At 47.1% G+C, this 461,373-nt stretch carries 402 protein-coding genes, 12 tRNA genes, 3 rRNA genes, 3 pseudogenes, 2 CRISPR repeat arrays, 2 riboswitches and 1 other annotated feature (2 of these 425 cut by a window edge); of the genes and pseudogenes, 99 read left to right on the top strand and 321 right to left on the bottom strand.

Annotated features, from left to right (window positions below; genetic code table 11):
* On the top strand, nucleotides 1–948 hold the final stretch of the coding sequence (locus ABC765_RS05755; RefSeq protein WP_347979895.1) for a sodium:proton antiporter. 1,062 nt of this gene lie to the left of the window's left edge; 948 of the gene's 2,010 nt are visible here — the last part of the coding sequence; its start codon lies off the left edge, out of view; its stop codon occupies nucleotides 946–948.
* Between the two features lie 328 nt (nucleotides 949–1,276).
* Here the strand turns inward: ABC765_RS05755 and ABC765_RS05750 are convergent, their stop codons facing one another.
* From ABC765_RS05750 to ABC765_RS05725, 6 genes are all read right to left on the bottom strand, one after another.
* Nucleotides 1,277–3,208 (bottom strand): hypothetical protein, encoded by a 1,932-nt coding sequence (locus tag ABC765_RS05750; protein ID WP_347979894.1) that lies wholly within the window; start codon nucleotides 3,206–3,208, stop codon nucleotides 1,277–1,279.
* A gap of 16 nt (nucleotides 3,209–3,224) precedes the next feature.
* Nucleotides 3,225–4,166, bottom strand: a complete 942-nt coding sequence (locus ABC765_RS05745; RefSeq protein WP_347979893.1) for a glycosyltransferase family 2 protein — start codon at nucleotides 4,164–4,166, stop codon at nucleotides 3,225–3,227.
* Nucleotides 4,163–4,801, bottom strand: a complete 639-nt coding sequence (locus tag ABC765_RS05740) for a phosphatase PAP2 family protein (RefSeq protein WP_347979892.1) — start codon at nucleotides 4,799–4,801, stop codon at nucleotides 4,163–4,165. Before ABC765_RS05740 ends, ABC765_RS05745 begins: the two co-directional genes overlap by 4 nt.
* Nucleotides 4,794–5,426: a VTT domain-containing protein gene (locus ABC765_RS05735; RefSeq protein WP_347979891.1), complete on the bottom strand. Its 633-nt coding sequence runs from the start codon at nucleotides 5,424–5,426 to the stop codon at nucleotides 4,794–4,796. Before ABC765_RS05735 ends, ABC765_RS05740 begins: the two co-directional genes overlap by 8 nt.
* A 237-nt stretch (nucleotides 5,427–5,663) precedes the next feature.
* Nucleotides 5,664–7,031, bottom strand: coding sequence for a HAMP domain-containing sensor histidine kinase (locus ABC765_RS05730; RefSeq protein ID WP_347979890.1), 1,368 nt, complete (start codon nucleotides 7,029–7,031; stop codon nucleotides 5,664–5,666).
* A gap of 11 nt (nucleotides 7,032–7,042) precedes the next feature.
* On the bottom strand, nucleotides 7,043–7,747 hold the full coding sequence (locus tag ABC765_RS05725) for a response regulator transcription factor (protein ID WP_347979889.1): 705 nt from the start codon (nucleotides 7,745–7,747) through the stop codon (nucleotides 7,043–7,045).
* A 339-nt stretch (nucleotides 7,748–8,086) separates the two neighbouring features.
* On the opposite strand from ABC765_RS05725, the gene ABC765_RS05720 reads away from it, so the two are divergent.
* From ABC765_RS05720 to ABC765_RS05695, 6 genes are all read left to right on the top strand, one after another.
* The gene (locus ABC765_RS05720; RefSeq protein WP_347979888.1) at nucleotides 8,087–9,484 is read left to right on the top strand and encodes an amino acid permease; all 1,398 of its coding nucleotides are present in this window, start codon (nucleotides 8,087–8,089) and stop codon (nucleotides 9,482–9,484) included.
* Between the two features lie 348 nt (nucleotides 9,485–9,832).
* Nucleotides 9,833–10,372, top strand: a complete 540-nt coding sequence (locus ABC765_RS05715) for a hypothetical protein (RefSeq protein WP_347979887.1) — start codon at nucleotides 9,833–9,835, stop codon at nucleotides 10,370–10,372.
* A gap of 17 nt (nucleotides 10,373–10,389) precedes the next feature.
* Nucleotides 10,390–10,593 carry a hypothetical protein gene (locus ABC765_RS05710; RefSeq protein WP_033935496.1) on the top strand — a complete coding sequence of 68 codons (204 nt, stop codon included), beginning with the start codon at nucleotides 10,390–10,392 and terminating at the stop codon, nucleotides 10,591–10,593.
* Between the two features lie 213 nt (nucleotides 10,594–10,806).
* A complete protein-coding gene (locus ABC765_RS05705) occupies nucleotides 10,807–11,271 on the top strand; it encodes a MerR family transcriptional regulator (RefSeq protein ID WP_347979886.1) in 465 nt (154 codons plus the stop codon).
* The gene (locus tag ABC765_RS05700; RefSeq protein WP_179944434.1) at nucleotides 11,268–12,137 is read left to right on the top strand and encodes an aldo/keto reductase; all 870 of its coding nucleotides are present in this window, start codon (nucleotides 11,268–11,270) and stop codon (nucleotides 12,135–12,137) included. Before ABC765_RS05705 ends, ABC765_RS05700 begins: the two co-directional genes overlap by 4 nt.
* A complete protein-coding gene (locus ABC765_RS05695; protein WP_347979885.1) occupies nucleotides 12,137–12,880 on the top strand; it encodes a carboxymuconolactone decarboxylase family protein in 744 nt (247 codons plus the stop codon). The genes ABC765_RS05700 and ABC765_RS05695 overlap by 1 nt, the downstream gene beginning before the upstream one ends.
* 874 nt (nucleotides 12,881–13,754) lie before the next feature.
* Here the strand turns inward: ABC765_RS05695 and ABC765_RS05690 are convergent.
* The 3 genes from ABC765_RS05690 to ABC765_RS05680 form a co-directional block, all read right to left on the bottom strand.
* Complete coding sequence (locus tag ABC765_RS05690) at nucleotides 13,755–14,102, bottom strand: carboxymuconolactone decarboxylase family protein (protein WP_033935493.1); 348 nt, start codon at nucleotides 14,100–14,102, stop codon at nucleotides 13,755–13,757.
* A 147-nt stretch (nucleotides 14,103–14,249) separates the two neighbouring features.
* Entirely contained in the window at nucleotides 14,250–14,828 is a 579-nt protein-coding gene (locus ABC765_RS05685) for a DNA-3-methyladenine glycosylase I (protein WP_347979884.1), read from the bottom strand.
* On the bottom strand, nucleotides 14,815–15,231 hold the full coding sequence (locus ABC765_RS05680) for a helix-turn-helix domain-containing protein (protein ID WP_347979883.1): 417 nt from the start codon (nucleotides 15,229–15,231) through the stop codon (nucleotides 14,815–14,817). The genes ABC765_RS05685 and ABC765_RS05680 overlap by 14 nt, the downstream gene beginning before the upstream one ends.
* Before the next feature lie 459 nt (nucleotides 15,232–15,690).
* Here ABC765_RS05680 and ABC765_RS05675 point away from each other — a divergent pair, with 459 nt between their 5' ends.
* Both ABC765_RS05675 and nadC read left to right on the top strand, forming a co-directional pair.
* Nucleotides 15,691–16,884 carry an MFS transporter gene (locus ABC765_RS05675; protein WP_347979882.1) on the top strand — a complete coding sequence of 398 codons (1,194 nt, stop codon included), beginning with the start codon at nucleotides 15,691–15,693 and terminating at the stop codon, nucleotides 16,882–16,884.
* Nucleotides 16,874–17,713, top strand: coding sequence for a carboxylating nicotinate-nucleotide diphosphorylase (nadC, locus tag ABC765_RS05670; protein WP_347979881.1), 840 nt, complete (start codon nucleotides 16,874–16,876; stop codon nucleotides 17,711–17,713). Before ABC765_RS05675 ends, nadC begins: the two co-directional genes overlap by 11 nt.
* Before the next feature lie 76 nt (nucleotides 17,714–17,789).
* On the opposite strand, the gene ABC765_RS05665 is transcribed toward nadC, so the two are convergent.
* Nucleotides 17,790–18,887 carry an NAD(P)-dependent alcohol dehydrogenase gene (locus tag ABC765_RS05665; RefSeq protein WP_272208066.1) on the bottom strand — a complete coding sequence of 366 codons (1,098 nt, stop codon included), beginning with the start codon at nucleotides 18,885–18,887 and terminating at the stop codon, nucleotides 17,790–17,792.
* Nucleotides 18,888–18,917: 30 nt separating this feature from the next.
* Nucleotides 18,918–19,673 (bottom strand): hypothetical protein, encoded by a 756-nt coding sequence (locus ABC765_RS05660; RefSeq protein WP_347979880.1) that lies wholly within the window; start codon nucleotides 19,671–19,673, stop codon nucleotides 18,918–18,920.
* A 133-nt stretch (nucleotides 19,674–19,806) separates the two neighbouring features.
* Between ABC765_RS05660 and ABC765_RS05655 the strand changes: the two genes are divergently transcribed.
* A complete protein-coding gene (locus ABC765_RS05655) occupies nucleotides 19,807–20,715 on the top strand; it encodes a LysR family transcriptional regulator (RefSeq protein WP_347979879.1) in 909 nt (302 codons plus the stop codon).
* A gap of 20 nt (nucleotides 20,716–20,735) precedes the next feature.
* Here ABC765_RS05655 and ABC765_RS05650 read toward each other — a convergent pair whose 3' ends face one another.
* Nucleotides 20,736–21,449: a DUF554 domain-containing protein gene (locus tag ABC765_RS05650; protein WP_347979878.1), complete on the bottom strand. Its 714-nt coding sequence runs from the start codon at nucleotides 21,447–21,449 to the stop codon at nucleotides 20,736–20,738.
* A 234-nt stretch (nucleotides 21,450–21,683) separates the two neighbouring features.
* Between ABC765_RS05650 and ABC765_RS05645 the strand changes: the two genes are divergently transcribed.
* On the top strand, nucleotides 21,684–22,730 hold the full coding sequence (locus ABC765_RS05645; protein ID WP_347979877.1) for a beta-eliminating lyase-related protein: 1,047 nt from the start codon (nucleotides 21,684–21,686) through the stop codon (nucleotides 22,728–22,730).
* Between the two features lie 106 nt (nucleotides 22,731–22,836).
* On the top strand, nucleotides 22,837–23,310 hold the full coding sequence (locus ABC765_RS05640; protein WP_034539978.1) for a nucleoside 2-deoxyribosyltransferase: 474 nt from the start codon (nucleotides 22,837–22,839) through the stop codon (nucleotides 23,308–23,310).
* An 85-nt stretch (nucleotides 23,311–23,395) separates the two neighbouring features.
* Here the strand turns inward: ABC765_RS05640 and ABC765_RS05635 are convergent, their stop codons facing one another.
* Entirely contained in the window at nucleotides 23,396–25,051 is a 1,656-nt protein-coding gene (locus tag ABC765_RS05635; protein ID WP_347979876.1) for a malolactic enzyme, read from the bottom strand.
* A 150-nt stretch (nucleotides 25,052–25,201) separates the two neighbouring features.
* Between ABC765_RS05635 and ABC765_RS05630 the strand changes: the two genes are divergently transcribed.
* The 6 genes from ABC765_RS05630 to ABC765_RS05605 all read left to right on the top strand — a co-directional run bounded on the left by ABC765_RS05630 (nucleotide 25,202) and on the right by ABC765_RS05605 (nucleotide 30,646).
* A complete protein-coding gene (locus ABC765_RS05630) occupies nucleotides 25,202–26,092 on the top strand; it encodes a LysR family transcriptional regulator (protein WP_347979875.1) in 891 nt (296 codons plus the stop codon).
* A 481-nt stretch (nucleotides 26,093–26,573) separates the two neighbouring features.
* Complete coding sequence (locus ABC765_RS05625; RefSeq protein ID WP_347979874.1) at nucleotides 26,574–27,086, top strand: SRPBCC domain-containing protein; 513 nt, start codon at nucleotides 26,574–26,576, stop codon at nucleotides 27,084–27,086.
* 53 nt (nucleotides 27,087–27,139) lie between these two features.
* A complete protein-coding gene (locus ABC765_RS05620) occupies nucleotides 27,140–27,970 on the top strand; it encodes an SDR family NAD(P)-dependent oxidoreductase (RefSeq protein ID WP_347979873.1) in 831 nt (276 codons plus the stop codon).
* Nucleotides 27,971–28,005: 35 nt separating this feature from the next.
* Nucleotides 28,006–28,518, top strand: coding sequence for a MerR family transcriptional regulator (locus ABC765_RS05615; protein WP_347979872.1), 513 nt, complete (start codon nucleotides 28,006–28,008; stop codon nucleotides 28,516–28,518).
* Between the two features lie 26 nt (nucleotides 28,519–28,544).
* Nucleotides 28,545–29,111: an NAD(P)H-dependent oxidoreductase gene (locus ABC765_RS05610; protein WP_347979871.1), complete on the top strand. Its 567-nt coding sequence runs from the start codon at nucleotides 28,545–28,547 to the stop codon at nucleotides 29,109–29,111.
* A gap of 77 nt (nucleotides 29,112–29,188) precedes the next feature.
* Nucleotides 29,189–30,646: an amidase gene (locus tag ABC765_RS05605; RefSeq protein ID WP_347980906.1), complete on the top strand. Its 1,458-nt coding sequence runs from the start codon at nucleotides 29,189–29,191 to the stop codon at nucleotides 30,644–30,646.
* Nucleotides 30,647–31,413: 767 nt separating this feature from the next.
* Here ABC765_RS05605 and ABC765_RS05600 read toward each other — a convergent pair.
* Nucleotides 31,414–31,632 carry a hypothetical protein gene (locus ABC765_RS05600; RefSeq protein ID WP_048344983.1) on the bottom strand — a complete coding sequence of 73 codons (219 nt, stop codon included), beginning with the start codon at nucleotides 31,630–31,632 and terminating at the stop codon, nucleotides 31,414–31,416.
* Between the two features lie 338 nt (nucleotides 31,633–31,970).
* Between ABC765_RS05600 and ABC765_RS05595 the strand changes: the two genes are divergently transcribed.
* Nucleotides 31,971–32,726, top strand: a complete 756-nt coding sequence (locus tag ABC765_RS05595; protein WP_347980905.1) for an SDR family NAD(P)-dependent oxidoreductase — start codon at nucleotides 31,971–31,973, stop codon at nucleotides 32,724–32,726.
* 134 nt (nucleotides 32,727–32,860) lie between these two features.
* Here ABC765_RS05595 and ABC765_RS05590 read toward each other — a convergent pair whose 3' ends face one another.
* The 3 genes from ABC765_RS05590 to ABC765_RS05580 all read right to left on the bottom strand — a co-directional run bounded on the left by ABC765_RS05590 (nucleotide 32,861) and on the right by ABC765_RS05580 (nucleotide 35,843).
* A complete protein-coding gene (locus ABC765_RS05590; RefSeq protein WP_347980904.1) occupies nucleotides 32,861–34,189 on the bottom strand; it encodes a replication-associated recombination protein A in 1,329 nt (442 codons plus the stop codon).
* 64 nt (nucleotides 34,190–34,253) lie between these two features.
* A complete protein-coding gene (locus tag ABC765_RS05585; protein WP_347980903.1) occupies nucleotides 34,254–35,057 on the bottom strand; it encodes a Cof-type HAD-IIB family hydrolase in 804 nt (267 codons plus the stop codon).
* A 48-nt stretch (nucleotides 35,058–35,105) separates the two neighbouring features.
* Nucleotides 35,106–35,843, bottom strand: a complete 738-nt coding sequence (locus ABC765_RS05580; RefSeq protein WP_347980902.1) for a response regulator transcription factor — start codon at nucleotides 35,841–35,843, stop codon at nucleotides 35,106–35,108.
* A 155-nt stretch (nucleotides 35,844–35,998) separates the two neighbouring features.
* Between ABC765_RS05580 and phoU (ABC765_RS05575) the strand changes: the two genes are divergently transcribed.
* Together phoU (ABC765_RS05575) and ABC765_RS05570 are read left to right on the top strand one after the other, a co-directional pair.
* On the top strand, nucleotides 35,999–36,745 hold the full coding sequence (gene phoU, locus ABC765_RS05575; protein WP_347980901.1) for a phosphate signaling complex protein PhoU: 747 nt from the start codon (nucleotides 35,999–36,001) through the stop codon (nucleotides 36,743–36,745).
* Nucleotides 36,746–36,879: 134 nt separating this feature from the next.
* Complete coding sequence (locus tag ABC765_RS05570) at nucleotides 36,880–37,737, top strand: patatin family protein (protein ID WP_347980900.1); 858 nt, start codon at nucleotides 36,880–36,882, stop codon at nucleotides 37,735–37,737.
* 110 nt (nucleotides 37,738–37,847) lie between these two features.
* Here the strand turns inward: ABC765_RS05570 and ABC765_RS05565 are convergent, their stop codons facing one another.
* Nucleotides 37,848–38,987 (bottom strand): hypothetical protein, encoded by a 1,140-nt coding sequence (locus ABC765_RS05565; RefSeq protein WP_347980899.1) that lies wholly within the window; start codon nucleotides 38,985–38,987, stop codon nucleotides 37,848–37,850.
* A gap of 240 nt (nucleotides 38,988–39,227) precedes the next feature.
* Between ABC765_RS05565 and ABC765_RS05560 the strand changes: the two genes are divergently transcribed.
* Nucleotides 39,228–42,143 carry a YfhO family protein gene (locus ABC765_RS05560; protein WP_347980898.1) on the top strand — a complete coding sequence of 972 codons (2,916 nt, stop codon included), beginning with the start codon at nucleotides 39,228–39,230 and terminating at the stop codon, nucleotides 42,141–42,143.
* A 146-nt stretch (nucleotides 42,144–42,289) separates the two neighbouring features.
* On the opposite strand, the gene ABC765_RS05555 is transcribed toward ABC765_RS05560, so the two are convergent.
* The 5 genes from ABC765_RS05555 to ABC765_RS05535 form a co-directional block, all read right to left on the bottom strand.
* Nucleotides 42,290–42,895: a hypothetical protein gene (locus ABC765_RS05555; RefSeq protein WP_347980897.1), complete on the bottom strand. Its 606-nt coding sequence runs from the start codon at nucleotides 42,893–42,895 to the stop codon at nucleotides 42,290–42,292.
* 65 nt (nucleotides 42,896–42,960) lie between these two features.
* A complete protein-coding gene (locus ABC765_RS05550) occupies nucleotides 42,961–44,220 on the bottom strand; it encodes an exonuclease domain-containing protein (RefSeq protein ID WP_347980896.1) in 1,260 nt (419 codons plus the stop codon).
* 398 nt (nucleotides 44,221–44,618) lie between these two features.
* Nucleotides 44,619–44,870: a hypothetical protein gene (locus ABC765_RS05545; protein ID WP_270642173.1), complete on the bottom strand. Its 252-nt coding sequence runs from the start codon at nucleotides 44,868–44,870 to the stop codon at nucleotides 44,619–44,621.
* A gap of 52 nt (nucleotides 44,871–44,922) precedes the next feature.
* Entirely contained in the window at nucleotides 44,923–45,162 is a 240-nt protein-coding gene (locus ABC765_RS05540) for a hypothetical protein (RefSeq protein ID WP_347980895.1), read from the bottom strand.
* On the bottom strand, nucleotides 45,162–45,494 hold the full coding sequence (locus ABC765_RS05535; RefSeq protein ID WP_347980894.1) for a hypothetical protein: 333 nt from the start codon (nucleotides 45,492–45,494) through the stop codon (nucleotides 45,162–45,164). The genes ABC765_RS05540 and ABC765_RS05535 overlap by 1 nt, the downstream gene beginning before the upstream one ends.
* A 491-nt stretch (nucleotides 45,495–45,985) precedes the next feature.
* On the opposite strand from ABC765_RS05535, the gene ABC765_RS05530 reads away from it, so the two are divergent.
* On the top strand, nucleotides 45,986–46,732 hold the full coding sequence (locus tag ABC765_RS05530; protein ID WP_347980893.1) for an ion channel: 747 nt from the start codon (nucleotides 45,986–45,988) through the stop codon (nucleotides 46,730–46,732).
* A 1,250-nt stretch (nucleotides 46,733–47,982) separates the two neighbouring features.
* Here the strand turns inward: ABC765_RS05530 and ABC765_RS05525 are convergent.
* Nucleotides 47,983–48,831 carry a hypothetical protein gene (locus ABC765_RS05525; RefSeq protein WP_270359853.1) on the bottom strand — a complete coding sequence of 283 codons (849 nt, stop codon included), beginning with the start codon at nucleotides 48,829–48,831 and terminating at the stop codon, nucleotides 47,983–47,985.
* A gap of 698 nt (nucleotides 48,832–49,529) precedes the next feature.
* Between ABC765_RS05525 and ndk the strand changes: the two genes are divergently transcribed.
* Nucleotides 49,530–49,961 (top strand): nucleoside-diphosphate kinase, encoded by a 432-nt coding sequence (gene ndk, locus ABC765_RS05520; protein WP_347953194.1) that lies wholly within the window; start codon nucleotides 49,530–49,532, stop codon nucleotides 49,959–49,961.
* A gap of 113 nt (nucleotides 49,962–50,074) precedes the next feature.
* Here ndk and ABC765_RS05515 read toward each other — a convergent pair whose 3' ends face one another.
* The 27 genes from ABC765_RS05515 to ABC765_RS05385 form a co-directional block, all read right to left on the bottom strand.
* On the bottom strand, nucleotides 50,075–50,464 hold the full coding sequence (locus ABC765_RS05515) for a DUF956 family protein (RefSeq protein ID WP_056968389.1): 390 nt from the start codon (nucleotides 50,462–50,464) through the stop codon (nucleotides 50,075–50,077).
* Between the two features lie 10 nt (nucleotides 50,465–50,474).
* On the bottom strand, nucleotides 50,475–51,404 hold the full coding sequence (locus ABC765_RS05510; protein WP_056968390.1) for a PTS system mannose/fructose/sorbose family transporter subunit IID: 930 nt from the start codon (nucleotides 51,402–51,404) through the stop codon (nucleotides 50,475–50,477).
* Nucleotides 51,405–51,424: 20 nt separating this feature from the next.
* A complete protein-coding gene (locus tag ABC765_RS05505) occupies nucleotides 51,425–52,231 on the bottom strand; it encodes a PTS mannose/fructose/sorbose transporter subunit IIC (RefSeq protein WP_006499664.1) in 807 nt (268 codons plus the stop codon).
* Between the two features lie 12 nt (nucleotides 52,232–52,243).
* Nucleotides 52,244–53,245 (bottom strand): PTS sugar transporter subunit IIB, encoded by a 1,002-nt coding sequence (locus ABC765_RS05500; RefSeq protein ID WP_347953193.1) that lies wholly within the window; start codon nucleotides 53,243–53,245, stop codon nucleotides 52,244–52,246.
* 399 nt (nucleotides 53,246–53,644) lie between these two features.
* A tRNA-His gene (locus tag ABC765_RS05495) sits at nucleotides 53,645–53,719 on the bottom strand.
* 6 nt (nucleotides 53,720–53,725) lie between these two features.
* Nucleotides 53,726–53,806 (bottom strand) — tRNA-Tyr (locus tag ABC765_RS05490).
* An 8-nt stretch (nucleotides 53,807–53,814) separates the two neighbouring features.
* Nucleotides 53,815–53,887: transfer RNA gene (locus tag ABC765_RS05485), tRNA-Phe, on the bottom strand.
* A gap of 5 nt (nucleotides 53,888–53,892) precedes the next feature.
* A tRNA-Asp gene (locus tag ABC765_RS05480) sits at nucleotides 53,893–53,968 on the bottom strand.
* An 8-nt stretch (nucleotides 53,969–53,976) separates the two neighbouring features.
* Nucleotides 53,977–54,050, bottom strand: a tRNA-Met gene (locus ABC765_RS05475).
* A gap of 11 nt (nucleotides 54,051–54,061) precedes the next feature.
* Nucleotides 54,062–54,135, bottom strand: a tRNA-Pro gene (locus ABC765_RS05470).
* 5 nt (nucleotides 54,136–54,140) lie between these two features.
* Nucleotides 54,141–54,214: transfer RNA gene (locus tag ABC765_RS05465), tRNA-Arg, on the bottom strand.
* Nucleotides 54,215–54,224: 10 nt separating this feature from the next.
* Nucleotides 54,225–54,296, bottom strand: a tRNA-Gln gene (locus tag ABC765_RS05460).
* 12 nt (nucleotides 54,297–54,308) lie between these two features.
* A tRNA-Val gene (locus ABC765_RS05455) sits at nucleotides 54,309–54,381 on the bottom strand.
* A gap of 5 nt (nucleotides 54,382–54,386) precedes the next feature.
* Nucleotides 54,387–54,458, bottom strand: a tRNA-Glu gene (locus tag ABC765_RS05450).
* 6 nt (nucleotides 54,459–54,464) lie between these two features.
* Nucleotides 54,465–54,581, bottom strand: a 5S ribosomal RNA gene (gene rrf / locus ABC765_RS05445).
* A gap of 84 nt (nucleotides 54,582–54,665) precedes the next feature.
* Nucleotides 54,666–57,587: ribosomal RNA gene (locus tag ABC765_RS05440) — 23S ribosomal RNA — on the bottom strand.
* Between the two features lie 197 nt (nucleotides 57,588–57,784).
* Nucleotides 57,785–59,361: ribosomal RNA gene (locus ABC765_RS05435) — 16S ribosomal RNA — on the bottom strand.
* The 16S, 23S and 5S rRNA genes sit together here with 10 tRNA genes alongside, the layout of an rRNA operon.
* Before the next feature lie 687 nt (nucleotides 59,362–60,048).
* Nucleotides 60,049–61,494: a 6-phospho-beta-glucosidase gene (locus ABC765_RS05430; protein WP_347980892.1), complete on the bottom strand. Its 1,446-nt coding sequence runs from the start codon at nucleotides 61,492–61,494 to the stop codon at nucleotides 60,049–60,051.
* A 41-nt stretch (nucleotides 61,495–61,535) separates the two neighbouring features.
* Nucleotides 61,536–62,519 (bottom strand): mannose-6-phosphate isomerase, class I, encoded by a 984-nt coding sequence (gene manA / locus ABC765_RS05425; RefSeq protein ID WP_347980891.1) that lies wholly within the window; start codon nucleotides 62,517–62,519, stop codon nucleotides 61,536–61,538.
* Between the two features lie 27 nt (nucleotides 62,520–62,546).
* Nucleotides 62,547–63,260, bottom strand: a complete 714-nt coding sequence (locus tag ABC765_RS05420; protein ID WP_347980890.1) for a GntR family transcriptional regulator — start codon at nucleotides 63,258–63,260, stop codon at nucleotides 62,547–62,549.
* 20 nt (nucleotides 63,261–63,280) lie between these two features.
* Nucleotides 63,281–64,180, bottom strand: coding sequence for an ROK family protein (locus tag ABC765_RS05415; protein ID WP_347980889.1), 900 nt, complete (start codon nucleotides 64,178–64,180; stop codon nucleotides 63,281–63,283).
* A gap of 36 nt (nucleotides 64,181–64,216) precedes the next feature.
* Complete coding sequence (locus ABC765_RS05410; protein ID WP_347980888.1) at nucleotides 64,217–65,671, bottom strand: PTS sugar transporter subunit IIC; 1,455 nt, start codon at nucleotides 65,669–65,671, stop codon at nucleotides 64,217–64,219.
* Nucleotides 65,671–67,035, bottom strand: a complete 1,365-nt coding sequence (locus tag ABC765_RS05405; protein ID WP_347953993.1) for a glycoside hydrolase family 1 protein — start codon at nucleotides 67,033–67,035, stop codon at nucleotides 65,671–65,673. Before ABC765_RS05405 ends, ABC765_RS05410 begins: the two co-directional genes overlap by 1 nt.
* 179 nt (nucleotides 67,036–67,214) lie before the next feature.
* Complete coding sequence (locus tag ABC765_RS05400; RefSeq protein WP_347953187.1) at nucleotides 67,215–67,550, bottom strand: PTS lactose/cellobiose transporter subunit IIA; 336 nt, start codon at nucleotides 67,548–67,550, stop codon at nucleotides 67,215–67,217.
* 2 nt (nucleotides 67,551–67,552) lie between these two features.
* Nucleotides 67,553–67,873 (bottom strand): PTS sugar transporter subunit IIB, encoded by a 321-nt coding sequence (locus ABC765_RS05395; protein WP_347963611.1) that lies wholly within the window; start codon nucleotides 67,871–67,873, stop codon nucleotides 67,553–67,555.
* 103 nt (nucleotides 67,874–67,976) lie between these two features.
* The gene (locus ABC765_RS05390) at nucleotides 67,977–68,855 is read right to left on the bottom strand and encodes an ROK family protein (protein WP_347980887.1); all 879 of its coding nucleotides are present in this window, start codon (nucleotides 68,853–68,855) and stop codon (nucleotides 67,977–67,979) included.
* Between the two features lie 13 nt (nucleotides 68,856–68,868).
* A complete protein-coding gene (locus ABC765_RS05385) occupies nucleotides 68,869–70,227 on the bottom strand; it encodes a glucose-6-phosphate isomerase (protein WP_347980886.1) in 1,359 nt (452 codons plus the stop codon).
* Nucleotides 70,228–70,499: 272 nt separating this feature from the next.
* On the opposite strand from ABC765_RS05385, the gene ABC765_RS05380 reads away from it, so the two are divergent.
* A complete protein-coding gene (locus tag ABC765_RS05380) occupies nucleotides 70,500–71,612 on the top strand; it encodes a glycerol dehydrogenase (protein ID WP_347980885.1) in 1,113 nt (370 codons plus the stop codon).
* Nucleotides 71,613–71,784: 172 nt separating this feature from the next.
* Here the strand turns inward: ABC765_RS05380 and ABC765_RS05375 are convergent, their stop codons facing one another.
* Both ABC765_RS05375 and ABC765_RS05370 read right to left on the bottom strand, forming a co-directional pair.
* Complete coding sequence (locus tag ABC765_RS05375) at nucleotides 71,785–72,648, bottom strand: YitT family protein (RefSeq protein ID WP_347953182.1); 864 nt, start codon at nucleotides 72,646–72,648, stop codon at nucleotides 71,785–71,787.
* A 128-nt stretch (nucleotides 72,649–72,776) separates the two neighbouring features.
* Nucleotides 72,777–74,324: a YfcC family protein gene (locus ABC765_RS05370; RefSeq protein ID WP_347980884.1), complete on the bottom strand. Its 1,548-nt coding sequence runs from the start codon at nucleotides 74,322–74,324 to the stop codon at nucleotides 72,777–72,779.
* A 586-nt stretch (nucleotides 74,325–74,910) separates the two neighbouring features.
* Here ABC765_RS05370 and ABC765_RS05365 point away from each other — a divergent pair.
* Complete coding sequence (locus ABC765_RS05365) at nucleotides 74,911–75,954, top strand: AAA family ATPase (protein WP_347980883.1); 1,044 nt, start codon at nucleotides 74,911–74,913, stop codon at nucleotides 75,952–75,954.
* A 121-nt stretch (nucleotides 75,955–76,075) separates the two neighbouring features.
* Entirely contained in the window at nucleotides 76,076–77,500 is a 1,425-nt protein-coding gene (locus ABC765_RS05360) for a PLP-dependent aminotransferase family protein (protein ID WP_347980882.1), read from the top strand.
* Between the two features lie 108 nt (nucleotides 77,501–77,608).
* On the opposite strand, the gene ABC765_RS05355 is transcribed toward ABC765_RS05360, so the two are convergent.
* Nucleotides 77,609–78,388: an arginine deiminase family protein gene (locus ABC765_RS05355; protein ID WP_347980881.1), complete on the bottom strand. Its 780-nt coding sequence runs from the start codon at nucleotides 78,386–78,388 to the stop codon at nucleotides 77,609–77,611.
* An 82-nt stretch (nucleotides 78,389–78,470) separates the two neighbouring features.
* Entirely contained in the window at nucleotides 78,471–78,860 is a 390-nt protein-coding gene (locus ABC765_RS05350) for a hypothetical protein (protein ID WP_347980880.1), read from the bottom strand.
* A 528-nt stretch (nucleotides 78,861–79,388) separates the two neighbouring features.
* Here ABC765_RS05350 and ABC765_RS05345 point away from each other — a divergent pair.
* Both ABC765_RS05345 and ABC765_RS05340 read left to right on the top strand, forming a co-directional pair.
* Nucleotides 79,389–79,688, top strand: coding sequence for a hypothetical protein (locus ABC765_RS05345; protein ID WP_347980879.1), 300 nt, complete (start codon nucleotides 79,389–79,391; stop codon nucleotides 79,686–79,688).
* Between the two features lie 118 nt (nucleotides 79,689–79,806).
* Nucleotides 79,807–80,199: an iron-sulfur cluster biosynthesis family protein gene (locus tag ABC765_RS05340; protein ID WP_347980878.1), complete on the top strand. Its 393-nt coding sequence runs from the start codon at nucleotides 79,807–79,809 to the stop codon at nucleotides 80,197–80,199.
* Here the strand turns inward: ABC765_RS05340 and ABC765_RS05335 are convergent.
* Nucleotides 80,196–81,203, bottom strand: coding sequence for an AraC family transcriptional regulator ligand-binding domain-containing protein (locus tag ABC765_RS05335; protein ID WP_347980877.1), 1,008 nt, complete (start codon nucleotides 81,201–81,203; stop codon nucleotides 80,196–80,198). The genes ABC765_RS05340 and ABC765_RS05335 overlap by 4 nt on opposite strands.
* 262 nt (nucleotides 81,204–81,465) lie before the next feature.
* Nucleotides 81,466–82,347: a 3-hydroxyacyl-CoA dehydrogenase gene (locus tag ABC765_RS05330; RefSeq protein ID WP_045025363.1), complete on the bottom strand. Its 882-nt coding sequence runs from the start codon at nucleotides 82,345–82,347 to the stop codon at nucleotides 81,466–81,468.
* A gap of 448 nt (nucleotides 82,348–82,795) precedes the next feature.
* Here ABC765_RS05330 and ABC765_RS05325 point away from each other — a divergent pair.
* Both ABC765_RS05325 and ABC765_RS05320 read left to right on the top strand, forming a co-directional pair.
* A tRNA-Asn gene (locus ABC765_RS05325) sits at nucleotides 82,796–82,868 on the top strand.
* Between the two features lie 250 nt (nucleotides 82,869–83,118).
* On the top strand, nucleotides 83,119–87,351 hold the full coding sequence (locus ABC765_RS05320; RefSeq protein ID WP_347980876.1) for a putative mucin/carbohydrate-binding domain-containing protein: 4,233 nt from the start codon (nucleotides 83,119–83,121) through the stop codon (nucleotides 87,349–87,351).
* A 259-nt stretch (nucleotides 87,352–87,610) separates the two neighbouring features.
* On the opposite strand, the gene ABC765_RS05315 is transcribed toward ABC765_RS05320, so the two are convergent.
* The 5 genes from ABC765_RS05315 to ABC765_RS05295 form a co-directional block, all read right to left on the bottom strand.
* A complete protein-coding gene (locus ABC765_RS05315) occupies nucleotides 87,611–89,443 on the bottom strand; it encodes a toprim domain-containing protein (RefSeq protein WP_347963605.1) in 1,833 nt (610 codons plus the stop codon).
* Between the two features lie 5 nt (nucleotides 89,444–89,448).
* Nucleotides 89,449–89,691: a glutaredoxin-like protein NrdH gene (nrdH, locus tag ABC765_RS05310; protein WP_347963604.1), complete on the bottom strand. Its 243-nt coding sequence runs from the start codon at nucleotides 89,689–89,691 to the stop codon at nucleotides 89,449–89,451.
* Between the two features lie 184 nt (nucleotides 89,692–89,875).
* Nucleotides 89,876–90,670 carry a Fic family protein gene (locus ABC765_RS05305; protein WP_347963603.1) on the bottom strand — a complete coding sequence of 265 codons (795 nt, stop codon included), beginning with the start codon at nucleotides 90,668–90,670 and terminating at the stop codon, nucleotides 89,876–89,878.
* A gap of 150 nt (nucleotides 90,671–90,820) precedes the next feature.
* Nucleotides 90,821–91,039, bottom strand: a complete 219-nt coding sequence (locus ABC765_RS05300) for a hypothetical protein (RefSeq protein ID WP_347963602.1) — start codon at nucleotides 91,037–91,039, stop codon at nucleotides 90,821–90,823.
* Nucleotides 91,040–91,126: 87 nt separating this feature from the next.
* Nucleotides 91,127–98,821, bottom strand: coding sequence for an LPXTG cell wall anchor domain-containing protein (locus ABC765_RS05295; protein WP_347980875.1), 7,695 nt, complete (start codon nucleotides 98,819–98,821; stop codon nucleotides 91,127–91,129).
* 134 nt (nucleotides 98,822–98,955) lie between these two features.
* Here ABC765_RS05295 and ABC765_RS05290 point away from each other — a divergent pair, with 134 nt between their 5' ends.
* On the top strand, nucleotides 98,956–99,888 hold the full coding sequence (locus ABC765_RS05290; protein ID WP_347963600.1) for a site-specific integrase: 933 nt from the start codon (nucleotides 98,956–98,958) through the stop codon (nucleotides 99,886–99,888).
* Between the two features lie 472 nt (nucleotides 99,889–100,360).
* Here ABC765_RS05290 and ABC765_RS05285 read toward each other — a convergent pair whose 3' ends face one another.
* The gene (locus tag ABC765_RS05285; RefSeq protein WP_347963599.1) at nucleotides 100,361–100,564 is read right to left on the bottom strand and encodes a hypothetical protein; all 204 of its coding nucleotides are present in this window, start codon (nucleotides 100,562–100,564) and stop codon (nucleotides 100,361–100,363) included.
* A 34-nt stretch (nucleotides 100,565–100,598) separates the two neighbouring features.
* Here ABC765_RS05285 and ABC765_RS05280 point away from each other — a divergent pair, with 34 nt between their 5' ends.
* Both ABC765_RS05280 and ABC765_RS05275 read left to right on the top strand, forming a co-directional pair.
* Nucleotides 100,599–100,838: a helix-turn-helix domain-containing protein gene (locus tag ABC765_RS05280; RefSeq protein ID WP_347963598.1), complete on the top strand. Its 240-nt coding sequence runs from the start codon at nucleotides 100,599–100,601 to the stop codon at nucleotides 100,836–100,838.
* A gap of 498 nt (nucleotides 100,839–101,336) precedes the next feature.
* Nucleotides 101,337–101,477 (top strand): hypothetical protein, encoded by a 141-nt coding sequence (locus ABC765_RS05275; protein WP_347963597.1) that lies wholly within the window; start codon nucleotides 101,337–101,339, stop codon nucleotides 101,475–101,477.
* A 73-nt stretch (nucleotides 101,478–101,550) separates the two neighbouring features.
* Here the strand turns inward: ABC765_RS05275 and ABC765_RS05270 are convergent, their stop codons facing one another.
* Nucleotides 101,551–102,492, bottom strand: a complete 942-nt coding sequence (locus ABC765_RS05270; protein ID WP_347964173.1) for a GbpC/Spa domain-containing protein — start codon at nucleotides 102,490–102,492, stop codon at nucleotides 101,551–101,553.
* 194 nt (nucleotides 102,493–102,686) lie between these two features.
* On the opposite strand from ABC765_RS05270, the gene ABC765_RS05265 reads away from it, so the two are divergent.
* A complete protein-coding gene (locus ABC765_RS05265) occupies nucleotides 102,687–103,640 on the top strand; it encodes a GbpC/Spa domain-containing protein (protein ID WP_347980874.1) in 954 nt (317 codons plus the stop codon).
* A 112-nt stretch (nucleotides 103,641–103,752) separates the two neighbouring features.
* Here the strand turns inward: ABC765_RS05265 and ABC765_RS05260 are convergent, their stop codons facing one another.
* From ABC765_RS05260 to ABC765_RS05175, 18 genes are all read right to left on the bottom strand, one after another.
* Nucleotides 103,753–107,271: an SEC10/PgrA surface exclusion domain-containing protein gene (locus ABC765_RS05260; RefSeq protein WP_347963595.1), complete on the bottom strand. Its 3,519-nt coding sequence runs from the start codon at nucleotides 107,269–107,271 to the stop codon at nucleotides 103,753–103,755.
* 120 nt (nucleotides 107,272–107,391) lie between these two features.
* Entirely contained in the window at nucleotides 107,392–107,808 is a 417-nt protein-coding gene (locus ABC765_RS05255; RefSeq protein ID WP_347963594.1) for a hypothetical protein, read from the bottom strand.
* Nucleotides 107,809–107,923: 115 nt separating this feature from the next.
* Complete coding sequence (locus ABC765_RS05250) at nucleotides 107,924–108,847, bottom strand: type II toxin-antitoxin system antitoxin SocA domain-containing protein (RefSeq protein ID WP_347963593.1); 924 nt, start codon at nucleotides 108,845–108,847, stop codon at nucleotides 107,924–107,926.
* Nucleotides 108,848–108,861: 14 nt separating this feature from the next.
* The gene (locus tag ABC765_RS05245) at nucleotides 108,862–109,152 is read right to left on the bottom strand and encodes a type II toxin-antitoxin system MqsR family toxin (protein ID WP_347963592.1); all 291 of its coding nucleotides are present in this window, start codon (nucleotides 109,150–109,152) and stop codon (nucleotides 108,862–108,864) included.
* Nucleotides 109,153–109,287: 135 nt separating this feature from the next.
* Nucleotides 109,288–110,043 (bottom strand): Fic family protein, encoded by a 756-nt coding sequence (locus ABC765_RS05240; protein WP_347963591.1) that lies wholly within the window; start codon nucleotides 110,041–110,043, stop codon nucleotides 109,288–109,290.
* Nucleotides 110,044–110,070: 27 nt separating this feature from the next.
* On the bottom strand, nucleotides 110,071–110,337 hold the full coding sequence (locus ABC765_RS05235) for a hypothetical protein (RefSeq protein ID WP_347963590.1): 267 nt from the start codon (nucleotides 110,335–110,337) through the stop codon (nucleotides 110,071–110,073).
* Between the two features lie 5 nt (nucleotides 110,338–110,342).
* A complete protein-coding gene (locus ABC765_RS05230) occupies nucleotides 110,343–112,871 on the bottom strand; it encodes a hypothetical protein (RefSeq protein WP_347963589.1) in 2,529 nt (842 codons plus the stop codon).
* Nucleotides 112,872–112,945: 74 nt separating this feature from the next.
* Nucleotides 112,946–113,626: a hypothetical protein gene (locus tag ABC765_RS05225; RefSeq protein WP_347980873.1), complete on the bottom strand. Its 681-nt coding sequence runs from the start codon at nucleotides 113,624–113,626 to the stop codon at nucleotides 112,946–112,948.
* Nucleotides 113,604–114,272, bottom strand: coding sequence for a hypothetical protein (locus ABC765_RS05220; RefSeq protein ID WP_347963587.1), 669 nt, complete (start codon nucleotides 114,270–114,272; stop codon nucleotides 113,604–113,606). The genes ABC765_RS05225 and ABC765_RS05220 overlap by 23 nt, the downstream gene beginning before the upstream one ends.
* Before the next feature lie 218 nt (nucleotides 114,273–114,490).
* Complete coding sequence (locus ABC765_RS05215; RefSeq protein ID WP_347963586.1) at nucleotides 114,491–116,287, bottom strand: hypothetical protein; 1,797 nt, start codon at nucleotides 116,285–116,287, stop codon at nucleotides 114,491–114,493.
* Nucleotides 116,288–116,858: 571 nt separating this feature from the next.
* Nucleotides 116,859–117,632, bottom strand: coding sequence for a hypothetical protein (locus ABC765_RS05210; protein WP_347963585.1), 774 nt, complete (start codon nucleotides 117,630–117,632; stop codon nucleotides 116,859–116,861).
* Between the two features lie 135 nt (nucleotides 117,633–117,767).
* Entirely contained in the window at nucleotides 117,768–118,508 is a 741-nt protein-coding gene (locus ABC765_RS05205; RefSeq protein ID WP_347963584.1) for a hypothetical protein, read from the bottom strand.
* A gap of 27 nt (nucleotides 118,509–118,535) precedes the next feature.
* Nucleotides 118,536–119,537 (bottom strand): hypothetical protein, encoded by a 1,002-nt coding sequence (locus ABC765_RS05200; protein ID WP_347980872.1) that lies wholly within the window; start codon nucleotides 119,535–119,537, stop codon nucleotides 118,536–118,538.
* Between the two features lie 139 nt (nucleotides 119,538–119,676).
* The gene (locus tag ABC765_RS05195) at nucleotides 119,677–122,022 is read right to left on the bottom strand and encodes an exonuclease domain-containing protein (RefSeq protein WP_347963582.1); all 2,346 of its coding nucleotides are present in this window, start codon (nucleotides 122,020–122,022) and stop codon (nucleotides 119,677–119,679) included.
* Nucleotides 122,023–122,024: 2 nt separating this feature from the next.
* Nucleotides 122,025–123,023 (bottom strand): hypothetical protein, encoded by a 999-nt coding sequence (locus ABC765_RS05190; protein ID WP_347963581.1) that lies wholly within the window; start codon nucleotides 123,021–123,023, stop codon nucleotides 122,025–122,027.
* Nucleotides 123,024–123,141: 118 nt separating this feature from the next.
* Complete coding sequence (locus ABC765_RS05185; RefSeq protein WP_347963580.1) at nucleotides 123,142–125,346, bottom strand: phospholipase D family protein; 2,205 nt, start codon at nucleotides 125,344–125,346, stop codon at nucleotides 123,142–123,144.
* A gap of 53 nt (nucleotides 125,347–125,399) precedes the next feature.
* Entirely contained in the window at nucleotides 125,400–125,747 is a 348-nt protein-coding gene (locus tag ABC765_RS05180) for a hypothetical protein (protein ID WP_270359954.1), read from the bottom strand.
* A gap of 4 nt (nucleotides 125,748–125,751) precedes the next feature.
* A complete protein-coding gene (locus tag ABC765_RS05175) occupies nucleotides 125,752–126,210 on the bottom strand; it encodes a helix-turn-helix transcriptional regulator (protein ID WP_270359955.1) in 459 nt (152 codons plus the stop codon).
* A gap of 172 nt (nucleotides 126,211–126,382) precedes the next feature.
* On the opposite strand from ABC765_RS05175, the gene ABC765_RS05170 reads away from it, so the two are divergent.
* Both ABC765_RS05170 and ABC765_RS05165 read left to right on the top strand, forming a co-directional pair.
* Nucleotides 126,383–126,553, top strand: a complete 171-nt coding sequence (locus ABC765_RS05170; RefSeq protein ID WP_270359956.1) for a hypothetical protein — start codon at nucleotides 126,383–126,385, stop codon at nucleotides 126,551–126,553.
* A gap of 113 nt (nucleotides 126,554–126,666) precedes the next feature.
* A pseudogene (locus ABC765_RS05165) lies at nucleotides 126,667–126,936 on the top strand (type II toxin-antitoxin system HicB family antitoxin); the annotation flags it as partial.
* Between the two features lie 69 nt (nucleotides 126,937–127,005).
* On the opposite strand, the gene ABC765_RS05160 reads toward ABC765_RS05165, so the two are convergent.
* The 11 genes from ABC765_RS05160 to ABC765_RS05110 all read right to left on the bottom strand — a co-directional run bounded on the left by ABC765_RS05160 (nucleotide 127,006) and on the right by ABC765_RS05110 (nucleotide 134,299).
* Entirely contained in the window at nucleotides 127,006–127,464 is a 459-nt protein-coding gene (locus tag ABC765_RS05160) for a hypothetical protein (RefSeq protein ID WP_347963578.1), read from the bottom strand.
* Nucleotides 127,465–127,584: 120 nt separating this feature from the next.
* Complete coding sequence (locus ABC765_RS05155) at nucleotides 127,585–128,586, bottom strand: hypothetical protein (protein ID WP_347963577.1); 1,002 nt, start codon at nucleotides 128,584–128,586, stop codon at nucleotides 127,585–127,587.
* Nucleotides 128,587–128,598: 12 nt separating this feature from the next.
* Complete coding sequence (locus ABC765_RS05150; protein ID WP_347963576.1) at nucleotides 128,599–128,805, bottom strand: hypothetical protein; 207 nt, start codon at nucleotides 128,803–128,805, stop codon at nucleotides 128,599–128,601.
* Nucleotides 128,806–128,823: 18 nt separating this feature from the next.
* A complete protein-coding gene (locus ABC765_RS05145; protein ID WP_347963575.1) occupies nucleotides 128,824–129,003 on the bottom strand; it encodes a hypothetical protein in 180 nt (59 codons plus the stop codon).
* A 338-nt stretch (nucleotides 129,004–129,341) separates the two neighbouring features.
* Nucleotides 129,342–129,518: a hypothetical protein gene (locus ABC765_RS05140; protein ID WP_270359960.1), complete on the bottom strand. Its 177-nt coding sequence runs from the start codon at nucleotides 129,516–129,518 to the stop codon at nucleotides 129,342–129,344.
* Between the two features lie 156 nt (nucleotides 129,519–129,674).
* Nucleotides 129,675–130,013, bottom strand: a complete 339-nt coding sequence (locus tag ABC765_RS05135; RefSeq protein ID WP_347963574.1) for a hypothetical protein — start codon at nucleotides 130,011–130,013, stop codon at nucleotides 129,675–129,677.
* A 15-nt stretch (nucleotides 130,014–130,028) separates the two neighbouring features.
* Nucleotides 130,029–132,038 carry a relaxase MobL gene (gene mobL / locus ABC765_RS05130; protein WP_347980931.1) on the bottom strand — a complete coding sequence of 670 codons (2,010 nt, stop codon included), beginning with the start codon at nucleotides 132,036–132,038 and terminating at the stop codon, nucleotides 130,029–130,031.
* Between the two features lie 23 nt (nucleotides 132,039–132,061).
* Entirely contained in the window at nucleotides 132,062–132,475 is a 414-nt protein-coding gene (locus tag ABC765_RS05125; RefSeq protein WP_034540266.1) for a hypothetical protein, read from the bottom strand.
* A gap of 5 nt (nucleotides 132,476–132,480) precedes the next feature.
* Complete coding sequence (locus tag ABC765_RS05120; RefSeq protein ID WP_347963573.1) at nucleotides 132,481–132,978, bottom strand: hypothetical protein; 498 nt, start codon at nucleotides 132,976–132,978, stop codon at nucleotides 132,481–132,483.
* Between the two features lie 13 nt (nucleotides 132,979–132,991).
* Complete coding sequence (locus ABC765_RS05115) at nucleotides 132,992–133,318, bottom strand: hypothetical protein (RefSeq protein WP_347963572.1); 327 nt, start codon at nucleotides 133,316–133,318, stop codon at nucleotides 132,992–132,994.
* A gap of 600 nt (nucleotides 133,319–133,918) precedes the next feature.
* On the bottom strand, nucleotides 133,919–134,299 hold the full coding sequence (locus ABC765_RS05110; RefSeq protein ID WP_347963571.1) for a helix-turn-helix transcriptional regulator: 381 nt from the start codon (nucleotides 134,297–134,299) through the stop codon (nucleotides 133,919–133,921).
* Nucleotides 134,300–134,314: 15 nt separating this feature from the next.
* On the opposite strand from ABC765_RS05110, the gene ABC765_RS05105 reads away from it, so the two are divergent.
* Nucleotides 134,315–134,758, top strand: a complete 444-nt coding sequence (locus ABC765_RS05105; RefSeq protein ID WP_347963570.1) for a hypothetical protein — start codon at nucleotides 134,315–134,317, stop codon at nucleotides 134,756–134,758.
* On the opposite strand, the gene ABC765_RS05100 is transcribed toward ABC765_RS05105, so the two are convergent.
* The 22 genes from ABC765_RS05100 to ABC765_RS04995 all read right to left on the bottom strand — a co-directional run bounded on the left by ABC765_RS05100 (nucleotide 134,733) and on the right by ABC765_RS04995 (nucleotide 145,013).
* Nucleotides 134,733–134,933, bottom strand: a complete 201-nt coding sequence (locus tag ABC765_RS05100; RefSeq protein ID WP_347963569.1) for a hypothetical protein — start codon at nucleotides 134,931–134,933, stop codon at nucleotides 134,733–134,735. The genes ABC765_RS05105 and ABC765_RS05100 overlap by 26 nt on opposite strands.
* Nucleotides 134,934–134,989: 56 nt before the next feature.
* The gene (locus ABC765_RS05095) at nucleotides 134,990–135,385 is read right to left on the bottom strand and encodes a helix-turn-helix transcriptional regulator (RefSeq protein ID WP_347963568.1); all 396 of its coding nucleotides are present in this window, start codon (nucleotides 135,383–135,385) and stop codon (nucleotides 134,990–134,992) included.
* A 41-nt stretch (nucleotides 135,386–135,426) separates the two neighbouring features.
* Complete coding sequence (locus ABC765_RS05090) at nucleotides 135,427–135,702, bottom strand: hypothetical protein (protein WP_347963567.1); 276 nt, start codon at nucleotides 135,700–135,702, stop codon at nucleotides 135,427–135,429.
* 1 nt (nucleotide 135,703) lies between these two features.
* Complete coding sequence (locus ABC765_RS05085) at nucleotides 135,704–136,294, bottom strand: hypothetical protein (protein ID WP_347963566.1); 591 nt, start codon at nucleotides 136,292–136,294, stop codon at nucleotides 135,704–135,706.
* 1 nt (nucleotide 136,295) lies between these two features.
* Nucleotides 136,296–136,829, bottom strand: a complete 534-nt coding sequence (locus ABC765_RS05080) for a hypothetical protein (protein WP_270638075.1) — start codon at nucleotides 136,827–136,829, stop codon at nucleotides 136,296–136,298.
* Complete coding sequence (locus tag ABC765_RS05075; protein ID WP_347963565.1) at nucleotides 136,792–137,211, bottom strand: hypothetical protein; 420 nt, start codon at nucleotides 137,209–137,211, stop codon at nucleotides 136,792–136,794. Before ABC765_RS05075 ends, ABC765_RS05080 begins: the two co-directional genes overlap by 38 nt.
* 61 nt (nucleotides 137,212–137,272) lie before the next feature.
* Nucleotides 137,273–138,256 carry a hypothetical protein gene (locus ABC765_RS05070; RefSeq protein ID WP_347963564.1) on the bottom strand — a complete coding sequence of 328 codons (984 nt, stop codon included), beginning with the start codon at nucleotides 138,254–138,256 and terminating at the stop codon, nucleotides 137,273–137,275.
* Nucleotides 138,257–138,273: 17 nt separating this feature from the next.
* On the bottom strand, nucleotides 138,274–138,561 hold the full coding sequence (locus ABC765_RS05065) for a hypothetical protein (protein WP_347963563.1): 288 nt from the start codon (nucleotides 138,559–138,561) through the stop codon (nucleotides 138,274–138,276).
* Nucleotides 138,551–139,015 carry a hypothetical protein gene (locus ABC765_RS05060; RefSeq protein WP_347963562.1) on the bottom strand — a complete coding sequence of 155 codons (465 nt, stop codon included), beginning with the start codon at nucleotides 139,013–139,015 and terminating at the stop codon, nucleotides 138,551–138,553. The genes ABC765_RS05065 and ABC765_RS05060 overlap by 11 nt, the downstream gene beginning before the upstream one ends.
* 17 nt (nucleotides 139,016–139,032) lie before the next feature.
* Nucleotides 139,033–139,365, bottom strand: coding sequence for a hypothetical protein (locus ABC765_RS05055; RefSeq protein WP_347963561.1), 333 nt, complete (start codon nucleotides 139,363–139,365; stop codon nucleotides 139,033–139,035).
* A 16-nt stretch (nucleotides 139,366–139,381) separates the two neighbouring features.
* A complete protein-coding gene (locus ABC765_RS05050) occupies nucleotides 139,382–139,570 on the bottom strand; it encodes a hypothetical protein (protein WP_347963560.1) in 189 nt (62 codons plus the stop codon).
* 61 nt (nucleotides 139,571–139,631) lie between these two features.
* The gene (locus tag ABC765_RS05045) at nucleotides 139,632–139,895 is read right to left on the bottom strand and encodes a hypothetical protein (RefSeq protein ID WP_347963559.1); all 264 of its coding nucleotides are present in this window, start codon (nucleotides 139,893–139,895) and stop codon (nucleotides 139,632–139,634) included.
* Nucleotides 139,896–139,965: 70 nt separating this feature from the next.
* Entirely contained in the window at nucleotides 139,966–140,493 is a 528-nt protein-coding gene (locus ABC765_RS05040) for a thioredoxin family protein (RefSeq protein WP_347963558.1), read from the bottom strand.
* Nucleotides 140,486–140,716, bottom strand: a complete 231-nt coding sequence (locus ABC765_RS05035) for a hypothetical protein (protein ID WP_347963557.1) — start codon at nucleotides 140,714–140,716, stop codon at nucleotides 140,486–140,488. Before ABC765_RS05035 ends, ABC765_RS05040 begins: the two co-directional genes overlap by 8 nt.
* Complete coding sequence (locus ABC765_RS05030; RefSeq protein ID WP_347963556.1) at nucleotides 140,713–140,922, bottom strand: hypothetical protein; 210 nt, start codon at nucleotides 140,920–140,922, stop codon at nucleotides 140,713–140,715. Before ABC765_RS05030 ends, ABC765_RS05035 begins: the two co-directional genes overlap by 4 nt.
* Nucleotides 140,923–140,927: 5 nt before the next feature.
* The gene (locus ABC765_RS05025) at nucleotides 140,928–141,191 is read right to left on the bottom strand and encodes a hypothetical protein (protein WP_347963555.1); all 264 of its coding nucleotides are present in this window, start codon (nucleotides 141,189–141,191) and stop codon (nucleotides 140,928–140,930) included.
* Nucleotides 141,188–141,409, bottom strand: a complete 222-nt coding sequence (locus tag ABC765_RS05020; RefSeq protein ID WP_347963554.1) for a hypothetical protein — start codon at nucleotides 141,407–141,409, stop codon at nucleotides 141,188–141,190. The genes ABC765_RS05025 and ABC765_RS05020 overlap by 4 nt, the downstream gene beginning before the upstream one ends.
* 7 nt (nucleotides 141,410–141,416) lie before the next feature.
* Nucleotides 141,417–141,794 (bottom strand): hypothetical protein, encoded by a 378-nt coding sequence (locus tag ABC765_RS05015; protein ID WP_347963553.1) that lies wholly within the window; start codon nucleotides 141,792–141,794, stop codon nucleotides 141,417–141,419.
* Nucleotides 141,791–143,020, bottom strand: coding sequence for a hypothetical protein (locus ABC765_RS05010; protein WP_347980871.1), 1,230 nt, complete (start codon nucleotides 143,018–143,020; stop codon nucleotides 141,791–141,793). Before ABC765_RS05010 ends, ABC765_RS05015 begins: the two co-directional genes overlap by 4 nt.
* Before the next feature lie 15 nt (nucleotides 143,021–143,035).
* Nucleotides 143,036–143,293, bottom strand: a complete 258-nt coding sequence (locus ABC765_RS05005) for a hypothetical protein (protein ID WP_347980870.1) — start codon at nucleotides 143,291–143,293, stop codon at nucleotides 143,036–143,038.
* Nucleotides 143,294–143,395: 102 nt separating this feature from the next.
* Entirely contained in the window at nucleotides 143,396–144,838 is a 1,443-nt protein-coding gene (locus tag ABC765_RS05000) for a DnaD domain protein (RefSeq protein ID WP_347980869.1), read from the bottom strand.
* Nucleotides 144,831–145,013, bottom strand: a complete 183-nt coding sequence (locus ABC765_RS04995; protein WP_347980868.1) for a hypothetical protein — start codon at nucleotides 145,011–145,013, stop codon at nucleotides 144,831–144,833. The genes ABC765_RS05000 and ABC765_RS04995 overlap by 8 nt, the downstream gene beginning before the upstream one ends.
* Before the next feature lie 121 nt (nucleotides 145,014–145,134).
* On the opposite strand from ABC765_RS04995, the gene ABC765_RS04990 reads away from it, so the two are divergent.
* Nucleotides 145,135–145,323 carry an Arc family DNA-binding protein gene (locus tag ABC765_RS04990; protein ID WP_278769242.1) on the top strand — a complete coding sequence of 63 codons (189 nt, stop codon included), beginning with the start codon at nucleotides 145,135–145,137 and terminating at the stop codon, nucleotides 145,321–145,323.
* On the opposite strand, the gene ABC765_RS11010 is transcribed toward ABC765_RS04990, so the two are convergent.
* Genes ABC765_RS11010 through ABC765_RS04980 form a run of 3 tightly spaced genes read right to left on the bottom strand, consistent with a single transcriptional unit; the run spans nucleotide 145,292 to nucleotide 146,042 of the window.
* Nucleotides 145,292–145,426 (bottom strand): toxin-antitoxin system HicB family antitoxin, encoded by a 135-nt coding sequence (locus ABC765_RS11010; RefSeq protein WP_376752321.1) that lies wholly within the window; start codon nucleotides 145,424–145,426, stop codon nucleotides 145,292–145,294. The genes ABC765_RS04990 and ABC765_RS11010 overlap by 32 nt on opposite strands.
* A complete protein-coding gene (locus tag ABC765_RS04985; RefSeq protein WP_347980867.1) occupies nucleotides 145,426–145,713 on the bottom strand; it encodes a helix-turn-helix domain-containing protein in 288 nt (95 codons plus the stop codon). The genes ABC765_RS11010 and ABC765_RS04985 overlap by 1 nt, the downstream gene beginning before the upstream one ends.
* A 59-nt stretch (nucleotides 145,714–145,772) precedes the next feature.
* Complete coding sequence (locus ABC765_RS04980; RefSeq protein WP_347980866.1) at nucleotides 145,773–146,042, bottom strand: DUF739 family protein; 270 nt, start codon at nucleotides 146,040–146,042, stop codon at nucleotides 145,773–145,775.
* Nucleotides 146,043–146,243: 201 nt separating this feature from the next.
* Here ABC765_RS04980 and ABC765_RS04975 point away from each other — a divergent pair, with 201 nt between their 5' ends.
* Entirely contained in the window at nucleotides 146,244–146,645 is a 402-nt protein-coding gene (locus ABC765_RS04975) for a helix-turn-helix transcriptional regulator (RefSeq protein ID WP_347980865.1), read from the top strand.
* A gap of 18 nt (nucleotides 146,646–146,663) precedes the next feature.
* Complete coding sequence (locus tag ABC765_RS04970) at nucleotides 146,664–147,083, top strand: ImmA/IrrE family metallo-endopeptidase (RefSeq protein ID WP_347980864.1); 420 nt, start codon at nucleotides 146,664–146,666, stop codon at nucleotides 147,081–147,083.
* Nucleotides 147,084–147,831: 748 nt separating this feature from the next.
* On the opposite strand, the gene ABC765_RS04965 is transcribed toward ABC765_RS04970, so the two are convergent.
* The 3 genes from ABC765_RS04965 to ABC765_RS04955 form a co-directional block, all read right to left on the bottom strand.
* Complete coding sequence (locus ABC765_RS04965; protein ID WP_347980863.1) at nucleotides 147,832–148,890, bottom strand: restriction endonuclease subunit S; 1,059 nt, start codon at nucleotides 148,888–148,890, stop codon at nucleotides 147,832–147,834.
* Nucleotides 148,874–150,811 carry an N-6 DNA methylase gene (locus tag ABC765_RS04960; protein ID WP_347980862.1) on the bottom strand — a complete coding sequence of 646 codons (1,938 nt, stop codon included), beginning with the start codon at nucleotides 150,809–150,811 and terminating at the stop codon, nucleotides 148,874–148,876. The genes ABC765_RS04965 and ABC765_RS04960 overlap by 17 nt, the downstream gene beginning before the upstream one ends.
* A 540-nt stretch (nucleotides 150,812–151,351) precedes the next feature.
* Complete coding sequence (locus ABC765_RS04955) at nucleotides 151,352–151,573, bottom strand: hypothetical protein (RefSeq protein WP_270638049.1); 222 nt, start codon at nucleotides 151,571–151,573, stop codon at nucleotides 151,352–151,354.
* A 1,050-nt stretch (nucleotides 151,574–152,623) separates the two neighbouring features.
* Here ABC765_RS04955 and ABC765_RS04950 point away from each other — a divergent pair.
* Nucleotides 152,624–152,914, top strand: coding sequence for a hypothetical protein (locus ABC765_RS04950; protein WP_347963540.1), 291 nt, complete (start codon nucleotides 152,624–152,626; stop codon nucleotides 152,912–152,914).
* Between the two features lie 88 nt (nucleotides 152,915–153,002).
* On the opposite strand, the gene ABC765_RS04945 is transcribed toward ABC765_RS04950, so the two are convergent.
* The 5 genes from ABC765_RS04945 to ABC765_RS04925 form a co-directional block, all read right to left on the bottom strand.
* A complete protein-coding gene (locus ABC765_RS04945) occupies nucleotides 153,003–156,737 on the bottom strand; it encodes a restriction endonuclease subunit S (RefSeq protein WP_347963539.1) in 3,735 nt (1,244 codons plus the stop codon).
* Nucleotides 156,738–156,997: 260 nt separating this feature from the next.
* Entirely contained in the window at nucleotides 156,998–157,660 is a 663-nt protein-coding gene (locus ABC765_RS04940) for a Fic family protein (protein ID WP_347963537.1), read from the bottom strand.
* Between the two features lie 597 nt (nucleotides 157,661–158,257).
* Nucleotides 158,258–162,370, bottom strand: a complete 4,113-nt coding sequence (cas9, locus tag ABC765_RS04935; RefSeq protein WP_347963536.1) for a type II CRISPR RNA-guided endonuclease Cas9 — start codon at nucleotides 162,368–162,370, stop codon at nucleotides 158,258–158,260.
* 55 nt (nucleotides 162,371–162,425) lie between these two features.
* On the bottom strand, nucleotides 162,426–162,797 hold the full coding sequence (locus ABC765_RS04930; protein WP_347963535.1) for a hypothetical protein: 372 nt from the start codon (nucleotides 162,795–162,797) through the stop codon (nucleotides 162,426–162,428).
* An 11-nt stretch (nucleotides 162,798–162,808) separates the two neighbouring features.
* Entirely contained in the window at nucleotides 162,809–164,026 is a 1,218-nt protein-coding gene (locus ABC765_RS04925) for a ParM/StbA family protein (RefSeq protein ID WP_347963534.1), read from the bottom strand.
* Nucleotides 164,027–165,570: 1,544 nt separating this feature from the next.
* Here ABC765_RS04925 and ABC765_RS04920 point away from each other — a divergent pair.
* Both ABC765_RS04920 and ABC765_RS04915 read left to right on the top strand, forming a co-directional pair.
* On the top strand, nucleotides 165,571–165,987 hold the full coding sequence (locus ABC765_RS04920) for a helix-turn-helix domain-containing protein (RefSeq protein ID WP_347963533.1): 417 nt from the start codon (nucleotides 165,571–165,573) through the stop codon (nucleotides 165,985–165,987).
* Nucleotides 165,984–166,607, top strand: coding sequence for a Fic family protein (locus tag ABC765_RS04915; protein ID WP_347963532.1), 624 nt, complete (start codon nucleotides 165,984–165,986; stop codon nucleotides 166,605–166,607). The genes ABC765_RS04920 and ABC765_RS04915 overlap by 4 nt, the downstream gene beginning before the upstream one ends.
* A 43-nt stretch (nucleotides 166,608–166,650) precedes the next feature.
* On the opposite strand, the gene ABC765_RS04910 is transcribed toward ABC765_RS04915, so the two are convergent.
* The 19 genes from ABC765_RS04910 to ABC765_RS04820 all read right to left on the bottom strand — a co-directional run bounded on the left by ABC765_RS04910 (nucleotide 166,651) and on the right by ABC765_RS04820 (nucleotide 188,309).
* Nucleotides 166,651–167,295 carry a type II CAAX endopeptidase family protein gene (locus ABC765_RS04910; protein ID WP_347963531.1) on the bottom strand — a complete coding sequence of 215 codons (645 nt, stop codon included), beginning with the start codon at nucleotides 167,293–167,295 and terminating at the stop codon, nucleotides 166,651–166,653.
* Nucleotides 167,295–167,453, bottom strand: coding sequence for a hypothetical protein (locus ABC765_RS04905; RefSeq protein ID WP_347963530.1), 159 nt, complete (start codon nucleotides 167,451–167,453; stop codon nucleotides 167,295–167,297). The genes ABC765_RS04910 and ABC765_RS04905 overlap by 1 nt, the downstream gene beginning before the upstream one ends.
* A 17-nt stretch (nucleotides 167,454–167,470) precedes the next feature.
* Entirely contained in the window at nucleotides 167,471–168,124 is a 654-nt protein-coding gene (locus tag ABC765_RS04900; protein WP_347963529.1) for a hypothetical protein, read from the bottom strand.
* Nucleotide 168,125: 1 nt separating this feature from the next.
* The gene (locus tag ABC765_RS04895) at nucleotides 168,126–168,698 is read right to left on the bottom strand and encodes a hypothetical protein (RefSeq protein WP_347963528.1); all 573 of its coding nucleotides are present in this window, start codon (nucleotides 168,696–168,698) and stop codon (nucleotides 168,126–168,128) included.
* Between the two features lie 11 nt (nucleotides 168,699–168,709).
* Nucleotides 168,710–169,924, bottom strand: coding sequence for a phage tail tip lysozyme (locus ABC765_RS04890; RefSeq protein ID WP_347963527.1), 1,215 nt, complete (start codon nucleotides 169,922–169,924; stop codon nucleotides 168,710–168,712).
* Nucleotides 169,925–169,938: 14 nt separating this feature from the next.
* On the bottom strand, nucleotides 169,939–170,220 hold the full coding sequence (locus ABC765_RS04885) for a hypothetical protein (protein WP_347963526.1): 282 nt from the start codon (nucleotides 170,218–170,220) through the stop codon (nucleotides 169,939–169,941).
* Entirely contained in the window at nucleotides 170,220–172,148 is a 1,929-nt protein-coding gene (locus ABC765_RS04880) for a conjugal transfer protein (protein ID WP_347963525.1), read from the bottom strand. Before ABC765_RS04880 ends, ABC765_RS04885 begins: the two co-directional genes overlap by 1 nt.
* A 12-nt stretch (nucleotides 172,149–172,160) precedes the next feature.
* Nucleotides 172,161–172,856, bottom strand: a complete 696-nt coding sequence (locus ABC765_RS04875; RefSeq protein ID WP_347963524.1) for a hypothetical protein — start codon at nucleotides 172,854–172,856, stop codon at nucleotides 172,161–172,163.
* A complete protein-coding gene (locus tag ABC765_RS04870) occupies nucleotides 172,846–173,190 on the bottom strand; it encodes a DUF5592 family protein (protein WP_034540337.1) in 345 nt (114 codons plus the stop codon). Before ABC765_RS04870 ends, ABC765_RS04875 begins: the two co-directional genes overlap by 11 nt.
* Before the next feature lie 139 nt (nucleotides 173,191–173,329).
* Nucleotides 173,330–176,038 (bottom strand): pLS20_p028 family conjugation system transmembrane protein, encoded by a 2,709-nt coding sequence (locus ABC765_RS04865; protein ID WP_347963523.1) that lies wholly within the window; start codon nucleotides 176,036–176,038, stop codon nucleotides 173,330–173,332.
* Entirely contained in the window at nucleotides 176,038–179,040 is a 3,003-nt protein-coding gene (locus tag ABC765_RS04860) for a VirD4-like conjugal transfer protein, CD1115 family (protein ID WP_347963522.1), read from the bottom strand. Before ABC765_RS04860 ends, ABC765_RS04865 begins: the two co-directional genes overlap by 1 nt.
* A gap of 121 nt (nucleotides 179,041–179,161) precedes the next feature.
* Complete coding sequence (locus ABC765_RS04855; protein ID WP_347963521.1) at nucleotides 179,162–181,603, bottom strand: hypothetical protein; 2,442 nt, start codon at nucleotides 181,601–181,603, stop codon at nucleotides 179,162–179,164.
* Between the two features lie 139 nt (nucleotides 181,604–181,742).
* Nucleotides 181,743–182,048 carry a hypothetical protein gene (locus tag ABC765_RS04850; protein ID WP_052088811.1) on the bottom strand — a complete coding sequence of 102 codons (306 nt, stop codon included), beginning with the start codon at nucleotides 182,046–182,048 and terminating at the stop codon, nucleotides 181,743–181,745.
* Nucleotides 182,049–182,149: 101 nt separating this feature from the next.
* On the bottom strand, nucleotides 182,150–182,473 hold the full coding sequence (locus ABC765_RS04845) for a hypothetical protein (RefSeq protein ID WP_270360009.1): 324 nt from the start codon (nucleotides 182,471–182,473) through the stop codon (nucleotides 182,150–182,152).
* Complete coding sequence (locus ABC765_RS04840) at nucleotides 182,466–184,298, bottom strand: AAA family ATPase (protein ID WP_376752222.1); 1,833 nt, start codon at nucleotides 184,296–184,298, stop codon at nucleotides 182,466–182,468. Before ABC765_RS04840 ends, ABC765_RS04845 begins: the two co-directional genes overlap by 8 nt.
* Nucleotides 184,299–184,331: 33 nt before the next feature.
* Complete coding sequence (locus ABC765_RS04835) at nucleotides 184,332–184,766, bottom strand: hypothetical protein (protein WP_347963519.1); 435 nt, start codon at nucleotides 184,764–184,766, stop codon at nucleotides 184,332–184,334.
* 32 nt (nucleotides 184,767–184,798) lie between these two features.
* Nucleotides 184,799–185,725 (bottom strand): hypothetical protein, encoded by a 927-nt coding sequence (locus ABC765_RS04830; protein ID WP_347963518.1) that lies wholly within the window; start codon nucleotides 185,723–185,725, stop codon nucleotides 184,799–184,801.
* Nucleotides 185,726–185,748: 23 nt separating this feature from the next.
* Nucleotides 185,749–187,803, bottom strand: coding sequence for a DNA topoisomerase (locus tag ABC765_RS04825; RefSeq protein WP_347963517.1), 2,055 nt, complete (start codon nucleotides 187,801–187,803; stop codon nucleotides 185,749–185,751).
* 200 nt (nucleotides 187,804–188,003) lie between these two features.
* The gene (locus ABC765_RS04820; protein ID WP_270360016.1) at nucleotides 188,004–188,309 is read right to left on the bottom strand and encodes a helix-turn-helix domain-containing protein; all 306 of its coding nucleotides are present in this window, start codon (nucleotides 188,307–188,309) and stop codon (nucleotides 188,004–188,006) included.
* A 239-nt stretch (nucleotides 188,310–188,548) separates the two neighbouring features.
* Here ABC765_RS04820 and ABC765_RS04815 point away from each other — a divergent pair, with 239 nt between their 5' ends.
* Nucleotides 188,549–189,688 carry a tyrosine-type recombinase/integrase gene (locus ABC765_RS04815; protein WP_347980861.1) on the top strand — a complete coding sequence of 380 codons (1,140 nt, stop codon included), beginning with the start codon at nucleotides 188,549–188,551 and terminating at the stop codon, nucleotides 189,686–189,688.
* Between the two features lie 1,307 nt (nucleotides 189,689–190,995).
* Here ABC765_RS04815 and ABC765_RS04810 read toward each other — a convergent pair.
* The 12 genes from ABC765_RS04810 to ABC765_RS04755 all read right to left on the bottom strand — a co-directional run bounded on the left by ABC765_RS04810 (nucleotide 190,996) and on the right by ABC765_RS04755 (nucleotide 205,027).
* Nucleotides 190,996–192,285 carry a hypothetical protein gene (locus ABC765_RS04810; RefSeq protein ID WP_347980860.1) on the bottom strand — a complete coding sequence of 430 codons (1,290 nt, stop codon included), beginning with the start codon at nucleotides 192,283–192,285 and terminating at the stop codon, nucleotides 190,996–190,998.
* Between the two features lie 203 nt (nucleotides 192,286–192,488).
* Nucleotides 192,489–193,667: a pyridoxal phosphate-dependent aminotransferase gene (locus tag ABC765_RS04805; RefSeq protein WP_347980859.1), complete on the bottom strand. Its 1,179-nt coding sequence runs from the start codon at nucleotides 193,665–193,667 to the stop codon at nucleotides 192,489–192,491.
* 44 nt (nucleotides 193,668–193,711) lie between these two features.
* Complete coding sequence (locus ABC765_RS04800; RefSeq protein WP_347980858.1) at nucleotides 193,712–194,500, bottom strand: carbon-nitrogen family hydrolase; 789 nt, start codon at nucleotides 194,498–194,500, stop codon at nucleotides 193,712–193,714.
* 35 nt (nucleotides 194,501–194,535) lie between these two features.
* Nucleotides 194,536–194,772: a binding site (T-box leader), on the bottom strand.
* Between the two features lie 68 nt (nucleotides 194,773–194,840).
* Nucleotides 194,841–196,034 (bottom strand): MFS transporter, encoded by a 1,194-nt coding sequence (locus tag ABC765_RS04795; RefSeq protein WP_347980857.1) that lies wholly within the window; start codon nucleotides 196,032–196,034, stop codon nucleotides 194,841–194,843.
* Nucleotides 196,035–196,164: 130 nt separating this feature from the next.
* Entirely contained in the window at nucleotides 196,165–197,274 is a 1,110-nt protein-coding gene (wecB, locus tag ABC765_RS04790; RefSeq protein ID WP_347980856.1) for a non-hydrolyzing UDP-N-acetylglucosamine 2-epimerase, read from the bottom strand.
* A gap of 1 nt (nucleotide 197,275) precedes the next feature.
* On the bottom strand, nucleotides 197,276–198,421 hold the full coding sequence (locus ABC765_RS04785) for a glycosyl hydrolase family 8 (RefSeq protein ID WP_347953167.1): 1,146 nt from the start codon (nucleotides 198,419–198,421) through the stop codon (nucleotides 197,276–197,278).
* A gap of 15 nt (nucleotides 198,422–198,436) precedes the next feature.
* Nucleotides 198,437–199,747, bottom strand: coding sequence for a glycosyltransferase family 2 protein (locus ABC765_RS04780; RefSeq protein WP_347963513.1), 1,311 nt, complete (start codon nucleotides 199,745–199,747; stop codon nucleotides 198,437–198,439).
* Complete coding sequence (locus tag ABC765_RS04775; protein ID WP_347953166.1) at nucleotides 199,737–199,973, bottom strand: hypothetical protein; 237 nt, start codon at nucleotides 199,971–199,973, stop codon at nucleotides 199,737–199,739. The genes ABC765_RS04780 and ABC765_RS04775 overlap by 11 nt, the downstream gene beginning before the upstream one ends.
* Nucleotides 199,966–200,835: a hypothetical protein gene (locus ABC765_RS04770; RefSeq protein ID WP_347953165.1), complete on the bottom strand. Its 870-nt coding sequence runs from the start codon at nucleotides 200,833–200,835 to the stop codon at nucleotides 199,966–199,968. Before ABC765_RS04770 ends, ABC765_RS04775 begins: the two co-directional genes overlap by 8 nt.
* A gap of 1,183 nt (nucleotides 200,836–202,018) precedes the next feature.
* Entirely contained in the window at nucleotides 202,019–203,212 is a 1,194-nt protein-coding gene (locus ABC765_RS04765) for a PLP-dependent aminotransferase family protein (protein ID WP_033935374.1), read from the bottom strand.
* 135 nt (nucleotides 203,213–203,347) lie between these two features.
* Entirely contained in the window at nucleotides 203,348–203,509 is a 162-nt protein-coding gene (locus tag ABC765_RS04760) for a hypothetical protein (protein ID WP_347963512.1), read from the bottom strand.
* Nucleotides 203,510–203,659: 150 nt separating this feature from the next.
* Nucleotides 203,660–205,027: an IS3 family transposase gene (locus ABC765_RS04755; RefSeq protein ID WP_347964342.1), complete on the bottom strand. Its 1,368-nt coding sequence runs from the start codon at nucleotides 205,025–205,027 to the stop codon at nucleotides 203,660–203,662.
* A 111-nt stretch (nucleotides 205,028–205,138) separates the two neighbouring features.
* Between ABC765_RS04755 and ABC765_RS04750 the strand changes: the two genes are divergently transcribed.
* Nucleotides 205,139–206,683 (top strand): FGGY family carbohydrate kinase, encoded by a 1,545-nt coding sequence (locus ABC765_RS04750; protein WP_347963511.1) that lies wholly within the window; start codon nucleotides 205,139–205,141, stop codon nucleotides 206,681–206,683.
* 43 nt (nucleotides 206,684–206,726) lie between these two features.
* Here ABC765_RS04750 and ABC765_RS04745 read toward each other — a convergent pair whose 3' ends face one another.
* Nucleotides 206,727–207,605 (bottom strand): alpha/beta hydrolase, encoded by an 879-nt coding sequence (locus tag ABC765_RS04745; RefSeq protein ID WP_347953162.1) that lies wholly within the window; start codon nucleotides 207,603–207,605, stop codon nucleotides 206,727–206,729.
* A 163-nt stretch (nucleotides 207,606–207,768) separates the two neighbouring features.
* Here ABC765_RS04745 and ABC765_RS04740 point away from each other — a divergent pair, with 163 nt between their 5' ends.
* On the top strand, nucleotides 207,769–208,035 hold the full coding sequence (locus ABC765_RS04740; protein ID WP_045025535.1) for a DUF454 family protein: 267 nt from the start codon (nucleotides 207,769–207,771) through the stop codon (nucleotides 208,033–208,035).
* Nucleotides 208,036–208,083: 48 nt separating this feature from the next.
* On the opposite strand, the gene ABC765_RS04735 is transcribed toward ABC765_RS04740, so the two are convergent.
* Together ABC765_RS04735 and ABC765_RS04730 are read right to left on the bottom strand one after the other, a co-directional pair.
* A complete protein-coding gene (locus ABC765_RS04735) occupies nucleotides 208,084–208,281 on the bottom strand; it encodes a hypothetical protein (RefSeq protein WP_347953160.1) in 198 nt (65 codons plus the stop codon).
* 116 nt (nucleotides 208,282–208,397) lie between these two features.
* The gene (locus ABC765_RS04730; RefSeq protein ID WP_347953159.1) at nucleotides 208,398–210,725 is read right to left on the bottom strand and encodes an ATP-binding protein; all 2,328 of its coding nucleotides are present in this window, start codon (nucleotides 210,723–210,725) and stop codon (nucleotides 208,398–208,400) included.
* A 259-nt stretch (nucleotides 210,726–210,984) separates the two neighbouring features.
* On the opposite strand from ABC765_RS04730, the gene ABC765_RS04725 reads away from it, so the two are divergent.
* A complete protein-coding gene (locus tag ABC765_RS04725) occupies nucleotides 210,985–211,326 on the top strand; it encodes a helix-turn-helix domain-containing protein (protein WP_045025376.1) in 342 nt (113 codons plus the stop codon).
* A gap of 39 nt (nucleotides 211,327–211,365) precedes the next feature.
* Here the strand turns inward: ABC765_RS04725 and ABC765_RS04720 are convergent, their stop codons facing one another.
* From ABC765_RS04720 to ABC765_RS04685, 8 genes are all read right to left on the bottom strand, one after another.
* The gene (locus ABC765_RS04720; RefSeq protein WP_347980855.1) at nucleotides 211,366–212,265 is read right to left on the bottom strand and encodes a DNA/RNA non-specific endonuclease; all 900 of its coding nucleotides are present in this window, start codon (nucleotides 212,263–212,265) and stop codon (nucleotides 211,366–211,368) included.
* A gap of 28 nt (nucleotides 212,266–212,293) precedes the next feature.
* On the bottom strand, nucleotides 212,294–213,676 hold the full coding sequence (locus ABC765_RS04715; protein ID WP_376752316.1) for a C69 family dipeptidase: 1,383 nt from the start codon (nucleotides 213,674–213,676) through the stop codon (nucleotides 212,294–212,296).
* A 98-nt stretch (nucleotides 213,677–213,774) separates the two neighbouring features.
* A complete protein-coding gene (locus tag ABC765_RS04710; RefSeq protein ID WP_347980854.1) occupies nucleotides 213,775–215,208 on the bottom strand; it encodes an amino acid permease in 1,434 nt (477 codons plus the stop codon).
* A gap of 294 nt (nucleotides 215,209–215,502) precedes the next feature.
* Entirely contained in the window at nucleotides 215,503–216,744 is a 1,242-nt protein-coding gene (locus ABC765_RS04705; RefSeq protein ID WP_347980853.1) for a glutamate-5-semialdehyde dehydrogenase, read from the bottom strand.
* The gene (gene proB / locus ABC765_RS04700) at nucleotides 216,745–217,575 is read right to left on the bottom strand and encodes a glutamate 5-kinase (RefSeq protein WP_347980852.1); all 831 of its coding nucleotides are present in this window, start codon (nucleotides 217,573–217,575) and stop codon (nucleotides 216,745–216,747) included.
* 245 nt (nucleotides 217,576–217,820) lie between these two features.
* Nucleotides 217,821–219,602, bottom strand: coding sequence for a 1-deoxy-D-xylulose-5-phosphate synthase (locus tag ABC765_RS04695; RefSeq protein WP_347980851.1), 1,782 nt, complete (start codon nucleotides 219,600–219,602; stop codon nucleotides 217,821–217,823).
* 161 nt (nucleotides 219,603–219,763) lie between these two features.
* The gene (locus ABC765_RS04690) at nucleotides 219,764–221,362 is read right to left on the bottom strand and encodes a polysaccharide biosynthesis protein (RefSeq protein ID WP_347980850.1); all 1,599 of its coding nucleotides are present in this window, start codon (nucleotides 221,360–221,362) and stop codon (nucleotides 219,764–219,766) included.
* A gap of 268 nt (nucleotides 221,363–221,630) precedes the next feature.
* Entirely contained in the window at nucleotides 221,631–222,503 is an 873-nt protein-coding gene (locus ABC765_RS04685; protein ID WP_347980849.1) for a hypothetical protein, read from the bottom strand.
* A gap of 567 nt (nucleotides 222,504–223,070) precedes the next feature.
* On the opposite strand from ABC765_RS04685, the gene ABC765_RS04680 reads away from it, so the two are divergent.
* The 3 genes from ABC765_RS04680 (at nucleotide 223,071) to ABC765_RS04670 (ending at nucleotide 226,286) form a co-directional block, all read left to right on the top strand.
* A complete protein-coding gene (locus tag ABC765_RS04680; protein ID WP_347980848.1) occupies nucleotides 223,071–224,291 on the top strand; it encodes a DUF2075 domain-containing protein in 1,221 nt (406 codons plus the stop codon).
* 22 nt (nucleotides 224,292–224,313) lie between these two features.
* A complete protein-coding gene (locus ABC765_RS04675) occupies nucleotides 224,314–225,021 on the top strand; it encodes a VTT domain-containing protein (protein ID WP_347980847.1) in 708 nt (235 codons plus the stop codon).
* 68 nt (nucleotides 225,022–225,089) lie between these two features.
* The gene (locus ABC765_RS04670) at nucleotides 225,090–226,286 is read left to right on the top strand and encodes an MFS transporter (protein WP_347980846.1); all 1,197 of its coding nucleotides are present in this window, start codon (nucleotides 225,090–225,092) and stop codon (nucleotides 226,284–226,286) included.
* A 64-nt stretch (nucleotides 226,287–226,350) separates the two neighbouring features.
* On the opposite strand, the gene ABC765_RS04665 is transcribed toward ABC765_RS04670, so the two are convergent.
* The 4 genes from ABC765_RS04665 to ABC765_RS04650 form a co-directional block, all read right to left on the bottom strand.
* On the bottom strand, nucleotides 226,351–228,096 hold the full coding sequence (locus ABC765_RS04665; RefSeq protein WP_347980845.1) for a glycerophosphodiester phosphodiesterase: 1,746 nt from the start codon (nucleotides 228,094–228,096) through the stop codon (nucleotides 226,351–226,353).
* 104 nt (nucleotides 228,097–228,200) lie between these two features.
* On the bottom strand, nucleotides 228,201–229,709 hold the full coding sequence (yjeM, locus tag ABC765_RS04660) for a glutamate/gamma-aminobutyrate family transporter YjeM (RefSeq protein WP_347980844.1): 1,509 nt from the start codon (nucleotides 229,707–229,709) through the stop codon (nucleotides 228,201–228,203).
* A 167-nt stretch (nucleotides 229,710–229,876) separates the two neighbouring features.
* Nucleotides 229,877–230,224: a CrcB family protein gene (locus tag ABC765_RS04655; protein WP_347953146.1), complete on the bottom strand. Its 348-nt coding sequence runs from the start codon at nucleotides 230,222–230,224 to the stop codon at nucleotides 229,877–229,879.
* On the bottom strand, nucleotides 230,217–230,594 hold the full coding sequence (locus ABC765_RS04650) for a CrcB family protein (protein ID WP_347980843.1): 378 nt from the start codon (nucleotides 230,592–230,594) through the stop codon (nucleotides 230,217–230,219). The genes ABC765_RS04655 and ABC765_RS04650 overlap by 8 nt, the downstream gene beginning before the upstream one ends.
* A gap of 117 nt (nucleotides 230,595–230,711) precedes the next feature.
* On the opposite strand from ABC765_RS04650, the gene ABC765_RS04645 reads away from it, so the two are divergent.
* The 3 genes from ABC765_RS04645 (at nucleotide 230,712) to ABC765_RS04635 (ending at nucleotide 233,545) form a co-directional block, all read left to right on the top strand.
* Nucleotides 230,712–231,101, top strand: a complete 390-nt coding sequence (locus ABC765_RS04645) for a VOC family protein (protein ID WP_347980842.1) — start codon at nucleotides 230,712–230,714, stop codon at nucleotides 231,099–231,101.
* 72 nt (nucleotides 231,102–231,173) lie between these two features.
* The gene (locus tag ABC765_RS04640; protein WP_225431116.1) at nucleotides 231,174–231,707 is read left to right on the top strand and encodes a GNAT family N-acetyltransferase; all 534 of its coding nucleotides are present in this window, start codon (nucleotides 231,174–231,176) and stop codon (nucleotides 231,705–231,707) included.
* Nucleotides 231,708–231,784: 77 nt separating this feature from the next.
* Nucleotides 231,785–233,545 (top strand): ABC1 kinase family protein, encoded by a 1,761-nt coding sequence (locus ABC765_RS04635; protein ID WP_376752320.1) that lies wholly within the window; start codon nucleotides 231,785–231,787, stop codon nucleotides 233,543–233,545.
* 34 nt (nucleotides 233,546–233,579) lie between these two features.
* Here ABC765_RS04635 and ABC765_RS04630 read toward each other — a convergent pair whose 3' ends face one another.
* The 5 genes from ABC765_RS04630 to ABC765_RS04610 form a co-directional block, all read right to left on the bottom strand.
* Complete coding sequence (locus tag ABC765_RS04630) at nucleotides 233,580–234,269, bottom strand: hypothetical protein (RefSeq protein WP_347980840.1); 690 nt, start codon at nucleotides 234,267–234,269, stop codon at nucleotides 233,580–233,582.
* Nucleotides 234,270–234,288: 19 nt separating this feature from the next.
* Nucleotides 234,289–234,711, bottom strand: a complete 423-nt coding sequence (locus ABC765_RS04625) for a Rib/alpha-like domain-containing protein (RefSeq protein WP_347980839.1) — start codon at nucleotides 234,709–234,711, stop codon at nucleotides 234,289–234,291.
* Nucleotides 234,712–234,724: 13 nt separating this feature from the next.
* Nucleotides 234,725–235,909 (bottom strand): AbiH family protein, encoded by a 1,185-nt coding sequence (locus ABC765_RS04620; protein ID WP_347980838.1) that lies wholly within the window; start codon nucleotides 235,907–235,909, stop codon nucleotides 234,725–234,727.
* A gap of 64 nt (nucleotides 235,910–235,973) precedes the next feature.
* A complete protein-coding gene (locus tag ABC765_RS04615) occupies nucleotides 235,974–236,402 on the bottom strand; it encodes a CopY/TcrY family copper transport repressor (RefSeq protein ID WP_347980837.1) in 429 nt (142 codons plus the stop codon).
* Nucleotides 236,403–236,418: 16 nt separating this feature from the next.
* Nucleotides 236,419–237,639 (bottom strand): hypothetical protein, encoded by a 1,221-nt coding sequence (locus tag ABC765_RS04610; protein ID WP_347980836.1) that lies wholly within the window; start codon nucleotides 237,637–237,639, stop codon nucleotides 236,419–236,421.
* Nucleotides 237,640–237,783: 144 nt separating this feature from the next.
* On the opposite strand from ABC765_RS04610, the gene ABC765_RS04605 reads away from it, so the two are divergent.
* The 8 genes from ABC765_RS04605 to phoU (ABC765_RS04570) all read left to right on the top strand — a co-directional run bounded on the left by ABC765_RS04605 (nucleotide 237,784) and on the right by phoU (ABC765_RS04570) (nucleotide 245,240).
* Entirely contained in the window at nucleotides 237,784–239,196 is a 1,413-nt protein-coding gene (locus ABC765_RS04605) for a hemolysin family protein (RefSeq protein ID WP_347980835.1), read from the top strand.
* A gap of 133 nt (nucleotides 239,197–239,329) precedes the next feature.
* The gene (locus tag ABC765_RS04600; RefSeq protein ID WP_347980834.1) at nucleotides 239,330–239,767 is read left to right on the top strand and encodes a hypothetical protein; all 438 of its coding nucleotides are present in this window, start codon (nucleotides 239,330–239,332) and stop codon (nucleotides 239,765–239,767) included.
* 465 nt (nucleotides 239,768–240,232) lie between these two features.
* Entirely contained in the window at nucleotides 240,233–241,111 is an 879-nt protein-coding gene (locus tag ABC765_RS04595) for a phosphate ABC transporter substrate-binding protein (RefSeq protein ID WP_347953134.1), read from the top strand.
* A 43-nt stretch (nucleotides 241,112–241,154) separates the two neighbouring features.
* Entirely contained in the window at nucleotides 241,155–242,078 is a 924-nt protein-coding gene (gene pstC / locus ABC765_RS04590) for a phosphate ABC transporter permease subunit PstC (protein ID WP_034540867.1), read from the top strand.
* Nucleotides 242,071–242,961, top strand: coding sequence for a phosphate ABC transporter permease PstA (gene pstA / locus ABC765_RS04585; protein ID WP_347980833.1), 891 nt, complete (start codon nucleotides 242,071–242,073; stop codon nucleotides 242,959–242,961). The genes pstC and pstA overlap by 8 nt, the downstream gene beginning before the upstream one ends.
* A 17-nt stretch (nucleotides 242,962–242,978) precedes the next feature.
* On the top strand, nucleotides 242,979–243,779 hold the full coding sequence (gene pstB, locus ABC765_RS04580) for a phosphate ABC transporter ATP-binding protein PstB (protein WP_033935348.1): 801 nt from the start codon (nucleotides 242,979–242,981) through the stop codon (nucleotides 243,777–243,779).
* Between the two features lie 9 nt (nucleotides 243,780–243,788).
* Nucleotides 243,789–244,541 (top strand): phosphate ABC transporter ATP-binding protein PstB, encoded by a 753-nt coding sequence (pstB, locus tag ABC765_RS04575; RefSeq protein ID WP_347980832.1) that lies wholly within the window; start codon nucleotides 243,789–243,791, stop codon nucleotides 244,539–244,541.
* A gap of 12 nt (nucleotides 244,542–244,553) precedes the next feature.
* Nucleotides 244,554–245,240, top strand: a complete 687-nt coding sequence (gene phoU / locus ABC765_RS04570) for a phosphate signaling complex protein PhoU (protein WP_347953130.1) — start codon at nucleotides 244,554–244,556, stop codon at nucleotides 245,238–245,240.
* A gap of 1,024 nt (nucleotides 245,241–246,264) precedes the next feature.
* Here the strand turns inward: phoU (ABC765_RS04570) and ABC765_RS04565 are convergent.
* The 5 genes from ABC765_RS04565 to ABC765_RS04545 form a co-directional block, all read right to left on the bottom strand.
* Entirely contained in the window at nucleotides 246,265–255,162 is an 8,898-nt protein-coding gene (locus ABC765_RS04565; protein WP_347980831.1) for a KxYKxGKxW signal peptide domain-containing protein, read from the bottom strand.
* A gap of 657 nt (nucleotides 255,163–255,819) precedes the next feature.
* The gene (locus ABC765_RS04560) at nucleotides 255,820–257,202 is read right to left on the bottom strand and encodes an APC family permease (protein WP_376752315.1); all 1,383 of its coding nucleotides are present in this window, start codon (nucleotides 257,200–257,202) and stop codon (nucleotides 255,820–255,822) included.
* Complete coding sequence (locus tag ABC765_RS04555) at nucleotides 257,192–257,947, bottom strand: gamma-glutamyl-gamma-aminobutyrate hydrolase family protein (RefSeq protein WP_347980829.1); 756 nt, start codon at nucleotides 257,945–257,947, stop codon at nucleotides 257,192–257,194. The genes ABC765_RS04560 and ABC765_RS04555 overlap by 11 nt, the downstream gene beginning before the upstream one ends.
* Nucleotides 257,948–258,199: 252 nt before the next feature.
* Nucleotides 258,200–258,829: a hypothetical protein gene (locus ABC765_RS04550; protein WP_347980828.1), complete on the bottom strand. Its 630-nt coding sequence runs from the start codon at nucleotides 258,827–258,829 to the stop codon at nucleotides 258,200–258,202.
* 4 nt (nucleotides 258,830–258,833) lie between these two features.
* Nucleotides 258,834–259,712 (bottom strand): DegV family protein, encoded by an 879-nt coding sequence (locus ABC765_RS04545; protein WP_347953125.1) that lies wholly within the window; start codon nucleotides 259,710–259,712, stop codon nucleotides 258,834–258,836.
* Between the two features lie 242 nt (nucleotides 259,713–259,954).
* On the opposite strand from ABC765_RS04545, the gene ABC765_RS04540 reads away from it, so the two are divergent.
* Nucleotides 259,955–261,646, top strand: coding sequence for an NFACT RNA binding domain-containing protein (locus ABC765_RS04540; protein ID WP_347980827.1), 1,692 nt, complete (start codon nucleotides 259,955–259,957; stop codon nucleotides 261,644–261,646).
* Nucleotides 261,647–261,741: 95 nt separating this feature from the next.
* Here ABC765_RS04540 and ABC765_RS04535 read toward each other — a convergent pair whose 3' ends face one another.
* From ABC765_RS04535 to ABC765_RS04510, 6 genes are all read right to left on the bottom strand, one after another.
* Entirely contained in the window at nucleotides 261,742–262,878 is a 1,137-nt protein-coding gene (locus ABC765_RS04535; RefSeq protein ID WP_347980826.1) for an Ldh family oxidoreductase, read from the bottom strand.
* A gap of 187 nt (nucleotides 262,879–263,065) precedes the next feature.
* Nucleotides 263,066–265,570 carry a carbamoyl phosphate synthase large subunit gene (locus ABC765_RS04530; RefSeq protein ID WP_347980825.1) on the bottom strand — a complete coding sequence of 835 codons (2,505 nt, stop codon included), beginning with the start codon at nucleotides 265,568–265,570 and terminating at the stop codon, nucleotides 263,066–263,068.
* Nucleotides 265,567–266,649 carry a carbamoyl phosphate synthase small subunit gene (locus ABC765_RS04525; RefSeq protein WP_045025404.1) on the bottom strand — a complete coding sequence of 361 codons (1,083 nt, stop codon included), beginning with the start codon at nucleotides 266,647–266,649 and terminating at the stop codon, nucleotides 265,567–265,569. Before ABC765_RS04525 ends, ABC765_RS04530 begins: the two co-directional genes overlap by 4 nt.
* Nucleotides 266,650–266,683: 34 nt before the next feature.
* Complete coding sequence (locus tag ABC765_RS04520) at nucleotides 266,684–267,604, bottom strand: RluA family pseudouridine synthase (protein WP_347980824.1); 921 nt, start codon at nucleotides 267,602–267,604, stop codon at nucleotides 266,684–266,686.
* Nucleotides 267,601–268,089, bottom strand: coding sequence for a signal peptidase II (gene lspA / locus ABC765_RS04515; RefSeq protein ID WP_347980823.1), 489 nt, complete (start codon nucleotides 268,087–268,089; stop codon nucleotides 267,601–267,603). The genes ABC765_RS04520 and lspA overlap by 4 nt, the downstream gene beginning before the upstream one ends.
* Entirely contained in the window at nucleotides 268,082–268,483 is a 402-nt protein-coding gene (locus ABC765_RS04510) for an EbsA family protein (protein ID WP_045025405.1), read from the bottom strand. Before ABC765_RS04510 ends, lspA begins: the two co-directional genes overlap by 8 nt.
* A gap of 33 nt (nucleotides 268,484–268,516) precedes the next feature.
* On the opposite strand from ABC765_RS04510, the gene ABC765_RS04505 reads away from it, so the two are divergent.
* A complete protein-coding gene (locus ABC765_RS04505; protein WP_347980822.1) occupies nucleotides 268,517–268,924 on the top strand; it encodes a ribonuclease HI family protein in 408 nt (135 codons plus the stop codon).
* A gap of 170 nt (nucleotides 268,925–269,094) precedes the next feature.
* Here ABC765_RS04505 and ABC765_RS04500 read toward each other — a convergent pair whose 3' ends face one another.
* From ABC765_RS04500 to ABC765_RS04480, 5 genes are all read right to left on the bottom strand, one after another.
* Nucleotides 269,095–270,135 carry a zinc-binding dehydrogenase gene (locus ABC765_RS04500; RefSeq protein WP_347980821.1) on the bottom strand — a complete coding sequence of 347 codons (1,041 nt, stop codon included), beginning with the start codon at nucleotides 270,133–270,135 and terminating at the stop codon, nucleotides 269,095–269,097.
* Nucleotides 270,136–270,385: 250 nt separating this feature from the next.
* Nucleotides 270,386–273,571 (bottom strand): carbamoyl-phosphate synthase large subunit, encoded by a 3,186-nt coding sequence (gene carB, locus ABC765_RS04495; RefSeq protein ID WP_347980820.1) that lies wholly within the window; start codon nucleotides 273,569–273,571, stop codon nucleotides 270,386–270,388.
* On the bottom strand, nucleotides 273,564–274,652 hold the full coding sequence (locus ABC765_RS04490; protein ID WP_347980819.1) for a carbamoyl phosphate synthase small subunit: 1,089 nt from the start codon (nucleotides 274,650–274,652) through the stop codon (nucleotides 273,564–273,566). Before ABC765_RS04490 ends, carB begins: the two co-directional genes overlap by 8 nt.
* Before the next feature lie 33 nt (nucleotides 274,653–274,685).
* Complete coding sequence (pyrR, locus tag ABC765_RS04485; protein ID WP_347953114.1) at nucleotides 274,686–275,222, bottom strand: bifunctional pyr operon transcriptional regulator/uracil phosphoribosyltransferase PyrR; 537 nt, start codon at nucleotides 275,220–275,222, stop codon at nucleotides 274,686–274,688.
* A gap of 444 nt (nucleotides 275,223–275,666) precedes the next feature.
* Nucleotides 275,667–276,509 carry a DegV family protein gene (locus ABC765_RS04480; protein WP_270359321.1) on the bottom strand — a complete coding sequence of 281 codons (843 nt, stop codon included), beginning with the start codon at nucleotides 276,507–276,509 and terminating at the stop codon, nucleotides 275,667–275,669.
* 199 nt (nucleotides 276,510–276,708) lie between these two features.
* Between ABC765_RS04480 and ABC765_RS04475 the strand changes: the two genes are divergently transcribed.
* The gene (locus ABC765_RS04475) at nucleotides 276,709–277,347 is read left to right on the top strand and encodes a hemolysin III family protein (protein ID WP_347980929.1); all 639 of its coding nucleotides are present in this window, start codon (nucleotides 276,709–276,711) and stop codon (nucleotides 277,345–277,347) included.
* Here ABC765_RS04475 and ABC765_RS04470 read toward each other — a convergent pair.
* The 4 genes from ABC765_RS04470 to ABC765_RS04455 all read right to left on the bottom strand — a co-directional run bounded on the left by ABC765_RS04470 (nucleotide 277,344) and on the right by ABC765_RS04455 (nucleotide 282,016).
* Entirely contained in the window at nucleotides 277,344–277,838 is a 495-nt protein-coding gene (locus tag ABC765_RS04470) for a dihydrofolate reductase (RefSeq protein WP_347980818.1), read from the bottom strand. The genes ABC765_RS04475 and ABC765_RS04470 overlap by 4 nt on opposite strands.
* A gap of 11 nt (nucleotides 277,839–277,849) precedes the next feature.
* Nucleotides 277,850–278,812 (bottom strand): thymidylate synthase, encoded by a 963-nt coding sequence (locus ABC765_RS04465; protein ID WP_347980817.1) that lies wholly within the window; start codon nucleotides 278,810–278,812, stop codon nucleotides 277,850–277,852.
* A 77-nt stretch (nucleotides 278,813–278,889) separates the two neighbouring features.
* The gene (locus ABC765_RS04460; RefSeq protein WP_347980816.1) at nucleotides 278,890–280,803 is read right to left on the bottom strand and encodes an ABC-F family ATP-binding cassette domain-containing protein; all 1,914 of its coding nucleotides are present in this window, start codon (nucleotides 280,801–280,803) and stop codon (nucleotides 278,890–278,892) included.
* On the bottom strand, nucleotides 280,784–282,016 hold the full coding sequence (locus tag ABC765_RS04455) for a CCA tRNA nucleotidyltransferase (RefSeq protein WP_347980815.1): 1,233 nt from the start codon (nucleotides 282,014–282,016) through the stop codon (nucleotides 280,784–280,786). Before ABC765_RS04455 ends, ABC765_RS04460 begins: the two co-directional genes overlap by 20 nt.
* A 288-nt stretch (nucleotides 282,017–282,304) precedes the next feature.
* Between ABC765_RS04455 and ABC765_RS04450 the strand changes: the two genes are divergently transcribed.
* Nucleotides 282,305–283,132, top strand: coding sequence for a site-specific integrase (locus ABC765_RS04450; protein WP_347980814.1), 828 nt, complete (start codon nucleotides 282,305–282,307; stop codon nucleotides 283,130–283,132).
* A 31-nt stretch (nucleotides 283,133–283,163) separates the two neighbouring features.
* Here ABC765_RS04450 and ABC765_RS04445 read toward each other — a convergent pair whose 3' ends face one another.
* The 18 genes from ABC765_RS04445 to ABC765_RS04360 all read right to left on the bottom strand — a co-directional run bounded on the left by ABC765_RS04445 (nucleotide 283,164) and on the right by ABC765_RS04360 (nucleotide 303,061).
* Nucleotides 283,164–284,423: a tetratricopeptide repeat protein gene (locus tag ABC765_RS04445; RefSeq protein WP_347980813.1), complete on the bottom strand. Its 1,260-nt coding sequence runs from the start codon at nucleotides 284,421–284,423 to the stop codon at nucleotides 283,164–283,166.
* A gap of 198 nt (nucleotides 284,424–284,621) precedes the next feature.
* On the bottom strand, nucleotides 284,622–284,897 hold the full coding sequence (locus ABC765_RS04440; RefSeq protein ID WP_033934753.1) for an HU family DNA-binding protein: 276 nt from the start codon (nucleotides 284,895–284,897) through the stop codon (nucleotides 284,622–284,624).
* A 321-nt stretch (nucleotides 284,898–285,218) separates the two neighbouring features.
* Nucleotides 285,219–286,529: a ribosome biogenesis GTPase Der gene (gene der / locus ABC765_RS04435; RefSeq protein ID WP_033934754.1), complete on the bottom strand. Its 1,311-nt coding sequence runs from the start codon at nucleotides 286,527–286,529 to the stop codon at nucleotides 285,219–285,221.
* A 130-nt stretch (nucleotides 286,530–286,659) separates the two neighbouring features.
* On the bottom strand, nucleotides 286,660–287,889 hold the full coding sequence (rpsA, locus tag ABC765_RS04430; protein ID WP_033934755.1) for a 30S ribosomal protein S1: 1,230 nt from the start codon (nucleotides 287,887–287,889) through the stop codon (nucleotides 286,660–286,662).
* 78 nt (nucleotides 287,890–287,967) lie between these two features.
* The gene (cmk, locus tag ABC765_RS04425) at nucleotides 287,968–288,648 is read right to left on the bottom strand and encodes a (d)CMP kinase (protein WP_347980812.1); all 681 of its coding nucleotides are present in this window, start codon (nucleotides 288,646–288,648) and stop codon (nucleotides 287,968–287,970) included.
* A gap of 19 nt (nucleotides 288,649–288,667) precedes the next feature.
* A complete protein-coding gene (locus ABC765_RS04420) occupies nucleotides 288,668–289,264 on the bottom strand; it encodes an SAG1386/EF1546 family surface-associated protein (protein WP_347980811.1) in 597 nt (198 codons plus the stop codon).
* A gap of 63 nt (nucleotides 289,265–289,327) precedes the next feature.
* Nucleotides 289,328–290,776, bottom strand: a complete 1,449-nt coding sequence (locus ABC765_RS04415; protein ID WP_347980810.1) for an ATP-dependent DNA helicase RecQ — start codon at nucleotides 290,774–290,776, stop codon at nucleotides 289,328–289,330.
* Nucleotides 290,769–291,830, bottom strand: a complete 1,062-nt coding sequence (locus tag ABC765_RS04410; protein WP_347980809.1) for a helix-turn-helix domain-containing protein — start codon at nucleotides 291,828–291,830, stop codon at nucleotides 290,769–290,771. The genes ABC765_RS04415 and ABC765_RS04410 overlap by 8 nt, the downstream gene beginning before the upstream one ends.
* Nucleotides 291,831–291,970: 140 nt before the next feature.
* Nucleotides 291,971–292,546: an ECF transporter S component gene (locus ABC765_RS04405; protein ID WP_302518520.1), complete on the bottom strand. Its 576-nt coding sequence runs from the start codon at nucleotides 292,544–292,546 to the stop codon at nucleotides 291,971–291,973.
* A gap of 106 nt (nucleotides 292,547–292,652) precedes the next feature.
* A riboswitch (FMN riboswitch) is annotated at nucleotides 292,653–292,784 on the bottom strand.
* A gap of 68 nt (nucleotides 292,785–292,852) precedes the next feature.
* Nucleotides 292,853–293,569 carry a pseudouridine synthase gene (locus ABC765_RS04400; protein ID WP_347980928.1) on the bottom strand — a complete coding sequence of 239 codons (717 nt, stop codon included), beginning with the start codon at nucleotides 293,567–293,569 and terminating at the stop codon, nucleotides 292,853–292,855.
* On the bottom strand, nucleotides 293,541–294,161 hold the full coding sequence (gene scpB / locus ABC765_RS04395) for an SMC-Scp complex subunit ScpB (protein ID WP_179944444.1): 621 nt from the start codon (nucleotides 294,159–294,161) through the stop codon (nucleotides 293,541–293,543). Before scpB ends, ABC765_RS04400 begins: the two co-directional genes overlap by 29 nt.
* A gap of 2 nt (nucleotides 294,162–294,163) precedes the next feature.
* A complete protein-coding gene (locus ABC765_RS04390) occupies nucleotides 294,164–294,934 on the bottom strand; it encodes a segregation/condensation protein A (protein WP_347980808.1) in 771 nt (256 codons plus the stop codon).
* A complete protein-coding gene (locus ABC765_RS04385; protein ID WP_347953100.1) occupies nucleotides 294,921–295,286 on the bottom strand; it encodes a reductase in 366 nt (121 codons plus the stop codon). The genes ABC765_RS04390 and ABC765_RS04385 overlap by 14 nt, the downstream gene beginning before the upstream one ends.
* Complete coding sequence (locus ABC765_RS04380) at nucleotides 295,287–296,198, bottom strand: tyrosine-type recombinase/integrase (protein ID WP_347980807.1); 912 nt, start codon at nucleotides 296,196–296,198, stop codon at nucleotides 295,287–295,289.
* Complete coding sequence (locus tag ABC765_RS04375; RefSeq protein WP_347953989.1) at nucleotides 296,198–297,082, bottom strand: S1-like domain-containing RNA-binding protein; 885 nt, start codon at nucleotides 297,080–297,082, stop codon at nucleotides 296,198–296,200. Before ABC765_RS04375 ends, ABC765_RS04380 begins: the two co-directional genes overlap by 1 nt.
* Nucleotides 297,083–297,215: 133 nt before the next feature.
* Nucleotides 297,216–298,637, bottom strand: a complete 1,422-nt coding sequence (gene pyk, locus ABC765_RS04370) for a pyruvate kinase (RefSeq protein WP_347953098.1) — start codon at nucleotides 298,635–298,637, stop codon at nucleotides 297,216–297,218.
* A gap of 158 nt (nucleotides 298,638–298,795) precedes the next feature.
* Nucleotides 298,796–302,122: a DNA polymerase III subunit alpha gene (locus ABC765_RS04365; protein ID WP_347980806.1), complete on the bottom strand. Its 3,327-nt coding sequence runs from the start codon at nucleotides 302,120–302,122 to the stop codon at nucleotides 298,796–298,798.
* A 117-nt stretch (nucleotides 302,123–302,239) separates the two neighbouring features.
* Nucleotides 302,240–303,061, bottom strand: a complete 822-nt coding sequence (locus ABC765_RS04360; protein ID WP_347980805.1) for a lysophospholipase — start codon at nucleotides 303,059–303,061, stop codon at nucleotides 302,240–302,242.
* A 297-nt stretch (nucleotides 303,062–303,358) separates the two neighbouring features.
* On the opposite strand from ABC765_RS04360, the gene ABC765_RS04355 reads away from it, so the two are divergent.
* The gene (locus ABC765_RS04355; RefSeq protein WP_033934762.1) at nucleotides 303,359–303,562 is read left to right on the top strand and encodes a YjzD family protein; all 204 of its coding nucleotides are present in this window, start codon (nucleotides 303,359–303,361) and stop codon (nucleotides 303,560–303,562) included.
* Between the two features lie 287 nt (nucleotides 303,563–303,849).
* Here the strand turns inward: ABC765_RS04355 and ABC765_RS04350 are convergent.
* Nucleotides 303,850–304,605: pseudogene (locus ABC765_RS04350) on the bottom strand (DNA/RNA non-specific endonuclease); the annotation flags it as partial.
* 167 nt (nucleotides 304,606–304,772) lie between these two features.
* On the opposite strand from ABC765_RS04350, the gene ABC765_RS04345 reads away from it, so the two are divergent.
* On the top strand, nucleotides 304,773–305,243 hold the full coding sequence (locus tag ABC765_RS04345) for a low molecular weight protein-tyrosine-phosphatase (RefSeq protein WP_347953095.1): 471 nt from the start codon (nucleotides 304,773–304,775) through the stop codon (nucleotides 305,241–305,243).
* A 34-nt stretch (nucleotides 305,244–305,277) separates the two neighbouring features.
* On the opposite strand, the gene ABC765_RS04340 is transcribed toward ABC765_RS04345, so the two are convergent.
* The 11 genes from ABC765_RS04340 to lysA form a co-directional block, all read right to left on the bottom strand.
* Complete coding sequence (locus tag ABC765_RS04340; protein ID WP_347980803.1) at nucleotides 305,278–306,126, bottom strand: aldo/keto reductase; 849 nt, start codon at nucleotides 306,124–306,126, stop codon at nucleotides 305,278–305,280.
* A gap of 141 nt (nucleotides 306,127–306,267) precedes the next feature.
* Nucleotides 306,268–307,518: a peptidase T gene (pepT, locus tag ABC765_RS04335; RefSeq protein WP_347980802.1), complete on the bottom strand. Its 1,251-nt coding sequence runs from the start codon at nucleotides 307,516–307,518 to the stop codon at nucleotides 306,268–306,270.
* A gap of 88 nt (nucleotides 307,519–307,606) precedes the next feature.
* The gene (locus ABC765_RS04330) at nucleotides 307,607–308,431 is read right to left on the bottom strand and encodes a Nif3-like dinuclear metal center hexameric protein (RefSeq protein ID WP_347980801.1); all 825 of its coding nucleotides are present in this window, start codon (nucleotides 308,429–308,431) and stop codon (nucleotides 307,607–307,609) included.
* Nucleotides 308,428–309,123 carry a tRNA (adenine(22)-N(1))-methyltransferase TrmK gene (locus ABC765_RS04325; RefSeq protein ID WP_347980800.1) on the bottom strand — a complete coding sequence of 232 codons (696 nt, stop codon included), beginning with the start codon at nucleotides 309,121–309,123 and terminating at the stop codon, nucleotides 308,428–308,430. The genes ABC765_RS04330 and ABC765_RS04325 overlap by 4 nt, the downstream gene beginning before the upstream one ends.
* Nucleotides 309,124–309,237: 114 nt before the next feature.
* Nucleotides 309,238–310,296 carry an aspartate-semialdehyde dehydrogenase gene (locus ABC765_RS04320; protein ID WP_288718368.1) on the bottom strand — a complete coding sequence of 353 codons (1,059 nt, stop codon included), beginning with the start codon at nucleotides 310,294–310,296 and terminating at the stop codon, nucleotides 309,238–309,240.
* Nucleotides 310,297–310,311: 15 nt separating this feature from the next.
* A complete protein-coding gene (locus ABC765_RS04315; protein WP_347980799.1) occupies nucleotides 310,312–311,505 on the bottom strand; it encodes an aminotransferase class I/II-fold pyridoxal phosphate-dependent enzyme in 1,194 nt (397 codons plus the stop codon).
* A 20-nt stretch (nucleotides 311,506–311,525) separates the two neighbouring features.
* Entirely contained in the window at nucleotides 311,526–312,308 is a 783-nt protein-coding gene (gene dapB, locus ABC765_RS04310; RefSeq protein ID WP_347980927.1) for a 4-hydroxy-tetrahydrodipicolinate reductase, read from the bottom strand.
* Entirely contained in the window at nucleotides 312,298–313,233 is a 936-nt protein-coding gene (gene dapA / locus ABC765_RS04305) for a 4-hydroxy-tetrahydrodipicolinate synthase (RefSeq protein ID WP_347980926.1), read from the bottom strand. Before dapA ends, dapB begins: the two co-directional genes overlap by 11 nt.
* An 8-nt stretch (nucleotides 313,234–313,241) precedes the next feature.
* Nucleotides 313,242–314,393: an N-acetyldiaminopimelate deacetylase gene (locus ABC765_RS04300; RefSeq protein ID WP_347980798.1), complete on the bottom strand. Its 1,152-nt coding sequence runs from the start codon at nucleotides 314,391–314,393 to the stop codon at nucleotides 313,242–313,244.
* A 6-nt stretch (nucleotides 314,394–314,399) separates the two neighbouring features.
* The gene (gene dapD, locus ABC765_RS04295; protein WP_045025433.1) at nucleotides 314,400–315,110 is read right to left on the bottom strand and encodes a 2,3,4,5-tetrahydropyridine-2,6-dicarboxylate N-acetyltransferase; all 711 of its coding nucleotides are present in this window, start codon (nucleotides 315,108–315,110) and stop codon (nucleotides 314,400–314,402) included.
* A gap of 55 nt (nucleotides 315,111–315,165) precedes the next feature.
* A complete protein-coding gene (gene lysA, locus ABC765_RS04290) occupies nucleotides 315,166–316,479 on the bottom strand; it encodes a diaminopimelate decarboxylase (protein ID WP_347980797.1) in 1,314 nt (437 codons plus the stop codon).
* A 125-nt stretch (nucleotides 316,480–316,604) separates the two neighbouring features.
* Nucleotides 316,605–316,786, bottom strand: a riboswitch (Lysine riboswitch).
* A 202-nt stretch (nucleotides 316,787–316,988) separates the two neighbouring features.
* Between lysA and ABC765_RS04285 the strand changes: the two genes are divergently transcribed.
* From ABC765_RS04285 to codA, 4 genes are all read left to right on the top strand, one after another.
* On the top strand, nucleotides 316,989–318,347 hold the full coding sequence (locus ABC765_RS04285) for an aspartate kinase (RefSeq protein ID WP_128512873.1): 1,359 nt from the start codon (nucleotides 316,989–316,991) through the stop codon (nucleotides 318,345–318,347).
* Nucleotides 318,348–318,367: 20 nt separating this feature from the next.
* A complete protein-coding gene (gene dapF / locus ABC765_RS04280; protein ID WP_347980796.1) occupies nucleotides 318,368–319,372 on the top strand; it encodes a diaminopimelate epimerase in 1,005 nt (334 codons plus the stop codon).
* A 189-nt stretch (nucleotides 319,373–319,561) separates the two neighbouring features.
* Nucleotides 319,562–320,923, top strand: coding sequence for a cytosine permease (locus ABC765_RS04275; RefSeq protein ID WP_347980925.1), 1,362 nt, complete (start codon nucleotides 319,562–319,564; stop codon nucleotides 320,921–320,923).
* Nucleotides 320,924–320,926: 3 nt separating this feature from the next.
* Complete coding sequence (codA, locus tag ABC765_RS04270) at nucleotides 320,927–322,177, top strand: cytosine deaminase (RefSeq protein WP_347953086.1); 1,251 nt, start codon at nucleotides 320,927–320,929, stop codon at nucleotides 322,175–322,177.
* Nucleotides 322,178–322,248: 71 nt separating this feature from the next.
* Here the strand turns inward: codA and rpoD are convergent, their stop codons facing one another.
* The 17 genes and pseudogenes from rpoD to ABC765_RS04185 all read right to left on the bottom strand — a co-directional run bounded on the left by rpoD (nucleotide 322,249) and on the right by ABC765_RS04185 (nucleotide 338,515).
* Nucleotides 322,249–323,391 carry an RNA polymerase sigma factor RpoD gene (gene rpoD, locus ABC765_RS04265; protein ID WP_033935602.1) on the bottom strand — a complete coding sequence of 381 codons (1,143 nt, stop codon included), beginning with the start codon at nucleotides 323,389–323,391 and terminating at the stop codon, nucleotides 322,249–322,251.
* Nucleotides 323,392–323,393: 2 nt separating this feature from the next.
* On the bottom strand, nucleotides 323,394–325,352 hold the full coding sequence (dnaG, locus tag ABC765_RS04260) for a DNA primase (protein ID WP_347980795.1): 1,959 nt from the start codon (nucleotides 325,350–325,352) through the stop codon (nucleotides 323,394–323,396).
* Nucleotides 325,353–325,518: 166 nt separating this feature from the next.
* On the bottom strand, nucleotides 325,519–327,597 hold the full coding sequence (glyS, locus tag ABC765_RS04255) for a glycine--tRNA ligase subunit beta (protein ID WP_347980794.1): 2,079 nt from the start codon (nucleotides 327,595–327,597) through the stop codon (nucleotides 325,519–325,521).
* Nucleotides 327,598–328,581 carry a glycine--tRNA ligase subunit alpha gene (gene glyQ / locus ABC765_RS04250; RefSeq protein ID WP_347953083.1) on the bottom strand — a complete coding sequence of 328 codons (984 nt, stop codon included), beginning with the start codon at nucleotides 328,579–328,581 and terminating at the stop codon, nucleotides 327,598–327,600. It abuts the gene before it with no gap.
* A gap of 280 nt (nucleotides 328,582–328,861) precedes the next feature.
* Nucleotides 328,862–329,650: a DNA repair protein RecO gene (recO, locus tag ABC765_RS04245; protein ID WP_034540910.1), complete on the bottom strand. Its 789-nt coding sequence runs from the start codon at nucleotides 329,648–329,650 to the stop codon at nucleotides 328,862–328,864.
* Nucleotides 329,651–329,664: 14 nt separating this feature from the next.
* Nucleotides 329,665–330,573 carry a GTPase Era gene (gene era, locus ABC765_RS04240; RefSeq protein ID WP_347980793.1) on the bottom strand — a complete coding sequence of 303 codons (909 nt, stop codon included), beginning with the start codon at nucleotides 330,571–330,573 and terminating at the stop codon, nucleotides 329,665–329,667.
* A 12-nt stretch (nucleotides 330,574–330,585) separates the two neighbouring features.
* Nucleotides 330,586–330,990 carry a diacylglycerol kinase family protein gene (locus ABC765_RS04235; RefSeq protein WP_376752313.1) on the bottom strand — a complete coding sequence of 135 codons (405 nt, stop codon included), beginning with the start codon at nucleotides 330,988–330,990 and terminating at the stop codon, nucleotides 330,586–330,588.
* Complete coding sequence (gene ybeY, locus ABC765_RS04230) at nucleotides 330,968–331,450, bottom strand: rRNA maturation RNase YbeY (protein WP_347963469.1); 483 nt, start codon at nucleotides 331,448–331,450, stop codon at nucleotides 330,968–330,970. The genes ABC765_RS04235 and ybeY overlap by 23 nt, the downstream gene beginning before the upstream one ends.
* Entirely contained in the window at nucleotides 331,450–332,409 is a 960-nt protein-coding gene (locus ABC765_RS04225; protein ID WP_270630965.1) for a PhoH family protein, read from the bottom strand. The genes ybeY and ABC765_RS04225 overlap by 1 nt, the downstream gene beginning before the upstream one ends.
* A gap of 275 nt (nucleotides 332,410–332,684) precedes the next feature.
* Nucleotides 332,685–333,968, bottom strand: a complete 1,284-nt coding sequence (locus tag ABC765_RS04220) for a transposase (protein ID WP_347980792.1) — start codon at nucleotides 333,966–333,968, stop codon at nucleotides 332,685–332,687.
* A pseudogene (locus ABC765_RS04215) lies at nucleotides 333,961–334,086 on the bottom strand (IS607 family transposase); the annotation flags it as partial. The gene ABC765_RS04220 and the pseudogene ABC765_RS04215, both read right to left, overlap by 8 nt.
* Before the next feature lie 346 nt (nucleotides 334,087–334,432).
* On the bottom strand, nucleotides 334,433–335,968 hold the full coding sequence (locus ABC765_RS04210) for an IS66 family transposase (RefSeq protein ID WP_347952914.1): 1,536 nt from the start codon (nucleotides 335,966–335,968) through the stop codon (nucleotides 334,433–334,435).
* Between the two features lie 73 nt (nucleotides 335,969–336,041).
* Nucleotides 336,042–336,398, bottom strand: a complete 357-nt coding sequence (gene tnpB, locus ABC765_RS04205; protein WP_013437559.1) for an IS66 family insertion sequence element accessory protein TnpB — start codon at nucleotides 336,396–336,398, stop codon at nucleotides 336,042–336,044.
* Complete coding sequence (locus tag ABC765_RS04200) at nucleotides 336,388–336,561, bottom strand: hypothetical protein (protein ID WP_303094221.1); 174 nt, start codon at nucleotides 336,559–336,561, stop codon at nucleotides 336,388–336,390. The genes tnpB (ABC765_RS04205) and ABC765_RS04200 overlap by 11 nt, the downstream gene beginning before the upstream one ends.
* A gap of 198 nt (nucleotides 336,562–336,759) precedes the next feature.
* A complete protein-coding gene (locus ABC765_RS04195; RefSeq protein ID WP_347953078.1) occupies nucleotides 336,760–337,206 on the bottom strand; it encodes a GatB/YqeY domain-containing protein in 447 nt (148 codons plus the stop codon).
* Nucleotides 337,207–337,284: 78 nt separating this feature from the next.
* Nucleotides 337,285–337,470, bottom strand: coding sequence for a 30S ribosomal protein S21 (gene rpsU / locus ABC765_RS04190; protein WP_033935611.1), 186 nt, complete (start codon nucleotides 337,468–337,470; stop codon nucleotides 337,285–337,287).
* A gap of 142 nt (nucleotides 337,471–337,612) precedes the next feature.
* Nucleotides 337,613–338,515 carry a deoxyribonuclease IV gene (locus tag ABC765_RS04185; protein WP_347980791.1) on the bottom strand — a complete coding sequence of 301 codons (903 nt, stop codon included), beginning with the start codon at nucleotides 338,513–338,515 and terminating at the stop codon, nucleotides 337,613–337,615.
* 100 nt (nucleotides 338,516–338,615) lie between these two features.
* Between ABC765_RS04185 and ABC765_RS04180 the strand changes: the two genes are divergently transcribed.
* Nucleotides 338,616–339,260: a site-specific integrase gene (locus ABC765_RS04180; RefSeq protein ID WP_033935613.1), complete on the top strand. Its 645-nt coding sequence runs from the start codon at nucleotides 338,616–338,618 to the stop codon at nucleotides 339,258–339,260.
* A 352-nt stretch (nucleotides 339,261–339,612) separates the two neighbouring features.
* On the opposite strand, the gene ABC765_RS04175 is transcribed toward ABC765_RS04180, so the two are convergent.
* The 4 genes from ABC765_RS04175 to hisS form a co-directional block, all read right to left on the bottom strand.
* The gene (locus ABC765_RS04175; protein WP_347953351.1) at nucleotides 339,613–340,509 is read right to left on the bottom strand and encodes an IS3 family transposase; all 897 of its coding nucleotides are present in this window, start codon (nucleotides 340,507–340,509) and stop codon (nucleotides 339,613–339,615) included.
* Nucleotides 340,509–341,066, bottom strand: a complete 558-nt coding sequence (locus tag ABC765_RS04170; protein WP_347980000.1) for a transposase — start codon at nucleotides 341,064–341,066, stop codon at nucleotides 340,509–340,511. The genes ABC765_RS04175 and ABC765_RS04170 overlap by 1 nt, the downstream gene beginning before the upstream one ends.
* A gap of 594 nt (nucleotides 341,067–341,660) precedes the next feature.
* Nucleotides 341,661–343,439 carry an aspartate--tRNA ligase gene (aspS, locus tag ABC765_RS04165; protein ID WP_270630875.1) on the bottom strand — a complete coding sequence of 593 codons (1,779 nt, stop codon included), beginning with the start codon at nucleotides 343,437–343,439 and terminating at the stop codon, nucleotides 341,661–341,663.
* A 6-nt stretch (nucleotides 343,440–343,445) separates the two neighbouring features.
* On the bottom strand, nucleotides 343,446–344,738 hold the full coding sequence (gene hisS / locus ABC765_RS04160; RefSeq protein WP_347980790.1) for a histidine--tRNA ligase: 1,293 nt from the start codon (nucleotides 344,736–344,738) through the stop codon (nucleotides 343,446–343,448).
* Nucleotides 344,739–345,146: 408 nt separating this feature from the next.
* On the opposite strand from hisS, the gene ABC765_RS04155 reads away from it, so the two are divergent.
* Nucleotides 345,147–345,953 carry an N-acetylmuramoyl-L-alanine amidase gene (locus ABC765_RS04155; RefSeq protein WP_376751410.1) on the top strand — a complete coding sequence of 269 codons (807 nt, stop codon included), beginning with the start codon at nucleotides 345,147–345,149 and terminating at the stop codon, nucleotides 345,951–345,953.
* Nucleotides 345,954–345,973: 20 nt separating this feature from the next.
* On the top strand, nucleotides 345,974–346,825 hold the full coding sequence (locus ABC765_RS04150; protein WP_347980789.1) for a fructosamine kinase family protein: 852 nt from the start codon (nucleotides 345,974–345,976) through the stop codon (nucleotides 346,823–346,825).
* Between the two features lie 213 nt (nucleotides 346,826–347,038).
* On the opposite strand, the gene dtd is transcribed toward ABC765_RS04150, so the two are convergent.
* The 6 genes from dtd to ABC765_RS04120 all read right to left on the bottom strand — a co-directional run bounded on the left by dtd (nucleotide 347,039) and on the right by ABC765_RS04120 (nucleotide 352,243).
* Nucleotides 347,039–347,476 carry a D-aminoacyl-tRNA deacylase gene (dtd, locus tag ABC765_RS04145; protein WP_347980788.1) on the bottom strand — a complete coding sequence of 146 codons (438 nt, stop codon included), beginning with the start codon at nucleotides 347,474–347,476 and terminating at the stop codon, nucleotides 347,039–347,041.
* Nucleotides 347,477–347,487: 11 nt separating this feature from the next.
* Complete coding sequence (locus tag ABC765_RS04140) at nucleotides 347,488–349,722, bottom strand: bifunctional (p)ppGpp synthetase/guanosine-3',5'-bis(diphosphate) 3'-pyrophosphohydrolase (protein WP_347953072.1); 2,235 nt, start codon at nucleotides 349,720–349,722, stop codon at nucleotides 347,488–347,490.
* Nucleotides 349,706–350,095 carry a hypothetical protein gene (locus ABC765_RS04135; RefSeq protein WP_347980787.1) on the bottom strand — a complete coding sequence of 130 codons (390 nt, stop codon included), beginning with the start codon at nucleotides 350,093–350,095 and terminating at the stop codon, nucleotides 349,706–349,708. The genes ABC765_RS04140 and ABC765_RS04135 overlap by 17 nt, the downstream gene beginning before the upstream one ends.
* Nucleotides 350,096–350,159: 64 nt before the next feature.
* Nucleotides 350,160–350,906 carry a 16S rRNA (uracil(1498)-N(3))-methyltransferase gene (locus ABC765_RS04130; RefSeq protein ID WP_347963462.1) on the bottom strand — a complete coding sequence of 249 codons (747 nt, stop codon included), beginning with the start codon at nucleotides 350,904–350,906 and terminating at the stop codon, nucleotides 350,160–350,162.
* Nucleotides 350,907–350,915: 9 nt separating this feature from the next.
* Nucleotides 350,916–351,875, bottom strand: a complete 960-nt coding sequence (gene prmA / locus ABC765_RS04125) for a 50S ribosomal protein L11 methyltransferase (protein WP_347953069.1) — start codon at nucleotides 351,873–351,875, stop codon at nucleotides 350,916–350,918.
* 62 nt (nucleotides 351,876–351,937) lie between these two features.
* Complete coding sequence (locus ABC765_RS04120; RefSeq protein ID WP_006499807.1) at nucleotides 351,938–352,243, bottom strand: hypothetical protein; 306 nt, start codon at nucleotides 352,241–352,243, stop codon at nucleotides 351,938–351,940.
* A 446-nt stretch (nucleotides 352,244–352,689) separates the two neighbouring features.
* On the opposite strand from ABC765_RS04120, the gene ABC765_RS04115 reads away from it, so the two are divergent.
* Entirely contained in the window at nucleotides 352,690–352,869 is a 180-nt protein-coding gene (locus ABC765_RS04115; RefSeq protein ID WP_034540933.1) for a hypothetical protein, read from the top strand.
* 153 nt (nucleotides 352,870–353,022) lie between these two features.
* Nucleotides 353,023–353,982: an L-lactate dehydrogenase gene (locus ABC765_RS04110; RefSeq protein ID WP_033935623.1), complete on the top strand. Its 960-nt coding sequence runs from the start codon at nucleotides 353,023–353,025 to the stop codon at nucleotides 353,980–353,982.
* Between the two features lie 118 nt (nucleotides 353,983–354,100).
* On the opposite strand, the gene spxB is transcribed toward ABC765_RS04110, so the two are convergent.
* The 5 genes from spxB to cas9 (ABC765_RS04085) all read right to left on the bottom strand — a co-directional run bounded on the left by spxB (nucleotide 354,101) and on the right by cas9 (ABC765_RS04085) (nucleotide 365,759).
* Nucleotides 354,101–355,996, bottom strand: coding sequence for a pyruvate oxidase (gene spxB / locus ABC765_RS04105; RefSeq protein ID WP_006499803.1), 1,896 nt, complete (start codon nucleotides 355,994–355,996; stop codon nucleotides 354,101–354,103).
* Nucleotides 355,997–356,467: 471 nt separating this feature from the next.
* Nucleotides 356,468–359,475: a CRISPR direct-repeat array (repeat unit 36 nt; unit sequence GCGAATTACATCATTGATCTAACATCCATCTAAAGC).
* A gap of 28 nt (nucleotides 359,476–359,503) precedes the next feature.
* On the bottom strand, nucleotides 359,504–360,175 hold the full coding sequence (gene csn2, locus ABC765_RS04100; RefSeq protein ID WP_347980786.1) for a type II-A CRISPR-associated protein Csn2: 672 nt from the start codon (nucleotides 360,173–360,175) through the stop codon (nucleotides 359,504–359,506).
* Complete coding sequence (gene cas2 / locus ABC765_RS04095) at nucleotides 360,172–360,477, bottom strand: CRISPR-associated endonuclease Cas2 (RefSeq protein ID WP_128512894.1); 306 nt, start codon at nucleotides 360,475–360,477, stop codon at nucleotides 360,172–360,174. Before cas2 (ABC765_RS04095) ends, csn2 begins: the two co-directional genes overlap by 4 nt.
* The gene (gene cas1, locus ABC765_RS04090; protein WP_347980785.1) at nucleotides 360,455–361,360 is read right to left on the bottom strand and encodes a type II CRISPR-associated endonuclease Cas1; all 906 of its coding nucleotides are present in this window, start codon (nucleotides 361,358–361,360) and stop codon (nucleotides 360,455–360,457) included. The genes cas2 (ABC765_RS04095) and cas1 (ABC765_RS04090) overlap by 23 nt, the downstream gene beginning before the upstream one ends.
* Nucleotides 361,361–361,568: 208 nt before the next feature.
* A complete protein-coding gene (gene cas9 / locus ABC765_RS04085) occupies nucleotides 361,569–365,759 on the bottom strand; it encodes a type II CRISPR RNA-guided endonuclease Cas9 (protein WP_347980784.1) in 4,191 nt (1,396 codons plus the stop codon).
* Between the two features lie 466 nt (nucleotides 365,760–366,225).
* Between cas9 (ABC765_RS04085) and ABC765_RS04080 the strand changes: the two genes are divergently transcribed.
* Together ABC765_RS04080 and ABC765_RS04075 are read left to right on the top strand one after the other, a co-directional pair.
* Nucleotides 366,226–366,654, top strand: a complete 429-nt coding sequence (locus ABC765_RS04080) for a DUF6978 family protein (protein ID WP_347980783.1) — start codon at nucleotides 366,226–366,228, stop codon at nucleotides 366,652–366,654.
* Between the two features lie 17 nt (nucleotides 366,655–366,671).
* Nucleotides 366,672–367,442 carry a DUF1828 domain-containing protein gene (locus ABC765_RS04075; protein WP_347963456.1) on the top strand — a complete coding sequence of 257 codons (771 nt, stop codon included), beginning with the start codon at nucleotides 366,672–366,674 and terminating at the stop codon, nucleotides 367,440–367,442.
* A gap of 256 nt (nucleotides 367,443–367,698) precedes the next feature.
* Here the strand turns inward: ABC765_RS04075 and lepA are convergent, their stop codons facing one another.
* The 5 genes from lepA to hrcA form a co-directional block, all read right to left on the bottom strand.
* Nucleotides 367,699–369,540 (bottom strand): translation elongation factor 4, encoded by a 1,842-nt coding sequence (gene lepA, locus ABC765_RS04070; RefSeq protein WP_006499796.1) that lies wholly within the window; start codon nucleotides 369,538–369,540, stop codon nucleotides 367,699–367,701.
* Nucleotides 369,541–369,685: 145 nt separating this feature from the next.
* Nucleotides 369,686–370,840 carry a molecular chaperone DnaJ gene (gene dnaJ / locus ABC765_RS04065; RefSeq protein ID WP_347980782.1) on the bottom strand — a complete coding sequence of 385 codons (1,155 nt, stop codon included), beginning with the start codon at nucleotides 370,838–370,840 and terminating at the stop codon, nucleotides 369,686–369,688.
* Nucleotides 370,841–370,967: 127 nt separating this feature from the next.
* On the bottom strand, nucleotides 370,968–372,830 hold the full coding sequence (gene dnaK, locus ABC765_RS04060; protein WP_180305206.1) for a molecular chaperone DnaK: 1,863 nt from the start codon (nucleotides 372,828–372,830) through the stop codon (nucleotides 370,968–370,970).
* 36 nt (nucleotides 372,831–372,866) lie between these two features.
* Nucleotides 372,867–373,466, bottom strand: a complete 600-nt coding sequence (gene grpE / locus ABC765_RS04055) for a nucleotide exchange factor GrpE (RefSeq protein ID WP_347963452.1) — start codon at nucleotides 373,464–373,466, stop codon at nucleotides 372,867–372,869.
* A 10-nt stretch (nucleotides 373,467–373,476) separates the two neighbouring features.
* Entirely contained in the window at nucleotides 373,477–374,526 is a 1,050-nt protein-coding gene (gene hrcA, locus ABC765_RS04050; protein ID WP_180305204.1) for a heat-inducible transcriptional repressor HrcA, read from the bottom strand.
* A gap of 179 nt (nucleotides 374,527–374,705) precedes the next feature.
* Here hrcA and ABC765_RS04045 point away from each other — a divergent pair, with 179 nt between their 5' ends.
* A complete protein-coding gene (locus ABC765_RS04045; RefSeq protein WP_347980781.1) occupies nucleotides 374,706–375,074 on the top strand; it encodes a hypothetical protein in 369 nt (122 codons plus the stop codon).
* 780 nt (nucleotides 375,075–375,854) lie between these two features.
* Here ABC765_RS04045 and ABC765_RS04040 read toward each other — a convergent pair.
* The gene (locus ABC765_RS04040) at nucleotides 375,855–376,514 is read right to left on the bottom strand and encodes a sugar O-acetyltransferase (protein ID WP_347980780.1); all 660 of its coding nucleotides are present in this window, start codon (nucleotides 376,512–376,514) and stop codon (nucleotides 375,855–375,857) included.
* Between the two features lie 81 nt (nucleotides 376,515–376,595).
* Nucleotides 376,596–378,371, bottom strand: coding sequence for a DUF2075 domain-containing protein (locus tag ABC765_RS04035; protein ID WP_376752312.1), 1,776 nt, complete (start codon nucleotides 378,369–378,371; stop codon nucleotides 376,596–376,598).
* A 331-nt stretch (nucleotides 378,372–378,702) separates the two neighbouring features.
* Between ABC765_RS04035 and ABC765_RS04030 the strand changes: the two genes are divergently transcribed.
* Nucleotides 378,703–379,260: a phosphoribosyltransferase family protein gene (locus ABC765_RS04030; protein ID WP_270648625.1), complete on the top strand. Its 558-nt coding sequence runs from the start codon at nucleotides 378,703–378,705 to the stop codon at nucleotides 379,258–379,260.
* A 950-nt stretch (nucleotides 379,261–380,210) separates the two neighbouring features.
* Here ABC765_RS04030 and ABC765_RS04025 read toward each other — a convergent pair.
* Nucleotides 380,211–380,639: a MerR family transcriptional regulator gene (locus tag ABC765_RS04025; protein ID WP_347980778.1), complete on the bottom strand. Its 429-nt coding sequence runs from the start codon at nucleotides 380,637–380,639 to the stop codon at nucleotides 380,211–380,213.
* 112 nt (nucleotides 380,640–380,751) lie between these two features.
* On the opposite strand from ABC765_RS04025, the gene ABC765_RS04020 reads away from it, so the two are divergent.
* A complete protein-coding gene (locus ABC765_RS04020; protein ID WP_347980777.1) occupies nucleotides 380,752–381,759 on the top strand; it encodes an alpha/beta hydrolase in 1,008 nt (335 codons plus the stop codon).
* A gap of 41 nt (nucleotides 381,760–381,800) precedes the next feature.
* The gene (locus ABC765_RS04015) at nucleotides 381,801–382,529 is read left to right on the top strand and encodes an SDR family oxidoreductase (RefSeq protein ID WP_347980776.1); all 729 of its coding nucleotides are present in this window, start codon (nucleotides 381,801–381,803) and stop codon (nucleotides 382,527–382,529) included.
* A 167-nt stretch (nucleotides 382,530–382,696) separates the two neighbouring features.
* A CRISPR array of direct repeats spans nucleotides 382,697–383,828; the repeat unit is 36 nt; unit sequence GTTTCCGTCCCCTTTTAACGAGGATCATTTCATATC.
* 415 nt (nucleotides 383,829–384,243) lie between these two features.
* Here the strand turns inward: ABC765_RS04015 and ABC765_RS04010 are convergent.
* Nucleotides 384,244–385,467 carry an IS110 family transposase gene (locus ABC765_RS04010; RefSeq protein ID WP_347979951.1) on the bottom strand — a complete coding sequence of 408 codons (1,224 nt, stop codon included), beginning with the start codon at nucleotides 385,465–385,467 and terminating at the stop codon, nucleotides 384,244–384,246.
* A 260-nt stretch (nucleotides 385,468–385,727) separates the two neighbouring features.
* Here ABC765_RS04010 and ABC765_RS04005 point away from each other — a divergent pair, with 260 nt between their 5' ends.
* From ABC765_RS04005 to ABC765_RS03995, 3 genes are all read left to right on the top strand, one after another.
* Nucleotides 385,728–385,901, top strand: coding sequence for a hypothetical protein (locus tag ABC765_RS04005; RefSeq protein ID WP_347963296.1), 174 nt, complete (start codon nucleotides 385,728–385,730; stop codon nucleotides 385,899–385,901).
* Nucleotides 385,891–386,247, top strand: coding sequence for an IS66 family insertion sequence element accessory protein TnpB (gene tnpB / locus ABC765_RS04000; RefSeq protein WP_347963209.1), 357 nt, complete (start codon nucleotides 385,891–385,893; stop codon nucleotides 386,245–386,247). The genes ABC765_RS04005 and tnpB (ABC765_RS04000) overlap by 11 nt, the downstream gene beginning before the upstream one ends.
* A gap of 72 nt (nucleotides 386,248–386,319) precedes the next feature.
* Entirely contained in the window at nucleotides 386,320–387,861 is a 1,542-nt protein-coding gene (locus ABC765_RS03995) for an IS66 family transposase (RefSeq protein ID WP_347963294.1), read from the top strand.
* 159 nt (nucleotides 387,862–388,020) lie between these two features.
* Here the strand turns inward: ABC765_RS03995 and csm5 are convergent, their stop codons facing one another.
* The 8 genes from csm5 to cas1 (ABC765_RS03955) form a co-directional block, all read right to left on the bottom strand.
* Nucleotides 388,021–389,025 (bottom strand): type III-A CRISPR-associated RAMP protein Csm5, encoded by a 1,005-nt coding sequence (gene csm5 / locus ABC765_RS03990; protein ID WP_347980775.1) that lies wholly within the window; start codon nucleotides 389,023–389,025, stop codon nucleotides 388,021–388,023.
* A complete protein-coding gene (csm4, locus tag ABC765_RS03985) occupies nucleotides 389,022–389,921 on the bottom strand; it encodes a type III-A CRISPR-associated RAMP protein Csm4 (RefSeq protein WP_347980774.1) in 900 nt (299 codons plus the stop codon). Before csm4 ends, csm5 begins: the two co-directional genes overlap by 4 nt.
* Nucleotides 389,922–389,927: 6 nt before the next feature.
* Nucleotides 389,928–390,593: a type III-A CRISPR-associated RAMP protein Csm3 gene (gene csm3 / locus ABC765_RS03980; RefSeq protein ID WP_347980923.1), complete on the bottom strand. Its 666-nt coding sequence runs from the start codon at nucleotides 390,591–390,593 to the stop codon at nucleotides 389,928–389,930.
* An 8-nt stretch (nucleotides 390,594–390,601) separates the two neighbouring features.
* Complete coding sequence (gene csm2 / locus ABC765_RS03975) at nucleotides 390,602–391,000, bottom strand: type III-A CRISPR-associated protein Csm2 (protein WP_347980773.1); 399 nt, start codon at nucleotides 390,998–391,000, stop codon at nucleotides 390,602–390,604.
* Between the two features lie 6 nt (nucleotides 391,001–391,006).
* Nucleotides 391,007–393,364 (bottom strand): type III-A CRISPR-associated protein Cas10/Csm1, encoded by a 2,358-nt coding sequence (cas10, locus tag ABC765_RS03970; RefSeq protein WP_347980772.1) that lies wholly within the window; start codon nucleotides 393,362–393,364, stop codon nucleotides 391,007–391,009.
* A complete protein-coding gene (cas6, locus tag ABC765_RS03965) occupies nucleotides 393,270–394,034 on the bottom strand; it encodes a CRISPR-associated endoribonuclease Cas6 (protein ID WP_347980771.1) in 765 nt (254 codons plus the stop codon). The genes cas10 and cas6 overlap by 95 nt, the downstream gene beginning before the upstream one ends.
* Before the next feature lie 108 nt (nucleotides 394,035–394,142).
* Nucleotides 394,143–394,448: a CRISPR-associated endonuclease Cas2 gene (gene cas2 / locus ABC765_RS03960; protein ID WP_270648630.1), complete on the bottom strand. Its 306-nt coding sequence runs from the start codon at nucleotides 394,446–394,448 to the stop codon at nucleotides 394,143–394,145.
* Nucleotide 394,449: 1 nt separating this feature from the next.
* Nucleotides 394,450–395,358, bottom strand: a complete 909-nt coding sequence (gene cas1 / locus ABC765_RS03955) for a type II CRISPR-associated endonuclease Cas1 (protein WP_347980770.1) — start codon at nucleotides 395,356–395,358, stop codon at nucleotides 394,450–394,452.
* 324 nt (nucleotides 395,359–395,682) lie between these two features.
* Between cas1 (ABC765_RS03955) and ABC765_RS03950 the strand changes: the two genes are divergently transcribed.
* From ABC765_RS03950 to ABC765_RS03925, 6 genes are all read left to right on the top strand, one after another.
* Nucleotides 395,683–395,856, top strand: coding sequence for a hypothetical protein (locus tag ABC765_RS03950; protein ID WP_347980769.1), 174 nt, complete (start codon nucleotides 395,683–395,685; stop codon nucleotides 395,854–395,856).
* Nucleotides 395,856–397,760, top strand: coding sequence for a site-specific DNA-methyltransferase (locus tag ABC765_RS03945; RefSeq protein WP_347980768.1), 1,905 nt, complete (start codon nucleotides 395,856–395,858; stop codon nucleotides 397,758–397,760). The genes ABC765_RS03950 and ABC765_RS03945 overlap by 1 nt, the downstream gene beginning before the upstream one ends.
* Nucleotide 397,761: 1 nt before the next feature.
* Nucleotides 397,762–400,776, top strand: a complete 3,015-nt coding sequence (locus ABC765_RS03940) for a type III restriction-modification system endonuclease (RefSeq protein ID WP_347980767.1) — start codon at nucleotides 397,762–397,764, stop codon at nucleotides 400,774–400,776.
* A complete protein-coding gene (locus ABC765_RS03935; RefSeq protein WP_347980766.1) occupies nucleotides 400,760–402,049 on the top strand; it encodes a hypothetical protein in 1,290 nt (429 codons plus the stop codon). Before ABC765_RS03940 ends, ABC765_RS03935 begins: the two co-directional genes overlap by 17 nt.
* Nucleotides 402,033–403,928: a DEAD/DEAH box helicase gene (locus ABC765_RS03930; protein ID WP_347980765.1), complete on the top strand. Its 1,896-nt coding sequence runs from the start codon at nucleotides 402,033–402,035 to the stop codon at nucleotides 403,926–403,928. Before ABC765_RS03935 ends, ABC765_RS03930 begins: the two co-directional genes overlap by 17 nt.
* A 134-nt stretch (nucleotides 403,929–404,062) precedes the next feature.
* A complete protein-coding gene (locus ABC765_RS03925; RefSeq protein ID WP_347980764.1) occupies nucleotides 404,063–404,671 on the top strand; it encodes a CPBP family intramembrane glutamic endopeptidase in 609 nt (202 codons plus the stop codon).
* Nucleotides 404,672–404,908: 237 nt separating this feature from the next.
* Here ABC765_RS03925 and ABC765_RS03920 read toward each other — a convergent pair whose 3' ends face one another.
* The 27 genes from ABC765_RS03920 to ABC765_RS03790 form a co-directional block, all read right to left on the bottom strand.
* Nucleotides 404,909–406,084 (bottom strand): AEC family transporter, encoded by a 1,176-nt coding sequence (locus tag ABC765_RS03920; protein ID WP_347980763.1) that lies wholly within the window; start codon nucleotides 406,082–406,084, stop codon nucleotides 404,909–404,911.
* A gap of 106 nt (nucleotides 406,085–406,190) precedes the next feature.
* Nucleotides 406,191–407,531 carry a formyl-CoA transferase gene (gene frc, locus ABC765_RS03915; protein ID WP_347980762.1) on the bottom strand — a complete coding sequence of 447 codons (1,341 nt, stop codon included), beginning with the start codon at nucleotides 407,529–407,531 and terminating at the stop codon, nucleotides 406,191–406,193.
* A gap of 18 nt (nucleotides 407,532–407,549) precedes the next feature.
* Complete coding sequence (gene oxc / locus ABC765_RS03910) at nucleotides 407,550–409,247, bottom strand: oxalyl-CoA decarboxylase (protein ID WP_347980761.1); 1,698 nt, start codon at nucleotides 409,245–409,247, stop codon at nucleotides 407,550–407,552.
* Between the two features lie 115 nt (nucleotides 409,248–409,362).
* Nucleotides 409,363–412,215, bottom strand: a complete 2,853-nt coding sequence (locus ABC765_RS03905; protein WP_347980760.1) for a MucBP domain-containing protein — start codon at nucleotides 412,213–412,215, stop codon at nucleotides 409,363–409,365.
* Nucleotides 412,216–413,107: 892 nt separating this feature from the next.
* Nucleotides 413,108–414,262: a 5-methyltetrahydropteroyltriglutamate--homocysteine S-methyltransferase gene (locus tag ABC765_RS03900; RefSeq protein ID WP_347980759.1), complete on the bottom strand. Its 1,155-nt coding sequence runs from the start codon at nucleotides 414,260–414,262 to the stop codon at nucleotides 413,108–413,110.
* Nucleotides 414,263–414,741: 479 nt separating this feature from the next.
* Nucleotides 414,742–415,602, bottom strand: a complete 861-nt coding sequence (locus ABC765_RS03895) for an NAD(P)-dependent oxidoreductase (protein ID WP_347980758.1) — start codon at nucleotides 415,600–415,602, stop codon at nucleotides 414,742–414,744.
* A 147-nt stretch (nucleotides 415,603–415,749) separates the two neighbouring features.
* Complete coding sequence (gene ribF / locus ABC765_RS03890) at nucleotides 415,750–416,724, bottom strand: riboflavin biosynthesis protein RibF (RefSeq protein ID WP_347980757.1); 975 nt, start codon at nucleotides 416,722–416,724, stop codon at nucleotides 415,750–415,752.
* 9 nt (nucleotides 416,725–416,733) lie between these two features.
* On the bottom strand, nucleotides 416,734–417,627 hold the full coding sequence (gene truB, locus ABC765_RS03885) for a tRNA pseudouridine(55) synthase TruB (RefSeq protein WP_347980922.1): 894 nt from the start codon (nucleotides 417,625–417,627) through the stop codon (nucleotides 416,734–416,736).
* Between the two features lie 66 nt (nucleotides 417,628–417,693).
* Nucleotides 417,694–418,053, bottom strand: coding sequence for a 30S ribosome-binding factor RbfA (gene rbfA / locus ABC765_RS03880; RefSeq protein WP_006499123.1), 360 nt, complete (start codon nucleotides 418,051–418,053; stop codon nucleotides 417,694–417,696).
* 25 nt (nucleotides 418,054–418,078) lie between these two features.
* The gene (infB, locus tag ABC765_RS03875) at nucleotides 418,079–420,277 is read right to left on the bottom strand and encodes a translation initiation factor IF-2 (protein ID WP_347953049.1); all 2,199 of its coding nucleotides are present in this window, start codon (nucleotides 420,275–420,277) and stop codon (nucleotides 418,079–418,081) included.
* Nucleotides 420,278–420,295: 18 nt separating this feature from the next.
* A complete protein-coding gene (locus ABC765_RS03870; protein ID WP_347963432.1) occupies nucleotides 420,296–420,622 on the bottom strand; it encodes a ribosomal L7Ae/L30e/S12e/Gadd45 family protein in 327 nt (108 codons plus the stop codon).
* A complete protein-coding gene (gene rnpM, locus ABC765_RS03865) occupies nucleotides 420,622–420,918 on the bottom strand; it encodes an RNase P modulator RnpM (RefSeq protein WP_033935056.1) in 297 nt (98 codons plus the stop codon). The genes ABC765_RS03870 and rnpM overlap by 1 nt, the downstream gene beginning before the upstream one ends.
* Nucleotides 420,919–420,983: 65 nt before the next feature.
* A complete protein-coding gene (gene nusA, locus ABC765_RS03860) occupies nucleotides 420,984–422,207 on the bottom strand; it encodes a transcription termination factor NusA (RefSeq protein ID WP_347963431.1) in 1,224 nt (407 codons plus the stop codon).
* Between the two features lie 15 nt (nucleotides 422,208–422,222).
* Nucleotides 422,223–422,720, bottom strand: a complete 498-nt coding sequence (rimP, locus tag ABC765_RS03855) for a ribosome maturation factor RimP (RefSeq protein WP_006499128.1) — start codon at nucleotides 422,718–422,720, stop codon at nucleotides 422,223–422,225.
* A gap of 196 nt (nucleotides 422,721–422,916) precedes the next feature.
* Complete coding sequence (locus ABC765_RS03850; protein ID WP_347953046.1) at nucleotides 422,917–427,254, bottom strand: PolC-type DNA polymerase III; 4,338 nt, start codon at nucleotides 427,252–427,254, stop codon at nucleotides 422,917–422,919.
* Nucleotides 427,255–427,349: 95 nt separating this feature from the next.
* Nucleotides 427,350–429,092 carry a proline--tRNA ligase gene (locus tag ABC765_RS03845; RefSeq protein ID WP_347953045.1) on the bottom strand — a complete coding sequence of 581 codons (1,743 nt, stop codon included), beginning with the start codon at nucleotides 429,090–429,092 and terminating at the stop codon, nucleotides 427,350–427,352.
* Between the two features lie 51 nt (nucleotides 429,093–429,143).
* A complete protein-coding gene (gene rseP, locus ABC765_RS03840) occupies nucleotides 429,144–430,418 on the bottom strand; it encodes an RIP metalloprotease RseP (RefSeq protein WP_347963429.1) in 1,275 nt (424 codons plus the stop codon).
* Between the two features lie 25 nt (nucleotides 430,419–430,443).
* Nucleotides 430,444–431,232: a phosphatidate cytidylyltransferase gene (locus ABC765_RS03835; RefSeq protein WP_347953043.1), complete on the bottom strand. Its 789-nt coding sequence runs from the start codon at nucleotides 431,230–431,232 to the stop codon at nucleotides 430,444–430,446.
* Between the two features lie 16 nt (nucleotides 431,233–431,248).
* Nucleotides 431,249–432,019 (bottom strand): isoprenyl transferase, encoded by a 771-nt coding sequence (locus tag ABC765_RS03830; RefSeq protein ID WP_376752110.1) that lies wholly within the window; start codon nucleotides 432,017–432,019, stop codon nucleotides 431,249–431,251.
* Nucleotides 432,020–432,215: 196 nt separating this feature from the next.
* The gene (gene frr / locus ABC765_RS03825) at nucleotides 432,216–432,779 is read right to left on the bottom strand and encodes a ribosome recycling factor (RefSeq protein ID WP_347953041.1); all 564 of its coding nucleotides are present in this window, start codon (nucleotides 432,777–432,779) and stop codon (nucleotides 432,216–432,218) included.
* A 3-nt stretch (nucleotides 432,780–432,782) separates the two neighbouring features.
* The gene (gene pyrH, locus ABC765_RS03820) at nucleotides 432,783–433,505 is read right to left on the bottom strand and encodes a UMP kinase (protein WP_006499135.1); all 723 of its coding nucleotides are present in this window, start codon (nucleotides 433,503–433,505) and stop codon (nucleotides 432,783–432,785) included.
* 85 nt (nucleotides 433,506–433,590) lie between these two features.
* Complete coding sequence (gene tsf / locus ABC765_RS03815) at nucleotides 433,591–434,466, bottom strand: translation elongation factor Ts (RefSeq protein ID WP_347980755.1); 876 nt, start codon at nucleotides 434,464–434,466, stop codon at nucleotides 433,591–433,593.
* Between the two features lie 106 nt (nucleotides 434,467–434,572).
* Nucleotides 434,573–435,364, bottom strand: a complete 792-nt coding sequence (gene rpsB / locus ABC765_RS03810; RefSeq protein ID WP_033935051.1) for a 30S ribosomal protein S2 — start codon at nucleotides 435,362–435,364, stop codon at nucleotides 434,573–434,575.
* Between the two features lie 168 nt (nucleotides 435,365–435,532).
* On the bottom strand, nucleotides 435,533–436,531 hold the full coding sequence (locus tag ABC765_RS03805; protein ID WP_347953040.1) for a D-2-hydroxyacid dehydrogenase: 999 nt from the start codon (nucleotides 436,529–436,531) through the stop codon (nucleotides 435,533–435,535).
* Nucleotides 436,532–436,740: 209 nt separating this feature from the next.
* A complete protein-coding gene (locus ABC765_RS03800; protein WP_347980754.1) occupies nucleotides 436,741–437,739 on the bottom strand; it encodes a D-2-hydroxyacid dehydrogenase in 999 nt (332 codons plus the stop codon).
* A gap of 87 nt (nucleotides 437,740–437,826) precedes the next feature.
* Nucleotides 437,827–438,108, bottom strand: a complete 282-nt coding sequence (locus ABC765_RS03795) for a GIY-YIG nuclease family protein (RefSeq protein WP_347953038.1) — start codon at nucleotides 438,106–438,108, stop codon at nucleotides 437,827–437,829.
* The gene (locus ABC765_RS03790) at nucleotides 438,092–438,850 is read right to left on the bottom strand and encodes a tRNA1(Val) (adenine(37)-N6)-methyltransferase (protein WP_347980753.1); all 759 of its coding nucleotides are present in this window, start codon (nucleotides 438,848–438,850) and stop codon (nucleotides 438,092–438,094) included. Before ABC765_RS03790 ends, ABC765_RS03795 begins: the two co-directional genes overlap by 17 nt.
* A 133-nt stretch (nucleotides 438,851–438,983) precedes the next feature.
* On the opposite strand from ABC765_RS03790, the gene ABC765_RS03785 reads away from it, so the two are divergent.
* Complete coding sequence (locus tag ABC765_RS03785; protein WP_347980752.1) at nucleotides 438,984–439,622, top strand: 1-acyl-sn-glycerol-3-phosphate acyltransferase; 639 nt, start codon at nucleotides 438,984–438,986, stop codon at nucleotides 439,620–439,622.
* A gap of 135 nt (nucleotides 439,623–439,757) precedes the next feature.
* On the opposite strand, the gene ABC765_RS03780 is transcribed toward ABC765_RS03785, so the two are convergent.
* Nucleotides 439,758–439,988 carry a YneF family protein gene (locus ABC765_RS03780; protein WP_034540131.1) on the bottom strand — a complete coding sequence of 77 codons (231 nt, stop codon included), beginning with the start codon at nucleotides 439,986–439,988 and terminating at the stop codon, nucleotides 439,758–439,760.
* A 90-nt stretch (nucleotides 439,989–440,078) separates the two neighbouring features.
* Complete coding sequence (locus ABC765_RS03775) at nucleotides 440,079–440,330, bottom strand: DUF896 domain-containing protein (RefSeq protein WP_033935047.1); 252 nt, start codon at nucleotides 440,328–440,330, stop codon at nucleotides 440,079–440,081.
* Nucleotides 440,331–440,496: 166 nt separating this feature from the next.
* Between ABC765_RS03775 and lexA the strand changes: the two genes are divergently transcribed.
* A complete protein-coding gene (gene lexA / locus ABC765_RS03770; RefSeq protein ID WP_033935046.1) occupies nucleotides 440,497–441,123 on the top strand; it encodes a transcriptional repressor LexA in 627 nt (208 codons plus the stop codon).
* A gap of 29 nt (nucleotides 441,124–441,152) precedes the next feature.
* Here lexA and ABC765_RS03765 read toward each other — a convergent pair whose 3' ends face one another.
* The 9 genes from ABC765_RS03765 to ABC765_RS03725 all read right to left on the bottom strand — a co-directional run bounded on the left by ABC765_RS03765 (nucleotide 441,153) and on the right by ABC765_RS03725 (nucleotide 449,154).
* Nucleotides 441,153–441,728, bottom strand: a complete 576-nt coding sequence (locus tag ABC765_RS03765; RefSeq protein WP_347980751.1) for a pyridoxamine 5'-phosphate oxidase family protein — start codon at nucleotides 441,726–441,728, stop codon at nucleotides 441,153–441,155.
* Between the two features lie 84 nt (nucleotides 441,729–441,812).
* On the bottom strand, nucleotides 441,813–442,982 hold the full coding sequence (locus ABC765_RS03760; RefSeq protein ID WP_347980750.1) for a hydroxymethylglutaryl-CoA synthase: 1,170 nt from the start codon (nucleotides 442,980–442,982) through the stop codon (nucleotides 441,813–441,815).
* Nucleotides 442,983–442,992: 10 nt separating this feature from the next.
* Nucleotides 442,993–443,709 carry a phenylalanine--tRNA ligase beta subunit-related protein gene (locus ABC765_RS03755; protein ID WP_347980749.1) on the bottom strand — a complete coding sequence of 239 codons (717 nt, stop codon included), beginning with the start codon at nucleotides 443,707–443,709 and terminating at the stop codon, nucleotides 442,993–442,995.
* Nucleotides 443,710–443,760: 51 nt separating this feature from the next.
* A complete protein-coding gene (locus tag ABC765_RS03750; RefSeq protein ID WP_347980748.1) occupies nucleotides 443,761–444,213 on the bottom strand; it encodes a MarR family transcriptional regulator in 453 nt (150 codons plus the stop codon).
* Nucleotides 444,214–444,687: 474 nt separating this feature from the next.
* Nucleotides 444,688–445,584, bottom strand: coding sequence for an IS3 family transposase (locus tag ABC765_RS03745; RefSeq protein ID WP_347953351.1), 897 nt, complete (start codon nucleotides 445,582–445,584; stop codon nucleotides 444,688–444,690).
* Complete coding sequence (locus tag ABC765_RS03740) at nucleotides 445,584–446,141, bottom strand: transposase (protein WP_347980000.1); 558 nt, start codon at nucleotides 446,139–446,141, stop codon at nucleotides 445,584–445,586. Before ABC765_RS03740 ends, ABC765_RS03745 begins: the two co-directional genes overlap by 1 nt.
* Nucleotides 446,142–446,649: 508 nt before the next feature.
* The gene (locus ABC765_RS03735) at nucleotides 446,650–447,375 is read right to left on the bottom strand and encodes a ribonuclease H family protein (RefSeq protein ID WP_347980747.1); all 726 of its coding nucleotides are present in this window, start codon (nucleotides 447,373–447,375) and stop codon (nucleotides 446,650–446,652) included.
* Nucleotides 447,376–447,389: 14 nt separating this feature from the next.
* Entirely contained in the window at nucleotides 447,390–447,707 is a 318-nt protein-coding gene (locus ABC765_RS03730; RefSeq protein ID WP_347980746.1) for a hypothetical protein, read from the bottom strand.
* 190 nt (nucleotides 447,708–447,897) lie between these two features.
* Nucleotides 447,898–449,154 (bottom strand): transposase, encoded by a 1,257-nt coding sequence (locus ABC765_RS03725; RefSeq protein WP_347980745.1) that lies wholly within the window; start codon nucleotides 449,152–449,154, stop codon nucleotides 447,898–447,900.
* Nucleotides 449,155–449,218: 64 nt separating this feature from the next.
* Between ABC765_RS03725 and tnpA the strand changes: the two genes are divergently transcribed.
* Entirely contained in the window at nucleotides 449,219–449,653 is a 435-nt protein-coding gene (tnpA, locus tag ABC765_RS03720) for an IS200/IS605 family transposase (RefSeq protein ID WP_347980744.1), read from the top strand.
* On the opposite strand, the gene ABC765_RS03715 is transcribed toward tnpA, so the two are convergent.
* The gene (locus ABC765_RS03715; protein ID WP_347980743.1) at nucleotides 449,625–449,927 is read right to left on the bottom strand and encodes a hypothetical protein; all 303 of its coding nucleotides are present in this window, start codon (nucleotides 449,925–449,927) and stop codon (nucleotides 449,625–449,627) included. The two genes, tnpA and ABC765_RS03715, sit on opposite strands and share 29 nt — an antisense overlap.
* A 107-nt stretch (nucleotides 449,928–450,034) precedes the next feature.
* Here ABC765_RS03715 and ABC765_RS03710 point away from each other — a divergent pair, with 107 nt between their 5' ends.
* Nucleotides 450,035–452,458: a cation-translocating P-type ATPase gene (locus tag ABC765_RS03710; protein WP_347980742.1), complete on the top strand. Its 2,424-nt coding sequence runs from the start codon at nucleotides 450,035–450,037 to the stop codon at nucleotides 452,456–452,458.
* Between the two features lie 101 nt (nucleotides 452,459–452,559).
* Here ABC765_RS03710 and ABC765_RS03705 read toward each other — a convergent pair whose 3' ends face one another.
* Entirely contained in the window at nucleotides 452,560–453,180 is a 621-nt protein-coding gene (locus tag ABC765_RS03705; protein WP_347980741.1) for a histidine phosphatase family protein, read from the bottom strand.
* Between the two features lie 312 nt (nucleotides 453,181–453,492).
* On the opposite strand from ABC765_RS03705, the gene serC reads away from it, so the two are divergent.
* A complete protein-coding gene (serC, locus tag ABC765_RS03700) occupies nucleotides 453,493–454,575 on the top strand; it encodes a 3-phosphoserine/phosphohydroxythreonine transaminase (protein WP_347980740.1) in 1,083 nt (360 codons plus the stop codon).
* A gap of 12 nt (nucleotides 454,576–454,587) precedes the next feature.
* Entirely contained in the window at nucleotides 454,588–455,763 is a 1,176-nt protein-coding gene (locus ABC765_RS03695) for a phosphoglycerate dehydrogenase (RefSeq protein WP_347980739.1), read from the top strand.
* Between the two features lie 122 nt (nucleotides 455,764–455,885).
* Here ABC765_RS03695 and ABC765_RS03690 read toward each other — a convergent pair whose 3' ends face one another.
* The 4 genes from ABC765_RS03690 to ABC765_RS03675 all read right to left on the bottom strand — a co-directional run bounded on the left by ABC765_RS03690 (nucleotide 455,886) and on the right by ABC765_RS03675 (nucleotide 460,266).
* Nucleotides 455,886–457,658 carry an oleate hydratase gene (locus ABC765_RS03690; RefSeq protein ID WP_347980738.1) on the bottom strand — a complete coding sequence of 591 codons (1,773 nt, stop codon included), beginning with the start codon at nucleotides 457,656–457,658 and terminating at the stop codon, nucleotides 455,886–455,888.
* Nucleotides 457,659–458,102: 444 nt separating this feature from the next.
* Nucleotides 458,103–458,191: transfer RNA gene (locus ABC765_RS03685), tRNA-Ser, on the bottom strand.
* A gap of 59 nt (nucleotides 458,192–458,250) precedes the next feature.
* Nucleotides 458,251–458,886: a phosphatase PAP2 family protein gene (locus ABC765_RS03680; RefSeq protein WP_347980737.1), complete on the bottom strand. Its 636-nt coding sequence runs from the start codon at nucleotides 458,884–458,886 to the stop codon at nucleotides 458,251–458,253.
* A 201-nt stretch (nucleotides 458,887–459,087) separates the two neighbouring features.
* Nucleotides 459,088–460,266 (bottom strand): acetyl-CoA C-acetyltransferase, encoded by a 1,179-nt coding sequence (locus ABC765_RS03675; RefSeq protein WP_347980736.1) that lies wholly within the window; start codon nucleotides 460,264–460,266, stop codon nucleotides 459,088–459,090.
* A 205-nt stretch (nucleotides 460,267–460,471) separates the two neighbouring features.
* Here ABC765_RS03675 and ABC765_RS03670 point away from each other — a divergent pair, with 205 nt between their 5' ends.
* The gene (locus ABC765_RS03670; RefSeq protein WP_347952976.1) at nucleotides 460,472–460,645 is read left to right on the top strand and encodes a hypothetical protein; all 174 of its coding nucleotides are present in this window, start codon (nucleotides 460,472–460,474) and stop codon (nucleotides 460,643–460,645) included.
* 99 nt (nucleotides 460,646–460,744) lie between these two features.
* Here the strand turns inward: ABC765_RS03670 and ABC765_RS03665 are convergent, their stop codons facing one another.
* On the bottom strand, nucleotides 460,745–461,373 hold the 3' end of the coding sequence (locus ABC765_RS03665) for a cation:proton antiporter (RefSeq protein WP_347980735.1). 1,201 nt of this gene lie beyond the right edge of the window; the window shows 629 of its 1,830 coding nt (coding positions 1,202–1,830); the start codon falls outside the window, past its right edge; the stop codon is at nucleotides 460,745–460,747.

Raw genomic sequence — 461,373 nt, 5'->3', positions numbered from 1 at the left:
GGTACGATTACGCTGGCAATGGCCTTTTCCATCCCCGTGCTAACCGAAAGCGCGCAGCTGGCAACCCGTAATCAGCTGATTCTTTTAGCCGCCATCGTCATTTTGATCAGTCTGACGGTCGGCACACTGGCCTTTCCGCGTCTGCTGCCAGCCAAGACTAAGAACTATACCAACGATGAGTTCCAAGATCAGCTGATTCACACCGTGCAATATGCCATCGATGAACTGAGCCAATCGCCAGAACACAAAAAAGAACAGGCGCTTTTGATTGACCAGCTGAGCAGTCAGATGACGCTGACCTTTAAGATCAATCGCAACGTCTATGATCGGCTTGCCAGTCAGGCGCGCGGCGTTGAAATGCAGACCTTGGCTGAGCTGCGCGAAAATGGCGTCGTCACTGCCAAAGAAGAGCAGGTCTATAACCGCATGATTGGCCGCGATGCCTTAATGCACAGTCAGCATGGCCTGTTTGCCTTTTTAAGAATCTGGCATTACCGGTTTAAGTGGAAACGTTTGAGTCATAAGCTGCATAAGCATCATCCCCAGACATTTGCACAACTCCAGAAAATCCACGACGATAAAACCTTACAGGACAAATCCAAGGCCGTTCGTCAGCAGTACTTTGATCGGTTAGAGTCAATCTTTAACATGACCATGACCGATGTCAACGAGTTTCTCGACGAGGTGCAGACGCCCGACAACGTCCATGAAGTCGCGATGGTTCGCCGCATGTATCTGAATCGGCAGCAGACTTTGGATCGTTTCCATTCACGGGGCGAAATGGACATCAACGTTTTGCGGACATTAGCTATTAAGGCGTTTCAAGATGAGCACAGCTATGTTCAGCAACAGGCTGCCGCTGGGGTAATCTCTAGTGATCTGGCCAATGCATTGAATGAGCACATCTCAAACGATCAATTGGTCTGCATCCAATCGTTTGAAGACTAGTTATCCGTGCGACGTCTCAAATCCTTGTCACATCAGAGTTTTATTAGTTGTACAATAACTAAGATAATGATTAGGTCGTGTGCAGTTGGTGCCTGCTAGCCAACGAGCCGGCCGAGCACTCCTTATCATCGGGGCGCTCTTTTTATTAGCTCACAGTATCATACTGTGGGCTTTTTGTTTGCTTTGGCGTGGGACTGACTTTTGGCCATTCAAAAAACCTCCTATAGATGAGTTTTCTCAAGTATAGAAGGTCCATAACTGTTGAATGAATGATGGTAGATCTGCATTGACTGTAACTGTCGGCGGTCAAAACCAGTCTTTAAGACAGCTAGTCGCATTGATTGCTGACCAGATAAATCAAAGAAGCATCTCTTTGTGCATGACCATTAAAAATCAGCGGCCGGTCTGCCATTTGATAGCGATTCGTTTTTAAGATTGCAATTGGCTGCGGCTTAGGGGTTGGATTGGTAACGGTAACTTGATAAGTACCGACACCTAAGTCTTGGCACAGATGATGCGAATCGCCATGACGCGTTAATTGCCATTTCTGTCTGGTCTGCAGGTTTTGCAGTTCGACATTGAGATCGGTATTGGCATAGGTTTGAACAGAGATCCGGCTGCCGGCTACCAAGAGTCTGATCTGCTGCGAAACGGTCTGGTGTGGTGCCAAAAACGTTGGGCGCGCGTGATACTGCGTGGAAAGCTGTGAGCGCTGGGCAGCTACGATACTGGTATTGCTGCCAGGCAGGCCTTGATTCCATGCCAATAACAGCACCCCGAACAAGACAATCACCGATGCAGCTGGCCGCGGTCGTTTTAGCCATTTCAATTGTACTACGGGAACCGAAGCAGGCTTGGTCAGCATCAGAATCATAAACAGCAGCGGAAAAACCGCCTGTCCATAACGCGGCTCAGCTTCCCAAAGCAAGGCATGAAAGCCAAGATACCCCAGTGCCGTCATTACCAAAAGCATTAAGACGGTCTGCCGATCATCATACCGCTGGGGCCGCCATTTCCATAAGCGCATAATAGTCAGCAGATACAGACAGATTGCTGCCGAACTCATCATCAACACCGCCAGCTCATGCCAATGATCGGCAAATTTTAGATACCAGGCAGGAGCATTTTTGAAGCCGCCATTATACCATTCCGTCATCTGACTGACATCCAGCAAAATGCCATCTTTAATGATGACCTGTCTGCCGATACCAGCTGCCCCCATGTCGGCAAGACGTTTTTTCAGCACTTTTTGATCGACTTTTTGCCGCGCTGTAAGATCTTTTTGCTTGATATTGCGGATAACGTCAGCTGAGCTGTAGGTTCCCTGCGTCCGTTCATTCATCCCCATCGTTACCCAGGCAATCGTTGGGAATTTATAAGCATCGTTTTGCTGAAAATGCGCGGCCCGGTCAATCCCAGCATGAGCAGGTACGCTTAAGACAACGCCCAGAATAATCGCGCCCAGGGCCAGTTTCATCGAGCGCTTTGGCCGCATGAGCAGTACCGTCAGCAAAATCGCTGGCACCAGTACGATCAGATTGGCTTTGATCAGCATCCCCAATCCAGTCAGTCCGCTCAGTAGCAGACCACGGATCCATTTTTGCCGATGACTGAAATTTGACCAAAAGATCAGCTGCCGAAAAATAATCAGTAAAATCAACATATTTGGCAGATCAGTATAGAAAACCTGCAGATAATACGTGTAGGCAAACGGGGTCAGCACAAAGAAAGCTGCCAGACCCAGCACGACTTTTTTACGATGCGTCAATTGCCAAGCCGTCAAAAGCGTTAAATAAATAAAGCCGTCAAGCAGTATCAGCTCTAAAAGATTGACGCCCCAGTTCACTGAAAGACCCAGCCAGTTGGTAATCATCAGCCAGCGTGACAGCAGCCAGGCAATTGGCACGTTTTGCGAATAGCGCCAAAAATAGGTGATGTTCCAGTCATAGTTGCCGCCAGCCATTTGAGCAGCCTGCGCCAGCACCCGAAACGGATCGTGATAAACCGTCACAGGCAAAAAGATTAAAATCAGCAGCTGGGTCAAGACTAAAGCACTCCCCAAAAGGCCAAGCAGGATCTTAAAACGGCGTGCCGAAAGTCTTTCTAAACGCGCCGTCGGTTGGACCAGGATCCCCAATAGTGCCAAAACGGCTGCCACCAATAAGCTCTGGTATTGCCAGTTGGTCGGATTCGGCATTAAGACACAGGCTGCAATGCCAATCATCAGCGCCAGGCATAAGATTCGCTGCCAAACGCGCATTTTTACCCCTCCTACTCTACTTTAAATGCTGATCAACGATGAAGCGTGGTCGATGCTTGACTTCAACCAGCACCTTGCTCAGATACTCGCCAATTACGCCAATGCTCATCAGCTGAACGCCGCCGATAAACCATAGTGACAGCATCAGCGAAGACCATCCCTGCATCGTCTTGCCCAGCAGATGCACGGTCAGCGTAAAGATCCCCATTCCGATTGCCAGCATGCAGGCCAGCATTCCCAGCCAAAAAATCAGCCGCAGCGGAATACTGGTTAAGGACGTGATCCCGTTAAGTGCCAGGCCGACCATCTTTTTAAGCGAATACTTGGTTTTTCCAGCCAGCCGCGGCGTTCGTCGATATTCCACGCGGCCCGTTTGAAAACCCAGCTGCGGTACCAAGCCACGCAAGAACAAACCGCGTTCCGAGTACTTCAGCAGGGCATGCACGGCTCGATTGCTCAAAAGTCTAAAATCAGCACTGTCAGGAATCATAGTGACCCCCATTTTATGCATCAGGCCATAAAAAAGCTCCGCGGTATTGCGCTTAAACCATGAATCCGTCTGCCGGTCTCTGCGAACGCCATAGACGATCTCACAGCCGGCTTGATACTGCTCGATCATTGCCGGAATTTTTTCTGGATCATCCTGCAGATCAGCATCAATCGTAATCATAACGTCCGCATCCCAGACCGCCGTCGTCAGTCCTGCCAAGAGCGCTGCCTGATGACCAAAGTTGCGCGAAAAACGCAAACCGCTGATCGCAGGCTGTTTTTGGTGCAGCTGCTCGATAATTGGCCACGTCTGATCAACGGAGCCGTCATCAACGATCAGAATACCCGAATCCATCGTTATCTGCTGAGATTGCTTAAGCTTATTTTCAATCTGCCATAATCGTTCAATACTGCTTTTCAATACCTCCTGCTCATTATAGGCCGGCACGATAATCATTAGTTTGGTCATGCTTCATTCGCCTCTTTTTGTCGTTTTAATGCCCACTTATTGATCAAAAACTGTCCCGTTGGCCACCAAAATCCAGCCAGCAGCAGACTGCCCAAGATGTCGCTTGGATAGTGCGCACGCAGGTAGACTCGCGATGCCGCTACCAGGCCAATCCAGATGATGCCCAGCAGCCGGATGGTCAGCTTTTGTTCCGCGTCTTTAACGTAGCAGTCGCTCCAACGCCAGATGATCAAAACCGCGATTACTGCCATAAAAACATGACCACTGGGAAAACTGAAGCCATGTTCCGGCAGCAGCGGTTGCGTTGGCCGAGCTCGTTGAAAAAGCATTTTAAAGCCCAACAGCAGACCAGCGCCGCCAAATTGAGCCAGACCAAACAAAATGGCCTGCGTTCTAAACTCCCGCCAGGTCAAGGCAGCAGCCAGGACCGCTACCAATAGGCTGACTGCCGGGCTGCCAAGATTAGCAATGGCTTCAAAGATCGTAGTATTGGCCCAGGTTACTCTTGGCATCACGTTTGCGCCAGTAGTATCAAACCAGCTGATCCACGCAGCCTGCAGCTTAATACAGATGCCCAGAAAGCCGAACAGTGCTAGACTGAGCCAGGCCCACCCCATATTCTGCTTTTTAATCATTGTTGGCTGCCTCCCGTCGATCCTTGATGAGCGTAAAGACAATCGGCAATAGCGAAATCAAGATAATCGCCACGATAATCAGATCAAAGTGGCTTCTGACAATGGCCAGGCCGCCGAAGAACCAGCCAGCGCCAAGGGCAATCGTCGTCCAGGCAAGTCCGCCCAGCACGTTATAAAAGATGAACATACGATATGGCATTGAGCCCATCCCCGCCGTAAACGGAATAATCGTCCGAATAATTGGGATGAACCGTCCCCAAAAGATTGCCAGGTTACCATGCCGAGCAAAGAATTCCTCGGTTTTTTCACGATGTTTCGGCTTGATGAGTCCTGGATGCCGCCGCGTTAAATACTCGCCAAATCGCGTCCCAATCGAGAAATTAATCGTATCGCCCAAGATTGCGGCAATTACGACCAGGATCAGCAGGTACCAGATGTTTAGTGGATGCGAACTCATCGCGGCGATCGATCCGCATAAAAACAGCAGCGAGTCGCCGGGCAGAAATGGCGTCACCACCAAACCGGTTTCCGCTAAGATAATTAAAAACAGACCACCATATACCATCCAGCCGTTATTAGCCAACAGCTGCGTAATAATCTGACTTAAGTGATCAAGACTAAGCATTAGATCAACTTCCTCTCGTTTTTTTATTATCATACGAGAAGCTGGCTGGGCTTGATACAGAGTTAAAATGAGGCTTTTCTGAAGAATCTTCAGAATTGCATCCAATAAAAAAGATCGCAGCTGGGTTTGTCCTCGAAGCTTACGATCCATTAGGCTGGTCTAATAGGCTGGTCTAATAGGCTGGTCTAAGTTTAATTGTTTTGATGAACTGCCGCGTTTTCAACAGTCGCTTAACATCTAGTCTGCTGAAGCTTTTTTTGGCGTCTGCAAAAGCCGCAGCTCAAAGACGGCGCCATGGGGCTGATGATTGTGTACCGTGAGTTTTCCTTGAATCAATTGCGAAAGCTGAGCTGCAATTGCCAGCCCCAAACCAGTCCCGGGAATCTGGCTGCGCACCTCGGCACTGCGATAGAATCGCTCAAAAACATGCGGCAAGTCCTGAGGCAAAATCCCGGGTCCTTCATCAATGACGCGACAGACGATCTGATTTGACTGCTGTTCAACCGTAACCTGAATCGGCTGGTCAGCTGGTGAGTATTTAGCGGCATTGGCAATCAGATTATGGATGATCTGGGCAACGGCATCCTGATTGGCAATTGCCCAGCAGTCTGGCTCTATCCGCGATTTTAGCGGCTGTGCGATTTTAGGCTGCATCTGTTCAACCAGTTTGGCAACGGTCTGGCTGACGCTGATTTTTGACAGTGTCAAACTGGAAACGTCCGCCCGGGTCAGTTTCAACAACGAATCCACCAAATCCTGCATCTGACGCGATTCACTGTCGATATAGCGAATCGATTTGGGGATGATCTCGGGGTGTTCTTGACCATGCCGCTCCAACAGCTGCACGTGGCTGCGAATGGCCGCGATTGGCGTTCTTAGTTCATGTGCTGCATTCATAATAAACAGCTGCTGCTCGGCTTGATGATTATAAAGCTTTTTAAGCAGCTGGTTGAAGTTTTGTGTCAAGCTCACGATCTCAGCCGGCTGCTTAGGAACCGCCAGCTGCCAGCCATCATCATCCCCACGCTCTCTGGCGGCCTGAACGCCTTGCGTAAGCTCGGTCAAGGGATGCGTCAGTCGTTTTGCCAGGCGCTTGACGTACAGCGGACTCAACGCCATGATTAGAATCATTGCAGCCAGCGTTACCCAGATGATGCGGATAAGAATCGTGGTCTGCTCGTACATGCGGTGCCATAAAACGTAGCGAATGCCATTTTTGGTCGTGACGGTTCGGTATAAAATTCCAAACCGCTCACTATACCAAAATGATTTAAAAAGGTGACGTGGCGGCTTGTTTGCCAGCTTTTTGGCATTTTCGGTATAAAAACGCTGCGGCTTGGCATGACGAAGATTATCAACCTCTAAGAAATAGACATTTTCAGTATCCAGATTGCTGTTCATTCGCCAATGCTGCCAGTCAAACTCGGAATCAATCTCGGTCTTGACCAGTTTTCTGGCAATTCGCTGACTGTTGATCACCACGCGCTCATAAAGCTGATGACCGCTTGCGCCGATAATCACGATTTCAAAGCCCAGCGTAATAAAAACGATCAATTTCCAGACGGCACGCTGCAAAATATCGGCACTGGTCGGAATCTTTTTCATCCTTTATCCCCCTATCCTGCATCCAGGCTGGCCGAAAGCATATAGCCGGTTCCGCGAATGGTATGAATGAGCCGGGGCAGTTTGGGATTGCCATCAATCTTATGTCGCAGCTGGCGAATGTAGACGTCGACGATATTGGGCTGGCCGATAAAATCAACGCCCCAGACCTGATTCAACAAATCATCTCTTGAACAGGCCTGATCGCGATTCTTGGCCAATGCCAGCAGCAGTGCGTACTCACGCGGCGTCAATGACAATAGGCGCGTTCCTCGCTGCACCCGTTTTGTATCGTCATCAATCATCAGGTCGCCAATCTGATAGGTCGAGCTGGCCGCGCTTGGCTTGGCGGACTGGCCGTGTCTTAAGGCAACCTCAATTCGTGCCAGCAGTTCTTCGATTTCAAATGGCTTGGTAATATAGTCATCGGCCCCGCCAGTCAGCCCTGCTACCTTATCGCCAATGTAAGACCGCGCCGTCAGCATGATGATCGGTACTTGGCTTTCGCGGCGAATGTGACGCAGTACTGAAAAGCCATCGATTTTAGGCAGCATCCAGTCCAAAATGATCAGGTCGATCTGCGTTTGATACTGAGCAAAACAATCCAGCGCCTGTTTGCCATCGCGGGCTAAAATTACCTGCATTCCGGAGAATTCCAATTCGGTTTTTAATGAATCGGCCAAGCCGGGTTCATCTTCAACCAGTAAGACGGTTGTCATGTTTCATTACCTCATTTAACAAAAATAATCCATCTTAATTTTATCCTTAATAACTGGTTTTCAACAACTAATCTTTCAAGCCGCGAAATCACGTGAAGTTTTTACTCATCCTTGATTCAGCATCCCTAAGCTTAATTTCCTATTTCTTTAAAAAATTTAGTTGCAAACGATGCCAAGTTCATTTTGTTTAATTATTGACATTAAATTTTATGAACATTTTCTAATTGATTTTTAATTTAACGGGCACTAGTATTGATAGCAAGATTATTAATGAATTTGAAAAAGAGATCGAATAATAATCGGCTTTTATCGTTTACCAAACTAAAGGTGGTTGATAATATGGATCTGTTTCGTAAAGAAAGCCTAGCCAGCTACATGAAGACTGACGGCCAAATGCCCAAGACCATGAATGCCAGAGATTTAATGGCAATGGGCATCGGCGCTGTCATCGGCAGTGGGATCTTCATCCTGCCGGGGACGGTTGCGGCCAATGATGCCGGTCCGGGCGTGACGCTTTCCTTTTTGGCCGCCGCGGTAGTATGCGGCTTGGCCGGGATGTGTTATGCCGAGTTCTCATCAGCCATTCCGGTAGCCGGCAGCGCCTATTCATACGGCAACATCATCTATGGCGAGTTCATCGGCTGGATCATGGGCTGGGCACTGGTTTTGGAATACCTGTTGGCGGTTGCCTGCGTCTCGACTGGCTGGGCGGCCTACTTCAACTCGCTGCTGGCCAGCTGCGGCGTCAACATTCCCAAGGTGCTGTCTGGTCCGTTTAATCCCGCTGGCGGCACCTATATTAACCTGACGGCGATTCTAAGCGTGCTTTTGATCACTTGGCTGCTTTCATACGGGATGCATGAATCGGTTCGCGTCAACAACATCGCCATTGCGGTTAAGCTTTTAATTATCGTTGCGTTTATTGCGATTGGCATCTTCTTTGTCAAAAAGGCCAACTACCATCCCTTCCTGCCGTATGGGGCGCACGGTGCGTTTGAGGGCGCAACGACCGTCTTCTTCGCCTTCTTAGGGTTTGACTGTATCTCGAGTTCCGCGGCTGAAGTCAAGCATCCCCAAAAGAACATGCCGATCGGAATCATTGGTACGCTGCTGATCGCTACGGTGCTGTACATGGGGGTATCGTTGGTCTTGACTGGTATGGTCAACTACAAGCATTTGGACGTTGCCAACCCAGTTGCGTTTGCTCTGCAGTCCGTCCACCAAGGCTGGCTGGCATCCCTGCTTTCAATCGGAGCGCTGATCGGCATGGCTACCTGCATGTTTACCGCGATCTACGCCTCATCTCGGCTGATCTACTCGCTTAGTCGCGACGGCCTTTTGCCAACCTCGCTGCACCAGCTGGACAAAAAGTCGCACACGCCAAAAGTTGCTTTATGGGCCGTTGCCATTGTAATTGCCATTATGGGTGGCTTTGTATCTTTAGACAGTCTTACCAGCCTGGTTAACATCGGCACGCTGCTGGCCTTTACGATGGTTTCGTTTGGGATCATCCCATTGCGCAAGCGTGATGACATTCTTAACGAAGGCGGCTTCAAGGTTCCTCTGTATCCGGTTCTGCCATTGCTGTCCGGGTTTGCCTGCCTGTTTATGATGTCATTTCTGTCAAAAGAGACCTGGATTGGAGCCGGCATCTGGTTTGCAATCGGCATGGTGCTCTACTTTGGCTACGGCTATCGTCACAGCAACATCAACGATTCAGTTATCCCTCAATCCTGATCCTTGCGGCGCCGAAAAGCCGGCAGAATTTAAAATACTGCCAATCATATTTAGCTTAAAAACGAACAATGCTAAAAATACAGGATGCGACCAGATTGGCCAGCATCCCTTTTTTATAATTTTTATTATTAAAATCAAATGAAGAATATACGATTTAAGTTAGAATTCGTGAGGCTGGGTTGACATCGCAAACAATCCGACTAATATGGCATATATTAAAGATTTTATAAAACTTATATGGAACAAATACATTGGATGATTTGGAGACTTAAACTATCCAATGGCTGCTGGTTAAATAATCTTTAATCTTTGCGGTTATTTTGGGGAATTGAGAGGCGTATTTTAAAAATGAATCGTGAAATCAAGCAGATGCTAAAATTCAGCATCAGCATTGTTTTGATTGAACTAGTCTTCGTTAATCTAGGAGGGATCGTTAATCAACCGCCTGCTGAACTGAAAACCAGTTATGCCAGCTGGCGCGTCCATACCAATCGATTGCGGGCCATCCAAATTGACCAATCCTCAGAAAAAGGTGCCTATCCCAAACTTAGCGGTCAGCATCTTACTATGGCCGCCTTTCCTAAACAAAACAAAATTTACATTCTAAGCAGCAAAAAGGTTGTTTATATTCTCAACGCCAGAATCAACCTTGCTGCTGGACAGCATCAGCTTTTGGTTGGCGATCTTAGAGGTCCATCGATCTTTCATTACGATACTGATGGCAATGACATTAAATCCATCAATTGGCTAAGCGTTGGCCAGAATGCCGACATTGAGGCGGAACCCAAGCTGGGCAATCATGTTGACGATACGATTCAAGTCTCCAAAAAAGACGCGACCTGGCTCTACAATAATCTGCCCAAAGACGTCCAGCTGACAATTTATTGATTGAGGGAGTGATTGATTTGAAAGAACTGAAACAACTGGTTAAGCGGCATAACTGGCTCAAGCATTTCGGTGTCTGCAACCTTCTAATGTTTTTATTTTTGGTACTTTATAATTTCACGACTTATTTGGTTCCTTTGATTCACTTAAGTTTGCCAGCAATTTTAGTTACGATGATTCTGGCTGACGTTTTGTGTATTACTGGCCAAGTTATCGCTGAATAGCTGCAATACTCCCACTTTTTACAATCAGCAAGCAACACCAAACATCAATTCAACAGTCTCAGCCTGGTAATTTCCAGCTGGGGCTTTTATTTTGTCGTCTGCCTGCCACGCTTAAAAAAAACTGCAGAAAATATTATTATAACCATTGACTTAAAGTTAACTTTAAGGTTTAGCATAAAGACATCAGCTGATGAAATGAAAGGAGAATGGAAAATGTCATACACCATCTCTCAGGTTGCTCAGATGATGGGCGTTACCCCTTCCACGCTTCGCTACTACGATAAGGAAGGGTTGCTGCCCAATGTTAAGCGCGTCAATGGCATCCGTGTTTTTGAAGATACCGATTTCCCCTGGCTGCGCATTCTAAACTGCCTAAAGGGTACCGGAATGCCGCTTCGCCAGATCAAAAAATATGTTGACCTGTGCGCGGACGGCGATGCAACGCTGGAACAACGCTATGCCATTATTAAAGAGCAGCGTCAGCACGTCCTTGATCAGATTGAGCAGCTCAACTTCTATCTCAAGGAACTCGACTATAAAGACTGGTACTACCAAGAAGCAATCAAGGCCGGTACCGAAAAAGCCGTCTATCATCCCGACAGCATCTCTAATTTAACTCTGGACCAGATTCCAGGAATGAACTATCAAACAAAAACACCAAGGAGTGATCTTAAATGACGATTCTTAATGAAGACTACCAGCTAAACAATGGCGTCAAGATTCCCAAACTTGCTTTAGGCACCTGGCTTTTAGATGACGATGCGGCTGAAAAAGCAGTGACCGCGGCTCTGCAGCTGGGCTATCGCCATATTGACACTGCTGAAGCCTACGAAAACGAAAAAGGCGTTGGCCGCGGCATTCAGCAGTCTGGCAAGGCTCGCGATGAGATCTTTGTAACTACTAAGCTGGCCGCCGAGCTCAAAGACTACGAGTCAGCTGCTCAGGCAATTGATGAGTCGCTGCAGAAACTGGGACTGGATTACATTGACCTGATGATCATTCACAGCCCGCAGCCTTGGAAAGAAGTCAATCAATCCACTGACCGTCATGAAGCCGGCAACCTGGCCGCTTACCAGGCATTAGAGGACGCTTACCATGCCGGCAAGCTGCGCGCGATTGGCGTTTCCAACTTCAACCAGCACGATCTGCAGAACATTCTGGATCACGCAACGGTTCGCCCAGCCGTCAATCAGGTTCTGGCCCACGTCACGAACACGCCATTTGAACTGATCGACTTTTGTCAGCAGAACGATATTTTGGTCGAGGCCTACTCACCAGTTGCGCACGGCGCCGTTTTAGCAAATCCGGTCTTAAATGAGCTGGCTGACAAATATGGCGTTTCAGTAGCTCAGCTGTGCATCCGCTATGATCTGCAGCTTGGTCTTCTGCCGCTGCCTAAGACGGCCAACCCCGACCATATGAAGCAGAATGCTGATGTTGACTTTGTTATTGGGGCTGATGATCTGGAAACGATGAAGCATCTGGAACACATCAAAGATTATGGGAAAGATGGCTTTTTCCCGGTTTATGGAGGTAAAATCTAATGAAACAAACTGCAGGACACGATGCACTGGGCGAGTTTGCCCCAGAATTTGCTCATTTAAACGATGATGTGCTGTTTGGCGAGGTCTGGTCACGTGAAGACAAACTGTCGCTAAAGCTGCGCAGTATTGCCACGATCAGCGCACTGATTGGTAAAGGCATTACTGACAATTCGCTGCATTATCATCTGGCGACGGCTCGTAAAAATGGCGTCACCAAACAAGAAATGGCCGAACTGCTGACTCACCTGGCCTTCTATGCTGGCTGGCCAAATGCCTGGGCCGCCTTCAATCAAGCCAAAGAAGTCTATGCCGAGGACTTAAAGGATCCTGCCAATGCTCACGGCGGGATGTTCGGGCTTGGTCAGCCAAATGACGCCTACGCTCAATACTTTGTCGGCCAGTCATATCTTAACGTCTTGTCAAAGCCAGGCGATCCATTGGCAATCAGCAACGTTACTTTTGAACCAGGCTGCCGCAACAACTGGCACATTCATCGCGCAGCCAGTGGCGGTGGTCAGGTCCTGATCTGCGTTGATGGCGAAGGCTGGTATCAAGAAGAGGGCAAACCGGCGCAAAGTCTGAAGCCTGGCGATGTCGTTGAGATTCCCGCCAACGTCAAGCACTGGCACGGCGCCAAGCAAAACAGCTGGTTCAGTCATCTGGCATTTGGCATTCCAGGTACGGAAACATCCAATGAATGGCTGGAACCAGTTGATGACGAAGTTTACGGAAAACTTGACTGATGATTGGCAAGGCATCTACGCTTAGCCTTAATTATGTTTAGCCGACCCAACTCGTGACCTTACTCATGGGATGGATCGGCTTTATTCGTCTCTGCAAAGCATTATCAAGGGCCGCAGCGTGATTCTTTGCATTCCCGCAACTATGCAAATCAAGGTAATCTGTTTTAGGCTGGTCGTTTGATAATCGCAAAAAGGCGTCATCAGCGTTGATTATGCAAAAAATTCTGTATAATAGCATGTGACGAAAATGCATTACCTACTTTTCGAAAAAAAGCGATGCATAGTAGGTAAAAATCAATGTATATCAAGTTAGGTGGCCCTAACATTACCTACTATTTGATAAAAATCACTCAGTAGTAGGTAATTCACAAAGTTGGTCCAACCCAATCAGTCTCAAAATATGCAATTTTACCTACGATTCGGCAAAAAGCTTCCCAAAGTAGGTAAATCTCGGAAAATCGAATATGCAGCTACCTACTATTGGCCAAAAAGCAAGCAATAGTAGGTAATCGCTTGGCCAATTGCCGTTCAGAACCAGCTTTCCTTCACAAAGTCGGTTAAATGTGATTAAGTTAACGCCTTAACCCCATGGCAAACGATGGTCAGATTCGACTCAGCCAGCGATCCCATCGTCATCATTGCGAACGTGCTAATATGATGATTGAAATGTCCACTGTGGCACCAAAGTCATGTTTTGGAATATAGCTAAAAGCCGAATCTGCGCGGCTTGATCGAGCTGATTTCTGTCATACAAAGCAAGGCCAAAGTTCAAACAGGCTTCGGCAGATAATACAGAGCAAGTTAAAAAATGGCCCGGATTGCTCCGCGCCATTTTTATTTATCTAATTATCAATTATGTCTTTTTGACGACAGCTTATTTTGAGGCCTGGACAAACTGATCATAGCAGTCCAGTGCCTTGCCACCATAAACCGTGGCTGGACCGCCACCCATCATGACGGCAATGCCAATCGTTTCAACCAGTTCATCTCTGGTAACGCCAGCTTTTAGGCACGCCTTGGCATGTTGAACGATACATCCCTCGCAGCGCATGGCAATCGCGATCGCAATCGCCTCTAGCTCCTTCGTCTTTAAATCTAGCGCGCCATCCTTGACGGCAGCATCATGCATAGCGTTAAAGCCCTTGCCTGTCTCGCCCAATGCACCAAACAGATTGCGATTGTTGGCCCGTGCTTCGTTCAGCTTTTCTTGATAATCCGTCATTAAAATCACCTCATTACAGTTCGTTGTCTTCAGCATAGCACGCTGAGGCAGGGATGCAAATAAACTGCCCACTAAATTGCAAGCGTTATCAGAAACATCAACTAACTTAGCTGATGTAAATTTATGCCGTCATGTCAGTCATCCAGTTTAAGCATGATCAGCGTGATTTCCCAGCCAGCAGGAATTCTCATGACCGTTGACTACGCCGACTGCCTGTAGATAGGCATAAATCGTAGTCGTGCCCACAAACTTCATCCCCCGTTTTTTAAGATCTTTGGCAATGTCATCGGACAGCCGTGAGCTGGTTTGACCGATTTCGCGAACCGTCTTCTCTTGCGTCCAATGCCACAGATAATTTGAAAAAGTACCCCATTCCTGCTGGATAGCCATAAAGACCTGGGCATTGCCAACCGCCGCGCGAATCTTTAAACGATGCCGGATGATACCTGGATTTTGCAATAGCCGCTGACAGTCCTCATCATTAAATTTAGCGACCCTGCCAACATCAAATCCCGCAAATGCCTGTTTGAAAGCAGCTCGTTTATTTAGCACCGTTTCCCATGACAAGCCGGCTTGAAACGACTCAAGAAGCAGCATTTCAAACAGCTGGTGATCGTCATGAACCGGTTTGCCCCACTCACAGTCATGATATTTCACGTAAAGCGGGTTTTCCAGGTTGACCCATGAACAGCGCGGACGATCGGTTTTTAAATCATGATTTGGCATGCAGTTCTCCTTTTTGGTGATGAATCATCTGTTGGTAAGAATAATCAAAAGCAATTGGCTGATCAGCTGAAGCAAGATGTCGGGCCAGATTCTCGCCAACACGGCTCATCTCGATTAAGAAGTCGTGGATTCGCTGGCCATCCTCGGTAAGCGAATAGACTACTTTAAACGGCACGGTATGATAATCAGTCCGTTTAACGATCAGATCGTTTTCTAATTGACGAAGCTGCTCAGTTAACACTTTTTGAGCGATCGGCTGGCCGTTTACTCTTTGAAGATAGGCCTTCAGCTCATTGAAGCGCTTAGGTCTGGCATCCAGTGAACAGATGATTGATGGTTTCCATTTGCCGCTGATGATTTCCAGCACCAGATTGGCCCCAAAATGATAGCGTTCGTACTTCAACGTTCCAGCTTCCTTTCCTAACTTAATCTAAAACAGCGTATCAAAATCCAACAGTCAGGTCAAAGCGGATGTCTTGCTCAACTGACAGCTGCTATTTATTTATGCTGATTAAAAGGCGTGGCTGTGGATCTGCAGTTCGTTCAAGCAGCAGCCATATTGATAATGCCCGGGCAAAACAGTCAGTTGCCTTTGCTGAGCAGCGGTTTTTCAATCTTTTTTAGCCATTGCCGCAATCAAGCCCTTCAGCTAAGCGCTTTCAAAAATCCCCCACCTCAGATTATTTTAGGTATATTTTACTTTTACAAAACGCGATCAATCCAATAATGGCAGCGATCACATAATTATTAACTGATTTGGTAAAGCACCAAATAAAACTTGCATTCGGCCGCCAAAGGACTACACTTGATCACAATAAAAGTAACTAATACTTTTTTAATAACTGGTTAAGGGAGAAGCAAAATGGATCAAGGTATTAACGTTAAAAAGACTGCATTTGCCACGTTTTTAATTATTGGTACGGCATGGATGTTTGATGCGCTGGACGTGGGACTACTGTCATTTATCATGCCGATCGTTCGCAAGGCTTGGGGGCTGGCTAATTCACAGACCGGCTTGATCAGTTCGGTCAGCACGATTGGCATGATCTGCGGCGGCTTTTATTTTGGACACCTGGCTGATCGAATCGGCCGCAAGAACACGCTGATCATTACCCTGCTCATGTTTTCGTTAGGGAACGTCGTCTTGGCGGCCACGGTTGGCTTTAAGAGCTTTTTAGTGATTCGCTTTTTTGTTGGCATGGGGCTTGGCGGTGAGCTGCCGGTAGCTGCTACTTACATTGCCGACCTGTATCAAGGCAGTCAGCGCTCACAGATGCTGATTTTAGCCGATAGTTTCTGGGCGATTGGCTGGCTGATTGCCTCATTCCTGTCGTTTTTGCTCAGCACCACGATTGGCTGGCGGGGTCTTTTGCTGGTTACTGCACTGACTGGCTTTTTTGCCATCATGATGCGCCGCAACATTCAAGAAATCAGTCACGTCCAAACGCAGCATGTTGCTTTGGGCCAGGCTTTAAAAAAGTCATTTCACGGGAAGACTATTCTGCTCTGGATTGCTTGGCTGATGGTAATGTTCAGCTACTACGGGATGTTTATGTGGCTGCCAAGCATTATGCTGGCACGGGGCAACAGCGTCATCGAAAGTTTCGGCTATACGACGATCATTGTAGTGGCCCAATTGCCTGGTTATTATCTGGCGGCTTGGCTTGCCGGCAAAATCAAGACCAAGTACGTTTTTGCCATCTACATGCTGGGGACGGCGCTGGGAGCAATCATGTTCGGTAATGTTTCCAGCAACATGATGACGGTGCTTGCCGGCTGCATCTTATCGTTCTTCAACCTGGGAGCTTATGGTGCTATCATCGCTTTGACGCCAACTCTGTATGAGACTGATGTTCGCGGTACGATGACCGGGATGGCACAAGGAATGGGGCGAATCGGCGCCGTTGTTGGACCGCTGTTGGTAGGTGTTTGGATCGATCAGCACGTCAGCATCAATATGATCTTCTTGATTTTCATGGTTTCTTTGATCATCGGTTCAGTTGCTGTCTTGGCATTGCCGGAGCCAGGAAAGAAAGAGGTCGCTCATGCTGAATGATTTTCTTCTCAAACAAAAACTGACGACCTTTTTAAAAGAAGATCTGGAGTTTGGGGATGCCAGCCTTGCTCCCCTGCCCGATCACGTCATTGAAGGAACGTTTATTGCCAAGGCTGATGGTACCGTCTGCGGCTTACAGGTTATCAATGCCGTCTATGACCTTTTAGGCGGTGCCGAAGTTGAGCTGTTGGTCAGTGATGGTGAAAAAGTCGCCAAAAAGACCAGGCTGGCACGTGTCAAAGGATCAGCAGCCGTTTTACTGAGCGGTGAGCGTGTCATTTTGAATCTGCTGCAGCACATGAGCGGGATTGCTACTAAAACTGCTCAGGCCGTCCAGCTGCTGGCTGATCCAACCATCAAGATCGTGGATACGCGCAAGACGACGCCTGGACTAAGGATGTTTGAAAAAGCGGCCGTGCGCGCAGGCGGTGGTTTTAATCATCGGATGGGACTGACGCACGGGATTATGTTAAAAGACAATCACCTGGCATTGGCGGGCAGCGTTGGCAAGGCAATCGATCTGGCCAAGCAAAGCGTAGGACCAATGACCCGCGTTGAAGTGGAGGTTGAAACTAAAAGTCAGCTCCAGGCTGCGATTGCTCATCATGCCGACGTGATCATGTTTGATAACCAGGTCCCAGCTACGATCAAAAAATGGCAAAAACTGGTGCCTAACGGAATTCTTACCGAGGCATCCGGCGGCATTGATCTGACTACAGTTGCCTCCTATCGCGGCTGCGGCGTTGACTTTTTGTCCATCGGTGAACTGACCAACCGTGTCGTTCCACTGGATATCAGTTTTTTGGTCAATGGCGCGGTTAAAAGCTGAAAAATAAATTAAAAACAGCATTGTAAGCTTTACAATGCTGTTTTTTCATTTTATGAGGATTTAAATGGCTAAATGCCTACTCCATCGTTACGACGGCCTTGATAACCTTACCCGCGTTGGAGTCTTCGCGGGCCTGTTCCAACTGTTCAAACGGATACTTGGTAATGATCTTGTCAATTGGGAACCGGCCTTCTTTGTAGAGTTGAACCAGCCGTGGAATAAAGATCTTTGGATTGGAGTCGCCTTCACAACAGCCAATTACAGTCCGATATGCCATCAAGACGTCCTTGCCAAAGTCAAAGTTCTCAACTTCACCAGATGGCGCCAGCAAAACGATCTTACCATTCAGACAGGTACTTTGAATGGCGTTTTGGATCATGTTGCCATTGCCAGAGGTATCAATAGCATAGTTGACGCCGCCATTTGAGATTGCCTGGACTGCCTGGGCCATCGTTTGACCAGCCGGCAGCTGCTTGCGGTTGATTACGTCGGTTGCGCCCAGTTCCTTGGCCAGTGCCAGACTGTGCTCATTGCCGCCGACTGCGATAATCTGACGACAGCCGGCCACCTTGGCAGCCATGATCGCGCTAAAGCCAACCGCACCACAGCCAAAGACAGCCAGCGTTTCGTCAACGTGGGGACGCAGCGTGTTTAAGACGGCCCCGGCACCAGTCTGAACGCCACAGCCAAATGGTGCAATCATGGCCAGATCAACGTCTTCATCGATTTTTACGATGCTTTCTTCGCTGATCGTAGCATATTGAGCAAATGATGATTGGCCAAAAAACATTGCTACCGGCTGACCGTTTTGCGACAGCTTGCTCTGACCATCAGCACCCACGCCGCCAAAATTAATTTCGTTAAATTTTTCACAGTATTGAGGACGGCCTTGAACGCAGCTCTTGCAGTGACCGCAAAAGGCGTATGAAAAGGCTACATGATCGCCAACCGCAAAGTCTTTGACGTTTTCACCCAGTTTTTCAATGATGCCGGCCCCTTCATGTCCCAAAACAATCGGCGACATGCCAAGCGTGCGGCCAAATTCATCAGTGTGGCACAGACCGCTGGCAGTGATGCGTACCAGGACCTCGTCATTCTTTGGCTCAGCAAGTTCGACTTCTTCAAATTTGTATGGATCCGTAGCTTGACGAACAACGGCAGCTTTCATTTTCATAATCGATTCTCCTTATCTTTACCATGCTCACTAATCTGCTTTGATATGACTAACTGCTTTTGCATCCAGATAATGAAGGCCAAAGCGCTGATCGGTGAAAAACCAGCAATGACAGTTTTGTTCCGGCGTGGCGCCATGACGCATTATCTGAGCTTTAGGACCACAGATAAAGGATCCAGGGCCATAATAGCATGCCTGCTTATCAAATTGCGTCTCATTTAGAAAAACGCCATCGACAATGTATGCAGCATGCGTGAAGTCATGATCATGCCATTCCGTAACGTGACCAGCCGGATAGTCCAGGCACATCAAGCAGCCGCCAATCTCTTCCGGTGTCAAGACGTTCTTTAAATAGAGGTGCACGTGACCATCTTCAACATCCGGAATCCAGGGACATTGATTCTGATTGCGAATCAGAACCTCTTTTAGCCGACCCGCAGCTCGCCGAATCATGAGCAGGGCATGAACCGACTGCTCGCCATCAATTCGCAGACTGGTATTCTGACCAGCTGGAGCAACGATGACGTCATTGACTCCCGCGGCCTGCTGCTCATTGACCCACAGCTGTCCAGCTAAGACCACGATTATCAGGTTGTGAAGCTCATCATCCCATTTCAGTAATGCCGATGCTGGCAAAACTGCTTCATAAATCGACATATCAATGTTCGCCTGCTTGACATACTCAGCCGCATAGATCTCACTGTTAAATAGATCACGATTTCGCTTCAATTCCTTTTTCCCTGAAGTGATTGTTTGCAGCATCGCTTGTCTAGACTCTGCCTTCATTGCTAGTTTCCCTCCACTCGCATTTATTGTTAATCATTTAACAAAATAAGTTTAGCATTGAACTTGCGGCCTAAGTAGTGCTAAAATATGCCGACACCCGAACTATTTCATTCGGCAGGCAGGAGGGAAAAACTTGAATCTCGATCAACTAAGAATCTTTATGGAAGTCAGTGAGCTGGGCAGCTTTCAAAAAGTCGCGCAGTCACATTACGTTTCACAACGGGCAGTTTCAAGACAGATGAAGCGTTTAGAAGATGAACTCAACGTCAAATTGTTTACGCGTGGTAAGAATCAAGTCACACTGACGACAGCTGGCGGTTTCTTTAAGGAGCGCTGTCAGGTTATCTTGAGAATGATCAACGATACCAATCAGGCTGTTCAGCATTTTGACGAACGATCGCGGCATCGTTTAACGATTGGGTACTTCTCGCCTTTTGATACTTTGCTGCTGCGCGACTTGATCTTTGAATTGGATGCCAACATTGACGTTTTTATTGCCGAAGCTGGTCCCGAACACGTCATTACCGATGTCTTGATGAATGATCTGGATTGCGCTGTGGTGATGGATCACTACGGCTTTGACCAGGAATTTTCCAAGATGGGCCTAAAAACCGCGTTGCTGCACACGGATCAGATGGTGATCGGCGCCAGTGAAAGACTGCCGATCAAAGATGCCGTTTCCATTGAACAGCTGCGGCGCTACCCGATCATCTATTACAGCAATGAAGAATCATCCTATCTCAAGCGGGCCTTTCTCGAGAGTCTAGGATTAAATGGTCAGGCTTTAAACGTCGAGCGCGTCTTTTCGTTTGAACACATGCAGATGCTGGTCAGTCTGGGCAAGGCACTGGCATTTTACCCCTGCGAGCTGATCAAGGCTTACGATAAGACCAGCCGCCACATCCGCTATTGGCCGATCAAGGATGCCTCTGACCAGCGCTTTACCTTCAACCTCGTCTACCGCAGCGATAATCATAATCCAGCCCTGCGTCAGCTGCTCGATCAGATCAAAATTACTGATGGGATGCCTAAGCACGCGTAAGCCCACCGTCATTTGACCGATTAAAAGACAACCCAGACCGCGCCAATCAATAGTGCTGGCAAGAGATTGGCCACGCGAATCTTGTTGCCCCATAAAAGATTGATGCCAACACAAAAGATCAATACGGAGCCGATATAAGAGATGTTGTTCATCACAGCCGTTGTCATCAGTGGCTTAAGCAGCTCGCTGAACAGAGTCACCGTTCCCTGCAGAATCCCGACTGGCACCGCCGCGAATCCGCAGCCGCGTCCCATAGAAGCCGCCATTACCAAGACGATGACAAAATCAAGGATCGCCTTGGCAAATAAAATCGAATGGTCGCCCAAGATTCCGTCCTCAATTGAGCCAACGATTGCCATTGCCCCAATGCAAACGGTCAGCGACGCGGTTACGAATGCTTCGATAAATTCTTGATCATTGGCATTGCCGGTCTTTTTCTTGAGCCATTCGCCAAAATCAGCAAAGCGATCCTCAATCCTTAGCCACTCGCCTAACAGACCGCCAATTGCGAGGCTGCCAATCAGCATCATGGTTCCATGCGTTGAAAAGCTGCCATGCTTAAACGTGAGCATCTGCGCCATGGTTCCGCCCAGTCCTAAAAACAAAACGGCAATCGCGGTCGCTTTCATTAGGGTGTCTTGAAAACGGGGCGCGATTTTTTCACCAGCCAGACAGCCGATTATTCCAGCGGCAGCAATTGCGATTACGTTCACGATGGTTCCTAATCCCGGCATTTTTCATTCCTCCATTTAAAACCGCCATCCCAGTTTGGAAATGGCGGTTTTTAATCCATATTTAATAATCTTTTTGTATTTTAACAAATCATTCGACTGCTGACCAGGCCGGATTAGATTCAACCAACTAATCAAATTCCAGAATCGCTGTCCATAATTGTCACAAGCATATCTTTAGCGTATGATCGACATTAAGCAAACGCTTTTTATTGACATTGATTGCGAGGTAATTATATGAACGATCGACTTTCTTTTGCTTCTGATTATTTGGAAGGCGCCCATCCCAGCATTTTGAAGCGGCTGGCAGATACCAATTGGCAAAAGCTGCCGGGCTATGGTTTTGATGCGATCTCACTGGCGGCTAAGGATAAGATTCGCCAAGCCTGCCACGCTCCCAACGCTGAGGTCGAGTTTTTGGTTGGCGGCACGCAGGCCAATGCCGTGATGATTGATGCCCTGCTGCAGCCATATCAAGGAGTAGCAGCCGCAGATACTGGCCATATCATCGTTCATGAAGCCGGTGCGATTGAAGCAGGCGGTCACAAGGTTTTAATTATGCCAGGTCATGAAGGCAAGATTACTGCTGCTCAGATTGCTGAACTGGCTGGTGATTATGTCGCGGATGCAAACCACGATCACATGGTCATGCCTGGAATGGTCTATCTGTCACAGCCGACTGAATTTGGAACGCTGTATACCAAATCGGAATTACAAGCCATTCACGACGTCTGTCAACAATATGATATGAAGCTTTATATTGACGGTGCGCGCTTATCATATGCGCTGGCCTGCACGGCAAATGACGTTACCATGGCAGATCTGGCAACGTTATGCGATGCGTTTTACATTGGCGGAACCAAATGCGGCGCCTTGATTGGTGAGGCCGTCGTTATTCCAGACCCTAAACTATTGCCGCATCTGTTTACGATGATCAAGCAGCATGGCGCGCTCTTAGCCAAGGGCCGTCTTTTAGGGATTCAGTTTGATGAGCTTTTTAAGGATAACCGCTACGTCGACATTGCTCGGCCCGCGATCTTATATGCTGATCAGATTCGCGATTGTCTCAAGCAAAACGGCTACCAGCTCTATGGGTCATCACCAACCAATCAGACTTTCTTTATTATTGAAAATCAGCAGCTGGCTCGTCTTGAACAGCAGGTTGCGTTCAGCTTTTGGGAAAAATACGATGAAAAGCATACGGTTATTCGATTTGCCACCAGCTGGGCCACACGAAAGCAAGACGTTGATCAGCTCTGCCAACTTATGCGTGAGCTTGCTTAATTGCTGTTTGGGTTTTGAGATGCGACTATTACTTTTCAAGGCGGCCAATGTTATAATTAATATCCTGTCTTAGTTATTGTTATTTTAATCAAGGGGAGATTTTAAGATGACTAGCAAAACCATTTATTTTTGTGCTGGCTGGTTTACTGATAAGCAAAACCAAGCCTATCAAGCAGCCATGACGGCAATCAAGCAGAATCCAACGATTGACGTTGAAAACAGCTATGTTCCTCTGCAGCATCAATACAAGAACATTCGCGTCGACGAGCATCCAGAATACCTGCATGACAAGGAATGGGCCACGGCTACCTTTAAGGGCGACTGCCTGGGCGTTACCACGACTGACGTTACGCTGGCCGTCTACATTCCGGATGAAGAAGACGTCGGCATGGGAACTGAGATTGCCTGGGCTAAGGCGCATGGCAAGTACGTGCTGCTGGTAATTCCTGATGAAGAATGGGGCAAGCCAATCAACCTGATGTCATGGGGCTTTGCGGACAACGCCATCAAGATGAGTGAACTGGCCAGCTTTAATTTTAACCAGCCTTCGTTCAACTTTTATGAAGGAGCCGTCTACTAAAATAATTCATAATAAACGGCAACAGCGCCAAATTCGGCTTACAAAGCACGAATCTGACGCTGTTTTTTTACTCTAAGTCAATGTTTTATTTGCGGTAGTTTGCCAGCAGCTGATCAAACGGCTGATACTCTGGCTGCCAGTGCATTGCCAAAACGGCCTGTTCCGCACTGAGATCAGTCTGTGCCAGGCCTTGATCAATCGCTGACTGGGCCACGGCGATCGCGACTTGCTTGGAAAAAGCAGTTAATTGGCTGACCGGCGGCAGAACTGGTGCCCCAGGAACCTTGACGTCAATCAAGCCGCCAAGTGCATGCGCGGCAGCAGCCAGCATCTCATCATTGATAATCCGCGCGTTAACGGCCAATGCACCAAACCCGACTCCTGGATAGATCAAAGCATTGTTAGCCTGGCCAATCTGGTAGTCAATGCCTTGGTAAGCGACTGTCGCACTCGGAATTCCCGTTGCCACCAACGCCTTGCCATTGGTCCATTTAATCAGATCAGCTGGCATGGCTTCGATCTTTTCGGTTGGGTTGGAGATTGGGAAAATAATTGGGCGGTCAGCATGCTTGGTCATCTCTTTAACGGCAGCTTCGGTAAAGGCATTGTGAACCGTTGACGTACCAATCATTACCGTTGGCTGAACGGCTTTGATGATTGCTGGCAGCTCCGTAAGCTCGCCCGCATCAGCAAATTCATCTCGCGAACGGACAAATGCCTGCTGCTTAGGCGTCAGTCCCGGCGTATCTTCAAAGAGCAGTCCTTGACGATCCACCAGATAAAAATGCTGCTTGGCTTCTTTGGGACTCATTCCCTGCTTGATGAGCTCGTTGTACAGCATCTTGACGATTCCCATCCCGGCAGTACCGGCACCAAATGTCAAGAAACGCTGCTCAGCAATCGACTGTCCAGAAATGTTAAGTGCCCCTAAAACGCCAGCCAGCGCGATGACACCAGTTCCTTGAATGTCATCGTTAAACGTCAGAATCTGATCCTGGTACTTGTCCAGAATGCGGGCAGCCGTACCGCGACCAAAGTCCTCAAAATGCAGCAGGCTCTTAGGAAACAGCTTTTCAACCGCCGCTACGAAACGATCGATGTATGCAAAGTAGGCCGCGCCAGACAACCGCTCATGACGCGTTCCCAGGTACTCATCATCGGCCAATAGCTGCTGATTGTCTGTCCCCGCGTCAATTACGACCGGCAGTACCTGCTGCGGATCAATGCCGGCAGCTGCCGTATAGACCATCAGCTTGCCAACCGCGATGTCCACGCCGTTAACGCCCCAGTCGCCGATGCCCAAAATACCTTCTGCGTCGGTAACCACGATCAGGCGAACATCCCGCTGATCGGCCGCATTCTGCAGCCGCTGTTCAATCGTATCTGGATCATCCACCGTCAGATAAGCGGCATCTTGCGGCTGCATGAACCGTTCATTATAGCGTTCGATAGCTTCGGCAATTACTGGATCATAGACGATTGGCATAAATTCATCAATATGCCGAACCATCAAATTGAAAAACAGCGTCCGATTATGGTTGAAGATCTCCATTAAAAAATGACGCTTTTCAATCAGTGATCCCTTGCTTTGGTACAGTGCATACATTTCGGCAGCCTGCTCATCAATCGTTTTGACTCGGGGCGGCAAAAGACCAATCAAGCCATATTGTCGCCGCTCCGTCTCAGTAAAAGCCGTACCGCGATTTAAAAACGGATCATTAAGTATTTGAAATCCACGCATTAGACTCCATCTTCTTTCAACAAAATTCATCTTTTATCTCTTATCTCGCAATTGATTATAAAAACTGGCCAACTACATAGTCAAATATACCCAAATCCATAAATTTTTTTGATATGATAAATTTAAATCCTATCAAGGCGGTATTTATCGATGAATATTAAAGAATTATATTATTATCATGATTTGGTTAGGACCAAAAATTTTTCCCAGGTCGCATCAGATTTCAACATCAGTCAGCCAACCGTCACCATGGCCATCAAACGACTTGAAGAAAGCTTTGGAACGACTTTTTTCATGCGTGATCGCTCGCATCATCAATTGACGGTTACCAGTACCGGCCTTCAGTTTGACCAGCACGTTCAGCGCGTGATTGAAGAACTTGAGATTGCCCAAAAGGAACTGGCCCGTGCCAAGCAGGAACGCATCAGCTTTGGTTTGCCGCCAATCATCGGCAGCTGGTACTTTCCCCGCTTCACCCCGGCGCTGCTGCAGGCAGGACTGCTCAATCAGCTGGAAGTCGTTGATCATGGTTCGGCCTCACTGCTGCAGCTGCTGGCAAAAGGCGAGCTTGATCTGGCGCTGTTAGGATCACTGCAGCCATTTCAACAGCCAAGTCTGCGAGCCCGTGTGATTGATAAGGCACCGATTAAAATTATCGTGGCTAAGGATCATCCTTTGACAGCTTTTAAAAATGGCATATCATTTGCTCAAGCCGCTCAGTATCCATTTATCACGCTTGATGACGAATACGTTCATGCCCAGGCTTTCCGCCAGGCTGCACATTTGGCTCGTGTACGTCCCAAAATTATTTTTAAAACCAGCGACGTGCAGATTTTAAAAGCGCTGGTCGCCAATAATTCCGGAATCTCTTTTTTGACGGATCTGGCGCTGGATGCCAATGATGGCCTAATAGCCTTACCATTGACGGATGGCAGTCAGCCCGAGTTTATCATCTCGCTGGCGGCCCGTGCCAATCGCCTGCTGACGCCAAACGCCCAAAGACTATGGTCGATTCTGGAAACGCCGCTTAAAAGATCATAAAAACTGAGACAGCTGAATGAAAGCCGTCCCAGTTTTTGTGTAATACGATTATTTTTTAGACTGGCAAAGTGCCATTAACTTGCACTCCTATACGTTTTTCATAAAGCGATCCGATTTTGCAACTTCTTCAGAGGTGAAGCTATATTGCTTTAACGAGCCAAAATGACGATATACCGACGATCTGAACCCAAACCAATAGTTAAGGACAATCCAGCTTAATCCTAAAGCCAAATCCAGCCAATTCATTTCAGCAAAGCATTTCATGATAATCCAAATCGAAAGCGGCACTAATCCACAGATAGTACTGAACAAACCAGGATTATATAATCGTTTGATCTTAATCGGAAAGAAGAACCCGCACAGATGGTTTGTGTAGCACAAGGCATTATCAATCATCTAGGTTAATTAAAAAAAGGGTTGCCCTAGAGTCAGCTCCAGCATTTATAGTGATCTCACCAACAAATGAAAGAAGGAATCATAAATGCATTCAATTAGTTTTCCAACCCGCTTTTTACCAGGGACAACCGATAATTTTGTTTCCAATGAGGTTATTGCTAAGGATCTAACGGTTTTTGATATTTGGCATTACCTAGTCGATACTGCCAAATGGGAACTATACTATGATAATGCAGCTAATATTAAGCTTACTAATGGCAAAAACAGCGAACTGCATTATGGTGAGCATTTTCATTTTGATACTTTTGGCTTTCCAATTGATGCACAGGTTATGGAGCTAATCAGTCCGACAAAAGATGCGCCAATTGCTAAAATTGCATGGCACGGGTGGAACAATGACAGTGCTGAATCGGCAATTGATGTATATCACGCTTTCTTAATCGAACAGCTGCCCGCCAATCGCGTACGACTGCTTACTCAAGAATCACAGATTGGCAATTCAGCCGCTAAGCTTGCTATAACTAAGCCCAACCCCATGCTTAATGGTCATCAGGCTTGGCTGGATGGACTGGTTAGCGCGGCTCGCAAACAGCTATAATCAAAAATAGTGAAATAACCAACTGCATTAAATATAAAAAGGAGTCTTCTCAAATGAAAACGTGGATGATAACAGGAACGTCAAGCGGATTCGGGAAAGCCTTAGCCACTAGATTAGCTCTGCAAAATGATGTCAAAGTAATTGCAACAGCACGCAAAGAAAAAGATTTGGCGTATCTTGATGAATATGACCATGGACAGATCAAAAAAATAATCGTTGATATTGCCGATCCAAAGGCTATTAGGGAAGCTGCTAAGCAAGCACTAAGTTTTTCTGAAAAGATTGATGTCTTAGTCAATAATGCTGGCTTAGGATACTTTTCAACGATTGAGGAAAGTGATATGCAAGCAGTACGCTACATGTTTGAGGTTGATTTTTTTGGGTTGGCTGAAATGACGAATGCCCTATTGCCACAGTTTCGTGCCAACCAAGATGGCGTGATCGTTAATATTTCATCAGCTCTTGGATTAACTACTTTACCAACCATGGGCTTTTACAGTGCTGCAAAATTTGCTGTTGAAGGCTATTCGGATGCTTTGCGTCAAGAAATTTCATCAATGGGTATCAAGGTATTGACCGTTGAACCAAGTGGAGCACGCACTAACTGGGCAGGCTCCTCTTCAGAAAAAAAGATTCCAACGATTGCTGCATATGAACGGTTCAAGGACATGATTGCAACTACCGATCAAGCTGTTGACAATGCGCCTGGCGATCCAATGCTGATAGCTCAAGCAATTATTGATGCTGTCAATAGTGGTGACGAAATGCCTAAACATTTGCCTCTAGGAGAATTCGCCTATCAAGCCAGTCTGGATAAGCTGCGTAGTTTAATGAGTGAAATTGAAAGTCATCGCGAGTTATCGTTGTCAACTGACGATAATTAAGCCCGAATACTAGAAAAATTAATGGAGGGTAAAACATGAGCTATAGTATTGGTCAAGTTGCTGCTCAACTAGGAATTTCCATTGATACGATTCGCTACTATGATAAAGAAGGCCTGCTCCCTTTCATTAAACGCGACAGTAACGGACGACGCATCTTTTCAGATAATGATGTCCATCTAATGCGTACGATTATTTGTCTTAAAAATGCCGGCGTACCAGTAACAGAAATTGCTGATTTTATCCAAATGCGGTTGCAGGGTGACTCAACGCTTAAAAAACGCTATCAACTTTTAAAGCTGCATGAGACCAATCTGCGTGCTCAGATTAATGATCTGCAAGATACCCTTTGTTATTTAAAATTTAAGGAATGGTATTTCACAACTGCCATTGACGCTGGAACGGAGAAGATTCATTTTACTCCTCATACTAATGAAGTAGTTCCTAATCTAGCAGAACAATACTCAAAATATCTTAATGACACCGGACAATTTGAAGAACTAACGCGTTTTAAAACCATTAAAGACTACCGTAATCGAGGTGGCCATTAATCAAGTTGTCTGTAAGGAGACACTTTATGAAAACATTAATTATCTTGGCGCATCCCTATTTGAATGCCTCGCGAGTCAACCAAAAATTAGCCAATGCGGCTGCAGAAATCGATAATATTGAAATTCGCGATCTGTATAAACTATATCCAGATTTTAGGATTAACGTTGCTGCTGAGCAAGCGGCACTTAAAAAAGCAGATCGAATTGTTTTTCAGTTCCCTATTTATTGGTACAGCAGCCCCGCCCTACTGAAACAATGGGAAGATGCTGTTTTGACTCATGGATGGGCACATGGCCGTACTGGTAACCAGCTTCAAAACAAAGAATTTTTACTGAGCGTTTCCGTTGGTGGTGATCAAGGCCATTATACCCGCGTTGGCTTGCATGGTTATCGTTTAGCCGAGCTGTTGCGTCCATTCCAATCGATGGCAGGAATGGTAGGGATGAAATACTCACGGCCTTTTATAACTTTTGGTGCCCGCACGATTACTGACGATGCACTTCAAGATCAAGCCAGTCATTATGTAAGATTGCTCAAAAAAGCTACCCCATTGCCTAAATTCGGTCTGCTTGAAACAGAAAGCGATAGTTGATTCAGACAAATGCATATCGGAAAATAGGATTAGGCACGCACGCTTAATCCTATTTTTAGTAATCAAAGGAGCTTAAAATGAATCTACTGACGTTACCGGCCTATCGCTTGGCAGAAATGATCCGCCAGCACCAGCTTACCAGTCGTGACCTGGTTGAAATGGCATTAAGTAAGATTCAAGCAGAAAATCCTACCCTCAATGCCGTTGTTCATTTAAGAACAGAAGCAGCCTTAAAAGAAGCCGACCAGCTAAAAGATCACGGGCAGCCGTTTTTAGGCGTTCCCCTGCTGTTAAAGGGACTCGGTCAGCGAATGAAAGGCGAGCCTGATACTAACGGCAGCCAGCTGTTTGGCAATCAACTGGCTGCTGAAACCGATAATTTTGTCAAAGCACTTCAAAATGCCGGCTTCATCATTATTGGTCAGACAAATTTTCCCGAATTTGGCTATAAAAACATTACCGATGCCAAACTTTTTGGTCCAGCCCGCAATCCCTGGAATCCGCAGTTCACGCCCGGCGGCTCTTCAGGTGGTGCCGGCGCGGCCGTGGCAGCTGGCTGGGTGCCAATCGCTGCGGGCAATGATGGCGGCGGCTCGATCAGAATTCCGGCCAGCTGGTGTGGCGTCATTGGCTTGAAACCAACTCGTGGCCGCATGCCGGTTGGTCCAGGCAATTGGCGGTCATGGCAAGGCGCGTCGATTAATTTTGCGTTGACGCGATCGGTTAAAGATACCGCGCTTTTGCTGGAGACCCTTCAAACCGTTCAGTCCCCTGCCGTCTTCCAAACCCCGCTGCTCAATCCGGATGCCTTTAAAACAAACGATCAATCACGTCTAAGGATCGGCTGGACCACTACCTCGCCAGTAAAAACCCCGGTTACAGAAGATGCCGTGCAAGCCGTCAAAAACGCGGTCGCCTTTCTTCAAGACCTAGGCTATGACTGTCAGCCCTACGAAGATCCGATTGACGGACGGCAGCTGATTGATAGTTATTATTTGATGAATGAAGGTGAAACCGCAGCCATGTTTGCCAGCATTGAACAAGCAATCAAACGTCCCGTCAAACAAAATGAGATTGAGCTGGTCACTTGGGCACTTTGGCAAGCTGGTAAAAACGTTACTGCCGCCGAATACATCAATGCATTGAACGTTTGGGATCAGGCCAGTGTTCTCCACGCTAAGCTGCACGAACAATTTGACGTGCTCTTGACCCCGACAACGGCTGGCCACCCCTATCGCATTGATGAGCCGCAGCATGCCACTGTCTTCGATGAGCGTCTGCAAAGAATCAATCAGCTGACAGCACAAGAACAACGCCAGCTGATATATGACCAATGGCTTGACTCACTAAGCCGCACGCCATTTACGCAAGCTGCCAACCTAACAGGCGAGCCTGCAATCTCGTTGCCTGCTTACATTGCTAAGGACGGCCTGCCGCAGGGAATTCAATTAACCGCCAATAAAGGACGCGAAGATATTCTGCTGCAGCTGGCTGAATTATTTGAGGACCACGGGATGCTTAAAATGCTCAGCTGATTCATCGATATAAAAAAACCGCCCTCAAAACACCTTAAACATCAGGTGCCTTGGGGGCGGTTTGATTATCTAACCCAGTCGCAAGAATCGAACTTGCATCGTTTAGCAACTGCTCTTCCTTTGAGCTAGACTGGTATGCAGACTTGCGCATTGGTTTGCGTGGCGCAAGGTTAATAGTTGATTAGGCAACGTGCTCGACAAGGCTTAGCCAAGACCCGTCGATCATGACCTCTTGTCGCTTTAATCAAGGCACGGGCTGGGATCGGTACCCACCAGCTTTTGGTCAGCATAAGCATTCATCAAGTATTGAAAAGATGCCGCCGTTTGACCGACTCGGACCGACCTCGATGCTTATAGCTGCATCACTGCAGTATCACGGCGAACGTTTTTAGTGACGTTCCACTTTGGGTCTTAGGTTGTCAAGCCTAATTGACTGTGGATGGGATATTGCAAACGCGCATCGGGTCGTGCCTTAACTTATTAGCCTCTTACCTGACTGACTGGGAACACGGCTTTCTTTCACCGCGATCAAGACTCACTGCAAGCCTTGACGCTAGGAATCAAACAGCTATCGTTGCCTGACGCCATGGTTCATTGATAAGCCAGCCAGCTGGGCGACTCTGCCAAAGCCTTATGCACCAGCTTCAAGTCAATCCCCAAAATAAATTGAGGAATTAGTATAGAATACATCTGACAATTCATTATGTCAATAAAAAAGATCATCTATCGAAAGCAGATGACCTTCCATAAATATTTTGATTTGAGAACTAAAAGTCTAGCTGCAGCTTTTCCAGTTCGCTCCAGGCAGCGTTCTTGGTTTCGTCAGTCGGGACGGCCTTGCCATCAACTGAGATGTCAGCCCGCCGCAACAAGACCTTACCATCATTCAAGACTTTTTGAATCAGGTAGGCTTGAGCACAGCGCCAGTCGTTGATGCGAACCAATACCGCATCATTCATGGCTTTTACGACTTCTTTCTTTGTCATGATATCAATTCCTCTCTCTCTGATGATCAACGATATCCCGATGACGATCATCAAATCATTGCCTCAACACCAGTTTTTCAGTTGTCAAGACATTTTGAGATATCGGAATCAAATTATTCCATCTTTGCTGCTGAAAGTCAAATTAAAGTTGTAAACGTAGCCGATTCTTAAGTTAGGTTATGAATAGCTAAAGTCAGTGGTGTCTTATTTTGTTTTTGAAGTTTAGTTAAGGTAAATTACTACTGGTTTATCAAATAGAGATTGATTTAATTTCTCACTCCCCTGCTCACAATTGAGACTATAATAAAAACAAGTATTTGATTAAAGGGGGATCCATTATGCGCTATGACTATGATGGTAAAAACGTTATCGTAACCGGTGCGACTGGCGGAATCGGTAAGGAAGTCGCTAAAGGCATCATCGCTGGCGGCGGCTCGGTTGCCCTGATTGGCCTGACGCTTGATGAAGCAAATCAAGTCGCCGCTGAGCTTGGGGAGCACGCCCACCCTTATGCCATGGATCAAAGCAATCGCGCTGCCGTTGATGCAGTCTTTCAGCAGATCTTAAATGACTTTGGCCGCATCGATGTCTTGATCAATGTAGCGGGCATCATCAGCGCCAAGTCGTTTGATGAATTATCGCCAGCCGAATGGGATCGGACGCTGGCCGTTAACCTAACCGGACCTTTCAATACCGTTCATGCTATCTGGGAACACTTCAAGAGTAATGGCGGCGGCCGAATCGTCAACGTTTCTTCCGTAGCCGGTAAAATCGGAGGCGGCTTGCTGGGAACGACGGCCTATGCATCGTCCAAGGCTGGCTTAAATGGCTTTACCAAGGCAATTGCTAAAGAAGGCGCTAAGTATGGCATCTACGCCAACGCGGTCTGTCCTTCCTTTACCCACACTGGCATGACGGCCGCATTGGAAGCTGATCTTGAAAAACGGCAGCGCGTCTTAAGTATGATTCCACTTGGCCGTGGCGCGGCACCAGCAGAAATTGCCCAAATGATCCTGTTCTTTGGCTGTGACGCGGCCAGCTTTATTACCGGCGAGATCGGTGACTGTGATGGCGGGATCGTGATGGACGGCTAGTCTTGACCAACTTAAAGGCATTAAAAAAGAGGCACTCGGCTGCTTTGAGCAGAATGCCTCTTTTATTTATCTGATGCGCCATTTAAAATCCCGTTCTTTGGCTGCGCCATCTTAAAGTCCTGCAACTATTGAGTTTAAGCGCGCCCATCATCATTACGGTGCTGCCGTTTCCAGTTCTTAATCTGGGCCAAGCGCCGTTTAAAACGAATCTCATTGCCCTGCTCGGTTGGATAATAATACTGATGTTCCACGAGATTAGCCGGCATCGTTTCCATTGTGGTCATTTTAGCCGCCGTATCATGCGCATACTGATAATCTTTGCCATAACCCAGTTCCTTCATGAGTTTGGTAGTACCGTTGCGGATCTGCAGCGGTACTGGCTCGTTGGCCGTTTTTTCAACATCTTCTTGGACTTTTTGCGTGGCAGCATAGACCGCGTTGGATTTAGGCGTAGTCGCCAGATAGATTACGCATTCCGTCAAGTGAACGTTGCATTCCGGCATCCCCAGGAACTGACAGGCCTGGTAGACATTGACCGCAACGTTTAACGCATTGGTATCGGCCAGGCCAATGTCTTCACTGGCGAAGCGTACCAAACGCCGCGCAATGTATAATGGGTCCTCGCCGCCATCCAGCATGCGCGTCAGCCAGTAGATGGCCGCGTCGACATCAGAGTTGCGCATGGATTTATGCAGTGCTGAGATAAGATTATAGTGCTGCTCGCCTTTTTTATCATATTTAAGTGTTTTATGACCAAGCAGCTGCTCCAACAGATTGTCCGCTGCCGTAAGCCGACCGTTTTCATCAATCGTGCCATTATCAACCAGCATTTCCAGCGTGTTGAGAGCCGTACGGGCATCGCCATCCGCAAAAATCGCCACTTGTCTCAATAAGCGATCATCAATCTGAATCGGGCGCGAAAAGCCGGTCTGAGCCGCGCGCTGCAGCATCTTTTGCAGATCGTCAGTTGACAGTGGCTGCAATACAAAGACACGGCAGCGCGAAAGCAGAGCTGAATTGATTTCAAACGATGGATTCTCAGTCGTCGCGCCAATCAATACGATGCTGCCATTCTCAACGTAAGGCAAAAACGCATCCTGCTGTGCTTTGTTGAAACGGTGAATCTCATCGACAAATACGATCGTTCGCTGGCCATAAGCCGCGTTTTGCTGTGCTTGGGCCATAAGCTCTTTGATTTCTTTAATGCCGCTGGTAACGGCACTAAACGAGATGAATTCCGACTTGGTATGCCGTGCGATTACCCGTGCCAAAGTCGTCTTGCCCACGCCAGGCGGCCCCCAAAGAATCATGGAGGGCACGCGATCAGCATCAATCAAACGACGCAGCATCTGGTTAGGTGCCAAAAGATGCTGCTGGCCAACGATCTGATCCAAGGTCTGGGGACGCATGCGACTGGCTAGTGGTTCGTGCGTCGCCTGTTCAAAAAGCGATTCTTGATGCATTCGATCACCTCTAAAAAAGCCTTCCGCATGACGATGATGCAAAAGGCCATTCATATTTGATTAATTATAGATAAGACTGCAGAACATGCAAAACGGCATCATGATTGTTGTCTTCATCAGCCGTAAAATCAGCTGCCCGTTTGACCGTTGCACTGGCATTCTGCATTGCCCAGCCAACTCTGGCCATTTTAAGCATAGTCACGTCATTGCCACCATCGCCAAACGCCACTAAATCATCAGTCGTCAGGTGCCATTTGGCAAGCATCGTTTGCAGCGCCTGGGCCTTATCAACGCCCGGAATCGTTAAATCGACCGAACCATTGCCGCTTGGCGTGATCTTCAACCGCTCGCCAAACCGACTGCGCAAAGTCTGCAGCTGCATCTTCAGCTTGGCTGGCTCAACGACAAACGAGATCTGATAGAAGCGATCGGCTGGCAGCTGCTTGAAATCTTCAATGAAAACATGATTTGGAAAATAGAACTGCAGCCGCTTGAGCCGTGATGCTGAAACGTTTGGCGAGATGTAGCCGTGCTCATGGCCAGAAAGCGACGGTACCAGATCCATTTTGTCGACCATAAATGGAATCAGTTCGTCAACTACCGCAGGATCCATGGTCTGCACCACCAGCTCCGTGTCGTGATCAATAATATGCGCGCCGTTCTCGCTAATAAAGGTCAGCTGCTCATGACAAGCTGGAAAGTACTTTAGCAGACATTCATACTGATCACCGCTGGCCACGACAACATGCACGCCTTGGGCCAACATTTGATCCAACAGCCGGCTGAACAGGTCGCGATCAAAAGTCTTGTCATCGCGCAGAAACGTACCATCCATGTCAAAGGCAGCCACTTTAAAAGGAAATGCCATTTTCTTCTCCTTCAAATTATCGTTTACGCCAATTATGACACAGAAAGGCTACTTATCCAAATGAGCCGTATCAAAAAGATAGCCAAAACCACGTGCCGTCTTGATCCATTCCGGATGGTGCGGGTCTTTTTCAATCTTATCGCGCAGATGGCTAATGTGAATGTCAACCATTCGGGAAGTCCCTAAAATATCATAGTTCCAGACGCCATTTAACAGTTGTTCGCGGCTGATAACCTGATTGCGATTATCATATAGATATTTTAACAGTTTGAACTCTTTTGGCGTTAAAATCACCTTTTGATCATTGACATATACGCAACGATGATTAAAATCAAGTCTTAAATTGCCAATCGTTACGTCATCTCGCCGTGGCCGCCGCGGCTTATCGGTTGTTGCCTGTTCCGTATTCAGCTGATCATAGACCCACAAGCGCTGTCTGATCAGCGGCACCAGCATTTCAGCATCGTTAAGCGATCTTGGCAGACAGTCATCGGCATGAAAGCGAAACAGCTTGCGTCGCACCTTAGGCTTAAACGCCTCGCCCATGACGATGATCGGGCCATTCATCATCTGACGCATGACGTCCAGCGTTGCTAAAATCGTGTCCAGCGGCGTAGCGTCAAAATCCCATAGAATCCCACTGTATGGGTGCTTTTTGATTTTGGCTACCCCTTCTACCGCGGTGGTCGTCTGGTGCAGCAGCCATCCCTCATCCGCAAACGCGGCGGCAATTGCTCCATATAAAGCCATGTCCTTGCTAATGAGCAGAAAGTGTCGCTGCTCCATGATTCTCCATCCCCTTTTCTCTTCCAAGTCTAATTAAAACGCAATATTTACAAAATTTCGATAAAATCCGATAATTTTACCTCGAATTTACACATTTTTTACATTAGACAAGTATAGTAATCAAAGAAAAATGCCCCATAAAGGAGAGAGATCATATGAACGAGATTTTTAACGACGAGCTAAAAAAACTGCGTGGCCGTTTTATGGAAATGGGGATCAACACCTCCGAACAAATTTATAAGGCAACCAAGGCGTTCATTGATCGCGATGTGGCGCTAGCCAAGGAAGTCGGCGAAAACGACCGATTGATCAATGATGGCGAAACCTACCTGGAAAAGCACGCCTTTAAGCTGATGAATATTCAAAAGCCAAAAGAAAACGAGTTCCGTTCAATTATGAGCATCCTTAAGGCCAGCTCGGATTTGGAACGAATGGCTGATCATGCCTCTCACATTGCCAGAGACGCCATCCGCATCAAAGATATGGACCAGCACTGGCCAGATATTGAAAACGACATCGCCCAAATGGCTGAAACCGTGCGTCACATGCTGGAAAAAGCCCTTGATGCCTATGTCTACACTGATGAACAGACGGCTTACTCTGTTGCCAACATGGATCTGGAAGTTGATAAACAATACGTGCAGGTTCATGAAAAAATCATCAACCGCATGCACGCCCATCCAGAACTGATTAAGGATGGCAGTCACTACATTACCGTGATTCATCTGCTGGAACGGATTGGCGATCACATCGTCAACCTGGTCGAATGGGTGATCTACGCGGCAACTGGTAAAATTACGGAGCTTAACCCCGGCAAGGCTGATCCCGAACTGGTCAATCGTGAACTCCAAAAACAGGCTGAAGAACAAGAAAAGCGCGCCAACCAAAATAAGAAATCCTAACTCTGCGACCGTAAAGCTGTTTACAACGATGGCTTTGCGGTCGTTTTGCGGCTTAATGATCCTTGATTGATTTGATGATGTGTTATTATAATCATATTCAATACGATTAAATGCATGAAGAGAGAGGGATTGCAATGCTTTACAACGCGGCATTAGTTTTGGAGGGTGGAGCTTTTCGCGGCCAGTACACGGCTGGCGTCTTGGATTGCCTGCTCAAGCATCACATCGAGTTCAAAAGCGTGATTGGCGTTTCTGCCGGGGCCTTATGCGGTGCCTGTTACGTAGCCAAGCAGTATGGATATGTAAATCACGTCAACACCAGCTACCGTCATGATTCTGACTATGTTTCGCTCAAACGCGGCCTGCGTCATGAAGACATTCTCAATCTGGACTTTTTGTTTGATGATCATGGCTGGGACTGGCATCAATTTGACCATCATGCCTATGAGCGCTCCGCATCGAACTTTACAGCGGTGGCAACTTCAATTGAAACTGGCAAGCGAATTGACTTTGTAAACTACCGACGGGAAGGTTTGGTAACTGCTTTGAAAGCTTCCTGCTCAATGCCGTTTTTGGTTGAGCCGCAGCTGACTGATCAAGGACCTTGTCTGGATGGCGGAATTGCTGATTCGATTCCGACCGACCTGGCTAAGGAACAAGGATTCGACAAGATCGTCGTCGTCAGAACACGTGAGGCAGCCTATCGCAAAAAGCCTTCCAGTCCCCTGGTCAAGGCGCTTTATCGTCGCCAGTACAAAGACTATCCGGTTTTTGCCGAAGAAGGCATCAACCGGCCGGAAGTATATAATCAACGGTGCAATGAGATTGACGCTGCTTTTGCCAATCATGAGCTTTACTGCATTACGCCACAAAAACCAGTCAAGATCAGCCGTTTTGAAAACAATGTCAAAAAACTGGCTGGCTTTCATGATGAGGGACTGGCTGAAATGGAACAGCAGCTGCCTCAATTGATTGCCTACCTTGAACGCTAAACTAAAGAACGCTAAACTAAACGTCGTCTTTTTTTAAAGGCGGCTTTTTTTGTTGGCAGAGCCGTTTTATCGTGACTGATTCTCTGTATTAACGCCGCGGTCATCAGCTTTTAATCAATCATTTCTTTTATCTTTGCGGCCGTTGCCTGATCACGAAAATAGTATTGACTGCCTAGTGACGGCTCTGACAGCAGAATATTCAAAAACTGCTGAACATCAAACGACTTAGCCAGCGCCGATAAGATGATCTTAAGGTCTTTAATCTGACGACGCGCCCGCCGATTTGACTGCAGACTGGCAACCAGCTGCTGCGTATCGATCTGGTCAAGCTCAGTCAGTTCAATTACGTGCAGATAGTCCTGCAGAATCGACTGGTCAAAAACTTTCAGCTGGCGTTCAGCAGTTGCTTTAAGCCGTAATGCATCGATCAAATAGTCAACGGCCTCAAGAATCTTCTTTAAATTGAATCTTTCAAAATCGATCGTTTCAACCTCATGCTGTGCTGCCTTGGCCAGACTCATCGTTGACGCTGCCGGACCATCATCATCTACATGGGCACTGATTTTTTCGCGGAATTGATCAATAAGCTCGGGATCTGGCATCGGTAAGCCATCCCCAGCCAATTGCGGCCAGATTCGTTCGCCATCCTCGACTCTGACCAACCGCAATGTTGCACGATCATATTCAGCATGACCAAGCCAAAATGAATCATTGATTGCCAATTCTTTACCCACATCGATAGCAGAGTCGCGCCGGTCCCAGACCGAGGCGTGCTCATTGACCTTGACCACGAATTTTTTAAGCGTCCGACTGTAGTAGCAAGACGCATTGTTTTTGTCATCTACCATCAATGCAAAATGCTCTGCGGTTTTGGGATCACTTTCCTGCTGTTTGGGCGTACTTGTTTGCAAGGCCATTGGATCAGCAGCTGTCGGTGAAGCAACAGCGATTGTTTTATCAGCATTGGCTTCTGCTTGAGGTGCATCATCAGCTGGTACATCAGCACTGTCAGCTGCAGCAAGCGACAGTCGCGTTGCATCATCATGCGCGAGGTCATAAATCCAAAAGGCCTCGGCACGTTTCTTGGCAAACAGCGTAGGATAGCGTGACCTCAGTTTAGGATAATCCGCAGCCAGATCCGCAGCCGACTCCCAGGTAAACTGCCGCTCGCTTTTTTGGGTAAAATTTTGGCTGACTGACCAATACCAGCGAGTACGGCTAAGCGATCGATACAGCAACGCAAATGACATCTCAGTTCCCTCCTTAAGCTCTATTAAAACATATGTTCGCTATTTACATTTTAACAGGCGAACATACTTTTGGCAAACTTATTTTTGAACAGCCAATCAGCTTGATTTGAGAGCGCTGCGGACCAACCTGATTTAAAAACCAGTAATTCGTTAAAATACCTTAACATTTTCATTGGCAAGGTTTACAAAAATCTATAGTAGAATAGAAGGGTGTACTTTTTATTTTAAGGAGCAATTTCAATGAACTTCTCATTCGAAAAGCGTGATCATCGCATGCTGTATCTAAAATATACGGTAATGTTTGCCTTGATTGCGCTGTGCATGTTCGGCAGCTATGCTATCACCGGACATACGTTGATCTGGAATAAGGATGCCTTAAATCAGCACGTACCGCTGCTCGGCGAATATCGTAAAATCGTCCTGGGCTGGCTCCATCATCCAACACGGCCATTAAACTGGTGGTCTTGGAACATGGGGCTGGGCACCGATACTTTCCAGGTCTTTTCCTACTATACGATTGGTGATGTTTTCGCCTATCTGGCATTATTATTCCCAGCAGCTAAACTAACGCTGGCCTATCAAGTCATTACCGTTTTGCGGACGTATTTTGTCGGTTTGACGTTCTGCTGGTTTGCTGGCCATTTTTCTTTTCGCGACCACGTTATTCTAGGTGGTGCCGTAGTCTATATGGTGAACTCATACCTGTTGTATGCCAGCATCGCCCAGCCGTTTTTCATGACGACGTTTATTCTGTTTCCGATTCTAGTCGTCCAGCTTGAGCGAGTCTTGCAAAACGGCTCAGCCTGGCCGCTTACCTTGGCTTTTTTGTGGATGCTGATCAACAACTACTATCTAGCGTATGTTTTAGGAATTGGCACTTTTATCTATCTGGTACTCCGCGTGGCAACTCATTATCGAACCACGCTTAGCTACGGCAAAACCCTGGCTAAGCTGGCCTTTGCCGCAATCACCAGTATTCTAGTCGCGGCCTGCCTTTTGGTTCCAGAAATCATGGCCGTTATGAATTCCACTCGCGCCGGTTCTGAATTTGCCAATGGTCTTAAACACTATCCGCTCTACTACTACCTGTTTCTGCCCAAACAGCTGATCAATGGTGACCAGTGGACGTTTATGTTCTGGTCGGCATTAGGCTTGGTCAGCATTGCTTTTATCGCGATCGTTTATCTTTATACGCGAACCCGCGAATTTCCGCTTTTATCAATCAGTCTGGCACTGGCATTGGTTATGCTGCTGATTCCGGCAGTGGGGGCATTTTTCAATGGCATGATGGCGGCCTCCAATCGCTGGACGCTGCTGATCTATCTGCCGATTGCCATGACGGTCTGCCTGCTTTTGCAGAATGCGACCCGTCTTGACCGGCATACGCTTTGGATCTTAACCAGCGCAACCGGCATCTATCTGGTCGTCTTGGTGGCAACCTATATTTTCCAAAACGATACGACCATGTTTATGCCGATCATCTTTTTGATCATGTCGCTGTTAATGCTTTGGATCATTAACCTGCATGGCACGCCGCATCCTGATCGCTGGCTGGTTACGATTATTTTGGCCAACGCTGCCTGCAACGCGCTGTATGTCGGTACGCCTTATAACGGTAATTTTGCCAACAGTACATTGGTGCGCGGCCAGTATCAGTCGATTGCTCAAAATCGCTATGGCGGCTTGGAAAAAGGCTTAAACGACGGCTCGTTTTTCCGGGTCTCCACGATCTCCAACAATCAGATTACTTCCGGTGGGCTTTTGGATAATGATCTGACCTCAGGGATGCACAATATCGATTCATACTACTCTCTGCAAAACAAGTACCTGGGGCAGTTCAGCACCTCACTGCAAAACACTCAGTATCAAGCCAACGTCCCTTTGCGTCAGGTTGATGACCGAACCGTTTTGAATAATTTCTTTGGCGTCAAGTATCTGTTCGTGCAAAGCAACAGCGAGAACGCTAATAAGATTCCAGGCGGCTATTTCCTTGATGCCACTACGGAACCCAAAATCAACTATGACGTCGGGCAGCCTACTAACCCGACCGATCAGACGCAGCTGGTTCCAACCACGACTAATCGCTATCAGACGAATAATGCCTTTCCGCTGCTTTATTGGCAGGATTCATACATCAGTCAAAAGACCTACCAGAAGCTGTCGCCTACAGCCAAAGAACGTTCCCTGGCCAGTGGGGTTACGGTCAGCTCTAAAAACAACGGCGCCACTAACGGAATGAAGACTGCCAATTTGAAGGGCAACGTTATCAAACTTAAGTCGCAGCTGGTTTCAAATCGTTTGAACAAGATCAAGTCAACCGGTCTTAAATATACTGACAGTCTGGAAACCTATCAGCTGCAGCTGCCGCAGTTGACCAGCAAGGCATTCAAAAAACAGCTCAAAGACAGCGAACTGCACGTTGAGTTTGCCTCGATCAAGTATCAGCCGTTTTCAATGAAACAGCAGATTGCCTATGAGCAAAAGCATGAAGAGCAGCAGTCCACCAATCCAGGCGATATCGTCAATCATCGTTTTAACCAGTATAAATTCTGGCGCTACCATATTCTGAACGGTTCACCTGATATGAGTTTTGCCGTCAAGATTTCCAGTCGTTTAGGTTCCGAAACTATAGAACAGCCTAAGCAAAGCAAGCTTTCATTTTTCAAGCTGGTTAAAAACGGTACGATGAATATTGGCTACTTTGCTAAAGGAATGCCGACTTCTTTGACTCTCAAGCCTTCTAAGCTGGGGACCTATCAATGGCAGTATCAAGTAGTTGCCGAAAAACTGGGGACCAAATACAATCAAGAAGTTCGCCAGATTCAAAAACATGCGCTTAAAAACGTTAAATTCAAGCGCAATCAGCTTTCGGGAACGATTACGACTTCGCGGGTCGGTATTCTGACTTCTTCGATTCCTTATTCAACGGGCTGGACGGCAACCGTTGATGGCAAAAAAACCACTCTGTTGCGGACTAATCAGGCTTTTGTCGGTCTGCGCCTGCCTGCGGGAACTCATCGCGTTGTCCTGCACTACCACGTACCAGGTTTGGCTCTTGGCTGCAAAATCAGTCTGTTTGGTTTGATCTGGATGCTTTTGGCTGCAGTTGCCAGTTGGCTGATCAAACGTCACGGTGCCAACAAAGCTTCAGCATAACGGTAACAGTTCGATCAACAGGTCTAAAACTGCCAATAGCGCTATACCAGGCTTCAAAGCTTGATATAGCGCTATTTTGGTTATCAATTGGTTTCTGTTAAGCAGACTGTCTCTATATACTTGGGGAATACACCGGACCTTTTTATTTACTCCGCGTCATCGGATTTACCTTCCCAAACGCTGAATTGCGATACCTTGTCCTTGCCGTCAAATTGCAGGGTTGCGTGATACCACTTTTTGTACTTAGGCGAGTAGACATTAAACGTCTTATCGCTTGACGATGGATAAAAATCATCGTCTGACTGCTTGTCATTAGTAAACTTAAGATGTTTGTCGTTTAAGAGAGCCGAGAGCTCAATAACTGCTGAATGACCCGGCTTGTGGTTTGGCTCATACATATATTTGATTGCCGTTACTTTATGGCTGTCATCAATAAAATAGTGAATGTTAGGATCAACCTTATCGATGTAGTACAATCCGCCATTTTGCGACTTGACCTGTGATTTAACGATTTTGTGACCAATCAGGCAATAGTGATCGCTAGAATTTTGTTCCGTTTTAGCACTTGCTGATGTGTCGGCAAGATGTACGTCCAACTTATAGGCCCCAAAACAGACTAGTGCTGAAATGATAGTAAAAATAAGCACGTATCCACCGGTGCCATCTTCATACTGATGCTTATAAAGCGAACGTACTCCACCAAGTGCTAAGAAAAAGCTAATAACTACAATAACCAGCAAAAACAATTTCATTTTTTACACTCCCAATAGCAGCTTTTAACGTCAATCACGTTTTCCCAATAATTAAGCAACAACTATCAACCATTAGCCATTTCTTTTAGCTCGGTGATGCCAATCATTTTAGTCCCATATTTTTGGGCTTTTAGTTCTTTTCCACTATGAACGCCGTCAGTCAGTTTGTCACTAGTCTGCGTTCCATCAACAAGATAATTTGTATCCTTGGTCACTGTTGATTTAACTTTCCCGCCATGTGACATTATTATTTCTTTAACATCAGCACGACTGTAGCCAGAAAAATAACCGGATATAGCAAAATTCAGCCCAGCTAATGTTTGAACAATATCAGAATAGTCAGCTTCAACTTGTTCCAAAATATCATCACGTAAACGCTGATAGACAATTGCATTTGTTTTGCAGTCCTCTAAGGCATTGTGTGATTTGTTCTTAATTCCGTAGTAATGTTTTAGAATTTCCAAGCTATGATGAGATAGATTAGTTAGTTTCTTTCTGGCAAGCCTTAGAGTATCAATAGTACTTACTTCAGTTAAAGGCAACCCGTTGTTGATTAATTTTGGAATATCAAAGCCATTGATATTATGACCAATCCAAGGCAAATCACCAACAAAATCCACAAAATCACTGACAACTTCATCAAAGGTAGGCGCGTCTTGCAATAGCTGATCGGTTATTCCGGTAATTGCCGATACATCAGCAGGTACTGGTATACCAGGGTTTATGTACCTGTTGAACGTATCAACCAATTCGTCTTTCTTGTATTTGACAGAAGAAAGCTGAATTATTTTAGCGTCTCTTTGAAGGCCGGTTGTTTCAATATCGATAACGACGAAATCCTTAAGCTTTCTTCGGAGATGGTGTACCGTTGGCTTATCAGTTCGCCGTGCCATCTTAATAGGGTGCACATTGGTTTCAACGATTGCTTGCTTTGGTGTTTCCTTAGGTAATGTCGTTTCATCATTTACTGGTTTTACTGAGTTTTTGCCAATTGGTGTAGTTGCTTGACGGCTTTCATGTGCCTGAACCTTTTGGCTTACATGATTAGTTTGAACACTACTATCAGAGTTACGTTTAGGCACTTGCTTGTCTCTATTCCGTCTACGTGTCTGCAGTGGCGCTTGTTGTGACGATATAACATTCGTGTTTTTTTTATTCATGAAATACTTAACGGTTTCCAACAGCAAGTAACCTAGATATATTGGAACACCAATTACTATTCCTGCCAACATTACAGCTGCTAGGTTCTCGTTGATAAACATTGTTATGAAAAATATGACAATATATACAGCGAGAAATAAAATAGCATTTTTAAGCTTGTACAATATCCTATTCAATTTTCCTCACCAACAATTCCTATCAATACTCAGCTATGACTTTCTTAACAAGCTCCACATTCCATTTTAAGCCCTATTGTCATGATTGCGTTATACAAATCCATGTCGTTCATACACACCACCTATTCTTTAATGGCTAAATATGCTTTCCAAAGCTGTTTCGTCACTTACCATCGTGCTCCTGCCGTCAAAACTCATTGCGTTATTGATAGCCTCGTCTAAATCTACGTTGTCTGCGTTTTTCTACTAAGCAAATAGTCCGTTGAGATATGAAAATAATTTGCCATTTTATCAATGTTTTGTTGTTTTGATCGCTTCGATTAATTTCGAAATGAGAATATGCCGCAAAAGCCATAATAAAAGCGCCTATCCTATTCGACAGACGCTCAACATTTAACTTTTGACCATTGATCGATCAATGGTTTCCCATCAATTTTTACCCTCAAAATTTCATTAGGATCTATTGTATTAATCGTTTGGTCATATTTTGGATCGCGTTGATACAGTTCCCAAGCAACCTGATCATCGCCTTTATATACTGGTTCAAGGTTCCACGATTGGCCATTCAAATCAAACTCAATTTCATCGCATATTTCTAAACGCTCCTTGAATTTGTCTAAGTCCTTAGCATCAGCCATCATCAACCCTTCCTTCTATTTCGCCTTTATATACTGGCTCAACACCCCAATATTATCCTAAACCACTGACTACTCCTTGGGGAAGTGTGGAATGACGTTTGATGGCCTGGGTAATCGGTTTAACAATTGATATTTCATCTGTAGCAGAGTAAGGACGGTCACCAGTAACAGTATACTCATGCTTAGTTTTATCAAAACAAACATACATAGTACCTAAATCATAATCAATTTTATACAGCGACTCGTTATTATTCTCAACTAAATTGAAGTATTTCATTACCATCTTGCTCATTATAAATATACATCCTCATATGGGTTATCTGCTTTTTGGAAATAGTCAAGCGCTTCTCTTACCAATTGCTTCACATTATACCCATTAACCTCGATGTTATCGGTGCACTTTGCAGCCAAAAAATTTTCTGGGTCTACAACTTGGATTTTACCAATCTCATCGTTACTATTTCGCTCAAGCATAATTGTTGACTTCGTTTCTTTAGGCAATTCAATTTCATCTACATACATGGCATTGTGAATCCACTTAAAGCCGATATCAATTGCCGGTACATCATCATCTAAGTCATAAGTTGCTGGCCAAAAAACGATTTCCTTATCTCTCTCGTTCATAAAGCTTTTCCTCCAATCGCTTTTTCCTACCAACATATCTCATTACTGGTTTATACGCCGTAATTATCTCATCTCTAGTTATGACAATCAAGCTATCATTGTCATTCCCTTTCTCAATATACATTTTTGCAACGTTGCCACGCGCATCCGCTCCTTTATAAATGTAAGCTGGGTTCTTCAATGCGGAAACAAGCTTCGTAATGCCACGTTTATTGAATAAGGCATTACATATCCAGCAATTAAATAATAATAGCGATCACTTTTAATGTGCACAGTTTTGTCTATCTTGCCAGCTTTAATCAAATTCTTATCGTTTTTTCTGTTAAAAAGTTACAAATTCATAGGAAAGTCTAAGACCACCCCACATACATAGGGAATACAACCTATAAAATTCAATGCAAAATTGAAGCGTTGATCACGCCAAACTATTGTCACCTGGCCACAAACGAATTATTATTTAATTAATTACTATACTATTGGGAAAATTAACTATGAATCCTCGCAAACACAAAATTCTGTTACTCTATCAGCTATTTATCGCGCTGATCGCCTTAGTTTCAATTCTGCTGCTGTTGTTTGACTGCGCTCATGCCATTAATCTCAGCCAGTCGCCTTACGTTTGGATCGATCGCGGTATCTGGGCGATTCTGGTGGTTGACTACTTTGCACGTCTGGCAATTGCAAAAGACAAAATTCAATTTTTCAAGGAAAACATCTGGGATCTGCTCTCAATCATCCCGACCAACTCAATCTTCACGCTGTTCCGTTTTGCCCGTGTCGCCCGCGTCTTTCACATGCTGCGCGTCTTGCGGCTTTTGCGCTTGGTTGGTCTGACGGTCCGCTTAAAACGATTCTTTCACACGGATGGTCTGATCTACTACCTTTACCTCAGCTGTGGAATTCTCTTTATCGCGGCCGGCATGTACAGCATCTCAGAGGGCGTTTCGTTTTCAACGGCCTTTTGGTGGGCTTTGACGACTGTTTCAACCGTGGGCTATGGTGATGTCTCGCCGACTACGCTCTGGGGACGAATTGCCGCAGTTTTGCTGATGGTCGTTGGCGTCAGCATCATTGGACTTTTGACCAGCACGATCACCACTTATTTTGAACCAACCAATCCGCATGAGGTCACTAAAAAAGAAATCGCCAAGCTGCACGCTGAAAATAAGCAGCTGCATCAGGAACTGTTGGAAATCAAACAGATGCTAAAAGAACAACAGCACCATGACGCTAAATAAAAAAGTACCGTATCGAACATTTTATAGGCACTGTTTCCTTCCAAAAATATATGATAAATAAAATTCAGTAATAGGCTTGGCTGCAGAATTTTCCTGCAGTCAAGCCTTTTTATATGAGTCCATTTGATATATAACTGCTGCCTAACGTTGTTTTATCAAGCTTCTAAGACAAGTTTCCCTGGGCAGGCCTTGCTGTTATAAATCATTTCACTTCTTATGCCATCGTAAATATTTGACAGCTCGTTAAATCTATTCACTCTCCTGTTATAATCAGCATCGTTTCTTTAGTCGTGCCATTATACAGAATATCATGCATAAAACATATGACAAAAATCTCATTACCTACTTTTTTCAAAAATCCGATGCATAGTAGGTAAAAATTAGTGTATATCAAGTTAGGGATCCCTAACATTACCTATTATTTGATAAAAAGCGCGTAATAGTAGGTAATTCACTAAGTCGGTCTGATCCAATCAACTTGAAAATATGCATTTTTACCTACGATTTGGAAAAAAATCGCCCATAGTAGGTAAAGTTAAGCTGGTTGAATATTCATTTACCTACTTCCGGCCCGAAATCCGCGTCAAGTAGGTAATTTCTCTCCCCGAAGCTGGCCATGACTCAATTTCCTTCACAAAGCAGCGCTCGACACACCAGCATGATTTGGAACGAACCAATCAATCATGACAAGGCAGTATTGCACCGCACCACTAATGGCAAACGCGGGCCTTACAAATTCCAGCTGATGATAAGAACCTCACCGCCTTGATAAATTCGATCGTTTCGCTGCTGCCAATGATAATCAGTATTTTATCGACGTTAACCTCGCTGGATTATTGGTCTGCATTGGTTTTGCTGCTTTTAGTTAACGTAAATTAATGCTGTTGATATTGAGTGAAGCATTACCAAAATTATCGGGTGTAGAAATCCCGCAGCAACGGGTGAATCCTGCGCGAACGCTATAGGTAGCTGCACCCATTTCCTGCTTCACGAAAACTAGAAAACAGTTACTGTCGATGCTGTTTGGCCAAAACAAAAAGGCCGTCCATAAGTGAATGACTCACTAATCAGATGACCTTAAATAGTTAATGATTTTGTCAAGCTCGCAGCTTAATGACATTGCATTGATCGAGCAGGACATTTTTGACATTATTAACTGACTACCAGTTAAGTTAATTATACGACATATTACGTTGATTAAAAACCCATCATAAATTTATTAAACATAATTTAATAAAGCGTGTATTAAATTATCGTTTCAAATAACGGACATATTCTTCAGCCGCTGCATCCCGATCTGAATTGATCAAAGGCGAAAACAGCAGACCAAGTCCAACGTAAAGCATGATGCAGGCCCAGACGATTGGCTCCCAACTCTTGATCGGCCAGCTGCCAAAACAAATGCCGACTACAAAAGCAGCCACGATCAGCAGTACGGCAACAGCCAAAGCAGCATTACGCATCCGTTGCCAGTATTTGCCGTAAGGGTAGACAAACTGCGAGATCCAGATTTCAAGTTCCTGACCAGTGGCCCCGCCTCGCCAGATTCGCAGCATTTTTTCATGAGTCTCATCCCAGATAAACGTATCAACCCGTTCATAGCTAACAGCAGCCGGTTTGCCGTCAGGACGCTGCTCGTGACCATTTTGACGCGTCGTCAGCTCAAAAATCGTTCGCTGGCCTTCCAGCTTGACTTCACGACAGCGCACCAGATCCAATTGCATATCTAATTCGCGCCGACTTTCATACACACGCTGCTCGCATTCCCGCAAAAAGGCTTTGGATTCCAATGGCGTCATGTACTGATCCATGATTCCCTTAGCTGCATCGCGGTTATTATTGGCCAGATGCTCGCTGGCAGCTTCAAGCGTTTTGTGAAATCCGTTAAAGATACGCAAGCCGCGCAGTGCCTCAGGCGAATCCAGCGGGAGAATCTGCCAAGAGATCGGATGCCGCTGCGACAGCACGTCTAGTCGGTGACGCCGCATCCGTCGACAAAAATCACCCCATAAAAAGCCGACCGCCAGCATTAAAAACAATCCCAATACCAAAAGGCAAAAAAGCCCCCAGCCGTCAGACATCATTAATAAACTTGTCATAGTCTCACCTTCCGCATGGTTTGATTTAATTATAGTTGATTATTAGATTTGCTGGCTAGAGAAATTAGGCAAAACATTCAAGATCTAAGTCATCAGTGCGCAACCGTTAAAATCATTAAACTTAACAAACGTCTTTTTATCAATCAACAATTCACTATTCATAATTCACTGTTCACAATTCATTATTTATAATTCACTATTTACATTGCTAAAGGTTGCTGAGGAATAGATGAAATGTCTTAATATCAATGTTTTCCACTATTATTATGCCTATTGTTAACTATTTATTTTTTACAATTCACTATTCACAATTCATCATTTACGTTGTATTGGTTTATTTCAAAAGAAAACAGCGCATCCGAGTTCAAAACTGAACATCGGATGCGCCGTTATTGATTCAACAGTATCAGGCAGCTGCTGATTCTCTCTTTACCAATCATCTAATCACGATTTTAGCCAATTCGTCCTAAAACCGGCTATCATTCTCTGACTAACTATGCTGGTTTAATTCTACTGATTCTCGCCTTATTTTCAAGTATTTAGCCTTGGCATAAAAATAAGTTCCTCATTTTGAAAATTCGAAAGCCTGTCGTTTAACCACACGAAAGGAAAAATCATTTAATTTGAAAGCGATTTCTTGACAAAAGTAAGCGATATGATATGCTAATAACATAGTTTGTTAAAGGGAGGCCGCTAATATGGTCGAAGATGAATACACTTTGGTTTTAGTAAAACCGGATGGCGTAAAGACGCGTCACATCGGCGATATTATTACTCGCATCGAACGCAAGGGATATCGGATTGAAGCGCTGAAGATGATCAACGCTACTGAAGATGAACTTGAGCGCCACTATTACGATAAGACTGACAAACCGTTCTGGCCGGAAATTCTTACTTACATGATGGAAGGGCCAATCGTCGGCATGGTCGTTTCTGGAACCAATGTCGTTGAAGCCATTCACAACATGGCCGGGGCTACCAATCCTGGTCAAGCTGAATGGGGGACGATTCGTGGTGACTTTGGTCGTGAATGGCCAGATGGCGTTTTGCGAAACGTTATTCACACTTCTGACACCGTTGATGGCGCAGCGCGTGAGATTAAGATCTGGTTTCCCGAATTTAAATTCTAATTGATTTCAATCCCGACTTGATACTTAGAGTCGGGATTTTTGATTGCAATAAAGGCGCCTCAAGACCCTTGAATCAGTCTTAAGACGCCTTTTCTCTTGTGCCAATCAATCGTTTATTTTGTTGAATGCTTGCGGCTGTTGCGCATCCCCTGCCAGCCACGCTTTAGTTTCTGCGTAAACGTCAACGCTCTGACCATATGCTGAGGATCAACGTGTTTGCGGACAGCGCGCAAAGTTGCCTTGGTATTCTTGGCAGCAAAGATGAACTCACCGTTATGCCGGGTTCGAATCTTAAAGCGAGGAATCCAATGCCCGCCAAATACCAATGAGGCAATTACCAGGTCAATCTCATCCCAGGGAATCTGGATAAAATTGCGGACGTCACGGTCATCATAAAATTCAAAGCCGCGATCGCCAATCATAATCTTGCCATATGATACGGGCCCCATAAAAGATGTGCCGTCCGTTACGTATTCGACTTTGGCATTGATTGATTCAACCATTTCACTCACCTTACAGCAGGCCGCAGACGTGACCCAAGATCCCTAAGACAAACAAGCCAATGATAATAACGATTGGCGAGACCCGCTTTTTAAGCAGCCACATGCAAAGGAACGTCAGCAGCAGTCCAGCCAGCCCAGGAATCAGCTGGTCCAGATTATCCTGCAGCGTCGTAACCTTGTAGCTGGTCAATGACAGGCCCTTGCCCATGTTCCATTCAGTCAATACTTTTTGTACCGAATGAATATTGTTTGGCAGCTTGCTCCAGTCAATGTAGGCGCCTTTTTGCAGCGGCGTCTTGGAAACGACTGGCGTAAACTTGATCGTAACCCAGCGCTCAATCAAGGTCCCTAAGATAAACATCCCCATCATGGCCGCGCCACGCGTTACCTTTTGCAAAAGACCGCCAGAAACGTCATCCGTGATCTTAGAGCCGGCATGGTAGCCAAATTCCTGCGTGTACCACATAAAGGCAATCCGCATTGCGTTCCAAATCAAGAAGAACAGGATTGGTCCAACGATATTGCCAGAAATTGCCATTGAGGCCCCCAGACCAGCAATAATTGGCCGTGCCGTGTACCAAAAGACTGGGTCCCCGACACCTGCCAATGGTCCCATCATGCCGACCTTGACCCCTGAAATAGCAACGTCATCAACAGCAGCCCCGTTAGCCTTGTCTTCTTCCAACGCCAGGGTAACCCCAATGATTGGCGAGGCCAGATAAGGGTGCGTGTTGAAGAATTCCAGATGGCGCTTCAAAGCTGCTGCCTGATCGTCCTTGTTCTTGTAAAGCTTTTTAATGGCGGGAATCATTGCGTAGGCATAACCGCCATTTTGCATTCGTTCATAGTTCCATGATCCCTGGATGAACGTTGAGCGCCAGCAGACGTCCCAGCGATCACGCTTGGATAGTTTAATTTTGTTTTCCGTCTTATCTGCCATAATCAGTCGCTCCCTTGATTTTAATAGTCATCTAAAATGTCGCCCAATGGATCGCCGGTATCGCTGCCCGAGCCGCCATTGCTGCCAGAACCGCCCTTGGATTCCAAAGACAGGTACATCAGCGTTAATGCCAGACCAATCGCCCCAATTGCGATCAAGGTAAGTTCTGAAACGGCAGCCAAGGCAAAACCAATCATAAAGAACGGCCATACTTCTCGACTGGCAATCATGTTGATAACCATTGCATAACCAACGGCAACCACCATTCCACCACCAATCGTCATCCCATCAGTCAGCCAGGCCGGCATGGATCCCAGAAAGGCGCGGACGGCACTGGCAGGAACGAACAGCATGGCTGCTGCTGGAATCGCAATCCGCAGCCCTTGGAGACTGACGGCCAGCATCTGCCACAGATCAACACCGCGGAAGTTTGCTTTAGCGGCTTCTTTGTCCATGATATGAATAATTGCAACGGAAATCGTCCGAACGATCATCGTTAAGAATAAGCCAGCTACCGCCAAAGGAATGGCAACTGCAATCGCCGTTCCGATCTGTTTGATCTCACCGCCACTTTGAATAAAAATAATCGTTGAGGCCACGGCTGCCAAGGCTGCATCCGGTGCCACCGCAGCGCCGATGTTGGCCCAGCCCAGGGCAATCATCTGCAAAGAGCCGCCCAGCATGACGCAGGGAACCAAATGGCCAGTTACTAAACCAATTAATGTGCAGGCAATCAGTGGCTGATGGAATTGAAATTCATCCAAAACACCTTCCATACCAGCCAAAAATGCCACAATCACAACTAAAATCATTGAAATCGCAGACATAATCAAAACCCCTTATTTCTTTTGTTCATCGATCAGCTTTTGAGCCTTGTCCAGCAAAGCATCCATGTCTTCTGCATTGCTGGAGGGAACCTTTTTGACAATGAACTTAATTCCCAGCTGTTTGAGCTTTCTGAAGGTATCAACGTCTTCTTGGTTCATGGCCAAGACCTGGTTCACGTTGACCTTCCCTTCTGAATAGGCCATTGAGCCGATATTAAGCTCTTTGATGCCGACTCCGCCTTCAATAGCACGCAAGGCATCCTCTGGCGTTTCAAACAGCAGCATGGCCCGCGTATCGCCAAACCGCGGATCCTTATCAACCTTGATCATTTTGGCAATGGGCACCGTATTGGCATGAACGCCGGTTGGAGCTGCCTGTTTGATCATATTCTTGCGCAGCTTGTCTTTGGCGACATTGTCAGAAACGACGATAATACGATTTGGATTGGTTGCCTTGGTCCAGCCGGTTGCCACCTGACCATGCAAAAGTCGCGAATCAACCCGTGCCAGAACGTATTTGATCTTACCATCGCCGATAACGGTGCCTTCTGGAATAGCTCCCTTGACGGCTGGCTTGGCACTGGCTGGTGCAGCTGGTGCCTTAGCCTTTGGCATCAGTTCTTCTGGCAAGGTCTTGATGCCATCCTTCGCCGTTTCAACGATATGTGTAGCAATTTCTCGGGCTGAGTTCATGGTCATTCGCGAGGCCAATGCTTCAATCACCATCGGCAGGTTCATTCCCGTTACGATTGCCCAGGTATCCTGATGCTTTTCAAACAGACTCGAGGCTTGATTAAATGGCGTGCCACCCCACAAGTCAACTAAAAATAAAACCTGCTCTTGATCTGAAAAGTCCTTAATGGCATTTTCAAGCTTGGCATGAATATCATCCGGTCCCTCATCCGGCTTCAAAATTACATGCGCCACATCCTGCTGCTGACCAAAGATCATTTCCGCCGATTGATTGATCCCGTCAGCAAAGCCACCATGACTTGTTAATACAATTCCTACCATATGAATCCCTCTATCACTATCAAATTATTCCAAATTGATCTACAGCTTTGACCACAGTTTATAAAAACATCTGGTCATGAAGTAAATATTCATCACTTCCCTTTTAAAAATCCCACTTACCAATATTATGTAAGCGCGTTCTTATATAAATTACCACCTCTTATTCAATTTGACAATGTACCATTAAACGTTCAATTGTATTTAAGATTCTCTAAAGCCATGCAAAATAAGCGCTGATGAGCCCTATCATGTCGATCAAAAAAATTTTTTCTGCAAGCGCTTGTCATGAATTGAAGCAACCGCTTGCAACTAATCCAGAACCAGATTTGAAATTTTTATTCACAAAATTATGCAAAAAAAGACCATGTCCAATTTACTTGAACATGGTCTTTTTACAGAGGCGGTATGTGGGATTCGAACCCACGCATGTCGGACCCACAAACCGATGTGTTAACCAAACTTCACCAATACCGCCATAAGTGGAGGAGGGTGGATTCGAACCGCCGAACCCGAAGGAACGGTTTTACAGACCGTCGCGTTTAACCACTTCGCTACTCCTCCATAATAAATGGCGCGGGACGGAATCGAACCGCCGACACACGGAGCTTCAATCCGTTGCTCTACCAACTGAGCTACCGAGCCATTTACGGTCCGTACGAGACTCGAACTCGTGATCTCATCCGTGACAGGGATGCGTCCTAACCAAAACTAGACCAACGGACCAAGAATAATCGCGGCAGGGGGGATCGAACCCTCGACCTCCCGGGTATGAACCGGACGCTCTAGCCAGCTGAGCTACACCGCGATAATTCTAAATCGGGAAAACAGGATTCGAACCTGCGACCCCCTGGTCCCAAACCAGGTGCTCTACCAAGCTGAGCTATTTCCCGAAAAATGCACCCAGAAGGAGTCGAACCTTCAACCTTCTGATTCGTAGTCAGACACTCTATCCAATTGCGCTATGGGTGCAGAATCATTATTGGGCTAGCTGGGTTCGAACCAGCGCATGACGGTACCAAAAACCGTTGCCTTACCACTTGGCTATAGCCCAATATTTATCAAATGGAGGATACAGGGCTCGAACCTGTGACCCTCTGCTTGTAAGGCAGATGCTCTCCCAACTGAGCTAATCCTCCAATAATGACCCATGCGGGATTCGAACCCACGATACCAGCGTGAAAGGCTGGTGTCTTAACCGCTTGACTAATGGGTCATATCAGCATGGCAATGCCCTATCCTCGCAGGGAGCGATCCCCCAACTACTTTCGGCGCGTTGAAGCTTAACTTCTGTGTTCGGCATGGGAACAGGTGTATCCTTCAAGCCATCATCACCACACTAATCCTTTTCAGGATTGAGAGCTTGCACTCTCAAAACTAAACAATATCTATTCTTCTCACGTTCAATCGAAACACCCTAAACTTGGTTAAGTCCTCGACCGATTAGTAATGGTCCGCTCCATGCCTCGCGGCACTTCCACTTCCATCCTATCTACCTCATCATCTCTGAGGGGTCTTACTTCCATAAGGAATGGGAAATCTCATCTTGAGGCGAGTTTCACGCTTAGATGCTTTCAGCGTTTATCTCATCCATACATAGCTACCCAGCGATGCTCCTGGCGGAACAACTGGTACACCAGCGGTATGTCCATCCCGGTCCTCTCGTACTAAGGACAGGTCCTCTCAAATTTCCTACGCCCGCGACGGATAGGGACCGAACTGTCTCACGACGTTCTGAACCCAGCTCGCGTACCGCTTTAATGGGCGAACAGCCCAACCCTTGGGACCGACTACAGCCCCAGGATGCGATGAGCCGACATCGAGGTGCCAAACCTCCCCGTCGATGTGGACTCTTGGGGGAGATAAGCCTGTTATCCCCAGGGTAGCTTTTATCCGTTGAGCGATGGCCCTTCCATGCGGAACCACCGGATCACTAAGCCCGACTTTCGTCCCTGCTCGACCTGTCTGTCTCGCAGTCAAGCTCGCTTGTGCCTTTACACTCTGCGAATGATTTCCAACCATTCTGAGCGAACCTTTGGGCGCCTCCGTTATCTTTTGGGAGGCGACCGCCCCAGTCAAACTGCCCACCTGACACTGTCTCCCACCACGATCAGTGGTGCGGGTTAGAGTGATCATAATGCAAGGGTAGTATCCCACCAGCGCCTCTGCCAAAACTAGCGTCCTGGCTTCTATGGCTCCTACCTATCCTGTACAAGCAGTACAAGCACTCAATATCAAGCTACAGTAAAGCTCCATGGGGTCTTTCCGTCCTGTCGCGGGTAGCCTGCATCTTCACAGGCAATTCAATTTCACCGAGTCTCTCGTTGAGACAGTGCCCAGATCGTTACGCCTTTCGTGCGGGTCGGAACTTACCCGACAAGGAATTTCGCTACCTTAGGACCGTTATAGTTACGGCCGCCGTTTACTGGGGCTTCAATTCAGGGCTTCGCCGAAGCTAACTCTTCCTTTTAACCTTCCAGCACCGGGCAGGCGTCAGCCCCTATACTTCATCTTACGATTTTGCAGAAACCTGTGTTTTTGATAAACAGTCGCCTGGGCCTTTTCACTGCGGCTGATCTTGCGATCAGCACCCCTTCTCCCGAAGTTACGGGGTCATTTTGCCGAGTTCCTTAACGAGAGTTCGCTCGCTCACCTTAGGATACTCTCCTCGACTACCTGTGTCGGTTTGCGGTACGGGCAGTTGATTATTCGCTAGAAGCTTTTCTCGGCAGCGTGACATCAACGACTTCGCTACTATAATTTCGCTCCCCGTCACAGCTTGTCAACCTGCTGATAAGCATTTGACTCATCAACTGACTTGCTGCTTGGCCGGACACTTCCAATCGTCCGGATCGCTTAGCCTTCTGCGTCACTCCATCACTCAAGCACAATCAACTGGTACAGGAATATCAACCTGTTGTCCATCGTCTACGCCTCTCGGCCTCGACTTAGGTCCCGACTAACCCTGGGAGGACGAGCCTTCCCCAGGAAACCTTAGTCATTCGGTGGACAGGATTCTCACCTGTCTTTCGCTACTCATACCGGCATTCTCACTTCCAAGCGCTCCACCAGTCCTTACGGTCTGACTTCATCGCCCTTGGAACGCTCTCCTACCACGCATCCTGATGGATGCATCCATAGCTTCGGTAATATGCTTAGCCCCGGTACATTTTCGGCGCAGAGTCACTCGACTAGTGAGCTATTACGCACTCTTTAAATGATGGCTGCTTCTGAGCCAACATCCTAGTTGTCTGTGCAATTCCACATCCTTTTCCACTTAGCATATATTTAGGGACCTTAGCTGATGATCTGGGCTGTTCCCCTTTCCACGATGGATCTTATCACTCACCGTGTGACTCCCGAGTAAAAATCAATGGCATTCGGAGTTTATCTGAAGTCAGTAACCCATGACGGGCCCCTAGTCCAAACAGTGCTCTACCTCCATGATTCTAAACCTCGAGGCTCCCCCTAAAGAGATTTCGGAGAGAACCAGCTATCTCCAAGTTCGTTTGGAATTTCACCGCTACCCACACCTCATCCCAACCATTTTCAACTGATACGGGTTCGGTCCTCCAGTGCGTTTTACCGCACCTTCAACCTGGACATGGGTAGGTCACCTGGTTTCGGGTACATAACTGCGTACTTCGTACGCCCATTTCAGACTCGCTTTCGCTGCGGCTCCGGTTTTTCCACCTTAACCTTGCACGCAATCATGACTCGCCGGTTCATTCTGCAAGAGGCACGCCGTCACACGTAAATGTGCTCCGACAGCTTGTAGGCACATGGTTTCAGGAACTGTTTCACTCCCCTCCCGGGGTGCTTTTCACCTTTCCCTCACGGTACTGGTTCACTATCGGTCACTAGGGAGTATTTAGCCTTGCGAGATGGTCCTCGCGGATTCCGACGGGGTTTCACGTGTCCCGCCGTACTCAGGATCCTGAACTGAGAGTGTGACGTTTCGTTTACTGGGCTATCACCATCTTTGGCGTCGCTTCCCAACGACTTCAACTACGTCGCACTTTGGTAACTCAAATGTTCAGTCCTACAACCCCAACAAGCAAGCTCGTTGGTTTGGGCTCTTCCCGTTTCGCTCGCCGCTACTCAGGGAATCGAATTTTCTTTCTCTTCCTGCAGCTACTTAGATGTTTCAGTTCACTGCGTCTACCGCCTGACAGCTATGTATTCACTGCTCAGGCAATCATCGACTAAGATGATTGGGTTTCCCCATTCGGAAATCTCCGGATCAAAGCGTACTTACCGCTCCCCGAAGCATATCGGTGTTAGTCCCGTCCTTCATCGGCTCCTAGTACCAAGGCATTCACCATGCGCCCTTCATAACTTAACCTTGATGATCTTACGATCACCTCAGTTATTGAGTATGCGATTAATTTCGTTAATAAAACTCAAATAACGCGGTGTTCTCGGTTTAATTGTGAATAAAGAAATAAATATTATTTAGTTTTCAAAGTACAAGCTGAGGGTAGACCCCTCAAAACTGAACGCAGTTTCAACGAATGTGCAGGTTTCCGATTAATTCCTTAGAAAGGAGGTGATCCAGCCGCAGGTTCTCCTACGGCTACCTTGTTACGACTTCACCCTAATCATCTGCCCCACCTTAGGCGGCTAGCTCCCCGAAGGGTTACCCCACCGACTTTGGGTGTTGCAAACTCTCATGGTGTGACGGGCGGTGTGTACAAGGCCCGGGAACGTATTCACCGCGGCATGCTGATCCGCGATTACTAGCGATTCCGACTTCGTGCAGGCGAGTTGCAGCCTGCAGTCCGAACTGAGAACGGTTTTAAGAGATTAGCTTGCCCTCGCGAGTTCGCGACTCGTTGTACCGTCCATTGTAGCACGTGTGTAGCCCAGGTCATAAGGGGCATGATGATCTGACGTCGTCCCCACCTTCCTCCGGTTTGTCACCGGCAGTCTCACTAGAGTGCCCAACTGAATGCTGGCAACTAGTAACAAGGGTTGCGCTCGTTGCGGGACTTAACCCAACATCTCACGACACGAGCTGACGACGACCATGCACCACCTGTCATTGCGTTCCCGAAGGAAACGCCCTATCTCTAGGGTTGGCGCAAGATGTCAAGACCTGGTAAGGTTCTTCGCGTAGCTTCGAATTAAACCACATGCTCCACCGCTTGTGCGGGCCCCCGTCAATTCCTTTGAGTTTCAACCTTGCGGTCGTACTCCCCAGGCGGAGTGCTTAATGCGTTAGCTGCGGCACTGAAGGGCGGAAACCCTCCAACACCTAGCACTCATCGTTTACGGCATGGACTACCAGGGTATCTAATCCTGTTCGCTACCCATGCTTTCGAGCCTCAGCGTCAGTTGCAGACCAGACAGCCGCCTTCGCCACTGGTGTTCTTCCATATATCTACGCATTCCACCGCTACACATGGAGTTCCACTGTCCTCTTCTGCACTCAAGTCTGACAGTTTCCGATGCACTTCTTTGGTTAAGCCAAAGGCTTTCACATCAGACTTATCAAACCGCCTGCGCTCGCTTTACGCCCAATAAATCCGGATAACGCTTGCCACCTACGTATTACCGCGGCTGCTGGCACGTAGTTAGCCGTGACTTTCTGGTTAGATACCGTCACTGCGTGAACAGTTGCTCTCACGCACGTTCTTCTCTAACAACAGAGCTTTACGAGCCGAAACCCTTCTTCACTCACGCGGTGTTGCTCCATCAGGCTTGCGCCCATTGTGGAAGATTCCCTACTGCTGCCTCCCGTAGGAGTATGGACCGTGTCTCAGTTCCATTGTGGCCGATCAGTCTCTCAACTCGGCTACGCATCACAGCCTTGGTAGGCCGTTACCCTACCAACAAGCTAATGCGCCGCAGGTCCATCCCAAAGTGATAGCCGAAGCCATCTTTTAAATTTGAATCATGCGATTCAAATTGTTATGCGGTATTAGCATCTGTTTCCAAATGTTATCCCCCGCTTTGGGGCAGGTTACCTACGTGTTACTCACCCGTCCGCCACTCGCTGGTAAACCAACGTCAAGTCCGTGCAAGCACGTTCAATCAGTTGGGCCAACGCGTTCGACTTGCATGTATTAGGCACACCGCCGGCGTTCATCCTGAGCCAGGATCAAACTCTCATATAAAATATAAGAACTTGAAAAGCTCAAATTTAAATTAAGCGAATTGACTTCGCAAATGTTTTTGCATCAATTGTAATGATTGATGACCCTGCACATTTGTGTTCGTCGAAACTGTATTCAGTTTTCAAAGGTCTACCGTTGCTCACTCATTTCAAGCAAGCAACTTTATTAGTTTAACAAGTTGTCGTTTCAAAGTCAAGAACTTTTTTAATCGAAAACATTGAAGACAATTCAAACAAATTCAAGCAACATGGCTTTGAATTTTTAAGTGTTCATCAACGCGACAACGATATATAACTATACAGACTAAACTTGCTTAAGTCAATAGCTTTTTTACATTAATTTTAGCTAAGCCGGATTTTTATCAACAGTTCGTCTTGAAACACAAGAAAACTATAGATACCGCAGCCGAATTCAGTCAATCAACAATTACTGCAATCTTGATTACCATTTCAAGATGCCGACAGACTTTTAACGACATATCCAGTTGATTTTTTATATCGGTATTCCAGCTGCATATCAAATTCCTATCAGCAGATAGTTTGCCAAGCTGAAATGCAACTGACTGACAAAAATTAAAAATGATGCAGCATTCAGCCTAGCGAAAGCTTAAATACTGCATCATTTTTATCAAGTCGTTGATTGGTCTTATAAATTTTGATTACTGCTTAAAATCAGGTTCCAATGATTTTAGTCAGCCTGTAAAACGGCACCGTTGGATTCAATTACTTTTTGATACCAGAAGAATGAATCCTTGCGCGAGCGTTTCATCGTTCCGTTGCCATCGTCATCCTTATCAACATAAATAAAGCCATAGCGTTTTGACATCTGACCGGTACCGGCTGATACGATGTCAATGCATCCCCAAGGCGTGTAGCCCATCAAATCGACGCCATCAAGCACTACCGCCTTCTCCATTTCAGAAATATGCTTCTTCAGATAGTCGATCCGGTAGTCATCATGAATGCTGCCATCAGCTTCAACCTTATCGTAAGCACCCATCCCATTTTCAACGATGAACAATGGCAGATGATAGCGATCAGTCAGCCAGTTCAAACCATAGCGCAGGCCTTCAGGGTCGATTTCCCAGCCCCAGGCGGTCCTTGGCAGATACTTGTTTGGTGCATGGACTGCTTCTAAATCGGTCAAATGATCGGCATCAATCTTTGCTGCCGAAACGGTCATTGAATTGTAGTAGCTAAAACCAAGGTAGTCAACCGTGCCCTCCTTTAAGACGACGCGATCCTCAGCCGTAATGTCTGGACGATAGCCTTTTTGTTCCAGATAGGTCTCAACCTCTTTAGGATACTCGCCAAAAACATGTACGTCGCTGAACCAGTAGCGGCGCTGGGCAGCTCTTTGGGCCAAGAGAACGTCATGCGGATTGCAGGTCAACGGATAGATCGAAGCAAAGTTGATCATGCAGCCAATCTTAAAATCAGGATTGATCCGGTGTCCCAGCTTAACCGCCAACGCACTGGCAACCAATTCATAGTGAGCGGCCTGATACATCGTTGCCTCACGATTCTGGCCTTCCTTAAACAGAATACCAGAATTGGTAGCCATCAAAAAGGCGTTGTTAAAGGCGCTTTGATTATCGATCTCATTAAATGTCATCCAATACTTAACCTTGTGCTGATAGCGCTTAAAGCAGACCTCAGCAAAACGGGTAAAGAAGTCAATAACCTTGCGCGACTGCCAGCCGCCGTACTTTTCAACCAAATGCCATGGCATCTCAAAGTGGTGCAGCGTTACAACAGGTTCGATGCCGTATTTATGACATTCATCAAACAGATCATCATAAAACTGCAGGCCGGCTTCATTAGGCTGTTCTTCGTCACCATTTGGGAAGATACGCGTCCACGCAATTGAGGTTCGAAAACACTTAAAGCCCATTTCAGCCATCAGCTTAATATCTTCTGGATAATGATGATAAAAATCAATGGCTTCGTGCGTTGGATAGTTTTTGCCAGGCTGAATGCCATCCGTTATTTCACGTGGCGTTTCGGCATCCCCAGCCGTCATCATGTCAATTACGGAAGGGCCCTTGCCATCCGCATTCCAAGCGCCTTCCAGCTGATTGGCAGCCACGGCCCCGCCCCAAAGAAATCCTTTGGGCATCTGATGTTCAAACATATAAACGCATCCTTTCATCATAATACTTGTTTTTTTGTAATCTATGCCTTTAGCGAATCTGGTCCCGGTTCAGAAGCAATAATCATCATATCGCCTTTGATCGTCCATTGGTCTGCCAGGGTAGTGATAATGAAGTGCTGCCCCTTCTTTAATGGATATTCCTTACCATCAACCTTAATTGATCCCTGACCGTCCAGAACCGAGACCAGCGTGTAGGGACTCTGACCGCGTTTGAATTCGGCCGTGCCGTTCTTAAGCAGCCAACGATAGACGGCAAAGTAGTTGGTTGATACAAAACGCGTTACTTTAGCATCGCCAACCTCGTATTCTTCTGTGTTCAGCACTGGATCGTGGAAAGGCACCGTCGTACAGTCCATCGATTCCTTAATCTGCAGCGGCCGCTTTTTGCCAGTCGTTTGGTCAACACGATCCCAGTCATAGAAGCGATAGGTCGTATCACTGCTCTGCTGCGTCTCTAAAACCATGATGCCCTTGCCGATCGCATGAACGGTTCCACTTGGTACGTATAAGAAGTCGCCCGGCTTTACCGGAACAAAACGCAGCAGCTTGTCCCATTCGCCCTTGTCAACCATCTCGGCCAGCTCAGCCTTGGTTTGGGCGTGGTGACCATAGATCATCTGCGCGCCAGGCTCAGCTGCCAATACGTACCAACATTCCGTCTTGCCCAGCTCATGTTCATGAACTGCAGCATACTCATCATCCGGGTGAACCTGAACTGAAAGATTAGTCTTAGCATCCAGGATCTTGGTCAACATTGGAAACCGATCACCAGTCTGATTGCCAAACAATTCACGATGCGCGGCAAACACATCGGTCAGCGTCTGCCCTTTATATGAACCGTTCATTACCACTGCCGGTCCATTTTGGTGTGCCGAGATTGCCCAGCACTCGCCGGTATGATCGCTTGGAATATCATAGCCATACTCGGTCTTCAAACGGGTGCCACCCCAGATTTTATTTTGAAAATAAGGCTGCAGAAAAAGCAGCTTGTCGTCTGCTGTCATGTTTGTTTCCCCCAAGCAAAAGTTTTATTAATCACTGATTTCGACTACGGTATAAGAACGTGCATCATAAAGATTGCGGGCCCTTGAATATTCAATGTTGCCGCCATTGACCGTCCAAAGAATCTGCTCAACCTCTAGAATTGGCGTATCCTGAGCAGCTCCCAGATATTTCAGATCGTACTCATCAGGCTTGGCAGCGTGAATCTTACGGTAGGCGCCGCCAAATCGAATCCCCAATTCATGATGAATGTAGGAGTAGACAGAATGCTCCAAGACATCTTTGGACAAGTTGGGTACCAGTCCGACCGGCATATAGGTATGCTCTAAAATGAACGGCTCGTTATCAAGCAGCCGCAGTCTGATGATCTTATAAACCGGGTCATTGGATTTTAGGTTTAGTTTTTGGCAGATGTCTTCAGATGGAAAAGCAACGTCAAACTTGATCACCTTGCTGGAAACATGCTCACTGCCCTGCTGTGCGGTCAGCCCACTGATCGAGTCAACCGATGAATCATGCCGACCGAGCATTGGCGCAATCCCTAAAACACAGGTGCCCATCCCTGACTTTTTATAGACCAGTCCTTCATGAGCCAAGCGATCAAGAGCATTTTTAATCGTGATCTTGCTGACGCCAAACTCCTTGGCCAGCTCGCTTTGATTGGGGAGCAGCGATTGGGGCTTGTATTGACCAGCAATAATGCGTTCTTTAATTTTTTCAGCTACTGTTTGATACTTTTTCATCTTCATCATGCCACCTAATATCATTTAATTTCGTTGATTGCGAGACTTCGCGATTGGCAAAAGTCCAGCACCGCACCCATTTGGTTGGCTTGGTTGCGGTATTTGCCAACTACGATGCTCGGATGCAGTCCGGGCGCATCTACCTTTTGCTGCATCATGTCAATCTTGGCATCAATCAGCGGCAATAGATGTGGATTTGCCGAAACGGCTCCACCCAACACAATTTTATCAACATCCAAACTGTTTTGTAAATTGTAGGCAGCCTGAGCCAGAGCGGTTACGATTCGATCAACGTATTTTTGCGCCAATGAATCGCCTTTTTCCGCCAATTCAAACATCTCCTTGCCACTGACGTCACGCCCGATTTTTTGGCTGAACAGCCGGGCCTGGTTGACGGGTGAGGCCAGATTGCTCAACGTGGCACCAGCTTCTGGATTCATGACCATATAGCCGAACTCGCCGCCAAAAAGATGCGCACCATGCCAGATATGGTGATCAATTATAACGGCGCCACCGACACCACTGCCGATTACCAGCGAGATCATCGTATCAGCATCACGTCCTGCTCCCATCAGGCTTTCAGCAAGACCGGCACAGTTAGCATCGTTTTCAATTGATACCGGCAGTGCCAGACGCTTCTTCAGCTCAGGTTCAATCGGAAAGCCGTGCAGATAAGGAACCGCGCTCATACCTTCGATCACGCCGCTTTTCTTATTGACAGCACCAGGCGACGAGATTGCCACGCCGACTACCTGCATCTGAGCTGCCAGCTGGTCCTTTTTCTGAACCAGCAGCTGATAGAAGGCCGCCAGATTATCAGGGGTTCTCTCACTGCCTAATTGGGTCAATTGGTTGTCAGTCCACTTGGCAAACTTGATGCTGGTACCGCCAATATCAACTGCCAAAATTGCTTTTGCCATCTCAATTCAATCCTCTCTTTGCCATCAAATCCAGATCTATTTATCAGTCTTTGCCTCAGCGGCAGCATTCTTTTGTTCCCGTTCCAGCAAAATCTTGTCGTAGCGCTTGGCAAATGGGAAGTAGAGCAGAGTCGAGATTACCAGGACCAGGAACTGCCAGATCGCCATCTTCCAGCCGCCAATCAAGAAACCGGACAAGACAGCCGGTGTCGTCCATGGAGCAGCAACCCCGTTTAAAGGCGGCAGGATGTGGAAAGCAATCAGCGCATACGTTGAAAGACTTACAATCAGCGGCGTCAAGAAGAAAGGAATTGCCAAAAATGGATTCATGACCAATGGCAGCCCAAACAGGAACGGTTCGTTGATGTTGAAGATGGCTGGTATCAGTTCAATCTTCCCTATAGCCTTCATCTGCTGCGACTTAGCGGCAAAAACCGTAAAGATGACCAGACCGATCGTAATCCCAGATCCAGTAAGATTGATGAAGTTGTTGTAGAACTCATTCGTAATAATGTGCGCGCCATTTGCCAGCGTCAGCTTTCCCGCATGGTACAAAGCAGCATTGGCGGCCGTGTTCGGCAGCAGAAAGGCACTGGCAATCGAACCAACGATCAGACCACCGTGCACGCCGAAGAACCAGAAGAATGGTACGGCCAGGCCGATTACGATTGCCCCGGCCCATGAATCGGAAACGCCTTGCATTGGCAGTTCCAAAACCTTGTAGATCCACTGCAGCAGATCCGTATTGCCAAATGCCTTAAAACCGGCAAAGATCAGCATGCAGGCCGTCAGATCAACCCCGGCTGGAATCATAGCTGAGAACTGCTTGGAAACGCTTGATGGCACCTGTTCAGGCAGCTTGATCTCCCAGCCGCGCCGCATCATTGCTGAATAGCTCCAGCCAATCAAAAGACCAATGATAATGGCGGCAACCATCCCTTGGCCGCCCAGCCACGTAATGTTAAAGACGTTCGTAACCGGCGACATAATGAAGCTCTGCATTGCATGCGGCAGCTTATCGAGGTTTTGGGCAACAGCATGACCCGAAACGACTACCTTGCCGGCTGCGTTGGTGATTCCACTGGCTTTGGCAGCCTTAAGCGGACTGTCGACCTGCATGAACTGCAGCAAAAAGAATGCCGACAGAGCCGTCAGTGCGGCCGGCAATGGTTCAAAGCCCTCGTTTTTAACGTAGACATAGGCAATCCCGACCACGGCCCAGACTGAAATGATGCCAAACGTTGCTGTGTAGGCCTGCGTAAAGAATGCTGCCCAGCCGCTGTTTTGCAGTGCCGTTGAAACGACTTTCAGCGGGAAGTTGGACATGATCAGAAAAATCGAGCCAATGATGATAAACGGCAGAGCATAGACCATCCCATCCTGGACTGCCTTAACGCCTTTGGTATTGACGAACTTCATTACCGGCGGCAGAATCTTTTCATTGACAAACTTATTGATACGACTGGATTTGCTTGCTTGTTCTTCTCCCATCACAATTCATCTCCATTATTCTTAAACACCTTTTGGAACCAGTAGAATGATTTCTTTGGTACCCGGCGCAGGTCCTTGAGATCATGATTGGTCCGGTTGACGTATACTGCCCCGTAGCGCTTGTTCATGTCGGCATGCGAGCTTGGAATATCGATCAAGCCCCAGCCCAGATAGCCTAAGACCTCAGCGCCATCTTCAAACATCGCGTCTTTCATTGCCTGAATGTGCTGACGATGATAGCTGATCCGCACGTCATCTTGAATCTCGTGAACGCCATCCCAGCTTTCGCGACAGCCAATCCCATTTTCAATTGGAAAGACAGGTAAATGATAGCAGTTATAGGTATGCGTAATAATATTGCGAAAGCCCAGTGGATCGATATCCCAGTCAAAATCAGACTTGGCCAAGAAGCGATTGTTCTCAAAGCCATAGTTAAGATAGCGATTGGGCGCCTCATCGGCCGGTACCTTGTCAGCATTCAGCGTCGTTGAACGATAGTAGCTGAATGCAAGGTAGTCAGTGTGCACGCTGGCCAGTGTTTCTTCATCGCCAGGCTGCCAGTCATAGTCAATTTCATGATTTTTGATCCAGCTCATGACTTCATTTGAATATTGACCAGTCGTGTAGAGCTTGTTCAGATTCTCATTTAAAAACTCATTGGACTTGCGCGCCTCATAGACGTCAATTGGCTTTGAAGTGGCTGGATAAGCTGGCGTATAAGCAATCATGCCGCCCATTTTCAGATCAGGATGTTTTTCATGCAGATAATGGCTCAAGCGTGCATAGGCCAGCATCGTGTGGTGAAAAATCCGATACATGTCATTGATTGAACGGTCGCCTTTGGTATAGCCCGAAATGTTGAAGACTTCATCGGTAAAGTAGAGATTATGCTCATTAAAGACGATCCAGTATTTTACCCGATCAGCAAAATGATCAATCATCTGCTTGCCATATTCAACGAACGCCTCAACGACTCTGCGCGACATAAAGCCGTTCTCCTGTTCAGCAAGCTTGAGCGGCATGTCAAAATGATACAGACAGATCATTGGTTCGATATTGCGTTTAAGCATTGCATCAACTAAACGATCATAGTACGCCAGACCTTTTTCATTCAGCTGACCATCGCCATCTTTGATAACCCGTGACCATGAGATCTGAATCCGATACATGTTCATGTTCATCGCCTTCATTAGATCCAGATCTTCTTCATAGCGATGATACTCATCAATCGCGTCATGCCAGTCAGTCGTAGTTGCCGTGGCCGGACGAACGTCATAAACCGAGCGACTCTTGCCGTCCAGATTCCATGCCCCTTCCGTCTGCATGCTGGAAACTGAATTGCCCCAGAAAAAATCTTTCGGCATCTGGTGTAGTTGCAAAACCACCGCCTCCTTTAAATATCGATTATTAATGCAAAGAATATATTTTTTAAAAAAGAAAACTAATTTTAAAAGGCGAAGCTAATCTACCAATCATATCAGCAGCGCCTTTAGTTGATATTTGTAAGTTGATATTTGTCAAACGGTTCAGTAGTTAAAACTTGTTATTCAGCCATCTTTTCATAAACGGCAACCAGCTCCTTGGCCAGGTCAATAAAAGTAATTGCCGTCATCAAATGATCCTGGGCATGTACGACCAATAACGTCAGCTTAACGTGATCGCCATTGGCTTCTTTGGTCAGCATGCTGGTCTGCGAGTTGTGCGCAACCACGATGGCTTTGTCAGCGGCTGCGAGCTTTTCGTGGGCCAGCTTCAAGTCGCCGTTATGTGCCGCATCAACCGCTTCCTTGGCAAATGCCCGCGCGTTGCCGGCATTGACGATCAAGCCCATCGTCTGTTCAAGATCCATTTCGTTTGCTGATTTTGCTTCTTCTGTCATTTTTAACCCTCGATAACCTTTTTTGCCTGCTGCAGTACTTTTTCGCCATCCATCATGCCATAGGCGGCCATGTCGATCACATCAACCGGAACGTTCTTTTCAGCCGTCATCTTTTGGAAATCAGCCAGCATGTAGCGAACCTGGGGCCCAAGCAGTACGCAGTCAATCTGCTTTTGTTCCAGATTGTCGCGGGCCTCAGCTGCTGGGCAGGCAAAGATCTCCACGTCAATTCCATCCTTTTGAGCTGCTTCCTGCATCTTCTTGACCAGGATGCTGGTACTCATTCCAGCAGAGCAGCAAAGCATAATCGTTTTTTCAGCCATCTCAATATCCTCCTCTAAGATAATCCATCCTTATAAAACGCTTACATAAATAATATACACCTTTTATCTAAAATGTATACCCTTTTTCTAAAAAATATGTTTTTTATTTTGAAAGCATTTGCTGGGCCAGCGCAAAATTGCCAATCGTCGCTGAACCGTTGTGCGCAGCCAGCGGCATTACCAAATAGCGTTCTGGTGATGCCGGCAGCTCAACGTAGCCATTGATCAGGTCGACAAATTCATGCCGAACCTTCTTTAAAAACGGCTCACTGATAACGCCGCCGCCAAAGACCACCTTATCCGGCCGCTGAGTCAGCGTGGCATTTACGGCTGCCTGGGCCACATAGTAAGCCATAACGTCCCAGACCGGATCCGTCAATGGAATGTCGGGACCTTTTTTGCCGGTGCGGGCCTCAAAAGTCGGGCCGCTGGCAAGGCCTTCCAAACAGTCGCCATGAAAAGGACAGATGCCTGCAAATTCAGCATCGGCAGGGTGTTTTTTTACATATACGTGCCCCATTTCCGGGTTGCCGTTATCGCCCTGCAGCTGGCCATTAACAACAACGCCGGCACCAATCCCCGTTCCAACCGTGTAGTAGACCAGTGAGTCGACTGCCTCATGCTGCTTTTGGGCCAAAACGTACTCACCATATGCGGAACCATTGACGTCCGTGGTCCAATAGATCGGCAGCTTAAAGTGTTTTTTCATGATGCCTAAAAAATCGGTATTCTGCCACCCTGGCTTGCCGGTTGTCGTGATCCAGCCATAATGAGGCGAATCCTGACGCAGCTCAATTGGTCCAAATGATGACAGCGAAATAGCAGCCAGATCGGGAAAGCTTTTAAAATAATCGACCACCCTGCTCAATGTTTCCTCTGGCGTCGTCGTGGGAAAATGAATGACGTCTTTGATTGTCCAATGCTCATCGCCAACGGCACAGACGAATTTGGTTCCGCCCGCCTCAACGCTTCCTAACAGCATAGATTTTGTCCTCCTAATCGTTTTCCTTCATTTGCGCCCGCAATTGATCGCCAACTGCCTCAAAGCCTGGCTTGCCCAACAGACCAAACATGTTCGTCTTGTAGGCCTCAACGCCTGGCTGGTTGAATGGGTTGATCCCGTTTAAGTAGCCGGAAATGCCCATGGCAACCTCAAAGAAGTAGATCAAACTGCCCAGCGTGTATTCATCCTCGCGAGGAATGTGCACCGTCATGACTGGTACGCCACCGGCATTGTGCGCTGCCACGACGGCTTGGTAGGCCTTGGTGTTGACCCAGTCCATGTTCTTGCCCTGCAGGTAGGCCAAGCCATCCAGATCGTTTTCAGCTGCCGGAATCGTGACGTCATGGTTTGGCGTATCCAATTTAACGACCGTTTCCATCAGATTGCGCATGCCTTCTTGGATGTATTGGCCAAGCGAGTGCAGGTCGGTCGTAAAGTTGGCGCTGGATGGGTAGATGCCCTTTTGATCCTTGCCTTCAGATTCACCGGCCAGCTGCTTCCACCATTCGGCAAACATCGTCATGTTCGGCTCATAGTTTTCCAGCAGCTCCGTCGTAAAGCCCTTGCGGTACAAAATGTTGCGGTAGGCCGCGTACTGGTAGGCCTCGTTTTGCGTCAGATCTGGGTTGGCGTACGACTTTTCAGCGTCAGCAGCCCCTGCCATCAATTGGTCGATGTCAGCTCCAGAAACGGCGATTGGCAGCAGACCAACGGCACTCAGGACTGAGTAGCGGCCGCCCACGCCATCAGGAATTACAAACGTTTCCCAGCCGGCATCGTCAGCTTCAGTCTTTAAAGCGCCGCGCTTGGCATCAGTCGTAGCGTAGATCCGCTGGTTGGCTCCTTCTTCGCCATACTTTTTGACCAGCAGCTCCCGGAAGATCCGGAAGGCAATGGCTGGTTCCGTGGTCGTACCAGACTTGGAAACCACGTTGACGGAGAAGTCGCGGTCGCCGATCAGCTGAACCAGATCATGCAGGTATGATGAGCTCAGTGAGTTGCCGGCAAACAGAACCAGTGGGAACTTGCGGTCGGCTGGCTTTTGCGAGTAGTAGAACGAGTCGTGCAGAAAGTCAATGGCCATCCGCGTACCCAGGTATGAGCCGCCGATCCCGATTACGACCAGGACTTCTGAATCTGATTGAATCTTTTGCGCCGCCTTTTTGATGCGGTCAAATTCCTCATGATCATATTCCGTTGGCAGATGCAGCCAGTCGCGGAAGTCGGCACCGGCCCCCGTTCCGTTGCGCAGCTCGCTGTCGGCCGCGTTGACCATCGCCTGCATTTCGCCCAGTTCGTTTGCGTGCACGAACTTCTTCAGTGCACTGGCGTCAAACTTAATATCACTCATATTAAAAACCTCTCTTTTAAAAATAAAAAATATGTTTTTACAAAAGAAATATTATAACTTTTTGAATGCGGTTTCAACCCCTGCAGTAATTTTTATGCATAATTTGAGCAAATCAAAACAATGCAAATCGTATGCAAAGCTTATCAGACAACTGAAGCCGAGATTGTCATATTTTTTGACTAAATTGTTAAAATCTGCCTGCCGAGGTATCGCTTTCATGGTATATTTAACTTAGCTAAGCAAGCTTTTGCATCTGAAGGGAGCTGATGAAAATGAGTCTCAACATGTTTGGCAGTCCTGCTTCCTATATTCAGGGAAGCGATGTTTTGTTTAAGAGTGCTGAATATCTGGCACGACTTGGCAATCGGGTCCTGCTGCTGGCTGGACCTACCTCACTGCGCATCGTTGGCAATGAGTTTGGCGATTATTTGATCAACAACGACTTTACCGTTACCAAGGTTCAGTTCAATGGCGAATCATCCGAAAATGAGATCAAGCGCGTCTCTAAAATCGGCCATGATAACCACGTCGAAATGGTGATCGGTCTGGGGGGCGGTAAGACGATTGACGCTGCCAAGGCCATCGCCGACAATCTGAGTGCCAAAACCGTTATTTTGCCGACCGTGGCCTCAACTGATGCGCCTTGTTCGCGGCTGTCAGTTATCTATCAAGACAATGGCGAGTTTGACCATTATCGTTTCTATAATCAGAACCCCGACCTGGTCATGGTTGATACCAAAGTCATCGCCACGGCACCAGCCAAGCTTTTGGCATGCGGCATGGCTGACGCTTTGGCAACCAACATTGAAGCCCAGGCCGTCAAAAAATCGCATGGACTCAACATGCTAGGCGAGCACCAGACGCTGGTTGGCCTGGCAGTTGCCCAGGAATGTGAGAACACGCTGTTTGCATATGGCGACGAGGCTTATGCCGCTGCCATTGCCCATACCGACACCAAAGCATTTGACCGGATCGTTGAAGCCAATACGCTGATGAGCGGTGTTGGCTTCGAATCTGGGGGCCTGGCTGCGGCTCATGCCATTAATGATGCTCTTAGCGTTTTGAATGGTCCGGTTCATGAGCGGCTGCATGGCGAAAAAGTTGCATTCGGTCTGCTGACGCAATTGATGCTGGAGAGCGCGGCAACCGAACGTTTCGAAAAATACTTCCATTTCTTAAAGAAGCTGCATCTGCCAACCAACTTTGTCGAGCTGGGAATCGAGGATCCAAGCGAAGCAAACCTGCTGAAAGTCGGCAAGGCAGCCTGCGCCCCAAACGACACCATGAATCGCATGCCGTTTGAGGTTACGCCGCGAGACGTCGTTAATGCCATGCGCGGCGTTGACGCCTACAGCATTGCCAAATACAGTGCCACTCACCATTAAGTCTTTTGATATGCAAAAAGCACCGTGCCGACATCAGTCAAAGCACGGTGCTTTTAGTTATGCTGAGTCCTTATCCCATGACTTCAACAATGGGATAAGGACTTTTAATATTCAGTCAGCACGCTGCAGTTATCGCGTCATGCTGACTTTTGGACGGCTATTCAAGCAGCCGCTAAAACGAATAATGCTGATAGTTGCCAAATTCGACATCAGCTCGTGAAATACTGATAAAACTGTCCGGATCAACGTTATGAACCATCTTGCGCAGCTCGTTTAACTGAGCCTTGGGCGTACATACCAGAATAATATCAGTGGGTTCATTGGTATAGACGCCAGTTCCATGCAAAAGCGTTGCCCCGTGCACGAAATTGCGCAGCTGTTCCGAGACGGCAGCTGATTTCTTGGTATAGATCGTAACCGAGACGTCTTCTTGCAGGACGAAGGTATGATCCATCATCAGACTGGTCACCAGCATCCCGATCAGACTGTAGACGATCCGGCTGGGCCCAAAGCACAGGACGGTTACCACCAGGATCGCGCCATTGATCAGGTTGTTAAGCATCCCGACTTTTTTGTGCAGCTTTTTTTGACAATAAGTTACAACGATATCGGAACCACCAGTCGTAAAGCCCTGGTTAAAACACAGCCCAATCCCGATCCCCAAGATTGCCGCACCGATAATCGTATTGGTCAATGGATCGTTTACCAAGGTGACCGTTGGAATAAACTTCAAAAAGACAACGTTAAAGCCAACCGCCAGCATTGAAAATAAGATATAGCTAAAACCAAACTCATACCAGGCAAACAAAAACAGCGGCACATTCAAAACCGCGACCAACAGACTCATGCTGACATGCACGCCGCCTTGCAGAAACAACGCCTGCAGCAGTTGCGAAACCCCCAGCAGACCTGATGAATAAGAATTGGCATGCGACAAGAACATGTTGATGGCCATTGCCGAAAGCACCCCATAGCAAAGAGCCACGCCAATCTTAATCAGGATTTTTTGATCGCGTTTTTTTGCGTTACTGCTCATAACATCCTCCCCTATTTCGTTAATATATCGACAATGCTATTTTAACTTTTTTTAGACCGTTTTAATACCTGCGCACCAAAAAAGCCTGACGAAATCGCCAGACTCTTTCAAGCAGATTCTTATATCAATCAGCCGGCAATCAAAACCTCAGCAACCAGCAGCGCACCACCAAAGACCAGCACGAAGACAACGACTGGCCAGACAAACCGCAGCCAGTGCGAGTACTTCATGTCCAGCATCTGCAGGGTTGCCATTACCAGACCGGTTGGCGCCAAGAAAAGCATTGCGTACTGACCGAATTGGTAGGCAGTTACGACAATGTAGCGCGGAATGTGCACCGTGTCGGCCAATGGAGCCATGATCGGCATTGCCAATACGGCCAGACCAGATGATGAAGGCACGATAAAGCCAAGCACAAAGAAGATCAGCATCATCATTAAAATGAAGAAGACCCCGTTCATGTGCGAGACCAGTTCTGAAGAAACATAGAGAATCGTATCGGAAATGTAGCCATTGTTCAAAACCAGATTGATTCCCCGTGCCAGACCAATGATCAGTGAAACGCCGACCAAGCCAGAAGAACCTTTAACAAAGGCATCAACGACCCCTGTCTCGCCAAGGCCATCCTTGCCAAAGCAGTTGATAAACATCAAAGTAATGGCAATTGCCAAGAATGATGACGCCATCTGTGGGAAGCCCCATCCCTTGGCCATTACGCCCCAGATCATAATTGGAAAGGCGCAGGCAAACATCGTCAGCGTAATCTTTTTCTTGAAGGTAAAGGTCAGGTCCTTTTCTTCATCAGAAACCACTGACCACATGTTGTCAAACTTCTGCTTGTCTTCATATGAGTAAGAGAATGCCGGGTCAGCCTTAACCTTGCTTGAGTACCAGTAGAGATAGCCAACCAGACAAACGGTGGCTACAACCAGTCCGATCACCCGTCCGGCCAGGCCCTGCGTAAACGTGGTTCCGGCGGCATTCGAAGCAATCACGACCGAGAATGGATTGATCGTCGAGAAAGTCGTACCTACCGAGCTGGCAAGGAAGATGGCGCCGACACAGACGATCGAGTCATATCCCATGGCAATAAAGATCGGTACCAAAATCGGGTAAAATGCCACGGCCTCTTCTTCAATCCCACACAGCGTACCACCAAGCACCAACAGAACTGAAACCAAGAAGACCAGAATAAATTCATGTCCCTTGGTTTTCTTGGTCAAGGACATCAGCCCCGATTCAAAGGCCCCGCTCTCCTTAACGACGCCAATCAAGCCACCCAGAACAAAAATAAAAATCATAATATCAGTTGCCTGCATCGTTCCTTCAACCATACTGGTGAAGATCGTGTAAAGCTTGGCTGGGTGCTGCTTAAGGCGCTTATAGGTATTGGGAATTGAAACCGGCTTGCTGATGGCGCCCGACGTAAACTGCTTAATGTCGATCTTGACGTGCAGCTTATCCAGCGTTTTCTGCGTAGCCGGCAGTGTCTTTTTCTGGCCTAGTGAAGTCGTTTCTTGAAGATGTCCGCCAGTATATTGCAGTTTGGAATAGCTGCCAGCTGGTACGCACCAGGTGAGCATTACGGAAATGACAGTCAGGAAAAACAGGATCGTAAATGCTCCCGGCATCTTCAATTTGAATTTTTTCTTTTTTGGCGTTGCTGCTGTGTCCATTTTTATCCCCCCGAATACATAAATTTTATCAAGCAGCTCGATTTGACAGTTTTTGAGATAAATTTTCCACTGTCGCGTCGATATTATCTCATCACGCTCCTTTGTAAACGATTTCAATAAACATCTAGAGCATACCAAGCTGTTTCAACAATCTTCAAGCTTAATCAAAAATCTTCAGCAAAGAAATTATTTCGCATTTTAAAACACCTTAAAGCCAATCGCTCCGTTGTCCCATTCTCGATATTGATTCGCTCAACTTCAAAAAAACTCAAAGAATTGATCAAAAACGGCTGCTGTTTTAACTGCTGCTTACTTCACTGAGCTAAAGATCCATGCTGCCCGATCAAACAGCTAAAAAAGCATCAGCCAAGAAATCATCCTGCTGATGCATGGAGGTTATCAAGTTAGTCAGCAGGCATCATTGAGCGAGCATATCAAAAGTCGGTCTGTTGATCCGAACCGATCGTAAACAGATGCGCTCTTCTAGACTTTGACAATCTGCAGCTGATTAACCCAGCCATACCTTGTCTTGACCTGGCCGGCACGCTAAAATAAAGGCAAACTTCAGTTGAAATGAGGGATAAGCATGATCAATCCATTTAACCCCGGCTTTGGCAATATCTCGCCCAGCTGTATCAAACGGCCAGCCATGCAGCAAAAACTGCTTGATCAAGCCGATCAGCTGCAGCGAGGATTTCGCTCGATCTTTATCGATGGTCCGCGTGGCTGCGGTAAAACCGTTTTTTTAAACGATCTTGGCGATGCAATGCTGGATCGTGATGGCTGGATCACGGTTGATCTGGAACTGGATGACGATTTTTTAAGCACGCTGGCCGGGGCAATCTATTATCAAGCCAGCGCCGCCATTACCAAGGAGCTGGACGTGCTGGACTACGATACTCCCAGTGAGATGTTCGTTCAATACGTTGAAACGCTTACTAAGTATCAGCAGCGTCTTTTTATCACCGTTGATGAGGCTAATCAGCCAACCGAATCACTGCTCACTCTGCTTCAGCTATGCCAGCAGCTGGGCAATCGTGGCAATTCGATCATGGTCGTGCTGGCCGGAATCACCAGCCGGATGCCGCAGTTTTTAGGCGATGACAACTTTGCCATGCTGGTTCAAAAAAGCAGGCGGCTGACCTTGCCCATGCTTGATCTGGATACGGTGGCCAATCAATATCAGCAGATTTTTACCAAGGCCCATCGCGTCATTGAACCCGAAATCCTGCCAAACATAGCGGCTGCAACTGGCGGCTATGCCTATGCGTTCCAGATTCTTGGCTCGCTGCTGTGGGAATCTGGCGCTAAAAAAATCAATCCGGCTGCATTTGAAAAAATCATGCCCGACTATCAACAACAGCTATTCAGCAATGCCTACCTGCCAATCATTGATGAACTGACAACCGGTGATCGTGAGGTAATCGAGATTCTGGCTCATGAGATCAACAGCGTCGTTGACGAAGGCTTTTTAAAAGAACAGATTGACGATACCAGCACAGCCGCCCCAGTCTGCCTGCAGCATCTGATTGAAAACCAGATCGTCAGTCATCCCCAGCCAGGCCAGGTCGCATTTGCGCTGCCATACTTTCGGGAATTTGCCATTAAAAACGAGGCCCGCATTGCTTGACCGGCGTTTAATGTCAAATTCCGCTATCCAGCCCGGCCAGGCAGCAGGCAGGCCCTGAACACTTTTGACGGGGCTGAAGCAATCATTATATTTAGCATTGACACGGAAAAGAGGATTCTTATTGAATACAGATCAATTAAGCGCGGCTAACGACATCAGACTGAATCGTCAGGCCAAAGAACCGCTCTATGCTCAGCTTTATGATGCGCTGCGCAGCCGGATTGTCAATGGTCAGCTGGCTCCCGATCGGCGTCTTCCGGCGGTTCGGGTTTTGGCTAAGGCACTGGGAATCAACCCTGGGACAGTCGTCAGTGCCTATCGCGAGCTGGAAAAAAACGGCTATATCATCAGCCGGCGCGGTTCTGGCAGCTTTGTTCAGGAAGGCATGGCGGATTCACTACCCGGCCAAGCTCAGATTCCATATCTGTCGCATTTTCCTGCTGACCGTTCTGATCAGCCGCTGATCGACTTTGCCAGCTACTCGCTCAACCCCGACCGTTTCTCAACGACGGCCTTTAAGCAGGCGGTTAACCACATCCTGGATCGTGATGGCGGACATGCTTTTGTAATTGAAGACGAGATGGGCTATTATCCTCTGCGCGAATCGCTGGCTGTCGAACTGGCCCAACGCTGGATTAAAACGACGCCCCAAAATATTCAGATTACCTCAGGATCACAGCAGGCAATTGATATCTGTGCGCGGGCGCTGATCCAACAAGGCGACTGCGTGATGGTTCAAAATCCCACCTATCCAGGAGCCGTGGATGCTTTTAAGGCTTGCGGCGCCAAAGTAATCGGTCTGAATTTTGATCATGGCACGCTGATTGACGAACTGGAAAAAATGCTTAAAATTATCCAGCCCAAGATTCTCTATCTCATGCCCAACCTGCAAAACCCCACTACAAACTCACTGAGCCGTTTGGAAAAAGCCCGCGTCATTGGACTGGCTCATCGTTATGATTTTTGGATTATTGAAGATGATTATGGCTCTGGCTTAGCTTATGACAGCAATACGCTTCACACCATGAAAGAAAACGATCCCGACGACCGCATCATCTATGTCCGCAGTCTTTCACAGATTTTTGCCTCGGGGATGCGGCTGGGCTATCTGGTATCGCCGACTCGGCTGATCGAAAGTTTTGCCGGCGTTAAGCGGATTGCCGACATCTCAACTTCGGGACTGTCCCAGCGCATCTTTGACTATTACCTGCGAAACCGACTCTGGCGCAAGCACCTTGCCAGCCTAAAACTGGCCTATCATCAACAGTATCAGGCAGCCGGCAAACTCTTGACTGAATCATTTGGTGATCGTTTAAGCTGGCAGCCGGCTGATGGTGCCGTGTGGTTCTGGCTGCAGCTCAATCTGCCCATGACGGCAGCTGAATTCTGCACGGCCGCGCAAAACGCAGGCGTCCTGGTAGAAAACGGCGACCGCTACTATATTCATGCCGCCCCGCATAACCGGATTCGCCTGTCCTTGGCTCCAGTTAAAGAAGCCGATATTGCCGTGGGGATCAAGCGGCTGGCTGAACTTGTATCCCAATAAATCACTTCAAAAATAAAACAGCGCCGAATCTGTGATCCCGCGCTGTTTTTGTTTTTAGGTCAATAAATTCTCGGGCGTCGTGGTGAGAACCGCGGCTGTCTTTAACTGTTAGCGAAACCGCAGTGATAGGCAGGTCAGGCCCCCATCGATCTTGGCAAATTCCGACATGTCAGTTTCGTAAACCTTAAAGCCGTTCTCAGCCAACAGCTGGTGGACGCCAGAAAAACCGGCCGGCATCATCACGCCATTGCCAGTATTGATACAGTTGACCGCGTAGTCCTCGCCGGCAGGAACCTTAAGCTGATCAAAATCCTTAAAGTAGGGACTGTCGATATATTCGCCGGCCACCAGCAGCTTGTTGTCTCCCAGATAGGTCGTCCCAGTCTTTAGGTGCAGAACCTGTTCAACTGGCACCGCCTTGACCGTCTTGCCAAAGCGAGCCGCAATCTTGGCAAACTGATCAATACCGGCTTGATTGGTCCGTGCCGAAAGCCCCACGTAGATCAGATCATCATCAACTGGCATGACATCCCCGCCTTCCAGAGTTCCTGGAGCGGTAATCTCAAAAATCCGGTCATGCTCAAAGAACTGATCAAGGACTGGGCGGATGAATTCACGTTCTTTTTGTCGCGTACTGCGGGCTGGATTGGTAACGACCGCAAAATCATCAAAGACAACGGCCGGATCCTCAACGAAACATGAGTCTGGAAACTGCTCTAAAGGCTCGAGAACCGTGACCGCGATCCCCAGCTTTTTGAGCAGCTCAACATAGGCATGGTGTTCAGCCACTGCTTTTTCATAGCTTGGCTTGCCAGCATCAGCATAGTCGTCAATTCCATCCACGACTGACTTGCCTGGCGTTCTGACAATTGCCTTATCAAATAGCATGATCATTCCTTCTTTCCAAATAATGCAATGCGTTCGGTAAGCCAAGTATATCTTCTCAAAGAAACGCTTTCAAGTCTATTTGCTACCGAATCTTATGCGGAATTGACAGGCCATAATACTGATGCATCGCCATTTGATCAGCCTGCTTGATTTTTTGATGCTTGATTCGAGTCGCCGCTTTTTCATAAGAGCAGCCCAGCAGCTGAGCCGTTTCGATCAAGGCATCCAGATCCTCGCTGCTCAGTCTGATCGTGGCCAGCGGTGCTTCTTCCAGCCGATATTCGTTAAAAGTCGTCCCATTGGCCTGTGCCAAAGCCTCAGCAATCCGATTGATCTTTTTTAACAGCTGCCGCCCAACTGCCTCGCTGACGATCAGGGCCTGTTCTTGATCAACTGTTCTTAAGATATGGTCATCAATAGTCAAATAACGATGACTGATTGAATTAATCAGCCTAAATTGACGCTTACTCACGATATCCCTCTTTTACTGCCACCTGCTGAACAAACGTCGCTGTCAGATCAATTGCAGCCAGTTGGCGAGTTTTCACGAAAATATCATAAGCAAACGCGTTGTGCAAATTCAATTTTGATTTCTTTAGTCAAGCCAGCTGCGGCTGATATTTTTGGATCCGCATCCAAGTTTTAGATAATGAGCGTTTCTGGCTAAGTCATTTAAAAATGGACTATTTTATTATCAACTGCCCCAGCCGCTTTTCGTTTCAGCAATCAATTTACTTATGAAGTTTTTTTCAGATATCATTGTTTTTTCAGCTCGGTACTGTCTATTTATTCCCGTCAACAACCCTTGCCAACCGTCATTTTGCCCTAGTTGACCATTATTTTTTTGTCAATTCCGCTAATTATCGGTCAGTTGTCTTTACCAGATCCGAACTTCATGATTTCTTCAAATTTGTGGTTTAAGGCATTTTCTGCTAAGATAGCGGCAAATCTTTCAAGGAAAGGACCACCATGCTCAGGCGTGGCGCAGACCTATTTTTAAATGAAGTCGCCATCTACTATTCTTTTGTCTTACGTCCTTTGCATCGCGACACTTGTCTTAGCCAGTACCATTATCTTTTTTGTCCGGCGCCAGCTGCCTGCCCGCAGTCTAAAACACTGTCAAAAACTGGTCAATCATGAGCGGGCACTGCTCACGATGGGATTCGTGGCCTTCGCTGCCAGCTTGGGACTGTTTTTTATCAATTGTACCTGCGCGCTGTTGGCCAACGTTTTTTCAGAAGGCTTTATGATTCTGGCATTAATGACCACGATCTTGATTACGATTCGCAGCTCGTTTTAAAAAAGTCCTCGTTCCATTATTTTGGGACGGGGACTTTTTAACTGCCGCTGAGCATTAGAATTTACACTTACTAAAAATAAGTATAAACTGATAAAAAATCAAAAGCGAGGTTCTAATCATGAAACTTACCTTTACCCCTCAAGCTCAGCAGCGACTGCAAAAATACCTGCAGCCTGATTCCAAACTGATTCTGGATTTTGACGATGGCGTCGGACCGTTTTCAAAACTGGGCAACTGCTCTTTGGATGCCAATTTCAAGCTGATCATTGTAAGAAAAGACGCCAAGCTGCCTGATTTTAACGCCCAGCTTTCCTCAAATCTGGGACCAGTCTGGTATAAGGACTACACGGCGCCGCAGCTGGATGAGAAAATGGAGGTCCGCTTCAATCAAACTTATTTCACGATGCCTTTGGTCAGTGAGCAGCGCACGATGACGGACAACCTGGAGTTTTTGGATCTGCAGGAAGGCTTTCGTACTGAATCAGCATTTAATGGTGCCCACGACTGCTAGCCGCGATTTGCTTTCGGCTGATCCTGGTGCTGACGGCGATACTCTGAGACGGTTTTGCCGGTCCACAGCGAAAAGGCTCTTAAAAATGAGTTCAGTTCCTGATAGCCAAGCAGAAACGCGATCTCGTTCGTGGTAATGTCGGTGTTGCTTAAATAATGCACGGCTAAGTTTTCTCGCGTACTGTTAAGCTGTTTTTGAAAAGTCGTCTTTTCTTCTTTGAGCTTGCGCTGCAGAGTTCGCTTGGAGATTCCCAGCTCACGGGCAACGTCATCAATCGTCGTTTCACCGCTCGGCAGCAGTTCAGCTAAAGCACTGCGCACCCGGGCCGAGGCGGAGTCATCAATTTCAAGGTCGGCCAGGCGTTTGGTCAGCTCTGGCTCAAAATAGTTCCACATCGCCGCATTGTAGCTGATAAACGGCCGCTGCAGGTCTGCTTTGGAAAAACTGATCTGATTGGTGCTGCCTGATTCAAGCTTGATTCCTGCCAACGCAGCTAAGGCAGGATCAGCTTTAGCGGAGTTTAAGACCACTTTGACCGGCGTTACTTCCTGCTTTGTCGCACGCCTTAAAAGACCGATTAAAAAGGCCCATTCCGCGACCGCCAAAAACGCGGGAATCTTTAAGCTGGCATCCCCAGGCAGCAGCTCAACCGTAACTTGATCGGCTGATGACGTGATCTGATAAGTCATCGGACCGATCAATTTTTTATATTCAGCCAGCCTTTTAATGCACTGTTCGCCATTATGACTGCAGTAGGCGGCAAAAATCGGCGGTGAAAAAGTCTCAATCTGGTCTGCCGTCGCCATCTTTACTGCCAGATCATCCGTTGTCTTTAATTCATCAATCGCCTGCATAAAGCGATAGTACTGTTCCTCTTTCATGCTGATCGGGTCATGATTCAAAGTGTCTGCCGGCAGCTCTGCCTGGCGCAAAACAGCCTGAGGATCCAAGCCATAGTGCCGCAAGAGATCGTCATAGCGGCCGTCAATCAAAAAATAGTTCATTTAAATCTCCGCCTTTGCTTAACGTTTAGTGAATGACTATATGATACACGCCTATCCTGCCATAATAAACATCGAAACACGTCATCTATTTATCAATTCATGCCACTTTTGATAAAATCTCCTGACAGCTGCCACCCACTTGCCAATCAGAGCCCCGCGTCAGCCGCCATCGACTAAAGTCACGGGATTTCCGGCTAGAATTAATTAAAACAGCGCGGCATCAAGCTTTAAAAGGCCTGGTATCGCGCTGTTTTTTACAGATTTATTCTTTTAAGAAGTTGGGATCCTCATAAGCCGGGTGCGGGTAGGTATAAAATCCTTCACCGGCCTCGACGCCATAGTGACCGGCATCGATCATGGCCTTCAGCTTGTCGGCGATTGCTTTTTGCTCTGGCGTATCAGCATGAGAACTGAAAATTGCCCAAACCGTCCGCAGCCCAATCACGTCCATTGACATAAATGGTCCCATTGGCGAACCGGTTGAATTCATCCAGTCCTTGTCAATCGTGATCGGGTCAGCCACGCCCTTTCCCCAAAGGCCCAGCGCTGCGTTTAAGAATGGTACGGACAGCGCGTTCATGATGTAGCCGTGCTGTTCTTTTTTCAAAACGATCGGCAGCATCTTGATTCCCTTGGCAAAAGCCACGACTTCTTGAATTACTGCGGGATCGGTCTTGGCATTGCCAACGATCTCAGCCGTATTGAAGACCCAGATATGGTTGGCAAAGTGCAGATGCAGGAACTTTTCCGGCCGATCGACCAGTTGGACCAGCTGACTTGGCACGTAGGTCGATGAATTGCTGGCAATGATTGCTTCTTTTGGCAGGACCGAGCAGAGCTGTGCGTAGAAATCCTTTTTCATGTCCAGATTTTCTGGTACGGCTTCAATTACCAGATCGGCATCCTTAAATGACGTTTCCCAATCATTGGTAATCGAAACGATATTTTTCAAACCGGCATCAAACTGTTCATCGGTCAGCTTTAGGTCATGCTTATAAAATGGCCGCAGCGCCGCAATTCGTTTTTCGGCCCGTTCTGGATGCGGATTCCAGATGCGAACCTGATAGCCGCACAGCGCACTTTGATAGGCAATCTGACTGCCCAGCGTTCCGGCACCGGCAATCGTTACGTTTTTAATTGACATAATTAACAACCTCGCCTTCTTTTGATAGTTCAAAATGTATTTTTATTATAAACCCACTTGTGAATTTTTGAAAGCGTTTCAAACGATACTGGATGTTGATTATCGATTGACATTGTTGACTTTTTACTAACAATTCAAGTTTAACAAAGTTTGTGAAGAATAATTGTTTTTGATGCTGATACCGACCTGCAGTTCTATGATCCGGTTTTTATCCTAGGTACCTAGTATGATAGCGCCTGCTTTAGTCATGCGATGTGTTTAGCATCCTTGATATTGGTGGTGCCTGTCAGCAGAAATGCTTGCTGTTGCTGCACTGCCAAACAATGCTAACAGTGCTGGTTAGTCGGATTTAATTAGCCTTTTAAAAAAATTTTGACTTTTTTCTGATTTTTACTGGCATTTTCTAAATTATGTGTTAATATAATTAAGTACTTATTTGTTAAGTCATTCCGGCATAGCTCAGTTGGTAGAGCACCTGACTGTTAATCAGGTTGTCGTCAGTTCGAGTCTGACTGCCGGAGTAATCAAAACAGCAGCGTCTGAAGCGACGTTGCTGTTTTTTTGTATTAACCATCAGCAGCGGGCGGTAAATAATTATTAGCCAACTAAGTGTTCTTTTAGTATTCTTCTGATGCAACTTCTTGGTTTCAGCCATTTCGTTGGGAATCGGCCCCTTTTGTAATGTATAATCAATGCGGGATTCATTAGGCTTTTCTTAATGATCAGTGCCGCATTCAAAATTCAGTATTTTAATATAAGGGGAAAACTTCAATGCAGACACCAAGATTGCCAAAATACATAATGCTGTCCAGTTTTGCGCTTCTAACGGCAACCACCAGCCTGATTTTCAACGATCATGAAATCAAGGCTGACACTGCTGAAAATACGGCAGCTGCCGCCGTGAGCACAACCGTCAGCAATACCGTTGTCTTAAACAGCACCGCACAAACGAACGCCGCAAGCAGCGCGGTCGCCGATGATGCCGCTAGCCTCAGCGACTCTACCTCGTCAGCCGCCAGCGAGCAGAGCACCAGTTCCTCAGCCGACGTCTTGACTGAGGTCACGACACCGGATACCGGCAACGTAACCCAGTCCGATGCCAGCTGGACGTTAAAGGGACTTGGAAACTACACTTTTGCTCAAGTCGATTACTACAATGCTGATCAGACTGCCCAGCCAGCCGGTGAATTATCGATCAATGCCAGCGGTCAGCCGCACAGCTACTTTCCAAATGCTCAATATGCTCGCATTACGGTCAGCCGCGGCTCAGAAACGCTTTTTGATCAAACCTTTATCGGCGATCAGAGCTATCGATTCAAGCAAACGCTGCAGCTTCAGGCCGGCGATATCTTAAGCATTGAGCATGCAGAAGCCAAGACGCGCTACACCACCAATGACGACGCCACGATGAAGACCTCGGCTTTGGGTGATTTGAGCCGCTTCGTTTTTGTCGTGGCCAATAATCTTTCGTTAAAAAACATCAGCGACTATGCCTATCTGGATGCCAAGACCAAACAGCTGATTGATAATGGCGCGCTGGCTTTTGGCGCATCAGCCAGCGACGTTGCGACCCTGCAGAATCAGCTTGATAACCAGCAGGCTGATTTAACGACCGAACAAAGGGCACTGCTGCAGGCACGCCTGGATCAAGCTAAAGCACTGCTTGCCAATACCACCAACAGCATTAACGTTGGCCAGACCATGACCTACCAAGGCTTCGTACTGTCGCCTGATGCCAGCATTACGCAGACCAACAAGGAAGGCCGCTATATGGGAACCTACCATGATCGGCAGTCACTAGGCATGGTACTGTCGGATGGCGCTACGATCAAGATTCGGCGCATTGACAACGGCTACTCAGGCAGCGTTTCAATTCAGCTGATTGGCAATTCTTCTAAAAAGATCGTGACTCAATCAGTAGGTACCGACTGGGTCGAGATTACGGCCAATGGCGATGCCGCAGTTTTCCTGCGTACGCCTGAAAATGCGCAGACGACCGGACCGCTGCTGGAATACGAGCTAGTTTCCGGAACAGCCAAGGAACTGCCCGTCTTTACCGCTGACAGTGACCAGGCTGCCGTCTTAAAGCAATGGGACCAGAGCAAAGCCGCTTTTGCCTTGATGGATGCCAACAACATTGAGATTCTGATTCCTTATCAAGATATCAAAACGGTTAAAAATACCGATATGAACAGTCTGATTGATCAGTACGACAATCAGGTCTTCAAGCTTTATGATGAACTGACCGGCATCCCAACCAATACCGTTCGTGATCAGCCGGTCAAGGGACGCTATTTTGCCTTTGCCGATCAAGATGGAATCGGTGCTGCCTACTGGTCGGTCAACTACACGGCCGCCAACAGCAGCTCGATTGCTTCTTATCTGACGATCAACTGGCTGCCGCTGCATGAAATCGGTCACGGCTATGAAGTCCCAGCCAGTGATATGTACATCATCGACTCATTCAACAATATTTACGGTACGCTTTATCAAAGTCAATTCAACAGCAACTTCACTACTGGCAGCTGGATCTTCGGGACTTCCAAAGACAGCATCGTGCAAAGCGTGGTGGATTCAGTCCTGACCAAAAAACAGAGCTGGGCGGATCTTGGCTATCGAGAACGTCTCGTACTGTGGATGAATCTAGCCTACAACCTAAAAGGCACGGACGCGTTCGAGTACTTTAACATTGACCATCGCACCAATGCCGTTGCCGGAAAGACGGTCAACCAGATTGGCAAGGACTGGATCAGCGTCTATGCTCAGCACTATCAGCTTAACGTGACGCCTTTCTTTGAGACGATGGGCGTAAGCGTTGATGACGTAACGGCGCTCAATTCATTGAACTACCCCGCCGTAGCCATGCTTACTCAAGTCGTGCCGGACGATCAATTGACGGCGGTCATGCAAAAGCTGGGCTGGGATCAGGATTTTCTAAAGTCTAAAGTCGCGCTGATTACCAATGAGCAGCTCGCACAAACCGGCCTGACCAGCCACATTGTCTTAAATCTGACCAATGCCGACAAGCTGATTGGCTCTTCCATCAAGCTGATGAACGGTACGCAGACGATCGCGACGATTCCAGTCACCTCAAGTACGGTTGATCTGGGAACGCTGGCCAATGGAATCTATACACTGACTACTGACAATCCAAACGTCAAGCTGACTGATCAGTACCTCTACGTTAAAGAAGATGCGACGGTCAATGAAGCCGTTGCATCATCCAGCCAGATTCTGCCAAGCATTGCCAGTCTGTTTACCGATGATACCTATCAAAAGCTGGCCGATACTGCCACGGTTGAGCTGATCAACAATGCACGCAGCATGCTTGACGACCTGCAAAACGAGACGATCAAAAACGCCAACGAGCAGCTTTTGGAGCGCGCGGCCAGCCAGATCGATCAATGGGAGTTTAATGGCTACGGCGGCTCATTTGCCTCCTACCGCTATTTGAATAACGACGGCACGCTTTTGGCAACCTTTACCAATCGCCAGCCGAATACCAACTATGGCGCCAATACCTACGTTACGGTGACGGTGACTGACGCCAATGGCAATCAAACCTACCAAAAGATCTTCTATGGCAACGTTGCTGAAACTGCCGGTACGACCGAAATCAAGCTTAATGCTGGCGATATCTTGACGTTTGACACTCATGACGGCATGCAGCTGGTCGCGCCGGAAAGTCTTAAGGGCAGCAATTCGCGCAAGTTCGTCTATGAGGTTACCAAGAATCTGCATCTGCGGCTGGCTGGCACCAATTCCCAACCAATCATCACCGCTCCAGCTAAGGTCACGATCAAGCAGGGGAGCACGTTTGACCCGTTGGCAGACGTTACGGCAACCGATGCTGATGATGGTACGATTACGCTGACTGCTGCCAACGTAGCCGGCACGGTGGACGTCAATACGCCTGGTACCTACTCCATTACCTATACCGTTACCGACAGCGATGGTGCACTCAGTGAACCGGTCACGACAATCGTCACGGTTGAAGCAGTTAAGACTCAAATTACAATCAATTATGTTGCTGACGATCAAAACGAGACTCTAGTTGCCAGCCAAACCTTAACTGGTGATATCGGTACTACGCAGTCCTACACGATCAGCATTCCAGAAAACTATGAACTGGTCGGAAGCAATCTGCCGGCGGACGGCTTACTGATCTTTAATAAGCTGCCGATTACCTACACTATACATTTAAAGACCGCGGTGAAGGCATCTGATACGCCTGCTGATCCTGGGTCCAATACACCGAGCGATTCCGGTTCGCAAAGTGCTGCTCTCCCTGGCGATACCCCGGCTGATTCAAACAATTCGACCGCTGATACGCCAAGTGTGCCTGATTCCAGCAGTTCAGCCGATACGCCTGCTGATCCTGGGTCCAATACACCGAGCGATTCTGGTTCGCAAAGTGCCGCTCTCCCTGGCGATACCCCGGCTGATTCAAACGGTTCGACCGCTGACAAGCCAAGCGTGCCTGATTCCAGCAGTTCAGCCGCTGATACGCCTGCTGATCCTGGGTCTAATACACCGAGCGATTCCGGTTCGCAAAGTGCCGCTCTCCCTGGCGATACCCCGGCTGATTCAAACGGTTCGACCGCTGATAAGCCAAGCGTGCCTGATTCCAACAGTTCAGCCAATACACCTGCTGATCCTGGGTCCAATACATCGAGCGATTCCGGTTCGCAAAGTGCTGCTCTCCCTGGCGATACCCCGGCTGATTCAAACGGTTCGACCGCTGACAAGCCAAGTGTGCCTAATTCCAGCAGTTCAGCCGCTGATACGCCATCCCCATTGGTCATTACCGACAATTCAACTAACCCGATCGTTGCTATTGATCAAATATCTGCCGCCAGCACCTCAAACCAGCCAGCTAACCAAGCCACCGCTAATCAGCAGCTGCCACAAACTGGCAATAAAAATTCGGCTTTGCTTGGTTTAGGGCTTTCTGCTTTAGCCGCCATGCTGGGAATTGGTGGCAAACGATTGAAACGGGATTAAAAACATTAATAATTCAACCCGATATGAGTATTTATTGATATTTTTAAAGCTTTGTATAGTCTTTCTTTAAATTATACTCATTTACCTTATTCTATAGGCTTTTCATTCTGCTAGAATCTTCAAATAGCGTCATACAGTATCAAATATTTTCCCATTTTGTCCCTTTTTTGTCCCTTGGGAAACAACCGAATTTGGCATCAAAACTAACAATGAATCAATCTGTCGGGCACGGCCGTTACCTCTTAGGTAACGGTTTTTATTATTTTTCGCGAGCTTTAACGTTTCTGTTCAGTGGAACAGTTGTCCGCGGATCCGGATTGACTCGTGCCCACCGTGACTGGTTGATCACGCTCATGGCCATACTCAACCGCTGCTTCGTTGTCATTGGCTGCTTCATCAGCAGCTGCTTTTGCCGAGCGGCTGGCGCGTTGTGCTGATTATCCAGGACCGTCACCGCCATGTGCATGACATCAGATGCCGATGCGGGGCGCAGCTCATTAGTCTTGTCGCGCAGATAACGGACTTGGAAATCTGGAATCAAATGCTGATCCAACGCTTGCCGATTAAACTTTTGAAACTGGTTGTCGTCAAACTTAACCAAGCTTTCCGTCCCAGTCTTAACGATTGTACCACCGCGACCATTCGGCATCTGTACTCGGCGGCCAAGCAGCGGATCGCGCGCATGATCATATGCAGAGGCAATCTCTTTTAAGACGCCTGCGCGGTCCTTATTATCAAAGACCCATAGGGAGCAGCCCTTTTCATCACTGGTAATGCTGGCTAATGATCCTACCTGATTATCCAACCACTGCAGCATCTCATGATAGTCAGGCGATCCATTGGCATCAATATCAAGCCGATACTGAAAATCGTCCGCATAATCTGAATCCTTGGTCAGATCCACGCCTTTTAGTTTCATACGGCTGGTCTGCAGCTTCTTAGCGACTTCATTAAATTCTGGTTCCATTTTAATTACTCCCTTACGCGGTTTCTGCAACCGCCGACTTGCTTTTGGGGCTGATACGTTGCCATACTGCCCATTGACAAATTCGTGCACGAGCTGCTTATAGGCGTCCTGGCCCAATGACTGCTGCCGGTGCTTGATAAAATCACCAACGTTTTCGCTGGTCATTTCAAACGATCGTGCTTTCAAAGCATCGTTCCAATCCTTAAACTGATCAGCCGGCTGGTCAAACAAAATCTTCATCTTGCGCAGTTCCGGATGCGGATCGGCATTGGCCGGCTGCAGAACGGTCTTGGCTCTAATCATACCCTTAAAGCCGGCGCCGTCATTATCCATGGCTAAATGCAGCTCATCAGGTATGCCATACTGCTTGATGAACGACTCGATCGTTTTGATCTTGGTTCCTGCGCCATTCAGACTGATAAAGGTTTTCTCGCCTTTTATCTGCGGGTGCAGATTGTAGAAGGACAAGGCGTCAATCGGACTTTCAAAAACATACAGCTTTTTAGTCCCGCTGCCATCATTGGCACTAAAATGAAACCCAAAATTTTTGACAGATCCCTTGGCAATCATTTTGCGTGTACCCCGCTTGCCAAATTTCTCATGATCAATCGTCGTTCCCTGGACGTCGCCGCCGACTTCTTGATGCTTTGGGTTCTTCCAGGAGAAAAACAGATCGCCATTGTTAAGTTCGCGGACTAGCCCTTGTTTAAACAGTGCCTCAACCAGCTGCGGATTCAATCGCCGTTTGCCAACCAGATAGTTTTTAGCCTGATCATGCCGAGCATGGCCACGCCATTTTTCTGGCTCATAGGGTTCGGCCTTAACCTCATGGACCTCTGCCTTAGCCAGCTCTGGCGCCATTTTTTTCAGCTCATCAAAAGCTTCCTTGGCTTCCATGTTTTCGTAGCTGCGCAAAAAGTTGTAAAGGTTGCCGCCGACTGCCTGGCTGTTCCAGTAGAAGGTCTCATAGGGCTTTTCTTTGGTTACGCGCGTATCCACGACCAGAGAGTCATGATCGCGCAGCCGCAGGTAGTATCCTTGCCGTTCATAGGGAATGCCCTTGACGTCCAGATATTTTTGGATTGATTGCCGACACAGGCGATCCGTTTCCGTTAATTCTGCCATACTGATCACCTCAAGACTTCACGCTGCCGGCTGACGACTGCTTTTAGACGTTCCGGCCGAAAACCGGACCACTCTTCGCATTCCGTTACCACAATCGGTACCGAACGATAGCCCTTGTCGTGCAAGCTTTGCGCATACTGCGGGTTTTCGCTGACGTTGATATTCAGGAACTTGACATGATGACGAATCAGAAACATCGTTGTCATCTTGCACTGCGGACAATCTGGCTTGGTATAGACTTTAATCATAGAAACTTCCTCCTCTTCTTTTCTTGCTTTTATAGCAATCTTAGAAGAGGACGGCTGAATTCGTATCTTTGGCCATAGTAAGCAACCTCGTTCCAAGGTTGAAACGAGGTTACATTAGATTCGTTAAAAATAGAAGCTAACAGAAAAAGGCCAGCCATCTTTGACTGACCTTTTTTATCGATTTTTAATGTCTTGGCGACTTTTGGGGTTTGGGAGGAATCTTGGGCTGGTCTTTCTGATGAACCTGCCGGCCATATACCTGTTCAAAGGCCATCGTATATTCATCCATAGCATTGCCAAACGTATCAACCAGATAGCCTGGCGTACGTTTGAATTCTCTCAGACCTTGAATATAGAATGGACGATCTTCATCGGCGATGATAAATGGCATGGTTTTGTTTCGGCATCGTTCCTTGAAAAGAAGAATGCGACCAACACGGCCGTTGCCATCGCTAAATGGATGAATTCGCTCAAATTCATAATGAAACGCGGCATAGCTGTTCAAATCCGTTTGCGGCGCTTGGCTCCAAAGCTCCAACAAATGTTCAAGCCGTTGTGGTACTTGATCAGCCGGTACGGTATTCACCGTCTGCAGCTGACCGATTATATTATTGCGACTCTTGAACTCACCAATTGGTTCTTGAAGTCCTTTTCGACTGATGGTTCCTTGTTTTAGAATACCTTGCAGTTCTTTTATATAGTCCAAAGTCAACGGCTGGTCAATCGTATCCAACATAAAATCGAACAAGCGAAAATGGTTCTGCGTTTCAATGATATCGTTGGCTTTGATTGGATCCCCACTTTCAGCAAAAACCGTCCCAGTGTCATACAGTTGCCGAACTTGGGCCTCGCTTAACGCTGACCCTTCCATATGATTGTTGTTGTAAGCAAAAGCAACCTGCGACCATTCATACAGTCCTTGCGAAAAATGCTGACTTCTTTCTTGCTTTAGTATTTTGACGGTATCGACTTTGGCCATAAATTTCGATCACCTTCCTGATATTTTTAGCTTAACAGTTTCTGAGTTTGCTGCAACCTCGTTCCAAGGTTGGAACGAGGTTAACTCATAATGATTCTAAATAACATGGAAAGAAAAAGGCCAGCCATCTTTGACTGACCTTTTTTGATCTTATTGACGTGCCAGTTTATGCCGATTCGACAGCCGTTTAGCTACAATCAGCCGCTGAATTACCGGCTTCGGCTCCGGTTCGTGAGCCAGAACCAGTACGCAGTTAATCTGATCCTGCAATGACAATTGCTGCTCTGCTTGTCGCCAGGCGTTAGCGTCGGCATTCATGCCCGCCTGAGCAAACTCAAGCTGCAAAAGGCTTAGATTCCGCAAGTGCAAATGATCGCCACCCTTTCTATAAAAAAGGCAGGCCGCAGCCTGCCTTCTTGCTAAAGGACAAAGAATTAGGAGAAATATCAGCAGTGATTAAGCATGACGACGACGCTTCTTCATGCCCAACGTACCCAGACCAAACAACAGGCTGGCCAGGCCAGTTAAGGCAAGCGCTTCGTCTCTATCGTTGCCTGTCTGAGGCAGCTGTTGCTGACCTTGAGATGGTGTCTGCGATTGACTAGCCGTTTGCAAGGCTGCTGGCTGTACGGCCGCAAATACTGGTTGTTGACTGGTCTTTGGCGATAGCGGCGTTTCTGGCGTCGTAGCTTGAGGCGTAACTGGCGTCTCATTCTTAGGCGTTGCCGGCTTTGGTTCGTCGGTATGCGTCTTGACCGTGTTTGAGTTAAAGGCTTGGTTGTTGATGCTGTTGACGTACTTGTTTTCAACATCGCCAGCCTTGACCCGCTTCATCTTGAGGTAGGCCGTAGCCCCAAACTCAGACTTGGCGTAGTCAACCTTGGTCAGGAAGTCTTGATCGAACTCGATATCGACAATACCGTTGTCTTGATCAATCGTCTGCGTCGTGTACTTGGTAACGTCAGTACCCTTCTTAAGCACCGTACCATCAGTCAACGTCACATCGCTGTTCAACAATACCGTGTAGCCGCCGTTGTACTGATCATGTTCTTGATCGTAGTCGTCGTGGAAGCCGTATTCAGTGATGCCAGTACTGTTCTTTGGCACCGTTGAACCTTCCAGCTTGTAGTCAAACGAACTGTTCAGGTCAATGTTGGCACCATTGAGGCTCTTGTTGTCGTCAACGGAGACCACGACGTCCTTCTTTGGATCCGGCTTAAACGTCGTGATCGTAGCCTTGTTGGTGGATACCGTGTGGTTGTTGATCGTTGACGAGCCGACGTTTTCCAGCTGCGTGCCTGACGGAACATCAGAATGAATCTTAAACGTCAGCAGCAACTGAGCATTCCCAGCTGGCGCCGAACCAGGATCCTTACGGGTAGCCGTGATCTTGTCGCCCTGCTTGGTGATCGTGTACTCACTGGTTACGTCTTTGCCGTTCTCCAGTACTTGAGCAGACTGGAAGTCAACCTTGTCAGCGAATGCTGAGTAGTCGTCCGTGATTGAGACATCAGTCAGCTTATCGGTCAAAGTGGCCGGATCCGGCAGGCTGGTTGTTACCTGCGCATGAGCCAGCGTACCGTCAATGTAGACCTTGCCGTCAACCGTCTGCGTTCCTTCGACCCAGTGCTTGTCAGCCGTCTGGGTGTACGTGGTAATGCTTGGCGTGTTGGTTGGCACCGTCTCATCATTCAGCGTACCGGAACCGTGGTTTTCCAGGACCGTACCGTTAGGAATATCATGGTTGAGCTTGTAGTCAACCGTCATCGTAACGTTGCCGCCCTCGGCATCAGACATATCCTTCCGCGTTGCCGTAACCTTACCGTCATTGTCGGTAACAGCGTACTTGCTGGTTGCGTCCGTCCCGTTTTCGTAGACGTGTACTTCACTGGCATCAGCGTACTTGGAGAAGTCGGAGTAGTCATCGGTGATAGCAAAGTTCTTAACCTCGCTGGTGTCGCTTGGCAGAGACATGTTGACCTGCGACTTAACCTGACCGTTTTCAACGGCAATATCCGTTGTTGGTGCGAGCAGCAGCATGCTGGTCTTCGTTGTTGACGTCTGGCCGTTGACGTTGCCTGAGGCCTTAGCAACCAGCGAGGAAGCATCAAGCGAGTCGGCAGCCTTCATGTTGGCCTTCATCGTAACCGTTGTGCTGGAGCCATTGCCGGCCGTGTTGACCTTGGATGGATCCTTACGCGTGGCCACGACCTTCCCGTTTGGATCAATAGAAATGTCGTACTCGCTGGTAACGTCAATTCCGTTTTCGTAGACGTGCACGGCTTGAACCGTAACGTCCTTGGCAAACTTGGAGAAGTCATCAGTCAGCTGCACCTTGTTGATGGACCCGCCCAGCTTGGACTTGTCTGGCAGCGTCATGTTGACCTGCGCGGTTACGTTATCGTCATTGATAGCGACCTTGCCGTCAACGTTCTGACCGCCGCTGACCCAGTGCTTGTCCGTGTCCTGCTTGTACGTAACGATCGTGCGCTTTGGGGTTGGTACCGTGTCGTTGTCGATCGTTCCCGAACCAGTGTTGACCAATTCGGTATTGCTTGGCACATCAGTATGAACCGTCCAATCAACGTCCAATTCCAGCGTACCCTTAGGAGCAGCAGCCGCATTCTTGCGCGTGGCCACAACCTTGCCATTGGCAACCGAGATCGTGTACTCGCTAGTTACGTCTTTGCCGTTCTCCAGTACCTTGGCGCTCTTGTAGTCAACCTTGTCGGCAAAGTTGGAGAAGTCGTCCGTGATGGCCACCTTGCTCAATGGCTGAGCCAGCTGAGCTGGATCTGGCAGACTCATCGTTACCTTACCAGATACCTGATCGCCGTCAATGAACGTCTTGCCGTCAACGACTTGACTGCCGTTGACCCAATGCTTGTCGGTCTCTGGCGTGTAAGTAACCACCTTAGGCGATGGCGTTGGTACAGATTCGTCATCCAAGGTACCAGTACCCTTGTTCTCCAGCTGCGTCCCTGATGGAACATCAGCGCGTACCTGCCAGGTAACAAGCATCTGAACGTTGCCGGCTGGCGCGCCAGCGGCATTCTTACGGGTAGCAGTGATATGACTGCCATCGTTTTGCACATCGTACTCGCTGGAAACGTCCTTGCCGTTTTCACGAATCTCAACCGTCTTGACGTCAGCGTACTTGCTCAAGCCTGAGTAGTCATCAACCAGCTGTACCTTGGTCAGCTTCTTGGCCAGCGTGTTCTGGTCTGGCAGTGTCATTGAGATCGTGGACTGAACCTGATCGTTGTTGATGACCAGCTTGTCGTTGACCGTTTGATCACCGACGTTCCAAGTCTTATTGGTGTCCTGCTTGTACGTCTTAACCGTCCGGTCTGGCGTGGCGATTGTCTCGTCGTTGATCGTTCCGGAACCGCTGTTGACCAGGCTGGTACCAGAAGCAACGTCAGAGTGGAGCTTGAAGTTGACATGCAGGTCAACCGTGCCGGCTGGCGTCGTGGAAGCGTCCTTCCGCGTTGCCGTAACCTTGCCATCGGCAACCGAGATCGTGTACTCGCTGGAAACGTCCTTGCCGTTTTCCAGCACTTGAGCACTTTCGTAGTCAACGTATTGGGCAAACTTGGAGTAGTCGTCCGTAATTGCTACCTTGGTCAGCTTCTTAGCCAGCGTAGCCGGATCCGGCAAACTCATCGTAACGTCAGTGTGCGTTTCTGATGCGTCAATGTAGACCTTGCCATCAACAACTTGACTTCCTTCAGTCCAATGCTTGTCCGTCGTTTGCGTATACGTCTTGACGGTTGGATTATTGGTTGGGACCGTCTCGTTGTTCAGCGTCCCAGAACCAGCGTTAACCAGCTTGGTACCGCTTGGTGTGTCGGCATTGACCTTAAAGTGGGCAATCAGAGCTACCGTGCCGGCTGGCGTGGTGCTTGGATCCTTACGCGTGGCCGTGATATGGCCATTAGCCGTAGCAATCGAGTACTCGCTGGTTACGTCCTTGCCGTTTTCCTCAACGCGGATATCACTTGGAGCCGAAACATACTTAGCCAGCTGCGTGTAGTCATCGACCAGCTGTACCTTGGTCAGCTTCTTAGTCAACGTTGAAGGATCCGGCAGACTCATTTCGATGCGGGCATTAATGGTGTCACTGGCAATATACGTCTTGTCGTCAACGACTTGGCTGCCTTCGGTCCAGTGCTTGTCCGTCGTTTGTTTGTACGTGGTCAGCGTTACTTCCTGACCGGTTACGCGGCTCTTGTTGATGACGCTGACCGGCGTGTTCTTGAACGTCGTACCGCTTGGCGTATCGGCATTGATCTGGAATGATACGTTCATCTGGACCTTGCCGGCTGGCGTGGTGCTTGGATCCTTGCGCGAGGCCGTGATAATCCCAGTCCCGGCGTTGTCTTCGATCGTGTATTGACTGGTTACGTCAACCCCGTTTTCCAAGACGCGGATCGAGCTGGTCTTAACGTGATCCTTGAACTGGCTGTAGTCATCGATGACTTGAACGTTTGACAGCTTGTGGGCCAGATCAGAAGGATTTGGCAAGTCAGAAGTTACCTGAGCAGAAATGACGTCGTTATCCAGTGCCACCTTGCCGTCAACTTCTTGACTTCCTTCAACCCAGTGCTTGACTGGCTTATTCTGCTTCCAGGTCTCAATCGTCCGATCCGGCGTCTTGACAGTGGATTCGTTGATCGTCCCAGAACCGCCGTTGATCAGCTTAGTACCGGAAGCAACGTCGTCATGAACCTTCCAGGTAGCCGTCAGTACAACCGTGCCTTTAGGAGCTGAAGCAGCGTCCTTGCGCGTGGCCGTAACGGTGCCAGTACCGGCGTTGTTAACGATGTTGTATTGGCTGGTGACGTCAACCCCGTTTTCATATACGTGGGCTTCTTGATAGTCAACCTTGTCCTTAAAGTTGGAGTAGTCGTCCGTAACTGCTACTTTAGTCAGCTTCTTGGCTAGCGTAGCGGGATCTGGCAGACTCATTGATACCTGACCATTGATCGTATCACCGTCAACGTAAGTCTTACCATCAACAATCTGCGTCCCATCGACCCAATGCTTGTCAGTCGTCTGCTGGTAGGTAACGACCTTAGCATTGTTGGTAGCAACCGTATTGTTGTTGATTCGGCCAGAGCCGTAGTTGTTCAGCTCCGTGCCAGAAGCAACGCCCGTCTTAACCTTAAAGTTGACCAGCAGCTGGACCGTGCCGGCTGGCGCCGTGCCTGGCGCCTTCCGCATGGCCGTGATCTTGCCGCCCACGTTGGTGATCGTGTACTGGCTGGTTACGTCTTTGCCGTTCTCCAGCACTTGGGCGCTCTTGTAGTCAACCTTGTCGGCATAGTCGCTGTAGTTGTCAACCAGCGTAACGTCAGTCAATGGCTTAGCAAGCGTGGCCGGATCTGGCAAGCTCATTTCAACACGAGCATGCACCTCATCGCCATCAACATAGGTCTTGTCGTCAACCGTTTGGCTGCCTTCGACCCAGTGCTTGTCAGCCGTCTGGGTGTAGGTCTTGATATCAGGCGTATTGGTTGGCACAGTATGGTTGTTGATTCGACCGGAACCGCGGTTGGTAAGCTTGGTACCCGAGGCCACGTTGGCATTGATCAGCCAGGTAGCAATCAAAGAAACCTTGCCGGCCGGTGCCGTGCTTGGCGTCTTGCGAACGGCCGTCAGGTGGCCATTGCTGTAGGTAACGTTGTACTCGCTGGTTACGTCCTTACCGTTTTCTTCAACACGGTAGGATTGCGGCGTTACCTTGTCTTGGAAGTCGGAGTAGTCATCATCAACCGTTACGTTGGTCAATGAGTGAGCCAAAGTCGATGGATCCGGCAGACTCATATCAACCTTGGTGGTTACGACGTCATCATTGATATACGTCTTGCCATCAACCGTCTGCGTTCCTTCGATCCAGTGCTTTTCGGCCGACTGTTCGTATGTGACGATTTCAGCATCGTTAGTTGGCACGGTACTGTTGTTGATTGTTCCAGAACCGGAGTTTTCAAATTTCGTGCCGCTTGGAACGTCGCTGTTGATCTTAAAGTCAACGACCAGCGAAACCGTCCCGGCCGGCGTCGTGGAAGCGTCCTTGCGCGTCGCCGTAACGGTAGCGTCAGCTGCGTTGTTGGTAACGTTGTACAGCGAGGTGGCCAGCTGATCATTTTCATAGACCTGCGCTCCCTGGTAGGTTACGTTGTTCGCAAACTTGGAGTAGTTGTCCGTAACTGCCAGCGTCTTCATGCCGCCCTCAACCTGCGAGGCTGCCGGCGTAGTCATCTTGACCGTGGCAGAAACCACGTCATCGTTGATCTCAGTCTTGCCGTTGACAACCTGACTGCCTTGCGTCCAGTTCTTCTCTGGCGTCGTGGCCACGTTCAGATCGTGGTATTGGTATGAAACGTTATCTTTATCTGGCACACCTGGAGTAATATTTACTACGTTGTAGTGATAGTCAACTGAAGTAGTTTTACGAGTGGGTGTTGGTGTTTGTGGAATGATGGTATCTAATGTATACCAAATCCCGGAATTATAGTTCACATCATTATCACCAAAGTTGGTTTCAAATCGAATACTGAAACTATCACCATGAACTGCAATGATTCCAGAACCAAAGTATTGAGCAGAACTTTCCCAATCTTCTGTACTAGATTTCCACGTCGTTTGGTCTGTATTTGGACCACCCTGATAGGTTACATTATTGGTTTTGTCCGCATATAAGGCACCATTAGAATGCACGGTTACACTAGAGCCTGCCAGTGTATAAGCTTTACCATTAGATACAGGCGTTGCACTTTCAATGTGCAGCGGCAGTCCAGAAATGGCAAATTGGCCGTTGGTATACCCATTCTTAGCGCTCTCATAGATTGAATTCAACGATGTTACTGCAATATAGGCGGTATTATCACTTAGGTTAATAATATTACCGTTCGCATCGTAGAAGGTATCGGTTTCAGTGACTCCCGAAGTACCGTCATACCAGACGCCCATGCTGGGATTAGTAGCAATATCTAATAATGGGATATTGACATCGCTTTTACTTGCTACATAGTCGGTATTGCTAAATGTTTTAACGATTTTAGCGATTAAATGCTTTTGACCATTCTTGTCAACATAGTAAGAATTCTTCAGATTAGTATAGGTTGCTTGAGCGATATTACCTGGGATAGAGGTACTTAGATTAACCCGAGTCCAAGTGGTGCCTCCAAATACTCGATCTGAGGTTGTCAACGAAGCCCGGCTATCCAGGATTTTAATATCTACTTTTGCATCGGGTTCTGCTGCTAGGGTAAGTTGCTGTTGAACATCAGCAGTAGTTAGACCATTCGGATTGTTATTTAAGTTAGCCTCTTTCCACTTTGCCATTGCTTGATCATACTCAGTATTGTTTTGTTTCTGAGCATCGATAGCTTTATTGATCGCATCGACTTGAGATGAGTAGTCAGCAGCCGTATTGGATTCCCAATTAGCAATGCCTGACTTATCGTTTGCTTTAAGCGAAGTTGTCTTAGTTTGATCCTGCTTGACAGTCAGTCCAGGCGTATTCTGCGCTTCTTTAACGGCAGCATCCAGGGCGGAAGAGTCCCCCTTTGAACCGTTGTACTTATTAATCGTTTGCTGCTGATCCGTAGCTTCTTGCAGCTTAGCTGCTTGACTGGCATAGTCGCTCTCGATATTAGCCTTAGCAGAATCGACTTCGCTTGGTGCCACGGTTGATGACGTTGTTGGCTGCTGTTGTGGGTTTAAGCCAGCCTGCTTAGCAGCCGCAACGGCTTGATCCAATTGTGAATGATTAACCGCTACTGGTTGCGTAATCGTACCAGCACTTTGGCTTTGCGTAGCAGTTGAAGCTGCAGCAGCCGTTGCGGAAACCGTATTGGCTGCCGGCTGACTAGCTACATCAGTATTTGTACTTGAAGCAGATGCAGTTGATGCAGTTGTCTGCGTTACCGCATTGCCTCCCGTAGTTGCTTGTGCCTGACCATCACCAGAGGTTGAAGCAGCAGCGGTATCCGCATGAGCGGTTGTCTGCGTCCCCAAAATCAACCCACTGAACATCAGCGTCGTGATCCCGGCCGTCACCCAATGCTTGCCATCCTTGTACATCTTGTAGTGTAAGGACGTGTCGATTGGCTGCGACGTTTTTTCTTTGTCTTTAACAATCATATGTTTATTCTCCTTTTTATTGAATTACAAAGAGAAGTATGATCATCAAAGCGATCTATGCAAGTTTCGCCACCTAGAAAAAATCTAACCTCGTTCCAACCTTGGAACGAGGTTAAAAAGGAAAGGAAAATACTATGCCACGTTACAGCACAAAATTATTTTATAAGTACTATAAGCAATGGATTGCCTTGTACAAAGAAAATGCAATTCGGCCGGTCACGCTTCAGAAGTACTACTTAGCCCAGCGCAAGCTTAAAGAGCTGGCCCCTACTCTGCATCTAAACGAGTTGAACCGGCGTACTTATCAGAACCTGATCAATCGCTACGCTGAGACTCATGAGCGCAAGACGGTCCTGGACTTTCATCACCATCTGCGGGCCAGTCTGGTTGACGCGGTTGATGATGGTCTGTTGGAAAAAGATCCGACTCGCCGAATCATTATCAAAGGTTCGGCCAAAAAGCAGCACAAGAAAACCAAATATTTGAGCATGTATGAGCTGCAGACACTATTAAAGCACCTAAATTTAGGACCCGAGCTAAACTGGGACTGGTTTATTCTCTTGGTGGCCAAGACTGGTCTGCGCTATGCTGAAGCTCTTGGCTTGACTCCAGCAGATTTTAATTTTGAGACGCAGGAGCTAATCATCAATAAATCCTGGGACTACAAAAGTAAAAAAGGCAAATTTCAACCGACCAAAAACAAATCCTCCAACCGCACCGTTATGCTGGACTGGAAAACCATGAATCAGTTTAAGATGCTAATTGACGGTCTGCCGGATGATCAACCAATTTTTGTACCCAAAGGCAGGCGCGTCTACAATTCGACAATCAACAATATCCTGACGCGCTACTGCCATGCTTGTCAGATTCCAGTTATCTCGATTCACGGCTTGCGGCATACGCATGCTTCGCTGTTACTTTATGAAGGCGTGTCGATCGCCAGCGTTGCTAAATGGCTGGGCCACGCCAACACAACGACAACGCAGCAGACCTACATTCATATTATTCAGGAGCTGGAGAATAAAGACACTGACAAGGTGCTCCAGCACCTCTCAAAACTGATCTGAATTAGTTAACTAGTCAACCACCATCGGCTGAAGTCGATGGCTTGTGGGCAAACACCCCAGTATTGAGTGTCTGAACCACAATTTGCATAGATACGGACGATTTACTCAAACAGCCGTAGTTGCTTGAGCAGTGATCATCTAATTATCAATGCCTTTTACGTCCCCAGGTTGCCATAGGGACAATATATCTCAATAGTTGTTAGATAGTTAGCCTTATAATACTGCAATCGCTCACTTTGGTTCTTAGTGATACAGTTACTAATTAAAATTTAAAATCGGAAACCAAATTATTTTGGAATCCGACTTTTTCTTTTTCTTAATTGAAATATTTTCTTTATAAACTCAATGATATCAGGCACTCTGTTTTTTCTCAATTAAATATTTTTGTTGGTCTGAAATTATTAGACTCGACAGTCTCTGTAATATCAATTTAAAGACAATAAAAAGTACCATACAAGACTGCATACAATATCTATCTTAATCCAATTGCCTTCTCTAACTCCGTCTTAGTCATTGGTACAGCGGTTTGCTCTGCGTCTTTAATCAGCTGATCCATCGCTTTATTTAAGTGATCTTGTCGGTGTTTGACTTCTTGAAGCTTGTCGCCGGAATAGTTTTCCTTGGCTAGATCACTTAAAATATCTTTAGAAAAATCGAAAAAATTATCGTTTACCATTTTGAATCACCTCACTAGAAAGGACTGAACAATTATGACCACTTGGCAGGATATTAAGCCAACGCTTAAGCTTGACCCAGCAGAACAAGCCAACATTGAAAAGCTGGCTGAACTATCTGCACTTAGAATCAGCAACAACATTTCGCAAACGGTATTAGCAAGACAAATCGGTGTTAGCCAAGCCGTTTTGAACAGCTGGGAAAACCTCGATGAGACTCCTATACCAGAATCGTTAGCCTGGTACGAACAAGGTCTGAGACTGCTGCTCAATTGAAAATAGAAAAAGCCGGACACCATTTGGAACCCGACTTTTCTATGATATAATATCAATCGTGTATTGCTGCAACAATACACCACTCTAACCATGAAGGAAGTGATTTATTTTGCAAACCTTTTTGGTTGCCGCTTGGCTGGTGGTGTAGCTGCAACTACACCAGGATAGCAAGCGTTTTATCAATCTTCCAGCCTCAGCTATCAATAATATAACTTTGATACAAGGTTATTATAACATGGATTGATGCTTGTGATAAGCCGTTCGGTTTTTACCGGCGGCTTTTTCTGTTGCTTATAGATTCTTTATCCATTCGTCTAAATCGTTAACCGTGCCAATTACTCCTACTTCGCCATTTTCAACTTCAGCTTTGGCCTGCAATGCTTCTGGCGAATCCAAAAAATCCATTGTTGTTTCTCCTTTCTCAATTGTTTCAAGCTTTTGATTGTATTAGATTATATGTACAACGTAATTATAATACGAATTCAAGAGGTGATAGTCATGAGAAATGCTAAATCGACAAAATCAAAAGACAATCCTTTTTATAACAACGCTAATATAAAAGAACTTGAAAAACGATATACTGAATACAAGCAACACAAAGGCATTGAACAACACGATCTTTTGAAAGAACGAAAGTAAGGAAGACTTAGTACAGTAATGTATTAGGTCTTTTTTTGTGGTTGGCAATCGTCCATTATCCCTTGAGAGACAACTAATTTAAGGCAATCAAGAAAGCTACGTTGTAGTGATAGTTAATTTGCGTCGTCGGCGTAACTGGAATGATGGTTGAGGTGTTATACCATAGGCCATTTCGCCAAGCAGTTCCTGCTGGAATGCCGGTATTGGCAGCATAAATATCAATATCTAATACTGAACCGGTCAACTTAACCAAACCCGCACCATAGTAGCGATATGGGCTATTTGTCGTATCCCAGCCAACCGGAATGTTGGTGTCAGTTACAGAATTAGGATTTAATTCAAAGGACTCCTTGTTTGCTGTATCAGACGTTGCTGCATAGTGACCATCTGTTGTGTATGAGTTGGCCTTATCGGAATACAGCGTAGTGCCATCATGAACTGTAACGCTTGAGCCACGTAAAGCTAGTGCCTTGCCACCACTATTAACACGCGTCGTTTCAATCGAGTATTCTTTAAGGTTGTTTGTGTAGTTGTTCAGCGAATTAACTGACAGGTAGGCATTGCCATCTGAGAAATCAACCAATTCGCCGTTATCGTAGTACATTCGCATCTTTAAGTTGGCAACGTCATTGTTTAATGCCAGACCATAAGCAAAATCATTCAGTACCATAAAGTCATAATTTTGATTATTGTTAGGCGTTAAGGTAACTTCATATACGACCTTAGTAATTTTACGGTCATTATAGGTGATCTTTGAAAGATTGTTGTAAGTAACCGTAAAAGTGGCTGGCTTTGTATCATCAACAGAAACGATCCGATAGCCATCTCCCATATGATCAGCACCGTTAAACATAACGTCTTTCATATCGCTAACGGTACCATTAACAACATTAGTTACTGATACGGTACTGCCACTGTCATGATCAATGGAAAGTTTCTGAATCACGCTTGATGAATCAATGACATTTGCATTTTGAGCATTGTTTTGCTTCTGAGCAACAAGAGTAGTAGCAATGAAAAGGTTGCTACAGAGCCAACAATCAGGTGCTTTATCAATATAAAAATGACGATAGTCAGTTAATAACAGCTAAATTTTGACACTAGAGATCACGCTTGATCAGGCGATAATGGCATTAGGATAAAAGCAAGATCGGAATCTAAAATACTCACTCTGCTCAGAATCAAGAGAATCAAAAATATGCTCAAGAATTGGCAGACTACAACTCAAAGCTTGCCGATGAAAAAAGCAAATTGCAAGGCACCAGTATAGATATGGATCAGATTTTTCAAAATCTATATCTTTCTAACGAACCTCAAGCTACGGTTAATATTGTATGGGATAAACAGCCGGTGGAGGCATGGGCTAATAAGGATATTGGCGTTAATGATTTTCCAGGCTACATTGATGAACAATATAAATCTGGGAAAAACAATGTTTATGGTGCCATGTTCAATGGCAATCAGGACGGAACATTTGCAACGGTAACATATACGAATTTAAAAAATTCATACTATGTTGATTTAAACGGCGAGAAACACAGCATTGCTAAAATGGTTCATGTTTTCAGCAATCTAATTGCTAATGGTAATAATAATAATCAGCCTATTCTAGAATTCACAAACGATCCTTTCAATAACATGAATCTTTTATGGGCAAGCGGGGTTGATGAGCAGGTATTTTTTTACGATGAAAACGGCCAGTTAATCAACTTTCCCGAAAATAGTGCCTGGCTGATCCTTAGCTCCATGAACCATTTTGACTGGGCACCATCTCATACAGAAGCAGTAAAAGTGCTTAGTAATGGTAAATTGTATCAGCAAACAACCAATCCCGATTCTACAATTCATGATGATGGTACGGCCTATGAAGACAATACTGATTTAACGTACAATCATTTATTAACAGATGGTGGAACGGTTTTCGCTAATATTCAAAACGGGGTAAAGCTGCGTTGGAGTTTACCTGGGCTGGATTGGCAGCATGCAACTGATACTTCCGGAAACAGTATGGTTAACAGTCGCTTCTACAATTGGTATCTGGGCGTGTTAGGAACAACGGTTGGTAAAGCGCCAGTTCCAACGCCACCAACGCGTAAAACCACTTCAGTTGACTATCACTACAACGTATCGTTAGCCAACCGCCTAAACTCCTTGATCACCTAAGGATCTATTATAAGTTTCGTCTCTCGATTTTAACCGCTAGTAGTCAAAAATTCCAGTTTTTGAGCAACACAAAAAAGCCCTACGTCTGTAGAGCTTTTCGATATTGTCTCAATTAGTCTTCGCGTTTCCGCAGACCAAGAGCACCAGCAACAGCGGCAATCAATCCCATGCCAGCCAGCGCAACTGCTTCACGCGTGTTGTCACCAGTTTGCGGCAAGGTCTTAGCTGCGATCTCACGCTTCTTTTGTTGTACCTTGTAAGCCTCACGCGTCAATTGCGTAGTTGGCAGATAGATGGCATTGCCCTCAGGATCAAAGGCCTGACCGTCTTTAATCGTCCAGCCGGCTACCGCGTTGCCATTGGCGTCGACGACTTGACCATTGATGATCCGATAGCCATTGGCCTTGGCTTGTGCCTGAGCTTTAGCTTGCGCTTCCGCGCGCTTGATTGCGGCTTCTTGTTCAAGCTGAGCCGCTTGCGCCTGCTTGGCGTTGGTCAGATCATTTTGGGCCTGCGTCAAAGTATCTTGTGCATCATCAACAGCTTTTTGAGCGGCATCAACCTGAGCTTGCGTAGCGTTGGCCTGAGCGCTTAATTCAGCCAGCTTTACCTGATCATCGGCCAGCGTCTGTTCAGCATCAGCAAGCGCCTGCTTAGCGTCAGCCAAAGTCGTTTGTGCCTTGGCCAAAGTCGTTGGCGCATTCTGCAGATCAGCAACTTTTTGCTGTAAGGCCTTCAGTTGAGCTTGATCAGCTGCAACTTGGGCTTGTGCGTCAGCGACTGCTTGCTTCTTAGCCCGCAAATCAGCTTGCGCATCGGCTAATACTTGCTTCTTAGCTTCTAATTCGCTTTGAGCCTGGCTCAATGCGGCCTTTTCAGTATTATACTGAGCTTGTGCTTTAGCCACGTTAGCCTGTTTGGTTGCCAGATCAGCCTGGTAGAGCGCCAGATTCTGTTTAGCTTGGGCCAGCGTATCGTTGTCCGCCTGGAGCGTTGCCTGCAATTGTGTCAATTGATTCTGATCCGTCTTCAAAACATTATTGGCATCTTGAAGTTCATTCTGCTTTTGTTCAACCGTCTTTTGTGCGTTGGCCACATTGGCTTGAGCATTAGCTACGGCCTGCTTCTTGGCACTCAAATCAGCTTGTGCGTTGGCCAGTGCTTGTTTAGCGTCGGCCAATTCGCCTTGAGCCTGGTCCAGCGCGGCCTTTTCGGTGTCGTACTGAGCTTGTGCCTTGGCGACATTGGCCTGCTTCGTTGAAACGTCTGCAGAGTAAGCGTCAACGTTCGCCTGAGCATCTGCCTGAACCTGCTTTGCCTTGGTCAGATCGTTTTGGGCTTGAGTCAAAGCTGCTTGTACCGTCGTCAGATTCTTAGCTGCCATGTCAGCGCCCGCCTGTTTGTTGGCAACGTTCTTCTGAGCAGCATCCGCAACGGCTTGCGCACTAGCCACTGCGTTCTTGGCAGCTGCAAGCGAGACATTGGCACTGGACAAGTCAGCATTAGCCTGATCCAGCGTTGCTTTTTGCGTAGCCAGTTGAGTTGTCAATGCTTGTTTTTGTGAGGTCAGTTCGGTCAGCTGATCTGGAACGGCATACTTATTGTTCATTTCTTGAGCATACTTACCTGTATTATCAACAACGTGATTATTTGTAACCGAAATGATATGAACGTTACCCATTGAATCAATCATAACGCCTAATGATTCGGTTGTTGGATTACCAACTGAATTAGTTAAACCAGTTACGCCTTTAGCATGACCCCAGTCATCTTTGGCTGATTCATCAGTTATCGTTTGTGAAGCATCTTGGAACAGCATATCTGTAACTGCCCCATAAAGTTGGCTCTTCAGTTCATCCAAGGTTTTCGTAAAAGTCATTGGTGAAGCAGGATTACCGTTAATCCAGTAGCCGCTTTGAGCATCTTCATACATTTGTGGAAGATAGTCCTTAAATGGTCCGTGGGCAAGGCCAAAATCTGCGGCTGCTTCATTAATCGTTTTTGTGTCATGCCATCCTTTTGTAGCAATATGCCATCCTGTAGAATCATACCCTTGGGAAATAGCTTTAGTAAAATCTAAGCTGCCTTGGTTAATTGTTAGCGGAATCATTCCAAGCTTAGCACGAATTGGATTCAACAATTCTGCAACAAATTGAGTCAACTCAAGTTCTACGTCAGCTGACAGTGGCTGATCTGGTCCAAAAGTGACCTCAGTCTGCTGATCGGCCTTGTTAGACTTGTACTGATTCTCAGAAACAAGTCTTTGCGCAGCATCTTTTACAGCTTGACTCGTTGTAGCATTTTGATTATTAAAGAAAGCCTTCAGTGCCTGAATATACTCATCGGAAAGCGTAATAGTATTCAGATTGTCCAGCTTGTCTTGGACGTCGCTCAACTTGCTGTTGGTAGCGTCATAGGCATTTTGCGCCGTCTTTTGCGTTTGGCTGGCTGCATCTGCCTTGGCTTGGGCTGAAGCTTGGTCATTCTGAGCATCAGTCAGTTTATTGTCAGCCGTTGCCTTCGCGTTTTGCGCGTCACTCAGAGCGCCATCAGCATTAGCTTTAGCCGTGGCCGCATTAGCTTCCGCAACGGACTTGCCGTTAGCGTTGGCCTGGGCTTCATCGGTCTTCTTCTTGGCATCAGCCAGAGCTTGATCAGCGTTAGCCTTCGCCGTTGCCGAGTTGTTTAAGATATCTTGCGCGTTCTTCAGGTTGTCAGCCGCGGAATCAGTTGCCTTTTGCTGAGCATCTGCCTTGGCTTGAGCATCATCCACACTCTTTTGCTGAGCATCTGCCTTGGTTTGAGCTGAAGCTTGTGCATTTTGCGCATCAGTCAGTTTGTTGTCAGCCGTCGTCTTCGCGTTTTGTGCATCAGATACGGCCTGGGTTGCATTGCTGATCTTAGCCTGATCATTGGCAATCGTGCCGTTTTGCTTTGTAATGTTGGCTTGATCCTGAGCAACTTTTGCGTTGGCATCGTCAACGGCCTTCTGAGCTTTGCCCGAGTCGCTGTTGTTTAAGATATCTTGCGCGTTCTTCAGATTGTCAGCCGCGGAATCCGTTACCTTTTGCTGAGCGTCAGTCTGCGCCTGCGCATCGTGAACGCTCTTTTGTGCGGAATCTACGTTAGCTTGTGCTTGACTTTGGTCATTCTGAGCGTCAGCAACCTTCTGCTGATCATCAGTCAGCGTTTGTTGTTGATCGCTAACAGCAGATTGCGCTTTTTCAATATTGGCCGGTGTGGCCTCATCAGCCAACTTCTGCGCATCGCTGACAGCATTTTGAGCTTGGTCAGTCGCTGATTGCGCGTTATTGACGTTTTGCTGATCTTGGTTGACGATCTGTTGTTGATCGTTAACGGCAGATTGTGCTTGACTGTTGGCATTTTGCGCATCAGTCAGTACCTTGTTGGCGTCACTGGCTGCTTGACTGGCAGCATCAACCTTGCTTTGGGCTTGATCAACGGCCGCCTGCGCCTTTTGATCTGGCGTAGCAACCGTAGCTACGGCAGCATTTTGTTCAGCAGCGCTGGCAACGGTATCAGCACTGACGGTTTGCGTGGTAGTAACAGTCCCTGCAGCAAGGGCAGCCAACCCGGCCCCAGCGGTCAAAACGATTTTTTTATTCCCCATATGTAACTCCTCGATTCTTGTTCCTTGACTAAAGCGATATGCAATATTTCTATTCGACAATCACATTATACATCTAAAACGATAAATGTAAACAATTTAACACAATTTTTTTATGATGATTTATTCGTCGTCGCCCAGATATTCCATCAAGACGTGTAGGAGTTCAGAATCTTTTTTCTGCAGCAGCATGATCAACACGTCCGTAACCTGTTCCGTGTAGGAATCCAGCTGCGTCTCTTCTTTAGCCTCTTTGATCATGTTAACCATCCGAGCCTGCGTATCCTTAAACCGCTGCCGAGCAATCTGTACCTGCAGCATCTGCCCGGCAATCGACTTATGCAGTTCATCGTAATAATATGACAGCTGTTCTGCTGATCGTTCCGTCAACAGTAATGGATCGGCCATATACTTATAGATCATCGGCCGTGAGATTCCCGTCATTTTTGATATCTTGGATATTTGGAATGCCGCTCCTGACTTTTTGCGGGCCTTATCCAAAACCCACTCGGCTTTCTGCGTCATTGTCAAACTACTCATGGGTACCCCCTCTTTCGTATTTGTAACATTTTTTACACTTTACGTTTATAGTATAAACTATTTTACAAAAGTAAAAAAGATCAGCCACTTAGCTGATCCTTAAAATACTATTATTTTAACAATCATCACCATTTTTAAAGGCATCAAAAATTAATTGGTCTTTAATGACTTTATGTTCTGGAGTCATACTCCAAGGAGAACCTGGTTGATGGGTCTGCCGACTTAACCAATAAGCACTGTAATTAAGATAATCATTATTAACTCTAGTCAGAAGCTCAGTAATTTCTTTATCTTGTGCGACTAAATTATAGTCTTCAAATGCTCCCTCATCCGGCTTATCAATGTCTAAAACTCTTTGGCCTTTGAATTCTTCGTGAACCTCCGTAATAAGAGGACCATACTGAAAATGAATGATTGGAGAAGAAAACAGTTTGCTACGTGTAGATACCAAAAATCTTCCATATGCGAAATAAAGTAACTTTATCGCCTTCATTTGTGTCAAAGGATCAACGTTTATGTCAAAATCACGTTCAAAATAGTTTTCAACACGTAGCCAATTAGTCAATTGAACCGCAGTATATTTGGGAGTAATTGATGAGTCTGACACTAAATAATCTTCCTGTTTAAGATAAGCGTTAACCTTTGAAATAAGTTCGTCAGAATACTTATTTGAACAATCACACATATAATCTCTCAAAACGCCATCATTATTAATTAATGTTTTCAAAAGATGGTTATTTGCCTTGGTAGGAAAAGCTCCAGCTTCGTATAAAGCAATTGTGTTAGGACTTAAGCCGGTCAACTCCGCTAAATTTCGTTGAGAAAGTCCAACCTTTGCCCGATACATTTTCAAATCAGTGGGCGATATCAGTCCCATATCCTTACGATATTGTGCACGAGCAATCTCCGCCGCTTGATCATCTAATTCTAGATTGGGAATCATTTCACCAGTTTCACTATCAAAAAGTGCTGGAGCGGTAACTTCGTATTCACGGCCATTAATTTTGTAAATAGTAGTGTAATCTTTTTGGTAAACCATGCTAACAGCTCCTTTCAATAATCAACATGAAAACTAATGAATATAACCTTTTTACAATCATCGGTAAAAAGAAACTTGATATAATAAGTCTGACCATCAGTAGTCTTAAAAATCCAGACAAATTGTAATGGATTATTTCTGTTGCGTTCACGCTTCACAAAATCTTTAATGGTTAATTGCCTTACCAACTCCTTAGCTAAGCTAACAGGTACTGGCATTGCCATTCTTTTACGGCGCCGTACTATTTGGAATTGTCCTTGGCTCACTAAAAACTTTAACCGCGCCAATGCTTCTGAAATATCCATGCAAGCTTCTCCTATGCCATTAGTTTTTCTAATTTTATCATATTTTTACAAAAAATTGCTACTAATTAGTAGCAATTGTTATTAAATATAATGACAAATCAAAAAACACTTTCCAAAATCATGGAAAGTGCTTTTCTATCTTTCACGACCTGTTTTGAACGTAGTCTTAACCTTGTGAGTCTTTGCCAACGGATCAATGACTGGATTGTGCAGTTGGATGGCTCTTTCTTTGCTTGATGGCAGCAGACGCATCATTCGGCTAAAGAATTTGTCTTCTTCCTCAGGCGTTTCGGCTTGATAGTAACGCATCAAGTTGACCATATACTCTACTCGATCAAGATCATTAAACGGCAGAACCAGGTAATTTTCGCTATTCCAGACGTTCATTGCCCCGTTAGCCGCAATCAGTGCCGTCCGCTTATTGCCGTCCTGAAATGGCTGCAGTTTTGACAGTCTCGCAAAGACCTGCCAGGCATCACGTTCGGTTCTTTTGGAGCCATTGAAGCCATTGACTATCATTTCTAAATCCCGTCTTGTTACCACTTCAGGAGGAAAATAGGCAAATGACGATGATTTATCAACAATGATTGAAATATTATCATCGGTATTGTACAGCGAGTTACGCAAGTGCCCTGGAATTTCCGGATCTTCGTCCTCAGCAAACACAAACGCCTTATTAATCGCGATAATGTCATCAATAGAAAAACCGTTTTTCTTGATTGCGGCAATTCCTGCCAATGCGTCTTTAAAAATACCGATATCTTTTTCCGACTGTTCCAAGGGTTTGGTGTTTCTATCATCAAGCGCTTTTTTCGTCTGCGCTACGGAGCTGCCATAGCCGTTCAAACTCCCGAAAGACGTGATAAATCTGGCCAATGCTGTATTGTCCATACATACCATTCCCTTCCATAAAAATTTTTAATCTTTGTTACGTTTGGCTTCCTCCGCCATTTTCTGCAGACGTTCAAACTTGTCAACATCCTCGTCCGGAATGTTGTCGCCAGCAATCAGATGCTTGTAGTCCATGGCAATGCTGTAGATCTCGCCGACCTTAACGTCAGCACCATCGGGAATGATGGCTTCAAACTTGTTGTCCAGTCCAATGATCTGGACCGTTGCAATGCTGCCGTTGATGGCTTCGATTGATACCAGATCCAATGAAGGCGTGTTTACAGGCGTATTCATTTAACTTACCTCTCTTTTCGCTTTGGCTTTGCAAAAGATCGCGTTGGCGCGAGTTCTTGCTGTTTCGGTTTAGCAATCTGATTGTAAAACGTCTGCGTGGATTTTGTCGAGGATAAATACAGTCCCTTTAATTTTTCTGCCGGCGTCTTTTTCAGCAGCTCACGTTCGGCCGGCGTAAACTTAAACGGCTCCTGTTTGCCTTCCGTTAGCGCATCGTTCAGCTCATGGCGCGTGATATGTGCAACCATGCGTACAACGGGTTTCAGCGTCTGATCATCAGGATCCGGAATCCCGCTCTGCTCCAGCTTTTGACTCAGTACATTGGCTGCCATTCGGTTATATTCCTTTTCGCTGGCCATTTTTTCAAGCTTCTGCAGCTGCTTGTAGTCAGGTCCACTATGATCAGCCTGATTGAGCAGCGCGTCCAAATCATAGAGTTCGCTTGATTGCCATTTATGCAGCGGCAGTGCCTCAAATCCGCGAATTGACGCAGCCTTATATTTAGCTGGATCGACTTCCATCATCTGCAGATTCTGTTCTGACACCAAGCGTGGCAGGCGTTTAGTCTGCCACTGGTCAAATTCGATCACACGGTTCGGATTGTTTTCCAGCAGCCGTGATCCCGTGGCGTCAATGAGCTTCTCCAGCCGTTCTGGCGTTTGCGTCCATTTATCAAGGATATCAACCGCAAACTTCTTCAGCTCTTGATAGTCCGCCAATTCCGCTGAATTCTGCCGCGCATCGCTGGGCAGGAACTTCTCTTGAGGCTTAATCGTTTCCTCTGCCTTGCCTTGACCTGATTCCCGTTGTGCAGCCGGCTTTTCAGCTGGTTTCTCCTGCGTGTCGGCTTTTGATTCAGCCGTGTCAGACTCTGATTGACGTTCACTCGTTTTTGTCGGTTCTTTTGGCTGCGTCTGTTCTTTGACCACTGACAGATCCTGATTCAGATTCTTAGCCAGGTTCTCAAAGCCAGGCAGCTTGTCAAAATAGGCTTTCAAGTCTTGATAGATTGGCAGGTCAATGCACCGATACTCCAGACTATGATATGAATCGGCAATTAGGTTGGACTTCAGGCCTGCTTGCTTGGTGTAAACCTCAAAAGCCCGAGCGAAAACCTCAGTCGGCGTTTTAAAGTAGCCGGCATGCTTTTCCAGTGGTGTTCCCTTGGTCTTGGCATCGAAATTTCTCTGATAGGCCTGCAGAATCTTGCGAAACTCCGGCTGAATTGACAATGGCTTATCATCCGCCGTCAAATGCCGATCCAGGTAGTGGCCATACTCATGGACAAACGAGGTATAGCCGGCCGTTCCCGTTCCATCAGCCATATTCTGATAGATCTCGCCAGGCCGCCGAAAATCAACAACGAGCGTATTTTTGCTGGGTACGTACATACCTTTTGCCTTGTAGTTGCCCAGTTTACGGAGACGCAGAATCGGCTTTTGATCCCCAGCCGGCATAATTTTCAGCAGGCGCATCATTTCTGGTGAAAGCTGCTTATACAGATCCAGGTCTACGTCGTTATCCAGCTCAACGGCCTTAAAATACTGCTTCAGCTGCGTTTTATCCATCATCGCCCGGGTTTCTTTGTTGATCTGTTTTTTCTGCTCCCAGGCGCGAGCGTGCGTCTGTTTGTCAAGATCGCGCTCAAAGTGCTGTTCGATGACCAGGTTATACGTATCTGCCAAGTAGTCGTGCAGAAACTTCAAAGCCAGGTTTGATTTTCGAGCTTCCTGATAGTCGGCCTCTCTGATCGTGTGTGTAACGGTCCCTAGTTTGGTGTTCTGCACGTAAATGCGGTATTTGTCGCTATCTTTATCACTGGCATGGTGCGGATCTGGCTGCGTTTTGGCAATGAATTCATCGTGCGTCCAGTTGCCGTATTCTTCCATTTCAAAGTAAAAGCGATTGTATTTTCTAAATTCCGGATTCTCCAAAAGTTGCAGCTTCTTTTCAATCACTGGCCGGATTTTGGCTTTTTCTTCAGGCGAATAGTCCTTGTTCTTGTCAAACTCAGCTAAAACGTCTGCCTTGAGCTTGGCATAGCCGATTGTTAAGTTGGCATTACCCAGCTTCCAGCTGCCAAGTCCTGGGTCATTAGTGAAATGGTAGCTTGCATTATGCTTAGAAGTCAGATGGTTTGTTGGATCAATCACGAAGTATTGATCACGAGAATTCTCAAACTTAACCTTATACAGTTTCAGATCCGCTGGCGTGGCCTTGTCTTTAGTATCATGCGCTACAACCTTTTTAATTCGTTCTATGTTCTCACTCTCACCAACCCCAAAAAAGTCTTTATCGCCTTCCTTGCCAACTGCATAGGCTTTCTTATAAGTACCTGGTTCGTAGGTAGACATGATTGCGTCTAGGTAGTCCTGATCTGACCACTCCCCGTTCTTGTAAATAAACTGCGCCGTCTTGCGCCAAGCCGTAAAAAGCGTGTCTTTCTCGGTAAAGCGCAGCACATTGCTTGGTGCAGCAATACCATATTTTTTCTTCAGCAGACTGGTCAATGGATTGGTCAATTCTTCAGCCATTTTTAGTCACCTCATCATAGTTTTATTTATATCTACGATAAGATGAGTCGGCTAAATTCAATCTTTGGCCAGGCCTAGCTAAATCGCTTTTTATCTACCAGAGCATCATAAAAACCGGTTGTCAGAATCTTCTTTTTGCTTTTTTCATCCAAAGAGAAGACGATTGATTCTATTTTCTTGATTGAAATGCTATCTTCACTTGCATAATCAGCAAGTCGGCCAACTACTTCTTTGGCTGTAAACTCGTCAACAGACAGCATGCCTGGAGTCAGAAGCGTATCAACAGCTTGTAGAAACCTTTTGTTTTCTGCCGTTACTTTTGCTAAAGCCGGCTTAACCATTAGATCCGCATTACAGATCTGGATAAATTGTTTTTTACTGACGTTATTCGACGCAATTGTTTTCATACGTGATACTTGATCACTTAGACCAAGAAACAGTAGAAGATCATTCCCATAATAATACCCACCGTCGTCTCTCAGATATAGGAAATCCGCTACCTCTTCAGGCCCCGCAGTATCTTCAATTGGAAACCCTAAATCATTGTTCCAGCTAACGAATTGGTACAAGTCCGAAACGCCAAAGTTGGCCAGTTTATCCTGGAGCTGCAGCTCATTCAAGATCGTGGTCATCTCAGCATTGGTAATGCCATACTTAGTTGCGTTGATATCTTTACGCTGAAACAGACCATATCCAAATTTTTTAAATAGATTCTCTTCAACCATTCGAATTTTAATAGGATCTAACCAGCACATCATAAAAGCCTTCTTTAATAACCTTTTTTATCTTAGAACTGGGTAATTTTACTATCAGTTCCCTTATCTCATTCAAAGATATGCCATCGCTTAAAGCATAAGCAGCTAATTTATCTATTATTTCTGAAGAAGAAAAGTTGTCAGTTGCCAGCATGCCCGGAGTTAAGACGGTATCTAATGCTGACAGAAATTTTTGATTTTCCTTCGTTATCTTAGTAAGTCCTGGCTTAATTTCGACACCAACGTTGCATATCCGCTTCGTGACTTTTCGTTTAACGTTATTTGTTGTCAGTGTAATGACTCTGGCAATCTGATTGCTCAATCCCAACCATTCAAGCAGATCCGCACCATAGATATAACCACTATTATTACTTAAATACAGATAGTCAATAATCTCATTCAGTCCTGCAGTATCTTCAATTGGTAAGCCTAAATCGTTGTTCCATTTAACGAATTGATACAAGCCTGAAACGCCAAAGTCGGCCAACTTATTTTGTTGTCGCAGCCGGTTTAAGATTGTAGTCATCTCAGCATCGGTAGTGCCATACTCAACTGCGTTAATATCCTTGCGTTGAAACAAGCCATCTCCATACGCTTGCCGCAAGCGTTCCTCAACCATTTGCATCTTGCTGATCGTTTTTAACATGCTTCCGTACCTTTCTTCAAATGTTATTTTCCGTATTGTTATAATACCAAAAATAACGTTAGGGCTATTAAAAAGCGTCAGCCGGACAAGCCAGCCAACGCCTGATTGGAAAAAAACGTTTCTATATTAGGGAATATATTTTGACCTGCAAAAGGTCTAAACATATACTAACACATCCGCCATCATTTTGATGTATAGAATACAGCTAAAATATTATTTTAGCGTTCTTTTGCCTTCTTAGGATAAATCATTGGCTGACTCTGCACATTCAGCTTGCGCAGCAATTGAACATTTCCTGTATTCTTCAAGATCTTCATTGCCAATTTCAGTCGCTTCTTTGGTGGGTTGCCATAGGCATTGCGCAGATAGTCCATAACTCGTTCTTTGGTTTGATCTGCCTCATAGTTCCGTTCAACGGTCTTCAGAGCCTGACTGATCACATCATGTTCCGAAAGCAATTGTCGCTGACCGTTGATGATACCTTCGAATTTTGGTGTAAAGCGTTTCCTATCCAGTCGGACCAGTCCCGCCCGTTCCAGGCTCTTGTTCAACTGTTTATAGTCCAGATTCCGCAGCTTTGCAGGATTCTTGCCATATGCGGTAAGAATGAAATCGTTCAGTGTTTCACCCTCAAACCTCAGACCGTTGTTGGCATTGCTATCCTCAGTCAATTCTTGATTCTTGGCTTTTTCGATTCTCAGATCCTTGTAAAAGCCATCCAGCTGCGAGTACTTTTCGTTCTCGTTACCCTTGTGGACTCGTTCGTCAATTCCAGAACTCCAGACTTGGATATCGTAGCTGCCGGCATCGTATCGCCCATAATCAGCCTGGGAAAGCAGTTCTTTGACCATCATATCAAGATTTTTCTTGGTTTCCGGATAGTCCAGTTTCGTCAGCAACTCTTTGGATTTATCCATCAGCAGCTTCTTGGTGACGAAATCAGCATTATCAGGTTTCGTGATAACAATATCTCGGTATTCAAAGACCGCTGGATGGACAAACAGTGGCGCATCAGCCGGCAGATTATCTAACTGATCTGTCATATTCTTTAGTCTATAAGTCTTTTTGTCAGATGGCAGACTATCATCGGCTGCCGCCGTGCCAAACACTGCCCATCGGCCATCGGTTAACGCTTCAGCATAGCTTTCGCCTTCGCCTTGAAGCCGTTTCTCAATAAGGTCCAGTCCCTCATACTTCAGTGTTCTGTTCAATCGTTGGTAGTCCCACTTATCAATTTCGCGATTCGTGTATTCGATTGCCGGATCTTGATGATAGTCACTCGTCCCGGCTTTTTTGATCATTTCCTTGGCAATCGATGCTTGATTGTGCGGCGTAGCTGGTAGATTATGTTTTTTCAAGAGAGCTGCTGCGTCTTTTAAGACCTGCTTTTTGGTAATAAAGACATGCTCCAGGTCCCATTCATCCATTTCTCTTGCTAAAGCGATATTGTTTTGAGTAAAGCTTGAAACGTATACCGGGACGTCATCTGGCAGCTTGTTAAAGTCATCCAGATCTTTAATTTTGTAAGTAACGCTATTATGATAGGGTGCAAAATAATCATTGTCACCCACGTCATACGCGCCATACACTACCCAGTTGCCATTCTGCTTGATTGCATAGCTATCGCCCAGTCCCTCACGCTTTTCATAATCGCCCGAAACGACTACTTTTTCAGCCTCCACGCGTTCATCCTCTCGCTTATCGCGCAGTCTGGCTGATTCGATTCCTAAGTTGGTGCTTACATAGTAGCTATCAGGCTTATAGTCCCAGGGCTGGCAGTCGATTGAAAGATTAACATCAAGGTATTTGTCTAACCCCGGCACCTCAAACAGATATGGCACGGTAATCGTAAATACTTTCATATCGTATTTTTTTGCTGGAATCTTCGCCAGTCGCTCATCAACCTTCTGAATCAGATGACTGTTTTCCAATGATAGTTCGTAACGCAGACCGTTGATATCAAAAAGTGCAGCATCATCGAAATCTACGACCTTGACTTCAGGCTCCTCTGCCATTGCCATCACTCCTTTAAAAGTTTATCTTTAGTTTATCTGCGCTGAAGAAAATTCAATCTTTGGCCAACCTCTGGCCAACCTCGTTCCAAGGTTGGAACGAGGTTGAAAGATCCACTACTCAATTCAAGCAATGACTCTAACACTACAATATGCTATACTTAACGGGAAAGAGTTGGGGCTTGATATGGCAATAGTGTACCCACGTTTTTAATTAGTAACTGCATCACTAAGAACCAAAGTGAGTAATTACAGCATTATAAGGCTAACTATCTAACAACTATTGATATATCGTCCCTATGGCAACCTGGGGACGTAAAAGGCATTGGTAATTAGATGATCACTGCTTAAGCAACTGCGGCTGTTTGAGTAAATCGTCCGTATCTATGCAAATTGTGGTTCGGATACTCAATACTGGGGTGTTTGCCCACAAGCCATCGTCTTTAGTCGATGGTGGTTGACTCAAAAAAAGGTTTGCCCGTTGCGTGTTACTGGTAATCAGCATGCTGTACGTCACGCGTTAAATTAAAACCTGTAAAGAGCTTCCAAGCGTCCATCACGGGCGCTTTTTTTGTTATCGTTCCCGCTCCTTCTTTAGCGGCTTGACCTTTGATATTTGATAGGCAATCTGATTCTTAGTCTGTTTCTGCCTGTTTTGCCGGCCCTTAATAATTCGACTCGCCAGTTCTGCCCGTTTGTCTAGCGGAACCTTGCTGCTATCCAAAAATTTCGTTACCTGTTGGTTAGTCTGATCTTGTACATAGTCTTTTTGCAGAATCTGCTTGGCATAATCAATTTTCTTTTGCGTTTCAAGATCTTCAGGCTGTTCTTTCTCGTAGACGATCTTGCTGACTTCATCAGCCGTAACTTTCGGCAATTCCAAGTCTTGACTGCCGGCATGTTCCGGTGCTTTTGCCAGCTGCCGGTCAAAAGCCTGCTGCCATTCCGGCTCCTGATAGTCGTCAAAACTCTTGAGCATGCTCAGCGTTTTCTGATCATAAGGCATCAGCAAATGCGTATCTCCTGGCATGCCGTAATCGCCAATAATTTCAATGGCCTTGTCCTGATTTTCAAAGCCGGGCAGCTGCTGATCGTGCAGATCAACCACGTTCATCAGTACAGCATCATCTTCATGAATTCTTTCCAAGCGGACTAACGGCTTAACCATAAACTTAAACTTGGTGTCATAAAGATCCTCGGCTGCCTCAATAGATGCCGCCATTGAATCGGGGTGTCTGCTGGTTTCATAGCCGTCCGCGTTAGCCTGTTTGATCAGCTGATCCTTTGTAAATGCAATCGGCTCAATCCCATCATTAAAGACATATTTGACTTGATCCTGCTGTTTCATAATTGTCCCTCGCTTTATTGATTTTGCCTTTGAGTCTAAACGGCGGCTCAGAAAATCAATCTTTAGCCAACCTCGGTCCAACCTTGGAACGAGGTTAAAAAAGAGCCATTACTCAATTGAGCAATGGTTCCTTAGTTAATGTTCCTTGGCTTTTGCTTGGGCCATACTCTTTGATAGGCGTTGACTTCGATTCAACTTCACCAATCTAACGTTTTGAGTATTTTCAACTACTTTGATTGCCAGTTTCAAGCGTTTGTCAATTGAATTGTTGGCCGAATCGCGTAGATAATTACTGATGAAAACCGCCGTCCGATCCTGTACGTAATAGTTTTCAACTGCGTCCAGCGCCCAGCTGAGAACGTCATGTTCGGATAGCATATGCTTTTGACCATTGATAATAGTGCCAAACTTGGGCCTGCGGTGTTTTTTAACCAAACACTCAAAGCCCATTTTTTCCAGGCTCTGATTCAGTTTCTTGTAGTCCAGCTGCCGAATTCCACGGTTCAGATCACCATCTTCAAGCGTATAGGCATTCAAAAGAAAATCATTTAGGGTCTGCCCGGCACCTTTAGGGAGCGTCGCCGCAGCCGTGCTATCTGCCTCAAGCACCTTATTCTTGCGCTTATCAATTCTGGGATCCTTGTAAAAGCCATCCAGCTGCGAATTTTGTTTTTGCCTAGTCCGATCCTTGTACATATTTTTAATTAGGTTGTCATGGGCGGCCTGAATATTGCTGGAACTGGCATCATCTAATAGTTCTTTTGTGATTAGACTTATATTGCGATCGGTTCTGGGTAAATCAGCAAGCCGTAAAACATCATCGGCATATTCAGTCAGCATCTTTTCGGTTACGAAATCCTGGCTTTCTTTCTGCATGATTTAATGCTCCTTTCTCACAACTAACTAGCGTTCTTTTGCTTTTGGCTGAATCTGTTTTGCCATAGGTTTTCGTATCAAATGCTCTACCTGATCTGCTAATCCTTTTTCGATTGGCACCAGTTTGATTCGATCATTCTTTTCGACGATCTGCGTGGCTAGTTTTAATCGCTGAGCTTGGTAATCCTCGCTATAAGGTTTCTGCTTTAATACTTTTAAAGCAGAGGTCTTTACATCGTCATCAGCATAGTGATTTTCCACCAGTTCGATTGCCCTTTGCAGCAGCTTATGTTCCGATATCGTCTGCAATGTTCCATCAGGCGTGGTGTAAGTATATTTTGGGACGGTACGTTTGCTATCTAATCGCTGAAAGCCATTCAACTCTAAGTTCCAATTTAGAAACTCAGGATTCAGTTGTCGGTCAGCATAGAACTCGTAGTCCTTTAGATAGTCGGCCACCGTTTTAAATTCTTTGGTTTTGGTTTCAATCGACTCATCACGAACCAGTGGTTTGGACTTTACCTGGTTGATTCTTGGATCAAGAAACCAGCCATCCAGCGTTTGAAATCTGCCATTCTGGCCCTTTCTTAAATCATCGATGACGTTCCAATAAGTGTCATACAAGCAGGAACCATCGGCAACGTCGAGAGTCCGGTAATTCTTGATATCGCTTTGTTCAAGAATACTCTGCGCGACAATTTCTGTATTGTGCTGGCTGATTGGATATAATCCATACGCATATATTGTCAAGGCATCAGTGGCCATCTTATCCAAATCATGTTTAGTGGTTGGCTTGACCGAAGCTGGAATAATCGCTGTATTATCATTCCAGCTTGCAAAAATTGGGACATCATCAGGCAAGCTGCCTAGATCATCGACATTCTGCAGCTTATAGAAGCGGCAACTTTTTCCTTGCCGATCAACTGCTTTGGCACCATGGATAGTCCAGCTGTTACCAACCTTTTCAGCATAACTGTTATCAACCCCTGCCAAATAGCTGACTTCAGGCCCCTCTACCATTGCCATCACTCCTTTAAAAATTTAACTACATCGAGCTTATCTACATTGAAGAAAATTCAATCTTTGGCCAACCTCTGGCCAACCTCGTTCCAACCTTGGAACGAGGTTAAAAAAAGAACCATCACTCAATTGAGTAATGGTTCCTCGATTAACGTTCCTTGGTTTGCTTTTTGGAATTGGAAATTGGCTTGGCATGTGGCCGGCGAGCAGCAATGATATTGTTCGCAACCTTCAAACGTTGAGCAATTGGCCGTTTAGTGTTCTGAAGATACTCGGCTACTGCCATGCTGGTTTGATCCTGAGCATAGTTTTTTGCCAAGACCTTGGCTGCCCGTTCAATCTTTTGCTGGGCCAGCGGTTCAGCAAGCGGCTTAATTCCACTCTCTTTTAAGACTTGATTCAGTTCTTTAAAATCGACGTCGGACCGGTTGCCAAATGCCGTCTGCATGAAGTCGCCGGCTGTTTCATCTGCATAGGCCTTGCCGCCCCGATCACTGGCATCATCAGTGAGTGTCAGTTTTTTTACAGCTTCAACCCGCTCATCATGATAGATAACTTCCTGCGTCCGTTCCTGCTGCTTCTTTAGCTCTTCTAAGCCCTGACGCACCATCGACTGCAGCTGGCGTGGCGTATACCGTGGCGTCCGCTGTTCATAGTACAGATAGTCAGACATATCGCGCAGCATGCTCAGACTGTTGCTGATTCCAGCTGGTGCGTTCTCATAGCTTGGATAGGCATGATGCAGATAGTTAAGGTACTGTTTGGCCATTTCTTTTGGCTGCACCGGCCGTTCTGGATTCATCTGCCGATAGACGTAGGCAGTCGCCCGCGCGTCCGCCAGACTATCATGAGCATGTTCATTGCCCCAGTCGTAATCATAGAAATCGGCAGCCTGCCCCAGCTTTTGCCACTTGTAAGGCGTCTTGTTGAAGCCTTTTGGATAAGGATTCGGTTCGCCAACGGCCTCGGCAAATTCCAGCATCAGGTCATGATTTTCTTTAGCGGGATCAATCTTGATGCCATTTGCTTTCAAAAAACGATCATCAAAATTGCGTTGATTGTACCCGACTACCACATCGGCCTGGTCAAAAATCTCCTGCACTTGACCAGTCCAAGCTTGAAATGCTGGGCAGTCCTGCACGCGCTCCGGAGTGATTCCATTGACGGCGGCCGCCTCTGGCCACTCGTTCTTTTTCGTTGGCTTGAACAGCTTGTTAAACAGTTCATTGCCATCGCCATCAACGATTGACAGCTGCAGAATATCATCGTTCTGCGGATCAAAGCCAGTCGTCTCCATATCATAGCTGATGACTTTGGGGCTTGTCTTCAGATCGTGTTCAATTTTTTTGGCAATTTCTTGATAGCGCTCATCGATCTTATCCTTATCCAGATCGTATTCAGCCGATGATTCAATGGCTCTGGCAGATTCAGCCATTTTTTTCATTGCCAGCCGATCGAGTGTATCGTTGGCATTAGCGTCCATAATCTCGTCAAAATCGGCAACAATGATTCGATCATCAGTTTCCCGCAATGACTTATCCTTCAGCCATAAGTAGGTCTTAACTTCTCTAGTATAATAATTGGTCTTCTCATCATAAGGTGCCGCTAAAAGGCCATAGTGACTTGCAAGCTTTGCAAAGCGTTCATTGTATTTATCGACCGCATCGCGTTCTGCCATACCGTCCAGATTATAATTTTTCGGATTTTCACGCAGATCGATGCTGACCTCTTCTGCTGAAATCCCAGTGTGCGTCCATTCGGTTGCTTCTAAGATGGTCTCTGCCATTGAGTAGCAGTTGTACTCGGTATCAGGCAGATCATTGTTCCGTAAAACCTCTTGCGCCGATTCCATCAGCTCTTGCTTGGTGGTAACTGACATTTCTTCCGGCGCCAGGAGGATATCAGGCGTCGCATGTACGGGCGCATCATCCGGCGCATCTCTTAAATCGCCGGCAAACTTATAGCCGACCTGATCAGCCTCAAGTTCTTCCAAGGCCGCATGAGTACCATGGATTTGCCATTCGCTGTCCTGCTTGATCGCATAGCTGCCAGCCCAGCCCAGCATCAGCTCCGGACTTGGCGCTTTTTGATCATTGATCTTTTCCAAGACTTCCATGTAGCGTTCCGCTGAATCATCAGTTACGTTGTCCAGGGTCAGCTGGTGATCCTTGACCTCCTGATCAATCTCCTGGCGGTGTTCAGCCAGATAGTCGTGAATTGCCGGCACAATTGCTGGGTTTGCCGTGTTATGGCCAAGCCACTGATCAAATGCCGCTAATTTCTGATCATCTGACGCCGATCCTTTGACTAACCAATCCAGATCGCCATTTTCAACCAAAAAGTCGCCTTCCCTAGTGTAGTCGTATACCCAGTCGCGGATAATTGCTCCTGTCAGCCGGCCGTAAATATCGTTCTGCTGTTCAAACTTGTCGGCCGTGAAATTCCAATAATTTAAAAATGCCTGCAGATTCTTTAATTCTCCGTATTCTGCCATAATCAGCGCTCCTTTGCTTTAGTCTTAACTGGCTGCTGCATTTTCTGCTGCGTCTTCATTTGATACAGTTTGCGGCTGGCCGTCCGATTGATCTTACTGGCCAGGCTAACCGACTTGACAAACATCGTCTGTAGCTCATCAGGCTGCAGGTTGGCCATAGCCTTGCGCTCACTAGCACTGAAATGGAAAGACTGATTCGTCAGTCCAGTGCTGGCAAAAGCCATATGGCGTGCCATATGCGTCTGCACGGCATGAATCTGATTGCGTCCCCATACCCAGTCAGGCTTCGGCACTCTCAGTTCTCGCAGGGCATCAACCACTGCTCCCAGTCGTTCTGGTTCTGATGACTGGTGCATGAGATTGCGCTGGCTGACCAGTGCTTGTGCCGGCATTTTGACGTTAGGATACTTGGCAGCAATCTCATCGGCAGAATACATCTTACCAACGTCAAACGTAACGGGTTGACCAGGCTGTTTAGCGTTTGGTACGAATACCTTGACGCCTTCGAGCTGATCAAAATCAACGCCTTTTAAATCCTCGTTCTTATCATGACGGATCCAGGCCTGCTTCGTCATAAAGCCCTGTTCCGGACTGGCCTGCGTCAGCAGCAAACTGTTGACCCGACCATAGTCCACTACTGGACTGACCCGATCAACCAGCTTTTCCATTGCATCAATGGTCTGCGTTCCGTCTTTCAGCAGCTGCTGCGCCTTGCGACTGACGGCAAACCGTTCAATTTCTGTTGGCGAGACCTTTTTTTCCTGTTTCTTTTCCTTATCCATGTTTCCACGCTCCCTTAGTTTCGAGAAGGCATAAGCGTCATCAAACGTTTCAAACTCAAATGGCTGCTGACTCAGATCACTATTGTTTAAGCGGTCCAAAACAAAATAGTGGTTGCTGTTTAGATCATGAGCCAGGTAGATACCCTGGTTCGCCGCTGCTGGCGGGCTGGTCATAATCCGCCCGAGTTCGTGCATTGACAAGCCAATTGGATTCAGCATCTTCTCACCGCTTTCCTTGATTCTTAGCTCTAGGATAACGGGAATTTTCAGGATTCAATCTTTGACCAACAAAAAACAGCCACTAGATTGACTAATGACTGATTAGAAAATATGAACTCTATTTATCAAAGAGCCTTGACCAGAAGCCCTTCTTTTTAACCGGTTGATTCTGACTGCTTGCCAATTTACTCATAGTTTGCACTAAAATTTCATTTTGCTTATTTTGCTGTTCAAGAAGAGTTTCTAACTGTATCTGCTGACGTTCATTACTATGAATTTTGTTGTAATAGTTTCTAATTAACGGTTCTCCAATAAATTGATCGAATCGATCAATATCTAGTAGCATACCGCTATCATACAACTCTAAAGCAATACCTTCTTTTCTGGGAAACATATTGTAATAGTTATCTAAACTCTCATTGATATTTTCATAAGAAGTACCTTTGAAACTGTTAAAAATAGATTTTGCGACATTAAAGACGTTATCTTTACCCTCAATGAATGAAACATGTTCAAAATTATCGTTTTGAATCAGCATTCGCCAGTTAGTCTTATTGCAATCTCTCTTATAGTCGTAATTTTCCCAAATTTGACTTGGAAGCTTTTCAGCCTGACCAAACTTATCTAATAAATTGTAGAGGATATCTTTAGTTAAATACAGGTAGTCATCGATTAAATGACTTTCTTCATTACCGTTCAGATGATTTAATCGTTCATTCAAATGCCACGTTACATAACGGTAGATATGATCATTTACATTATTGATCAAAATCTTGTAAGGAATTTCTTGCTGATTGTCCAATTTCCAGTCTGAAGTAAAAGATAAATAGTATGTTCGTTTGGTAATTTCCTCAAGGTTGTTAATAGGTTTATCTCCCTTATTGTGATTCATGGCAAAGATGTTCACATTATGAACCCCATTCACAATCCGAAGCGAGGACCAATCTTTTATAGCTTGAATGGCATCTTTATAACTTAGAAAATTACCATTCAACTCATCAACAATCATTGGTGATATGAAACGCTTTGATTTTAAATAGTTACTTAGGAAATTTATAGCAGGAATTGGACGCGCATTAGAGCCATTGATCTCGGTATATTGAATAGTTTTTGAGCAATCACCAACAAATGGCTTAAAGTATTTAGATAATAGTAGTGTCTTTCCAGTTGATCCACGTCCAATCAACACCATTGACATAGGAACCTGATCAGGATTTTTGGCAAAGTTAGACTTTTGATAGACTTCTTCGCGAATCTTCCAAATTAATGGCGCCGTCATTAAATAAAGAAAAGCTGACAAAGCTTGGTGACTTTCATCATGTTCCTTGTTTAATTTAAAGCTTCTAATAATGTCAATAAAGGTTTCAACGTCATCTCTAGTAACTAGATCACTATTAATTGTTAGCGGGTGAAATAATTCATCGCCATCATCTTTTACCATAATCTGATCGTGATCATATGCCCACATCGGTTTTGGATATAAGTCACTGGCCTTCATTTCTTTAGTAACTGTTTTATTTAATGTTTGGTAGGTAACTTTTTTAATGCTTGATTTTACCTGGTCTAAATTACGTTTTAGGTTTCCGTTTTTTGTGTAGGTATTCTTCAATATCTCTACGGTTTCACGTTTCATCAAGAGATTGCTTTCGCCATCAATTTTACTGCTAACCAGCTGCTTAACTGCCGAGGGACTAACGACAACTGTTTTATCGCCGAGTTTATCAATTACATCATTTGTAACAACTGCTGTAATTTCAGCATAAGTTGTTTTACTGCCTAACTGTTTAATAATCTTTCGATCTATGTACTCTGTACTATCAAAAGTAAAATTGTGCTTAAAAAGGTTTTTATGATCCTTATAAATCGAAAAGTCAGCACTATTATTCTTATCTCCCCGGTACAGCCAAAGCATTTCATAATTATCGTGTATCGCCTTATTGGTTAGATTCATTGACCCATTAAAAATAGCAAATTTATTTTCATTCTCTAAAATAAAGTATTTACTATGGAATAAGTGATCTTTTGTAAAATGAAGCTGAAGCGTACCATCAGAAATCCGTTTCATGAATTCGTCACTGGCATTCTTAATTTCCTTAACTCGACGAGAAATATCAAAAAGTTGGTTTAGACTTTGGCCGGTCTTCTGATCTTCCATACCTAAAATTAGCTTAATATTTTTAAATCGTGGCAACAGCTCTTTTTCCAGGATCTTGAAGGAGCTTACGAAAGATACGCCACTAAAAGTATCAAAGCCATTCGTTAAGCTAAAAAAATCAGAATCCTTTAGCATCACCTGATTATTTAAATCATATATGCTTAACATTATAGTCACCCCCTTAATTGACAATTATAGCCATTAAACAAGTTTAATCACGATCAGTCCCAATATCCGTCATCAATATCATTAAGATATAGATTGTAGCCATGAATCACATCTTCAAGTGGAATTACATGATCTCCTTTTGGATCACCATAAATGGTAATACCTAAAAAGGCACCCTTTGGATCATCAGATAGCGATCTGCCCAATAACCGACAGCACTCAGGAACCGTGAAGTTGTTGCCGATATATTCAGAGACTCCTTCTCCCAATACTGCCTTGCGCGTCTGGCCAATTAGTTTAAATGGAATTTTATCACCAGCAACCTTTCTAACTTCAGATTCAGAAACATCAAAAGCTTTTGCTAGTTCGGCTGCAGTAAAGTGGCCACGTAAGATTAACATTTGCTCACCTCAATTCAATAGAGCAGCCAAGCTCTTTACCTGCTAACGCCACAAAATCATTTTTCATCAACGTCTTGGCGAAGACAGATAATTGACTAAAATAGTTGGCAAAATGAAGTTCCAGATCAGAATAAGCAATCCGACAAGTAATATTAGTAATCTTTCCTGAAATTTGTGCGGATTGAATAACCTGGCCATTTTCCAGAATCGCTGCGGCAACAGTAACCTTGTCTTGATCTCTGTTAAATTCGCAGTGCAAGTCAAACGGGTAGTATTCCAGCAAATCCTTTGGCTGCACATGCAGGTACTGGCACAGCTGGTTTAGCGTGGCCAGCTGAATGCCCTTAGAGTTGTTTTGTATCATATAGGTTAAGGTTGTCCGTGATAAGCCGGTATCTTTAGCTACTTGTGTAATGCTCAGCTCACGTTCGCTCAGCAGCATCTTCAAGCGATTAAAAATCATGATCTATGCCCCTCTTACTTTTTATTATTATTGTACAGTATAGTGAACATTTTTCAATAATATTATTCAAATATATTGATTTTTGCACTAATGATAGTATAATAAAAATATAGAAAACGTTCATAGTAGTGAACATTTTCTATATAAAATAAACGTCTAAGGGGATATAATTATGACTGACCATTTTACCATTACGTTTTTGTCAATTCTGCTAGGAGTAACACTAGCCGATCACAAGTATGATCTGGCAGCTGTACTCATTTTCACTTTGGTTGCCTATCTGTACTACGCCTGGAAAGGCCGCAAGGAACACAAAAAGGCAATCGACTACTTTTTTGAATAATAGCCGATCGCCTCTTGTAAATAAATAAACCTGATAACGCGACTTCACAGTTGCGTTATTTTTATTTTAACAGAAATTCGAGATATAATCACGGAAAGATAAAGGAGTGCATTATGAAACAAGATATTTTGAACTATCCAGTAATATTGACTGAATATACCGATGATGGACATTATTACGTCGTAACCTCGCCAAATATTCCGGGTATGGTTACTGACGGCAAAAACCTTACTGAAGCCCTTACCCATGCGGAAGACGCAATGGCAACCATGCTAGATGGTATCGATTATCCAGCGGTACAAGATCCTAAGTTGTGGAAACTGAAAGATAATCAGTTGGTTACCTGGGTCACGGTCAACATGACCAAGTGGCTAACTCAGCATGATCAATAGGCAAAAAGCGGCCGTTGAACAGCCGCTTTTCTATAGTCTGGTTTTAATCATCATCGCCTCCTATTTCACATTAAAGTCAGTGGTCACTGGCTTGTCACTGATTGCAAACAGCGCGTTCATCACGACGTTCTTAACTAATTCGCGCGCCTCGTCTTCGGTGCAGTTGATATCAGCCAGATCAATCCAGCTGGTCACATCGCCCAGCTCCCAGAAACGGATTCGGCCATTCTTAACATCGACCGAATCTTTCTTAATCACCACATTACCATCATAGACGGTAGTGATATGACGATCGATTTTTTCTTCGACCAAGTTTTTAATGGTAGCGTTCATTTTGTTTTCCTCCTTATACATTTCCGCCAATTTATGAACCGCAATCCATTTTGCGGTCTTTAATTTTTCGGGGTCTGCCCGAAACTGCTTAAGTCGTGGGATTGACATTCCAGACCACTTGCTCAACTCAGCAAAGCTATTATTCTTGTCAAGCACGACCGCGCGTGCTTTTTCGTAATCATCCATGCCTTTCCTCCTATCTTTTATGTTTTAATTATAACACTTGAAGTATAATTTTCAATACCATGAATATAATTTATGATACTTTTTCTTAATAAAAAAATTCTAGCCAGCAAGCTAGAATTATTACTTTCTAATTAAACTGCTGATTTTGTCAGCTGTTTCCTTATCCTTGAAGGAATAGCTGTTGCCGTATGATGGATTGCTCTGCAGAATATTCAGGAACTTTTTCACGTCAAACGACTCTGCCAGCGCTGTTAAAAAGATGCTAAGATCCTTGACCTTTCGCCGCTCCAGGCGCGATGCTTGAAAAGCGGCCAAGAACGCTGATTGATCAAGCTGGTCAAGATCCGTCAGTTCAATCGTGTGCAGGAAGTCTTGAAGAATGCTCTTCTCATAGGCATTAAGCAATCGGTCAACCGCAGTTTTCTTAGCCAGTCCCTGTACCAGAACACCAACTGCCGCCAGCATTTCGCAAAGATCACAGTCGATTGTCGGCGTATTGTGCCTTACTGCGGCATCGGTACTGATTCGCGAACGATTCTGCAGATGAGCGTCAATGCGCTTTTCAATTGTCTGAAACAATGGTACGTAGCTTGGCTCTGTCACCAGATTTTCTTTGGAAGGCTCCCAGACGAACTCATCGCTGGCCAGATCAAAAATGCGCAGCGTTTCTGGATCACATTTTTTATTGTGTGCCCAGATCGTTTTGCTTTTAGCCATCTTCTGAGCCAACTCAACCGGTGCGGCCAATTCCTGCCAAACTGATGCTTTCGCGTCGGTCTGCTCAAATTTCTTGGTGGACTTGCGAAAATAATACATTTCGCTATTTCGCATGACCGTAATCACGTAGCGGGCAGAACTTTCCTGCACCTCCGGATATTTTTCCGCAATCGTAGCCAAGGGCAACGTTTCCCGATCCTGTAAGTCAAAAGCAAAAAAGCTATCTGACCGTTTGAATCGAAACCGCGTTGGATAATCCTGTTTCAGATTGTCAAAGTCATGATACAGGCCGGTCAAGGACTCCCAGATCACAAACTCGTGGTTCTTTTTTGAAGTAAATTTCTGATCAATCGTCCAATACCAGCGCTGTTTGCTGCGCGCTTGATACATCAAAACATAGGGCACCTTAACCGCCCCCTACAGCTTTTCGCCAGTATATTCTCGATAACAGACGCGTGCAACCGTCTCTGGCGTTCCCATCAGCATCAGCGGAATCATCTCCTTGCAGAAAGCTAGAATCTTCATCGCCAATGGCCGGCTGACGTTACAGTTTTCGTAAAAATCAAGCATTTTTTCTTCAAAGTATTCCTGGCTGATCGGTTGTCGTCTAACATTTGCAGACATAATCTATCACTCTCCTTATTATTGATAAATAAAATCAGTATGGTCTGGATTAATGGCCACTACCATATACTGCATCAGGGAATCCGCCGCATCGGTCTTGATCTTTATCGCAAACGGCTCCTGCGTGCCTAATATGATCCCTTTGGCCACGCCATGCTCCAGGCTGGTAATCAGGCCCAGATCGTAATTTTCTTCCATAAGCAAAGAGGCCCCCATCTAAAGTCTGATTTTAATCATCGTCAGAATAAGGATTTATGCAAGTCTCGCCAAACAAAAACGGCCGTCGGAAAATCCGACGACCGACTTTATCCTAACCATATACGAACCACTCCATAAATTGCCCAAGCAATTGCCCCTGTAATCAATGCAATCTTAATACTCTTTCGATACTTTTTTCTTGTTTACTCATGATTAAAAAATAATAAAAGCCGTTCGTAAATTTTAGCAGAGGGTACGAACGGCGTTAAACAGCTTGAGGTCCTAAAGCTACCGTCTTTAAAGCGGCCTTGCTTTTTCTATTAGTATTATAGCAGGGCTTACTTTTGTCTGCACGGAAATGACAGATGCTTCTCAGTCACAGAATTACCCTTATCGACGACTTCAAATGGATATGGTTTATTAGTATCATACCCATTAAACATCTGTTTTAAACGACTTTTTTCTTTTTTAGGCTTTATTACAAGCGATTTTTCTAGCTTAGGTGTTTGTTTCATAACTATGCCTCCATGAATAATTGCAAAATTCACATAACCTACGCCATTAGTATATACTCACATATTCAAGAATAAAAAACACCCTGCATACAGTAAAGGCTAATTGCCTAGCTGCCTGTAGGGCGTTTGTACATCCAAACGCTTTGCTAATCATCTCTATCCCCGCACTGGGTATTCTTGTTCACCAATCCAAAAATACACGGCTATAATCGTCTGCAGCAGTTTTGCTGGATCCTTGCTTTTCAGTACGATCTCACCATCTTCGCTCATCGCGTGGGTCTGATAGCGTTCGGCAAAATCAGCCAAAACCGTTACTTCAAGTCCGGCATCAAGCAAGTCGTTATAACAAATTGCATAATCATTGTACCAGCCGTCTTCAAACGTTAAATAGATCTCATTGCCGTCCAGGTCAACGAAACGCGTTGCAATTTGAGCAAACGTTTCTAAGTCGTTTTGAGAACTGACAAAATCAGATAAAGTAATTGGATTTTTCATTTAAAACTCCTTTTTTCAAATCTCACGCGTCTCACGTTCTTCTTCTCGATCAGCACGCTCAATCTCATCATCATCGTCCAAGTGCTTGCGCATGGCATTCATCTCTGCTCTACCGTCACGTCGGAGTCCGCTCATCAGGCGATCCAGATTAGACAATAGTCGCAGACTGCCGCGGTGTGTCTGATATCTTTCTTGCGCCTGCTTTTGCGTCCGCTCCAGAAACTCCTGCCGATGTTGAATCATTTGATCTAGTCGTTCACCATTCTCAAGCATCGCATAGCTCTTTTTTAATCGCTGGAACAGCGGCCGATTCATTGCGTTCCGTTTGGCAAAATCGTCTTTATACTGCCGGTTGTTCTCGTAGATCTGCCCTTTCAGCTTCAATACCTGCTGCTGCATCTGATAATAATAGACCGCATTCTGTAAGCCATAGGGACTGCCAGGATTCGGCAGCATCATCTGTACAGTCGGCGAATCTGGATACTTGAGCATAACGCCTAACTCTTTGCCTAGCTGATCAACTCTTTCACTGACAACTTCCGGACTGGCTGCCTGAATCGGCAGTTTGACCACGTTGACATAGCGTTTTGAAAGCTCTCGATAGCGCTTGGTCATTCCCTGCTTAGCCCGCTCAAATTTTGGCAGTTTTTTGAGCGTAACCAGTTCCCGCTGCTCCTTCAACACGTTTAAAAAATACTCATTGGCTGGCGATTTGTCGTGCAGCTTTTTTAGTTTGGCAATCTGATTGTCAATGACATTTGCCCGTGCATCCAGATTAACCTGACGCAGATAGAGACGACGCAGTCCTAGACGTTTCTTTAGGGCTTTAGCTTCATTTGACGATGGCTTCGGCATGCTGAGTCGCTGCTTTTCCAACTCAATCTGCTTAAGATTTTCATCAACGCCTTGCGCGGCAATTTTTTCCAGTGTCTGCTGACCGTTTTGCTGCTCATCGACTTCACGCAGATAGTCATACACCCGGTTGGCCAGAAATTCTCGCAAAGCTTTATCGCGCTTTTTTTCTGTATCTTTGATATGCTGACCGTATTTTTTTCGGCTGCGAGTATCTTTTTCGTGTACGGCTGCTTTAAATTGCTGATAGGAATCATGCAGCTGATCGTTTAAAAAATTATCAACCAATTTATCCGTCAGCTCATGCGACTCATGAAAGACTTTGCTATGGTTGCTAGCCCGCCATTTGCGTTTGTCGCGATACTGAGGCAGCGACCAATAGATATTCTGCAGCTGCTGTTGCTGATCCGCATCGTGCCGCACCAGCCACTGCACGTTCTCCACCAGATCCTTCCGCAGATGATCAATCTCTTTGTCCAATTCTACGTCGCGCTCACGATTGATTGATCGTGCCAGCTCATGGTGAACATCAGATTTAAGCCGGCGCAGCGACTTGGTATGGAACATGCCAACCGGCTCTCTATTTTTCATCTCACGCGTATTCTGTCGCTGACTAATGGCCAGGTGTACGTGGACGTGATCCGTATTTAAGTGCACGTCGCCCCACCAGAAAGTTTCTGAATTGTTCAGCTCTTCTTGCGCCAAAAAACCAGGCATGGCTTTTTGAACCGCCAGCTTGATTGCCCGCTGATCAACCGTTTTGGTTTTCTCGTCATACAGCCCCGCCTCGCGAATAAATTCCGGACTGAACGAGATCACGCCGGCCCAGAGCATAGTCTTATTTTTCTGCGCCAGATTGAGATTATCGATCAGTTCCTGGTGCTGGTGATTGTCAATGTTGAGGCTATCTTTCGTGAAAGTCGGATAGCGATTCTTGTCAACGCCCCGCTCAAGTTTGGTAGCGGCCTGCCGATCCGTATACCCAATGTAGCCGGCGAATTTTTCATCAGGATCCTTTTGAATCTGATCAGCATATGGATTGTTTTCCAGCTCAAAATCTTTCTCCGGATTAATGGCTTCCTTCCGTTCCGTATAGCCGAGATATTTTGCCTGTGCCACGTGAAACGTCTGCGTATAGATGATATCCGGCGACTGCTCACCTTCTTTGGTCATATACAAACTGTTCACCTCTTTTTTTACAGTCGAACGTGCTTGCCAAACTTATCCTTTAGCTCAACGCGCAAGTCAGAATTGATCACCTCGTCTTTTTTAAATGGCGGATAACCATGCCGAAGCGTGCTGACCGGAATATGTAAAATCCCCGACATATCTTTGTAGCTCAAACCGAACCGAGCATAGTACGTTACGATCAAGCGGACCGTATCGCGCTTGCTGCCAGTACGCCATGCTTGCGGATTAACCTGCAGCATCTTGCGGACTTTTTTTAGTCGTTTTCGATCCTCTAAAACTGTTTTAACGTCCGTTTGCGGATCGCCATCGTCAATGTACTGATCCAATCCGCTCTCTTGTCCTACATGCGTAAACCACTTTGGATCTTCTTCCAAAGCATGCAGCGCCCGATAGAAATCCTGATTGTTTTTTACTCGCATTCTGATCACCCTTTTTGATTCTTAGTTTTAGCAAACAGTCGCTTATTATCTTCATCAACCAGCTGCTGCAAAGCCTGATGAGTTTTGTACTCGGTACTGCCAAACTCAAACATCGACTCAAGATCATTTAAGCCGCCAGTTTCAACTAAAACTTTCGTTGCAATCATTTCGAGATAATAAAGTTCATTCAATCGATTGAGCAATTGCATATTATCCTTGTGCAGCTTCTCGTTTTCACGATGCAATTTTTCAATTGTCTCTCGTTCTGATCTTGAGTGATTAAGTTCAGCTGCAATTTGATCGTAGCTTTTCTTTTTGTCCTGCCGTTGTTCTTCTATTAAATAGTTTGAGTAGTCAGTCAGTAGCATATTGATCAAGGCACTACGATTATCTGGCATTCGTTTAATCAAAAATGGTTTTGCATTCCATTGCGCCAACAAATAATTAAGGTTAGCTACCGTCTTGTCATATAGCCGAATTGAAAAATGATTTTGAAGATCCATCAATCTCACTCCTTTAATTTTTGAAATCATTGCCATCAAGGTCATCTGGATCATATACGCCAGTTAGCTCCTCAAAAAACATACGTATGTAATTCTTAGTCGTTTCCGAATCGCCAGCCAGCTTTTTCAGATTTTCTGAAATTGATGCGAGGTTATCGTTGTACTCTCGAATCATTGATTTTAATTCCGAGTTTCCCGCTTCAATTACTTTATTGCGAAAATAATCCTCCACAATAGATTCCAGCATCTCAGTTTTATTAAGATGATTTTGTTTGGCCTCGATCGAAATTTTTTCGTAGATTTTTGCATCGATTTTTATCGCGATTTTTGAAGTTGTCATGATTCACTCCTTCTACCTACATTGGTAAAGATATAGCTGAAATATACCCATCAAAAACAAATTTTAAAGAGCATAAGGGGGATCTACCACCGACTAGTCGGCGGCCCACCAGTGGCGGGGATCCGGGCAGTAGTGCCAATTTTCTCGCCTGTATAGGCTATTGATACGCTGTAGTTACTTATTTGTTACACCATGTAATGGCACTTATTACATGGCTTATGACTGAAATTCTAAATAGATTTTGATTTTTTCAAAGTTTCGCCACGTAAAAAATCATCGGATTGTAATTGCAATTTAGTATCTTTAGCTTTACGATAATGCCTAACAGAAAATACAACGTGAGGGCATCAAAATTGAAATTCGTCAATTTAATTAACAAGATCGTCACTAGCATCTCACTCACATTCCTAATCGTTGGTAAAAGTGATAAATCAAAATCTCCTGATAATTTTCCATCTTCAGATTGGAATAAAATTGGGAAAGATATGAAATGTGCATTATCACAATTTAGCAAAACTAAATATTGATTCTAAGTCGGCTTAATTGCCGACTTTTTTATTTAAAAAACAGACCAGCCGTTACCGACCGGCCTGCCAATTTTCAACTCAATCCGCGGAACTCATTCATATCGATATTCAGCACGTCAGCGATTTTTTCCAGCAGCTTGAACGATGGATTTTTCAACCGACCTGACTTTAAATCACTGAGCGTTCCGGTTGAGATGCCTGCTTTTTCAGCCAACTCAATCGGCTTCATATTCTGTTCCAACAGATAAACTTCAATGACTTCCCACATGGTTAATCCTCCTGTTCCCAGCTTATATGGCGATTGACTTTTTCTCGGGGTATCGAGAAAATAATCTTTGATTGCTTGATCTTTTCCAAGAGCAGCTCCTAGCTTGGCTGCTTTAGAGACCATCAAGAGATAGAGAACCAAAGCAACTAATGCTATGGCAATCTCTATAATTTTAGTTACGTTCATTTAACAGGCCTTCTTATGATTCAAATTGACAATTTAAAAAAATTTTTTCAGTTTTCTAATATCGCTTCTAAGATTATTGAGCCAATGCTTGTACTTAGCTTTTTTGTAGCAATTTATGGGCGTTTTGATAGTTCTGGTACCAAAGCGCTATTGAAATTTTTGCACCTTGATCCGCAGCACACGCTCCCTGTTCCTATTGAAACCTTGGCAAAGTTTGATGACTGCTTCACTGTATATATCGTCACTTTATTTTTGGCATCAATGATTTTTCATAGAAAAATACAGCTTTGCAGTTTAATGACCAATCTTTGGGGAAATCTGCAGATGATCACTTTGATTTTCTGCTTTTTATGGTCTCCTTTTTTTAATTTTGGTTCTGGTTTACCAAAACCCTCAGTTATCTTTTTTGTCCTTGTTATTGTTTATGTTTCGGCTAAATCTTTTTTTGATCACGAATAGCGTTTAATGATTTTTGAATCATTAATTCTCGACGACAATCTACAATTTCTTTATAGGATTCAATCTTAGTCAAATATTTTTTCTCTAACCGACCATAGTTGTCTGTCTTACTGACCATAAAAATAAATATTGGAAAAATTAGAGCAGTTAATACTTCACCTACATAACCTAACATCACTCGTCCTCCTCATTCATGGCGTGACCAGCCGTTGCCGACCGGCCTGCCAATTTTTAACTCAATCCGCGGAACTCATTCATATCGATATTCAGCACATCAGCGATTTTTTCCAGCAGCTTAAACGATGGATTTTTCAACCGGCCTGACTTTAAATCACTGAGCGTTCCAGTTGAGATGCCCGCTTTTTCAGCCAGCTCAATTGGCTTCATATTTTGTTCCATCAGATAGACTTCAATGACTTCCCACATGGTTAATCCTCCTGTTCCTAATTTATATGGCGATTGACTTTTTCTCGGAGTGGCGAGGAAATAATCTTTGATTGCTTGATCACGACCAAGTTTTTCAGCCTGGCTTTCTAAACTATTTCGAATCTTCAAAAGGATATCTAGCAATCCAAAAGCCATTATTACTGCCAACACTAGAGTTATTAAAAATATCGTTTTATCCATTGAAAGAGAACCACCTTTATTTTGTGCTATAGGGGTTTCGTTTAACTTTTCTCCTCAGAAATTGAATGAATTGACTTTTGAATCATTTCTTGTTTCCTTAGTTGAACTAACTCTGCCTTTGATTTCAGTTCTTTCAGGTATAATTTTTGAATTTCTTGATATCCTTGGCTGTAGTCCTCATCAAAGAAATTTTTCTTTACCTTCTCTTTTTCTGGATCGACACCTAGGATTGCCATAAGCAATGTTTCGATTCCAAAAATTACGACACAACCGCTAGTAGCAACCATGGTCAACATGGTCAATATTCCATTGCTCATTTCACTCGTCCTCCTCATTCAAAACGACTTTTACAACCGGCTGATAGTTCTTCAGCATAAATGGCGTGACCAGCAGTTTTAGAATCTGCACAACGGCCTCATAGTTTGTATCGGCGATTGTACTTTGACTGGAATACGGATTGACAAACGCGCCCAGCTTTTGGCCGGCGTATTCAAGTTCAATCCATTTCGATCTTGTTGCATCAAAAGTAAATGCCTGGTCAATCAGGACGCTGATTAGATTGTGAAAGTCGATATCCATGGCCATAATTTCTGGCGAGATTTTCATAACCGTCAGTGCAATCTGCTGCTTTTCGAGCGCCTCGTATTGATTTACCTGATCGTCAATCATGAACTCTCTGATGATGATTCGCACCATCATTTTCCGCAGCAGGCTGACGGCATAGCTCTTGTTCATACCGCCGATTTTGCGGCCGTGCCATCTCAGCGTGCCGTGATCGTCAAAGACAATGCCCAGCTCCTTAAATTCCTCCAGCAGCTCCGAATAGTCGATCGTATTGGCAATTTCTTCTGGCGCTTCGTGCTTGATAAAGAACCGATTGCGAATCTCGTGTATCGTTTCAAATTTCATACTAAAAATCTCCCATCTTAAAATATTTTTTCAGCAAGAACCTCATTTCCCAGTGCCGTAGTGCAGCCAAAATGTTCTTGCGGTTGCTAGTGTCGTGATCGTGAAACATGAAACGTTTGATCTGCGTCCGGTTGGCTAATCCGTACCAGGTCCACTCCGGCATGATAAATTGACTGCGCGCCACCTGCCGGCTGATGCTTGTGTGTCGATGCCGTATCTTAACCTGCCGAATCATACCCAGCGTGAGGCTGGCATAGCCCTGATCGTCATAATCGGATCGTGGTACGTTGACCAGCGCTCCTTTTAAAACGGCAGGCCAGTTTTTCGGCTGCTCATGCAGATACTGCCGCATGGCAAACTGCAGATCTTTCGGCAATTGATACCATTGTTTTTCCCGGTTGGGCAGCTCAACTTCAATCCAAAACCAGAATGGCTTGCGCTTGGCTTCGCTGCATTTTTCTGCCAGTGCCCGTCTGGCAAATGACCAGCACCGCGGATCAGTCGTCTGACTCTGGGTGGTTTTTAAAGTACTCATCAATATCCTCCTCCGAAACGTATCTCTTGCCGTTTAAATATGAGCGGACGCTTAGATAAATCGGGTAGCCGAGCAGATCGTACGGCCCAACGTCCTCAGTTGCTTCGTAGGCCTCCTCCAGCTTTGCCCATTGCACCTCGTCATCATGGTTAAGCAGATAATCCATCGTGACAGTGCCGTTGCTGGTAGGATCCCAGACGTTGTAAAATTCAGCCATCGTCACAATTGCGTTCTGCAATGGCATTTTATCGTCATAAAGTTCCGTAAACGTCTTGCAGATGCCGGCGATTAAAACCAGCAGGATATCCGGACTGAGCGTATCCGAGCAAAGCGGTACCATCATACGTTCGCTGATTGAAGCCAAAATCAAGTATTTTTTCATAAAAAAAGCCCGACAGACCCATGATCTGCCGAGCCTAGCCCCCTTTCGTATCTCAAATAAATTATTTCAGTTCGCCCGTACTCTTGCTTGCGATGAAACGGTAGCTGCCGTTCTCAATATCGCGGATCTGCTTGCGATAAAGCTTGATCTGTTCCTGGTACTTGGCGATTTTTTTGTTGGCCTGATCAATATTGGCCTGCTGATTGGCGATATCAGACTGCGCACTGCGAATCGTGTCCGAGCCGGAATCGTCGTCAGCCTTGTACTGGCTATCCTTTTGAATCTGTTCGATTCCCACCTTGTCAGCCGTAATCTGAGCCTGATAGTCCTTGATCGCAGCCTGCTGTTTGTCAATGCTCTTGTTCAGGTTCTTGATTGAGTCGTTGAGCGATTCGACTGCGTACTGTTTCTGCGATTTTTTGACCAGCGTATTGTCGATGAACTTGTCGCTCTCATTGATGATGAACTTGTACTTGTTCTTGGCCTGATTGCTGTTGGCATTGCTGGTTGCTGACGAAGATGATGAGCTGGTCCCATCGTAGTCCTCATCAGCCGTTGTCAGCTGACTCAAATCAGGATTCTTGTTCGTGGCCACGATCTGCAGGGCCTGGTAGCCGGGCTTCAGATTGCTGATGACCATCACATAGCTGTTGTTGGCCAAGGGCAGGACCTGATAGCTGGCGTCCTGGTGCTGAAGCGTGCTGGCATTCAGTTTGATGCTACGCGGATTAATGACCTGACCGCTGCTGGCCTGCACTTGAAACTTGATCACCATGAAATGCTTTTTAGCGTTGTACTGCCGCGACGTCATGGCAATCGTAGCGCTGGAGTTTTGGCCAAACGATTCCTGCGTATTCAACGGCGTATTGGTAAAGCGCGACTGTTTGGGAGCCGTTTTCGTACCGATCAGCAGGGCCGCCATGATGGCCACCAGCGTGCCGGAGACGATCAGTTTGCGCTGCATGGCATGTTCGGTGTGCCATTCGTAAAACTTAGCCAGCTTCTTCTGCCAGGCCCCTCGGAGGCGTTTAAGCTTATCCAGCATGACTGCTCCTTTCTGGCCTAGACATCAAGCTGATCAGCCACCCAGCGCAGCATTTCGGCCAGGTCCTCACGCTCTAGACTGCCCATTGTCGTGAATTTCAGCTGCTTCACGTTGCTGAAGTACTGTACCTCGCCGTCAGTTTCAACGGCCACGTCATGCAGGACGCCGGCGCCATCGTTTTCGATGATGATATCCGTTTGTGCATCATCGCCCTCATAGCCGTCAGTATTAACGCTGATGGCAAACGGCATCATGCCATCTACAGTGTCAAACTGTTTCTTTTCCCCGCGGGCATTAGTTTTCATTACCTTCGTCATCGTCTGTTTCCTCGCTTTCTTCGCTGTTTGCTTCGTTCTCTAAGATCTGCTCTGCAATGGCCTTGGCCGTGTTCAAATCGTCCAGGATATATTGGTTGCGCTGAGCAAACCAGTTTGTCAGCCAGGCTGAGTCCATTTCATTCAGCGGATAGCCGCTGATCGAGATCCGCGTTCGGTACTTCATCATGCGCGGCTTGGCACAGCAGATGCCCGCGTTATTGAGCCAGTAGGTTAAGTGCAGTGCCAAGACGTCGGCCATCAACGGCGTCGTGCCGACCTTAGCCGCTTCTGGATAATACGTCTGTAACAGATCGGTCCCGTCCAGCTGGCCTTCCCAGTGGTGACTGATTGTCTGCGCTTTGTCGATATCGTCCATGAGATCCTTTTTGATCTCATCTGTCAGCTGCAGCTCCAGGGCTGCCCTTTTCTTTGCCTCGTTCATTTAAAATCCCCCTGAAATTAGTTGACAGTTTTCCGCCGGGTGATCGCAACTTTTTGATCAGCAATAATAATCGTGTATGAATCAGTGCAGTCTTCACCATTTTCACAAACCTTAACCGATTCAAGATCGGCATTACCATCAAAATTTGAATAGTCAAAGTCAAATCGTGCAGTCTTTAACCGCTTGACTTTCTGCGTTGCTACAATCGGCACCACGGCACCACCGCCAAGCTTAAATGCAAACCGGACTTGAATCGTCGTTGTTGGGCGGGTAACTTTGAACAACTCATACAAAGCAATTAAAAAAATAACAACAGTAACAATCGCCCAAATTAAAATCCATTCATTCATAAATAGTTCCTCCCTGTTAGCGTAGCCGGACCTCTTTGACAAAGGTATCCAGCTGTTCCTGCGTATAGCGGCGCCGCCGAATTTTCGGCACCAGCCGCACGTCATCGCGCAGGCGTTTGAGCATCTTCGGCGTGTAGGTCTGTTCTAAGACCCCAGCTTGATTGATATACTTGGCGGCTTTGCGAAAACCGTATGTTTTTGGCATTGAATCTCTCCTTTTGATTTAAAACGTTTTAAAATCCTTTTTAAGCGCTAATTTTCACTTGTTACAGATTGAATTGATTGTATTTATAGTCAAGCTCCAGGGCTTTGCTGATCCGTTCAATCGCCTTATCCGCATCTGAAAACCCATTAGCGTAAACAATTTTGATCCAATCGATCACCTCATCAGCACCATACCGCGTGGATAGGCTGGTCAGCTCAACGCAGATATGTTCGCTAGGCGTGCCAATCAGGTCAGTCCAAAAGGCGATCGCCGGCTCTGCGGTCATGGTTTCGGAAAGATTTTCCTGCGCCTTACCAATCGCCATCAGCCGTCTGAAATAAACCTTGTTTTCCCAATCTCGCCGCCGACGATTCCGCCGTTCTGCGGCAAGTTGTCTAGTTGGTTTGATTTTCCGTCACCTGCGCTTCCAAAGTCAGCCGTTGGAAGATCTGCTTGATCTTCTGTTTATCGGTACCGCTGTACTGATAGACCGGCAGACCATTGACTGTTTCCAACGGCTGCGGCTGGCCGTTTTGGAAGACCATGAAAGTCGGCACCGACTTGATGTTGTACTGTTCAAACAGCCGTTTATCGCGGCCGTTCTGCCATTCAACATACGCAACATGATGTCGTTTGCTTGACGCATCGCCCAAGCCGATCACGTTGTCGGCCAGGCGGCTTTCGTAGTCAGCCTTATGTACCGTTGCCGCAACATGTTTGCAGTCTGAACAGGTTTTCGAGTAGAACACCACGACGGTAGGCGTACTGCTGCTCATCAGCTTTGCCTGAGCCGTTGTGTCGGTTCGGCGGTAACTATGAAAAAAGTGAAAGCCGAACAGTGCACCGCTGATAATGAGAACGGCAATAATGCCAATCGTGATCCGGCGCCGTCTTTGTTCTTTAACTGGATTGTCGCTATACATACTGATAATTCCTTCTTTCTCGCTTGATGCGGTGCCAGCCGGCACTCTTCTTCAGCCGAAGCGACTGGAAGAAAATCAAACGCCGCGGACCGTAGAAAAGCTCAACGTCATAATCATTGGCCGTTTCAACGATCTGCCCGACGATCAGCCGTTCCCGGCCATGTTTGCTGCACCAGATCGACTGGCCAACATAGATCTGAAACCGGCCGTTGGCAATGCTCATGCGTCCTCATCTCCCTTTTGTTCAATCTCCTTATCCACGTCTTCAAAGATTTTGAGCAGAACCTGTTCAAGCTCCTGGACTTTTTCTTCAAATTCGTGCTCCGTAAACGTTTTGCCGTCCAGCCACATGGCATGGACTGGAACGATGCCGATATCGGCGTAGACACGCTGATACACGTCGCGCATCGTATATTTGTTCTCAGTCATTACCGTCACTCCTTAAAGATTGCCTTGCCAATGCTCAGCTTGGCCTTAACCATTACCGTGTTGGCAGCTTGGTCAGGAATCGTCACCGGTACAAAGTCAACGACCCACCCTTGCTCAAGCAGACCCTGATAGGCGTTGTCCTGCCTCGCGGTTTCCGGCTCCATGCCATGGCGCTTAACGTACTTCAGTGCCGGCTTGAGGCGACGGAAAACCGCAATCGGCTCCACATCATCGCCCTCTTTTCGCGACACGACATAGCAGAATTTCATAAGCTCAGCCCCCTTAAAAACACGGCTGCTATCCAGCCGGCGGCCAGCAGAATCAGGATCACGACCAGCGACATAATGAAGTCGCTGACCATATACCGATCTTCTGACCGCGTTTCCGTCTGTTCTTCAGTCTCCCAGCTGCCCTTGATCATATCATGCAGCTGCTGCTCACGTACTTGTGCCCGTGTCGGCCTCTGATCCTTCCCGTTTCTGATCATAACCGCCTCACTTTGGCAGCTGATGCCGTGCTTCCGGCAGGTAAATCTTAGCGGCCAGATTGGATAGCGTGCGCTCCATGACCGACTGCGGAATCGTTTGGACCAAATCAATGGTCATCAAAGGCCGGTTATCGGCACCATACAGGACGGCCACGCAGTCTCCGACCGCACGGGCGTTTTTAGGCAGCTGGCGGATCAAGCGTCCTTCAAGCAGGACCGCGCGCAGCCGACAGCCTTGATCGGTAGCCAGCGCCAGATAGTCATGATGACTGGCCTTTAAAACGGCCGCCTGAAACTCGCGCAGCTTATCTGGTGGGACCCGCAGGTAGTACGCCTGCGAGGAGAGGCCGTCAATGTTGACGTACTTGCCTTTCGCAAACATCATGCGCCATCATCTCCCTTCCCCTTAATCTCTGAGAAGTCGCCCTCAACCACGCGCTGACTCTCGTGCATCAGCTTTCGCAGCTGGTTGGCCTTGTCTTCCAGTGCGTTGGCTAAAGCGGGCAGATCCGTCTGCTGCAGCTCTTTATCCGTCAGCTGCTCAATATCGCCGGCCAAGGCCATTACGTCCAGCGTCCGCGGGAGCGCCGACAGCATATCGGTTGAGCGGGCCGAAACCGTCTGAAAGGCTTTCTGTCGCGAATCTTCATGTGCTGCCTGCGCTTTGACCTGCTTGGTCAGCGCTTGATTCTGCTGCGTCAGCTCTGCCAGCTGCGCCTGCAGATCATCGATATCCTCTTGCGAGTAGCTCCCCGTTGACGTGTTCTGCGCTTCGTGCAGCTCTTTTTTGACCTCCTCAAGAGTCTGCTCAGTGTCCTTAAGCTGAGCTTCAAGCTCTACGCGTCGCTCTTTCAGTTCATCGTAGTCAGCCGGCGGGACCTCGACTGGTTCCGGCTCTTGTGCCTGCGCTTCGGCCAGCTGCAACTGTAAGTGGCGTTTCTCCTCTTTTTCGGCTGACAATTGGTCTGTAAAATCGGATCTGGAGCGCTCCAGATCGCTGTTACGCTGGGTTAGCTGCTGGATCTGATCAGTCTGGTTCTGCAGCTGTTTTTTCTGCGCCTCGATCGCCTGCCGACTTTGGTGCAGCTCCTTGAGCATACCCTTCCAGATCGGCGATTGCCGCATATCCGGCGTGGCATGCAGCAACATGCCAACGACCTTTTCGTCGACCTTGCCGTCTGCGATCGCCATTTGATCACTCTGGCTGAGTGTCAAATAGTTTTCGACCATCAGCCGGCCATCGTCATGGGTATCCAAAGCCTGCGCTTGGATAAGGTCCACCTGATCAGCTAGTGTAATCAGGCGCAGTGCGGTCTGTTTCGACTGACCGTGCGCGCGCACCCACTTTTCAAAAGTCATCGTCTCGTGCAGATCCGACCGGCTCCCGGCGTGTGCAAACAGCTTTTTGGCCGCCCGATAGACCCGGCCAAGCTGCAGCCGCGTGCCCTGAATGACGTTCACATACTCGCTCTCGACTTGAACGAACTCAACCAGGTCCGCGGGATCCAGGTGCTGGTAAAAGTCAACCAAGTCTTCCGGCACCGGAAGGTTGCCAAACCGTTGATAAAGCTTGGTTTGCCGCGCGTCATCGCTCTTTTTAAGTCCTTGCATGACACACCTCCCGCCCTAGAAAAGCTCAAAGATATCAGCGTAGCGGTCAACCAAATCGGTGTTAGCCAAAGCCTCCGCCAGATCTTGTGCCTGAATAGCTTTGTTTAGCTCCAGGGGAGCCAGCTGACTGGCCACGCCAACCTTGTGGATGGCGATCGCCCAAACCGTCGTGTCATGGTGCTTGAGTAGAATCAAGCCTAGTGCTGCGTCAACGGAAGTCGTGAAGCCCTTGGCTTCGGCAGTGTGGTTAAAATTCTTAACGGTCATCGTCATTTTTAAAATCTCCTAACACTTTTTATGGCTAGAAGCTTGATTTATCAGCCTTTTTCGGCTATTCTGAATATATAAATCAAACTTCGAATATTTTTATATTGATCAATCAAAGTCCGCAGTCTTGCGGGCTTTTTTTATCTCCGTAGCAACATCCAGATTGTTCAGCGCACAATACTGCTCAAAAAGCTTAAGCGCGTTGGGTGACAAAAAGCCATGGCCGTCCGGTTGATCTAGGTTGTGGCAAATCGTCTCGAGATCAACGTCATACAGCTTGCGATGTAGCAAGACCGCACGGTGCAGATCTCTTTCTAAACGCTCATAATTCAGCTGTTCAATGGTTTTCGCTTCCGGCGCCTCATCTTCATCGTCCTGCTTTGCCCAATCTGGCAGCTTTTCTTGAATGTTGGCCCGGCCACCACGGTTGTTGTTATATTGCGAACGGCCGTAACTCTGCTTCTGCTGGCTACGTTGTTCGCGCGCTTGATCAGCGGCCTTCACCGCATCCAGGGTCTTTAGCCCAGCGTTGCGATAGCCGCGAATGATCGCTGCCATATAGGCATGAGGCCGACTGGCATCAGCCGTGGCCGCCTTTTTGATCGCGTACAGTACCACGTCCGGCCCGAAATCCTTCACCCATGCCGTTAAGTCAGCGATCGTTGTTGAACTCGGCCAGTCCCAAAGATCAGCCCAGATTTTGAAAATCTGGTTCATGCCGTTAGGGTCAGCCAAAGAGTCAGGACCACTTGGATCAGCCGGCTCCGTCCAACCGCTTGGCTGAAACTGCCGTTGTGGCCGTTGTGGCTGAACAGCAGGCTGTTGCGGTTGAGCTGGCGAGGCAGTAGCAGTTGATTGAGTCAAAGATTGATCAGTTTGTCTCCGTCCAGCATCATCAGCAGCCAATTTCGAAGAAGCAGTTGTGCCGCTATGTATATATTCACTGTTAGTTGAATAAGCAGATGATGATGATGAAGTCTTTGATGTAGTCTCTGAAGTAGTCTTTGACGTAGTCTCTGGTATAGGTTTGGTCACCTTGGCCGGTTGTTGAGTCCACCCTGGCCGGTTGTTGAGGTCAACCTGGACGCTTGTTGGGGCCATGTTGGACGGTTGCTGAGGCCAAGTTGGCCGGTTCGATTGACCAGAATCGGAAAATGCATCAGATTGAGGTTTTTGGAAACCTTGAGCCAATTGATCAAGCAGATCATAATTGAGCGTGTACCATTTAGTCCGATCAAAGGCTTTGTTATTAAAGCGAGACACAATGATGATTCCCATTTTGGCCAGTTCATCTAAATTACGGCGAATCGTGCGTTCTGACATCCAGATGAACTGATTGTGCCACTGTTGGATTGAGTTAAATACCCACCAGCGTCCGTCATGAAATGCTCTGGCGTCATTAGCCTTGCGCTTGATCTGCAACCAATAGTGTATCTGTTGCACCATGATTGCCTTATCAGCACTTTTCAGAGCTTTGGCCAAGCTGGGCAACATTAGCATTGGCGGTTCATCGATTAGCAACGATGACTGGTATTGATACGCTTCATTCATCCTGATCACCTCGATCATCTTGTTTCGAAATCTCTTCGTGCTTTTTCAAAAATTCATCGATTGCCATAATAATCACAGCATTTTTGCTGATTCCTTTTGAGTTTGAAAATTCGGTCAACTTATCTGACAAAGATTGAGTGATCCTAATTCCTGTTTGCTTTTTATTTGTTATCATAGTGTTATCACTCCTTATGAATATGATAATACTTTGTTATCACTTTGGTGTCAAATCATTTTTCATCATCATTTTGATGCTAAAATGCTAACAGAATGATAATGAAAGCGAGATCTTCATCATGGCATCAAAATATCCAATGTTTGGCTTGCGTATTCCAACTGAATTGAGAGAAAAGTTGAAATACATTGCCGACTACAATGGCCGATCAATGAACAAAGAAATCGAGCAATTGATTATTCGACATGTTGACGAATTCGAAAACAATCATGGCAAAATCAATCTTGGCTCAGATAGTCATTCAAAATAATCGATATCAGCGCATTGACGCTTATCCCCATACGCTCTGCTTCCTGCCGCAGCTGTTGATACAGCTCTTCTGGGAAGCGGAGCGTTATTTGCTTGCGATACATCATAGATGCTCCCTTTTGGAAACTATATAGATCCGGCGACGATTCTGGCCATCCTGATCAGTAAAGTATTGAGTTTCTAAATATCCCTTTAGACTTAGCTTGTTAATAATTTCCGACACCCGACTCCTGGACAGCCCGATGAATTTCGCAAAGTACTTGTTGCTTTCCAGGCAACCATCTTCACTAGCCAGTCTTTCAATCTCAGTTATCATCACTTTTTCAGAAAGCGAAAGATCAGCATCTTTCCAGTACTTAGCAGGAATCAGGAAACCTTTAGAATCGGTCATAAAAATCACCTCGTTTTTACAAAATGTAATAATCAATTTGGTCCCTATACATATAGTGATCACCCTTTTTTAATTCTTACAATTTGTGAATTTTTCTCAACATTCTTCGTAAAAAAATATGCTGGAATTTCTTTGGTTTTTAAATCCAAAACACCAGCAATGTTTGCAATCTGGCTTTGATTGAACCTTGTTTGATTTTTTAGCTTTGAGCCTAAGGATCCTCTATCCATGCCGATTTCAGCAGCTAAGCTCTTAATATTAAAGCGATACTTAGCCATTCGTTTCATCAACAAAGAATAGTCAAATTCTTCTTTTGGCTTTTCAGACATATTAATTTCACTTCCTTTTGTGTAGGGATAACTCTACAAATATATTAAGACATTATCGGATTTTGTCAATAAAAAGAGGTCTTTATTCAACATATTTGTTTTGACCTTTGTATGCTAAAATAAATACAGTTATATAAAACATCTATATACGGTCGGTATATTAAATAAACAATATGTATATGAAATTCGGTGGGATTATTAATGAATAAGTTTCAAAGCAGGCTAAAAGAAGCCCTATCCGAATCCGGACTATCGCAGTCTGAGCTTGGAAGGCGAGCCGGTATAGATAGGACTGTCATTTCTGGATATGTTCGGGGAAAATATATAGCCAAGCAGCGCAACCTCGGCGCCATGGCCCGTGCATTAAATGTTGACGAAGGCTGGCTGATGGGCGTTACGGATAAAAAAGAACGATTTGATGCGCGGCAGTCTGCTTCCAACACTGCCAAGCCCGAAGAAGCCAAAAGCGTTGACGACCTGGTTGATGAGATGCACAGCTACCGCGGTATTAAGATCTCTGATGCCCAGCGCGCGTCGATGAAGGCCATTTTGAAAGCCTACCTGGACACGCAGATCAAAAACGACGAGAATGACGATCAATAACCACTGAGGCGGGGAGTGATGACGATGGACGAAGTAATCGACTGGCTGCTGGCCTACTGCAGGCACCACGGCATTACAGTCGTAACCTGCTGCGAATGGCCTCATGACTGGCCCTCGCAGGCGAATCCCAAGGAGCGTCTCGTGCTGTACAATCCAAACTGGCAGCCGGTCAACGAGCGTCCCTTTACCCTGGCCCATGAGATCGGCCATATCCTTGATCAGGATCCGCCTGCCTATGCCTGCGAGTACGTCAGCGTCTGCGAGAAGTACGAAAGTTCCGGCAATCGCACGGCCATCTGCCTGCTTTTGCAATATAGTCGAACGCACGGCTGGCATTTTCAGACTCCTGAAGCACTGATGCAGACCTTTGGCATTCCGCAGTCGTTTATTGTGGACGCGGAATGGGCCTTCTGGCATCGAGTACAGCTGCTGAAATAAAATGTTTCCTGCCACGATCGGTGGTTTATTTTTTAGCCTCTAACAGAACATATGTTTACATATGCGATTCAGTACGGTTTCTGCAGGTTTTTTAGGCTAAAAGTTTAAGGAATCCTGATATATCGGCATTTGCACTAACATTTTTCTGCAGGTTTTCTGCAGATATATATGACGCATATATGGATCCGTCCTGGCGCTGCCCTCGTATATATGATTCAGTACATTATATATATGACACATATATATTCTTCGTCTCGCTGCCACCTTCATATATACGATTCAATACAATATATATTTAGTACATATATATCGTATATATGAACCCAGTCCTGACACTGCCCCCATATATATGATTCAGTACGATATATATTTAGTTTATATATGACGCATATATGGACCTCACCTAGCAGCTGCCTTCATATATATAATTCAATACAATCTATATTTAGTACATATATAGCGCATATACGAGCCTCGCCTCGGCACTGTTTCCATATATACGATTCAGTACAATCTATATTTAATCTATATATGATTCTGTACAGTATATATATGACGCATATATGGTCTTCGCCTCACCGCCATCTTCATATATGTGATTCAATACAATATATATTTAGTACATATATAGAGCATATACGAGCCTCGCCTCGACACTGTTGCCATATATATGATTCTGTACAATCTATATCAGTCCATATATGACAAAAATCAGCCAGTCCTCGCTTGAAGACTGACTCATTTTCTTTTAATTAATGTTGCCTTTCAGATATTCCAGGTATTGTCGATATTTTTTAAGCATCATGTTCTTAGCATACTGTTCCATGTACTCGTAGTCTGGTTCTCCAGTAGCATTAACGGGAAGCATGATCCGCTCATGCTTAATACTGTCTTTGTTGCCCATGTGACCGTAACTGTATTTAGAACACGTCTGCTGAACCATACGTGCCATAAACTCACCTCGAAATAAATTCAAGTTGTTATTTCGCAACATAAGTATCGAGGAACCGGCTCCACCACGTCCGAGGAAATCTATTGGTTGGTAAAAAGAACTCCCATCAACGGGGCTGACTGTAATGCAGTTACCTGCATCAAGCTGTTCATCCATATGGGGTTTACAGCACTTCATCACACCATTGTTTGTAGCGCCCGACGCAACAAACGGTATATCGCCCATTTCATAGTGGTCCTTGTTTCTGGCTTTTGGACGACTAATTTCGAATAGCTTACCAAGCCGAAACTCCTTCCATTCCTTTTTATCAAGAGTAGCAATTTGCTTGTATTCCAACTGAGCAAGCTGGCTAGCAACATAGATCCTATACCGCATGAGCATACCCCTCCTTATTTCGGAGGCATACTGCGTCATGTAACCATAGTCAGGATTGCCCAAATCATCAACAGGAAGCATAAGCTGCATTTTTTTGATGCGCGAGTCATTAATTTCTCGATTAAAATTAAAGTTTACCCCTTGCTTCTCTACCATTGCAGATAGGAAAAGGTAACTTTCTTTTGAAGTATCTTCTCTCCTCAGACTAGTCACATGGTCACTTGCCACAAATTTAAATGGTTCATAAAAAGCGGTTCCGACACTCCCACTGTTAGCAAGACTTATGCAATCGTTAAAGATCCTTGTTCCATGAACAGCTTCAATAAAACTATCCACACCATTATTGTTTGCTGTAGAAGATACATATGGTACTGCACCTGGAACATGATCAGCTTTTTTCAATCGCTTGCCGCGCTGAATTTTAGAGAAAATTTCTGATACATTATAATTATTCCACTCTTTTTCAACGAGTTTCTTCATCAAAATTCCCCTCCTTTTTGTCTTCAAACAGATACTCACGGTTCTGCATGATCATGGAGAACTCAAACGTCAGGTAGTCGCCAATAGCCTTCTCAAAGTCGGCATCAGTCGGAATCTCGTCATTGAAATAATAGAATGAGTGCAACCATTCGTCATCAGGCTTGACGGTAGATTCAACGCAGAACTTTGATGGTGCTTCGGTACGGCCGTTCCAGACGTCCAGCAGATGCTGACGCTTGTCTTTGGCAGAATCGCCTTCGACCAGCCCAACGTGTGCCCGCACCTCATAGCCATCATCGCGAAAATCGATAAATTTGCAGATTTTGTCTGCCGGGTGTGGCTCCCCAGCCGTGAACACGGCAATGACTGGGTTGACTCCCACGCCATAAAAGGTATCTGGATTGCAGGTTATCACGCCTTCCAGCGTATGCTTCTCCATGATTGAGTCTTTAAAGTCCTTTTCCGCCTTGGATTTTCCCGTCATGCTGGATTGTGGCACGATCACCGCGGCTCTGGCGCCAATCGTTAAAGAATCCAGCAGGTGCTCAATGAAGGAAAGCTCATATTGTGACGGATCTGCTTTGGTGCCTTGCGAGTATGGCGGATTCATTAAGCCAACGGTTGCGCCCTTCAGCTGCACTTGCGCCGGGTTTTTGGCAAGAAAGTCGCAGCACTCCAGATTGCTGTTGCCGTCGCGACGCAGAATCATATTAGTGCAGGCAACGGCAAACATATTGCTCTGTAGCTCAAAACCATGGAGCTGTTTCTTCTTGATGTTCTTCCGCTGCTGATCCGACTCGGCCAGCGCCAGCATGCGGTGCATGGCTGAAATCAGGAATCCGCCCGTTCCGCAGGTTGGGTCCAAAACGACGTCATCTGCCTGCACGTTCGTCAGCTCACACATTAAATCCGTAATATGATGCGGCGTAAGAATTATGCCCAGCGTCTGACCGTCGCCGCCGGAATAGCTCATGAACTCGCCATAGAACCGTCCGATGAAGTCCTCGCTGGTCTTTTGGTACTTGATGCTTTTAAAGACGCGATCGTACAGAAATTCCGTATAGTATCTTAATGGCGTTTTTCCTAGCGTTTCGTTGACCTCATTTAAGCGGAAACTGGTCTGAAGAATTGAAAACTCGGCCAGTAGCTTGTCTTTCTTGGCATCTGGACCCACGTTTGAACGTGTCAGGCGTCCTTTAATGGCATTCATCAGCTTATCGCCGTCGTACATGCCGGGCGTCTGATCGCCCGTCAGACTATCAATATTGAAGCCGCCGTATTCAATCTCATCCAGCGCCAGCAAGATTCCTGCAACGACCAGCGGCTTGTCTTGATCTTTCAGCGTCCCGTACGTACGCAGATACTCGTGCAGCTCAGCCGCGTCCTTTAAAATCTGCGCCGTCGTCTTCTCGACGTCCGTCTGCTCCTCAAGCACGTAGCGTGTGTAGTATTCGCGTATGTTGGCCGGCGAGAATGAGACGAAAGATTCAAGGTCTGGCAGTTCCTTATATCCTTCGCGATCATCAACATAAAGCGGCGTAATCTTATGATGCTTTTCGCTGCCTGACACGCCAACGGCAAAGACCTTCTTAAAGGTGCTGTTTTGCGCGATATGTTTGGCATAGAAATAGGCACCGTTGACGGCATAGTCGGTTACGGCTTTGACGTCCATCGCAAGAATCCCGTTTTCGTCCAGTTGCTTCTGCTTATCCAGTGTAGCCTTATCCTCAACTACGAGCACGTAGTCTTTGATAACGGCAACGTACTCCGGGTAGCCGGCCTGACCCGTCCCGCGTTTTGAGGCAGTCTTTAGGGCATCGTTAATTTCCTTCACGTTGGATCCCTGCGCATCAAAATTAATTCCGGCTTCTTGAAGCTGGGAAGCTACCCACAAGTCGGTTCTTACTTCTTTTTTAGCCAAATGAGACACCTGCCTTCCAAGGCGTCTCATTGGCAGCAAAAAAGGATCCACTAACTGAAAAAGTCAGTGAATCCCTGAAAAATTGCTTGACAAAAAAGCGCTGAGCTACATAATCAGCGAGTTGAGTTGAGTTGAGTTGAGTTGAGTTGAGTTGAGTTGAGTTGAGTTGAGTTGAGTTGAGTTGAATTATTCATAAATCAAACCTCGAATGTAAGTATTTATCCAGTAATTGATTATACACTATCATTTTTTTCTAGCAGCAACGTATATATAATTCTGTATGGTATATATATGACCCCATCCTGATACCGCCCTCGTATATATGATTCTGTACAATCTATATATGACGTATATATAGATCCGCCCTCGTCGTCACTTCCATATATACAATTCAGTACAATATATATTTAGCATATATATGACACATATATGGACCTCACCTAGTAGCTGCTTTCATATATATGATTCAGTACAATCCATATTCAATCTATATATAGCAAAAATCAGCCAGTCCTCGCTTGAAGACTGACTGATTTTCTTTTACTTCTTTTTTTCGGATTCTGCATCGGAACCTTCGTGCTCCATCGCCCACTTGGCCAGCAGCGTTGGTAGATCGACGTTGCCGTACTTGTTGGCTGCCATCTTGATCAGCAGATCCAGCGAGACGGTCCGGTTTTCCTGCGCGTTCAGCCAGGCCACCGTCTGACTGTCCTTGACGAAGCGGAACGAATAGGCGGTTCTTTCCGTTTTTTCTTTTGCCATTTTCTGCTCCTTCCTAAATATCAATATAAAATATTACCAATAGTATAGCATTTATGGCCGAATTATATCAATTAAAGAATTTTAATCAAAAAGATCAGTACAAACGCTGGCAATATTAATATTTACGCTTTATAATTGCTATAAATTAAATATTAATTAGCATTGAATGGTTTTTGATGGGTGCCATTTCAGCTATGTCTTTACCTTTACCTGCTCAACGTCCAGAACAATGTTGGTTTTTGACGGGTGTCATTTCAGCTATATCTTTACCTGGCATTCTTTGAGCAAGAAATACTCTGCAGTTTTTGACCGGTATTATTTCAGCTATGCCGCTACCAAGTAAGAGAAAAAAACTTCCCATAAAACAAATTTAAAGGAAGGAACTTTCCCTAAAAAACAATCAATGTTTTTGATGAGTGTTATTTCAGCTATGTCGTTACCAAAACTGCTTCACGGACGATGCAAATACGGGTTTTTGACCGGTATCATTTCAGCTATGTTACTACCGGAGGAATGCGTGGATCGATTAGATCGGTAGTTTTTGACGGGTGTCATTTCAGCTATATCTTTACCAGGGGTCAAGGGGAGCGAAGCAGTCCCTTTGTTTTTGATGAGTATCATTTCGGCTATGTTTTTACCTAGAACGCTAAGCAGGAATGCGATCGAATAGTTTTTGATGGGTACCATTTCAGCTATATCTTTACCAACGTAGTTTAGAGAAAGAATCTTCCTTCTGTTTTTGACGGGTGTCATTTCAGCTATGTTACTACCGCGTTAAACACAAAGAAAGGCAGTACTTTTGTTTTTGATCGGTATCACTTCATTTAATTGCTAAAATAATATTTTAGCTTTTTAATCAATATCATATTGATATTCGATAAAATTCATGCTATTATAACTACCAAGGTAGAGCATAGCTGAAGTGATACCCAAGTAAAAATCACGCAAGGGCAAACGCCCAAGCTTTTCATATGTAGTACCGCACTCGGTTTGCGGTCAGGGTCAGCTTAGTGCTGGCCTTTTCTTTTACCCTAAAACAAGGAGAACATCATGCCAATTATCATTGAAATCATTCTGTTTTTGGCCATTCTGGCCCTGGATCATGCGCTTGCCAGCCAGACCGAGCGCTTCTTAGATCAGCTTAAGCAGCTCAACCGCCCGCGTTATCAAAGCTGGCTCAAGCTCAACGCCATCTTTACCGGCTTGAACATTCTGCTGCTGATCCTGGTTGGCTGGCAGCTGTTCAAGAGTCAATACGCCTCCGCCTGCGGTATCTCCCTGATCGTCCTGCTGGGCGACACGCTCAAGTGGCACCGCATTCGGCAGACCGTCAAAAATTAATTATATCAATACAAGAAGCGCCCCACGATCATTGACCGTGAGGCGTTTTTGATACGCTAGGCAATACTGCCTACATAAAGTATAACATTTATTTTAACAAGGTAAGATCATAGGCAATTTGATCATTAATATCATTTAATTCGCCAGCTATCTTAGTTTGTTCTTCTTGCGATATAAAAGGAATTTTAATATTTCTCAAGGAATCAATGGCTAATTTTGGTGTACCTGTTTTTGTTATCGAATCAAGAATTGATTTTTGCACTTGAGTTGCGTTCAGTATAAACATAAGGTATCGACTATTAATCTTGTTGGGATTTTTTGTGACAATCTTATGTGCATTTTCAGTTAAAGAGATAGTAACGTTTTTATCTTGTAAACGCGGAATCATACCAACTTTTCCAATAGTTCCAGCAGCAGAAATGAAAACATCAGAATCATTTAATATATAATTTTTAATGTGATCAAATGTCTCATCATCAATATACTTTGCATTTTCTAAGTTAATACTATTATTCTCAAAATCACTAATTACTGGATAAAAATGATTGGTTTTAAACGGAGCATAGTCATACTCTTTAGGAATCCTTTTACCGCCTTTTACTTTAATAATACCTTCTGATTCCAACTCCCCTAGTGTAATTAACTTATCAGAATTCTTGGTGTAGATTGCATCAATGGAACCAAGCAGGTCTCTTTGTAATTTTTGCAATTTTATAGATAAGTTTTTCTGTTCGTCTGCTGTTGCTTTGAGCTTTGATATAAGGTTTGTAACCTTATCTTTTTGTATTTTGACATTCGGTATCTTGAATCTTTCCATGTTTTTAACATAAACATGCTTCTGTACTGAACCTGTAGCAAAAGAATATACATCATCCTGTTTGTTTTTTAACAGATAGTATAGATCCAAAGTAGTGTATCCCGAATCTTCTTTTGCAGTAATGGTAAAACAATCTGATGCAAATATTGGATCACTATGGTATGCAATGTAGCCGGCATATTCTCCACTTTTAGAAACCGTTATTGTTGGAGTTAGACGATTTGGCTCAGCCGTATAATATGCAGGTTCCCTGCCACCTGCAATAACCGGTATCTCACCCGGGGATACCGCTGATGCTTTTATGGCATCACCATTTAGAAGTTCCGCAACTTTTTCTAGTGAGATTGTTCCTTCATCGCCATAATCTGAAACAGTTTCTTTAAGAGCTTTATTAAGCGAAATTTTAAACGTGTTGTCCTTAACACTAAAATCCAATAGTTTGTCTAACCTGGTAACTCTGAAGTAAGGCTTAGCGACATCATCAATTACGGTACTTTTAGCTTTCCCTAAGAAAGCATCGTGAACAACTTTATTCAAGAAATTACCCTTACTGCCATATAGAAGCGTAAGATCTTCAATTGAATAATTTTTAATTCTTGGATGAATTCCTTCGTGACCTCTACGAGTGTTGAATTTATAACCCAATAATAATTCTTCTTCATCTTTCTTATTATCTGGTGTTTGTATAATGACACATTCATGCATTGATAAAGAATAATTTAGTAGTCTAGTAATCTCTTCTTGCTTTATATACTCAGTTTTAGTTAATGGCTCTTTCAATTTTTTATATTGCTTAAGATAGTCGTTAGCTGTTTGGTTTTCCCCATCATAGGTATCATTCAATAGCTTTTCGTAGTCAGAAATACCAAAGTTATTTCCAAAAACCTCTCTTAGATAAGAACTAATACATTTTTCATTGCCATTAAGGGTAATGTCATTTATAGAAGTCCCATTTAACAAGTGTTCAATATCCTCTTGAATCCTTCTTATATCGGCATCCTTTCTCCTAATTGCAAAAATTGTAACTGTTTCGACTTTGGTTGCCGCAAAAGTAGACCTACTTGGATTCTTCATTACTGCAACTATCTTGAATCGCTGTAATAAGATCTGTCTGGCTTGAACATATATTTTATTTTCTGTATTTAGGATAGCTGAAGGTAAAACAATTGCCATCAAACCTGTCGCCTTCAATAACTGCGAGGCTCTTTCAATAAATAAAGCTTCAATTTCTGAACTGTTTTCCGTAATTAGACTGCCTAATTTAAAATCCTCTTCTAGATTTGGTAGTTCAGATTTAAATTCATCGACATGATACGGTGGATTTGCGATTAAAACATCGAAAACCGGATTTGCATATTGCTTCTTGTCAACATGTAAATCGCCTACATAATCTGGCGAGGTGAATGAATCTAATCCGTTTGCCCGACGGATTATGGCATCACCATCACCATTCAAAAAGGTACTAACTTTAGACGTTTTTACCAATCTATAATCAACGTCCAACCCATAAACATAATTTCTCGACCATTCGAATGGATTAGTCTTAAACTGTTGGAACATTTTTTTATTGGCATTCGATAGACCGGTAATATCTATATTAGAAATTATACGTTGCATACGATCCATATATTCAGTAAGAAAATGTCCACTACCTGAAGCAAAATCGATCATCTCTGGTAAGAGCTGCCGAGTCATTGAATCATTCATTATATGATTAGTCTTTTCTTTTAGTGGTAATGATTCAACCATGAACTTCGCTAAAGGAACTGGTGTAAAGAATTGGCCCGCTTCTTGCTTAAATCCATTGGATAGAATATTTTCAAAAAAGTCGCCTAAAAATTGTTGTTTTTTCGCATATTTTAGTTTATACGGCGCTATAAGGTCTACCAGTTCTTTAAGGATTATTAAATTATCATGATATGTTTTTTCATCATAAACATCTTTAAATTGAAAGTCAGAGTTGGTTTTACTCTGTAAATGTTCTATTTTCTTTATTAAATCGTCCGTCTTGGTTCCAGCAAACGTAGAAATAAGCTGCTTAATTTCATCCATATCTTTATCGGTGTCGATATATATTTGAATGAAGTCACGTAGTCCTTGTGAGTATAAAGACTCAATCCGTGCATACAAATCTTCTAGTGATTCATTATTTCGCTTCTGAAAAGATAAATTTTCTGATTCAGGGGTATTAAACTCATCAACAATTTTAGCTACGAATAGATTCAGCACTTTGTTAAAAGCATTCGTTTTATCAGAAATTCCATGCTTCCTAAGAATTTTCAGAAAATTGTGAAACATCAATGAGGAAGTAGACTCATCCAAATCTATAAGGTCCTTTGGTTTTCTCTGAATTCCTTCCAAACTATAAGGCAAGATAGATGGAGATATCTCAAAGGCTTCATTAAGAATATGTACGTTACCATTTTGTACATATTCCTCTAAGCTTCCATATTTTTTCCATTCAGAAGTTGTTACTATAAATTGTTCAGGACTAATATACGTGTCGTTAAAGTCGGCAGAAACTACCCCCACATACTGCAGATTGGAACTTAGTGCGTAATAACTTGCTATCTGTCCTTGACTTCTACTTAATTCTTTTGAATTTCGTTTAAATTCTTTTCCAGGAGTTTTAACATCTAAGACCATAAATGGTACACCACTAGGTGAAAATACTACTAAGTCAATATACGCAGGTTTTCTCCCTAACTGAATTGCTTTTTCAATCGCAATATTTTCCGGCCTGTATCCTGATTTAATCAGTCTAATATACCAAAATAATTGAATTATAAACTCTGGCTTATTTAAAACTGAACTCGTCTTACGATCTAAAGATTTTACATGTCCCCAATTAACTAATCCTGTTTTTTTTTCGTTAAAATCCACCGTAATTGTGTCTACATACTGATCTTTATAGTAGAGGGCATATTCATACTTATTTTCCACACCATCTTTTGGTGAAAAGCCCATTTCTCTAAGTTGTTTCTTTGTAGTTTCGACATTTGCCATTTATGCCACCGCCTTTCCAGCGGCAGCAAAAAAGGATCCACTAACTGAAACAGTCAGTGAACCCCCGAAAAATTGCTTGACAAAAAAGCGCTGAGCTAAATAATCAGTGAGTTGAGTTGAGTTGAGTTGAGTTGAGTTGAGTTGAGTTGAGTTGAGTTGAGTTGTTCATAAATCAAACCTCGAATGTAAAGTATTTATACAGTAATGATTATACACTATCAGATTTATATCGGGATCATATATACGATTCAGTACGTTATCTATATATGAACCTCAATGCCATTCTCGTAAGTCCAATGTTTTAATTTTGATATATCATTCGTCATGTAGTACTTGGCAATTAAATTATTCCATTCCGGCCACTTATCAAGCGGAACGCTTATTAGCCCAGCCCCATTGTCGATCATAAGCTTATTAGCGACTAATGTTGCGGTTCGCTTGTTGCCGTCCCAAAAGATTTGGTTCCGCATTAAGTGATACATCAGAGTTAACGACTTATCAGTTATTGAACTATTTTTGTTTGCCAATAACTCGCTCAAGTATCCTGCTTCTGCTTCACTATTAACCATTGGCGGCTTATATTCGCCTAATTCGGTATCAACTCCTCCTTCACCAGTTCTCAACTCGCCTGGTGCCAAAGATTCGTTTAATGCTACAATTCGATTTACGTTTTTTAAAAAATCTAAATCAAGTTTTTCATCAGAGTTGATTACATATTGCCAACCTCGTTTCAGTTGAACAATAATATTTATATCGTCAGTAGGTACATCATCAACCCCTAATCCATCGATTATCATTTGCGTCTGGGAAAGAGTCGCCTTTATACCTTCAAACCGTGAAGTGATATAAACCAGATGGGTTAAGTTACTTCTCGCAAAACGTCTATTTAGATCTTTGGTCAGCTCAAACTTATCTTCTAACATAAAATTCTCCTTATTTGCAGGTATAATTATCTATAATATTAAGGCAAACGCTGAGGTTTAGGGAAAGAGGGAATGGTTATGACTTCGATTATCGAAAAATCGCTTCAGGAATACCAGGATTTTTTGGCCGGCAAGAACTCCGACGTTGAGATTATCGAGGCTGATCTTCGTTAGCTTTCGGTTGCCTAATCAGCTGAAGTACCGTATACTCAAACTATTTAATTATGTCTAGCCGGAAATCCCGTGATTTTAGTCATGGGATAGATAGGCCTACTATGATAGAATACTTGTAGATAGTAATGAGATATATCGTCCCTATGGCAACCTGGGGACGTAAAAGGCATTGGTAATTAGATGATCACTGCTCAAGCAGCCGTGGCTGTTTGAGTAAATCGTCTGTATCTATGCAAATTGTGGTTCAGATACTCAATACTGGGGTGTTTGCCCACAAGCCATCGACTTTAGCCGATGGTGGTTGACTTGAATACAATCAACCTTGTGCCAGCCAGGCAGCCGTTAGATGATTCTAGCGGCTGTTTTGTCGTTAAATAAAGGCGGACCGTTCCAGCAGGAGCGATTCGCCTTTTTGATTTTGAGTTATCCTAATGATTTATAGCTGCGGTGCAGGCCAGTCGGCGAGCTGAACCAGAGTTTGGTTCCAATCGGCAGACTGATTGCTGTTGTTGAAAACAGTCCAAAATTCTTAATAATCGGCCGTCCCTGCTTATCCGTGAGTGTAGCAAAGAACGCATCGGCATGCAGGCTCATCAAGATGTTCCGGAAGATCGTCAGTTTGTCGGATCCCTTGAGACCATTCCTTAATGGCAATTGCTCAAAGACTTGCTGATAGGCTTTTAAGCGTTCGGCCGGCGCTGGCTGGTTCCCTGCCTGCATGAACAGAGTAAAGTGATCCAGCTGGCTTAGAATTTCGTCATAGGCCTGTAGTAGCACTCGTTCAGCCTGTTCATCGTCCATTCGGCCAGCCATTGCCTGGTACAGCTCCCAGCGCGTCTGCGGCGTCAAAATCAGCTGACTGCTGCTGCGCTTGTACTTGAAGCTGCTCATTTGATAGCTGCCGGCCATTGTCTTGACTTCTTGACCATGCAGCACCTTAGGCACGACCACCGTTAGCCGGCTCTGCCGTTCTCCCTTGGTCAGATAGATCTGTACGGCTTTGATGATGGCCTGTTCTGCCTCCTGCCGGCGGTTGGCTGCCAGCAGCTGATTGATGCGGTCAGAATCGATCCGCCGAATTCCAAGCACACGCAGGTAGGCCGGTTTTTGACGCTGACTTGGCTCAACGCGCAGAATCGTCATAAAGCCCATGTTGCTCTTGGCATATCCGCCATAAATAGTGGTTGGCAGGCCCTTCTTCAGCGGAATGAACTTGTCAGTGGCTTTCAAGTGTGAGACCTTGGTGGCATCAAACAAGGCGCCCCTGAACTCCGTGGCCATCTGGTGCACGATCATGTAGTGATAGCCGTAAACGATTCGTGCTTCTCTTGCAATCTGATCAGCCATCACTTCCCGTTCCCTGCTTAATGTTGCCGGCTTGCGTTTGGCCACGAGCGGATATAGCAGGTTTAAGTCGCGCAGGCGGCGAATGAACTGACGATTCTTCAGCTCACTGTCAACCGGCGTGCGCTGATATCTGCCGTAAACGAAGAAACTGCGCAGTTTCGGATAGGCCTGATACAGGTATTGACCAACCGCACCAATTAGGTAGGCGTCCATACCGGCATCGTAGTCGTTGATCAATGGCATGCGTGGCATCTGCCACCCTCTGCGCAGCTGATTGATCATTGCTTGCCGTACTTCGATGACCTCAACCTGCGGATAGCGATCGGTCAAAAGTGCTGCCGTAAATCTGGCCACCGTAGATTTTTCATTCAGCGCGCGATTCAGTAAGTGCAGCCGTTCAACATCGCTTAAATGCTGCGGATCCTGCAGCAGGCGGTTTTTCTTGTAGACCGGCAGCAGTCCCGCCCGTGCCAGATCGTCCCAAAGCTGCCGGCGTTTAGTACGGACCGTCGTCCAATCTGCAGCAGCAACTTTCCGAGCCGTCAGCACCTTATTGTTCATTGAGTCATCGTTGGTCAGATTCATAGGCAGAATCGGTGAGACCGCATAAAGATCAAGATCGTCTTGATTTAAGCTTCCACCAGTATAGAGATCCGTACCGAACTGTTGGAAATACAGATACAAGCGATCATCAATCGTCTTCGTTTGTTTAAGCGCCATTTTAAGCTTCTGACAGCGTTCTTTGTGCTGTTTGACAAATTCCCCTGGCAAGGCATCGTAAAGCTTCTGGAGCTTCTTTTTGCGCTCATTTGAAGCAGTTGACGGCTGCTGCTGACGGACAAAATTAATGCTGATGGTTTTGGGCGCAGACCCCATAAATTTCTGCACATCGTTAATGACATAGAGTGCCTGACGAATCGCCTTTTTATTGACTGGCGAAAGATAGGCCCGGTCCAGCACGCTATCCAGCGTATCATTGCTCAGATAGGCCGCGTTTTCTGCCTGCAGCTGTGCTTGGAAAACCCGTTTGGAAATGATCTGCATGAAGTTTTGATTGGTCTGCCAGAGTAGATCCATGATCGATCGTCCTTCGTTGTCATACAGCTTGGTCAGCAGTCGGTTCGAAAGCCGTCCCCAGCCGGCATAGTGCAGGCCCGCCAGCTGACTGCGCTCCATAACGCCCAGCCAGTGCAGCTCATTCAGCTTTTCCTTGTAGATATGACCGCTGGGGAAAACGGTTGACCACTCGATGATCCGCTCCAGATCACGATAATGCTTCGGCTTGTCTGCCTGACTGCCTAAGATTCGCCGCAGGTCTAAATAGCTGCTTAAAGAACTGACAAACCGTTTTGGATCAGTTAGACCGCTGATTGTCGGTAGACTGGTTCGATTATCAGCGTCAGTTCCCTTGAACCACTTTTGATCGACCATATATCGGGCCAGTCTTTTTACAGTAACCGTCTTGGTCTGCATGAACAAATCACGATAGATGCTTTGCTTCTGCGCGACGGTTAACCGTTGCTGGCCGTTGATTCGAATCGTATTCAGCTCATCTAAGACCTTAAAGCGCTGATACAGCAGACTGGCTTTAGGAAGTACGTCTTCGGCCAGCAGATAGGTATCATGCGCCGTCATATTGCGGATAAACGCATTGGCGGACGCGGCCTGATCAACCATTTGCGTGAAATTCCATGGCGTAATTTCCTGCTGATTAATCGTGCCGTTTTCGTCTGGCTTGCGGATCATCCAAGCAAAGCGGTTCTGCCCTGCTTCCGTCAAAGGACCAATGTAGTAAGGAATCCGAAAGGCAATCAGCTCATCCAGCTTGTAAGGCGCTTCGTCACGTCGTTCTTCAACCGGATTCGGCTCTGCCAGAAATGGATAGTACTGCCACTGATTGTTAATAATCAGGTCCAGCTCATGCTGAATCAGTTGGTGCGGAATGGCGCTGTTTTCCCGAATCCGCTGCTTAACCAGAAAATTATCGGCATCAATCCAAGCAAGCAGCTGCTGAGCTGCCGGAACTGCTTGATAGCGTTGCTGTTTTAAGACCTTTTTGACCACATCATTGAACTGTTCGCGCGTCAGGTTCTTGTCTGGTCTAGCATTGCGCTTCTTGCCGGCATAGCGGTCATAGGCGTCCTTTAGGATTCGATAGTCTTTCAGATCAGCGTCCAGCCAGAAGCGTTTCAGTACGTGCAGCTGCTGATCATAGCGATCGTAGGCTTCAATCTTAGCCTGCGAAATGCTTTTGCCGTCCGGAACGAGTCGTTCTAAGGTTAAACGGCTGTACAGTCGTTCCAGCACCTGCAGAATTGCTTGCCGTTCCGACGTAAGCAGATCGCCCAGTTCAAGTACGTCTTGATCAAACGTTTCGGAGCCGAAATTAAGTTTGATGCCAGTTGGCGTTTCCGGCCGATACAGCTGATCAATACTGAAGTCGTCGCCGGTAATGGCGTTGACGACTGCGGTGGCCGCCTGTTTTTCCAGCTTGAGCAGCTTGCCTTTTTCACTGCTGTTGATCAAAAGCTCTACTGCGGCTTTTTTAAGCTGCCCTTTTTTCGCTTGCTTATCGAGCAGCAGCGTTTTCAGCTGCGTACCGGTTTTGGTATCAGCATTCAGCTCAATCATTGCCGTGGCAGGATCCGCGGCCAGCAGTGAGTTGATCGTCTGCAGGCAGACATCGAGATCCAGTGCGTCATCTTCCGCAAAGCTAGCCATTGGCAGATCGCTTAGAAAATGCCCCCGGTATTTGACCAGATGATGAATGGCCAAATAAATCAAGCGCAGATCAAATTGTCGTTTCTCCGTCATCAGCGCCTGGCGCAGGTGGTAGATCGTAGGATACTTTTGAAAATATTGAGCCGTCAGCTTAGGTTCGCTGAACAGGCCTTCATTGTTGACGAAAGAGTACTTCAGGCGGTGCAGAAAGTCTGGATCGACTTTTGCCAGGTGCGGCGCGAAAAAATCGTTTAGATAGCTGATTCGCCGCCGACGCCGTGCCGTATTGCGGCGACTGGTGCGTTTCAGCCGGGTTTCTTCAGCCGTCTCGCCCGGTGTGAACTTGCTGACGCCTACAACTCGCTTGCGGTCACGATGAATCACCTTAAAGTTATTGTCGATTGCGGCATAGCCGATGCGATCTGATGCAATGCTTAATGCCAGACTGTAATCTTTGCTAGTAGTCATTAAAAAACCTTCTTTCTAAAAAAGGCAACCAGTCTCCTGATTGCCACTGTTCTGCTTAGTTCTGCTCCGTGGAAAGCATGCTGACGTCAATCTTCTTTTTGCCTGATACTGGTCCACTGGGCGTCTTAGCTTCCGGTGACTTTTTGACCGGCGTTGTGGTTTCTTCAGAAGCATTCTCTGAAGCCGACTGCTTTGGATCCGGCTGTTGGTTCATCTGATTGACCTTTTCTGCCAGCAGATCAGCCGGATCTGCCACGTTGTTGGCCATGGCACCCATCACAACCTGCATGAAATCGCCCTTGCCATACACTTGAACGAGAAAATCGATTGCCAGGCTTAGCGACAAGGTTTTGTTGTCCTGCGCTTCTAGCCATTCATAGGCCGTTGAGCCGACCGGAAAGCCGAAGCTATAGTTTTTTCGAGCCATTCAATCACCACCTATTCAGAAATTGCACTCAAGAGCAGTTCCAGGCCCTTTTCGTTTAGAAACTGAGCATATTCCGGCGCGATCCAGATAATCGGCACCTCATCGCCACCGGTAAAGCGGCGCAGCTTCTCCGCCAGCTTGGTTCGCAGACTGGACTGCGTAGCCATTGGGATCGAGCCGCCACCGTAGACATAGATCAGTTCTGCTTGAGCGTTAGCCGCCCGCATCGTTTTTGAGACTGCGGTAACAATCTCGTCAGCGAACGGATCCAATTGTTCATAAACGACCTTCTGCACGCGCTGCTGATGCTTGCGTGCGAATGGACTGACGCGCTGGGCCAGATATTTCTGCAATTGAGCCCGGCTATCGAACAAGCCCATCTGCTGTTTCTGCAGAACGTCATTGGCCAGCTGCAGGACGTTGCCATAGCCTTTGGCCAGCGACGTAGAGGCCTTAGCGTTGACCAGGTTGTTCACAAGCATAACCAGATCAGTCGTACCCTCGCCGATATCGATTCCCAACACGTTCTGTGTTTGGACGATATCATCAGCCGTAATTTCGGCCATATCGGCGTAGTTGGCTTTCAAGTCGGCCACCAGCGTTTCCTTGAATTTTTTATCAGCGTACTTGATATACAGCTGCGCTACTTCGCCTTCCAAAGCTACGTAGACCGACCGGAACTTGATGGCTACCGTGATTGGATCCTTGAAGTTGTGGAACGTTACCGTATGCGTCTTGCCTAGAAACTTATTCTTATAGCGGTCAATCACACCGGTATTCTTCCCTTCCGCAACGGGCAGTGCCGTGGCCATGTTGACCGTAACCTTCAGCGTCTCGCCGAGGTCTTCGCTGTTGAAGAAGGCGTCCTTGACCCGCTTGCCGGCAATCAGACTTAGCGTCAGGACCATCGCCAGATCATCGTCGCTCTTACCGGCGAAATCGTTAACGTCAAAGGCCGTCAATGGCAGATTGCTGTTAACCGCTGCCTGGCCAATCAAATAACGACCCTGCTTGGTTACGACTGAGCTTGAAACCGATACGTCCATCTTATTGATAAAGTCTTTCATGTAGGCCGCTTGCTGTTCTTGATCATCAAACGATACCGGTTCCGTAATATCCTGCGGCTTCTCGCTGGCAATCACCGATGGCATCTTGACCTTTTCATCATTTAAGGTTGCTTTGATTGAGCCATACCCTAAATCATTTGCTACGTTCAAAATATATTCCATAAAATCACCTCAAAATAGTTAACGTATATTTGTTATATTATTTTATATATCTATTATATATACGACTAGTTTTAATTACAAGGGTATTTTCAAATAAAAGATATATAAAATAATATTATACATATTTAAATCTGATAATAGCCCGCGTCGTCTCTGGCGCGAGGTCTCTTGTTTACTCTCTAGCAGCTCTATCCAGCTATCTAGCCTGCTTGCTATTCAGTGCGCATTTCCCTTGTCCCTTAATATCAGCACCCTGCAGCCTCTACAGCTTGCCTGCCATTAAGCCCACTTATACTTAACTTCCCCGTTATGGCTTGACCTCAAGCCACCCCCTGGGGTACCTGCGCACCTTGCCTATCTGCGGCAAAAAGTGCGCACACCATTACACCCCTATTTTTTACTTCTCAATAACATCTTAATATTTAGCAATATTAAGCAATTAAGACTTAAATTTCGGCAAACCGTTTAAGCTCATCTCGCCCTTGCTCCTTCAGATCATACAGTTGATTCGTACGATTGCTCTACTACAATTTCGAGCAAAACTTCGCGATAACCCATGAAAAACGCGTTTGATCTAAAGGATGGTCTGTTGCATTTCCGAGACATCCAGCCACTTTTTTACCGCCTGCTGTGGCAGAAGGTGTCGCATACCTGTTGTTGACTACAATTCCTGCTCCGGGTGTTGTTTGCTCTTTAGGTAAACTTCACTCCGTGTGTGCTTCGAAATCACGGACGCTTCGGGTGGCTAACGGCGCAGAGTCGCTGCTGAGCGGCAATTAACGATGGCCAATCGAAAAAGATTGCTCTTCTTGCCTGTAAATATTCAGTTAGGAATGCGAATTGCACACGGACACCCGCAGGTCCCCCAACACATTCAGGAAGCTTCGGAGTCATTATTTTTAAAGAAAGTTTTTTGACTGCTGAGCTTCCAGACTTCTTTATAAATAAAAATTGGTTGTCGACAAGTTTCGCCATCTAAAAAAATCAACCTCGTTCCAAGGTTGGAACGAGGTTAGATTCAGTCTGGCATGCTAAAACTCATTGTGTTAGAATTAATCAGTAAAGAAGAAGGACCTGCAAATTAAAGGATCAAGGAGACTTGATCGGGTAGCCGGCTGCCCCGGGGTCTGCGTATTGGAAACATGAGCAGGCGTAACCTGAATACGGCGTATACTCTCGTCCTCTCTGTTCCACGACTCAATGAGCAGAACAAAAGCCTACGATTAATTCGCAGGCTTTTTCTTTTGTTTGTAACATGTTAGAATACAGTTACTCAATAGAAGGCGACTAAATTAGAGGATCAAGAAGAGACTTGATCGGGTAGCCGGCTGCCCCGGGGTCCGCAAGTGGTAACAGGCGTGGGCGATAACCTGAATACGGCGCAAACTTTCACCTTTGCTTTTACTAATGGTACTAAGGGTTCCATTAATCGAGTACCACGTTTCTTGTGGTTAGGTCAGCCAAGTGCTGGCCTTTTTCTTTTTATCTTTTATATGATATAATTTATACAAATATGATATTTGAAACAGAAAGACGTGATCATTTTGGAAACGATTCAAGAAATTTTACAAAAAAATAACCTTACTCAAAGTGATGTAGCTAGAGCAAGTGGTATTAGCTTAGCAACCATTAATCAAGCAATTAAAAAGCCCGTCTCAAGCTGGTCTATCCGTATACTAAATGCAATCGCAGAAGTTCTACATCAAAGTCCAGGTAAATTGTTAGATAGATTGCAAAAAAGTCAATATTCTCTAGAAATTAATGACCAATATCAAACCATCCAAGGTGTTAAAATCAATGATTTAGAGCTATACCAAAATATTAGATTTGTTGTACAAAACAACGTTTTGGAAGGCTGGGAGCCAACAACTGAAGACATACTATTCTTAGTAGATAGTGCAGAACATCCGGATCCTAAGCTTGAAAAGGAATATCAGGAAATATTTGGTAATGATCAATGAACGATAATGAATTAGAAAAATTTTTTCTATACCCCAACGGAACTCTAAGAAACAAACTCAATATCTTAGATGCTGAAGCATTAAAAGATTATGAATACAAAGAGGTTGCTAAACATGAATTGTTTTATCTACAGAGAAAGCCTCGCCCTTATCCCAAAACATTTGCCAATCTAATTAAAATTCATAAATTTCTTTTTCAAAATATTTATGAATGGGCTGGAACTGTTAGGAACTATAATTTATCTAAAAACGGCTACACATTTCTTGAACCAGATCGTTTTGGCTACGCAATCCAGAATATTGATAATTTATTAGTAAATGCTAGTAAAATTAAAACATTATCTGCGGAGCAATATGCAGTTATTCTTGATGAACTCAATTATATTCACCCTTTTAGGGAAGGTAATGGCCGGTCAACAAAGCTTTTCGTTCAATCATTTGCCGCAAATCATCAACAAATTATTTGTTATCCAAGGCATAATGATGAAATGATTGAAGCATTGAACGATGCAGATGTTGGAAAAATTTCCAAACTGCTGTCTTTAAAAAATACTCGTACTAAAGATATCGCATTTCAGTATCTATATAATCAAAAAAAGAAACAATCACACAAAAGATAAAAGCAGCGTTATATCAGGAATTTCCCGGTATAACGCTGTTTTTTTATAAACAAGTCAGAACAATCAGAGTCGTTAAGTTGAACACCAGATGCGCGGCCATGCTGACGCGTAAATCGCCATATCGCTGATATAATCCTTGCAGCACCAAACTGATCAGCACGTATTCCCATAGCGACGTGTCCCCGTGCATGGCGGCAAAGAACAGTGCCACGACCAATGCTGCTGCGATGAATTGGGCCTTAGGCAGCATGCCAGGCCAGTGTTTGGTCATCCAGGTATCAATCCGTCGGTAAAGACACTGCCGAAACACAATTTCTTCCAGCAATGGCGCCACGATCACGATATAGATAGTATACAGCCATTGTTTGCGCATCATATGAAGTATGAGGCCGGTATTGCTGCTGCCAACTGTATTATTAGTCAATGCCTTGATTCCCAGCATGGCCAGCAGGACGGCTCCCCACGCGATTAAGCCCCAGCCAATACCTTTAAGGAGATTTATATCAATTGGCCGTTTGAGCTCCTTAGAGCGCCAAAATATGGCGATCAGCATGACCGTATCCAGCCCGGCCATTGCGTAGGAACTGAGATAAGAAGTCTTGCCGGCAAGCAGGGACGAGCCAAGCCAGATCAGATAATAGCTGATAACAATCGTCCAGTCCGTTCGTTGCGTCGTATCTTCCGTCATCAATTAAACGCCCCCAGTGCCCAAGCCGTGATTGTCCCTGCGAAGGTGGCGACCGTTGCCGCCAGCAGCAGTCCGAAAATATGCCGGCCCAGCCAGGAAGGCGTTTCGTAAACAGCCGAATCGGCCTTCTGCACCTGCGTCAATTGTTTGTTGATCATCAATCAATTCCTCTTTTCTATTGATCCGTCGTCGCGTCAACCATCGTAGTGCCAAGCTTTTGCAGTTTCGTAAACTTCTGTTGGTTCAAATCATACGTGCTGGTATAGACAACGGTAGTCGTTGCAGAACGCTCTGAGCCGTATTGTGCGGCATATTTAACGACTGAAACACAGTCAACCGTATTGGCCTCTTCATTGATCAGGCTGACGCGCGTATCGGCGCTGATAAAGCTGGACTGCAGCTTCATCGTGTCAATGATGCTGTTGCCCGTGTTGTCCTTTCCGTCATTGAAATAGGTCTTGTCGTTTAGGATCGTATCCGTCACCAGCGATTTAGCCTGAGCGCTGCGTGCAGCCCAGTCTGCTTGCGAGCTGTAGGTAAATAAGATCTTAAACAGTTTGGCCGCCTGCGTGCTGGCTTCATTTTCCGCTTTGGCCTGCTTGGCAGAATCCTGTTGCGCCGCTGTACCGGTAGCCGCTTTTTCTTGAAGCTTTCGCTGTTCCTGCTTCTTCGCCTGTTTAAGCGCCTTTTGTTCCGTTGCCAACTCCGTCTGCGCTTTCTGAAGCTTTTGATCATAAGCGTTCTGCTGATACTTAAAGATTCCCAGCAAGACTAGACTGATAAAGATCACCAGCACGGCAGCCAGTGTGGATTTCTTATTTTGTTCCATACTAATTGCCTCCATTCGTTTTGCTGCTGGTAATGACGTGAATCTGATATGAGTTGACGCTCAGATTTTCCAGATCATAGTTTAAGGTGATCAGATAGAGCTTTTTCGTCCCGCCCTGCTGCTCAAACTCTGTTGTTACATAGACTGGAACCTTGTTGACATTGTCGGCATTGCCGAATGCAACCATTGTGGCATCGTTTTTAGTAATTACCCATTTTTTCGTGTTGGGATCCTCGTTTAGATTGATCAGTTCCGTTGTCAGCTGTTTGCCAAGTGCGGCTTGCAGCTGTTTTTTATTAGCTTGATAATCTTTTTTGGAGTGCAGGTCTCCAAGTTCCTTGGCAATTGCGCCTTTCAGCGTTGTTTCGGCATGCTGTTCGGCACTTTTTAAATCAAATTCGTTTGAATACGGTGAATTCATCACTGCCTGCGTGGCCACGGCCTTCTTTTTCAGCTGCGTCTGCCGAATCTGCGCGTTAACCGTCTTTAGCTTGGTAGTATCAGGAATGCTGACTACCACCAAGACGGCACAAAGAATCGCCACTGCCCAGAGCACTATTTCGTTTTTCTTCAAAATCTAACCCCCTACTTTGATTGCCCGTCCTTGATCAGCTGTACCGGATCCAGCCACGTACCGTCATTGCGGAACGCTGAGCTTTCAGCAGCGCTAATTTCTTTTTTGGAAACGCCGATATGCACGTGATTGACCAATGGACTGGTTTCGGAACCGGACTTAGGCAAGGTGCCAATCGTATCGCCGGTCTTAACCGTGTCGCCTTCCTTGACCTTAATGTACTTAGCGGCCTGGCTATCTGAGAAGGCAAACTCTTGATAGACCTCGTAATAGCCATCATCAGACTTGACACAGACGTAGTAGCCTAAATCGTTTTGCGTAACCCCTTTGTGGCCAATCTTATAGACGGTTCCGCCGTGAATGGCCTTAATTTCCTGCCCGCCATAGGCGGCATCGCCAAAGTCGACGCCATCGTGGAAGTTACCCGTCCGACTCGTACTATGGCCAAACAGCTGCTCACCGGAAATTGCCGGATTGTTGTTTTTGATTGACGCAAACGGCCAGCCCCAGTCACCACCAGCTCCAGTACTTGAAGAACTGCACTGGTTCTCATCATTTTGCGCGTTAGAGCCACCATCAGCCGTTGCTGCGGCATCGCCTAAGATTGAGTCTGAACCGCTAATGTTGGCACCACCAAACAGCTCATAGGCAGTCCGTGCGGCCGCCCGTCGCGCACTGTTCGTATTTGCTCTGGCTGCAGCAGATGGTCGCTCATAGTAATTCATCCAAGCGGTTGCCGCATCTTCAGGCGAACCGCCCTTTGTGTCGGCAAAAAACTGTTTAACGGTTGCCGGTTCCAAGTCAATCACTACGTCTCGCTGGTTTTCAACGGACCACGACTTATCGGATTTGGGATCGTTGAGATACTTGCTGGCTGGGGTGAATTGATAGAGGCCACCACCAGTTCCGCCGCCAATTTCAGCTTGATTAAGTACGAACCCGGTATCTTCAGCCCCGCCAATATTGCCGACGATGCCGGCAGCTTGTGCACCGCTCATACCTTTTTCGGTCCAGGATTTAAACGTGGCTTCTGCATTTTTATAGGCTTCGGTTCCCACCTGCGTCCAGGCTCCGCCGCCACCGGTACTGCCTCCACCAATATCAGCAGTGCCACCGGTCTTGCATGATTTATTGCTGAGCATCATCATCATAGCCATGATGATACTTAGCAACAGCAATAGACCTGCAGCAACACCGCCAATAATCCAATACTTTTTCTTCTTCAAAAAATCCCGCCCCCTTAGATCAGCAACAGCAGCATAATCAGCGCCATAATGCCCAGTGCGATCAGCATGAATTTCAGCTTCTCATTCTGGTAGTCGGGGACGCGCTCATTATCTAAGAGCTGCTGCTTGCGTTTCTGAACGGCTGCATTGGTATCATCGCGCAGCCGCCGATAACGATTGATCGGGTGTTTGACCAGGTGATTTTTCTCTGCCTTCCGCACCGCTTTATCGGTAATCTCAGACTGGCGCTTATGTTCGGCATCTTTACGCAGTTGGACTCGTGATCGAATTGCCATCAAATGCCACCTCCATACCGCCGTTCCTCGTCATGCGTAATCTCAACCTTAAACTGCACATTGCGATCACCGTTGATATTCATCAGAACCTCCGTCTTTTCCAGCTTGGTCAGCCCCTGCAGCTCATCAGTCGTAGTTGAGCCGCCCAGTGCCATCTGCAGACGCGGTAAATCGTCATCAGAAATCTGGAAGAAGAAGCGAATCTGAAACAGCGAGAAAATCTTTTGCACGGCCAAAACGTACGGATCATGCGAGTTGCCGTTCATGATCAAGTCCTTGATCGTCGGTGCGGCCATCGTGATAGCGCAGAAGTTTTTGCGCATCTGTTCCATCATTGATGCCAAAAACTCAACGCCAAACGTAAACTTTGGATTGATAATGTTTTCAACCTCATCCACATTCAGGTAGTACCAAGGGATCGAATACATATCCAACGTGCCGTTTTTCAGCTGCTGGCGAAGCTTCATACCGTTTTTGATGATATCAGCGGATAACAGCGTCAAGACCGAGTAGATCTGCGCGTTAAAAATCGGCTTCCCTTGGGCCAGTAGCCCTTGAATGTTGAACGTTACCACCTGTTCGTTCGTCAGATCAGGAAACCTGGTGATGCCGTCAAACATATCGCCCTTGGATTCCTCGATGTTGGCAAAAGTAGAGGTGATTCGGTTCATTGACGTCACCATGTTGCTGGTCAGTCGCATACGCGGATCACGTTCCGCTTTTCGCTGACGTTCATTCGCGTACAGCACGAAATCTCGCAGCGTTGGGTACATATCGTGATCCAGACCCGTAATGCGCATTGATCGCGCGTTCTGCTGCGGATTGCGGACCCAGAGGTTCTGATCAATGTAGAAATCTTGAATCCAGCTGTCTAGCATCGTCATATCGTCACTGTTGGCGTCCTCGCTCAGAAACTTGAAGAAGTTCTTGAGCTTGGTTACGTGCTGGGCAAAGGAGTTGATCTCGTCGACCGTACCATCGTCATTTACCACTGTAGGAAAGACTTCAAACGGGTTGATCATGTTTTCCGGCTGATCAAGCTTGATGATGACGCCGTTCTGATCACGCGTCTGATCTGTATACTCGCTGGAGACGTCAAAGTTGCGAATGTAGGCCCCTCTTGCAAAAACATCGTCGTTCAGCTTTTTCAGCAGGGTTGACTTACCCATACCGGCATTCCCCGTCACGAAGAAAAAGGAACGCGTCCGGTGTCGATCCCGCTGAAACGGATCAAACATAACCTCGCCAGAAGTCCGTGTATAGCCGTAGTAGGAGCCGTTTGGATCCTCAAGCTTGACGTGGTTGAACGGATAGGAGCCTGACATTGAGCGGGCCGAAATTGGTACACCAACCGGGTGATTAAGCATATCCTGCTCACTCATCGTTGGAATGAAGATCGACTCAAAATCAGAAAGCTGCTCATCAGCATATCGAGCCATCATAAACTGGCCGTTTTCCCGAATCAGCCGTTTTGTCCGCTTCTCAAGTTCGGCTAGTGTTGGTGCATAGACAAAAATACGCATGTAGACGCGTTTCATGACCTCATTAGCCTGCGAGATCTGGCTCATCAGCCGCATTTGGTCCATGTAAGTACCGGACGCTTCTACGTTATCCATTTCCTTAGCTTTGCCGGAAACTCGAATTTTTTGTTCCGTTGCGGATCGTGACAGCTGCTTCAGAATTTCCGTCCGGTCTTCCGTACCTAGACTGATCACGGCCATGGTTGCATCATTATTGGTTAATGGCACGCCCCAAAACGGCATCAGTCCGTGTGCTGGATATTTGTAGACGCGCAGACACGTGACGTATCCGTCGCCCATTTCCAGGTAGCGCGCATGCCGCTTTAAATTGCCTTGCGGCTGAATCCGCGCCAGAAAGTCAAGATCATAGCCCGCCTGCGTTAAGCGTAGAATTTCTTTTCGTTTCATTGGATTCCCCCCTTATTTAATCTGCGTATTTAAGTTGTTGATCCGAAACAGCGTCTCTTCTTTACGTTCCAGATCCATTGGTTCCAGAATCAACGAATCGCCGCCCCAGCTGATAACCGCATCGCGTAGATTGCGCAACTCTTGCTTTCGCTTGCCGAAAATGATCAAGATAAACTCTTCAGATACCAGCTTTTTTTCTACGGCTACGTTTTGTTTCTGTTTGATATCGATATAGCGCAGTTGTGTGCGCAGCTGCTGCCGGCGTCGTGGATCGGTTTCCCGCTGCACTGCCTTCAGCACTTTAACGTACCGACTCTGCCAGTATGACTTTTGCTTAGAAGCATCGACCGGGAAAGGACTGATAATAATTTTCATATCATCGACTGCGGTCTGTAAGAAATGATGAAACCCGTCAATGATCTGCTGCTGTTCTCGGCCGGACATCGTGCCGACGCCTTGCCCGCGAATATTCAGCATATCGGCATAACCATCAGCTTTTTCCCGCAGCATGATAAAGTGATCGGCGTCCTTGGTAAAGCCGCGATAGGCCAGCAATTCCAGCATCGTGGCACTGGGTACGTTCTCTGATCCGCGGTAGTGTTCGCTATCTAATTGCTCTTGTTGACGTTTTTTACCAAAAAGTCCTGCAAAAGCTCCATGCCGCTGCTGACCAGCCATATCTGCACTTGCGGTTCCTCTAATCGCCAAAGTTCTGGTCCTCCTCTCTCATCTGAGCTACCGTTTTAAATTCGTAGTAGCCGAATGACTTAAACAGTCTTGGCTGCCGATTAACAATCAGCATCCAGATCACCTCAAAATTACGCTTGCCTGGGTTCGTATGCGGACGCAGATCCAGATAAATCGCCAAAATTACTGACGTGATCATAAACAGCGTCTGCTGCACTGTCTGCTCAGCTGGAAACAGATTGCCAAGCAGAAAGGCGCTGCCAATTACAATTCCAAAGCATCCAACGTCCTTAAGAAAAACACCGGTAAAAAACTTAATTTCCGATCGGACGTCAGGAACAACGCCAAAATCCATATGACGGCCTCCTTTTCTTGTTATTAATTCATCAACCAATAATACCTAGCAGTGCCAATCACTCAACATTCGCCAACCTCGTTCCAACCTTGGAACGAGGTTAAAAAAAGAGCCAGCCTTACGACTGACTCTTTAGTGGTTATTCATCATCTTCAAACGGTGCTGATTCTCGTCCGCTGACGTGCCCGCGCTGGGACATGTTGAAGCGTCGACTCGAGAGATAGCTGGTACTGGACTTCTCCAGTTTCTTACCAGCCTGATTGATTCGTTCGCTTACGCTTGGCTTTTCAACCGTCGTTTGCGGCGTATCGTGCGTTACCGTCTTCGTATCCGGTGCCTTTTCGTCACTAATCGACGGTGCAGTTCCTTGACTAGCATAACCAGCATTACCGTTATCATATTCATAGCCACCGCCTCTCGTTGGCTCTAACGTTCCGGTTGGTTCTGCTGATTGATGCGCTTTTTCCGACATATCAAATTTATCCGGCGCCTCGCCATTAATGCCGTGATCTGCTAATCCTGGCTGAGCATTGCCGCTATGGCCATATGCTTCCTGAGCATCGATTCCAGGTTCAGCAATACCGTTACCCATTTCAGAGTCAGCAAATGGCTGATTGCCTTGACTATCAATTCCGGGTTCAGCAATGCCGCTGCCCATTTCAGAGCCGGTAAATGGCTGATCGTCTTGACCATCGATTCCAGGTTCGGCAATACCGTTACCCATTTCAGAGTCAGTAAATGGCTGATCGTCTTGACCATCGATTCCATGTTCAGCAATACCGTTACCCATTTCAGAGTCAGCGTATGGCTGATCGTCTTGACTATCGATTCCAGGTTCGGCAATTCCGCTGCCCATTTCAGAGTCAGCAAATGGCTGATCGTCTTGACCATCGATTCCAGGTTCAGCAATGCCACCGTCCACAGCTGGATCTTCATAGGCACTCGGCTGACCATCCAGGTTTTGATCGCTGCCTGCATCTCCGATATTTTCACCGTCGACTTCGCCAATTCCCTGACCACCTTGGCCATCGCTGCCATAGCCGGCTTCTTCGCCCAACTCATCACTGCCGCCAATTCCTGTTGCCGGGCCATCGATCGTGTCGCCCTGTTGATCATAGTTAGTAGCATCATAAGGATTATTGTTCATGCTGTTGTCAGCGTTGTTGTCGACACTGGTGTCAGTCTGGCCAGAATTGTTGTTTTCACTGGAATTGTCAGCATTTTGAGTATTGCTGTTGATTCCGGTTGCGTTGTGATTATTGGACGGATTCTGACTCAGGTTATGGTTGGCTGAGTTATTCTGCAGATTATCGTTATCGTTGATACCGTGATTATTCTGCGATTGATTGCCCAGTGCCGTGTTGTTGCTGGAATCATGCGACTGATTGTGTGAGTTGTTGGAACCGTTGTTGCTATAGATTCCCTTGCTGGCGCTTTTGCCAAAACTGGAAACCTTGTTGAAGCCCCAGCCAGCAGCTCTGGCACCCATACCAGCCATGGCACCGCCCATCGCGCCGGCCGCCAGGGCATGCCCGCTTTCGTCGGCAAAGCCCTGCGAAACACCAGTAACGCGTTCAAAGTAGCTGATCCCGGCCAGCATTGCATAGCCGGCACCGGCGTAGATCACGATCACGGCCAGAGCGTGCGTGATCCACGTCATATCAGTTGGGAGCTTTGATGGTGCTACGGAAATGAAGATGAAGAACATCTTAAGGACCAGAACGATCAGGACCATAGAAAGATACAGACCCACGATCGAGTTAACCAGATCGCGCAGTTTTTTTGGACTGCGCACTGACTGGAACGCCAGAATCGGCGCAACCAGATTCATGGCCGTCAGCTCAAAGATATCCTTGACCACACGGATTGAGGCAATCAGAAGAATGACGCCTAAGATAATTGATTGTCCCAACAGTCCCATCCAGTCAACGTCATAGCGCGCATAGACGTCATCGTTGTTAGAGCCTGCCCCAACACCAGTAGCGTTTTTTACTAGAATATAGCCGCCGCCAGTCTGCTTAGACTCATCATTTAAGTGATACTGGAGCGGTGCCGTATAGTTCTTGTAAGGATCCTTATCCAAGCCCAGATTTTTGAGCGTATCTTTATCCAGATAATCGCCAAAATCCAAATTGCTTACATCGTTTTCATCACTAATCGTATTAAGTTTAGAGATATTCAGCCGATCTGGGTTTTCCTGCCAGCCGTGCCGGACAACGGTACTTAGATCAATGATATTGTTTTTAATTGGCTGAATTGCCAGATCATCAGTCATGCCTTTGTCGCTAGCCTTATTTAAGTCCTTACGGGCCGAGATTGCGACGTTGCCAACACCTGATGTTGATCCGGCGCCACTGACCGTACGCATCATCAATGGCAGAACCGTCAGCGTCAAGGCAACCATTAAGACGTTCGGCAAGATCTTGCCCCACTTGACAGCGTGACCCAGCGACTGCAGCACAATCACGATTAATGCTGCTCCCAGTAAAGCCCAGCCAATCGAAAACATCACGACGTACAGTCCATGCAGTGGCGATCCCTTGCTGGACAAGGTACCGTCCCAGCCCAGCAGGCTGAAGGTTGCCGTAAAGATTTTTTCAAAGCCGCGGTTAAAATCGTAAATCCAGTGTACCGGCACGGATTGAAACCAACCGGCCATCTTGCGAAACATACCCCAGGTCAGATGCAGATGCGGTCCCCATTCCTGGTAAAATTTGACAATTTGGCTGCTAGATCCGTCCGTAATTGGACTGTTGCTGACTGCCTGCGACAATTCACTATCTGTTGGCGCCTTGACTGCAATGATCGGCACCAACTGCAGCAGCAGGCTTTTAAGCATTGTCAGCATTAAGCGTTCCCCCCTTCAGAAGTTTCAGTTTTTAGTTGCAATATTTGATCCTTTGCTTTGTCAAAAAACTCTGGCTTGCCATCAAAAAGGCCAGCCAAGCTTTTCCAGCTGTTGTTTTCCGGCTTCGACCAGTAGTCATGCGTATCTTTCAAGAAGCGCATGCGTCGTTCGCTTGGCAAGCCTTGTGCCAGCAGCGTATAGACTACTCGAAACGTGCCATCTAGCAGTTCTTGGTTTTGCAGTTCGTCCGCTGTAAAAATCTGATCGTCATCATCGACCAGATCATTCGTGCCAAAAACATCATCAGGCTGCAGAAATTCTTTCATGAAATCTTCATCGCCCAGATGAGGCTTAGCTCCATGCGGCTGATCGCTGGCCATCGAATCGTCGTTGCCAAACGGATCTACCGGTGTTGCCTGTTGGCCATCGTCCATCAGCTCAAGCAGCTGATTATAGGCGTTATCGTAGTTGATGCGCAACGCTTTTAAGTCTAGCGAGCGATGCGGCGATTTAATGCCAATATCGGATAAGGTCATTTGATCATTGAACTCATGCCGCAGGAACGTATATCTGAATGGCATGGCCGTCTGACCATGGTCAAAAATTGGCATTGCAGCAACCGAATGGCCTTTTTGATCCTGACGATAGACTGACCGCAAGACGACCATTTCCCCACCCATCAGCTTCATCAGGTCATTCATTGACATGATATCCTGGCTGATGAATTGGTTTGAGAAGCTGGTGCCATGCACATCGCCCATTTTGCCGGAACTGGTCTGCACGTTGACAGTCCGCTTACCGATTTTGGCCGAAATAGTTTCTGCCGTCTTTTTGGATTCCGTCAGAATGTATAGGAGATTGGCACAGTTGGACTCAATCGTATCTGCCTGCTGCTGTGAGTAGTTGATCTGCAGTTGCTCCAGGTTTTGCACGATGATATCAAACAGCAGGTTTTGCCCCAGACCAATCGATACCTTAGTATCCATATGCGAAATTGGCGGCAAGTTCCCAAATTCATCAAGCAAGAAATGCACTCGCGTAAAAGACTTACGCCCGTTAGCCAGCGCCGTAGAGTAGATCGTGTTGAAAATCTGATCAACGGCAAATGCCGGCAGCTGGTTGTACGATGGATTGTTTGGCGGCGTCACCAGGAACAGGGCCACTGGCGACTCTGAATAGTCCATCTTCATTTCCGCAACGTCGCCAGCCAGCTCATTCTGCTTGATCGTCAGCTTGACCTCTTTTAGCAATGGCTGATGCGTATATGGATCACGTTTAAACGAATGCGCCGTAAAACCATTGCGCTGATACAGCTTGCGGCCAGTGACCACGAGTTTGGCATCACGATAGTCCGGTTCGTTTTTGCGATAGTCGAAATCAATTTTGATCGTAAAATTATCTGGCAGCTTAGCCTTGATCGCGTAGTTGAGCATACCAACCTTATCAACGATCTGCGTCCGCTTCTCCAGCTTTTTGCCACTATCATCATCAATCTCAATCACCGCCGTCTTAAACTTGTAGCGTTCTGGCAGCCGAAAGCGCATCGTCCGTGGAAAACCGATACTCTCAAAATTAACTGAATTTTTTGAGGTCAGCTTGGCAATATTGGACTGCTGATAGATCTTGATTCCTTCCATTGCCGAAGAATAAATGTTACCTGAAGTCTCATCACCGGCAAATTTTGATTGCGCAAACGAGTCCAGTGCCATCTGCCGAAACTGGCTATAGTGCTTTTCGTTGAGTTTCTGCATTTGTGCAAAGTAGACAAGCAGCTTGTTTTTCTGCCCGGCAATCGATGAATCGCTAGGCATTTTGAGACTTTTGTCCGCCATCAATTCCTCTGCACTTGGTACGATATCGCCACTCGCATTGACGTTGACTTGCTTAGAACCAAGCTCCGTCATCATATGCAGTACGTTGTCCATCGTTACCTCGTCCCAGCGATCGTTACGTTTAGCATAGTCAACAACTGCCAGAATCAATGCGTTCAGCAGGTTGATCGATGAGTTCTGCCAGAATTTATCCTTAGCATTCGGATCGACATAGATACTTGACGACAAGGTATTGACAGCCTGCTGCGTTTCATCATAGTAACCTTCTTTGGCAAATGAGATTATCTGCTGCAACGGATTATAGCTCATGGAGAAGTCCGTATTCTGAAGGTTAAGCACCTGTACGTTGTAGCCCCGCTTCCTCAGCGTCTCATAGCTCATCTGGTACAGTTCACCTTTTGGATCGTTAACGACCATAGAGCACTTTTCCGAACCGCGTGACAGAATATCAACTAACGGCATAACCAGCGTCTCACCTTTACCAGAACGAGTAATCCCGACAATCAGGGAATTAACCGTTGTCTGATCAATTGAGTAGAACCCTTTGGCCGGTTCGACAAATGGCAAAGCATTCTTGAGCATTGGCAAGCGCGTTGCCAGCTGACTGACCTCCGGCGCGAAATAATAGCGCAGCCAGGCAACCGGGTGATGCTTCAGAAAAACCGGTGCCGTGGCTTTAATATGCGAGACGGGAATCCCGCCGACGCCATCATATTCAAAGCCGCGATCTGGAATCTGCGGATACTGTACCAGCACCTCATCTTCCGTTGTTAGTCGATCATTGCCATACTGATTGCCATGATTCGGCCGCCATTTAAGCCAAGTCTTGATCACCAGCGGCAGCATTACCCCGGCACCGATCAGTTCAATCACTGCAAAAATCAGCGGATTGCTCCGCATGACCTGATAATTGCCTAAGTTGGCCGTTTGCCAACCGTTGCTCAGTATTGCAAATACTTGTGCGTTGACTTGACCATTCAGAAACTGATAGCTATCCGGCGAATGAAACCAGTCAATCGTTGCCCGGATTCCCGCGGTCAGCCAACAGTTAAGCCAGCCGACAAAGAGCGCCCAGCAGATCCAAATTATCGTCAGGACGATTGGTTGTCCGATCAAGCGTCCCTGTTTTCCATCTTTACGGTGTCTTTCCCTATCATAGTTAAAGGCCAATAGCACCACCATCCTTTCGTAACTTCAGACAAAAGCTTAGTTTAAATTCCAGTTCAGACAAGTTCCGCCATCAAAACAAAAACGACCATTGTCTGCAAGACAACAGTCGCTTAATTGGATATTACTTGTTAGCATCGCTGACCTTATTAGCCAGATCAGCATCGCCGGCTTGGTTCAGCAATGATACTGCCTGCGTTGAGCGGTAGCGATCGTTCATGGTCAAGTCGGTTCCCATTGCTTTAACCGCTGCATCGGCAGCCTTAGCGTCGTTGTTGATAATTGCCTTATCCAAGGCGTAGTACTTTTCGTTCTTGTACTTGTCGAGTTCAGTACCGTTGCTTGCATGCAGGGCATTCAAGGCAGCCTGAGTCTCATCGGTCGTTGAGCTGGTCTTGTAGGATTCCTGCACAACGTTGCTGTTGGCTTGTTTAGCCTTAGCAACCTTCTTGTTCATCGTCTGCGTAATCTGTTCTACGCGAGCAGCGTTTTCCTTATGCTGCCGGTAAGTGTAGTAGCTAAATCCGCAGATCATCAGTACCAGCAGCAGGAAGAACATGACAACCAGTCTTTTGACTCCATGCAGCATGCCGTCCATCTGTTTAGTGTATTGTTCGCCGTGCCCTTTTGACGTTTGATGATCATCGGCGGCAACTGCTGCAGAGTCAACTGTAGCGACACGCGTTGCTGGTTGTTGCGGCTGCATTTCGGTGGCCAACTTGAATTTAATGTAGTTGGACAGCGTTGAATTCAGCTCATCGTTTTTATTCTCGGAATCCTTAGTGCTCAGTTCCTTGGCAGCTGCCAGTTTTTCATTCATTAAAGAATCATTTTTCTCCTGCAGCAGCTGTTTATCGCTCTTGAGCGCAGCATTTTCATTTTCCGCTGTCGCCCGCAGTGCTTCAGTGCGAGACAGCTGTTCCTTTAAGTCGCTGATCGTCTTGTTGGCTTCTCGCAGTTCCTCAAATGGCGCTTGAATTCGCTGCTTTTCTGTCTCCGAACGATTTTCTGAAATGACAATCTGTTTAGCATTCAAATGCTCATTCGTCACTTGCGTCCGATAATCGTCCAATTCTTGCGTTTCATCAGTCAGCATCTGCTGGAGCAGATCCAAGCCATTGACGCGCAGCTGGGCAGCATCTTCGCGAGCCTGCAATTCGTAGTGTCGCTGTTTCTCTTGACGCAGCTTAGCTTCCGCATCGTCATTCCGTCGCTTGATCTCAGCCCACTCCGTATCAAACTTCTTATTGGCTAGCTGTTCGTAACGCTTGCTAAGTCGCTGTTCAGCCTGTTGTTTGTTGTTTTCGGAATCGCTATTGATTTTGCTTTGCTGTTGGTGATAGACACGTTCAGCTTGCTCCAGATCATCTTCGCGTTGCCGATCGATTTTGGCATATTCGGCTTTTAATTCGCGCTGTTTTGCAGCATACAGCTCATTGGCAATCTTAGCATGCAGATTTGCTGCATCGTTTTTGTGCTGCTTGCGGAAATTTGCAATGGCCTTTTCAACCTTAGTCTTATAACTTTCGCGCAGATCAAGAATGGCTTTTTCATTTTTGTCATTGATTTTTTCCGCGCTGTTTTGCAGCAGTGCATTAAAGGTTTTCTTGCGCTGGTTCAGCTGATACTCAACGTAGCCATGCTGCCCTGGTTCAACCGGATCAAGTTCTTCCACCTCGAACTGCGGTGCCGAAACATGCCCCTTTTCACGGGCAAGTTTTTGTTCATCGTCCGCCGCATCGGTTACGGCTCTGACAGCTGAGCGCGTCTCATGTACTGGAGCAGCCGGTGTAGCTGACTTGGCAGCAGGCTTTGGCTTTTCAATTGGCACCGGTGCTGGCGTGCTTACCGGTTCAGCAGCAACTGTTTCAGTTGTGCTTGGCTTATCATCTTCAATTGGATGATCGCTGAAGGTATGCGTTTTTGCGTCATAATACTGTTTTTTGGGTTCTTCCGCCGGCGGTTCGCTGGTTGAATAGGCTGGCACGTCAAGCGTAACAGCTCCCTTTTCAATCTCAGCCTTTTTTGGCAGGCGGGCAATTTCATTTTCACCAACGTTCACCGACTCCAGATAGGCCTGCTTTAAGTCTTGGCAGATCTCAATCTTTTCATCATAGGAAACATCGCTGTTTTCTGGCAGATTGAAGATCGTTTCAAAAATTACTTTAGTCAGATTTTGGTAGTCGTAGTTAAGTTTAAAGCCTGGCAAAGTAATGTATTCGTGCGGATTGCCGTCTTCAGAGTTTGGCTTGCCCATTTTGGCTTTTTTAGTTTTGTCAAACAGCCAAATAGCCAGATAGTCAAACTCGATCGGATCTGCGGTTTCGGCAACCACGTCACGCAGATTATCAAACAGATCCTCAGCCGTCTTAAGTGTCGCAAACGGCAAGGTTTGATCCAAAGCTGGCAGACCATTATTTTTTTCCGTTTCAGAGGCGCTTTGAATTGCCTCGGCAACCTGCGTATTGTTTTCCGGTTTGAATTGATCGGCAAACTCTAAGCGAATCGTATATTTGTCATCAAGCATGATGCTTTTCTTTTTATTTTTTCTATGAAAAAGTCCCATCGCTAAATCTCCTTATTTATTTTTAAAAATTAATACATGAGTAAGCCTAAACGGATTTTATAGTTAGACAAGTTTCGCCAAACAAAAAACCAGCCGAAGATTCGACTGGTGAAATAATATTAGGAGATTTATTGAGTAGTTATTCTGAGAAGTTTTGGTTAGCGTAGCCTTCCAGCCAGCTCAGCAGGAACCAAGCGGCAATGCAGACAACAATACCAACACTGGCTTGAATCCAGCGTTTCTTTGCTTTCCGCGCAGCTTCTTCGCCACCAATACCAAACAGGCCGGCGCCCCACATGATAGAAGCACCCATACCAACCAGCGCAGCGATCTTAAGGTCATTAGCAATCGTCTTGATCGTGTTGGCCGTGTTCTGACCAACGTCCGCGTTAAAGTACAGGGGACTTACCACATGCGTTTGGTATCCAGCCCAGAGATTAAGCATCCAAGTAGGCATTTTCGTTCTCCCTTCTAACAAATTTCGTTTTTACAAACGATCTTTTACCCAGAATAAACATTTTTTTCATTAGTTTAAGTTTCGCCACGCTAATAATTTTGGTTTGAATCTGTTTTAGAATCGCCCGCGTCAGGACGGAAAGTTTCCGTTGGCGTCGACGTCTCATTTTCAAAAGAATTTGTTTCTGGTGGCATAACTACCGGCAGTTTAGCCAGCCACTGCCTAACCTGGTCCGTGGACTCAAGGTGATACAGTTCCATAACGCGTTCACCGATCTGTTGGGCAACCTTGGCCTCTTCTTCCTGACTGATCCGGTTTAGTTTTGAGCGGGCTGCCTTCAGCTTGGCCAGTGCCTGCTCATACTGTTCCTGAGCATTGAGAGTTTTTTTATTCGTAAATTTAGCTTTAGCCAACTTTTGTGCCTTCTTTCGAATTGGTGTCCAGCAGCTGCTTAAAGACAATTTGCCGGCCATTGATCAAATGACGCTGCAGCGGCTGACGTTCTAGTTGCGTCCGATGGTCAGAAACCTCGGTCTGAATCGTGTGATAGTGATTATCCGGCGTGCTTTCCAACTGCAGAATGATCATGGATAATGGCGCCGTGACATCACGTTCGATAACGCGCTCCAACGGCCGGGCGCCATTCTTAACGTCAGTGCCGACATCTGCCAGATAATCAATCAGATCCTGTTGGAATTCCAGCTTAAAGCCGTGTTCGGCCAAGCGCTGATTGATGACCTTTAAGTCGTTTCTGGCGATCTGTTCGATGATATCGCGTGTCAGCATGTTAAAGACAATTTTGTGCTGGATTCGGTTTACAAACTCCGGCCGGAAAATGTTGGTCAGCTCCATCTGTACCTGCTTGCGGAAGGCGTCCCGACGACGAATGCGTTGCCGTGGCGTCTCATCGACCAGTGAAGCCTCGTCAATGGCGTGCTCATAGGATTCCTTATCTGCAATCAGATCCGCCCCCAGGTTTGTCGTCATGATGATAATTGAGTTGCGGAAGTTGGTTGACCGCCCACGCTTGTCGCGCAGCTCACCATCATCAAGCACCTGTAAGAGCCGATCATGCACAGCCGTACATGCCTTTTCAATTTCATCAAACAGCAGAATACAATATGGTTGTCGTTTAATTTGATCAGTCAGCAGTTCTTGAAAATGATCCAGTGAGGAACGTTCACTGAATTCTGACATATCGAACCGCACCATTGCCTCTTCATCGTCAAACATGACCTTGGCCAGGGCCTTTGATAATGCCGTTTTGCCTGTTCCCGTCGTACCCAGGAAAAGAAACGAGCTGAGTGGCTTATTTGGTGCCTGCAGGCCGGCCTTGGCAATCGTGATCGCATCAGCCACGGCTTTAATAGCTTCGGGCTGTCCCTTGACGGTTTCGCCCAGCTTCTGCCGCATATTGCGCAGACGTACGTTATCATTGCGCAGCACGTTGGTTACTGGAATACCCTTCATTTCCTGAAGCACCAAGGCAATCTCTTTTAGTCCGACCTTATCTTTGCCATGCGTTGCAGCAATGGCTCCGGCTTGATCCAATAGATCGATTGCCTTATCAGGCAGATAGCGGTCAGCAATATAGCGAATTGATAGATCAACGCAGCCAACGACGGCTTTGTCAGAATATCTAACCTGATGATACTTCTCATAGGTTCCCTTGATGCCACGCAGAATTCTGATCGCCGTTGCCCTTGTCGGCTCATTGACCAGCACCTGCTGGAACCTTCGCTGCAGAGCTGGATCGCGTTCGATGAACTTATCGTATTCGTCAAGCGTTGTTGATCCGATCAGCTGTATATCGCCCCGCGCCATTGCCGGTTTTAAGACGTCGCCCAGATCCATTGCACCATTGGTTGAATCCACGCCCATAATAGTGTGAACCTCATCAATGAAAAGGATATTCTGGCCTTTTGTTGCTTGAAATTCTTGAATCAAACCTAACATTTTACTTACCGTATCGGTCTGCCCAAGCGCAGCAATCTGTAGAACCCGAATTCGTTTGTCATTAAGCTGCCGGCCGGCCTTTTTTCGGACGATCAGCCGAGCCAGGCCCTCAACAATGGCCGTCTTACCAACACCCGCCTCACCAATCAGAATCGGATTGTTTTTAGAGCGGCGATTTAGGTTGTAAATTACCTGCCGAATCTCGTCATCACGGGCAATCGCCCGGTAGGCATCAGGATTTAGTGCTACGGCTGCTGTTAGATCATCAGTGTATTTATCCATCAATGGTGTTTCAGTCACTGTACCGCCTCCTTTCTACGGTTGTGAAAGCAAGATCGCCTCAATGATATTGGAAGTCTTGATCTGTTTAACACCCGTGTCATACCAGTAGCACTCAATCATTTCGTTCCGTTGACAGAAGCTGACCTCAAAGCGACGCATTAAAAATGGGTTGTCGATCTCCCATGTATCCTTGGTCAGCTGATTAGATACGAACCAGTAGTTGCTGTTCAGACCCGCCCGCTCCATCGCATCGCGCAGTTCGTAAATGCGCAGCCTGGTCAGTGTACTTAGTCCATCTTCCCGCCAGCCAATTGGCAACCGGTTCGGCGCAGTCAAGTCAGTCATGATTGACTTATCTGACCAGCGTTGCGCACTCTGACGGGAGTCTTTATTCAGCTTGTGGACGACATCAGCTGTGTAGCCGCTTTGGTTAAGTGCACGAAGCGTCTGAAAATGTTTCTGCTCCATGGTCTGCACCCCCATTCACATTGATCCGATCCTTACCAAAGATTTTCGCTATCGTCATCATCTTCTTCATCAGAATCAGCTTCACCATCATCAGACCATTCATCATCGTCGTCTGCTGCATCTTCTGACCATTTACCGGCCAAGTCGGTGGGATCAGTTTCGGCTGCTTGTTCGCTGGCTGTTTTTTCAGCCTCGTGTTCAGCGAACTTTTCTGCCACGTCATCGCCAGTCCCAACGGTTTTGGCTTCTACAACGTCAGCAGATTCATCTGGTTGCTTTTCTTGAAAATCCCAGTTAAAGCCATCGACGTTTTGGACTTCATCGGTGATAAAGTCGTCATCGTCTTCATCTTCTTCATCATCGTCGTCATTCTGAAATTCCTTAGCAGGATCGTAGTCGTCAATCAGACTCGTATCGGTAGTTGATGCTTCCTTATTAACTGACGCCAGTTTAATCGGCTGCTCTGCTGGCATTTCTTCAGGTTCGTCTGCTTTTTTGGCATCAGCCGCTTCACTTGATTCAATATTTGAACTGGCTGCCGGCATTTCATCTGCAGCTGTATCGTCTGAATCAGCAGGCAGTGATTCTTCACTTGCCATTGCTGATTTTGCTTCGGATTCGGCTGCCGGGGATTCTTCGATTTTATCTGCAGATACAGGTACCATTGGTTTTTCTTCAATTTTTTCTGTAGGAGCAGGTGCTGCCGGTGCCTCAGCGATCTGTTCTGCCGTTCCAAACCTGAATAACATGACGCCTCCCAGATCAGCGTAGTTCTTTTGGAAAAGTCTTAGACTCCAGTAAGACCCCATTTTCGGTTCAGTATCGGTTACGAAGTACTGTTGGTAGTCGTCTTGCGACACCATGATATCCAGATCGCCGCATTCAGTGCTGAACGTCAGCTGCATTAGGTTGTTGAAGTATGGTTCTTGTTTGATAAAGTGTCCGCGGATTTTAAACATAATGATTCACTCCTCTTATTTTCTTAGTCCTTGTCAAAATCAGGAACAAAAGCGATAAATTTGTGGCCCTTGTATTCTCGTTCGCCGAGTTGGCCGGTAATTTGGCCCTTCTTGTAGTCAAACGTAATGGTATTGCCTGCGGAAAGCTCTGTTAGCTCCCCTTGCGTCCAGGTATGTTCGCCCCATTTGGCATTGATCTGGACCGGCTTTCCTTGGTAGGTTACGTCTACCTTGTCTCGTTTTGGATATTGCTTCTTTTCCGGCTTGCCAATGGTTTGCTCAACTAATGCCATGTTCTGCTGCAGCAGTGGCTTATCATGCGTAATGACCGTATTAATGGAATTAAGTACCTTTTGCGGTTCCAGCTTAAAAGCACCCACGGCATCCATACCGCGAAAAAGCTGTTCTGTAGCCTTCGGCGAAGCAATCATGGTTCCCCGGGCAATTACAGCCGACATCAAGCCGGTTTCCGTCAGTGACAGCACACCTTTGGTATCCTTCAGCAAGTGTGAGTTGCTTTTGGCCGAGGTCAGCTCAGCCATGGTGCTCTGCTGGGTAGCCCCAGTACCTATCCCATACTTGCCGTAGTTAGCCAACCGTTTGAACAGCCAGGCTTTGGTTGGTTTAGATGGCTTTGGATTAGCTCCCTCGGCAACGATCGACTTAGCTTGCTTGCCTAATGGTTTTGGCGCTTTAGGCAGTTCACCCTCGCAATAGATCTGCTTGTAGTTGTAGTTGGCTGGCACGTTGTACTGCGTTCCGAAGGCCGGATATTCTTCAATAACTGCGGTTACGACCCGATACAGGTAGTCTTCGCCCAGGATTGCCAGGGCCGTCCGACCAAGCAGACAATAGATATCCTTGGCGCATTGCAGGTCATTTTTATTCTTCAGCGCCTTTCCCAATTCATCGAGGCTGGCTGGTACCTTGGATCCCGGCCGGTTAGCACCGTGCGTAGCAGAATCCTTGACCAGTTCCTTGCGTGGCGCTGTATGCGTCAATAGCTTAACGTTGACACCTACCAGCAGGGCAATCTCTTTTGAATTCTGCACCAGCTCATTGAACTGCTCACTGGTAATCACTTTATCCTCAGTTCGTGGGTAGGAGACATAACCGGCTTCGTAGAGTTGCTGGTAGACGTTTTTGATCTGATTCGATGAATATCCTTTTTTACTCAGCAGCGCATCGACTTTGGCCAGATCAAGCAGTGTTTTGGGCATGTTCCGCTTATTTTCCATTTTCAAACGCTTAACATGCACCGGCGACTGATACTGCTGCAGCTCCTGTTCCGCCATTGCTTTGTCGCTATGCCGAATCTTAGCCAGCTGCTCTTCATCGTCCTTGGCTACCTTGCGAGCATAGACATGGCCTTGATCGTCTTGAAACTTAACCTCGAAATATGGCTTCTTGACGTAGTTTTTGATTGCCTGCTCACGTTGATAGACCATCGACAGCATGACTGACTTCAAGCGTCCCTGATTAACTACCTTGACGTAGTAGCCGGCATTGCGAATGTAGCTGGTAGCCAGTCGTGTTAGTTGCATCGAGGCAAAGTCCCACTTAGAGCGGACATTGGCTTTCAAGTAGTCGCCGTCTTGCGACTGGTCCGAAACGTCCTTAAGATTGCGCATTGCCTTAACGATTGACTTAGGCGTCTCATCGTCGTGATACTCACGATAAACCTTGCCGTCCCAGCCGATTGCATTGATAATTTCCCAGGCCAGCAGCTCCCCTTCGCCAGACGGATCGTTATCAGTAGCAATCACAATTGCTTGCGAAGATTGGCTGACTTTTTTAATTTGGCTTAAGAGCTTTCTGATATTGGACCCTTTCGTTGGCTCCTTTTTCCAACTGAAATCAGCCAGATTCCAAGGCATATTCTCCGGCTCCCAGGAACTGTAGCGATCTTTTAAATCATTGGATACCTGATCTTTTGGCTCTGCCAGTTCCATCAAGTGTCCCTGCGCATGCACGATCTGATAGCTATGACCGTCAAAGCTGCCACTCATGCCGCCCAGCGCTTGGGCGAAATTGTCGGCTGCTGACTTTTTTTCCGTTAAAATCATGTATTCTGCCATTTTGGACTCCCTTCTAGATTCCCTTAATTCAATGGTACTTAATAAAGTTAGTTGAAATCAGACTTTGTTCAACTTTCGCCAGAATATATAAAAAAGGCAACGATTGTTTCGTCGCCTTTGGTTAACCTCGTTCCAAGGTTGGAACGAGGTTACTGATTCTTCTTTTGACGCGCGTGCCCGGCAAGACTTTGCGTCACTGTTTAATGCAATGTTTTCTTTAACATACAGGCATCAAGCTGGTGGCGATTCAACCGCACCATTTTGCCAACAACGACGAACGGTATATCGCCATCTGCGATCCAGTTTTGCAGCGTGTTTACGGAAATATTCAAGTATTTTGCAGCCTGCTGCTTATTCATATACTCTGGCCACGTTTGTTCATCGCGCCGAGTTGCCGATCCAACCACCTGGACTGCTGCATCTTTTACTATTTCTAAAATCGCCTGCTTCAAATCATCTGGCAGTTCCAGCTTGACCTTGCTTGTATTCTCAGTAGTTGCTGACACATCGTTCACCTCTTTATAAATTAAATATAGTAGGAATGTGGGAATTCACACTCTAAAACTAAAATACCCGGTAATTGAATCAATGCAACAATGGCCTTCTTTTCGTTTAACCTCGTTCCAAGGTTGGAACGAGGTTGCGGCAAAAGTAGTATCATTAGATTAAATCGTTAGAATTTCGATTGATCCTTTAGCTATGCGCGTGCCCGGCAGCCGTAAATTCATAGAAAGAAGGATCAATCATGTGGACTGAACCCACAAAAACCGGCAAAGTTAAGTTTGTCGAACAATTCAAAAACCCTCTGACGCTCAAGTACACGCGCGTATCAATCACGATGGACAAAGAAACCAATACCACGCGCAAGTTGGCGCAACAAACCCTAAACAAGCGGATTGAAGAGAAGCTTCATTATCTTGAGGACGGTCAGATCAAAGAAGGTGTTACATTCGGTGAACTGATTGAAGAATTTGATAATTACTATCAGCAAACGGTCAAGTCTTCAACATTTGCACAATGGAAAAAATTCAAAGCTTGTATTCTGAAAAACTTTGCTTCTGACATTTTAGTTTCTAAAATCACCAATAAATATCTGACCAACACAATAGAAGCCATGATCTATCAGCGCGGATACAACAATGCTTATGTTGGTCAGATCAAGTCTAAGATCAATCAGCTGATGCGCTATGCGTACCGGCACGACTATATCGCAGCCCCAATTGGTCAGCTTGAAATCAATTGGAAACGCGATAACTCTGCGAAAAGCATTGAAGATAAGTACCTTGATGATGATGAAGTCAAACAGGTCCTAGAAGCCGTTAGAGCGATTAATTTAGTATATGCTGACGTCTTGATGTGGCAATATCTTACCGGTATGCGAATCGGTGAGGTCCTCGCTCTGCAAGTCAAGAAAGTTTTTCAAGAAGCAGGCAAGTGGTTTGTCAAAATTGACTGTACGTTGGAGTACTTTAACAAACGCAAAAGCGAGTTTACGATTAGCAGCACCCCTAAAACCCAAAGCAGCAACCGTACTATCCTTCTGCCAGATAAGGCAGTCAAAATTTATCGCCTTTATAGTTTGGGCAAGCAGCCTGATCAACTTTTGTTTAGCGTTGAAACTAAAAACGGTACTTTTCTTCACCCCCTTTCAATAGATAATCGGCTTAAAATTGTTCAAAAAATGTTGGAATTAGACAAACCGCTGTCGACTCATATTTTTCGCCATACCCACGCTTCTAAATTAGCTGAGCTAGGCGTGCCAATTGAGCTGATCTCAAAGCGGTTGGGTCATAAGGATTCCACCATTACGCGCCAGATCTATCTGCATGTAACAAAAAAGGCCGCTGAACGATACAGCGGTCTGATTAATAGTCTTGACGTATGATTTTCCCCTTCAATGTCTCTCACGGTTTTTTAACAGGTCTGCAATCGTTGAAAATATTAAGGCTAAAGCATTTGCAAAATGAATGTTAAAAGCTATTGATGATTTTGAGACCTAACTATGGCATTCTGAAGTCAGTGTGATATAATGCAAACATAAATCATGACGAACGCACCTCGTCTGGTTTGGGCATGGAACGATTGCCTGCTGATGCAGACAACAACGCGACGATTGGTTGACAACCCCTGTGATAGCTGTGAGTGGACAGCTGCATTCAACCAATCCTCCCCATAATAAAAAGTCGCGCAATCCATTGTCAAAATTATCAGGACCCCCCCTGGTATGAGAAAAAGCCGCTAAGAAACTCCCCTGTTTCTTAGCGGCTTTTTTGTTAATCATGAATCACGGATTTTATATCATCGTAATCAAGGTTATCAGCAGGCATTATGCAAAAAATCCTGTATAACACATATGATAAAAATATCATTACCTACTTTTTTCAAAAAATCAATGCATAGTAGGTAAAAATAAATGTATATTGAGTTAGGGGCCCCTAACATTACCTACTATTGAGCAAAAAAGGCCTAATCGTAGGTAATTCACAAAGTCGGTCTGGCCCAATCAGCTCCTATCAGCGCCAAAATATACATCTTTACCTACTATTTCGGAAAAAGGCGTCAATAGTAGGTAAAGTTCAGTCGGCCGCATATACAGTCCCTCTACAGTTACCTACTTATGACTAAAAATCAAGGAATAGTAGGTAATTTCGGCTTTCTTAACTTATCGAGGTCCAATTTTTTCACAATATCAGCTGGCTGATGGATATCTGCGACCTAATCATGCAAAAAACGTTCAATGATAGGCATCACTGCACCAAGATCGGGGTGTGTCAATAATTTTATGTAAATAATCTTCCTGTGCGCATGATGAAGCCTGGTTTTCAAAAAATGAGATACTGCTGTTGCAATGCAAGAAAATTTTTGTTCAATGCTTTACAGCGAAGTGCTCCCCGGCCTCGTTGCCATAAAATCCTGCTAAGCATTGATTACGGTAACGATCGCGATTAGAAACTGTAACTAGATCAGGCTTGCATTGAACCAACGCTGCTAACCATGATTAACGCCCCTTCAAAAGCAAGATTCAGACCAGGTCTTTAAGTCATGATCATTGACCGTCCCGAATACTGCCCAGAATCAGTCAAACGTCATGGCAATAACCGATGTATTTAGCCGCCTCAATTTTGACTGCTTTTCACCAGCTTAGAGCAATCACCCCTCTGCCGCATCTATTTTGAGGCAGAGGGGATTGTATCAGTCATCATGATCATCAGCAAGCAATCGTGCCAGTTTCCGAGCCAGATTCTGCCGCTGCAAGGGCGTCATCTTAGCCAGCAGCTTATCAATCAGTGCCGGCGTCTGATTTAAAACGTCGATCAGCGCATCAACCAGCCGCTCATCATCGGCCAGCGCCATCAATTCCTGTACCAGCGTGTCAACCTGACTGCCTGCAACCTCTTGACGGCTCACCGGTGCATCGTCTTTAGCTTCCAATTGGGCCTGGGCCGCTGCTGCCTTGAAAAAAGCCCGCACCCGATCGCCGCCGTCGCGAACCGCTTGACGATACAGATCCTCATCCAGCGTGGAATAGACGCCCGCCACTTTAACGAACGCGCCAAACGCCAGCATGGCATCAATTACCAGCTGCACGTTCTCAGCTTTGATCTGCTCATGCTCTAACAGCCATTCAAACAGATAGGCTGTGGGGGCAGTCAAATCGCTGGTTAGGGTTTCCGGATGGCTGGCAATCAGATAGCGATTCAGATAAACATCCGCCAAACGCAGATACTGCTGCATCCTGGTGTCGTCAACCATTTCCGTCTGTTCCAAGTAGTCATGATAGCGACGCAAAAAGGCATCATTGACCTGACGCATTTCCCTTACGATTGCGGCATAGCCCGTCCAAGCAGGCGTTTTTTGAATCTGATCATCCCATTGGTGGAACAAGCGATAATCAAATTCCCATGCCGACTTTTCTGCCATGCTGCCTTTTCTTTGAGCCGGCAGACGCCATTCTTGATTGATCTGGTCTTTAAAGCGAACGGCCGGCGCGATTTTAGGCTCCCTTAGATCGCAAAAAACCTTCGTACTGCTGCCCAGCGTTAAGGAAAGAATCCCCAACTGATTGAGCAGCTGGTCATCATCCAGTCGTTCAACGTCAATCTTGGCCAGCTCGGGCGCATATGCACGAAAGGCTTTTTCAACCAGGAAGTCGGCGGTCATGTTTTGATAGCTGACCTCACCGTGTGCAATGCAGTTGACGTATTCAGTAAGCTTGATGGAACTGATTCCCATCCCAGCCATCACAAACATTAAAACCTGTCTTAAAACCGAAACGGGACTGACTTTTAGAAACTCGGCACCCGGCAGCACGATTGGCATCTGCGTATTGCGGTTGATACACAGCAGCATGCCATAATCCTGCATGGCTACCTCACGAATGATCCAGTCGCATAATGACGTTTCCGGAACGTATTGCGGCTCTGGAGCACTAATCAGCGTCTTTTTAAATGCAGGGGTGAGTTTTTTGCTGACAATTAGCATTTGTTAACACCACCTCTTGTTTGATTTATCAAGATATTACTACCTATTAAGGATAACGCAATTTAGGAAACATTTTCAACCGCTTTCAGCAAAATCTGTCGTATATTCTGGTAAAAGAAAGACAGAATATGCTTTTAAGCCATTTTTTATGCCAACAAAAAAGCATCAGCATCTTCAGCTGGTGCTTTTGAATGTTCGGTTGGCTAATTAAATAAATGCAGCTTCTCGATTCGTTCAACAGCTTCAACCAGGCGCTTAGGCTTAATCAACAGACCAATCCGGACATATCCTTCGCCATGCTCGCCAAAGCCATTGCCAGGTGCTACGGCTACGCCCGCCTTATCCAGCAGCAGATCGGCAAACGTCTCGCTGGTAAAGCCTTTTGGTACCGGCATCCATGCATAGAAGGTTCCCCTTGGCACATAGGCATGCCAGCCGATCTTTTCAGCTGCTTGAACGAAGGCATTGCGCCGTTTTTCATAGCGGTGCACGATCTTTTTAATCTCGGCATCACGCTCCGGCTTCTTTAAGGCATCGATCGCGGCATACTGCAGGGCAGGGAACAGACTGACAAACAGGTGATCCTGAATCAGGTTCAAGGCATGAATGATATCAGCATTGCCTACCGCAAACGCGATTCGCCATCCGGCCATATTAAACGTCTTGGAGTAGGTATAGAATTCAACGCCAACTTCCTTGGCCCCAGGCGTTTCCATAAAGCTGACCGGCGCCTGATCGTCAAAGCCCAGCGCGCCATAGGCAAAGTCGCTGATAATGCCAACGTGATACTTTTTAGCCCATTCAACCAGCTTGACGTAAAATTCCTTGGTTGCCACGGCGCCAGTTGGGTTGTTGGGATAGTTCAGATACATAAACTTTGCCCGCTGTGCCGTTGCTTCTGGAATCTTATCCAGGTCCGGCAAGAAGTCATTTTCAGCCAGCAATGGGAAAGTTTCAAACTTAACCTCGCCTAAAGCCGCTCCCGACCAGTAGTCAGGATAGCCAGGATCAGGCAAGAGCAGCGTGTCGCCTGGATTCATCAGCGCCCATGGCAGTTCGACCAGTCCAATCTTGGAGCCGCCTAGAATCGCAACCTCGGTATTAGGATCAAGATGCGCACCATATTTTTCCTGATAAAAATCAGCCGCGGCCTGCTTAAACTCGGGCAGTCCTTGAAATGGCGAATACTTGTGCGTCTTCGGATCCGCCACCCACTTTTGAGTACTCTTGACGATATATTCTGGCGTTGGCTTGTCTGGATTGCCCTGCCCCAGGTTGATGACGTCCACGCCTTCTGCTACCTTGGCATTTACTTTGGCAACCAGATTGGCAAAGAACTGTTTTGGCAGCGTGTCCAGCAGTTTTGATTGTTGAAATTCCATTATGATCTTCCTTTCAAAGTTTAGTCATGTCAATACGGCAAGATTTAGTCATACAGATCTGGGCGTCGATCCTTAAATACTGGAATCGGACCACGTACTTTCTTTAATTCTTCCAGATCCAGCTCCGCAAGCGTCAGTCCTGCTTTTTCACCTGCATTGGCAATCACCTTCCCCAACGGATCAACGACCAGCGAGTGCCCATTGTAGCTGTTTTCGGCATCATGACCAACGCGATTGACCGCAACGACAAAAGCCTGATTCTCAATTGCGCGGGCCTTGACCAGTGCCTCCCACTGTTCAATCCGCGGCGTCGGCCATTCAGCTACGACATAGATTACATCGGCACCTTGTTTGGCTACCGTCCGAAACCATTCTGGGAACCGCAGATCATAGCAGATGAAGCTGGCACTCTTGACGCCCTTTAATTCAAAAAAGCTGCCTTGATCGCCTGCCTGAATGAACTCGTCTTCATGCATCAGACCAAACAAGTGCACCTTGTCATAGCTGCCAGTTAGGTTCCCGTTTTGATCATAGATATAGGTCGTATTGTAGTATTGACCGCCCGCACGCACGGTTGCCACCGATCCACCCACGATGGCAATCTGATTTTCCTTGGCGGCGCGAGAAAGCATCTGCTTGGTTCGCCAGCCATCCTGATCAGCCAGCCGTGCCAATTCAGTCAAGGCATAGCCGGTATTCCACATCTCAGGAAATACCACCACGTCTGCGCCTGCTTTGGCCGCGTCTTTGACTGCCTGCGTAACCGTCTGATAGTTGCGGTCAGGATCGCCCAATGCAATGTCGATCTGGGCAACAGCTACCTTAAACGTCATAAAATCACTCCCTTTAATAAAAAAGCCCGCCCTGGTTAAAGGACGAGTTTTTCGTGATGCCACCTTTATTTGCCGTCTTGTCGCCAAAACAGCCTTATCAAGTCATTGACTCAGCGAGATAACGGTCGCTTGCCGGTACTGACTACTCATTTCGCCAATACGCCATTGATCCAGGACCATCTTCATTGCCAAAGTCTGCTCTTTTCCACCAGCCAAGAGCTCTCTGAAAGGCTTATCGCGACTACTCATCCCAGGGGCATTGTTTCGTTTTGATTATGAGTTAATTCTAATCACTTTTTAATGAATGTCAAGGATTATTTTTAAAATCAAAAAGGGCTCATTAGCAGTCGTCGTTTTGCGCAGTCGGCACCATTTTTTGATTGATGCGGTTTAAGAAAATCATCAATCCACAGGCAATCCCGGCATAAACAGCACCGCCTGGCCCAACCGCGCTCAAGCCATGCATCTTAACCAACAGACTGCCCGTTGCCGATCCTAACGCAATGCCAAAATTGGAAAAAATCGAGTTGATTGAAGACGCCATAACTAAAGAAGCCGGATAATCATGAGTCGCGATATCAATAAAGTGAAGCTGAATCGGTGAATTGATCAGATACATCAGCATACCGATCAGCATAATCACGATCAAGGCAAGCCACCGCCAGTCAAGGCTGATCGCCAGCATGGCCAGCAACATGAGCTGCAGACCATGCACAAGCGGCATTTTCCGTAAGCCGCCCAGTTCAACCAGCCGGCCAGAGAACTGATTGCTAAACAACGACATCAAGCCATACAGAAATAAAAGCAGCGTGATCGCGCCTGTCTTAAAATGCAGCGGTCCCGCCAGCAGCGGTCTTAAATAAGTGTAGAAGGTATAGGTTGCAGCCAGATTAAACATCGGCAGCAGCATCCCGATATAGATGCGGCGATCGCCAAAGATTCTAAACTGATCGCTGAATTGTCGTGACGCACCCTGTCTGAGATCAATCGGCAGACTGGCCCGCATCAGAAACAAAATAACCAGACTGACGAAAACGATCACGCCAAATGTGGTCCGCCAGCCAAAGTGCATTGAGATCCAGGTACCCACTGGAACGCCAAAGACCGAGGCAATCGAAAAGCCAGAAAAAATCCAGGCAATCAAGCCGGCTCTTTTTTCAAGCGGCGCCAGACTGTTGGCAAATGTCGTTGCAATCGAGATGATCACCCCGGAAACGATTGCCGTGATCACCCGCGCAGCTACCAGAATCGGATAGCTGGGCGCGGCCATCACCATTGCATTGCCTAGAATAAAAACAATCCATAATACCAGCTCGACTTTCAGCAGACTGCGCGTTCCAATCAGCATCGTAATCAAAGGCGTGCTGATTGCATAAACCAGCGCAAAGATCGTCACCAGCAGTCCGACAACGGTCACCGGCTCATGAAACGTCTTGGCAATATCAGGCAGAACGCCGACGATAATAAATTCACTAAAGCCCAGGGCGAAGGCAATCAAGACCAATACCAGGCTCTGCATTCGATAATTTTTCACTTTTTTCTCCCTACTCCATAAATTCAAATCATTTTTAGTTTAGTCCTGTTTGATTTAGTTAGCCAGCCCATCAATAAAAAAGATCCCAGCTGTCCAAAGCTTGAGACCGGGATCATTCTTAAAATATGTATTAGTTTTTGGCATTTAAAAACTGCTTGCAGATGGCAACGATGCGCTCAGCAGCATGACCATCTCCATATGGATTAGGAGCCTGCGCCATCTTTTGATAGACGGTCTGATCACAAAGCAGCTCCTCCATTGCCTGGGCGACACGATTCGGATCCGTCCCTACCAAGCGCAGCGTGCCTGCCTTGACGCCTTCTGGACGCTCGGTCTCGTCACGCAGCACCAATACCGGCTTGTTTAACGAGGGCGCCTCTTTCTGTACGCCGCCTGAGTCGGTCATAATCAGATAGCTGCGCGCGGCCAGATTATGAAAGTCAACCACGTCTAAGGGAGCAATCAGATGGACATGCGGCTCGTCTTTAAATACCGCCTGGGCAGTCTGCTGCACCTTGGGACTTAGATGCACGGGATAAATGACCTCAACATCGGGATGCCGAGCCACTTCTTTTTTTATGACCTCAAAAACTCGCTGCATGGGGGCACCTTGGTTTTCGCGCCGATGCATCGTCAGCAGAATAATGCGCTGCTGGGGCGAGATCTTAGCCAGAACGTCATGGTGATAATCGCTTTGAACCGTATACTGCAGGGCATCAATCGCGGTATTGCCGGTCACGAAGATCCGACTGGCCCGATGATGCTCCTTTAGCAGATTGGCCTGACTGAGCTTGGTTGGCGCAAAATACAGATCGGCCAGGTCATCGGTCAATTGGCGATTCATTTCTTCTGGATATGGCGAATACTTGTCCCAGGTGCGCAGACCAGCTTCCACATGACCAATTGGAATCTGATGATAAAACGCACTAAGGCTGGCTGCCATCGTCGTACTGGTATCACCATGCACCAGAATCAGATTGGGCTTTTCCTGCTGCAAGACGCGTTCCATCCCCAGCAGAACCCGGCTGGTAATCTGGGTCAGCGTCTGATTGGGCGCCATGATCTTTAAGTCGTAGTCGGGCTTAAAATCAAACACTTTAAAAACGGTCTGCAGCATTTCGCGGTGCTGGCCAGTCGTTACGACCACTGATTTTAAAGCCGGATCTTGGGCCAGCAGCTTGATTACTGGCGCCATCTTGATTCCTTCCGGCCGCGTACCGATTACCGTCATAATCTTCATTTTAGTTCAGTCCTTCCAAAGCCGCGATCACCGTAAGCGTCGCGTCATAATAGTTCTTGCGCGTCAGAGGGCGGCTGAAGATGTACTTTTGACTGTCAAACAGATTGTCAAAGCCTTCGCCACGATGATGACTGACGGCAAAAAAGATCGGTGCCGAAAAGCTGGCCGACTGATACTTAACCAGGCGTTTGCCGCTTAACGAGTAGCCGGCCGTGACATATTGCTGATGACTGAAGAAACGCAGCATCTTCCTTAATATTTTTTGAGCGCGCGGATCATCAGAAGCAGCCATCATCATTGGCACCCGACAAGCATTAAAATCATAGCTGCCATCCTGTTTGGTAGAAATCGTCTTGGGCTTGACCGGCTTGGCAGAATTTCGGGTGATCCAGGCAAAATCCGGTACCAAACCGGTCTGATGCTGGCGGCTCAAGTCAATCAGCCGATCCAGCATTGCATTGTTGACGGTCTGCCAGCGCGAGTCGCCCGTTGTCTCAGCCAAGGTCTTAAACATGAACGGCATCACGTCAGAAGTGCGCATCAGCCGCCAATATGACGAGTCTTTGGTCACCCAGTCGCCAACCGTCAACGCCCTGGTCTGTGGATTATACTCATAGGCCAGAATGTCGCGGCTCAATTTCTTGGCCAGGCTGCGATAATAGTCTGCTTTTGACGGCCACTGTTTGGCAGCCTGCGCCAATGCCATATCGATATACACATCGCCATCGGTTGCACTGTTGACGTCAGCCACCCACTGATGATGCCGGTTATAGCACTGCCGCCAAGACATCAGATACGTCGGCGTCTGGTGCTGATCGCCAACATAATCACGATGCGCCAGCCAATAGTTCACAAAGCGATCAAAATCCTGCCGACTCGCCCAGCCTTTTTTAGCGGCCATAATCGTAATCCACATGCCATAGCCCTGCGATTCGGACAATGCGACTGGCTTTTGATGGTTGTTGTTCGTACTGGTATTGACAAACGACTGATTGGCTCTGGGATGCATGACATAGCTTTTTTCCCAGGTCCGATACATGTTCTGCTGCAGATAGACTGGATTGGTCAGCCGCACCCACAGCAAGGTTCCCAGATAAACCGCGGCAATCAGGCCTACGAAGATCCAGGTATATTTATTGAGCTTCATTGCAATCTCCCATCATCAATCATCAAAACGCTTGGTCTTTACCCAGACGTTGCCGTTACGGTGCAGGATCGCATCCAAAGTTACCGAGATGACCGCGTGAACGGAAACGACGATAAACAGCTGCGAATAGGTAAAGTAAGAGGCCAAAGCAAGCCAAAGCTGACTGGTAGTCGCCTGGCCAAACTGCGTCGACATGGCAATGCTGATCTGCAAAACGTACAGGTTGATCATCAAAAGCCAGTTGAACAAAAGCAGCTGCGCAATTAGGATGTTGCTTTCGCCAAAAGTAAACGGCACCGTCAGACTCGGTACTACCATTCGCAAAAGCAGCGTGACCACGTTGGCAAAAAAGATCACGTCTGATAAAACGATCGCCGCGTTAAACCAAAAGAACGTACATGAGTAATAAAACGTCTCCAGCTTAACGCGCCAGTTGCTGCGGTCAAACAGATGTCTAAAATTATGGATCACCACTTGATAGTTGCCCTTGGCCCAGCGCAATCGCTGAAAATAGTAGTCATGTACCGTCTCAGGCTCCTGTTGAAAGGCCTCTGAGTTATAGGCCAATGCAATCAAACGGTTCTGCTGCATGATCTTAAACGAGATATCGGTATCTTCCGTCAATGCCCCATTGCGCCAGCCGCCAATTGATTTGACGAATCTGGTCTGAATGATGAAATTGGTTCCCGGAATCCGGCCAATCTTAAACATGTGCCAGATGCCGCAATGCTGGATTCGCTGAGTTACGACGATTTCTTGATTAATACAGCGCGTCAGAAAGTTCTGCTGTGCATTTCGCGTTTTGTTACGACCAAATACCGCCACATAGCGTTCAGGATCCTCCAACGCTTTTTGCACCAGAAAATACAAGGCATTGCGTTCAGGAATGGCATCCGCGTCGTAAACGCCAATATATTCGCCATGCGCGATCTTTAGGGCATCGTTGAGCACCCCTGCCTTGCCGCCCGTGCCATGACGATTGATGATCTTGACGTTGCGGCCAAAATAGCGGGGCTGCGCAATCAAGCGGTGCATCTCTTTTAGCGTATCGTCAGTACAGTTATCGGCGTACAGCAGCAGCTCGACCTTGTCTTGCGGGTAGTTGAGCTCCAAAATCGCCTTGGCAGTCTGGGCAATCACGATTTCTTCATTATGAGCCGGCACGACCAGGGTGATCATGGGATAGCGTTTCAATGGCAAGACATCAGCGCGAATCCGGCTGTGCTTGAACCAAAAACTGGTTGCCCCGCTCAGCGTAATGATCGACATCAACAGTGAAAGCCAGATTGACACCAGCGTCACGACCATCATTATTTCACTGATCATCAGTTGACTTCACCCCCAGTTCCTGCAGCCGCCGCTTGATGTGTTCTTTAGGCGGCAATTTTAAAAGATCATCTTTGGCCTGTGTCAGATCGTTTTTGACTGGGCCATGCGTCTCCATTTCCTCAATGCGATAGTAGATGATCCAGTTGCAGATAAACAAAATAACCATCGCCACCAAGAACAGCAGCGTAATTACCGTCGCCAGCCAAAAAAAGATCCTAACCATCGATCACATTTCCTTTCAGATATTCAGTGACAATGTCAGTCTCCATTTCCCGCTGCAGATGCCGATCAACCTTTTCAAACGTCATAAAGTGTGCCACGTTTTGCCGATCGATCTTCTGCGTCCCCCATTTATACTGAGCCACGGCCCCATTGATTTCGATCTTGCTGAGCAGGTGCTTGGTCTGATCGTTCAGCTGCTCCAATACGCGATCCGACAGTTCATGAGAAATAATCATAAACGTGGCATTGCCAAGGTAGTAAAGCGATTCAGAAGGCAAACGGTCGATTTTTAAAACCCGCGCGATCTCTTGAAGCATCTGATTATATTCCTGCTCGTGAAACTGCTGAAACTGAGTACTGTGCGTCCAATGTACGGCCGATACGTTGGTCCAGAGATTGATATCGTCGCGATCATGAATGTACAGCATGCACTTTTCATACAGCTTAACCGCATTATAGCGAGTCAGCAGCTTAGTGACGGGATCATAGTGAGCCGCATATGACTGAATCTCGCTGCGGTTTTTGTCCAGCCAGCCCCAACCTGTTATCATTTCTCTAGCCACCAGTGTTAATGAGGCAATCACCGGAAAAGTAAACAGCAAGGCCAGCTTGATCGGGGCCGCGATCACTACATAGCCAAGCAGCAGAATTGCACTGCCCAGCGTCGTTAATGCAATGATCAGCCAACTGATTAAAATGCTGGGGATCATCATCCCTACCAAAACGCCCAATCCGATCATAACGGCCATGGCAATCATCATATTGGTCTGGTAAAGCGATGACCAGATGATCAAGGCCATCGAAGCAATGATTACCATCATAATCGCCAATTGAAAAAACAGAATCGAATGTCGACGAAACATTGTCATTCCTCCATCCTGATTTTTGATTAATAAAGATAAAACGTACCACTAATATAATTATTTTTACTAAAAGTTACAATCAGTATATTTATTGATCAGACGCTAATTGTAAGCAATAGAAACGATCTTATAAAATCTAGACGGCCTTATTTCTATAATTATTTTTATAAATAAATTTTGATTAAGCAAGCTGTCAGCAATGGCCTGATTTTAAGGTATTTCAGAATTCTTATCTTGATTTATCGATCACATAAATGGGGCTCGCTGGATCTGGCCGGCATTAGTGATATCTGTCGCGGACCTTAATCAATCATCTCAAGCTGGGTCAAAAAGGGCTCCCAGTCAGTGGGCGTTGTCAGGCTGCGACATTGACGTTCAACAAGCAGCATCCTGAGCAATTTTTTAGGCAGCAGCGACTGGGCAATCGAGCTGTCGTTTGCTTTGAATTAAATTCTTAAAATTCTGCTGGCCGGATTTACGATGATTGCTGGTCAACTTTGTGAAAGAAAACAAGCTTTAACCAGCAGTCAACGTTAAAACTACCTACTATGGGCTGTTTTTTGACTGAAAGCAGGTAACTGCATACTCGTTCAATCTGAATTTACCTACTTACAACGCCTTTTTTAAAAATCGTAGGTAAATATGTATATTTATGGGCTGATTGGGTCAGACCGACTTTGTGAATTACCTACTATTGCGCGTTTTTCGGCAAATCGTAGGTAATGTTAGGTACACCTAACTCGATATACATTGTTTTTTACCTATTATGCATCGATTTTTGACGAAAAGTAGGTAATGATTTTTTCGTCATATATTTTATGCAGGATTTTTTGCATAATGGGTGCTGGCGATGCAGAATTACCGCTTTTATACTTTTAAAAACTGTTGGCTGATCTGATCAACTGACTTAAGACTTGCCACGCACCAATCCAGCCTTGACCTGCAGCCAAAAGCAAGCCGCCATCCCCTGGTTGAGAATTTCAGTGCCATTTCTCAACTGAAAGCGGTTCTGCTGATTATTGAGCGAAACGCCTCCTTGACGATTTGATGCCGCGGCTGTCAATCCATTGATCTAATAAAACCCGACAAAAAAACTGCCAGCTAAGCAGCTGACAGTTTGCATTTCATTAATTGTAATTGTTGGCTGAAAAATCAATGAAACTAAACTCAATAATCATTCGCATTACTTGTTTTCATTAACGGCATCGGACAAGGCCTTTCCCAGACGCTTCAAACCTTCTTCGATCTTGTCTTCCTGCATGTTGGAGTAGTTCAGACGGAAGGTGCCGGGTTCTGGCTTACCGGCAAAGAATGGATCGCCGGGCACGAAGGCAACCTTTTCCTTTAAGCACTTCTTGAACAGCTCAACCGTATCCGTAACCCCGGGAACCTTAACCCAAAGGAACATTCCACCTTCTGGATTCGTGTACTTGACACCTTCTGGGAAGTACTTCTTCATGCCTTCAATCATCAAGTCCTTGCGCTTGCCATACAGAGCACTGATTTGGTCAACGTGCTTGTTGATATCGTTTTGCGCAAAGAATTCAACAACGGCCCATTGTGCAAGCTGATCAGTGTGCAGGTCGGTTGACTGTTTCAGAACCGTCAGCTTGTCGATAACTTTCGGATCACCCAGAACCCAGCCTAAACGGAAACCTGGGGCCAGGATCTTGGAGAACGTGCTCATGTACAAAACATGGTCAGTCGTGTCAAATGCCTTGATAGCTGGTACGTGTTCACCTTCAAAGCGAATATCGCCGTATGGGTTGTCTTCCAGCACCATGACGTCGTATTTAGCTGCCAGTTCGGCAACCTTCTTACGGCGATCAACCGGCATCGTCTTGCCAGTTGGGTTTTGGAAGTTGGAAACCGTGTAAAGCAGCTTGGCCTTTGGGTGGTTCTTCAAGGCTTCTTCCAGGGCATCGACACGCAGTCCCTGGTCATCTTGAGGAACGGAGACAAACTTGGCGCCATAGGAACGGTAGACATCCAGCGCACAAAGGTAGGTTGGATCCTCTACCAAGACTTCATCGCCTTCATCAATAAATGCCTTGCCGACCAGATCCAGCACTTGTTCAGAACCAGTCGTTACCATGACGTTTTCTACTTTTGAATCAATGCCTTCACGTTCCTTAACGCGCTTGGTAATCAGTTCGCGCAGTTCCGTTACCCCGCGCGATGCACCATATTGCATGGCTTCGCGGCCGTGTTCGTCAAAAACCGTATCGACCGCTTTTTTCATTTCTGCGACGGGGAACAGTTCTGGCGCTGGCAGGCCCCCGGCAAATGAAATTACTGATGGATCAGCCGCTGCTGCCAGGATTGCACCAACTGCGTCCGTACCATCTGCAGGAACCCGTTTTGAAAATTGAACCATTCCGATCACTCCTATTCATTCTTAGAAACAAATTATTAATGAATCTCATTAAATTTTAATATGGCTATTATAATAGTCGCATTTTTTTAATTCTGCAAGTCCTTTTGGCAAAAAAAATTAAGTCGTAGCGATCCGTCAGTTGACATGGCGGCGCAGAGTCTGCATCAGCAATTGCTTGGCAGCCGCTGAAACCGTCATGCTATGATTTTTGGCATACTGCTGTAATTCTTGATAGGCAGCCATTTCTTCCGGTGTTTTCCAAATGATTCCCGTTACCTGGCCATGTTCTTTTTGCATTTTTTCACCTTCCATTGGTTTTTGTCCATTTTAACATTTTTATGCTTCAAAAATTATCGTGAGTAGTTTCACAAAATCTTTTGAAATTGGTGTGTACCCAAAAAGTTGGAATTGAATATTAATTACTTGTAAACTGAATAAAAATTTTTCTTAGGCAACTAGCCGTGCTTCATATTGAAGTGGGGTCAGGTTGCCTAATTTTGTTTGTATCCGGCGGTGGTTGTAGTAGTCAATCCACTCTTCAATGGCTTGAGTTAAGTCTTCTTGATTGGCATAATCAGTGTCCGGCTTGATCTCTGCTTTAAGTTTGCTAAAGACGGTCTCGCAGGCGGCGTTATCCAGACACGTTGCTCGATGGGACATGCTTTGACGAATCCGACCATGCTTTAATAAGACTCGCCAGGCACGATGCTGATACTGCCAGCCTTGATCTGTATGCAGAGTTAATTGATACCCAGTGTGCGGTAAAAGATCGATTAGCTTGCGCAAAGGCTTAAGGCTGAATTCCAGGGTTGGATGCGTCCCGATTTCCCAAGTCAGAATCTGGTTGGTTGCCAGATCCTTGACAATTTCCAGATAAACCTTACTGCCGTCCTTAGCCTTCAATTCAGTAATGTCGCAGACCATCTTTTGATATTTGCGATTGCTCATAAAGCGACGACGGATTACGTTTTTAGCCTTCTTACCCGACGGACCTTTGGAAGAATCGTACTTGCGGCGGCGTTTGCTGTATTTCGTACATTGAAGGCCCATCTCACGCATCAAGCGGTAAATTCGCTTGTGATTGGGCAGTGGACGATTAATAATTCGGTAGTAGTCACGCACCTGCGCGCTCAGTCGACGAACGCCATAGTCGCCTTCAAAATATTCAAACAGGCCCTTGATGACGGATTTAAGCTCTTCTTCGGCTTCATTAGGGTGTTCAAATTTGGCCTGCCAATACTGGTAAGTTGACATAGAGATTGGCAGTGCTTCAATCAGGTCTTTCAAACGATATTTTGCCTTGAGGTCATAAATTACTTGGGCAAGTTCTTTTTTGGATGCTTTCTCAAGGCTGCCAATTTTTTTGAGGCATCGAGTTGAATCTTTAAGGATAAGTTCTCTTTTTGGAGAAGCTGATTCTGTTTTTTTAAACGTTGAATCTCTTTCTCGTGATTTGAGCTCATGTTTTGATTTCCTTCCTGGTCGTAGTTTTAAGAGGGCCGGTGCTCCATGTTCGTTGTACTGACGCTCCCATTGATAGACAGAGCCTGATGAACGAAAGCCAAAGTGGATACAGGTCTCTGGAATGGAAGCTCGGTTTTGTTGTTTCCACTTTACCAGATTTAAGCGGAAATCCCCAGTTACGGTTGGTGGATTCAATAGTTTTTCCTTGCCGAAACGTGCATAAATACCCACGCAGATTTGAAAGTCAAGCTTTGCAATCCCGTATTTGCGAGCGATCCCCCGCAGTGAACTTGCCGTTGTACAGTACTCTTCAATTGCCTTGATCTTAGTCTCTATGCTGATTTTGGTCATAAAAATACCCCCAAAGTTGTGTTTCCAACTTTGGGGGTACGGGTCAAATGCTTGAACCACTGCCTGGCTTTTTTTATACTTGTATTTAGAAACTAGAAATGAGGGGATCAAATGGATTACTTGATCGGCGTAAACATCGGTACCACCTGCACCAAGGCGGTTTTATATGACCAGGACTTTAATGCGTTGGCTAGCGCGTCTCGTTTACATCATCTATTCCGCGATGAGCCGGAGATGTTAGAAGAAGACCCAGACGAAATCTTTGAGACGGTCGTTGATACGCTGCACGAGGTCGTTGGCCAGGCAGATCTAAACAATGGCACGCTGCGGGGCGTCTCTTTCTCAAGCATGATGCACAGTCTGATTGGTTTAAACCGCGTCAACAAGCCACTGACGCGCGTATTGACCTGGGGCGACAATCGTGCAGCCAAGTATGCGGCCGAAATGAAGCAAAACGGCGAAGGACTAAAGATCTATCAGCGTACGGGCACGCCAACTCATCCCATGGCCCTGCCATATAAGCTGATCTGGCTTAAAAATGAGCATCCTGAGATTTTTGAGCGCACGACCTGCTGGCTGGGCATCAAAGACTATGTGTTCTGGCGGCTGTTTGGCGTTTTGAAAACCGATATCTCATCAGCCAGTGCTTCAGGTCTGTTAAATCTAAAAGAGCTTGATTGGGACAAGGAAACCCTCAAGCTGATTGGCATTTCAGCCGACCAACTGCCGCAGCTGGCCAGTCCATATGAACAGGTACGGGGACTGCGCAGCCAGATTGCCACTAAGATCGGTCTGCCAATGGATACGCCATTTATCCTGGGCGCAGCTGACGGACCAATGGATAATCTGGGAGTTGGCGCCCTGGATCAGGGAACCACGGCTATTACGATTGGCGATACTTCCGGCGCGGTCCGGGTAATTACTGATCAGCCGCGCTTTGACATCGAAGGGCGTTTGTTCTGCTATGCCCTGGATGAGGAGCACTGGGTCGTTGGTGGTCCGATCAATGCCGGCAATACGGTGTTCAGCTGGGCTGGCGACAAACTGTTTGCTCCAGAAAAGCAGCTGGCCAACATGATGCATGAAGAAAGTCTGGATGTCGTGGCCAAGATTGCTAAAACGATTCCTGCTGGCTCAGACGGTCTGATCTTTCATCCTTTCTTAAACGGCGAGCGGGCCCCAATGTGGAATGCCAACGCCCGGGGATCGTTCTTTGGCTTGACGCCGCACCACACTCGGGCACACATGGCACGGGCCGTTTTGGAGGGAACCGTCTATGAGCTTTATGCAATCAGTCTAACCTTGGAAACGGTCGTCGGCGAACCACGGCAGATCATGGCAACTGGTAATTTTGCCCGGTTTGGCCTGTGGCGGCAAATCCTGGCCGATGTCTTTCAAAGTCCCGTGGCCATTCCGCAAGAACAGGACAGCCGAACCTTGGCCGCCGTTGTCATGGGCATGAAGAGTCTGGGAATGATCAAGAAAATCGATGTCATCAAAGAACACCTTAAAAAAGCCGCAACCTGCCAGCCAGATCCGGCCACCTATGACATCTATCAATCGCTGGTGCCAATCTATGTACAGCTCAGCAGCGATCTGCAGCAGGAATACAATGCAATCGCCGACTTTCAGCATAAGTACTGTCATTTTAACTAGTAAAAAAGAGCGCGTTTTACCGTGCTCTTTTTTTTCAGCAATGCTACTTTCCCCAAAGTGTCTGCATGACGTAATCCAGGATCGCCTTTTTTTCATGCAGCTGACGATGAGTGGTTTTGGGATACCAGCGCTGTACGTATTTGACCGAGGTGTTCTTAAACAGCGTTGCCATCATTTGCGACTGGATGTTGGGAACCTCGCCATCCGTCTTTTGATCAGCCTCTTTGCCCATAATGTTGTAGACCGTTTCATTGTTAGCAAACCGTGCCTTTTTTACCTGTCGCAGCAGCTGCTTGAATTCTGCGTCCCGCGACTTTTTAAACAGCCAGGCCGTATACTTGGTATTGGTACCAAAGCTTTCTTCTACCGGCACGCCCAGCAGCACGATTTTTTGAAACGCGATTTCTTTTTGCAGCTTATGATTGCTTAGATAGGCGTGGAGAAATTCCGTTCCGCCATAAGAATGCGCGACGATATTCAAACGCTTGACGTGATAGCGCTGATGCAAAACGATCAAGACCTGCGTCAGCTGATGCATCTGCGGTTTGAACGAAACGTTATAATTCCAGTCATACAGAATCTGAATCAGCGGATTTTTCTGACCTTTGAGACTACCCTTGACGCGCACCTGACCAGTCGGCGAGACGCGCACGACCATGGCACTTTGCGCGATATTTTCATTTTGAGCGCGCTTGATAAACGTATTAAAGGTAATCGTATTGCCGCCCTGTCCCGGGATCAAAAGCGTCGGCGTATCGGTATAGCTGACATCAGAGCGCAGCCGATGCATATTCAAGGGCTGGCTGGGCGTTCCCTTCAATAAATAAAGCTGAACGGCCATCGCAATTACGATAATGCCAAAAATCAGGTACCACAACCGTTTTAAGACTATCTTGATCACCAGCTGCTTTTTATTCAGCATTACCATCATCCCTTATCATCAAACTAGCCTAATTATAACGCACCGCTGATTAAGCAAAGATTAAAAAAGACTCAAGGTCGATTCGTTTTCAATGCGTTTTAAAGCTGAACGTGCTATAATCTTGCCAACAAAATCAAGTCGCGTTTATAAAGGAGATGACCGTATGCTGATCATTTTGGAGAAAATTGGCTGGGGAATGCTGGCACTGACTGGTTTTGTCGGTGGCATTATTGGGTTGGCACTGCCCGTAATCCCTCAGGTACCATTTTTCCTGCTGGCGCTGTTTGCGCTCTCTAAACTGTCGCCCCGCTTCCATCGCTGGCTTACGAGTCGCCACTGGTATCAGCGCATGGTCGTTCCGGTATTGGAAAAGTTCCATGCCAAGCGCCAAACCAAAAAGCGCGTGCTGATCAAAGCGGAACAAGACTAAGCAAGCTGACCAAACAAAAAGGATTTTAGCCTCGTGCTAAAATCCTTTTTATCTTGACTGTTTGTTTTTAGAGACGTCATGGCTAACCATGGTCATCGCTGCCAATGCCAGACCGAAAACGATCAAGAAGACATCAAAATAGCCAAACCAGGTTGACCAGCTGCCTTGATATAAAACCGCTGACAAAAAGATCAAGATGCCGCCCCAGAAAAAGACGTCCTTATAAAATTCTCGATTAAAACGCATCTGCCAAACCTTCCTTGAGTTAATTGTTTGATTAAACTATCTCTAGAAGATATTGTAAACCCTTTCGCCTGCTAATTTCAATTCTAAACTAAAATCGGCTGTTCAAAGAAGATTGTCTAGCCAAACAGTCGAGCCCAAAAGCCTTTCTTTTTTCTTGGCGGTTCGGCAGCTGCTGAACGTTCTGGCTCTGTTGCTGTTTCCTTGGCAAAGTCGTCATCTTCAAGATAGGGATCGGGCTCGCCAATCCACTTGAAAAAGGCATCCTCTTTGATCTCCATAAACTTGCCGCGCTTGCCGTTGATGCCATCGACACAGATCTCAACCGGCAGCGCATTGCGGTACTCTTCAATACTATCGGCACTGAAGCCGTTAAAGGTATTGAGCTTAGAGATGTCAAACAGCAGACTGTGCTTATCGGCATAGTGCTTAAAGTCCTCAGTCTGCGTCAGATACAGCTTGGCCCACCGACTCCGCGCGCTTTCGCGAAAATCGTCGCAGATGGCATCGGCAAAGAAATCAGGCAATGGCAGATCCGCCATCTCATAATATTCTTTGAAAAGCTTGCGCGTATTGGCCAAAAAGTCCAACCGCCCCGTCTGTTTATCAAAAGTCCGCCATGGCGTCTCGTCGTCACTGAGCAGGGTAGCCATTCGAACGACAAAATCCTTAAAGAGCGTGTTGTTTAGAGTCTGCCGGACGTTGTAGATATATTTATTGGCCTCGCCTTTTTGCGCCTCGTCAATCACCTTGTCGATCTGCAGATAGTAGGTCCGGCGCGCCGTTTCTCGCAGCATGGTGAACCCGGAGTCATAATTGGTCGTACCAATCAAAGGCGCCACGGCATGTGGATGGTTGACCAGATCATTCATGGTGTCAACGATCAAGTGCCGACTGTATTGATCCTGCTGGAAGAAGTAGGGTTCAATCTCATCAACCAAGACTGGGTAGGTACTGCCAGTCTTCATATAGTGCTCTAAAGCCTGAACCGTCTTCAGCTTCTTTTGCGGCGTCTCGGTTGGATAGATCGTGCCAAAGTCAATCAACGAGCGGTCCGTATTCCAGGTCAGCTGATTGATGATTCTAAGCAGCGTTGACTTGCCTGAGCCTGCCGTAGCCCCCAATACCAAAAAGTTGGGAACGTCATTGCCGTCTTCCGGATTGAGACTGGCCTTGGAACGGATCTCCCATAAAAATGGCGCCGTAAAGCTGTATAAAATAGCCTCATAAAAGCGTCGGCCATAATCAGGCGTGTAGTCGACCACGTACTTGGCATAACCCTGCATAACGGCATCAATGCTCTTTAAGCCGTCGCGGATCTCACTGATGGTGGCCAGCTTGCCAAATGGAATTGGGTAGGTTCCTGCATCGTTTGGCACGTACAGGCCGCTGTTGTCATTGGCCAGATTCCGCTCCATTGGCCGATCATACAAAAACGTGGTGTATTTTTTCTCGGCCGAGCGTTCCTGCGGCGTCATGTCAGTCATCAACGTCTGCCGCACTCGTTTATAGATCTTTTCGCGCGTCTTAAGCGTTGGCTTGGCCGCGCGTGGCGAAACCGAGTCTTTTTGCAGGTTGAAGATGGCATCCTGTTGATGAATCGAACGCTCCAGCTCATCTTTTACCAAGGCCCGATCAGTCGTAATATCGCGCATGGCCTTGGTAATCTCCTGGCCAACGATTCCCCGATCGATCTGCTGCTGGACGTCATGCGAAATCAGCTCAGTCATATCAGCAATCGCGATCTGGTCAGTCGTCTCATTGCCAAGAATGATCACGTTGCCGACGTCCTTACCGGCTTTTTGATCCTTTTTCATGGCATCCAGCTGTTTTTGCGCGGCACTGAGCAGCTCAGTAGAAAAATAATTTTTTAAGACTGGTTTAAGATCATTCTTAAACCGTTGCATAAAATTAGTGTATAAAGGACTATTATCAAACACCAGTACTTCTTCAAGCTGATTATGATGCTCATCAAAAGAAGCCGCGGTTAGGTTGATGCTACCCAGGATTACCCGCGTCTGAGCGCCGGTATCATCGCTAAGCAGATAAAAGCGCGAATGAATGGCCTGTACGGGAGCCTGCTCAACCGTGTACAGGCCATTCAGCACGTTCAGCTGATTCTGCCCGCTCAAGGCCTCAAACAAACGCGCCGGCTGCTTATTGGCGGCGGCCAGCAGTGCATTCGTCAAAGCACCTTTAGTGGCCGTCTCATCCGCAGTCTGCGGCGTTGTCTGTTCTGGGGCGCCCAGGGCAATCTCAACTTGGATAAAGTCGCTGAGATGCTGATTAAAAAAGTCGGCATCCAGCTCTCCGGTAACCGCTGTCAAGCGACTGAAGCGGCGGGTGTCAAACAGCTGACGAATCGTCAAGCGTGGCACCTCTTGATTATTAAAAACGTAGTGGACCCGTCGTCTTTGACTGGCCGAATTTTGCGTCGTCGTACTCATAAACTGGTTCCTTCTTCGTCATCGTTTTATACTATGTTCCATTTTGCTGTATTTTTATAACGTTTGCAAGTTTTGGCCCTAAAGAATGACAGGCAAATTTATGTGCACTCACCAGGATTTTATTTTATGCAAAAACCAAATTACTCAAAAATTCTGTGAATTCTATAATATGTGCATTAATTGCAAAAATTGTTTCGTGAAACCGTTTATCTATAACGTTAAAAATTTCAAATTTTTTAGTTAGATTTAAAAAGAGGGGGTGCCGGAAATTTTAAATATAGGCGAGAATATCAGAGCCTTCCGTAGAAGCCTCGGGATAACACAAGAAAAACTTGCTGAAGAAAGCGGTTTGTCTGTCAATTTCATCTCACGACTAGAGAGAACAAGTGATCAAAACGTCAGCATCAAAACGCTTAACAAGATTGCCCACGCCATGCAAATCTCAACTGCACAATTGGTCGAGGACAGTCAGCGTGACCGCGAAACCTCTCTTTCAGTTAATCAGTTAATCTACCAGCTAAAATCGATGGATCCACAGCAGGCTGATAAAGCAGCCTATGCGATTTTACAGTTGATTGACGCGATTAAAGACACACAGTAAAAAAACAGTCGGCGTAATTTTTCGTCGACTGTTTTTTTATTAATTGCTTGCCGTTACAGCCCCAGTTGCATAGTTGACTACGATATTGTTTTGAACGTTGGGCACGAAGACGTTAAACTCAAGGCTGCCGTCACTGGATTTAGCTTCAATATGCGCGCCTGATGGAACCAGATTGGCACCATCATAAATATCGGTTACCCGATAGCGAACTTTTTTATTTTGATCCAGCGCCTTTCTGACCAGTCCTTCATAGTAGTTCTGCCCAGTTGAGCTCTCGCTGGCTGCCTCATTGGCCCAAGCCGTCTGCGTGGCAATGTTTTTAGGATTCGACTCTGAGGCATCAAAGCCCGAAATCCCGCCAACCAGCGCATAACCCAGCAGGTGGCCGCGATCATAGGCATGCGATGGACCATTGGCAAGATTCGTCGCCTGCAAAAAGCCCGCTGGTTTCCAACTGGTAGCGCCGTTGCCAGTCTGGTCACGACTGCGATACTGACGCGTCGTCTTGTTCAGCCAAGCCTCGCCTCGCCAGGCTCGTCCGCGGCTGTCGGTATAGTTGACGGCATATGGCGCACTGCTGACGCTGGCATTCAGCTGGGTCTGGTTATTGTTGACGATGTATGCACCATGCCCATTCCAAGTCAGACTGCCGCCCAGCTGCTGTTTAACGCCTTCTGACAAAACCGAGGCTGCCTTGGTCTGACTGGGCGTAATCAGCGTACTGGAACCCTGCCGACTGCCAGTTGAGCTGCTGGTCTTGTTAACCAGGCCATTCAGCTTTTCTTTTAACTGACTGGCTAAAACGGCTGAACTGCTGGCGGTGCTGGTAGCCGTGGCTGAATTGCCGGTCTGTGTCCCCGGCTTGATCAGACTGCTGAGGGCAAACAAAACTACGAAAGCCGTCAGCCAATGCAGGACTCGACGCGTTTTCTTCTTCATTTATTTCTCCTTGACTATCAAATGATTATTAATATTGCAGTTTCTCGTGTTTAAATGCTTCTTTGACCATCCTGCCCAACAGCTTGGTGCTCTCAGTCAGCGAGACCTGCGCCATCTGCTCGTTGACTTGCGTCAGTTCGGCACTGACCTCATCGACTGTCTGCACATGCGCGTCGGTTTGGGACTGCAGCTGACGACAGGCCGCCATGACCGTCTGCTCAAAGCCTTCTTCCATCATTTCATAGCGCTGATAGTTCTGATCGCCCAGCGCCGCCAGCGTATGCGTCAGCCAATACATATTCTGCAGATCAAAGTCGCTGGTCGTATTCTTATATGGTGCCGGCGTATCTTCAACGTTGGCATAAAACGGCACCACGGCATTAAACGTATTGGGACCAAATGCCAGCCAGTGCACGCCCGCAATCGAGTCCGGCACGTGATTTCTGATCTGCAGCATGTGAATTTCAAGATTTCGGTTTAACGCGATCGGTCGATATTTGTGCTGATCGTTTGCAGATCCCTGACCATATGGATCAAAGTCGGTATGCTGAAAATGCATGCTCATTGCCTGCTTAATGTCTTCAATCGCCAGTTTGCGCTTTGGATGACAGACAAATGGCAGATCCTGGTCAGTCGGAAGTTTTTGTTCCTCATCGCTCAGCAGCTTTTGCACGTACCAGGCGCGCGGATAATTATAGCGGGCATCGCTGGCCGTACGACTGCCAAAGATCTCGCGCAGGTTCAGGCCATGTTCAGGATTCAAGTGATAACGATTGATAAAAGTCGGCAGATCAGCTGCATACATGGTCGCATCGCTTTCAAAGTCATAATCGGTAATGTTGAACTGATTTGGCGCGATCACATAGGCATCATCGGGAATCTTTAAAGCCGCCCAGTGATGACCGCCAATCGTTTCAAAATACCAGACCTCATCTTGATCACTAAACGCAATACCATTGGATTCATAAGTGCCATATTTTTCCAAAAGATGGCCCAGCCTTTTGACGCCTTCGCGAGCCGATTTGATATAAGGCAGTACCAAGGTGACAAAATCCTCTTCGCCAATCCCGCTGTCCGAATTGTACGGGTCGGCTCCCAGGACGCGGGCATTGGTCGTAGCGGTTTCGGTTGCGGTCATGGCAACGTTGGCGGCATTGATGCCACCAGCCGCAAAAACACCGGCACTATCATCGGCATCAGGCACGGCTGTATACTTGAGCGGATTTTCCGGCAGCTCAAGCGTAAAGCTGGTCGTCTTAGAGGCATAGTGGCGCGGCTGCTCCTCTGGCTTGACGACAACAAAGCGCTGTGGATCAAACGCGTTGCTATAGTCTTCTTGACGACAGATCAAAGTCGATCCATCAATCGTGGCCGCCTTCCCAGCCAAAAAAGTCGTACAGGTATGTTTCACTGCGATCCCTTCCTTAATTCATGATTATTGAAAATTATAGCATACTGTCCCTGCTAAAAAGCGCCTGGCCAATTGACCAGACGCTAATTTAATTTCCATTAATTTTTCTTTAAATGATGCTCATTTTCAAAATCAGCTTCTTCGCTGGCCTCGGGTTCCTCATGCTTGCGGACCCGAATAAAGTAGATCAGCGACATGATTGCCAAGAAGACTACCCCGACCGAAACTGAAACCCGCGTATCTGGATTGATAAACATGAATGCCAGAATAATCAGCAGGGCTGCCGTGGCAAAATAGTTGTAGAACGGATACAGCGGCATCTTAAATGGGTGGTTCTTCATTAGATCGGCATTTTGTTTTCTAAACTGCAATTCAGAAAGCAGGATGACGAACCAAGGCACCATCCCAGGCAGAACCGAGGCACTGTAGACGATGACGAACAGATTGGAAGCCGTTTTGCTCATCTGCGTCAAAATGGTGTTAAGGATAAAACCAACCAAAATCCAGCCGGCAATCGTTAAAATCGCGACGTTTGGCACCACGCGCTTGGACAGCTTGGAGAAGAATGGCGAAACCTCATGATCAACCGACAGCTTAAACAGCATCCGGCTGGCACTGTAGATTCCCGAGTTGGCACCCGACATTGCTGCCGTCAATACGACAAAGTTGATCAGACCAGCTGCTCCCGTGATGCCGACTTTTTCAAACGTTTCAACAAATGGGGAGCCAACCGTGCTCAGCTGATTCCAAGGATAGATGGAAACGATCACGAAAATAGCTCCAATGTAGAAGATCAAGATTCGCCAGATAACGGATTTAACCGACTTAACGATGGCTTTTTGCGGTGAGGCCGTCTCCCCTGCCGCGATCCCCAGCAGCTCGATTCCTTGATAAGACCCAGCAATCACTGCCAGCGAGAAGAAGAAGCCCTTCCAGCCATTCGGGAAAAAGCCGCCGTGCGACCAAAGATTGGACAGACCGACTGGATGCCAGTTGTTGCCCAGCCCAAAGACGATCACCATCAAGCCGACCACGATCATCAAGATAATCGTAACGACCTTAACCATGGCAAACCAAAATTCCAATGATCCATAAGCTTTTGCCGAAACCAGATTGGCCAGCGTCAAGATAACGATCAGAATAATACCGGAAAGCCAGTCTGGCAGATTTGGCCACCAATAGTTCAAATACTGCGACATCGCAATCACGTCTGAGATCCCGACAATAATGAACTGAAAGACATTGCTCCACTTAACCAGATATCCCGACAATGGATTGATGTATTTGGTACCATAATCGGCAAACGATCCCGTGCCTGGATTTAAATAGATCATTTCTCCCAAGGCCCGCATCATGGCATATAAAACCAGGCCAACTACGGCATAGGCCAACAGAACTGATGGACCGGCCCATTTAATGGTTGAGGTGGCCCCCATAAACAAACCACTGCCGATCGTCCCACCGATAGCAATCATTTCCATCTGCCCAGTCGTCATTGACCGGCGCAGATGATTGTTGTTCTGCTCTTCCATAAAAAAACTCCTTTATTTTTAACCAAACAAAAAGCCGATCGAATCCACCCATCTCAATCCCACTTAAGATTTATCAAGTGGTTGAGCGGATTCGATCAGCTGTTGGCTGCATTATTGATATCCAGATTGAAGAACTCAACCACTTTAGTTTGTTGTGGTTGAGGTGGAGGTTAGCTGAATTAGGTACATTTCACATTGCATATTTAGCATTTCAACTTCCTCCTTAAAACTTAGTATGCTATTAGAATAGCATTAGAAAACAATTTATGCAACTCGTTTGTCAATTTTAAACAACTAATGACGAACCTGACCATTGCCGATGATCTGATACTTGATCGTCGTCAACTGCTCCAGCCCCATTGGCCCTCTGGCATGCAGCTTTTGCGTGCTGATGCCGATCTCAGCCCCAAAGCCAAACTGACTGCCATCCGTAAACCGTGTTGAGGCGTTGATGTAGACGCAGGCTGAATTGATCCGGTTCAAAAAGGCCTGTCCGCTTGCCAGATTATCGGTAATAATAGCTTCTGAATGGTGGGTACTGTGGGCATTGATATGCTTGACGGCATCATCAAACGAATCAACGACCTTCACTGCCATGATCAAGTCATTATATTCAGTATCCCAATCGGCTGCACTGGCTGGCTGCATGTCAACGATCGCCTGGGCCCGCTCATCACCGCGCAACTCGACGCCGTGAGCCCGCAGACTCTTGGCCAGGACCGGCAGATAGGCAGCGGCCACGTCTTGGTGAATCAACAGCTTTTCGGCCGCGTTGCAGACGGATGGCCGCTGCACCTTGGCATTGACCACGATTGCCTGCGCCATTTTCAGCTGCGCGTCCTTATCAACATAGATGTGGCAGTTGCCGGCACCAGTTTCGATTACCGGAACCGTTGCCGTCTTAACTACGCGCTGAATCAAGCCGCGGCCGCCCCGGGGAATCAAAACGTCCAGATAATCGTTAAGGTGCATCAAGTCGCCGGCCGTTTCATGACTGGTATCAGTTATCAGCTGCACGCTGTCTTTTGGCAGATCCTGGTCTGACAGTGATTGCCGCAAGACATTGGCCAAAGCGGCATTGGTATGCAGTGCTTCCTTACCGCCCCGCAGAATTACGGCATTGCCGCTTTTAAACGTCAAGGCTGCGGCATCAACGGTAACGTTTGGCCGCGCCTCAAAGATAATGCCGATTACGCCTAAAGGAACGCGTTTTTGCAGAATCTGCAGCCCATCAGCCGTATACCAGCCCTTGTCGATCTTGGCAACTGGATCTGGCAGCTGCGCGACGGTCTTTAAGCCGGCTGCCATGTCTTCAATGCGCTTTTCATTGATCAGCAGCCGATCGGTAAATTTCTTGGGCATATCAACTGCCTGCTGCATATCAAGCTGATTGGCCGCGATGATTGCATCTTTAGCGGCTAAAAGATCCTGGGCCATCTGCAAAAGCGCCTGGTTTTTGGCAGCGGTATCCAGCAGCATCAGTTCCTGTTCGGCTGCCTGAGCGCGCTGACCCATTTTAATCAATGTCTCGTTCATTTAAAATTCCTCCTTGTCAGTTGCTAACGGCTTGATTGAATGCCGGCCAAAATGAGTGCCAACTGGCTGACCATTGACCACCTTTAAGATTACCCGCGGATCCTGACCATTGCACAGAACCATTTGCCGATCCGCGTTTAAAATCGTTTCGGCAGCTTTAAGCTTGGTAACCATTCCGCCCGTGCCAAAGCGCGTTGATGAACCGGTCGCGCTCAATCTGATTGCCGGAGTGAGTTCTGCAACGTTTTCAATCAGCTTGGCATCGGCATTTTTGTGCGGATCCTCGTCAAACAGACCATCAATGTCCGACAAAACGATCAGCAGGTCGGCCCCGATCCGCGTGGCTACTAAAGCCGAAAGCTCATCATTGTCGCTGAAGGTCGTGTGATGATCCAGCTCGTCGACACTAACGGGGTCGTTTTCATTAATAATGGGAACGATCTTTTGCTGCAGCAGGGCCTCAATCGTATTCAAGACGTTGGTGCGATTAAGCGGATATTCCAGATTGTCGCGCGTCAACAAAAGCTGCGCTATTCGCGTCTGATAGTCCAAGAAGCGCTGAGAGTAGATGCGCATCAGCTCGACTTGTCCTAAAGATGCCAACGCCTGCTGCTCAGCAATGGCTGCCGGCCGCTGCGTTTTATTCAGACTGGCTAGCCCCGCCCCCATGGCCCCCGAAGATACCAAGACGACCTGATAGCCGGCATTGTTCAGTGCAGACAGCGAATAGGCCAAGCGATCAATTGAAGGCAGATTGATCCGCCCGTTTTTCATTACCAGACTGCTGGTCCCTACCTTGACGACCAGCCGCCGAATCATTTTTGCTTCCATATGCTTACCTCGTTAAGACAAAAAACACGCCCTTAATCGAGACACCAGTGACGGCGGTACCATTCTCGTTTAAAGACGTGCTTTACCCTTTTAAAAAAATATTTCAATGTAGTCAGCTCGCGACAGGATTTCGGATGCTTGCTCGCCTTTGCAGCTACCGGCGATTCTCTGAACGATCCTTAATTGATTCGCGATGATGTTATTTGAACTATAAAATGCTTTTTGCCAATTGTCAAGCAGACGGCTTAGTAAATTGCCGAATGGACGACGCGTTCGATATCATCAACGATCTGTTCCGGCGTCAGATGATACCATTCATAGAGTACTTCCAGCGGCACGTTGTCAGCAAACTCACGCGGCGCGCCAAAGTTTAAGACCTTCATGTTGGTTGGCCCATAGTAGCGGTCGATCGTTTCGCCAAAACCGCCGCTGAGATTGCCATCCTCAATCGTAACGACGATATCATGATCCTCTTGCAGATAGTGCAGATCACGCTGATCAATGCTGGTAACCGACTTAGGATTGATCAAGGTGGCATCGATATTCAGCTTTTCCTTGAGCTGCCGACAGACCTCCTTGCCCAGCTGCCAGAAACCGCCCACGGCCATAATGGCAACCTCGCTGCCATGATGAGCAATGTCATAGTCAATCGTAGCATAGCTGTCTTGGGAAGGCGTGCCGTGCAGCAGTTCGTGTTCCGGCTGCCGGATGACCACTGGCGTATCGTTTTGCTTTAAGGCCCAGCGCAGCATGGAGATCATTTCTTCGACGTTGGTTGGCGCCAGATACTCAATATTTGGCAGACTGCTGATGTATGAAATGTCAAACGTGCCTTGATGCGTGGCTGAATCTGAGGAGATCGTGCCGCCACGAACGATCATGACGATGGGATATTCGTTTAAGGCCACGTCATGTACCAGTTGATCATAGGCCCGCTGCAAAAACGTGCTGCTCTCAAACAGAACGGGCCGCGCGCCGCCAGCTGCCATGGCCACTGCCGTCGTTACGGAATCGGGTTCGGCAATGCCAACGTCAAAATAGCGCTCGGCATGGGCAGCTTTAAAGCGTTCCAGGTCAAACATGCCTGGAATCGCAGCATTGATGGCCACAACCGGCTTGCCGGCTTCAACCTGGGCATTAAGCTCATCAATCACGGCCGCGCTGTAGCTTTCTTTTGGTGCCGTCTGCTTGCTTTCACCGGTCTGCAGGTCAAACGGCGCGCGCCAGTGATATTTTTTCTGATCATCGATGGCTGGCTGATAGCCCTTGCCTTTTTGCGTATTAACGTGCAAAACGATTGGGTGGTCGATGTTTTTGATCTCTTTAAAGACATCGATCATCGTCTTTAGATCGTTGCCGTCTGCCACGTAGCGATAGTCCAGCCCCATGAACTTAAAGATGTTGTTGGCTGATTGTCCCTGCGTATCGCGCAGTTCCTTTAAGCCGCGGTACAAGCCGCCCTGATCCTCATCAATCGACATCTGATTGTCATTGACCAGAATGATCAGATTGCTCTTGAGCTTGGCAGCATTGTTCAAGCCTTCAAATGCCAAGCCGCCGGAAAGCGAGCCATCGCCAATGACGGCCATCACGTTTTCATGACTGGCAGGACTCACCAGATCACGAGCCTGCGCCATCCCGACTGCCAAAGCAATCGAAGTGGAAGTATGACCCACCTTAAAGAAGTCATGCGGGCTTTCGCTTGGATCGGTAAAGCCGCTGACGTCCTCATAATGATCAGGATCCAAAAATCCCAGCTTGCGGCCAGTCAGCATCTTGTGCGCGTAGCATTGGTGCGAGACGTCCCAGATCACCTTATCGTGCGGGGAGTCAAACACATAATGAAATGCAATCGTCAGCTCCATCACGCCCAGGTTGGGACCGACATGCCCGCCGACTGCACTGTCACGTTCAAGTACCAGCTGCCGCATTTCTTGAGCCAATTCCTTGAGCTGATCCAGGTTCATCGATTTGATGTCTTGGGGCTCGTTGACTTCATTCAGCAGGAAATCCGGATGTTGATTCATTTCTTCCACCTCTCAAATTTACAAACGATCTTCTTAGCTATCTATTTTACAACACTTCATGAAATAAAGAAAACGGTTGATAATACTGAAGTTTAAATCGAAAATCGTATTAATTGAGTACTAATCGCAAATCTGGAATTTTTCGAATGATTCAAAGCAATTTAAAATTTAGAATGTCGTGGAACGTACTTTTTGATTATTAGGTAACGGCCGAAACTTTTGTAGGTTATATCACTAAAGTCTAACAAAAGAATATAGATGCTTATCAGTATGATGCTGAAAATTGCTGAAAACATAAAAGCATCGATCTTGTTGGCTGTATTGAATATCCTTGATGAAAATTGGTAAGTGAACATTGAAAGAATAAAAAAAACCAGGTTAATTAAAATTATTGAAAAATCACGCTTTATCCTAACACCAAAAGCCTGCGCGATTTGCCGATAAGCAAAGATACAAATATAAATAAACGCAATATCAGTTGCAATTATGGCACCTTGTCCTTGAAAGAAATACACCAGCGGAAATTGTAACAGCAGTTTGATCAACAGCCCAATACTCATATAGGTCATAGCTTTTTTACTATATCTAAGTGCTTGTAATAAGGTCAGAAAATCAATACTGATAGCCATGATCAAGGATTGAATTAAATTCATTTGCAAATACACACCGCCTTGAACACTCTTACTATAAAAAATAAAGTTTATCTCATAGGCAAGACTTACCAATAGCGTAACGATAGGCAGCAAAAAAATAAAAAGATATTCCATGTTTTTCGACAGTATTTCTAATATTTCTGCCTTCTCAGTTCTTTTTGCAGCCAACATTGGCAGACTAGTTTCAGAAATTGCAGTTGCCAAAGCGATTACTACGGTAGTTATCTTACTAGGATTTGCAGAAAACAAGGTATATATATATTGTGTTTTTACAAGTGAGATGCCTAATAAGCTGTTCAATATTTGTTTAAAATAGACTTGATCAACAAGCTGTGTAAGCGTTATCCCGGAACCGACCAATAGAAAAGGAATTGATTCATAAAAAGTAATTTTTATCAATCGACATGTCTGTAGAATTTCTTCAGAATCAAGCTTCCATGAAAAATCTGCATAATAGTTTTTACGGAAATATAAGGCTAGGTATATCAAGCCACTGAAAGCACCAATAAAAGCTGCAAAAATACTTGTTTCTACTGCCACATTAAAGTTTAAACGCAGTACATAAATAACTAGGTATGTTGAACCTAAAATAAATAAAACCCGAACAAACTGTTCAATAACTTGTGATAGTCCAAATGGCTTCAAATCCTGATTTCCTTGAAACCACCCTCTAATAGCACTCATTAATGGAATCAATGCTAAGGCAGGAGCCACAATTCTAATTGCACGAGTTGCCTCTGATGATGATGCCACTGGACTGCTTTTTGCAATTAATGGGGCAATAATAAACAAAATAATTGCGCAAAGCATCCCAGATATTCCCATTAAAAGCAATCCAGACTTAAGAAGTGCATTGCTTTCTTTGTATTGTTCATTACTGTTATAAAAAGCGACGCGTCTGGCGATTGCAGAAGGAAAACCAGCAGTACCTAACGATATAAACAATGCATATGGAGTATAGGCACTATTAAATAATGCCTGCGCTGCAGAAATATTATCATTGCCGATCATCATAATCCAAGGAATCAAATAGATTATTCCTAAGATTCGTGAAAGAATATTGCCGACAGAAAGCCAAAAAGCCCCAGATAATATCTTTTTGTTCATCAACGATTCACCGTATCCTTACCTTTGATTTAATTGCTGATAATAACTATTGTTTTCAAGCAGCTCAGCATGTGTTCCCACACCTGCCAATTTTCCATTTCGAAGCAGCAGTACTTGATCTGATTTTTCAGCAATGGCATTCCCAGCTTTATTTAATTGAGACTGAGGAAGGTTTTAGGCAATACTTTATGATGATAGTTTAACTTTAAAAAAACACGTAAAAATGAGCATATTTTCCGTAAATGGAGCTTTTATGCAACAAAATAGTCTAATCAAGCTCGTAGATTCGCTTAATTTGGGATAGATATGCGCTAAACGAAATATAATAGTCTTTTTCACTTAGTGTTTTTAGAATCTGCAGACTCATTACCAAATCCTCATTTTGCTGATTTTTGGTCTGAATCAAGTTAAGCACCCCTTTAAAATACATCTTTAGGATTTGTTCAAAAAACATATCTGCCCTAAGCGGAAATTCATCAATCTCATTGTCTAAAATCAAAGCCTCTTTAATCTGCTTGTTATCTAAAAACAAAGTAAAAATGTTTATCAGCACTCTAAAACTTTCGCTTCCATAAGATCTTAAGTTTTGGTACTTTTCTAAATTGTGAAGGACCCTCTTTTTCATGATGTTGATAAGCTCAAGATCAAAGATAAACATGACATTATTAAAGAGCAGTATTTCATAATGTGACCATGTCTCACATTTTGTCAGATAAGTCGTAATAATCTTTTTAGCTTTTGCATCATAAGGCATCTTTGAAAGCCTATCAATCGTAAGCTTAACGATGCAATACAGGTGAAGAGGCTCTGTTTCACTCGTTATTTCCGCGTAGCTTTTAAACTTATTCATAATCTCCTCCAATTGAGCAAGATCATGCTGATGCGTTGCTATTTGCGCTTTTTTCAATAATGCTTGATATTTATCAGGCTCATATTGATTTTTTATATAGTTGAATTCTTCAAAATTAATGTGCAGGTTATTAAGCATATAAGCAAAATTATCGACGGAGGTATTTGTCTTTCCCGAAGCAAACCGAGAATAGGCAGAACGAGTCAAATGATCTCCTATTACTTCATTTATGGGAATATTTTTGCTTTTGCGAATCGATGATAGTGTACTTCCCCACATATCCAACTCCATATGTTTTCCCCTTCCATTTTGTAGCTAAAAAGCCACATTTGTACTTATAATTCATACAATCACAAAAAAATATCCCTACTCCCCTAATATTCGTTATCGAGATATAACGAAAAAGGAGTGGGATCATTGTTATTGTGGTTACTATTATTGTAAAAAAAATTAAAATATAAAAATAGTATTTTACCTTGATTTATATAAAAAATTTAGCAAAACTAATCACACAACAAACTAGCTACTCTTATAAACCAATAACGTCCTGATAGTTCCATAGCTTTCAATCCACTCCCTCAAAGTTTTCGATTAACTTTGAGGGCTTTTTTATCTAGTTTTGAAATAAAATATTACTGACTCTTAATACGATTTGATGATATTTATCGATCGATTCTGAATATTAGGCAGCATTTTCATACATTTTAAGACTGCCATCGACACCATCAACTTCTGATCATTTTTTCTCCCGAGAATATTTCTATGCTATTCTAATTGCATCATAAATCCTTTAATTTGACGGCAACCAAAAAGATTCGTAACATTAAGTAAGCATTGCTTTAGAAAGGAGAAGTAGGATTGTCAAACCAAGCCATCGAAAAGCTGTCACCATTTAAAACCCTGACCAATGAACAGTCTCAGCTGGTCGATGAGGTGATTTTGTTTGCCAAGCAGCACTTAACGCAGAACTTTCCCGCAGTCTACACGATTCTGGGTGATGCCGGCACCGGTAAGAGCGTCGTCTTGTCGCACCTGTTTGCTCGTCTGCAGCAGGCCGCCCGGGGTCAGTCAGACAGTCCTTTTTACGGTACGCACAACTATTTTTTGGTCAACCATCCAGAAGTCCTCAAAGTCTACAAGCAGATTGCCGGACCAATCAAAACTTTGCTAAAAAAAGACTATCAGCGGCCAACCTCGTTTATCAATCAGCTGGACAAAAACAACGCCAGTGCCGATATCGTAGTCATTGACGAGGCGCATCTGTTGTTAAGCAAACCTGATCACTATAATAATTTCTACCACGAAAATCAGCTGCTTGAGATCATTAAGCGCGCTAAGGTCGTTATTTTGGTATTTGATCAGTATCAGGTTCTGCGCATGAAGAGCTTTTGGACTTTGGATCGCTTAAATGAGCTGATCGCGCCTTATCCACACCAAAGCTATCAGCTCAAGCATCAGTTTCGCATGACGGCTTCTGATGATCTGATTGCCTGGTTCAACCAGCTGACCAACGGCTTGATTGAGCCCCTGCCTAAAAACGCTTGCGATCACTATGATTTTCGTATTTTTAACGATGCAGAAAAGATGCGGCAGCTGATCGTCAAGCGCAACCAAGAAGTCGGCCTGTCCAGAATTCTCTCAACGTCTGGCTATCCCTCAACTTTGGATGGCGGCAAGCACTATATCTGTGAAGGCGACTTTAAAATGCCTTGGGACCAGTACAACTTTACCGCCACGCCATGGGCTGAGCTGCCGCAAACCATTGACGAGGTCGGTTCAATCTATACCTGCCAGGGTTTTGATCTCAATTATGCCGGCATCATCATTGGACCAGTAATCAGCCAAAAGCCTGGTACCAATCAGCTGCAGGTCAATCTGGATCGCTTTACCGATACTGAGGCCTTTAAAAAACGTGCTGACTTGACGGATCCCGACCAGATCATTCATTATGAGAAGCGAATGATCCTAAATGCTTTAAACGTAATCTTAAAGCGCGGCGTTAAAGGCACCTATCTGTATGCTCATGATCCGCTGCTGCGTCAAACGCTTTTTGAGCTGAGCCAGGCAACAAACGCTTAACCGATAGAAAGAAGATGCCCCGATGCCTCAAAAACTACATCTTAACGGTCGCTGGCTGACGATTCTGGCCGGCATCTTTGCCATGATCGTCTTGATTAAGGTCGGTTTTGACTACTGGCCAGAAATCAAGCTGCTGATGCATCCGACCCACGAACACCGCGTCATGCTTACTAAGATGATTCGTGATCACGGGGCCAAGGACTTTCTGCTTTTAATGATGGTAATCGCACTGCTTAACGCGATGCCAGGCATGTCGATTGCCGCGGTATGCATTCTGGCCGGCGTCTGCTATGGACCTTGGATCGGCCTTTTGATCAGCTGGAGCGGCAACATCCTGGGGAATCTGGCAGTTGCCTTGCTGTTTAGCCGCGTGCACCTGTCACAAAAGCTTAAGAAGCATCAGCTGCTGCAAAAACTGCTTAATCAGCCCCATCCCCGCCTTGGCCTGATTATTGGTTATATGATTCCAGCCATTCCCAACGCACTGGTCAACTACTCGGGAGTCCGGCTTAAGGTCTCACCGACACAGATGCTGCCCCTGATTGCTCTGGGAATGCTGCCGTGCTCGTTTATCTATGCGTTTGGCGGCAATGCGATTTTTAGCGAGAACCTTGCTCAGCTGGTGATTTTCGCAGTCTTAATCATCATTTTGGCGCTCGTTTCAGTTGGTGCCCACCAGCATCATAAACGCGCCAGCAGCCAAATCAAACAAAATCAGCTGAGCGAATAAAACGGAAATGCGACCCGGCGTCCATTCCCGCTTTCTTTTTGCCAAATAATCTTAATAAGGAGTTTTTTATGAGTTCGCAATCAAAACGGACCATCTGGATTTTGTTGGTCTGTCAGTTTCTAATCTGTCTTGGCATGAGTCTGATCTTCCCCGTCATGCCATTTATCAAAAAAGAGTATGACTTTTCAGCCTTTGAAATGGGATTGATGTCCTCTTTATTTGCCTTGGTTCAATTTATCGGCTCCCCAATCGTCGGGCGCATCTCTGACAAAATCGGGCGTAAGCCGCTGATCGTCTGGGGACTGTTGGTTTTCGGCCTGGCTGAGTTTGTTTTTGCCTTGGCTGGTCACCTTTTCTGGTTCAATCTTTCACGGGCCTTTGATGGACTGTCAGCGGCCATGGTCGTGCCGACTTCAATGGCGCTGGCTGCCGATCTGACCTCGCTGAAAGACCGAGCCAAGGTAATCGGCTGGCTGTCGGCTTCCTTTAGCGGCGGACTGATTCTTGGGCCCGGTCTTGGCGGTATCTTGGCCAACTTCGGCTATAAGGTGCCATTTTGGATTGCCGGTATTCTCGGACTGATCAGTACTCTGGTGGCCTGGCTGTTGCTGCCAAGCGATCAGGGTGAAGAATTCAAATCGCATACCGAAGACGTTCAAAAAGAGCTGCAGGACAGTACTTGGACGCAGGTTAAGTCACTGCTCAGTCCGGCAATGACGACCGCGTTTTTAATGATTTTTGTCGCGGCGTTTGGACTGGCCGGCTTTGAAAGCATCTACAGTCTTTACGTCAATGAGGTTCACCAGTTCGGGCTGGGCGCGATTGCCACCGTTCTGACGCTAAACGGAATCATCTCTTTGATTCTGCAGGTCTTCTTCTTTGAACGCATGGTACTCTGGCTGGGCGAGGTCAAGCTGGTACGCTGGGCCTTTTTGCTGAGCGCAGTCGGAACGGTCGTGGTCATTTATGATCACTCGCATTGGCAGATTATCGTCGCCACCCTGGTCGTATTTGAGGCCTTCGACTTGCTGCGGCCGGCGATCACAACGCTCTTGACCAAGATGAGCGAGCAGAATCAAGGTCTTTTAAACGGCATCAACATGTCACTGACCAGCGTCGGCAACATCATCGGCCCTTTGATCTCAGGGGCGCTGCTGGACATCAACTACCAATACCCATACCTGGTCGTGGTAATGTTTTTAGCAGTTGCCTTTTTAATCAGTTTTGCTTTGAGCAGAATGATTGCTCGCCATCAGTTTGGCTAATATCATACAAAAAAATGGCACTGGCTGCAGATCCAGTGCCATTTTTATTAAGGTCGCTGCTTTGCTAACGGCGACCATTGATCAGGTTATGCCAGTTATACGCAACGCTGAGCTGAGCTGCCAGCCGTGATGCGTAGTCGTGATGACGCTCAGTATCTTTTAGCGCTATGTCTAAGGCCTTCAGATTATCCGTAACGATGCCATCGACTCCCATTAAGGCAGCCTGACGCATGGTATCAGGATCATCAACCGTCCAGACGCAGATTGGCTGATGCTTGAAATGCAGCTGCGCAATCAGCAGTGGATTGAGCATCGAATATTCAACGTTCCAGCCGATATGTCGTGATGGCCAGCCTAAAACGTAGGGCTGAATCGCCATGACTGCAAGCTTGGGATTCAATTGATGCAGCTCTTGGGCCGCGTGAAGATCCATTGAATGCAGCCAGGCATGATTCTGCTGCAGCTGTCTGCCATAGCGCTGATTGAAGTGCTGCAGCATCCGTGGCGAATCATTCGGGGTCGTTTTGATCTCAACCAAAAGCTTTTGCCGATGTTTTTGGGCAAACTCCAAGTACTGATCGAAACTGACCAGGTGTGCGCGGTGTCCGTTTTCATCAGCCGCCAGCCCCTGCAGCTGTTTAAGGGTTAGTTGACGCGGCTTGCGGTTGATGCCCGTCAACTGGCGCAGATTCTCGTCATGCATTACTACGAATTTCTGATCGGCCGTTTCGTGAACGTCAATCTCAATATAATCAGGATGCAGCCGCCGTGTTTTTTCCGCAGCCGGTAAAGTGTTCTGCACGCCATCTTTTTGCGTGACGCCCCGATGCGAGATGGCCACGGGCTGATGCCAGGCGGCCGGCAGACTGACGGCACTGGTCATTAAGATCAACACCGCAATCGTCAGCCAGCTTCCTTTGCCCATCCAGATGGGAAAATCAGCTGCCGGCAGATTTTTAAACCGCTCCCTTGACGATTGCTGGTCAAGCACCATGACCACCAGCGCGCCAGCCAGCAGCCAAAAACTGCTGCCAAGCATCAACGAGCGAAAAATGATCGCGATTCCCCACACCCATTTCCCAGGAAATATTTCTAACCCGCTTAAAATCAGCAGCAGCAAATGATTAAATCCCCAGCCAAGCAGGCTCAAAATCAGCACCCCGCCCAACGTATTCAGCGCGTTTGCTAATCTCTGCCAGCCAGCGTTTGGTTTTTGCCGTGCCTGTTTAAGCGTGATCTGACTGGCTGCCATTGCAACCAAGTCAGGCAGCGTTAAAAAGCCCATCGTCAGCACCACCAGATAGAGCAGCACCGCTATGATCAGCAGCCAGGTTTTGCGCGTCAAAAAATCAAGCATTAGGGCTGGATAATTCAAGTGTCCCCAACGCAACGCACAGAATAATCCCTGGCCCAGCGGCATCAGCCATAAGAAATTGATCAAGACCATCATTACCCAGTCAGGCCGCAGCCAAAAGGACATGTTTTTCAGCAGTGCTGACCAGCTAAAGCGGCGCTGACTAATCAAGATAATGCCGTAAATAGCCAGTCCCCAAACCGTGCTCAGCCAGATCAGCCATAGACAAAGACTGCCAAGACTACCCAGCAGGACCAGGGGATGCGCCGCTAAAAGCTCCATGGCCGTCAGTTTGGAGACGACTGGTACCTGTCCCTGCTGCATCAGACTAGTCATGATCAGTTTAAAAAGCGGCCCGACGATTACCTGATCAATCAGCACGATCAGCAATAAAAAGCCGCTATAGCTCAGCCAATGATCTCTATATTCGGTCAGATTGGCTTTGATTTTTTCCATCAACAAATATATCCTCTCAATTATGGTTCCCTATCATCTTAACCCAGGCAGCCGCAAAGTAAAAGGACTCACTCGTTATCAACGGGGAGTCCTTTAAAGCTTGCTTACTTTTCTTGTTTTGCGGTCTTGAAGCCGCGCTTTTGTGCATTGGCATAAAAAGCCCAGGCAACCAGGCCAAAGAAAATCGGCCCAAATACCGTCCAAAACGCGGTTTGATAGTCATGATCCAAGATTGGCTGCAGACAGGTAAAGATGATACCGATTGCCACGACCAGCCAAACGATCGCCGAAACCCAGTTGGCTGCTCGCTGCGTCTTAAAGAATACGAATGGCCGATCCAGGTCCTTGATCTTCTTAAAGAATGGGAAGGCCCCAACTAAGAACAGGTATGGTGCCGAGGTTGCGACGTTGGACATATCAGTCAGAATCAGATAAAACTGTTGTGCGGCCGAACCACCAAAGCTGACGGCAAAGATGATCACACAGATGACGATTGCCTGCATCCACATGGCAAAAGCGGGCATATCATGCTTGTTGAGCTTAGTCATCTTGGCTGGCCAAAGTCTTGGATCAGAGCCCATGATGAAGGACTTGATCGGTGAATAGACCATCACGAAGAATGAGCCAATGTAAGCCAGCCACATTGCCAGACCGGTAAACCGCGTAAGGAGATTGCCCAGCAGCACCGCCGTGGCATGCGACAGCCCCAAAGAACTGCCCAAGACCAGCCCGACGTTGTTCATCAGAGCGTAGGAGATGTTGCCAAGGTTGACGTTTTCTTTGCCTAAAACGCGCGCCCAGTTGGTTGACATCCCCCACATAAAGATCATCAACGCATACAGAACCGTAATTACGATCATGCCGATCATCAAAGCTCTTGGGAACGTCTTTTCTGGCTTTTCAACCGAATCCATCACGCCCCCCATTGACTCCATGCCACCATAGGCAAAGACGGCATAGACCATAAACGAAACGACAGCGACTCCAGATTGGAACTGTGGATTAGGCGAAGCGACAAACGAGTGCAGGCCATGAATCGGCTGCATCATCGCGCCATGATTGCAGATCCAGATGATTAGACTGGCAACGATAAAGACGCCGCTTAAGATCATGACGAACGTTCCGCCCACGGCCCCAACCTTGGCAATCTTGTCGACCCCGCGGCTGCCCATGTAGGTAACGAAAATCATCCACAAGATTGCCAAAATGCCGACAAACTGCGTGGAGGTCAGGCCAAAGAAATTCCAGCTCTGCGTTTTGTCTGAACCAAAGAAGAAGGCCGACATCGGAATCCAAACCTTGGCAGCTGTTGAAACCATCCAGACGACCCATGAACACAGCCAGATAAAGGTCCCGATAAAGGCCATCTTTTCGCCGATTGAAACCTTCAGCCATGAATAGATGCCCCCTTTGGCACTCTTCAAAGCCGAGCCGTATTCAGCAAACATCAAAGACGATGGCAGGAAAAAGAACAAAGCTGCCAGAATATACCAAATAATCGAGGCATAGCCCATTTGATCATAAGCAACGGTCGTATTGGCGAAACCAAATACGCACGTGAAAATCATCATGGTCAAATTAGCCAGCCCGATTTTCTTTTTATCTTGCTCCATTGCAAAATAACCCCTAACATAATGAATAATTGCTGCCTAAACCAGTTAAGCTTATATGCATAATTATACTACTTTTATTTGATTTTAGGGGTAAAAGCAGAAAACAGATCCCGTTTTTTGTTCAAATCAACAAAATTATCTTAAATAAAACGAATATAAAATGTATTTTATGCGCACATTCCCAGCCAGGCAAACCCCAGTCCACCCAGCACGCTGATCAGCATATATCCCCACCAGCGCGCGGTTTTACCTTCATCAAGCATCGTCAGCAGCTCTGTATTAAAGGTTGAAAAAGTCGTATAGCCACCCAAGAGCCCCGTCGTCAAAAAAAGACGCAGACTATCCGTCATTGCAAGCTTTGCCAGCCAACCCATCAAAAAAGAGCCGGTCAGATTAATGAATAAAGTTGCGATTGGCCAGCCAGATCGGCCCCATTTTTTCCAAGTCAGCGTCAAGATCCAGCGCAAGGCTGCCCCCAAGCTGGCCCCAAAACCAATTAAAAGCATTTCAGTCATTGTTTCGCTCCTGATTTAAATACAGTGCCAGTTTAAAGCCGCCCAGTGCCATCAAAAAGCCGCCCAGCAGGTTAATCGTCAAAAAGCCCGCCCCAGCCAAAAAAGATTGCTGCAGCAGCTGAACGGACTGCAGCGAAAACGTGCCAAACGTCGTAAACGAACCGACTAAACCGGTACCGATTCCCAGATTCAGCCAACCGGTCAGCTGCTCTTTTAAAACGGCATGATAGGTCAGAAAAGCCAGTAGAAAACTACCAGCCAGATTAACCAGAATCGTCCCCCAAAAGCCGCCCCAGAGCTGACCGCAACCCGCGCGCAGACAGCCGCCGACAAATGCAAACAGCATCACGCTAAGCAGATTTTTAGTCAAGATTACTCACTTCCTTTTGAATTTAAACAGTCTGTTTAAGCTTATCATAGACTGTTCAAGCCAGATCATGAGTTCTATAATTAATTCGATCAATAAATTGAAATGAGGTCTCAACCTATGAAAATGCGTCGTATCGATCACGTCGTCCTAACCGTCAGTGATCTTGAACAGTCCCGCCGCTTCTATCATGAAGTCTTTGACATGCCGGTAATCGACCAGCAGACTAAGCCCGGTGTCGTTACCCTGCGCTGTGGACATCAGCTGATTCGCCTGCAAAAAGCGGATCGTGACGCCCTGGTAGCCCACAAGCCAACCGTTGGCAGTGCGGATCTTTGTTTAGTGGCCAACGACCCCATCGAAGCCATCTTGCATCACCTGAGAAGCTACTATGTCGATGTTGTCGCCGGCCCGGTTGATCGGCTTGGCGCAGAAGGTCCCATGCAGTCGATCTACCTGCGCGATCCCGACCAGAACCTGATTGAGATTGCGGTTTACAAAAATAAATAATTTCTACTTGGCAAATTAAAAAAATAGGCTTAAACTTTTAAAGCTTATTTTAAATTTCAAGAGGTGAAAAAAGTGAGTGAAGCTATTTACATGCGCAAGGCAACTTTAAACGATCTGGATACGGTAATGGAAATCGTTGAAAATGCCCGCGCGCTTTTGAAAGCTGACGGCAGCGAACAATGGCAGGGAGAAGACGGCTATCCGACGCGTCTGACCTTTCAAATGGATATCGAAGGCGGCTGCTGCTGGCTTTTGATGTATGGCAATGAAATCGTGGGGACGGCAACTCTGATGACGCAAGGCGATGCTCATTACATGCATATCGTCAATGGCAAATGGAATCGTCCTGGTCACCCGTTTGCCACGATTCACCGCGTTGCAATCTCTGGCAAGTACCGTGGCAAGCATTTTGCCAACTACATTATGAGCCATATGATCACGCTGGCTTATGACGCTGGGGTCCGCAACTTCCGCATTGCTACTCACGATAAAAACGACCGCGTTCACAACCTGGTGCAAAACTTCGGCTTCGTCAAGCGGGGACAAGTCTACACCGGCCCAACCGATCGCGATCTGCGCAACGTCTATGAACTGAATCTCGACTAAAAACAAGTGCTCTTCGCCAATGCGGAGAGCACTTGTTTTGTTATAATGAAACTAATGACTTATCAAGTAAGGACGTGATTTTTCTGAATGAAGAAAATACAACGATCAGCCAAAAGACTCGTCTCAAGCAGATCATCAAAGTCTTAAATCAGCATTCGTTTCTAACCAATTTTTATCGGCAAAAACACCCTGAAGAAATTCGGCAGGCCTTAGAAGAGCTGGGTCCCACCTTCATTAAGATCGGCCAGCTGCTGTCGACGCGCCCTGATCTGGTCTCACCCGAATATATCAAGGAACTGCGCCAGCTGCAGGATCAAGTTGACGTTGACTCATATGAAACCGTTGAGCGAACTTTTGAAGAACAGACCGGCAAGCGCATTGAAGAAGTTTTTCAGACATTTGATCAAACGCCTTTTGCCTCAGCTTCCATTGGGCAAACGCATCACGCCACGCTCTTCGATGGCACCAAAGTCGTCGTTAAGGTCCAGCATCCCGCCGTTACCCAGTTGGTGCAGACTGATCTGGCACTGTTTAAGCGAGCGCTGGGGATGATCGAGCACGTTCCCATGGATTTTTCCGTGATTGATCCAAAACGGGTTTTAGATGAGCTTAGTACGTCTTTGCTTCACGAGATCGATACGACGACTGAGGTTCAAAACGGTCAGGAGTTTTATCGGCTCAACAATGGCTTTGATATTATCGAAGTTCCCAAAGTCTATCCTAAGTACTGTACACAAAAGATCCTGGTCAATGAGGCCATGCCGGGAAAAAGCATCAAGCATTTAATGAATGAAAAAATGCCGTCTGATGAAGCCAGCACCGCCAAAATCAAAAAACGCAACCACTATCTGGCGCATGTGCTGGTCGAAAACTTTATCAAGCAGGTTTTCGAGGATCATTTCTTCCATGCCGATCCACACCCGGGCAACGTCTTGTTTTACGACCTGCCCCAAGATGATCCCAAGCGCAATGCCACGGCCAATGATCTCAACTTTCAAAAACAGCTGGGCCGTCATGAAATTGAAATTCAAAAAGAGCACCCGCTGCCGCCCTATCGCTTGGTCTACCTTGATTTTGGCATGATGGGGCGCCTTTCGCCAGGTTTGACGGATGGCATCGCCCAGGTTGTAATTGCACTTAATACCAAAAGCGCGCGCCAGGTTGGTCAGGCAATTCTTGGCATCTGCAATCGAACTGGCACGGTTGATGAGCAGGAATTTTATAGTCAGCTGGCCGGCTTTTTGACTCCCTATCTCAACGCGGGCCTAGGCGGTATCGATCTGCCGGCCATGCTGTTTCAGATCATCTCGCTTTGCCGGCAGAACAATCTGCAGGTTAAGCCTGAAGTCACGCTTTTGATCAAGGCGTTCAGCTCAATTGAAGGGATCGTGGCCGCGCTCGATCCTGAAATGTCATTGATGGAGGTTGCCAAGCCATTTGCCAAAAAGTATCTGCTCAAGCACTTCAACTTCAAGGACTCATTAGAAAGCAGCATTTGGCAGGCCCGGCAAACCGCCCTTGATTCGGCAGCTATCCCATCACGTATCAACGATCTGCTGGAGGTTTTGAGTACTGGTCAGGCCAAGATCAATTTCCAGTACAAGGATCAGGCGCGGGTCTTGCGAAATCTGGAGCGCATGCTGAATCGGCTTTTGATCGTCATCGTCTTAGCGGCAATCATCCTGGGTTCTTCAATTCTGGTTGAAGGCAGCGCTGGTCATCCCGCCATCTTCAAACTGGGGACGGCTGGCTACACGATCGCCATCATTATCATCATTTGCCTTTTTTTGGGCGAGCTGTACCGCTATCTTAAGAAACATCATAAAAAACGCTTCTAACGAAAAATTCCCGCTCAGATCGAACGGGAATTTTTTAATGCAGAATTTTATTTAAATCCAGCGCGTAAAACTGGAGAATCTTATCAATCATCAAGACGTCATGATCGGCCAAATGGGGCTTAGGATGCTGCAGCTGCAAGAGATCGCACATTCTGGCCAGACTGATGCCCGAGCTTTTTTCAAATACGTCGCTGCTGATGATCTTCTCTAGATCCAATGGCTGAATCCTGGTCCAAGCACGACTGGTTTCTGCCAGCTGCAGTCGATTGGCCTCTTGATTAAGCACGCTAAGATCCAGGCGATTGTCCCAGCTGACCAGGTAGTCCGGCTGCACGCGATCGATAAACCTTAACACCTTTTTCAAAACGCTGGCCACCGTAAGCCGTTCTGCTTCTGAATAGCGCAGATCAAGCCGTTTCAACAGACTCAGCTGATCTTTAGGCGTCATTTTGCTGCTGAACACATAATAGTTGAATGCATCATCCTGGCCATAGACACGGCCGGCAATCTGGCCCAGCCGCGTGGTTCCCGGCATCTGGGGCTGACCATCGCAGTAAAACTCCAGATCCAGACTGAGCAGCCTGGCCGAACCGTTAACGATTTCGTGAACCTGTTTGAGCGTCGTGACCGCGTTGGCAGCTGATGAGGCATTTTTAGGCTGGTGCTGCCAATTGGGCCGTTCCAGTTGAATCAGTTCGCTTAGGCTGGTTTTGCTGTTTTCCACGCCATCCCCTCCAGTCGTTTTATTGCCGATGTCTGGACAGTCCCTTCTTGACCGCCTTGATCAAGAGTCCGATTCCCGCAAACGCATCGACCATCGTGCCGCGCTGATTGCCTGACAGAATAGTTCCCGGCGTGCGCTTGTTTTGGTGATCGAATTGAATCGAGACGTTTTGACTGGGGCCTTTTTGCTTTACCGGTCGCGGCAGCACCTCGATCGGCACCTTGACCGCTGCTTGTGAGGCATCTGGATACTCAACCATGATCGTTACCTGTGTCAGTCCCGGCGTTTCTAGAACCGGCTCTTTTTGCCAGCTAAATCTGGTTTCTGGCGGCAGTTCGCTTAAATTGGCGATTCCTTCTCTGGGAGCCAGCGAATCACCTGGCATATAGACGATTTTACGCGTCTCGATTGCAAACTTGCCGGCCATCGAAATTCTGGTCATAAAAATTCCCCTTTCAGTATTCAAGCGTCAAAATCTTGACCTGACTCCCCTCGCCCAAAAGCCAGGTCAGCATTCGCTTCTGCATGGCCAGCTCTTCAGGCGGCTCGCCTTGAAAAACAAATAAAATGACCTGCTTGAGCTGACGAGCCGTCTTGAACAGATCGCTTAAGATGCCGTGATCAGCCCGCAAAGAATGGCCCATAATGACAATCGTGGCAATGTCTTCTGGATAGACGTCATTAGGCAGTTTGATCTTAAACGGCCGAAATGCATTTGCCGCGGTATAGGCCAGCACCTGAGGATCAATGCGTTTTTTAGCACAGCGGCTGGCAATCGCATCAATCAGCCACTGGCGCCGCATCTGCCACTGCTCAAAAAAACGGGTTGCAAAATAGCGGCTGGTAACGGGCATATCGCTGTCAAGCGTATATAGCAGCGAGATAATCTCTTGATCGCCAAATACCGGATACAAGCGCCGCCAACCGTAATAATAGGCATCATAGTTTCGAAAGGCAGCCAGTGTTTTTTCATCAAGCGGCTGCCAGCCATTCTGCTGCCAGGACCAGCGTTTAAAATCAAGAATGTCGCGCCGGTAGCCCTTGGTCGTACTGGCATATTCATAAGGCTCGCGTGCCAACACGTCATCATTGTCGACACCAAGAATGGTCTGACCTTCCAAAAGCGACCCATGCAGATAGTAGATATTCTCTGGCCAGACGTCATACAGCTGCTGTGCCGTATCAGTATAGTTAAAGTTTAAAACCGCGCCAGCCTGACTTAAAAATTCCCGTGCGGTTTGTGAACGCGTCGGATCGCTAACTAAGACGCGTTCTCGCTCCGTCCGCAGATAACGCGAAAATTCATGCTCAAAGCGGCGAATCGCCCGCGTGCTGCGCTGCTGAACCATCACGCCCGCTCCCGGCATCTTACGCGTCGCACTTAGCTGATAGGCATTTTCAGCCGCCACGCGAATCTGGGCCTCGACATCCGACCAGCGGACCTGCTGACTGCGGGCACGGCGATTAAAATGAACGATCTCATCCAGTGGCGTCGTTCCCACGTGCTGCCAAAAATCCTGATAGCGGCTCTTAAAACCATGAAAAAGATCAAAGCCATTGCCAAGGACTACCAACAGCTGATCTTGATCATGGTGCTGGTCAACGAACAATGACTGATCCAGCTCTGGGGGCACGATCACCAGCGACACTTCCTTTCAACGCGTCTTGCCGATAGCATCAGCATTTGGGCAAGACTTAACGGTATCAGTTCATATCCTCACAGCGCATTCCCGGAACACAGTCGCAGGGAACCTCAGCCGGTGCCGCTGCGGCTTTTTGGGTCAGCAGTTCCTGCAGCTGTCTGACGTCTGCTTGGCTGAGCGTGGCCCTTTCAATCACATGTGCCAGCGTCTTGCCAACGTGCATATCACACAGATTATCGAACAGATCATCCGCAGCTTCGTTCATCGTCGGCTGTTCTTCAACGCACGGCTCATAGACAAACGCCCGCCCAACCCGCGTCGTTTTTAAGGCGCCTTTTTGAACCAGCCGGCGCAGCAGGGTTTTGACCGTGGCCGGTTTCCAAGCTACCTTACCCTGCAGAATCTCGATCATCTGCGTACTAGTAACATGCTTGAGCGTCCAAGCTACCCGCATTACCTGCCATTCTGCCGGCGTAATCGAATTTTCCAAAAAGATCTTCCTTTCTTTACTTTGAGTTGCGTTTAAAACCCAGCATGCTGCTCAATGCTGCAGTAGCCGGCTTGCCTTTTTTGGGTGAATCCGGCTTGGTTAATATCGCCGTCTGAACCACTCCTGATTGTCCTTGGGGATGGGGCGCATCATCATGACTGTTTTGAGATGTCTTAGCTTCAGATTCGGTATCGTTTTGATCGTCATCATTTTGAAGCATCCTGGCATCGCTGTCCCCTGATTCAGCTGCGATCGGCGAAGCAGCTGAATTCTCAGATACCGGAACGAACGCCTCGATTTCTTCGCCATTTAACGTTTCATAGGTTACATCAAGCTGACTGACCAGGCGATCAGCCAGCATCTGCGTCGTTTGCGGATCAGCCAAGGCAGTCTGGGCCTCCTTGAATGCCAGATCAAACGCAGCCTGTCTGGAGTCATAGGCCGCTTGATAGCGCTTGGTTTGATCAACACCGGTCATTTTAGCGACTGCTTTTTTCAGCTGCGTCAAATCACTGGTCTTGCCATTAAGGGCCTTGCGCGCTTTCAACAGCTCACTGGTCGTCAGGTCAATCGTTTCTTGGGCTGCCGACTGGAAATCAGGCGTCAGCTTCGACAGGTCGGCCACCGCGGCGTTTAATTCTTGATTGGCCGCAGCTTGGCTCAACAGCTGCTTAGCCTGATCAAAACTGGCTTTGAAGTTCTGCCGGCGACTGGCATCCGCGTTCAGATAGCGCAGCGTGGTCAGATCAGCCTGCGCACTCTTAAAGACCAGTGCCAGCTGGCTGAAGTCGTTCTCCATGCCACTTAATGCTCCACCAGCCTGCTGCAGCTTTTCAACGGTTTGATCCACTTGCGACTGCAGCACGAATTCATCGGTCTGAATGATTTTTCGCGCGGCCGCCAATGCCTTGTTCAGTTCTTCTTTTGCCAGTGGACTGGCATTGACATAGCGGGCCGTCTCCATCAACAGCTCAGCGTCACTGATTGCCTGCCGCAAAACAAAAGTCGTCGTCTCTTGACCATCGAGCCTTGTAACGGCATGCGCCAGGCTTTCCTGTACTTTTAAAAACTGCTTGAGCGTCACGTCGCGATTCTGCTCCAGATCCTGCAGCTGTGCATAGGCGGCATCGAATGGCGCTTTTTGGCTGGCATTTTGATAGCGCGCACTCTGCTTCAGCTGGCGCGCTGCCGTGACCAAGATCTGCCAGTGCGCATCATCAATCAATCTAGCCGTCATTTTTTCACCATCTTCCTTTTGAATGAATGCTTTTATTCTATTATGGACCATTTCTTGCATAACAAAAAGCGATTTTGCTGAATGCTGACCTTTTTATTTGCTATAATGATTGCAAAGCTAATTTTGAAAGGAAAATTGCAAAATATGGAAGTTAGTACCAGTCCCATAACACTTTTTACAATTATATTCATTCTGCTTTTAGCAGCGCTGTTTACCCTGTTGGAATATTCTTTGATCAAGGTTCGTCCAACCGAGTTAAAAGAGCTCAAACAGACATCCAGCGTGCGGCGTGCCGAAAAAATGATCGATCACTTGACAGAATATCTATCAACGGCGCAAGTCGGGGTTACGATGACCTCTCTGATCTTAGGTTGGATTGGTGAAGCCTACATCACCGAACTGCTTGAAAAAGCCAATATCTTCCCTAAATCAGTCGCTAATGATTTCAGCTCAATCATCGGGATCTTATTGTTTACGTTCCTGCATGCGGTCTTTACCGACTTGGTTCCCAAAAATATGGCAATTGACCAGCCGGTTAAGATTCTGTTAGCCATTGCCCACCCAATGACGTTTTTCCACGTAATCTTCTACCCGCTGATCTGGCTGTTTGACTGGACGGCTAAAATCATTACCAAGATGCTTGGCTTCTCGGTCAACCCAGACGAAGACATCTACACGCAAAACGAAATCGTGACCTTATCACAGGAATCCGAACGCGCTGGTGAGATGGATAAAGAAGACGTCGTATTTATGGAACGAGCCTTTCGAATGAACGACAAGGTTGCCGATGACGTCATGGTCGACCGGACCCAGTTGAGCGTGATCGACATTACCGCTACGGTAGCTGATGCCGCCCAACTTTACTTTCAAAAGAAGTACACGCGTTTTCCAGTCGTTGCCAACAACGATAAGGACCACATCTTAGGCTATATCTTCAGCTACGACATCATGCGGCAAAATCAGATCAATCCTAAGCAGGCCATTCGCTCCATCATGCGTAAGATTCCAATCGTCTACCAAAGCGAAGAATTAACGGACGTCTTACAGATCATGATGAAAAAGCAGGTGCCAATCGTTGTTGTCCAAGATGAATACGGTGGTACGGCCGGGATCATTACCGATAAGGATATTTACGAAGAATTATTTGGTACGGTTGGCGAAGAAATTGATCACGTTTCTTCCGACATGATTGAAAAAAAGGAGCCAGATTCAAAGGGCAACCCGACCTACCTGGTATCCGGCAAGATGCCGCTTGACGACTTTGAACGCTACTTCAACGTCCGGATTCCACAGTTTGACCAGACCGATGTCTCAACTTTGACCGGCTTTTTCTTAGAGCGCCAATACGACTTGAAGGTGGGACAACCCGTTAGAGTCGAAGATTTCAGTTTTACGCCATTGGATCTGAAGAATGCTTATGTCAGCCAGTTCAAGGTGGTTCAAATCAAGCCTAAAAAGAAACCAACTGAAGACAGCGATGATGACAGTTCATCGGATCGCAAGCGTCGTCTCAAGCGTGACCGCAAGGACGAACAAAAAAGCGACAATGAAGACTAGTTGAAATTTACAAAGACTTTACTCGTGAAAGCGGGTCAAAGTCTTTTTTTGATGCTAAAATGAAAGTGCTCCAATGATCTTGCCACATCAGTAGTTCATTCATGACCGTTTCCCCATTTTAGGGGGTCATTTTATGTACGATCGAATTCTAATTCCTGTTACCGCACGTTCTTTTAGCCGTGAAATCGATCCATCATTTGCCAATCAGCTCAAATACCTTGTCCAGGCTCATCCTAATGCCAGCTTTATGCTTTTGTATCTTTTTGAGCCACGCGACTGCCGCTGGCTGGCCGCCGGATTGCCAAATCTTGATCCAGACCTAATGTTAAGCCTGGCTGCGCACCAACTGACGCGGATTGAACGGCTGCTTCGAGATATCGGTGCCCATCAGATTGAGCATCAGTTGGCAGTTGGCAATCAATATTTGGTTATCAGCCAATTGATTCAAAAAAGCGGTTATGAGCTGATCGTTGCTCCTTGGCAGCCAAAATGGTGGCAACGCTGCTGGCGGCGTCTGTCCCATCCCGCTCATTCAATTACCAATGACCTTTTGATCTTAAACGTTCAATAATCATCAAATAATTTATCGGTATCGTCGACTCGGATTGTTTCGGGTCGGCGATTTTTTGTTTGGGATTCTGTAAACTGCCATGGCCAGCATCCGCGTGTTCGCTGTTGAATCCTTGATCTGACGCGCTTGATTGCCATGGTTAATTTTATTAAGCGGTTTGCTTTGTAATTTTTAGGTTATTTTAAGCTTTTTGGCATTAATTAAAACTATTTACCTGCCAATGTTTAGCGATAATACGAACAATTATAGTTTTAACCCCAATTAAAGTTCATTAAATAGTGCGAAATAAAGCTGATCAGCCGTTTTTAATTAGTCAATTGTTTGTTTTGTATCGTTTTTGTAAATTTAGCCATTACGTGTTTTTTACGGAAAACCGTCTTTTTTCTTTACGTTTCTGCCTTAAATTATAAACCGTACTCAGGTACATGCTTTATTCATGGGATATTGAGAAAGGAAGCAAATAACATGAACAAGAAGTCACTTATCTCTTTAGCTGCCGTCGCTACTTTAGGTTTTAGCCTGTTTGGCGGTACGGTCGGCACGGTCCACGCTGCATCTGACAGCAACAAGATCAGCATTGTCGGCTCAACGGCTCTGCAGCCACTTGCCGAAACGGCGGCTCACAGCTACATGAGCAAAAACTCTGGCGTCAACATCGATGTCCAGGGTGGTGGCTCCGGTACTGGTTTGAGCCAGGTTCAATCTGGTGCCGTTTCAATTGGTAACTCTGACATCTTTGCTGAACAGCAAAGCGGAATCGATGCCAAGAAGCTGCAGGATCACAAGGTCGCCGTTGTCGGAATGGCCCCAGTCGTTAACAAGAGCCTGAAGGTCAACAACCTGTCAATGAGCCAGCTGCAAAAGATCTTCACTGGTAAGATCACCAACTGGAAGCAGGTCGGCGGTCCAAACGAAAAGATCACCGTTATCAACCGTGCTAAGGGCTCTGGTACGCGGGCAACGTTTGAATCAGCCGTTTTGAAGGGCAAGACGGCCATGAAGACGCAGGAACAAGACTCCAACGGTACGGTTCAAAAGCTGGTTGCCAACACGCCTGGTGCCATCAGCTACCTGGCCTTCTCATACACCAAGTCTGACAAGATCAAGGCTTTGAAGGTTGACAACGTTGCGCCAACTGACAAGAACGTTGAAAACAACTCTTGGAAGATCTGGTCCTATGAACACATGTACACTAAGGGCACTGCTAAGGGTCAAACCAAGAAATTCTTGAACTACATGAATTCCAAGGAAGTTCAAAGCAAGGACGTTAAGAACCTCGGCTACATCAGCATTCACGATATGAAGGTTACCAAGAACGCTGACGGCCAAGTTACCAAGAAATAATCACCGCGTCAATCAATAAAGGAGAGAAACCGGAGGAAGCAAGATGAATGAACAAGATCAACTGATGAAAAGCAGTTTTCAAACCAGGCAGGACCATTGGGGCAAATTGGTCAGCTATTTCTGCATTACGGTAATTGGACTGCTGGTCATTTCAATTATTTACTTCATCGCCGCCCGAGGCTTGAACATGTTTATTAAAGATGGCGTCAGCCTCAAGGACTTCCTGACCGGTATGACCTGGGATCCAACCGTTACTGACGCTCACGGCAAGCCAGAAGTCGGGGCCTGGCCAATGATCTTTACCTCATTTGCCGTCACGATTCTGGCTACGCTGGTCGCAACGCCGCTCGCTTTGGCCGTCGCCATCTTCATGACTGAGCTGGCCCCTAAAAAGGCAGCCTCATTCATGCAGTCGGTCATTGAGCTTTTGGTGGGGATTCCATCCGTCGTTTACGGGTTCGTCGGCTTAGTCGTCGTCGTTCCCTTTATCCGCCATCTTTTCGGCGGTACCGGGAGTGGGATCTTGGCAGCCGTTACGGTGCTGTTCGTCATGGTGCTGCCAACGATCACTTCCATGTCAATCGACAGTCTTAAAAACGTGCCCAAAAACTATCGTGAAGCTTCAATCGCATTAGGGGCCACGCTTTGGCAGACGATCTACAAGGTAATTCTGCGCTCGGCCATTCCTGGGATCTTGACCGCCGTTATCTTCGGCATGGCACGGGCATTTGGTGAGGCCCTGGCCGTTCAAATGGTTATCGGTAACGCGCCTTTGATGCCAGAAAACCTGATTTCGCCAGCCTCAACTCTGACCAGTACTTTAACGGTCGGCATCGGCAACACCGTTATGGGTACCTTGCCAAACGACGCACTCTGGTCTTTGGCGCTGGTCTTGATGCTGATGTCTTTGGCCTTCAACCTGCTGGTAAAACTGGTCAACAAGAAAGGAGTCTCACGCAATGCTTAATGCCAAAAAAGCCAATCAGCTGGCAATGGGCATCATTTATGTCTTAGTCGGTCTGGTGGTCTTGATTCTGTTTGGTCTGCTGGGCTATATCATCTTAAGCGGTCTGCCGCACATCAGCTGGAAGTTTTTGAGCTCAGCTGCCCAAAGCGTTGGTGAAGGCGGCGGGATTCGCGATCAGCTGTTCAACTCACTGTATCTTTTGGTTCTGACGCTTTTGATCTCCACGCCGCTTTCAATTGGCGCTGGGATCTTCTTAGCCGAATACGCGCCCAAAAATGGCATTACGGAAGTCTTTAAGACCGCGATCGAAATTTTGAGCTCGCTGCCCAGTGTGGTAGTTGGTCTGTTCGGCTATCTGTTTTTCGTAATCAAGCTGCACCTGGGCTTTTCGGTTATCTCAGGTGCCATCGCCTTAACGTTTTTCAACCTGCCGCTTTTGACGCGGAACTGCGAGAACGCCTTAAACGACGTCTCGCCGCTGCAGCGTCAGGCCGGTCTTTCACTGGGACTTTCCCGCTGGAAGACCATGACTAAGATCATGCTGCCGGAAGCCTTGCCTGGTATCTTAACCGGGGTGATTCTGGGAGCTGGCCGGGTCTTTGGTGAAGCCGCCGCTTTGATCTACACTTCTGGTCAAAGCGCACCAAGCGTCGACTACAGCAACTGGAATCCATTTTCCGCAACCAGCTTCTTAAACCCGACTCGTCCTGCTGAAACGCTGGCCGTCCACATTTGGAAGCTGAATACTGAAGGGCTGGTTTCCAATGCCCACGCAATCTCCAGTGGGGCTTCGGCCGTACTGATCATCGTCATCTTATTGTTCAACCTGGGCGCTCGCTACTTGGGCAACCACGTCTACAAAAAGATGTCGGCTCGCAAATAAACTAGAGGTGAAAACAGATGGCTGAATATTCGTTTGAAGATACCTACACGCTGCCTGTCAAAGAACCATTGGCAATGCAGACTAAAAACGTCAGCGTATACTACGGCAAGCAGGAAACGCCCTCGCTTCATCAGGTCAGCATGGACTTTGCTGAAAACAAGATTACGGCCTTGATCGGTCCATCCGGTTCTGGGAAATCCACTTATCTGCGCTGTCTTAACCGGATGAATGACGAACTGGGCCGCATCGATGGCGAGATTCTGTATCGGGGAATCAATCTGAACTCGCCTCAAGTCAACGTCTACGAGACGCGGCGTGAAATCGGCATGGTCTTCCAGCATCCAAATCCATTTGCCAAATCGATCCGTGAAAACATCACCTTTGCGCCAAAGCTTTACGGCATCAAAGACCAGCAAAAGCTTGATCAGATGGTGGAAGAATCGTTAAAGAGCGTGGCACTCTGGGATGAGGTCAAAGATTCGCTTGATCGCAGCGCGCTTTCCCTTTCTGGTGGTCAGCAGCAGCGGCTATGCATTGCCCGTTCACTGGCCATGGATCCTAAAATCATTTTGATGGACGAGCCAGCCAGCGCCTTGGACCCAATCTCGACTTCTAAGCTGGAAGAAACGATGCAGACTCTGAAAAAGGACCACACGATCATCATCGTTACGCACAACATGCAGCAGGCCGCGCGCTGTTCTGATTACTGTGCCTTCTTCTACCTGGGGCATGTCTTGGAGTTCAACTCCACTAAAGACATCTTCAGCAACCCTAAGATTAAGGCAACCAATGATTACGTATCCGGTAACTTCGGCTAGGAGGGCATCATGGAAAAAATTCTTAAATGTAAAAACGTGGTGCTCAAATACGGCACTAAAGAAGCACTGCACGGGATCAACATGGAGATTGAGCAAGACAAGATCACGGCTTTGATTGGTCCGTCCGGCTGCGGCAAGTCGACGCTGTTAAAATGCTTCAACCGCATGCACCTTGATGACAATGCCACGGTTGAAGGACAGATTCTGTTTAATGATCAAGACATTTATGATCCAAAAGAAGACATGGTCGAGCTGCGGCGGCAGATTGGCATGGTCTTCCAACAGCCGGTTCCCTTCCCGCTTTCCATCTATGACAATGTCGCCTATGGACCACGCATCGGCGGCGTTAAGGATAAGGAGCAGCTTGATCAGATCGTTGAAGAAAGTCTCAAACAGGCTGCCTTATGGGATGAAGTCAAAGATGATCTGAAAAAAAGCGGCCTGGGCCTTTCCGGTGGTCAGCAGCAGCGACTCTGCATCGCCCGTACGCTGGCCGTCAAGCCACAGGTAATCTTGCTGGACGAGCCAACCAGTGCCTTGGACCCGATTTCCAGCGGCTTGATTGAAGAGACGCTGATGAAGCTAAAAGATGAATACACGATCGTCATCGTTACGCATAACATGCAGCAGGCTGCCCGGATCTCTGACTACACGGCATTTATGCTCAATGGTTCTTTGATTGAGTTCAACTCAACCAAGCAGATGTTTGAAAAGCCAGACAACCAGCTGACTGATGACTACTTGAATGGGCGCTTCGGCTAAAAGGAGTTTATAATGGGAGATCAAAATCTAGCAGAAATCTTAAAGGTAAAAAAGCAGTTCGTTGCCATGGGAACACTGGTCAGCTCGCAGATTCACCAAGCAACCAAATCCTTTTTGGAACATGATACGATCCTAGCCAAACAGGTAATTTCAAAGGATCAGCAAGTCAATCAAACTGAGGTCGAACTGGAAAAGAACGTTTTTGACGTCTTGATTCGCAAAAACCCAATGGCCTCTGATTTTCGCGAAACCATGTCAATTCTAAAGGCCAGTTCTGACATGGAGCGAATTGGCGATGCCGCGATCCGCATTGCTCGTCAAACGCTGCGCATGTCTGACAAGCCAACCTTTACTGCTGCTGAAAAGCTGATTCAACAACTGACCTACCAAGTGCGTCAGATGCTGGACAAGGTTGATGAGGCCTTCGTCAATGATGACAGTGACGCTGCCTATGCCGTTGCCAGCGAAGACATCAAGGTTGACCGGCTCTACCTGCAGCTGCGGCAACTGGTTTTGAGTCAGCAGGTCAAAGACAAGCAGCAGCTAAAAGCCTCTGACGTCTACTTGATCATCAGTCGTCAGTTAGAACGTGTCGGCGACCATATCGTCAATATTGCTGAATGGATCGTTTATGCTCAGACTGGCAAGATCGTTGAATTGAACCCCGGCAAAACCGACCCTGAACTAATCAAAAAATAATCCACCCTCCCCTGTTTTCCATCCTAAACCATGAACTACAAAGGCCATCTTCAGCTGTTTGAAGATGGTCTTTTTGCTTGCCTTGATTTCATAGTATTAGACATCCCTGCTATCCTGCAAGCGGGGTCTTGATCAATGTTCAAAAATATCGGACATCCCTGTTTTACAGCTCTTGATGCCACGTTTTAGACTGCTTTTGCTAATCATTGTGCTGCGTTTTTAATGCTGTTTTGTCGGCGATGGTTTTTCTGACCTTAGACATTGGCTGCTGTGATCATTGAGTCATCGTAGTATCCGTTTATTTACGAATCATAAGTCCGGCAAGGGGTTTTACGACTATCCGCCTGCTGGCTTTGTGAAGAAAATCAGTTTTTAACTGGCTGCGGATCTGGAACTACCTACTATTTGCTGATTTTTAATCGAAAGTAGGTACCTGTATATTTTGGCTTACCTAACTTTACCTACTTATGGCAGCTTTTTGCTAAATAGTAGGTAAAGATGTATATTTTGAGGCTGATTGGCTCAGACCGACTTTGTGAATTACCTACTATTTGGAGATTTTTTCCAAATAGTAGGTAATGTTAGGGTACCCTAACTCGATATACATTGATTTTTACCTACTTATACATTGATTTTCGCGAAAAGTAGGTAATGATGGTTTCGTCATATGTTTTATGCAGGATTTCTTTGCATAACAACCGCGGCCGGCCGCTTTCAGCAGTTAACATACTGCGGCTTGACCAACGTTTCAATTAGTCAAAAGCAATCTGCGCTCAAAACTATCAGGGCAGCTCAACAGCATTCAAAGTCCCCAGAGCCACAAACGCATGCAAAAACAAGACACTATAAGCTGGCACTACCGTTTCTTTACCATCGAACCTCCCTCAAAACCACACCGCCCTGCTTGCCCCAAACTAGACGCTGCTTAAAGCTGAAGCCTAGTTAGTCAACTTCGCCAAGCATCTCAATTCAGAGTACGAAAAAAGACCCACCTTAAGCGAGCCTTTTCTTTTATGATTCAATATCAGCCGCGATCATGCTTCTTCTTAACGAGTCCCGCCAGACCAAACATGCTCAGCAGTGACGTCAACAGCCCCATGATGCTCCATGACGCGTCTTGGTCTTTGTCATTACCAGTCTGTGGCAGCTGCTTCATCGTCGTCTTGGTACTTGGCGATTCGACGGTCAGCTGAGTCGACTGCGTACCACGCATATTCGGCTGTGCTGATTGGCCAGGTACGCTTGGATGATTTGGTACGCTTGGCTCATTTGGTGCTGCTGGCTGTTCAGGGTTAGTCGGCTGTTCTGGTTCAACCGGCACGGCGTTTTTAGCGTAGAGCACCGTTTTGACTTGGTCGGCCGGCGTCATCTCAAATGAAACCATCGTCTGATCAGGCGTGTAGCCGTCAATTACTGGCGAGCTGACTGCCGCGTATTCAGCTGGATCACTTGTCCAATCCGTAGCGGCAATGATCTTTCCTGTCACCTTGTCAACCGTGATCGTCCGCGTCCACCGTGCCGTCTGAATGCTGTCTGGTGCCAATGAGTTGCCGGATGCATCTTGATAGTGCACGATAGCTTGCGTCGTCTGGTCATACTGATCCTTGGCTGGCCAGACTGGACCGGTTGGATCGGCAGGATTGATTGGCGTTGCTGGCAGAATTGGGTTGTCAGGATCCGGATGGTTGGGATCGATTACCTGCGTGCCATGCTTGAGCGTAACGGTAAATGTCTGCAAAGCATTGCCATCTTGATCAAAGACTGCCTTTCCTGCGTCTTGAGCCTGGGTAAACTCGTCACTGACCAAAACGTAGCCCTTATTGATCAGCTGCTTGATCTGATCAGCCGTACTGTAGTCGATCTTGGCATCAGTTACGCCATCAACCTTGTCACTTTGAATCGTCTGACCAGTATTCTGATCAACGTAATCGATTCTTGCCTGTTGCGGATCAGCGGCGTAGTTGACATAGATTACGACATCATCTTTTTGCGCGGCCGCGATCTCGTTTGCGCCAATCTCCGTCTGACCATTGACTGGCGTGTAGCCCTTGATTGTCGGTGAAGCAACGGCAGCCGTCTTTTGTGATGCCACGGTTTCCCAAAGCGGCCAGTACACCTTGCCCGTCACGTCATCTTGGTAGCCAACCCGTTTAAAGGTCAGTACCTGTACGTTGTCATTGGCGGCCGGCTGCTGGCTGGCTTGGTAAACGTAGTGGATGATCTGAGAAACCTTGCGAATGCCGCTGGCCGGATCAGTGTCCGGATCAACGCTGCTGTAATGGTGACGCAGATAGATCGTAAACAGCTGGTAATTTTGATCGTCATTGTCAAACCGCAGCTGTTGTCCTTGAGCTTGCGCGGCGGCCAGTGCCTGAGCAAAGCCATCGCTGACCAAAACGTACTTGCCGGTTGGGCTGGTCTGCTCATCGTAAACCAGTTTGCTGAGCTGATCTTTAGTGTCGTAATTGATCTGCTCATTGGTCTTGCCCTTTGCTTCATCGTATGCAACCAATGAGCCGCCATTATCGATGTCGACATACTTGATGATTGCCGTCTGATTATTCGGACTATAGGTTACGATGTCCAGCAGATCGATTGGCGCGTCATACTTGTCGTTGTCCATGGTCAGCGGACTGTGCGACAGAACCGTCACGTCAGGCGTGTAGCCTTTGATTGTCGGCGAGGCAACATCGTCAAACTTGCCCTGCCGCTCATCGGTCGTCCAGGCGCCATTCCAGTCAATCGCGCCGGTAACCATGTCCAGATCGCCAGTCTGCTTAAACGTCATGTCCTTTCCAGAGTATGGATCAGCCGCCTGCGTCCCATCCGCGTATTTATAGAGCACCGTCTGCTTGATGGTCTTTTCACGGTTGGCCGCCTGTTTTAGAATATGATGCTTCAAATGAACGACAAACGTCTGATCAACCTGGTCATCCAAGTCAAAGACAATGCCATCTTTTGTGCCGTCACTGACTAGATCATATTGGCCGGTCGGGTTGGTCTGTTTATCGTAGATCAGCTGCTTCAAAGTCTTAGCCGAGTCATAGCTGCTCTTGGCCCCAGACTGACCGGTTGTCTGATCAATCGTGACGACTTTTTCATCAAGATCATCATCGACGTAATTGATGTTGGCCAGCTGGTTGTCGATGATGTAGTAGACCGTATCGGCAACCGTGAAGACCCCGTCACTGGCCTTGTCAAACGTATCCGCATCAATAACGACCGTCTTAGGACTAAGTGTGTTGACGTTCAGATGATAGCCTGGAATCAATTCAGCAATGGCATCGTAGTTTGCTCCGTGCGTCAGGATCAGTTCGCCAAATTGGGCCTGATTCTTGTATGAGGCGTCATAAACGATCGTATGCGTGACCAGATCCTCATCACCGGTTTGTTCAAAGATCAGGTCAGCATCATGATCATGGTAATCAGACGCCGCTGTTTGCCCCTGCTTTGGTCCATCCCGAAAGACATAGTGCACGACCCGCTGAACCTTAACTGACCGGTTAACTGCTGCATGACGATGCTTGAGGTAGACGACAAAGCTTTGCGAAACGTTATCGTCATCATTGAATCTGATCGGCTGGCCACCCGTTTCGTCGTTGACCAGTTCGTACCCCTTGGCTTCAAAAGCTTTAATATCGTTAACCGTCGAATAGTCGCTTAATTGATTGCTAACGCCAGTCAGATTCTTTTCGCCAATGATGGTCCCAGTATCCTGATCGAAGTATTCAATGTAGGCTGACTGTGGGTTGGCAGTGTAGACAACCTGCTTGTAAACGTTTAGATCCTGATTGTAGTTGTCATTATTGACCGTAATGGCAATCTCATCAACCTGACCTGGGACGGCCTTATACCCTTTGAAAGCTGGTGAAGGTACGGCAGCAAATTTTTGAGTTGGCGTCCACGTGCCGTTCCAGTCAACGATATTGTTAACCAGATCCTTGACCCCATCCTGTTTGAAGCTCAGTTCTTTGGTTACCCGCTGATCGCTAAGCACGGCGCCATCTTTTACATAATCAATGGTTTCGGTAACGGTCTTAGTGCGCGAGTCCTTTTCGGTTTCATGGCCAAAGTAGACATAGTAGACCTGATCTTCATCATTATGATCAAAGACGATCTCTTGGCCGTTCGTTTCATCGGTAAGCAGTTGGTAGTGCAGCTGTTCAAGGCCTTTGATCATGTCCGTCGTCGTGTAGCCGCTGTTCATGTCCGACAAGCCGCTCAGTTCCTTAAAAAGCAGCTGGCGTCCGGTTGGCGTCGTGCCATCGATAAAGTAGATCTTGGCTTTTTGCGGCTGGGCCGTGTAGGTTACGGTCTCATTAATGACCACCGTTCCTTTAGCAAAATCATCATCAGCTGGTGTGATCGCAGAAGCTGGCACGACTGCCTTGTCATAGACATAGCCTGCGATCTTTTGCGAAGGCACTTCTTGAAAGCTTTGCGCGTCAAGCTTGTCCCAGGTAACATGCTTGTTGACGAGATCCTGAATCCCCTTCTGTTCGAATTCAAGCGTCTGCGTCTGAGAAGCAAAGACGTTTTGGCCCGCCTTGCCGCCATTGCCATAAATATAGGTGATAACCCGCTGGTAGGTGACAGGGCGCGAAGTCGAGTTCTTGCCGTGCGTGAAGTGAACCTCAAAGCTTTGATCGACATCATCATCGGCATCAAAGATCACGTCTTGGCCATTAGTGTCATCACTGACCTTAACGTAGCCAGTCTTTTCATAGCTGGCGATTGCTGAACTGGTATTGTAGCCGCTGTCTGCGTTGGAATGGCCGTTCAGAGTCACGGTTGCCATTTGCCGATCATTTGGGTCTTTAGCATCGTCATCAATAAAGGTGATCGTCGCCGTCTGCGATTTAGGCGTGTAGAGAATCGTGTTCTCCAGCGTGTTATCCAGCTGCCAGTTGTCGTTGGTGACCGTCAATGACTTGCTAGCGATCTGGTCAGGGTTAGGATTGGCATAGCCAGGAATCGTTGGTGCTTGAACTACTTCAAAATCAGCCTGCGTCCATGCGCCCCAAGCTGTCGTGTCGTCAACCAGGTCGTGCTTCCCAGTTTGGCTGACCTGCTTGGTGACAATCGTATCTTCTGCCAGCTTGCGTCCATCAGTCGACTGGTAGTGAATAATCTGCTTGACGTTTGCGGTTCGAGAAACATCTTCAGTCTTGTGACCAAGGTAGACATAGTAGACATAGTAGACCTTCAACTGGCCATCAGCTGGGAACTCGATTCCATTTTGCGTCTCATCATTATCAAGCGTGTAGTTTTGGTAGTTCGTCAGCTTCTTTTGAATGTAATCCTGGGCACTATAGGTCTGATGCTCGCCGGTCTTGCCTTTCAAAGACTCGGTGGCGAGCGTTTTGTTGGTCTTTTTGTCAACGTAGACGATCGCGACGTTTTGCGAATCGGCATAGTAGGTAACCGTCCGATAGATATTCAGGTCCGTGTCATAGTTGTCATTGGTAATAGTAATCGTATGCTCCGGCTCGCTGGCATAGTCATTGTGATAGCCAGTAATCGTTGGCGAGTCAACCTTAGCCAGTGTCTGAGCAGGTGTCCAGTCACCGTTCCAGTTCGTTGTCTTAGTGACCTTGTCTAACTGACCATTCTGCGTAAACGTCAGCTCTTTGTGATATAGATCATGTGCCTGACTGCCATCTTCATATTGATACTTGATCTCTTCAACGACTGTCTTCGTCCGTTGTGCATCTTCATAGCCATGCTTGAGATGAACGACATAGATCTGATCGTTGGGGTTATCTGAAGAATTGAATTCCAGATCTTTTCCGCCAGTATCATCAGAAACCAGTTCATAACCTTGGCCAAGATAGCTATTGATCGTTTCAGTCGTGCTATAGTTGGCGCTGGTATTTGAATAGCCGTTTAAGACCTCGTTTGCCAGCTGCTTGCCCGTGGTATCGTCAATATATGAGACTGAAATGTACTGCCGATTTGGCGAGTAGGTGATCGTTCCTTCAAACTGGCCAGCGACAAAGTTTTGATTGTTAACGGTAATCTTACGCTTGGCAATCGTCTTGATGTCTGGCGTGTAGCCATCAACATGACCAGCCGTTACTTCTTTAAAATACTGGGTCTCGGAATAGCCGCTGTCCCAATCAGTCTGATTGGTTACCAGATCCTTGACACCTTTTTGCGTAAACGTCAGCGTGCTGGTCTGGTCCCAAGGCTGCTGATGGTTATCGCTGAACTTAAAGTGAATGATCTGCTTAACGTCAACTGAACGCGTTACTGCTGCCGTCTTGTGCTTTAAGACGATTTTAAAGATCTGATCTTGGCCAGCATCATCATTAAAGACGATCCCGTTTTCCGTTTCATCAGAAGCAACCTCGTAGTTGGCATATTTAGCCAGGATCTGGTTGCGCATGCTCGTGTAGTCCAGTTTTTGATTGGAAAGCCCGGTTTGCGTGTCAGTCTCCAGCTCTTTATCGTTAGCTGAGCCGTCGATATATTTGATCAGCGCGGTCTGCTTGAGCGGCGTGTAGTTGACCGTAAACGAGTAGGTCTTGCCCTTTTGATCAAACGTTGAGGCATCGATCGTCACGCTTTGAGCCGGAACCTCATCGACAGAAACGGAATAACCCTTCAGATTTGGCGTGGTAACTGCCTTAAATGATTTGGTCTGCTTCCAGTCTTGATTCCAGGTCGTTGTATTAGTGACGTTATCAGTTACGCCATCCTGTTCAAAGACAAGCTCTCTGGTCAGCGGGTTGGCTTGCTTCAGCAGGCTCTGATCAACCAGCGTGCCGTCCTTGTAATTGGCATCACCCTTGTAGACATACTTGATTTCTTCGGTGACTTTCATCGTCCGACTGGTACTTGTCGTCTGATGCTTCAGATGAACCTCCAGAACCTGGTTGTTGCTGATGTCGTCTTCATCCAGGACTGGCCGGTTCCCGTTGGTGGCATCCGATACCAAGACGTAATGCTGCCCTAGATACTTGCTGATCGTCGCTGCGGTCGTGTAGTCCAGCGTCTGACCTGATTGACCGGTTCCCGTCCAGTGTTCAAGAACTTTAGGCGTTGTGTCGTCAATATAGTTGACTACCAGGATCTGACTCTTACCGACATAGATAATGTCATGGTGAACGTTTAGCGACTGGCCATAGTTGGCATCAGTAACCGTAATTGCTACGGCATCGACTTGAGCCACGTCAGGCGTGTAGCCGGCAAGCGTTGGCGAAACAACGGTCTTAAAAGTCTGGGTTGGTGTCCAGTCACCGTTCCAGGTCTTCTGATCGGTGTACAGATCATGCACCCCCGATTCATTGAAGGTCAGCGTAGCTTGGTAGACTGGCAGCTGATCTTTGACGTCGACATATTTAGTCGTGCCATCCAGCTGCTTGATGGCCTTATGGTGTTCGATCGTTTCAGTAACGGTCTTGGTCCGCTTGACGGCTTCGGTTTCATGAACGAAATGAACGACATAGGTCTGATCGTTTTGATCGTCCTTGTCAAAGATGATGTTTTGACCATTCGTGCTGTCACTGACCAATTTGAGATGCTGCTTGACGTATTCAGCAATCGCCGCCTTCGTGTTTCGGCCACTATCAGCCCCGGAGTTACCGGAGAATTCCTTAACGGCCAGATCCTGGTTGGTCGTATCGTCATGATAGATAACCTTGACCGCCTGTTTATTTGGCACGTAGGTTACCGTCACGGTCGAGTCTTTGTCCGTTGCCTTGATCGTCGCGCCAGCCACCGTCAGTTTATCAGCCGTATAGCCATTGATCTTTGGCGAGTCAACGGCTGCAATGCTTTGGGCAGCGACCTTGCTCCAATCCTCCCAAATCGTGTCACCAGTTACACGGTCACGATCACCGGTCCGCGTAAACGTAACGCTTTGCTCAACGGATGACGCGGCTTTGCCATCGCCTTGGTAGTAGTATTCGATCGTACGCTTGACTGTTTTTTGACCGTTGGCTGGCTCCGTCTTGCCATCAACGGTTTCATGGTGATGCTTTAAGACGACCTGATAGACCTGATCGATATTGGCATTGCTGTCATAAGTGGCGCCAGCTGGAAAGCCGTCCTTGACCAGATCGTACTTGCCATTGGGATTCGTCTTGGCATCATAGACCAGCTGCTTAAGCTGATCAGCCGTTGAGAAGTTGATCGGCTGCCCATCAAAATCAGTCAGCGTGCCACTGCTGGAGATCACTTGATTGCCGCTGTCTTGATCAACAAAGTCAACCCGCGCTTTTTGCTTAGCCCGATAGACAACCGTAATGTCTTGATCCAAAGAAGTTATGTATTTGGTTGGGTTAAAGGTATAATCCGTAACCGCGACGCCATTGATGAACGGTACGAAGCCGGCAATTGTCGGCAGCGTGACATCAGCCGCGCTGGTTGCGTCATCAGGATCGTTGGCATACTGCGTCTTGGTCTTTTTGGCAGCATCAAACGCCGCGTCAGTTGAATCAATCACCAGGCTGCCCAGTTTTTTGTAGACATACTGCACGTTGCGCGTCTGCGGGATGTAGATGTTGTAAATCGTTATGGTACCGCCACTGCCTGAAGTGATGGTAATAGAAGATCCTGCTCCGCTTGGCGTCAATGTGTAGGAACCGCGCAGCCGATTGTTGTAGTAGTAGTCTGCGCGCATCGTCCCGTCAGCACCGGTCTGAGTGAAGACGACCTTATCGCCACTGTGCCAGTCTTTGGTATATGTATCGCCAATCTTGCCAAATTCAGACATGTAGCCGCTGCTGTTGCTTGGTACGGTTTCATAGTAGCCATTGACGACCTTGCCGCCAGTCGTAGTGTAGATTTGACCGCTTAATCCTTGTTGAACGTAGCTTTGAGCGATCAGATTGCCGCTGTCGTCAACGTAGGACGTGGTCTGCGTAACCAGCTTAGGAATCATGAAACTGAGGATTGAGTAGTAGGTACTGTCAGAGACCGCGCCCCCTTGGTTGACGTTAAAGCGCGGACTCCAGTTATAGTCATATCTGGAATCAAGGTTACGAATGACGCCTGAATAATGGTCATTATAGATGCGGCCCAGATATACTCCTGACCATGAATCCTTACTTGTTGTAACGTAATATTCATAGTCATCTTCATTAATCGTATATTCATTAAGGACTTTTTTATTGGTCGAATCAAGAATCGTTACGTACAAGATTCCGCTGCCGGAACGATCCGTTGACAAGACAATGTTGTATTCCCCAGTCTCGCCAGTCTGATTATCACGGCTGGTGGCCCAAAAGAAGGTGTAGCGGTTGGCCTTAGTATCAACGTACATTGAGCTTGGATATTCAGGATCCTTAACCGAAAAAGTTGCTGCCGTATCATTAAGACCATTAGCGACCAGACGATTGGCAATTGCATCCGTGCTGACTGCTGCCGTTGACGCGGCCTGTTTTAGATCAAGCGTAATCGTTTTGCCAGCACCCGCTTGACTATTGGCTGCTGATTGACTGGTTGGCGACGTCTGACTTGCCGATCCGGTACTGGATGAAGCGGCTTGGCTAGTTGTCGATGACGTTTGACTCGATTCTGCCGCAGTCGTTGAAGCCGGCGTCTGACTTGCCGTCGCTGCAGCAGCGCGGTCTGATGATGTCGCGGCTGACTGGCTAGCAGCTGTTGCCGCCATGCTGGATGTCGATGCCGATTGCGCCTTAGCAGCTGTCGAACTCGTCGGTGAATTTACGGTTGAAGCAGCATAACTGTCGGCTGCCGTGTCCTGGGTCGCGCTGGCTGACAAAGTGACCGCACTGCTGCTTGACGTGGCCGCACTATTTTGCAGATTAACGGCTGGCTCAGCAGTACTGGCCGCGGCAGCATGATTCGTCGTCATCGTCATGGGCACGATCGTAAAAGTAAACGTCACGATCGCCGCAAAGGCCCATTGCTTGCCATCTTTGTACATTTTGTAATGTATTTTTTCATCATGCATATTGACTTCCCCCATTCACTTTTGGATTGCAAAAACGCTCTCTGCTATCCTTAAGCCTATTCAATTGCAATCCGACTATTTTTAAGAAAAAGTATATAAACAATTTCTTTATTATCCTAAAGATAGCGCAGATAAACAGGCGATTAAACTTTAAATTTTTGTTTTTTCTCAGGTATCGCGCCTTTTATTAAGCGCTTACAAATGATTGTTTATAAAAAAATAAATATCATTTTATAAACAGATGAAACTTTTTTCATGACTCATAATACCGGCTCTTTTTGAAAAGTTTTATTGGCCATGACCGCTTTACCGCCATCTAAAAATGAGGCTGCATCACCGAGGATCTAATTAACATTTTTAACATTGCCGCCTAATTTTTTAAAGTACTAAACCATGTCACGATGATACTGGTCTGCTAGGCTGCATCAGTCAGCTCATCATTGCGGCATCACTGCAGAAAAATAACCAATAGCACTTTAGAAAAAACAGGTAATCGATTTTTCTATCAGACGTTTTATGCAGAATTTTTTGGATAATTTTCTTGAAGCAAGGATTGATTACTGATCGCTAATTTCCATCACCGCTGAGTACCTACGTCTGCCAACCAGGCCAAGCATTAAAAAAGACCCAGCCAGTCTGCTGAGTCTCTTCAGATAATTAACTTTTTTCATGACGAAGCATCATAAAGAGTCCGGCTGGCAAGATCACGAACCCAATCGCCATGCCGATGATTGCAAACCAGTTGGGCACGATGCCTTGAGCAGTACTGATGCCGAACTCGCCGACCCAGTCAAACTTGAACAGCAAAAAGATCGTAAAGGCAACCGACAGCACCGGCAGCAATACATCCGTCAGCCAGTTCCGCTCTGCCGTAAGCACCGGTTCAACATTGGCTCCCCGATAAAAACGAATCACGCCCAATGGAATCACGATAAACTCAAAGAACCGCACCATGGCACTCAGTACGATAATTGCCGTCATGTTGTACTGAAAAGCCATTGGGATAAAGATTGCCAAAGCCAGCGTAATCATAAACGGATAAACCGGAAAGTCATGCCTGGTTCGCTTGGCCAGCCATTGCGGTGCCTGATGCTCTTTAGCCATGGCCTCTAAAACCCGCGGCGTGTGAAACGAAGCGGCGACATTGATCCCGAACATGGAAATCAGCGCGCCCAGCTCAATCAAGACGCGCAGCCAGCGGGCCTGAAAAATCGCGGTAATGGCTACGACCTGCTTGGTTTTGACAATTGCCGCCGGATTGATTGCCATCGCCACCAAAATCGTACCGATATAAACCAGTGCAATGACCATAATTGCCAATGGAATGGCACGGGGCAGATTCTTTTGCGGATCCTTCATGTCTTCAGAGCCGCTTGCCACGCTCTCAAAACCAGTAAAGGCATAAAAGGCGGCAATAACTGCCATCACCAAGCCAGAAGTCGTGAGCTTGGGAATCAAAGGCTGTCCATTGGCGGCTTTAAGCGTGTCCAGATCATGAAAATGACTGACGCCGGTTTTTAAAAAGACAATGACCCCCGCGACGATGATCAAGCCCAGCGCCAGCAGCTTGCCAATGGTTGCCAGGTTGCTGACCCAGGTTAAGAAGCGCTGTCCAAAGAAATTGATCAGTAAAATAATCGCCATTAAGACAACAAAGCCCCAGGTAATGTTTGTAAAGCTGGTTGAGTCAGCACCAAAAATGGAAAGCGTACTCTTGATTACCCCAACCCCCATCACGCCCCAGGCAACGCTGGCTGAAAAGAACCGCACGACGCCCATGTAAAAGCCCATGTTCTCGCCATAGGCTGCCTTAGCATAGGAATAGGCCGCACCGCTTTTGGTAACGTACTTGGCGGCCGCGGCAAACGTCAAGGCCAGCATCGCCGCAAAAACCGCCGCGATCAGATAGACCAGTGGCGCCTTGGTTCCTGCCATGGCCACGACCGAACCTGGCGTCAAAAAGATTCCTGAGCCGATAATTGAATTGATTGCCAATAAGACAATTGACCAAAAGCCCAGTTTGTCAGTCTTATTCTGCATGTTCATCCCTGCCTTTCCCGTTGGCGCATTTGATCAGATAGTCAAACAGCCGGTTCATCTCTGTTTGGTGAGCGCGCAGCATTTCAGGATGCCACTGGACACCAAGCACCGTTCCCGTTTCGTTTTCAATTCCTTCATAGACCCCATCCTGCGCCAATGCATTAACCTTTAGTCCCTTGCCGACTTTTTTGATCAGCTGATGATGGTAGGAATTAACCCGCAGGCGAGGCACTTGGTCAAAAATCGCCGCCAAATGCGTATTCTTGACCAGCTTGACCTGATGCGTCGCCTGCCACCATGGCGTATCGCCCTGCCAATGCTTGAGCGTCGGCACCGGATAGTACTTAAGATCCTGGTAGAGCGAGCCGCCGTGAAAGACGTTGATCAGCTGAGCGCCCCGGCAGATGCCCAGCACTGGGATGCCGCGCTTTTCGGCCAGCTTTAACAGCCGCATGTCAAACTGATCACGCGCCTGCCAGACCGTGCCTTGTTCCGGCTGCGGCTCTTCGCCATAACTTTCCGAATCAATATCTTGACCGCCCGAAAGAATCAGGGCATCAACCAGTTCCAGCTGAGACTCGGTTACGTCGGCATCCTCATTGAACGGAATAATCATCGGAACACCGCCGTTTTTGATGACCGCCTCGCTATAGTCCTTGTTGACGTAGCTGCGGCGATAGCCAACGAAGGGACCGACGTTTTTGGTCAGTTCGCTGCCTGAAATGCCAACGATCGGCTTTTTCATAAACTTATCTCCTTTGCAAAATAAAAGGAACTACCAGCTCACCGCCAGTAATCCCTTGACTCGATCAGCAACCTGTCATGGCTGCATCATTTGGTCATGCAATCTGATGGCAGAGCAAAAAACACGCGGCAATGCATGCAGCATGGACAGCACATTTTTTGCATCATCATTTGAGTAGCCATCAGCTCACCTCATTGTTTTTTAATAATCTAAGAATATCCTAACCGACAGCGTTTGTCAATTCAAACCAGGTTAGTCCTTATCATGATGATCATCTTGTTCTTTCGGCATGCCCTGATGATCGCTCAGGTCGATTACCATGGACCGCGTTTTTTTCGACTGATTGCTATCTTGCGGCGGCTGCCAGTTGAAATGCCGAATCACCAGCGACAGCGGCGGAATCAGCAGCATGTACAGCAGGGCCGTCAGCAGCGTCGCAGGCAGGGCCAGCCGCATAAAAGGCATGATGCCCGTTCCATGAGCAAATGCATCCCCCGCAATGCCGCAAAGCACTTCGGCCGTAATCCATTGTGAGATGCCGGCTGCCACGCCGACTCCAATTGCCTGCCGATGCGTTACCTTAACGTCGCGCGGCAGCTGCCAGCCAATCAAGGCACTGACCATCACCATGTCAACGGCCATATCCAGAACCGTCATCCAATCGGCCTTGCCAAGCAAAAGCAGAATCACCGTTCCCACCGTCGTTATGCCGGCACCCCAGCGCAGATTCAAGCCAACCATTGCACTCAGCCCAATGACCCCGGCCAGTTCAATGGCAACCTGTCCGCTTGGCAGTGGCGTTGACAGACGCAGCAGACCAACGATCACCATTAAAGCCGTCAGCCCCAGCGCCCAGAGCCAGTCTTTTGTTCGCTGCTGCATAGGCTTAGTCCAGTGGCTTTTTAGCCGTATCCTGCATCCAAGCCAGTGCCAGCGCGCCTTGCCCCAGGTGGACGCCGATTACTGGGCCAAAGTAACTCAATTCAAAGCGAATGTCGGGGTGATCAGCCTGCAGCTTGTCCAGCCATTTTTGCCCTTCTTCAGGACAATTGGCATGCAGCACCATTGCCCGTACCGGATAGTCGAGCTTGGCCAAGTCCTCGTCAAAGATCTGTTCACAGCGCGCCTTGGCCTTTTTCATTGAGCGCACCTTTTCAAACGCTTCAATGGCATAGTTTTGCGTGTGCATTGTCAAAAGCGGCTTGATCTTTAGAATTGAGCCGATAAAAGCCGACGCATTGGAAAGTCGACCGCCCCGCACCAGGTTCTGCAGATCGTCAACGACAAAGACATTATTGAACGTATCCTGATATTCGCGCAGCTTCTTTAAGATATCATCCAGATCATCACCTGCCTGTGCCAACTGAGCGGCTTCCAAGGCCAGATAGCCCATCATCTTGACCGTCAAGTGCGAATCAAACGGGATGATCTTAATCGTATCCTGCATGTCTTGAGCAATCTGCGTGATCGTGTTGAGCAGGCCTGAGATTGCCTTGGTCAGATGAATGCTGATAACGGCATCGTAGCCTTCATCAGCCAGTTTTTGATAGGTTTCCATCAAAAGACCGATTGATGGCTGCGAGGTACTTGGAAATGACTTTGAATGAGCCAGTTTATCGTAAAATTCTTCAGTCGTAATGTCGACGCCTTCTTGATAGCTCTGGCCGTCGATCACCAATGGAATCGGCACTACCGTAATCTGATTCTCCGCAGCTTCTTGTGGGGTTAAATAAGCGGTACTGTCGGTTACAACCGCGATTTTCATTTAGTTTTCCTCCAGTATGATTGCAGATTTAAAATAATATTTTAGAAAAATAATAGCATGTTAAAAACTGCCGGCCTCAAAACAAGGTCTGCATTTTAATAGGATAGCACATTCAACTCACAAAACCAATTATCCAGTAATTCCGGTTGCCTTAATTTCATAAATCGGCGGTCTGATTTGGTTTTAGATGACAATCAACGTTATAATAGATTAGTTATGCAAAACAAAGGAGGAACGCAAAAATGCCATTTGACGGTTTCTTTACTCATGCCATGGTTCACGAGCTGAATCAAACGCTGCAGGGCGGCCGCGTTTCCAAGGTCAACCAGCCCTACCCTGCCGAAATGGTGATGGTAATCCGCGCCAATCGCCATAACTACTCACTGCTGATCTCGGCCAATCCATCCTACCCACGCATTCAGATCACGCAGATTCCTTATCAAAATCCCGCTGTCCCCAGCAATTTCGCCATGACCATGCGCAAATATCTGGAAGGAGCGCTGGTGAAAGAAGTCGCCCAGATTGAAAACGACCGGATCGTTAAGCTGACCTTCTCGACTTTAGATGAGCTGGGCGACCCATTGGAGCTGGTAATGATGGTCGAAATCATGGCGCGCCACAGCAACGTTACGCTGGTTAATGCCAAGACCGGCAAGATCATTGATGCCATCAAGCATGTCGGCAGCGACGTCAACCGCGTCCGCCTGCTTTTACCGGGAGCAGCCTTCATCATGCCGCCCAAACAGCCGCGGTTCAATCCCTATCTGCCCAACCAGATTTATTCTGACCTGGTTCGCGAGCTAAGGGATGATCCGGCTCAGCTTGCCAAAAAACTGCAGGCCAGCTATCAGGGACTGGCACCGGAAACTGCTAGGGAACTGGCGGCCGAGCTTTTGGCCAGCGACAGTCTGCCAAGTGCCTACCAAGCCTTCCTGCGTCATTTTGAGTCACCGACACCGGTCTTGATTACCAACGAAAAAAACAAGACCAGTTTTGCCGCGTTTGCCCCAATTGACACCCAAAAGTTAAAGCTGCAGTCGTTTGCCACGCTTTCCGAGCTGCTCGATGCCTACTATGTCAACAAGGCACAGTCTGATCGCACCAAGGAATTAGCCGGTCAGGTATTAAAAGTCGTGCATAATGAGCTCAAAAAAGATCAGCGCAAGATGAAGAAGTTTCAAAAAGAGCTGGCTGATGCTGCTGACGCTGACCGCTATCGAATCCGCGGCGAGCTGCTCACTACCTGGCTGCATCAGGTTCCCCGTGGCGCCCAGTCAGTTGAGCTGCCTAATTTCTATGATGAGAATCGACCGCTTAAGATCACGCTGCAGCCTGATCTGTCGCCTTCTCGCAATGCTCAGAAATACTTCACGCGCTATAACAAGCTCAAAGCCTCAGTTAAATACGTCAACGAACAGATGGCGATTACGCAAAAAGAAATCGATTATTTTGAAACGATTCTCAGTCAGATCGACCTGGCCAATCCCAGCGACGTTCAAGAGATTCGCCTTGAGCTCCAGCAGCAGGGATACATCAAGACTAAGCATAAAAAAGGCAAAAAGCAGCGCAAGATTCCCGTTTCCAAACCTGAAGTCTTCCATGCCACTGATGGTACGGTCATTTTGGTCGGCAAAAACAATCTGCAAAACGACCGGCTGAGTTTTAAAACGGCCAATAAAAACGAAATCTGGCTGCACGTCAAGGATATGCCGGGCTCGCATGTCGTCATTCGGGATCCCAACCCTAGCGAAGAAACGATCCTGCAGGCAGCTCAATTGGCAGCCTGGTTCTCGAAGGGGCGCGACTCTGCCCACGTACCGGTTGACTATCTGCCGGTAAAGAACCTGCATAAGCCAAGCGGTGCCAAGCCTGGTTTTGTAACCTTCCGTGGCCAAAAAACACTGTCGGTAACGCCAAAAAAGCTGCCGAACTAAACTGAATTTAAACCAAACAGCGCTGTCTGAGGCACAACCAAGGCCTTAGACAGCGCTGTTTTTTACTTTATGTCGGATCAAACTTCTGCTTGTCGCTAGTAGTTGCCGGTAAACATGTTATCAGCTTTTGGCGGTTGATATTCGCCAAAGTAGTCGGCAAAATCCAGATCCAGATAGTCGCATAAATCCTTGACCTCAGTCATTGTCTTATCAATGACCGGAATCCCGTTTGCCTTACGATCAGCCATGGCCAGGATCTCTTTTTCACCATGTGTGTAGATCTTGTCATGACCATTTGCCTTAGCAGAATCGCGCAGCTTTTGCAGATATTCAGAAAGGTGCTCACTGATCGCCTCGCCATCACCGAATGCGTTGAGATTGATGGCCATAAAGCCGTGGCAGATTCCTGACTTGCCATTTTGCATGGTTGATTCAGAGGTTGTGCCCATTGAAAGAATCGATGAGAAGATCTCGGCAACCATCCCATTGCCATAGCCCTTATGCGACCCCAGCGTTTCCGTATTGCCGCCTAAAGGCATGATGCCGCCACCGTTTTTATGAACGATATTGTCCAAGACCATCGCCGCATCGTTGGTTGGCTCACCCTGTGCATCCAAGGCCCAACCGTCTGGCAATGGCTGATCCAGCTTGTTGTACATCTCCAGCTTGCCCCGCGTAACGACCGTCGTTGAGGCATCAAACAAAAAGTCATAAGGTCGTGCTGGCACGCACCAGGCTTGTGGATTGGAGCCGATCATTGCCTGTCTGCCAAACGTTGGGACCATGATAGCCTCGCTGTTGGTGCAGGAAAAACCGAGCATGCCTTCTTTAGCGGCCATTTTGGCATAGTAGCCGGCAATGCCGTAATGATTGGAATTACGAACCGAAACGATCCCAACGCCCGCTTTCTTGGCTTTGGCGATCGCCAGTTCCATCGCAAAATGCCCATTAAGCTGTCCCATGCCATCATGACCGTCAACTACTGCCGAGACTGGGGTTTCAAAAACGATTTCTGGCTTAGCATCAACTTTCATCGTCCCTTTTTGAATTCCCTTATAGTAGCGGACCATTCGCTGCATGCCATGACTTTGAATACCATACATATCGGCAGTTAATAAAACGTCGGTAATGATGGCAGCCTGTTTCGCGTTAAAACCAAACTTTTGAAAGGCATCCATGCAAAGACGATCAAGCTGTTCGTAGGAAAATTTTACGACTTTATTTTCATTCATTTTGCAAGCTTCTTTCTGTTTATAAAACGCTTCACGACTTAACATGATTAAATCATAACATATTTTTCGGCTAAATTTAAGCGCTTTCATTAATAAATATCAAATATTTTTGCATTTTTCACAAATTTAAAAATATTTGCAAAATTAAAAGAATCGGACATTCTGACCTGCCCGGTTCTTTTAATTGCTATTCAAAATCATCATCACTCAAAAACTGCATCTGACCACCCAAAACCCGGTTGATGGTTGGTTTTTCATGCACAAGATGCAGCGACTTGAACGGAAAGACTGCCCGATAGACTGCCATTTTGGTTTCACCTTTAGGAACCAGCGCCTCATTCAAGGCATCACCGTCCAGCCGGCCTAATGCCATGCGCACCGTAATTCCCGGCAGGTTCAGTTTTAAGACCTTCGACAAAAAGGCAATTTCTGGCAATGGCATATGCTGAACCAAAAGCTGCTTAAAGGTACCATCAAAACGGTGTACAAAAACGACCTGGTAAAGTCCTGGCGCATTCTGCTCGCTAATAGCCTGACCACCTTGCTTTTCCAGCAAAGCAAAATCATGCGGCGTCAAGCGGGCCGGAAAACGCTGCGCAGTCGGCTGATAGCTCAGATCATCGGTTGACTGCAGATCTGCCGTAATACCCAGCGGATAGATGAGCTGACCGTCAAACAACGCGTTAAAACTGTCCAGCGGCTCCCCGACCGTTAATGATGTTGGGCGCTGATCTTCAGGAATCTCGGCAATCTGGATGTTTTTGGCAATTGGTCCCAGCTGGTCGATCAATTCATGACGACTGGCCGGAATCAATACGACTTCAGGATGCTCCACGTCCAAAACCGCACGAATGTTTTCTGACTGCAGCGGCTCCAGATAGCGTTTGCGAGCCAGCATCGGCGCCAAGGTTACTGAGCTGGGATTGTCATTGATGATGACGGTCTGATAGCCGTGGTCGCGCAATTCACGCAGCGTGTTGGCAACAAAATAGTCACAGGATGTTCCGTTGCCCAGCCGCAATGGTCCCGTACCCACAACGACTGCGGTTGGCGAAGGACTTGGATTGGCCTCATCCTCCATTTCATACGTGGAGTAAAAGACGTTGGTGTGCTGGTCAAATTCGCCCGCCGAAGGTTCCAGCTCCTTGAAGGTTCGGTGAATGACATGCTCGTCTCGCATTGCTACCACCTTAGTCGTTGGCCATTGCCAGATCTTAGCAATGCTTTCGTCGCTCATGCCGCAGTATTTGGCCTTGACCAACAGCTTTGCATCGCCAGGATGGCCCTTGAGCTCATCTTCAATTACCTGCATCTGACGCAGACAGGCAAAGTAATAGGCATCGATCTTGGTCAGCTCGGTCAGCTCATCATCGGTGTAGCCGCGCCGCAAAGCTGCCAACAGCGTAAACAGACGACCGGCATGCGGATGAATCAACAGCTGCACCAGCTCATCATCGGAAAGCTGATCCTGTTTTGCCAGCCGCGAATCCTGCTCTATTCTTGGAAAGTCACTGATTGCCTTAAACATGGCTTCAGTCAGACTGCGCCCGACGCCAATCATCGTCCCCGTCGACTTCTTGCGCGTGCCAAGCTGCCGATCCGCGTCGGGCAGTTCGGCAAACGGCCAGACCGGCATCCGAACGGCAACGTGATCCATAACCGGTTCCGTCACGGCCGCGTGCTTATAGTAGCCGTGATCAAGATGAATGTCACGCAGCGTCTTGCCGGCATATAATTCGCCACAGACGCTCTGCAGGGCATAGCCGGTTGCCGTTGCGACAAAAGCCGTCAAGCGGTCAAAATAAGGATTGTTTTTGATGACGTAGAATTTTCCGTTAGCCTGGTCAAGCGCGAACTGAACGTGATTGACGCCGACGATCCGCAATTTGCGCGTTATGGCAAATGCCGTATCGCGCATGTCTTGAATTTCCCGATCAAGCAGCGTCTGGGCCGGAATCACTGCAATTGAATCGCCAGCATGAATGCCAATTGGATCGATATCTTCGACACATGCCAGCTGCATCATCGTCCCGAATCCGTCTCTTAAAACCACGATCTCGATTTCCTTAAACCCAGCCAGACTCTGCTGAACCGTAATCTGACCCGAGCGTGACTGTCTGAGACCAGTTGCCACGGCCCGCTTGAGCTCATCTTGATCATGTACCAGCGAACGCCAGCCAGCTCCTTTGGGTAAGACGGAGCGCACGATAATCGGATAGCCGACCCGTTGGACCATTTCCAGTGCATCAACGTAATTATCGACTTTAGAGATGGCCTTGGTAGGCACGTTGAGATTATGCAGCGTCTTGCCCAGCAGCATTGGGTTGTTGATCTGACGAATCGTGGCTTCAGGTACCCCCAAAAGCTCAATGTCATCTGCCTGCAGAATACCAGTCTCGCTGACTGCCTGAATCAGCTCAAATGCTCGCCGGCCGCCCAGCGTTGGCAAGATTGCGTCAGGATGATACTGTTTGATCGTAGCAACGACATTTTCAACCGTCAGTGACTTGATGCAGGCATGATCGATGGCATCAGGACAATCCAGGGTAAAAGAAAATGGATTGTCATCAATGAGGATCGTCTCCCAGCCCTGCTCTTTTAAGACGCTGGCAACCTGAAAAGCCGCGGCATCGAGCTCATCGCCATGCTCAATGCTGTCGGCGCCGGCCCCAATCAGAAGAACCTTTTTCATCGCCATCCCTCCTCACGCTGCTTCATAATATCCATGAACTCATCAAAAAGATTGTTGGTTTCATCCGGACCAGGCGCGCCATCAGGGAAGAACTGCACCGAAAAAGCCGGATAGTGACGATGCCGCAGCCCTTGAACCGTGCCATCAAGCATGTCGACATAGGTAATAAAAAGCTGCGAACGATCGACTGAGTTGCGCCGAATCACATAGCCCTCACCTTGAAAGGCAAAAACGATATGGTCGGTGATGATCTCTCGGATTGGATGATTCATACCGTGATGCTCGGTTGCCAAACGCTCAACCTTGCACCCATTGGCCAGGGCAAACAGCTCGTGCCCCAGTCCAATGGCAAACATGGGGACCTTAGCCTCAACCTGCCGAATCATTTCCAAGACTGACCGTTTCAATGATTCAGGGTTTCCTGGACCGCTGGAGAGCACTACGCCATCCGGATCCAGTCGCAAAATATCATCGACGCTGGCCGTATATGGCAGCACGGTAACATTGCACTTGCGCCGCGAAAGCTCCCTTAGGATCCCGTTTTTAAGGCCAAAGTCAATCACGACCACGCTGCGGCCAATATCTGGATTGGGAAATGGCTTTGGCGTGGCAACCTGAGCAACCTGCTGATTGGTCAAAACGGTAGCATGCAGCTGATCAAACGCGTGATCATCAGGGACTGGGACGATACTGCCCTTCATCGGCTGGCCAACCTTTCGCAGATGCCGCACGATGGCCCGCGTGTCAACGTTGGTAACCCCAGGAATATTCATCTGCTTTAAATACTGATCCAGAGTCGTTCCATGACGCCGTTCCTTTAAGGGTGCCAAATTACGGCAGACGACGCCTTTGATTGAAGGTACGATCGATTCATAGATATTGCGCTGAATTCCATAATTGCCAATATTGGGGTTGGTAAAAACGACAATTTGATTATGGTAGATTTGGTTGGTAATGATTTCTTGATATCCCGTCATACTGGTATTAAAAACCATCTCGCCAAAAGTTACGGCAGGCGCGCCAAATCCCTCACCCTCAAAGATGGAGCCATCCTCAAATATCAAATATCTTGCTGTCATCCAATCTCATCTCACTTTTTAAGCCGCCTCAAAGCTATTCATCACGGCGGTCGGTTTTGTCCAAATGTTCAAGCATCTTGGTAAAGTAGTCCGGCAGCGGCGCGGTAAACGTCATCTCTTGACCGCTGCGGGGGTGCCGAAAGCCCAACAGACCAGCATGCAGATACTGTCCCGGTCCAGCCAGAGTTTTGCGTGGCCCATACAGTGGATCGCCAGCCAAGGGATGCCCGATATAGGCCATATGAACGCGAATCTGATGCGTTCGTCCAGTCTCCAGCCGACATTTGACCAGCGTATAGTGCCGATAACGCTTCAGTACCTTAAAATGCGTTACGGCATGACGGCCATCCAAGACGACTGCCTGTTTCTTGCGATCTTTTTTGGAACGACCCAGTGGCGCATCAATCGTTCCCTGCTCCTCTTTGATCACGCCATGCACCAAGGCGACGTACTCACGCTGGTTGGTCTTGGACTTAAGCTGCGCGGCCAGACTGCGGTGTGCCAGATCATTTTTGGCCACCATCAACAGGCCCGAGGTATCCTTGTCGATGCGGTGGACGATTCCTGGCCGAAACTCACCATTGATCGTCGACAGCGGCGAATGATACAACAGTGCGTTGACCAGCGTATGACCAGGATGCCCAGGCGCGGGATGCACTACCATTCCGGCCGGTTTATTGACGACGATCACATCATCATCCTCATAAACGATATCCAAGGGAATGTTTTCTGGTTCCAGATCAATGGTTTGCGGTTCTTCAGGTACGATGCGCACCATATCGCCCACTTGAAGCTTGTACTTGGTTTTAACGGACTGCCCATTAACGGTAACGTGACCATCCTCAATCCATTTCTGCAGCTGCGAGCGGGAAACATCACTTAGAAAATGGCCCAAAACCTTGTCAATGCGGCCGGTCAGATCGGCATCAATCTTGATTTGGCGTTCTGAGTTCATTTGTGATCATCCTCTTTCAAAACTACGATCAGCATGATAAACACGCCAACCGTTAAACAGGCATCGGCAACGTTAAATACTGGGAAATTGACGTTTTTTAGGGCAAACATATCGACCACGTATCCCTGGCTGAGCCGGTCGATAAAATTACCGACTGCACCAGCCATAATCAGCGAAAGTCCCGTCATCATCCAGGCAGAGCGGCGATTTTTCCACATCAGATAAGCTACCACGATAATTGCAGTTACCGTTACGACCGCAAAAAACCACTGCCGACCTTCCAACATGCTCCAAGCTGCCCCGGTATTATGCAGATTATCCAGATCCAGCAGTCCCGGAATGAACGTTCGGCTGCCATTTAACGGGATATTGCTGGTTACCCAGTGCTTGACGATTTGATCGACAATGATCAGACCAACGATTAAAATCAAAGACCATGGCAGCAGCGATTGTTTTTTCAATTGATTCTTTTTTGTTTTATTCATGTTCATTTTTTACTGCATTACCCAGCGTAATCTTTAAAGAGTCGATTGAGCGCGCGGAAAATGAAAAGGTCATGACCTCGCCATTAACCGTGATCGTCATGGTATGCTTGGTAAAGCGAGGCTGGCGAATGTCTTTAAGCGGAATTACCAAAAAACGATTCTGCAGCATACGATCAAATACCATTTTGGTCGGCGTTACCAAAACCGTACGCCGGCCAATCGCCAAAACTGCTAAAATAATAAAAAGCGCTAAAAGCAATGCCGTAATCCAGTTAAAATGGGTAATCTCCAGCCAGACCACGACACCAGCAATGCCAATCAAAAGCATCCAGCACCATTGAATGGTTGCCGAGGTTAGATCCGGCTGGTAAAAGTAGCGTTTTTCTTCTTCCAAAATATCACTTCCTAATGTCAATGAGGTAATCAAATGATCAAACTATATACCGATGCTGCCACCAAAGGCAATCCTGGCCCCACTGGACTGGGAATGCTGGTTGTCAAAGACGGCCAGCAGCAGCAGCTTAAATCTTTTTTGCCGCGGGCTTCCAATCATCAAGGCGAATTTGCCGCGGCAATTGAAGGCTTTGCCTATTTAAAAAAACATTTTTCCAATCAAGAGACCGTGCTGTTTTATACCGACAGCCGCCTGCTGAGCGACGCTGTGGGCAAAGAGCATGCGCGTCATTATGAAAACGAGCTGAACGAGCTGTTAACCAGCATGGACGATTTTAAAACCGTCGTAGTCCAGTGGGTACCCGAAAAAGAAAACCAAGGCGCCCACCAGCTGGCCAATCAGGCTCTGCATGAATGGGTCAATCAGCCTGACCATCAGTAACCAGTATATCAAACTTTCTTACGGTCTGATCAACAATCCGTCAGTCGCAACAATTTCTTAAATGCCCTCATCTTACTATATGTAAATTAAGAATTCATGCATTATTTTTAGTCAAAAAAATCGCCCTGCCTTGCTTCAGACAGGACGATTTTCTTTTGCGACTATTTGGGTTACTCAATTACAATGTAGGATTTGATCGTTTTACGGTCAGCCATGTCGCGATAGGCTTCATTGATCTGATCCAGCGTGTAGGTTTTGGTAAACACTTTGCCTGGATTGATCTGCCCATCTAAGACTGCCTTTAAAAGCACGTTTTTATCATAAGTTGTCACACTTGCCGAACCTCCAGCCAGTGCAATATTATGGGCAAACAGCGTAAATGGATCGACATTGCTGTGCGGCACGCCGATTCGACTGACGTGAGCGCCATTGTGAACTACTGCCAGGCACTGATTGATTGAAGCTTCTGTACCGACACAGTCTAATGCCGCGTCAGCACCACCGCCAAGCAGCTCCTTGACCTTTTTTGCCCCTTCATCGCCACGTTCGGCGACATATGCCGTTGCACCAAATTCCTGGGCCAGTTTTTGCCGATCCTCATGACGGCTCATGATCACAACCTGTGAGGCCCCCATCATCTTAGCAGCAATCACGGCACATTGACCAACCGCGCCGTCACCTACGACCACAACGCGATCACCATGCTTAACCTCGGCCGTTCGTGCGGCATGATAGCCGGTTGCCATCACATCGGCCAGCGTCATAAACGACTTCATCATGCCTTCGCTATAGTCCTCTGGCTGACCAGGAATCTTAATCAAAGCCCAGTTGCCATGTTTAAAGCAGATATATTCGGATTGGAAGCCTTCACTCCAGTTATCGTAAAGGACCCGCTCATCACAGGTACCATCATAGCCAGCCAAACAGGCAGCACAATGTCCACAGCCATGCGTAAACGGAGCAATGACAAAATCACCTGGCTTGACCGTTGTAATCGCACTGCCGACCTCTTCAACGATCCCAAGCGCTTCGTGACCGCTGTTGACTGAGTCGTTGGCTTTTTGATCGCCTGCTGAATAGGCCCATAGATCCGAGCCACAGACACAGGTTCGAATCACGCGAATAATTACGTCATCATCGGCCTGTAAAGTTGGTTTGGCAGCCTCTTTAATCACCATTTTACCTGGTTCAGCAAAAATTGCCGTCTTCATCCTAAATTCCTCCTTACAATTTTAGCAGCCGGACACATCGACTTAGATACAGTCTAATCGTTAAAGCGTACTTTAAGTCAACTTGTCCAGCCGTTAAATCGAGAACTATAAAAAAAACGAACTGAACCATCTGACTTTAAGCTTAAACTATAGATAGCGTCCCGTTACGCTGGCTGGGTTGTTTTTCAAAAATAAAAACCGACCACCACCACGGGCAGTCGATTCTGCTTGATAAATTTAATGATTGAGCCTAAAGCGCCTGCGTAGCAAATGAACGACTCTCCAAAGCCTTCAACAGGGCATTAACTGTATCCAGCGCCGTCAAAAGCGGGATGTTGTGCTCGATTGCCGTCTGCCGAATCACAAAGCCATCAGAAGCCTTTTCATAATCATGTTCCATGGTATTGATAACCAGGTCCACGTCATTGTCCTTTAAGACGTCTAAAATATTGGCCCGCTTGGTATCCTCTTCATGCAGCTTGCCAACGGTCGTAACGTGCAGGCCGTTTTGCTTTAAGAAATCTGCCGTGCCATCCGTAGCCAAAATCCGGTAGCCAATCTTGGCAAAGCGCTTGGCCAGTGGCAAAATCGTCTCTTTGTCACGGTCCTCAATCGTCAGCAAAACATTGCCATAGTCCGGCAGATGCATCTTGGCACCTTCAAATGCTTTATAAAGTGCCTTTTCAAACGTGTAGTCGCTGCCCATGACCTCACCAGTAGATTTCATCTCAGGTCCCAGGTAGCTGTCAACGTCATCCAGCTTATTGAAACTAAAGACTGGCGCTTTAACATGAATGGTCTTTGACTCTGGGTAGAGACCATCTTGATATCCTTGACTGGCCAATGACTCGCCCAAAATCACGCGGGTTGCTACCTGAGCCATTTCGATTCCCGTAATCTTGCTCAAAAACGGTACCGTCCGGCTGGCCCGAGGATTGACTTCCAAGACATAGGCCTCATGGTTATGAATAATGAATTGAATGTTCATGATGCCCACGCACTTTAAAGCTACGCAAAGCTTCTTGGTAGCGGCCACGATCTGCTGCTTAATATCGTCATCAAAGCTTTGTGGCGGATAAACGGCCATTGAGTCGCCAGAGTGCACGCCGGCGCGTTCGATATGCTCCATGATCCCCGGCAAAAGAACCTCTTTGCCGTCACAGATGGCATCGACCTCGCATTCACGCCCTTCCAGATAGGCATCGACTAAAATTGGATGGTCTTCAGCGGCGGGCGCGTTTTGGCTGAGGTATTCGTGCAGTTCTTTTTCATTGTAGACGATCTCCATTGCCTTACCGCCTAAAACGTAGCTTGGCCGTACCAAGACCGGATAGCCGATCTCCTTGGCAGCTTTTAAGACGCCTACTCCAGTCGTGGCCGTTAACCCAATCGGCTGCTTGAGCTGCAGATCCTTGATGACTTGATCAAAGACTTCCCGGTCCTCGGCAGCATCCAGATCCTTAACCGTGGTTCCCAGAATCTTGACGCCATGCTCAGCCAAGCCAGCTGCCAGATTGATCGCTGTCTGACCGCCAAATTGAACGATCACGCCCATCGGCTTCTCTAGATCAATCACGTTGAGCACGTCTTCCAGCGTCAACGGTTCAAAATAAAGCTTGTCAGAAACCGAAAAGTCAGTTGAAACCGTTTCGGGATTGGAGTTCATTACGATCGCCTCATAGCCCAGTCGTTGAATTGCCTTAACGCTGTGGACGGTGGCGTAGTCAAACTCTACCCCTTGACCAATTCGAATCGGACCTGAGCCGATAACCAAGACGGACGGCCGCTCGCTTTTGATGCTTTCATTTTCATGATCATACGTACTGTAGAAATATGGCGTCTGCGACTCAAATTCAGCTGCACAGGTATCAACCATCTTATAGACTGGTACGATGCCATTTTGCAGCCGCAGCTGACGAATGCTGTCGGCATCAGTCTGCCAGAGGTCGGCAATCGTTGGATCAGAAAAGCCATACTGCTTAGCCAGTTTTAACACGGCTGCGTCTTTAGGACTAGCCTTGATCTGATCTTCCAGTTCCACGATATGTTTTAAGATGTCCAAAAAGTAGACGGTAATCTTAGTCAGCTCATGCAGGTCTTCTAGGCTGTAGCCACGCCGCAGCGCTTCGGCCAGATAAAAGATTCGATCGTCTTGAACGTGCACCAGCTTGTCTTCCAGCTCAGTATCAGATGCTGACTGTGCCTCCTTTGAAAACAGATCCTTTTGATCGATTTCCAGAGAGCGAACGGCTTTTTGAAGGGCTTCCTCACAGTTGCGGCCGATTGCCATGACTTCACCGGTTGCCTTCATCTGACTGCCCAGCCGACGATCGGCATGCGTAAACTTGTCAAATGGCCAGCGCGGAATCTTGCAGACTACATAGTCCAATGCCGGCTCAAATTCAGCAAACGTCGTCCCAGTAACCGGATTCTTGATCTCATCTAAGGTCAGCCCCACCGCGATCTTAGCTGCCATCTTGGCGATTGGATAACCCGTTGCCTTGGAAGCCAATGCTGAAGAACGCGAAACCCGCGGATTGACTTCGATCACGTTATATTGATAGCTGTTAGGGTCAAGAGCTAATTGAACGTTGCAGCCACCTTCGATCTTAAGCGCCCGAATCAGTTTGAGCGCGCAGTCACGCAGCATCTGATATTCACGATCAGAAAGCGTCTGACATGGAGCAAAAACGATTGAGTCACCAGTATGAATACCGACCGGATCAAAGTTTTCCATACAGCAGACTACCATCGCATTGTCGGCTGCGTCACGCATCACCTCAAACTCAATTTCTTTATAGCCGGCAATTGATTTTTCGATCAGACACTGAGTTGCTGGCGAAAGATCCAGACCATTAGCAGCAATCGCCTTCAGTTCATCATCGTTATGACACATGCCGCCGCCAGTACCACCCATTGTAAAGGCTGGCCGCACGATCACCGGATAGCCGATCTCATGAGCAAACTCAAGCGCCGCCGCAACCGTGGCCACCGTCTTGGAAGCAGGTACCGGTTCATTTAAGCGCTGCATCAGCTCTTTAAATTTTTCACGGTCCTCAGCCTCATCAATTGAAGCCAGCTTGGTGCCCAGCATCTGGATGTTAAGCTCATCTAAGATACCAGTCTTGCCAAGCGCCACGGCCAGGTTCAAGCCAATCTGCCCACCCAGCGTTGGCAGAATTGCATCCGGATATTCCTGGCGAATAATTCGCGATACTGATTCGACCGTTAATGGCTCAATGTAGACGTGGTCGGCAATTTCCGTGTCCGTCATAATCGTGGCGGGATTGGAATTGACCAGTACCGTTTCATAGCCTTCCTCGCGCAGGGCCATGCAGGCTTGGGTTCCTGAATAGTCGAATTCCGCGGCCTGACCAATAATGATTGGTCCGGAGCCGATTACCAAAATTTTATGAATATCTGTCCGTTTAGGCATTGGTGCGTGCTTCCTTTCGTTGATCTACCATGCTGATAAAGTCATCAAACAAACCATCGGCATCATGAGGGCCAGGCGCGGCATCCGGATGGAATTGAACCGAAAACGCCGGATATCGACGATGGCGCAGCCCTTCAACCGTCCCATCATTGATCTCAACATGCGTGATCATCAGCTTTTCCTTATCAATTGAGTCTGGATCAACCGCATAGCCATGATTCTGTGAAGTAAAGACGATCTGACCGGAAGCAATGTCTCTGACCGGATGATTAAAGCCCCGGTGGCCAAACTTCATCTTGTAGGTGCTGGCCCCGTTAGCCAAGGCAAAAATCTGATGACCCATGCAGATGCCAAAAACTGGCAGATGTTTCTCAATTTCAGCCACCATTTCAGCTGCAGCCGTCATTTCAGTAGGATCGCCCGGGCCATTGGAAAGTAAAACGCCATCCGGATGCAGATTCAAAATTTCTTGGGCCGTTGTTGAATAAGGCACCACGATCGTATTGCAGTCTCGCTTGGCCAACTCGCGCAGAATACTGTGTTTGGCGCCAAAATCAACCACCACGATATTGCGCTTGGTTCCTGGATTAGGATAAAGCGTCTTGGTTGAGACCTGACTGATGATGCCTTTGGTTGGATTTTGACTTTTTAATTCTTTAACCACGCTGTCAGCATCAGTGATTGAGTCGGCAATTCGTCCACGCAGCGTGCCAAAATGACGCAGCTTGCGAACCAGCTCACGCGTATCGATTCCCTGCAGACCTGGAATATTCATCTTTTCCAAAAAACCGGGCAGCGTGTCCTGCATGCGCCAGTTGCTAGGAATCCGCGCCACCTGTCGACAGATGACGCCTTTGATCTGCGGCTGCAGTGATTCAAAATCATCCAGCGTGACGCCGTAATTACCGATCAGCGGGTTGGTAAACACCAGGATCTGATTGGCGTACGACTGGTCGGTAATGGCCTCTTGATAGCCGGTCATCCCTGTAGTAAAGACGACTTCGCCAGTGGTCTGCACATCGGCGCCAAAGCCTTCGCCCTCATAGATCGAGCCATCCTCCATAATCAAATAACGTTTCATTGCAATCTCCCTTTTCTAAACAATCTCACTCAATCAGGCTTGTGCCAATTCACCCTGCTTGATCAAAACGACGCTGTCTTGTCCATCAGTCTCGCTGACGTTGACCTTTACTCGTTCCTGCATGGACGTTGGAATGTTTTTGCCGACAAAATCAGGCCGAATCGGCAGCTCACGATGACCACGATCAACCAAAACCGCAACCTGGACGCGCTTGGGCCGCCCCTGATCCATAATTGCATCCATGGCTGCCCGGGTCGTCCGGCCGGTAAAGAACACGTCATCGACCAGCACCACGCGTTTGTCATTAATATCAACATCCAGCTTTAGATTTTCCTTAGCGGCGTCTGGTCGTCGATCGTCGCGATAGTTGGTAACGTCCAGCTCACCAACTGGTACCGCAACGTTTTCCAGTTTCTGCAGCTGATCAGCAATGCGCCGCGCCAGATAGACTCCGCGCGTCTTAATACCGATTAAGACCAGCTCCTGGGTTCCTTTGTTGCTTTCGACAATTTCGTAGGTGATTCGCGTTAAGGCACGTTTCATGGCCATCGCATCATAAAATTCTTTCATTTCGCCAAACTCCTTACAAAATTTGTCCAATAAAAAAGCACTGCTCCACGACTCGTGAACCAGTGCTCCAACATATTGTTTAAAAGCGCGACCAAAACGTCGACCAAATTTAAACGATGCTGCCTTGCTAGCCTCACGGGACTAAATTTAAAGGACATATAGATTGTTATTTAATTTAATGGATAGCTATACGTTTGTCAAGCATATTTTTGAAATTTATGTTTATTGTTTCAAAATCAAGCGCTTACATATTAATTGAAAAAGCATTGATTTTAAGTTGAAAACTACTGAATTCCAGCTGTTTTAACGTTTATCACTGCCAATATTCCCTTTTATTTAAATAAATTAAATCATTTTACCTTAATGGATTAATAATTTTTATTCATTTTTTATACATATACGGCAATAAAAAAGTCCGATGCGATCCGGCATCAGACTTTCTGACTATTCAGTATAGTAAAGCAGGCAGCAGGCACCCAAGCCCGTATGCGTTGCAATAATCGGCACTGTTTCGCGAACGACGATCGGCAGCTCTGGACAGATAGCCTGAACCTTTTCTTTAAGCCGTTCAACTTCACTCATGCCTTCAACATGCGAGATGCCAACACCCAAAACCTTAGGACCATTTGCCATCTCGTCTAGGATCTTATCCCATTCCTTATGAATCGCCTTCATGCCGCGACCCTTGGAAGCTACGTGGATCTCGCCATCATAAACCTGCAGCATGACCTTGATGTTCATAAATCGAGACAGCGCACCGGCAAACTTGCTGATTCGACCACCCGCTACCAGATTATCGAGATTATCGATTGCCAGATACAGCTTGCTCTTTTGCAAAACGTCCTTCATCTTGGCAATTGCATCATCAACCGTTCCGCCGTCTGCAATCACCTTGGCGGCTTCAATGATTTGAAAGGCCATGCCGCGGTCGGTTGACTGGCAGTCATATACCGTTACCTTGGTCTTGGTTAGGTTGGCAGCCTGCTCAGCAGCATGAACCGTGCCACTGATCGATGCCATCATCGTCACGCACAGAACCTCGCTGCCATCTGCCCCCGCCTGATCAAAGGCATCAACGAACTTGCCAATTGGCGGCTGCGAGGTTTTTGGCAGCGACTTGGCATTTTTCATCATCGTTGGGAACTGATCGTTGGTGATCGTTTCGCGTTCAACATAAACCGTCCCGTCAATCATTACTGACAGCGGTACGATCGTAATATCATATTTTTTAATTTCTTCATCGGTAAGGCCAGCTGAAGAGTCAGCCACAATTTTAATCTTTGACATGGAAATTACCCACTTCCTGATCAAGTTTGATATAATGTATCTAGTATCGTAAACTAGATACATTATTTTAAAGACTAAATACATTATAAACTTAGTCTGCCGGGCATGCAAACTGCCTTGATAATTAACTTTAGTATAGCAGAAATAACGGCTGATTTCATTGCCGAGCACTTTTATGAAAGGAGTATTCAGCTTGCAGATGAAAAATTCAACCTCACGTCGCCAAACTCTTTTAATTGAAATCGCCAATGCCATTACTCACGGTGTTGGTGCAGCCCTGGCCATTGCCGGATTGGTGATCTTGATCGTGCGGGCGGTCCATACCGGCAGCCCCATGCGTATCGTTACTTTTTCAATCTATGGCGCGGCTTTAGTCCTGTTCTTTTTAGCCTCAACGCTGTTTCACTCGCTGATCTTTACTCGCGCTAAACGGGTCTTTCAGATTCTGGACCACGATATGATCTACCTGGTCATTGCCGCCAGCTACACGCCATACTGTCTGGTGGCCATTAAAGGCTGGCAGGGCTGGACGCTGTTTGGCATTATCTGGGCCATGGCAGCTGCTGGCATCATCTATAAAAGCATCTGGTTTCAAAAAAAGAGCAAATGGTCGACGATTTTCTACGTGATCATGGGCTGGATGTGCGTGCTGGCATTTTGGCCGCTTTGGCACGCCTTGGGACCAATTGGCTTTGGCCTGCTGCTGGCGGGAGGCATCACCTATACGCTGGGCGCCCTGCTCTACAGCATGCCAACCCGTTACACGCATCTGATCTGGCATCTTTTTGTCATGGTCGGCACGGCATTCATCTACTTTTCGATCCTATTTTACGTCTAGTTTTTAATCCAATGCTCAAAGCGGCAGTCGGGAACGTCCGGCTGATCGCTTTTTATTTTCTCCACATCTGCCAAACGCCATCCCTGATAGTCAATGGCCGGCATTTTGGTATCTCCGCCAAAGCGCCGTTCAACCACCGTTCGATAAAGATCGCCAGCTAATGGCAGCAGCGTTTGATAGATCTGTGCTCCGCCAATGACAAAACAGCGCTGGTCAGCCAAGCGATCCGCTAGCAGCTCCTTTAGCTCTTCGACACTGTGTACCACCGTAATCTTGTCATCGGCCAGTTTTTGATGCGTCAAGACGATATTTTCGCGTTTCGGCAGTGGCCGGCCGATCGACTTGAACGTATTGGCACCCATAATTACCGGATGATTGAGCGTCACGGCTTTAAAATGCTTCAAATCGGCAGGCAGATGCCATGGCATGGTGCCGTTTTTGCCAATATAGCCGTCTGGATCCTGAGCCCAGATAAAGTCCAGCTGATTCATAAAAACACCTCTTAAACAGCAACTGGGGCCTTGATCCCGGCCTCGTGCTCATAGTTTTCCAGCTTAATGTCTTCCATCTCATACTGATCAACTGGTTTTGGATCGGCCGGCAGAATCAGTTTTGGTGCTGGATGCGGCGTTCGGGAAAGCTGTTCTTTGATCTGTTCAATGTGATTGCTGTAGATATGCGCATCTCCTAAAGTATGCACGAACTCGCCCACGCCCAGGCCGCATTCCTTGGCAATCATGTGCGTCAAAAGCGCATAGCTGGCAATGTTGAACGGCACGCCCAAGAAAATATCGGCACTGCGCTGATACAGCTGACAGCTCAGCTTGCCATCGTTGACGTAGAATTGAAACATCGTGTGGCAAGGCGGCAATGCCATGCTGTCCACGTCTTCTGGATTCCAGGCCGAAACGATCATCCGGCGTGAATCCGGCGTGGTCTTGATCTGTTCGATGACTTTGGCAATCTGATCAATGTAATGGCCATCGCTGGTTTTCCAGTGCCGCCATTGTGAGCCATAGACCAGCCCCAGATCACCATATTTTTGCGCAAACTCATCATCATTCAAGATGCGCTCGCAAAAGGCCTTTTTTTCTTCGAGATAGACCTTTTTAAATTCAGGGTCCTTAAGCCAGCGGTGACCAAAATCCGTCATGTCAGGGCCTTGATATTCTGGACTTTCCACCCATTTTTTAAAGGCCCATTCATCCCAGATATGATTCTTATGCTGCAGCAGGAAGCGAATGTTGGTATCGCCGCGCAAAAACCACAGCAGCTCGCTTTTGACCAGACCAAACGGAACAAACTTGGTGGTTAGAATTGGAAAACCGGCATTGAGATCAAAATGCATCTGATAGCCGAAAACCGAGCGCGTTCCCGTTCCCGTTCGATCGCTTTTTTCGTGCCCATGCTCTAATACGTAGCGGGCCAGATCCAGATACTGCTGTTCATTATCATTGATTGCCATGTCTAATCTTCCTTTCGCTGTTCAAATAAGTTCCATTTTAACATATCACCAGCTGACTGGCTCTTGATTAAGACCGCCTATTCATCCACAAACTCGCTGAGATATTCCCAGCGTTCGGTTTTTTCTGCCAAAGCTTTTTGGACCTCATCCAGTTCTTTTTGCAGTTCAGCCAGTTTAGCGTAGTTATCGCCATTAGCTGCCATTTCTTCTTCAATCTGTTTTTGGCGCGTATCCAGCTGATCGATTTCTTCGTCAATATGATCCCATTCCAGTTTTTCGGCATAGGTCAGCTTGGTCTTTACCTTGGCAGTGTTGGCTGGTTTAGCAGGCGAGGCCGTTTTCTTGGCAGCTGCCTTGGCTGCGGATTTAGCTGCCTGAGCCGCCTGTGCATCAGCTTGGGCCTTTTTGAGATATTCAGTGTAGTAGCCGCGGTAGCGCTCAATCTTGCCCTGACCATGGAAGATCAGCAGATTATCGGCTACCTTGTCCAAAAAGTAGCGGTCGTGCGAAACCGTAATGACCGTTCCAGCGAAATCGTCCAAATAGTCTTCCAATACCGTCAGCGTGCCAATGTCCAAATCGTTGGTCGGCTCATCCAAAAGCAGGACGTTTGGCTGCTGCATCAAGATCTTCAACAGATACAGCCGCCGCTTTTCACCACCAGAAAGCTTCCGAATCAGCGTCCCATGCATAAACCGTGGAAACAGGAAACGCTCCAGCAGCTGCGTAACGTTGACCCGATTGCCGTTTTTATCGACCACGTTGTCAGCCACTTCAGTCAGATAGCTGATCATGCGCTTGTCGTCATCAATGCCTTCCGTCTGCTGCGTGTAGTATCCCAGCTTAACGGTCTCGCCAATCTTCAAAACGCCTGAATCAAGCTTGGTGCGGCCAGCAATCACATTTAAAAGCGAGGTCTTGCCGGCACCGTTTTCGCCGGTAATGCCGATTCGATCGCCGGCCTGCACCAGCCAGTTGAAGTCGTCTAAAATTTCACGATCGCCATACTTAAGATTGGCATGCTGCATCTCAATGACGTCTTTACCCAGCCGCTGCGAGCCCAGTTCAATCGAGATGTCCTCATCGACTTTAAGCTTGCCTAGGTTGTCCTTGAGTTCGTTAAAACGATTGATCCGGCCCTTTTGCTTGGTTGAGCGCGCCTTGGCTCCATGCCGCATCCAGGCCAGCTCTTTTTTATAAAGGGCCTGCCGCTTGCGCTCGCCTTCCTGTGCCAGTTCAACCCGGGTCGCTTTTTGGGCTACGAAGTCCTGATAGTTGCCGTCATAATGGTAAAGCTTGCCAAACGACAGCTCCCAGATATGATTGGCAACCTGATCCAAAAAGTAGCGATCATGCGTAACGACCAGCACGGCCCCACGATAACTGGCCAGATAGTCCTGCAGCCACATGATCGAGTCGATGTCCAAATGGTTGGTTGGCTCATCTAACATCAGCAGATCGGGTTCTTGAATCAAAACCTGAGCCAGGCCAACCCGCTTGCGCTGACCACCTGAAAGCTCCTTGATTTTTTGGTTGGCATCATTGATTTTCAGCTGCGTCAAAATCGTCTTGACGCGGCTGTCGGCTTCCCAGGCGTCCTCTTGATCCATAGCAGCCTGCATCTTGGTAAAACGATCGCTCAATCTGGAGTCTTCAGGGTGTGCGCTATAATCCAGCAGCGCTTTTTCATATTGCCGAATCGTTTGAAAGACTGGCTGCCCGCCAGCAAACACGGCATCCATGATCGTTTTTTCTTCATCCAGGTCTGGCTGCTGCTTCAAAAAGCCAATCGAATAGTCGCTGGGCTTGATGATCTCGCCGGCTTCAGGGCTGACCGCGCCGCTGATAACGTTTAAAAGCGAGGTCTTGCCGCTGCCGTTGGTGCCGATCAAGCCAATGCGGTCCTGTTCGTTGATAATGAACGAAACGTCTTTAAACAGTGTTTTTTCGCCATACGTACTGGTTAGATTTTCAGCTCTTAATGTTTTCATTGCCATCCTCTTTTGCTAATTGTGCCGCTGCTGCTAATAACGCGTTTTGATCGTTGGGCAGCTTCCGATCTAAGACCTGTTGCTGAAGCTGATGCAGAATTCTGCCCATCTTCGGCCCCGGCTTGACGTGCGCCAGCTTGATCAATTGGCCGCCATTGACTGCCAATTCCTTGGCGTTTTTGATCGGCAGTGCCTGGTAGCGATCACGCAGGTCAAGTTCTTCTTGCGACTGACCAAATAATGCCGCGACTCGATTGGCACTGATCAAAAGCTTTTCTCCAGTAGCAAACAGAATTGCTGGCGTCAGCTGATCATTTAAAATCGCATCGGCTGCCAAAACGATTTTCTGCACGGCGCTGATCAGATCATTGGAGGTCTTCCAAGCTTTTAAAAAGGCATTGCGCTGGGCATGATCCAGCTGCATGACTCTCATCAGCACCGCCCAGGCCTCAGCTTCTGTTTTCAGCTGCCATGGCTTTAGGTCCAGCAGCTGATCAAGAGCCGTCTTTTGATCAGCAAGTTTCGGACAATAGCGGTAAAGATCAGTTTCAATCAGATCGGTCAGTCCGGCCACAGGGTTCTGTCCTAACAGCAGCTTTTCAAATTCAACCCGAATCCGTTCCACGGCAATCTTTTCCAGCAGCGGTGCGTTGTCTTTGATGCCCTGCTTGGTTGGCTCATCAATCTTAAAGTTCAGCTTGCTGGCAAAACGCACGGCCCGCATCATCCGCAGCGCGTCTTCATGGAAACGTTCAGCTGGTTCGCCCACCGCCTTGATCAGATGCCGCTTTAAGTCGCCCAGCCCATCAAACAAATCGATGACCTCGCCGTTTTCTTTCAGCGCCAGGGCATTGATCGTAAAGTCGCGCCGCTTTAAGTCCTCTGCCAGCGAGCGGACAAACGTTACCGAATCTGGGCGCCGAAAGTCCTGGTAGCCGGATTCAGTTCGAAAAGTGGTCGTTTCGTAGCCAACGCCATGATCCAAAATCATAACCGTCCCATGCTCAATGCCGGTATCAACCGTACGATTAAAGATCTGCTTGATTTCGGCCGGGTAGGCGCTGGTGGCAATATCGATGTCATGAATCGGATCACCCAAAATCGTATCGCGCACGCAGCCGCCGACAAAATAGGCCTCATATCCAGCCTGTTCAATTCGCTGCAGAATCGGCCGTGCTGGTTCAAAGACGGCCGGCAGTTTTTCGATTTTCACGGATATCATTTCCTTGTTTCGTGGATTTGGTTGTCATAACCAGTCCTAACCATTTTAGCAAACTTTCGGGGGCTCGAAAACGAGATCTGCAATTTCGCCAACTTTATCAATCCCATCCCAGCGATCATCATATAACAACATTGACTCGGCCCCGTCGACTTGAAAACAGCCCCAGCAGCCTAGATTGGTTTATGGAGGCCGCAATCGGTTATGCTTGCTTTCGGTTTGATTTCGCGTTATCGTTAAGGTAAATCATTACTACTGAAAAAATCAGAAAGGAGCTTTTTTATGGATCAATATCCTTACCAGACTGCCTTTCATCGGGAGCTTAAAGCCATTGGCCGCGCGCAGATGACCATTGATGCCTATGATGCCACGCTGCGTCAATTATTTAACTATCTCGAAGATCAGCGTCCGATCTATGCTCATGATCCCAGCGCCAACAACGTAACGGAAACCGATGTCCGGGCCTACCTGAACTGGCTGCGTGACGAGCAGGACATTACCCTGGCGACTTTTAACAAGGTGCTTTCTCAGCTCAGCCGCTATTTCCGCTTTTTGTTTACTCATCAGCTGATCGACAACTATCCCACGCTGACGATTCACGGCAAGGCAACCAAGCCCAATCAGCATCTTTCCACTAAATGGCTGCTCAAGCTGGATGACATTCTCGTCGACGATCAGCTGCAGCTCTATACGCGCGCCGTTTTGTTCTTAAGCAGCCGCGGCTATACGGTTGCTGAGTTTCTGCAGCCAGGATTTGGGGACGTATGGCGCAGCCTGGAACCCAAAAACGCCGTCGAACGAAACTTTATGAAGACCTTTGCTGCCTATATCGCACCTATTCAGCAGCTGCAGAACTGCCAGGATATCTTTTTAAAGCAGCGGCTGAACCGCGAGCATCCCTGGATCAGCAATGCCGGTTTGTTTAAATACCTCAAAGCCGATGAGGACTATCTGGGCTTTAAGCTGGCTCCCAAGTATCTGCACCAAAGTTATATTCTTTATGAGATTGCTCAGCATTGCGACGCCACGCCCCAAGAGCTGCAGACTCGACTCCGATTAAATCCACAGTCCCTGCTCTATTATCAGCGTCTCTTGCTGCAGCTAAAATAAAAAGGTTCCGCATGATACGGAACCTTTTTATTTAGAATATTTCTTGATCCAGGCGCTCCTGCATCTCAGTATCAGCGGGATTAAGCCGGACGTAATGTTCCATTTCGTCGATCATCAAGTCACGCTGCCCGGTTTCTTGGTAAAAGCCGATCAGACTCTTTAAAAAGTCGACGTTTTCATTATAGCTTGGCATCGCCGCCTGATAGAACTGCTCGGCCAGATCGTATTTTTCCAATGCTTGATAGGAAACTGCCAGATTCCAATCCAGCTGGGGATCGACTTCATCTGCCTTGACCAATGGCGCCAGCAGCTTGACGTTGACTTGGTGTTCGCCTTGCTTAATCAGCAGATTGCTGTATTCCAAAGTAATCGTTAAATTATCCGGATCCAGCTCATGAGCCTGCTGCAGATATTTTTGCATTAGTTTAAAATCGCCAACGTGACTGGCCATTCTTGCCGCCAACGCAAAAAGATTCTCGTTGTACTGATCAACGCCCAGACCTTCTTGAACGGCTTTCAAACCGGCCTCATACTGCTGCGTCTGCTCATAGGCCCGCGCCAAGGCAGGATAGGCCGAAGCGTACTGGTCATCATCTTTGATCAGATCAGTCAGCGTTTCAATGGCATCCTTGAATTCGCCCAATTCCAGCTGCGTCAGTCCGGTTTGAAAACGAACGTCGCTGGTCTGATATGCTGGTGCAACCTGTTTGAGATAGCCCAGTGCCTGCTCATAATGACCGCTTTGTGCGTAGGCCATTCCTAAACGCGCCGCGATATCAACCTTGGCAAACTCTACGGCACCGGTTTGAATCAGTGCAAAATAAAACGGCACTGCTTTGTCAAACTGACCCACCAGATAGTAGAACTCACCCATGGCAAACAAAACGGCCGGCTCTTCTGGGGCTGCTTGATAGGCCTGTTTGAGCTTGGCTTCCGTCACCTCAAACTGCCCCTCGGTTTGGTAAAGATCAGCCGCCACCAGCAGCGCTTGGACATAAGCTGGCGAATCAGGCGCAATCTGCGTCAGATAGGCTAATGCCTCATCGTTATGGCCATTATCGATCGCAATCTCAGCCAGCGCAGTTCGCAGCTCATCTTCATCCGGATAGCGCTCCAACAGCTTCAGATAGGCGCGACGAGCTTGCGGCATCAAGCCCAGTGCGTATAGTTGTTCCGCTAGATTGAACAGAATCTCATCATCGTCTTTGCGCAGCGCCCAGGCAAATTCTTTTTGGGCTTCTTCCATGTTGCCATCTTCAATTGCCTGCAGACATTTTTCGGAAAAGGTCACGCTATTTCCTCCTTTGTTTAATCATGCTTTTTTAGTTTAACATAAAACAGCGTCAGCACTCGTGATAAAGTCCTGTCAGTCAAAGATATCAAATTTCAGTGCTTTATCAAATCCAAACAGCGACCATTTTAAATCCATGATAAGAAAAGCGACGACCGTTTAAAACGATCGTCGCTTCATTTTTTTTATCGTCGTTAATTACTTAACGGCGTCCTTCAAAGCTTTGCCCGGCTTGAATGCTGGAACCTTGCTTGCAGGGATTTCAATTTCTTGTCCAGTTTGTGGGTTGCGACCTTTACGTGCGGCGCGTTGCCGTACTTCAAAGTTACCAAAACCGATTAATTGAACCTTTTCACCCTTGGCCAGAGATGCTTGGATGGAACTGAAGACAGCGTCTACAGCAGCCGTAGCATCCTTCTTCGTCAGACCAGTTGCCGTAGCAACGTCGCTAACCAGTTGTGCTTTGTTTGCCATGTGTTTCACCTCCCACCATTGACGATGGAAACTTCCTCGTCATAGGATCAGTTAATTTTGAGTGGTCCAAAATTAACGAAACAATAACGTGCTCACGCATCATTTCAAAAACTAGATTAGCATAGTGAAACCGCGCTGACAAGCGGTTTAACGGACTTTTTAAATGAAATTTCAATTAAATGCCGATTTGCGAACGTTATCATTAAAATTCAGCTGATTTAGCCGTTTCCAATCGCCAAAAGTTGATGAAAGTCAGCGTTATCTAAGATTAGTCCGGTTTGGTTTTGGGGATAAAAACCGCTGTCGATCCTATGGCACAGCCTACTTTCGCTTCCGCTTGATCAGATGAATCGGCGTACCTGAAAAATCAAACGCCTGCCGAATCTGATTCTCTAAATAACGGGCATAAGAGAAGTGCATCAAGTCGGGATCGTTTACAAAAATAACGAACGTTGGCGGTTCAATTGCCACCTGAGTTGCGTAATAGACGCGCAGACGGCGACCATTCGTGCTTGGCGTTGGGTTAGCCGCAATCGCATCCATAATGACGTCGTTGAGCACGGATGATTGAATCCGTCGACGACAGTGATCATAAACCTCTTCAATCATCTTTGGCAGCTTAATCAGCCGCTGGCGGGTTTTAGCCGAAACAAAAATAATCGGCGCATAGCTGAGATACTGGAACTCTTGCCGAATCAGATTGGTAAAGTCAGTCATCGTGCGCTGGTCGCGATCCGGAATCGTATCCCACTTGTTGACTACGATAATGATCCCCTTACCAGCTTCATGCGCATAGCCGGCGATATGCTTGTCCAGCTCGCGAATGCCTTCTTCGGCGTTTAAAACGACCAATACCACGTCACTGCCATCAATCGCCCGCATCGAGCGCATCAAGGCATAGCGTTCAGTATTTTCATAAAGCTTGCCTTTTTTCTTGATCCCAGCCGTGTCAACCATCGTAAACTCACGACCATCAGCCTTGAAATGAGTATCGATCGCATCGCGTGTTGTCCCAGCAATATTGGATACGATTACCCGGTCTTCACCCAGCATGGCATTGACGATTGAAGACTTGCCAACGTTTGGCCGACCAATCAAGCTGAAATGAATCGTGTCATCTTCTTCGTTGGCGGCATTTTCAGGGAAGTTTTTGATGACGGCATCCAAAAGATCCCCGACCCCGACGCCATGGACGCTGGAAACGGGATATGGTTCGCCCAGACCCAGCGAGTAGAAGTCATAGACATCTGAGCGTCGTTCTGGATTGTCAACCTTATTGACCGCTAAAACGACTGGCTTATCAGAACGGTACAGAATCTGCGCAACCTGTTCATCGGCATCAGTAACTCCACTGCGCACGTCAACTACCATTACGATTACGTCGGCTTCATCAATGGCTACTTCAGCCTGTTCGCGAATCTGGGTTGACAGCGGCTGATCGGACATTTCAATCCCACCAGTATCGATCAAGCTAAAATGCTTGCCCAGCCATTCGCCGTGGGCATAGATGCGGTCACGCGTAACGCCTGGCGTATCTTCAACGATTGAGATTCGTTCGCCGGCAACCCGGTTGAATAACGTGGACTTGCCAACATTGGGGCGTCCAACGATGGCAACGATTGGATTTGCCATAAAGCGGCACCTTCTTTCTAATTAGATTTAATCTGCTCCTAAATAAAACTTTCAGACTTGCGCCTAAAAAGTCTTGATGAAAAAACAAAGCTGGGAAAAATCCCAGCTTTGCTCTTAACGCAATGTTAAATTACTTGCGAGCGTTCTTCAGTTCATCACCGATCAGATCGCCCAGCGTAAAGCCGTTTTCTTCTTCTGGCATGTTGGCCTTGTAGTCGTTGTTACGACGACGAGGACGACGGTTGCCGCCACGGTGGCCTTCGTTGTTGTCAGAACCAGCTGGCTTTTCTTCCAATGCCTTGATGGACAAGCCCAGACGTTGGTGTTCAGGGTCAACGTTCAGAACCTTAACCTTGACTTCTTCACCTGGCTTCAGAACATCAGCTGGCGTTGCGATGTGCTTGTGGGAGATTTGGGAAATGTGTACCAAACCTTCAACGCCAGGGAATACTTCAACAAAAGCACCAAAGCTGGTCAGGCGCTTAACAGTACCAGTCAAGACAGCACCAACTGGAGCCTTGTCTTGGATGTCATCCCATGGTCCAGGCAGCGTTTGCTTGATGGACAGAGAAATCCGTTCACGTTCTGGGTCAACGCTCAGAACCTTAACCTTAACGTCTTGGCCAACTTCCAGTACGTCAGATGGCTTGTCAACGTGGTCGTAGGAAATTTCGGAAACGTGAACCAGACCGTCTACGCCGCCAAGGTCGATGAAGGCACCAAAGTTGGTCATCCGAGCTACCTTACCTTCGACAACGTCGCCAGGTTGCAGTTCAGAGAAGACCTTCTTAGCAGCTTCTTCGTGTTGAGCTTGAACGATTTCCTTGTGAGAAAGGATCAGGCGGTTGTCGCTTGGTTCAATTTCAACAATCTTGAATTCAAGTTCTTGACCCTTGAATTGGTTCAAGTCTTCAACGTAGTGGTCAGTAATCATTGAGGCAGGTACGAAACCACGAACGCCAGCATCTACAACCAGACCACCCTTAACAGCTTGGGTAACCTTAGCCGTGATCGTTTCACCAGCTTCGAATTTCTTTTCCAGATCGTCCCATACCTTCATGGCTTCCAAGCGCCGGTGTGAAAGCAGGTAGCTGCCGTTTTCCTTGTCGCTGCCAATCTTGGAGATGACAACCAGGTCCAGTTCGTCGCCGACCTTCACAACCGTGTTGATGTCTTCAACGGGCTTGGAAGACAGTTGGTTAGCCGGGACAACCCCTTCAACACCTGAGTCTTCAATACCAACGATCGCTTGACGATCATCAATTTGCAGTACCTTGCCCTTAACAACATCGCCAACCTTAACTTCTTTGATGCTGTCGAGCGCTTCTAACATCGCGTCTTTGTTTTCGTTTTCAGCCATTAAAAAAAATCCTCCTTGCAACAATCAACTCTAGCCACTATTTTACTAGAGTTGAACTAAGTTTACCAGTGTTTAGAATTAATTGTCCTGGTTTTTTTTAATCAGTGCGCTGATTTCATCAACTACCTGATCAATCGTTAAGCTTGTCGTATCAATTAAAATCGCATCTTTAGCCTGAGTCAGCGGCGAGATCTTGCGCGTAGAATCTTTTTGATCACGCAGTTTGATGGCTGCTTCCAGTTCGTCCAGTGATTGCGTTGCCAGACCTTTTTGCAGATTTTCCTCATAGCGGCGCCGGGCTCGTTCATGAGCGCTGGCAACCAAAAACACCTTAACCTGAGCATTTGGCAAAACCGTCGTGCCAATATCGCGACCATCCATCACGATCCCACCAGCCTGAGCAATCTGCCGCTGCTGTTCAACCATTTGAGCCCGGACTTCTGGAATGGCGGCAACTGCTGAAACATTGGCCGCAATCTTTTCTGTTCGAATCTCTTTGGTGACCTCATGACCATCAACAAAAACACGCTGATCAGGCTGACCGGGCTCAAACGTGATCTTGATTCGGCGGGCTAAGTCGATTACCTGCTTGGTATCGCTGACGTCAATTCCATTTTTCAATGCCGCCCACGTTACCGAACGATACATGGCGCCGGTATCGCAGTAGACGTAGCCAAACCGTTTGGCAATAATTTTTGCGACCGTGCTTTTTCCCGATGAAGCTGGACCATCAATGGCCACTTGCAATCCTTTTTCCATAAGTTTTCAAATTCTCCCTTTATTTGACCCGCAGTCGCTGACCTGGATACAGCGGCGTATTGGGCGATATGTTGTTGAGACTGGCCAGCTCCGCAACTGTCAGCCCATTATTGGTTGCCACGCGATAGATGCCCTGTCCTGAGCCAACCGTCGTATACTTTGCGCCACTCTCACTGGTTGATGAGGTACTGGCAGCCGTGCTTGAAGATGAGCTGCTCTGGGCACTGGTAATGCTGGTTGAATCCGCTTGACTGCTGCTTTTGGCTTTAGCCGTCTTGGTTTTGGCAGTCTCGGCAGCGCTTGACTTGGACCTGGCTTTAGACTTCGCGTGGCTGGATGCTTTTTTTGCTTTGCTCGATACGGACTGAGCAACCTTTTCCGTCTGCTGCGGATGATTGAATGACTGCTCATGATGAACCCAATAAATAATTGGGGTTGCTGCTAAAATCACGATCAAAACGATCAGTATCGTCGTGATGCGTGAATTATGCGAGCTTTGTTTGCGATGGGCCGTTCGCGACAGGTGGCCGGAATCATCAAGATCTTGATTGTCTTCAAAGGTCTTGTCCCAAAGTTTGCCGGCCTCTTGGCGATGGTCTTCACGTCGTTCACTCATTAACGAACGCTCCTTTATATTTCAGTGATTGAATCGATTGTAGCGCAAAAAAGCCATGCCTGTCTAGCTAGTTTTCGATTCCTTGGCAAACAGAAACTGCAGCTGTTTTTGCCAATTCAGCTGATCATTGACGACCGGATCCAACGCCGCCGGCAGCTTAAGATCACTCAGCCGCCAGTCGTTTTGGTGACAGTCGCAGCAGTTGGGACAATCAACCGGCAATTCGCCAAAATAACGCATGATATTGGCACGACGACACTTTTTTTCACTAACGTAGCTCAGCATGGCTGCCAGCTGCTGATTGACCAGACGACCTCTTTTTTTGAGCATCGTGGTTAATCGTGCATAATTCCAGCCATGGCTAAGATAAAACTCAATCAATTCAGCTTGCGGCCCCAGCGCATTTCCCGGCAGTTTTTTTTGCTGGACTTTTTCCACGACTGCTTGACTTGGCAGTTCAATCTGACTGAGCTGTCTTTGAATCTGCTCATCGCCTGGTGAATACATCAACAGCGCGAGGGCCGGTTTTTGATTGCGACCCGCCCGCCCGATCTCTTGCACGTAGCTTTCCAGACTGCCAGGCAGATGATAGTGAATCACATAGCGAATATCGTCTTTATCAATGCCCATGCCAAAAGCACTGGTAGCACAAACGACCTGCAATTGGCCCTGCATGAACTGCTGTTGAATGCGAAAACGATCAATTGCCGAGATGCCAGCGTGATATGCCGCGACCTCAAGTCCAGTCATTTCACCCAGCCAGTCTGACAGCTCATTGGCCAGCTTGCGGCTGGAAAAATATATAATCCCGCCGCCACCCAGCTCATGCAGCCATTTAGCCAGCCGCTGCCGCTTTTGCTGATCGTTTTCAACCTGATCGACTGCCAAAAAGATATTGGGACGATTGACTGAGCGAATCACCCGCTTGACGTTTTTTTCATCAAGCCCCATTTTTTGGAGAATATCCTTTTGAACTCGCGGCGTGGCAGTGGCCGTCAATAATAGGATTGGCGGTCGCTTCAAATCGTTTTTGACTTCTTTTAACAGCAGATACTCAGGACGAAAATCAGGCCCCCACTGCGAGATGCAATGTGCTTCATCAATTACCAATAGACTGATCCGGCACTTTCTTAATGCATGCTTGATTGAGGGCTGAGCCAGAATTTCCGGCGAGGCGAAGATAAAGCGATAGGCCGCCAGCCGGTTTAAGACCTGCTGACGCGAGCGGCCCGTTAAAGTAGCGTTCAGCATCACGACTTGACGCTCTCCATGCTGACGCAGGCGGTCGACTTGATCCTGCATTAAAGAGATCAGCGGCGAAACGATCAAGACGCTGCCCGGCATCAGATAGGCTGGCAGCTGATACAGCAGCGTCTTGCCGGCCCCCGTTGGCAGAACCGCCAAGACGTCATTTTGATTCAAAACGGCTTGAATCGTTTCCTTTTGACCTGGTCGAAATTCATCAAAGCCAAACTGCTGCTTCAGCGTTTGATACAGCCGCTGCTCATCCATTGCGCTCCCCTCCCTTAATAATCTGAAAGAGCCGGTACTCAAAGAAGCTCTGCTCGTTTTGCAATTTTTCGGCTGGTGATTGCGGCTCAATGATCGGCGGCAGAAATTCCCAGGTGGCTGGTTTGCCATGATACTGCGCCGCCAGCTGGTCGATTTTTGCTGGAGTCAGCAGGCGATCCAGTGGCAGCGCTCCTGGCATAAAGATTGCTGCTTCCAGGATATGTTCGCGAATGGTCCCCAGCTTCAAATGTCTTTTTTGACTGATCTGTTCAAGCGAAAGTCCCTGTTCAAACATTCTTAGAGTAATCGTGGTACTGTGATTAAGCGGCGTATCATGCAGATGATCATACAGCAGACTCCTTAACAAACCTGCCGGCTGACTGGCTGCCAGATAGCCGATTCCCAGACATACATCCCGCTCCATGATCATGACTTCATCGACTGAGATTTTTAAAGCCTGTGCTGCCTGATCAATCGTCCAGCCGGTCGTTTGATAGCCAGGCAGAGAAAACACCAGCAGCTTGGCCAGTCTTTCATCCAGTTTGGCCAGAGCAGCGGCCGCCTGCTGCAGCTCTGATGCCCAGTCGTCAACGATGCGATTTCGATTTCCATAAAACCACTGACGGACAAAATATAGCTCAGCCGGGGCCAGATTCAAGGGAACGTAATGCCTTTGTCCGTGGGCATACTGACTGACCGCCTGCGTTGCCAGCAAGACGCGTGGTGCCAGCTGATCAGGTCGCGCCAGCCAAGCCCAGTTTCCAAACCGCGGCTGATAATGCGTTTTTAGAAATTTTTCTTTTTCAGCAATGCCGCTGGGAGTAAGCCAAGCCGTCTGATCATTCACTTTGATCAGGCCAGCCTGCCGCATTTGAACGAGCCATTGCTCAAATTCGTTGACCGTGAGTCTTGGATTGGCCCCCAGCCATTTTAAGACGCCATATTCGCGAGCCCAAAACAAAGTTGCAACGGTCCGCTTGTTTTTGACGGTATTGCGCAAAACCGCCGTTCTCCTGGGCTGATCGGTCAACATCTCAATAAAATAGCTCTTCAATTTTTCACCTCCCTTGAAATACTATATGCAAATTATACGAAATTTCACCAAAATAAAAAACGACTGCAGCTGATCGATCCACGCAAGCCAATTGCAATCAGTTCACGGATCATCATTAACAGTCGTTTTATTGATCAATCTTACATTTGATGCTTAGCCAGCCAGTTGGCAAGACGCATTGCCAACAGCGAGGAGACCCCGCCAACCAGCAGACCCTTGATAATATTGAATGGAACGACCCCGATTGCCACCAAGGAAGCAATCGGCATCGTTGGCTTCCAGCCCCAGATCTTCATGTAAAGCGGCGTCAAGACCCACAAGTTCAAAAGCGACATGACCACCGTTAAGACCAGCATTCCCGCGCCGGTTCCCAACAGATAGCGCTGTGCCGGCTTAAGCGACGTTCGCTTGGCCGCCCACGCAAATGGCAGCAGCAGCGCCAAAGATGAAATAAAGTCGCTGCCTACGCCCAAAAGCTCGCCAATTGAAAAGCCATAGACCAAGGCATGGATCAGGCACTTGACGGCTGCAATAATGATGCCGCTGACCGGTCCATAGATCAGTGTTCCCAATAATACCGGCACGTCAGAAAAGTCCAGCTTTAGGTATGCCGCAACTGGAATAATTGGAAACTCCAGCATCATCAAAACAAATGCCAATGCGCTCAAGCAGGCAATCCCGGCCAGGCGCTGAATACGAATGCTAGAAACTGTCATGATTAAAACCTCCTAATAATTGAAGGTCATCTCCGGGGCTGATCGCCCAACAAAAAACCACAGATGAAAACGGTTCATCTGCGGCAAACATTGCTTTCGTTTGAGCGAAAATCTTCTACATACCAGACTATACTGTCGGCACCTGGAATTGCGCCAGGTTCCACCGATAACAAAGGCCGTTATCGGGTTGCGGGCTTTTACCGCCGGTCGGGAATCACACCCTGCCTTGAAGATAAACCTATGATTAAATTAATTTCATGATCGACTAAACTATAGCATAATCATTCCGCGTCTTCAATCAAAAGTTTACAGTTTTTTTAAGGCATTGATCTCATCCATCTTCAGCTCACGCCATTGACCGCCAGGCAGCCCCTTAAGATTTAGAATGCCATCGCTTTCTCGTGTGAGTTTTTCAACTGGATGACCAACTGCCTTGAACATCTTTTTGACTTGATGATAACGACCTTCATGAATCGTCAGGCGCACGATTGAGACGCGATGCTGCTTGTCAACGCTCAAAAGCTTGGGCTTGGCTTCCTTGGTCTTTTTACCGTCAATTACAACGCCATGACGCAGCTGTTCCAGATCATGGTTGGAAATCAAGCCCTTAACCTTGGCAACGTACGTTTTTTCAATTTCGAAGCTGGGATGCATCAGCTTATTTGCCAAGGCACCATCGTTAGTTAAAAGCAAAACGCCGGTCGTATCGTAGTCCAAGCGGCCAACCGGATAGATGCGCGCGGTTACGCCACCTTCTTTTAAGATATCGACCACCGTCTTGCGGCCGTGCTCATCATGGGCTGACGTGATTACGCCGCGGGGCTTGTTAAGCAGATAATATTCCGGCTGCTCGCGCTCCAACGGTACCCCATCAACCGTTACCTGATCACTGGAGCTGACCTTGGTGCCAAGTTCGGTGATCAGCTTGCCGTTGACCTTGACGTGACCTTCGACGATCAGTTTTTCCGAAGCCCGCCGACTGGCTACTCCAGCCTCAGCCATTGCTTTTTGGAGTCTTTCCATCTTCATTTTCTAACGATTCCTTTCTCATTTGTCGTGACTGCAGAGCTCTTAAAAAGATATCGCCATCCAGATCTTCTGGCTGTAGATTCTTGTCAAGTTCTGGCAGCTCGTCTAAAGTCGTCAGCCCAAAGTAGTCCAAAAAGGCCGGCGTCGTAACGTATAAAAACGGTCGTCCCGGAACTGCCAGCCGACCATGCGTCTCAACCAAGCCGCGGGCCGTCAGTTTCTGCAGCGAACCAGAGCTCTGCACGCCGCGGATCTCGTCAATCTCAAGCCGCGTCAATGGCTGCTTATAGGCAACAATGGCCAGGACCTCTAACAGCGTCTGCGTCAATGGCGTCGTCAGCGGTTCCTCAAAATAATGCTGCATAACGTCTGCAAGCTGGGCCTTGGTTGCCAAACGATAAACCGAGTCGCTGTCCAAAAGCGTCAAGGCACAGTTTTCGTCTTGTTGGTATTTTTCTTTGAGCTGGGCAATCATTTCCAAAATCGCGGGTTTTAGATAGCCCGTTACCTTGGCCAGATCGCCCAGTGAGATTCCTTCATCGCCGCTGATAAACAGCAGTCCTTCAATTTCAGCTAATGGATTCAAGCTTAATCTTCCTCACTTAATTTTCCAGGCGTCAGAATCAATGGAGCAAAACGCGCTGCCTGATGCAAGACAATGCGACGATGCTTGGCCAGTTCCAAGACTGCCAGAAAAGTCGTTACCAGATTATCACGCGTCTTTAGGTCTGCAAACAGCTCTTCAAAAGCAACTGCACCCTGGCTGACACGCTGCATGACAAAGCGAATTCGTTGCTCAACGGTGGTTTTTTCTGGTGCAACGGTAGCCGTTTCTGGTTCAAGCGACTGATGTTTTTTTAGAACCTGCTCGAAGGCTTCCTTAAGCTGTTCAATCGTAGTTCCTGGCGCTGTCTGCGGATGGATGAATTCTGGCGGGACTGCCATTGCCGTGCGCGTAAACTCTTTTTGACGAAAGGCTTCTTTATCCTTAAGCTTTTCTGCTGCCTGCTTATAGCGCTGATACTCCAGCAGCTGTTCAACCAGTTCCTCACGCGGATCTTCTTCAACCGGTTCCTCATCTTCTGACACTGGTGGTTTGGGCAAAAGCATCTGACTTTTGATGGCCATCAAAGTTGCCGCCATAACGAAATACTCGCCGGCAACTTCCAGCTGATGACGCTGCATCTGGCGCAGATACTGCATGTATTGGCCAGTGATCTCGGCAATCGGAATATCATAAATGTCCATCTCTGACTGCCGAATCAAGTGCAGCAGCAGATCCAGCGGGCCTTCAAAGTCAGCCAGTTTGATGTTGGGCTGATAAGGATGCTGCAGCAGCTGATTTTCATTGTTTTTCATGCATCTTCTCCCAGTTCGTAATCAAAGGCTGCGTTGCCATGGTTCCCATCAAACGACGATTGGCATATTTCTGATGCAGGGCCGTTAAAAAAGCATAGACGTTTTTGCCAGAACGCTCACTGGGCAGAAAAGAAATCCGCCGAATCAAGACATACTCTGGCCCCAATTCAACAATTGCCGCGCCGCTAAAATCGCCATCCTCATCATTTTGCCACAGATAGATCGGATTGCCGACGCCTAACGACCAGTCGACTTCTTCAGCCACGCGGTCATAGTCATGCAGTCCTGGAATAAATGACAAAATACCCAGAATGATTTTGCGATAATCTTTACGATACGGTACCAGCATCATCTATCCCTCCCTGTCAGCTGATCGCGGATGATACTGACGGTACTGGGCAGCCAAATGAACGTCGGCAGTTGGTGCATAGCGTTCCGTCGTACTTAGCGACTGATGACCAAGCATCACTCGTACGGCTCTTAGATCGGCACCATTAGCCAGCATCTCATGGGCAAACGTAGCCCGTAAGACATCTGGCGTCACGTCTAAGTCAATTCCCGCCTGGCTGCCAGCCGCCCGCAGTTTTTGCCAGATTGCCTGCCGCGTCAATGCTCGTCCACGATTATTCAAAAAGAAGATATCGGTATCATCTCGCATCAATTCCAGCCGCGCCTCGCTTACATAACGCTTCAGCCAATTGCCGCAGGTATCACTGATTGGCACGACTCGCCTGCGCCCAGCGCGATCATGCGGCATGACCAGCTGAGCATTAAGATCAACGTCAGCCATTTTTAAACTCAGCAGCTCATTGACTCGCATTCCGGTTGCGTACAGCAGTTCAAAGATTGCCCGATCACGCAGTCCAGTCCGATTTTTGACATTAGGGATGCTTAAAAGACTGGCAGCCTGATCAGCAGATAAAACCGGCGTCGGCTTAGCCGGAGCTGCCGCGGTCGTCAGCTGTGCCAACGGATTACTGTCGACTTGACCCGTCTGGCGCAAAAACTTATAAAGCTGACGCAGACTAACGATATGACGATTGATGGTTTCTTGAGCCACGCCCTGTTTTTTTAATTGATCCAAAAAAGCCAGAATCGCGGTTTGATCAACTTCCTGCCAATCTGTATGCTCATCTTGCAGATAGCGGATGGCATCCTGGAGATCGCGCTGATAGCTGGCAATAGTGTTTTGGGCCAGCCGCCGTTCAGTGCGCAGCTGTTCAATATAATCAGCAGCGGCTTGCTGCAGCGGTGCTTTATTCATTATTCATCATCTGGATCCTTAATTAATATCAGCTTGCCATTAACCATGCTGACCAGCCGAGCTTTCAAAAGATGTCCTACCGCGCGCTTGAACTGGCCCTTGCTGATGCCGAACTCTTGACGAATTTTCTCGGGATCGCTCTTATCAGTAAATGGCAGCGTATGATCTGGCGTCCGGCGCAGCATTTCCAAAAGCATCTGAGCATCTTCGCCAATTGCCTGGTAGGCACGCGGCTTTAGCGAAAGGTTAAGACTGCCATGACTGGATAGGCCGATTACTCGTGCCGAGACCTGCTGACCCAGCCGCGGCTCTTGATCCCGCTCGCTTGGGTGAATAAAGCCTAGGCAGTAGTCATCGGTAATAGCAAACGTCCCTGCCATCTTCAAGCGGTAGACCGTTGCCTTGACATCCTTGTTTTTCATCCGGGGATCCGGGCGGTTGGCGATGGCTTCAAAAACGCCTTCATCTGCCAACTGGCCCCAGATTCGATTTTTTTCGTCAACCTTAAGCGCCATCATCAAGCGGTCGCCTTTTTGCGGCCATAGATGCTTAAGACTTGGCAGATCATCCAGTGACACGACGATATCTTTATTGGGCAGACCAATATCGACAAAAACGCCTAAGTCGCGACGAACACCGACAACCGTCCCAAAGTCATAATGATCGACTTGAATCGTTGGAATATGCTGGCAGGTCATCTGCAGCTGGTGGTTTTCATTTTCATAGACAAAGCCGCGAACGGAACCGCCAATATGCAGAACCTGTGGGCTTTCATCCTTGGGCAGGCGATAGGTTTGGCCGTTGCGTGCTGGCTGTACGAAATAATCATGGTCGTTTTCGTCGATCATTACGGCATCGACGACTTTGCCAAGTGCTGAATTTATCATTTTATCATCCTTAATTTTCTCAGTTGGGTATCTAGCTTATTTTACATAATATTAGGACAAAATAAAAGCAAAGGAGTAAAAAAACCGTCTGTCAAATGACAGACGGTTTCTGAGGATGAAATAATCAAGATTACTTGATCGTTTCAACCCGCATCAGGTTGGTTGCACCTGGCGTACCCATAGGAACACCGGCAACCACGATGATCTTGTCGCCCGACTTGGCAAAACCAAGTTCAACTGCCTTCTTAGCAGCCAGAGCAAACATTTCATCAGTGTCAGCTGGCTTGTCAACAACGTATGGTTGAACACCCCAGTTGATCATCAGACCGCGTTCAGTCCGTTCATCAAACGTCAAAGCCAGAATGTCGGCGTTTGGACGGTACTTGGAGATCATGCGGGCCGTGTAGCCTGAAGAAGTAGCGGCTACGATAACCTTAATGTCAAGGTCCTTAGCAGCTTGGGCAACTGCAGAACCGATCGTTTCCGTAACGTCGCTCTTGTCAAAGTTGAACGTTTCCGTACCAAACAGGTCCAGGTTGTTTTCAGCCTTAACATCGATACGAGCCATCGTAGAAACGGCTTCTACTGGCCAGTCACCGTTGGCACTTTCACCAGACAGCATCGTTGCGTCAGTACCATCAAAGACTGCGTTGGCAACGTCAGAAACTTCGGCACGCGTTGGACGTGGGTTTTCTTCCATGGAGTCTAGCATTTGGGTAGCCGTGATAACTGGCTTACCCATTTCATTGCAGCGACGAATCATCTTCTTTTGTACCAATGGCACGTTTTCAGCTGGGATTTCAACACCCATGTCACCACGTGGAACCATCAGGCCATCAGCAACTTCCATGATTGCTTCAAAGTTGTCGATACCTTCTTGAGATTCGATCTTAGGGAAGATTTGAACGTCTTCCATGTTCTTTTCCTTCAGCAGTGCACGAATGTCTTCGATATCTTCTGGCTTACGAACGAAGGAAGCGGCAATGTAGTTGATACCTTGTTCCAGACCAAAGCGAATGTCGCTGGAGTCCTTTTCCGTGATACCTGGCAGGTTGATGGAAACGCCAGGTGCGTTGACACCCTTGCGTGAACCCAGCAGACCATGGTTTTGAACCGTGCAGACCAGTTCGTGGTTGGCTTCGTCCTTTTCGTCGATGATCATGTCGATCAGACCGTCATCAAACAGAACATGGCCACCAACGTGAACGTCGTCGTACAGACCTGGGTAGGTAACAGCAATCTTTTCGTGCGTACCTTCAATGGAGTCGTCCATTGAGATACGAACCTTGTCACCAGCATTGAATTCGATCTTACCGTCTTTTTCAACAGTAGTACGAATTTCAGCACCCTTAGTGTCCAGCATCAGACCAACGTGCTTACCGGTGATTTCTTGAGCCTTCTTAACATTGTTCATCCGGCCCAGGTGTTCTGGGTGATCACCGTGTGAGAAGTTGAAACGGAAAATGTTGGCACCAGCATTGATCAGCTTTACAATCGTGTCAACATCAGTACTTGCAGGACCAAGGGTACTTACAATCTTGGTTTTCTTCATAAGTGACATCTCTCCTTTGCATTAATGCAGAAACTGCGCCATTGCGCACCTCATTTGCACAACACTTATCATAGCACTTTTTAAATTCGTTGTCTTTACTAATTACATCAAGAAAACGCTAACACTTTAATTATTTTTGACGCTGGCGACAAACCGTTTTACGGCGTGGATTGATAGACCACGTTGCTGACTCCCAAAAGATCAATCAGCCCTTTTTTAGTTGCTTCATCCCCACTGAGCCACTGACTGCGCGGAAGCAGACGCGTCTGCCGCTTTTCGGGATAGTAGACCATCACCGGCACGTTGCCATGGTGACTGCCGATAAATTCCTGCAGCTGAGCGGTCAAGCGCGGCGTCAGCACACTCTTTTTCAGCTGCAGAAACCAGCGGGTCTCGGCTGGCGCCGATCCGCGCTCACCAGCAGAAGAAGCCAATTGAATGCGACTGGCCAGCAGCTGCAGACTGCCGTTGCGATTTTCCACCCGGCCGCTGATAATCAAGACATTGCGCGCAGCGATCAGTTCTTGGTAACGCTGGAACTGTTTGGGAAAAACCGTTACCTCAATGCTGCCCGTTTCATCCGAAGCGCTGACGAATGCCATCGGCTGACGCGTTTTTTTAGTATTGATCGTTTTAACGCGGCTGACATAAAGAATCAGTGTCGCGTTCATTCCTTCTCTTAGCTGAGCGACCGTAACCGCGTGCAGCTGACCAGCCAATGATCGATACTGACTGACCGGGTGTCCTGACAGATAGACGCCCAGATACTCATGCTCTTTTTCCAGTCGCTGGGCCAATGGATACTCAGAACGAGCCGGAATCATCGTTTGAAAAGTATCGCTGCCTGAAAGCGCCTGGTTGAACTCGGCACCCTCGATTAAGTCAGCCAAAGCATCAATCATTTCAGCGCGATTGCTGCCCAAATGATCAAATGCACCAGCATAGATCAGCGGCGCAATCAGCTCAGGCTTTCTAAATCTGACATCAATGCGGCCGATAAAATCAGCCAGGCTGGCAAACTGACCATCCTTTCTTTTTAGGAGGATCTCGCTGATCAGATCACGACGCACGCCCTTGATCATGGACAGGCCAAACAAGACGCGCCCCTGATATAGACTAAAATCAGCCTGACTAAAGTTGATGCTGGGACCGGCAATGACAACGCCAAATGATTTGGCATCCTCAAAATAGGTCCGCATCTTTTCTGATCCTGCGTGAGCATTTAAAAGCGCGGCAAAAAAAGCCGGCGCAAAGTGACATTTAAGATAAGCCATTTCAAAAGCCATCATTGAGTAGGCAACGGCATGTGAGCGGTTGAAGCCGTAATTGGCAAACCGATCAATATATTCAAAAACCTGTTCGGCAACCGGCCTGGAATAGCCATTGGCAACTGCTCCGTTAATAAAGCGTCCCCGCATCCGTTCCATCACGTCGGCTTTTTTCTTACTCATGGCACGGCGCAGCAGATCGGCCTGTCCTAAAGTGAAGCCCGCCATTTTAGCGGCCAGCTGCATTACCTGTTCTTGATACACCAGAATGCCATAAGTCGGTGCCAGAATCGATGCCAATGAAGGATCAGGCAAAGTGACCTTTTCACGCCCTTCCTTACGTGCAATAAAATGGGCAATGTTATCCATTGGACCAGGACGATATAAAGCATTGACCGCTACGATCATCTCAAAGTTTTCTGGATGCAGTCGTATCAAGACCTGACGAATCCCGCTGGACTCAAACTGAAAGATTCCCTCGGTTGCTCCCTTTTGAAACAGCTTTAAAGTCAGTGGATCATTGAGACTGATCTGATGCAGGTCAAAGTCAGGCTGGCTTTTTTCAATCAAACGCAGGGCTGAATCCATGATTGACAGATTGCGCAGGCCTAAGAAATCCATCTTCAAAAGTCCCAGCGCCTCAACCGTGTCTTTAGGAAACTGCGTCATTAAGAGGCCATCGCTGCCGTTTTGCAACGGAACCAGCTGATTCAATGGTGCTTGCGACAAGACGACTCCAGCCGCGTGCGTCGAGTAGTGTCTGGGCAGTCCTTCAATGCGGAGTGCCGTTTTCATCAAAAGTGCATTCTGCGCCGAATCACTGAGCAGATTATTAAGCGCCCGTGATTCGTTTAGTGCCTGCTGTAGCGTAATCTTAGGCAGGTTGGGAATCGCTCTGGCCAGTTCGTCGATGGCATAGACCGGCATGCCAAAAACCCGGCCCACGTCTCTGACGGCCTGCTTAGCACCAAACGTCCCAAAGGTAATGATCTGAGCAACTCTGGCATGACCATACTTTTGATGAACGTATTGCAAAACCTCATCACGCCGATTATCTGGCAGGTCCAAGTCGATATCCGGCATCTGAGCTCGTTCTGGATTTAAGAACCTTTCGAAAAGCAGCTGGTATTTCAGGGGATCGACTTCAGTAATCTCCAGCACGTAGGCCACTAGCGAACCAGCTGCCGACCCACGCCCTGGATCAGTCGCCATCTTTTTTTGGTGAGCAAAGCGCATGACGTCCCAGACAATCAGAAAATAATCATCAAAGCCCATTTCATGAATCGTGGTCAGTTCACGCTGCAGACGCTTCTCATAATCAGTTGGCGAATAGCCAGCTGCCAATGGACGCTTTTTCAGTCCTGCCAAACAGAGCTGCTTTAGATAATCGGCCGCGCTTTGCTGGTTTGGCGTCGGAAACTTAGGCAGGATAGGCGTTTGAAACTTGATCTCAACATTGCATTCCTGCGCGATGATCGCTGTCTGAGCAGCCGCATCTTCAAATTCAGAATCCAAAAAGGCCTGCTGCAGCCGTTCTTTGGTTGGCAGGGCGTGACTGATCGTATTCTGGGCCTGGAAAAACGGGTTGGTCATTTTGGCCCCCTCATCAATATGTCTTAAAACATCGGTCGCAAAGGCATCATCATTTTCCAGATACTCGATTTTAGGGGCTGCTACCAGTGAAACGGCATAGTGTCGCGCCGTCTGTCTGATCTGTTCGCGCTGGATGGCATCAAGCTCCAGATCAACCCCCAGCCAGCAATGCCGCGTTGTCTTTTCAATCAGCGCCGGCAGCCATTGGTCGATCATCGTTTGATCAAGCGTCAGCGGCTGAGCAGGCAAAATCAGATCCAGGTCCGTTAAAAACGGCTCGATCTCCTGCTGCGTCAAAAACCGTCCCTGTGCCCGCGTCTGCTTTAAAGTCGACAGCTGCATCAGGTTAACGTAGCCAGCCTGCGTACGGGCCAAAAACAAAACTTCCAAGCCCTGCGTGGTCATTGCCATGGTTTTCAAATGCAGCCGCAACCCCAGCAAAGGCTTAATGCCCGCGGCTTTGGCAGCATTATAAAAATCAATTGCCCCATACATCACGTTCCAGTCAGCCAAGGCAACCGCCCGATAGCCCCTGCTTTTGGCTCCTTGAACCAATTCAGTCGGGCGCAGCGGACTCTGCAGGAGACTGTAGGTACTGATCACGTTGAGCGGCACAATTTCCATTTGGCATCCATCCTTTCCTTAAAAATTATAGCAGAAGCCAATGCCTAAAAGCGCGCTGCAGCATTAATAAAAAGCCAGTCGATTGGTGTGTACCCAATCAGCTGACTTTTCATTGATTTAGCCATGTTTTTTCATCCAGTCCAAAATTTCTTGATAAACCGCCAATCGTCGCGATGGCTCGTTCAATACCTGATGTTTTAAAAATGGATAGACGTGAAGCTCTTTGTCGCGCGACGAAATCTCCCGATAGCTGTCCATCGAATCCGTGACACTCACAACGCCATCTTCGGCACCATGCAGAATCAAGACCGGATCGATAAAATCGGCAGCGTGCGTTCGATTAAAAGTCACCAGATCCATCGCCGCGTTCAGCAGCGAGCCTTTAATCTCAGTCAGGTTCAATGGGTCGGCTTGATAGTCTTGCCGCATCCAGGCACTGCTGTTGCTGCGATCGCCAAAGCTGCCGCTGATCGTTTCATCATCGCCAAAATGACGAAACGGACCAAAAATCTGATGGTGATAGCGCGTTAAAGCCCCAACCGAAATAATGCCGTTGACCACCTGAGGATATTTGGCGCCAAATGCCATCGCCGTACCGCCGCCCAGACTGTGTCCAGCCACAAAGATCGGCAGATGCGGCGTGTTTTTCTTGGCCCAGTCAACGACGGTTTTAAGGTCATCAGGAAAATGATTGAAATCGCCATAAACGCCATGCGGTCCTGGTGTCTGACCATGACCACGATGATCATAGCGATAGACGGCAACGTGGTGACGAACGAAATAATTGGTCATATAGTCATAACGACCTTGATGGCCTCCCAGACCATGAACGATAACCAATATGGCAGCCGGCGCTACGGGTAGGTTTTGGCGAACGAACAGCTGTTGACCATCGATAGTCTTTAACAGCAGGTGCGAGTCACCGAGCGATGCTGACATAGTTTCTTCCTCCCTTGATTAAAAAATTATTGGAATTATAACATCATTTTCACATTCAAAGCGTTATTTTATGAATTTATTCGGGTTAAAAGCATTCCGCCAAATCTGATCCGGACTCCGTAAGATCACTCAGCTCTGGAACTATGAGTCAATTAACCGATCTGGGAACGCTTTTTCTTTTCTGATCAGGCAGCTTGGCCCCTGAGTCAGTTGCTTAATAATGCCTTAGATTATCAATACTCAAGTCAGATTTTTTATGTTAGAATAGTTTTGTATCCAACTAAGGGGTGAACTAAAATGCGTACAATTGGCAAAGAAATTATGATCATTATCTGGAGCTTTATTCTGGGTGACGTTTTGGGCTACATCGCCGGTCAACTGGAAAGCTGCACGGTTAATTACGTAACTACTGGTATTGTTGCCGTTGTTGTAGCATTATTGGCAACCAACTGCATTTCCCTGATTTCAAAGCAGGCTAACCCAGAAAAGGCTGCTAAATAATTTTACTCAGCAATTATAAAAAGAGCACTGAAAGTCTTCAGTGCTCTTTTTTGTTTTTCGGCTTAGCGCTCAAAGCCGCAAAGCGTATAGCCATCAGCGATTGCCTGTCCCTGCGTCATTGAATCAACGGTTTTGGAACGGGCCAGGGCGCGGCAGTTGCGGTCCAGATGATATTTGGTACCATTAGGTGTGACATAGACGGTGGTCTGGTCATTATTGCCTTGGCTGGGTGCTTGACTGTTTGCGGTTTTAGAAACGGCCGGCGTTGAGCTGACGTTTTGGGCACTATTGTCAACCGTACTGGTCCCATCAGCATAGTTGAGCGTTACGCCATCTTGCACGTTAAAGATATAGACGTTGAACTTGATGGCCTGACTGTTGACTGACTGCGCCTGCATGTGCACGCCCCGCGCTAGCAGCTCGTCGCCCCGAAAAATCGGCGTCACCTGATAGCGGACATAGTCGTTAGGATGCGTCCGCAGATAGTCGGCAACCTCATCTTCATAGCGAACCATCTCAGGATCATTGAGCGAGCGCGTTCCAGTAATCAGATTTTTCCAGTTGTTGTTTTGACCCGTCAGCTGATAGCCGATCAGATGCGAGCGGTTATACAGATAGCCGCCCTTGATCTTTTTGTTGTGCCAGCCAGTGGGCGTAACGTTTAGCGGCTCGCGCTTGGCTTTGGGCATCAAAGATCGATTCAGCAGTGCATTGGCTTGCGTCGCGCGATTTAAACGATCCAGGTTGCCGTATTGCTGCCAGGCGCCATGACTGGTATCCAGATCCTCACTGGTAAAATCCGGTTGACCATTATTGACGCTGATGGTCTGCGTTCCTTGATAGTTAAGCTGAGCCAGCTGCTCATCAGACTGGCTGGAAGACGCAGCTGCCTGCTTTTTTACGCGCTGCGACTGATGTTTTTTGGCTGCCTTAACGACTGTTGGCTGGGCCGCATGCGATCCAGTCGGCATTGGTGGCGTCTGCATGCCGATTCCCAGTGCCAGCAGCGGCAACAGCAGCAGCTTCAGTATTTTTTGTTTCATCGATTACTCCCCCAATAAAAAAGGAGCGATCCTGTTTAATCGCTCCATCTCTAACATTATAGTAACACGTTTTAATAAATGATGCGAATCTTTTCAATTTGCCCACAAATCAAGCTTTGTGGCTGTTATAATGCCTTAGCAAACTAAAAGCAAGCGAGGTTTTATAAATGAAAGTTATCTTTGTCTGTCTGGGCAACATCTGCCGCTCACCAATGGCCGAGGCAATGTTTCGGCAAATGGTCGCTGATGCCGGACTCGCCGATCAGATTCAAATTGATTCAGCCGGTACCAGCGACATCGCAGCCGGTTCGCCAGCTGATCACCGAACGCAGGCCGTCTTAGCCGAACATGGCCTGTCAGCTGATGGTCTGATTGCTCGCCAGCTGACGGACCATGACTTTTTTGACGCCGATTACATTCTGGTAATGGATCAGATGAACATGCTGGACGCCCGCTCAATGGCTCCAGCCGGTCTGGCAGACAAGGTACATGGTATTTATGCAGCCGTTGCAGGTAAAGAGGATCACTGGATTGTCGACCCCTGGATCACGCATCGCTTTTATGACACCTATGCTTCACTAAGCGAGGCGCTGCCGGCTTGGCTTACCCGCTTTCAAAACGAGCTTAGCCAAAACTAGTCGGCCAAGCTGCCATTTTTACCGTTTGCCATGACTAAATCGTAGCCAGCGGCTGTTTTTGGCGCGGTGATGGGAAGGCTCGTTCCAGTTCCAACAGCTCCGCGTCACTGAATTCCAGCTCGCCAGCCGCCACGTTCTGCCGCGCATGCTCAGGGTTGCCGGTCTGAGGAATCGTCAGCGTATTGCCGCAGCGAATGGTCCAGGCCAGCATGATCTGATAAACCGTGGCCTGATGCCGAGCAGCCAGTTTTTGCAGCGTTGGATCCGCGGTGAGTCGACCACTTAACGTATCGCCTTGTGCAACCGGCGAATAGGCAATCAATGGCAGTCCTTGATCTTTTTGCCAGGCCAGCAGATCATATTCGATCCCGCGTCGATCAAGATTATAAAGATCTTCGTTAGCTGCGCAGTTATCGCCGTTTGGCAGGGCATACAGCTCTTTTAGATCAGCCACGTCAAAATTAGAGACGCCCCAGGCTCGAATCTTGCCAGCCTGCTTGACCCGCTCCAGTTCGGCCACGGTTTCAGCCAATGGAACCTGCCCGCGCCAATGCAAAAGATATAAATCAAAGTAATCCGTGCCAACGTTTTTTAGACTGCGATCCAGACTCTGCTCCAGCTGCGCGTGGCTCGCGTGCTGCGGCAGGACCTTGTCAATGATAAACAGGTCTTGCCGATCAAACGGCTTGATGGCTTCGGCAACCAGACGCTCGGCTTTGCCATTGCCATACATCTCGGCCGTATCGATGACCTGTGCACCGGCTTTAATGCCTGCCTGCAGCGCTTGAATCTCCGTCGTACGCTTAGCGGGATCATCCCCCATGTGCCAGGTACCCAGACCGACTGCCGCCAGCACGCGCTGATTGATCGTAACGGTTTGCATGACTCATCATCCTTTCTGATTTCAAGCCGTTTTTTTAAGCATATCACCAATGAATCAATCATTACAGCGTTTTCAAACATTTCAAATTAAAAATCCCTGCCGCTCAGCTGCGACAGGGATTTTATACTTTAAGCGGCAAAACTATTTAACCGGTGTCTGGGCCGTCAGCTTGACGATTTCCAGCAAAACATCCAAGGCCTTTTCCATGGTCTGCAAAGAAACGTACTCAAAGCGCGAGTGCATGTTCTCGCCACCCGCGAACAGGTTTGGCGTCGGCAGCCCCAGATAAGAGATCGTGGAGCCGTCCGTACCGCCCCGCACTGGATAGATCACTGGTTCAATATCCAGATTCTCCATCGCCTGTTTGGCAATCGCAACGACTTCCATGTGATCCTTGAGCGCATCCTTCAAATTATAGTATTGATCGTAAAGCTTCATTTGAATCCGCTCTTCACCCAGCTGTTCGTTTAGCTGTGCAACGATCTGCTTGAGATTCTGCTTGCGCTCCTCGAATTTTTGGCGATCATGATCCCGAATCAGATAGGTCATCTCGGCATGGTCAACGCCGCCATTGAACTTGTAGAGATGGTAAAAGCCTTCGCGACCAGCCGTTTCCTCAGCGCGATCGTGTTCTGGCAGGCGGTTGTGCAGATCGATGCCGACTTGAATGGCATTGATCATCGTTCCCTTGGCAACCCCAGTGTGGACGTCCTTGCCAGTAATCGTAATCTCGGCTTGGGCAGCATTAAAGGTTTCATACTCCAGCTCACCCAGTGGACCGCCATCAACCGTATAGGCAAAATCAGCCCCAAAGTCCTTAACGTCAAAGTGGTCGGCACCAGTACCAATCTCCTCATCCGGCCCCAGACCGATCTGAATCGTGCCATGCTTGATTTCAGGATGCTTCAGCAAATATGATGCCATCGTTACGATCTCGGCCACGCCTGATTTGTCATCGGCGCCTAAAAGCGTGCGGCCATCCGTCGTAATCAGCGTCTGATGCGCATATTTTTTCAATGATGGAAACTCAGCCGGCGAAAGCTGATAGCCGCTGTCCGACAAGGCAATGTCAGATTGACCATCATAATCGTCAATCACCTGCGGCAGAACGTGGTCGGCATTAAAGTCCGCCGTATCGATATGGGCAATCAAACCAACAACTGGCACGTCATGATCAAGATTGCTGGGGATCGTTGCCAACAGATATGAGTTTTGCGGATGAATGCGCACGTTGCTCAATCCCAGGTCTTGCAGCTCTTGCGCTAGCTGTTTTAAAAAGGCCGTTTCTTTAGGACTGGAAGGCACCGTGGCTGATTGCGGATCCGAGCGCGTTTCAACCTGAACGTATTTCAAAAAACGCGGCAGCAGTTCAGGATATTTTTCTTCAGTCAAATCGATCACCTTTTCTTTATGAATTAGTCATTACTACCAATACGTCAACTTTAGCACTTTTTCAATAAACAGAGCAGGCAAAGTCAGCCTATTTGACGATAAACTTAAACGGCTCCGTATTGATCTCAGAGGTTATGACCTCAAAATCCCAGTCGTTTTCCTGGCGCCATTTTTTAAGCAGACTGGCCAGCTGATCCTGACAGACGGCTTCGATATGATGACCGGCATCAACCACCGTTAAATGGCTGGCAATCATATCATGGGCAAAATGATAGCTCACATCGCCAGTTACATACGCATCAGCCCCGCGCTTTTTAGCCAGCTGCCAAAAATCCTGTCCGGAGCCGCCCAAAATCGCAACTCGCTTGATCAGCTGCTTTTGATCGGCTGGATTGACGATCAAACGGGCTCCATTAAGCTGAAACTTTTCTAGACACCATTGACCAAATGCCGCTGGACTCATTGGCTGCAATAAGTCGCCCAGCCGCCCCATTCCATAGTCGCGTCCTGAGATCGGATCAACGCCCGTAATCTGCAGCGGCTCAACGTTAGTCAGCTCCAATTGGTCAGCCAGCCAATCATTCATTCCGCCATTGGCATTGTCAAGGTTGGTATGTGCCGCGTAAACCGTAATGTCATGCTCCAAAAGCGTTTGATACATGGCAATCTGCGGGTCGCGTACGTCCAAGGTCTTAGCGGCATGAAACATGGCTGGATGGTGATTGAAGATAAAGTCAACGTTTTTTTCAATGGCTTCTTGGACGACTTCTGGGCGGCAGTCCAAAGCCGTCATGACCCGTTTGACCGGTCGTTCAGGATTGCCCAGCTGCAGGCCGACATGATCCCAAGATTCAGCCAAAGCCGGATTGGCAAACATTTCAAATCGTTGAATAAGATCGTTTCCAGTCGTCATTTGATCACCTCTTTAATCATCTGCATCTCGCGTTCAAACTCCTTGATCTTGGCAACGGGCGGCTGGGCGGCTTTTTTCATCTGTTCAATGGCAACCTGCTCTCGCTCAAGCTCGGCCAGCCATTCTTTCCGAAAAGCAGGCTGATCCTGTTCCAATAAGAAAGGACCAAACTTAAGCTCACGATCGTTATAGGTAAATGGAACGATCGAAGGCTCAGCCACGATGATCTCATAAATATGGTCATCTTCTTCCAGCACTTCTTCAGCCATGATCTGCCATTGATTAGCCAAGAGCCATTCTCTGACGCGCTCACCGCCAACGTTGGGCTGCAGGATCAAGCGCTTGACCCCGGCAAGTTTTTGCGTGTCGGCAGCCAGAATCTTGGCAATCAAGGTTCCGCCCATTCCAGCAATCGTAATCGTATCAATGCAATCATCAGCTTGAATTGCTGCCAGTCCATCGGCAAGCCGCGGCTGAATCACGTTGTCAAGCTGCAGCTGTTTGATCTCATGTGCGGCGTTTTCAAACGGTCCTTTGACAACCTCCCCAGCAACGGCATACTCAATCTGATCGTTCAATGCCAGGTGTGCCGGCAGATAGGCATGATCCGAGCCAATATCGGCCATGCGGGCTCCTTTAGGTACATAGCTGGCAACACGCGCCAATCGTAATGAAAGATGGTTGGCATCCATAAATAAATCTTCCTTCCTGATTCCAAATTATATTTCCAGTATAACAAAAAAATCCGTCCCGCAAGCAGCCAGACGGATTTTCAGTTTAAGTCGATGCTAGTTTCAAGAAATCTTTTAGACCAGGCCCAGTGCTACCAGACGCTCGGCATTTTCAACCGTGTTCCAGGCAGCGCCCTTCAACAGATTGTCAGCAACGACCCACATGTTGAAGGCACCCTTGTTTTCATAATCAGGGCGAATCCGACCGACAAACGTCTCCCGTTTGCCGACCGCATTAATTGGCTGTGGGTAGATCTGATGAGCAATATCGTCTTCCAAAACGTTGCCAGGGAAGTCGGCTACCACGCGCATAATATCCTGAGCCGTAGCCGATTCATCCTCAACCGTAAAGTAGACGCTTTCGCCATGCGCGATTGGAACCGGCACACGGACACAGGTAGCCGTAACCTTAATGTCTTGTGAATTCATGTCGCCAAGCATGATCTTCTTGGTTTCATGAATCATCTTCCATTCTTCGTGCGAATAGCCTGATTCTTCCAAGACGTCAATTTGCGGCAGCAGGTTGAATGCCAGTGGGTAATGCTTCTTGTCGCCCTTGGTTGGCAGAATATGAGCATCAGGCTGCATGTCCTTGCCGTCCAAAAAGTCTTGGGCTTCCTGATACATTTCGTTTAAAGCGGATTGACCAGCACCCGAAGCTGCCTGGTAGGTAGAAACCACGATCTGCTTTAAGCCAAAATTGCGCCGAACGGGTTCCAGAGCCATCACCATTTGAATCGTGGAACAGTTAGGATTGGCCACGATGCCATGATGATCCTTCAAAGCAGCTTCGTTGACTTCTGGTACGACCAGCGGCACATCTGGCTCCATTCGAAAGGCACTGGTATTGTCAACACAGACTGCCCCGCGCTTAACGGCTTCTGGCAGAAACTTCTTGGAAACCGATCCGCCAGCAGACGACAATACAATGTCAACGCCGTCAAAGGATTCAGGAGTCGTTTCCTCAACGGTTACCGGCTGACCCTTAAACTGCAGCGTCTTACCGGCTGATTTTTTGGATGCCAAAAGCTTAACATGCTTGACGGGAATCGTAGACTGGGCTAATTGTTCAATCATCCGCGTGCCGACCGCCCCCGTGGCACCCAGAATTGCGACATTGTACTGCTTGCTCATATTAGAATCGCTCCTTTAGTTCTTTGCGTTAACCTTTTCAATAAATGGCTTCATGCGTTCCATCGCCGTGTGCAGATCCTCATCAGAAGCCGCGTATGACAGCCGAACCCAGCCGGCACCACCCGCACCAAAGGCATTGCCTGGCGTAACGCCGACCTGGGCTTCCTTGGCCAGATCCAAGGCGAACTGCATGTCATCCGTACCATAGCTGGCTGGAATCTTGGCGAAAATGTAGAACGCGCCTTGTGGTGGAACCGTTTCAATGCCCATATCGTTTAAGGACTTCAAAACATAGTCACGCCGCTTTTGGTAGATGGCCCGTGCCTTAATCGGATCCTCATCCCCATTGTTGTAGGCTTCAATGGCGGCTGCCTGCGTTGAGTCGGTAATTGAGGTTACCAAGAATGAATGCAGCTTGGTGATGTTGTCGATGGCTTCTTTAGGACCGGCAAAGTAGCCCATCCGATAGCCAGTCATGGCATGCGACTTGGACAGGCCAGAGATAAAGATGGTCCGGTCTGGCAAAAGCGTAGCCATTGACGTGTGTTCCACACCATAAACCAGTTCACTGTAGATTTCATCGGCAAATACATACAGATGATGATCGGCAATGACCTTAGCCAGGCCTTCCAACACCTCGCGTGGATATTCACGGCCAGTTGGGTTGACTGGGTAGTTCAGCAGAACCGCCTTAACTGCTGGACCTTCCTTTTTCAAGACGTTTTCCAGCAGTTCAGGCGTCAAGACAAAATCGTCCTCTGAAACATCAACCTGTACCGGCGTCCCACCTGCCAGAGAAACCAATGGGAAGTACAGCGAGAAGGCCGGCGTTGGAATAATCACCTTGTCGCCTTCATTGATCAGAGAAAAGATCGTTGCTGCCAGGGCCTCGGTCGCACCAACCGTAGCAACGATTTCGGTTTCTGGGTCATAGTGCACGCCGCGTGTCCGTTCCAGATAGCCGCTGATGGCTTTTCGCAGTTCAATCTTGCCGCGGTTGGAAGTGTAGTGCGAGTCGTTTTCAACAATACTTTGCACGGCTGCCTGCTTAACGTGTTCAGGAACGTTAAGATCAGGTTCACCAATCGTCAGCTTAACGATGCCTGGAATCTTGGAGACGTGAGCATCAAAAGAGCGGATTCCAGATGGTGAGATTGCAGCCACGCGTGGGTTGACCGTTTCATTAAGATCTTTTGCTAGAGTTGGCATAAACAAATTTCCCCTTTACATCAAAGAATATTTTCCAAACCGACAACCAGTTCATTCAGCGACGCAACCTTTTGTAAGGCTACCTTAACGCCGCTCATAAACGAGCCCCGATCAAATGAATCCTGACGAATGGTCAATGCCTCGCCAGTGCCGCCAAACAGCACCTGCTCATGGGCAATATAGCCTGGCAGACGGACCGAGTGAATGCGGATGCCTTGATAGTCGCCGCCGCGGACGTTGGCCAGCGTTTCGACCTCATCTGGATTGCTTTCGTGCGGCTGACGATTTTGAGCCATCATCTTAGCCGTGCTCAGTGCCGTTCCTGATGGCGCGTCTTTCTTATCAGCATGGTGCATTTCGATAACCTCAACGTCCGGGAAATACTTGGCGGCTTCCTGGGCGAACTTCATCAGCAAGACCGCCGACATGCCAAAGTTTGGCGCGATCAGGCCGCCCAAATGATTGGCTTTGGCAAGGTCCTTCAGTTCGGCTTCCTGCTCATCAGTCAGACCAGTCGTGCCAACTACGGGTCGCATGCCATGATTCAGCGCGTATTTGACGTTTTCATAAACCGCACTGGGAACGGTAAAGTCAATCCAGATATCGGCTGCTTGATCGGGAATCGCTGTCAAATCATTAAAGATCTGGACATCGTCATTTAAATTGTAGCGTTCCGGATCGTTACGGTCGGCTTGCGGCGAAAAAGCGGCAACGATTTGAAAATCCGGCATGCCATTGACCAGATCAACGGCTTTTTGTCCCATTGCACCAGCAAACCCGGCGATCAGTACACTAGTCATCAACATCACCCTTTCCAAGATTCAATGGCAACTCATGAGTCAGCGCGTCGGCAGGCAATGACAGCGCCTGCGCCAGCTGCTGCTTTTCGTTGTCGTTCAGAGTAGCAATCGGCAGACGGCAGCCACCCACGCCAAAGCCTTGTGCGTTCAAGACAGCCTTAACCGGTGATGGCGATGGGTACATAAACAGCGCGGCCATTCTTGGCGTCAGCCAGCGCTGCAGACGTGCGGCCGCCTGCCAATTACCATTATACAATTGATCATACATTTCCCGCATCTGGGCACAGTAATTATGCGAGGCGACCGAGATCACGCCATTGGCTCCTAAAACGCGCGCCGTCAATGCTTGAGCGTCCTCGCCGGTAAAGACCTGGAAATCATCATCCTTGTGATCGATCACGTACTGCATTTCTTCCAGCGAGGCGCATTGCTTAACAGCCTTGATGTTTTCATGATGCGAAAGCTCCACGATCGTTTCAGCAGCCATCTTGACACCGGTTCGGCCGGGAATGTTATAGATCACGATCGGTAACTTGGACTGATCGGCCACCGCTGTAAAGTGAGCAATCATGCCGCGCTGATTAGGCTTGTTGTATGGCGGTACCACGACCAGCGCATAGTCAATGCCTTCGATCTCAGCCACTTCATTGGTAAAGGCAATCGTTTCGGCAGTGTTGTTGCTGCCAGTGCCGGCAATTACCGGAACGCGGCCATCAATGATCTTGGCAAACTCACGATACAATGCCAGCTTTTCGTCATGGCTCAGCGTTGGCGTCTCACCAGTCGTGCCGCCAATGACAAAACCGTTGCTGCCCTGTTCGATCAGATAGTTGGTCAGCTTGGCCAGACTGGCAAAATCCAGTTCGTTTTGTTCGTTAAATGGCGTTACGATTGCCGTTAATAAATCAGCATCCTGTAAATTCATAATTAGTCCCCCTAGTTCTGCATACGATAGTTCAAAAATCCGGTAATAGCATCCACGCCGCGTTTAATGGCGCGCTCATCCGGTTTTAAAGTCGCCGAATGCAGCTGCGAGTCATCTTCCACGCCCAGCCAAAACATGGTGCCAGGGAACTTGGCCAATAGATAGCCAAAATCTTCACCCGTCATTGCCGGTGCGGTTTCGATAAATTCAACGTCCCGTGTCTGTTTCATGTAGTCGATAAAGCGCTTGGTCAGCTCCGGATTATTCTCAACGGGCCAGTACCCGCCTTGATTCAGCTGGAGGTCAACCTTAACGTTAAAGCTTTTGGCAATTCCTTCACAGACGTCTTTTAAGCGCTGATCGATCTTCAAAATCATTTCCTGCGTCAGACCGCGAATCGTGCCTTCCAGGTGAGCATGACCGGCAATCACGTTGCGGATCGTGCCGGCCTCAACCTTGCCCAGCGTGATCACGCCGCTTTGAATCGGATCAATGCTGCGTGAGATGATCGTCTGCACCTGCATGATCAAAGACGCCATCGCCACGACCGTATCATTGGCATCCTGCGGGAAGGCCGCGTGACCGCCCTTACCGGTAATATCAATGTTGACCTCAGTGGTGCCGGCAAACAGCGTCCCCATGCGACAGCCAATCGCGCCAGCGGGCAGATCCGGATTATCGTGCAGGCCGTAGAACTCGTCTGGTCGCCACTTGCCAGCAAACAGTCCCTGCTCATAGGCCAGCTTGCCGCCGTTTTCGCTTTCCTCAGCCGGCTGGAAGAAGAACAGCAGATTGTCTTTTGGCTGATGCTCACTGAACCAGCTCAAGACGCCCAAAGCAACCGTCATGTGGATGTCGTGGCCACAGGCATGCATGACGCCGGGATGCTTGGATGCAAACGGCAGTCCGGTCTGTTCTGTTACTGGCAGCGCATCGATATCGGTTCGATAGCCAATCGTTCTGGCCGGCTGGCTGCCGTGTACCAAAACCATCAAGGCAGTCGGCAGTTTTTCCGGTTGGCGAATTTCCAGATGAGCCTGGTTAAACCCGCTGATTGTATTCAACAGGTAGTCATGCGTCTGTCTTTCCTGCAGCGCCAGTTCTGGAATCTGATGCAGATCGCGGCGAATCTTGATTAATTGTGCTTCATTTAATTCTGTCATCGATCATCACAGCTTCCGCAAGTCTTCTTCCAGGCCCGTCTTTGATTCGGTCTTATCATCAACGTTCTTGATAAACTTGGCTGGCACGCCGGCTACGACCGTGTGCGGAGCGACGTCTTGGGTTACGACGGCACCAGCAGCAATCACGGCGCCTTCGCCAACATGCACGCCTTCAATTACTACGGCATTGGCACCAATCAAAACGTTGTCATCGATCCGAACTGGTTCAGCCGATGCTGGTTCAATTACGCCGGCCAAGACCGCGCCCGCGCCGACGTGGCAGTGCTTGCCGACGATTGCCCGGCCGCCCAGCACCGCGCCCATGTCAATCATGGAGTCGGCACCGATTTCTGCACCAATGTTGATGATTGCCCCCATCATGATAACGGCATTGTCGCCAATCAAAACCTGATCCCGGATCAAGGCGCCAGGTTCGATCCGCGCGTTGATTCCCTTCAGATCCAGCAGCGGCACAGCTGAGTTGCGGGCATCGTTTTCCACGCGATAGTCTTCAATCTGCGCAGCATTGGCAGTCAAGAATGGCTTAACGTCGGCCCAGTCGCCAAACAAAACGCCGGTACGTGCTTCTAAAAAGCTTTGAATTGATTCCGGAACGTCTACGGCAGCCAGATCACCCTTGACAAATACCTTTACGGGCGTCTTCTTAGGTGCATTGCCGATGTAGTTGATAATGCTTTGTGCGTCTAATTGTGCCATTTTGATTAACTCCAATCTTTTTCTACTATTATTAATATCCAAATTTTAAAACGTCTTAGGCTTGAGAGTAGGAACGATCAAGATGAACCAGATCATCAAGCGATTCGCGTTCAATTACCAGCTGAGCCTGACCATTTTCGGCAAAGACTACCGCTGGCCGCGGGTTGCGGTTATAGTTGGAGGCCATTGCATATCCATAGGCTCCAGTGTCCAGCATTGCCAAAACGTCGCCCGGCTTGGTTTTTGGCAGTGGCTGATGCTGACTGAGAATATCGCCTGATTCACAGTACTTACCGGCCAGCCGCACCGTTTCCACGTTTTCTGCCTGCGGATCGGCAGCCAGCACCGTTTCGTATTCCGCTTCATAAAGCGCTGGCCGAATGTTGTCGCCCATCCCGCCATCGATCATGACATATGGCATCAAGCCGGGAACGTCTTTACGCGAGCCCACCGTATAAAGGTTATAGCCGGCGGGACCAGCGATTGAGCGACCTGGTTCGATCCAGACAGCCGGCATCTTCAGGTTCAGCTTTTGCGTTTCTTCCTTAATAGTTTCGATGATCGCTGCCACAAAATCTTCTGGCTTCAATGGATGATCAGCGCTGACGTAGCGAATCCCGAAGCCGCCACCGACATTGACGATTTCTGGCTCATAGTCAAACTCGTCGCGCCAGTGTGCGGCAATCTCAACCAATTTAGCAGCCGCCATCTGAAAGCCATTCAATTCAAAGATCTGCGAGCCGATATGAGCATGCAGTCCTTTCATGTGCATTCGTGGACTGGCCAGAATCTTTTGCAGTGCCAAGTCAGCCTGGCCGGACTGCAGATCAAAGCCGAACTTGCTGTCAACCTGACCAGTTTGAATGTACTTGTTGGTATGTGCGGAAATCCCTGGTGTGATCCGCATCATCACGTCGATTGACTGATCACGGCTGGCCAAGACATCATTAAGCAGTTCAATTTCATGGAAGTTGTCGACTACGATCATGCCCACGTGATGATCAACGGCCATCTCTAGTTCAGCCCGTGATTTGTTGTTGCCGTGAAAAGATACGTTTTCCATTGGGAAGTCGGCTTTAATTGCCGTGTAGAGCTCACCGGCCGAAACCACATCGACATGACCGCCTTCATGAGCTACGACCTGATACATGGCAATCGCGGCAAACGCCTTGCTGGCATAGCTGACCGCGTAGTCAACCTGGCGCTGCTCAAACACCTTTTTAAAAGCCCGAATCTGGCGGCGAATCTGGGCCACATCGTAGACTACCAGCGGCGTGCCGTATTCCTTGGCAAGTTCGAGCGAGTCAACGCCGCCAATGGTCAAATGACCCGCTGCGTTGATCTGATCCGGTGCAATCTGAGAATTCATAATCCAAAACCTCCGTTGTTCTGACGGGGAAAACGCTAAGAAAAAATCCATTGTTCGTGCGCGCACAAACAACGGATCCCATTTTCAAAAAGCCACCCACTGCGGCTGTTGTCAAATTTAATCTGATTGGTCGATAGCGCTCCGCGAAGTTTTTCTCCGCGACAGTCCGTGACTTGTTCAGCCACGCCCCAGCAATCAAGCCGCGACCCGGTCTGAAAGCTTCGGCAATCGCCCCTTTCCCGTATGATCATTGTCTGGTCTGCGACTAACATACGGTACTAATGTTGACTGCGCCTCTTCGATTTAATAGTTAGTCTATAATTAAGTTTAATAATCGTCAAGTCAATTCTGATAATTTTTCTCATTTATTTTTTCTACTATGATTTGTAAAACGTTTATGCTATTGAATTTCAAAAAAGCAGACTTGCAAGGATGCCAATAAATGTTAGAATCCTATTAAATTAATTTGCGTTCTTTATTATTTTCAACGCACAAAGGAGTCTGTAATTATGAAAGTTGTAAAGTTCGGTGGTACCTCATTAGCTACGGGGGCTGCCGTTAAACAGGCATTGAACATCATCACGGCTGACCCAGCTCGTCAAATCGTTGTGGTTTCGGCTCCTGGTAAACGACACGACGGCGATATCAAGGTAACCGACCTTTTGATCCGCTATGCCAATGAAACGATCAACGGCGAAGATACCGCCAAGACGGTTCAAGAAATCTTTGAACGCTACGAAACGATCGGTCACTTTTTTGATCTGCCGGATGAAAAAATCAAGATCATCAAGGAACTGCTGGTTGACCTGCCTAAAAAAGACTACCCCAACGATGAATATCTGCTGGCCGCTTTCAAGGCCCACGGTGAGCGGCTTAATGCTCGGCTGATCGCAATGATTATGAACCATCTGGGCATCAAGGCACGGTTCGTTGATCCAACTGAAGCCGGCATCATGGTTACAGGGGCACCCAACGACGCAATCGTCAATCCAGAAACCTACCGCAATCTGGCCGGCTTCAAGTATGAGGTCTATGATCGGCTGGTCTTTCCAGGATTTTTTGGCATCACGCCTTCTGGTCATATCGCGACGTTCTCACGGGGCGGCTCTGACATTACCGGCGCGATCCTGGCCCGAGGCTTTCACGCACGGCTGTACGAAAACTTTACCGATGTGGATGCGATCTTCTCGGCCAATCCAAACGTAGTCGACGATCCTGAGCCAATCCGCACGATGACCTACCGTGAGATGCGCGAGCTTTCCTACGCCGGCTTTTCGGTTTTCCACGATGAGGCATTGATTCCTGCTATTCAAGGGCAGATTCCCATCAACGTCAAAAACACGCATGCTCCAGAAAAGCCTGGTACCATGATCGTTCCCGAAAAAGGCTTCAAGCCGGAAAACATCATCACTGGTGTCGCTTCAGGCAAGCATTTTTCGGCACTCTATCTGCACAAGTATCTCTTAAATAAAGAAGCCGGCTTCACCCTGCGCATTCTGGATATTCTGGAAAAGCACAACGTTCCTTATGAGCATATGCCATCTGGGATCGATGACATTTCGATTATCTTTGACAAAAAGTTTTTGAATGATCAATTGATTGACGTTTTGTGCGATGAGATTCAAAATAAGATCAATCCCGATCGCCTGGAATGGATTGACGACTACTCCATTACCATGATCGTCGGTGAAGGAATGCGTGATCGCGTTGGTGCTGCTGCCGGCATTCTGCAGCCATTAGCCGATGCTCACATCTCGCTGCAGATGATCAACCAAGGGGCCTCACAGATCTCAATCATGCTGGGTACCAAGCGGGCAGATGCCGATAAAGCCGTACAGGTCATCTATCATCAATTCTTCGCAAACTAATCAGACAAAGAGGTAATTTTATGACGGAACTACTAAAGGTTCATGGATCGCAAAACCAATTCTTTATCCTGGATCAGACAACCCTGGATAAGCCGCTTACCGACGCTGAGCTGCAGGCGCTTGCTCCTAAAATCACCAATCCACAGACTGGGCTTTTAGGCGGCGCGGATGGCATTTTAGTCGTCAACCAGCCAACCAAAGCTGGGGCCCTGGCTCAAATGCGCGTAATCAACGCCGATGGCAGCGAGGCATCCATGTGCGGCAATGGGCTGCGTACCGTGGCCCGCTATCTGGCTGAAAAATTTGATCAAGACGAGTTCCAGGTGGATACGCGCGATGCCAACCTGCTTGTTCGGCGCCAGCCAGATTTTGCCCCTGGCGTCCCTGCCTTTGCCGTTGAGATCTCACCCGTCCGCTTTAACAAAGAAGCCTTGCCGTTTGACAATCTTGGTCATGAACGGCTGCTTGACACGCTGGTTCCTGAGTTTATTCCTGGCCTGCGTTTTACCAGCATTGCGGTTCCCAATCCGCATCTGATCAGTTTTGTCTCAGCGGCTGAATTGGCGGATAACGTCTTGGGCGTCTTGGGTGAACGACTGAATGGTCAAAACCCATATTTTCCTGATGGCGTCAACGTGAACTTTGCCCAGATTCTGAACGAAAATGAGCTGTTTGTCCGGACGTTTGAACGTGGCGTCGGTTTCACTAATGCCTGCGGAACCGGGATGTCAGCAACCTCATTGGCCTTTGCGCTGACGCATCCCGAGCTGGCGCATTTCGACGTGCCGATGACCATCTATAACCCTGGCGGCATGGTCAAGACCATCGTCCACCACCAAGCTGACCACTATTGGATTGAACTGGTCGGCAACGCCACCTTCACGCATCACGTTACGGTTGATGAAGCCGAGCTGCATCAAGCAAGCTTTGCCGATGCTCAAACCCGCGCAACCGGCGAGGAGACGGCTTATGAAAAGTTTGTTGCAGATTTACCGCACGTTAATGATCTGCAAATTGGAAAATAAGCATTGACAACGAACATTAATATTGTTTACACTTAGTTTATCAATTATTATTCAACCTTTAATCTGGTCCCGTGAGGCCTCCAAGGATGTTCGTTAAAATAAAATCTTCGCCCTTTTTAGGGAGGACATTATTTGCATCGTCACTGGTCTCACTTGGCCAGTGACGATTTTTTCTTTGGGGGTAACACCATGCAAAACGACAATGATCAGATCACCAGCATCGCGATGCATCAACGCAAGACCTCAACCTGGGATATGTTTGCGACCTGGGTTGGCGCCAATGCCAACAACGGCACCTGGTTTGTCGGCGGGGTTTTGGCAGCTTGCGGTTTTTCAGTCGCTATGAACGTACTGGTTCTGTCATCGGCACTTTCTTACGTCTTCTTGAGTCTGATTGGCTACATCGGTTATCAGACCGGTGTCTCGACCATGGCCGTCAGCCGGGCATCGTTCGGGGTTCGCGGCAGCTATCTGCCATCTTTGGTCAACCTGACGCAGTTTATTGGCTGGACGGCCGTCAATACGTTTATCGCGGCCCAATCCGTCAGTCTGCTTTTAAACGATCTGCTTGGCTGGCCAGTCTGGGGTAAGCCAGGCGGTTGGAAAGGGATCGTTGCCGGGATCGTGGTAATGAGCATTTTACATATCATCAGTATCGCCAGCGGCTCGCGTTCCGTTCAGATGATTGAGCGCTTGGGGATCATCTTGGTTTTGATCTTTGTCATCTGGGAATCGGTAGTCGTTTTAAAGACCGTACCATTCTCGCATATCGTTAAATGGCAGGTCCCAGCCAGCGCTAAAATGGCTACCGGAGCCGCCATTGACTATGTAGCAGCCTTCAATCTGGCCTGGGTTACGGCAGGGGCTGACTTTACTCGTTTCACGCCGCAAAAGCACAACGCCACGCTGACGCCATTTTTCGGTGCCATGGTCGGAGTAATCTGGTTTGCCTTTATCGGCCTGATCTCAACCATCAGTATTGCCATTACCTCTGGTGCCTATAATGCCAACAACTCCGATCCAAGTACGATTGCCAGTCGTCTGGGGCTGGGGGTCGTTGCACTGCTGGTTATCATCCTGACTTCGATGACCGCCAATGCCGTTAACCTGCTGGCAGCCGGCTCGGCACTTTCCAACATCTTCACCAACATCAAACTGAAGTACTCGCTTTGGATCGTTGCTATCGTTGCCACCATTGTCACTTTTATTCCAATGATTGTTGGTAGTTTTCTTGACACGTTTACCGCTTTCTTGGATTATGTAGGTATGGTACTGGGACCAATCATTGCCATCATCTGTACCGACTTCTATCTGCGCTGCCACAAGAAATACGACGTCACGCAGCTGGCCAAGAAAAACGGCAGCTACTGGTACTCGCACGGAATCAACTGGTCAGCCGTAGTTACCTGGATCATCGGTACGGCACTGTTCTTGATGCTGCATAACGTCGCCGCACTCAAGAACACGATCGGGGCAACGTTTTTGGTTATGCTGATCAGTGGTGCCATCTACTATGTCTTAATGCTAATTTTTAATCGAAAGGTCGCTTAATCTATGCTGATTCAAAACGTTCATGTAGATAACCAAAAAGATGCCGTTGACGTTCGGATTGAAGACGGCAAGTTTGCAGCTATCAAGCCTGGTCTGAGCGCTAAGCCTGGCGAAGAAGTCATCGATGGTCAAGGCAAAGTGCTGCTGCCGCCATTCATCGACTCTCACGTTCACCTGGATGCCACGCTGACAGCCGGCCAGCCGGAATGGAACGAAACCGGTACCCTGTTTGACGGGATTCGCATCTGGTCAGAACGTAAAAAAGATCTCACCATTCAAGACGTCAAGCAGCGGGCTAAAAAGACGCTGCTCAATATGGTCAGCCACGGGATTCAGCACGTGCGCAGCCATGTTGACGTTACTGATCCGCATCTGATTGCACTGCAGGCCCTTTTGGAATTAAAGCATGAGATGCAGGATGTGGTTGATCTGCAATTGGTTGCCTTTCCACAAGAAGGCATTCTCTCCTATCCGCACGGCAAGAAGCTGATGAAGCAGGCCGTGAAGGAAGGGGCCGATGTCGTTGGCGGTATTCCTCACTTTGAGTTTACGACTGAATACGGCTGGAAATCAGTCAAGTTTCTAGTCAAGCTGGCCGAAAAATACGACAAGCTGGTTGACGTTCACTGTGATGAGATTGACGATCCGGCCTCACGCAATCTGGAAGTCTTGGCAACGATGGCCTATAAGACCGGTCTTGCCGACATGGTAACCGCCAGCCACACGACGGCGATGGGATCATACAATGACGCCTACACCTATAAGCTGTTCCGGCTGCTGAAGATGTCAAACATCAATTTTGTCTCCAATCCACTGGTCAACATGCACCTGGGCGGCCGTTTCGATACCTATCCAAAGCGACGCGGCCTGACCCGCATCAAAGAGCTGGATGCTGCCAACATCAACGTTTCGTTTGGTGAAGACGACATTCAGGATCCATGGAACCCGCTTGGCAACGGCAACATGCTTGATTCAGTCTCAATGGGAGTCTATGCGGCTCATCTGATGGGTTACAGCCAGCTGCAGGACTCATTCAAGTTCGTAACCTACAATGCTGCTAAGACGCTGCATATTGCTGATCGTTATGGCATTAAGGAAGGTCTGGAAGCCAACTGCATCCTGCTGAACGCTGAAGACTTCTACAACGCTTTAAACAAGCACGTAGAGGTTCTCTACAACATTCGCCGCGGCAAGGTACTGGCCAAGACCACTCCGGCTGAGACTACGCTTAACCTGCCTGACAGCTTAAAGTAAGAATCATTAAATAAGACAAAAGGTCTGCTCCTCAGTTAAGGAGCAGACCTTTTATTATCGATTATGATAGATTATTCCAAGAAGTCCTTTAATTGCTTGGAACGTGATGGGTGGCGCAGCTTACGCAGAGCCTTAGCTTCGATTTGACGAATCCGTTCCCGCGTAACGCCAAAGACCTTACCGACTTCTTCCAGCGTACGCGTCCGGCCATCATCAAGACCAAAGCGCAGCCGCAAGACGTTTTCTTCACGATCAGTCAGCGTATCCAGAACGTTTTCCAGCTGCTTTTTCATCATTTCATAAGCAGCATGGTCTGCGGGACTGGTAGCATCCTGGTCTTCGATAAAGTCGCCTAAATGCGAGTCATCCTCTTCACCAATCGGCGTTTCCAAAGAGACTGGTTCTTGGGCAATCTTGAGGATTTCGCGGACCTTCTTGGTTGGCATGTCCATTTCAGCACCGATTTCTTCAGGCAGCGGTTCCCGGCCCAGATCCTGCAGCAGTTGACGCTGAATCCGGATCAGCTTGTTGATGGTTTCAACCATGTGCACTGGAATCCGAATCGTCCGCGCCTGATCGGCAATCGCCCGCGTAATAGCCTGCCGGATCCACCAGGTTGCGTAGGTTGAGAACTTGAAGCCTTTCCGGTAGTCAAACTTTTCAACGGCCTTCATCAGCCCCATGTTACCTTCTTGAATCAAGTCCAAAAACTGCATGCCGCGGCCGACATAACGCTTGGCAATGGAAACCACCAGACGCAGGTTGGCTTCCGCCAATTCCTGTTTAGCCTGTTCATCCCCTTTTTCGATCCGCTGGGCCAGAGCAATTTCCTCGTCCGCTGTCAGCAGGTTGACCCGCCCGATTTCCTTAAGATACATCCGTACGGGGTCATTGATCTTGACGTTGGTTGGGGCAGCGGTATCCTTTAAGGCCTTGTTGGACAGTTTTTCAGTGGCCTTCAAAGCGCGCGGATCTGGATCACCCTTTTCGTCAACGACGCTGATCCCTGCATCTTCAACGTTTTGAAGCAGATTATCCATTCCTTGGGCATTTAAGCCAAACGGAGTCGCAATCTGGTCAGTCAAGTCATCGTATTGAATTTCCTTGGCTTTCTTATAGCTTCTGATCAGCTTGCCCACGGCTTTGTCGTATTCAGTCTGATCAAAGTCGGCTTTGTTGGAAATTACCATGTCTTTCTTTTTGCTGTTTGCCATTATTAACTAGTCTCCTCCGTTTTTAATCGTTGCTGCTGACTATAAAGCTGAATGAGCTCAATCGTCAGCTGGGTGATTAGTTCGTGATCGCTCCGTGCCTTGGCTTCCTGCAGCGCCAATTTGGCTTGAGCGATCTTTTTTGTTAAAGGTGTCTTTTGCATGATGATGCGCAGACAGTCGTCAATTGCAGCTGGTGGGACTGCTGCCGCATTCAAGCCATCCAGCTGCGTTAAAGTCGCTTTTAAAGCCGGATCGTCCACGTAGTCTAAAAAACTGGCTAAATCATACTCATCATGCTCGGTAAAATAATTTAAGGCCTGCTGATAGAGTTCCTGATACTGATCATGAACAAAGGCAAAATCAGGCATTGCCTTCAGCTGAGCTCTGGTGCCATAGTCATGGAGCACAGCCGTCAGCAATAAGCGCTCTGCCCGCTCAGTTTGATCAAGCGCCAATGACTGCTGCTCGGCTGCCGTCAGCGTGACTGCCTGTGGTGGTTGTGCTTGAGCGCGCCGCTTTTGGCCGTAAGCCGGTCGCGTAAACGATCCATTAAACGGGCGCTTGGGGGCAGCTGGCGGATTATCAGGCCATTGTGATGCTGGCGGTGCCGTGCCTGGCTGAGCAGCCGGCTGTTTTTGAAGCTGAATCGTCAGCTGCTGCTGCAGATTTTGCGGATTGACCTGAAACTCCCTGGCCAATTCCTGTACGTACAGATCCCTGGCAACCGGATCACCGACCTTGGCAATCACGCCAATCGCCGCATTCAAATAGCTCAAAAGCTCGGCCTGATTGCTCAGATTCAGTCCCTGCCGCAGATAGCGCAGGCGAAATGCAGTCGGCGTTTCTTCGGTACTTTTCAGATAATCGCGAAACTTAGCCCCGCCATTTTGCTGAATGTATTCATCAGGATCTTGTCCGGTTGGCAGCTGCACGACGCGAATCTTAAGCTGATTGGCAACCGCACTGGCCTCGATCAGCTTAAGTGCCCGCTCAATGGCGTTTTGTCCCGGTGCATCGCCATCATAGCAAATGTTCAGCTGATTGGTCGTCTTGACGATCATCGCCAGCTGCTCATCGGTCAGACTGGTCCCCATGGAGGCAATACCATTATGAACGCCGGCGCCATATGCCGAAATAACGTCCATGTAACCTTCAAAAAGCAGCAGTTTCCCATTTTCTCTGGCTGCTTTTCTGGCTAGATCAAAATTAAAGATCAAACGACGCTTGTTAAAAATCGGCGTTTCTGGACTGTTGAGATACTTCGGCGCGTCAGTATCTTTTTGTAATAGCCGTCCTGAAAAGGCAACTGGTCGCCCCTGCCCATCCTTGAGCGGAAACATGACTCGATCATGGAAACGATCATGCAGGCTGCCGGAGCGATCCTCGGTAAACAGTCCTGATCGGCGCAGCAGCTGATAGTCATGTCCTTCTTTTTCCAAAACGGCCTTTAAGACCTCTTCTTTAGGAGCATAGCCGAGATTAAACTGATCGATCAGTTCTTGAGTCAGACCGCGCTTTTGCAGATAGCGGCGAGCAGGCTCTCCGGCTGGCGTATTCATCAAAATATGATGATATAGTCGCATGGTCGTTTCATGCAGCTTAATCAAGCGACCCTGCTGCGAATCCGGCGCCTGTTCCGTTTTAGGCTCGGCACCAGCTTGAAAATCAGTTGGCAAGGCCACGCTGCCCAGCTTGGCAACCTGCTCAACGGCCTGCGGAAATGATAGATGATGCAGCTCCATCAAAAAGTCGAATACTGAACCCGAGCGATGACAACTAAAGCAATAAAAGAACTGCTTTTGCTCACTGACTGAAAATGATGGAGTATTATCTTCGTGAAACGGACAGTGCCCAACCAGATTCTTACCTTGCCGCTGCAGCTGAACATCTTGACTGATGACATCAGCAATATCAACGGACTGCCGCACCTGATCGATGAGTTCCTGTGAAAGTCGCGCCATTCGTTCACCCCATTTCCCGCGAATAGTAGCAAAAGGTCGCCTCCAGATGGAATGCGACCTTCAACGACTTCAGGCAGCATCCGCTTTTAGACACTACCTAATATACCTATTTAACATGATACCACAAGTCTGGGACAATACAATTCATTTGCTCGATAAACCGTAACTATTTAACGATCAGCTTGTCAAGATTACCAAGCGTATAGACATCATCAGCCAGCTGTTGCAAAAGTGCCAGCCGGTTGCTCCGAATGCTTTCGTCTTTGTCCATGATCATGTTCTCTTCAAAGTAGTTGGTGATTGCCGGTGCCATTGCCCGCAGATCAGCAAAGTTTTGTGCCAGCGTCTGCGTACCCCACTTCTTGTTTAAGGAAGCCACCAGATCAAACAACTCGGTTTCCGATGGGTTTTGGAACTTGGCCGGATCAACTGCTGGCACGCCATCCTTAAAGTCAGCCTTCTTGGCAATCCGCAGTACCCGCGTCAAGGCTTCAACGTCTTCTTTAAAGCCATCATCGTCCTTGTGCGCGTCAAGCGTCTCGGCAGCTGCCAAGACGTTGGCAATGTCGTTGGATTTTGTGTCCACAACGGCATCGATTACGTCATAGCGCAGATCCTGCGTGTTGAAGAACTGCTTGAGCCGGTCCAAGAAGAACGCGTGTACCTGATCAGCATTGTGCGAAACGTCAAATTCTGGCGTCAGTCCTTGAGCTGCCAATGCTTCTGCAAACTCATCGGCCATCCCCATTACCGGCAGATGCCAGCCGCGAGCAGCGATGATCCGTACAATTCCGTAAGCTTGCCGCCGCAGTGCATATGGGTCGTTGGAGCCGCTTGGAATCATATCAACGGCAAAGAAGCTGATGATGCTGTCCAGCTTGTCGGCAATTGCCAAAACCGCGCCGATCTTGCCGGCTGGCAGTTCGCCTTCAGCAGAGATTGGCATATAGTGTTCCTTAATGGCTGCAGCGACGTCAGCTTTTTCACCAAGCAGCTTGGCATAGATCTCACCCATGACCCCTTGCAGCTCGGCAAATTCGCCCACCATCTGCGTCGTCAGGTCAAACTTGTAGATGTGAGCAGCTCGATCAAGGTCCGCCATTTCTTCATCACTAAAGTTCAGCTTTTGACCAAGCAGCTGGGCCAAGACCGCCGTCCGCGCCATCTTGTCATACATGGAGCTGATCTTGTCATGGAAGCTGACCTTCTTTAAGCGAGCCACGTATTGATCAATCGTAATCTTTTGGTCCTCTTCATAGAAGAACTTGGCATCTTCCAGACGTGGTACCAGCACCCGTTCATTACCCTTGATCACGTTTTCCAGGTAGTCGCTGTTACCGTTGCGGACCGCGATAAAGTGCGGCAAAAGCTTGCCCTCATGATCGCGAACGCAGAAGAAGCGCTGGTTGTCCTTCATGGAGGTAATCAGGACTTCTTCAGGCAAGACCAGATATTTTTCATCAAACGAACCGGCAAATGAGGTTGGCCATTCAACCAAGTTGTTGACTTCTTCCAACAAGTCCTCATCCCAGTCGATGATCCAGTCGTTTTCTGCCAAGATCTCGTCAATCTGAGATTTGATCAGGTTCTTGCGCTGTTTTTGATTGGCGATCACAAAGTCGTTGTTCAGCTCAGCTTCGTAGTCTTCGGCATGCTTGATCTCCACGTCATGACCCAGGAAACGGTGACCACGCGTCATGCGGCCAGCCGTTACGTCCAGGATCGAAAATGGCACGACCTCATCATCTAAAAGCGATACCAGCCAGCGAATCGGCCGAACGAACTGCAATGAGTGACGGCCCCACTTCATCATCGTTGGGAAGTTCATGGCTTCAATGACGTCCTTTAAGCCGGGCAAAACCTCAGCAACCGGCTTGCCGTCAACGTGTTTTTCAACGTAGACGTATTCAACGCCCTTGATCTCCTTAAACTCGATATCATCGACACTGACGCCTTGACCGCGCGTAAAGCCAATCGCTGCTTTAGTCCAGTTGCCGTCTGCATCCTGAGCGATCTTTTTGGCCGGGCCCTTAACGGATTCGTTGACATCAGGCTGTTTATCGGCCAAACCCGTAATCAGAAGAGCCAAGCGGCGTGGCGTGGCAAATTCTTGAATCTTTGCAAAGTCAATGCGCTGTTCCTTTAAGTATTGAGCAACGCGTTCGTGCAGCTGCTTGATACTTGGCGTTACGACATGCGCAGGCATTTCTTCCAGCCCAATTTCCAACAGATATGAATGTGCCATTTACTTGTCCTCCTTCTTGGCCTTGGCAGCTTGCTTGGCCGCCCGTGCCGCTGCTTTTTCAGCCAGCTTAGTGTATTTTTCGACCGTTGCCTGGCGTTCCTTTTCATCATGAATCAATGGGAAGCCCCGTTTGCGCCGTTCTTCGACAAAGGCCTTGGCAATCGACTTGGCCATGATCCGAATCCGGTGCAGGTAGCCGGCCCGCTCCGTTACTGAAACCGCCCCGCGTGCATCCAGCAGATTGAACGTGTGGCTGCACTTCAAGACATAGTCGTATGCTGGGTGAACCAGCCCCAGTTTGATCAGGCGCTTGGCTTCGGTCTCGTAGTCGTTGAATTCTTGAAGCAGCATGTCTTGGTTGCTTTCTTCAAAACTGTACTTGGAATGCTCATATTCTGGTTCCTTGAAGATGTCGCCATACTTGACGCCGTCTGCCCATTCCAGATCATAGACACTGTCAACGTTTTGAATGTATTCAGCCAATCGTTCCAGACCATAGGTAACCTCGGCAGCTACCGGATCCATCTGCAGCTCACCAACGACTTGGAAATAGGTAAACTGCGTAACTTCCATCCCATCGAGCCAGATTTCCCAGCCAACCCCGGCACAGCCCATTGATGGGTTTTCCCAGTTGTCTTCAACAAAACGAATATCGTGTTCCAGCGGCTCAATTCCCAGCTGCTTTAAGCTGCCTAAATAGAGTTCTTGAATGTTGTCTGGTGATGGCTTCATCAGAACCTGGAACTGGTGGTGTTGGTAAAGACGGTTGGGGTTTTCACCGTAGCGCCCATCGGCAGGCCGCCGAGAAGGTTCAACGTAGGCAACGTTCCATGGTTCAGGCCCAATTGCCCGCAGGAAAGTATATGGGCTCATCGTCCCGGCACCTTTTTCGTTGTCGTAGGCCTGCATCAGCATACAGCCTTGATCGGCCCAATATTTTTCAAGAGTAAAAATAATCTCTTGAACGGTGAGTTTCTTTGACATAATCTGACTCCTTTCAACGTAAAAAAGCCCCCACAATGGCCAGCTGGACTGGTCATTGCAGGGACGAAGTTAATTCGCGGTTCCACCCTGCTTTTCTGCATCTCAGACATGCAGAACAGCTTAATTAAGCGACTGTTAAAGTGCCACGCTGCTTGATCGTTATCATGGCTTCCACCATCCCATGATCGCTTTGGTTCGACAGTAAGCAGCGATTCTTTGTCATCGTCGATTAGATTTAAATTTAGTTGCTCTTTTATCATAGACAACTACTTTACACTTGTCAATTTTCAGAGCGAAGATTTTTCAATTGATTTTCCCAGGTCGCCATTTGATCAATGAATCGCTTGCTCTTTAAATGCAGACCAAGCTCATCGTCATAAATGCGATCCAGCGTATAGCGCAGCCGATTCTTAACGCTTTGATCAACCTGAATCTGATTGACCTGGGCCAGATTCAATGAGGCAAACAGCTGCAGATAGCCAACCGTCCGGCGATCCAAGTGAAATCGATGCTCATCCAGGTTCCAGTGCCGACTGCACAGCATCCCACCGTTGGCCTCGGAAAAATCCAGCGGGCGATCGTTCAATCCACAGATCGTGCAGCGGTCCCAAGTCTGCGCGGCTCCCAATAAAGGCAGGAACTGTACCTCCAAGACGTTGGCTGCAATCTGGGGATCCTGCCCTTTATCAATCAGCTCGAGCGCGGCCGCCACTTGATTAAACCAGCCGCCAATCGATCGGCCTTCTTCAAACGTTGCATCCACTAATTCGAGAATATAGGTAGCATAGGCACTGCGCAGGGGATCTTCGCCCAGGTGAACGTATTGACGCGTATCACGCGCGGCACTCAGATAGCTGAGCGAGCCATCATCAGCCAGCCATCCGGTATACTGTCCATGCGTAAAAGGCAGAATATCGCTGGTGATTTTTGCATGCGAACGATTGCCGCCCCGCACGAAAAACATCATCGGTCCGCGCTTGTCAGTCAAAAACTTAACCAGCAGATCGCGTTCTTTATACGGGCGCCGATACATTACGATGCCGGCAAAGGAAGTATTTTCCCGCGCCATGCTCTCAGCTCCTTTTAGTAGTCGTTGTTGCGGTAGCCGTAGTCTTTGAGCATTGCCGATTTATCGCGCCAGCCGGGAACCACCTTGACCCACAGCTGCAGATAGACCCGATCGCCCAGCAGATGCTCGATGTCTTTTCTGGCCATGGTCCCGATCTGTTTGAGCATCTGTCCTTTTTTACCGATGATGATACCCTTTTGCCCCGGCCGCTCAACGATGATGTTGGCATTGATGTGGACCGTCTCATCATCTTGACGCTTAACCGACATCACATCCACGGCAACGGAATGCGGCACTTCCTGGCGCGTCAGCATAAAGACTTTTTCACGAATCATCTCGGCAATCACGAAACGTTCGGGGTGGTCGCTGATCTGATCGCTGGGATAGTATTGCGGACCATTTGGCAGCTGGTCGACCAACTTGTTAATCAAAGCATTGACGTTATTGCCATTCAATGCTGAAACCGGAACGACGTCGGCAAACTTGACCGTACCATCCTCAAACTGCTTGACGATTGCCGGCAGCTCGTTTGGATGCACCTTATCGATCTTGTTGACGACCAGGTAGATCGGCTTTTGCACCTGCTTAAGCCGTTCCATGATGAAATTATCGCCAGGGCCGCGCTTTTCATCAGCAGCGACCACGTATAAAACCGCGTCGACCTCATCCAAAGCCGAAAGCGTTGAGCGCTCCATAAAGTCGCCCAGTTTGGTTTGCGGCTTGTGGACCCCCGGCGTGTCGATGAAGACGATCTGGGCCTCATTGGTAGTGTAGATCCCCTGAATCTTGTTACGCGTCGTTTGGGCAACGTTGCTCATAATGGCAACCTTTTGTCCGACGACATAGTTTAAAAGCGTTGATTTGCCGACGTTGGGCCGACCAATCAGAGCAACGAAACCAGATTTAAAATTTGGATTGTCCATATTTTTCCTTTCTTAAACACCTAACAAATTCTTGAAGCGAGGCCAAAAGATCAGCAGCCCGACCAAAACCGCGTAAAAAGCCGCCAGCAAGACGACCCCAGCAGCAATATCCTTGGCGTATTTAGCATCAAGATCATAGTGATGATGCACGACCAGATCAACCAGCTCCTCAACGATCGTATTGGCGAACTCAGCCGCAAACACGACAAAGATTGCCGAAAGCAGCCATAGCCATTCAAAAATGCCAACCTGCATTAAAAACGCCGCGATAATCACCAAAACAGCTGCGACGATATGAAACCGCATGTTGCGCTCTTTTTTGACGACATCCTTAACCCCATCCCAGGCATGTCCCAGCGCCTGAATGAAATGGCGATTTTTTTCGACCTGATGCTTATCTTGGGAGCCCATAGCCATTTAAAATCTCCTCTTGCAGCTTAAACATTTTTTCTTCATCGGCTTTCTGTTCATGATCATACCCATTCAAATGCAAAAAGCCATGAACGATCAAAAAGCCCAGCTCACGATCATTGGAATGCCCCAAAAACTTAGCCTGTTCGCCAACCTTATCGATTGAGATGAACAGGTCCCCAAGATTTTCTGGGATCTGGGCAGCCAGTTCTGGATCCAGCAAGATCGGCGAATCGTCGCTGTCATCCTCTAAGGCAAAGCTTAAAACGTCAGTCGCCCGATCAACGCCGCGATATTGAGCATTCAGCGCTCTGATTTGCGGATTGTGAACAAACGTTAAGGAAACCTCCGTATTGTCCTTTAACTCAAGACATTTGGCCGCATATTCCAAAATATCATGCGCCAGCTGCAATTGATCTTGGCTGACGGCTTGGTCACCGGTTTGGTCGTAGATTTCAATATCCATTATTTTTTCTCCAAAGTCTGTTGCTCATCATTTTCATAGGCCGTAATGATGCGGGCGACAACTGGATGCCGGACCACATCCGCCGCGCTGAATTGAACGAATTCAATTGAGGGTACGTTCTGCAGAATTCGTGGTGCCGAGATCAAACCGCTGCGAGTTCCCCTTGGCAAGTCAATCTGCGAGACGTCACCATTGACAACCATTTTCGAACCAAAGCCAAGCCGCGTCAAAAACATCTTCATCTGCGCATTGGTGGTGTTTTGTGCCTCGTCTAAGATTACAAAGGCATTATCCAGCGTTCGCCCCCGCATGTAGGCTAATGGTGCGATTTCAATCGTGCCGCGATCGATCAGGCGTTCCACGTGATCAGCGCCAAAGATCTCATTTAATGCGTCATAGATTGGCCGCAGGTATGGATCAACCTTTTCTTTCAGATCGCCAGGCAAAAAGCCCAGACTCTCACCGGCTTCTACGGCTGGCCGCGTCAAGATGATTCGCTCAACCTCACCGCGTTTTAAAGCAGCTACGGCCATCGCGACTGCCAGATACGTTTTCCCCGTTCCGGCTGGTCCAATCCCAAACGTAATGTCATTATCCTTGATGGCATGCACGTACTGGCGCTGACCAAAGTTTTTGACGCGAATCGACCGCCCCTTGCGATCCTTAATAATCGTTTCACTGTACAGATCGCCAAAGTACTGCAGCGTGCCGCGACGAGCCATCTTCATCGCACTGACGATATCCGTGCTGCTTAAGCTGATGCCATGATGCAGCAGATCCACCAGCTGCTCTAAAACGTCATAGGTCAGATGAACGTCCTCATCTTCACCGCTGATTTTCAGATCGGTGCCAAACGGATTGATGGTTACGTTCATGCCTTCTTCTAAAAGCACCACGAATTTGTCTTGCGCACCCAAAAGTCCCAGTTCGATTTCAGGGCTTTCAATGCGAAAAGTCATTTCTGTCAAACGAAGATTTCCGCTGCAAAAAACGTGTGCAATGTAGTTATTTTGCGATTTTAACTACATATCCGAAGACTTAAATACAGACGCTTTTCTTATTGCCGTTATCGCCGGTATTCCGATATTCCAACGAGGGAGTAATCGCATTGACCAACGCAGATGCCGAAACATCACTCTTGCAACATCTAAGGAAGGCTCTCGCCAATCCTCGGGTACAGCTAACCCGTGTGGCCTCGATTGCTCAAGGCCATTAACATTCCTTTCTTTTAAATTTATAGTGCCTTATTCAATTTTGGATGCTCAATCAGCACTAAAAGATTAAGCATCGCATTGGTGTCCCGATCTACAACTAAGTTATAGTTGGGACATTTTTTGTTATAGCAAACAAACTCATTATGTTTGGTGCCATATTTCTTGTTGCCATACAGCGTAATGCGTTCATCGCCTCGCTTAATGGTGCCGCAGACCGCACAGCGCTGAGTAGATGGATATAGTTTATCAGCTAGAATCAGTTTGCGATCATACCATTTGCACTTGTAAGTCAGCATTTGCTTAAACCTGCCAAACATGGAACGATGCACGCCCTTAGAAGCTACATGGCTCATTAGCATGCCTTTGACAGACAGGTTTTCAATTACGATTTGATCATAATTGTTAACCAATTTGGTCGTAAATTTGTGCATGAGGTCATTCTGGATATTGAACGCTTTGCGATAGCATGCTTGAAGCTTGGTTCTCATCTTCAAATAGTTATTGCTTTGCGCACTGCCAGTAACAACCCGTTTATGTGCTAATTGACGTTGATAATGTTTGATTTTTTCGTAAATGCGTTCCAACTTTTTTGGAAGAACGTTTTGTTGACCATCCGTATAGTTGAAATGACCGACATTAACATCAACTGCCGTATTCTTACCAGTTTTGGGCAATGCTTTTTTAGTGGCGACTTTAAACGGTACAGCTGCATAGTAACGGCCTTTTTCACGGAAATAGCTGACTACCCCGATTTTGTCGGACAAAGGTTGCTCACTTAATTTAAAGTCTCGCCATTCTTCACTTGGAACGAGACTTTTTTGAGGACGTTCCAGACGCAGTAAACCGTCTACAATCTTGCTTTGATCGCTTTTAAAGCCCTGGCGTGGTTCTCGACGGGAATGAAAATGCGGCTTTCCCCAATCAGGCTGTGCCTTGTCAAAAAAATTCTGCCAAGCATTGCCCAAGTCCTTAACGGCAAGGCCAAGCAGGTGGGCAGAGCGCTGATATTGCCAATCCGCTTTGTCGTGTACCATAATGTCACGAACCATCTTCCAATTTGGAGCAGGATTTAGATGAACGTCGATATGTTTTACCGTGATTTTTCCCGTCTTTTTATTTTGTTTGGGAATAAATTTAGTCCATAGAATTTTGTCGTAAATCTTATGAGCAAGATATAGCTCATTCCATATTTCTAAGGCTTGGTTCCAACAATAACGACGATAATCAATAGCCTCATCCAAAACCTGCTTCATAGTCTTATTCGGATGCAGTTCGTAAACCACCGTTTGGATCGTATCAGTCATTCTTATCACCGCCTTTCAAGCTGGGATCCGTCTCAATCTGTTTTTTATAGCGACGTAAGCCGTATAAGCGACTGGAAAACACATGGATAATACTGGTCAGATCGTCAACCAATTCCTTGCAGTTCAGCAGCTTGGCTAACCTTATAAATTTTGCTCAAAATAAATTTACCTCACTTTAGTAAGCTAAATCTATCATAATACATTTGAATGCTTTTAGTTATATTGGTTATATTTTTAATAATTAGTAATTAACCCCTTTGCTTTTGATTTAATCAATACCATCAAAAATTATAACATAGCCGGCTGCAATGCGCATAAAACGCAACATGGCAAAAAACGTTGGTAAGCACACCATATTGAACCGTGTTGCCTACTAAGCGGTGACCAATTTCAAAAATTAAAGAACAAAAAAGCAGCGGTCGACCGGCGCATTTCTGCGTGGTCGACCGCTGTTCATTTATCAATTAGGCTTTGCAGCTTTCTTGAATTTCACGAGCCCATGGCAAATAAGCCTCTATTTCTGGCGTTTCGCGTTTTGTAAAGGCGCTAAGCAGGGTCTCTAAATATTTAAAGACATCCAAATGATTTAGTTTTGCGGTTTGCACGATGCTATACCAGATCGCATTGGCTTTGGCCCCAGCCGTGGACTTCGCAAACAGACTGTTCTTTCTGACCAGCGTGGTGGGACGAATCAGTTGCTCATTGTGATTATTATGCAATGGCAGCTCTCCATGCCTGAACATCTGGTAAACCCGCTTCTTCAATTTGAGGGCATTTTTGATTGCATTGCGTAGCGGTTTGAGTGGCGATTTCGTCAAGGCTTCTTCAATCAGCTGATAGAAATCATCAATCATCGCTTTTAAATGCTGACGCCTTTGGGCTGCCTTCTCACTTGCTGATGAATATTTCAACCGTTTTTCGATGTGAAATACTTTGGCAAGGATCCGCACGGCGTCACTCGCAATACTTTGCCCTTGAAAGCGGGTAATCTTTGGATCAAGCAGTCGCTTAAATTGGCGATTGATATGAACCAGACAGGTCCCCCAATACGCTTCTGGTAAGCGATTATCAGAATATCCACTAAACCCATCACACATAATACCGCCAGAAAAGTCATCACCTAAGATTTCTGTAATAACCTTTCCTGATCGTGAAGGGGCATAGTGGAAATACGATACTTGATGTGGACTGAATTCTGCCGTAGAACAGGCTGACCAGAAGTAGCCATGTGATTGATCAAGATCCAGAACTTGAAATGGCGTCTCATCAAGCTGCACCACAGGTGCTGCCTTGATTTCTTGACGCAGACGTTCATAAATCTTTTGCCCAAACCTTTCGCCAGCTTCAATTACCCCACGAGCCATATGTTTGCTGGTGATGGGAAGTCCGAGGCGCTCCCAATACTGCGTCTGGCGGGTAAACGGTACTGCCAGACCAAACTTTTCAAAAAGTACTTCGGCGATTACCGAGCTTGAAAGGTAACTGTGTGGAAACAAGGGCTGTGGCGTCTTTGCCTGAACGAGTACATCATTGTCGGTTTCCGGATCTTGACAGTGTTCGCATCTAGCCGTTTCAGTACATACGATTTTGCAGCACAAGTGGGCAGGAATCAGTTTAACTTCACGATATTGTTCATGTTTGCCGATAACCGTCATCATTTGACCGCATTGATCACAAGTCAGTTCTTGCTCGCTTAGCTGATGAAGTTCTTCAACTTGTTCTAGGCAATCAAGCAATTGTTTACGTGATTCCTTTGATTTGCATTTTCTCTGGTGACTGGTAACGGTAGTGGTCAACTTTTCTACTGTTGAATCATTCGTTGGCACGGTTTCCTGTTCGTTGTCATCAAACAGATCCAACTGGCCAGCACTTAATTTTTCAGTTTTTTTTCCAAAAAGTTGCTTTTGCAGATAGTTTACCATCTCGGTCAGTTCCGCAATCTTAGCCTTTAGTTCTTTGTTTTCACGCAAGGCTTCTTCTAAAGTGATCTTCTCAGCCATTACCAATCACCTCCTTTATTATCTGATGACCATTAGGTTATCAGATAATGGAGGCAAATAAAAGAGGAACTTGTTAATACCCTGGTCCCTTAATAGCCGGCCTGATTCGTTTCTGAGGCAGTGGCGAGATGCCTTCTAACAATGCCTTAATCTGACTCTTGGTTAATGCCACTGCGTCTTCTCGATGTCGCGGCCATCGCAGTCCACCATTTTCAAAGCGTTTATAAAGCAGGATGAATCCTTCGCCGTCCCAGTACAAGCCTTTGAAGCGGTCATTACGATTGCCACAAAATAGGAATAACGAATCATTATCTAATTCCAAGCCATAATTCTCTGCGATCACCATGGCCAAACCATCAATCCCCTTCCGCAGATCGGTCTTGCCACAAACTATGTAGACGTGCTGAGGGGCACTCCAGTTAACCAGCATAAGCGGCTACTGCTTTAATGATCTCACTAACCAGAGCGGGATCTGCTTCTTGGTAGACATTAATTTTTACTTGGTGCAGTGAAACGGTCGCAGTCAAGCGTGAGCGCTTAGTAACCGGCTTCTTTGTTCGTGGTATATCAACTTCGACAAAATCTTGCTTCATAAAAAGTCCTCCTCCTTGAATATGTCTTCAAGTATAGGAGAACTTGGGATTTAATCATATGCGGTTGGTTATAGTGTGCTTACAAACGTTGATAACACTTGAACTTAGAGTAGAAAAAAAGCACTGCCCAAATTGGTACAGTACTTTCTGTCTTGATCAGCAATCCGATCTACTGTCAGCAGTCCGGTGCCTCAATCCTTATTTTTGCAGGGCATCCTTAACGGTTTGATTGACCACTTTGCCATCAGCCTTGCCCTTGACCTTTGGCATGACAGACTTCATTACCTTGCCGAAGTCCTTCATGCTGTCAGCACCCGTAGCTTGAACGGCCTCATCAACGATCTGCTTGATTTCGTCATCAGAAAGCTGCTTTGGCATGTACTTTTCAACAACGCTCATTTCGGCCTTAGTCTTGTCAATGAGATCCTGACGCTTGGCAGCAACGAATTCTTCCAAAGATTCCTTGCGCTGCTTGTATTCACGTGCCAACAGCGAATTTTCTTCTTCTTCGCTCAGTTCATGACCCAGCTTGATCTTTTCGTTTTGAACAGAAGCCTTAAGCATCCGGACCGTGCTCAAGGTTTCCTTGTCCTTGGCTTTCATTGCAGCAACCATGTCTTTAGTCAGCTTATCCAATAGACTCATTTCAAGTTCCTCCCATTTTTCTAAATTATACAAAAAAGCCCCTGGTGAATGAGACATTCGCCCAGGAGCTGCAGCATTCTAGTGACGGCGCTTGTTCTTGCGCTTCCGAGCTGCTTCAGATTTCAACTTACGTTTTACGCTTGGCTTTTCGTAAAATTCACGCTTGCGGTATTCTTGCAGCGTTCCGTTCCGTGAAACCGTACGCTTAAAGCGTCGAAGAGCGTCGTCTAACGATTCATTCTTGCGAACGATAGTCTTTGACATTGTTGATTCCCTCCCTCCGAGCTTAGAATTCCGTACTGTTGCGATTAAAAGCGTCTAATTGACTGCTTCAATCTTATCACTACGAATGATATTATACTTAATCAAAAAAAGAGCGTCAACTGCTTTTTTGAAAAAATTTCAACTAATTTTCAGAATGGCTTAGTCGTTCCACAAACGTTGGATCAAACTGATTGTTTATGATCATCTTGATCTCTTCGCCATAAGGAGCAACTTTCTTTTTAGGATTATCGGCCAGCGGGACCCAGGGCGTCTCCATAATCTTAGGCACCTGTTCCAATTGCGGATGATGGGCAATATAACTGAGCGCCGCAAAGCCAATCGTTCCCATCCCCAGGTTTTCGTGCCGGTCTTTATGGCTGCCCTGTGGATTCTTGGAATCGTTTAAGTGAATGACCTGCAGCTTTTCAAGGCCCAAGACATGATCAAATTCTTCCAAGACGCCATCAAAATCGTTTTTGACGTTGTAGCCGGCGTCATTGGTATGACATGTATCAAACGTTACCGAGAGCTTTTCGTTATAGGTAACCTGATCCATGATCTCGGCAATCTGCTCAAATGAAGTACCAACCTCAGTCCCCTTACCAGCCATGGTTTCAATTGCGATCTGCGGTTTTTGATCGGGCGTGATGATCTCATTTAGTCCTTGCGCAATCTGATGTAAGGCGACTTTGACCCCAGCACCGACATGAGCTCCGGGATGCAGCGTAATCTGCGTGGCACCAATGGCCGCGGCCCGCTGAACCTCTTGACGCAGAAACTCAACGCCAAAAGCAAAATTCTGCGGTTTGAGCGTATTGCCCAGATTAACGATATAAGGCGCATGGACCACCAGATGACTGAAACCGTGCTCTTCAATATAGGCCCGACCTTCTGGAATCTTCATTTCATCAAGCGGCTTGCGTTTGGTATTCTGCGGCGCGCCGGTGTAAACCATAAACGTATTGGCCCCATAGCTGGCTGCTTCTTGAGCAGAACCAAGCAGCATTTTGGGCGCTTTAAGACTGACGTGTGAGCCAATCAGCATTTGATCGCATCCTTTCTTTAATAAGCGAGTCTCTTTATTTTAGCGTATTTTATCGCTACAATAAAATTATTGACTCGTTCGCTGTTAAGGAGGAATTTCTATGGCGAAAAAACGCATCTACGTTCCCAAAAACAAGACCAATGGCGAAAAAAAAGGCGACCGTAAGATCTGGGTGGAAAACGTCAAATTTTTAACGACCGCCGAGTATCATGAACTGCAAGAAGCCATTCGCCAATATTCACGTCCCGAATTGGTCAACCGCAATCTGCTTTTGATCTCGATTGCGTTAAACAACGGACTGCGCGCCTCTGATGTCGTGACGCTGCGGGTTGGCCACGTTAAAAACAAGACCCAAACGCGGATCATCGAGCAAAAAACCGGTAAGGCCAAGACGCTTTACTGGAACAACTGTCTGGCTGAGATCATCAACTACTTAAACGAGCTGGACTTCAAAGACGATAATGATTGGCTGTTTCCCGGCCGCCAAGACGGTCACTTCTCCGTGCATGGCTTTTATCAAATGCTGCAGCGAATCGCGCGTAAAACCGGTAACGAAAAACTGGTGGCCAAACTGGGGACGCACTCGTTTCGTAAGACGTTTGGCCGTCAACTGTATAAAGATGGCGTCAATATCGAAATCATCTCGCAGCTGTTCAACCACTCTTCTGAACGCAATACCCGCCATTATCTTGGAATCGAGCAAGAGGATCTGGACAAGGTCGTCCGCAACTTCAAGCTTGAATAGCCACAGCCGGAGCCAAGATCTGCCATTGCAGGGCGCGCACAGGCTTCATGATTTTATATCTGCTGCTGACTGGATCTTGTCGATTATTGCATCGCAGCCAACTTTAGGCGGGTCTGATTAACGCTGATCGTTTTAAGGCCAGCTCATCATGATTTCAGATTCTTGGCGCGGTTCTGTCAAAGCGCTTTTGGCTGTACTTTGCTGGCTGAAGATTCCTGACTTAGTGAAGAAAATCCAGTTTTGAACGATTGACGGCTCTGAATTTACCTACTTTGCGCCGGTTTTTAGTCAAAAGTAGGTATTGCATATTGAATCATGAAGTGCAAGAGAAAATCCGGACAAACTTTTAAAATTAAGCGGCCAACTGTTGATTGCGATATTCAACTGGACTCAGACCGTCTGTTTTTAAAGAGATACGAATATTGTTGAAGAACATAATATAGCCGTTTACCAGGCGCTTGAATTCCTCGATGTCACGAACAAGGGGACGGCCATTGAGCAGTTCAGTCTTTAGAAGATGGAAGAAGCTTTCTACTGGCGCGTTATCGAGGCAGTTAGCCTTCCGCGACATGCTTTGGGTAAAGTGATGATCGGCTAGTTTTTGGGTATAGTAAGGCAGCTGGTAATGCCACCCTTGGTCAGAATGAATGATCGGCCGGGCATTATCAGGCAGGTTTTGCAATAATTCATCAAGCGTATCAGTGATTAGTTTACGATTTGGATGGTCGCTGATCTGACAGGCCAGTACTTCTTTGGTGCCCTCATCAACCATTACTGAAATATAAACTTTTTGTTGATTAGCCAGTTGGGTCTGCGTGATATCGGTGTGAATGACTTTATAAGGCTGGGTTTCATCAAACTTTTGCTTAAGCAGGTTCTTGGCGGTTTTTCCAACGGTTCCGCGATATGAGGAATACTTGCCGTTGCGATTCTGATTATAGATTGCGACTTGAACCTTCAACTGAGCCATTAGTTTACGGATGGTTTCGCCAGCTAAATGAGCGTTACGCTGATCCAGTTTCTTCTGAATGCGCCGATAGCCAGCGGTATAGCGATCGCGGACAACGTAGCTTTGGGCGATTTCCATTATTAGTTTTTTGACGTTGACGTATTTATCATATGGATTTTTCATACGTTCGCATTCATCGTAATAAGATGAGCGCTTCAGATCGATTCGTGCTAACAGATCGCCAATCTTATAACGCCGCTCTTTGGGAAGTGTTTTTTGATATGCTCTGATCTCGGTCACTATTTTCGTTTTGGCTTTGACGCTGAGGCCTTGACCAGAGCTTGGACTTTTTTTGCGATGTCACGATCCATTCTGGCGTAGTAGAGCTCCTTCTTGGTTTTATCAAGTTCGGCTCTTAAGCGGGCGATTTCAGCCGCCATTTCATGCTTATTACGATCTTCCTTCGTCAGTTGTTGTGTTTCTTTTTGCTTATGCTCCATGGTTTTCGCTGCCTTCTCTTTCTGAGATGCCAAGGCTTCGTTGCCGTATCTTTGAGCCGTGTTTTTCCAGGAGCTGACCTGAGTAGGACGTACATCAAATCTTGCGGCAACTTGTTCCAAGGTTTCCTCATGAGTTTGATAGTAGTCTACCACATCTTCTTTGAACTTCTGACTGAATTTTCGTTTGTTGGGTTGGGTAATGATCTTTCCTCGAAGCCGATAGTTGCGGATCCACTCGCCAACCCGACGAGGATCAATGTCATATTGCCTGCTTAATTCGCTAATACTGATATCATTTTTGCGTTCAAGGTATTCATGAACGATTTTGCTTTTTAACTCTGGACTGTATATATTCATAAAATATCACCTGCAATTACTAAACTCTTTGTCCGGTAATTGTAGTCCACTTCATCAGCATAACTTTACCTACTTTTGATGGCTTTTCTCTAAATAGTAGGTAAAGATGTATATTTTATGGCTGATTGGGCTAAACCAACTTTGTGAACTACCTACTATTAAGGAATTTTTGATCAATCGTAGGTAATGTTAGGGATCCCTAACTCAATATACATTAATTTTTACCTACTTATACATCGATTTTGGCGAAAAGTAGGTAATGAGCTTTTCGTCATATGTTTTATGCAGATATTTTTGCATAATGGCATCATTCAGATCTTGTGATTACCAGCCAGGATCGCATCAATGGCTGCCAGTCTGGCCGATCAATATAATTGCTGCAAGAAGAGTCGATAACGCTGCCAAGTCAAAAGCATTTCTTGGGCGTTAAATATGACCGTTGATATCAGCTGCAATCGTTGATAACAAGCATTTTAATAATGTTTTCATGGGCCGTAATGCAACAAGCCTTTTGATCATTGTCAAATCATCAAGACCTACCTTAATCAAAAAGGATCCGCTAAGCCAGCGGATCCTTTTTTACAGCCTATTCAGTTAGTCTTCTTTGTCTTCGTCTTCAGCAGGAACTTCCAAACGCAGCTCTTCCAACTGTTGTTCACTGACGCGAGCCGGTGCCGCCGTCAATGGTTCAACGGCCTTTGAGTTCTTAGGGAAGGCAATCACATCGCGAATGCTGTCAGCCTGCGACAGGAACATTACCCAGCGATCCAGCCCAATTGCCAGACCACCCTCTGGAGGCATTCCCAGTTCCAAAGCCTTGATCAAAAAGCCGAAGCGTGCTTGAGCCTTTTCCTTGCTGTAGCCCAGTGCCTTAAAGACCTTTTCTTGAATTTCAGGGTCATGAATACGGATAGAACCCCCACCGATTTCCTGACCGTTCAAAACGATGTCATAGCTTTGCGCGTGCGCCTGATGTGGGTCTTCGCCATCTTCCAGATAGTGCAGGTCCTCAGGGTTAAGCATCGTGAATGGGTGGTGAGCAGCAATCCACTTGCCAAAGCCTTCATCATATTCAAACATTGGCCAGTTAACGATCCAGACATAGTTCCATTGGTTGGGATCAGTTAAGCCGAGCTCTTGAGCAAAGTGGTTGCGCAGGTATCCCAATGAGTCGCAGACAACGTGGAACGAACCGGCAACGATTAAGATCAAGTCGCCTTCCTTGGCCCCAAGTTCAGCATTCAATTCAGCAGCCTGATCGTTTAAGAACTTGGCAACCGGACCGTTGTAGCCATCCGCGCCTACCTTGACCCAGGCCAGCCCCTTGGCATTGTAGCGCTTGATGTAGTCTTCCTGCTTGCTGATGTCTTTACGGGAGTATTTGTCGGCTCCACCAGGTACGACAATGGCCCGGACATAGTTGCCAGCCGCCACCGTACTGCTGAATACCTTAAACGAGCTGTCCTTTACCAGATCACTGATATCATGAATCAGCATTTCAAAACGCGTATCCGGCTTGTCGGTACCATACTTGTCCATTGCCTCTTGCCATTCCATGCGTGGGAAAGGCGTCTTAACGTCAATGTCCAAGACTTCTTTCATGACGTCTTTGATCAGGCCTTCTGTCATCGCTTGAATGTCTTCTGGCGTAGCAAAGCTCATTTCAGTATCGATCTGCGTAAATTCTGGCTGCCGATCGCCCCGCAAATCCTCATCACGGAAGCATTTGGCAATCTGGTAGTACTTGTCGACCCCGGCTGCCATCAACAGCTGCTTAAACAACTGTGGCGATTGCGGCAAAGCATAGAAGCTGCCTGGGTAGACCCGTGAAGGCACGATGTAGTCACGCGCCCCTTCTGGAGTAGAGCGCGTCAGTTCTGGCGTCTCAACGTCTAAGAAGCCGTTCTTTTCAAAGTAGCGGTGAACGACATGAGTAACCTTGCTCCGCAGCATCAAGCGCTTCATCATCTCAGGACGGCGCAGATCAAGGTAGCGATATTTCAAGCGCAGTTCTTCAGAAGCATCAACGTCATCCACGATTTCAAACGGCATTGGCTTGGACTTGGCCAAAATGCTGGCTTCTTTAACTTCAATCTCGATCTTGCCCGTCTTCATGTCAGGGTTGACTTCCTTACGAGCCCGCACCAGACCATGCGCTTCAATGACGTATTGGTTCCGCACCTGGTTGGCGATTTCAAATGCCGCCGGATCAATTTTTTCATCAAAAACCAGCTGCACGATGCCAGAGCGATCCCACAAGTCGATAAAGATCAGGCCACCCAGATTGCGTCGTTTGGCAACCCAGCCTTTAACGACTACTTCTTGGCCAATCTGCTGTTCGCTGGTCTCACCAGCATAATTGGTACGCTTCATTTTTTATTACCCCTTTGTCTGTTCTTGATAAACGGCTTTAAAATCGGCAAAAACGCGGTCCAGCGGCAAAGTAGTCTCTTCACCGGTGGCCATTACCTTAAAGTGAACCGTGCCGCTTTCCAGTTCTTTTTGGCCAATCGTCAAAACGACTTTGGCATTTTCCTTGGCAGCCGTCTTAAACTGCACTTTCGGCTTACGGTTCAAGTAGTCACGTTCGGCAACAAAGCCGGCATCCCGCGCTGCTTCAACCAGTTTAAAGCTGGCAGTATTGGTTGCCTCGCCAATGCCCACGACATAAACGTCTAAGTCAGGATCCGCTTTTTTAAGCAGTCCTTCTTCGTTAAGCAAAAGCATCAGCCGTTCTAAGCCAATCCCAAAGCCAACCCCTGGCGTATCCGGACCGCCAAGCTCTTCAACCAGTCCACTGTAGCGGCCCCCGCCACAGATCGTTGTGTAGCCTTGACCAAGCGACTTTGCCTGAACCATGACCTCAAAGATCGTGTGGTTGTAGTAATCCAGTCCCCGCACCATGGTTGGGTCAACCGTGTAGTCAATGTCCAGCTCATCCAGCATTTCCTTAACCAGATCAAAGTGCTTTTGGGCATCATCAGTCAAATAGTCCAGAATCGATGGCGCATCGTCAACAAACTGCTTGTCGCGCGGATCCTTGCTGTCTAAGACCCGCAATGGATTCTTTTCCAGACGTTCTTGCGAGTCCTCGCTCAGTTCATCATAGTGCGGCTTTAAGTAGTCGATCAGTGCTTGACGGTAGGTATCGCGCGTTTCTTGATCGCCAAGCGTGTTGATGGCTACGCGCAGACCCGTTAACCCCAGCTGCTTGAACAGGCGCAGCGCCATGGTCATAACTTCAACGTCAACGGCTGGATTGTCGCTGCCGAATGCTTCAACCCCGATCTGATGGAACTCACGCTGCCGACCAGACTGCGGCCGCTCGTAGCGAAACATCGGTCCCATGTAGTAGACCTTGTAAGGCTTGTTGTATTCAGGACCATACAGCTTGTTTTCAACATAGGCCCGGACCACGCCGGCCGTACCTTCTGGGCGCAGCGCCACGTGACGATCGCCCTTGTCTTTAAAGTCATACATTTCTTTGGTAACGACATCAGAAGTCTCACCAGCCGAGCGGGCAAAAATATTGTAGTTTTCAAAAATTGGCGTGCGAATTCCGCGGTAGCCATAGCGCGCAAAGATTTCACGAGCCAGCTTCTCAACGGCTTCCCACTGAGCGGATTCGCCCGGCAAGATATCAGCCGTGCCTTTTGGGCGTTGATAGCGCATTGTATCTCTCCTCCATTGATCAATCAGTCGATTTAAAAAAGCACCCCTGCTGCTGCAAGGGTGCTTGAATGCACGGTACCACCTTGGGTTTACTCTTGGGTAACGTAGCTTCGACGGGGTCATGACCCTGCCTCCAAAGCGTCACTCGGTAGCCAATCGACAGGGCTTGCACCAATTCCCCGCTCGCTGAAAGCTATGGCAGACCGAACATTCTTTTTCATCGGCATCTCTAAATTTAATTACTTACTTAGCCTACTAGGCTTGAGCTGTTTAGTCAATAGGCCAGCCATGAATTAGTCTTGATTTTCCAATTGATGCTTTCTAAACTTATCTTATATGATTCATGATAAAGGAGTAAAAATCTTGAAGTTTCATCGTCCTGCCAAAGCTGTCCTGGTTGCGATCAGCATGGCATTAATTGCAATTGTCATGGTGGTCGCGCTGACGTTTTCGCGGACGACCACCATTGAAACCAGTGGGCTCAACGTCCGTACCGGTCCCGGACTGGACTATGCCACGATCGGTACCGTTAAGAAAGGCCAGCGCGTGACGATTCTCAAAACGCGCAACTCATGGTACAAGATTCGGCTAAGCGATCAGCGTTTTGGCTGGGTCGCCAGCTGGCTGGTTCATCCCAAAAACAATCTCAAGCACGTGTCAAACCTTTCCGAAGCTACGATCGTAATTGACCCTGGCCATGGTGGTTCTGACTCTGGTGCTGAATACAAAGACAGTACCAGCAAGCGCTACATGGAAAAGACCTATACGCTGCAGCTGGCTAATCGTGTCGCTCAGGAACTGCGGCTGCGGGGTGCGCACGTCATTATGACGCGTGACTCAGACCGTTACGTTGGACTCAAACCGCGACCAGCACTTGCCGAAAGCATGCATGCCGATGCCTTTATCAGTTTCCATTTCGATTCTTCGCCGGCCCGCAACGAAGCCTCGGGATTTACGACCTATTATTACCATAAGGGTGCATCCAAAAAGCTGGCCAAGGCACTGAACAAGCAGATGAACAACCTGCCATTGACCAATCGCGGCATTGAGTTTGGCGACTTTCTGGTCATTCGCGATAATACCCGTCCAGCCGTGCTTTGCGAAATGGGCTACATCAATTCAACCAAAGACTTTAATCAGATCAAAAATGCCAGCTATCAGCAAAAGATCGCCCGCGATATTGCCAAGGGATTAAATAACTACTTTAAAAATTAAACAGAAAGGATGTTGGTTTTATGTCTGCATATCAGCTTAATCAAAAATGGCTCAGCCAATTGCCGTTTCGCCAGATTGAGGATTGGCGGCCAGTTGCCGGTGGTGACATCAATGCCGCCTACCAGATCAAGGCCGATCAAAGAACCTATTTTTTAAAGGTCCAGCCGCATCAATCGGCCAGCTATTTTGATCATGAAAAACGCGGTCTGGAAGAAATCGGCGCACTCGTTAAAACCCCGGCGCCGCTTGCTCAAGGACAGATTCAAGGCGATGCCTACCTGGTGCTTGAATGGCTGGAAAGCGGCAGCGGCTCGCAGGCTGATCTAGGGCGGGCAGTTGCCAGAATGCACGCCCAGCATGCCAAGCAGTTCGGCTTTTATGAAAATCATACTACCAGAGCACTGGTCAAAAACAACGCGTGGAATGACAGCTGGCGCGACTTTTATCTCAAACAGCGGCTGGATCCAGAAATTGCCGTCGCCAAAGAAAACGGGCGCTGGAATGACTGGCGCGAGACTCACTATCAAAAGATGCGCCAAGCCTTCAGTGACTATTATGATCAGCACCAGGTCATCCCCAGTCTTTTGCATGGTGATCTCTGGGCAGGCAACTATATGTTTGATGATACTGGTCAGCCAGTCTTGATCGATCCGGATGCCGTCTATGGTGATCGTGAGTTTGATCTGGCTATGACCACGATTTTTGGCGGCTTTGAGCCTGCGTTCTACCAAGCCTACCAGCAGGAATATCCATTGGCAAAAGGCGTCAATGAGCGGCTGCCATGGTATCAGTTCTACTATCTGTGCATGCATCTGATCTTGTTTGGCGAAACGTACGGCCCAGCAGTTGATGGCATTTTGGAACGCTACTGATAAATTGATCAATGCGTAGATCTTCTAGTCCCAATCGATTCAAGTATGATTTGCAAAGCGATGCTGTTTTTAACTGGCCGCTTTGATTGTTTTTAACGTTAAGCTGACGGTAACTGCTGATTGCCAGGATATCGGCGCCAGTACCTTGCCGATTGCCGACCAGCTGTTAAAAAAAGCGGGTAACGGGTCTGACCGCTGCTCGCTTTTTAAAAACTATTTTTCATAAAGAATCGTAACCGGACCGTCGTTTTCCAGCTCAACTTTCATATCGGCGCCAAAACGACCGGTTTCAACGTGCACGCCGGCCTGCCGCAGCTTTTCGTTGAAACGATCGTACAACGGCGCGGCAACTTCCGGCTTGGTAGCTTTTGAGAAGCCAGGCCGATTGCCATGTTTGACGTCAGCATACAGAGTAAACTGTGATATCGACAAAATCGCGCCATCGACATCTCCCAGCGCCTGATTCATCTTGCCGTTCTCATCTTCAAAAACGCGCAGGTTGACGATCTTGTGCACCATCCAGTCCAGCTGCTCATCAGTATCTTCTGGTGCCATTCCCACCAGCAGCAGATAGCCTTTTTGAATCTTGCCGACCGTTTCGCCATCGATTCTGACGGCAGCATGATTGACTCGTTGCAATACGACACGCATTTGATCACCTCTTACCGAATTACGCGTTTGACGACATAGACATCCGGAATGTTTTTCAGGCTGTCCAAGATCAGCTGCAGATGCTGACTGTTGCGCACGCCAATCGTAGCAGAGATCGTGGCCATCTTGTTGTGGTCGACCTTGCCATTGACCGACGTTAAAAAGCGCGTGTTGTTGTTGATTGAGCGCAGCACGTCATTCAACAGGCCATTGCGATTGTAGCCCTCAACTTCAATGTCGGCATTGTAGTTGGTCTTATCGCCGGCTGGATTGGCCCAAAAGACCGAGACCAGCCGCTCGCCATTCTTTTCGGCAGCCTTGACGTTGGGACAGTCGGCACGGTGAACGGAAACCCCGCGGCCCTTGGTAATGTAGCCAACGATCTCATCGCCGGGCACGGGACTGCAGCAATGACTGAGCCGCGTCAAGAGATTGTCAACGCCTTCAACGACCACGCCTTCTGAGCTTTTGGCAAACTTGCGCGGATTGTTGGCATTCTTGTTTTCAAAAGTCTGGTGGTCTTCCAAAACGGCTTTTTGCGCGGCCCGCTGCTTGTCATCAGCCTCTTTTTTACGAATATCGGCCGTAAAGCGATTGCGCACCCCAATTGGCGGCACGTCGCCAAACCCAACCGCGGCAAACATGTCATCAGCCGTCTTGTAGTGCATCTGATCGGCAATCTGATTATTCTTTTCCGTAGTCATCAGCTCATTAGGATCATAGCCAGCCTCACGCAACTGACTGGCAATAATCTGACGGCCGCTTTCCACGTTCTTGTCGTGATCATGGGCTCTGAAGAACTGACGAATCTTATTGCGGGCTCGCCGCGTAAACACCAGATCCAGCCAGTCGCGACTTGGCCCTGCCGAACTGGATGAGGTTAAAATGTCGACGATATCGCCGTTTTTGATTTCATAATTCAATGGTACAATGCGGCCATTGACCTTGGCGCCAGTCGTATGATTGCCGACTTCCGTATGAATCTGATAGGCCATATCCAGCGGCCCCGCGCCCTTTGGCATTTCAATAACATCGCCTTTGGGAGTAAACGCGTAGACCTTGTCGGCAAAAACGTCGCTTTGAATACCCTGTAAAAACTCATCGGTTCCCTGCGATTCGCTCTGCAGCTCGAGAATTTCCTTGACCACGTTGAGTTTTTTAGAGTCCTGCGTCTGCTTGATGCCATTGGTCTTGCCTTCTTTATAGGCCCAGTGTGCGGCAACCCCGTATTCGGCAACCTCATGCATATCGTGAGTTCGAATCTGAATCTCCAGCAGCCGGCCTTCTGGACCAATTACCGTGGTGTGCAGCGACTGATAGCCGTTTGCTTTCGGCATGGCAATATAGTCCTTAAAACGACCCGGCATTGGCTTCCAGTTGGTATGAACCGCGCCCAAAACAGCATAGCAGTCCTTGATTGAGTCAACCACGACCCGAATCGCCAGCAGGTCATAAATCTGCTCGAACTGCTTATGCTGCGTGACCATCTTGCGGTAGACCGAGTAGATGTGCTTCGGGCGGCCATAGATCTCGACGTTAGGGCCTAATTCCAGATCACTGATGGCTTTTTTAACGTCGACAATCGCCCGGTTGATGTATTCAACCCGCTGATCCCGCCGCGAATTCATCAGATGCACGATGCGGTAGTACTGCTGCGGATTGAGATAGCGCAGCGACAGATCCTCAAGCTCCCATTTGATAGTGCTGATCCCCAGTCGGTCGGCAATCGGCGCGTAGATTTCCAGAGTCTCATTGGCAATCCGCCGCTGCTTGTCGGGACGCAGATGCTGCAGCGTGCGCATATTGTGCAGGCGGTCAGCCAGTTTAACGATCATCACGCGGATATCCTTGCTCATTGCCAGCAAAAGCTTCCGGTGCGTTTCGGCCATCTGTTCTTTGTTGGATTTGTAATGAATCTTAGAGATCTTGGTGTCGCCATCCACGATCATGGCAATCGTCGGTCCGAAAAGCTCCCGAATATCATCCAAAGTGGCCCCGGTATCTTCAACGATATCATGCATATAGCCCGCGCAGACCGTTTCTGGATCCATATGCAGATTGGCCAGGATGCCGGCAACTTGAATCGGATGGATGATATAGGCCTCGCCCGACTTGCGATGCTGGTCAGCGTGCGCAACCGCAGCAAAATGGTAGGCGCGCTCAACCATTTCAACATGTTCTTCATTCATGTATGAAGAAACGATCTTTTTAACGTCTTCATGCGTTAGTTCATTGTTTTTTGACATCCTGCATCAACTTGCTTTCTTTAGATTGATTTTTGACGGCATCTTGAGTCATGGCCTTAGCCAGGTATTCGATGCCTAAATAGACCAGTGCGAAATAGTAAGTGTAGCGTGATACTTGAAAAAGCCGGACACCGATCAGATAACTGATTGGAAAGACCAGCAGCTGCCAGGAGCGGTCCTGCTGCTTGGCAACTCTTCTACCAGCCCAGATAACGTAGCAGAAATTAACCAACAGCAAAAGCCAAATAATGATCTGAACGCGCGATACCACGTGCTGCTTTAAAAACAGCGGGTTGATCACCAATGACAGCACCAGATCGCTGATTAAAAGCCGGCGATCGGTCGTCCGCCAAAATTGCTGCAACTTCTCCATTAAAATCTCCTCACTCATGCCAAATTGATTGACATTTATTGTAACACAATGCTTGGCAACGCGCTTAACGAGCCAGTTCCAACTGATAGGAAACCGCAGCCAGCAGATACAGCGGGGCCGTTTCCGTGCGCAGAATCCGTGGCCCCAAGCCAGCCGGCACGACGCCCTGCTCCTTCATCTGGTCAACTTCGGCCGCGCTGAGTCCGCCTTCTGGACCAAAGACTGCTAACAGCTTTTGGCCTGGCTGCAGCTGCTTGAGCGTTTTGGCCAGATTAGCCTCTTCACCCTGCTTGGCTGATTCTTCCCAAGCCACGATCTTAAAGTCGGCCGCTTCGTTTTTTAAGACGTCACTGAGCTTGCCGCCATAAACGACTTCCGGCTGACGATTGCGATGCGACTGCTCGGCCGCGGCATTAGCGATTTTTTGCAGCCGCTCGATTTTTTTGGCCTGTTTTTGCGGATTCCATCGGCTGATAGAACGCTGCGCCGCAAAAAAGACAATGCGGCTGGCTCCCATTTCAGTAGCCTTTTGCACGATCAGTTCCGGCTTTTCCTTGGTCTTGGGCAGCCCGCAAGCCAAAATTACTTCCACCGGCAATTCGGCATCAGTACCCAGCTCGCTTTGCAGCTCAATGGTGACTGGATTCAGACTGATCAGCCGGGCCAGGTAGACTTTTTGATCATTAAGCGCAACTTCCAGCTCATCATTCAGCTCCGCGCGCAAAACGTCAATCAAATGATGGGCAATGTCTTTTGGTAAGACAAGCCTTTGATCATCAGGCACCGGTTCATTTATAAAATAGCGTTGCATATGGGCCTCCTATTGCTCTGCCGGCGTTGGCTTATGGGCGATAATGCCATACCAGTCCTTAATGCGCATCGTCTCATCGATCTTAAAGCCGCCATCACGCAAGCCTTGAGCCACTTCATCAAATTTGTCATTGATGATCCCAGAAGTCAGGAAATGACCGCCTGGCTTGAGATTTTCGTAAGCCTGTGGGATCAGCGGCAAAATAATCTCAGCCAGAATATTGGCAACGATCAGGTCAGCATCTTGATCATGAATGCCATCCAAAAGACTGTTTACGCCAATCTCAACGTCTTTAGCAGCCGGATTGAGCGCCAGATTCTTTTTAGCAGAGCGGACAGCCACCTCATCAATGTCATAGGCTTTAATCTTACCAACGCCCAGTAGTTTAGCAGCGATACTGAGCACGCCTGATCCGGTACCAACGTCCAGCATGCTTTCACCACCGCGCACCGTAAGCTCCAGGGCCTGCATCATCAATTGCGTAGTTGGATGCGTTCCCGTGCCAAATGCCATGCCGGGATCTAAAATCAAAAGTTTTTCATCCGGGCTTGGCTGATAGTCCTCCCATTCTGGCACAACCGTCAAAGTCCGCGTGACTCTTACTGGGTGATAGTATTTTTCCCAAGCAGTTTTCCAGTCCTGGTTTTCGATTGCTTCGCTTTTAACCGTGGCAGGCATTGGATTCAAACCAAATTCCTGCAGTTTTAAAACCCGCTGCTTAATGCCGGGCAAAAGCTCTGGAACAAAGACACTGCTGGGATAGTATCCCGTAACCGCGGCTCCCGTTTGGCGATGGGGAATCGAGCTGGGATCAATAATCTCATCTCCATAGCGGCCCGGCTTCAGGTTAGCAAAATCCGCGGCATCCTCAATCTGAATTCCCGCCGCGCCGGTATCAGTCAAAATATAGCTGACCGCGTCAACTGCCTCCGTACTGGTTTCGACGGTTACTGCCGTCCAATCATTCATCTTTTTTCCTCCTTTTTATGGCAAAAAAGCGCCCCTAAAAGGCAAGGACGCTTCAGTTGTGCTTATTGATTTTGCGGATCGTCATGCTTGACTGCCTGCTTGGCAATCTTTTTCTGCTCTTCTTTTTCCATGTGCTGCTGCAGATACAAGATCAGATCCGTTTCCGTCTTAAAGATTCGCGGATGATGCTGATGATGCAGCCGAACATCAATCTCATTGATCTTTAAGCGCCCCGTCCATGTATGGGAGTAGCGAACGATCACTCGGTTATTGAGCTTGTGCCGCCCAAAACGGAAAATATAAACGTGTTCCGGTGTCATCATCGGTCGAATATATTCACGTTTGTAATCCAGATCATTGTCGCGCATGAATTTTTTAGTTCGATTTAAGATGGCAATCCCTCCCCTACAATAGATTGGAAACATTTTCCTTAGTTAGTACTAACCATTTTAGCATATCTGACTTAAAATTGAACGCTTCAAGCCTGACAAATTCAAACAATTAAAGTAAAAGTTTATCACAAGTTTGAAAATAATGACAGAACATTTTTTAGATTTTTAAATGATCGAAATCTCGGAAATTCTCAAGCAGCGTCATGAATAGTTTTCGTTTCGAAATTCCTTTGTTGATCTGGTTTGCACGGGGTGGATCATCAAATCTGCGTTTCCAGCAGCCGCTGCTTGTCAACTGCTATCACCCTATCTTATTCATCAGATTAGATTAAGAAAGCATAAATACCAAGCCTTTTTGGTGCTTTTGCCGCCGCTGAGATGGTAAAATCAGTCATCATCAATTATTAATGGAGGAAAACACGATGGAACTGCTGTTAACGCTGGTCGGTCTGTGGCTGCTTTGGAAACTGTTCAAGCTTTCATTGCATCTGCTGTTTTGGATCGCCATCATTGCCGTCGCCGCTTTCTTTGTCAAAACGCTGATTCTGCCAGCTATTTTGCTGATCGGCGGCATTATCGGCTGGGGCGTTTTACGCGGCTAACGCAATTTTAGCTGAAATCAGTCATAAAATGATCAAAAACACAACTTTTTTATCATTTGCCTGGCTTTATTTACGCATTATTAACAAATTTCAAATCAGAATGCTATAATGAGTCTTGCAATATGCAATACTACTTTAAGGGAGACTTTACTTATGTCTAAGAATCATCAAAAAGTTGTCCTCGTCGGTGACGGCGCGGTAGGTTCAAGCTACGCATTTGCGATGGCACAACAAGGCCTGGCTGAAGAATTCGCGATCGTTGACATCATCAAGAAGCGTACGGAAGGTGACGCTCTTGACCTTGAAGACGCTACCCCATTCACGGCTCCAAAGGCTATCTACTCTGCTGACTACGACACCTGCAAGGATGCCGACCTGGTAGTTATCACTGCCGGTGCTCCACAAAAGCCAGGTGAAACTCGTCTGCAACTGGTTGACAAGAACCTGAAGATCATCAAGTCCGTTGTTGAACCAATCGTTAAATCTGGCTTCAACGGTATCTTCCTGGTTGCCGCTAACCCAGTTGACATCCTGACCTACGCCGTTCAAAAGCTGTCCGGCTTCCCACGCAACAAGGTCGTTGGTTCCGGTACTTCTCTGGACTCCGCTCGTCTGCGGGTTGCTCTGGCTAAGAAGTTCGACGTTAGCCCAGTTGACGTTTCTGCCAACATCATGGCTGAACACGGTGACTCTGAATTTGCTGCCTTCTCATCTGCTACGATCGGCGGCAAGCCACTGCTGGACCTGGCCAAGGAAAAGGGCGTTTCTGACGAAGAACTGCTGAAGATTGAAGATGACGTTCGTAACAAGGCTTACGAAATCATCAACCGTAAAGGCGCTACCTACTACGGTGTTGCTACAGCCCTGACTCGGATTTCCCGCGCCATCCTGCGTGACGAAAATGCCGTTCTGCCAGTTGGTGCCCCTGTTGATGGCGAATACGGTCTGAAGGGTATCTACATTGGTACGCCAGCCGTTGTTAATGCTTCTGGTGTCGCTCAAGTTCTGGAAGTTCCTCTGAACGAACGCGAATCCAAGGCTATGGCTGACTCTGCCAAGACCCTGCAAGAAGTTGCCGAAAACGGTATGGCTAAGCTGATGGGCGAAAACTAATCCGTTCTGGTATTAATCCAAGAAAAGCTGCTGGTTATCCAGCGGCTTTTTTTGTGCGCAAAACATAAAAAAGCCCGCACAGTGGCGAGCTTAAAAATTGGTATCTTGGCTTAATGCCTTAGTGCTGAGAAGCCCCGCTGGTAGCATCAGTGTCGGCTGGTTCGGGAGCGTCCTCTGATGCGCCGGTCGTGGTGTCGGCAAGCGGCTGATTGTCGGCTTCATCTTCCACGCTGGCCGCTGAAGCTCCTGAGAAGGCGTCAATTTCTTCGCCATGTGCTTCCTTAGCGGCCTTTAAGAAGTAGCTGAATGGCTTCAAGGCTTGGGCCTGGTACTTTTCAACGTATTCGTCAACCAGTTTTGGATCCTGGGTCTCCTTGTCTAAGAACATGTGGTTGGTCGAAAGCGGCATCTCATGAGTGAGCTTAACGTCAATTACTACAGGCAGATCCGTCTGCTGAGCCTCAACCATGGCCGCTTTGAATTCAGCCTTGGTGCGAACCGTAAAGGCCATAGCCCCCATCCCTTTGGCAACGGTTGCCCAGTCGGTTTCTGGCAGATCAACGCCTGACAGTGGCTGGTGCGAGTCATCAAGCTGTTCTGCCACAATGTAGCCCAGGCATTCATTGCTGAAGACCACGTTGATGATGTGCATGTGGTACTTAACTTGGGTCAGGATTTCTTCCATCAGCATCGCAAAGCCGCCATCACCAGAAAGACTGTAGACATCACGATCAGGATAGTTGACCTTAGCTGAGATCGCAGCCGGCAGACCATAGCCCATCGTTGCGTACTGACCGGAAGTACACCACTTTTGATCGTCGTGAATCATCAGCAGCCGCTCAAAGTTGATGTTGACGTTGCCGACATCAACTCCAAAGACGGCCTTGCTGGAAGCCATTTGATTGATCACGTCAAAGATTGGCTCTGGACGAACTGGCATCTCTTCGCTGTCATTAAAGCTGTTTTGCCAGTCCAGCCAGTTCTGCTTGTCGGCCAGTGCCGCATCATAAAAGGCAGATGGTGCTTTTTCATCTGCAACGTCGGCCAGCGCTGCCAAAGCCGTTTTAGCATCACACAGCAGCGGCACGTCGATGTGATGACGCTTGCCCATCTTTTCTGGATCAGTATCAATTTGAATAACCTTGGCATCCGGATTAAACAGAAAGATACTGAACGGAACGTCGGTACCAACCCAAACGATCAAATCAGTACTAAAACCAATCTCGGCACCAGGTTTAGGCGCAACCCGACCAGCTGAGCCCAAATAGGCGGGATACTTTTCATCCAAAATTCCCTTGGCCAAAACTGAGGAAACCAGCGGCATCTTGTACTTTTCAGATACGCGCTTTAATTCCGCAGCGGCATCCTTAGCCCCAATCCCAAAGTAGATCATTGGCGCCTTGGCATCCTTGATCAGCTTGCCGGCCTTAGCCAACAGATCCTGGTCAACGACATAGTGTGCTTTAACGTGGTTGGCAACGTTAGGAACAAAGGTGTCAGGAATCTTGGCCCAGCCAAAGTCTTTTGGAATCGTAACCGTAGCTGGACCATGATGCTTGTAGGCCTGCCGAATCGCTTCATCAATCATGCGGGGCAGACTTTCCGCCGTCATGGCCGTCTTGTTCCAAACCGAAACGTCTTCAAATGCCGGTTCCTCATCCATTGCTTGGAAAAAGTCCAGATTCATACGCGTTGAAGGAACCTGAGCAATGATTGCCAAAACCGGAACATGGTCATGCTTGGCATCGTACAGCCCATTGAGCAGGTGAATGGCACCCGGGCCGGCAGAACCAAAGCAGACCCCGATCTTACCCGTTAATTTGGCATCAGCGGTTGCTGCCAAAGCCCCCGCCTCTTCATGCCGCACCTGGATGAATTCCAATTCTTTACGTTGGTTGTAGATTGCGTTCATCGTGGAGTCAAAAGAACCACCAGGATAACCGTAGATGTGCTTAACGCCCCATTGCCGAATTACTTTTAAAACTGCATCGGAGCCACTGATCATTTTTGCCATCTTAATCTTCCTTCCATCCTTTAAAAATCATCCCGCCTGTACTTAACAGCCGGTCTCAATTGACGTTTTATCTCAGGCCACTCTCTACTTCAGCCCTCATAGGTTATGATAGCGCTTTTATGCATAATTACAAGTAGATTTTAATGAACGTTTTTCACAATGAATAACAAGTCCCTTGATATCAGCGTTTATATCAATCAATATTTTTATTTTTTCTTTGATAAAAGTTAAATTTAATGTTGGTTTTTAACATTTTTAAAACAGTTATTATCAAATAATAAGATGATGTCACGATTCAATAATAGTTATCGTATTTTATTTTAAATTAAAAATACATTTTAAACTTAATCGACTATTTATCACAAACATTGCAATGCTTGCTCACTATTTTATAAACGTTTTATGCATACTTCTCTGCATAATTTTGACGCAAACACTAGCAAAGGAAAAGCCGGCTGCCAATCGCAACCGACTTGTTACATCATTGATTCAATATCCATCTAAAGCGTATCATCGCCTGCAACTCTTTTAGATCATGCGAATTACATCATTGATCTAACATCCATCTAAAGCGACTGATACGGCCGCAGCTTAAATGTCATTGCGAATTACATCATTGATCTAACATCCATCTAAAGCCTCGTAACTGCATTTATCGCATTTTGTGCTGCGAATTACATCATTGATCTAACATCCATCTAAAGCTTAGGCCCAACCGCGATTCTTGGCTTGGTAGCGAATTACATCATTGATCTAACATCCATCTAAAGCTCCGCCATAGTTTACCTCCTTTCTGTTAGTGCGAATTACATCATTGATCTAACATCCATCTAAAGCAGATTATCTCAATCAATTAGGTATTGTCTGGCGAATTACATCATTGATCTAACATCCATCTAAAGCGCCATTCGCTAATTGATTTAGTTTTAGGTTGCGAATTACATCATTGATCTAACATCCATCTAAAGCTAAATGCCTTAAAATCAAGGTTTGATGATTGCGAATTACATCATTGATCTAACATCCATCTAAAGCGGGCAAAAGGACTGGCTGAGTTGGCGTTAGGCGAATTACATCATTGATCTAACATCCATCTAAAGCGCAATCAGTAAACGCCTTGGCCACACCAGTGCGAATTACATCATTGATCTAACATCCATCTAAAGCTAAGCCGGTGGAACTCGCGCGACCTGGCCAGCGAATTACATCATTGATCTAACATCCATCTAAAGCTTGGTGTCAGAATCTCGTTGTGGGTCAATGGCGAATTACATCATTGATCTAACATCCATCTAAAGCCCGGCCTGATCAAGCTTGCCCTTAATCGTGGCGAATTACATCATTGATCTAACATCCATCTAAAGCGAGATCGGTGTGCCGTTGAGCACCAACCGAGCGAATTACATCATTGATCTAACATCCATCTAAAGCAATACAAGACAAAAAATAGAAATAATTCTGGGCGAATTACATCATTGATCTAACATCCATCTAAAGCCTGTCCCACCGGCTATGACTGCAGCTTGATGCGAATTACATCATTGATCTAACATCCATCTAAAGCCGAGTATGATCTCTGGGCTGATGGGGTTAAGCGAATTACATCATTGATCTAACATCCATCTAAAGCAGCTGATACAGCTTGCCGACGCGGTTGTAGGCGAATTACATCATTGATCTAACATCCATCTAAAGCTAGATGCATTTGTCATGACCGGTCGCGATGGCGAATTACATCATTGATCTAACATCCATCTAAAGCCTTGCGGCGTTGCGTCTTTCATTAATTTTTGCGAATTACATCATTGATCTAACATCCATCTAAAGCCGTAAGCTTCGCCAGTCTTGGCATTGCGGAGCGAATTACATCATTGATCTAACATCCATCTAAAGCTAAATAGGTTGACGTTTACCAGGATCTTGAGCGAATTACATCATTGATCTAACATCCATCTAAAGCCGACTACATCTATCACGCAGATACGCATCGGCGAATTACATCATTGATCTAACATCCATCTAAAGCGCACCGATCATCAACTACCAGATGATACTGGCGAATTACATCATTGATCTAACATCCATCTAAAGCGGCCACTGCGCTAGTAACACGCACGTTGTAGCGAATTACATCATTGATCTAACATCCATCTAAAGCACGAGATACGTACACGGGTGTACACTGCCAGCGAATTACATCATTGATCTAACATCCATCTAAAGCAAAAAGGAATGCCCTCGGCAGAGTCAGTCGGCGAATTACATCATTGATCTAACATCCATCTAAAGCACTTCTTATGCCCCCATATCGTGCATTAAGGCGAATTACATCATTGATCTAACATCCATCTAAAGCACAACATCATGACCGGCAAGCCAGTACGCAGCGAATTACATCATTGATCTAACATCCATCTAAAGCTTAGCCTGATCAACAAACCAAAGCTTTTGCGCGAATTACATCATTGATCTAACATCCATCTAAAGCAAACGGCGGTTGGGTAATCGCACCACATGCGCGAATTACATCATTGATCTAACATCCATCTAAAGCGGGTCATAACAGTGTAGTGCACATCCCCATGCGAATTACATCATTGATCTAACATCCATCTAAAGCTATGGCGTGATGATAATATAGAAGTTTACAGCGAATTACATCATTGATCTAACATCCATCTAAAGCACTTAGATTCGATTTCAGCCTTAATTTCGCGCGAATTACATCATTGATCTAACATCCATCTAAAGCTAGGAGGAGATTTTTATGGAAGGATCCGTTGCGAATTACATCATTGATCTAACATCCATCTAAAGCGGACAGTGTGGGACACTTCCTGGACAGTAAGCGAATTACATCATTGATCTAACATCCATCTAAAGCGGAAGCTGATGAAGAAAGGCCCGCACCATAGCGAATTACATCATTGATCTAACATCCATCTAAAGCTATCGGGTGGCGAGTTATCGTGAGCGCTTAGCGAATTACATCATTGATCTAACATCCATCTAAAGCATTCACTACGAGCGATTCTCTACTCACAGTGCGAATTACATCATTGATCTAACATCCATCTAAAGCCTGTCATGCAGTCTGGTTCAGTCAAAAGGTTGCGAATTACATCATTGATCTAACATCCATCTAAAGCACCGCGCGTATCAGCTGTGCGACAAACTGAGCGAATTACATCATTGATCTAACATCCATCTAAAGCGGCGCAGACTTTCCAGAATCCTGGCGAGTGGCGAATTACATCATTGATCTAACATCCATCTAAAGCCGGATTTGATCATAGCACCACCGAGCTACAGCGAATTACATCATTGATCTAACATCCATCTAAAGCAAAGCGAAGTGCTGTAACAAACCCCGGATTGCGAATTACATCATTGATCTAACATCCATCTAAAGCCGCCATTGGTCATCCACACTTCGGCAGTGTGCGAATTACATCATTGATCTAACATCCATCTAAAGCCGTTGTTTTCTAATCAAAAACTAACGATTTAGAGATGCCAATCAACGAAATCTTCATCAATCCAATAAACATAGGCGTTTTGATAATACGCACGCTGTTGCTTTTCTGAGAATTCCAATAGAAAGACTGCGAGACCACTTTCTTCAACCAACTGAAGAAAAGCCTTAAATTGTTCTGGCAACAAAAAATTAGCGATGTTCTTCATTGCCAGAACGCAACAGTCATTCAACTCTAAATGAATATTTAAATCATTTTTTATTATATCATATGGTGTCGCATTTGCACCGCTGATCAAATGTGGGCGGGCATATTTGTATAATCTTTGAAAGCCGTCATCAAGGCTGACTTCCAAGGGTAAATCAACTGAAAACAGCGTATCTTGAATGGCTGTCAACAATTCTTGCTGCTTAGTAAGCAATTGCTGTCTTTGATCAACCGTCAATTCATTGCTGATTTTTTTAATCAAAGCTGAGCCATACTTATCCATTAAATCAGGCGCTGAAGACAGATCTGCATCCCAACATAAAGCTGTCGACAGATTCAGCTCCGAAAAATCATCAGCAATTAAACGAAGCAAATCATTCTTTCCTGCCAGTGCTTGTGCCATTTCAAAATAAACGTTCTGGTTATTGGTCATCAATACGGTTACACGACCATTTTCAAGTTCCATTGGCTGATGAGCTGCATATATCAAGTTCATAATACAATCGTCCTTTTCGAGGTATTTCTAACATCCTGTACTTTCTTGCCCCGCAAAAAATGCATGTCATTATACTGCTTTTCCGTCATCATAAATGTCTGAACTAATCCCTCGTCAGGCAGAAAGGCTTTGATTCGCTGCTCCATGAAATTAGCTGACTGCCGACTAACGCATACTCGCGCATAAACCGAATATTGAATCATTAAAAAGCCTTCTTGAATCAGCCTCTTATGGAATTTTCGGTATTCCCGCCGCTGTTTACTGGTTTCTACTGGCAGGTCAAACATTACCATTAAGCGCATCATTCGGTACCTCACTTGTAAATTCCACCTCGATTCTCGTTTCATCTTTGTCACCACTTAAGTAATTTAGACAGTCAGTTACATACCGAGAAATCGCATTGCGTAAAATTTCTTTTTTACCGTTAAAAAGAATCTCGATATTCATGCAATCAATCAAACCGATTTTTACTTCTGGCGTCAGCTCACGAAACTTTTGCCCAGCAACCCAGTAATCAATGATTGGTCGAAAGGGTTCCATCAGGTCAGAGCCTAAATTAAAATGATTGGCTTGATTACGATGATGGATCCCCAGTTCCGTCAAATAACCATTGCCAGCAATTATGCGATTGGTTTCAGACAATAAAATCGAATAGCCATAATCTAACGCGGCATTGATCGCACTGCCATTGTGCCTTGAAAAGTCATCATCATAAAGTAACGGAAAATACTTTCTGGCAACGACGGCCTCGCGATTGGTCTCATCACCAACCTCTAGTTGATCCAGTTCATTTTGCAGGCACTCAACATTCTTATGAAAACATTTTAAAACCGAAATCTGATTGTTGATCTTGGCAGCCACAATCTTCGTCCATAAGACATCCTTGCGCTGCTGCTGCCAATTAAACTGATTTTCCAACACCTTGCAGTCACGATTCGCGGATTGATAACCATTCACCTCGCCAATTGGCTGATGAGCATGATCAACAAATATCACCTTAACATTGTTCTTTACCAAGGCACTGATTAAAGCCGAAGTAATCACTGCCTGTGTCGTACTTACCATCAGCAGCACCATATCATCAAGTGGTATTTCACTGGTGCCATCCATCGTTTGCACCACCATTAGGCCAGCTGAATAGGACATTTTTGCATGCTGAGTTACAATGACCGACCGCCATCCCATAAATACTCCTCCTTGCTAATTTAAAAATTTAAGGTTATACTATATTTGTTGGGTAGCTCCCAACAGGAATAACATCATTGATTTAACATCCAGAGTTAAAGTCAAACAATGCATTTTGCAAAGTTATTTCTTCTGACCCATTTATTAATGGGCGATACATATTAAAAAGGAATGGTTCACCATCGATGAGCCATTCCTTTTCTTTTTGCTACAGATCTTTCAACAAAACTTCTCTGCTAAACAAGCCCGTTGGTGATTGATATACTAATTTTGCATTTTCTGATAATTCAATACCAGATTGTGACTGTAATTGCCCAAATGGAGTCGACATTCCCAGACACTTCAAATCTGTTTTAGCCGCATTGGCATGCAAACCGCTCAATATGTTGATTATAGCCTCGGATTTGCCAATTGCCGTCTTCTTGTTGTTTTCAAACTGTGAAAAGGTTGGCAGCTTCAGATATTTATCTCGACCAGCATTTAGTTTTTCACGGAATTTATTTTTATCATACAGCGTAAAGTATTGGTTGACCTGGCCAAGAATATCATCATAAAGCATCGTCATCCGTTCATCAGCTTCATCAGGATGTTTTCTGACGTATTCAAAATTATTAGCTAACGTTTCTAATGAATGATCGCTTAAGACCAGCTGCTTGGCATTATGCTGATATGCAGCACTCCCCAGCGTAAATTTGGTATCCCCGTCAATGACTAACTGATTATAGCGAACACAAGGAACCAGCACGTCAAAGTCTTTTACCACAGCTTCCTTTAATCCGGTTTTACGGTTCTTTTTAAACGAAGTGAAGTTCCGCGATAAAACATCGTGCAAGGTCTGCATATACTGCTCATGACCTTCTTGTTCAGCCATCTTCAGTCGCTGCAGCATTCTGACCGGTACGCTGACAACCTTATACTTAGGCTTTTTACCGTTAACGCGAACGATTGCCATATAAGCAGCAACCTCATTGGTATAAGCACCATAGATATCGACCGGTTTATCGTCCTTAATGCCAATTGGTGCTGAGATCTTATCAATCTGCGCAGCTGGAAGAATCGTTGCTCCATAGAGTTGTCCGTGCTGAGTATAGACGGCTTTAGAAATCAGCATATATTTGAAATGCTGAATCTTGGATACATAATCGCTCAGCCAGTCGACATCCACGATTTTTTCCTTGGTTTCCGGATTTACCGCGGTTCCACTATTGTATTGATCTTTTTCCAAGTCATGAAAAAGATTGACTGAGCGCAACCGTTTCAAATCATCGGCATAGATTTTGGCATAGTCACCATAGACAAACATCGGCCGCAGTTTTGGATAGCGCTGATACAGATAATGGCCAGCAAACGCCGTCAAATAAGCATCAACAGCGTGGTGATAGTCATTTACGTCACGTACTTTATAAAGGTTGAACTTTTCACGCAATTGCTTGGTAAGCTCGGCCCGCGTTTCGATCACGGCACTGTCTGGGTAAAGCGAACCAAAAATATTGGCTGCCAACTTGATGATTTGGCGCGTCTCCACCAACTGACGATGAACAAATCCCTGCATCTGATACTTGTCAACCTGTTCTGGATCGGTCGTCAGATTAAGATACTTGCGATTACTGATCAGCTGGCTTTCTTTAAGCTGCTTCCAAAAGGCCCGCATTTTGGCTCCATAAAGCTTTGCCGGTACTCGATCCGACTTAGCTGCGTTTTCAGATTTCTTAACCAAGACCCGGTTATCCAAAGAATTATCCTTCAAGAATGATTGTGGCAAAATGTGATCAATCTCGTAATGCGTGCTGATCTCATCGATATTGATTGGCGTGCCATCATACATATCACGACCAGCCTGGGTAAAGTAGAGATAATAGCGATCGTTCAAATCCTTGACGTTTCCCAATTCTTCAAGCAGATTGGTTTGCTTGACCAGTTTTTCGGCCGTTTCATGATAAAGCTTTTCAATGCTGCGCCGCCGACTGTTCTTCAATTCCTTGTTGCGATCCTCATTACGAGCAAACTCAATTGAAATCGATGCTGGGGTATTGCCAACCGCCTTGACTACATCAGCAACGACTTTGACAACCTGGCGAATTGCTTTTTTATTTTGAGGCGATGTATACGCGTCAGCCAAAATATCATCAACGACTTCTAATGGTGCCTTATCAGCGTCTTGCAGCAGCTGCTGATTAAGTTCAGTAATTTGTTCTTCAAAGACTGGTTGATGCACAATCTGCATAAAGTTTTTGTTGGTATCCCACATTAGATCAATAATACGTTGACCATTTTCATCAGTGATACCCGTTAACAGTTTCTTGGAGAGTCTCCCCCATCCCTGATAACGTTTCCGAACCAATTTTTCTCTTTGCTCGTTGGTCAGCCATTGGATTTCTTGCAGTTTGACGCCGTAAATCTCACTATCCTCAAATACTGTTGACCATTCAATAATCTTTTCAATATCATCGCGATAGTTTAAATCATCAACGCGGTCTCCAAGTATCTTAGACATATCAATATAGGTACCAAGACTTGAATTAAAGCTGCGGCCATTCGACAGCCCTTCGATTTTCGGCTTAGTCAACGTTGGTTCGTGAACCGTCAAGAAATTTGTCAAAGTCTTAAGATTAACTGTTTTACGTTTCTGAAACAGATCCGTATAGATGGCTTGCTTTAGGGATGGCTGCAGCTTACGACCGTTCACACGAATATTATTCAGTTCGTTTAAGACCGTAAATTTTTGGTACAGCAGGCTTGATGCCGGCAAAACGTCCTCGCTTAACAAATAAGTGTCCTTATTCGTCATCCGTTTGATAAAATTATTGGCCGATTTCTCACGATCAATCTTTTCATCAAAATTCCATGGCGTAATCTTGCCAGCTTTTTTTCTGACTGCCCATGCAAAAGAGGCCTTGGACGTCTTTTGTTGATCAGCCAAAGTAATCATTGGTCCAACGTAATATGGAACACGGAAGCTGACTAACTGATCGAGCTTGTATTTGGCATTTTTGATATTCTTTTCAACTGGATTTGGTTCTGCCAGCCAAGGATAATATTCTTTTTGATTTTCAATTATTTGATCAAGCTCTTGTTGATGCATTTGGTGCGGAATTACACCGTTTGCAGATGTCCGTTGTTTCGGCAGGTAGTCGCCAGCCTCGATCTCGCCTTTAATCTTTTGTCCCAGGTCAGACTTGTCCATCAACTTTTTCAAATCTTTGGTAAAGTCAAATTTGCTGTCTTTAGGAATCTGGCCAATGTATTCAGCATAAAGATGATCGAGCTGCTCACGAGTTTTTTTATCACAAGCAGCACCATAAGCCTTTAATTCTTTTAACTGACGGCGATGCTTGTAGTAACGGTTCAGCATCGATGCCGAAACGGTTTCGCCATTGGGTACGATTTCATTGAGCATGATCTGAGAATACAACAATGACAGTTGATTAATCAGCTCCATCTGGTAATCATCCAGCTCTTCGGCAATCTGCATCAACTGATCATCACTGTTTTCCGTACTCATATCCAGCGTCTGGTCAAGATTGTTTTGCAGGATCAAGCCGACCTTTGCCTTATATCCCAAGATTAATTTACTGATTTCACGAGCCGTTTGCTGATGCGCTTTAACGATCTCCTTATCAGTCCCATCTTCAATCAATGGCAATAGTTTGGCAGCAGCCTTTTGACGATCAAGCTTCTTTTGCTTGGTATCCAATAAAAGCTTTCCCAATTCGTCTACCTTGGTCAAGTCAATCTGAAATGGGGCGATTGGCTGTACTTGACGGAATAAGTCATTTAGCATCTCAAACGATTTATTGAAATCAATTTGATCGGCTTTAAACTTGTCAACACTTGTATTATTTAAAAAATTTCCGCGGTACTTAACGATATGGTGAACAGCCAGATATATTTCACGTAGATCAAACTTACGCTTTTCATTCATCAGTGCATACCGCAACTGGTAAATGTTAAAGACTGGAAAATCTGCTGCCTTTTCAGCTGGCATTTCTTTGCGCATTTGAATCAGCGTAGGATATCCATTTCCATTCACTGTGGCTTCTTGATCTGGAAACAGCAATTTCCCCATAAATTCTTGATTTTTAGCAGGATCTTTTGCCGAGATATCAGATTGCTTAAGTCTTGCCAAAAAATTAGGATCTACTTCTGCTAAATATGGCGCAAAAAATTCATCCAAAAACTGAAGGCGCCAGCGACGTCGACTCAAGCGGCGCCGGGCCGTTCGAAAACCGCGTCGATCTGCTGCCGTTTCCCCCTCTTTAAAAGTCCGGACGCCGATTGCATTTTTACCTTTAACGCGCAGCAATGAAAAATGATCATCAATTGCGGTCCAACCGATTGAATTGGTACCAATATCCAAACCAAGATGATATCTACGCAATTCTTGCTTTGAACTACTCATCGTAATTAACTCCTCCTGTACAACATTTTAATCAGCTATAAGCCCCCTTTATTAAAGGCAGCTTAACTGCTATCTTCTATTTTCCACCATTACCCGGCTATTAAGCACTTTTTTCAAAAATTTTTTCGATTTTTTTGAAATCATCCAAATGACAGCGCTAAGTTTCTAAAGATTTATTGTTAAGAAACAATTATTTTTTCCTAGTAAGCACATCACTAATCAAGGGCCTAATATGATAATTCACATTAATACCTATCACCATGTCATCTCACGGAATTGCAACCAGGATCTATTAAAAGCTTTTTTCTATTCCATAATCTTTTTAGTGATAAACTGTTTATCAAAGAAGAAAAAATCGTTGACTTAATCTTTGGCTTCACTAACCAACCTTTTCAACATTTCCACTGAATCTGCTTAATTGCCTTTCTAACTATAGAAATTAAATATGTAATTAGGAAAGAAAACTATGAAAAACTCTGAATATAAAGCCCTACATGATTTACCCAAAAAGACCAAATCTACTCACCTGCTTTGCGCAGCCAATGGTCAACAGGCTAATTATGATGGTTTTGCATTGCTGGAACCATCGAATACCTTTAAAGTTATCCAAAATAGAAAGGGTCATCGGCGAACTAATTGCCTTAGCTACATGTTGTTTCATCACAAAAGCGAAAAAATGATCCGTATCGACTTAAACGGAAAACCGCATGAAGGCGTTGTGACACCACATGTACATATTTTTGATGACCAGCATCAAAATGGGCAGCATGCAATTCCACTAACTAATTTGGTGAATTATAATTGTACTGATGAGATTGTTACATCGCTTATGGAATTTCTTAAATACAATAACTTTGAAATCAGTGATATCACTATTGAACAACCATTGATTTAGTAAAGAAGGTGAAATAAATGAATACCGTTAAATTGTTAGATAATTATTTTGAATGGTTAAAAAAAGGATATACGATTAATCATTTAGGAAAATGCGATGAAATAGTTACCCCTTTTGTCGATGATATAAACGATAACATCACTATTTATGTCGAGGAAGTATCCGACAAGCAAATAATGCTGACAGATGACGGCTATACTATCACCAATCTGGAATTCATGGGTATTAAGCTCACCCCAACCAGAAGACGTCTAATAGATTCAGTGTGCCAACAATTCCATATCAAAATAATTGAAGATGAAACTTTATCAATTGTCGGCACTCCCAAAGAATTTCCAATTATGAAATATCAATTGACATCTGCCATCTTACGAATTAACGATATTTCATTCACCCAAAAAGAAAATGTTAAAAGCTTTTTTGCCGAGGACGTTTTAAATTACTTTGATACTAATAATTTTGGCGGTTTGCCAACCTCAGTTAAAGGGCAAAGCGGCGTAGAGTATAAATTTTTGTACGCTTTACCTAAACGTAAAGATAAACCGCTAATCCTTTTTAATATTCAGAATAATATTTCTGCAAACGAAATAATGCTTGATGCATTTAAACACAACGACATCAAAAAATCCGCCAATCTACCTAATATGTATGCGCAAAGTCGTTATGTCGTTATATTTAATGAAAAGCAAAAAAATATTAGTGAAAAAGCGGCAAAAATTGCCCAGGCCTATGACATTGACGTTATCTCCTGGGAAAATAAAGCTGCATTAGCTGAACTAAAAAACTAAAAAATCCCTAACCTTTTATAAACATAGAAGATTGGTATTAATTTCTGCACGTAAACCGAACACACGTTTATTAAGAAGAGATGGATCTGCTCGTAAATTATTAGAAAAAATGGGAAACCCATCACTCCCATGTCGATCAAATACATGTCTGATCGAATTCATGCAAAGTCAGGTTTCCCATTTAATTTTATCGTTGGCAAAAGCCCCAAAAATTGGTCTAGCTTTAGCCACGCCTAAAACACAAATGCCGTCATAGCTACTTCTTCTTTTCGTCGATTTCCTCATCGGTCTTCAAAACTGCCATGAAGGCTTCTTGTGGGACCTCAACGCGCCCAACTGCCTTCATCCGCTTCTTACCGCGCTTCTGCTTGTCCAAAAGCTTGGCCCGCCGATCAGGATCCCCAGTATGAATCCGTGCCGTAACGTCCTTGCGGTAAGCCTTGATATTGGTCCGTGCAATGATCTTGGAACCAATGGCGGCTTGAATTGGAATTTCAAAGTTTTGCCGCGGAATAATCTTCTTGAGCTTGGTCGTGATTTCGCGTCCCCGTTCTTCGGCAAAGTCGCGGTGCGCAATGAAGCTTAAGGCATCGACCTTGTCACCGTTAAGCAGGATGTCGATCTTAACCAGGTCACTGACGCGATAGTCATCAATCTCATAATCCAGTGACGCATAACCATGCGTGGAACTCTTCAGCTTATCAAAGAAGTCAAAGATGATTTCGGACAACGGAATATGATAGATCACATTGACCCGCGTCTCGCTCAGATATTCCATCGTGTCAAACTCGCCCCGCTTGCGTTGGCAAAGCTCCATAACTGGGCCGACATAATCATTTGGCACCATGATTGACGCTTTAACGTAAGGTTCTTTAATATCCTTGATAGAAGAAGTATCTGGCATTTCAGCGGGGTTTTCCACTTCCTTCATCGTGCCGTCATGCAGATCGACATGATAGGTTACGGAAGGCGCCGTGGTAATCAGGTCCAGATTGAATTCTCGTTCCAGACGCTCTTGAACGACATCCATATGCAAAAGTCCCAAGAAACCGCAGCGGAACCCAAAGCCCAATGCTTGTGAGGATTCTGGCTCAAACGTCAAGGCCGCGTCATTAAGCTGCAGTTTTTCCAAGGCATCCCGCAGATCGTTGAACTTGGCGTTGTCGGTTGGATAAAGCCCCGCGTAAACCATTGGCGTCATTTGACGATAGCCGGCTAATGGCTTGTCAGTTGGGTGCTTGGCATCAGTAACCGTATCACCAACTCGCGTATCCTTAATGTCTTTAATGGCCGCGGTAATATAGCCAACGTCACCAGCCATCAGAAAGTCGCGGGCCAGTGGCTTAGGCGAGTTGATCCCGACTTCAGCGACTTCATATTCAGTACCAGAGTTCATCAGTTTGATGCGGTCGCCCTTCTTGACGGTTCCTTCAAAGACACGGACGCTCAAGACCACGCCGCGATAGTCATCGTACTTGGAATCAAAAATCAGTGCCTTTAGCGGAGCCGTCAGATCACCAGTTGGCGCTGGTACTTCGGCAACGATTTTTTCCAGCACCTTTTCAACGCCCAGACCGGTTTTAGCACTGACGTCACAGGCATCGCTGCAGTCCAGACCGATTTCTTCTTCGATCTGCTTTTTCGTTCCCGCAACGTCAGCGGAAGGCAGATCGATTTTATTGATAACTGGCAGGATCTCCAAGTCGTTGTCCAATGCCAGATAAACATTGGCCAGCGTCTGTGCTTCAACCCCCTGCGTCGCGTCAACAACCAGAATAGCTCCTTCACAGGCTGCCAAAGAGCGTGAAACCTCATAGGAAAAGTCGACGTGCCCTGGTGTATCGATCAAATGGAAAATGTAGTCTTCACCGTCTTTGGCATGATAGGTCAGCGCCACGGCATTTAATTTGATGGTAATGCCACGCTCCCGTTCCAATGGCATGTCATCAAGGATCTGGGCCTTCATTTCCCGCTTAGAGATCGAATCCGTCATTTCCAGGATCCGGTCCGCCAGCGTGGATTTCCCATGGTCAATATGGGCGACAATCGAAAAGTTCCGAATGTGCTTTTGGCGTTCTTTCATTTCTTCAAGATTCATTGATTTTTTGTGCTCACTTTCTGCGTTAAATGTCTATCTACCAGTATATCAAATCCCGTTGGCAACTCAAACTGGGTCGGTGCAAATATCGAAAAAAGAGCAATTCGCCGCGTGTCGCAGCGTCTTGCTCTTTATATCTTTAGGCTTATTTTTCTTCAAAGCGATCCTTGAGCTTATCAAAGAAACCGCCCTTGTAGCCGGCAACATGTTCGCCACTGGCTTCAGCAAAGGCCAGCATTGCTTCTTTTTGCCGCTTGTTAAGATTCTTAGGCGTCTTAACGTGAACCGTCACATGCTCGTCGCCGTTGCCATTGCCATTGATGTGCGGTACCCCTTTGCCGCGCAGCCGGAATGAGGTTTCTGATTCCGTACCAGCCGGGATCTTTAAGTCAACATCGCCATGTACGGTCTTGACCTTGATCTTATCACCCAATGCGGCTTGTGCAAACGAGATATCCTGATCAACGTAGATCGTGGAGCCATCCCGTTTAAAGTCGCGGCTTGGCGTTACCGTAAAGACGATGTACAGATCACCATATGGGCCGCCATTGGTTCCTGCCTCGCCCTGGTGCTGCAGACGCATCTGCTGGCCATCATCAATCCCAGCTGGCACCTTGACCTTGAGCTTGTGCTTTTCTTGAATATGACCTGAGCCATGGCACTTGTCACATTGATCTTCAGGCTTGATTTCCTTACCGGTACCATGACAGGTTGGGCAGACGGTCTGAGACTGCATCATTCCCATCATCGTTTGCCGCCGCTGCATCACAACCCCGGAACCGCCACAGGTATGACAGGTCGAAGGCGACTTGCCCGGCTTGGCGCCTGAACCGTGGCAGACGTCGCATTCAGCTTCCCGATCGTACTTAATCGTAGTTTCCTTGCCAAAGATGGCATCCATAAAGTCCAGCGTCATGTTGTACTGCAGATCGCGTCCCTGGCGAGGTGCCGTGGGGTCGCGACGAGCACGGCCGCCACCAAACAGATCGCTGAAGATATCGCCAAAATCGCCAAAGCCGCCTTGACTGAAACCGCCCTGACCGAAGCCGCCGAAGCCTTGACCGCCACCAAAGCCGCCTTGAGGGCCAGCGGAGCCAAACTGATCATATTGAGCCCGTTTCTGCTGATCATGCAGTACTTCATAGGCTTCATTGATTTTTTTGAATTTTTCTTCGGCTCCCGGCTCATGGTTGACGTCTGGATGATACTTAGCCGCCAGCTTCCGATAGGCCCGATTGATTTCAGCGTCTGAAGCATCCTTTTTGACGCCTAAAATGTCGTAATAGTTTTTCTCTGCCATTTAAATCCCTCGCAACGCAATTTTTCTCTCTTACTTTATAGCATAGTCACGATAAATAAGCAAAAGCCAAAGTCCGTTAGGGGGGCTTTGGCTTTTTGCTTATCTAAATCGGCTTCGGCTGACTGGCCTACTTGTTGTCGTCATCGTTGACTTCAGTAAAGTCGCCATCAACGGTCTTGCCGTCGCCCTTGCCGTTATTGTTGTCAGCACCGCCATTGTTGCCGTCAGTACCATTTTGTTGGTTTTCTTGTTGAGCTTGTTGGTAGAGCTTGACTGCCAAGTCTTGAACGATCTTGTTTAATTCGTCCTTCTTGGTCTTCATCGCATCGAAGTCCTTGGCATCCTTAGCCTTTTGCAGAGCATCGCGAGCGTCCTTGGCCTTCTTGATCTCATCTTCAGAAACCTTGCCGTCAAGTTCCTTAATGGTCTTGTCGGTTTGGAAGATCAGCTGGTCGGATTCATTCATCAGATCAACTTCTTCTTTCTTCTTCTTGTCGGCTTCAGCGTGTTCTTCAGCGTCCTTGCGCATCCGTTCGATTTCTTCATCAGACAGACCAGAGTTGGACTTGATCGTAATGTTTTGCTTCTTGTGCGTACCTTGGTCTTCGGCAGAAACGTTAACGATCCCGTTCTTGTCGATGTCAAAGGTAACCTTGATTTGAGGAACGCCACGTGGTGCAGGTGGAATATCCGTCAGTTGGAAGTTGCCAAGCGTCTTGTTGTCGGCTGCCATTGGACGTTCACCTTGCAGAACATGGATATCAACGGCTGGTTGGTTGTCAGCGGCCGTGGAGAAAATCTGACTCTTAGAAGTTGGGATCGTCGTGTTGCGGTCGATCAGCTTCGTCATTACCCCACCCATGGTTTCAATACCAAGGGAAAGCGGCGTAACATCAAGCAAAACAACGTCCTTAACGTCACCAGTCAGAACCCCACCTTGAATGGCAGCCCCCAGCGCAACGGCTTCATCAGGGTTGATGGAGTGGTTTGGTTCCTTGCCAGTCAAGTCCTTAACCAGTTCTTGAACGGCTGGAATCCGCGTTGAGCCACCGTTTAAGATAACTTCATCAATGTCGTTGAAGTCCAAGCCAGCATCATGCAGAGCGTTCATAACTGGCTGCTTGGTCTTTTCAACCAGGTCGTTGGTTAGTTGGTTGAACTTAGCCCGCGTCAGCGTTTGGTCCAGGTGTACCGGCTGACCGTCTTTTTGCGCGATAAATGGCAGGTTGATTTCAGCGGATTGTGAGCTGGAAAGTTCCTTCTTAGCCTTTTCAGCAGCATCCTTCAGCCGTTGCAGAGCCATCTTGTCTTGAGACAGGTCAATGCCTTGTTCAGCCTTGAAGCCATCGATCAGCCAATCCATAATCTTTTGGTCAAAGTCGTCACCACCCAGATGAGTGTCACCAGAAGTAGAGAGAACTTGGAAGACGCCATCGCCCAGTTCAAGGATGGAAACGTCGAACGTACCACCACCAAGGTCATAAACCAGGATCTTTTCGTCTTTGTCTTTCTTGTCCAGACCATATGCCAGTGAGGAAGCAGTTGGTTCGTTAATGATCCGCTTAACTTCCAGACCAGCAATCTTACCGGCATCCTTGGTAGCTTGACGCTGAGCATCGTTGAAGTAGGCTGGAACCGTGATAACGGCTTGAGTTACCGTATCGCCAATGTAGTCTTCAGCGTACTTCTTGATGTATTGCAGGATCATTGCCGAAATTTCTTGTGGCGTGTACTTCTTGCCATCAACGTCAACCGTGTAGCCTGGTTCGCCCATGTGACTCTTGATTGAAGTAATGGTGTTTGGGTTGGTGATTGCTTGGCGCTTAGCCGTTTCACCGACTTGAACCTCGCCATTCTTGAACGATACGACAGAAGGAGTCGTCCGGCCACCTTCTGGGTTGGTAATAATCTTAGGTTCGTTACCTTCCATAACGGCAACGGCGGAATTAGTGGTACCAAGGTCGATACCGATAATCTTATTGCTTGCCATAAATGTTTTCCCTCTTTTTATATTGGTTTATCTAAGTTATTGTGCAACAACGACCATTGAAGGACGCAGCACCCGATCCTTCATTTCATAGCCAGCCTGCAGAACCTGAACAATGGTGTCAGCTTTTTGATCATCCGAAGCTGGCGCGGTTTGAACCGCCTGATGCTTGGTCGGATCAAAAGGCGTGCCCGGCTCAGCTGGAATCTCAACAATCCCATGGTCCTTGAGCGCCTTTTCCAAGTGGTCGTGAACCATTTGAATGCCCTTCTTGAACTCTTGGGCCTGCTTGTCATCCAGTTGAGTTGCCAAGGCCCGTTTCAAGTTGTCCAAAACAGGCAGGATGTCTTTAGCTAGTCCTTGACCATCATACTTGATCAATTGCGCGCGTTCTTTTTTAAAGTGGTTGTTCATATTTTGAATTTCCGCTTGCGCCCGCAGATACTGGTCGTCTTTTTCATCCAGCTGCTTTTTCAGATCGGCAATCTGCTGCTTGAGCGCGGCAGTTGGATCTTCCTTGGCAGCTGACTTGGCATCCTTGGCTTCTTCGGCATTCTTAGCCGTTTGGTCAGCCGCAGTCTGTTCAGCTGCTTGAGCCGCCTTTTCTTCCTTGGCAGCTGCTGATTTCTTTTCAGCCATCGAACCCCTCCTATAAATCGTAATAATTGTGATAGTAGTCGAGCAGTCGTTTAGCCAGCTCGCGTCTGAACGCGTCAACCAGACCAATCGTCCGCGAATAAGGCATCCGCGTTGGCCCCAGCACGGCGATAATGCCCTTGCCGTATTGGTTGACGTCGTAGGTAGCGGTGATCAGACTGTAGTCGTTGAGCACCTGGTTGTCGGCAATCTCACTGCCAATCTTGACGTTGACCCCATCATTTGGCGAGTCGGCGTCAATGATACTTGACAGATTATCGCTTTGATCGAGCAGTCCATACAATGCCCGCAGCGCCTGTGGATTCTGCCGATCAGAATAGCCGAGAATGTTGAGCCGGCCGCCGACGAAGTATTTTTCGCGAGCAGCCTGCCCCAATACGCTGTCAAAGATCTGCAGAAAGCCGTCGGGACTATGCAGATACTGACTAACCTTTAATGGAATGTCAGTCTGCAGATGCTTAACAACCGTGACCAGCGGCAAGCCTACCAGCTGGTCATTGATCAAGCGTACCACGGCCTCCAAAGCCTGCGTATCCAGATTCTTAGGCAAGGTGAATGATTGACTCTCCACCTCGCCACTATCCGTAACCAGAATGGCAATAACTTTTTGATTCCCCAACGGCACCAAGCGAAAACCGCTCAAGTGCACGTCTTTTTGTTCTGGTTTCAGCGTAAACGCCGTGTAAGACGTCAGCGCTGAAAGAATATCGGCTGAATGCGAAACGATCTCATCAATCTTGTGAAAATCGGCACCCAATGAATTTTGGATTACCATCAGATCACTGTCGGTAACGGCTGCCGGATCAAGCAGATGGTCAACGTAATAGCGATAGCCCTGCTTGGAAGGAACGCGACCAGAACTGGAATGCTCTTTTTTCACGAAGCCTTCTCGCTCCAGAACCGCCATTTCGTTGCGGATCGTGGCTGAACTGACCTTAATTGGGAGCTTGTCAGCCAAAACCTTGCTGCCGACCGGTTGACCAGTCGCCGTATATTGACGTACAATCGCTTGCAGGATTTGCTTTTGACGCTGTGTTAGCATTGGCATCACTTCCTTTTAGCACTCTAACTGCCTAAGTGCTAAACACAATTTATAATATACCAACCCCACCGATAAAAGTCAACAATAGTCAAACTTTTTTTCGATAAAAATGTCAAGATTAGTCAAAAGCCGCTGCCTCTTGATTATCAAGAAAGCGTCCTCAAGCAAAGGAGTTACCTATGAACGAAGAAAACCGCTATGTTCAGCCCCAAAACGCTAAAGAAGCCATGGAGCTGATTCAAAAACTGTTCAACCAGTACCGCAACGCCCCACTGACTGCGGAACTGCTCCAGTACCACAATAATCTGATCATGCGGCTGCAGACCGACATTAAACAAGCAGCCGAAACAGAAGGTCAGACCTCACTTTTAAAGGACCTGCACGAAATGACCGAACTGATGCGCCGCTGGACGACGATCCGGCTCAGCGGGCGTCCATTTGCCGGCAAAATGCGGCATTTCCACTTTACACCAGCCAACGGTCAAAAATTCAAGCGCCAGGTGCACAAAATTGGTGGCAGCAGTGCTCACCGCGCCAGTCGTCATTAAGCTGTCCGGTCAATGGCAAATCAGGTTGCGAGCTGCCAAGCTTGATGCACGGCACACCAACCCGCTGCCTGTTTCATGCCATCCCCATCAGCTCGCGTTTGACTCGTGACAGCGCGGCTTGCCTAAGGGACTGCGAAGGGCTGCGCTTATTGAGCTGCGATGGCATTTTTAGCTGCGTTCACAGTTCTCATAGCGGAAAATTCGCGGCCGGCCCCGTTCACGTGATGGGCGACTGCAAAGTGACATATTCAATGACTTTGGTTGTGTGCCGGCCCCGTTCATTTGATGGGCGACTGACTTTTCCGACCATTTTGATGCTAAATTACCTACGATTCACGTTTTTTTCGTCAATCGTAGGTAATGTATAAAAGATTCTGAGATTTTTACCTACTTTAGGGCATTTTCAAAAAAATAGTAGGTAAAATTGCATATTTTTCGTTTAATCAATCCTGACCAACATCGACTTTACCTACTATTTTAATTTTTTTAAGGATTAGTAGGTAAAGTTAGGGATTCCTAATTCGATATACACCGAAATTTACCTACTATGCATCGCTTTTTTTAATATAGTAGGTAATGAAAACTTTGATTGGCAGATTATGCAGAATTTTATGCAATCGACCCCAACCAGCGTAATCCTGATTCTAACGACCGCTCTTTCCAATCACTTCTGGCAGATAATTTCCAGATTATAACTTCGGGCAAGTCGAACAATGACCAGCTTCCCAAATCAGCCAGTTTGATGCCGCATTCTGCTTAGGCTCGCAAATCAAAAACTTATCAGCCGCGTTCCTTTTCCCGTAGCGAACGCGGTATTTTATTTTCCTGATACGTCTGCCAGACATTGATGCGATCCTTTTCATCCAGCTGCCGAATCACGCGCGCGGGCACGCCGGCTGCCAAAGAATTAGCGGGGACGTCTTTAGTTACCACGGCACCAGCCGCCACGATACTGCCCGCACCAATCGTGACTCCGCCAATAATCGTTGCACTTGAGCAGATCCAGCAATCAGCGCCAATCTTAACTGGTTTGGCGTACTCTAAGTCGTGACGGCCATCTGGATATTCCGTCACCATGCGTTCTTCTTTCAACAGTGGATGACATGGCGTGGCAATCGTGACCCCACTGCCAATCATGACGCCATCGCCTAAAGTAATCGGTGCGTCATCTAAAAAAGTGCAGTTATAGTTGATAAAGCATTCGCGACCAACATGAATATTGCTGCCATACTCACAGTAAAATGGCAAGAAGATGCCCAAATCATTGCCCTTGGCGGAAGGAATCAATTCTTCTTTCAGATGCTCAATCGCAGCCTGATCCGTTATCAAAGTCTGGTTTAAACGCTGACACAGTGCCATCCGTTCCATATGATAAACGCCAAGCTTTGAATCTGATGCATTATACAGTCGACCACTGATCATTTTTTCAAATTCATCCATTGGAATAGATCCTTTCTTAATTGCTGATTAGGTTCTGCCCCATAACCTGACTGCTATTGGCTGACTACATTAATCCCAACTTTAATTATGTCTTTGGCCCATGGCTGCCCGTTTTAAGGCCGCCTGCAGCTGCGGATCAACCGCGTGCAGATACAGGCCGTGCACGCCCCGCGTCAGCAAAACGTTCAATTCGTTGTGCAGCAATTGCTCGCCAAACCTTTGCTTGGAATTGTCTTTCATTGTCCGGCGCTGCACGGCTTTTTTATTGGCGCTGGCGCTAGGATCAAAGACCACCTTGCCATCGCGATACTTCACCGATGGACCGATAACCACGCCGACATGATTGAGGTCAAAGCCCTGGACGGTATAGGTTGAGCCGATTTCCTTGATCGTATGCGGCTGCTCGGCCCAGGAAAGATCATCATAGTTGACGCCGTTTCGCTGCTTTTGTTTGCTCTTTAGCTGCAGGTTCCATGGCATTGACCAGGCGCCTTCGCTTACACACCAGTAGTCGCTGCCATCTTTAGGCTTGCGGTTGCTGGAGTATTCCCAGTCAAACGTGGCGACCATGCGGCTGATGCCATGACCATGATCTTCCGCGTTAAACCGGGCAATGGCTTCCTGCATTGCTTTCGGATCATCAAACACCTGCAGATCATATTGGTCATCTTGCGGGATCGGGAAAATGCGGCGCTGGTCGATAAAATCGCGAATCCAGCGAATCGTTTCGTCAGACGCCGCGATCCGCATTTGATTTTTGAGCCGAATCACCTTATCGCCGGCCAGTCGCTTGATCTGCTGCCAGTCCTCATTTTCCATGATCTCGTCGGCCGTCAGTACCTGTTTGTGATCATAGACTGCCAAAACCACCTTGGCCCGCTGCAGAATATCAAGCAGCTGATTGTCGCCGTGCCCATAATAGCCTTGGTTCCGCTTTGTCCATAAAAGATGCGCCTCATCAATGAAGGCCACGTCGACTTTATGATCTTCATCGTATTTGTTAATAAAGTGAGTTGGCTTGACGACCGTTTCATCATCGCCCACGCCCAGTTTTTTGACGATCTGCCGATAGACCTTGACCTGCTGGGGATGATTGACCATCATTATGGCGTTAAGCTGATCTTGTTTGGCCAGCTCGTAAAAAATGTTGCTCATCAGCACCGTCTTGCCGGCCCCTGCCTCGCCAGTCACCAAAACCAGCTGACCGGTCTGATTTTTAGCCAATGCCTGCTCAACGGTTTTGAGAATCTTTTTCTTGGCCTGATTCTGTTCGTCAGTCAGCTTATTGAACGGTGAGGCCTTAAAGATAGCGGACTTTTCCAGCAGCTGACGTGGCGGAAACAGGTTGCGGTACTTCTTATTTTCACCCAGCTTGTCCCAGATACGATTAAAGATCGGAATGAACTCCTCGCTCGTGTAATACTTGCGCTGGGCATTCTCACGCCGATTGTTCAGCTTGGAGATCACGTCTACGCTGCTCAGGTACTGCATCATGCGGTTTTCGATGTCTAATGCTAACGATTTATTAAAATGCTCATGGCCGATCACGAACATATGCGCGTTTTTGGCATTGCGCAGCTCCTCCCAGTCCTCACGCGTTTCCGGATCGACATCCAAGTGCTCCAGCGTCCGGCGCTGAATATCGATGGTCTCGCCGACATAAACCGTATAGTCCTCTTTGTAGTCGCTCTGCTTGCCCTGATTATCGATAATATAGACCGTTGGATAGTCCGTCAACAGTTCCTGCTCATGATACTTACCCGGATAGCGTTTTTCGATTTCTTCATCCAGATGCGCAGCCGTGTCTTTACGATAGGACGTTTCAAATATTAATGGATCCTTGACTTGTTCGCTCATAATCATCCCCGCTTAATCATGAATGGCTGATCTCTTATCGTGCCGTTTTCTCAATTATATTATAGTTGATTTGCAATTGTGGCCCTAAATTGAATCTTTTGCCACCGTCTTCCGCTGAAACGAAAGGCGGTTTTTAAGATTATCTTGACATTTGTAGATAATCGGTTTAATAATGTTCTAGTAAATTACCTTAATTTGATTATCTTTGTTAGTTAATGTTCGTATTTAACGGGTAGGTTATGCACTGGTTGGATCCATTCGTAGGCCTGTTGTCTGGTGGATTGCTGAAAGTCGTCTTGCCGCTGTTAGCCGCGCTTTAGGAGGAGTCATTATGAAAAAATATCGTATTACCGTTGGCGACCAAACTCGTGACCTGCCACTGATTCCAATCAGTGACGACACTGCCATTGCCTCGTTCGTGCTGCTGGGCGACGACGCCATGTCCAAAACAGCGGCTGAACTGCTTTTACCCAAGCTGCCTAAAAAGTTTGATTATGTCGTAACCGTTGAAAGCAAGGGCATCACCTTGGCACATGACATCAGTCTTTTGTCTGGTCATCCCCGCTCATTCGTGATCCGCAAGTCAGTCAAGGGCTATATGGAAAATCCATTGACGACTGCCGTTGACTCCATTACGACCAAGGGACAGCAGCTGCTCGTGCTTGATGGGGCCGATGCAGCCGAACTCAAGGGAAAATCAGTTGTCTTAGTCGATGACGTGGTCAGTACCGGGGGCTCTTTAAAATCAGCTGAAAAGCTGCTCAATCTGGCTGGTTGCCAAATCGTTGCCAAAGCCGCCATCCTAGCTGAAGGCGCCGCTGCTGATCGGGATGACGTGGCGTTCTTAGGCAAACTGCCATTGTTCAACCTGGATGGCACGATCAAATAGTTCATTCATTTAGATAGACACCAATAATCGCCGACCCAGATGTCACAAGCATCCAGGCCGGCGATTTTGTTTTGCTGATATATGAGAAACGGCTGCGTGCCCTGCTTTTGAGAAAATATCGCTGCAGGTACGCAACATCGCCAAGATCGCTATAGTCCGTTCCAAAACTTTAATAGAAAAAGACTGGCTGAATGCCGGCTCCATAGTCGTGGTCAATGAATTTAGTGATCGGTTGGACAAAAGCCGCAGTCAAACGCCATTAGTACGCTTTATACAAGAGATCCTGCATAATAACGTATGAAGAATTCATCATTACCTACTTTTTTCAAAAATCGACTGCATAGTAGGTAAAAATCAATGTATATCAAGTTAGGCAATCCTAACACTACCTACTATTAGCAGAAAATCGCTGAATCGTAGGTAAATCACAAAGTCGGTCTAACCCAATCACTCCTTAAATATTCAATTTTACCTACGATTTCGAAAAAGGGATCAAGAGTAGGTAAAGTTAAGCCGCTTGAATATACAACTACCTACTTCTGATCCGAAATCAGCGAATAGTAGGTATTTTCGAGACCGACAGCTGATCAATGCAGAGTTTTGTCACAAAGTCAGCCGCCAAATGGTTGCCCTAGTTCAATAACTGTTAATATGACAGTCGCAATATCACTTCCGGCTTCGATAGTATTGAGGAAATTCATCTATAGTAGGCTTTTTAATATGAATAAAAAACGGAAGAGCATACCAATTAATAAAATAGCTCGTCCTCTTTTAATGAGGATCATTTCATATCTCTTGACTGTTAAAGAAGTTAAGGCAGCATTGGGGGTAGTTTCCGTCCCCTTTTAACGAGGATCATTTCATATCTGAGCTTGCGCAGAAAAAGCTGGCCGACCGGTCCGCGGAAATCGCCAAATGGCAGGAATTGGCTGAAAGCACTGACTTTTAGGCTAATATTCCGGATGGTATTTGGCCATGACTTTCTTTTCAGTGCCGTCTTTGACGGCCAAAGTGTAATACTCGCACTTTTGATCAATAGTCTCAAGTGTCTGCTCAAGCAGCGCGATCTGTTGCAAAACAGCTTCGCGCTGCTTTTTAAACATCTCCAAACGCTGGGGCAGGGTGGAGTCGCCTTCCACGCACCAGGTCATGAAGGTGCGGATGTCGGTAATGGACATGCCGGAATTTTTCAGGCATTCGATGATCCTAACCGCGTCGATATTGCGCTGGTCAAATTCGCGCACTCCCTGGTCCGTCCGCCGCAAGCCCGGAATGAGGCCCTGGTTGTCATAATAGCGCAGGGTGGAAACCGGCAGCTGGCACAATTTTGAAACTTCAGTGATTGACAAAGTGTTTGCTTTTTCTTTTAAGGTTGGCATAAAAAATTCCTTTCAGATTTTTTTGAAAAAAGGCTTGCGCTAAAGTTAACTTTAGCCTGTACAATCATTATAACATCAATAAGCAAGCAGACACAGAAAGGAAAATTGCAACATGAACACTTTAGCAAACGACAGCAGAGTATTTAAGATCGACCCGTCCATCAGCGTGCAAAGCGTCCGCTTCCGCAACCGTTTTGGCATCGTTCTGGCTGGCCACCTGTACCTGCCAAAGGACTTTGACGACAAGCAGGCCTACCCGGCAATCGTGATCAGCGGTCCCTTTGGCGCAGTCAAGGAACAGTCAAGCGGTTTGTACGCTCAGACGCTGGCGCAGCGCGGGTTCGTGACTCTGGCCTTTGATCAGTCATTTACCGGTGAAAGTAGCGGCGAGGTGCGCAATGTTGCTTCTCCAGACGTCTTCACCGAAGACTTCAGCGCGGCAGTCGACTTTGTCGGCCTGCAAAAATTTGTTGACCGGGAACGCATCGGGGCCATCGGCATCTGCGGCCTGGGCAGCCATGTCCTGACGGCAGCGTCAATCGACAAGCGGATCAAGGCCGTAGCCACTTCAGTAATGTATGACATGTCATCCTCAATTTGGGACGGCGTTGGCAAGACCATGACCGATGAGAACCGGGAAAGCTTGAAGGACTACCTGGCCCGCCGTCGCTGGATCGACGCAGAAAACGGCACTTTTGCTGCCGGCGCTCACGAAGTAATGTTTGACCAGAACGGGGAAGTCATTTACATGGACAACCTCTTCCCGGACAAGCTGCCGGAAAACCCGAACCCGGTGCTGAAGGCCTTCTTTGACTACTACCGCGGCCGGGCTTACCACCCGCGGTCCATCAACTCAACCGGGGCCTGGACGTCAACGACTCCTTGGTCATACTTCAACTTCAAGCTGGAGCAGTACATTGACCAGATTTCCCCGCGCCCGAGCCTGATCGTCACTGGCGAAAACGCGCACTCACGCTACTTCGCTGAAGAAGCTTACGAGAAGCTGAAGGATCCTAAGGAAATCGTGATCGTGCCAAACGCTGACCACGTTGACCTCTACGACCAGATGGACAAGATTCCGTTTGACAAGTTTGACGAATTTTTCAAGGAAAACCTTTAAAGACCATTTTTGGCAAAAAATAGCTGGAAAGGAGAGACAGAATGTCTGTTAAAGATAAAGTAATCATCATTACCGGCGCCTCCAGCGGGATTGGCCTGGCCACCGCGGAGCTTCTGGCAAAAGACGGTGCCAAGCTGACCCTGGCTGCTCGGCACGTTGACAAGTTGGCCGAGTTTGAAAAGTATGGCGACCAGGTGCTGGTCAAGCAGACTGACGTTGCAGAGGCTGACCAGGTTCAAGAATTGGTTGACCAGACCGTGGCCAAGTTCGGCCGGGTGGATGTGATCTTCAACAATGCCGGGATCATGCCCGTCAGCTACTTAAGCGAACGCCGGATCAACGACTGGCAGCAGATCATGCAGACCAATGTCATGGGCGTGTTGAACGGGATTGCGGCAGTTCTTCCATACATGGAGGAGCAAAACAGCGGCCACATCATCACGACCGGTTCGACCGCGGCCTACAAAGTATTCCCAAAGTTCGCCGTCTACAGCGCTAGCAAGTTTGCCGTCCGGGCCTTGATGGAAGGGCTGCGCTTTGAGGAGCGGGAGCACAACATCAAGTCCACTCTGATCAGTCCGGGAACTACGGTGACCAACCTGGTCAATACCATTCCGGGCGAGGCCGACCGGGAAGACGAGCGCCGGGTGCAGCAGTCTGCCTCCCTGACGGCAGAAGAAGTGGCTGAGGTGGTCAAGCAGGTGATTGACACGCCTGACAACCTGGCCGTAAGCGAGATTCACGTGCGGCCCGTCAAGCAGCTGGCCTAGCCTTTTTGAGCCGCAAGACTCACATGCACATTAAACAAGTTACTAAAAAGAGCCTGATTTCCGTTAATGGAAGTCAGACTCTTTTTGCTTGAAAAAATTACTCTTGGCCGGGTTCATAGTTTTGGCACAGGAACTCGTCGGCATGCGGCAATTTGTCGTGCTTCATCGTTTCCGTCCCCTTTTAACGAGGATCATTTCATATCTGGGTTATTTTGAACAATTCGGTAGCCGTAAAAAATTAGTTTCCGTCCCCTTTTAACGAGGATCATTTCATATCCCCTTGTCGGGTGGTGAACGCCTGCCAAAGTGGTGTTAATGGTTTCCGTCCCCTTTTAACGAGGATCATTTCATATCTTTGACCAACAGGAAGAATTAATCCACGGCAAATAGTTTCCGTCCCCTTTTAACGAGGATCATTTCATATCTATCATTAGCATTTACAACGATGAAGCGGAAGACGAGTTTCCGTCCCCTTTTAACGAGGATCATTTCATATCATGGTGACATCTGCGGGGTTTAAGCCCTAACGGTACGGTTTCCGTCCCCTTTTAACGAGGATCATTTCATATCTTCAATCGAACTTTGACAACCGAATATTTTTCCGTCAGTTTCCGTCCCCTTTTAACGAGGATCATTTCATATCGTGCTTGAGAAACAATAGTGCAAAACTTACGGGCGGTGTTTCCGTCCCCTTTTAACGAGGATCATTTCATATCAATTATGATGAAATTTGAACACACGGTAACGATCCACGCAGTTTCCGTCCCCTTTTAACGAGGATCATTTCATATCAAATAATCGTCAACGTTACCGTTGGTTATTAGTGGGGTTTCCGTCCCCTTTTAACGAGGATCATTTCATATCATCTTCTAAAGGGCTGCTGACATTAGCCCGTTCAATTAGTTTCCGTCCCCTTTTAACGAGGATCATTTCATATCCATAATAAAACGAAAGGGAGTGGTTAGGGTTTAGTTTCCGTCCCCTTTTAACGAGGATCATTTCATATCAACAAAATCAAGCCGGAACGATTCGGCGTGCTTGGGTTTCCGTCCCCTTTTAACGAGGATCATTTCATATCAGAAGATGTTTCAAAAATCTTCTAAAAAACAGTTGACAGTTTCCGTCCCCTTTTAACGAGGATCATTTCATATCGTGAAAGATTTGAAAGAACTGCAATATGAAATTAATAGTTTCCGTCCCCTTTTAACGAGGATCATTTCATATCCTGCAAAATGCACCACAAGCTTTGGCTGATGCTCAAAAGTTTCCGTCCCCTTTTAACGAGGATCATTTCATATCTATGCTACATCAAAATGCCGATATATCAAGCATACCTTTTACTTTTGCCTGCCCAATATTTGGACGAGACAACCATCAGACAAGTGAATTCTGTCCAACTTACGGACATTTCAAATATTAACACAGGTACATATTAAATATTACCACTACCATACCTATCGTAAGCACACCATAACAACACGTATTCCAACCGCCGCGCGGACCTTCTATACTTGAGGAAACTCATATAGGAGGTCTTTTTCTACTCTAAGTCAAGTGTTATCAACGATTTTAGGCAATTTTATTTTAAAATAAGGACTTGATCGGGAAATGACTCCCGAAGGATCAAGTCAAATATCTGATTTAGGGCATGATAAATACAGCCACCTTCTGTAATTTCAAAAAGAGGCTGTTATAATATCTATTGGATCAATTTTTATGACAAAAGTCTTTGGTTATGTTTGGCTACGTCATAGCTATATAATTGATCATTCTTAATTAAAGCGAAGATCGTCCGTAATAATTTATGGATCGATGCGATAGCGGCCTTCTTGTGACTTGCAGTCTCAGAAGACCGTTTTCGTTTCTCGTAATAATCCGCAATATGACAAGGGTTTCCCGCTTTCTTAGCCGACTGAATTTGGTTTATGGCCAAGTACAGCACCTTTCTGCCAATAGCTGTCCCGCGCTTTGAAATTGACAGGTGGGCCGCAAGGTTGCCAGATTCATAAATCTGAGGGTCAACGCCAACGAAGGCATTTAATTGGTTAGGGTTTTTAAAGCGTCTGATATCTCCGAGCTCACTAATAATTCTCAAGGCAGTATTTTCGGCGATGCCAGGAATGCTTTTAAGGATCTCCAGATCCCGCTTGGGAGCGAGCTTGGTCATCTCCTTTAAAGCAGTCTGGCACTCTTCTTCAGCGCTTAGGATGTTGTTAATGGCCATTTCAAGGCCACGAACATAAGCACTGCTCTTTTTGACAGCTGGGCATGCGAGCTTAGCCAGCCGGATAAGCCTCTGTGCCAGATCATTGGCACGTTTTTCACCAATACCAGATAAGCTCTTTAAGAAGTCGATGATATCGGCTTCTTTTGTTTCTAATACGATATCAGGGTGCGGGAATCTGAGAACAATACTCCAGTAGTTTTTTCCTCTCGGATTAGCCATTAGGTGCTCAATCTCTGGGAAAGTGAGCTGAATGGCTTTGTGCAGTCTATTCTTGTTGGTTATCAGATCGTGCGAAGCCTGCTCGTAGATGCGGTTGTTGGCCATCAATTCTTGATATTCTTCGCTTTGAACATAGGCCAGCCGTTGTGGGTGCTCAGACTGCAGCTTGGCAAGGCACAAGGCATCAAGCTTATCGGTCTTGTTCTGGTGCAGGTCATCCTTTGTCTTTCTTTTGGCTTCCAGCGGATTCATCATGACATAGCGTAATTCGTGCATGTCCAAAAACGCCTGAAGTCTTCTGGAGTAGACGCCAGTTGCTTCAAAAATAATTTGCGGGTTGGTAACCTGTTTAAGATCATCTAGCAGCTGATTGAAGCCTACCATATCGTTGGAGATGGCATAGTCATTAACTTTTTGGCCATTGACCATAATGCATACGTTAGACTTCCGGCTGCTAACATCAATACCGAAAACAGTTTTCAATAAATCCATAAGAATAAACCTCCGCTTTACTTGGAGATGAGCTGCCTTCACCCAATTCAATCAGATCTAATTTTCTCAACCGGACTTTAACAGCCAACATACTTAGACGAGATTCTCAATTGAATGGTGAAGCTGCCAGTTTTGTTTACGACATCATGTGTCCAAGAGCTCCACGGCATTGGCTTCATCTCCACTTTACATAGTAAAAGAAAAAGTGTTGAACGACTACTCCGTCGAGTAATCATCCAACACTAGATTAGTATGTTTTGATGGCTCAAAATGAAATCGTTGAAGTCAGCGCCACTTCAAACGACCGCAAGACTAACCGGCGCGTGCTGGTAGCCTCACTTTCGATTCAGAAGGTGCGGCTTAACATCTACCAAGACGCTGATCCTGCGATGATCGAAAATCTGATTAAACTCCTCATTGATCATGCTAGTTAATTGGACCCAGCCGAAGCATGTTTTTATCGTCTGCGGCAAAACCGATCTGCGCAAAGGTATTGATGGCTTAGCGGCAGTGGTCGCCGAAAACTATGATCTGGATCTGTTTGATGATTCCCTATTCCTTTTCTGCGGTACGCGGAATGATCGGTTTAAGGGACTCTATTGGGACGGTGAAGGATTCATCTTGCTTTATAAACGTTTTGAAAATGGTGGTCTGCGCTGGCCACGGCATCGCAATGATGCCGTCCAGTTAAGCCGCCGCCAAATCAAGCAGCTTTTGGAAGGCATCTCTCCGTTGCCTGTTAAGCGAGTTAAACCCGCGCCAAATGGGCATTTATATTGATTTTAGTCTGTTAATTTCCTAACGTTTCTGATATGCTTAATAGCATTCAGAAGCGTTAGGAGGTGACGAACTATGGCTCAAGCACAACAGCCCAAGAATCTTGAAGAAGCCTTGCAGGTCATTCAGCAATTGTCTGAAGTGATTCAGCAACAAAACGAGCTGATCAATCAGTTGAAGGTAGCCCTTCAGCTTCAACAGCATCGCCAATTCGCAAAAAAAAATGAGTCTTTAAACCCAGATCAGCTCTCTTTATTTGAAGAGAAGCAGGTTGAAGCAACTGATAGCGAAGAACCTTCAGATGCGGCGGTAGAAAAGCGAGAATCCAGTCGTCACCCTAAGCCAAAGAAAAGCAACAGCCGGAAAGAAAATCTGGATAGTCTGCCACAGGAGAACTGTGAATACGACCTGGATGATAAAACTTGTCCTGACTGTCATCAAGAAATGAAGCAGATTGGCCGCCGATTGGCAAGTCGCGAAGCGGTATACGTTCCAGCACATACCGTTTGTAGGAACGTTTATGCGAAGACATACAAGTGTCAGCATTGTCATCCCAACGGTGGCGATAAGCTGGTTACGGCCAAGACGCCGAGTCCGCTGTTTAATCACAGCTATATCTCAAGCAGCATCCTGGCAACGATTGCGGCTAACAAATTTGATTTGGCTGTGCCGTTTAATCGTCAGGAACGCATGTGGCAAGCAGCTAATCTTGAATTGGATTCCAAGCAAATGGCAAATGCGGTGATTAAAGGTGCCAGGCGGTTTTTAAAACCATTGAGCGACGTTCTTGTCAGCCAATTGCGACAAGAGAAAGTTGTTCATATGGATGAGACTCCTTTTCAAGTGCTCGACAGCGGGAAAAGCAAGTCCTTTTTCTGGGCTTTGCGAACACCGAAGGAGTTCGCAAAACATCAGATAGCCTACTTTCACTATGCGCCGACTCGTTCAGGAAAAGTCATCAGTGACGTACTGACTCCTGACTATACGGGAGCGGTTATGTGTGACGGCTATCGTGGCTACGGCCAAGAGCAGCTGCCCAAAGCAACGTTTGGCAGCTGTCTCATACATATTCGCCGACCATTTATTGAATTGGTCAAAGGCCTCACGTTAAAGAATAATGCCCAGGCAACGCAAGCCGTAAAGCTGCTTAGCCGAGTGTTTCATAAGGAAAATAACTTGAGGTATAAAACGCCGGCTGAGAAAAAAGCGCAGCGACGAAAACTGGTCAAGCCACTGTTGGATGCCTTCTATCGCTTTATTGAAGGGATTGCTTATCCGATGCATAAGCTGAAAGACGCAGTCAAAAACGCCTTGAAACTTAAGGATCGTGTATATCAGATCTTTGAGATTGGCGAGCTGCCGTTAAGCAATAACTCGGTTGAGCAGAGCATCCGACCGTCGACCATCATTCGCAAAAACAGCCTGTTTGCGAAATCTACAGCCGGTGCGGAAGCCAATGCGATCTTCTATACGATCGTTCAGACGGCCAAACTAAATAATCTGGATATCTTCAAATATCTGAAATTGATCTTTGAAGCCTACACGCGCTCTCAGAACCTGGATCTGAAGGCTTATTTGCCATGGAATCCAACCGTTCAGCAGATTTGCGGCAAATAAAATCACTAGGATAATGAAATGGGGCATCTCGCCAAGCAGCGAGATGCCTCATTTTTTCGTGTATTTTTCAACCCGTACCATTGTGGTGTGCTTACTACCTATCTCATCAATTATGAATATATAAAAATCCCCATCGCTGCACACGATGAGGACATAATTCTAATTCTTCTTTTGAAGTTTAAAACCACACTTACCCATTTCATAATAATGATCGTCATTATTAATCAACATGTACTTTACCTGCTTGCCATTCTCGATCCGTTTTAAAGATTGGCGTTTATAGCGCGTCAGTTTCATAACCCCCTTGCCTTTCAACTTCATCTTCTTGTAAGAACGTCTCTGAATACCCCTAAGATCAACATGTCCATAATCTACCTTAGTCCAGAGTCCGCTACCGGCGCCTAAGTATAAAGGAGCCAGAAAATGGTTAGGCTGTACATATTTATCGGGAAAGTCACACAAAAACTGCCTTTCATAACGTTCATAAAAACGTTTAGCCATTTGTGGCAATTGATCAATCAGTTTTTCCGCTCGTGCAGTCGTCGTTGTGATTGTAAAGTCAATCCTGGTTTGTGGCCGAATTGCTTCTCTGAAAAGCGGCAACCCCTTAGGCTCAAACTTTTTTCGGTTCAAATCCCATTTTTGAACAATTCTCAATTTATCAACTGGGATTGGTTCACTATCAGAAACTCGAATCTCATTAAAGATATCGTCAACACCACCCCAAGCAATATTGTCGTTGCCAAAGTGTTCATTGACTAGAATCGTCCGCAAGGCGCCTTTAAGCGAGGAGCCAGGGATATATGCATTGCCGTATCCATTTTTAACAAAAGCATGAATCTCATTTAAATGGCCTCTTCTTGCACTTTCATGACCCGTCTTGGGAATTTTATAACCTCCAAAATCCCGATCCATAATTTTATATTGATGAAGAAAGTCAACCAAACGATTGCTGCGGCGACTTGGATTTACCAAAAACTTTTCAAATGCCTCGACTACGCCAGGATATTGACGTAGCTTCAAATACATTTTCCCCATATTAGGAAAATAATAGTTTTCATTTTCATAAATATAGTTTTTAGCAGTATACGTTTCACCACTACCAATATGAACTGGCGCCATTGCAATCAGCCGTAGCCTATACTCATGATATCCCGCAGTCATTTAGCCGCCTCCAATCCATAAAACATCCCTTTGGCATAGTTCCATACTGGATGAGCAAATCCTTTTGGCCGTACATCTGCAATCATTCCGGCATATCGTCTGGTAAAGACTGAACCACTCGCAAACTTATAAAGATCTTCTTTTCTCAGCTGTTCACTGGCATCTGGACTGTAGGTAAAGCCGCTACTTTTTACCAAACGATAATTGGCATCATCAACTACTAGCCCTAATTCATTGTCATTAGGCAAGCTCGTTGTCAGTAATACCTGCTTATCAGCTTTGTCGTCAGCCAGCATTTCCTCCATTAACGATGGAACCGGCAAAATCTCCATTTCAAAGCGTCCATAGCCACTGGTTCGTTTCCCGCCTAAACCGCTAAACTGTAAACTAGTCATTAATTGTTCAAATAATGGATCACTGCTTGCCAATACATACAGTGAGGAACGATATTCAGTTACCCCAACTTCATAGGGATCAGCACCTTTTTTCATTAAAACGGTCTGCTGCGCAAGATTCATTTCAGCTTTAAGCAGTTCTTCAGCAGACACCTTTCCATTTAATAGATCCAAAAGTCGATCCACCGGAACAAACTTTAAAGCTCTAACAGCCTTATTTGTTTGATTATCTTCAACAAGCGTCCGTAAATCCATTTTAAGAGCTACCTCACCAACTGGCACTGGCAGATATGGCTGTTCTTGATAAGGAAAAGCATCACTGATTTTGAACTCGTCATTCTCAGCAACTGTCATCCATTCTTTCAAACAGTCATTTTTCAATGCTTCAAGGCATAGCGCGCTGAATAAACGACTTACCGCAAAAGTAGGTACGCTGGTGTTAAGATAGCCATCGCCAAAATGTGCATTACGGAAACGCAAACGATAAATTTTTGTTTCCATCACTTACTAAGCTCCTAATTCTTCGTTGATCCCGCCAGCATCATAATCACCAAAAACGGTTTCGGCATGCAGGTTAATGAACTTAATCTTGCCGTACCCACGACTGCCGCTACCCCCAAGATAATCTAATTCCAACAGCTTAAAGCCATCTAGCAGCGTCTGCATATCTTCATCAATTTCTTGTTCATCGGTTAAATCATAAATCAATTCAAAATTAAACTCGCTGCCACGAATTGCACGTTCAATCTGCCGGGGATTTGCAATTGCGGTCGTTCGATCAATTGTATTTTCAAATTTGGCTTCTGTATATCCTTCGGCACCTTTATCTAAAAGTTCCTGGGCATTATTTAAAAATGAGTCACGAAAAATCAGGCGCGCTGGTACTGGTTGATCGCCATTTTCACCGCCACCATCGCTTGCACCAAAAAGACGAGTAATTCGCTCATCATCATCATTAGGCGTTTGGGCGATCGTTTCATTATAAGCTTTAGCTAAAAGTGAGCGCATTTTTCCTTTCAGACTGGAGCCTGGAATAATTGGCAGATTAGTCAATGGATCTTTGATAACTGGCGAATCAATTGCGCCAATCGCTGCAAAAGCATCACTTCCCCCAATATGCAAACCACTTTCTAATTCAATCGTTCCCGAAATCTTAATCTTTGATAACATGATTGTCCTCCCTATTCATAGTAGTACTTCAAGTAGGCTACCAACGCTTCCATATAGTGGCAAAAGCGGATAATGTCCTCTCGCTCTTTTTTTTCATCGTTGTTTTCAATCTCGTTTTGAATTGCAAACAAAATATCTAAAATCTCCGCTTCATCAACCAGTTTTTTTACGGCTTGATTGCGACCGCTTTGATAGATAAATTGAATTCTCAAGTATGCTAAACGTTCCTCTGCTGCTTTAACGCCTTGATTGATTACAATGTTGTAGATCGTGCTGGTCATTGCTAATAAATTGCGTAGCTGCGTCGAGGTCAGCTTATCATGACCAACCTTGAAATCAACGTCTTTTAAATTTAAAATCACTGACTCTGCTTCATCAACATAAGTGTCTTTCTTAAATTTAATGTTCATTTATAACTAGTCCTCCCGAATTTCATAAATGTATAGTGACAGCGCCGTTTCAACTTTTTTAATTTCGAGGGCATTGTCATACCAGCCAAGCATGGATTCCTTAAATTGCTGAAACGCCTCTGTATCTTCAGCGTCATCTTCAAGTCGAGATAGGAAGTAGGCCAGTCTGGCAAAAGAAATCCGATCTTCTTCATTACGCGACCGCAACAGTGACAATAGCTTGTAGGCAAAAGACTTGCCACGATTGCTTTCCTTATTAAAGAACTGGCGAATTTTCACTAATTTATCGTAATAGACATCATTGATAAATTCATCCACATCAAAAATCATTGATGAGTCAAATAATGCAACGCGATGTTTTCCTGCTAACTTGGCTTCTTGCAGCAGTTGATTGGTTCGCCTTGCCACGATATTAATCGGCATTGTGGCTTGATACATATAAATTCCTGCTGAGAACGTCATCTTTTGATCGGTCCAATCAGCAAAATATCCTCTTAAGCGTGCCAGCAGCTTCAAGATATCATCCCAGGCACCAATGATAAATGCATCATCACCACCTGAATAGATCACTGTGGCGTGACATCCCTCAGCAAAAGCATTTAAATGCACGTTAAAGAAACTGGCAAGGCGCCGTGAAAGAGATGCATAGCGACTGATCGTTGTATACATTCCCTCTCCTTGATTGGCAAATCCAGCCAAAAAGCCAGCATACAGATCATCGACATCAATTCTTAAGGCCGCTAGCCGCTTAATCCCAACTGCACTTTGATTATCTCCTTTGGTCCAGTCACGATCGGCATATTTGCTGAATTCATTATTGGTTAAGTCAGAATAGTCGCCTACCCAAAGATAGGTTTGTTGCTTAAAGCCAGTATTCAATTGATTTTTAGAATAGATCCTGCCACTGACTGCTCCTTTTTGAATCGTCTCTTTATCCGTAACGCTAAGAAATGCTCCTGGTCCGACTGGCAAGCCTTCTTCATCAGCATTAACCACAAAGAAATCATCTTGCTGAATATTTTTAGAAAAGCTTTCCAATTTTTCACAAAGCTTACATTTATTTGTTTCAGGATTCAGACTGGCGACAGCATGGCAGACAACACATTCTCGTCCTGTATGCTTGCCTTGCTGGTTTAGTTTCATAATTTGACGAGCATCAAACTGCCGCAACTCAGAACGATTGATTTCACGGTCAATATCTTTAAAAATCCTACTATAAGAATCAAAAGTATTGCCCTTTTCAACCTGGAGTGACATAAATTGTGACGTTCCTACCGAAACATGAATCTCAGCACCAAATTGTTCCTGAAGAAATTCATTAAATTCTTCACAATGACTCGCTATCAGCCGACGATTTTTTGGTGTGTTCCCTAAGAGAATGTATCCTTGGCCTGCAGACTCAAACAGCACGTTGGCACGAGTCAATTCCGTATCGCTCAGCAGCGTATCAATGAACCATTCGCTCAGCATATTGGCATAGAAAGCCCGACTGCGCAGCTGCTTATGTGCCCCTTGACTAACGATCGTATAGATGAATTTTTCCAAGCCAGTGAATTTAAAGCCCATCATCAAGAAGGCCGTTTCTTGATAGAACTTTTGCGCACCAGTATATAGGCGCCGCTTATAATTATGCTCATCGACAAAATCCAAGTATTGCTGAATAGCCATGGCAAAAGCCGCCGTCAGCTTCATATGGTCATATAGCGAAATATCAGCAACTTCTTCCATATTAGTTGAACTTGGCATAAACGACATGGTAGCTTCCATCAGATTCAAGGCACTCTGCATATAATCTTCGGTAGGCTTGATTGCCATTAAACCTTCTCTAAAGCGTTCAACACCCCGACTGTAATCCGCATGAGTGTAATCATGGCGCTCATCAGTTGGCATAATTGAATGAACATCATCAAGCCGCAGTTCTCCCGGCTTTAGATAGCGTTTTCCTGCATGTTTCCCGAATCGATTAAAAACATCTTGCAGAGGGGTTTTAGCATCCCATTTGTAATTAACGTCTTCATCATTCGGCCGCCGATCAGTACCACTGGCAATATTGTCTGCGATATAGGTAATATAGGATAAATCATCATCAGCCAAACTATCATTGCGTAAATTAACGTGGTGATACTTTAGACAATTTAAAATCGGCTTCTCATTCATGTAAGGCTTAAGAAATTCAGCACCAACCAGTTGATGTTTCTTTTTTAAACCGGTCGTTCGCTGTATTGCTTTACCGATATCATGAAACAAAGAGCCATAATATAAATCAATTTTACGCTTTTCCATTATTCTCCTCTTTTTGATTCTTAAGCTGGATTGCTCCCAGTCCCAGACTTGCCTTGGCACCGACCCCAGAAAATTCTCCAAAGCTCAGCAATGCACCGAGATAGTCTTTTAGGGTCTGGCTTCCATAACATCTAAAAGTTAAATAACCTAAAAATCCGGTTACAAAACCGCCATGAATAAAACAACGCTGAGTCCGCAATCGATAATTGGTAATCTGGGTTCTTTTACAGATCTCATCCAACAGTTCAACATCAATCTGCTCGTTATTTTCAATTGCTTGATTATATTTGCGCATCAAGCTTTGAAAAAACAAACGGACATCAGGAATAAACTGGTAATGTCCTTGCGATTTAAACGTCATTGGCGAAACTATTTTTAGGTCATACCATCCAGTAGATTTGCCAAGATAAAACTGCTTGGACAGATCCTTTTCTGTTAAGACGCGCACGTTGCGATCCAAGATTACAAATTCTTTTTGACTGGCGCTGACAAATTCAAATTTTTTCAGATCTGAATTTAACAATAACTCATCAAAGATAGTTTCCATTTCAGCATCTAATGCATTAAACACCAGCTTTACAGTTGTTGGCTGCTCATCAATATATACAGAGAAAGGATTATCACCAGTTTGATGAAACTTATCGACCAGATCAGAGTCTAAGCGCTCCATTAGCCAGCCATTTAAAAAGACTGCCAGTTTTCGGTCTGTGCGTTGGATCGTCTTTGCACAGGTCAAAACATATTGTTTCAAATACCTCTCCTCCCAATAATTAGGCATTTTATTCTAAAACGTCTTTAACATCTATTTTAATAAAAATGACTAGGCAAATAAATACTAAAAAAGCGTTTTCTAATCACCTTAGAAAACTATCAAACGCGGCCGGCCAATCGTATAGTGGGGTGCATTTTTGCCTAGAATCGTAACTTGTTTATCGTTCACTTCATCTGGAAGCAAATAAAGCGTTATTAAACCGGCATCGGGAATTTCTTCATTCAATGTTTGAATCAATTTGTTTTTAGTATTGATTGACAGAACTTCTCGCTCATAGAGACTAAATTGCTTCATGGAAAATCCCAGCTCCACTAAGCGCTTACGATACAGATTTGCCTGTTTGCGTTCCTGCTTGGTATTGCGTGGCAAATCAAAGCTCAACAGCAGCACCAATTTAATCACCGCCTTCAATAAAGGTTGGCAGCTTGATTCTTCCCGAACTGCCAGCCTCAATACTTGAAACGAATGAATCGATAGTCAACTCAATAGCATCTTGCAGATACATCACATGATTATCGATAACGCATTTGTTCAATAAAACCTTGATAATGTTTTTTCGATCATCAGATTCCAAGGCTTCATGTTTGGTAGGCAAAATATTTTTAAAGACATAGTAATCAACAAATGGGCGATAAGGTTCAATAATATCATCAGACAAATTAAATGGGTTTTCAGTTGAGGCGTGATGGATACCAATACTAGGCTCGAATCCTTTTAATACCAGATTGCGCCTGATTAAAGCCCGCAGGATAGCATAACCATAGTTTAAACTGGCATTTTCTAAATCAGTGGTCCGTCCTCTTTTGAAGTCATCACCAAATAATTTTTTAAAATATAATCGAGCTGCACATGCTTCATTGTTATGCACATCATGATCAGTCACTGTCTTAGTCATAGATTTTAGAACCTCAGTCGATTCCTTTTCAGCGCCAATTTTTTCAAGGCAGACTGCTTGGTTGATGATTTTAGAAATAACGATTTTTCTCCATAGTCTTCCTTTAACTTTACTTGATGCCGAAAGTTGACATTTTAACCGTTCAAAGCGATTCTGCTGACCATATACAGATTCCAACACCGATAACGGCGAATGACCACGATCACAAAAAAGCAGCCCAATCTTATTATCTGCACATTTTTCAATTACTTTAGCCGACAAATAGCATTGTGAGTTATCAAAAATCAATATCTCAACATCCTCAAACGACAGATAGTGTTTCTCTTTCGTTTCAAGATTGGTTAATTTGAATCCATTATGTGTCACTGCGACAAAATATTTATTTTCTACATAGACAATGTTTTTCAATTAAACCATTCCCGACTATTTCTCATTCTCCCCCTACCACTTACCTTTAAGTTTAGCGCATTTTTTGAAACCGGATTCACTTAATTTGAAAATACTGAAAATCCTCAAGCGTGACTGATAATTACTTTTTTCTGTATATAACCCCCAGCTGTTTCGCAAAGCAATTGCAAATCAGCTGGGGGTTCAATTTAAAGGATAATTCTCCAAATCTTCTTAATTTTAGACTCTGACCTTTTATAGGCAGCAAGAACTGTTAAAATGGTTATGATATGCGTTTACAAACAACGCATCCATACTGGAAATATATTAAAAGAGGACAGAGATATGACTCAACTCAACTCAACTCAACTCAACTCAACTCAACTCAACTCAACTCACGCTGATTATGTAGATCAACGTTTTTTTGTCAAGCCATTTTATAAGGGATTTCTAGCCTTTTTTGCTGGAAATCTCTTTTTTAATGCCACTTTCTTCGCCTCAGCAAAGGAGGTGGCATAATGGAAACCGACAACCAACGATTCAATGCCACCGTGCAGCCCAATTCTGCCTTTTTGGCTGAACTCAAAGAAAAGCTGCCCGAATTCTTTACGCGGGAAAATTCTTTTGATCTGGAAAAATTCCAAGCGGCTTTAAAAGAAAAGAACGTTTCAGAACTGGGCGAAGGCTACCAGCTGAACTTTATCGGCAAGGACTATGCCCGCCGCCAAGCTGGTGAAATGCCAACTACGGTGATCGTTCCTGATGAAGACCAAAATAACGGCGCCGGCAAGAACAGTCAAAATCTCTTTTTCACTGGCGATAATCTTGAAGTGCTGCGTCATCTGCAAAACAACTATCAAAACAAGATTGACGTTATTTATATTGATCCGCCTTATAACACTGGCAGCGATGGCTTCGTCTACCCTGACAGCTTTGAATATTCTGATGACAAGCTTAAAGAAATGTTTGGCATGAATGATGATCAAGTCGCTCGATTAAAGAGTATTCAAGGTAAGGCAAGTCATTCCGCCTGGCTGACATTTATGTATCCAAGATTGGCACTGGCAAAAAGACTGTTAGCAAACGATGGTGTTATCTTTATTTCTATAGATGACAATGAACAAGCTGACTTACGCCTTATTTGCGATGAGATATTTGGAGAAGCAAATTTAATTTCTCAAATATGTCATAAATCACGAGCTTCCATTTCTAATGATAAAATTGTATCGAATAATCATAATCAAATACTACTTTACGCCAAAAATGAGAGGTTAGTTTTTGAGAATAGGAAACAAATTGGTACTACACCAAAACTTACTGGGTTTAATAGCCAAGATGAAAAAGGTAAATATAAATTAGTGCCAGTAGATGGACCTGGAGGAGCTAAAAAAGGAAATCCGTTTTATGAATTTTTAGGTGTGAGTGGTTATTGGAGATTTTCTAAAAAACGCATGCAAGAAATGTATAAACAAGGATTAATAGTTAAAACAGCAAATAATTTACAACAGAAATATTATTTATCAAAAGCTGAAAAATCAAGAAAAACTGTTGATTCATGGTGGGATGAAAAATTTTATACCTCCTCAGCAACTGCACAACTATCAAAACTTATGAACGGAAATTTCTTTGATACTCCTAAACCAGTTAGCTTGATAGCTAAAATGTTACAAATGTTTACATATTTTAACTCTCAAGCTACTATATTAGATTTCTTTGCTGGTTCTTCCACGACTGCCGATGCCGTCATGCAGCTTAATGCCGAAGATGGCGGGCATCGTAAATTCATCATGGTGCAGCTGCCTGAAAAAACCTATCATACCAACAGCGATGGTTCTGAAGTGCCGACTAAAGGTGGTAAGGCCGCCTATGAAGCAGGCTTCCGCTCCATTGACGAGATCTCGCGGGAACGCATCCGGCGCGCTGCTGCTAAGATCAAAGCCGACAACGAACTGACTCTGCCAGCTGATTTCGATGGCAGCTTCAAGCACTATCGCGTCGTCAAGCCCAGCCGCATGACGCTGGATCGGATTGAAGAATTTAAACCTGAAACCGATGAACTGGTGCTGGATACCGTCAACTCGTTCTCCAGTCAGACTTTAGGCGTTCCCGGCAATGCCAGCGGCGAACAGACAGTGTTGGCAACATGGCTGGCTAAAGATGGCTATCCATTTGATGTTGACGTCCAAAAAATCGATCTGGCCGGCTATCAAGGCAATCTGATCGAAAACAATCGGCTCTACTTAATTCGTGAAAACTGGAGCAGCAAGTGTACCGAAAAGCTGTTGAACCTGCTGGGCACGCATGCATTAAACCTGCAGGCCGTCGTAATTTTTGGCTACTCGTTTAATCTGAACGACCTCCGTGAACTGGAAAACGGCTTAAAGCAGCTTGATGGCAACGTCAGCTTGATCAAGAGGTACTAACATGAAAATTCAACTTGAAACCCTACCTCACCAAACCGCGGCACTAAAAGCCATCGACCAGGCCTTTCCAGGAATGGACGCCTATTCAAACGATCCAGATGCCAACTACATCTACGCTAATCCGCTGGTCAAGTACCGCTATCAGGAAAAAGCCAATATTGACGTCAAAATGGAGACTGGGACTGGGAAAACCTTTGTCTACACGCGCTTGATGTACGAGCTGCACCAAAAATACGGCCTCTTTAAGTTTGTGATTGCCGTACCCAGCCCCAGCATCAAAGAAGGAACCAAAAGCTTTATCACCAGCGACTATGCCAAGCAGTACTTCAGCCAGTTCTTTGAAAATACGCAGGTGCAGCTAAACGTCATCAATGCTGGTGATTTCAAGGCCAAGTCGGGGCGGCGCAACTTTCCGGCCCAGCTGATGGAATTTGTCGAAAGCACGCGGCAAAACGCCAACCAGATTCAAGTCCTGCTGATCAACGCCGGCATGCTGCATTCCAAGTCAATGCACCGCGACGACTATGATCAGACGCTTCTAGGCGGCGAGACATCCCCCGTCAAGGCGATTGCCGCCACCCGCCCCATCGTAATTATCGATGAGCCGCATCGTTTCCCCCGCGGTAAGAAGTTTTATGCCGACATTGAGGAATTAAAACCGCAGCTGATCTATCGTTTTGGGGCCACTTTTCCTGAAATTACAACAGGACGCGGCAAAAACAAGACTACCAAAATTGATTATTATCGGGACCGGCCGCAATATGATCTCAACGCCATTGACAGTTTCAATCAGGGACTGGTTAAGGGCATTGACGTTGACTATCCCGACATGTCTGAGCAGCAGGCCAGCGCCCGTTATCAAGTCAAGGCTGCTAAACCTAAGGAACTGATCCTGACGCGCAATGGCAAGGAGCATCGGATTGGCATCGGCGAGAATCTGGCCGACGTTGATCCAGGCTTTGCCGGCAACATCACCTATGAAGGCGGCACTGACCGCGAGCTTTCCAATGGGCTGGCACTGGCTAAGGACATGGAACTGATTCCCGGCACGTTTGCAGAATCATATCAAGATCAGATTCTTAACCAGGCTCTGGAATACCATTTCGCGGCTGAACAGCAGAACTTTCTGCGCCCCGAATCTGAAGCCAACGCCCCCCGCATCAAAACACTGTCATTATTCTTTATCGACAGTATCAGCAGTCTGCGGGGCGAAAACAACAGCAAGGGCTGGCTGGCCGCGCACTTTGAAAAGCTGCTCAAAGCCAAGCTGGTCAAACTGATTGACAAATATGATCTTGCCCTCAACGATCGCGAGCGCCAGTATCATGACTTTCTGCAGGCAACCCTGGCCAGCCTGCAGTCAGAGCATCAAGACGTTTACGCCGGCTACTTCAGTGAAGATCGCAACAGTTCTGATGATGACATTCAAGCCGAAGTCGACGATATCTTGAAAAACAAGGAAAAGCTGCTGAGCTTCAAGGACGAGCAAGGCAACTGGCTGACCCGCCGCTTCTTATTCTCCAAGTGGACGCTGCGGGAAGGCTGGGACAATCCCAACGTCTTTGTAATTGCCAAGCTGCGCACCTCGGGATCTGACATCAGCAAGATTCAAGAAGTTGGGCGGGGCTTGCGGCTGCCAGTTGATGAAACCGGCCATCGCCTAACGCAGGATGAATGGCCCAGCCGCCTTTCATTTTTGATTGGCTATGACGAAAAAGACTTCGCGGCCAAACTGGTTGGCGAGATCAACACGGATACGCCAATCAAGCTGAATCATGACGAACTCACAGACGAAATGGTCGAACTGATCGTCAAGGCCAAGCAGCAGACCAATCCAAAGCTGGATCCAAAATCAACCGCTAATGAAATCTACAATAATTTGGGGCAGCATGAAGTCATCTATTTTAATCACAACTTTAAAGCCAAAGTGGCGCTGAATGGTAAAACCATGTCGGGCTATGAGGCTTTCCTGCAGCTCTACCCTGAAGTTGAGCATCAGACCCTGGTAGCCAAGGATCGTGTCCGCGACCTCAAAAAGCGGCATGCCAGCACCAAGGTCAAGCTGCGCAAGGAAAACTGGAATCAGCTCAAGGATCTTTGGCAGCAGCTCTCAAAACGGCAGATGGTCAAATTTGACGATTCGATCAATCAGCTGGCCGAAGACGTGGCTCGCAACGTGTTCAGCGACCCTGACAAAAAGATCTTTGTCCTCGATCAGCCGCAGATCATTCATCAAACCATCAGTACCGATGCAGAAGGCGCCAAGCTGCAAGAAACACAGCAGGATTACCGCGCTGCCTATCGCACCATGAAGTATGGCAGTTTTCTTAAACAGCTCACTTTGCAGACAGATCTGCCGGTTCCCCTGCTGCATCGCTTAATGACCAACACCATGCGCGACCAGCTGAACAACGATCCCAACTACATCAATGAAAAGACGCTCAATAACCTAATCAAGACGTTCAATCGCAACTTCAACGAACGGATTCGGACACAGTATTCCTACGTTCCCCTAAAGTTTTCGGCGTCAACTTCAATCTATGATGCTCAAAAACAGGAATTCGTCGACGAGCTGCCGGCTGATCTGCTGGGCGTCTATTCAGCCGATGCCGTCGCCGATCCCAAATATCTTTATGACCGGCCGCCGCTGCGCTATGACAGTACCGATCCCGAACTGATGATTCTTAGACGAACCTACAGTAATCAGATTACCGTCTTTGGCAAGCTGCCGAAAAAAGCCATCAAGATTCCGCGCTTTGACAATGGAACCACCACCCCCGACTTCATTTTCAAGATCGATCAAACAGACGGCCAAACCGTTTATGCCGTGATCGAGACTAAGGCCGAGAATATGCGGCTGGGCGATGAGGAGATTCGCGTCATTCAGCAGAAGTACTTTGACCAGCTCCGCGAATCAGGCGTTTATTATCGGATGGCCACCAGCGAAGACGAGGTTCACGAACTAATCAGAAAAATTGAAAATAAGGAGATTTCAACCGATGACGTCACTCATTGATCTAGAAAAAGCCGGCAAAATTGAAAAGACCGGCGCGACCGTCAAACTGCCAACCAGGCTTAACAATCTGGGCACTGAGAATATGGATGTCTATCGCATTCCGCTTAAGTATCTGTACTATAACGACAAAAACGGCCGCATCTCAACGGCAATTGCTGGCTACCATGATGAACTCAATCCAGTCAACGATACAGTTGAGCCAGACTATAACGATTTCGTAGCCAAACTGATTGAACAAAACAATCCAGCCGCTTTAAAACGAACCCAAAAGTCGATCCAAGAATCTGGGCAGCGCATCTGCGGCTACGTACTTGAAGATGGTCGAATCGTTGATGGCAACCGACGCTACACTGCCTTACGCAATCTGCAAAAGGCGACCGGTAAAACCTACTACTTTGAAGCGGTAATTTTGCCTTTCTCATATGACAACCAAACCGACCGCTCCAAGATCAAGAAACTCGAGCTGGCAATTCAGATGGGCGTCGAAAAGCGCGAAGACTATGATCCAGTTGACCTCGCCGTTGACATCTACCAGACCACAACCGGCGATGATGCCATGATGACACTGGCTGATTATGTCAACGTTGCCAATATGAAGAAAAAAGAAGCTGAACGATACTATCAAGGTGCCGTTTACATGCGGGAATTTCTGAAGTTTATCGGTGCCGATGAAAACAACTATCACCTCATCAAAGAAAATCAAATCTGGTCGCCATTTTATGAAATGGGAAAATCACTGACCAATAATTTCGGTGATGATGACGACTCGCAGGTTCAAAAGAATGAAACCATGCATTCATACTTTGGCTTGATTCTGCATGACCTTCATGTTGGCGTAAGCGGTACGCCAGCCCGGACTCACATGCGCGATTTCACTCAAAATATCGTTAAATCGCCTAATCTAGACGAATTCAACGATGAAGTCAGCGATGCCGTCGAAGATCTGGCCGATACGCTGCAGGAATCGCCCATCAACAATACTACTGATTTGATGACTCAGCTGACTGAAGCCAATGATAACATCAGTCAATTCGGCGATACCTATGACACCTACATGCGGGATGCCAAAAACGGCGAATCGGTCGAAAAATTCATCAAGAGCATCAAAGATTCCGTTAAATACTATGAAGATCTGAACAATAATGGCGGTTTGGCCGGCACCTTGCGCTATGGCGAGATCAGCAGCGAGCAAATCAAAGAGCTGCAAGATTACATGCGTCACCTGAATATTTTAAGCAAGGAGCTTTTCAATAAGTATGCTGAGGAAAGATAATCCCGTTATCATCAAAAATGAACAAGGCCAGTTTCAATTAATTGATGATCCCAGCCACACTTTGGAAACTCTACCAGCCAAGCGAGCACTGCAGGTTCTGGCTCCTTACTTTGCTGATCCTGTCAAACGTGTCTTTAAACCTGATTTAACCTATGTCAGCCTGCTTGCCTTGATCAAAAAGCTGAATCATCGTCTCCAGCGTAAAGGCCTGCCGGAAGTTATCGTCAGTTCTCAGGTCGATCAGTATATCCAGGCCAAGCAGTACCACATCAAGGAACAAAGCGAAGCCGGCCTGACCATTAAAAATCGGGATTCACGCTGGCAGCCGGAATTTAATGCGTTCAAAAAGATCGTCGCCCAAGAGATCGCGCGGCCGCTAAAACCTGAACAGGAACGGGCCAGCTTCTTTTTGGCAATGATGAAAAAAGCGGCCAATTTCTCGGTTCCTGGCGCTGGCAAAACCGCCATGATGTATGGTACGTTTGCCTATCTTTCCAGTCCTGCGATCAATCAGGTCGATAAGCTGCTGGTAGTCTCGCCATTAAACGCTTTTGCGGCCTGGCGTACTGAATTTACTGCCGTTTTTGGCGCCAAAAGAAAACTGCACTATCTGAACCTGCGTGATCCACGACTGGTTAACGATCAAGGCGCCATCAAACGAGCCTGGCCGCGCGCCGATGTAATTACGATCAACTATGAATCGTTAAAGGGCAATCTGTGCGTTATCAATGAGCTGTTGGATTCCAGGACCATGCTGGTTTTCGATGAGGTTCACCGCGTCAAGGGGATCAATGGTCAAAGAGCCAGGGCTGCCCTGCATTTAAGTCAGGCTCCCTATTATCGCTACGTCTTAACGGGGACGCCGATTCCAAATGGTTTTCGCGACGTCTATAATTTCCTGCATCTAATGTATCCGGATGAATATAAATCGTTTTTCAACTGGAGCGTCAATGACCTTGAACGGATCGACTCCGACATCGTTAATCAAAAACTGGCTCCTTTTTTCTGGCGGACCAACAAAGAAGATCTGCACGTACCGAAGCCAGATGACGATATTATTCAAGCCGTTGCGCCTTCGCTTGCTCAATCCAAGCTGGCTGAGGCAATCTATGCCAATGAAAACGGTACTCTGGCAACGTTTGTACGCTTGCTGCAGGCTTCGACCAATCCTGAGCTTTTAAAATATAATCTCAATTATCGCGACTTGAATCTGTTAGACGCTGATTCGGCCAAATGGAGGCAGCATCAAAAGCGTCTGAGCAAAGAAAACATCAGCAGCGGCGAACCTTATCGCCAATACGATTTAGCCAGCATCCCAACGCCCAAGTTCGACCTGGGCATCAAACTGATTCGCAAACTGGTTGGACAAGGCAAAAAAGTGCTGGTCTGGGCAATGTTCATCGGCACGATGGAAAAAATTACGGCTGCGCTCAACCGGCTAGGCATCCGCACCACACTGATCTATGGCGCGACGCCCAAAGAAGAACGCGAAGGCTTAATCGATCAGTTTCGCAATGGCAACGTTCAAGTGCTGGTTACCAATCCCAACACGCTGGGCGAATCGATCTCTTTGCATCGGACCGTTCATGACGCGGTTTATTTTGAGTACAACTTTAATCTAACCTTCATGCTGCAGTCGCGTGATCGAATCAATCGTCTGGGACTGCCGGATAGTCAATATACCAGATACTATTACCTTATGACTAAAGGCGATGTTGCTCATGCCGGCTTCATTGACGAAAGGGTCTATCGGCGGCTCAAAGAAAAAGAACAGATCATGCTTGAGGCTATCGATGGTCAGCTCCTGGTTCCTGAATATCCTGACGACTACTTGGACGAGGTTAAAGCCATCATCACCGAGCAGCGTCAACGAAACTGATCATGTCTGGAAGCATTCTGAAACTTTTCGGTCACTTTGCACAAATAACGCCCGTAAATCTTTGCCACTGCGCCATTGTTTAGTTAACCAAAAATTGCTAAGCTAAAACTAACCAAATGAAAGGCGTGATCTGCATGCTACTGATCAACAAGCTGCTCAGTGCCGTCTTTGAGCTGCTGATTTTCTCACTACTGCCGGCTTGCTGGTGGCTAATTACTGCCCGCAAACAAATCTCTTTTGAGCAATGGATTGGTTTTAAAGCCATTCCCAAGGAGAAGCGCGCGAAAGTCTGGGGCTGGGCTAGTCTGACTTCTCTAGGCCTATTGCTGCTGTCGATCGTCCTGTTGAAAAACGTCGGTACTGCTCATACCGCCGTCAGCGACTTTACCAATCAAGGCTGGCGCGTACTGCCGGCGATTTTGGTCTACGCGGTCTTAGGAACGTCACTGCCAGAAGAGCTGCTGTTTCGAGGCTTTTTATTAAAGCGACTGGCAGCTCGTTTTGGCTTTGCAATCGGGAATCTGATTCAGGCATTGCTGTTTGGCTTGCTGCACAGCGTCATGTTTATTAATCAGCTAGGCCTGCTCAGCGCTCTCGGTATCGGCTGGTTTACGCTGCTGGTGGCTTGGCTGATGGGATTTATCAATGAAAAACCAGCTGCCGGCTCTATCTATCCCAGTTGGATGATTCATGCGTTGGCTAATTTCTTGACCGGTTTAAGCGTGGCTTTCGGTTTGCTTTAGCTTTGCCAAATCGGTCTTCAAAGCTGCAGTTTCACTGCCCATATCCGCTGTTTGGATTTATAAATTGAAAAAATCGCATCATCCTTGGCCAGACACTGGCTGAGAATGGTGCGATCTTTATTTGTGGTATTTTTTCTACTATTGTATAGGAGTTATAAGTAAATTCGTTTCAAAAAATATATCGAGGAAGAAAGTTTGACCGAGAATAGAGTATCAATAGTTTTATCGCAATCCAGCTTAGAAGTGTGCAGCCAAAATCGGCAGCAGCCAGATCCAGAAGATGCAGGTAGCGGCAAACGCAACCGTTGAGATTGCCACCGAACTGGCCCCTTCTTTCACATAAATGTTGTAGCGGCTGGAAATAATGATCCCTGAAAATGCAGGTGGCAGGGCATTTGCCATGCAAAGCATCGAGATCTTGGTTGGGTCAGAGCCCATACCGCAAAGATAAGCAACCAAAACAATGATTGCCGGCGTTAAAAGCAAGCGATAGAAAGTGTTCCAAAGCGATTCCTTGTCAATTGAGAACTTAACCGTCGACAGCGACAGACCAGCTGCCAATACGGCGACCCCAGAATTGGCCTTGGCAATCAAATCAAAGCTGGGCGCAAATGATGCGGGAATCTTGATCCCAAGCAGCACCAGGATCACGGCTAAAAGCGGTGCCGCGGCAACTGGCTGTTTAATGGCATTAAGAATTGCCGCCATCGTTGAGTTGCTGGTTTCTTTCTTTCCGCGCCCCTCATGGTTTGAGAATTCAGCTCTCGCCAGATCAATTTCACGAATAATGCCTTTTTCGCGCAATGCCTTGGCTTCCGCATCAGTAACTGGGATCCCATCGGCAATAGTTACTTCTTTTTCTTGAACCGGTGCCAATTCATCTGCTTTTTGCGGCAGCTTGATCTTGACCTTTTCGCCACCCGTCTTAGCCGCCTTGGCTCGAGCAGCTGCCTGTCCTTTGTTGATCAAGGCCAGCCCAATTGGAATCGTAACCGCATTGACCACGATTGATACGATCCCAATGACCAGATTGGTGCTGGCATTATTGCCATAGATTGGATCCAGCACCGCAAAGCCCAGAAAACCAATCGTTGGCGAACCGGCAATCATAGCACAGATTGCGGCTTCCTGCGTAGTACGGTGAAACATCAGCTTGTCTAAGAAGTAACTAAGCAGAAACAGACCGGTAACGCCAAAAATCGAAATCAGCGTCAGAACGATATCCTTGGCAAACATTGCCCGCGTTGCACTAACGATCGAAATAAACAGAGCCGCTGGCAGCGCAATATTGAGCACCAGTTTGTTGAGCCCCTGTCTTTGGTCATCGTCAAAGAACGAGAACTCGCCGCACAGATATCCCAGAATCATGATTACCAAAATTGGAACAATATCATTTACCAATATCTTTTCCATAATCGACCCCTCCAATTTTCTCTTTAGCCGACCAGACTCATAAAAAGGGTGAGATGATCAGTGAAAGCTCATCATCCCACCCAAGTCTGTTCAAAATCGGCTTGGCTTATTCGCCCTTGATGACTTCGCGCCGTGGGTTCTTAGGGCCGCGTGCCTTGGAGATGACGCCTTTTGCAACCAGGTCATTGATTTCATCGGCATCATAGCCCAGAGCAGAAAGCACTTCAACGTTGTTTTCGCCCAGGTCAGGTGCCCGCTTGTAATCTGGCTTATAGTTGCTCAGCGTAAATGGCATCCCAATCGTCTTGAAATTGCCACGGTTGCCACCTTGGTCAATCGTGACGATCGTGCCATCCTCGTTTAAGTCCGGATCATTTTCCAATTCGTGCCAATCAATGACTGGTCCGACGGGAATTCCAGCCTCGCCAAGCTTTTGCGTCAATTCATATTTGTCGTATTGCTTGGTGTAGGATTCGATCAATGGGTAGATCTCCTCTTTGTGCAGTTGACGGTGTTCCCAATCAGAGAAGCGCTCATCGTCAATCCATTCTGGGTGACCCATCGTATTGGCGATAGCAGCCCAGCTCTTGTTGGAGTCTTGGATCACGATGTAGACATAGGCATTTGGATCGGTTTCCCAGCCCTTAGCCTTGTAGGTCCAGCCAATTACCTGACCGCCTTCCGTGTTTTCAGCCCGTGGTACGGCCTTACCCCACTTGTAGTTAGGGTAGACGGCATAGTGTGGCAGCGCCCCCAGGTTATCCAGCATGATCTGGTCACGCAGCTTGATCCGGCAAAGGTTCATAACCGCGTTTTGCATTGACTGGTAGACCAGTGTTCCTTCGCCAGTCCGTTCCCGCTGCATCAAAGCGGCCAGAATCCCAATGGTCAGGTGCATGCCTGAGTTGGAGTCACCTAAAGCTGCGGCAGACTGCGTTGGCACATTGGCAGCCCCTTTGTTCCAGCCAGTCGTTGAAGCCGCGCCACCAGCAGACTGGGCAACTGGTTCGTAGGCCTTGACGTCAGCAAAGCGTGATCCTTGGTTAAAGCCTTTCAGTGAGGCCATGATCAGACGTGGATTCAATTTGTGCACGTCTTCCCAGCCAAAGCCGGCCCGATCAGCAGCTCCTGGGCGAACGTTTTCAACAAATACGTCAGCCTTTTTAAGCAGGTCCGTCATGATCTGTTTGCCTTCAGGAGTCTTGATGTTCAGCGTCAAAGACTTCTTGTTGGCGTTCAGCTGCAAGTAGTAGAGACTCCAGGAATCCTGAATATCCAACAGTTGATTACGGGTTGGGTCACCGGTATCCGGCCGTTCAACCTTGATCACCTCAGCGCCCAGCCATGCCAACAGCTGCGTGCATGAAGGCCCAGATTGCACCTGCGTCCAGTCAACGACTTTGATTCCCTTTAATGGTGCGTATTCATTCGTCTTTTCTTCAACCATAATTATCTGCCCCTTTCACTACTTTTCCAGGTCCAGCTTTGGATTCAAGTTGCCAATGTGACCCGATTCCTTACCCATGGATGGGTCGATCTGGACGTTGATAATGTTTGGCCGCTTGGATTCAACCGCCTTTGCAAAGATAACCTTCATTTCCTGATAGCTGCTTACAAAGTAGCTGTCACCGCCAAATGCCTTAGCAATGTATTCATATCTTGCCTGAGCATCCAGCATTGTTGGGCCTGGCTGATCAGCAACTTCACGGTCCGTCCCATTGTAGATCCCACCATTGTTAATTACGACGACGGTAATCGGCAGGTGATAGCGGCAGATGGTTTCCATTTCCATGCCATCAAAACCAAACGCACTGTCGCCTTCCAAAGCAACGACTGGCTTGCCGGTTTCAACAGCCGTGGCAATCGCATAGCCCAAACCGACGCCCATGACGCCCCACGTACCGGTGTCCAGACGGTGACGCGGCAGTTTCATGTCAACCATGTTCCGGCCAATGTCCAACGTGTTTGCACCCTCAGAAACCAGGTAGGCATCAGGATGCTGCAGGAAGTACTCTTTGATTGGTTCCAGCGCGCCATAGTAGCCAAACTTGGCATTGGTTTCGCCCGCTTCAACACGTTTCGCAAACTTAGCCACGTTTTCATCAACTTTTGCCTTGATTGCATCCAACCATACGCTTGGCGCGTGGTAGTCAGTCTTTTCCAGTGCTGGTACCAACTTGGCCAGGATTGAGTTCAAGTCACCCTGCAATGGGGCATCGATCTTCTGGTTGGAGTCAAATTCAGTTGCTTCGATTTCCAGCTGAACGAACTTGGCGTTAGGGTTGAAGGTTGGTGCTGCACCGTGCGAAAGCATCCAGTTAAGCCGTGCGCCGATCAGAATTACCACATCGGCGCCGCTCAATGAAAGCGAACGAGCAGCAGCGGCGGAATGCTTGTCTTCATCTGAAATCAAGCCTTTTGCCATCGACATCGGCAAGAATGGAATGTCCGTGTCAGCAACCAGTTTTTGTACTAGTTCTTCACTTTGCGCATAGGCTGCGCCCTTGCCAAGAATGATCAGTGGTTTTTGCGCACCCTTGATCACTTTGACGGCCCGCTCAATTGCCTCATCGCTTGGGGCTTGTTTAGGTGCTGGATCAACGACTTCATAAATTCCGGCATCTTCACCATTGACGACCTCAATCTGTTGACCAATCACATCCGCTGGCAGATCAAGATAAACTCCACCAGGACGACCAGACAATGCCGTTCTGACTGCTCTGGCAACAGCCAACCCCATGTCCTGAGCACGATCGACTCGATAGGCGGCCTTACAGAATGGCTTGGCAACATTGTATTGATCTAAACCTTCATAATCGCCTTGGTCAAGATCAATAATGTGACGTTCCGATGAACCGGAAATCATAATCAATGGGAAGCAGTTCTTAGTGGCCTGTGCCAAGGCCGTCAACCCATTTAAAAATCCAGGCGCGGAAACGGTTAGGGCCACGCCAGGTTTTTGCGTCAGATAGCCGGCGGCAGCAGCAGCATCAACGGCAGCGTCTTCACGCCGAAAACCGAAGTATTTCATGCCGCGCAACTGAGCCAGACGCGCAAAATCAGTCACTGGAATGCCAACGACCCCATAAATATTTTTCAAACCATTTTTTTGCAGCGCATCGATCAAAAGGTCGGCACCAGTTTTCATTGATTCATTTGCCATAAGCTTTCGCCTTCATTCATTAGATTTTTAAAATAGAACTGTGAAAAACTACATTAAGCGATTTATGCAAAACTGTTGACCTATTAAGGAGGACTCCTTCTCACTGATGATCTCATCATCGGTCGTCTCGCTTCAGCACACGTTTGCGAATCTCGTCGAAGCCCAGCCAGCTGCCGATTCCTGCCAGCAGTAGTCCGAGGTCAGCCAATAATCCGTCACGCCGATTCCCTGTTTGTGGAAGATGTTTGGTTGATGCCGTTTCATTGGGGGCTGAAACAGCATCATGCTTGTTGCTTTTGGTTAATTGGATAGCAGATGACGTTTCGTTAGAGGTGACGGTGTGACGTGCTTGAACCGACTGACTTGTTTGACTATTGACAGGCTGCCAGGACTGCGATCGCTTTGCTCGACGAATCGCGGTCTTGGCACTGCCCGTAGTCGATGCAGTACCTTTCCCTTGTGTATCAGTTGGTTTTTGCATTGGCGGCTTCACGGAACCGCCGGCATGATGATCGGTATTGGCTGACTGATGCTTCAGCTTGATCACATAGGTCCGTTCGCTGGTATTGTTAAAACTGAGGACTTGACCATCAGTTGGATCACTGACGAGCTGATACCCTTGCCGCTCTAAAGCCTTAATCGTATCAGCCGTGCTGTAGTCGGCACTTGATCCATACTTTCCCGTCAGCACCTTATCATACTGACTGAGGCTTTGCGGATCTTTTGCGCTGACATCCTCATAGACAATCCTGATTTTTTCGGTACATGGCTGATAGATCACCTTGACAACCGGATTCTCGTCAATCGCTGGTGCTGCCGCATCAACTACCGGCGTATCAGCATCATATCCTGGAATCACGGGTGAATCTTTTTGTGGATACTTTGTCGGCGTGACGGTCCAAGGCGTATAGTCAACATCACCGGTTACCTCATCAACCGTTGCGCTTCTCGTGTAGTCAACCGACTGCTTTACCGGAGCATATGCCTGACTGCCGTTTGCGAATTCATACTTGATCGTCCGAGTCGTCGTTTGGTTTAGATCATTTTTCTCAACCCCTTTATAGGTTTTAGATGGATCATTGGGCAACGGCGTCCCATTGTTTTGATATTGATCCGGTCCCAACGTGATCTTACGATGCTTCAGTTTAACCGTATAGCTCTGTGCCGCATTGCCATAATCCAGTATCTTGCCGCCCGTTGGATCATTAACCAGCTGATAGCCTTTCGCCTCCAGTTTTTCAATCGTATCAGTCGTACTGTAGCCTGAGCTCTGGCCTCTGGCACCGGACAGATTCTGATCGTAGCTGCTGAGATTATGTGGATTTTCTTCACTGACGTCTTGATAATTGACCGTAATCTTTTCAGTCCGGCCATAAACATAAATGACCGTTCCATTAAGCCCCTCCTTCTCCAAAGTACCGCTTGGGGCAAGACTGCCTTTCCCCAAACCAATATATGTATAGCCAGGAAGATTGAGCTGATTCGTAGAATATGTATCGCCGATTACTGGTGCACCGCTGTAATGAACGCCTGCTTGATGAATCTGCTGGCCCTGCTCATTGAGATATTCAACATTAACCGAGGCAGCTGGCGAGAATGTAAAGCTCGTCAGCTTAAACTGCTGCAGGTTGGTAAGCTCGCCGGTCGCCGCTATTATATTAAGTCCCATCGCAATGTTTTCATTATTTGGAAGATTTGGAATCTGGCAGGTCCAGGTAACCGTCTGAGCTTGCTCAGGCGTTTGGGCGTTATCGTTAAGATGTCCAGCCGGCTCCGCCAACGTAATCGTTAGGGTATGCGTTGTCCCATCGTAGTGAATGGAAAAATCATGAAACTTACCATCCATCAAGCTAGTCGTCAGCGGCTTAACCGTGCCATCCTGATTATCGACCCACCAGCGCCAAGCCGGTTTGCCCTCGGTAGTTGGCACTTTTATGTGACTGGTCGTAACAATGTCGCCATATGGAACTTCTGTTGTCGGATCCTGTGACTGTCCATATTGCGAATCGTCCTCGCCGTTTTTCGGAAGCGGAATCTCATCGCCAGGCAGATCCGACGTTGGCTCGTTATAGTAGTCATAATAGGAATCAAGCTTAAAGCCAACCGCATTAGGCAGCCCCGCGATTCCCAGATTGCCGCCAGGCCGGCCAAGCGCATTCACGCTTCCTGTATGAAAGACGATGCCCATGCCATCAGCACCGCCAAAGTTGCCCAGATTGATCTGACCATTCAGCGTGAAGCTGCTGTCCATATTGATTTTTTCTTTTAACGAAACGGCACCGGCTGAATACTGCTGATCTTTTTTGGTGAATGTAATCGTGACCGACCCGTCAGGATTGCACTCATAGGTGGCTGTACCGTCAGTATTAAAATATTGACTGAAATTCTTGGCATTAACGGTTACGTCCTCGGCTGGCATTATCGAAGGCGAATCACCCGCAGTCGCAACCAAAGACGCCGATTTTTCGACCGCCGAACCAGCGGCAGCGTTTTTTGGGTCAGCAACGCTCTGCGAACCGGCTGTCGATTGCTGGTCCTGAACCGCTGAATCCGAAACCGCTGAATCCGTACTTGCCCCGGAAGCTGCTGAGTTTTCCGTCACCGCCGCATCTTGATGAGCTGTCGATAGCTTGTTCGATGAAGCAGATGTCGCTGCCTGTACTCCCACGACGGCGAACGAACCGGCAAGCGCTGCATTGCTTGCCTCTGACCACGTGTTCATTGAAGCACTCAAAGCAGTCGTACTGGCACTCGTCATCGAATGGTCACTTTGAACGACCGCTGCCTTGACGCTTGAATCTTGATTACTCAATGCGTCTGCCTTAGCAGTCATTCCATTGGCACTGCCAAGGAAAAAGCCTATTGCAATCAATACCGAGACACAGCCAAACTTGGTTTTGCGAAGAGCATATTTTGGCAAAATTGTCATTAGCTGTCTTTGCCGATCATTTTGATTGTTTCTCCCCATTTCAATCCCCACCTTGTATCTTTAATCAACAAAAAATGCGTTAAATAAACTTTCAAATTTCATGGGAGCGATTATAGACACAAATTTAAAAAGCAACAACAAAAAAATCGTTTTCACAATTCAAATCAGACTGATTTCAAACGTTATAAAATTAAAAAACGATAAGTATAATTTTTTTAATATTGAAGAGCACTAATATAACTATATTTATTGTTCGTGTTTTCAATTTGTATTTTTTAACAATTTAATAAATTAATATTTGTTAAAATTGACAAAAATGATTTAATATGAGATTTGTTTCATATTAAAGATAAAAAATCATCCGTTATTGCACTAAAAATATCTTAGAAAAGGTAAAATACTCTCGCAGTGATTATCAACACATTCCAATTTCTAAAAAGACGTTTTTTTACCAAGCTACAAATAGGCAGTTGCTGTTAGATAGCCGGCAAGTCATCCTAAACAAGTATTTGCTGTCATCATATGATCGACCGTATATTTGACGATAAGCAGTTGATATATCATAGAATGCCATTCATCATCATTACCGGTTATACGTTCTATCTACCAAGCGTAGTTTTAAACGATCAGTCCTATCCAAATAAAAAAACTCGCCTGGCAAAAATCTGCCAAGCGAGTTTTGGGATTCAGTAATTAATCAGGAGTTTTCTTAATTGAGGTGTCAGAACGTTAATTTGAGAAATACGTCGCGTAGTTTCAGTGATATAAACAGAACCGCCAAGTTTTAGTTTTTGAGGTGCGTTATCTTTTAAATTTAAGGAGAGTTATAAGAGTACTTGTATTGGAAATTTATGATTTGACTGATCCGTTTTTCTTTCCCGCCCACTGATTCTCACGCAGAATACCGTAGCACGGCCGATTCTCTAGCGATTTAGGCGCCCCAGACTTCTTCGGCAACGCTCTTGACCAACGCAAGCTTAGCCCATTGCTGCTCTTCAGTCAGAATATTGCCTTCTTCAGTTGAGGAAAAGCCGCATTGTGGACTCAGGCACAGCTTGTCCAAATCATGGTATTGCGCAGCTTCATGAATACGATCCAAAATTGCCTGCCGCTCTTCCAATTCACCAGACTTAGAGGTAACCAGCCCTAAGACCACGTATTTATCAGCTGGTACCTTGGCTAGGGGTTCAAAGCCGCCTGCTCGTTCTGAATCATATTCCAGATAAAAGGCTGCCACATCTTCTTTAGCAAACAGGTAGTCGGCAACTGGACCATAGCCCCCTTTAGCCGCCCAGGTTGAATGATAGTTTCCGCGGCAGACATGGGTCGTAACCGTAAGATCAGCCGGCAGATCAGCCAAAGCCGCATTGTTGATCTTTAGATAGGTTGCTTCCAGTTTTTCACGATCCGCGCCTTCTTTAGAACGAGTTGCCCAGTAGTCTTCATCTACCAGCAGTCCCCAGGTACAGTCATCCAGCTTGACGTCACGACAACCGGCATCATACAGTGCCAAGATCAGATCATGGTAGGCAGCGGCCACGTCATTGATTAGGTCATCTTCGGAATCATAGTATTTTTTGATGGCCGCCACGTGATCATCATCCCGGAAGAGTTCAGAATAAAGCTGTGCCGGTGCCGGAATGCTTTGACGTGGAATCAAGTCCGTGCCATCCGTTAAGCTCTTAAGGTACTTGAAGGCTTCCAGATCGGGGTGCGTGCCGTTAAAGCGAACCTTGCCGGCGACTTGGGCAGAATCGGCCCGCGTTTCCTCATCATGGAAGCGATAGCCATGTGCCGGCTTGGTATGTGCGATCCCTTCAAAGCCCCAGAACGTGTCCAGATGCCAGTATGAACGCCGGAATTCGCCATCGGTAACCGCGTGCAGACCAACCTGTGCCTCTTTTTCGACCAGCTCCTTGATACACTTGTCTTCAACTTTTTTCAGTTCGTCATGATCAATTTCGTGGTTGGCAAATTTTTCCCGAGCTGCCTTCAGTTCAGCCGGGCGCAGGAAACTGCCCACGATGTCATAACGGAACGGTGAAGTCGTGCGGTTGGTAAAAGTTAAGGTTTGTGATTGCGTCATATGTGATAACTTCCTTTCGAAAATGCTTGTTTGGCAGGACTTCTCAGGAAATTAAAAATCCCTGGGAAAAGCACATCCTGCACTTTCTCCCAGGGACGTTGACTGCTTATTCAACGTGTTACCACCCTGATTCAGCTAGACCTCACAATCTAGCCCTTACTGAGTACTCTAAAAATTAGAAGACCCGGACCGTGATATCGGACGTCACCCCGCGGCCGGCTTACCAAACGGCTCGCCCACCGACTTGCTCCAAGACCATCTTCATCGCGTTTCACGATCCCGGCTCTCACCTAACCCGGTTCTCTTTAAAGGCTGCCCGCGACTACTCATCTCTTCTAAGCAATTTCTAATTTTGTTGTAATCATACTATAACGATCACTACTAATTGTCAACCATAAATTGAGATTTTTTGAGAAAGGGCTAGGAAACACGTTCTTTTAAGGACGTGATGAATTGCCCCTATTTTTTGTCCTTCATTGCTAATTCCACCATAACTTGATCAATGCCTGCGTGCCATCATTGCCCAGCTGCTTTTCATCAACCAGAATTTCATACAGACGCGCGGCTTCCTTAGTCGCCGGCAGCTCCAGATTCATCCGCGCGGCCTCATCAAGCGCAATTCGCAGATCCTTTAAAAAGTGCTTGGAGAAAAAGCCTGGCGTAAAGTCATTTTTAAGAATGCGGGGCGCGTAGTTGTCCAGACTCCAATTGGCCGCGGCACCCCCACCGACCGTCTTGATCACCGTTGCCAGATCCAGACCGGCAGCCTTGGCATACGCAAGCATCTCGCACATCCCAGTCATCGTTCCTGCAATCATGATCTGATTGGCCATCTTAGCATGCTGACCACTGCCGGCAGGACCAAACCAGTTGACGTCTTGGCCAATCTGTTTAAACAGCGGCGTTAAATATTCACAATCAGCCTTTTGACCACCTACCATGATCGTCAGCGTGCCGTTTTTTGCTCCCAGATCACCGCCCGAAACCGGTGCATCCAAAATATGCACGCCAGCTGGAGCAGCGGCGGCAATTTTTTGATCCAGGGCTGGCCTGCTGGTGGTCATATCAATCAAATACTGACCAGCAACTGCTGCGCTCAAAAGACCGTCTTTGCCAAAATAGATCTGCTCAACGTCTTTTGGATAGCCAACGATTGACATCACGACTTTACAGTTCTGCATTGCCAAAGCCGGCGTAGCACACCATTTTGCGCCCAGCTCCAAAACCTTTTGCGCATGCGCCTTGGTTCGATTATAGACCTGGACCTCATTGCCCGCTTTGAGCAGGTTGGCAATCATCCCGGTTCCCATCACACCGGTTCCAATAAAGCCAATTTTCATCGTATCACCTCACGATTGATTTGCGTTTATTGTAACACGCTGCTGACTTAAAATCGGCAGTTCTTTTTGGGCAATCCCAAGCCATTCCGACCCCTGCAGGCAGCAAAAAACGGTGCCGGTAAAAAAACGGCACCGTTTGCTTTTAATTTATTGCAAAATCTGACCTGGCAGAGCCTTGAGATTTTGCAGCGTCAGTTCAGAATGATGCTGATCAAGCCGCATCTGTGCAATCAAGTCATCCACACTGTCAAACTTGACCTCGCCGCGCAGCCGTTTGATCCAGCGCACCTGCACGTTTTCGCCATAGATCAGCTGATTAAAATCAAACAAATTGATTTCAAGCGTTTTTTCATTGTGATCGCCAAACGTAACGTTGCGACCTACGCTGGCCATCCCGTTATACCAGCGCTCGCCGATTTTAAGCTGAACCACGTACACGCCGATTGCCGGCAGCCATTCCAACTCAGGCCAGGCAACGTTAGCCGTGGGAAAGCCCAGCGTCCGGCCGCGCGCAAAGCCATGGACCACAACGCCTGAAGTCTGGTAGTAGTATCCTAAAAGCTCATTTACCGATTGCACGTCGCCAAGCTCAAGCAGCTCTCTGATACGCGTTGAGCCAACCTTATGATTATCCTGCAGCGTCATTTTGTCAACGGTTACTACCTCAAACCGTCCCTGGGCAAAATCTTTTAGATGCGCCATGTTGGCCACGCTGGGATCAGCTCCATAAGTATGGTCATAGCCAGCGACGGCAACCTGCGCATGAAAGCCAACCAGATATTGATCCACAAACGTCTGCGGATCCAAAGCCGACAGCGCCGAAGTGAGATTAACCAGATAAACGCGATCGACACCCAGCTGCTTTAATAAATCCAATTTGCGCGGCAGCGGCGTTAGATAATGAACGCCGCCAGCTGGATACTGCTGATAGACGATCTCAGGCCGATGATCATAAGTCAGGACGGCTAGCGGCAGCCCTTTTTCATCAGCAATGCGGCGCGCCGTTTTGATTACCGCTTGATGGCCACGATGAATGCCATCAAAAAAGCCCATTGCCAACACGACTGGTCCAGCTGGTACCAACTTCGGATCAAATGGATGATGAATCTTAATAACCTGCATCCGCGTCACCTACTTTGTCGACAGCATCTTCAATGGTTTATAGAGCCGATCTTTTGCCTGATACAGTGCCTTGACCTCGCCTTGATAAGTCAATGCGATCTCGGGTTCTTGGGTGTTCAGACCGCTCAGCCAGCCGCCATTTTGAACCTTTTTCCACTGGGCTTCCGTTAATTCAAGATGTGGATAGCTCTGCAGGGCATAGTCCATTGGATAGACATAGCGATCCAGAATCTGGGCTTCCATGGCATCTTGAATATCGCTTAGACTCAGAGTCTGATCCAATTCAAAGCCGCCGCTCTTGGTTCGCGTCAGACTGCTCATCACGCCAGGATAGCCTAATTTAGCCGCCAGATCATAGGCCAGGGTCCGGACATAGGTTCCTTTGCTGCAGTCAACCACAAAACGAATCCGCTGCTGCTGCTTTTTTTCATCATAGCTGGAAGCCGTCAGTTCAAAGCGCGCAATGTGAACATGACGCTTGGGCCGTTCAACGGTTTCGCCAGCCCGCGCGTATTCGTAGAGCTTCTTGCCATTAACCTTGATTGCCGAATACATTGGTGGAATCTGCACGATATCACCCGTCAGCTCCTGCATGGCCTGCTTGATCGTATCTTCAGCAATTGGTGCCGTAACTGGCTTTTGGGCTACGACCTCGCCATCGAGATCCTGAGTCGTCGTGGCCGCGCCAACCAAAAGCTCGCCAACGTATTGCTTGCCCGAGGCCATCAAAAACTCAACGACTTTGGTAGCCTGGCCCACACAGATTGGCAAGACGCCATCAACGTTTGGGTCCAGCGTTCCTGAATGACCGATCTTTTTTGTATGCAGAATTCGCCGCAACCGACTGACACAGTCAAAGCTGGTCATTCCGCGTTCTTTGTACAATGGAATAATCCCATCCAAAAATCTCACCGCTTTCATCTCTAAAATAATAAAAGGGGGCCACAAGCTGGGCTCCCTTTTAATTGATTATCGCTCCTGCTTGTGCAGCTGGTTGATCAATTGGTCGATCCGACTGCCATAAGCAACCGATGGATCACGCTTAAACGTGAGCTCTGGAGTCTTGAAAATGTTAAGACGACTGCCCAGTTCGCTGCGAATCAGCCCTTTTGCCTTGTCCAGACCTTGTTGAGCCTTTTCGCCATCGCTGGCCTTGTCAGACAGCAGGCTGTAGTAGATCGTTGCCTGCTGCAGGTCGCCCGTGACGTCAACGCCCGTGATCGTGATGTCTTGAACTCGTGGATCACGCACGCGCTTTAAGAGGATGTCATCAACTTCACGCTGAATCTGTTCAGCCAGTCGATCCACCCGATAGCGTTTGTTTGGCATGTTTTTCTCCTTTAGCGACTAGAAGCTACTTAACGGGAACTTCCTTCATCTGGTAAGCTTCGATAACGTCGCCTTCCTTGATGTCGTTGTAGTTTTGAATCGTCAGACCACATTCATAGCCCTGCTTGACTTCCTTGACATCGTCTTTGAAACGCTTCAGACTGCCCAGTTCGCCTTCGTAAACGACCACGCCGTCACGAATCAAGCGAACCTTGGAATCACGCGTAATCTTGCCATCGATGACCATCCCACCGGCAATCGTGCCAATCTTGGAAGCCTTGTAGATTTGCCGAACTTCAACTTGGCCAACCGTTTCTTCCTTGTAGACCGGTTCCAGCATCCCCTTCATGGCATCTTCAACTTCTTCAATTGCGTTGTAGATGACCCGGTGCAGCCGGATATCGATGTTGTTGGATTCAGCCATGGACTTGGCCAGTGGCGTAGGGCGCACGTTAAAGCCAATGATAACGGCATTGGAAGCCTCAGCCAGCGTGACATCGGATTCCGAAATGGCACCAACGGCCTTGTGGATGATGTCAACACGAACGCCGTCAACCTTGATCTTTTCCAATGACTGAGCCAGTGCTTCAACAGAACCCTGCACGTCGGCCTTAATGATAACCGGCAGCGTCTTCATCTGACCCTTCTTCATCGTGGCAAACAGGTTGTCCAGCGTAACATGGCTGGTCTTTTGCCGTTCTTCAACCAAGGCGCGCTTAGCCCGTTCCTCACCAGCTGCCCGGGCCGTCTTTTCATCATCAAAGACTACGAAGCGATCCCCGGCTTCTGGCACGTCGTTTAAACCAGTGATCTCAACTGGCGTGGATGGCGTAGCTTCCTTGATGCGGCGACCGTTTTCGTTGGTCATCGTCCGGACGCGGCCAAACGTGTTGCCGACAACGATTGGGTCACCGACATGCATCGTACCTTGTTGAACCAGCAGCGTGGCTACGGGACCGCGACCTTGATCCAGCCGGGCTTCAACAACGGAACCCGCGGCGTTTTGATCTGGGTTGGCCTTCAATTCCATCATTTCGGCCTGCAGCAGAATCATGTCGAGCAGTTCATCGATGTTCTTGCCAAACTTAGCTGAGATGTTGACAAAGATCGTGTCGCCACCCCAGTCTTCTGGGATCAATTCATATTGAGCCAGTTCTTCGATAACCCGGTTTGGATTGGCACCTGGCTTGTCGACCTTGTTAACGGCGACGATGATTGGCGTGTGGGCAGCCTTGGCGTGGTTGATGGCTTCAACCGTCTGTGGCATGACCCCGTCATCGGCAGCTACGACCAGGACCGTGATGTCGGTAATGTTGGCACCACGCGCCCGCATTTCGGTAAAGGCGGCGTGTCCTGGCGTATCCAAGAACGTGATCAGCTTGCCATTATAGTCAACCTGGTAGGCACCAATTGCCTGCGTGATCCCACCGGCTTCAGAATCCGTAACGTGGGAGTGACGAATCTTGTCCAAAAGCGTCGTCTTACCATGGTCAACGTGACCCATAACCGTAACAACTGGTGGCCGCGATACCATGTGTTCCGTATTTTGGTTTTCTTGATCAAAGAATTTGTCCAGGTCGGCAATGTCTTCTTGAACCTTTTCCTTGGCTTCGATGCCATAATCAGCGGCCAAAAGCTCAATCGTGTCCGTGTCCAGGGATTGGTTTTGGTTAACCATGACGCCAAGCATGAACAGCTTCTTGATGATTTCAGCTGCTGGGCGGTGCAAGAGCTTAGCCAGATCCTGTGCGTTCATGCCTTCCGTGTATTCAAGAACATCTGGCAATGGACGATCCTTACGCTGAGTTGGCTGCTGCTTTTTCACTTCGCGCATCCGTTGATTCTTGTTGTGCTTGTTATTCTTATTGCGACGATTCTTCTTGTTGTTCTTGTTTTTGTTGAAAACGTGAACGCCACGGCCATTGTCATCATTGCCGCCACGGTTGTTGTTACTGTGGCGATTGTTGTTTTGAGACTGTTGACCATTTTGCGGACGGCTGTTGTGTTCTGGGCGCTTTGGCTGTTCCTGCTTTGGCTGGCTGGCCTTGGCAGTGGCTGGCTTATTGGTACCCTTAGCCATGCTGCGCAGACGGTTGGCTTCTTCTGAGGTCACGGAAGACATATGACTTTTCACCGTGATTCCCTCCTTTTTGGCCATATCCACCAAGTCCTTGCTTGGCATTTTCAGCTCTTTGGCTAGTTCGTAAATTCGTTCTTTGGCCATCGAATCACGCTCCTTTATTTATTTTGTTATTTCTTCAGCGTCGTTTGACAGTTCGATCATGCGCTTGGCAAAACCGGCCTGCTCAACGGCAACCACCGTTCGTGCCTGTCCAATCGCCTGACTTAGCTGGGCTTTATTGAATCGGCAAATCAGTGGAATTTCATAGTAGGTACACTTGTTGATAAACTGCTTGACCGTGGAATGACCGGCATCAGCTGCCAAAAAGACCAGCTTGGCTTGATGACTGCGGATCGATTTTAAGACCAATCCTTCACCAGCCGTGATCTGACGGGCGCGCCGGGCTAATCCCAAAAGGTTCAAGATCTGCTGTTCTGAAGCTGTCATTAAACGTGACCGAACAGCTTGATCCGTTCCTGCAGGTGATCAGCATAGTCAATCAGCTGATCATAAAAGGCATCATCCAGCTTAACGCCGAATGCCTTGTCAAAAGTGCGTTCTTTCTTTGCCCGCGTGGCAATCTTGACATCCGCGGCAATGTAGGCGCCACGACCAGCCTTTTTACCGGTTGGGTCCACGCTGACTTCATCTTCTTTGTTGCGCACCACGCGAATTAGCTCTCGCTTGGGCATCATTTCGCCGGTAACGATGTCTTTGCGCATCGGTACTTTTCTCTTTTTCATTGTTTCACCCCGCTGCTCAATTTATTCCATTCTATCTTGCTTCAATTTCTTTTTCTATTGTAGTCTTATTCGCCATCCATTGCATCGTTTTGAGCATCGTCAGCGAAATCATCGGTTTGGTCTTCGACAGCCGGTGCCTCACTGGATGGCTTGATGTCAATCTTGTACTTGGTCAGCTGAGCAGCCAGGCGAACGTTTTGACCACGCTTGCCGATTGCCAGCGACAACTGATCGTCCGGTACGTAGACCGTGCAGCCATGGTGAACCTTGACGATCTTGTTGCCTTCGTGATCAACGCTGCCCGTATCCTCTTCTTCACCGTTGTTGTCGTCAAAGTCCAGGCGGTCAACCGTAGCTGGCTTCAGGGCATTCTTGATGAAGATAGCTGGATCAGAGCTGTATTCGATGATATCGATGTTTTCGCCGCCCAGTTGGTTGACGATTGCCTGAACACGAGCACCCCGTGGACCAACACAGGTACCAACCGGGTCGATGTTCGGGTCTTTTGAAGCTACGGCAACCTTGGAACGATCGCCGGCTTCCCGTGCGCTGCCCTTCCATTCGATTGGGCCGTTTTGTTCCTTGAGTTCGGGAACCTCTTTTTCAAACAAGCGCTTGAGCATGCCAGGATCAGTCCGGCTTACCAAGACCAGCGGACCGCGATATTGACGCTTTTGCGTGCCATCTGGCTGCTGCATTGGCTTGGCATCGGCTACCTTGTAGATGTAGACCTGGACGCGATCGTGAATTCGGTACTCTTCATTAGGCATCGTCTGACGCTTGCTCAAGCCGGCTTCCACGCCATCGCCAAGGTCAATGTAGATAAAGCGGTTGTCTTCACGAGAGACTTCCCCTTCAACCAATTCATTCAGCATCTTGTCGTACTTGTTGATGACCCGATCGCGTTCAGCCTCGCGCAGTTTTTGCAGGACGATGTTTTTAGCCGTTTGCGCTGCCAAGCGGCCAAAGTCATGCGGCGTCACTTCTTCTTTGAAAGTGTCGCCCAGACTGTAGCCATGACTCTTTTCCCAGGCATCGTGCAGACTGATTTGTTCATTAGGGTTTTCAACTTCGGCCACGACCGTCTTGTCAGAAAAGACCTTGAACTCACCCGTGTTTTCATCGATCTTTACTTCAACGTTGCTGGCGTTGTAGTTGGTCTTGTAGGCTTTTTCCAAAGCATCCGTCAATGCTTCGATAACGACTTCCTTCTTGATGCCCTTTTCCTTTTCCAGGACGTTCATGGCATCAAGCAGTTCTTGTGCTTGCTTTTGCTTCTTAGTGCTCATTTTGCTGCTCCTTTATTAAAACTTGATTGCTAAGCGAGCCTTGGCAATTTTTTTACGATCCAGCGTAATCGTCTTGTGTCGTGTCTTATCCAAATAATCCAAGGTTAAGCTGTCAGGCGTCAGATCAGTCATCGTACCCTCATAGACTTTGCGGCCGTCAACTGCCTGGTACAGTGAGACATGAATATATTCGTTCAATGCCCGCTGATAGTCGCTTTCCTTTTTTAAAGGCCGTTCCGCGCCTGGTGAAGATACTTCTAAAAAGTATGCCTGGGGAATCGGGTCTGGGTCGGCATTATCCAGCGCCTCGCTCAGCTGATCGCTAACCGTGGCACAGTCTTCCAGCGTAATGCCGCCGTCTTTGTCGATGTAGACTCTTAAATACCAGCTTTGTCCTTCTTTGACAAATTCGATATCATACAGCTCAAAGTCATGCTCGGTCAAGATCGGCTCAACTAGTTTTTCGACCGCGTCAACCACCGTACTGCTCAAATCCGCCACCTCCAATTTCATTGCAATAAAAAGAGCGAGCATTGCTGCTCACTCCCTAACGAGTTATTCACTATTGATAGTATAGCATCTTTATTCTGGCTTAGCAACCATGAGCAGCATTTGCCCACTGATCAGACCAAAATCAGGATCGCTAAAAATCTATCTGAAACTTATTTGATCAGATTACCGATCATTGCAGTCAACGATTCAGCTGCGGCTAAAACAGACTGAGCTGATTTTCATCCGGCAGATCGTCTAAGACGTGGTTGGCCGTCATGAACTGAATCAGCGTCTGTGAAACCTTTCCCCGCTCAGAAAGATCCTCTTTGGAAAGGAATGGCCGTTGCGCGCGGGCGGCAACGATCTGCTTGGCAACGTTGACCCCCAGACCCGGAATCGCTCTGAACGGTGCAATCAGCGAATTGCCGTCAATCAGCCAGTCAGTGGCATCTGAACGGTTCAGATCAACCATTTCAAAGTTGTAGCCCCGCTCCAGCATCTCGTTGGCCAGCTCCAGAATCGTCAGCAGGCTCTTGTCCTTGGCACTGGCTTCATTGCCCTGGTCATTGATCTGCTGCATCCGTGCTTTGACGGCATCCTTGCCATGAGCCATGGCCACGACGTCAAAATCATCCGCCCGCACGGAAAAGTAGCCTGCATAATAAACCAACGGGAAGTAGACCTTAAAGTACGCAATCCGCAGCGCCATTAAGACATATGCCGCCGCATGCGCTCTTGGGAACATGTACTGAATCTTCAGACAGGAATCCAGATACCATTGCGGCACGCCAGCCTGCAGCATTTTTTCCTGCCATTCATCTGGAATCCCACGCCCTTTACGCACGTGTTCCATAACCTGGAAGGAGGTTTCTGAATCCAGGCCATAGTGAATCAAGTCGGTCATGATGTTGTCACGACAGCCGATAACGTTGGCAATCGTGGCCGTGCCGTTTTTGATCAGTTCCTGGGCATTGTCCAGCCACACGCCAGTCCCGTGCGAAAGACCAGAAATCTGCAGCAGCTGTGAGTAGTTCTTGGGGTGCGTATCGTCCAGCATCCCCCGCACGAACCGCGTCCCGAATTCCGGCAGCCCCAAAGTTCCCGTCTTGCTTTGAATCTGCTCTTCGGTAACGCCTAAAACATCTGGACTGGAGAACAGACTCATCACGCCTGGATCATCCATTGGTATCGTTTGCGGATTGACGCCCGAAAGATCTTGTAAGAAGCGAATCATGGTCGGGTCATCATGTCCCAGAATATCCATTTTCAAGATGTTGTCGTGGATCGAATGAAAATCAAAGTGCGTGGTTTCCCAAGCCGCGTTTTGATCGTCAGCTGGATACTGCACCGGCGTAAAGTCGTAGATGCTCATGTCATCAGGCACGATGATGATTCCAGCCGGGTGCTGACCGGTCGTTCGCTTAACGCCGGTCGCGCCTTTTGCCAAACGGTCTTCTTCGGCGCCTCTAAACTGCTGCTCGGTATCGCGCTCAAACGCCTTGACGTATCCATAGGCAGTCTTATCGGCCACGGTTCCGATCGTCCCGGCTCGATAAACGTTCTTTTCGCCGAACAGCACCTTCATATAGTTATGCGCGATTGGCTGGTAGTCGCCAGAGAAGTTCAGATCGATATCAGGAACTTTATTGCCCTTAAAGCCAAGGAAGGTCTGGAAAGGAATATCGTGACCGTCTTTGATCATCAAAGTACCGCACTTGGGACAGTCTTTGTCAGGCATATCAAATCCCGAGCTGTACTCACCTTTCGTGTAGAAATGGCTGTATTGACAGTTGGGACAGCGATAGTGCGGCGGAAAGGCATTGACTTCCGTGATCCCTGCCAGATTGGCCACGACTGATGAGCCGACCGATCCCCGCGAGCCAACCAGATAGCCGTCTTTATTGGACTTGGCTACCAAACGCTGGGCAATCAGATAAATAACCGCGTAACCATTGCCGATAATTGAGTTGAGCTCCAGTTCGACCCGATCCTTGACCAGTTTTGGCAGCGGATCGCCATACCAGGCATGGGCCGTATCCCAGGTTCGCTTGGCCAGTTCTTCGTTGGCGCCCTTCATGTTCGGCGTGTGCAGCGAGTCTTGCACCGGCCGCATCTCATCCATTTCAGCGGCCAGCCGATTGGTATTTTCCACCACGATCTCATGCGCCTTTTCCTCACCCAAAAACGCAAACTGCTTGAGCATATCATCTGTCGTGCGGAATGGAACGTCAGGCCGGCGCGTGCGGTTAAGCGGATTGGCGCCGCCTTGAGAATTGATCAGAATGTGACGATAGATCTTGTCTTCTGGATTAAGATAGTGTGCGTCGCCAGTTGCCACGACCGGTTTGTCTATATCTGCTCCCAGCTTGACCATGTTTTTGATAATGTCTTCTAGATGCGCGGTATTTGAGATGATCTGCTGCTCGATCAAAGGCGCGTAGTTGGGCTTGGGCTGCACTTCAATAAAGTCATAGTACTGCGCTTTTTGCTTGGCATCCGTATAGCCCTTTTCCATCATCGCCGTAAAGACCTCGCCTTTTGAACAGGCCGTACCGATCAGCAGGCCCTCGCGATAGTGGTCAAGCACGCTGCGTGGAATCCGCGGCACCCGATAGAAGTATTTGACGTTGGCCAATGAGACCAGTTTGTAAAGATTCTTCAGCCCCGTGTGATTCTTGGCAAAAATCGTGGCATGAAACGGTCGGCCATGACGATAGGCGCCGTTGTCTGACATATGCTTATTTAAGTCATCAACGTATTTGGCATCGTAGCGTTTCTCGGCATCTCTTAAAAAGATGTGCAGCAGGTGTCCCGTTGCCTCGGCATCATGGTCAGCTCGGTGGTGATGATCAAGCCCGACTTTAAACTTGCGGCTCAGCGTATCCAGCGTGAACCGGTGCATTTCTGGATGCAAAAAGCGTGCCAGTGGCAGGGTATCGATAACTGGAGCCGTAATGCGCGGCAAGCCATCGCGTTCATAACCGGTGTTCAAAAAGCCCATATCAAAGCTGACGTTGTGTCCAGCCAGCAGACAGCCTTCACAAAAGTCCTGGAACATCTGAAAGACCTCAGTTTCTGATTTGGATCCCTTGACGTCCTCATCAGTGATCTTGGTCAGTTCCTTGGTCTGTTCAGAAAGCGGAAAGCCGGGGTCGATAAACTGATTAAACGAGTCCAGCACCTCGCCATCCCGCATCTTAACGGCCGACAGCTGGATCACCTTGTCATAGATGGCTGAAAGTCCCGTCGTTTCCACGTCAAAGATGACATAGGTATTGCCTAAAAGCTCATCATGGTTTTCGTTATAGACCAGTGGGATCCCGTCATCAACGACATTAGCCTCGACCCCATATAAAATCTTGATCTTGGCATTGCCTTTCTTATCGTGACTGGCATTGAACGCTTCGGGGAAAGCCTGGACACCGGCATGATCGGTGACCGCGATTGCCTTCATCCCCCATTTTTCTGCCTGTTTGATGTAATCAGAAATCGAGTTGGTGGCATCCATCGTGCTCATCGTAGTATGCAAATGCAGCTCAACTCGTTTCTCGCCTTCTGCAGTATCCTTTCTGGCAGGATGACTGACCTGCTGGATGGCATAGGCCATGATCGTCAAATCACGCATGTAGGTGTCTTCTTGAACCGGACCGCGTGCCTTGATCCATTCGCCTTCCTTGATTGCCGCAAACTTGGCCTCGTCTTCTTTATTATTGGAGAACTTCTTGATGGCAAACGATGACGTATAGTCGGTTACTTCCAAAATCAGCAATTGCCGGCCACTGCGCAGCTCGCGGACTTCTTTTGAAAAGACGTATCCTTCCACGACCACGTTGCGCTCTTCTTCAGTAATCTCAGCCATCCGTCGTACAGGCTCTTTAGGATTGATCGGCTTGCCAATGACCAGGGGACCATCGCCCAGATCAGGCAGCGCGGATTCCTGCTGCTTTTTTTCGGCTTTTTGCTGCTGCAGGCGCTCCATGGCTTTTTTAACCAGCTCCTGGTCCTGCTGCTGCTGTTTGGCCTTGAGCTCCTTGATTTTTTGCTCAGAAGCTGACTGATCGACCAATGGATGAATCCGAAACTGTGGAAAACCGACTTTTTGGTAGCCTTCTTCAATTGCACTTAAAAGATTCTTGACGAAAAAGTCTTTGATCGCCTCGTTTTCCAGCAGCAGCTGTACTCGATTGCCATCGACTTCAGGAATCGTCTTGGCGCAGACCTCGCGTGCCATTGGGGATTCACCGACTTCGGCATCGACTACGTATGACCAATAGTCGCCGATCGCCTTGCCATCCAATTCATCAGTCGGCGTATCGATTCTGACTTTGGCATCCACGCCCGCCAGCTCGCGAAAACTGATCTGCAAGGCTGAGACGAACTGGCGAAACAATTCATAAGGCATTACCTTGCGCAGGACGATATCAAATTCCCAGCACTTGGACTTGCGGTGAACGATTACCTGCTTGATCTTGCCGTCCTTAAAAGCAGGATCGTCTTTAGCCATATTCAGCTGATCTAGCAAGTGCTCAAACAGTTCATGTCGTGATAACTCCACTCCAATGCTCCTCTCTGATTTCATTAAAAAAAGCGGCTAAAAGCAGAATCTATTCTACCTTTAAACCACCTTTTGTAAAGTCTGCCGCTCAATAATTAGTCAGCGGCTGTCTCGGTAGCTGGCGTCAGCTGCTTAAGCAAAATGCCAACCGTGTTTTCAATTTCTTCCTGCTTGATCTCAATCGTCTCGCCGGTCTTGCGGATCTTGACCTCAACGATCCCTTCGCTGGCTTTCTTGCCGACCGTGACCCGCAATGGCAGACCAATCAGATCGGCATCGGCAAACTTAACGCCGGCCCGTTCCTTGCGATCGTCGAGCAGTACTTCATAGCCAGCTGTTTCCAAAGTCTTGGTGATGCTTTCTGCCATCTGCATCTGTTCTTCGTTTTTAGCGTTAACCGGAATGACGTGCACGTCAAATGGCGCGATGCTGTCCGGCCATGCCAGCCCATGTTCGTCAGCCGTCTGTTCGGCAACTGCTGAGAGCAGCCGTGAGACGCCGATGCCATATGAGCCCATTACCATATCGGTTTGCCGGCCGTTTTGATCCAGCACCTGCGCGCCTAAGATCTTGGAATAGTGCGTACCAAGCTTGAAGATGTGTCCCAGCTCGATCCCACGCGTAAACTTGATTGGCTGACCGTCTGGCGCGATTTCGCCTTCTTGAACGTTACGGAAGTCGCCAAACTCATCAACGCGGAAGTCGCGATCCAAATTGGCGTTGACGTAGTGGAAGCCGTCTTCATTGGCACCGCAGGCCATGTTGACCAGGACTTTGACGTAGTTGTCGGCCAGGATCTTGACTTCTTCACCCACGCCGACGGGACCAAGCGAACCAGGATGAGCGCCCAGGTATTTTTCCGCGTCTTCTTCAGTGGCCAGACTAAGCTCTTCGCAGTCCAGCGCGTTTTCGACTTTGGTTTCGTTAACCTCGTCATTGCCGCGCATCAACACCAGCACCGGCACCGTTTCTTCTTCATCCATCTTAGCCATGTACAGCATCGACTTGATGATCTGACTGCTTTCCAGCCCCAGACTTTCAGCTGCCTCATCAACGCTGTGCGCGCCTGGCGTAGCCTGTTTCTGCAGTTCAGCCGGATCAGCCGTCTGCTGCACGCCGACAAACTTGCTCGTGGCTTTTTCCAGGTTGGCAGCATAGGTCCCATCCGTGTAGGCAATCGTATCTTCCCCAACCTCAGCTGGTGCGGAGAATTCCTGGGAGTTCTTGCCCCCCATCGTGCCAGAATCAGCCAGGATCACCTTGTAGTCCAGGCCAATCTTGTCGAAGATATTGCGGTATGCCTTAGCCTGCAGGTTGTATGCCTCATCCAGACCTGCTTGATCGGCAGAGAAGGAGTAGCCATCCAGCATTTCGAATTCCTTACCCCGCAGAATACCATAGCGCGGCCGATCCTCATCACGGAACTTGTCTTGCAGCTGGTAGACGACCAAAGGCAGCTTCTTATATGACTGCACGCTGTCACGCAGAATGCTGGTGAACGTTTCTTCGTGCGTTGGTCCCAGGATGAATTCACGATCGCGGCGGTCCTTGAGTTTAAACAGGTTGTCGCCATAGCTTTCGTAGCGGCCCGACTTCTTCCACAGATCAGCAGGCAGCAGTGCCGGCATCATCATTTCAACGGCACCGGCCTTTTCCATTTCTTCGCGAATGATGTTTTCAACCTTGCGAATCACCCGGTAGGCCATTGGCAGATAAGCCCAGACCCCGGCTGAGACCTGGTAGATGTAGCCGGCCCGCACCATCATCTTATGACTGAGCGCTTCGGCATCAGCTGGTGCTTCTTTTTTGGTAGGAATCAAAATTTTTGATTGCTTCATAATTTAAAAAAATACTCCTTTGAACGGCTTCATAAAACGGAGCCAAGATTTTTAATGAATAAAGTAGCGTTGAATATCGTTCCAAGTAACCAGAATCATCAACAGCATCAAAAAGGCAAAACCAATAATCGTAACGATCCCCTCAGCTTTTTCGGGAATCGGCCGCCTAATGACTGCCTCGATAATGTTCAATAACAGCTTACCACCATCAAGAGCGGGAATTGGCAGTAAATTGACGATTCCCAGATTAATCGACAAGAGCGCCAAGAAATTAAGCACGCCATTGATCCCCAATGCAGTCGCCTGCGAGGTGCCGGCATAGATTGCGACCGGTCCCCCCAAGTCGTTGAGGCTAAAGCCGTGCGTAAACATGTGGCCTAAGACGCTGAAGATCAGAGTGCCGGCCTGGACGAACCGCTGCCAGCCAAACATGATTCTTGATTTGGCATCGGTTTTTTGTTCTTCAACAATGCCGACCTGACCAACTGTCTCATTCCCCTGCTTGACCTTTTTAGGCGTCATCGTCGTAGTATGCTGATGACCATCACGCTGATACTCAACCGTCAGCTTTTTGCCGGGATTGCCCGAAATTTCAGTTGCCAAAGCAGTCCAGTTCTTGGTTTTTTTACCATTGATCTGAGTAATCCGATCACCGGTCTGCAAACCTGCCTTGGCCGCTACCGAGTCAGAACGAACCGCGCCCAGTCGATTGCTGTTGGTGGGAATGCCGCTGAGCGTAAAGCCCAGAATAATAAAGACGACCAAAGACAGCAAGAAGTTGTTGAACGGCCCGGCAAAGTTGGTCAGCATCCGATTGCCCAGACTGGCGGAACGAAACTGCACGTCCTTAGGCGCAATCTGAACAACGGTACCGTCATTTTCAATAATCGTGGCGTCATGATCGACAGCATATGTTTTGACCGCACTCTCATCGCCATTGACATACCCTTTGATCCATAATCCATCATTTAGGTCATGATCAATCAGCTGCAGTGGAATCCCTTGAAACAGCGTATTTTTATCACTGGTATTGATGCTGGTGACTTTTTGCTGGTCATTTAGCTGAATGGCAACCGGCGTTCCGGGACGCAGCGACTCCTCATCTTCTTCATCAGCACCTGCCAGCCGGACATACCCGCCCAATGGCAGAATCCGGATCGTATAGGTCGTGCCGTTTTTGCGATGCCACCAGATCTTGGGACCCATGCCAATCGAAAATTCACGAACCAGAATCCCAGCCCGTTTGGCAAAGTAGTAGTGGCCATATTCATGCACCAAGACCAGCAGTCCAAAGACAATAATAAAGGTAATAATCGTTAATATCACAGAATCGCCTCACCTTTCGGCCAGCTTAGATAATCCCCAGCAGGTACAGAGCCGGCATGACCAGCAGCATGCTGTCAAACCGGTCTAAAATACCACCATGGCCAGGCAGGATCTTACCGGAGTCCTTAACGCCGTAGAATCGCTTGAGTGCTGATTCGACCAGGTCGCCGAATTGACCCAGAATCGAGAGCAGCAGCGTCAAAAAGACCATCAAGCCCCAGTTATGATAGCCAACCGGGAAGAAGTAGAGGTAAACGGCCAGAACCACTGTGGCCAAAAGCGTGCCGCAGATCGAGCCTTCCCAGGTTTTATTGGGACTGACGCGCGGTGCCAGCTTGTGCTTACCCAGCTTGCGGCCAAACAGATAGGCGCCACTGTCAGTCAGCCAGACGATCAGCATGGCATATAAAAGCGTCGTAAAGCTGACGGCCCGCGCTGCTAAGAAATTGTTAAAGCCAATGCCAATGTAGAGCATGCCTAAAGTCAAGACACCGGCATCATCAAAGCTGAAGCGCTGCTTATGCACAACCGTATGCAGCAATAAAAGCAGCACCATTACGTACATGGCAAACAGCCGCGTAATGTGACTCGGCAAAAAGTCCAGCCAACTGTTGGGCAGAACCATGATTGCCACGCCAATATAGCTGACGATCGCTGGAAAAGACGTCAAAAACATCTTTTTCATGCTCAGAATCTCGCCTATTGCGATCATGCCTAATGCAACTGCGGCAATCGTTAATGGCCAGCTGCCGTACACAATCAATGGAATAAAGATCGCCAAGGCAACGACCGCTGTAATAATCCGTGTTTTCACTAATTCTCACCCGTTTCTATTTATTTACCAAACCGCCAAAGCGACGGTGCCGCCCTTGAAAATCAATCAGACAGCGTTTCAGCGTCTCGCCATCAAAGTCTGGCCAGTGTTCTGGTACGAACAGCAGCTCACTATAGGCAATCTGCCAGAGCATAAAGTTTGAGATTCGCTCTTCACCACTGGTCCGAATCAAAAGATCAGGATCAGCAAACTCGCCCAGCTGTGCTGACATCAGATGCCTGCTGATTGTGTCTTCTGTAATAGAAGCAGGATCCAGCTCGCCCATTGCCGCCTGTTGCGCGATTGTCTGCACGGCACGCTTGATTTCATCACGCGCGCCATAGTTGAGCGCAAAGTTTAGAATCATGCCGTCACAGTCTTTGGTATCAGCCATTGCATCATTAACGGCTTTTTGCGTTTTTTCTGGCAGTCTGGTGATATCACCCATAACCGTTACCTTAACGTTATGCTTAACCAGGTCTGGCACGAACGTATTAAAGAAGCGAATCGGCAAGTCCATCAGGTAGCTGACCTCGCTTTCCGGCCGCTTCCAGTTTTCCGTTGAAAAAGCATACAGCGAAAGTACTTTTACGCCAAGATCGCTGGCAGCAATCGTGACTTTTTTAACCGTCTGCATGCCCTGTTTGTGACCCGCCACGCGAGGCAGGTGTCGCGCCTGCGCCCAGCGGCCATTGCCATCCATGATAATGGCGACATGAGCTGGGATGCGGGACATATCCAATTGCGGCTCGTCTGCCGCCTGGTGATTCTTGTTAAACAAGAACAACCCTCCATTTCCGCATTGTTTTTTAATTGCAACACTTTTCATTTTAACAGAAATCTAGGCCTGGCTCTACATTTGTCGCCAACTATGCATAATTTTAAAGCCGGTTTTTGCATTCTGGGTCTTGATTGTCAGTCAAAACAAAAAAAGAAACCAACGCCACGCGCGCTGATTTCTTTTTTGAAACAGAATATAGAACTTAGCCTTCCAGCAGTTCTTTTTCTTTTTCTTCGGCAATCTTTTCCAGGTTCTTGATTCCTTCATCGGTTTCTTTTTGAACCTTGTCTTCCAGCTTGTGGAATTCGTCATCGTTAAAGTCGCCGTTCTTGTTGCCTTTTTTCAGATCGTCCATGGCTTCGCGCCGCACGTTACGAACCGCAACCTTGGCCTTTTCCAGTTCCGCCTTGACCTGCTTGACCAGTTCCTTACGGCGTTCTTCAGTCAGCTGTGGAATTACCAGCCGAATTGCCGAGCCGTCATTTTGTGGCGTCAAGCCCAGGTTGGAAGCATAGATTGCCTTTTCGATTTCGCCAAGCAGACTTTCATCGTATGGCGAGATCAGCAGTTGCCGTGCTTCTGGAATCGTAATCGAAGCAACCTGGTTTAAAGGCGTTGGCACACCATAGTACTCAACTTTGACCGAGTTGAGCAGACTGGCATTGGCACGACCGGCCCGAATGTCAGCCAATGCCCGCCGCAGCGCGTCACCAGACTTGTTCATCTTTTCTTTAGCTTCTGCTAGGATTTGTTTACCATCAGCCATTATTTATTCCCCCTCAATCGTGGTCCCAATCTCTTCACCCTTAACAACACGCACAATGTTGCCAGGCGTGTTCAGATTGAAGACTACCAATGGAATGTGATTGTCCATTGACAGCGAGCTGGCAGTGGAGTCCATCACTTGCAGGTGTTTGTCCAAAATGTCCATGTGCGTAAGATGATCAAACTTAACGGCATCCTTGACCTTGTTTGGATCAGCAGAGTAGACGCCATCGACGCCATTTTTAGCCATCAAGATTGCATCGGCATCCATTTCGGCAGCCCGCAATGCAGCCGTCGTGTCAGTCGAGAAGTATGGCGAACCCGTACCAGCAGAGAAGATTACCACGCGACCCTTTTCCAGGTGACGGATAGCCTTGCGACGAATGTATGGTTCGGCAATCTGACGCATTTCAATGGCCGTTTGAACCCGCGTTGGCACCCCAACTGATTCCAATGCATCCTGCAGCGACAGGCCATTCATGATCGTACCCAGCATGCCGATGTAGTCAGCCTGAGCACGTTCCATTCCCATTTGTTCGCCGGTAACGCCGCGCCACATGTTGCCACCGCCGCAGACAATGCAGACTTGAACGCCCAAATCGCAGACCTGCTTGATTTCTTCAGCAATCTTTTTGATTACTGGCGGATTGATACCAAAGCCTTTTTCACCCGCCAAAGCTTCACCACTGAGCTTCAAAACGATCCGGTTGTATTTTACTTTAGACATTTGAAATTCCTTCCTGCTATGCATGATTTTGCAAAAAAAGCGCACCGATGTCATCGACCAGTGCGCAATTTCGTCAATTAACGAATTACTTCAGTTGTTCCTTGACTTCAGCAGCCAGGTCGCTTTGCTTCTTTTCGATACCTTCACCGACTTCGTAGCGGGTGAAGCTCTTCAGCTTGCCACCCTTGGATTCAACGTATTCAGCAACCGTTACGTCTGGGTCCTTGACAAAGTCTTGGTCTGCCAGGCAGATTTGGGACAGGAACTTGTTAAGACGGCCTTCAACGATCTTGTCGACGATCTTTTCAGGCTTGCCTTCGTTCAGCGTTTCTTCCTTGAAGACTTCGCGTTCGTGAGCCAGACGATCAGCTGGAACTTCTTCGCGCGTCATGAATTCTGGGTTAACGGCAGCAACGTGCATGGCAACGTCCTTAGCCGTTTCTTCGTCAGCGCCTTGCAGAACGACCAGCGCAGCAATCCGACCGCCTTGGTGCAGGTAAACACCAAAGTTGTCGCCGTCTTCCTTGTTAACAATGGCGAAGCGACGCAGAGAAACCTTTTCACCAGTCTTTTGAGTCGTGGAGATCAGGTCATCGTTCAGCGTACCGTTGGCCGTCTTGGAAGCCAAAGCAGCGTCCAGGTCGGCTGGCTTGTTTTCCAGCAGCACCTTGGTAACGTCAGCCAGTGATTCCTTGAATGGGTCAGAAGCAGCCACAAAGTCCGTTTCTGAGTTCAATTCAACGATAACTGCCGTGTTGCCGTCAACTGCAATGTTGGTCAGACCTTCAGCAGCGATGCGGTCGCTCTTCTTGGCAGCCTTGGCAATCCCCTTTTCACGCAGCCAGTCCATTGCCTTGTCCATGTCGCCATCACTGGCAACCAGGGCCTTTTTAGCGTCCATGATTCCGGCACCGGACTTCTTCCGCAGTTCCATTACTTGCTTAGCTTTGATTTCAGCCATGAGTACGTCTCTCCTTAAAAATAGTTGTTTTTAATGAAAAAGGCTGTTTTGCGCTTAGGCCAAAATGGTCCAAACTGCAAAACAGCCCAAGCGTTAACTAATTTGGTTAGTTGTTGCCTTCAACGCTGTTCTTCAGATTTTGCAGATCGTCTGAAGAAACTTCCTTTGGTTCGTCAGCAGCTTCAACGACTGCTTCGGCTTGCTTGGCATCGTCTTGGCCTTGCTTGCCTTCGATGACAGCATCTGCCATCTTAGCCGTGATCAGACGAACGGCACGAATAGCATCATCGTTGGATGGGATGATAACATCAACATCGTCAGGGTCAGTGTTGGTGTCAACCATGGCAACGATTGGAATGTGCAGCTTTTGAGCTTCCTTAACAGCGATTTGTTCCTTGTGTGGGTCCACAATGTACAAAACGTCTGGGATGCGTGGCATGTCTTCAATACCGCCCAGGAAACGTTCCAGCTTTTCGCGTTGCTTAGTCAGCACGGAAACTTCCTTCTTTGGCAGTACGTCGAACGTACCATCTTCGCTCATCTTCTTCAATTCCTTCAGGCGAGCAATCCGAGATTGGATCGTCTTCCAGTTGGTCAGGGTACCACCCAGCCAACGGTGGTTGACGTAGTATTGACCTGCACGCACAGCTTCTTCTTCAACAGAGTCTTGTGCTTGCTTCTTAGTACCAACGAACAGAACAACGCCGCCCTTAGCAGCAACGTCCTTCATGTAGTCGTAGGCAGTGTCGATCATCTTGACCGTCTTTTGCAGATCGATAATGTAGATGCCGTTGCGTTCCGTAAAGATGAATGGCTTCATCTTAGGGTTCCAGCGACGAGTTTGGTGACCAAAGTGGACACCGGCTTCAAGCAATTGCTTCATGCTAACAACAGACATGAATCATACCTCCAAATAGTTTTTTCCTCCCTGTCGTTCATCTGTCAGGGGCACCGATTTGGCACTTCCTCTGACATCCCGCCAGGTGTGAATTGGGCATTTAGCACCGACTGATAGTATACAAAAAAAGGCCTGCCACCGCAAGCCTTTTTTCTTCAATTATTTGAATTAGTCAAACTTAACCAGCTTATCAGAGGTTCCCGTTTCGATCAGGTCTTTGTTGGCTGACAGACTGAACTTAACCATGTTCTGAACGGCAATATTGGTGTAGAAAGCCGTGTGTGGCGAAATCAGAACGTTTTCACGCGAATTGAGATTCCAGAATTCTGGATAGGTCATATTCTTGCCCACCATGTTGTGGTTAAAGACTTTGGTTTCATCTTCCAAAACATCCAATGCTGCCCCGGCAACCTTGCCAGAGTCAAGCGCATCGATCAAGGCCTGCTCGTCAATCAGCGGACCACGCGATGCATTGACGATAAAGACGCCATCACGCATCTTGTCGAAGGCTTCTTTGTTCAGCATGTGCTCAGTGGATGGGAACAGCGGAATATGCAGCGTAACCACCGTAGCCTTGGCATAGAGCTCATCTAAAGTGTCAACGTAGAGACCTTCTTTTTCCAGTTCAGGGTTGTGGTAAACGTCATAAGCAATTACTTTGGCGCCAAAGCCCTTGTAGATATCGATTGCAACCCGGCCAATGTGACCAGTCCCGATAACGCCGACCGTCTGCTGGTTCAGTTCTTGAGAAATCTGTGGTGCCCAGCGGAAGTCGCCACGTTCAAACTTGTGGAAGTATTCCTTGGTCCGCCGCAGCAGGTTCATCAATTGCGTAACGGAAAATTCCGCGATGGCAGCTGGTGAATATACCGGTACGTTGGTAACCTTAAACCCATACTTCTTAACCGTAGCTGGGTTCATGTTGTCAACCCCAACGTTGCGCAGTGAGACATTGTGAATGCCATAGGAGTCGAGCTTTTCAAAAACCGTGTCCGTGTATGGCTTTTGCTGATAGACAACAACGCCGTCAAAGCCCTTGGCCATCGCAACCGTTTCATCATCCAACAGCTGGTCGGTGATTTCAACGTCAACTTCGGGATTTTCTTGTTCCCATTCCTTAACGAAAGGTTTTTCATCTTCACGAATACCGTAAGCTAAAATCTTCATTGATTTCATACCTCCGATTGGCTTAGTTATTTTTCATCGTGTCTCTAGTATACTCCAAAAGCTCAAAAGCAAACAAATTTCCTGGCGATCGTTTATGAAAGCCGTATCAATACGTCCGAAATACCAAGAAAGCGTTTCCAGGTGCCTCATCAGAATCAAATCGATTGCTCAAAAAAACACGATGTCGCTAAAACATCGCGTTTTGCTTATCATGCCAAGCTGACCATTTTATCGCTGGCACCCGTTAAAATCAGCTCCCGATTGGCATCCAGGCTCTGCTCAACCATATTGCGCACGGCCTCATCAGTATAAAAAGCAGTGTGTGGCGTAATCAAAACGTTCTCGCGCTGATTTAAATTATCAAATGCTGGATAGTTGGACGGCTGATTGGCCATATTCTTGTTAAAGATCTTGGTCTCATCTTCCAGGACATCCAAAGCCGCACCGCCAACCTGACCACTGTCTAGAGCCGCAATCAAGTCCTGCTCATCAATCAAGGACCCCCGCGACATGTTAACGATCAAGACGCCTTTTTGCATCTTGGCAAAAGCATCCCGATTGAGCATGTGGTAGGTTGACTTAACGGCCGGCACGTGCAAAGAGATCACCGTCGATTCCTTATACAGTTCATCTAAAGAATCAGTAAATACGCCAGCCTTAACCAGATCTGGCTTAGGACGGTGATTGTAGACCATCACGCGAGCACCAAAGCCACGGCAGATATGCGCCATTACCCGGCCAATGTGCCCAGCCCCGACAATGCCGACCGTCTGTTGATTAAGCTCTTTAGAAATATTTGGAGCCCAGCGATAGTCGCGCTTGGCAAACTTAGCCTGGTACTCTTTGGTCCGCCGCAAAAGATTCATCAGCTGCGTGACGCCAAATTCAGCAATCGCAGCTGGCGAGTAGACCGGCACGTTGGTAATCTTAAAACCGTATTTAACGGCAGCCTCAACGTCAACGTTATCAATACCGACATTGCGCAATGAAAGGTTGTGAATGTTCATTTCATGCAGCCGTTTTAAAAGCTCAGCCGAGTAGCTTTTCTGCTGGTAGGCAACCACGCCATCGCAGCCCCTGGCCAGTTCAGCCGACTCAACGTCCAGCAGCTTGCCGGTACAGACCAGTTCCACGTCTGGATTGGCCCATTGCCAGTTTTCGACATAAGGGCGTTCGTCTTCACGAATCCCGTACGCAATAATCTTCATATCTCAAATTCCTCCACTACATAAACAAATCTTGATCTCCAAAAACCGATTATACAGACAGATTTGCTTGAATGGAAGAATCTTTAATCAAATTTTAATATTATGAGCATGCAGATAAGCGATTTTCTTAGCTCGCGACTGATGTTTAAAATGCCATTCCGCACTCAGCGCATCATGCTGATTGTCAAACTCCTCATAATACAAAAGCTTAAGCGGATGACGCTTCTTGGGCCTGGTATACTTGGCTCCTCTGCCGGACTGATGCATCGCAAACCGGCGCCAGACATCCGTGGAATAACCACCATAAAGCGTGTGATCCGCACAATAGAGAACGTAAAAATAATAATGCTGCTCAGATATTTGAGCCATTAAGCATCGCCTGCACTTCCGGACCGTACTCGCCATCTTCACCCGCTACGATCAACGGCGGCATAATCCGCGTACCATTAGGCTTGCCGTCTTTAATCGCCTCGATCAGTACCATATTTGCTTCCATGCCCGGTTTGGGATAGACGAACTTGATCCGCTTGGGCGCCAATCGATGAGCCGTCATTGTCGCTAAGATTTCTGGCAGGCGGTCCGGTCGATGAACCAGATAGCCGCGTCCATTCATCTTTAAAAGGCCGCTCATCCGATCACAGACCATTGCCAAATCGATCGTCAATTCATGACGGGCAATGGCCAGATAGCGATTAGGATTTTTTTGACTAGCCGGCGCATTCTTAAAATAAGGCGGATTGCACACTACCACATCGGCTCGATCCTTGGCTACGTATTGGTAGACGTTGGCAACATCATCATTGATCACCTCATAGCGGGCCGTCAGATCATTTAAGGCAACAGAACGCTGAGCCATGTCAGCCAGCCGTTCCTGCAGCTCGATCTCATAAAAATGGCCCCCCAGCTTATGATGCAAAAACAGACCGATTGCGCCATTGCCGGCACACAGGTCCACGATTTTGATTTGCTGGCGCTGATTGGGACGCACAAAATCTGCCAGCAAGACGGCATCCAGCGAAAAAGCAAAGACCTCGCTGGATTGAATGATTCGTACCCCTTGCGCACTGAGCTGATCAATACGCTCATTTGGCTTTAGCTGAACGGTTGTCATATTTTCCCTCACTTGATTGCTGTCATTTGATTTAACATGTTTTCGAATTATGCTATGCGTTTGTTTGCTTGCATGTTTGGCGACGGTTCGTCATACTAAATATAAATTACTTTAAAAATTGGGAGTTGTTTAAATGCTCTATGATTTCTTGGTTCATCTGGTCAATCCGCTTTTGACGCTGTTCAATGGCCGGCCCCAGATTGAACATAAAGATCGCCTTCCTGAGGGCAACTATATTATCGTCGCACCGCATCGTACCTGGATGGACCCGGTTTTATTGGCGCTGGCCGTTTATCCTAAAAAATTTACGTTCATGGCCAAAGAAGAGTTGTTTAAAGGGCGCCTTGCCAACTGGTTTCTGCGCAAGCTGGGCGCCTTTCCAGTCAACCGCAAGAACCCCGGCCCCTCTGCCATCAAAACCCCGGTCAGGCTGCTGAAAAACAGTGATCGCTCAACCATCATCTTCCCGACCGGCTCGCGCTATTCCAGCAAGATCAAAGGCGGCGCGCTGATTATTGCCAAAATGGCCAACGTGCCGCTGGTGCCTGCCGTCTACCAGGGACCATTGAAGCTAAGCGGCATCTTTAAACGGCAAAAGCGCAAGATCAGTTTTGGCGAACCGATCTATATTGACCGTAAAATGCGGCTGACCGATGAAAATCAGCAGGAATTGGAACGACAGATGCAGACGGCGTTTGATCAGCTGGATAACGAGCTTGATCCCAATTACCACTACTATATGCCAGAAAAACCCAAAAACGATGACTTTTAATCAGGCTCATCATTTTTGAATTATAATTTATCCTGGCAATCAGCTGACCAGAATCAGTTCCAGCTCGTGATAATCTGGGTCTTCATCAACACTAATCAAAAAGGATCGATGCAGGGCACCGGTCCTTTTTAATTGTTATTTGCCTGCTTTACGAGCTTGAGCCTTCATCGCTTGCATCATTTGGTGCAGTTTGCGATCTGAAGGTTTTTGGCCCATTTGCATCATCATCGTCCGCAGCATATCTTCAGAAATTGGCGGATTGTTGCGCAGGTAGTTTTCCATGTATTTCCGAGCGCCAAAGAAGCCAACCAAAAGGCCAACCAGCAGCGCCAGGATGATCAACATGATACTAAGCCCAGTACTCATGGATATTTCCCCCTTATTTTAGATAACGATACTAATGTTACACGATATCTGCGTCAAATAAAAGGCGCATTCGATGAATTAATCATTGAATCAGTCGTCGCGCAGCCCTTTTTTACGTTGAATCTGCCGAACTTTTTCCGGCGTAACCTCTTTGCCATCCTTATCAAAGATCCGCATCATCTCAATATTTGAGCGAAAAGCTTCCCGGAAATTTTTCAGATATTGATCGCGCAGCTGTTTGCGTTCTGCTTTTTCGGCCGCGGTCAGTCCTTCTGCTTTGTTTTTGTGTGCCAGCTCATTGATTCGTTTGAGCAGCTTTTCTTGTGCTTGTGAATCAGCCATAATTTTCTTCCCCTCTGCCTTAAACAGCGATTTTTACGTTACTTAGTGTAGCGAACGCCGCATTATTTAGCAAGCAATCCGCGCAGTCAAGTTTCAACGAACGTATGTTTGAAAATGTTTGGCAAGTATGATATAATTGCTCCAAATCTGAAAATGAGGTGGCAACATGGTAAAAACAGCAGCCAGCAAGCAAATGGCCGTTCTCAGCTACATTCATCAACAGGTCGCCACTCACGGCTATCCGCCAACCGTTCGCGAAATCTGTAAAGCTGTCGGCCTTTCATCTACATCTACCGTTCACGGGCATATCAATCGGCTTATCAAGAAGGGGTATCTGCAAAAGGATCCTTCCAAGCCGCGTGCCCTTGAGATTACGCCCGCCGGCATGGACGTCTTGGGAATTGCGCCAAAGCAGGAAAAAATTCCATTACTAGGGATCGTTGCTGCCGGTGAGCCGATTCTCGCGGTCGAAGATGCAACCGATTATTTCCCGATCCCGCCTTCGATTCCGGACCATAACGATCTGTTCATGCTGCAGATTCAAGGCAATTCCATGGTCAACATGGGGATCTTAAACGGCGACAAGGTCATCGTTCGTAAACAGGATACTGCTAAAAATGGCGATATCGTAATTGCCATGAATGATGACAATGAGGCTACCTGCAAGCGTTTCTTCAAGGAAAACGGTCATTATCGCCTACAGCCGGAAAACGACACAATGGCCCCAATCATCTTGGATCAGGTAACTATTTTAGGCAAAGTCGTCGGGCTTTTTCGCGACAGCATCTATTAAAAAAGAGATGGGAGTTTCCCATCTCTTTTTTATTCCTGATTCTCATCGGCAGCAGATTTTTGACTGCTGGCAGTTACTGCATCAGTAGTTTCAAGCGCATGACCAAGCTGTTTTAAAATCATTTGCCAATCATGGTCCGGATTTTTTACCTTACAGGAGACTTCATCCAAATCTACGCGCCAGACATGAACCTGCTCAACCATCGCTTCGGTTAGCGGGTGCGGCATTCTGGCCACGTAATGATGCATCATTACGGTTAAGGCATGGACCTTATCAGCCGCATCAGTCAGTTCTTTGACCACCCCTTTGCCAATCACGCTGCGAAAACGGGCACTAAAAGCACTGTCCTGCAGCGCGGGAAGCAGCTGATAGTCAGTTTCCATTTCAACACCGATATGTGGGTTGGCCTGCATCAAACTGGCGCGCTGACCAGCCGCATTTCCATGAAAGTAAAGATGAAAATGCTGGTGCTCATCCAGCTCATAGCCAAAGTGGACGGGAACGACATAAACCGAATCACCATCCTGCACGCCCAGCCGCGCTATATCGCAATGCGCCATTACCCATTCAACCGTCATCGGATCAAAATAGATATCATTTCTCATCAAAAAGCGCCTCTTTTATAATTGTTTTTTAATAAATTATAAAAAAGGCAATGACGAATTGCAATCTCAGTCAGCTTGAAAACTTTACAGCTGCTGCTTATCAACGTATTGGCGCTGATGATTCTTTTGACCGGCTAAGACGAAACGAGCTGGGTCTGCGTTGATATCGTACTCAACGTCTGCTTTGTTCATTCCCAGCTGATCGTTGAATTGCTGCTCATAGGCCGCAATCGAGATCAGCTGGCGTTCGCTCAGATCTCCTGCCACGTTGCTCAGCTGTTCTTGATAGCCAGGCTGCAGAATCCCGCTGTAAAACTCGCCTTCCGCACCTGATCCGTAGCTGAACAGACCAATGCGCTCCCCGGCCTTTAGATCAGGATCATTTTGCAAAAGCGACATCAAGCCGAGATAAAGCGAGCCGGTATAAAGGTTGCCCACGCGACGACTGTAGTTTTGGCTGGCCAGCAGTGCCTTGCGCAGACGCCAGGCCGTTTGATCATCGCGCTCGCCCAAAACGGCTTCCAAAGCTTTTTTGCCCATCTTGGTGAATGGCAGATGAAAAGCGATTGCCGCAAAATCATCCAGCTTGCGATCCGTCAATTTTTCATAGCGGCTCAGCGTATGCTTGAAAAAGTCAATGTAGACATTGGTCGAATACTTGCCATCGACCATGGCCTCGGTAGCATAAAGCGGCCGCCAAAAGTCCATCACGTCTTGCGAATAGGCAACGCTGGTCCGTTCAATCGCCAGGATCCGCGGTGCAGCCGTAATCAGCATGGCAACGGCACCTGCTCCCTGCGTAACCTCGCCAGCCGTCTTTAAGCCATAACGCGCCACGTCGGCTGCAATTACCAAAACCGCCTTTTCTGGTTCCAATGCCACCTGTCCTCTGGCAAACTGAATCGCAGCCGTTGCTGAATAACAGGCTTCCTTGACTTCTACGGTCCGTACGTAGTCATCCAGATTCAGCAGCCGCTTGATGTAGATTGCGCTGGCTTTGGAGTTGTCGATTCCCGATTCCGTAGCAACGATCACAGTGGCAATGCGTGCTCGATCACGTTCATTCAGCAGCTTGTCGGCAGCAGCTGCTCCCAGTGTCACGATATCCTGCGTAGGTGGCAAAACCGCCTGCTCACTTTGGCCGATGCCAATCAGATATTTATTAGGATCAACGCCGCGAACTTTTGCTAATTCCGCCAGGTCAATATATTCTGACGTTGTCGCAAACGCCATCTTATCAATTCCGATCTTCATCTGCACTCACCTAGTCCACATCGGCAATCGGATTTTCTTTGGTCAGGTAGTGTGGCGCGCTCGGCTTTTGACCAAAGTAGTGTTCAATCAGCTTTTGCAGCTCATCCATCGCCTCATGCGTCCGTAGAATCTGATCTTCATTAACTGCTTCCATAACGATGACCACGTTTTTAGAATCACTGGTCAGCATCGTGCGTTGAGCATCACGCCAGTTTAGACTGCGGCAGACCGCACCCTCATCGTCATAATAGATGATCTCGCCTTCCCGAGCCGGATCATCCTTGTCGGCACCTACCGGCTGGAAGCTTTCGCCGCCTTTAGCCTTGCCCAGATGCATGTCACCGGCAATCTTGTCACGGTCTTCAATGCCAACCGGAACGCCATAGCGCAGTGAGATGCTGTTGTAGACGTCAACCAATGGCTCGATCGGCTCAAACACGTGTCCTTGGCTGGCTCGTTTCAACAGCGCCTCAATCGATGCCCGGGCGCCTTTACGCTTAGGGAACTTAGCATAGGCATCACGCCACTGAGCAACGACTGGATTTTCACGGAAGGTTTCTTCTTTGGTGAACTTGGCTGATTCGGCAGTCGCCTGCTTTAACAGTTCAGCTCGTTCCGCCTTGTTTTCATCAGTATCATGATTGTCGATGCCATCAACGTACATCACGGCAATCTGCGCTTCTGGAAAGACTTCCCAAAAATTGTCATCTACTACGACACGCTTCATAAGAAAAACTCCTTCATAATCAAATATCTTTATTATATACGTCCAACACCGCTAATAGTCTCTTTGACCGCCCGACTTAACAAAATCCCAGTCTTTTTCCAGATTTTGCCGCATCCGCTGCAGGTAGTCATGAGCCTGTTCAGCTTCCTGGGGAGAAAAGCCTTGTAACGCCACCTCATTGGAATGCTCATTTTCACGAATAATAAACGGGTACAGTTCAGCACCTTTTTTCGTAACGTACATTCGCTTGATGCGGTGATTGGTTGGATCAGAACGCCGAATGATCAAGCCGTTTTTTTCCAGCTTGGCAACTGCCCTGGCAATCGTCGTTTTATCCATCAAGATTAATTTTGCCAAATCTCGTGCAATAATTCCAGGATGCTCATAGATTCGAACCAGATATACGAACTGACCGCGTGCCAGATCCAGCTTCTTAAACTCAGCGTTGGCCATGGCATCCAAGGCTCGTGATGCCATTCCCATCTCGCGTAATACATCGATCAAAGCTTTCCCCCCTTTCTCTTTCAAGATTATATCGATTATCGGTTGTAATTGCAACTTTAAACCAAAACATGAAAATTATTCACGAATTTTCTTATAAAATTTCAGATTAGGGGTTTTCTTTTACACGGCAGTATAGTAATATAATTAACCGTAAGGAGTGCCGACATTCACTTCTTTCTTGACTACCAGCTATTTGGTGCGATTCCGTTTCTTTAAACTGCGGGGAATCGTCATCTGATAGCTTTTTTTATTTATACATATCAATCACTGATCAACTCTAATGAGTGCCAACCTGCCAAAAAGTTCACTCAATAAAATCATTTTGAGTACAAAGCGGCTGGACTTGTGAAGAAAATCAGCTCGGCAGCGGTCGCAAAAACTGAAATTACCTACTTTGCACCGATTTTTGGCAAAAAGTAGGTAGCTGTATACTCATTCTGAAGTGCAAGAGAAAATCCGGACAAACTTTTAAAATTAAGCGGCCAACTGTTGATTGCGATATTCAACTGGACTCAGACCGTCTGTTTTTAAAGAGATACGAATATTGTTGAAGAACATAATATAGCCGTTTACCAGGCGCTTGAATTCCTCGATGTCACGAACAAGGGGACGGCCATTGAGCAGTTCAGTCTTTAGAAGATGGAAGAAGCTTTCTACTGGCGCGTTATCGAGGCAGTTAGCCTTCCGCGACATGCTTTGGGTAAAGTGATGATCGGCTAGTTTTTGGGTATAGTAAGGCAGCTGGTAATGCCACCCTTGGTCAGAATGAATGATCGGCCGGGCATTATCAGGCAGGTTTTGCAATAATTCATCAAGCGTATCAGTGATTAGTTTACGATTTGGATGGTCGCTGATCTGACAGGCCAGTACTTCTTTGGTGCCCTCATCAACCATTACTGAAATATAAACTTTTTGTTGATTAGCCAGTTGGGTCTGCGTGATATCGGTGTGAATGACTTTATAAGGCTGGGTTTCATCAAACTTTTGCTTAAGCAGGTTCTTGGCGGTTTTTCCAACGGTTCCGCGATATGAGGAATACTTGCCGTTGCGATTCTGATTATAGATTGCGACTTGAACCTTCAACTGAGCCATTAGTTTACGGATGGTTTCGCCAGCTAAATGAGCGTTACGCTGATCCAGTTTCTTCTGAATGCGCCGATAGCCAGCGGTATAGCGATCGCGGACAACGTAGCTTTGGGCGATTTCCATTATTAGTTTTTTGACGTTGACGTATTTATCATATGGATTTTTCATACGTTCGCATTCATCGTAATAAGATGAGCGCTTCAGATCGATTCGTGCTAACAGATCGCCAATCTTATAACGCCGCTCTTTGGGAAGTGTTTTTTGATATGCTCTGATCTCGGTCACTATTTTCGTTTTGGCTTTGACGCTGAGGCCTTGACCAGAGCTTGGACTTTTTTTGCGATGTCACGATCCATTCTGGCGTAGTAGAGCTCCTTCTTGGTTTTATCAAGTTCGGCTCTTAAGCGGGCGATTTCAGCCGCCATTTCATGCTTATTACGATCTTCCTTCGTCAGTTGTTGTGTTTCTTTTTGCTTATGCTCCATGGTTTTCGCTGCCTTCTCTTTCTGAGATGCCAAGGCTTCGTTGCCGTATCTTTGAGCCGTGTTTTTCCAGGAGCTGACCTGAGTAGGACGTACATCAAATCTTGCGGCAACTTGTTCCAAGGTTTCCTCATGAGTTTGATAGTAGTCTACCACATCTTCTTTGAACTTCTGACTGAATTTTCGTTTGTTGGGTTGGGTAATGATCTTTCCTCGAAGCCGATAGTTGCGGATCCACTCGCCAACCCGACGAGGATCAATGTCATATTGCCTGCTTAATTCGCTAATACTGATATCATTTTTGCGTTCAAGGTATTCATGAACGATTTTGCTTTTTAACTCTGGACTGTATATATTCATAAAATATCACCTGCAATTACTAAACTCTTTGTCCGGTAATTGTAGTCCACTTCATTCTGGCGAATTTTACCTACTTTACGCTCTTTTTTGCCGAATCGTAGGTAAAAATGCATATTTTGGGGATGATTGGAATTGACCAATTTTGTGATTTACCTACTAATCTGTATTTTTTGTTAAATTGTAGGTAAAGTTAGGGAAACCAAATCCGATATACATTATTTTTTACCTACTATGCATCATTTTTTTGAAAAAAGTAGGTAATGATTTTCTCATCATATGTTTTATACAGATTTTTTTGCATAAAACTGTAAGCAAGACTGCACAGAACACTGAGCAGCTTAACGTCTCTGTCCAAGGCTGCGTCAAGTTCAGCCTGGCTACTTAAAAAGCGCTGGCGGTCACGATCTGGTTTGTGTCTCTTTGATCGCCGCATTTCGCCAGTAAAACTGTAAAAAACTCGTTTGATCCGCCATAACGCGCGACCAAACGAGTTTTATTTTAATCAAATTTAAACTTTAAGATTGTCCATCGTTGAATTCAGCAGCTGATCGACCGTAACGTTGCCGTGACTGTTGGCATGTCCCTTGGTCCATTTAAAGCGCAGCTGCTTGAATTTTGGCAGCAGCACGCTTACCTCGGCCCAAAGTTCTTGATTGGCAACCGGCTTGCCGCCAGAAGTCTTCCAGCCGCGCCGTACCCAACTATACAGCCACCCTTTATTGATCGCATTTAAAACGTATTGCGAGTCGAGAATACCTTCAATCGGCTCGTTTTGCAGATTTAACTCAAGCAGACGCTGCAGACACTTTAAAAGCCCCATGACCTCCATGCGATTGTTGGTAGCACCCAATTCACCAGCCGTATCGGTGATTTTTAAACCATCCTCAAACCGAATCAGATAGGCCCAGGCTGCTAGATCATCTTGGTGAACGTGATCGCCCCGTCGATTGCCATGATTGCGTGAACCGCCATCTGTATAAAAAACGATCGTCGGAATAAATCGGGGGCCTTGTTCTTCGCCGAATAGATCCAGGCTGGTCTGCGTTGCATGCTTGACGGCCCGCGGCTTGCTCTTTTCCGGCTGCTGCAGCCATGCCAAAGCCTCTTCTCTGGTCATAAATCCCTTGAAGCGCGCATTAGCAAAGCCAGCAACCTGTTTTTGGCATTCCGGCCAGCTGGTGTAGATGCCGGGCTTTTTGCCACGGCGCACGGCATAAAACTTTTTTGAAGCCAAATCAATTCCCCCTGCTATTGTTCTACTGAAGCGCCAGAAACCGCGTCCTGCGTCTTGTCCGGCGTCTGGATGTCGGCAAGCTGCTCGCCTTTTTGCAAACGATTGGCATGGATTGAAGCCGCCGATACGCCATCAATTATTTTACCATCAACTATCCCATGTTCAAAATCATGGGCTTCGCAAAGCTCGCAGATCCGCTCAACGTCCTCGGTAACCTGTAGCGCTCCCAGGTACTGATTTTGAGCATCACGAATTGCATAATAGCGAATCAAAACACGATGACCGCCAATAACCTGTGGCGATTCAACCACATCTTTTGTGCCGGTATGCAAAGCTTGTCAACCACCATCGGCTAAAGTCGATGGCTTGTGGGCAAACACCCCTGTATTGAGTATCCGAACCACAATTTGCATAGATACGGACGATTTACTCAAACAGCCGCAGTTGCTTGAGCAGTGATCATCTAATTACCAATGCCTTTTACATTCCCAGGTTGCCATAGGAATGAGCCTAGCTTTTTGACTAGGCTTTTTGTTGTTTCTGGAGCCCTTTTTCTAAAATATTCAGTGCTGCATTGTAATCACGGATATGATGAACATGGCACTTTGGACATACCCATTCACGATCTGCCAGTGTCAGCTTTTCGGTTCCGTCACTTCCCATTACAAAGCCACAGTCATAACAGGTTTGGGTCGTGTTTTTAGGGCTGACCGTGATAAATTGACGGTCATAAAGGTCGGCTTTGTATGACAACATCCCCAAGAAAGACCGCCAGCCAACATCACTGATGCTCATTGCCAAGGCATGATTTTTTAGCAGATTCTTACTCCTCAATTCTTCGGCTACAACGAGATCTTGGTTCTTGATCAGTGCTGTAGACGTGCGTTGGAGAAAATCATGGCGGCGGTCAAATACCCGTGCATGGATCTTAGCGACTAACAAGCGCTGCTTCTGGTAGTTTTTGCTTTCTCGCAAGGAACGCTGCTCTTTTTTAGCCCGGCGCTGGCGGCGTGAAAGAGTGCGCTGTGCTTTAGCTAATTTTCCCTTGATTGTTCGATAGTAGCGTGGGTTAGCGATGGTTCGACCATTACTGGCAGTCAGAAAGTTTTCTGTGTTTAGGTCAATGCCAATTTGCCGATTAGTGCGGCTAAGCTTAGGAACAAACGGTGTATCCGAACCTAATTGCAGCGACAAAAAGAATCGATCGGCAGCATCTTTGGAAATGGTTACCGTACCAATGCGTGTTTCGCCTTGACGATCCAATAGTCGCTGCTGAGCGCCTTTGATCCGCAAACGTCCTAGTTTGGGCACCACAATATGTTTATGGTCTTCAAAGCAGACGGTACCGTTGTCTAGCCGGGCCGTCTTTTGTTTTGGATATTGACAGTTGGTCTGGTATCGCCAGGCATAGCTTTTACGATGAAATTTTGGCACACCGGCTTCATGAATCTTGCGAAAAGCGTTCCAAGCCTTGTGATAGTTTTGAATGGCATTAGCCTTAGCAAGACTGTCAATACGCTTATCTTCTAAAAACTGGAAATGATTTGACATCTGCTTAGCGTTTTGACGAAGCTTTAGCTGTTGGATCCGATCTTGAACCGTATCAATCGACAGTTTTACTCGGTTTAATTGCCAGAGCTCTTTACCGATCGCAACCATCTCATTATAGACGAAACGACTGGCATCGCTGTTAACCTTGATTATTTGTTTCTGGTAATCACTCGGATAGATGCGAACCTTCAATCCATAATGATATTCTAACTGTGCCATTGACTTCATTTTTTCACCTCCTTTAATTGGATTATATCATCAGCTAATGACTATAACGATTGAGGTGTTCTTAATGACTAAAGAAAAGATTCAAGACGCAGTTTATACTCGCCGTTATATCTATAATTTCCATTACCATTTAATCTGGGCAACCAAGTATCGTCCCCAGACCTTCGCTACTAAAAAACTAGCCGATGAAATGAAAGACATATTGCGAATGGTTGCAAAAGATAACGATATTGTGATGGAAAAGCTGGAAGTCATCCTGGATCATGTTCATGTGCTGATCAGTTTTCCACCTAGCAAGGCGCTCAAAGGAATTTTTCTCAAACGACATCCAAAAATTCGACAATCTGAATATTGGGGTGGACATTTATGGTCGCCTAGCTACTACATGAGTACGCTTGGCAATATGAGCAAAGACGTCGTAGGAAACTACATCAATAATCAAAAATACAATGCGCTTCAAAAAGAACGTCTTAAGGAAGCCTATCCATCCCACGACTAAAGTCACGGAATTTTCGGCTAGACATAATTAAAACCTGCTTGACCAGCGGCTGCACGGACTTAGGATGACAGCCCAGCACCGAATGCGTCAAGCGTTTCTGCAGCCGGTCGTTGTCGCGCCACGGGTTGGGCGAATACCAGACATATTCATCATTTTTGTTAACGTAATCCAATTCATATGGCATGTGGGCAAAAATTGCCATGGCTTCTTTTAGCGTTAGCCGGCCGCTAAAAAACGTGATTGCACCACGTTCAAAAGTCGGTTCTGTGCACATATCAACCATCCTCTCAAAATCGTTCTTAATTTATCTTAAAGGTAACCGTACCAAATCGCAAAGAATGCTAAAATAAAATTAGAATTAAAGCAGAAAGGGATGATTGTATGCGCAGACATCATCAACAATCAGCAGACGCTAAAGATGAACAGATCGAGCACTTCAATGCCGCTCCTGATACCGGCTTAACCAAAGATCAGGTGGCGCAGCGGACCCAGGCAGGCTTGACCAACACCGCAATCAATACAACCTTTAAAACCACGCGGCAGATCATCTACAGCAACACGTTTACTTTTTTTAACCTGATTTTCGTCGTTTTAGCCGTTTTATTGGTCATAGTTCGCTCATTTAAGGACATGACTTTTCTGCCAGTCATCATCGCCAACACCGTCATTGGCATTATCCAGGAATTACGATCCAAAAAAGTGCTGGAAAAACTGACAGTGCTGAATGCTGCCAAAGCGACGGCAATTCGTGATGGCAAAGCGATTCAGCTGCCGACTGATCAACTGGTTTTAGATGACATCATCGAACTGAAAACCGGCCAGCAGATTCCAGCCGACGCCCAGCTTTTAACCGGCTCGCTCAACGTTAATGAGTCGCTGCTGACTGGGGAGGCCGATGAGATCACTAAGCATCCCGGCGACAGTCTGATGTCAGGCAGCTTTGTCGTTTCCGGTTTGGCGCGCGTACGCTTGATGCATGTCGGCGCCGATTCATATGCGGCTAAGCTGACAGCCAAGGCGCAAAAAATGGATACGACCGAAGAATCAGCCATGATCAAATCACTCAATCGGCTGATCAAATTCGTCGGCATCATCATCATTCCAATTGGTGCCGCGCTGTTTTATGAATCATACGTGCATAATGGCAATCCGCTCAAACAAAGCATCGTTTCTATGGAAGCAGCCTTGATCGGTATGATTCCAGAAGGGCTCTATCTATTGGCAACCGTCGCACTGGCTTTGAGTGCCATGAAACTGGCGCAGCAGCGGGTCTTGCTGCACAGCATGAAAAGCATTGAGACGCTGGCCCGCGTGACGGTGCTTTGCGTTGATAAAACCGGAACGATCACCGAAAATCAAATGCAGGTCCAGCGCTTCTTTTCTGCTCAGCAGGCACAGGTTGATGAAAATCAGCTGCGCAGTCTGATCAGTGATTTTTGCGCGGCCATGCCTGGTGACAACTCAACGATGAAAGCCATGAAAGAATACTTTACACAGGGCAGCGGACGCCAGGCGGATCAGATCGTGCCGTTCAGCTCAGCTTGGAAGTACTCGGGCGTGGGCTTTGGCAATGAAAGCTACGTCTTAGGCGCGCCGGAAATGGTGTTAAGAGAAAGTGCCGCCAAGTTTAGCAGCGAGTTCGAGCCCTATGCCAAGCAAGGCTTCCGGGTTCTGGTATTTGGACAGTATCAAGGGCAGCTGACCAAAGCCAGTCTCAGTGCGCCGGTTACCCCATTAGGATTCATTTTGCTGAGAAATCCCGTTCGCAAGACTGCTCCAGCCACCTTCCGCTACTTTGCCGAACAAGGCGTCAAGATCAAGGTTATCTCAGGCGACGATCCACTAACGGTTGCCAGCGTTGCTAAGCAGGCACAGATCGAAGGCGCGCAAAACTGCGTCAGTGCTGCTACCTTGGCCGATGACGAATATGAAGGGGCCCTGCAGCGCTATACCGTTTTTGGCCGAGTAACGCCAGATCAAAAGCAAAAATTCGTCACTGCTCTGCAAAAGCAAGGTGAGGTCGTCGCCATGACCGGTGATGGCGTCAATGACATTCTGGCCATGAAGCGTGCCGACACCAGCATCGCCATGGCTTCAGGCAACGAGGCCACCATGAATGCCGCTCAGATGGTGCTGCTTGATTCTGACTTTGCCAAAATGCCGCAGGTCGTGGCCCAGGGACGGCAGGTTGTCAATAACATCGAACGTTCAGCCAGTCTGTTTTTGGTCAAGAACATCTTCTCACTGCTCCTGTCCATCTTTACACTGATCTTCGCCTTCAACTACCCGCTCGATCCTTCCCACATCACGCTGATCAGTCTGTTTACGATTGGGACGCCTTCATTCCTGCTGGCATTGGAAACCAATCATCAGCGCATCCACGGCAAGTTTCTGCCCAACGTTTTACGCCGCGCCCTGCCTGGTGGGATTACCGACATGTTTACCGTCGGCGTCATCGTAGTCTGTGGAGCTCTGTTTGGTCTCAGCCGCCAAGACATCTCAACAGCCTCAACCATGATTCTGGCCGCAGTTGGCTTCATGGTGCTCTACCAGATCTGTCATCCGCTCAACAAGTTCCGCAGCATCATCTTTTATGGCTGCATCATGGGGCTTTTGGTCTGCGCATCGCTGTTTGGCAGTCTGTTTGGCATCGACCACGTCTCGGCGGTAGCTCTGGGTTTTGCCTTTGTCCTCTCTTTGACGGGCGATTCAAGTCTGACGCACCTGACGCGCTGGACGGACCTGATTTACGAACACTTCTTTGCCAATCTTGGTCAAAAGCCTAAACACGCTATGCAAAAATAAGCCGAGCAACGTTTCCAGCAGTTTCGCCAACCATTTTGACGGCTGTCATCAAACAATTAAAGACGGGTCCCGCATAACGCGTGATCCGTCTTTTTGATAACTTAGAATCCTTGAGTGGAACGGTTGTAGTAGATCAGATGCTGCTCAAGCGTGTTGGGTTCAACAATCAGTTTAGTAACGCTGCAGTTTTCCGGCTCCAGAATCGTCAAGCCTGGCGCATGCGTGGCACTGGCAGCAAACGAGCGGACCGTAAAGCCATGCGTAACGACTACGACTCGCTCGTCGGGATGCTGAGCCGTAACGTCTTTAATAAAGTTCTGAACGCGCTCTTCAACATGCGCAAACGTCTCGCCATGAGCAACGGCAGCATATTCAGGGCGCACATCCTTGACAAACGTCGAAAACAATTCTGGATATTGATTCATCAGATCATCATTGGGCCGGCCATCCCAGTCGCCATAAGAAATCTCCAGTAACCGCCTGTCTTCGATGACTGGCAGCTGTGCCTCCTCATTTAGAATTGCCGCGGTCTGCTTGGTACGCTCCAAAGGCGAAACATAAAGCGCGTCAAAATCACGCAGATCAAAATTCTGGGCCAAAAGCTGCGCCTGCGCCCGTCCCTCATCAGTCAGATAGGTCTGCGGCGTATTAATGGTTCCCTGCTTAAGCCCGGCCGCATTGGCAAAGGTGCGACCATGGCGAACGATATAAAATTCGGTCATATTCTTTTCCTTTCGACTTTGGTTTTTGGTCATTATACCAGAATCAAATTTATTATTGACGTTTTTTTGCAATCAGATTATAATTTTGTTAACGATAAATAATAATTTGATGAGGAGGGAACTGAACATGCTGTTGAATAATTTTGAATTTGCACTGATGGTTTCCTCATCATGGTCTTCCTTGATTTAGAAGGCCATATTTTGCGTTGGCCTTCGCGATAAGTGAGGTCAATTCAAATCCAAAACTGAATTTGAAGGGCACTCACTTAATCAAGTGGGTGCTTTTTTAGTTTAAGATTTGGAGGAATGACAATGACTGTCTATAATTTTGCTGCTGGTCCCGCTGTGCTGCCCAAAGAAGTCTTGAAAAAAGTTCAGGCCGAATTATTAGACTTCAACAATTCTGGCATGAGCATTCTGGAAATCTCGCACCGTTCCCAGCTGTTCGTCGACGTTTATGAGGATGCCAAAGCTCGCATCTACAAATTAATGAATCTGGATGATCAGGAATATGACGTCTTGTTCATGCAGGGCGGCGGTACCACGCAATTTACGGCCGTACCATTGAACCTTGCCTATCAGCACCATCACGCCGCCTATATCGATACTGGTCACTGGTCAGAACGCGCCGTTGAGGAAGCACGCTTGATCAACGGCGTTCAGGCTGACGTTTTGGCCTCTTCCAAAGATCAGCACTACACCACGCTGCCAAAAGTACCGGCCATTCCCCAAGATACCTATGACTACGTACACATCACGACCAACAACACCATCATGGGCACGGCTTGGCAAAAACTGCCGGAAACTGATGGAACGCCGCTGGTTGGCGACCTTTCTTCCAACTTCTTGGGTCAAGACTACCCGTTTGAAAAATTCGACCTGATGTATGCCGGGGCGCAAAAGAACCTGGCTCCCGCTGGCGTCACGATCGTAATTCTGAAAAAATCGCTGCTGGGTCATGTCAAGGGACTGCCAAGCATGCTCGACTACACCAAACAGGCTGCTAAAAAGTCCGCGCTCAACACGCCGCCCGTCTTTCAGATCTATGTGGCGGGCCTGGTCTTAAAGTGGATCGATGAGCAAGGCGGTCTCAAGGCCATGGATGCCCGTAACCGTAAGAAGGCTCAGCTGCTGTACGATTGTCTGGATAACTCCAAGCTGTTTAAAAACAACGTCGATCCTCGTTATCGCTCGTTAATGAACGTGCCATTCGTAACCGGCAACAGCGAGCTGGATGCCAAATTCATCAAAGAATCCCAAAAACACGGTCTATTGAATCTAAAAGGTCACCGGCTCGTTGGCGGCATGCGGGCAAGCATCTACAACGCCATGCCATATGAAGGCGTCGCGGCTCTATGCGACTTTATGCAGCAGTTTGAAAAAGAGAATCGCTAGGAGGAATCTTTCATGTATCAGATCAAAACGTATAACGCTATTGCCCAAGCCGGACTTGATGAATTTACGGCTGACTATCAGATCAACAATCCCGAGGCGCAGCCGGATGCCTACATGATTCGCAGCGTGGATATGCATGATCATGAATTTCCCAAGAGTCTGAAAGTCATCGCGCGCTGTGGGGCCGGTTTTAACAACATCCCCTTGGACAAGGCACTGGCAAACGGCACGGTCGTCTTCAACACGCCCGGCGGCAATTCCAACGCCGTCAAGGAACTGGTCGTCGCCTCGATGATCATGGCCAGCCGGAACATCATCGCTGCCGTACAATGGAGTGCCAACGCCAAGCCTGGTGCCGATATTACGCTGCGAACCGAAAAACAGAAGACCAGCTTCAACGGGACTGAGCTCTTGGGCAAGCGCATCGCCGTTATTGGCATGGGACACGTGGGCTCGCTGGTTGCCAACGCTGCCGTTGATCTGGGCATGGACGTTATCGGCTATGATCCATATCTTTCCGTTGAATCGGCCTGGCAGCTGGATAGTCAGGTCAAGCGTGCGCAAACGATCACTGATGCCATTAAGGACGCTGATTTCGTGACGGTTCACGTTCCTAAAAACGAAGAAACCACTGGACTGATCGGCACGGAAGAATTAAAGCACTTCAAGCACGGCGCCGTTTTGCTTAACTACTCGCGACTGGGAATCGTTGACAATACCGCTGCCGTAAAAGCCCTGGCTGACGGTACGCTGAAAAAATACTACACTGATTTTAGCGAGGCTCAGATTCTGAATAATCCTGATATCGTCATCATGCCGCATATCGGGGGCTCGACGGTTGAAGCCGAAGTCAAGTGCGCGCAGATTGCGGCTCATGAAATCATGACCTATCTGGAAACCGGCAACATCAAAAACTCGGTCAACCTGCCAGATGTAGCCGCACCGTTTGCCAGCCCGGATCGTTTTACCTTGATTCACCAAAACATCCCTAACATGCTGGGGCAGATTTCGACGTTTATGGCCGATGAAGGCATCAACATTGAAAATCTGGTCAACCGTTCGCGAGGCGGCTATGCCTATACGATGCTGGACGTTTCGAGCCTCACGCCGGCAACCGCACAAAAAGTGATTGACCGGTTAAGCCAAGTCGATGCCATCACCCGCGTCCGCTTGATTCATCACGACTAGTCTACTCAATCAGCAGCCATAAGTCTGATCATTTAGCTTAATTTATTTACTCAATAGCAAAAGACCACCCGCAGATCAGTGCTGGTGGTCTTTTGACGTTCTGGTTATATAAATTGCTTCAATCATTCAAGCAGGTGCTGCTCTTTGAGAATTTCTTCGATCCAGGTTCCCTTCAGTTTGCGCAGCGCGGTCTTGGCAGCCAGCTTTGGCACCGGCAGATCCATCTCCGGCAACGTCTTCTTGTCGCTTAAGTAGTACAGTGCCCGCAGCTCTTGGCGAATGTCAAAGACGGAATCAAAGACTTCTGGAACGCCGCGATCAACGTTAAAGAGCGTGTAGACAGCTTCCATCGCGGTCCGAACCGAGTATTCCGTGGTAAAGACCGTGTCGCGGGTTGGCGATTCGGCAAAGTTGCCCAAAAAGGCCAGGTTTTGCGACCCCTTTGGCACGACTGCCGGCCGATCACCCTTTTTACGCAGCTGGAAGTAGCTGGTAACGTAAGGCATGTAGACTGGTACGGTATTGACGTCGTTTTCCGCATAGCCTTCAATATCGTCAACCGGAACGCCCAGGTGGTAGAGCAATTCTTCAGTGATCTCTTTGCCTGAGCAGTCCACGACCCGTTTCTTGATGTAGTTGCCTTCCGTGTCGGAATAAAGTGCGTAGATCCAGACAACCGTTTCATCCGGCTTTTGGTCCTTAAAGTGCGGCTGTCTGTGAATCGTAAAGCTCAGCATCCAGTTCGAGTCGGTAACCGTGATGATCCCACCAGTATTGACCTTGCCATCATAAAGACTGCGCTTGGTCAGCCGTTCAAAGTATGGCGCCAGCTTGCGGTTCTTGAGCGTTGCCGTAGCCGAGATGAACCAGGCACGGTCGGGAACGTTCTTGCAGAAGACATCGGGGTGACCAAAATCGGCATCCTGATAGGAAAGATTCTCCCACAGTTTCCAACTAGGCCCTAAGCTGTGCGTGATCGGTGCCGGCGTGTTCTGATCGCCATAAGTTGAACTCTCGGTAATTGAGCCATTGGTAACAAAGACATAATCGTTGTCAGTCAAGACGATTTCTTCATCCTTGCCATCCTTGGTCAGCAGAATCTTTTTGGCAATCTTCTTGTCATTGCTGGTATCAACCAAAACATTGTTGACCACGGTGTCGTATTGAATGTCGACGTTGTGATCCTGCAGATATGCCAAGACTGGCTTAGTCATTGACTCATACTGGTTGTATTTATTGAATTTCAGGGCACTCAGCGTTGGCAGGCCATCAATATGGTGAATATAGCGCATGCAGTAGCGCCGCATTTCAATCAAGGAGTGCCACTTTTCAAAGGCAAACATGGTTGACCAGTACATCCAGAAATTGGTGTCGAAGAATTCATCTGGGAACCAGTCGCCAATCGTTTTGCCCTCTAATTCATCTTCTGAAGTCAAAACCAGCTTGACGATATATTTTGAAAACTTCTCGACACCATACTTGCCATCACTAGGTACCCGATCACCGCGATTATGAATCAGGCGGCAGTTTGACGAGTTGGGATCATCCTTGTCCAGCCAGTAGTATTCATCCAGATAAGAAGCGCCTGGAATCTCCAGTGAAGGAATTGAGCGGTACATATCCCAGAGACATTCAAAGTGGTTTTCCATTTCACGGCCACCCCGAATGACATACCCAACGCCAGGACGCTTCTCGCCATCCAATGAGCCACCCGCAACCGGCAGCTCTTCTAAGATATGAATGTTTTCGCCAGGCATCTGAGCATCACGAACCATGAAGACGGCCGCTGCCAAACCAGCCAGTCCCCCGCCAATAATATAGGCGTGTTTCTGTTCGATTCCCTCAGGCTTGCGAGGACGTGCAAATGCTTCATAATTACCGTTGGAATAATACATAAAAACCCCTCCAGTGTAAAATAATCCTTGCGAAAGCGATAACATCAGTTCATACGTTTAGTATAGCGCTTACAAAATATTGGAACAAGTTCAGATTGCCGATCTGTCTATTGATGAATCAGATTAACTAAAATGTGCAGAAATCGTCCAAAAAAGCAGCTCAGACTGGCATTGTTGTTAATGAACAATTGCATTTTTCTGTTTTAGAGCAAAAAGCACAGAACGGCGGTAAGATTTCGCGATTCTGTGCTTTTAGACTTTAGCCCTTAAACTAATTAATGAATAAATTCTGCAAGGGCTCCCAAAACAGTCCCTGATTTTGAATAACCATATTAGGTGTCTATCAGGTATCCCAACTTTTTAATTTCCAATAATTACTAAAACCCCAAAACCTATCATATCAAGGCTTTGGGGTTTCTAGTCAGTTATAGATGTCTCTGAAAAAGGAGAGTACAGGATTTGAACCTGCGCGCCCGCTCAACACGGGTTCGCCGGATTTCGAGTCCGGTGCATTACCACTCTGCCAACTCTCCATAAGTCAACGCTAACTAGTATAGCGAATTTTTACAGATTTGACAAGAGTGATCAGTAATTATTTTTGAATTTCGGCAAGCCAATTCATAAAGCGTTCTTTTTGCGAATTGGCAATCAGCCACCAGCAAAGCGCCAGCAGCAAGCCGGCCCAGACGTCACTGGCATAGTGAACGTGCAGATAGACGCGCGAATACATAATCAGCAAGATCCAGCAGACGCCAAGCATCCCGCCAAGCAGTCGGCTCCAGTTTGACTTGAGGTGCGGCCAAAGCAAAGCCAAAATCGTTAGGACAAAAATTACGGTTGCAAAGGTATGACCGCTGGGAAAGCTGTAGCCGCCGATCTTTTCTAATCGATGAGCGGGACGTGGCCGCATTACGCTGGTCTTAAAGAAAATTACCAGCAGATAGCCCACAAACTGCATCGCGCCATACCACATGCTGCTGCCAAGCTGTTTTTTCCACCATAAAATCAGCATCATTACCAGCGTTACCGGCCCTAGAAACTGGGGCGAGCCTAATGCGGTGATAAAAAGCATGGCGCGAGTCTTCACGGCGGTAATTGGCAGCGTTAAAGCAAACCCAGCCTGGTCCATAGTCTTGATCTGGGAATCATGACGCAAAACGGCAAACATGAAAGCCAGAAAAAACAAACCGCAGACAACGCCAAAATCAATCCATCGCGACTTTTTCATAATCAAAATCCTCTCAAAACTTTGCATCTAAGATAATATTTTACTATTTTTTCATCCCTTTACCAATGCCTAATCCGCGCCAATTATTACTTCTGATCGTAATTTTGCTAAATCAAGATACATTTGACCGCCAAACCATAATCAACTAAAAAACAGCCAGACTCGTCGATAACGCGTCGGCTGTTTTAAGCTCTATCTTTATTACGCTTTTTCAACCAGACAGGCCACGCCCATGCCGCCACCAATGCACAGACTGGCAATCCCGGTCTGGGCATCAAGATCCTGCATTTCATGAATCAGCGTTACCAAGATCCGCGTTCCCGAGCAGCCCACCGGATGACCCAGAGCAATTGCCCCGCCACGTGGATTGACGCACCGTTCGTCCAGCTTGAGTCGCCGCAGACAGGCAACTGATTGTGAGGCAAAGGCTTCGTTGATTTCATACAGATCAACATCTTCTCTGCTGATCCCCGTCTCGTTAAATAGTTTTTCAATTGCATAGGCCGGTCCCAATCCCATGTATGCCGGATCAATACCGACCAGGGTTGCCGCCTTCCACTCTGCTAACGGCTGCAGCCCATATTCCCTGACTGCCGATTCAGAAGCCAGCATGACGGCCGCTGCCCCATCGTTAAGTCCCGAGGCATTCCCCGCTGTAACCGTTCCTTCACTGGCAAAAGCCGGCTTTAATTTCTGCAGTGCTTCAATTGATGTGTCCGCGCGCGGTGCCTCATCTTTTTTAACGATCGTAGTCCCTTTGCGAGTCTGAACCTCGACTGGGACGATTTCGCGATCAAAGGCATGACTGGTTTGTGCCGCCACTGCTTTTTGGTGACTGTGCAAGGCAAACTCGTCTTGTTCTTGACGACTGATTCGGTCAAGATTGGCCACGTTTTCCGCGGTAATTCCCATTGGATAGCCGTTTTCGACATCGATCAAGGCATCCTTTTGCAGGGCATCAATCAGCTGACCATCACCAAAACGATAGCCGCCACGAGCCTGATTTAAGATATACGGTGCTCGCGACATGCTTTCCATCCCACCAGCAATCACAATGCGGGCCTGATTTGATTGAATCAGACCGGCTGCCAGACTGACACTGGACAGACCTGAGCCGCAGACATCATTAATCGTAATTGCAGGCGTGGCATAGTCTAGGCCTGCCTTGATCGCGGCCTGACGAGCTGGATTCTGGCCAGTCCCGGCTTGAATCACGTTACCCATTAAAACCTGATCAACGGCCTCCTTGGTTACGCCGCTGTCTTTGACGACGGCTGCGATTGCGGCTGCTCCAAGCTCGACGGCAGAAACACCGGCTAAAGACTTGCCAAATTTGCCGATTGGCGTTCGCCGGGCAGCAACGATATATGTTTTTTCCATCAAATTCCCCCACAGCATGAAATCTTGCAAACGTATCCTAGTTTATCGATTTTCGCCGTTTAGTGCAATTAATTGCCCCATTAATTAACGACCACCTTTTGAAGTAAGGCTTTATCAATCGCGAATTGGCCAAAAATGATTAATGATTATCAATTACTGCTGATTTTATGGTAAAGTTTTTGTGAAACTACGTGAGGTGAATGATATGTTTTGGATAATTGCAACCGGCTGTGTGCTGCTGGCCGTTTTAATGCCAATGTACTGGAATCATCATCCAGAAATCAAGACTACGCCTAAAGGACTGCGAATCTTTAAAGCAGTTGCCTGGGGTCTGGCTGCCGTTATGATTATCTGTGCTCTGTTATTTGAGCAGAAATAATCAAACCAGCATCTCGTTGCCAGCCGATTTCAGCAATATAAAAACAGTGCCGCTGCAGGCTTGATCATCAGCCTGCCATGGCACTGTTTTTGATTTAGCTTAGTTGCGTTTGCGCAGTTCAGCACGAATATTGGCAACGTCACTGGCTTTACTGGTAAAAATCAAGTGGTCGCCAGGCTCGATCACCGTCGTCCCATGTGGAATCAGCCATTGCGTCCCACGGCGAATTCGACTGACCGTCATCTGATCAATAAACGGCAGGGCCTGCAATTGCTGACCAGTATAGCGGCGATTGCGGACTACGACTTCATAAAGCCCGGCTTCGGTACTGTTAAGCATCGTCATAATGGATGGCGATTCGATCAAAGCCCGTAAGACACTGGTTTGTACGTTGTAGACATTAAAGATCTCAACCCCTATCTTTTGCAGCTTGTTGCGCTGGTCCTCATCCAGATTGCGCTGATTTTGACCGGCAATTACGCGGTTGACGTGATGCGCTTTGGCAAGTTTAGCCAGCCGGAAATTCTTGGCATCATCCAGGTAGTCAATCGCCATAATGTCACAGTCAAAAAACTTGCCCTTTTCTAAGGCGGCCTCGCTTAGTTCCGGCAGATAGGTCAGATTTTTAACTTCACTGTCATAGGTTTTATAGTTGTCCTGACTGTCCGTAACCATTCTTACCTCATACCAGTTACGCGACAGCTGCTGGGCGACGGGAACACTGAAGA

This window comes from Limosilactobacillus sp. WILCCON 0051 (assembly GCF_039955095.1).
GTDB classification, from domain to species: domain Bacteria; phylum Bacillota; class Bacilli; order Lactobacillales; family Lactobacillaceae; genus Limosilactobacillus; species Limosilactobacillus allomucosae.
Note: the sequence above shows the minus strand (reverse complement) of the source record. Positions and strands in the feature narration are given on the sequence as shown.

What these genes read in the sequence shown, in the direction of transcription:
- ABC765_RS05750 (WP_347979894.1), bottom strand. Translation starts at nt 3,208, where the DNA reads ATGCGCGTTTGGCAGCGAATCTTATGCCTGGCGCTGATGATTGGCATT.
- ABC765_RS05745 (WP_347979893.1), bottom strand. Translation starts at nt 4,166, where the DNA reads ATGACCAAACTAATGATTATCGTGCCGGCCTATAATGAGCAGGAGGTA.
- ABC765_RS05740 (WP_347979892.1), bottom strand. Translation starts at nt 4,801, where the DNA reads ATGATTAAAAAGCAGAATATGGGGTGGGCCTGGCTCAGTCTAGCACTG.
- ABC765_RS05735 (WP_347979891.1), bottom strand. Translation starts at nt 5,426, where the DNA reads ATGCTTAGTCTTGATCACTTAAGTCAGATTATTACGCAGCTGTTGGCT.
- ABC765_RS05730 (WP_347979890.1), bottom strand. Translation starts at nt 7,031, where the DNA reads ATGAAAAAGATTCCGACCAGTGCCGATATTTTGCAGCGTGCCGTCTGG.
- ABC765_RS05725 (WP_347979889.1), bottom strand. Translation starts at nt 7,747, where the DNA reads ATGACAACCGTCTTACTGGTTGAAGATGAACCCGGCTTGGCCGATTCA.
- ABC765_RS05720 (WP_347979888.1), top strand. Translation starts at nt 8,087, where the DNA reads ATGGATCTGTTTCGTAAAGAAAGCCTAGCCAGCTACATGAAGACTGAC.
- ABC765_RS05715 (WP_347979887.1), top strand. Translation starts at nt 9,833, where the DNA reads ATGAATCGTGAAATCAAGCAGATGCTAAAATTCAGCATCAGCATTGTT.
- ABC765_RS05705 (WP_347979886.1), top strand. Translation starts at nt 10,807, where the DNA reads ATGTCATACACCATCTCTCAGGTTGCTCAGATGATGGGCGTTACCCCT.
- ABC765_RS05700 (WP_179944434.1), top strand. Translation starts at nt 11,268, where the DNA reads ATGACGATTCTTAATGAAGACTACCAGCTAAACAATGGCGTCAAGATT.
- ABC765_RS05695 (WP_347979885.1), top strand. Translation starts at nt 12,137, where the DNA reads ATGAAACAAACTGCAGGACACGATGCACTGGGCGAGTTTGCCCCAGAA.
- ABC765_RS05690 (WP_033935493.1), bottom strand. Translation starts at nt 14,102, where the DNA reads ATGACGGATTATCAAGAAAAGCTGAACGAAGCACGGGCCAACAATCGC.
- ABC765_RS05685 (WP_347979884.1), bottom strand. Translation starts at nt 14,828, where the DNA reads ATGCCAAATCATGATTTAAAAACCGATCGTCCGCGCTGTTCATGGGTC.
- ABC765_RS05675 (WP_347979882.1), top strand. Translation starts at nt 15,691, where the DNA reads ATGGATCAAGGTATTAACGTTAAAAAGACTGCATTTGCCACGTTTTTA.
- nadC (WP_347979881.1), top strand. Translation starts at nt 16,874, where the DNA reads ATGCTGAATGATTTTCTTCTCAAACAAAAACTGACGACCTTTTTAAAA.
- ABC765_RS05665 (WP_272208066.1), bottom strand. Translation starts at nt 18,887, where the DNA reads ATGAAAATGAAAGCTGCCGTTGTTCGTCAAGCTACGGATCCATACAAA.
- ABC765_RS05660 (WP_347979880.1), bottom strand. Translation starts at nt 19,673, where the DNA reads ATGAAGGCAGAGTCTAGACAAGCGATGCTGCAAACAATCACTTCAGGG.
- ABC765_RS05650 (WP_347979878.1), bottom strand. Translation starts at nt 21,449, where the DNA reads ATGCCGGGATTAGGAACCATCGTGAACGTAATCGCAATTGCTGCCGCT.
- ABC765_RS05645 (WP_347979877.1), top strand. Translation starts at nt 21,684, where the DNA reads ATGAACGATCGACTTTCTTTTGCTTCTGATTATTTGGAAGGCGCCCAT.
- ABC765_RS05640 (WP_034539978.1), top strand. Translation starts at nt 22,837, where the DNA reads ATGACTAGCAAAACCATTTATTTTTGTGCTGGCTGGTTTACTGATAAG.
- ABC765_RS05635 (WP_347979876.1), bottom strand. Translation starts at nt 25,051, where the DNA reads ATGCGTGGATTTCAAATACTTAATGATCCGTTTTTAAATCGCGGTACG.
- ABC765_RS05630 (WP_347979875.1), top strand. Translation starts at nt 25,202, where the DNA reads ATGAATATTAAAGAATTATATTATTATCATGATTTGGTTAGGACCAAA.
- ABC765_RS05625 (WP_347979874.1), top strand. Translation starts at nt 26,574, where the DNA reads ATGCATTCAATTAGTTTTCCAACCCGCTTTTTACCAGGGACAACCGAT.
- ABC765_RS05620 (WP_347979873.1), top strand. Translation starts at nt 27,140, where the DNA reads ATGAAAACGTGGATGATAACAGGAACGTCAAGCGGATTCGGGAAAGCC.
- ABC765_RS05615 (WP_347979872.1), top strand. Translation starts at nt 28,006, where the DNA reads ATGAGCTATAGTATTGGTCAAGTTGCTGCTCAACTAGGAATTTCCATT.
- ABC765_RS05610 (WP_347979871.1), top strand. Translation starts at nt 28,545, where the DNA reads ATGAAAACATTAATTATCTTGGCGCATCCCTATTTGAATGCCTCGCGA.
- ABC765_RS05605 (WP_347980906.1), top strand. Translation starts at nt 29,189, where the DNA reads ATGAATCTACTGACGTTACCGGCCTATCGCTTGGCAGAAATGATCCGC.
- ABC765_RS05600 (WP_048344983.1), bottom strand. Translation starts at nt 31,632, where the DNA reads ATGACAAAGAAAGAAGTCGTAAAAGCCATGAATGATGCGGTATTGGTT.
- ABC765_RS05595 (WP_347980905.1), top strand. Translation starts at nt 31,971, where the DNA reads ATGCGCTATGACTATGATGGTAAAAACGTTATCGTAACCGGTGCGACT.
- ABC765_RS05590 (WP_347980904.1), bottom strand. Translation starts at nt 34,189, where the DNA reads ATGCATCAAGAATCGCTTTTTGAACAGGCGACGCACGAACCACTAGCC.
- ABC765_RS05585 (WP_347980903.1), bottom strand. Translation starts at nt 35,057, where the DNA reads ATGGCATTTCCTTTTAAAGTGGCTGCCTTTGACATGGATGGTACGTTT.
- ABC765_RS05580 (WP_347980902.1), bottom strand. Translation starts at nt 35,843, where the DNA reads ATGGAGCAGCGACACTTTCTGCTCATTAGCAAGGACATGGCTTTATAT.
- phoU (WP_347980901.1), top strand. Translation starts at nt 35,999, where the DNA reads ATGAACGAGATTTTTAACGACGAGCTAAAAAAACTGCGTGGCCGTTTT.
- ABC765_RS05570 (WP_347980900.1), top strand. Translation starts at nt 36,880, where the DNA reads ATGCTTTACAACGCGGCATTAGTTTTGGAGGGTGGAGCTTTTCGCGGC.
- ABC765_RS05565 (WP_347980899.1), bottom strand. Translation starts at nt 38,987, where the DNA reads ATGTCATTTGCGTTGCTGTATCGATCGCTTAGCCGTACTCGCTGGTAT.
- ABC765_RS05560 (WP_347980898.1), top strand. Translation starts at nt 39,228, where the DNA reads ATGAACTTCTCATTCGAAAAGCGTGATCATCGCATGCTGTATCTAAAA.
- ABC765_RS05555 (WP_347980897.1), bottom strand. Translation starts at nt 42,895, where the DNA reads ATGAAATTGTTTTTGCTGGTTATTGTAGTTATTAGCTTTTTCTTAGCA.
- ABC765_RS05545 (WP_270642173.1), bottom strand. Translation starts at nt 44,870, where the DNA reads ATGGCTGATGCTAAGGACTTAGACAAATTCAAGGAGCGTTTAGAAATA.
- ABC765_RS05540 (WP_347980895.1), bottom strand. Translation starts at nt 45,162, where the DNA reads ATGAGCAAGATGGTAATGAAATACTTCAATTTAGTTGAGAATAATAAC.
- ABC765_RS05535 (WP_347980894.1), bottom strand. Translation starts at nt 45,494, where the DNA reads ATGAACGAGAGAGATAAGGAAATCGTTTTTTGGCCAGCAACTTATGAC.
- ABC765_RS05530 (WP_347980893.1), top strand. Translation starts at nt 45,986, where the DNA reads ATGAATCCTCGCAAACACAAAATTCTGTTACTCTATCAGCTATTTATC.
- ABC765_RS05525 (WP_270359853.1), bottom strand. Translation starts at nt 48,831, where the DNA reads ATGACAAGTTTATTAATGATGTCTGACGGCTGGGGGCTTTTTTGCCTT.
- ndk (WP_347953194.1), top strand. Translation starts at nt 49,530, where the DNA reads ATGGTCGAAGATGAATACACTTTGGTTTTAGTAAAACCGGATGGCGTA.
- ABC765_RS05515 (WP_056968389.1), bottom strand. Translation starts at nt 50,464, where the DNA reads ATGGTTGAATCAATCAATGCCAAAGTCGAATACGTAACGGACGGCACA.
- ABC765_RS05510 (WP_056968390.1), bottom strand. Translation starts at nt 51,404, where the DNA reads ATGGCAGATAAGACGGAAAACAAAATTAAACTATCCAAGCGTGATCGC.
- ABC765_RS05505 (WP_006499664.1), bottom strand. Translation starts at nt 52,231, where the DNA reads ATGTCTGCGATTTCAATGATTTTAGTTGTGATTGTGGCATTTTTGGCT.
- ABC765_RS05500 (WP_347953193.1), bottom strand. Translation starts at nt 53,245, where the DNA reads ATGGTAGGAATTGTATTAACAAGTCATGGTGGCTTTGCTGACGGGATC.
- ABC765_RS05430 (WP_347980892.1), bottom strand. Translation starts at nt 61,494, where the DNA reads ATGTTTGAACATCAGATGCCCAAAGGATTTCTTTGGGGCGGGGCCGTG.
- manA (WP_347980891.1), bottom strand. Translation starts at nt 62,519, where the DNA reads ATGACAGCAGACGACAAGCTGCTTTTTCTGCAGCCTTATTTTCAAAAT.
- ABC765_RS05420 (WP_347980890.1), bottom strand. Translation starts at nt 63,260, where the DNA reads ATGAAAAAGTATCAAACAGTAGCTGAAAAAATTAAAGAACGCATTATT.
- ABC765_RS05415 (WP_347980889.1), bottom strand. Translation starts at nt 64,180, where the DNA reads ATGGCAAAAGCAATTTTGGCAGTTGATATTGGCGGTACCAGCATCAAG.
- ABC765_RS05410 (WP_347980888.1), bottom strand. Translation starts at nt 65,671, where the DNA reads ATGGGAGAAGAACAAGCAAGCAAATCCAGTCGTATCAATAAGTTTGTC.
- ABC765_RS05405 (WP_347953993.1), bottom strand. Translation starts at nt 67,035, where the DNA reads ATGCCGAAAGATTTTTTCTGGGGCAATTCAGTTTCCAGCATGCAGACG.
- ABC765_RS05400 (WP_347953187.1), bottom strand. Translation starts at nt 67,550, where the DNA reads ATGACAGAAGAAGCAAAATCAGCAAACGAAATGGATCTTGAACAGACG.
- ABC765_RS05395 (WP_347963611.1), bottom strand. Translation starts at nt 67,873, where the DNA reads ATGGCTGAAAAAACGATTATGCTTTGCTGCTCTGCTGGAATGAGTACC.
- ABC765_RS05390 (WP_347980887.1), bottom strand. Translation starts at nt 68,855, where the DNA reads ATGCTGTTAGGAAGCGTTGAGGCGGGCGGAACCAAATTCGTCTGTGCC.
- ABC765_RS05385 (WP_347980886.1), bottom strand. Translation starts at nt 70,227, where the DNA reads ATGAGTGATATTAAGTTTGACGCCAGTGCACTGAAGAAGTTCGTGCAC.
- ABC765_RS05380 (WP_347980885.1), top strand. Translation starts at nt 70,500, where the DNA reads ATGAGTCTCAACATGTTTGGCAGTCCTGCTTCCTATATTCAGGGAAGC.
- ABC765_RS05375 (WP_347953182.1), bottom strand. Translation starts at nt 72,648, where the DNA reads ATGAGCAGTAACGCAAAAAAACGCGATCAAAAAATCCTGATTAAGATT.
- ABC765_RS05370 (WP_347980884.1), bottom strand. Translation starts at nt 74,324, where the DNA reads ATGGACACAGCAGCAACGCCAAAAAAGAAAAAATTCAAATTGAAGATG.
- ABC765_RS05365 (WP_347980883.1), top strand. Translation starts at nt 74,911, where the DNA reads ATGATCAATCCATTTAACCCCGGCTTTGGCAATATCTCGCCCAGCTGT.
- ABC765_RS05355 (WP_347980881.1), bottom strand. Translation starts at nt 78,388, where the DNA reads ATGCTATTTGATAAGGCAATTGTCAGAACGCCAGGCAAGTCAGTCGTG.
- ABC765_RS05345 (WP_347980879.1), top strand. Translation starts at nt 79,389, where the DNA reads ATGAAGTCGCCATCTACTATTCTTTTGTCTTACGTCCTTTGCATCGCG.
- ABC765_RS05340 (WP_347980878.1), top strand. Translation starts at nt 79,807, where the DNA reads ATGAAACTTACCTTTACCCCTCAAGCTCAGCAGCGACTGCAAAAATAC.
- ABC765_RS05335 (WP_347980877.1), bottom strand. Translation starts at nt 81,203, where the DNA reads ATGAACTATTTTTTGATTGACGGCCGCTATGACGATCTCTTGCGGCAC.
- ABC765_RS05330 (WP_045025363.1), bottom strand. Translation starts at nt 82,347, where the DNA reads ATGTCAATTAAAAACGTAACGATTGCCGGTGCCGGAACGCTGGGCAGT.
- ABC765_RS05320 (WP_347980876.1), top strand. Translation starts at nt 83,119, where the DNA reads ATGCAGACACCAAGATTGCCAAAATACATAATGCTGTCCAGTTTTGCG.
- ABC765_RS05315 (WP_347963605.1), bottom strand. Translation starts at nt 89,443, where the DNA reads ATGGCAGAATTAACGGAAACGGATCGCCTGTGTCGGCAATCAATCCAA.
- nrdH (WP_347963604.1), bottom strand. Translation starts at nt 89,691, where the DNA reads ATGATTAAAGTCTATACCAAGCCAGATTGTCCGCAGTGCAAGATGACA.
- ABC765_RS05305 (WP_347963603.1), bottom strand. Translation starts at nt 90,670, where the DNA reads ATGGCCAAAGTCGATACCGTCAAAATACTAAAGCAAGAAAGAAGTCAG.
- ABC765_RS05295 (WP_347980875.1), bottom strand. Translation starts at nt 98,821, where the DNA reads ATGATTGTTAAAGACAAAGAAAAAACGTCGCAGCCAATCGACACGTCC.
- ABC765_RS05290 (WP_347963600.1), top strand. Translation starts at nt 98,956, where the DNA reads ATGCCACGTTACAGCACAAAATTATTTTATAAGTACTATAAGCAATGG.
- ABC765_RS05285 (WP_347963599.1), bottom strand. Translation starts at nt 100,564, where the DNA reads ATGGTAAACGATAATTTTTTCGATTTTTCTAAAGATATTTTAAGTGAT.
- ABC765_RS05280 (WP_347963598.1), top strand. Translation starts at nt 100,599, where the DNA reads ATGACCACTTGGCAGGATATTAAGCCAACGCTTAAGCTTGACCCAGCA.
- ABC765_RS05275 (WP_347963597.1), top strand. Translation starts at nt 101,337, where the DNA reads ATGAGAAATGCTAAATCGACAAAATCAAAAGACAATCCTTTTTATAAC.
- ABC765_RS05260 (WP_347963595.1), bottom strand. Translation starts at nt 107,271, where the DNA reads ATGGGGAATAAAAAAATCGTTTTGACCGCTGGGGCCGGGTTGGCTGCC.
- ABC765_RS05255 (WP_347963594.1), bottom strand. Translation starts at nt 107,808, where the DNA reads ATGAGTAGTTTGACAATGACGCAGAAAGCCGAGTGGGTTTTGGATAAG.
- ABC765_RS05250 (WP_347963593.1), bottom strand. Translation starts at nt 108,847, where the DNA reads ATGGTTTACCAAAAAGATTACACTACTATTTACAAAATTAATGGCCGT.
- ABC765_RS05245 (WP_347963592.1), bottom strand. Translation starts at nt 109,152, where the DNA reads ATGGATATTTCAGAAGCATTGGCGCGGTTAAAGTTTTTAGTGAGCCAA.
- ABC765_RS05240 (WP_347963591.1), bottom strand. Translation starts at nt 110,043, where the DNA reads ATGGACAATACAGCATTGGCCAGATTTATCACGTCTTTCGGGAGTTTG.
- ABC765_RS05235 (WP_347963590.1), bottom strand. Translation starts at nt 110,337, where the DNA reads ATGAATACGCCTGTAAACACGCCTTCATTGGATCTGGTATCAATCGAA.
- ABC765_RS05230 (WP_347963589.1), bottom strand. Translation starts at nt 112,871, where the DNA reads ATGGCTGAAGAATTGACCAATCCATTGACCAGTCTGCTGAAGAAAAAA.
- ABC765_RS05225 (WP_347980873.1), bottom strand. Translation starts at nt 113,626, where the DNA reads ATGTGCTGGTTAGATCCTATTAAAATTCGAATGGTTGAAGAGAATCTA.
- ABC765_RS05220 (WP_347963587.1), bottom strand. Translation starts at nt 114,272, where the DNA reads ATGTTAAAAACGATCAGCAAGATGCAAATGGTTGAGGAACGCTTGCGG.
- ABC765_RS05215 (WP_347963586.1), bottom strand. Translation starts at nt 116,287, where the DNA reads ATGGCAGAGGAGCCTGAAGTCAAGGTCGTAGATTTCGATGATGCTGCA.
- ABC765_RS05210 (WP_347963585.1), bottom strand. Translation starts at nt 117,632, where the DNA reads ATGAAACAGCAGGATCAAGTCAAATATGTCTTTAATGATGGGATTGAG.
- ABC765_RS05205 (WP_347963584.1), bottom strand. Translation starts at nt 118,508, where the DNA reads ATGCAGAAAGAAAGCCAGGATTTCGTAACCGAAAAGATGCTGACTGAA.
- ABC765_RS05195 (WP_347963582.1), bottom strand. Translation starts at nt 122,022, where the DNA reads ATGGCAGAATACGGAGAATTAAAGAATCTGCAGGCATTTTTAAATTAT.
- ABC765_RS05190 (WP_347963581.1), bottom strand. Translation starts at nt 123,023, where the DNA reads ATGCTGAATCCAATTGGCTTGTCAATGCACGAACTCGGGCGGATTATG.
- ABC765_RS05185 (WP_347963580.1), bottom strand. Translation starts at nt 125,346, where the DNA reads ATGTTAAGCATATATGATTTAAATAATCAGGTGATGCTAAAGGATTCT.
- ABC765_RS05180 (WP_270359954.1), bottom strand. Translation starts at nt 125,747, where the DNA reads ATGTTAATCTTACGTGGCCACTTTACTGCAGCCGAACTAGCAAAAGCT.
- ABC765_RS05175 (WP_270359955.1), bottom strand. Translation starts at nt 126,210, where the DNA reads ATGATTTTTAATCGCTTGAAGATGCTGCTGAGCGAACGTGAGCTGAGC.
- ABC765_RS05170 (WP_270359956.1), top strand. Translation starts at nt 126,383, where the DNA reads ATGACTGACCATTTTACCATTACGTTTTTGTCAATTCTGCTAGGAGTA.
- ABC765_RS05160 (WP_347963578.1), bottom strand. Translation starts at nt 127,464, where the DNA reads ATGGATGATTACGAAAAAGCACGCGCGGTCGTGCTTGACAAGAATAAT.
- ABC765_RS05150 (WP_347963576.1), bottom strand. Translation starts at nt 128,805, where the DNA reads ATGTCTGCAAATGTTAGACGACAACCGATCAGCCAGGAATACTTTGAA.
- ABC765_RS05145 (WP_347963575.1), bottom strand. Translation starts at nt 129,003, where the DNA reads ATGGAAGAAAATTACGATCTGGGCCTGATTACCAGCCTGGAGCATGGC.
- ABC765_RS05140 (WP_270359960.1), bottom strand. Translation starts at nt 129,518, where the DNA reads ATGAAACAAACACCTAAGCTAGAAAAATCGCTTGTAATAAAGCCTAAA.
- ABC765_RS05135 (WP_347963574.1), bottom strand. Translation starts at nt 130,013, where the DNA reads ATGAAAAATCCAATTACTTTATCTGATTTTGTCAGTTCTCAAAACGAC.
- mobL (WP_347980931.1), bottom strand. Translation starts at nt 132,038, where the DNA reads ATGACCAAAGAAGGTGAGCAGTCGCCGGATATCATCTATACGCAGACG.
- ABC765_RS05125 (WP_034540266.1), bottom strand. Translation starts at nt 132,475, where the DNA reads ATGCGAGTAAAAAACAATCAGGATTTCTATCGGGCGCTGCATGCTTTG.
- ABC765_RS05120 (WP_347963573.1), bottom strand. Translation starts at nt 132,978, where the DNA reads ATGGATCTTCAAAATCATTTTTCAATTCGGCTATATGACAAGACGGTA.
- ABC765_RS05115 (WP_347963572.1), bottom strand. Translation starts at nt 133,318, where the DNA reads ATGACAACTTCAAAAATCGCGATAAAAATCGATGCAAAAATCTACGAA.
- ABC765_RS05110 (WP_347963571.1), bottom strand. Translation starts at nt 134,299, where the DNA reads ATGAACGTAACTAAAATTATAGAGATTGCCATAGCATTAGTTGCTTTG.
- ABC765_RS05105 (WP_347963570.1), top strand. Translation starts at nt 134,315, where the DNA reads ATGATTCAAATTGACAATTTAAAAAAATTTTTTCAGTTTTCTAATATC.
- ABC765_RS05100 (WP_347963569.1), bottom strand. Translation starts at nt 134,933, where the DNA reads ATGTTAGGTTATGTAGGTGAAGTATTAACTGCTCTAATTTTTCCAATA.
- ABC765_RS05095 (WP_347963568.1), bottom strand. Translation starts at nt 135,385, where the DNA reads ATGGATAAAACGATATTTTTAATAACTCTAGTGTTGGCAGTAATAATG.
- ABC765_RS05090 (WP_347963567.1), bottom strand. Translation starts at nt 135,702, where the DNA reads ATGAGCAATGGAATATTGACCATGTTGACCATGGTTGCTACTAGCGGT.
- ABC765_RS05085 (WP_347963566.1), bottom strand. Translation starts at nt 136,294, where the DNA reads ATGAAATTTGAAACGATACACGAGATTCGCAATCGGTTCTTTATCAAG.
- ABC765_RS05080 (WP_270638075.1), bottom strand. Translation starts at nt 136,829, where the DNA reads ATGAGTACTTTAAAAACCACCCAGAGTCAGACGACTGATCCGCGGTGC.
- ABC765_RS05075 (WP_347963565.1), bottom strand. Translation starts at nt 137,211, where the DNA reads ATGAAAAAATACTTGATTTTGGCTTCAATCAGCGAACGTATGATGGTA.
- ABC765_RS05070 (WP_347963564.1), bottom strand. Translation starts at nt 138,256, where the DNA reads ATGCTGGATAAGCTTAAACGCCTCCGAGGGGCCTGGCAGAAGAAGCTG.
- ABC765_RS05065 (WP_347963563.1), bottom strand. Translation starts at nt 138,561, where the DNA reads ATGAAAACTAATGCCCGCGGGGAAAAGAAACAGTTTGACACTGTAGAT.
- ABC765_RS05060 (WP_347963562.1), bottom strand. Translation starts at nt 139,015, where the DNA reads ATGAACGAGGCAAAGAAAAGGGCAGCCCTGGAGCTGCAGCTGACAGAT.
- ABC765_RS05055 (WP_347963561.1), bottom strand. Translation starts at nt 139,365, where the DNA reads ATGAATGAATGGATTTTAATTTGGGCGATTGTTACTGTTGTTATTTTT.
- ABC765_RS05050 (WP_347963560.1), bottom strand. Translation starts at nt 139,570, where the DNA reads ATGCCAAAAACATACGGTTTTCGCAAAGCCGCCAAGTATATCAATCAA.
- ABC765_RS05045 (WP_347963559.1), bottom strand. Translation starts at nt 139,895, where the DNA reads ATGGCGATTGGTAAGGCGCAGGAAAATCTTTCCGAAACCATGACCGCA.
- ABC765_RS05040 (WP_347963558.1), bottom strand. Translation starts at nt 140,493, where the DNA reads ATGTATAGCGACAATCCAGTTAAAGAACAAAGACGGCGCCGGATCACG.
- ABC765_RS05035 (WP_347963557.1), bottom strand. Translation starts at nt 140,716, where the DNA reads ATGAGCATTGCCAACGGCCGGTTTCAGATCTATGTTGGCCAGTCGATC.
- ABC765_RS05030 (WP_347963556.1), bottom strand. Translation starts at nt 140,922, where the DNA reads ATGACTGAGAACAAATATACGATGCGCGACGTGTATCAGCGTGTCTAC.
- ABC765_RS05025 (WP_347963555.1), bottom strand. Translation starts at nt 141,191, where the DNA reads ATGAAATTCTGCTATGTCGTGTCGCGAAAAGAGGGCGATGATGTGGAG.
- ABC765_RS05020 (WP_347963554.1), bottom strand. Translation starts at nt 141,409, where the DNA reads ATGATCAGAAACGGGAAGGATCAGAGGCCGACACGGGCACAAGTACGT.
- ABC765_RS05015 (WP_347963553.1), bottom strand. Translation starts at nt 141,794, where the DNA reads ATGATGTTTGCGAAAGGCAAGTACGTCAACATTGACGGCCTCTCCTCG.
- ABC765_RS05010 (WP_347980871.1), bottom strand. Translation starts at nt 143,020, where the DNA reads ATGCAAGGACTTAAAAAGAGCGATGACGCGCGGCAAACCAAGCTTTAT.
- ABC765_RS05005 (WP_347980870.1), bottom strand. Translation starts at nt 143,293, where the DNA reads ATGACGATGACCGTTAAGAATTTTAACCACACTGCCGAAGCCAAGGGC.
- ABC765_RS05000 (WP_347980869.1), bottom strand. Translation starts at nt 144,838, where the DNA reads ATGAATGAAGCGTATCAATACCAGTCATCGTTGCTAATCGATGAACCG.
- ABC765_RS04995 (WP_347980868.1), bottom strand. Translation starts at nt 145,013, where the DNA reads ATGATAACAAATAAAAAGCAAACAGGAATTAGGATCACTCAATCTTTG.
- ABC765_RS04990 (WP_278769242.1), top strand. Translation starts at nt 145,135, where the DNA reads ATGGCATCAAAATATCCAATGTTTGGCTTGCGTATTCCAACTGAATTG.
- ABC765_RS11010 (WP_376752321.1), bottom strand. Translation starts at nt 145,426, where the DNA reads ATGTATCGCAAGCAAATAACGCTCCGCTTCCCAGAAGAGCTGTATCAA.
- ABC765_RS04985 (WP_347980867.1), bottom strand. Translation starts at nt 145,713, where the DNA reads ATGACCGATTCTAAAGGTTTCCTGATTCCTGCTAAGTACTGGAAAGAT.
- ABC765_RS04980 (WP_347980866.1), bottom strand. Translation starts at nt 146,042, where the DNA reads ATGTCTGAAAAGCCAAAAGAAGAATTTGACTATTCTTTGTTGATGAAA.
- ABC765_RS04975 (WP_347980865.1), top strand. Translation starts at nt 146,244, where the DNA reads ATGAATAAGTTTCAAAGCAGGCTAAAAGAAGCCCTATCCGAATCCGGA.
- ABC765_RS04970 (WP_347980864.1), top strand. Translation starts at nt 146,664, where the DNA reads ATGACGATGGACGAAGTAATCGACTGGCTGCTGGCCTACTGCAGGCAC.
- ABC765_RS04965 (WP_347980863.1), bottom strand. Translation starts at nt 148,890, where the DNA reads ATGAAGAAACTCGTTGAAAAAGAGTGGAATAATTATAATGTATCAGAA.
- ABC765_RS04955 (WP_270638049.1), bottom strand. Translation starts at nt 151,573, where the DNA reads ATGGCAAAAGAAAAAACGGAAAGAACCGCCTATTCGTTCCGCTTCGTC.
- ABC765_RS04950 (WP_347963540.1), top strand. Translation starts at nt 152,624, where the DNA reads ATGCCAATTATCATTGAAATCATTCTGTTTTTGGCCATTCTGGCCCTG.
- ABC765_RS04945 (WP_347963539.1), bottom strand. Translation starts at nt 156,737, where the DNA reads ATGGCAAATGTCGAAACTACAAAGAAACAACTTAGAGAAATGGGCTTT.
- ABC765_RS04940 (WP_347963537.1), bottom strand. Translation starts at nt 157,660, where the DNA reads ATGTTAGAAGATAAGTTTGAGCTGACCAAAGATCTAAATAGACGTTTT.
- cas9 (WP_347963536.1), bottom strand. Translation starts at nt 162,370, where the DNA reads ATGACTACTAGCAAAGATTACAGTCTGGCATTAAGCATTGCATCAGAT.
- ABC765_RS04930 (WP_347963535.1), bottom strand. Translation starts at nt 162,797, where the DNA reads ATGGCTCGAAAAAACTATAGCTTCGGCTTTCCGGTCGGCTCAACGGCC.
- ABC765_RS04925 (WP_347963534.1), bottom strand. Translation starts at nt 164,026, where the DNA reads ATGGAATATATTTTGAACGTAGCAAATGATTTAGGGTATGGCTCAATC.
- ABC765_RS04915 (WP_347963532.1), top strand. Translation starts at nt 165,984, where the DNA reads ATGAACGATAATGAATTAGAAAAATTTTTTCTATACCCCAACGGAACT.
- ABC765_RS04910 (WP_347963531.1), bottom strand. Translation starts at nt 167,295, where the DNA reads ATGACGGAAGATACGACGCAACGAACGGACTGGACGATTGTTATCAGC.
- ABC765_RS04905 (WP_347963530.1), bottom strand. Translation starts at nt 167,453, where the DNA reads ATGATCAACAAACAATTGACGCAGGTGCAGAAGGCCGATTCGGCTGTT.
- ABC765_RS04900 (WP_347963529.1), bottom strand. Translation starts at nt 168,124, where the DNA reads ATGGAACAAAATAAGAAATCCACACTGGCTGCCGTGCTGGTGATCTTT.
- ABC765_RS04885 (WP_347963526.1), bottom strand. Translation starts at nt 170,220, where the DNA reads ATGGCAATTCGATCACGAGTCCAACTGCGTAAAGATGCCGAACATAAG.
- ABC765_RS04880 (WP_347963525.1), bottom strand. Translation starts at nt 172,148, where the DNA reads ATGAAACGAAAAGAAATTCTACGCTTAACGCAGGCGGGCTATGATCTT.
- ABC765_RS04870 (WP_034540337.1), bottom strand. Translation starts at nt 173,190, where the DNA reads ATGGATTTTGGCGTTGTTCCTGACGTCCGATCGGAAATTAAGTTTTTT.
- ABC765_RS04865 (WP_347963523.1), bottom strand. Translation starts at nt 176,038, where the DNA reads ATGCTGACAATGCTTAAAAGCCTGCTGCTGCAGTTGGTGCCGATCATT.
- ABC765_RS04855 (WP_347963521.1), bottom strand. Translation starts at nt 181,603, where the DNA reads ATGGGACTTTTTCATAGAAAAAATAAAAAGAAAAGCATCATGCTTGAT.
- ABC765_RS04850 (WP_052088811.1), bottom strand. Translation starts at nt 182,048, where the DNA reads ATGCTTAATCTCTGGGCTGGATACCAAACGCATGTGGTAAGTCCCCTG.
- ABC765_RS04840 (WP_376752222.1), bottom strand. Translation starts at nt 184,298, where the DNA reads ATGGATAAATACACTGATGATCTAACAGCAGCCGTAGCACTAAATCCT.
- ABC765_RS04835 (WP_347963519.1), bottom strand. Translation starts at nt 184,766, where the DNA reads ATGGAGCAGAAACATTTTCAGACGCTTCGTGCACTTAACCAAAGCGGC.
- ABC765_RS04830 (WP_347963518.1), bottom strand. Translation starts at nt 185,725, where the DNA reads ATGTTTAAAATCCGCGGACACTTTATCAAACAAGAACCATACTTCAAC.
- ABC765_RS04825 (WP_347963517.1), bottom strand. Translation starts at nt 187,803, where the DNA reads ATGGCAGAATACATGATTTTAACGGAAAAAAAGTCAGCAGCCGACAAT.
- ABC765_RS04815 (WP_347980861.1), top strand. Translation starts at nt 188,549, where the DNA reads ATGTGGACTGAACCCACAAAAACCGGCAAAGTTAAGTTTGTCGAACAA.
- ABC765_RS04810 (WP_347980860.1), bottom strand. Translation starts at nt 192,285, where the DNA reads ATGCTAATTGTCAGCAAAAAACTCACCCCTGCATTTAAAAAGACGCTG.
- ABC765_RS04805 (WP_347980859.1), bottom strand. Translation starts at nt 193,667, where the DNA reads ATGGAATTTCAACAATCAAAACTGCTGGACACGCTGCCAAAACAGTTC.
- ABC765_RS04800 (WP_347980858.1), bottom strand. Translation starts at nt 194,500, where the DNA reads ATGACGTTTAAGGTAGCTGTTGCCCAGATCGACATTGCATTGGGCGAT.
- wecB (WP_347980856.1), bottom strand. Translation starts at nt 197,274, where the DNA reads ATGAAGATTATGACGGTAATCGGTACGCGGCCGGAAGGAATCAAGATG.
- ABC765_RS04785 (WP_347953167.1), bottom strand. Translation starts at nt 198,421, where the DNA reads ATGAAGCTCAATAAATATACCTGGATCTTCGTAGGCCTGATTGCCGCG.
- ABC765_RS04780 (WP_347963513.1), bottom strand. Translation starts at nt 199,747, where the DNA reads ATGATCAGTGAAATAATGATGGTCGTGACGCTGGTGTCAATCTGGCTT.
- ABC765_RS04775 (WP_347953166.1), bottom strand. Translation starts at nt 199,973, where the DNA reads ATGGTTAGGATCTTTTTTTGGCTGGCGACGGTAATTACGCTGCTGTTC.
- ABC765_RS04770 (WP_347953165.1), bottom strand. Translation starts at nt 200,835, where the DNA reads ATGTTTCGTCGACATTCGATTCTGTTTTTTCAATTGGCGATTATGATG.
- ABC765_RS04765 (WP_033935374.1), bottom strand. Translation starts at nt 203,212, where the DNA reads ATGGTTCAATTTTCAAAACGGGTTCCTGCAGATGGTACGGACGCAGTT.
- ABC765_RS04760 (WP_347963512.1), bottom strand. Translation starts at nt 203,509, where the DNA reads ATGCAAAAAGAACATGGCCAGGTAACGGGAATCATTTGGAAAACACCG.
- ABC765_RS04755 (WP_347964342.1), bottom strand. Translation starts at nt 205,027, where the DNA reads ATGACCAAAATCAGCATAGAGACTAAGATCAAGGCAATTGAAGAGTAC.
- ABC765_RS04750 (WP_347963511.1), top strand. Translation starts at nt 205,139, where the DNA reads ATGGATTACTTGATCGGCGTAAACATCGGTACCACCTGCACCAAGGCG.
- ABC765_RS04745 (WP_347953162.1), bottom strand. Translation starts at nt 207,605, where the DNA reads ATGCTGAATAAAAAGCAGCTGGTGATCAAGATAGTCTTAAAACGGTTG.
- ABC765_RS04740 (WP_045025535.1), top strand. Translation starts at nt 207,769, where the DNA reads ATGCTGATCATTTTGGAGAAAATTGGCTGGGGAATGCTGGCACTGACT.
- ABC765_RS04735 (WP_347953160.1), bottom strand. Translation starts at nt 208,281, where the DNA reads ATGCGTTTTAATCGAGAATTTTATAAGGACGTCTTTTTCTGGGGCGGC.
- ABC765_RS04730 (WP_347953159.1), bottom strand. Translation starts at nt 210,725, where the DNA reads ATGAGTACGACGACGCAAAATTCGGCCAGTCAAAGACGACGGGTCCAC.
- ABC765_RS04720 (WP_347980855.1), bottom strand. Translation starts at nt 212,265, where the DNA reads ATGAAGAAGAAAACGCGTCGAGTCCTGCATTGGCTGACGGCTTTCGTA.
- ABC765_RS04710 (WP_347980854.1), bottom strand. Translation starts at nt 215,208, where the DNA reads ATGGAAGAGCAGAACAACAATCATCTGCGCCGGTCAATGACGACTGGG.
- ABC765_RS04705 (WP_347980853.1), bottom strand. Translation starts at nt 216,744, where the DNA reads ATGAACGAGACATTGATTAAAATGGGTCAGCGCGCTCAGGCAGCCGAA.
- proB (WP_347980852.1), bottom strand. Translation starts at nt 217,575, where the DNA reads ATGGAAGCAAAAATGATTCGGCGGCTGGTCGTCAAGGTAGGGACCAGC.
- ABC765_RS04695 (WP_347980851.1), bottom strand. Translation starts at nt 219,602, where the DNA reads ATGAATCAACATCCGGATTTCCTGCTGAATGAAGTCAACGAGCCCCAA.
- ABC765_RS04690 (WP_347980850.1), bottom strand. Translation starts at nt 221,362, where the DNA reads ATGAACAAAAAGATATTATCTGGGGCTTTTTGGCTTTCTGTCGGCAAT.
- ABC765_RS04685 (WP_347980849.1), bottom strand. Translation starts at nt 222,503, where the DNA reads ATGGAGTTGGATATGTGGGGAAGTACACTATCATCGATTCGCAAAAGC.
- ABC765_RS04675 (WP_347980847.1), top strand. Translation starts at nt 224,314, where the DNA reads ATGCCTCAAAAACTACATCTTAACGGTCGCTGGCTGACGATTCTGGCC.
- ABC765_RS04670 (WP_347980846.1), top strand. Translation starts at nt 225,090, where the DNA reads ATGAGTTCGCAATCAAAACGGACCATCTGGATTTTGTTGGTCTGTCAG.
- ABC765_RS04665 (WP_347980845.1), bottom strand. Translation starts at nt 228,096, where the DNA reads ATGGAAAAAATCAAAGCCAATCTGACCGAATATAGAGATCATTGGCTG.
- yjeM (WP_347980844.1), bottom strand. Translation starts at nt 229,709, where the DNA reads ATGGAGCAAGATAAAAAGAAAATCGGGCTGGCTAATTTGACCATGATG.
- ABC765_RS04655 (WP_347953146.1), bottom strand. Translation starts at nt 230,224, where the DNA reads ATGACTGAAATGCTTTTAATTGGTTTTGGGGCCAGCTTGGGGGCAGCC.
- ABC765_RS04645 (WP_347980842.1), top strand. Translation starts at nt 230,712, where the DNA reads ATGAAAATGCGTCGTATCGATCACGTCGTCCTAACCGTCAGTGATCTT.
- ABC765_RS04625 (WP_347980839.1), bottom strand. Translation starts at nt 234,711, where the DNA reads ATGACCAGAATTTCGATGGCCGGCAAGTTTGCAATCGAGACGCGTAAA.
- ABC765_RS04610 (WP_347980836.1), bottom strand. Translation starts at nt 237,639, where the DNA reads ATGACGGCTAGATTGATTGATGATGCGCACTGGCAGATCTTGGTCACG.
- ABC765_RS04605 (WP_347980835.1), top strand. Translation starts at nt 237,784, where the DNA reads ATGGAAGTTAGTACCAGTCCCATAACACTTTTTACAATTATATTCATT.
- ABC765_RS04600 (WP_347980834.1), top strand. Translation starts at nt 239,330, where the DNA reads ATGTACGATCGAATTCTAATTCCTGTTACCGCACGTTCTTTTAGCCGT.
- ABC765_RS04595 (WP_347953134.1), top strand. Translation starts at nt 240,233, where the DNA reads ATGAACAAGAAGTCACTTATCTCTTTAGCTGCCGTCGCTACTTTAGGT.
- pstC (WP_034540867.1), top strand. Translation starts at nt 241,155, where the DNA reads ATGAATGAACAAGATCAACTGATGAAAAGCAGTTTTCAAACCAGGCAG.
- pstA (WP_347980833.1), top strand. Translation starts at nt 242,071, where the DNA reads ATGCTTAATGCCAAAAAAGCCAATCAGCTGGCAATGGGCATCATTTAT.
- pstB (WP_033935348.1), top strand. Translation starts at nt 242,979, where the DNA reads ATGGCTGAATATTCGTTTGAAGATACCTACACGCTGCCTGTCAAAGAA.
- pstB (WP_347980832.1), top strand. Translation starts at nt 243,789, where the DNA reads ATGGAAAAAATTCTTAAATGTAAAAACGTGGTGCTCAAATACGGCACT.
- phoU (WP_347953130.1), top strand. Translation starts at nt 244,554, where the DNA reads ATGGGAGATCAAAATCTAGCAGAAATCTTAAAGGTAAAAAAGCAGTTC.
- ABC765_RS04565 (WP_347980831.1), bottom strand. Translation starts at nt 255,162, where the DNA reads ATGCATGATGAAAAAATACATTACAAAATGTACAAAGATGGCAAGCAA.
- ABC765_RS04560 (WP_376752315.1), bottom strand. Translation starts at nt 257,202, where the DNA reads ATGCAGAATAAGACTGACAAACTGGGCTTTTGGTCAATTGTCTTATTG.
- ABC765_RS04555 (WP_347980829.1), bottom strand. Translation starts at nt 257,947, where the DNA reads ATGAAAAAGCCGATCGTTGGCATTTCAGGCAGCGAACTGACCAAAAAC.
- ABC765_RS04550 (WP_347980828.1), bottom strand. Translation starts at nt 258,829, where the DNA reads ATGCAGCAGCGAACAAAAGACTGGCTCTGGGCGCTGGGGCTGACGGCT.
- ABC765_RS04545 (WP_347953125.1), bottom strand. Translation starts at nt 259,712, where the DNA reads ATGAAAATCGCGGTTGTAACCGACAGTACCGCTTATTTAACCCCACAA.
- ABC765_RS04540 (WP_347980827.1), top strand. Translation starts at nt 259,955, where the DNA reads ATGCCATTTGACGGTTTCTTTACTCATGCCATGGTTCACGAGCTGAAT.
- ABC765_RS04535 (WP_347980826.1), bottom strand. Translation starts at nt 262,878, where the DNA reads ATGAATGAAAATAAAGTCGTAAAATTTTCCTACGAACAGCTTGATCGT.
- ABC765_RS04530 (WP_347980825.1), bottom strand. Translation starts at nt 265,570, where the DNA reads ATGAAAAAGGTTCTTCTGATTGGGGCCGGCGCCGACAGCATTGAGCAT.
- ABC765_RS04525 (WP_045025404.1), bottom strand. Translation starts at nt 266,649, where the DNA reads ATGACAGCAAGATATTTGATATTTGAGGATGGCTCCATCTTTGAGGGT.
- ABC765_RS04520 (WP_347980824.1), bottom strand. Translation starts at nt 267,604, where the DNA reads ATGAACTCAGAACGCCAAATCAAGATTGATGCCGATCTGACCGGCCGC.
- lspA (WP_347980823.1), bottom strand. Translation starts at nt 268,089, where the DNA reads ATGAATAAAACAAAAAAGAATCAATTGAAAAAACAATCGCTGCTGCCA.
- ABC765_RS04505 (WP_347980822.1), top strand. Translation starts at nt 268,517, where the DNA reads ATGATCAAACTATATACCGATGCTGCCACCAAAGGCAATCCTGGCCCC.
- ABC765_RS04500 (WP_347980821.1), bottom strand. Translation starts at nt 270,135, where the DNA reads ATGAAGACGGCAATTTTTGCTGAACCAGGTAAAATGGTGATTAAAGAG.
- carB (WP_347980820.1), bottom strand. Translation starts at nt 273,571, where the DNA reads ATGCCTAAACGGACAGATATTCATAAAATTTTGGTAATCGGCTCCGGA.
- ABC765_RS04490 (WP_347980819.1), bottom strand. Translation starts at nt 274,652, where the DNA reads ATGAAACGTTATTTGATTATGGAGGATGGCTCGATCTATGAGGGCGAA.
- pyrR (WP_347953114.1), bottom strand. Translation starts at nt 275,222, where the DNA reads ATGAAAGAATTTTATGATGCGATGGCCATGAAACGTGCCTTAACGCGA.
- ABC765_RS04480 (WP_270359321.1), bottom strand. Translation starts at nt 276,509, where the DNA reads ATGTCAAAGATTAAAATTGTGGCTGACTCTTCAGCTGGCCTTACCGAT.
- ABC765_RS04475 (WP_347980929.1), top strand. Translation starts at nt 276,709, where the DNA reads ATGAAAAATTCAACCTCACGTCGCCAAACTCTTTTAATTGAAATCGCC.
- ABC765_RS04470 (WP_347980818.1), bottom strand. Translation starts at nt 277,838, where the DNA reads ATGAATCAGCTGGACTTTATCTGGGCTCAGGATCCAGACGGCTATATT.
- ABC765_RS04465 (WP_347980817.1), bottom strand. Translation starts at nt 278,812, where the DNA reads ATGGCAATCAATGATAATGAACAGCAGTATCTGGATCTGGCCCGCTAC.
- ABC765_RS04460 (WP_347980816.1), bottom strand. Translation starts at nt 280,803, where the DNA reads ATGAAAACATTAAGAGCTGAAAATCTAACCAGTACGTATGGCGAAAAA.
- ABC765_RS04450 (WP_347980814.1), top strand. Translation starts at nt 282,305, where the DNA reads ATGGATCAATATCCTTACCAGACTGCCTTTCATCGGGAGCTTAAAGCC.
- ABC765_RS04440 (WP_033934753.1), bottom strand. Translation starts at nt 284,897, where the DNA reads ATGGCAAACAAAGCACAACTGGTTAGCGACGTTGCTACGGCAACTGGT.
- der (WP_033934754.1), bottom strand. Translation starts at nt 286,529, where the DNA reads ATGGCAAATCCAATCGTTGCCATCGTTGGACGCCCCAATGTTGGCAAG.
- rpsA (WP_033934755.1), bottom strand. Translation starts at nt 287,889, where the DNA reads ATGGCTGAAAACGAAAACAAAGACGCGATGTTAGAAGCGCTCGACAGC.
- cmk (WP_347980812.1), bottom strand. Translation starts at nt 288,648, where the DNA reads ATGGAAAAAGGATTGCAAGTGGCCATTGATGGTCCAGCTTCATCGGGA.
- ABC765_RS04420 (WP_347980811.1), bottom strand. Translation starts at nt 289,264, where the DNA reads ATGAGTGAACGACGTGAAGACCATCGCCAAGAGGCCGGCAAACTTTGG.
- ABC765_RS04415 (WP_347980810.1), bottom strand. Translation starts at nt 290,776, where the DNA reads ATGGATGAGCAGCGGCTGTATCAAACGCTGAAGCAGCAGTTTGGCTTT.
- ABC765_RS04405 (WP_302518520.1), bottom strand. Translation starts at nt 292,546, where the DNA reads ATGACAGTTTCTAGCATTCGTATTCAGCGCCTGGCCGGGATTGCCTGC.
- ABC765_RS04400 (WP_347980928.1), bottom strand. Translation starts at nt 293,569, where the DNA reads ATGGAAAGACTCCAAAAAGCAATGGCTGAGGCTGGAGTAGCCAGTCGG.
- ABC765_RS04390 (WP_347980808.1), bottom strand. Translation starts at nt 294,934, where the DNA reads ATGAAAAACAATGAAAATCAGCTGCTGCAGCATCCTTATCAGCCCAAC.
- ABC765_RS04385 (WP_347953100.1), bottom strand. Translation starts at nt 295,286, where the DNA reads ATGATGCTGGTACCGTATCGTAAAGATTATCGCAAAATCATTCTGGGT.
- ABC765_RS04380 (WP_347980807.1), bottom strand. Translation starts at nt 296,198, where the DNA reads ATGAATAAAGCACCGCTGCAGCAAGCCGCTGCTGATTATATTGAACAG.
- pyk (WP_347953098.1), bottom strand. Translation starts at nt 298,637, where the DNA reads ATGAAGAAAACCAAGATTGTAAGTACCCTTGGTCCTGCAAGTACTGAT.
- ABC765_RS04365 (WP_347980806.1), bottom strand. Translation starts at nt 302,122, where the DNA reads ATGGAAATTGTGCCGCTCAACGTGATCAGTACCTACAGTCTCCTGCAG.
- ABC765_RS04360 (WP_347980805.1), bottom strand. Translation starts at nt 303,061, where the DNA reads ATGTCAGCATCGCTCGGTGACTCGCACCTGCTGTTAAAGACTATCGAT.
- ABC765_RS04355 (WP_033934762.1), top strand. Translation starts at nt 303,359, where the DNA reads ATGCGTACAATTGGCAAAGAAATTATGATCATTATCTGGAGCTTTATT.
- ABC765_RS04345 (WP_347953095.1), top strand. Translation starts at nt 304,773, where the DNA reads ATGAAAGTTATCTTTGTCTGTCTGGGCAACATCTGCCGCTCACCAATG.
- ABC765_RS04340 (WP_347980803.1), bottom strand. Translation starts at nt 306,126, where the DNA reads ATGCAAACCGTTACGATCAATCAGCGCGTGCTGGCGGCAGTCGGTCTG.
- ABC765_RS04330 (WP_347980801.1), bottom strand. Translation starts at nt 308,431, where the DNA reads ATGACGACTGGAAACGATCTTATTCAACGATTTGAAATGTTTGCCAAT.
- ABC765_RS04325 (WP_347980800.1), bottom strand. Translation starts at nt 309,123, where the DNA reads ATGGATGCCAACCATCTTTCATTACGATTGGCGCGTGTTGCCAGCTAT.
- ABC765_RS04320 (WP_288718368.1), bottom strand. Translation starts at nt 310,296, where the DNA reads ATGAGCAAGCAGTACAATGTCGCAATTCTGGGTGCCACGGGGGCGGTC.
- ABC765_RS04315 (WP_347980799.1), bottom strand. Translation starts at nt 311,505, where the DNA reads ATGCCAACTCTAGCAAAAGATCTTAATGAAACGGTCAACCCACGCGTG.
- ABC765_RS04300 (WP_347980798.1), bottom strand. Translation starts at nt 314,393, where the DNA reads ATGACAGAATTAAATGAAGCACAATTAATCAAGATTCGCCGCGATCTG.
- dapD (WP_045025433.1), bottom strand. Translation starts at nt 315,110, where the DNA reads ATGGCACAATTAGACGCACAAAGCATTATCAACTACATCGGCAATGCA.
- lysA (WP_347980797.1), bottom strand. Translation starts at nt 316,479, where the DNA reads ATGAATTCTCAGATTGCACCGGATCAGATCAACGCAGCGGGTCATTTG.
- ABC765_RS04285 (WP_128512873.1), top strand. Translation starts at nt 316,989, where the DNA reads ATGAAAGTTGTAAAGTTCGGTGGTACCTCATTAGCTACGGGGGCTGCC.
- dapF (WP_347980796.1), top strand. Translation starts at nt 318,368, where the DNA reads ATGACGGAACTACTAAAGGTTCATGGATCGCAAAACCAATTCTTTATC.
- ABC765_RS04275 (WP_347980925.1), top strand. Translation starts at nt 319,562, where the DNA reads ATGCAAAACGACAATGATCAGATCACCAGCATCGCGATGCATCAACGC.
- codA (WP_347953086.1), top strand. Translation starts at nt 320,927, where the DNA reads ATGCTGATTCAAAACGTTCATGTAGATAACCAAAAAGATGCCGTTGAC.
- rpoD (WP_033935602.1), bottom strand. Translation starts at nt 323,391, where the DNA reads ATGGCAAACAGCAAAAAGAAAGACATGGTAATTTCCAACAAAGCCGAC.
- dnaG (WP_347980795.1), bottom strand. Translation starts at nt 325,352, where the DNA reads ATGGCGCGACTTTCACAGGAACTCATCGATCAGGTGCGGCAGTCCGTT.
- glyS (WP_347980794.1), bottom strand. Translation starts at nt 327,597, where the DNA reads ATGGCACATTCATATCTGTTGGAAATTGGGCTGGAAGAAATGCCTGCG.
- glyQ (WP_347953083.1), bottom strand. Translation starts at nt 328,581, where the DNA reads ATGTCAAAGAAACTCACCGTTCAAGAGATTATTTTTACTCTTGAAAAA.
- recO (WP_034540910.1), bottom strand. Translation starts at nt 329,650, where the DNA reads ATGGCGCGGGAAAATACTTCCTTTGCCGGCATCGTAATGTATCGGCGC.
- era (WP_347980793.1), bottom strand. Translation starts at nt 330,573, where the DNA reads ATGGACAATCCAAATTTTAAATCTGGTTTCGTTGCTCTGATTGGTCGG.
- ABC765_RS04235 (WP_376752313.1), bottom strand. Translation starts at nt 330,990, where the DNA reads ATGGCTATGGGCTCCCAAGATAAGCATCAGGTCGAAAAAAATCGCCAT.
- ybeY (WP_347963469.1), bottom strand. Translation starts at nt 331,450, where the DNA reads ATGGATATTGAAATCTACGACCAAACCGGTGACCAAGCCGTCAGCCAA.
- ABC765_RS04225 (WP_270630965.1), bottom strand. Translation starts at nt 332,409, where the DNA reads ATGACTTTTCGCATTGAAAGCCCTGAAATCGAACTGGGACTTTTGGGT.
- ABC765_RS04220 (WP_347980792.1), bottom strand. Translation starts at nt 333,968, where the DNA reads ATGACTGATACGATCCAAACGGTGGTTTACGAACTGCATCCGAATAAG.
- ABC765_RS04210 (WP_347952914.1), bottom strand. Translation starts at nt 335,968, where the DNA reads ATGGCTGAGAAGATCACTTTAGAAGAAGCCTTGCGTGAAAACAAAGAA.
- tnpB (WP_013437559.1), bottom strand. Translation starts at nt 336,398, where the DNA reads ATGCTGGTTAACTGGAGTGCCCCTCAGCACGTCTACATAGTTTGTGGC.
- ABC765_RS04200 (WP_303094221.1), bottom strand. Translation starts at nt 336,561, where the DNA reads ATGAAGCAAGATTTTGTCGAAGTTGATATACCACGAACAAAGAAGCCG.
- ABC765_RS04195 (WP_347953078.1), bottom strand. Translation starts at nt 337,206, where the DNA reads ATGAGTCTATTGGATAAGCTGACTAAAGACATGGTTGCTGCAATGAAA.
- rpsU (WP_033935611.1), bottom strand. Translation starts at nt 337,470, where the DNA reads ATGTCAAAGACTATCGTTCGCAAGAATGAATCGTTAGACGACGCTCTT.
- ABC765_RS04185 (WP_347980791.1), bottom strand. Translation starts at nt 338,515, where the DNA reads ATGCTGATTGGCTCACACGTCAGTCTTAAAGCGCCCAAAATGCTGCTT.
- ABC765_RS04180 (WP_033935613.1), top strand. Translation starts at nt 338,616, where the DNA reads ATGGCGAAAAAACGCATCTACGTTCCCAAAAACAAGACCAATGGCGAA.
- ABC765_RS04170 (WP_347980000.1), bottom strand. Translation starts at nt 341,066, where the DNA reads ATGAATATATACAGTCCAGAGTTAAAAAGCAAAATCGTTCATGAATAC.
- aspS (WP_270630875.1), bottom strand. Translation starts at nt 343,439, where the DNA reads ATGAAGCGTACCAATTATGCTGGTGAGACCAGCGAACAGCAGATTGGC.
- hisS (WP_347980790.1), bottom strand. Translation starts at nt 344,738, where the DNA reads ATGCGCTATCAACGCCCAAAAGGCACGGCTGATATCTTGCCGGGCGAA.
- ABC765_RS04155 (WP_376751410.1), top strand. Translation starts at nt 345,147, where the DNA reads ATGGCATTAATTGCAATTGTCATGGTGGTCGCGCTGACGTTTTCGCGG.
- ABC765_RS04150 (WP_347980789.1), top strand. Translation starts at nt 345,974, where the DNA reads ATGTCTGCATATCAGCTTAATCAAAAATGGCTCAGCCAATTGCCGTTT.
- dtd (WP_347980788.1), bottom strand. Translation starts at nt 347,476, where the DNA reads ATGCGTGTCGTATTGCAACGAGTCAATCATGCTGCCGTCAGAATCGAT.
- ABC765_RS04140 (WP_347953072.1), bottom strand. Translation starts at nt 349,722, where the DNA reads ATGTCAAAAAACAATGAACTAACGCATGAAGACGTTAAAAAGATCGTT.
- ABC765_RS04135 (WP_347980787.1), bottom strand. Translation starts at nt 350,095, where the DNA reads ATGGAGAAGTTGCAGCAATTTTGGCGGACGACCGATCGCCGGCTTTTA.
- ABC765_RS04130 (WP_347963462.1), bottom strand. Translation starts at nt 350,906, where the DNA reads ATGCAACGCTATTTTATAAATGAACCGGTGCCTGATGATCAAAGGCTT.
- prmA (WP_347953069.1), bottom strand. Translation starts at nt 351,875, where the DNA reads ATGAATGATTGGACGGCAGTAACCGTCGAAACCAGTACGGAGGCAGTT.
- ABC765_RS04120 (WP_006499807.1), bottom strand. Translation starts at nt 352,243, where the DNA reads ATGCGCGACAATGATCTGGATTACAAACGTGAATATATTCGACCGATG.
- ABC765_RS04115 (WP_034540933.1), top strand. Translation starts at nt 352,690, where the DNA reads ATGGAACTGCTGTTAACGCTGGTCGGTCTGTGGCTGCTTTGGAAACTG.
- ABC765_RS04110 (WP_033935623.1), top strand. Translation starts at nt 353,023, where the DNA reads ATGTCTAAGAATCATCAAAAAGTTGTCCTCGTCGGTGACGGCGCGGTA.
- spxB (WP_006499803.1), bottom strand. Translation starts at nt 355,996, where the DNA reads ATGGCAAAAATGATCAGTGGCTCCGATGCAGTTTTAAAAGTAATTCGG.
- csn2 (WP_347980786.1), bottom strand. Translation starts at nt 360,175, where the DNA reads ATGAACTTGATATATGCAGCTCATCAGCCAATGGAACTTGAAAATGGT.
- cas2 (WP_128512894.1), bottom strand. Translation starts at nt 360,477, where the DNA reads ATGCGCTTAATGGTAATGTTTGACCTGCCAGTAGAAACCAGTAAACAG.
- cas1 (WP_347980785.1), bottom strand. Translation starts at nt 361,360, where the DNA reads ATGGGATGGCGGTCGGTCATTGTAACTCAGCATGCAAAAATGTCCTAT.
- cas9 (WP_347980784.1), bottom strand. Translation starts at nt 365,759, where the DNA reads ATGAGTAGTTCAAAGCAAGAATTGCGTAGATATCATCTTGGTTTGGAT.
- ABC765_RS04080 (WP_347980783.1), top strand. Translation starts at nt 366,226, where the DNA reads ATGAAAAACTCTGAATATAAAGCCCTACATGATTTACCCAAAAAGACC.
- ABC765_RS04075 (WP_347963456.1), top strand. Translation starts at nt 366,672, where the DNA reads ATGAATACCGTTAAATTGTTAGATAATTATTTTGAATGGTTAAAAAAA.
- lepA (WP_006499796.1), bottom strand. Translation starts at nt 369,540, where the DNA reads ATGAATCTTGAAGAAATGAAAGAACGCCAAAAGCACATTCGGAACTTT.
- dnaJ (WP_347980782.1), bottom strand. Translation starts at nt 370,840, where the DNA reads ATGGCAGAGAAAAACTATTACGACATTTTAGGCGTCAAAAAGGATGCT.
- dnaK (WP_180305206.1), bottom strand. Translation starts at nt 372,830, where the DNA reads ATGGCAAGCAATAAGATTATCGGTATCGACCTTGGTACCACTAATTCC.
- grpE (WP_347963452.1), bottom strand. Translation starts at nt 373,466, where the DNA reads ATGGCTGAAAAGAAATCAGCAGCTGCCAAGGAAGAAAAGGCGGCTCAA.
- hrcA (WP_180305204.1), bottom strand. Translation starts at nt 374,526, where the DNA reads ATGCTAACACAGCGTCAAAAGCAAATCCTGCAAGCGATTGTACGTCAA.
- ABC765_RS04045 (WP_347980781.1), top strand. Translation starts at nt 374,706, where the DNA reads ATGAACGAAGAAAACCGCTATGTTCAGCCCCAAAACGCTAAAGAAGCC.
- ABC765_RS04040 (WP_347980780.1), bottom strand. Translation starts at nt 376,514, where the DNA reads ATGGATGAATTTGAAAAAATGATCAGTGGTCGACTGTATAATGCATCA.
- ABC765_RS04035 (WP_376752312.1), bottom strand. Translation starts at nt 378,371, where the DNA reads ATGAGCGAACAAGTCAAGGATCCATTAATATTTGAAACGTCCTATCGT.
- ABC765_RS04030 (WP_270648625.1), top strand. Translation starts at nt 378,703, where the DNA reads ATGAAAAAATATCGTATTACCGTTGGCGACCAAACTCGTGACCTGCCA.
- ABC765_RS04025 (WP_347980778.1), bottom strand. Translation starts at nt 380,639, where the DNA reads ATGCCAACCTTAAAAGAAAAAGCAAACACTTTGTCAATCACTGAAGTT.
- ABC765_RS04020 (WP_347980777.1), top strand. Translation starts at nt 380,752, where the DNA reads ATGAACACTTTAGCAAACGACAGCAGAGTATTTAAGATCGACCCGTCC.
- ABC765_RS04015 (WP_347980776.1), top strand. Translation starts at nt 381,801, where the DNA reads ATGTCTGTTAAAGATAAAGTAATCATCATTACCGGCGCCTCCAGCGGG.
- ABC765_RS04010 (WP_347979951.1), bottom strand. Translation starts at nt 385,467, where the DNA reads ATGGATTTATTGAAAACTGTTTTCGGTATTGATGTTAGCAGCCGGAAG.
- ABC765_RS04005 (WP_347963296.1), top strand. Translation starts at nt 385,728, where the DNA reads ATGGCTCAAAATGAAATCGTTGAAGTCAGCGCCACTTCAAACGACCGC.
- tnpB (WP_347963209.1), top strand. Translation starts at nt 385,891, where the DNA reads ATGCTAGTTAATTGGACCCAGCCGAAGCATGTTTTTATCGTCTGCGGC.
- ABC765_RS03995 (WP_347963294.1), top strand. Translation starts at nt 386,320, where the DNA reads ATGGCTCAAGCACAACAGCCCAAGAATCTTGAAGAAGCCTTGCAGGTC.
- csm5 (WP_347980775.1), bottom strand. Translation starts at nt 389,025, where the DNA reads ATGACTGCGGGATATCATGAGTATAGGCTACGGCTGATTGCAATGGCG.
- csm4 (WP_347980774.1), bottom strand. Translation starts at nt 389,921, where the DNA reads ATGGAAACAAAAATTTATCGTTTGCGTTTCCGTAATGCACATTTTGGC.
- csm2 (WP_347980773.1), bottom strand. Translation starts at nt 391,000, where the DNA reads ATGAACATTAAATTTAAGAAAGACACTTATGTTGATGAAGCAGAGTCA.
- ABC765_RS03950 (WP_347980769.1), top strand. Translation starts at nt 395,683, where the DNA reads ATGACTCAACTCAACTCAACTCAACTCAACTCAACTCAACTCAACTCA.
- ABC765_RS03945 (WP_347980768.1), top strand. Translation starts at nt 395,856, where the DNA reads ATGGAAACCGACAACCAACGATTCAATGCCACCGTGCAGCCCAATTCT.
- ABC765_RS03940 (WP_347980767.1), top strand. Translation starts at nt 397,762, where the DNA reads ATGAAAATTCAACTTGAAACCCTACCTCACCAAACCGCGGCACTAAAA.
- ABC765_RS03935 (WP_347980766.1), top strand. Translation starts at nt 400,760, where the DNA reads ATGACGTCACTCATTGATCTAGAAAAAGCCGGCAAAATTGAAAAGACC.
- ABC765_RS03930 (WP_347980765.1), top strand. Translation starts at nt 402,033, where the DNA reads ATGCTGAGGAAAGATAATCCCGTTATCATCAAAAATGAACAAGGCCAG.
- ABC765_RS03925 (WP_347980764.1), top strand. Translation starts at nt 404,063, where the DNA reads ATGCTACTGATCAACAAGCTGCTCAGTGCCGTCTTTGAGCTGCTGATT.
- ABC765_RS03920 (WP_347980763.1), bottom strand. Translation starts at nt 406,084, where the DNA reads ATGGAAAAGATATTGGTAAATGATATTGTTCCAATTTTGGTAATCATG.
- frc (WP_347980762.1), bottom strand. Translation starts at nt 407,531, where the DNA reads ATGGTTGAAGAAAAGACGAATGAATACGCACCATTAAAGGGAATCAAA.
- oxc (WP_347980761.1), bottom strand. Translation starts at nt 409,247, where the DNA reads ATGGCAAATGAATCAATGAAAACTGGTGCCGACCTTTTGATCGATGCG.
- ABC765_RS03905 (WP_347980760.1), bottom strand. Translation starts at nt 412,215, where the DNA reads ATGGGGAGAAACAATCAAAATGATCGGCAAAGACAGCTAATGACAATT.
- ABC765_RS03900 (WP_347980759.1), bottom strand. Translation starts at nt 414,262, where the DNA reads ATGACGCAATCACAAACCTTAACTTTTACCAACCGCACGACTTCACCG.
- ABC765_RS03895 (WP_347980758.1), bottom strand. Translation starts at nt 415,602, where the DNA reads ATGAAAATTGGCTTTATTGGAACCGGTGTGATGGGAACCGGGATGATT.
- ribF (WP_347980757.1), bottom strand. Translation starts at nt 416,724, where the DNA reads ATGCAGGTTATTAAGATTCATCATCCATTTGATCCGAAGTTGGTACCA.
- rbfA (WP_006499123.1), bottom strand. Translation starts at nt 418,053, where the DNA reads ATGCCAAACAAACGCTATCGGGTGGATCGACTGGCTGAACAGATTCAG.
- infB (WP_347953049.1), bottom strand. Translation starts at nt 420,277, where the DNA reads ATGGCCAAAGAACGAATTTACGAACTAGCCAAAGAGCTGAAAATGCCA.
- ABC765_RS03870 (WP_347963432.1), bottom strand. Translation starts at nt 420,622, where the DNA reads ATGACAGCTTCAGAACAGCAGATCTTGAACCTTTTGGGATTAGCCCGG.
- rnpM (WP_033935056.1), bottom strand. Translation starts at nt 420,918, where the DNA reads ATGAAAAAGAGAAAAGTACCGATGCGCAAAGACATCGTTACCGGCGAA.
- nusA (WP_347963431.1), bottom strand. Translation starts at nt 422,207, where the DNA reads ATGAGCACTAAGAAGCAAAAGCAAGCACAAGAACTGCTTGATGCCATG.
- rimP (WP_006499128.1), bottom strand. Translation starts at nt 422,720, where the DNA reads ATGAAATTGGAGGTGGCGGATTTGAGCAGTACGGTGGTTGACGCGGTC.
- ABC765_RS03845 (WP_347953045.1), bottom strand. Translation starts at nt 429,092, where the DNA reads ATGAAGCAATCAAAAATTTTGATTCCTACCAAAAAAGAAGCACCAGCT.
- frr (WP_347953041.1), bottom strand. Translation starts at nt 432,779, where the DNA reads ATGGCTGATGGTAAACAAATCCTAGCAGAAGCTAAAGAAAAGATGAAC.
- pyrH (WP_006499135.1), bottom strand. Translation starts at nt 433,505, where the DNA reads ATGTCTAAAGTAAAATACAACCGGATCGTTTTGAAGCTCAGTGGTGAA.
- tsf (WP_347980755.1), bottom strand. Translation starts at nt 434,466, where the DNA reads ATGGCTGAAATCAAAGCTAAGCAAGTAATGGAACTGCGGAAGAAGTCC.
- rpsB (WP_033935051.1), bottom strand. Translation starts at nt 435,364, where the DNA reads ATGTCTGTTGTTAGCATGAAGCAATTGCTTGAAGCCGGTGTCCACTTT.
- ABC765_RS03805 (WP_347953040.1), bottom strand. Translation starts at nt 436,531, where the DNA reads ATGAAGATTTTAGCTTACGGTATTCGTGAAGATGAAAAACCTTTCGTT.
- ABC765_RS03800 (WP_347980754.1), bottom strand. Translation starts at nt 437,739, where the DNA reads ATGAAGATTATTGCGTACGGGATTCGTGAAGACGAACGCCCTTATGTC.
- ABC765_RS03795 (WP_347953038.1), bottom strand. Translation starts at nt 438,108, where the DNA reads ATGGCTCAAATATCTGAGCAGCATTATTATTTTTACGTTCTCTATTGT.
- ABC765_RS03790 (WP_347980753.1), bottom strand. Translation starts at nt 438,850, where the DNA reads ATGACAACCGTTCAGCTAAAGCCAAATGAGCGTATTGATCAGCTCAGT.
- ABC765_RS03785 (WP_347980752.1), top strand. Translation starts at nt 438,984, where the DNA reads ATGCTCTATGATTTCTTGGTTCATCTGGTCAATCCGCTTTTGACGCTG.
- ABC765_RS03780 (WP_034540131.1), bottom strand. Translation starts at nt 439,988, where the DNA reads ATGAGTACTGGGCTTAGTATCATGTTGATCATCCTGGCGCTGCTGGTT.
- ABC765_RS03775 (WP_033935047.1), bottom strand. Translation starts at nt 440,330, where the DNA reads ATGGCTGATTCACAAGCACAAGAAAAGCTGCTCAAACGAATCAATGAG.
- lexA (WP_033935046.1), top strand. Translation starts at nt 440,497, where the DNA reads ATGGTAAAAACAGCAGCCAGCAAGCAAATGGCCGTTCTCAGCTACATT.
- ABC765_RS03765 (WP_347980751.1), bottom strand. Translation starts at nt 441,728, where the DNA reads ATGAGAAATGATATCTATTTTGATCCGATGACGGTTGAATGGGTAATG.
- ABC765_RS03760 (WP_347980750.1), bottom strand. Translation starts at nt 442,982, where the DNA reads ATGAAGATCGGAATTGATAAGATGGCGTTTGCGACAACGTCAGAATAT.
- ABC765_RS03755 (WP_347980749.1), bottom strand. Translation starts at nt 443,709, where the DNA reads ATGAAGCGTGTCGTAGTAGATGACAATTTTTGGGAAGTCTTTCCAGAA.
- ABC765_RS03740 (WP_347980000.1), bottom strand. Translation starts at nt 446,141, where the DNA reads ATGAATATATACAGTCCAGAGTTAAAAAGCAAAATCGTTCATGAATAC.
- ABC765_RS03725 (WP_347980745.1), bottom strand. Translation starts at nt 449,154, where the DNA reads ATGAAGTCAATGGCACAGTTAGAATATCATTATGGATTGAAGGTTCGC.
- tnpA (WP_347980744.1), top strand. Translation starts at nt 449,219, where the DNA reads ATGACTAAAGAAAAGATTCAAGACGCAGTTTATACTCGCCGTTATATC.
- ABC765_RS03715 (WP_347980743.1), bottom strand. Translation starts at nt 449,927, where the DNA reads ATGTGCACAGAACCGACTTTTGAACGTGGTGCAATCACGTTTTTTAGC.
- ABC765_RS03710 (WP_347980742.1), top strand. Translation starts at nt 450,035, where the DNA reads ATGCGCAGACATCATCAACAATCAGCAGACGCTAAAGATGAACAGATC.
- ABC765_RS03705 (WP_347980741.1), bottom strand. Translation starts at nt 453,180, where the DNA reads ATGACCGAATTTTATATCGTTCGCCATGGTCGCACCTTTGCCAATGCG.
- serC (WP_347980740.1), top strand. Translation starts at nt 453,493, where the DNA reads ATGACTGTCTATAATTTTGCTGCTGGTCCCGCTGTGCTGCCCAAAGAA.
- ABC765_RS03695 (WP_347980739.1), top strand. Translation starts at nt 454,588, where the DNA reads ATGTATCAGATCAAAACGTATAACGCTATTGCCCAAGCCGGACTTGAT.
- ABC765_RS03690 (WP_347980738.1), bottom strand. Translation starts at nt 457,658, where the DNA reads ATGTATTATTCCAACGGTAATTATGAAGCATTTGCACGTCCTCGCAAG.
- ABC765_RS03680 (WP_347980737.1), bottom strand. Translation starts at nt 458,886, where the DNA reads ATGAAAAAGTCGCGATGGATTGATTTTGGCGTTGTCTGCGGTTTGTTT.
- ABC765_RS03675 (WP_347980736.1), bottom strand. Translation starts at nt 460,266, where the DNA reads ATGGAAAAAACATATATCGTTGCTGCCCGGCGAACGCCAATCGGCAAA.
- ABC765_RS03670 (WP_347952976.1), top strand. Translation starts at nt 460,472, where the DNA reads ATGTTTTGGATAATTGCAACCGGCTGTGTGCTGCTGGCCGTTTTAATG.